This is a genomic window from Serratia sp. BNK-4, from assembly GCF_048685115.1.
Classification (GTDB): Bacteria; Pseudomonadota; Gammaproteobacteria; order Enterobacterales; family Enterobacteriaceae; genus Serratia; species Serratia bockelmannii.
In genome coordinates this window covers 3,400,165-3,853,305 of the sequence record NZ_JBLQTM010000001.1, presented here as the reverse complement: position 1 = coordinate 3,853,305, position 453,141 = coordinate 3,400,165, and the positions used below count along the sequence as shown (strand labels likewise).

Annotated in this window: 413 protein-coding genes, 5 tRNA genes, 3 rRNA genes, 1 other RNA gene, 2 pseudogenes and 1 riboswitch (1 of these 425 only partly in view); of the genes and pseudogenes, 242 read left to right on the top strand and 182 right to left on the bottom strand. The window is 60.1% G+C overall.

Annotated features, from left to right (window positions below; translation table 11 throughout):
* The first annotated feature begins 361 nt into the window (after positions 1-361).
* Positions 362-1,579: an MFS transporter gene (locus ACMGGW_RS18420; protein ID WP_197832460.1), complete on the top strand. Its 1,218-nt coding sequence runs from the start codon at positions 362-364 to the stop codon at positions 1,577-1,579.
* A 35-nt stretch (positions 1,580-1,614) separates the two neighbouring features.
* A complete protein-coding gene (locus tag ACMGGW_RS18415) occupies positions 1,615-2,424 on the top strand; it encodes a MoaF C-terminal domain-containing protein (protein WP_197832459.1) in 810 nt (269 codons plus the stop codon).
* A 1-nt stretch (position 2,425) separates the two neighbouring features.
* Here ACMGGW_RS18415 and lldD read toward each other — a convergent pair whose 3' ends face one another.
* From lldD to ACMGGW_RS18400, 3 genes are all read right to left on the bottom strand, one after another.
* Complete coding sequence (gene lldD, locus ACMGGW_RS18410; protein WP_025304093.1) at positions 2,426-3,565, bottom strand: FMN-dependent L-lactate dehydrogenase LldD; 1,140 nt, start codon at positions 3,563-3,565, stop codon at positions 2,426-2,428.
* Positions 3,566-3,607: 42 nt separating this feature from the next.
* Positions 3,608-5,191 carry an L-lactate permease gene (locus ACMGGW_RS18405; protein WP_043139775.1) on the bottom strand — a complete coding sequence of 528 codons (1,584 nt, stop codon included), beginning with the start codon at positions 5,189-5,191 and terminating at the stop codon, positions 3,608-3,610.
* Between the two features lie 323 nt (positions 5,192-5,514).
* A complete protein-coding gene (locus ACMGGW_RS18400) occupies positions 5,515-6,435 on the bottom strand; it encodes a LysR family transcriptional regulator (protein ID WP_049208175.1) in 921 nt (306 codons plus the stop codon).
* A 178-nt stretch (positions 6,436-6,613) separates the two neighbouring features.
* Between ACMGGW_RS18400 and ACMGGW_RS18395 the strand changes: the two genes are divergently transcribed.
* The 3 genes from ACMGGW_RS18395 to ACMGGW_RS18385 all read left to right on the top strand — a co-directional run bounded on the left by ACMGGW_RS18395 (position 6,614) and on the right by ACMGGW_RS18385 (position 8,959).
* Positions 6,614-8,266 carry a multidrug ABC transporter permease/ATP-binding protein gene (locus tag ACMGGW_RS18395; RefSeq protein WP_025304090.1) on the top strand — a complete coding sequence of 551 codons (1,653 nt, stop codon included), beginning with the start codon at positions 6,614-6,616 and terminating at the stop codon, positions 8,264-8,266.
* A gap of 388 nt (positions 8,267-8,654) precedes the next feature.
* Entirely contained in the window at positions 8,655-8,768 is a 114-nt protein-coding gene (locus tag ACMGGW_RS18390) for a YmiA family putative membrane protein (protein WP_049232362.1), read from the top strand.
* Between the two features lie 23 nt (positions 8,769-8,791).
* Entirely contained in the window at positions 8,792-8,959 is a 168-nt protein-coding gene (locus tag ACMGGW_RS18385) for a hypothetical protein (protein ID WP_167324577.1), read from the top strand.
* On the opposite strand, the gene ACMGGW_RS18380 is transcribed toward ACMGGW_RS18385, so the two are convergent.
* A complete protein-coding gene (locus ACMGGW_RS18380; protein WP_193402946.1) occupies positions 8,952-10,163 on the bottom strand; it encodes a CynX/NimT family MFS transporter in 1,212 nt (403 codons plus the stop codon). The two genes, ACMGGW_RS18385 and ACMGGW_RS18380, sit on opposite strands and share 8 nt — an antisense overlap.
* A gap of 503 nt (positions 10,164-10,666) precedes the next feature.
* On the opposite strand from ACMGGW_RS18380, the gene agaR reads away from it, so the two are divergent.
* Genes agaR through agaF form a run of 6 tightly spaced genes read left to right on the top strand, consistent with a single transcriptional unit; the run spans position 10,667 to position 15,347 of the window.
* Entirely contained in the window at positions 10,667-11,440 is a 774-nt protein-coding gene (agaR, locus tag ACMGGW_RS18375; RefSeq protein ID WP_004931804.1) for a transcriptional repressor AgaR, read from the top strand.
* Positions 11,441-11,463: 23 nt separating this feature from the next.
* Positions 11,464-12,747 (top strand): D-tagatose-bisphosphate aldolase, class II, non-catalytic subunit, encoded by a 1,284-nt coding sequence (locus ACMGGW_RS18370; RefSeq protein WP_043139785.1) that lies wholly within the window; start codon positions 11,464-11,466, stop codon positions 12,745-12,747.
* Between the two features lies 1 nt (position 12,748).
* Positions 12,749-13,225, top strand: a complete 477-nt coding sequence (gene agaV / locus ACMGGW_RS18365; RefSeq protein WP_019455696.1) for a PTS N-acetylgalactosamine transporter subunit IIB — start codon at positions 12,749-12,751, stop codon at positions 13,223-13,225.
* Between the two features lie 14 nt (positions 13,226-13,239).
* Complete coding sequence (gene agaW, locus ACMGGW_RS18360; protein WP_019455697.1) at positions 13,240-14,019, top strand: PTS N-acetylgalactosamine transporter subunit IIC; 780 nt, start codon at positions 13,240-13,242, stop codon at positions 14,017-14,019.
* Positions 14,009-14,902 carry a PTS system mannose/fructose/sorbose family transporter subunit IID gene (locus tag ACMGGW_RS18355; protein ID WP_025304087.1) on the top strand — a complete coding sequence of 298 codons (894 nt, stop codon included), beginning with the start codon at positions 14,009-14,011 and terminating at the stop codon, positions 14,900-14,902. Before agaW ends, ACMGGW_RS18355 begins: the two co-directional genes overlap by 11 nt.
* 10 nt (positions 14,903-14,912) lie before the next feature.
* Entirely contained in the window at positions 14,913-15,347 is a 435-nt protein-coding gene (agaF, locus tag ACMGGW_RS18350; protein WP_197832458.1) for a PTS galactosamine/N-acetylgalactosamine transporter subunit IIA, read from the top strand.
* Positions 15,348-15,383: 36 nt separating this feature from the next.
* On the opposite strand, the gene ACMGGW_RS18345 is transcribed toward agaF, so the two are convergent.
* Positions 15,384-17,111 carry an ABC transporter ATP-binding protein/permease gene (locus tag ACMGGW_RS18345; protein ID WP_025304085.1) on the bottom strand — a complete coding sequence of 576 codons (1,728 nt, stop codon included), beginning with the start codon at positions 17,109-17,111 and terminating at the stop codon, positions 15,384-15,386.
* 205 nt (positions 17,112-17,316) lie between these two features.
* Between ACMGGW_RS18345 and ACMGGW_RS18340 the strand changes: the two genes are divergently transcribed.
* Complete coding sequence (locus ACMGGW_RS18340; RefSeq protein ID WP_169540612.1) at positions 17,317-18,024, top strand: tetratricopeptide repeat protein; 708 nt, start codon at positions 17,317-17,319, stop codon at positions 18,022-18,024.
* A gap of 28 nt (positions 18,025-18,052) precedes the next feature.
* On the opposite strand, the gene ACMGGW_RS18335 is transcribed toward ACMGGW_RS18340, so the two are convergent.
* Entirely contained in the window at positions 18,053-18,700 is a 648-nt protein-coding gene (locus ACMGGW_RS18335) for a DsbA family protein (protein ID WP_025304083.1), read from the bottom strand.
* Positions 18,701-18,768: 68 nt separating this feature from the next.
* Complete coding sequence (locus ACMGGW_RS18330) at positions 18,769-19,653, bottom strand: MBL fold metallo-hydrolase (RefSeq protein ID WP_025304082.1); 885 nt, start codon at positions 19,651-19,653, stop codon at positions 18,769-18,771.
* 108 nt (positions 19,654-19,761) lie between these two features.
* Here ACMGGW_RS18330 and ACMGGW_RS18325 point away from each other — a divergent pair, with 108 nt between their 5' ends.
* Positions 19,762-20,670 (top strand): LysR family transcriptional regulator, encoded by a 909-nt coding sequence (locus ACMGGW_RS18325; protein WP_049296173.1) that lies wholly within the window; start codon positions 19,762-19,764, stop codon positions 20,668-20,670.
* 27 nt (positions 20,671-20,697) lie between these two features.
* Here the strand turns inward: ACMGGW_RS18325 and ACMGGW_RS18320 are convergent, their stop codons facing one another.
* Positions 20,698-21,621 (bottom strand): LysR family transcriptional regulator, encoded by a 924-nt coding sequence (locus tag ACMGGW_RS18320; RefSeq protein ID WP_197832457.1) that lies wholly within the window; start codon positions 21,619-21,621, stop codon positions 20,698-20,700.
* 133 nt (positions 21,622-21,754) lie between these two features.
* Here ACMGGW_RS18320 and lysA point away from each other — a divergent pair, with 133 nt between their 5' ends.
* Positions 21,755-23,017: a diaminopimelate decarboxylase gene (gene lysA, locus ACMGGW_RS18315; protein WP_089196221.1), complete on the top strand. Its 1,263-nt coding sequence runs from the start codon at positions 21,755-21,757 to the stop codon at positions 23,015-23,017.
* Between the two features lie 27 nt (positions 23,018-23,044).
* Here the strand turns inward: lysA and ACMGGW_RS18310 are convergent, their stop codons facing one another.
* From ACMGGW_RS18310 to galR, 3 genes are all read right to left on the bottom strand, one after another.
* Entirely contained in the window at positions 23,045-23,347 is a 303-nt protein-coding gene (locus ACMGGW_RS18310) for a helix-turn-helix domain-containing protein (RefSeq protein WP_049296170.1), read from the bottom strand.
* 5 nt (positions 23,348-23,352) lie between these two features.
* Positions 23,353-23,697 carry a type II toxin-antitoxin system RelE/ParE family toxin gene (locus tag ACMGGW_RS18305; protein WP_043139810.1) on the bottom strand — a complete coding sequence of 115 codons (345 nt, stop codon included), beginning with the start codon at positions 23,695-23,697 and terminating at the stop codon, positions 23,353-23,355.
* Positions 23,698-23,855: 158 nt separating this feature from the next.
* Positions 23,856-24,875, bottom strand: coding sequence for an HTH-type transcriptional regulator GalR (gene galR / locus ACMGGW_RS18300; RefSeq protein WP_028127674.1), 1,020 nt, complete (start codon positions 24,873-24,875; stop codon positions 23,856-23,858).
* A gap of 220 nt (positions 24,876-25,095) precedes the next feature.
* Between galR and ACMGGW_RS18295 the strand changes: the two genes are divergently transcribed.
* Positions 25,096-27,378: a molybdopterin-dependent oxidoreductase gene (locus tag ACMGGW_RS18295; RefSeq protein ID WP_197832456.1), complete on the top strand. Its 2,283-nt coding sequence runs from the start codon at positions 25,096-25,098 to the stop codon at positions 27,376-27,378.
* Here ACMGGW_RS18295 and ACMGGW_RS18290 read toward each other — a convergent pair.
* The 4 genes from ACMGGW_RS18290 to ACMGGW_RS18275 form a co-directional block, all read right to left on the bottom strand.
* Complete coding sequence (locus tag ACMGGW_RS18290) at positions 27,350-27,904, bottom strand: hypothetical protein (protein ID WP_025304075.1); 555 nt, start codon at positions 27,902-27,904, stop codon at positions 27,350-27,352. The genes ACMGGW_RS18295 and ACMGGW_RS18290 overlap by 29 nt on opposite strands.
* 25 nt (positions 27,905-27,929) lie before the next feature.
* A complete protein-coding gene (locus ACMGGW_RS18285) occupies positions 27,930-30,341 on the bottom strand; it encodes a fimbria/pilus outer membrane usher protein (protein ID WP_197832455.1) in 2,412 nt (803 codons plus the stop codon).
* Positions 30,342-30,349: 8 nt separating this feature from the next.
* Positions 30,350-31,060 (bottom strand): fimbria/pilus periplasmic chaperone, encoded by a 711-nt coding sequence (locus ACMGGW_RS18280; RefSeq protein WP_167324571.1) that lies wholly within the window; start codon positions 31,058-31,060, stop codon positions 30,350-30,352.
* A 112-nt stretch (positions 31,061-31,172) separates the two neighbouring features.
* Positions 31,173-31,862 (bottom strand): hypothetical protein, encoded by a 690-nt coding sequence (locus ACMGGW_RS18275; RefSeq protein ID WP_154219762.1) that lies wholly within the window; start codon positions 31,860-31,862, stop codon positions 31,173-31,175.
* Between the two features lie 929 nt (positions 31,863-32,791).
* Here ACMGGW_RS18275 and aas point away from each other — a divergent pair.
* Both aas and lplT read left to right on the top strand, forming a co-directional pair.
* A complete protein-coding gene (gene aas, locus ACMGGW_RS18270; RefSeq protein WP_049206118.1) occupies positions 32,792-34,945 on the top strand; it encodes a bifunctional acyl-ACP--phospholipid O-acyltransferase/long-chain-fatty-acid--ACP ligase in 2,154 nt (717 codons plus the stop codon).
* A complete protein-coding gene (lplT, locus tag ACMGGW_RS18265; RefSeq protein WP_025304070.1) occupies positions 34,945-36,129 on the top strand; it encodes a lysophospholipid transporter LplT in 1,185 nt (394 codons plus the stop codon). Before aas ends, lplT begins: the two co-directional genes overlap by 1 nt.
* 33 nt (positions 36,130-36,162) lie before the next feature.
* On the opposite strand, the gene ACMGGW_RS18260 is transcribed toward lplT, so the two are convergent.
* From ACMGGW_RS18260 to mutH, 4 genes are all read right to left on the bottom strand, one after another.
* Positions 36,163-37,203, bottom strand: a complete 1,041-nt coding sequence (locus ACMGGW_RS18260) for an NADP(H)-dependent aldo-keto reductase (RefSeq protein ID WP_060435062.1) — start codon at positions 37,201-37,203, stop codon at positions 36,163-36,165.
* 205 nt (positions 37,204-37,408) lie between these two features.
* Complete coding sequence (locus ACMGGW_RS18255) at positions 37,409-37,627, bottom strand: YgdI/YgdR family lipoprotein (protein WP_016929923.1); 219 nt, start codon at positions 37,625-37,627, stop codon at positions 37,409-37,411.
* Between the two features lie 155 nt (positions 37,628-37,782).
* Positions 37,783-38,499 (bottom strand): TerC family protein, encoded by a 717-nt coding sequence (locus ACMGGW_RS18250; RefSeq protein ID WP_025304068.1) that lies wholly within the window; start codon positions 38,497-38,499, stop codon positions 37,783-37,785.
* Positions 38,500-38,599: 100 nt separating this feature from the next.
* A complete protein-coding gene (gene mutH, locus ACMGGW_RS18245; protein WP_025304067.1) occupies positions 38,600-39,286 on the bottom strand; it encodes a DNA mismatch repair endonuclease MutH in 687 nt (228 codons plus the stop codon).
* Between the two features lie 696 nt (positions 39,287-39,982).
* Between mutH and rppH the strand changes: the two genes are divergently transcribed.
* The 12 genes from rppH (at position 39,983) to recD (ending at position 58,624) form a co-directional block, all read left to right on the top strand.
* On the top strand, positions 39,983-40,510 hold the full coding sequence (gene rppH, locus ACMGGW_RS18240) for an RNA pyrophosphohydrolase (RefSeq protein ID WP_004931849.1): 528 nt from the start codon (positions 39,983-39,985) through the stop codon (positions 40,508-40,510).
* A gap of 12 nt (positions 40,511-40,522) precedes the next feature.
* A complete protein-coding gene (gene ptsP, locus ACMGGW_RS18235; RefSeq protein WP_043139841.1) occupies positions 40,523-42,769 on the top strand; it encodes a phosphoenolpyruvate--protein phosphotransferase in 2,247 nt (748 codons plus the stop codon).
* Between the two features lie 222 nt (positions 42,770-42,991).
* Positions 42,992-43,864, top strand: a complete 873-nt coding sequence (gene lgt, locus ACMGGW_RS18230) for a prolipoprotein diacylglyceryl transferase (protein WP_197832454.1) — start codon at positions 42,992-42,994, stop codon at positions 43,862-43,864.
* A gap of 7 nt (positions 43,865-43,871) precedes the next feature.
* Positions 43,872-44,666 (top strand): thymidylate synthase, encoded by a 795-nt coding sequence (gene thyA, locus ACMGGW_RS18225; protein ID WP_025304065.1) that lies wholly within the window; start codon positions 43,872-43,874, stop codon positions 44,664-44,666.
* Between the two features lie 174 nt (positions 44,667-44,840).
* Entirely contained in the window at positions 44,841-45,344 is a 504-nt protein-coding gene (locus ACMGGW_RS18220; protein ID WP_197832453.1) for a prepilin peptidase-dependent protein, read from the top strand.
* Complete coding sequence (locus ACMGGW_RS18215; protein WP_043139850.1) at positions 45,338-45,916, top strand: prepilin peptidase-dependent protein; 579 nt, start codon at positions 45,338-45,340, stop codon at positions 45,914-45,916. The genes ACMGGW_RS18220 and ACMGGW_RS18215 overlap by 7 nt, the downstream gene beginning before the upstream one ends.
* On the top strand, positions 45,913-46,359 hold the full coding sequence (locus ACMGGW_RS18210) for a YgdB family protein (RefSeq protein ID WP_043139853.1): 447 nt from the start codon (positions 45,913-45,915) through the stop codon (positions 46,357-46,359). Before ACMGGW_RS18215 ends, ACMGGW_RS18210 begins: the two co-directional genes overlap by 4 nt.
* Entirely contained in the window at positions 46,352-46,705 is a 354-nt protein-coding gene (locus ACMGGW_RS18205; protein WP_197832452.1) for a prepilin-type N-terminal cleavage/methylation domain-containing protein, read from the top strand. The genes ACMGGW_RS18210 and ACMGGW_RS18205 overlap by 8 nt, the downstream gene beginning before the upstream one ends.
* Positions 46,706-46,737: 32 nt before the next feature.
* Positions 46,738-50,109, top strand: a complete 3,372-nt coding sequence (gene recC / locus ACMGGW_RS18200; RefSeq protein ID WP_197832451.1) for an exodeoxyribonuclease V subunit gamma — start codon at positions 46,738-46,740, stop codon at positions 50,107-50,109.
* 231 nt (positions 50,110-50,340) lie between these two features.
* On the top strand, positions 50,341-53,229 hold the full coding sequence (gene ptrA, locus ACMGGW_RS18195) for a pitrilysin (RefSeq protein WP_049206156.1): 2,889 nt from the start codon (positions 50,341-50,343) through the stop codon (positions 53,227-53,229).
* Positions 53,226-56,777 (top strand): exodeoxyribonuclease V subunit beta, encoded by a 3,552-nt coding sequence (recB, locus tag ACMGGW_RS18190; RefSeq protein ID WP_127146786.1) that lies wholly within the window; start codon positions 53,226-53,228, stop codon positions 56,775-56,777. The genes ptrA and recB overlap by 4 nt, the downstream gene beginning before the upstream one ends.
* Positions 56,774-58,624, top strand: coding sequence for an exodeoxyribonuclease V subunit alpha (gene recD, locus ACMGGW_RS18185; protein ID WP_043139870.1), 1,851 nt, complete (start codon positions 56,774-56,776; stop codon positions 58,622-58,624). Before recB ends, recD begins: the two co-directional genes overlap by 4 nt.
* A gap of 38 nt (positions 58,625-58,662) precedes the next feature.
* Here the strand turns inward: recD and argA are convergent, their stop codons facing one another.
* A complete protein-coding gene (gene argA, locus ACMGGW_RS18180) occupies positions 58,663-59,988 on the bottom strand; it encodes an amino-acid N-acetyltransferase (protein ID WP_025304056.1) in 1,326 nt (441 codons plus the stop codon).
* A gap of 239 nt (positions 59,989-60,227) precedes the next feature.
* Between argA and amiC the strand changes: the two genes are divergently transcribed.
* Positions 60,228-61,481: an N-acetylmuramoyl-L-alanine amidase AmiC gene (gene amiC / locus ACMGGW_RS18175; RefSeq protein ID WP_004931882.1), complete on the top strand. Its 1,254-nt coding sequence runs from the start codon at positions 60,228-60,230 to the stop codon at positions 61,479-61,481.
* A gap of 90 nt (positions 61,482-61,571) precedes the next feature.
* Here amiC and ACMGGW_RS18170 read toward each other — a convergent pair.
* The 3 genes from ACMGGW_RS18170 to ACMGGW_RS18160 all read right to left on the bottom strand — a co-directional run bounded on the left by ACMGGW_RS18170 (position 61,572) and on the right by ACMGGW_RS18160 (position 61,924).
* Positions 61,572-61,648 (bottom strand) — tRNA-Met (locus ACMGGW_RS18170).
* A gap of 65 nt (positions 61,649-61,713) precedes the next feature.
* Positions 61,714-61,790 (bottom strand) — tRNA-Met (locus tag ACMGGW_RS18165).
* A 57-nt stretch (positions 61,791-61,847) separates the two neighbouring features.
* Positions 61,848-61,924 (bottom strand) — tRNA-Met (locus tag ACMGGW_RS18160).
* Positions 61,925-62,140: 216 nt separating this feature from the next.
* Between ACMGGW_RS18160 and mltA the strand changes: the two genes are divergently transcribed.
* Both mltA and tcdA read left to right on the top strand, forming a co-directional pair.
* Complete coding sequence (gene mltA, locus ACMGGW_RS18155) at positions 62,141-63,277, top strand: murein transglycosylase A (protein ID WP_025304054.1); 1,137 nt, start codon at positions 62,141-62,143, stop codon at positions 63,275-63,277.
* Positions 63,278-63,361: 84 nt separating this feature from the next.
* The gene (gene tcdA / locus ACMGGW_RS18150; RefSeq protein ID WP_025304053.1) at positions 63,362-64,168 is read left to right on the top strand and encodes a tRNA cyclic N6-threonylcarbamoyladenosine(37) synthase TcdA; all 807 of its coding nucleotides are present in this window, start codon (positions 63,362-63,364) and stop codon (positions 64,166-64,168) included.
* Here tcdA and csdE read toward each other — a convergent pair.
* Both csdE and csdA read right to left on the bottom strand, forming a co-directional pair.
* Positions 64,159-64,593, bottom strand: coding sequence for a cysteine desulfurase sulfur acceptor subunit CsdE (gene csdE / locus ACMGGW_RS18145; RefSeq protein ID WP_049206161.1), 435 nt, complete (start codon positions 64,591-64,593; stop codon positions 64,159-64,161). The genes tcdA and csdE overlap by 10 nt on opposite strands.
* 19 nt (positions 64,594-64,612) lie before the next feature.
* Entirely contained in the window at positions 64,613-65,818 is a 1,206-nt protein-coding gene (gene csdA / locus ACMGGW_RS18140; protein ID WP_049296157.1) for a cysteine desulfurase CsdA, read from the bottom strand.
* A gap of 196 nt (positions 65,819-66,014) precedes the next feature.
* Here csdA and ACMGGW_RS18135 point away from each other — a divergent pair, with 196 nt between their 5' ends.
* The 4 genes from ACMGGW_RS18135 (at position 66,015) to rlmM (ending at position 69,085) form a co-directional block, all read left to right on the top strand.
* Positions 66,015-66,239, top strand: coding sequence for a YgdI/YgdR family lipoprotein (locus tag ACMGGW_RS18135; protein ID WP_025304050.1), 225 nt, complete (start codon positions 66,015-66,017; stop codon positions 66,237-66,239).
* Between the two features lie 385 nt (positions 66,240-66,624).
* The gene (locus ACMGGW_RS18130; protein ID WP_025304049.1) at positions 66,625-67,542 is read left to right on the top strand and encodes a transcriptional regulator GcvA; all 918 of its coding nucleotides are present in this window, start codon (positions 66,625-66,627) and stop codon (positions 67,540-67,542) included.
* 51 nt (positions 67,543-67,593) lie between these two features.
* On the top strand, positions 67,594-67,989 hold the full coding sequence (locus ACMGGW_RS18125; protein ID WP_004931896.1) for a DUF423 domain-containing protein: 396 nt from the start codon (positions 67,594-67,596) through the stop codon (positions 67,987-67,989).
* On the top strand, positions 67,982-69,085 hold the full coding sequence (rlmM, locus tag ACMGGW_RS18120) for a 23S rRNA (cytidine(2498)-2'-O)-methyltransferase RlmM (RefSeq protein WP_019455735.1): 1,104 nt from the start codon (positions 67,982-67,984) through the stop codon (positions 69,083-69,085). Before ACMGGW_RS18125 ends, rlmM begins: the two co-directional genes overlap by 8 nt.
* Positions 69,086-69,124: 39 nt before the next feature.
* Here rlmM and xni read toward each other — a convergent pair whose 3' ends face one another.
* The 3 genes from xni to queF all read right to left on the bottom strand — a co-directional run bounded on the left by xni (position 69,125) and on the right by queF (position 72,340).
* The gene (gene xni / locus ACMGGW_RS18115; protein ID WP_025304047.1) at positions 69,125-69,883 is read right to left on the bottom strand and encodes a flap endonuclease Xni; all 759 of its coding nucleotides are present in this window, start codon (positions 69,881-69,883) and stop codon (positions 69,125-69,127) included.
* A gap of 54 nt (positions 69,884-69,937) precedes the next feature.
* Positions 69,938-71,302: a nucleotide 5'-monophosphate nucleosidase PpnN gene (gene ppnN, locus ACMGGW_RS18110; RefSeq protein ID WP_019455737.1), complete on the bottom strand. Its 1,365-nt coding sequence runs from the start codon at positions 71,300-71,302 to the stop codon at positions 69,938-69,940.
* A 192-nt stretch (positions 71,303-71,494) separates the two neighbouring features.
* The gene (gene queF, locus ACMGGW_RS18105) at positions 71,495-72,340 is read right to left on the bottom strand and encodes an NADPH-dependent 7-cyano-7-deazaguanine reductase QueF (RefSeq protein ID WP_043139883.1); all 846 of its coding nucleotides are present in this window, start codon (positions 72,338-72,340) and stop codon (positions 71,495-71,497) included.
* Positions 72,341-72,403: 63 nt separating this feature from the next.
* On the opposite strand from queF, the gene syd reads away from it, so the two are divergent.
* Positions 72,404-72,952, top strand: coding sequence for a SecY-interacting protein (syd, locus tag ACMGGW_RS18100; RefSeq protein WP_025304045.1), 549 nt, complete (start codon positions 72,404-72,406; stop codon positions 72,950-72,952).
* Positions 72,953-73,560: 608 nt separating this feature from the next.
* Here syd and ACMGGW_RS18095 read toward each other — a convergent pair.
* Entirely contained in the window at positions 73,561-74,799 is a 1,239-nt protein-coding gene (locus ACMGGW_RS18095; RefSeq protein ID WP_049206166.1) for an MFS transporter, read from the bottom strand.
* Positions 74,800-74,977: 178 nt separating this feature from the next.
* Here ACMGGW_RS18095 and ACMGGW_RS18090 point away from each other — a divergent pair, with 178 nt between their 5' ends.
* The 5 genes from ACMGGW_RS18090 (at position 74,978) to ACMGGW_RS18070 (ending at position 85,141) form a co-directional block, all read left to right on the top strand.
* Positions 74,978-75,304 (top strand): YqcC family protein, encoded by a 327-nt coding sequence (locus ACMGGW_RS18090; protein WP_025304043.1) that lies wholly within the window; start codon positions 74,978-74,980, stop codon positions 75,302-75,304.
* A gap of 146 nt (positions 75,305-75,450) precedes the next feature.
* Positions 75,451-81,426, top strand: a complete 5,976-nt coding sequence (locus ACMGGW_RS18085) for an alpha-2-macroglobulin family protein (protein ID WP_164064322.1) — start codon at positions 75,451-75,453, stop codon at positions 81,424-81,426.
* Between the two features lie 49 nt (positions 81,427-81,475).
* Positions 81,476-83,824 carry a penicillin-binding protein 1C gene (gene pbpC / locus ACMGGW_RS18080; protein ID WP_043139891.1) on the top strand — a complete coding sequence of 783 codons (2,349 nt, stop codon included), beginning with the start codon at positions 81,476-81,478 and terminating at the stop codon, positions 83,822-83,824.
* A gap of 60 nt (positions 83,825-83,884) precedes the next feature.
* A complete protein-coding gene (truC, locus tag ACMGGW_RS18075; RefSeq protein ID WP_025304040.1) occupies positions 83,885-84,655 on the top strand; it encodes a tRNA pseudouridine(65) synthase TruC in 771 nt (256 codons plus the stop codon).
* 33 nt (positions 84,656-84,688) lie between these two features.
* Entirely contained in the window at positions 84,689-85,141 is a 453-nt protein-coding gene (locus tag ACMGGW_RS18070; protein ID WP_004931927.1) for a flavodoxin, read from the top strand.
* Between the two features lie 57 nt (positions 85,142-85,198).
* Here ACMGGW_RS18070 and ACMGGW_RS18065 read toward each other — a convergent pair whose 3' ends face one another.
* The 4 genes from ACMGGW_RS18065 to map form a co-directional block, all read right to left on the bottom strand.
* Positions 85,199-85,588, bottom strand: a complete 390-nt coding sequence (locus ACMGGW_RS18065) for a DUF3461 family protein (RefSeq protein WP_004931929.1) — start codon at positions 85,586-85,588, stop codon at positions 85,199-85,201.
* A gap of 129 nt (positions 85,589-85,717) precedes the next feature.
* A complete protein-coding gene (dapD, locus tag ACMGGW_RS18060) occupies positions 85,718-86,542 on the bottom strand; it encodes a 2,3,4,5-tetrahydropyridine-2,6-dicarboxylate N-succinyltransferase (RefSeq protein WP_004931932.1) in 825 nt (274 codons plus the stop codon).
* 42 nt (positions 86,543-86,584) lie between these two features.
* Positions 86,585-89,248, bottom strand: coding sequence for a bifunctional uridylyltransferase/uridylyl-removing protein GlnD (gene glnD, locus ACMGGW_RS18055; protein WP_043139899.1), 2,664 nt, complete (start codon positions 89,246-89,248; stop codon positions 86,585-86,587).
* A gap of 73 nt (positions 89,249-89,321) precedes the next feature.
* A complete protein-coding gene (gene map / locus ACMGGW_RS18050) occupies positions 89,322-90,116 on the bottom strand; it encodes a type I methionyl aminopeptidase (protein ID WP_004931936.1) in 795 nt (264 codons plus the stop codon).
* 345 nt (positions 90,117-90,461) lie between these two features.
* Here map and rpsB point away from each other — a divergent pair, with 345 nt between their 5' ends.
* From rpsB to ACMGGW_RS17960, 18 genes are all read left to right on the top strand, one after another.
* Complete coding sequence (gene rpsB, locus ACMGGW_RS18045) at positions 90,462-91,187, top strand: 30S ribosomal protein S2 (protein ID WP_016929891.1); 726 nt, start codon at positions 90,462-90,464, stop codon at positions 91,185-91,187.
* A gap of 129 nt (positions 91,188-91,316) precedes the next feature.
* Positions 91,317-92,168, top strand: a complete 852-nt coding sequence (tsf, locus tag ACMGGW_RS18040) for a translation elongation factor Ts (protein WP_025304037.1) — start codon at positions 91,317-91,319, stop codon at positions 92,166-92,168.
* Positions 92,169-92,316: 148 nt separating this feature from the next.
* The gene (gene pyrH / locus ACMGGW_RS18035) at positions 92,317-93,042 is read left to right on the top strand and encodes a UMP kinase (protein ID WP_004931940.1); all 726 of its coding nucleotides are present in this window, start codon (positions 92,317-92,319) and stop codon (positions 93,040-93,042) included.
* Positions 93,043-93,161: 119 nt separating this feature from the next.
* A complete protein-coding gene (gene frr, locus ACMGGW_RS18030) occupies positions 93,162-93,719 on the top strand; it encodes a ribosome recycling factor (protein WP_004931943.1) in 558 nt (185 codons plus the stop codon).
* Between the two features lie 157 nt (positions 93,720-93,876).
* Complete coding sequence (gene ispC / locus ACMGGW_RS18025; protein ID WP_049206171.1) at positions 93,877-95,073, top strand: 1-deoxy-D-xylulose-5-phosphate reductoisomerase; 1,197 nt, start codon at positions 93,877-93,879, stop codon at positions 95,071-95,073.
* A gap of 277 nt (positions 95,074-95,350) precedes the next feature.
* Positions 95,351-96,109: a (2E,6E)-farnesyl-diphosphate-specific ditrans,polycis-undecaprenyl-diphosphate synthase gene (gene ispU / locus ACMGGW_RS18020; protein WP_025304035.1), complete on the top strand. Its 759-nt coding sequence runs from the start codon at positions 95,351-95,353 to the stop codon at positions 96,107-96,109.
* 9 nt (positions 96,110-96,118) lie between these two features.
* The gene (gene cdsA, locus ACMGGW_RS18015) at positions 96,119-96,961 is read left to right on the top strand and encodes a phosphatidate cytidylyltransferase (RefSeq protein ID WP_063990765.1); all 843 of its coding nucleotides are present in this window, start codon (positions 96,119-96,121) and stop codon (positions 96,959-96,961) included.
* Positions 96,962-96,988: 27 nt separating this feature from the next.
* Entirely contained in the window at positions 96,989-98,344 is a 1,356-nt protein-coding gene (rseP, locus tag ACMGGW_RS18010) for a sigma E protease regulator RseP (RefSeq protein ID WP_025304033.1), read from the top strand.
* 35 nt (positions 98,345-98,379) lie between these two features.
* Positions 98,380-100,806 (top strand): outer membrane protein assembly factor BamA, encoded by a 2,427-nt coding sequence (gene bamA / locus ACMGGW_RS18005; RefSeq protein WP_148123717.1) that lies wholly within the window; start codon positions 98,380-98,382, stop codon positions 100,804-100,806.
* Between the two features lie 156 nt (positions 100,807-100,962).
* Entirely contained in the window at positions 100,963-101,460 is a 498-nt protein-coding gene (skp, locus tag ACMGGW_RS18000) for a molecular chaperone Skp (RefSeq protein ID WP_025304031.1), read from the top strand.
* 3 nt (positions 101,461-101,463) lie between these two features.
* Positions 101,464-102,486 (top strand): UDP-3-O-(3-hydroxymyristoyl)glucosamine N-acyltransferase, encoded by a 1,023-nt coding sequence (lpxD, locus tag ACMGGW_RS17995; RefSeq protein WP_025304030.1) that lies wholly within the window; start codon positions 101,464-101,466, stop codon positions 102,484-102,486.
* A 160-nt stretch (positions 102,487-102,646) separates the two neighbouring features.
* A complete protein-coding gene (gene fabZ, locus ACMGGW_RS17990) occupies positions 102,647-103,102 on the top strand; it encodes a 3-hydroxyacyl-ACP dehydratase FabZ (RefSeq protein ID WP_004931962.1) in 456 nt (151 codons plus the stop codon).
* 3 nt (positions 103,103-103,105) lie between these two features.
* Positions 103,106-103,894 (top strand): acyl-ACP--UDP-N-acetylglucosamine O-acyltransferase, encoded by a 789-nt coding sequence (lpxA, locus tag ACMGGW_RS17985; protein WP_025304029.1) that lies wholly within the window; start codon positions 103,106-103,108, stop codon positions 103,892-103,894.
* Between the two features lie 3 nt (positions 103,895-103,897).
* Complete coding sequence (lpxB, locus tag ACMGGW_RS17980; RefSeq protein WP_004931967.1) at positions 103,898-105,046, top strand: lipid-A-disaccharide synthase; 1,149 nt, start codon at positions 103,898-103,900, stop codon at positions 105,044-105,046.
* Entirely contained in the window at positions 105,043-105,636 is a 594-nt protein-coding gene (gene rnhB, locus ACMGGW_RS17975; protein WP_025304028.1) for a ribonuclease HII, read from the top strand. Before lpxB ends, rnhB begins: the two co-directional genes overlap by 4 nt.
* Before the next feature lie 78 nt (positions 105,637-105,714).
* A complete protein-coding gene (gene dnaE / locus ACMGGW_RS17970) occupies positions 105,715-109,203 on the top strand; it encodes a DNA polymerase III subunit alpha (protein ID WP_025304027.1) in 3,489 nt (1,162 codons plus the stop codon).
* Between the two features lie 12 nt (positions 109,204-109,215).
* A complete protein-coding gene (gene accA, locus ACMGGW_RS17965) occupies positions 109,216-110,175 on the top strand; it encodes an acetyl-CoA carboxylase carboxyl transferase subunit alpha (protein WP_019455765.1) in 960 nt (319 codons plus the stop codon).
* A gap of 111 nt (positions 110,176-110,286) precedes the next feature.
* Entirely contained in the window at positions 110,287-112,428 is a 2,142-nt protein-coding gene (locus ACMGGW_RS17960; RefSeq protein ID WP_197832450.1) for a lysine decarboxylase LdcC, read from the top strand.
* A gap of 4 nt (positions 112,429-112,432) precedes the next feature.
* Here the strand turns inward: ACMGGW_RS17960 and ACMGGW_RS17955 are convergent, their stop codons facing one another.
* Positions 112,433-112,978 (bottom strand): MarR family winged helix-turn-helix transcriptional regulator, encoded by a 546-nt coding sequence (locus tag ACMGGW_RS17955; RefSeq protein ID WP_025304025.1) that lies wholly within the window; start codon positions 112,976-112,978, stop codon positions 112,433-112,435.
* Positions 112,979-113,125: 147 nt separating this feature from the next.
* Between ACMGGW_RS17955 and ACMGGW_RS17950 the strand changes: the two genes are divergently transcribed.
* The 8 genes from ACMGGW_RS17950 (at position 113,126) to ACMGGW_RS17915 (ending at position 122,668) form a co-directional block, all read left to right on the top strand.
* Positions 113,126-113,359 (top strand): glutaredoxin domain-containing protein, encoded by a 234-nt coding sequence (locus ACMGGW_RS17950; RefSeq protein WP_025304024.1) that lies wholly within the window; start codon positions 113,126-113,128, stop codon positions 113,357-113,359.
* Positions 113,360-113,469: 110 nt separating this feature from the next.
* The gene (locus ACMGGW_RS17945; RefSeq protein ID WP_025304023.1) at positions 113,470-113,859 is read left to right on the top strand and encodes a VOC family protein; all 390 of its coding nucleotides are present in this window, start codon (positions 113,470-113,472) and stop codon (positions 113,857-113,859) included.
* Between the two features lie 89 nt (positions 113,860-113,948).
* Positions 113,949-115,505, top strand: a complete 1,557-nt coding sequence (cadC, locus tag ACMGGW_RS17940) for a lysine decarboxylation/transport transcriptional activator CadC (protein WP_127146775.1) — start codon at positions 113,949-113,951, stop codon at positions 115,503-115,505.
* Between the two features lie 369 nt (positions 115,506-115,874).
* Complete coding sequence (gene cadB, locus ACMGGW_RS17935; protein ID WP_025304021.1) at positions 115,875-117,218, top strand: cadaverine/lysine antiporter; 1,344 nt, start codon at positions 115,875-115,877, stop codon at positions 117,216-117,218.
* A 95-nt stretch (positions 117,219-117,313) separates the two neighbouring features.
* A complete protein-coding gene (gene cadA / locus ACMGGW_RS17930; protein ID WP_043139919.1) occupies positions 117,314-119,452 on the top strand; it encodes a lysine decarboxylase CadA in 2,139 nt (712 codons plus the stop codon).
* Between the two features lie 68 nt (positions 119,453-119,520).
* On the top strand, positions 119,521-120,966 hold the full coding sequence (dtpD, locus tag ACMGGW_RS17925; RefSeq protein WP_147823297.1) for a dipeptide permease DtpD: 1,446 nt from the start codon (positions 119,521-119,523) through the stop codon (positions 120,964-120,966).
* Positions 120,967-121,022: 56 nt separating this feature from the next.
* Positions 121,023-122,354, top strand: coding sequence for a tRNA lysidine(34) synthetase TilS (tilS, locus tag ACMGGW_RS17920; RefSeq protein ID WP_197832449.1), 1,332 nt, complete (start codon positions 121,023-121,025; stop codon positions 122,352-122,354).
* Positions 122,354-122,668 carry a c-type cytochrome gene (locus ACMGGW_RS17915; protein ID WP_197832448.1) on the top strand — a complete coding sequence of 105 codons (315 nt, stop codon included), beginning with the start codon at positions 122,354-122,356 and terminating at the stop codon, positions 122,666-122,668. The genes tilS and ACMGGW_RS17915 overlap by 1 nt, the downstream gene beginning before the upstream one ends.
* 50 nt (positions 122,669-122,718) lie before the next feature.
* Here ACMGGW_RS17915 and rof read toward each other — a convergent pair whose 3' ends face one another.
* Complete coding sequence (gene rof / locus ACMGGW_RS17910; RefSeq protein WP_004931991.1) at positions 122,719-122,982, bottom strand: Rho-binding antiterminator; 264 nt, start codon at positions 122,980-122,982, stop codon at positions 122,719-122,721.
* Positions 122,969-123,169 carry a YaeP family protein gene (locus tag ACMGGW_RS17905; RefSeq protein WP_004931993.1) on the bottom strand — a complete coding sequence of 67 codons (201 nt, stop codon included), beginning with the start codon at positions 123,167-123,169 and terminating at the stop codon, positions 122,969-122,971. The genes rof and ACMGGW_RS17905 overlap by 14 nt, the downstream gene beginning before the upstream one ends.
* Positions 123,170-123,382: 213 nt before the next feature.
* Between ACMGGW_RS17905 and ACMGGW_RS17900 the strand changes: the two genes are divergently transcribed.
* The 3 genes from ACMGGW_RS17900 to nlpE are packed head-to-tail and all read left to right on the top strand — an operon-like array spanning position 123,383 to position 125,061.
* Positions 123,383-123,931, top strand: coding sequence for a YaeQ family protein (locus tag ACMGGW_RS17900; protein WP_025304016.1), 549 nt, complete (start codon positions 123,383-123,385; stop codon positions 123,929-123,931).
* 3 nt (positions 123,932-123,934) lie between these two features.
* Entirely contained in the window at positions 123,935-124,348 is a 414-nt protein-coding gene (gene arfB, locus ACMGGW_RS17895) for an alternative ribosome rescue aminoacyl-tRNA hydrolase ArfB (RefSeq protein ID WP_004931997.1), read from the top strand.
* A 29-nt stretch (positions 124,349-124,377) separates the two neighbouring features.
* On the top strand, positions 124,378-125,061 hold the full coding sequence (nlpE, locus tag ACMGGW_RS17890; RefSeq protein ID WP_016929868.1) for an envelope stress response activation lipoprotein NlpE: 684 nt from the start codon (positions 124,378-124,380) through the stop codon (positions 125,059-125,061).
* A gap of 60 nt (positions 125,062-125,121) precedes the next feature.
* On the opposite strand, the gene proS is transcribed toward nlpE, so the two are convergent.
* The 6 genes from proS to metN form a co-directional block, all read right to left on the bottom strand.
* Complete coding sequence (proS, locus tag ACMGGW_RS17885; RefSeq protein WP_089196204.1) at positions 125,122-126,840, bottom strand: proline--tRNA ligase; 1,719 nt, start codon at positions 126,838-126,840, stop codon at positions 125,122-125,124.
* A 112-nt stretch (positions 126,841-126,952) separates the two neighbouring features.
* Complete coding sequence (tsaA, locus tag ACMGGW_RS17880; RefSeq protein ID WP_033644898.1) at positions 126,953-127,660, bottom strand: tRNA (N6-threonylcarbamoyladenosine(37)-N6)-methyltransferase TrmO; 708 nt, start codon at positions 127,658-127,660, stop codon at positions 126,953-126,955.
* Positions 127,657-128,061 carry an Rcs stress response system protein RcsF gene (rcsF, locus tag ACMGGW_RS17875; protein ID WP_025304011.1) on the bottom strand — a complete coding sequence of 135 codons (405 nt, stop codon included), beginning with the start codon at positions 128,059-128,061 and terminating at the stop codon, positions 127,657-127,659. Before rcsF ends, tsaA begins: the two co-directional genes overlap by 4 nt.
* A gap of 114 nt (positions 128,062-128,175) precedes the next feature.
* The gene (locus ACMGGW_RS17870) at positions 128,176-128,991 is read right to left on the bottom strand and encodes a MetQ/NlpA family lipoprotein (protein ID WP_025304010.1); all 816 of its coding nucleotides are present in this window, start codon (positions 128,989-128,991) and stop codon (positions 128,176-128,178) included.
* A 39-nt stretch (positions 128,992-129,030) separates the two neighbouring features.
* Entirely contained in the window at positions 129,031-129,684 is a 654-nt protein-coding gene (locus ACMGGW_RS17865) for a methionine ABC transporter permease MetI (protein ID WP_004932010.1), read from the bottom strand.
* Complete coding sequence (metN, locus tag ACMGGW_RS17860; protein WP_004932012.1) at positions 129,677-130,708, bottom strand: methionine ABC transporter ATP-binding protein MetN; 1,032 nt, start codon at positions 130,706-130,708, stop codon at positions 129,677-129,679. Before metN ends, ACMGGW_RS17865 begins: the two co-directional genes overlap by 8 nt.
* 188 nt (positions 130,709-130,896) lie before the next feature.
* On the opposite strand from metN, the gene gmhB reads away from it, so the two are divergent.
* From gmhB to ACMGGW_RS17825, 7 genes are all read left to right on the top strand, one after another.
* Positions 130,897-131,460 (top strand): D-glycero-beta-D-manno-heptose 1,7-bisphosphate 7-phosphatase, encoded by a 564-nt coding sequence (gene gmhB / locus ACMGGW_RS17855; RefSeq protein ID WP_025304009.1) that lies wholly within the window; start codon positions 130,897-130,899, stop codon positions 131,458-131,460.
* 393 nt (positions 131,461-131,853) lie between these two features.
* Positions 131,854-133,395, top strand: a 16S ribosomal RNA gene (locus ACMGGW_RS17850).
* A 74-nt stretch (positions 133,396-133,469) separates the two neighbouring features.
* Positions 133,470-133,546, top strand: a tRNA-Ile gene (locus tag ACMGGW_RS17845).
* 38 nt (positions 133,547-133,584) lie between these two features.
* Positions 133,585-133,660: transfer RNA gene (locus tag ACMGGW_RS17840), tRNA-Ala, on the top strand.
* A 206-nt stretch (positions 133,661-133,866) separates the two neighbouring features.
* A 23S ribosomal RNA gene (locus ACMGGW_RS17835) occupies positions 133,867-136,774 on the top strand.
* A 99-nt stretch (positions 136,775-136,873) separates the two neighbouring features.
* Positions 136,874-136,989 (top strand): 5S ribosomal RNA (rrf, locus tag ACMGGW_RS17830).
* The 16S, 23S and 5S rRNA genes sit together here with 2 tRNA genes alongside, the layout of an rRNA operon.
* 256 nt (positions 136,990-137,245) lie before the next feature.
* Positions 137,246-138,556: an MFS family transporter gene (locus ACMGGW_RS17825; protein WP_025304008.1), complete on the top strand. Its 1,311-nt coding sequence runs from the start codon at positions 137,246-137,248 to the stop codon at positions 138,554-138,556.
* 36 nt (positions 138,557-138,592) lie between these two features.
* Here ACMGGW_RS17825 and pssA read toward each other — a convergent pair whose 3' ends face one another.
* The 4 genes from pssA to trxC form a co-directional block, all read right to left on the bottom strand.
* The gene (gene pssA, locus ACMGGW_RS17820) at positions 138,593-139,948 is read right to left on the bottom strand and encodes a CDP-diacylglycerol--serine O-phosphatidyltransferase (protein ID WP_049205230.1); all 1,356 of its coding nucleotides are present in this window, start codon (positions 139,946-139,948) and stop codon (positions 138,593-138,595) included.
* Between the two features lie 152 nt (positions 139,949-140,100).
* Positions 140,101-142,749 carry a bifunctional acetate--CoA ligase family protein/GNAT family N-acetyltransferase gene (locus tag ACMGGW_RS17815; RefSeq protein WP_025304006.1) on the bottom strand — a complete coding sequence of 883 codons (2,649 nt, stop codon included), beginning with the start codon at positions 142,747-142,749 and terminating at the stop codon, positions 140,101-140,103.
* 48 nt (positions 142,750-142,797) lie between these two features.
* The gene (locus tag ACMGGW_RS17810) at positions 142,798-143,487 is read right to left on the bottom strand and encodes a tRNA-uridine aminocarboxypropyltransferase (protein ID WP_038629863.1); all 690 of its coding nucleotides are present in this window, start codon (positions 143,485-143,487) and stop codon (positions 142,798-142,800) included.
* A gap of 115 nt (positions 143,488-143,602) precedes the next feature.
* Positions 143,603-144,022, bottom strand: coding sequence for a thioredoxin TrxC (trxC, locus tag ACMGGW_RS17805; RefSeq protein ID WP_004928868.1), 420 nt, complete (start codon positions 144,020-144,022; stop codon positions 143,603-143,605).
* A gap of 207 nt (positions 144,023-144,229) precedes the next feature.
* On the opposite strand from trxC, the gene ACMGGW_RS17800 reads away from it, so the two are divergent.
* Complete coding sequence (locus ACMGGW_RS17800) at positions 144,230-145,318, top strand: tRNA/rRNA methyltransferase (RefSeq protein ID WP_025304005.1); 1,089 nt, start codon at positions 144,230-144,232, stop codon at positions 145,316-145,318.
* Between the two features lie 60 nt (positions 145,319-145,378).
* Here the strand turns inward: ACMGGW_RS17800 and emrB are convergent, their stop codons facing one another.
* The 7 genes from emrB to ACMGGW_RS17765 all read right to left on the bottom strand — a co-directional run bounded on the left by emrB (position 145,379) and on the right by ACMGGW_RS17765 (position 152,694).
* On the bottom strand, positions 145,379-146,917 hold the full coding sequence (gene emrB, locus ACMGGW_RS17795; protein ID WP_043143795.1) for a multidrug efflux MFS transporter permease subunit EmrB: 1,539 nt from the start codon (positions 146,915-146,917) through the stop codon (positions 145,379-145,381).
* Between the two features lie 17 nt (positions 146,918-146,934).
* Positions 146,935-148,107: a multidrug efflux MFS transporter periplasmic adaptor subunit EmrA gene (gene emrA, locus ACMGGW_RS17790; RefSeq protein WP_043143796.1), complete on the bottom strand. Its 1,173-nt coding sequence runs from the start codon at positions 148,105-148,107 to the stop codon at positions 146,935-146,937.
* Positions 148,108-148,130: 23 nt separating this feature from the next.
* Positions 148,131-149,582, bottom strand: coding sequence for an efflux transporter outer membrane subunit (locus ACMGGW_RS17785; protein ID WP_025304002.1), 1,452 nt, complete (start codon positions 149,580-149,582; stop codon positions 148,131-148,133).
* A 27-nt stretch (positions 149,583-149,609) separates the two neighbouring features.
* Positions 149,610-150,128, bottom strand: a complete 519-nt coding sequence (mprA, locus tag ACMGGW_RS17780) for a transcriptional repressor MprA (RefSeq protein WP_025160249.1) — start codon at positions 150,126-150,128, stop codon at positions 149,610-149,612.
* Positions 150,129-150,289: 161 nt separating this feature from the next.
* Positions 150,290-150,637, bottom strand: coding sequence for an L-valine transporter subunit YgaH (ygaH, locus tag ACMGGW_RS17775; RefSeq protein ID WP_025304001.1), 348 nt, complete (start codon positions 150,635-150,637; stop codon positions 150,290-150,292).
* The gene (locus ACMGGW_RS17770) at positions 150,627-151,373 is read right to left on the bottom strand and encodes an AzlC family ABC transporter permease (protein ID WP_025304000.1); all 747 of its coding nucleotides are present in this window, start codon (positions 151,371-151,373) and stop codon (positions 150,627-150,629) included. Before ACMGGW_RS17770 ends, ygaH begins: the two co-directional genes overlap by 11 nt.
* A 121-nt stretch (positions 151,374-151,494) precedes the next feature.
* Complete coding sequence (locus ACMGGW_RS17765) at positions 151,495-152,694, bottom strand: MFS transporter (RefSeq protein ID WP_197832407.1); 1,200 nt, start codon at positions 152,692-152,694, stop codon at positions 151,495-151,497.
* A 105-nt stretch (positions 152,695-152,799) separates the two neighbouring features.
* On the opposite strand from ACMGGW_RS17765, the gene ACMGGW_RS17760 reads away from it, so the two are divergent.
* Positions 152,800-153,678, top strand: coding sequence for a LysR family transcriptional regulator (locus ACMGGW_RS17760; RefSeq protein ID WP_016929849.1), 879 nt, complete (start codon positions 152,800-152,802; stop codon positions 153,676-153,678).
* A gap of 30 nt (positions 153,679-153,708) precedes the next feature.
* On the opposite strand, the gene proX is transcribed toward ACMGGW_RS17760, so the two are convergent.
* The 5 genes from proX to ACMGGW_RS17735 form a co-directional block, all read right to left on the bottom strand.
* A complete protein-coding gene (gene proX / locus ACMGGW_RS17755; protein ID WP_025303998.1) occupies positions 153,709-154,710 on the bottom strand; it encodes a glycine betaine/L-proline ABC transporter substrate-binding protein ProX in 1,002 nt (333 codons plus the stop codon).
* A gap of 69 nt (positions 154,711-154,779) precedes the next feature.
* Positions 154,780-155,886, bottom strand: a complete 1,107-nt coding sequence (proW, locus tag ACMGGW_RS17750) for a glycine betaine/L-proline ABC transporter permease ProW (protein WP_025303997.1) — start codon at positions 155,884-155,886, stop codon at positions 154,780-154,782.
* Positions 155,879-157,081 (bottom strand): glycine betaine/L-proline ABC transporter ATP-binding protein ProV, encoded by a 1,203-nt coding sequence (gene proV, locus ACMGGW_RS17745; protein ID WP_016929846.1) that lies wholly within the window; start codon positions 157,079-157,081, stop codon positions 155,879-155,881. The genes proW and proV overlap by 8 nt, the downstream gene beginning before the upstream one ends.
* Before the next feature lie 407 nt (positions 157,082-157,488).
* Positions 157,489-158,175 (bottom strand): response regulator, encoded by a 687-nt coding sequence (locus ACMGGW_RS17740; protein WP_049209597.1) that lies wholly within the window; start codon positions 158,173-158,175, stop codon positions 157,489-157,491.
* 32 nt (positions 158,176-158,207) lie between these two features.
* On the bottom strand, positions 158,208-159,800 hold the full coding sequence (locus ACMGGW_RS17735) for an ATP-binding protein (protein WP_197759332.1): 1,593 nt from the start codon (positions 159,798-159,800) through the stop codon (positions 158,208-158,210).
* A gap of 326 nt (positions 159,801-160,126) precedes the next feature.
* Between ACMGGW_RS17735 and ACMGGW_RS17730 the strand changes: the two genes are divergently transcribed.
* Positions 160,127-161,482, top strand: coding sequence for a 2-hydroxycarboxylate transporter family protein (locus ACMGGW_RS17730; RefSeq protein WP_049205223.1), 1,356 nt, complete (start codon positions 160,127-160,129; stop codon positions 161,480-161,482).
* 98 nt (positions 161,483-161,580) lie between these two features.
* Here ACMGGW_RS17730 and ACMGGW_RS17725 read toward each other — a convergent pair whose 3' ends face one another.
* On the bottom strand, positions 161,581-162,552 hold the full coding sequence (locus ACMGGW_RS17725; RefSeq protein WP_060448130.1) for a patatin-like phospholipase family protein: 972 nt from the start codon (positions 162,550-162,552) through the stop codon (positions 161,581-161,583).
* 206 nt (positions 162,553-162,758) lie between these two features.
* On the opposite strand from ACMGGW_RS17725, the gene ACMGGW_RS17720 reads away from it, so the two are divergent.
* The 5 genes from ACMGGW_RS17720 to ACMGGW_RS17700 all read left to right on the top strand — a co-directional run bounded on the left by ACMGGW_RS17720 (position 162,759) and on the right by ACMGGW_RS17700 (position 165,508).
* The gene (locus tag ACMGGW_RS17720; protein WP_197832408.1) at positions 162,759-163,703 is read left to right on the top strand and encodes an MBL fold metallo-hydrolase; all 945 of its coding nucleotides are present in this window, start codon (positions 162,759-162,761) and stop codon (positions 163,701-163,703) included.
* Positions 163,704-163,856: 153 nt separating this feature from the next.
* Positions 163,857-164,597, top strand: coding sequence for an SDR family oxidoreductase (locus ACMGGW_RS17715; RefSeq protein WP_049205218.1), 741 nt, complete (start codon positions 163,857-163,859; stop codon positions 164,595-164,597).
* Between the two features lie 64 nt (positions 164,598-164,661).
* Positions 164,662-164,856, top strand: coding sequence for a DUF1289 domain-containing protein (locus ACMGGW_RS17710; RefSeq protein WP_127146532.1), 195 nt, complete (start codon positions 164,662-164,664; stop codon positions 164,854-164,856).
* 77 nt (positions 164,857-164,933) lie between these two features.
* Complete coding sequence (locus ACMGGW_RS17705; RefSeq protein ID WP_049205214.1) at positions 164,934-165,221, top strand: CopG family ribbon-helix-helix protein; 288 nt, start codon at positions 164,934-164,936, stop codon at positions 165,219-165,221.
* Positions 165,221-165,508, top strand: a complete 288-nt coding sequence (locus ACMGGW_RS17700) for a type II toxin-antitoxin system RelE/ParE family toxin (protein ID WP_043138388.1) — start codon at positions 165,221-165,223, stop codon at positions 165,506-165,508. Before ACMGGW_RS17705 ends, ACMGGW_RS17700 begins: the two co-directional genes overlap by 1 nt.
* A 43-nt stretch (positions 165,509-165,551) precedes the next feature.
* Here ACMGGW_RS17700 and nrdF read toward each other — a convergent pair whose 3' ends face one another.
* From nrdF to ACMGGW_RS17675, 5 genes are all read right to left on the bottom strand, one after another.
* On the bottom strand, positions 165,552-166,523 hold the full coding sequence (nrdF, locus tag ACMGGW_RS17695) for a class 1b ribonucleoside-diphosphate reductase subunit beta (RefSeq protein WP_033639549.1): 972 nt from the start codon (positions 166,521-166,523) through the stop codon (positions 165,552-165,554).
* 8 nt (positions 166,524-166,531) lie between these two features.
* The gene (gene nrdE, locus ACMGGW_RS17690; protein WP_071845116.1) at positions 166,532-168,676 is read right to left on the bottom strand and encodes a class 1b ribonucleoside-diphosphate reductase subunit alpha; all 2,145 of its coding nucleotides are present in this window, start codon (positions 168,674-168,676) and stop codon (positions 166,532-166,534) included.
* Positions 168,658-169,062 carry a class Ib ribonucleoside-diphosphate reductase assembly flavoprotein NrdI gene (nrdI, locus tag ACMGGW_RS17685; protein WP_004928930.1) on the bottom strand — a complete coding sequence of 135 codons (405 nt, stop codon included), beginning with the start codon at positions 169,060-169,062 and terminating at the stop codon, positions 168,658-168,660. The genes nrdE and nrdI overlap by 19 nt, the downstream gene beginning before the upstream one ends.
* A 9-nt stretch (positions 169,063-169,071) precedes the next feature.
* Complete coding sequence (gene nrdH / locus ACMGGW_RS17680; protein WP_004928934.1) at positions 169,072-169,302, bottom strand: glutaredoxin-like protein NrdH; 231 nt, start codon at positions 169,300-169,302, stop codon at positions 169,072-169,074.
* A gap of 272 nt (positions 169,303-169,574) precedes the next feature.
* Positions 169,575-170,006, bottom strand: coding sequence for a carboxymuconolactone decarboxylase family protein (locus ACMGGW_RS17675; protein WP_141967042.1), 432 nt, complete (start codon positions 170,004-170,006; stop codon positions 169,575-169,577).
* A gap of 95 nt (positions 170,007-170,101) precedes the next feature.
* On the opposite strand from ACMGGW_RS17675, the gene ACMGGW_RS17670 reads away from it, so the two are divergent.
* A complete protein-coding gene (locus tag ACMGGW_RS17670) occupies positions 170,102-171,526 on the top strand; it encodes a PLP-dependent aminotransferase family protein (protein WP_049296138.1) in 1,425 nt (474 codons plus the stop codon).
* Between the two features lie 67 nt (positions 171,527-171,593).
* On the opposite strand, the gene ACMGGW_RS17665 is transcribed toward ACMGGW_RS17670, so the two are convergent.
* A complete protein-coding gene (locus ACMGGW_RS17665; RefSeq protein ID WP_004928950.1) occupies positions 171,594-171,902 on the bottom strand; it encodes a DUF883 family protein in 309 nt (102 codons plus the stop codon).
* Positions 171,903-172,131: 229 nt separating this feature from the next.
* On the opposite strand from ACMGGW_RS17665, the gene asr reads away from it, so the two are divergent.
* Complete coding sequence (gene asr, locus ACMGGW_RS17660) at positions 172,132-172,482, top strand: acid resistance repetitive basic protein Asr (protein ID WP_004928953.1); 351 nt, start codon at positions 172,132-172,134, stop codon at positions 172,480-172,482.
* A 195-nt stretch (positions 172,483-172,677) separates the two neighbouring features.
* On the opposite strand, the gene ACMGGW_RS17655 is transcribed toward asr, so the two are convergent.
* Both ACMGGW_RS17655 and ACMGGW_RS17650 read right to left on the bottom strand, forming a co-directional pair.
* Complete coding sequence (locus ACMGGW_RS17655) at positions 172,678-173,058, bottom strand: DUF4440 domain-containing protein (protein ID WP_043138374.1); 381 nt, start codon at positions 173,056-173,058, stop codon at positions 172,678-172,680.
* A complete protein-coding gene (locus ACMGGW_RS17650; RefSeq protein WP_089196197.1) occupies positions 173,055-174,437 on the bottom strand; it encodes an MFS transporter in 1,383 nt (460 codons plus the stop codon). The genes ACMGGW_RS17655 and ACMGGW_RS17650 overlap by 4 nt, the downstream gene beginning before the upstream one ends.
* A 105-nt stretch (positions 174,438-174,542) precedes the next feature.
* Here ACMGGW_RS17650 and ACMGGW_RS17645 point away from each other — a divergent pair, with 105 nt between their 5' ends.
* The 3 genes from ACMGGW_RS17645 (at position 174,543) to ACMGGW_RS17635 (ending at position 177,152) form a co-directional block, all read left to right on the top strand.
* Positions 174,543-175,448, top strand: a complete 906-nt coding sequence (locus ACMGGW_RS17645; RefSeq protein WP_197832409.1) for a LysR substrate-binding domain-containing protein — start codon at positions 174,543-174,545, stop codon at positions 175,446-175,448.
* Positions 175,449-175,538: 90 nt separating this feature from the next.
* On the top strand, positions 175,539-176,711 hold the full coding sequence (locus ACMGGW_RS17640; protein WP_197832410.1) for an MFS transporter: 1,173 nt from the start codon (positions 175,539-175,541) through the stop codon (positions 176,709-176,711).
* 102 nt (positions 176,712-176,813) lie between these two features.
* On the top strand, positions 176,814-177,152 hold the full coding sequence (locus tag ACMGGW_RS17635) for a DUF2002 family protein (protein WP_025303979.1): 339 nt from the start codon (positions 176,814-176,816) through the stop codon (positions 177,150-177,152).
* A 26-nt stretch (positions 177,153-177,178) separates the two neighbouring features.
* On the opposite strand, the gene ACMGGW_RS17630 is transcribed toward ACMGGW_RS17635, so the two are convergent.
* Positions 177,179-177,625, bottom strand: a complete 447-nt coding sequence (locus ACMGGW_RS17630) for a DUF1198 family protein (protein WP_025303978.1) — start codon at positions 177,623-177,625, stop codon at positions 177,179-177,181.
* Between the two features lie 67 nt (positions 177,626-177,692).
* Positions 177,693-178,028: an MbeD/MobD family mobilization/exclusion protein gene (locus ACMGGW_RS17625; RefSeq protein WP_004928976.1), complete on the bottom strand. Its 336-nt coding sequence runs from the start codon at positions 178,026-178,028 to the stop codon at positions 177,693-177,695.
* 184 nt (positions 178,029-178,212) lie between these two features.
* On the opposite strand from ACMGGW_RS17625, the gene smrA reads away from it, so the two are divergent.
* Positions 178,213-178,785 (top strand): DNA endonuclease SmrA, encoded by a 573-nt coding sequence (smrA, locus tag ACMGGW_RS17620; protein WP_197832411.1) that lies wholly within the window; start codon positions 178,213-178,215, stop codon positions 178,783-178,785.
* Positions 178,786-178,835: 50 nt separating this feature from the next.
* On the opposite strand, the gene ACMGGW_RS17615 is transcribed toward smrA, so the two are convergent.
* Positions 178,836-179,249, bottom strand: coding sequence for a DoxX family protein (locus ACMGGW_RS17615; protein WP_016929826.1), 414 nt, complete (start codon positions 179,247-179,249; stop codon positions 178,836-178,838).
* A 192-nt stretch (positions 179,250-179,441) separates the two neighbouring features.
* Here ACMGGW_RS17615 and ACMGGW_RS17610 point away from each other — a divergent pair, with 192 nt between their 5' ends.
* On the top strand, positions 179,442-179,672 hold the full coding sequence (locus ACMGGW_RS17610; RefSeq protein WP_025303975.1) for a (4Fe-4S)-binding protein: 231 nt from the start codon (positions 179,442-179,444) through the stop codon (positions 179,670-179,672).
* A 1-nt stretch (position 179,673) separates the two neighbouring features.
* Positions 179,674-179,952 carry a GNAT family N-acetyltransferase gene (locus ACMGGW_RS17605; protein ID WP_025303974.1) on the top strand — a complete coding sequence of 93 codons (279 nt, stop codon included), beginning with the start codon at positions 179,674-179,676 and terminating at the stop codon, positions 179,950-179,952.
* Positions 179,953-179,984: 32 nt separating this feature from the next.
* Here the strand turns inward: ACMGGW_RS17605 and ACMGGW_RS17600 are convergent, their stop codons facing one another.
* Complete coding sequence (locus ACMGGW_RS17600) at positions 179,985-180,167, bottom strand: YodC family protein (RefSeq protein ID WP_025303973.1); 183 nt, start codon at positions 180,165-180,167, stop codon at positions 179,985-179,987.
* A gap of 120 nt (positions 180,168-180,287) precedes the next feature.
* On the opposite strand from ACMGGW_RS17600, the gene ACMGGW_RS17595 reads away from it, so the two are divergent.
* Positions 180,288-180,803 carry a DUF1543 domain-containing protein gene (locus ACMGGW_RS17595; protein ID WP_127146538.1) on the top strand — a complete coding sequence of 172 codons (516 nt, stop codon included), beginning with the start codon at positions 180,288-180,290 and terminating at the stop codon, positions 180,801-180,803.
* Here ACMGGW_RS17595 and ACMGGW_RS17590 read toward each other — a convergent pair.
* Complete coding sequence (locus ACMGGW_RS17590) at positions 180,798-181,724, bottom strand: LysR substrate-binding domain-containing protein (RefSeq protein WP_043138348.1); 927 nt, start codon at positions 181,722-181,724, stop codon at positions 180,798-180,800. The genes ACMGGW_RS17595 and ACMGGW_RS17590 overlap by 6 nt on opposite strands.
* 85 nt (positions 181,725-181,809) lie before the next feature.
* Between ACMGGW_RS17590 and ACMGGW_RS17585 the strand changes: the two genes are divergently transcribed.
* Positions 181,810-182,310: a GNAT family N-acetyltransferase gene (locus ACMGGW_RS17585; RefSeq protein ID WP_025303970.1), complete on the top strand. Its 501-nt coding sequence runs from the start codon at positions 181,810-181,812 to the stop codon at positions 182,308-182,310.
* Between the two features lie 59 nt (positions 182,311-182,369).
* Here ACMGGW_RS17585 and ACMGGW_RS17580 read toward each other — a convergent pair whose 3' ends face one another.
* Positions 182,370-183,104: a class I SAM-dependent methyltransferase gene (locus ACMGGW_RS17580; protein WP_197832412.1), complete on the bottom strand. Its 735-nt coding sequence runs from the start codon at positions 183,102-183,104 to the stop codon at positions 182,370-182,372.
* Between the two features lie 98 nt (positions 183,105-183,202).
* On the opposite strand from ACMGGW_RS17580, the gene ACMGGW_RS17575 reads away from it, so the two are divergent.
* The 4 genes from ACMGGW_RS17575 (at position 183,203) to ACMGGW_RS17560 (ending at position 186,368) form a co-directional block, all read left to right on the top strand.
* Positions 183,203-183,655, top strand: a complete 453-nt coding sequence (locus ACMGGW_RS17575) for a GNAT family N-acetyltransferase (RefSeq protein ID WP_043138456.1) — start codon at positions 183,203-183,205, stop codon at positions 183,653-183,655.
* Between the two features lie 112 nt (positions 183,656-183,767).
* Positions 183,768-184,184 carry a DUF2946 domain-containing protein gene (locus ACMGGW_RS17570; RefSeq protein ID WP_313245397.1) on the top strand — a complete coding sequence of 139 codons (417 nt, stop codon included), beginning with the start codon at positions 183,768-183,770 and terminating at the stop codon, positions 184,182-184,184.
* A 71-nt stretch (positions 184,185-184,255) separates the two neighbouring features.
* Positions 184,256-185,917, top strand: coding sequence for a DUF2534 family protein (locus ACMGGW_RS17565; RefSeq protein ID WP_197832413.1), 1,662 nt, complete (start codon positions 184,256-184,258; stop codon positions 185,915-185,917).
* 103 nt (positions 185,918-186,020) lie between these two features.
* On the top strand, positions 186,021-186,368 hold the full coding sequence (locus ACMGGW_RS17560) for a DUF6404 family protein (protein ID WP_197832414.1): 348 nt from the start codon (positions 186,021-186,023) through the stop codon (positions 186,366-186,368).
* A gap of 97 nt (positions 186,369-186,465) precedes the next feature.
* Here the strand turns inward: ACMGGW_RS17560 and ssrA are convergent.
* Together ssrA and smpB are read right to left on the bottom strand one after the other, a co-directional pair.
* Positions 186,466-186,829, bottom strand: a transfer-messenger RNA (tmRNA) gene (ssrA, locus tag ACMGGW_RS17555).
* A gap of 49 nt (positions 186,830-186,878) precedes the next feature.
* Complete coding sequence (gene smpB, locus ACMGGW_RS17550) at positions 186,879-187,361, bottom strand: SsrA-binding protein SmpB (protein ID WP_016929804.1); 483 nt, start codon at positions 187,359-187,361, stop codon at positions 186,879-186,881.
* A 161-nt stretch (positions 187,362-187,522) separates the two neighbouring features.
* Between smpB and ACMGGW_RS17545 the strand changes: the two genes are divergently transcribed.
* The gene (locus tag ACMGGW_RS17545; protein ID WP_004929096.1) at positions 187,523-187,957 is read left to right on the top strand and encodes a type II toxin-antitoxin system RatA family toxin; all 435 of its coding nucleotides are present in this window, start codon (positions 187,523-187,525) and stop codon (positions 187,955-187,957) included.
* Positions 187,950-188,234: an RnfH family protein gene (locus ACMGGW_RS17540; RefSeq protein ID WP_004929098.1), complete on the top strand. Its 285-nt coding sequence runs from the start codon at positions 187,950-187,952 to the stop codon at positions 188,232-188,234. Before ACMGGW_RS17545 ends, ACMGGW_RS17540 begins: the two co-directional genes overlap by 8 nt.
* A gap of 117 nt (positions 188,235-188,351) precedes the next feature.
* On the opposite strand, the gene bamE is transcribed toward ACMGGW_RS17540, so the two are convergent.
* From bamE to nadK, 3 genes are all read right to left on the bottom strand, one after another.
* Complete coding sequence (gene bamE, locus ACMGGW_RS17535; RefSeq protein WP_004929101.1) at positions 188,352-188,690, bottom strand: outer membrane protein assembly factor BamE; 339 nt, start codon at positions 188,688-188,690, stop codon at positions 188,352-188,354.
* 240 nt (positions 188,691-188,930) lie between these two features.
* The gene (recN, locus tag ACMGGW_RS17530) at positions 188,931-190,592 is read right to left on the bottom strand and encodes a DNA repair protein RecN (RefSeq protein ID WP_197832415.1); all 1,662 of its coding nucleotides are present in this window, start codon (positions 190,590-190,592) and stop codon (positions 188,931-188,933) included.
* An 86-nt stretch (positions 190,593-190,678) separates the two neighbouring features.
* Positions 190,679-191,557, bottom strand: coding sequence for an NAD(+) kinase (gene nadK / locus ACMGGW_RS17525; RefSeq protein WP_019452304.1), 879 nt, complete (start codon positions 191,555-191,557; stop codon positions 190,679-190,681).
* A gap of 125 nt (positions 191,558-191,682) precedes the next feature.
* On the opposite strand from nadK, the gene grpE reads away from it, so the two are divergent.
* Positions 191,683-192,267 carry a nucleotide exchange factor GrpE gene (gene grpE / locus ACMGGW_RS17520; RefSeq protein WP_025303955.1) on the top strand — a complete coding sequence of 195 codons (585 nt, stop codon included), beginning with the start codon at positions 191,683-191,685 and terminating at the stop codon, positions 192,265-192,267.
* 56 nt (positions 192,268-192,323) lie between these two features.
* On the opposite strand, the gene ung is transcribed toward grpE, so the two are convergent.
* Positions 192,324-193,007 (bottom strand): uracil-DNA glycosylase, encoded by a 684-nt coding sequence (gene ung / locus ACMGGW_RS17515; RefSeq protein WP_033635636.1) that lies wholly within the window; start codon positions 193,005-193,007, stop codon positions 192,324-192,326.
* Positions 193,008-193,353: 346 nt separating this feature from the next.
* Between ung and grcA the strand changes: the two genes are divergently transcribed.
* The 3 genes from grcA to ACMGGW_RS17500 all read left to right on the top strand — a co-directional run bounded on the left by grcA (position 193,354) and on the right by ACMGGW_RS17500 (position 195,631).
* The gene (gene grcA, locus ACMGGW_RS17510) at positions 193,354-193,737 is read left to right on the top strand and encodes an autonomous glycyl radical cofactor GrcA (RefSeq protein WP_004929114.1); all 384 of its coding nucleotides are present in this window, start codon (positions 193,354-193,356) and stop codon (positions 193,735-193,737) included.
* Between the two features lie 183 nt (positions 193,738-193,920).
* Positions 193,921-194,883 (top strand): DUF2974 domain-containing protein, encoded by a 963-nt coding sequence (locus ACMGGW_RS17505; protein WP_025303953.1) that lies wholly within the window; start codon positions 193,921-193,923, stop codon positions 194,881-194,883.
* Positions 194,876-195,631 carry an ankyrin repeat domain-containing protein gene (locus ACMGGW_RS17500; protein WP_197832416.1) on the top strand — a complete coding sequence of 252 codons (756 nt, stop codon included), beginning with the start codon at positions 194,876-194,878 and terminating at the stop codon, positions 195,629-195,631. The genes ACMGGW_RS17505 and ACMGGW_RS17500 overlap by 8 nt, the downstream gene beginning before the upstream one ends.
* 52 nt (positions 195,632-195,683) lie before the next feature.
* On the opposite strand, the gene srmB is transcribed toward ACMGGW_RS17500, so the two are convergent.
* Entirely contained in the window at positions 195,684-197,006 is a 1,323-nt protein-coding gene (srmB, locus tag ACMGGW_RS17495) for an ATP-dependent RNA helicase SrmB (protein WP_025303951.1), read from the bottom strand.
* Positions 197,007-197,138: 132 nt separating this feature from the next.
* Between srmB and trmN the strand changes: the two genes are divergently transcribed.
* Positions 197,139-197,885 carry a tRNA(1)(Val) (adenine(37)-N(6))-methyltransferase TrmN gene (gene trmN, locus ACMGGW_RS17490; RefSeq protein WP_197832417.1) on the top strand — a complete coding sequence of 249 codons (747 nt, stop codon included), beginning with the start codon at positions 197,139-197,141 and terminating at the stop codon, positions 197,883-197,885.
* A gap of 38 nt (positions 197,886-197,923) precedes the next feature.
* On the opposite strand, the gene nadB is transcribed toward trmN, so the two are convergent.
* A complete protein-coding gene (gene nadB / locus ACMGGW_RS17485) occupies positions 197,924-199,525 on the bottom strand; it encodes an L-aspartate oxidase (protein WP_197791360.1) in 1,602 nt (533 codons plus the stop codon).
* Between the two features lie 214 nt (positions 199,526-199,739).
* On the opposite strand from nadB, the gene rpoE reads away from it, so the two are divergent.
* The 4 genes from rpoE to rseC are packed head-to-tail and all read left to right on the top strand — an operon-like array spanning position 199,740 to position 202,431.
* Positions 199,740-200,315 (top strand): RNA polymerase sigma factor RpoE, encoded by a 576-nt coding sequence (gene rpoE, locus ACMGGW_RS17480; RefSeq protein ID WP_004929136.1) that lies wholly within the window; start codon positions 199,740-199,742, stop codon positions 200,313-200,315.
* A 30-nt stretch (positions 200,316-200,345) separates the two neighbouring features.
* Positions 200,346-200,999: an anti-sigma-E factor RseA gene (gene rseA, locus ACMGGW_RS17475; protein ID WP_016929795.1), complete on the top strand. Its 654-nt coding sequence runs from the start codon at positions 200,346-200,348 to the stop codon at positions 200,997-200,999.
* A complete protein-coding gene (gene rseB / locus ACMGGW_RS17470; protein WP_025303948.1) occupies positions 200,999-201,955 on the top strand; it encodes a sigma-E factor regulatory protein RseB in 957 nt (318 codons plus the stop codon). The genes rseA and rseB overlap by 1 nt, the downstream gene beginning before the upstream one ends.
* Positions 201,955-202,431: a SoxR-reducing system protein RseC gene (gene rseC / locus ACMGGW_RS17465; RefSeq protein ID WP_049209570.1), complete on the top strand. Its 477-nt coding sequence runs from the start codon at positions 201,955-201,957 to the stop codon at positions 202,429-202,431. The genes rseB and rseC overlap by 1 nt, the downstream gene beginning before the upstream one ends.
* Here the strand turns inward: rseC and ACMGGW_RS17460 are convergent.
* The gene (locus ACMGGW_RS17460; protein ID WP_025303946.1) at positions 202,428-203,264 is read right to left on the bottom strand and encodes a hypothetical protein; all 837 of its coding nucleotides are present in this window, start codon (positions 203,262-203,264) and stop codon (positions 202,428-202,430) included. The genes rseC and ACMGGW_RS17460 overlap by 4 nt on opposite strands.
* Positions 203,265-203,783: 519 nt before the next feature.
* On the opposite strand from ACMGGW_RS17460, the gene lepA reads away from it, so the two are divergent.
* The 7 genes from lepA (at position 203,784) to acpS (ending at position 210,335) form a co-directional block, all read left to right on the top strand.
* Positions 203,784-205,583, top strand: coding sequence for a translation elongation factor 4 (gene lepA, locus ACMGGW_RS17455; RefSeq protein WP_049209569.1), 1,800 nt, complete (start codon positions 203,784-203,786; stop codon positions 205,581-205,583).
* A gap of 32 nt (positions 205,584-205,615) precedes the next feature.
* Entirely contained in the window at positions 205,616-206,593 is a 978-nt protein-coding gene (gene lepB, locus ACMGGW_RS17450; RefSeq protein ID WP_015378805.1) for a signal peptidase I, read from the top strand.
* A gap of 235 nt (positions 206,594-206,828) precedes the next feature.
* A complete protein-coding gene (gene rnc, locus ACMGGW_RS17445; protein WP_004929158.1) occupies positions 206,829-207,509 on the top strand; it encodes a ribonuclease III in 681 nt (226 codons plus the stop codon).
* Positions 207,506-208,414 (top strand): GTPase Era, encoded by a 909-nt coding sequence (era, locus tag ACMGGW_RS17440; protein ID WP_025303944.1) that lies wholly within the window; start codon positions 207,506-207,508, stop codon positions 208,412-208,414. Before rnc ends, era begins: the two co-directional genes overlap by 4 nt.
* A gap of 6 nt (positions 208,415-208,420) precedes the next feature.
* The gene (recO, locus tag ACMGGW_RS17435) at positions 208,421-209,152 is read left to right on the top strand and encodes a DNA repair protein RecO (RefSeq protein WP_004929165.1); all 732 of its coding nucleotides are present in this window, start codon (positions 208,421-208,423) and stop codon (positions 209,150-209,152) included.
* A 71-nt stretch (positions 209,153-209,223) separates the two neighbouring features.
* Complete coding sequence (gene pdxJ, locus ACMGGW_RS17430) at positions 209,224-209,955, top strand: pyridoxine 5'-phosphate synthase (RefSeq protein WP_025303943.1); 732 nt, start codon at positions 209,224-209,226, stop codon at positions 209,953-209,955.
* Positions 209,955-210,335, top strand: a complete 381-nt coding sequence (gene acpS / locus ACMGGW_RS17425; protein WP_004929169.1) for a holo-ACP synthase — start codon at positions 209,955-209,957, stop codon at positions 210,333-210,335. The genes pdxJ and acpS overlap by 1 nt, the downstream gene beginning before the upstream one ends.
* 44 nt (positions 210,336-210,379) lie before the next feature.
* On the opposite strand, the gene ACMGGW_RS17420 is transcribed toward acpS, so the two are convergent.
* The 3 genes from ACMGGW_RS17420 to ACMGGW_RS17410 form a co-directional block, all read right to left on the bottom strand.
* A complete protein-coding gene (locus tag ACMGGW_RS17420; RefSeq protein ID WP_025303942.1) occupies positions 210,380-210,640 on the bottom strand; it encodes a YfhL family 4Fe-4S dicluster ferredoxin in 261 nt (86 codons plus the stop codon).
* 91 nt (positions 210,641-210,731) lie between these two features.
* Positions 210,732-212,288, bottom strand: a complete 1,557-nt coding sequence (locus ACMGGW_RS17415) for a phosphoethanolamine transferase (protein WP_197832418.1) — start codon at positions 212,286-212,288, stop codon at positions 210,732-210,734.
* A 143-nt stretch (positions 212,289-212,431) separates the two neighbouring features.
* On the bottom strand, positions 212,432-213,280 hold the full coding sequence (locus ACMGGW_RS17410) for a MurR/RpiR family transcriptional regulator (protein WP_016929788.1): 849 nt from the start codon (positions 213,278-213,280) through the stop codon (positions 212,432-212,434).
* Between the two features lie 167 nt (positions 213,281-213,447).
* Between ACMGGW_RS17410 and murQ the strand changes: the two genes are divergently transcribed.
* Genes murQ through yfhb form a run of 3 tightly spaced genes read left to right on the top strand, consistent with a single transcriptional unit; the run spans position 213,448 to position 216,387 of the window.
* The gene (gene murQ, locus ACMGGW_RS17405; RefSeq protein WP_197832419.1) at positions 213,448-214,341 is read left to right on the top strand and encodes an N-acetylmuramic acid 6-phosphate etherase; all 894 of its coding nucleotides are present in this window, start codon (positions 213,448-213,450) and stop codon (positions 214,339-214,341) included.
* 18 nt (positions 214,342-214,359) lie between these two features.
* Entirely contained in the window at positions 214,360-215,727 is a 1,368-nt protein-coding gene (locus tag ACMGGW_RS17400) for a PTS transporter subunit EIIC (protein ID WP_025303939.1), read from the top strand.
* Positions 215,728-215,730: 3 nt separating this feature from the next.
* Positions 215,731-216,387: a phosphatidylglycerophosphatase C gene (gene yfhb / locus ACMGGW_RS17395; RefSeq protein ID WP_025303938.1), complete on the top strand. Its 657-nt coding sequence runs from the start codon at positions 215,731-215,733 to the stop codon at positions 216,385-216,387.
* A gap of 45 nt (positions 216,388-216,432) precedes the next feature.
* On the opposite strand, the gene ACMGGW_RS17390 is transcribed toward yfhb, so the two are convergent.
* A complete protein-coding gene (locus ACMGGW_RS17390) occupies positions 216,433-217,485 on the bottom strand; it encodes a DUF2157 domain-containing protein (protein WP_127146612.1) in 1,053 nt (350 codons plus the stop codon).
* 117 nt (positions 217,486-217,602) lie between these two features.
* Here ACMGGW_RS17390 and tadA point away from each other — a divergent pair, with 117 nt between their 5' ends.
* Positions 217,603-218,109: a tRNA adenosine(34) deaminase TadA gene (gene tadA / locus ACMGGW_RS17385; RefSeq protein WP_049204917.1), complete on the top strand. Its 507-nt coding sequence runs from the start codon at positions 217,603-217,605 to the stop codon at positions 218,107-218,109.
* On the opposite strand, the gene mltF is transcribed toward tadA, so the two are convergent.
* Positions 218,110-219,570 carry a membrane-bound lytic murein transglycosylase MltF gene (gene mltF, locus ACMGGW_RS17380; RefSeq protein ID WP_025303935.1) on the bottom strand — a complete coding sequence of 487 codons (1,461 nt, stop codon included), beginning with the start codon at positions 219,568-219,570 and terminating at the stop codon, positions 218,110-218,112. It lies immediately after the preceding gene.
* Between the two features lie 274 nt (positions 219,571-219,844).
* On the opposite strand from mltF, the gene purL reads away from it, so the two are divergent.
* The 15 genes from purL to ACMGGW_RS17305 all read left to right on the top strand — a co-directional run bounded on the left by purL (position 219,845) and on the right by ACMGGW_RS17305 (position 241,768).
* Positions 219,845-223,738 (top strand): phosphoribosylformylglycinamidine synthase, encoded by a 3,894-nt coding sequence (purL, locus tag ACMGGW_RS17375; RefSeq protein ID WP_197832447.1) that lies wholly within the window; start codon positions 219,845-219,847, stop codon positions 223,736-223,738.
* Between the two features lie 881 nt (positions 223,739-224,619).
* Complete coding sequence (locus ACMGGW_RS17370; RefSeq protein ID WP_025303933.1) at positions 224,620-226,056, top strand: sensor histidine kinase; 1,437 nt, start codon at positions 224,620-224,622, stop codon at positions 226,054-226,056.
* Between the two features lie 3 nt (positions 226,057-226,059).
* Positions 226,060-226,932 (top strand): two-component system QseEF-associated lipoprotein QseG, encoded by an 873-nt coding sequence (gene qseG / locus ACMGGW_RS17365; RefSeq protein ID WP_053085981.1) that lies wholly within the window; start codon positions 226,060-226,062, stop codon positions 226,930-226,932.
* Entirely contained in the window at positions 226,929-228,269 is a 1,341-nt protein-coding gene (gene glrR / locus ACMGGW_RS17360; RefSeq protein WP_025303931.1) for a two-component system response regulator GlrR, read from the top strand. The genes qseG and glrR overlap by 4 nt, the downstream gene beginning before the upstream one ends.
* A gap of 130 nt (positions 228,270-228,399) precedes the next feature.
* On the top strand, positions 228,400-230,022 hold the full coding sequence (locus ACMGGW_RS17355; protein ID WP_025303930.1) for an NAD+ synthase: 1,623 nt from the start codon (positions 228,400-228,402) through the stop codon (positions 230,020-230,022).
* 11 nt (positions 230,023-230,033) lie between these two features.
* A complete protein-coding gene (gene glnB, locus ACMGGW_RS17350) occupies positions 230,034-230,372 on the top strand; it encodes a nitrogen regulatory protein P-II (RefSeq protein ID WP_004847623.1) in 339 nt (112 codons plus the stop codon).
* Positions 230,373-230,576: 204 nt separating this feature from the next.
* Entirely contained in the window at positions 230,577-231,500 is a 924-nt protein-coding gene (locus tag ACMGGW_RS17345) for a LysR substrate-binding domain-containing protein (protein ID WP_004941365.1), read from the top strand.
* Positions 231,501-231,615: 115 nt separating this feature from the next.
* Positions 231,616-233,079 carry a gamma-aminobutyraldehyde dehydrogenase gene (locus ACMGGW_RS17340; protein ID WP_043138131.1) on the top strand — a complete coding sequence of 488 codons (1,464 nt, stop codon included), beginning with the start codon at positions 231,616-231,618 and terminating at the stop codon, positions 233,077-233,079.
* A 73-nt stretch (positions 233,080-233,152) separates the two neighbouring features.
* Positions 233,153-234,307: a putative ABC transporter substrate-binding protein YdcS gene (ydcS, locus tag ACMGGW_RS17335; RefSeq protein ID WP_025303928.1), complete on the top strand. Its 1,155-nt coding sequence runs from the start codon at positions 233,153-233,155 to the stop codon at positions 234,305-234,307.
* A gap of 53 nt (positions 234,308-234,360) precedes the next feature.
* Positions 234,361-235,389, top strand: a complete 1,029-nt coding sequence (locus ACMGGW_RS17330) for an ABC transporter ATP-binding protein (RefSeq protein ID WP_015378790.1) — start codon at positions 234,361-234,363, stop codon at positions 235,387-235,389.
* Position 235,390: 1 nt separating this feature from the next.
* Positions 235,391-236,335, top strand: coding sequence for an ABC transporter permease (locus ACMGGW_RS17325; protein WP_025303927.1), 945 nt, complete (start codon positions 235,391-235,393; stop codon positions 236,333-236,335).
* A complete protein-coding gene (locus tag ACMGGW_RS17320; protein ID WP_004941378.1) occupies positions 236,325-237,131 on the top strand; it encodes an ABC transporter permease in 807 nt (268 codons plus the stop codon). Before ACMGGW_RS17325 ends, ACMGGW_RS17320 begins: the two co-directional genes overlap by 11 nt.
* A gap of 35 nt (positions 237,132-237,166) precedes the next feature.
* Positions 237,167-238,591: an aminobutyraldehyde dehydrogenase gene (gene patD / locus ACMGGW_RS17315; protein WP_197832420.1), complete on the top strand. Its 1,425-nt coding sequence runs from the start codon at positions 237,167-237,169 to the stop codon at positions 238,589-238,591.
* A gap of 85 nt (positions 238,592-238,676) precedes the next feature.
* On the top strand, positions 238,677-240,587 hold the full coding sequence (locus tag ACMGGW_RS17310; protein WP_164099443.1) for an NAD(P)-binding protein: 1,911 nt from the start codon (positions 238,677-238,679) through the stop codon (positions 240,585-240,587).
* Positions 240,584-241,768 carry a c-type cytochrome gene (locus ACMGGW_RS17305; protein WP_049204907.1) on the top strand — a complete coding sequence of 395 codons (1,185 nt, stop codon included), beginning with the start codon at positions 240,584-240,586 and terminating at the stop codon, positions 241,766-241,768. Before ACMGGW_RS17310 ends, ACMGGW_RS17305 begins: the two co-directional genes overlap by 4 nt.
* A 37-nt stretch (positions 241,769-241,805) precedes the next feature.
* Here the strand turns inward: ACMGGW_RS17305 and hmpA are convergent, their stop codons facing one another.
* Entirely contained in the window at positions 241,806-242,996 is a 1,191-nt protein-coding gene (hmpA, locus tag ACMGGW_RS17300) for an NO-inducible flavohemoprotein (protein ID WP_043138113.1), read from the bottom strand.
* Positions 242,997-243,353: 357 nt separating this feature from the next.
* Between hmpA and glyA the strand changes: the two genes are divergently transcribed.
* Together glyA and ACMGGW_RS17290 are read left to right on the top strand one after the other, a co-directional pair.
* Positions 243,354-244,607: a serine hydroxymethyltransferase gene (gene glyA / locus ACMGGW_RS17295; protein ID WP_025303922.1), complete on the top strand. Its 1,254-nt coding sequence runs from the start codon at positions 243,354-243,356 to the stop codon at positions 244,605-244,607.
* Between the two features lie 156 nt (positions 244,608-244,763).
* Positions 244,764-245,909, top strand: a complete 1,146-nt coding sequence (locus tag ACMGGW_RS17290; RefSeq protein WP_148123685.1) for a 3-phenylpropionate MFS transporter — start codon at positions 244,764-244,766, stop codon at positions 245,907-245,909.
* Here the strand turns inward: ACMGGW_RS17290 and csiE are convergent, their stop codons facing one another.
* Positions 245,910-247,175 carry a stationary phase inducible protein CsiE gene (gene csiE, locus ACMGGW_RS17285; protein ID WP_049209552.1) on the bottom strand — a complete coding sequence of 422 codons (1,266 nt, stop codon included), beginning with the start codon at positions 247,173-247,175 and terminating at the stop codon, positions 245,910-245,912.
* A 182-nt stretch (positions 247,176-247,357) separates the two neighbouring features.
* Between csiE and ACMGGW_RS17280 the strand changes: the two genes are divergently transcribed.
* Both ACMGGW_RS17280 and ACMGGW_RS17275 read left to right on the top strand, forming a co-directional pair.
* A complete protein-coding gene (locus tag ACMGGW_RS17280) occupies positions 247,358-247,993 on the top strand; it encodes a DUF1007 family protein (RefSeq protein WP_028127507.1) in 636 nt (211 codons plus the stop codon).
* Positions 247,984-249,006, top strand: a complete 1,023-nt coding sequence (locus ACMGGW_RS17275; RefSeq protein WP_164099444.1) for a nickel/cobalt transporter — start codon at positions 247,984-247,986, stop codon at positions 249,004-249,006. Before ACMGGW_RS17280 ends, ACMGGW_RS17275 begins: the two co-directional genes overlap by 10 nt.
* Before the next feature lie 56 nt (positions 249,007-249,062).
* On the opposite strand, the gene suhB is transcribed toward ACMGGW_RS17275, so the two are convergent.
* The gene (suhB, locus tag ACMGGW_RS17270; protein ID WP_025303917.1) at positions 249,063-249,866 is read right to left on the bottom strand and encodes an inositol-1-monophosphatase; all 804 of its coding nucleotides are present in this window, start codon (positions 249,864-249,866) and stop codon (positions 249,063-249,065) included.
* A 119-nt stretch (positions 249,867-249,985) separates the two neighbouring features.
* On the opposite strand from suhB, the gene trmJ reads away from it, so the two are divergent.
* The 22 genes from trmJ to ACMGGW_RS17160 all read left to right on the top strand — a co-directional run bounded on the left by trmJ (position 249,986) and on the right by ACMGGW_RS17160 (position 270,078).
* Entirely contained in the window at positions 249,986-250,720 is a 735-nt protein-coding gene (trmJ, locus tag ACMGGW_RS17265; protein WP_025303916.1) for a tRNA (cytosine(32)/uridine(32)-2'-O)-methyltransferase TrmJ, read from the top strand.
* Positions 250,721-250,913: 193 nt separating this feature from the next.
* Complete coding sequence (iscR, locus tag ACMGGW_RS17260; protein WP_004941404.1) at positions 250,914-251,408, top strand: Fe-S cluster assembly transcriptional regulator IscR; 495 nt, start codon at positions 250,914-250,916, stop codon at positions 251,406-251,408.
* A 54-nt stretch (positions 251,409-251,462) separates the two neighbouring features.
* Positions 251,463-252,677, top strand: coding sequence for a cysteine desulfurase (gene iscS, locus ACMGGW_RS17255; RefSeq protein ID WP_043138101.1), 1,215 nt, complete (start codon positions 251,463-251,465; stop codon positions 252,675-252,677).
* A 24-nt stretch (positions 252,678-252,701) separates the two neighbouring features.
* A complete protein-coding gene (iscU, locus tag ACMGGW_RS17250) occupies positions 252,702-253,088 on the top strand; it encodes a Fe-S cluster assembly scaffold IscU (RefSeq protein WP_004941408.1) in 387 nt (128 codons plus the stop codon).
* 54 nt (positions 253,089-253,142) lie between these two features.
* Positions 253,143-253,466, top strand: coding sequence for an iron-sulfur cluster assembly protein IscA (iscA, locus tag ACMGGW_RS17245; RefSeq protein WP_004941410.1), 324 nt, complete (start codon positions 253,143-253,145; stop codon positions 253,464-253,466).
* Positions 253,467-253,528: 62 nt separating this feature from the next.
* Positions 253,529-254,050 carry a co-chaperone HscB gene (gene hscB, locus ACMGGW_RS17240; protein ID WP_197832421.1) on the top strand — a complete coding sequence of 174 codons (522 nt, stop codon included), beginning with the start codon at positions 253,529-253,531 and terminating at the stop codon, positions 254,048-254,050.
* Between the two features lie 32 nt (positions 254,051-254,082).
* Entirely contained in the window at positions 254,083-255,933 is a 1,851-nt protein-coding gene (gene hscA, locus ACMGGW_RS17235) for a Fe-S protein assembly chaperone HscA (protein ID WP_197832422.1), read from the top strand.
* A gap of 2 nt (positions 255,934-255,935) precedes the next feature.
* The gene (gene fdx / locus ACMGGW_RS17230) at positions 255,936-256,271 is read left to right on the top strand and encodes an ISC system 2Fe-2S type ferredoxin (RefSeq protein ID WP_004941417.1); all 336 of its coding nucleotides are present in this window, start codon (positions 255,936-255,938) and stop codon (positions 256,269-256,271) included.
* A 32-nt stretch (positions 256,272-256,303) separates the two neighbouring features.
* Complete coding sequence (gene iscX / locus ACMGGW_RS17225) at positions 256,304-256,504, top strand: Fe-S cluster assembly protein IscX (protein ID WP_006327336.1); 201 nt, start codon at positions 256,304-256,306, stop codon at positions 256,502-256,504.
* Positions 256,505-256,587: 83 nt separating this feature from the next.
* Positions 256,588-257,883, top strand: a complete 1,296-nt coding sequence (pepB, locus tag ACMGGW_RS17220) for an aminopeptidase PepB (protein ID WP_025303913.1) — start codon at positions 256,588-256,590, stop codon at positions 257,881-257,883.
* A gap of 88 nt (positions 257,884-257,971) precedes the next feature.
* Positions 257,972-258,802, top strand: coding sequence for an enhanced serine sensitivity protein SseB (sseB, locus tag ACMGGW_RS17215; RefSeq protein ID WP_049204939.1), 831 nt, complete (start codon positions 257,972-257,974; stop codon positions 258,800-258,802).
* 161 nt (positions 258,803-258,963) lie between these two features.
* A complete protein-coding gene (gene ndk / locus ACMGGW_RS17210; RefSeq protein ID WP_004941424.1) occupies positions 258,964-259,389 on the top strand; it encodes a nucleoside-diphosphate kinase in 426 nt (141 codons plus the stop codon).
* Positions 259,390-259,625: 236 nt separating this feature from the next.
* On the top strand, positions 259,626-260,822 hold the full coding sequence (locus ACMGGW_RS17205) for a bifunctional tRNA (adenosine(37)-C2)-methyltransferase TrmG/ribosomal RNA large subunit methyltransferase RlmN (protein ID WP_004941426.1): 1,197 nt from the start codon (positions 259,626-259,628) through the stop codon (positions 260,820-260,822).
* Between the two features lie 98 nt (positions 260,823-260,920).
* Entirely contained in the window at positions 260,921-261,670 is a 750-nt protein-coding gene (gene pilW / locus ACMGGW_RS17200; RefSeq protein ID WP_127146618.1) for a type IV pilus biogenesis/stability protein PilW, read from the top strand.
* Positions 261,660-262,634, top strand: a complete 975-nt coding sequence (rodZ, locus tag ACMGGW_RS17195; protein ID WP_025303910.1) for a cytoskeleton protein RodZ — start codon at positions 261,660-261,662, stop codon at positions 262,632-262,634. Before pilW ends, rodZ begins: the two co-directional genes overlap by 11 nt.
* Before the next feature lie 45 nt (positions 262,635-262,679).
* Positions 262,680-263,801, top strand: coding sequence for a flavodoxin-dependent (E)-4-hydroxy-3-methylbut-2-enyl-diphosphate synthase (ispG, locus tag ACMGGW_RS17190; RefSeq protein WP_016929756.1), 1,122 nt, complete (start codon positions 262,680-262,682; stop codon positions 263,799-263,801).
* Between the two features lie 139 nt (positions 263,802-263,940).
* Entirely contained in the window at positions 263,941-265,215 is a 1,275-nt protein-coding gene (hisS, locus tag ACMGGW_RS17185) for a histidine--tRNA ligase (RefSeq protein ID WP_025303909.1), read from the top strand.
* Between the two features lie 13 nt (positions 265,216-265,228).
* Entirely contained in the window at positions 265,229-265,849 is a 621-nt protein-coding gene (locus ACMGGW_RS17180; protein WP_025303908.1) for a YfgM family protein, read from the top strand.
* A gap of 11 nt (positions 265,850-265,860) precedes the next feature.
* Entirely contained in the window at positions 265,861-267,042 is a 1,182-nt protein-coding gene (gene bamB / locus ACMGGW_RS17175; protein ID WP_127146619.1) for an outer membrane protein assembly factor BamB, read from the top strand.
* Between the two features lie 255 nt (positions 267,043-267,297).
* Complete coding sequence (der, locus tag ACMGGW_RS17170) at positions 267,298-268,788, top strand: ribosome biogenesis GTPase Der (RefSeq protein ID WP_019452357.1); 1,491 nt, start codon at positions 267,298-267,300, stop codon at positions 268,786-268,788.
* A 99-nt stretch (positions 268,789-268,887) separates the two neighbouring features.
* Entirely contained in the window at positions 268,888-269,844 is a 957-nt protein-coding gene (locus ACMGGW_RS17165) for an AEC family transporter (protein WP_033648913.1), read from the top strand.
* A gap of 12 nt (positions 269,845-269,856) precedes the next feature.
* Positions 269,857-270,078 carry a zinc ribbon domain-containing protein gene (locus ACMGGW_RS17160; RefSeq protein ID WP_025303905.1) on the top strand — a complete coding sequence of 74 codons (222 nt, stop codon included), beginning with the start codon at positions 269,857-269,859 and terminating at the stop codon, positions 270,076-270,078.
* A gap of 4 nt (positions 270,079-270,082) precedes the next feature.
* Here ACMGGW_RS17160 and ACMGGW_RS17155 read toward each other — a convergent pair whose 3' ends face one another.
* The 3 genes from ACMGGW_RS17155 to ACMGGW_RS17145 all read right to left on the bottom strand — a co-directional run bounded on the left by ACMGGW_RS17155 (position 270,083) and on the right by ACMGGW_RS17145 (position 272,594).
* Positions 270,083-270,424: a protealysin inhibitor emfourin gene (locus tag ACMGGW_RS17155; protein ID WP_033635587.1), complete on the bottom strand. Its 342-nt coding sequence runs from the start codon at positions 270,422-270,424 to the stop codon at positions 270,083-270,085.
* Positions 270,424-271,449, bottom strand: a complete 1,026-nt coding sequence (locus ACMGGW_RS17150) for a M4 family metallopeptidase (protein ID WP_197832423.1) — start codon at positions 271,447-271,449, stop codon at positions 270,424-270,426. The genes ACMGGW_RS17155 and ACMGGW_RS17150 overlap by 1 nt, the downstream gene beginning before the upstream one ends.
* A gap of 62 nt (positions 271,450-271,511) precedes the next feature.
* The gene (locus ACMGGW_RS17145) at positions 271,512-272,594 is read right to left on the bottom strand and encodes a LacI family DNA-binding transcriptional regulator (protein WP_089196172.1); all 1,083 of its coding nucleotides are present in this window, start codon (positions 272,592-272,594) and stop codon (positions 271,512-271,514) included.
* A gap of 359 nt (positions 272,595-272,953) precedes the next feature.
* On the opposite strand from ACMGGW_RS17145, the gene ACMGGW_RS17140 reads away from it, so the two are divergent.
* Positions 272,954-274,264 (top strand): MFS transporter, encoded by a 1,311-nt coding sequence (locus ACMGGW_RS17140; RefSeq protein WP_197832424.1) that lies wholly within the window; start codon positions 272,954-272,956, stop codon positions 274,262-274,264.
* A gap of 11 nt (positions 274,265-274,275) precedes the next feature.
* Positions 274,276-276,642 carry a glycoside hydrolase family 31 protein gene (locus ACMGGW_RS17135; RefSeq protein WP_197832425.1) on the top strand — a complete coding sequence of 789 codons (2,367 nt, stop codon included), beginning with the start codon at positions 274,276-274,278 and terminating at the stop codon, positions 276,640-276,642.
* Between the two features lie 5 nt (positions 276,643-276,647).
* Here ACMGGW_RS17135 and xseA read toward each other — a convergent pair whose 3' ends face one another.
* A complete protein-coding gene (gene xseA, locus ACMGGW_RS17130) occupies positions 276,648-278,024 on the bottom strand; it encodes an exodeoxyribonuclease VII large subunit (RefSeq protein ID WP_043138416.1) in 1,377 nt (458 codons plus the stop codon).
* Between the two features lie 170 nt (positions 278,025-278,194).
* Between xseA and guaB the strand changes: the two genes are divergently transcribed.
* The 5 genes from guaB (at position 278,195) to ACMGGW_RS17105 (ending at position 283,696) form a co-directional block, all read left to right on the top strand.
* Positions 278,195-279,658: an IMP dehydrogenase gene (gene guaB, locus ACMGGW_RS17125; protein WP_038629838.1), complete on the top strand. Its 1,464-nt coding sequence runs from the start codon at positions 278,195-278,197 to the stop codon at positions 279,656-279,658.
* Between the two features lie 102 nt (positions 279,659-279,760).
* Complete coding sequence (gene guaA / locus ACMGGW_RS17120; RefSeq protein WP_043138057.1) at positions 279,761-281,338, top strand: glutamine-hydrolyzing GMP synthase; 1,578 nt, start codon at positions 279,761-279,763, stop codon at positions 281,336-281,338.
* Between the two features lie 477 nt (positions 281,339-281,815).
* Positions 281,816-282,985, top strand: coding sequence for an HNH endonuclease (locus tag ACMGGW_RS17115; RefSeq protein WP_164066267.1), 1,170 nt, complete (start codon positions 281,816-281,818; stop codon positions 282,983-282,985).
* A gap of 119 nt (positions 282,986-283,104) precedes the next feature.
* Entirely contained in the window at positions 283,105-283,332 is a 228-nt protein-coding gene (locus ACMGGW_RS17110) for a type II toxin-antitoxin system Phd/YefM family antitoxin (RefSeq protein ID WP_025303897.1), read from the top strand.
* 31 nt (positions 283,333-283,363) lie between these two features.
* A complete protein-coding gene (locus tag ACMGGW_RS17105; RefSeq protein WP_025303896.1) occupies positions 283,364-283,696 on the top strand; it encodes a type II toxin-antitoxin system RelE/ParE family toxin in 333 nt (110 codons plus the stop codon).
* A gap of 75 nt (positions 283,697-283,771) precedes the next feature.
* Here ACMGGW_RS17105 and ACMGGW_RS17100 read toward each other — a convergent pair whose 3' ends face one another.
* Positions 283,772-284,134 (bottom strand): winged helix-turn-helix transcriptional regulator, encoded by a 363-nt coding sequence (locus ACMGGW_RS17100; RefSeq protein WP_089196169.1) that lies wholly within the window; start codon positions 284,132-284,134, stop codon positions 283,772-283,774.
* A gap of 122 nt (positions 284,135-284,256) precedes the next feature.
* On the opposite strand from ACMGGW_RS17100, the gene ACMGGW_RS17095 reads away from it, so the two are divergent.
* A complete protein-coding gene (locus ACMGGW_RS17095) occupies positions 284,257-285,090 on the top strand; it encodes an enoyl-CoA hydratase/isomerase family protein (RefSeq protein ID WP_025303894.1) in 834 nt (277 codons plus the stop codon).
* A 14-nt stretch (positions 285,091-285,104) separates the two neighbouring features.
* Here ACMGGW_RS17095 and ACMGGW_RS17090 read toward each other — a convergent pair whose 3' ends face one another.
* Entirely contained in the window at positions 285,105-286,886 is a 1,782-nt protein-coding gene (locus ACMGGW_RS17090) for a hybrid sensor histidine kinase/response regulator (protein ID WP_025303893.1), read from the bottom strand.
* Positions 286,883-287,515, bottom strand: coding sequence for a response regulator transcription factor (locus ACMGGW_RS17085; protein WP_167324519.1), 633 nt, complete (start codon positions 287,513-287,515; stop codon positions 286,883-286,885). The genes ACMGGW_RS17090 and ACMGGW_RS17085 overlap by 4 nt, the downstream gene beginning before the upstream one ends.
* Before the next feature lie 175 nt (positions 287,516-287,690).
* On the opposite strand from ACMGGW_RS17085, the gene ACMGGW_RS17080 reads away from it, so the two are divergent.
* Positions 287,691-288,005, top strand: a complete 315-nt coding sequence (locus ACMGGW_RS17080) for a hypothetical protein (protein ID WP_025303891.1) — start codon at positions 287,691-287,693, stop codon at positions 288,003-288,005.
* Between the two features lie 195 nt (positions 288,006-288,200).
* Positions 288,201-291,248 carry an autotransporter domain-containing protein gene (locus tag ACMGGW_RS17075; protein ID WP_197832426.1) on the top strand — a complete coding sequence of 1,016 codons (3,048 nt, stop codon included), beginning with the start codon at positions 288,201-288,203 and terminating at the stop codon, positions 291,246-291,248.
* Between the two features lie 142 nt (positions 291,249-291,390).
* On the opposite strand, the gene rluF is transcribed toward ACMGGW_RS17075, so the two are convergent.
* Positions 291,391-292,260, bottom strand: a complete 870-nt coding sequence (rluF, locus tag ACMGGW_RS17070; RefSeq protein ID WP_049204881.1) for a 23S rRNA pseudouridine(2604) synthase RluF — start codon at positions 292,258-292,260, stop codon at positions 291,391-291,393.
* A 105-nt stretch (positions 292,261-292,365) separates the two neighbouring features.
* The gene (locus ACMGGW_RS17065) at positions 292,366-292,806 is read right to left on the bottom strand and encodes a winged helix-turn-helix transcriptional regulator (protein WP_197832427.1); all 441 of its coding nucleotides are present in this window, start codon (positions 292,804-292,806) and stop codon (positions 292,366-292,368) included.
* A gap of 95 nt (positions 292,807-292,901) precedes the next feature.
* Between ACMGGW_RS17065 and ACMGGW_RS17060 the strand changes: the two genes are divergently transcribed.
* Positions 292,902-294,125 (top strand): MFS transporter, encoded by a 1,224-nt coding sequence (locus ACMGGW_RS17060; RefSeq protein WP_197832428.1) that lies wholly within the window; start codon positions 292,902-292,904, stop codon positions 294,123-294,125.
* Here ACMGGW_RS17060 and ACMGGW_RS17055 read toward each other — a convergent pair.
* From ACMGGW_RS17055 to ACMGGW_RS17040, 4 genes are all read right to left on the bottom strand, one after another.
* Complete coding sequence (locus ACMGGW_RS17055) at positions 294,122-294,547, bottom strand: GNAT family N-acetyltransferase (RefSeq protein ID WP_043138029.1); 426 nt, start codon at positions 294,545-294,547, stop codon at positions 294,122-294,124. The genes ACMGGW_RS17060 and ACMGGW_RS17055 overlap by 4 nt on opposite strands.
* Before the next feature lie 70 nt (positions 294,548-294,617).
* On the bottom strand, positions 294,618-296,582 hold the full coding sequence (locus ACMGGW_RS17050; RefSeq protein WP_197832429.1) for an FUSC family protein: 1,965 nt from the start codon (positions 296,580-296,582) through the stop codon (positions 294,618-294,620).
* Positions 296,583-296,586: 4 nt separating this feature from the next.
* The gene (gene mdtN / locus ACMGGW_RS17045; RefSeq protein WP_197832430.1) at positions 296,587-297,624 is read right to left on the bottom strand and encodes a multidrug transporter subunit MdtN; all 1,038 of its coding nucleotides are present in this window, start codon (positions 297,622-297,624) and stop codon (positions 296,587-296,589) included.
* 10 nt (positions 297,625-297,634) lie between these two features.
* The gene (locus ACMGGW_RS17040; RefSeq protein ID WP_004941494.1) at positions 297,635-297,898 is read right to left on the bottom strand and encodes a YtcA family lipoprotein; all 264 of its coding nucleotides are present in this window, start codon (positions 297,896-297,898) and stop codon (positions 297,635-297,637) included.
* 217 nt (positions 297,899-298,115) lie between these two features.
* Between ACMGGW_RS17040 and ACMGGW_RS17035 the strand changes: the two genes are divergently transcribed.
* The 4 genes from ACMGGW_RS17035 (at position 298,116) to ACMGGW_RS17020 (ending at position 301,088) form a co-directional block, all read left to right on the top strand.
* Positions 298,116-298,730: a TetR/AcrR family transcriptional regulator gene (locus ACMGGW_RS17035; protein ID WP_025303883.1), complete on the top strand. Its 615-nt coding sequence runs from the start codon at positions 298,116-298,118 to the stop codon at positions 298,728-298,730.
* 91 nt (positions 298,731-298,821) lie between these two features.
* A riboswitch (TPP riboswitch) is annotated at positions 298,822-298,918 on the top strand.
* Between the two features lie 35 nt (positions 298,919-298,953).
* A complete protein-coding gene (gene thiM, locus ACMGGW_RS17030; protein WP_049209536.1) occupies positions 298,954-299,745 on the top strand; it encodes a hydroxyethylthiazole kinase in 792 nt (263 codons plus the stop codon).
* Positions 299,745-300,545 (top strand): bifunctional hydroxymethylpyrimidine kinase/phosphomethylpyrimidine kinase, encoded by an 801-nt coding sequence (gene thiD, locus ACMGGW_RS17025; RefSeq protein WP_025303881.1) that lies wholly within the window; start codon positions 299,745-299,747, stop codon positions 300,543-300,545. The genes thiM and thiD overlap by 1 nt, the downstream gene beginning before the upstream one ends.
* Positions 300,546-300,629: 84 nt before the next feature.
* Entirely contained in the window at positions 300,630-301,088 is a 459-nt protein-coding gene (locus ACMGGW_RS17020) for an inhibitor of vertebrate lysozyme family protein (RefSeq protein ID WP_060434395.1), read from the top strand.
* A 39-nt stretch (positions 301,089-301,127) separates the two neighbouring features.
* Here the strand turns inward: ACMGGW_RS17020 and gutQ are convergent, their stop codons facing one another.
* The 15 genes from gutQ to yegS form a co-directional block, all read right to left on the bottom strand.
* On the bottom strand, positions 301,128-302,099 hold the full coding sequence (gutQ, locus tag ACMGGW_RS17015; protein ID WP_016926691.1) for an arabinose-5-phosphate isomerase GutQ: 972 nt from the start codon (positions 302,097-302,099) through the stop codon (positions 301,128-301,130).
* A complete protein-coding gene (srlR, locus tag ACMGGW_RS17010) occupies positions 302,092-302,865 on the bottom strand; it encodes a glucitol operon DNA-binding transcriptional repressor SrlR (RefSeq protein ID WP_033635559.1) in 774 nt (257 codons plus the stop codon). Before srlR ends, gutQ begins: the two co-directional genes overlap by 8 nt.
* Before the next feature lie 83 nt (positions 302,866-302,948).
* Positions 302,949-303,305 carry a transcriptional regulator GutM gene (gene gutM, locus ACMGGW_RS17005; protein WP_141967260.1) on the bottom strand — a complete coding sequence of 119 codons (357 nt, stop codon included), beginning with the start codon at positions 303,303-303,305 and terminating at the stop codon, positions 302,949-302,951.
* Positions 303,306-303,351: 46 nt separating this feature from the next.
* Complete coding sequence (gene srlD, locus ACMGGW_RS17000; RefSeq protein WP_197832431.1) at positions 303,352-304,131, bottom strand: sorbitol-6-phosphate dehydrogenase; 780 nt, start codon at positions 304,129-304,131, stop codon at positions 303,352-303,354.
* Between the two features lie 10 nt (positions 304,132-304,141).
* Complete coding sequence (gene srlB, locus ACMGGW_RS16995) at positions 304,142-304,504, bottom strand: PTS glucitol/sorbitol transporter subunit IIA (protein ID WP_004941520.1); 363 nt, start codon at positions 304,502-304,504, stop codon at positions 304,142-304,144.
* 22 nt (positions 304,505-304,526) lie between these two features.
* The gene (srlE, locus tag ACMGGW_RS16990; RefSeq protein ID WP_025303875.1) at positions 304,527-305,507 is read right to left on the bottom strand and encodes a PTS glucitol/sorbitol transporter subunit IIB; all 981 of its coding nucleotides are present in this window, start codon (positions 305,505-305,507) and stop codon (positions 304,527-304,529) included.
* 15 nt (positions 305,508-305,522) lie between these two features.
* On the bottom strand, positions 305,523-306,071 hold the full coding sequence (gene srlA, locus ACMGGW_RS16985) for a PTS glucitol/sorbitol transporter subunit IIC (RefSeq protein WP_020828107.1): 549 nt from the start codon (positions 306,069-306,071) through the stop codon (positions 305,523-305,525).
* A 235-nt stretch (positions 306,072-306,306) separates the two neighbouring features.
* A complete protein-coding gene (gene fbaB, locus ACMGGW_RS16980; protein ID WP_025303873.1) occupies positions 306,307-307,356 on the bottom strand; it encodes a class I fructose-bisphosphate aldolase in 1,050 nt (349 codons plus the stop codon).
* Positions 307,357-307,562: 206 nt separating this feature from the next.
* Entirely contained in the window at positions 307,563-308,249 is a 687-nt protein-coding gene (locus ACMGGW_RS16975) for a GntR family transcriptional regulator (RefSeq protein ID WP_025303872.1), read from the bottom strand.
* Between the two features lie 98 nt (positions 308,250-308,347).
* The gene (locus ACMGGW_RS16970) at positions 308,348-309,679 is read right to left on the bottom strand and encodes an MFS transporter (RefSeq protein WP_099816844.1); all 1,332 of its coding nucleotides are present in this window, start codon (positions 309,677-309,679) and stop codon (positions 308,348-308,350) included.
* Complete coding sequence (locus ACMGGW_RS16965) at positions 309,660-311,165, bottom strand: mannitol dehydrogenase family protein (protein ID WP_197832432.1); 1,506 nt, start codon at positions 311,163-311,165, stop codon at positions 309,660-309,662. The genes ACMGGW_RS16970 and ACMGGW_RS16965 overlap by 20 nt, the downstream gene beginning before the upstream one ends.
* A 52-nt stretch (positions 311,166-311,217) precedes the next feature.
* The gene (locus tag ACMGGW_RS16960) at positions 311,218-312,507 is read right to left on the bottom strand and encodes an MFS transporter (protein WP_025303869.1); all 1,290 of its coding nucleotides are present in this window, start codon (positions 312,505-312,507) and stop codon (positions 311,218-311,220) included.
* Between the two features lie 91 nt (positions 312,508-312,598).
* Positions 312,599-313,615 carry a Zn-dependent oxidoreductase gene (locus ACMGGW_RS16955; protein ID WP_161781783.1) on the bottom strand — a complete coding sequence of 339 codons (1,017 nt, stop codon included), beginning with the start codon at positions 313,613-313,615 and terminating at the stop codon, positions 312,599-312,601.
* Positions 313,616-313,620: 5 nt separating this feature from the next.
* Positions 313,621-314,835 carry a D-mannonate dehydratase ManD gene (gene manD, locus ACMGGW_RS16950; protein WP_197811307.1) on the bottom strand — a complete coding sequence of 405 codons (1,215 nt, stop codon included), beginning with the start codon at positions 314,833-314,835 and terminating at the stop codon, positions 313,621-313,623.
* A 168-nt stretch (positions 314,836-315,003) separates the two neighbouring features.
* Entirely contained in the window at positions 315,004-315,909 is a 906-nt protein-coding gene (yegS, locus tag ACMGGW_RS16945) for a lipid kinase YegS (RefSeq protein WP_043137977.1), read from the bottom strand.
* A 29-nt stretch (positions 315,910-315,938) separates the two neighbouring features.
* Between yegS and ACMGGW_RS16940 the strand changes: the two genes are divergently transcribed.
* Positions 315,939-316,160 (top strand): hypothetical protein, encoded by a 222-nt coding sequence (locus ACMGGW_RS16940; RefSeq protein ID WP_141998673.1) that lies wholly within the window; start codon positions 315,939-315,941, stop codon positions 316,158-316,160.
* A 216-nt stretch (positions 316,161-316,376) separates the two neighbouring features.
* Here ACMGGW_RS16940 and yegQ read toward each other — a convergent pair whose 3' ends face one another.
* Positions 316,377-317,729: a tRNA 5-hydroxyuridine modification protein YegQ gene (yegQ, locus tag ACMGGW_RS16935; RefSeq protein WP_025303865.1), complete on the bottom strand. Its 1,353-nt coding sequence runs from the start codon at positions 317,727-317,729 to the stop codon at positions 316,377-316,379.
* 178 nt (positions 317,730-317,907) lie between these two features.
* A complete protein-coding gene (locus tag ACMGGW_RS16930; protein ID WP_016926703.1) occupies positions 317,908-318,246 on the bottom strand; it encodes a YegP family protein in 339 nt (112 codons plus the stop codon).
* A gap of 337 nt (positions 318,247-318,583) precedes the next feature.
* Between ACMGGW_RS16930 and ACMGGW_RS16925 the strand changes: the two genes are divergently transcribed.
* A complete protein-coding gene (locus ACMGGW_RS16925) occupies positions 318,584-318,847 on the top strand; it encodes an antitoxin (RefSeq protein ID WP_004941563.1) in 264 nt (87 codons plus the stop codon).
* A 3-nt stretch (positions 318,848-318,850) separates the two neighbouring features.
* Positions 318,851-319,240: a type II toxin-antitoxin system VapC family toxin gene (locus ACMGGW_RS16920; RefSeq protein ID WP_043137970.1), complete on the top strand. Its 390-nt coding sequence runs from the start codon at positions 318,851-318,853 to the stop codon at positions 319,238-319,240.
* 7 nt (positions 319,241-319,247) lie between these two features.
* Here ACMGGW_RS16920 and baeR read toward each other — a convergent pair whose 3' ends face one another.
* From baeR to ACMGGW_RS16890, 6 genes are read right to left on the bottom strand one after another with little or no spacing between them, the layout of a single operon-like run.
* Positions 319,248-319,964 (bottom strand): two-component system response regulator BaeR, encoded by a 717-nt coding sequence (gene baeR, locus ACMGGW_RS16915; RefSeq protein WP_004941568.1) that lies wholly within the window; start codon positions 319,962-319,964, stop codon positions 319,248-319,250.
* Positions 319,964-321,346: a two-component system sensor histidine kinase BaeS gene (gene baeS, locus ACMGGW_RS16910; protein ID WP_049204856.1), complete on the bottom strand. Its 1,383-nt coding sequence runs from the start codon at positions 321,344-321,346 to the stop codon at positions 319,964-319,966. Before baeS ends, baeR begins: the two co-directional genes overlap by 1 nt.
* Positions 321,343-322,773: an MFS transporter gene (locus ACMGGW_RS16905; protein WP_049204855.1), complete on the bottom strand. Its 1,431-nt coding sequence runs from the start codon at positions 322,771-322,773 to the stop codon at positions 321,343-321,345. The genes baeS and ACMGGW_RS16905 overlap by 4 nt, the downstream gene beginning before the upstream one ends.
* Before the next feature lie 10 nt (positions 322,774-322,783).
* Positions 322,784-325,864 (bottom strand): multidrug efflux RND transporter permease subunit MdtC, encoded by a 3,081-nt coding sequence (gene mdtC / locus ACMGGW_RS16900; RefSeq protein ID WP_197832433.1) that lies wholly within the window; start codon positions 325,862-325,864, stop codon positions 322,784-322,786.
* Entirely contained in the window at positions 325,861-328,980 is a 3,120-nt protein-coding gene (locus tag ACMGGW_RS16895) for an MdtB/MuxB family multidrug efflux RND transporter permease subunit (protein ID WP_049209523.1), read from the bottom strand. The genes mdtC and ACMGGW_RS16895 overlap by 4 nt, the downstream gene beginning before the upstream one ends.
* On the bottom strand, positions 328,980-330,233 hold the full coding sequence (locus ACMGGW_RS16890) for an MdtA/MuxA family multidrug efflux RND transporter periplasmic adaptor subunit (RefSeq protein ID WP_025303859.1): 1,254 nt from the start codon (positions 330,231-330,233) through the stop codon (positions 328,980-328,982). The genes ACMGGW_RS16895 and ACMGGW_RS16890 overlap by 1 nt, the downstream gene beginning before the upstream one ends.
* Before the next feature lie 272 nt (positions 330,234-330,505).
* Here ACMGGW_RS16890 and ACMGGW_RS16885 point away from each other — a divergent pair, with 272 nt between their 5' ends.
* Positions 330,506-331,459, top strand: a complete 954-nt coding sequence (locus ACMGGW_RS16885) for an aldo/keto reductase (RefSeq protein WP_049204848.1) — start codon at positions 330,506-330,508, stop codon at positions 331,457-331,459.
* Positions 331,460-331,527: 68 nt separating this feature from the next.
* The gene (locus tag ACMGGW_RS16880; protein ID WP_025303857.1) at positions 331,528-332,145 is read left to right on the top strand and encodes a pyridoxamine 5'-phosphate oxidase family protein; all 618 of its coding nucleotides are present in this window, start codon (positions 331,528-331,530) and stop codon (positions 332,143-332,145) included.
* On the opposite strand, the gene ACMGGW_RS16875 is transcribed toward ACMGGW_RS16880, so the two are convergent.
* Both ACMGGW_RS16875 and yegD read right to left on the bottom strand, forming a co-directional pair.
* Positions 332,142-332,708 carry a GNAT family N-acetyltransferase gene (locus ACMGGW_RS16875; RefSeq protein ID WP_025303856.1) on the bottom strand — a complete coding sequence of 189 codons (567 nt, stop codon included), beginning with the start codon at positions 332,706-332,708 and terminating at the stop codon, positions 332,142-332,144. The two genes, ACMGGW_RS16880 and ACMGGW_RS16875, sit on opposite strands and share 4 nt — an antisense overlap.
* Positions 332,709-332,759: 51 nt before the next feature.
* The gene (gene yegD / locus ACMGGW_RS16870; protein ID WP_025303855.1) at positions 332,760-334,112 is read right to left on the bottom strand and encodes a molecular chaperone; all 1,353 of its coding nucleotides are present in this window, start codon (positions 334,110-334,112) and stop codon (positions 332,760-332,762) included.
* Positions 334,113-334,276: 164 nt separating this feature from the next.
* Here yegD and alkA point away from each other — a divergent pair, with 164 nt between their 5' ends.
* A complete protein-coding gene (gene alkA / locus ACMGGW_RS16865; protein WP_141998669.1) occupies positions 334,277-335,767 on the top strand; it encodes a DNA-3-methyladenine glycosylase 2 in 1,491 nt (496 codons plus the stop codon).
* Between the two features lie 6 nt (positions 335,768-335,773).
* Here the strand turns inward: alkA and ACMGGW_RS16860 are convergent, their stop codons facing one another.
* The 6 genes from ACMGGW_RS16860 to ppk1 form a co-directional block, all read right to left on the bottom strand.
* A complete protein-coding gene (locus ACMGGW_RS16860) occupies positions 335,774-336,127 on the bottom strand; it encodes a DNA-binding protein (RefSeq protein ID WP_025303853.1) in 354 nt (117 codons plus the stop codon).
* A gap of 194 nt (positions 336,128-336,321) precedes the next feature.
* Positions 336,322-339,651, bottom strand: coding sequence for a diguanylate cyclase (locus tag ACMGGW_RS16855; RefSeq protein ID WP_025303852.1), 3,330 nt, complete (start codon positions 339,649-339,651; stop codon positions 336,322-336,324).
* Positions 339,652-339,836: 185 nt separating this feature from the next.
* The gene (gene mgtE / locus ACMGGW_RS16850) at positions 339,837-341,270 is read right to left on the bottom strand and encodes a magnesium transporter (RefSeq protein WP_049204844.1); all 1,434 of its coding nucleotides are present in this window, start codon (positions 341,268-341,270) and stop codon (positions 339,837-339,839) included.
* A gap of 103 nt (positions 341,271-341,373) precedes the next feature.
* Entirely contained in the window at positions 341,374-341,556 is a 183-nt protein-coding gene (locus tag ACMGGW_RS16845) for a YfgG family protein (RefSeq protein WP_004941600.1), read from the bottom strand.
* Positions 341,557-341,735: 179 nt separating this feature from the next.
* The gene (ppx, locus tag ACMGGW_RS16840) at positions 341,736-343,286 is read right to left on the bottom strand and encodes an exopolyphosphatase (RefSeq protein ID WP_025303850.1); all 1,551 of its coding nucleotides are present in this window, start codon (positions 343,284-343,286) and stop codon (positions 341,736-341,738) included.
* Positions 343,287-343,296: 10 nt separating this feature from the next.
* On the bottom strand, positions 343,297-345,360 hold the full coding sequence (gene ppk1, locus ACMGGW_RS16835) for a polyphosphate kinase 1 (protein WP_049204842.1): 2,064 nt from the start codon (positions 345,358-345,360) through the stop codon (positions 343,297-343,299).
* Between the two features lie 396 nt (positions 345,361-345,756).
* Between ppk1 and ACMGGW_RS16830 the strand changes: the two genes are divergently transcribed.
* The 3 genes from ACMGGW_RS16830 to pstB are packed head-to-tail and all read left to right on the top strand — an operon-like array spanning position 345,757 to position 350,415.
* The gene (locus ACMGGW_RS16830) at positions 345,757-347,928 is read left to right on the top strand and encodes an ABC transporter permease subunit (RefSeq protein WP_197832435.1); all 2,172 of its coding nucleotides are present in this window, start codon (positions 345,757-345,759) and stop codon (positions 347,926-347,928) included.
* Positions 347,925-349,574, top strand: a complete 1,650-nt coding sequence (gene pstA / locus ACMGGW_RS16825) for a phosphate ABC transporter permease PstA (RefSeq protein WP_049209520.1) — start codon at positions 347,925-347,927, stop codon at positions 349,572-349,574. The genes ACMGGW_RS16830 and pstA overlap by 4 nt, the downstream gene beginning before the upstream one ends.
* Positions 349,575-349,602: 28 nt before the next feature.
* On the top strand, positions 349,603-350,415 hold the full coding sequence (gene pstB, locus ACMGGW_RS16820) for a phosphate ABC transporter ATP-binding protein PstB (protein WP_019452422.1): 813 nt from the start codon (positions 349,603-349,605) through the stop codon (positions 350,413-350,415).
* 65 nt (positions 350,416-350,480) lie between these two features.
* On the opposite strand, the gene ACMGGW_RS16815 is transcribed toward pstB, so the two are convergent.
* Positions 350,481-350,972 (bottom strand): TIR domain-containing protein, encoded by a 492-nt coding sequence (locus tag ACMGGW_RS16815; protein ID WP_049296092.1) that lies wholly within the window; start codon positions 350,970-350,972, stop codon positions 350,481-350,483.
* Complete coding sequence (locus ACMGGW_RS16810; protein ID WP_049296091.1) at positions 350,969-352,423, bottom strand: SIR2 family protein; 1,455 nt, start codon at positions 352,421-352,423, stop codon at positions 350,969-350,971. Before ACMGGW_RS16810 ends, ACMGGW_RS16815 begins: the two co-directional genes overlap by 4 nt.
* Before the next feature lie 370 nt (positions 352,424-352,793).
* On the opposite strand from ACMGGW_RS16810, the gene ACMGGW_RS16805 reads away from it, so the two are divergent.
* Genes ACMGGW_RS16805 through ACMGGW_RS16795 form a run of 3 tightly spaced genes read left to right on the top strand, consistent with a single transcriptional unit; the run spans position 352,794 to position 360,856 of the window.
* A complete protein-coding gene (locus tag ACMGGW_RS16805; protein WP_197832436.1) occupies positions 352,794-354,461 on the top strand; it encodes a ShlB/FhaC/HecB family hemolysin secretion/activation protein in 1,668 nt (555 codons plus the stop codon).
* 60 nt (positions 354,462-354,521) lie between these two features.
* The gene (locus ACMGGW_RS16800; protein WP_420279521.1) at positions 354,522-360,476 is read left to right on the top strand and encodes a DUF637 domain-containing protein; all 5,955 of its coding nucleotides are present in this window, start codon (positions 354,522-354,524) and stop codon (positions 360,474-360,476) included.
* Positions 360,473-360,856, top strand: a complete 384-nt coding sequence (locus tag ACMGGW_RS16795) for a hypothetical protein (protein WP_043140454.1) — start codon at positions 360,473-360,475, stop codon at positions 360,854-360,856. The genes ACMGGW_RS16800 and ACMGGW_RS16795 overlap by 4 nt, the downstream gene beginning before the upstream one ends.
* Before the next feature lie 137 nt (positions 360,857-360,993).
* Here ACMGGW_RS16795 and ACMGGW_RS16790 read toward each other — a convergent pair whose 3' ends face one another.
* The 4 genes from ACMGGW_RS16790 to purM form a co-directional block, all read right to left on the bottom strand.
* The gene (locus ACMGGW_RS16790) at positions 360,994-361,209 is read right to left on the bottom strand and encodes a hypothetical protein (protein WP_043140451.1); all 216 of its coding nucleotides are present in this window, start codon (positions 361,207-361,209) and stop codon (positions 360,994-360,996) included.
* 195 nt (positions 361,210-361,404) lie between these two features.
* Positions 361,405-361,956, bottom strand: coding sequence for a spermidine N1-acetyltransferase (gene speG, locus ACMGGW_RS16785; protein WP_004941631.1), 552 nt, complete (start codon positions 361,954-361,956; stop codon positions 361,405-361,407).
* Between the two features lie 113 nt (positions 361,957-362,069).
* Positions 362,070-362,708, bottom strand: a complete 639-nt coding sequence (purN, locus tag ACMGGW_RS16780; RefSeq protein WP_021504400.1) for a phosphoribosylglycinamide formyltransferase — start codon at positions 362,706-362,708, stop codon at positions 362,070-362,072.
* Positions 362,708-363,745: a phosphoribosylformylglycinamidine cyclo-ligase gene (gene purM, locus ACMGGW_RS16775; protein ID WP_167324509.1), complete on the bottom strand. Its 1,038-nt coding sequence runs from the start codon at positions 363,743-363,745 to the stop codon at positions 362,708-362,710. The genes purN and purM overlap by 1 nt, the downstream gene beginning before the upstream one ends.
* A gap of 255 nt (positions 363,746-364,000) precedes the next feature.
* Here purM and upp point away from each other — a divergent pair, with 255 nt between their 5' ends.
* Together upp and uraA are read left to right on the top strand one after the other, a co-directional pair.
* Positions 364,001-364,627 carry a uracil phosphoribosyltransferase gene (gene upp / locus ACMGGW_RS16770; RefSeq protein WP_004941642.1) on the top strand — a complete coding sequence of 209 codons (627 nt, stop codon included), beginning with the start codon at positions 364,001-364,003 and terminating at the stop codon, positions 364,625-364,627.
* Positions 364,628-364,703: 76 nt separating this feature from the next.
* The gene (gene uraA / locus ACMGGW_RS16765; protein WP_016926727.1) at positions 364,704-365,993 is read left to right on the top strand and encodes a uracil permease; all 1,290 of its coding nucleotides are present in this window, start codon (positions 364,704-364,706) and stop codon (positions 365,991-365,993) included.
* Positions 365,994-366,040: 47 nt separating this feature from the next.
* Here uraA and ACMGGW_RS16760 read toward each other — a convergent pair whose 3' ends face one another.
* The gene (locus tag ACMGGW_RS16760) at positions 366,041-366,289 is read right to left on the bottom strand and encodes a GlsB/YeaQ/YmgE family stress response membrane protein (RefSeq protein ID WP_016926728.1); all 249 of its coding nucleotides are present in this window, start codon (positions 366,287-366,289) and stop codon (positions 366,041-366,043) included.
* Between the two features lie 33 nt (positions 366,290-366,322).
* Entirely contained in the window at positions 366,323-366,838 is a 516-nt protein-coding gene (locus ACMGGW_RS16755) for an E3 ubiquitin--protein ligase (RefSeq protein WP_197832438.1), read from the bottom strand.
* A gap of 272 nt (positions 366,839-367,110) precedes the next feature.
* Between ACMGGW_RS16755 and hda the strand changes: the two genes are divergently transcribed.
* Positions 367,111-367,812: a DnaA inactivator Hda gene (gene hda / locus ACMGGW_RS16750; protein WP_025159568.1), complete on the top strand. Its 702-nt coding sequence runs from the start codon at positions 367,111-367,113 to the stop codon at positions 367,810-367,812.
* A 7-nt stretch (positions 367,813-367,819) separates the two neighbouring features.
* On the opposite strand, the gene ACMGGW_RS16745 is transcribed toward hda, so the two are convergent.
* The 4 genes from ACMGGW_RS16745 to ACMGGW_RS16730 all read right to left on the bottom strand — a co-directional run bounded on the left by ACMGGW_RS16745 (position 367,820) and on the right by ACMGGW_RS16730 (position 370,653).
* Entirely contained in the window at positions 367,820-368,365 is a 546-nt protein-coding gene (locus ACMGGW_RS16745; protein WP_197813368.1) for a helix-turn-helix transcriptional regulator, read from the bottom strand.
* A gap of 13 nt (positions 368,366-368,378) precedes the next feature.
* Positions 368,379-368,609: a hypothetical protein gene (locus ACMGGW_RS16740; protein WP_060434427.1), complete on the bottom strand. Its 231-nt coding sequence runs from the start codon at positions 368,607-368,609 to the stop codon at positions 368,379-368,381.
* Positions 368,610-368,809: 200 nt separating this feature from the next.
* Positions 368,810-369,163: an arsenate reductase (glutaredoxin) gene (arsC, locus tag ACMGGW_RS16735; protein WP_049296087.1), complete on the bottom strand. Its 354-nt coding sequence runs from the start codon at positions 369,161-369,163 to the stop codon at positions 368,810-368,812.
* Between the two features lie 20 nt (positions 369,164-369,183).
* Entirely contained in the window at positions 369,184-370,653 is a 1,470-nt protein-coding gene (locus tag ACMGGW_RS16730; RefSeq protein WP_025303839.1) for a tetratricopeptide repeat protein, read from the bottom strand.
* 340 nt (positions 370,654-370,993) lie between these two features.
* Here ACMGGW_RS16730 and ACMGGW_RS16725 point away from each other — a divergent pair, with 340 nt between their 5' ends.
* The gene (locus ACMGGW_RS16725) at positions 370,994-371,533 is read left to right on the top strand and encodes an RrF2 family transcriptional regulator (RefSeq protein ID WP_025303838.1); all 540 of its coding nucleotides are present in this window, start codon (positions 370,994-370,996) and stop codon (positions 371,531-371,533) included.
* 160 nt (positions 371,534-371,693) lie between these two features.
* Positions 371,694-372,902, top strand: coding sequence for an NAD(P)/FAD-dependent oxidoreductase (locus ACMGGW_RS16720; protein ID WP_025303837.1), 1,209 nt, complete (start codon positions 371,694-371,696; stop codon positions 372,900-372,902).
* 36 nt (positions 372,903-372,938) lie between these two features.
* On the opposite strand, the gene ACMGGW_RS16715 is transcribed toward ACMGGW_RS16720, so the two are convergent.
* On the bottom strand, positions 372,939-373,400 hold the full coding sequence (locus ACMGGW_RS16715; protein ID WP_019452433.1) for an Lrp/AsnC family transcriptional regulator: 462 nt from the start codon (positions 373,398-373,400) through the stop codon (positions 372,939-372,941).
* Between the two features lie 193 nt (positions 373,401-373,593).
* On the opposite strand from ACMGGW_RS16715, the gene ACMGGW_RS16710 reads away from it, so the two are divergent.
* Entirely contained in the window at positions 373,594-374,211 is a 618-nt protein-coding gene (locus tag ACMGGW_RS16710; protein ID WP_025303836.1) for a LysE family translocator, read from the top strand.
* A 2-nt stretch (positions 374,212-374,213) separates the two neighbouring features.
* Here the strand turns inward: ACMGGW_RS16710 and ACMGGW_RS16705 are convergent, their stop codons facing one another.
* Positions 374,214-374,666 carry a GNAT family N-acetyltransferase gene (locus ACMGGW_RS16705; protein WP_060448084.1) on the bottom strand — a complete coding sequence of 151 codons (453 nt, stop codon included), beginning with the start codon at positions 374,664-374,666 and terminating at the stop codon, positions 374,214-374,216.
* A 43-nt stretch (positions 374,667-374,709) separates the two neighbouring features.
* Positions 374,710-375,312: a helix-turn-helix domain-containing protein gene (locus ACMGGW_RS16700; RefSeq protein WP_043140438.1), complete on the bottom strand. Its 603-nt coding sequence runs from the start codon at positions 375,310-375,312 to the stop codon at positions 374,710-374,712.
* A 43-nt stretch (positions 375,313-375,355) separates the two neighbouring features.
* On the opposite strand from ACMGGW_RS16700, the gene ACMGGW_RS16695 reads away from it, so the two are divergent.
* Positions 375,356-376,048 (top strand): B3/4 domain-containing protein, encoded by a 693-nt coding sequence (locus ACMGGW_RS16695; protein WP_025303833.1) that lies wholly within the window; start codon positions 375,356-375,358, stop codon positions 376,046-376,048.
* Positions 376,049-376,054: 6 nt separating this feature from the next.
* Here the strand turns inward: ACMGGW_RS16695 and ACMGGW_RS16690 are convergent, their stop codons facing one another.
* Positions 376,055-376,270: a hypothetical protein gene (locus tag ACMGGW_RS16690; RefSeq protein ID WP_025303832.1), complete on the bottom strand. Its 216-nt coding sequence runs from the start codon at positions 376,268-376,270 to the stop codon at positions 376,055-376,057.
* 852 nt (positions 376,271-377,122) lie between these two features.
* Here ACMGGW_RS16690 and ACMGGW_RS16685 point away from each other — a divergent pair.
* Entirely contained in the window at positions 377,123-378,199 is a 1,077-nt protein-coding gene (locus ACMGGW_RS16685) for an AI-2E family transporter (protein ID WP_025303831.1), read from the top strand.
* 44 nt (positions 378,200-378,243) lie between these two features.
* On the opposite strand, the gene bcp is transcribed toward ACMGGW_RS16685, so the two are convergent.
* Together bcp and ACMGGW_RS16675 are read right to left on the bottom strand one after the other, a co-directional pair.
* Complete coding sequence (gene bcp / locus ACMGGW_RS16680; RefSeq protein WP_025303830.1) at positions 378,244-378,708, bottom strand: thioredoxin-dependent thiol peroxidase; 465 nt, start codon at positions 378,706-378,708, stop codon at positions 378,244-378,246.
* Positions 378,709-378,710: 2 nt separating this feature from the next.
* Entirely contained in the window at positions 378,711-379,316 is a 606-nt protein-coding gene (locus ACMGGW_RS16675) for a glycine cleavage system transcriptional repressor (protein ID WP_394948107.1), read from the bottom strand.
* A gap of 110 nt (positions 379,317-379,426) precedes the next feature.
* On the opposite strand from ACMGGW_RS16675, the gene dapA reads away from it, so the two are divergent.
* The 6 genes from dapA to ypfH all read left to right on the top strand — a co-directional run bounded on the left by dapA (position 379,427) and on the right by ypfH (position 386,216).
* Positions 379,427-380,308: a 4-hydroxy-tetrahydrodipicolinate synthase gene (gene dapA / locus ACMGGW_RS16670; RefSeq protein WP_033644005.1), complete on the top strand. Its 882-nt coding sequence runs from the start codon at positions 379,427-379,429 to the stop codon at positions 380,306-380,308.
* Positions 380,309-380,324: 16 nt separating this feature from the next.
* Entirely contained in the window at positions 380,325-381,377 is a 1,053-nt protein-coding gene (bamC, locus tag ACMGGW_RS16665; protein ID WP_197832441.1) for an outer membrane protein assembly factor BamC, read from the top strand.
* Positions 381,378-381,547: 170 nt separating this feature from the next.
* Positions 381,548-382,261, top strand: a complete 714-nt coding sequence (purC, locus tag ACMGGW_RS16660; RefSeq protein WP_019453889.1) for a phosphoribosylaminoimidazolesuccinocarboxamide synthase — start codon at positions 381,548-381,550, stop codon at positions 382,259-382,261.
* Between the two features lie 209 nt (positions 382,262-382,470).
* On the top strand, positions 382,471-383,337 hold the full coding sequence (locus ACMGGW_RS16655) for a neutral zinc metallopeptidase (protein ID WP_043140420.1): 867 nt from the start codon (positions 382,471-382,473) through the stop codon (positions 383,335-383,337).
* 56 nt (positions 383,338-383,393) lie between these two features.
* Positions 383,394-385,406 (top strand): tRNA(Met) cytidine acetyltransferase TmcA, encoded by a 2,013-nt coding sequence (locus ACMGGW_RS16650; protein WP_197832442.1) that lies wholly within the window; start codon positions 383,394-383,396, stop codon positions 385,404-385,406.
* A gap of 120 nt (positions 385,407-385,526) precedes the next feature.
* Positions 385,527-386,216, top strand: a complete 690-nt coding sequence (ypfH, locus tag ACMGGW_RS16645) for an esterase (RefSeq protein WP_197832443.1) — start codon at positions 385,527-385,529, stop codon at positions 386,214-386,216.
* 30 nt (positions 386,217-386,246) lie between these two features.
* On the opposite strand, the gene ACMGGW_RS16640 is transcribed toward ypfH, so the two are convergent.
* The 5 genes from ACMGGW_RS16640 to ACMGGW_RS16620 all read right to left on the bottom strand — a co-directional run bounded on the left by ACMGGW_RS16640 (position 386,247) and on the right by ACMGGW_RS16620 (position 389,423).
* On the bottom strand, positions 386,247-386,432 hold the full coding sequence (locus tag ACMGGW_RS16640; protein ID WP_004941720.1) for a YpfN family protein: 186 nt from the start codon (positions 386,430-386,432) through the stop codon (positions 386,247-386,249).
* 2 nt (positions 386,433-386,434) lie between these two features.
* Positions 386,435-387,109 (bottom strand): M15 family metallopeptidase, encoded by a 675-nt coding sequence (locus ACMGGW_RS16635; protein ID WP_025303824.1) that lies wholly within the window; start codon positions 387,107-387,109, stop codon positions 386,435-386,437.
* Positions 387,106-388,233: a succinyl-diaminopimelate desuccinylase gene (gene dapE / locus ACMGGW_RS16630; protein WP_025303823.1), complete on the bottom strand. Its 1,128-nt coding sequence runs from the start codon at positions 388,231-388,233 to the stop codon at positions 387,106-387,108. The genes ACMGGW_RS16635 and dapE overlap by 4 nt, the downstream gene beginning before the upstream one ends.
* Positions 388,230-388,616 carry an ArsC family reductase gene (locus tag ACMGGW_RS16625; RefSeq protein WP_025303822.1) on the bottom strand — a complete coding sequence of 129 codons (387 nt, stop codon included), beginning with the start codon at positions 388,614-388,616 and terminating at the stop codon, positions 388,230-388,232. Before ACMGGW_RS16625 ends, dapE begins: the two co-directional genes overlap by 4 nt.
* A 255-nt stretch (positions 388,617-388,871) precedes the next feature.
* On the bottom strand, positions 388,872-389,423 hold the full coding sequence (locus ACMGGW_RS16620) for a LuxR C-terminal-related transcriptional regulator (RefSeq protein ID WP_089181196.1): 552 nt from the start codon (positions 389,421-389,423) through the stop codon (positions 388,872-388,874).
* A 531-nt stretch (positions 389,424-389,954) separates the two neighbouring features.
* Between ACMGGW_RS16620 and ACMGGW_RS16615 the strand changes: the two genes are divergently transcribed.
* On the top strand, positions 389,955-390,380 hold the full coding sequence (locus ACMGGW_RS16615; protein WP_025303820.1) for a GNAT family N-acetyltransferase: 426 nt from the start codon (positions 389,955-389,957) through the stop codon (positions 390,378-390,380).
* A gap of 7 nt (positions 390,381-390,387) precedes the next feature.
* Here ACMGGW_RS16615 and ACMGGW_RS16610 read toward each other — a convergent pair whose 3' ends face one another.
* Together ACMGGW_RS16610 and ACMGGW_RS16605 are read right to left on the bottom strand one after the other, a co-directional pair.
* The gene (locus ACMGGW_RS16610; protein WP_025303819.1) at positions 390,388-390,819 is read right to left on the bottom strand and encodes a GNAT family N-acetyltransferase; all 432 of its coding nucleotides are present in this window, start codon (positions 390,817-390,819) and stop codon (positions 390,388-390,390) included.
* A 9-nt stretch (positions 390,820-390,828) separates the two neighbouring features.
* Complete coding sequence (locus ACMGGW_RS16605) at positions 390,829-391,308, bottom strand: tetratricopeptide repeat protein (protein ID WP_049204814.1); 480 nt, start codon at positions 391,306-391,308, stop codon at positions 390,829-390,831.
* A 216-nt stretch (positions 391,309-391,524) separates the two neighbouring features.
* Between ACMGGW_RS16605 and ypfM the strand changes: the two genes are divergently transcribed.
* Entirely contained in the window at positions 391,525-391,584 is a 60-nt protein-coding gene (gene ypfM, locus ACMGGW_RS16600) for a protein YpfM (RefSeq protein ID WP_100396732.1), read from the top strand.
* A gap of 125 nt (positions 391,585-391,709) precedes the next feature.
* Here the strand turns inward: ypfM and acrD are convergent.
* A pseudogene (acrD, locus tag ACMGGW_RS16595) lies at positions 391,710-394,843 on the bottom strand (multidrug efflux RND transporter permease AcrD).
* A gap of 292 nt (positions 394,844-395,135) precedes the next feature.
* On the opposite strand from acrD, the gene ACMGGW_RS16590 reads away from it, so the two are divergent.
* Positions 395,136-395,414 carry a winged helix-turn-helix domain-containing protein gene (locus tag ACMGGW_RS16590; RefSeq protein ID WP_004941750.1) on the top strand — a complete coding sequence of 93 codons (279 nt, stop codon included), beginning with the start codon at positions 395,136-395,138 and terminating at the stop codon, positions 395,412-395,414.
* Between the two features lie 32 nt (positions 395,415-395,446).
* Here ACMGGW_RS16590 and ACMGGW_RS16585 read toward each other — a convergent pair whose 3' ends face one another.
* Together ACMGGW_RS16585 and narQ are read right to left on the bottom strand one after the other, a co-directional pair.
* Positions 395,447-396,079, bottom strand: coding sequence for a response regulator (locus ACMGGW_RS16585; protein WP_025303816.1), 633 nt, complete (start codon positions 396,077-396,079; stop codon positions 395,447-395,449).
* Between the two features lie 161 nt (positions 396,080-396,240).
* The gene (narQ, locus tag ACMGGW_RS16580) at positions 396,241-397,917 is read right to left on the bottom strand and encodes a nitrate/nitrite two-component system sensor histidine kinase NarQ (RefSeq protein WP_025303815.1); all 1,677 of its coding nucleotides are present in this window, start codon (positions 397,915-397,917) and stop codon (positions 396,241-396,243) included.
* Between the two features lie 369 nt (positions 397,918-398,286).
* Between narQ and nudK the strand changes: the two genes are divergently transcribed.
* On the top strand, positions 398,287-398,859 hold the full coding sequence (nudK, locus tag ACMGGW_RS16575; protein WP_197824414.1) for a GDP-mannose pyrophosphatase NudK: 573 nt from the start codon (positions 398,287-398,289) through the stop codon (positions 398,857-398,859).
* Here nudK and ACMGGW_RS16570 read toward each other — a convergent pair.
* The 4 genes and pseudogenes from ACMGGW_RS16570 to rpiB form a co-directional block, all read right to left on the bottom strand.
* Positions 398,860-400,105, bottom strand: a pseudogene (locus ACMGGW_RS16570) (IS3 family transposase). It lies immediately after the preceding gene.
* 113 nt (positions 400,106-400,218) lie between these two features.
* Entirely contained in the window at positions 400,219-402,213 is a 1,995-nt protein-coding gene (tkt, locus tag ACMGGW_RS16565; RefSeq protein WP_323711732.1) for a transketolase, read from the bottom strand.
* Between the two features lie 18 nt (positions 402,214-402,231).
* Positions 402,232-403,182 carry a transaldolase gene (tal, locus tag ACMGGW_RS16560; RefSeq protein WP_197832643.1) on the bottom strand — a complete coding sequence of 317 codons (951 nt, stop codon included), beginning with the start codon at positions 403,180-403,182 and terminating at the stop codon, positions 402,232-402,234.
* Between the two features lie 193 nt (positions 403,183-403,375).
* Complete coding sequence (gene rpiB / locus ACMGGW_RS16555) at positions 403,376-403,834, bottom strand: ribose 5-phosphate isomerase B (protein WP_149570116.1); 459 nt, start codon at positions 403,832-403,834, stop codon at positions 403,376-403,378.
* Positions 403,835-404,151: 317 nt separating this feature from the next.
* On the opposite strand from rpiB, the gene ACMGGW_RS16550 reads away from it, so the two are divergent.
* The 6 genes from ACMGGW_RS16550 to ACMGGW_RS16525 all read left to right on the top strand — a co-directional run bounded on the left by ACMGGW_RS16550 (position 404,152) and on the right by ACMGGW_RS16525 (position 410,154).
* Positions 404,152-405,264 carry an MDR/zinc-dependent alcohol dehydrogenase-like family protein gene (locus ACMGGW_RS16550; RefSeq protein WP_025303811.1) on the top strand — a complete coding sequence of 371 codons (1,113 nt, stop codon included), beginning with the start codon at positions 404,152-404,154 and terminating at the stop codon, positions 405,262-405,264.
* 66 nt (positions 405,265-405,330) lie between these two features.
* A complete protein-coding gene (locus ACMGGW_RS16545) occupies positions 405,331-406,599 on the top strand; it encodes an RbtT/DalT/CsbX family MFS transporter (protein WP_197832644.1) in 1,269 nt (422 codons plus the stop codon).
* Positions 406,600-406,634: 35 nt separating this feature from the next.
* Positions 406,635-407,405, top strand: a complete 771-nt coding sequence (locus ACMGGW_RS16540; protein ID WP_025303809.1) for an SDR family oxidoreductase — start codon at positions 406,635-406,637, stop codon at positions 407,403-407,405.
* Between the two features lie 29 nt (positions 407,406-407,434).
* Positions 407,435-408,436: a dihydroxyacetone kinase subunit DhaK gene (locus ACMGGW_RS16535; protein ID WP_015378693.1), complete on the top strand. Its 1,002-nt coding sequence runs from the start codon at positions 407,435-407,437 to the stop codon at positions 408,434-408,436.
* A gap of 3 nt (positions 408,437-408,439) precedes the next feature.
* A complete protein-coding gene (gene dhaL / locus ACMGGW_RS16530) occupies positions 408,440-409,096 on the top strand; it encodes a dihydroxyacetone kinase subunit DhaL (protein ID WP_025303808.1) in 657 nt (218 codons plus the stop codon).
* Positions 409,097-409,191: 95 nt separating this feature from the next.
* The gene (locus tag ACMGGW_RS16525; protein WP_025303807.1) at positions 409,192-410,154 is read left to right on the top strand and encodes a sugar-binding transcriptional regulator; all 963 of its coding nucleotides are present in this window, start codon (positions 409,192-409,194) and stop codon (positions 410,152-410,154) included.
* A gap of 66 nt (positions 410,155-410,220) precedes the next feature.
* Here ACMGGW_RS16525 and ACMGGW_RS16520 read toward each other — a convergent pair whose 3' ends face one another.
* The gene (locus tag ACMGGW_RS16520) at positions 410,221-410,814 is read right to left on the bottom strand and encodes a lytic polysaccharide monooxygenase (RefSeq protein WP_004936574.1); all 594 of its coding nucleotides are present in this window, start codon (positions 410,812-410,814) and stop codon (positions 410,221-410,223) included.
* Positions 410,815-411,218: 404 nt separating this feature from the next.
* Between ACMGGW_RS16520 and ACMGGW_RS16515 the strand changes: the two genes are divergently transcribed.
* On the top strand, positions 411,219-412,160 hold the full coding sequence (locus ACMGGW_RS16515) for a LysR family transcriptional regulator (protein WP_043140385.1): 942 nt from the start codon (positions 411,219-411,221) through the stop codon (positions 412,158-412,160).
* Positions 412,161-412,245: 85 nt separating this feature from the next.
* On the opposite strand, the gene ACMGGW_RS16510 is transcribed toward ACMGGW_RS16515, so the two are convergent.
* Complete coding sequence (locus tag ACMGGW_RS16510) at positions 412,246-413,745, bottom strand: glycosyl hydrolase family 18 protein (protein ID WP_148123657.1); 1,500 nt, start codon at positions 413,743-413,745, stop codon at positions 412,246-412,248.
* A 293-nt stretch (positions 413,746-414,038) separates the two neighbouring features.
* On the opposite strand from ACMGGW_RS16510, the gene ACMGGW_RS16505 reads away from it, so the two are divergent.
* The 7 genes from ACMGGW_RS16505 to ACMGGW_RS16475 all read left to right on the top strand — a co-directional run bounded on the left by ACMGGW_RS16505 (position 414,039) and on the right by ACMGGW_RS16475 (position 418,453).
* Positions 414,039-414,365: a phage holin, lambda family gene (locus ACMGGW_RS16505; RefSeq protein WP_197832645.1), complete on the top strand. Its 327-nt coding sequence runs from the start codon at positions 414,039-414,041 to the stop codon at positions 414,363-414,365.
* Positions 414,355-414,756: a M15 family metallopeptidase gene (locus tag ACMGGW_RS16500; RefSeq protein WP_025303803.1), complete on the top strand. Its 402-nt coding sequence runs from the start codon at positions 414,355-414,357 to the stop codon at positions 414,754-414,756. The genes ACMGGW_RS16505 and ACMGGW_RS16500 overlap by 11 nt, the downstream gene beginning before the upstream one ends.
* Positions 414,753-415,133, top strand: a complete 381-nt coding sequence (locus ACMGGW_RS16495; RefSeq protein WP_049209349.1) for a DUF2570 family protein — start codon at positions 414,753-414,755, stop codon at positions 415,131-415,133. Before ACMGGW_RS16500 ends, ACMGGW_RS16495 begins: the two co-directional genes overlap by 4 nt.
* Positions 415,114-415,287 (top strand): hypothetical protein, encoded by a 174-nt coding sequence (gene lysC / locus ACMGGW_RS16490; protein WP_049205380.1) that lies wholly within the window; start codon positions 415,114-415,116, stop codon positions 415,285-415,287. Before ACMGGW_RS16495 ends, lysC begins: the two co-directional genes overlap by 20 nt.
* Before the next feature lie 214 nt (positions 415,288-415,501).
* Positions 415,502-417,781 (top strand): NADP-dependent oxaloacetate-decarboxylating malate dehydrogenase, encoded by a 2,280-nt coding sequence (gene maeB, locus ACMGGW_RS16485; protein ID WP_016926766.1) that lies wholly within the window; start codon positions 415,502-415,504, stop codon positions 417,779-417,781.
* 109 nt (positions 417,782-417,890) lie between these two features.
* On the top strand, positions 417,891-418,100 hold the full coding sequence (locus ACMGGW_RS16480; RefSeq protein WP_004936539.1) for a type II toxin-antitoxin system Phd/YefM family antitoxin: 210 nt from the start codon (positions 417,891-417,893) through the stop codon (positions 418,098-418,100).
* On the top strand, positions 418,097-418,453 hold the full coding sequence (locus ACMGGW_RS16475) for a type II toxin-antitoxin system death-on-curing family toxin (protein WP_025303801.1): 357 nt from the start codon (positions 418,097-418,099) through the stop codon (positions 418,451-418,453). The genes ACMGGW_RS16480 and ACMGGW_RS16475 overlap by 4 nt, the downstream gene beginning before the upstream one ends.
* 9 nt (positions 418,454-418,462) lie before the next feature.
* On the opposite strand, the gene mmuM is transcribed toward ACMGGW_RS16475, so the two are convergent.
* Both mmuM and mmuP read right to left on the bottom strand, forming a co-directional pair.
* Positions 418,463-419,401, bottom strand: coding sequence for a homocysteine S-methyltransferase (gene mmuM / locus ACMGGW_RS16470; RefSeq protein WP_025303800.1), 939 nt, complete (start codon positions 419,399-419,401; stop codon positions 418,463-418,465).
* A complete protein-coding gene (gene mmuP, locus ACMGGW_RS16465; RefSeq protein WP_025303799.1) occupies positions 419,391-420,800 on the bottom strand; it encodes an S-methylmethionine permease in 1,410 nt (469 codons plus the stop codon). Before mmuP ends, mmuM begins: the two co-directional genes overlap by 11 nt.
* 177 nt (positions 420,801-420,977) lie before the next feature.
* Here mmuP and ACMGGW_RS16460 point away from each other — a divergent pair, with 177 nt between their 5' ends.
* The 4 genes from ACMGGW_RS16460 to ACMGGW_RS16445 all read left to right on the top strand — a co-directional run bounded on the left by ACMGGW_RS16460 (position 420,978) and on the right by ACMGGW_RS16445 (position 427,260).
* Positions 420,978-421,817 (top strand): ChaN family lipoprotein, encoded by an 840-nt coding sequence (locus tag ACMGGW_RS16460; protein WP_025303798.1) that lies wholly within the window; start codon positions 420,978-420,980, stop codon positions 421,815-421,817.
* A gap of 102 nt (positions 421,818-421,919) precedes the next feature.
* Entirely contained in the window at positions 421,920-422,717 is a 798-nt protein-coding gene (locus ACMGGW_RS16455) for an energy transducer TonB family protein (RefSeq protein ID WP_148123653.1), read from the top strand.
* A 54-nt stretch (positions 422,718-422,771) separates the two neighbouring features.
* Positions 422,772-424,898 carry a prolyl oligopeptidase family serine peptidase gene (locus ACMGGW_RS16450; protein ID WP_197832646.1) on the top strand — a complete coding sequence of 709 codons (2,127 nt, stop codon included), beginning with the start codon at positions 422,772-422,774 and terminating at the stop codon, positions 424,896-424,898.
* Positions 424,899-425,019: 121 nt separating this feature from the next.
* Positions 425,020-427,260, top strand: coding sequence for a TonB-dependent receptor domain-containing protein (locus ACMGGW_RS16445; protein WP_197832647.1), 2,241 nt, complete (start codon positions 425,020-425,022; stop codon positions 427,258-427,260).
* A 22-nt stretch (positions 427,261-427,282) separates the two neighbouring features.
* Here the strand turns inward: ACMGGW_RS16445 and ACMGGW_RS16440 are convergent, their stop codons facing one another.
* The 3 genes from ACMGGW_RS16440 to amiA form a co-directional block, all read right to left on the bottom strand.
* Entirely contained in the window at positions 427,283-427,738 is a 456-nt protein-coding gene (locus ACMGGW_RS16440) for a YaiI/YqxD family protein (RefSeq protein ID WP_025303794.1), read from the bottom strand.
* On the bottom strand, positions 427,738-428,658 hold the full coding sequence (hemF, locus tag ACMGGW_RS16435; protein ID WP_025303793.1) for an oxygen-dependent coproporphyrinogen oxidase: 921 nt from the start codon (positions 428,656-428,658) through the stop codon (positions 427,738-427,740). Before hemF ends, ACMGGW_RS16440 begins: the two co-directional genes overlap by 1 nt.
* Positions 428,659-428,723: 65 nt before the next feature.
* On the bottom strand, positions 428,724-429,605 hold the full coding sequence (gene amiA, locus ACMGGW_RS16430) for an N-acetylmuramoyl-L-alanine amidase AmiA (RefSeq protein ID WP_043140361.1): 882 nt from the start codon (positions 429,603-429,605) through the stop codon (positions 428,724-428,726).
* 204 nt (positions 429,606-429,809) lie between these two features.
* Between amiA and ACMGGW_RS16425 the strand changes: the two genes are divergently transcribed.
* Positions 429,810-430,235 (top strand): GNAT family acetyltransferase, encoded by a 426-nt coding sequence (locus ACMGGW_RS16425; protein ID WP_004936504.1) that lies wholly within the window; start codon positions 429,810-429,812, stop codon positions 430,233-430,235.
* A gap of 42 nt (positions 430,236-430,277) precedes the next feature.
* On the opposite strand, the gene ACMGGW_RS16420 is transcribed toward ACMGGW_RS16425, so the two are convergent.
* Positions 430,278-430,676 (bottom strand): YgiW/YdeI family stress tolerance OB fold protein, encoded by a 399-nt coding sequence (locus ACMGGW_RS16420; RefSeq protein WP_043140358.1) that lies wholly within the window; start codon positions 430,674-430,676, stop codon positions 430,278-430,280.
* A gap of 175 nt (positions 430,677-430,851) precedes the next feature.
* On the opposite strand from ACMGGW_RS16420, the gene ACMGGW_RS16415 reads away from it, so the two are divergent.
* From ACMGGW_RS16415 to ACMGGW_RS16370, 10 genes are all read left to right on the top strand, one after another.
* Positions 430,852-431,316: a DUF2919 domain-containing protein gene (locus ACMGGW_RS16415; protein WP_049294916.1), complete on the top strand. Its 465-nt coding sequence runs from the start codon at positions 430,852-430,854 to the stop codon at positions 431,314-431,316.
* Between the two features lie 156 nt (positions 431,317-431,472).
* Positions 431,473-432,060 carry an RpoE-regulated lipoprotein gene (locus tag ACMGGW_RS16410; protein WP_197832405.1) on the top strand — a complete coding sequence of 196 codons (588 nt, stop codon included), beginning with the start codon at positions 431,473-431,475 and terminating at the stop codon, positions 432,058-432,060.
* Between the two features lie 182 nt (positions 432,061-432,242).
* Complete coding sequence (locus tag ACMGGW_RS16405; protein ID WP_004936493.1) at positions 432,243-433,142, top strand: Dyp-type peroxidase; 900 nt, start codon at positions 432,243-432,245, stop codon at positions 433,140-433,142.
* Between the two features lie 201 nt (positions 433,143-433,343).
* Complete coding sequence (locus tag ACMGGW_RS16400) at positions 433,344-434,366, top strand: sulfate ABC transporter substrate-binding protein (RefSeq protein WP_049205389.1); 1,023 nt, start codon at positions 433,344-433,346, stop codon at positions 434,364-434,366.
* Entirely contained in the window at positions 434,367-435,206 is an 840-nt protein-coding gene (gene cysT, locus ACMGGW_RS16395; protein ID WP_197832404.1) for a sulfate/thiosulfate ABC transporter permease CysT, read from the top strand.
* The gene (gene cysW / locus ACMGGW_RS16390; protein WP_173889294.1) at positions 435,206-436,081 is read left to right on the top strand and encodes a sulfate/thiosulfate ABC transporter permease CysW; all 876 of its coding nucleotides are present in this window, start codon (positions 435,206-435,208) and stop codon (positions 436,079-436,081) included. Before cysT ends, cysW begins: the two co-directional genes overlap by 1 nt.
* A complete protein-coding gene (gene cysA, locus ACMGGW_RS16385) occupies positions 436,071-437,159 on the top strand; it encodes a sulfate/thiosulfate ABC transporter ATP-binding protein CysA (protein ID WP_025303786.1) in 1,089 nt (362 codons plus the stop codon). Before cysW ends, cysA begins: the two co-directional genes overlap by 11 nt.
* Positions 437,160-437,240: 81 nt before the next feature.
* The gene (gene cysM, locus ACMGGW_RS16380) at positions 437,241-438,122 is read left to right on the top strand and encodes a cysteine synthase CysM (protein WP_089196544.1); all 882 of its coding nucleotides are present in this window, start codon (positions 437,241-437,243) and stop codon (positions 438,120-438,122) included.
* A 252-nt stretch (positions 438,123-438,374) separates the two neighbouring features.
* The gene (locus tag ACMGGW_RS16375) at positions 438,375-439,055 is read left to right on the top strand and encodes a response regulator transcription factor (RefSeq protein WP_025303784.1); all 681 of its coding nucleotides are present in this window, start codon (positions 438,375-438,377) and stop codon (positions 439,053-439,055) included.
* Between the two features lie 6 nt (positions 439,056-439,061).
* On the top strand, positions 439,062-440,387 hold the full coding sequence (locus tag ACMGGW_RS16370; protein ID WP_043140342.1) for an ATP-binding protein: 1,326 nt from the start codon (positions 439,062-439,064) through the stop codon (positions 440,385-440,387).
* A 75-nt stretch (positions 440,388-440,462) separates the two neighbouring features.
* Here ACMGGW_RS16370 and crr read toward each other — a convergent pair whose 3' ends face one another.
* From crr to cysZ, 5 genes are all read right to left on the bottom strand, one after another.
* Positions 440,463-440,972, bottom strand: coding sequence for a PTS glucose transporter subunit IIA (crr, locus tag ACMGGW_RS16365; protein WP_004936467.1), 510 nt, complete (start codon positions 440,970-440,972; stop codon positions 440,463-440,465).
* Between the two features lie 49 nt (positions 440,973-441,021).
* Complete coding sequence (ptsI, locus tag ACMGGW_RS16360; RefSeq protein WP_025303782.1) at positions 441,022-442,749, bottom strand: phosphoenolpyruvate-protein phosphotransferase PtsI; 1,728 nt, start codon at positions 442,747-442,749, stop codon at positions 441,022-441,024.
* Between the two features lie 46 nt (positions 442,750-442,795).
* A complete protein-coding gene (ptsH, locus tag ACMGGW_RS16355) occupies positions 442,796-443,053 on the bottom strand; it encodes a phosphocarrier protein Hpr (protein WP_004936458.1) in 258 nt (85 codons plus the stop codon).
* Between the two features lie 399 nt (positions 443,054-443,452).
* Positions 443,453-444,421, bottom strand: coding sequence for a cysteine synthase A (gene cysK / locus ACMGGW_RS16350; protein WP_004936453.1), 969 nt, complete (start codon positions 444,419-444,421; stop codon positions 443,453-443,455).
* Between the two features lie 185 nt (positions 444,422-444,606).
* On the bottom strand, positions 444,607-445,365 hold the full coding sequence (cysZ, locus tag ACMGGW_RS16345) for a sulfate transporter CysZ (protein ID WP_025303781.1): 759 nt from the start codon (positions 445,363-445,365) through the stop codon (positions 444,607-444,609).
* Positions 445,366-445,586: 221 nt separating this feature from the next.
* On the opposite strand from cysZ, the gene zipA reads away from it, so the two are divergent.
* From zipA to ACMGGW_RS16330, 3 genes are all read left to right on the top strand, one after another.
* Positions 445,587-446,603, top strand: coding sequence for a cell division protein ZipA (gene zipA, locus ACMGGW_RS16340; protein ID WP_127146822.1), 1,017 nt, complete (start codon positions 445,587-445,589; stop codon positions 446,601-446,603).
* 79 nt (positions 446,604-446,682) lie between these two features.
* Positions 446,683-448,704: an NAD-dependent DNA ligase LigA gene (gene ligA, locus ACMGGW_RS16335; RefSeq protein WP_197832403.1), complete on the top strand. Its 2,022-nt coding sequence runs from the start codon at positions 446,683-446,685 to the stop codon at positions 448,702-448,704.
* Positions 448,704-448,919, top strand: a complete 216-nt coding sequence (locus tag ACMGGW_RS16330; protein WP_004936441.1) for a DUF3820 family protein — start codon at positions 448,704-448,706, stop codon at positions 448,917-448,919. Before ligA ends, ACMGGW_RS16330 begins: the two co-directional genes overlap by 1 nt.
* Positions 448,920-448,946: 27 nt before the next feature.
* On the opposite strand, the gene ACMGGW_RS16325 is transcribed toward ACMGGW_RS16330, so the two are convergent.
* Positions 448,947-449,945, bottom strand: coding sequence for a bile acid:sodium symporter family protein (locus ACMGGW_RS16325; RefSeq protein WP_025303778.1), 999 nt, complete (start codon positions 449,943-449,945; stop codon positions 448,947-448,949).
* A 96-nt stretch (positions 449,946-450,041) separates the two neighbouring features.
* Here ACMGGW_RS16325 and ACMGGW_RS16320 point away from each other — a divergent pair, with 96 nt between their 5' ends.
* A complete protein-coding gene (locus ACMGGW_RS16320) occupies positions 450,042-450,962 on the top strand; it encodes a LysR family transcriptional regulator (RefSeq protein WP_049205394.1) in 921 nt (306 codons plus the stop codon).
* Position 450,963: 1 nt separating this feature from the next.
* Here ACMGGW_RS16320 and ACMGGW_RS16315 read toward each other — a convergent pair whose 3' ends face one another.
* Together ACMGGW_RS16315 and ACMGGW_RS16310 are read right to left on the bottom strand one after the other, a co-directional pair.
* Positions 450,964-451,431 carry a FlxA-like family protein gene (locus tag ACMGGW_RS16315; protein WP_197759445.1) on the bottom strand — a complete coding sequence of 156 codons (468 nt, stop codon included), beginning with the start codon at positions 451,429-451,431 and terminating at the stop codon, positions 450,964-450,966.
* 52 nt (positions 451,432-451,483) lie between these two features.
* Positions 451,484-452,032 (bottom strand): nucleotidyltransferase family protein, encoded by a 549-nt coding sequence (locus tag ACMGGW_RS16310; protein ID WP_049205395.1) that lies wholly within the window; start codon positions 452,030-452,032, stop codon positions 451,484-451,486.
* A gap of 159 nt (positions 452,033-452,191) precedes the next feature.
* On the opposite strand from ACMGGW_RS16310, the gene ACMGGW_RS16305 reads away from it, so the two are divergent.
* Positions 452,192-453,141, top strand: the 5' portion of a protein-coding gene (locus tag ACMGGW_RS16305; RefSeq protein ID WP_197781061.1) for an ethanolamine ammonia-lyase subunit EutB. 436 nt of this gene lie beyond the right edge of the window; the window shows 950 of its 1,386 coding nt (coding positions 1-950); the start codon lies at positions 452,192-452,194; the stop codon falls past the right edge of the window.

The following is a 453,141-nucleotide window of genomic DNA, read 5'->3' as shown; positions in this document are numbered from 1 at the left end:
TTCACAGATGGCGTGAAAATAGGCATTTTTAACCGCGGGAAAATACCCGTTATTATTTTATTGTCTGTAAAAACAAAGTGATAAAATATCTGATTGTGATAATTCTATTTTAAAATAGTACCGGATAAAAACTTCATTCGTCTCTAAGAAAGCGCCGGTTGACAGACCGCCGGCTTGCGATAATTTTATGTCATTAATATGTTAATGAGTTGTTGTCGTGACGGAGGGCCAATGTCTCTCTTGGCCGAGCGCTTAATACACTTATGCCATGGCGGGTCGCCATTCATAAGTTAACTTATGGACAAATGACGCTATGAATACATCGCCAGGGCCTCGCCGCGCATTAAGTGAAGAGAACCGGTTGCTGATTATTTTATTTTTCGTCTTCGGCTGCGTGTTCGTCGATCGTCTGACCATCTCGTTTCTGTTTCCGATGATTGCCGCCGACCTCAAGCTCAGCAACGTGCATCTCGGCACGCTGTCGGCGGTGCTGGCATTGACTTGGGCGCTGTCTGGCGCGGGGCTGGGGGCGATAGCCGATCGCTTTAATATCCGCAAACCGATGCTGATCCTGTCGATCCTGGTGTTTTCGCTGTTCTCCGCGTTGTCGGGATTGGTCAGCGGGTTTGCCATGCTATTGATCTTCCGGGCGCTCATGGGGATCGCCGAAGGGCCGGTTTTGCCGATCGCGCAATCGTTGATGGTGGAAAAATCGCAGCCGCAGCGCCGCGGTTTCAACATGGGATTGATCCAGGGCGCGGCGCCGGGGCTGCTGGGCGGCATTATCGCGCCGCCGCTGATCATCTATCTGGCGCAGAAGTGGGGCTGGAGCATGGCGTTTCACCTGACCGCCGTGCCGGGCATCATTCTGGCGTGGTTGATCTATCGCCATGTGAACGGCAAAAAAGATCCCGCCTTTATCGCCGCGCCGGCGACCGGTAAGGCGGCGGGCAAAGCCGCTTACGGCGAGCTGTTCAAAATCAAGAACGTGGCGCTGTGCATTCTGATTTCCTGCGTGTTCGTCACCTGGTTCATGATCATCATTACCTTCACCCCTAACTTTTTGGTGACCGACCGTGGCTTCGGTGAAGGTACGATGGGCGGCATCATGAGCGCCATCGGCGCCGCCTGGGTCTTCTGGGGCGTGGCGGTACCGGCGATCTCCGATCGCCTTGGGCGCAAACCGACGCTGATTTTCTTTTCGCTGCTGGCGGTGTGCTGCCCGCTGTTCCTGAGCTACGTCGCCAACCCGTGGCTGCTGGGCGTGCTGGTGTTCCTGTCTTATACCGGCCTCGGCTGCTTCACGCTGTTTATGGCCACTATCCCGTCGGAAACGGTGTCGCCGGCACGCATCGCCACCGCGTTGGGGCTGGTGATGGGGATCGGCGAGGTGATTGGCGGCTGCCTGGCGCCGTTTATCGCCGGGCTGATCGCCGATCGCTATGGCCTGGTCAGCGTGATGTGGCTGGCGGCTGCCGGCGCGGTCTGCGCCGGCGTACTGAGCTGTTTTCTCGATGAAACTGCACCCGCGGTGGTGAGCCGCAGAACGGTGAAACCGGCGAGCGTTGCCGACGTGTAAGACGGTTTTATCCCATTCAATCAAGGAGAGCGAAGATGTCAGCAGAACAATCCGTACTGAATCAAAATGCCGAACCGGACTGGAAGAATTACGACGATTTCGCACGCGGCATCGACACCAACCGACTGCCGGGCACCCAGGACTGGCGCGGCAAAACGTTGCAGATCGCCTTTGAAGACGGCGGGGACATCACGCTGCGTTTCAGCGCCGATCGGCAGCGGGTGCTCTGGGCCTGGGGCGGGGAGAGCGGCGAGGACGCTTACGAAGAGGTGCAAACCTCCGCCGCACGCTATTTCTTCAATATTCCGCTGCAGTCGCCGGGCAACGAATGCCTGACGCTGGTGCTCAACCGCGACAGCGGCCGGGCGCTGCTGGTGCGCAGCACGCTGCTGCCTGAACATGCGGTAGAAAAGGGGTCTCGCCTCAAGCAAAGCTTCCACGTTGGGCTGATTGCAGGCGTCACGCCGGGCGGCATCGCACCGCATTTGACCCGCGAGCTGATCGGCTATCGCACGCTGAACGTCTACAGCCCCAACCATTACTACGAGCACTTCTACGTCAACACCGAGCGCTACGCCTGGCAAAACCTGCGCGGTGAACAGTTCGGCCACGGCGACATGGACTACGCCACTTACTACAAGTTTGAGGATGAGATGTTCCTGTTCACCTTCCGGGAAAAGATTATCCCGGTGTGCTCGGTGTTCTTCTTCGACTTTATCTCCGGACGCTGCACCGGCACCTTCCTCGGGCTGGACGCCGCCGGCCGGGTGCTGGTGTCACCGGCCGGGGCATTCATCAGCAAGATGAGCTACAACGCGTACCCGGAGGGCGTGCAGCCGCTGTGAATCAGGCGTTTCTGACCAGCGATCCGGCGTTGATCTCCGTGATGGATTTCGCGCCGGTGAGCGTCATAGCGACGCGCATTTCCTTGTCGATCAGATCCAGCAAGTTGGCCACCCCGGCTTCGCCCGCCGCCGCCAGCGCATAGACGAAGGCGCGCCCCAGCAGCACGCTGTCGGCGCCCAGCGCGATCATGCGCACCACGTCCAGGCCGCTGCGGATGCCGGAGTCGGCCAACAGGGTAATGTCGCCTTTCACTGCGTCGGCGATCGCCGGCATGGCGCGCGCGGTCGACAGCACGCCGTCCAGCTGGCGGCCGCCGTGGTTGGAGACGATGATGCCGTCGGCGCCGAAGCGCACCGCGTCTTTGGCGTCTTCCGGATCCAGAATGCCTTTGATGATCATCGGGCCGTCCCAGAATTCGCGGATCCACTCCAGATCTTTCCAGGAAATCGACGGATCGAAGTTGGCGCCCAGCCAGCCGATGTAGTCTTCCAGGCTGGTCGGTTTGCCGCGGTAGGCCGAGACGTTGCCCAGATCGTGCGGCTTGCCGAACAGGCCGACATCCCAGGCCCACTGCGGATGGGTAAACGCCTGCAGCACGCGGCGCAGGGCGGCGTTAGGGCCGCTCATTCCCGAGTGGGCGTCGCGGTAACGGGCGCCGGGCACCGGCATGTCGACGGTAAACACCAGCGTTTTCACGCCGGCGGCCTTGGCGCGCTCCAGTGCGTTGCGCATAAAGCCGCGATCTTTCAGCACGTAGAGCTGGAACCACATCGGCCGATCGATCGCCGGCGCTACCTCTTCGATCGGGCAGACCGACACGGTGGACAGCGTGAACGGAATGCCTTTTTTGGCCGCGGCACGCGCGGCCTGCACTTCGCCGCGGCGGGCGTACATGCCGGTCAGCCCCACCGGCCCCAGCGCTACCGGCATCGCCAGCTGCTCGCCGAACAGCGTGGTCTCCAGGCTGAGTTCGGACATATTGCGCAGCACGCGCTGGCGCAGGGCAATATCGGCCAGATCTGCGGTATTGCGCTTCAGCGTATGCTCCGCGTAGGCCCCGCCGTCGATGTAGTGAAACAGAAACGGCGGCAGTTTGGCCTGGGCGGCGGCCCGGTAGTCGGTTGACGCGGAGATGATCATAGTGTTTACCTTCTTGTCTTGCTTGCGATAACGAGTGTTCAGTCAGAGCGTGAGGATCGCTGCCATACCGGCCGCAATCCCGCCGTACGCCAGCATCGGCAGCACGGTCTTTCTGATGATTTTGCCTTCGGCGTTACCGATCCCGAGGATCGAACAGACCGCGATAATGTTGTTCAGGCACACCATGTTGCCCATGGCGCCGCCGACGGACTGCAGGGCCAGCGTCAGATTGACGTCAAGGCCGCTGCTCTGGGCGATCGATTGCTGAATGCCGCCGAACGTCAGGTTCGAAACGGTATTGGAACCGGAGAAGAACGAGCCCAGCGCACCGAGGAACGAAGAGAACAGCAGCCAGCTCTCGCCGGTCAGCGCCGCCAACGCTTTCCCGATCAGGATCACCGGCGCGTTGTCGCCGCCCTGCATCATCAGGTTGACCATCACCAGCGCGCCGAAAAGCGCGATAAAGGGCCGCGCGATGCGCCCGCCGGTTTCGCTGAACATTTGCCGCACCTGGCCGCCATTCAGACGGAACAGCGGAATACACAGCACCACCACCAACAGGAACGGGATCAGCGCCGGGACATACAGCGTTTTGTAGCCGGCGGCGGCGGAGGTGCCCAGTACCTGCTGCAGTTCGACGATCAGCGCCTGGCTAATGCGCAGCTCCCCGAGCCAGCCGAGGTTTTCCTGCCACAGCAGCGTGGTGTTGTTGAGCAGCGCCTTCAGGCCCAACTGATGCACGCGCGTCACTATCAGAATAGCAATCAGTAGCAGGGTCGGGGTCATGGCCTTGACCACCTGCAAGAACGGCACCGCCTGCCCGGCGTTCTGCAGTTTGTCGCTGCGGGCGAGACCGATGCCGCCGCGTGCCAGCAGCACCGAGAGCGCCAGGCCGATGGCGCCGCCGACCAGCGCCGGGAACTCATAGTTCACCTGGGCCAGCAGCAGATAGGGCAGGGTGCAGCTCAGCACGCTGAGCAGGATAAACGGCAGGTTACGGCGGATATCCTGCCAGGAAACGATAAAGCGCAGCGCCAGCAGAGGAATGACGAAGCCGGCGATGAAGTGGATCAGCGCGGTTTGCCGGCCGATCTCCAGCAGGCTGGCGTCCGACAGGCCGAGATTGGCAAAGCCGAACCAGGTGGGGGTGCCCACGGCGCCGAAGGAGACCGGTACCGAGTTCATTACCAGCGTCAGCAGGGCGACGCGCAGCGGGTTGAAGCCCAGCCCGACCAGAATCGGCGCGGCGATGGCGGCCGGGGTGCCGAAGCCGCTGGCACCCTCGATCATAAAGGCGAATGCCCAGCCGATAATCATCAGCTGAGCCACGGGATTGGGGCTGATGGTTTCCAGCCAGCGCCGCACCACGTTTTCCGCGCCGCTTACCTGCATCAGTTTGTTGAGCAGGATGGCGCCGGCGATGATGGTGATCGGCGTCAGCGTCGACACCAGCGCGGTGATGATATTCGCATGCAGCAGCCGCAGCGAGGCATCGAACCACAGGAGCTGTACGGCATATACCGCGGCGGCCGTCAGCGGCAGGGCGAGGTAAGAGGGCACGCCATTCCTTTTGGTCATCATCCAAATCAGTAGGACGATGGGCGCAATACTAAAAAGCAGGGGCATAAGATCCTCAGGGTTATTATTTTTATGGGCAGAGATATGTAGCTGAAAGGTTAATTACCGCAACATTTTCATTCTAATCACAACGTTGGTGACGATGCCATGCGGTAATTTTTTAACATCGGCGAACGGCGTCGGCGGTGAGAAAATCGCCGGTAGAAGGGGTTAAATTAATTGATTTAAAATCAGTGTGATAGGGATCTTTGCTGTGTGATGAGTGCGCGAGCTCACATTAATTAGGCGCTAATGTTCAATAGATTATGTCCAAAAATGCCGTAATCCCCGCGGGCTTTTGCGGTAGCGGGGAAATAATCCGAGAGGAAAACTCAAAAATAATGGCTGATATTTTGGTAGGAACCGATGATATGTTCGATCAGCAGGCGAGTTTTTAACGGCAGATTGCGGGTGTAAGGATAGACGGCGTAAATGCCCAATACCTTGCCGCAGTGGCCGGCCAGGATCTCCGTCAGTTTGCCGTCCTGCAAATCTTCATACACCATGCAGCGCGGCACCATGGCGATGCCGTGGCCGCCGATCACCGCTTTGCGGATCGCCCGCGCATTGTTGGCCGACAGGTTGCCGTTAACCTGCAGCTCGTAGATTTCGTTGCGCCCCGGCCGTTTCATCAGCCAGTTGGCGGTGCCGCTCTCCTGGTAGGTGTAGGTCAGGCAATTGTGGCCGAGCAGGTCTTCGGCGCTGCGCGGTTCCGGGTGGCTTTCCAAATAGCCCGGCGAGCAGACGATCACCCAGCGGGAATCGAAGATCGGCCGGGCAATCAGGCTCGAATCTGGCATAGTGCCGGTACGGATCGCCAGATCGATGCCTTCTTCCACCAGATCGACGAAGCGGTTTTCCAGCCGCATTTCGACCTTTAGACTGGGATGCAGTGCGCAAAACTCCGCCACGCTCTCGCTCAGCAGCAGCTCGCCCGAAATGGTCGGCACCGACATGCGGATGGTACCGGTTAATTCTTCGCTTTTTTCGCTGACGGCGTACAGTGCCTCCTGCACTTTGGCGCCGATCTCTTTGGCCTGTTGGTAGAGCGCCTGGCCGCTTTCGGTCAGCGTCAGGCTGCGCGTGGTGCGGTACAGCAGCCGGGCGCCCAGGGATTTCTCCAGCCGCCCGATGCGTTTACTGACCACCGAACTGGTGATGCCGGCGCTCTCCGCGGCCTTGCTGAACGAGCCGTAGTCGACAATCAGGGCGAACAGAATCAGGTCGTTGGCGTATTCGTGAGTGGCGAGCATAATCGGCTGTTCCCTTCAGCGGATAGAGGCGTCAGTGTAAGTCTCTCGTTTCAATAAGCAATCATCAAAATGCCCTTGGCGTCGAAATCAGAGGCTGCGCGAGCAATGAGAATTCGTCTTGATCTCATTCTCGTGCCGCTTACAATGCCTGCCAGATCGCGACTTCAGAGGTTTTTTCATGGAACTGCTACGGGTGGTTTATCACCAGTATCGTTGGCCATTTCTGGCGGTTATGGCATTGACCATGACCAGCGCCGGCTTAGGCATCGGTATTATTGCGTTTATCAATCAATACCTGATGGACGCCGGCGGCGATGCGTTGGCCGTACTGCCAATGTTTCTCGCCCTGCTGGCATTGCTGATGGCGGTCACGCTGGGATCGCAATTGGCGCTGACGACATTGGGCCATTACTTCGTCTACCGCCTGCGCGGGCAGTTAGTGAAGCGCATCCTGGATACCGATATTGAACGCCTTGAACAGTTAGGCAGCGCCTCATTGTTGGCGAGCCTGTCCAGCGATGTCCGCAATATCACCGTCGCCTTCGTGCGCTTGCCCGAACTGGTGCAAGGGGTGATTTTAACCTTGGGGTCGGCGGCCTATCTGGGGTGGTTATCGCCGAAAATGTTGGCGGTGACGGCGGTGTGGGTCGCCGTCACCGTGGTGGGCAGCGGCTGCCTGGTCTCGCGGGTTTATCGCCATATGGCCAGTTTGCGCGAGTCGGAAGAGCGTCTCTATCATCATTACGAATCGGTGATTGACGGTCGCAAGGAACTGACGTTAAACCGCAAGCGAGCGCAGGCGCTGTACGAACAGACCTATCAACCCGATGCGCAAGCTTACCGCCACCATATCATTCGCGCCGATACCTTCCATTTGAGTGCGCTCAACTGGTCAAATATCATGATGTTAGGCGCGATTGGGCTGGTGTTCTTTATGGCTAACAGCCTGGGATGGGCGGACTCGGCGGTGGCTGCCACCTATTCCCTGACGCTGCTGTTCTTGCGCACGCCATTACTGCAGGCGGTGGGGGCGTTTCCGACGCTGGTCAGCGCCGAAGTCGCCTTCAACAAGCTGAAGACGCTGCACTTGGCCGAGTACCAACCGGCGTTCCCTGTCGCCGCCTGCCGTTCCTGGCAGACGCTGGAGCTGCGTGACGTGGTTTTTCACTATGCAGATAAGGAACAGCAGCCCGGTTTTGCCGTCGGGCCGCTTAATCTGACGCTGCGGCGTGGCGAGCTGGTCTTTTTGATCGGCGGCAACGGCAGCGGCAAGTCAACGCTGGCGATGCTGTTGACCGGATTGTACCGACCGGTGAGCGGCCACATCGTGCTGGATGGCGTCGCCCAGACCGCGGCGGATATGCCGGACTACCGCCGGCTATTTTCGGCGATTTTCACCGATTTTCATCAGTTCGATCGTTTACAAGGGCCGGAAGGCGGTGAACCCGATGCGAAGCTGGTCGCCGCCTGGCTCGAGCGGTTGAATATGAAAAGCAAACTGCAGTTCGACGGCACCAGGGTGACCAATCCGCAACTGTCGCAGGGGCAGCGCAAGCGTCTGGCTTTGCTGCTGGCGGTGGCGGAACAGCGCGATATCTTGCTGTTGGATGAATGGGCCGCGGATCAGGATCCGCAATTCCGGCGCATTTTCTATCGTGAACTATTGCCAGAACTGCGTGCGCTGGGCAAAACGGTGTTTGCCATCAGCCATGACGATCACTATTTCGAATACGCCGATCGGTTGCTTGAGATGCGCTCGGGTCATTTACGTGAGCTGACCGGCAGCGAGCGTGAACATGCCAGCCGGGATTCCGTCAGCAGAATCGGTTAACTCACGCCGGCCCGGGCGAGACCAAAGCGGGCCGGTGCTTCTCTTCGTATGATCCCAGTATGTCGTTTCATTTTATCCCCCGCCTTTAGCGCTGTCTGTTGTCGATTTGGCTTACGGCCAGTCAAATAATTGATAGTTAAATTATTTACCAGTGGTTTAATTTTGACCTTTCAAGGTATGACACACTGCACGTTCGTTCGCCTATCAATTCAAGTTATCGCCTGCCGATAACAGTGATATCCACGGTGCCGTTCTTACCAGGGCGGTAATGCAGATCTATGGCTAGCAGCTGTTTTTTAAATTTCCATAGGAAAAAACGACTTTATCGATCGTTAAAACAGATCGATAATTAATGTTTGAATGGTTTAATCTATTGGTTGAGGGCGCTGTGGTGAGCAAGGATGGATCTGATATCAAACGTAGAGCATGGCTGTGTGTGTTTATCGGTAGCGGGCTATTCTGGCTGTTAACCGCCGCCGTGATTTACTGGTTACTGAGTTAGCAGGTTAAGCAGGAAGGCGATTCGTGAACAAAAAGCAGGCTAAAAACCGTGAGGGCGCTGAGCGTCGCGCACCGTCCAAAATTCCGCCGTCATGGGTGCTGAGCGATGAGCAGCGCGCCTTTATTGAAGATTTATGGCAGGACACCGACTCTGAGGCGGCGCGGCCCCCATCGCGCCGCAGCGTTAGCTGATCACGCGGCTGCGGCCGGCCAACGCGCCGAACAGCATTTGCAAGACGGTCAGGCACAGCAGGGCGATCAACGGCCAGCGCCAGCCTTCCGTCAGATCGTGCAGTAAGCCAAATAGGGTGGGCCCCAGCGCCGCTAACAGATAACCGACGGATTGCGCCATACCCGACAGCAGCGTCGCCTGATGATGATGCTGACTGCGCAATCCAAAGAACGACAGCGCCAGCACCAGCGAACTCCCCGCCCCCAACCCGGCAAACGTCAGCCACACCAGTGAACTGGCGGGTTGCACCAATAATCCCCCGACGCCGATGAAGATCAGCAGCGAGCTGCCCAACGCTATTGCCCGCTGATCGCGCGCACGCGGCAAAATCACCACCATGACAAAGTTGGCGACGATTGCCACCACCTGGTAAACGAACAGTTCGAAACCCGCCTGCTGAGCGGAGGTGCCGTGGCTGGCGGCAAAGGCGCTGAACCAGCCGATGATGGTGTAGAAGGCGATCGATTGCAGCCCCATGAACATCGCTACTTGCCAACCCAGTGCGCTGCCCCAGGGAGAGCGATAGCGTTGCAGCTCTGTTGGCTGCGGCTCTTTGGCGACGGGGGTGGCGGAGCGCCGCAGCTGCGGCAGCCACACCAACAGCGCCAGCAGCGCGGGCAAACCCCAACACAGCAAAGAGAACCGCCAGCCGAGGTTGGCCAGGGAGGCCAGTGGCACGGCCATGCCGGAAGCGATGGCGGCAACCAGTGACATCACCGCCGCATAGGCAGCGATCATCGCGGCGGCGCGATGTGGGAAATCTCTTTTCACCAGCGTTGGCAGCACCACGTTGGCGAAGGCGATGGCGGCGCCGATCAGGACGCTGCCCGGCCAGAGCATGGCGTCTTGCGGCAGGGAACGTAGCACGATACCGCAGACCAGCAGCGCGAGGGCCAGGCCCAGGGTGCGCTCGATGCCGATGCGTTTCGCCAGCGCTGGGGTCAGCGGCGAGAGAACGGCGAACAGGATCAGCGGCAGTGAGTTGATCAGACCGGCGGCGGTGGCGGACAACGCCAGCTGTTGCTGGATCTGCTCCAGCAGCGGGCCGACGCTGGTCAGGGCGGCGCGCAGGTTGGCCGCGATCAGCATAATGCCGACGATCAGCAAAATAGGGCGGTGTAACCGGCGACGCGGGGTCGCGGTGGATGAAGCGGGTTGCGGCATGGGTTCCTCGCACCAGGGCATGCAGTCAATCAGCGCTGCATGGCGTGATGCGTTGATTGACGTTAACGCTTACGTACCGACAAGGGGCCGATATCTGATCGCCAGTGTAGGGAAGATGGCTCGTACTGACAAGGGGATGGCCCGGCGGGATGGTGGCGGTTAATCCCCGCCGGCCGCAGGATAATTATCATTATGTGATCCTGGTCACTGAGTGAACTAAAAGTCATGGCGTGGGGCGCACCATGCGCCGCTTTCGCTTTCCGTGCAGCCCACGTCTCAGCGCTCCGGGGGTTAGCGCTCGTCATGGCATTTCATTTTTCTCCCATTCCACTTTTTGCTTTTCGATTCGTTTCGATTCGAAAGGTTTTTTGGCGGTTTTTTTGCTAAAACGGGGCTGTAAGCCCGATCACAATTTCATTGCTTTCGCTTTGCTGTAATGCCAGCGCAGTAGAGCGAAAGCCATCTTCTCCCCGGCGTTGCCGGAAACCTGAGGACCGCAGCTCATGCCAGTGAATACCGCAAAGCGACGTGAACACATCATCGATCTGTTATGCGAGCACGGCAGCGTGCGCGTGGAGCAGCTCAGTAAGCAGTTTGCGGTATCCACGGTGACGATCCGCAACGATCTGCGCTTTCTGGAACGAAAAGGGTGTGCGCTGCGCGCTTACGGCGGCGCAATGCTCAATCAGCAATTCGCTTTCGATCGGCCGTTACGGGACAAAGGGCGGTTGAATCGCGACGTCAAAACGCTGATCGCCAACGCGGCGGCCGGCTATGTGCGCGATGGCGATGCGTTGATCCTCGATTCCGGTTCCACCACCGCGCAGATCGTGCCGTTCCTGAAGGGGCGGCGCGATCTGGTGGTGATGACCAATGCGCTGAACATTGCCTACGAGCTTTCGGGAAACGACGGGGTGGAAGTCATGGTGCTGGGGGGCAGCGTGCGCCGCAACTCTTACTCGCTCTACGGTCCGGCTGCCGAGCAGCAATTGCGTCAGTACCGCTTCGACAAACTGTTTTTGGGCGTCGACGGGTTCGATCTGAGCGCCGGCATCACCACGCCTCACCCCGGTGAGGCGCACCTCAATCGCGTGATGTGCGAGGTGGCACGCGAGATTATCGCGGTGGCGGATGCCAGCAAATTCGGTCGCAAGAGCTTTTGCATGATTCGCGAAGCCGGACAAATCCATCGGCTGATCACCGACAGCCGTCTTCCGGACGATTACGAGCGGGCGTTAACCGAACTGGGCGTGGAGGTCATCATCGCCGATCGGTAGCAGGGCGCCTGCATGGGGGCTTCATGCAGCAGTTGTTACAGCTTGTCGAGCAGCACAAGGCCGGTATGCCGGTCGGGATCTTTTCCGTCTGTTCCGCCCATCCCTGGGTTCTGAAGGCCGCGCTGCGGCAGGCCAAAGCGCGCGGCACGCCGGTATTGGTGGAGGCGACGTCCAACCAGGTTAATCAATTCGGCGGCTATACCGGCCAAACGGCGGCCCAGTTCCGCGATGCGCTGTGGCGCCTGGCGGATGAAGTGGGCCTGGCGCGCGAGCGCGTGTGGCTGGGTGGCGATCACCTGGGGCCCAACGCTTGGCAAGATCGCCCGGCTCAGGAGGCGATGGCGCTGGCGGAAACCTTGATCGACGATTACGTTCGCGCCGGATTTCGCAAAATTCACCTCGATTGTTCCATGTCGTGCGCCGGCGATCCCTCGCCCCTGGGGGATGCCACGGTCGCCGAGCGTGCGGCGCGCCTGTGCGCGGTGGCGGAGCGGGCCTGGGCGCAGAGCGGCGGCGAAGCGCCGGTCTATGTAATCGGCACCGAAGTGCCGGTCCCGGGCGGCGCGCAGGAGGCGCTGGCGGGTCTGCAGGTCACCACGCCGCAGGCGGTGGCGCAAACGCTGGAAACGCACCGCATCGCCTGGCAAAAAGCCGAGCTGAACGATGCCTGGCAGCGAACTATCGCGCTGGTGGTACAGCCGGGCGTCGAGTTCGATCACCACAGCGTTGAGCATTACCAACCGCAGCGCGCCGACGCATTGAGCCACTTCATCGAAAGGCAGCCGGGCATGATCTATGAGGCGCACTCTACGGACTACCAACCACCGCAGGCCTACCGCCAACTGGTGCGCGATCACTTCGCCATCCTGAAGGTGGGGCCGGCGCTGACATTCGCGCTGCGCGAAGCGCTGTTCGCCCTCGATCGCATCGAGCGTGAATGGCTGGGGGAACGCCAGTCGGCGCAGCTGTGCGCCACGCTGGAGCAGGTGATGCGCGAGCAGCCGCAGCAGTGGAGCCGCTATTACCACGGCACGCCGCACCAGCAGTATCTCGATCGCCACTACAGCCTGAGCGATCGGGTGCGTTACTACTGGCCGCAGCCGCAGGTGCAGCAGGCCGTCGACGGGTTGCTGGACAACCTGCGCCGCAGCCCGGCACCGCTGGCGCTGCTCAGCCAGTACCTGCCGGATCAGGCGCGGGCGCTGAACGCCGGCGAATTAAGCGCCGATCCGCAGGAGTGGGTGCTGCATAAAGTGACGCAGGTGCTCGACGATTACCACGCCGCCTGTTACCCGGAGGGCCGCTGACATGCCGAACATTTTAATGACCCGCATCGACAATCGCCTGGTGCACGGCCAGGTGGGGGTGACCTGGACCAATACCCTCGGCGCCAACCTGGTGGTGGTGGCCAACGACGAGGCCGCCGCCGATCCGGTGCAGCAGAACCTGATGGACATGGTGGTGGCGGAAGGGGTGCAGACCCGCTACTTCACGCTGCAGAAAACCATCGACGTGATCCACAAGGCGGCGGACAGGCAGAAGATTTTTCTGGTGTGCAAAACACCGCAGGACGTGTTGACGCTGGTGCGCGGCGGGGTGCCGATCCGTTTCGTCAACGTCGGCAATATGCACTTCGCCGAGGGGAAGCGGCAGGTGCACAAAACGGTGTCGCTGGACGACGGCGACGTGGCCGCGTTCCGCGCGCTGGCGGCGCTGGGCGTGGAGTGCGAAGTGCGCCGGGTGCCGGATGAGGCGGGTGAGGCGATCGGCAAATTGCTCTTTTGAGCCTGGGGGGAAGCATGTTGACGGATGCGTTATTGATTGCGCTGTTGGCCGGATTGGCGGGGGTTGACCTGTTCGACGGTCTAACCCACTTCCACCGGCCGGTGGTGATGGGGCCGCTGGTGGGGCTGATTTTGGGTGACGTCTACACCGGCTTGCTGGTGGGCGGGACGCTGGAGCTGGTGTGGATGGGGATGGTGCCGCTGGCGGGCGCTCAACCGCCGAACGTGGTGATCGGCGGGGTGATCGGCACCGCGTTCGCCATTCTGACCAAGGCCGATCCTAAAGTGGCGATCGGCGTGGCAGTGCCGTTCTCGATTGCGGTGCAGGGCTGCATCACGCTGCTGTTTACGCTGTTCTCACCGATGATGCACCGCTGCGATCGCATGGTGAAAGAGCTGAACTGGCGCGGCATCGAACGGGTGAACTATCTCGGCATCAGCATCCTGTTCATCTTCTATTTCGTGGTGGCGTTCCTACCGATTTACTTCGGCGCCGACGCGGCCAGCGCCATGGTGCAGAAAGCGCCGGGCTGGCTGCTGGACGGGCTGGCGGTGGCGGGCGGCATGATGCCGGCGATCGGTTTCTCGCTGCTGATGAAGGTGATGATGAAAAAAACCTACGTGGCCTATTTTATCCTCGGTTTCATCTCGGTCACGTTCCTCAAGCTGCCGATCCTGGCAGTGGCGCTGGGCGCCCTGGCGATCGCTTTGATTGATTTCTTCAACACGCAACGCGGCGCGGCAGAGGCGACCGCCCGGCCCGCTCCGCAGGAGGACGCCGAAGATGGCATTTAACGATTCCGACGATCTGCTGGCGCAAAAGGCCGAGCAGCGCATGGCGCAGGCGCTGGCCACCAGCCAGGTGGAGCAGGACGACTATCTGGACAGCCAGCCCGCCGAGGCGCTGACGCGCGGCGACATCAACCGCATGGCCTGGCGTTCGCTGCTGCTGCAGGCGTCGTTCAACTATGAACGCATGCAGGCGGGCGGCTGGCTGTATCAGCTGATCCCTGGGCTGCGCAAGATCCACCGCAACCCGCAGGATCTGGCCAACTCGATGAAGATGCACATGGAATTTATCAACGTGCACCCGTTCGACGTCACCTTCCTGTCCGGCCTGGTGCTGGCGATGGAGCAGAACAAGGAGAAAATCTCCACCATTCGCGCGGTGAAAGTGGCGCTGATGGGGCCGCTCGGCGGTATCGGCGACGCGCTATTTTGGCTGACGCTGCTGCCGATCTGTGCCGGGATAGGCGCTTCGCTGGCGTTGGAAGGGAGCTTGTTCGGGCCTATCGTCTTCCTGCTGCTGTTCAACCTGTTTCATTTCGGCCTGCGTTTTGGGCTGGCGCACTACGGCTATCAGGCCGGCACCAGCGCGCTGGCGCTGCTGAAGACCCACACCCGGCGCATTTCTCACGCCGCGTCGATCGTTGGCATGACGGTGATCGGCGCGCTGGTGGCGTCGTATGTGCACCTGTCCACGCCGCTGGTAATGCATGCCGGCAAGGCCAGCGTGGCCTTGCAGACCGACGTGCTGGACAAGTTGATGCCCAATTTATTGCCGCTGTGTTTCACGCTGCTTATTTTCTTCCTGATGAAGCGCGGATTCTCACCGGTGAAGCTGATAGGCGTCACCGTAGCGATTGGCGTAGTGGGCAAATTTATCGGCATTTTGTGAGGAGCGAGCGATGCCAGGCATTGTGATTACCGGCCACGGCGGTTTTGCCACCGGGCTGTTGCAGGCGCTGGAACAGGTGGTGGGGCCGCAGCGGCACTGCGCGGCGGTTGATTTCCCCGAACAGATGAGTACCGCGCAGCTCAGGGACGCCCTACGCTCGGCGCTGGCTGCGGTGATGCAGCCGGACGGCGTGGTGTTCCTGACCGATATGCTCGGCGGTTCGCCGTTTCGCAGTGCCTGCGAACTGGCGGATGAGCAGGGCGATTGCGAAGTGCTCACCGGCGTCAATATGCAGCTGGCGGCGGAAATGATGCTGGAGCGCGACGGGTTGAGCCTGGATGAGTTTCGCGAGGTGGCGCTGGCGTGCGGCAAACGGGGCCTGACCAGCCTGTGGCATGAGCGCCGCCGAGTGAAGTGCGAAGACGTGCAGACCGACGGCATCTGAACGAACGCCGGGCGCAGTAGCGCCCGGCTCTGCGGGTTATACCGGCAGCGGGCTCAGCGCCAGGCGCGCCGGTTGATCTTCGCTGCGGCTGAAGCGCCAGCAGGTCTGGTGGTACTTCGCCACGCTGTTACGGTGCGCCACGCTGATCAGCGTCACGTCCGGCAGTTCATCCACCAGCAGGCAGTACATCAGTTGCTCGGTTTCGTCGTCCAGCGCGCTGGTGGCTTCGTCGAGGAACAGGATGCTCGGGCGAATCAGCAGGGCGCGGGCGAACGCCAGCCGCTGTTGCTCGCCTGGCGACAGGCGGTGGCTCCAGTTGGCGGCGGTATCCAGCCAGCGCTGCAGGTGCTTCAGGCGGCAGTTTTCCAGCACCCGCATCAGCTGCTCGTCGCTGTATTGTGTCGCCTGGCTCGGGTAGCTCAGCGCCTCGCGCAGCGTGCCGATCGGAATGTAGCTGCGCTGCGGCAGGAACAGGGTATTGGCGTTGGCCGGCAGCCCGATGGCGCCCGCGCCGTAAGGCCAAATGCCGGCGATGGCCCGCAGCAGCGTCGATTTGCCGCAGCCGGAAGGGCCGACGATCAGCAGGCGATCGCCGCGTTGCAGCGTCATCTTGGCGCCGGCCAGCAGCGGCTGGCCGTCGGGTAAGTTCAGGCTGAGATTATCCAGCGTTAACGGATGGGCGGCCTCTTCCCGCAGCTGAATGCCGCGCGGCTGATGGTGAACCTGATCGACGGCGGCGTTGAAGCCGGCCAAACGGTTAACGCAGGCTTTCCAGGTCGCCAAGTCGTTAAACGCGTCGATAAACCACGACAGGGCCCCCTGTACCTGACCGAAGGCCGAGGCGATCTGCATCAGGCCGCCCATCTGAATGGCGCCGGAGAAATAGCGCGGCGCGGCCACCAGCAGGGGAAACACGATGGCGAACTGGCTGTAGAAGTTGGTGGCAATGTTCAGCCGCCGGGTGATGCGCATAATTGCCCACCAGTTGCTGCGAATGGTGTCAAAACGATCGCCTAGCTGCTGTGCCTCGCGCGGTTCGCCGTGGTACAGCGCGATGGCGTCGTTGTTTTCGCGGATGCGGATCAGGCCGAAACGGAAGTTCGCCTCGTACCGTTCCTGGTTGAAGCCCAGCATGACCAGCGGTTTGCCGACCCACCAGATCAGCAGCGATCCCAGCACCGCATACAGCAGCGCGAACCACACCATATAGCCGGACAGCGTGATGGCGTGCTGACCGAGCGCGAAGGTCATCGGCCCGCTGACGTGCCATAAAATGTCGATAAAGGAAAACAGCGTCACCAGGCTGGAGAGCAGCCCGAGTGACAGCGACAGGGTATATTGGGTCAATACGTTGAGATCTTCCGCGATACGCTGATCGGGGTTATCGACGATCTGTTGCTGCTCGGTGTGATAATACGCCTGGTGCGCCAACCACTTCCCCATGAACTTTTCCGTCATCCAGCGCCGCCAGCGCATCTGTAGCCCCTGGGTGAGGTAGATCTTGTAGACCGCCAACACGATAAAAATCAGCGCCAGATAGGTAAAGCGCCACAGCTGCGCCTTGAACACCGGGTAGTTTTTGTTCTGCAACGCATCGTAGAACACCTGGTTCCACTGGTTGATCAGCACGCTGATATAGACCAGGCCGAGTGACAGGATGACGATGGCGATCAGCATCATCCAGGCGCGCCATCGTTCCTCCGACACCCAAAAGGGTTTGATCAGCTGCCACACGGCGTGTTTCTGCAAGGGGGTTGCGTTCATAACGGCTCGATAATTGCGGTATTTCGTTCAGCATGGGCTGCGGGCCGGTAACAAACAAACCGTGACTGTAAGCAGTTTTAACTCCGCTAACCGTTTGAAATAAAGCGGCTGAATCGCCGGCAGCGTGCAGCTGGGCGCAATTGCGGCATACACTCCGGGGCCGGGCGGTTATACTGGCGCCGAATTTTTGCAGAAAGGATAAACGATGAAGGCTTGGTTTCCTCTGTTGCTGACCTGCGGCGTCTTCGCCAGCGTCCGGGCCTGGGCGCACATTGACGAGCCGGACATCGCCGCCGACTGCCAAAAGGTGGCGAGCTACGCCGAACTGGGAAAAAAGGCCTATCAGCGGCAGGATTACGCTAAAGCCGCCGACATCTTTCGCGATCAGGCGGCTTGGAGCGAGTTTTGCGGCCTGAGCGAGCAGGCTGTCGCCACGGCTTACAACAACGTGGCGTTGTCGCTGATGCACGCCGGCGAATTGCTCAAGGCGCAGGCCTATCTGGCGCTGGCGCCGCACGATGACAAATCGCAGCACAACATGAGCCTGTTGCGCCAACGCCTGGCGCAGTGGCCACAGCCGCAGGGGCCGGCCGGCGTGTATTGGCAATACGCCGGGCGCGGCGTGTGGAGCGAAGTGACAGTGAAGCCGCAGGGCGAGCGCTGGTTGATCGCGTTTTCCGGCTACGCCATGCCGCAGATGGGGCTGTATTACGGGCCGAACATGGGCGACTTCACCGCCGAGCTGCCGATCGAACACGGCAAGGCTGTCTACCACCAGCATGAAGCGGAAAGCGCGCAGGTCTGCGACGTGACAATGGCGTTTGGCAAACAAGCGCTGGAGATGCACACGCGGGGGGATTGCGGGTTCGGTCACAACGTGCGGGCGGAAGGGCGGTTCGTGCGGGTCGAATGACCCGCCCCGGCGATCGGGGCGAGAAGGGTTACGCCAGCGCGGCGGCACCCAGCAGGTTTTTCCAGGCTTCCACGTTACCCAGATAGTTGCCGGCCGGCAGCAGATGCAGGCGGCCTTCGCTGTCCTGCAGCGCAAAGGTCGGGAAGCCCTGGCCTTGCACTTTGGCCAGCAGCGCCCGGCTTTCCGCGATGTGTTGCGCGGTCGGCGCGCCGCTGCTAAAGCGCATTTCGGCGATAAACGCCGCCGAAGGCAACCCCAGCTCTTTCGCCAACGCTTCCAGCACCGGCGTGTCGGCGATGCGCCGGCCTTCCTGGTAGTGCGCCCGCTGAATGCGGTGCAGCATGTCCAGCCCGCGTCCCGCCAGTTTCTCCGCCGCCAGGATAGCGGTGATCGGCGGCTCGGAATCCATCACTGCCGTGGTGTCGCGCAGCAGGCCGTTGAAATAGGCTTCGCCAAAAGGCTGGCCCGTCATCTCGGCGATGCGTTTGTCGTGCGGAATGACGTAGTTGCGCCATTCGTCGGTGATTTGGCGGCGGTTGTTGCCGGTCATCATGCCGCCGGCGTGCGGCACGACCTTCAGCCCGGGGAGGCTCTGAGCCGCTTTCACCAGCGGCGCGGCGCCGTAGCACCAGCCGCACAGCGGATCGAAAATATAATGCAGAGTGGTTTCGGTCATTTTTACTCCTCGCTTGGCGCGCGGCAGTTCACCGCGGCGCCAGGGCTGGTTCAATCACGCAGGGGCGCTTATTGCGGCCACTTCATCTCGCCTTTCAGCACTTTTGCGCTCAGTTCCAGGCTCGATTCGTCTTTCAGCGTCGGGTAGTGCTTTTTCATCGCTTCAATCAGCGCGGCGGAATCTTTGGCCTTCGGCAGTTCGGCTTCCAGCGTGGTCAGGTATTTTTGGGTAAAGTGCACCGATGCCAGCGTTTGCGCGGCGCCCGGCAGGAAGTGACCCGGTACGACGACCTGCGGCTTCAGCGCTTCGATATTTTTCAGCGTCTGCTGCCAGTGCTGGCGCGATTCCACGCTCTGGTTGTCGGCGATCCACGGATGGATATTGTCACCGGCGACCGCGACGCCGCCCACGACCGCTTTCAGCGCCGGGATCCACACGAAGGTGCGATCGGGGGTCGGGCCGTTCAAGCCTTTCACTTCCACTTTCTGGCCGTCGATGGTGAAGCTATCGCCTTGCAGCGGCTGCGGCACGATCACGGTTTTTGGCGCGTTGTCTTTCAGGATCGGGCCCCAGTAGGCAACTTTACCGTCTTTGGTCGCATTGATGTCTTTGATGGTGCCAGGCGAAGCGATGATTTTCGCCTCCGGGAAGGCCGCCTTGATCACGTCCAGACCGAAATAGAAATCCGGGTCTGAGTGGCTGATATAAACGGTGGTCAGCTTCTTGCCGGTCGCCTTGATCTTTTTCACCAGCTCTTCAGCATCATTACGCTGGAACTGTGCGTCGATCAGCGCCACTTCGTGTTTGCCGCTGACGATTTCGGAAGACACCGGGAACACGCTTTTTTCGCCCGGGTTATACACTTCCATGGTCAGGGTATCGGCAGCGGTGGCGTAAGTGCTCAGGGTGGCGACGCCGGTGAAGGCCAGAGTTAACAGTGATTTCTTAAACATGGGCAGAGGTCCTTAGGTATCGGTTAATGTTGTAATGATGTTAGGTTGCATAAAGCGATAGAAAAACCGGATAATAAGCAATTATTCGTTGCATAAATCGGACTAATCATGGATCGCATTACCGCCGCTGAGGTTTTTGTCACCATCGTCGATCGCGGCAGCATGATCGCCGCCGCAGAAACGCTGGAGATGTCGCGCGCGATGGTCACGCGCTACCTGGCGCAGATGGAGCAATGGGCCGGGGCGCGTTTATTGCATCGCACTACCCGTAAGCTTAGTCTGACCGACGCCGGGGAGCGTACTTTGGAGCGCTGCCGACAAATGTTGGCGCTGGCGGGGGAAATCGATCTGGTGGAGGAAGGGCAGAGCGACGAACTGCGCGGCCTGCTGCGCATCACCTGTTCGCAATCGCTCGGACAAACGGCGCTGGTGGGGGCCGTCGCTCAGTATCTGAAGCGCCACCCGCAGGTGGCGGTCGATCTGCAGATGAACAACCGGGCGGTGAACCTGGTGGAAGAGCGCATCGATCTGGCGCTGCGCATCACCAACGAGCTGGATCCCAACCTGATCGCCCGGCCGCTGTCCACCTGCGCATCGGTGGTGTGTGCCGCGCCGGCGTATCTGGCGGCGCACGGCACGCCGCGCCAGCCGCAGGATCTGGCGTTGCACAACTGCCTGACTTATTCCTATTTCGGCAAAAGCCTGTGGCACTTTGACGCTCAGGGGGTGAAATCGGCGGTGGCGGTCAGCGGCAACCTGAGCGCCAACGAGTCGGTGGTGCTGATGGCCGGCACGGTGCAGGGCGCGGGCATTTCCATGCAGCCCTACTATTCGGCGGCGCCGCTGCTGGCCAGCGGCGAATTGGTGGAGCTGCTGCCGGGTTACCGGCCGCAGTCGATGGGCATCTACGGCATCTACACCTCGCGCCGCCAGATGCCTGCCACCTTGCGTACCATGCTGGACTTTCTGGTGGAGTGGTTCGCCAGCGATCCGCAGTGGCAGGTGACGCTGCGCTGAGGCTTCGGCAACATTCCCACGCCGTTTTCACCGCTTGACGGCAGCGGCCAGGCGAGCGGTGAACAGTGCGGCCTGTTGATGCAAATGGCCGATAAAGGCCGTCACCAGCGCCGACGAAGGGCGGTGTAGCGGCCGGATCAGGCTGACGGTGAACGGTACGTCGATGCTGAAGGATCGCACGTGCACGCCGTTGCCGGCATAGTCGAGCGCCGTCAGCGGGTTAACGATTGACACCCCCACGCCGGCCCTCACCATGGCGCACACCGACGCCGCGCTGTGCGTTTCCATCACCATGCGGCGCTCGACGCCCTGCTCGGCGAACAGCGCATCGAGCAAGTGGCGATAGCTGTCGGTGCTCGACAGGCTGATAAAGTTCTGCCCGGCGAAATCCTGCGGCGTCAGTGGGTCTTTCGCCAGCAAAGGATGGCCCGCCGGCAGCACGCAGACTTCATTCAACGTCATCAGCGTTACCCGCTCGGTGCCCGCCGGCGTCAGGGTGGTTTCCGTCAGCCCGAGATCGTGGCGCTGGGCCGACAACCACTCTTCCAGCAGCGGCGGCTCTTGCGGGATCACGCTGAAGCTGACTTCCGGGTAACGTTCGATAAAGGGCCGGCACACCGCCGGCAGCAGCGATTGGGAAAATACCGGCAGGCACACGATCGACAGCTGCGCCTGCTGAAACTGGCGGATGCCGGCGGCGGCGTTGACGATGCGATCGAGGCCGTAATAGGAGCGTTGCACCTCTTCGAACAGCCGTAGGCCCTGTACCGTGGGGGACAAGCGCCCACGAACCCGGTCGAACAGCTGCAGCCGGATCAGCTTCTCAAAGCGCGCCAGCTCGCGGCTGACGGTCGGTTGCGAGGTTTGCAGCAGGGCCGCCGCCTCGGTCAGGTTGCCGGTGGTCATCACCGCCCGAAAGATTTCTATCTGCCGCAAAGAGATGCTGTGCATGGCAAGGCCGCTCGACTGTAGAGAAAGCCATATCATAAATGAATAGACTGCGGCTAAATAGATATTTTCCACCCAATTCAGCGTGCGGCACTATGGCTCTATCTGCCGTCATTTTCGAATTGGGAATATCGCCATGCCTCGCTCGTTGCACGACACCTCCACCGCGTTGAATGCCGCTAACCTGCTGGCCTTGCCGCAGCGTTTCGGTTGCCCGGTCTGGGCCTATGATGCGGACATCATCAGCCAGCGCATCGCTCAACTGCGCCACTTCGACACCATTCGTTTCGCACAGAAGGCCTGTTCGAACATTCATATTTTGCGTTTGATGCGCGAGCAGGGCGTGAAGGTGGATTCGGTGTCGCTGGGCGAGATCGAACGGGCGCTGCAGGCTGGTTTTCAGCCGGGCGGCGAACCGAGTGAGATCGTGTTTACCGCGGACGTGTTGGATCATGCCACGCTGGCGCGCGTCAGCGAATTGAAGATCCCGGTCAACGCCGGTTCCATCGACATGCTGGATCAGCTCGGCCAGGTTTCCGCAGGGCATCCGGTGTGGCTGCGCATTAACCCGGGATTTGGCCACGGCCATAGCCAGAAAACCAACACCGGCGGCGAAAACAGCAAGCACGGCATCTGGTATGCCGATCTGCCGCAGGCGGTGGAGAAAATCCGCCGCTACGGCCTGAAACTGATCGGCGTGCATATGCACATCGGTTCCGGCGTCGATTACCAGCATCTGGAGCGCGTCTGCGATGCGATGGTGCAGCAGGTGATCGATCTCGGTCATGACATCAGCGCCATTTCCGCCGGCGGCGGCCTGTCTATCCCGTATCAGTACGGCGAAGAGGCGATCGATACCGAACACTATTTCGGTTTGTGGAACCGGGCGCGTGAGCGCATCGCCGCGCATCTGGGGCACCCGGTGCAGCTGGAGATTGAACCCGGGCGTTTCCTGATGGCGGAAGCGGGCGTCTTGGTGGCCGAGGTGCGGGCGGTGAAAAACATGGGCAGCCGCCACTTTGTGCTGGTGGATGCCGGTTTTAACGATCTGATGCGCCCGGCGATGTACGGCAGCTATCACCATATTTCGCTGTTGCCGGCCGATGGGCGTGACACCTCGGGGCAACCGCTGCGCGACACGGTGATCGCCGGGCCGCTGTGCGAATCCGGCGACGTCTTCACCCAGCAGGCGGGCGGCGGCGTGGAAACCCGTGAGCTGCCGCCGGTGCAGATCGGCGATTATCTGGTGTTCCACGATACCGGCGCCTACGGCGCATCGATGTCCTCCAACTACAACAGCCGTCCGCTGTTGCCTGAAGTGCTGTTCGAAAACGGCGAGCCGCGTTTGATCCGCCGCCGCCAAACCATCGAAGAACTGATCGCGCTGGAGCTTATCTGATCAGCGGGCGGGCGCCTTGCGCCCGCTTTACAGCGTCATGCGGCGGTGCTGGCCATTGGGCAATTGCACATCCAGCGACAGCGTGCCGCCCATCGCCTCGATATAGCGTTTGAGCGACGACAGCTTTATTTCGCTGCCGCGCTTTTCCAAATTGGCGCCGGAGGGTTGGCTGATGCCGAGCCGCTTCGCCAATTCAACCTGAGAGACCGCCAGCTCTTCCCTCAGCATTGCCAGCCGCAGCTCGAAAATTTCCTTGTCCGCTTTTTGCCTGGCTGCGGCAACGACGGCGGGATCGAGTTTATCGATCAGTTGGGATAAAGGTTTGGCCATCTGTACTACCTCCGGGTTGCCAGATAATGTGAAAACTCCATGGCGGCGATGGGCAACATGCGCTGGTAAAAGCGTTTGTCGCCAGTTTTATCGCCGCCGCACAGCAATACCGCTTGCCGCTGTGGGTCAAAAGCGAAAAACCCTCTGAAAGGGCGCCCGCGATGTTGAACGCGCAGCTCCTTCAACTGCCGGGCCGCGTCGGAAAAATGCAGCGTATCGGCGTGCGGCCGCGCCAACTGCGGGCCGAACGTCTGTAATTTGAAGATCGCCGCCAGGATGCTGGTTTGCTGGACGTTGTTCAGCGCTAAAAACCAGTCGTCGAACCGTTCGACTGTCACCACTTGCCACATGATGCGCTCAGGATATAGCTTTTATGCTATATAGTGTAAAGGTTATTGTTCGAACAATATGCACGAACGCAGGGAGCGGAAAAAATCCAAAAGCGGGAAATGCGGCGGGCTACGCAATATGAACGCATGGGTGACTGCTCACCCATGCAGCGATGTCATTACGGCTGTTCGTGCGCGTTGTTGAGGGTGGCGACCGAGTGGCGGCGCACCAGCGTCGGGCTGAACATGTTGGTGATTTCCGGCAGCGGTTGCCGGTTGGCCAGCGCCAGGGCCAGCTCTGCCGCCTGGGTGGCCATCGCGACGATAGGGTAGCGAATGGTGGTCAGGCGTGGGCGCAGGTAGCGCGAAATCAACACGTCGTCGAAACCGATCAGCGAAATTTCCCCCGGTACGTCGACGCTGTTATCGCTCAGCACCGACAGCGCGCCGGCGGCCATCGGATCGTTGTAGCAGGTAATGGCGGAGAACGAACGGCCGCGGCCGAGCAACTCGGTCATCGCCTGTTCGCCGCCGATCTCGTCCGGTTCGCCATAGGCGATCAGCTTTTCATCCACCGCGATACCGTGTTCCCGCAGCGCGTCGAGATAGCCCTGCAGCCGGTCGGTGGCGTCGGAAATCTGGTGGGTGGAGCAGATGATGGCGATGCGCTGATGCCCTTGCTGGATCAGATGACGGGTCGCCAGCCAGGCGCCGTAGCGATCGTCGAGCGCCACGCAGCGTGTTTCGAAGCCCGGCAGCGTGCGGTTGATCAGCACCATGCCCGGGATCTGTTGCATCCAGCCGCAAAGTTCCTGATCGCTCAGCCTTTTGGCGTGCACCACCAGCGCTTCGCAGCGGTGCCGCACCAGCTGTTCAATCGCCTGGCGCTCTTTTTCGGCGTCGTGGTAACCGTTGCCAATCAGCAGAAAATTGTGGGTGGCATAGGCCACCTGCTCGACCGCTTTGACCATTGCGCCGAAGAAGGGATCGGAAACGTCGGAGACGATCAGGCCCAGCGTCTCGGTGGATTGCTGCGCCAGCGCCCGTGCGTTGGCGTTAGGGTGATACTGCAGTTGTTCCATGGCGGCCAGCACCGCGGTGCGCGACCCTTCGCTGGCCTTGGGGGAATTGTTTATCACGCGGGATACCGTGGCTACGGAAACACCCGCCAGCCTGGCAACATCCTTTATCGTAGCCATATCAGTCAACACATCCTGGGTAATCGCTTACATCCCCCAGTTTTGCGGAAAAAAACCGGGGCTGCAAGCGGTCTCGTGCGCAACTTGTGGCGGCCGTTGCAGAATCTCTTCGAGTCTGTACGCATAACCATCGACGACCGAACGATAGCGCAATTTGTACGTTGGCACTGGCGCCGGGCTGAGGTAACGTCTGTGCATTCCGATTTGCGCCGAGAATGCCATGTCCATTAAACGCTATCCGCAGCTCGCCCATTGGGGCGCTTATACCGCCGTGGTTGAAGACGGTCGGCTTATCCGTTGTGAACCCTTCGTCGACGATCCCGACCCTTCGCCGCTGCTCGATTCCATCGTCCCGATGGTCTACTCCGACAAACGCATTCGCAAACCGGCGGTGCGCCGCTCGTGGCTGCAAAAGCGCGAGGGCAGCGACCGTAAGCTGCGCGGCAGGGAAGATTTCGTCGAGGTGGGCTGGGAGTTAGCGCTCGATTTGGTGGCGGAAGAGAATCGCCGGGTGCGCGATCGCTACGGCGCCTCCGGGCTGTTCACCGGTTCTTATGGCTGGTCGTCGGCCGGGCGGCTGCACCATGCACGCTCGCTGGTGCGGCGGTTCTACTTCGGCGGCGGCGGCGGGGTCGATCAGCAGGGCAACTACAGCTGGGGCGCGGCGCAGTTCTTTCTGCCGTATGTGATCGGCACTTTCTCGCCCTTGACCGGGCGCGTCACCAGTTGGCCGAGCGTGGTGGAGCATTGTGAGTTGTTTGTGGCGTTTGGCGGGCTGGCGCTGAAAAACGCTCAGGTTTCTTCCGGCGGCGCGGCGGAACATGCGCTCAAACCCTGGCTGCAAAAGCTGGCGCATAAGGGCACGCCGGTGATCAACATTAGCCCGATGCGCGACGACTGCCCCGCGTTCGTCAACGCGGAATGGATCCCGATCCGGCCGAATACCGACGTGGCGCTGATGCTGGCGCTGGCTTATGAAATCCAGCGGCTGGGCGCGCAGGATGAAGCCTTCCTGCACAGCCACTGCGTGGGCTATCAACAGCTGGCGGATTACCTGAACGGCGCCGGTGACTGCGTGGCGAAAACCCCCGACTGGGCCAGCGACATTACCGGCATTCCGGCGGCGCGTATTGCGCTGCTGGCGCGGCAACTGATCGGCGTGCGCAGTTTCATCACCTGCTCCTACTCCGTGCAACGCGCACATCGGGGGGAACAACCGTACTGGATGATGATCGCGCTGTCGGCGATGCTGGGCCAGGTGGGGCTGCCGGGCGGCGGCTTCTCGTTCGGCCACGGCTCGATGAACGGCGTCGGCAACCCGCGCGTGGATACCCCCGCGCCGACCATGCCGGTAGGCGAAAACCCGGCCGGGCTGGCGATCCCGGTGGCGCGCATCTGCGACATGCTGTTGCACCCCGGCGAAGCCTATCAATTTTGCGGCGAGACGCGGCATTATCCGGATATCCATTTGGTGCACTGGGCCGGCGGCAACCCGTTCCATCATCATCAGCAGTTGAATCGGCTGGTGGAGGGGTGGCAGAAGCCGGACACGGTGATCGTTCAAGATATCTGGTGGACGGCGGCGGCCAAAATGGCGGACATCGTGCTGCCGGTCACCAGTTCGCTGGAACGTAACGACATCGGCGGCTCGTCGCGCGATCGCTACGTGTTGGCGATGCATCAGGCCATTGCGCCGCAGCATCAGGCGCGCAATGATTTCGATATTTTCGCCGATCTGGCGGAGCGCCTCGGCTATCGTGAGCGCTTTACCGAGAATCGCGACGAGCGGGTTTGGATCGAAGCTATCTACCGGCAATGCGGCGCAGCGCAGCAGCGCGCCGGCGTCGCCTGGCCCGAGTTTGAGGATTTCTGGCGCCGGGGCTATGTCGAACTGCCCGCGCCGGCCAAAGAGTTCGTCTTTTTTGAGGCGTTCCGCGCCGATCCGCAGGCTAACCCGCTGCAAACGTCCAGCGGCAAGATAGAGCTGTTCAGCGAGCGGATCGCCGGCTATCGCTACGAAGATTTCGCGCCGCATCCGCAGTGGCGGCCGCCGGTGGAGTGGCTGGGCGCGCCGCAGGCCAAAAACTGGCCGCTGCACCTGATCTCCATTCAACCGAGCGATCGCCTGCATAGCCAGATGGATCCGGCGCCGCTGGCGCAGGGCAACAAGACTGCCGGGCGCGAAACCTTGTACATGCATCCGGACGATGCGGCGCCGCGCGGCGTGGCGGACGGCGCCGAAGTGCTGGTTAGCAACGCACGCGGCAGCTGTCTGGCGGGGGTATCGCTCACCGATGGCGTGACGCGCGGCGTGGTGCTGATGGCGACCGGCGCTTGGTTCGAGCCGGGTTACGACGCGCAGCGCCGGCCGGTCGAGCAGGCGGGCAACCCGAACGTGCTGACGCTCGATATCGGCACCTCGCCGCTGACGCAGGGGCCGAACGCCATGAGCTGTCTGGTGGAGGTCAGCGCATTCACCGAACGTCGGGATCAAGATAGTTAGCACTGACCAGCAATTGGGTCGACAGCGGGATGTTATCGCGTTGCTGTTGACGCAGTTGTGTCGCGGCCGCGGCGAAACTGGAGACTGTTAATGACAGTGTGAAGTGTTGCCCAACCTCGTTATCCGGTACAAGGATGTGTAATGCTTCCCGATCGACGGATAAACGATAGTTGGGTAGATGTCTTTGGCGTGGTTGCCCGGGGGCGAGTGAAAAGGAAAGGGGCTCACCATCATCGTTGCGTAATTCATCAACCGTGAGGCTGAGATAGCTAGAAGCATCGGTTGCGCCGCCTCCTTCTGCCAGGTTTCTATTCTCCCGCAGAGTGAACCCCTGCAACTGCACGGGCTCATCGCAAGTCAACCGATACTGCAATGGGGCGCTGTGCAGCAGAGTGGATTGCTGAGACAGTGTCCCAATATTGTGCTCCCCCAGATAAATGCTGTTTTGTGTGGTCGTTAGCGTGCAGTTAGCGTTAGCCCCAAAACTGATGGCTATGGCTGCCAACCCATAATAAATCACTTTCATGTGTTCTCCTGATATCGATGAACGTTTAGCGACACACGGCTTCGGAGTGGCTGATGCCGGCACGATTGCGGGAAGAGGTGTCTGCAGCAATTGCGAAATAACATGCCTGTCCCGACGAGTTTTTCATGCTGAAACGTTGTGAAGACGCCTCGTTCTTCGCGTGGTGCGCTTTCTGATGTTCAATGAAGGCTGCGCCCTGATCATTGGTAAAAGCGACCACTCGTTGTTGTTCATCCAAAATCATGCTGCCGATAGCGGGTTTTGTGCCGTCTGCATAGCTAATCTGGACAATGGCCCGCAATGTATTAATGGCACCGATATTGATACGTTTAACGCTGCCACGTGCCAGATTGATCTTGCGCACGCCGTTATCGATATCGGCGCCGGGGGGCAAGGTGCTGGTGTCTACGTTAATCAGACTTGGTTGATACTCACGCAGCCTTGGGATGACCGCCTTACCTTGCTTGCCATAGGTTTTCACCTTGCCGCCTGGCGTAGACACGCTGACTCCGGCGAGGCCCGGTATCGTCAAGACGCCGAAGGTATCGCCGATTTTCTGTGGTGAGAGCGTTAGACCGCTGCTGTCTGCCACCAGGGAGCCAGAGGCACTGTAGTAAAATGCCTGCTGATTTTCTGACAGATGGCTATAGCTGCCGGAAAGCGTTGTGAACGGACTCAAATAGTTCACATTGCCTGAGTAGGTGCCGTTGTTGGATTGGGTGCCCTGTGTTGCATTGAATCCATAAGCCAGATCGCCATTCAACGCTTGGCCGGAAAGCGAATTGCTGATGCTACGATGTCTTCCGTTGCTTATCATATTGGCGCTATAACGTCGGTTTTTTCCCAGAGGTAATGAAAGGGTGGCGAACACCCTGGTATCGTTATCGCGAACCTCGCGGCTGCGCTCTTTTTCCAGGCTAACGCCAACGGTGGCTGCGCCAAATTGACGGTTCCAGAAGGCGTAGACTCGTTGATTTTGTTGCTTATCTCCCCCTTCAACGCGTGTAACGCCTAAAGATAGATTTCCAATGTATTTATGGTGCCAGCCTAGGCCCAGGCTGTAGCTTTGACGTTGGTGTGAAGATGATGCACCGTGCGATACAGGCCAATAAGTTCCTTCGCCGTCATCTTTACGTGGAGAACGAAGCTGTGTGGGCGAACGGTATCGCTCTGACTGGATGCTGTAACCGGCGTTCAGCTTAAGGTTTTTTATCAGGGGCAATGCACTATTCAGCTGCAGCTTGGTGCCCTTTCCACTTGGCGACTGCGCCACGTGGCTCAAGGCTGTAAAACGATAATCGCTATTGGCAACGCTATAACCGGCGGCGATGCCGCGATAATCGCGGCTGAGGAAACTTCCCCCTCTCACCTGGTGGTGGTTGAGCCATGGCAAAGAGAATGAGCCAGTGATGAAAGGCATTTCTGTACTTTTTTCCAGGCTGTGAGTGCGCCCGAGAGCAAGGGAGTAACTGCCCTGGCGGGGAGTAGAGCGTCCTGAGGTCGTCAGATAAGGGACGATGAATTGTTTGCGGCTACCGTTACTTTCCGTGACGGTGACGGACAAATCGACTGCGTCGAACTGCGCAGGGATATCGGTCAGGCGGAAAGTGCCCGGCTGCACCTGCGTAGCGTAAACTAATCTGCCATTCTGAAAAATCTCAACCTTGGCTTGGCTCTCGGCGATACCTTCGACTACCGGCACATCACTGCGTTGACTCAATGACAACGACGAGTCAGGCAGCCATTGCAGGCCATCTAAGGTAATGCCGCTGTAAAGCGAATCTGATAACGTCGCTCGTCCCAAACGCATCATGGCGTCGTGATCCGTCAATGTCCGCTGCAGATAACTATTATAAGGCGTGTACCCCTGATGTCGTTCTGACTTGTTATAGGTGCCATTATGGCGAAACAGCCAATTATTGCTGTTAAAGCCGGTTTCCAACGCCGCGTAATCACTGCTGTGATTTTGGCTGTCGAATCGGCTCGCGGTATAATTCAGCATCAGGGCATGGCCGCCAAATTCATAGTCCGCCGGTTGTCGACGGATATAGCGCTCGGGCAACAGCAAAATCAATTGATTATTACCGGTTTCATTGTCGATGCGGCTGCCTTGATAACATTGGCTCATCAGCATATCTGCCTGAGTGTTGAGCTTGCAGGGGTATAACCCTAGGCTTTCTACGAGTTCAGCGTCGTATTGCCATTCGCCTTGTTTGTCTATGTTGACTTCATGTCGTCCATGATTTTGTCCGTTGACGTTGATGAATAGCGCTTGTTTTCCTGCGGGGAATTTCGCTCCAGAGGAAAAGTAATCAGCAATCTCACTGGGTAATCCAAGTGCGCGCATCATTTCAATATCGTAGTCAGCCAGGCTGGTCGAGGCATAGCCTATAGGCAGACAAAACGCCAGCAGACGTAGCGGTATATGCAATTTCAAAGGCTGCCTCACTGGATTGGGGCAAGGTTGACCGTGATATCGGGTATGGCGCGCCCCGTGTTACTGATTGGCGTGAAGTGCAAACGGGAGGGGGGGCTGGTAAGCCTATCGCTCTTACGTGTACCGATCGTTTGCCCAGGCAGCAAATAAGGTTGTTCTAAAACAAACTGCTGGTTACTGGGTTGTACGGTGATGGAAGGGGCTAACCTGATAACGTAAGGGCTGAGATTTTTGACTTGTATAGAATGCCCATTTTGTTGCCAATGCAAGGTTTGCCAGGGAGATTTGTTTTCCACCAGCGCGGAGGGTGTGGCGATAGCGACGACCCGATGCCGAGTATTCACCTTAAGCTGGTTGCTTTTTTCTCCCATATCGGGAATTTCCTGGAAATAGATATGGCGCATTTGCTGACGGGTTTTATCAAGTCCCGGGGGATCGGCAAGCATGACGCGTACCAGCTGAGATTTACCCGGATCAATACGCGCGGCTGGCGGAGAAAGAATGAATAAGGGATCTTCTCCTTGCTTGCTTAATGCATTTTTAACAACGGATGAGAATAGCAATACAGGATAATTACCGATATTATCGACTCTTACCGTTGTCTCTCCTTTCTCTTGATTGACCAAGAGGCTTATTTTTTCCAGTTTAATGGTTGCTTGGCCATAAAATGGAGTAAGCAATATAAATATTGCGGTGAGATAATGGATGAGACCTTTCATTTTATTTCCTGAATAGCGGAGAATAACGAACTCTAGTCAAAGGACGTTAAGGTATTTTGCCAAACAAAGAGGCTGAAATAAGTGGGGGCAGCGAAGTGTCCCCACCTGGTGATTACAGGTAGTGAACCGAAAGATTCACAGAAGCTTGCAATGCAATGCTGTCTTGCATTTGGATGCTTTTATCATCAATGTAGCTAAGCGGGGTAAGGAATGAACGGTAGTTGAATGTGCCGCTCAGGTTCTGACCGATCGCCATGTTGTCGTAATTAGCATCTGATGTGACCGCAAAGCGATTACCTGAGGCAACAGAGAAAATAGCCTTTTCGTGATCTGCACCGTCAGTTACATTGGTCAAATCAAAAATATCATCGCCTTCAGGAATCAGCGCCGCACGCACGGTTTCACCATCCATAGCGATATCTGACAGTGCAAGGCCCAGCACGGCGATATCTTTATTGCTGGCGTCTTTTGCCAGCGATGCGGTGAAGCTTCTGTCCATATATTGATAATCGGCATCGCCGCTGGCGCTGGTAACTTCAATGCCCATGCTGGTCGGTGCCGTGCAGTTTACGGTGAACGGGATGCTGCCCATGCCGTTGCCTTCCAACTGGACAGGATTTACTTTATCAAAAGCTTCGCTGGAATGGCGGCCAAGATCAATGCTATTGGTGTTGGCAGCAATACTGCAGCTGGTGTTATTGTAAATTTCTCCGGAGAAATCTACAGACGTACTGGCTGTTTTTGCGGCCAGTACGCTCGTGCACGACAGAGGTAGCAGGGCTAAAAATAAATATTTCTTCATTCAGGTCTCCTTCTGAGAATATGCCACTAAATAAATACAAGTCGTATTGCTTGAAAATATAAAGCAAGGATGTCGCAATTTTTTACTAGCGATTCAATGCAGGGTTATTTTATTTTTCAATCTCAATTCTTGCAATATTCTGCTAAAAATTTACATCAAAATAGATTTATATTCTGATTGATTGGTTTTTATTATTCAATTTTAATTATTAATTCTGTTTGGTTGTTAGTGCATAGGTTTTATTGCTTGCGGTTTTTTTAATTATTAATAATTAATTATCCTCGGCGCGCACTTTTTCCGGGAGATCACGATAACAGCAAGGTCTGGAGGTGGCTCTGTTGTTAGCTAGCGCTTTTTGACTTTGTCTTTTTATTGTTACCGTGCTTGAAAATCAAGAAAACGCATTGCATACGTTGATCAAAATGACACGTTGGATATCACGTCTAACTTGGCTCTTGCGTTTGAGAATAGTTTTCGTAATTGATTTCTTTAGCGTGGATGATACAAGAGGGATTAAAGGATCTGCTTCAGTCTCGATTAGGCCGAACCCTCATGTGCTGCACTTACCTGCATATGCGCATGGTCTTTTTGCTCCCCTCACTCGCTTCCTGCGGATGACGCATCATTATTGATCTTTCCGTCGTGAGGATTATTTAAGTTTCATTGAGTTATTACAACAGAACGCGGGAAATTTACAGCTGGTTGCATTTGGAGCAGAACTCTTGCGATTCGGCGGTAGTTTCCTGCACGACATCTCTCTAGAGTAGGTGATCCCAGAGGTATTGATTGGTGAGAAATCAGCATACTCTGTATGTTGAAGCCATTTTCAATTGCACCAACCTACGCGGATGCGTAGGTTTTTTTTTGCCTGCCATATAGTATTCTTTTCCCTACAACGATTTACGCCTCCATGGCCAAGGGAGAAGGGCATGATCTTTTCACTGCTGCGCGCGCTGTTTCGCCTGTTGTTTCGGGTTCGGGTCGAAGGGGACGTCCAGCACTTCGAACGGCAAAAATTACTGATTACGCCGAACCACGTCTCTTTCCTCGACGGCGTGCTGTTGGCGCTATTCCTGCCGATAAAACCGGTGTTTGCGGTTTACGCCAGCATCGGCGAGAGCTGGTTTATGCGCTGGCTGCGGCCTTACATCGATTTTGTCTCGCTCGATCCTACCAAGCCGATGGCCATCAAGCAGCTGGTGCGGATGGTCGAACAGGGACGGCCGATCGTGGTGTTCCCTGAAGGGCGCATCACCGTGACCGGCGCGCTGATGAAAATCTACGACGGCGCGGCGTTTATCGCCGCCAAATCGGGCGCCACCGTGGTGCCGGTGCGGATCGACGGCCCCGAATTCAGCCCGTTCGGCCGTATGGCCGGGGTGTTCAAGATCCGCTGGTTCCCGCAAATCAACATTCGCATCTTGCCGCCGACCACGCTGCCGATGCCGGAGGCGCCGCGTGCGCGCGATCGCCGGGCGTTGGCGGGCGATCGGCTGATGCAGATTATGATGCGGGCGCGGATGGACACGCGCGAACCGCAGACGCTGTTCCATGCCTTGCTGGCGGCGCAGCACCGCTATGGGCGCCGAAAACCGTGTATCGAAGACATCGCTTTCAAAGAAGACAGCTACCAGACGCTGATCAAAAAATCGCTGGGTGTCAGCCGCATTCTGCAACGCTTTACCGCCGAAGGGGAACACGTCGGGCTGCTGTTGCCGAACGCCACTATCACCGCGGCGGCGATCTTCGGCGCTTCGCTGCGCAATCGCATTCCGGCGATGCTCAACTACACCGCCGGCGCCAAGGGCCTGAACAGCGCGATGACGGCCGCCGGTATCAAGACCATCGTCACCTCGCGCCAGTTTCTGGAGAAGGGCAAGCTGACCCACCTGCCGGAACAGGTGCCGCAGGCTAACTGGGTGTATCTGGAAGATCTGAAAGACACTGTCACGCTGGCGGATAAGCTGTGGATCCTGCGTCACTTGCTGCAGCCGCAGCGCGCGGCGTTGCCGCAACGTCCGGAGGACGCGGCGCTGATCCTGTTCACGTCTGGATCTGAAGGCCACCCCAAGGGCGTGGTGCATTCGCACGCCAGCTTGCTGGCCAACGTAGAACAAATTCGCACCATCGCCGATTTCACGCCGCGCGACCGCTTCATGTCGTCGCTGCCGCTGTTCCACTCGTTCGGCCTGACGGTGGGGCTGCTTACGCCGCTGCTCACCGGCAGCCGCATTTTCCTCTACCCCAGCCCGCTGCACTATCGCGTGGTGCCGGAGCTGGTGTATGACCGTAACTGCACGGTGCTGTTCGGCACGGCGACCTTCCTTAACAACTATGCGCGCTTCGCGCATCCGTATGATTTTGCCCGCCTGCGCTATGTCGTGGCCGGCGCGGAGAAACTGGCGGACAGCACCAAACAGATCTATCAGGACAAATACGGCATCCGCATTCTGGAAGGCTATGGCGTGACCGAGTGCGCGCCGGTGGTCTCGATCAACGTGCCGCTGGCGACCAAGGTGGGCACCGTCGGCCGCATCATGCCGCAGATGGAGGCGCGTCTGATCGCGGTGCCGGGCATCGATAACGGCGGCCGTCTGCAGCTGAAGGGGCCGAATATCATGAAAGGTTATCTGCGGGTTGAACGCCCCGGTGAGCTGGAACCGCCGGCGGCGGAAGATGCGAACGGCGTGTTGCAGCCGGGCTGGTATGACACCGGTGATATCGTCAGCCTGGATGAGCAGGGTTACTGCACCATTCGCGGCCGCGTGAAACGCTTCGCCAAGCTGGCGGGGGAGATGGTGTCGCTCGAGAGCGTCGAACTGCTGGCGCAACGGCTGTCGCCGGAAAAGCTGCATGCCGCCACGGTCAAAAGCGACAGCAGCAAGGGGGAGGCGTTGGTGCTGTTCACCACCGATCCCGCCATTACCCGCGAGGCATTGCTGCGGGTGGCGCGCGAGCTGGGCAGCCCGGAGCTGGCGGTGCCGCGCGATATTCGCCTGTTGAAAACGCTGCCGGTGCTCGGCAGCGGCAAACCCGATTTCGTCACCCTGCGTCATATGGCCGAACAGCCGGAGAGTGCCTGATGAATCCTTCGACCGAATCCCCTTTGTTGTCACGCGGCATGATCGCGGTGATCAGCGCGCAGTTCCTCTCGGCGTTCGGCGACAATGCATTGCTGTTCGCCACGCTGGCGTTGATCAAGCAGCAGCTGTATCCGGACTGGAGCCAGCCGATCCTGCAGATGGCCTTCGTCGCCACCTATATCATTCTGGCTCCGTTTGTCGGCCAGGTCGCCGACAGCTTTGCCAAAGGGCGGGTGATGATGTTCGCCAACGCCCTGAAATTGGCGGGGGCGTTGGCGATCTGTTTTGGGGGGAACCCGTTCCTGGGTTACAGCCTGGTCGGCGTGGGGGCCGCCGCATATTCACCGGCCAAATACGGCATTCTGGGCGAGATCACCAGCGGCGAGAAACTGGTCAAGGCTAACGGCCTGATCGAAGCCTCGACCATCGCGGCCATTCTGACCGGTTCGGTGGCCGGCGGTATTCTGGCGGACTGGCATGTGGTCGCGGCGCTGGCGGCCTGCGCCTTGGTTTATGCGGGGGCCGTGGTCGCCAACCTGTATATTCCGCGTCTGGCGGCAGCGCGCCCGGGGGCTTCATGGCGGCCGCGGGCCATGACGAACAGTTTCTTTACCGCCTGCGTTACGCTGTGGCGCGATGGGCAGACGCGTTTCTCCTTGATTGGCACCAGCCTGTTTTGGGGGGCCGGCGTGACGCTGCGTTTTCTGTTGGTGCTGTGGGTGCCGGTGGCGCTGGGTATTGCCGATAATGCCACGCCGACGCTGCTGAACGCCATGGTGGCCGTCGGCATCGTGGTGGGCGCCGGCACCGCCGCGCGCTTCGTCACGCTGGAGACGGTGAAACGCTGTATGCCGGCCGGGATCCTGATCGGCGTCGCGGTCGCGGTATTTGCGCTGCAAACGACCATGCTCAATGCCTACGTCTTGCTGGCGATCATCGGCATGCTGGGAGGCTTCTTCGTCGTACCGCTCAATGCGTTGCTGCAGGAGCGGGGCAAACATTCGGTCGGCGCCGGCAATGCGATCGCGGTGCAAAACCTGGGTGAAAACGCCGCCATGTTGCTGATGCTGGGCCTGTATTCTTTGGTCGTGAAGCTGGGCGTGCCAGTAGTGGGCGTCGGCGTAGGGTTTGGCGTGGTGTTTGCGCTGGCGATTTGCGCGTTGTGGTGGTCGCAGCGGCGGTGAAACGGGGCGCAGCCTGGCTGCGCCCTCAGGGTATTAAGGTGCCGGAATGGTAAAACGGGTGTGGATTTCTTCGAGCGCCTGCAGCACGTCCTCATCCAGAATCACGTCGAGGCTGTCGAGGTTGATTTTCAACTGCTCCACCGAGGTGGCGCCCAACAGGGTGCTGGCGACGAACGGCTGCTGACGCACGAAGGCCAGCGCCATCTGCGAAGGGTCCAGCCCGTGTTTTTTGGCCAGCGCCACGTATTCGGCGATCGCCAGCTGGGTTTGCTGCCCTGAATAACGATTGAAGCGGGTGAACAGCGTATTGCGCGCACCGGCCGGTTTAGCGCCGTTGAGGTATTTACCGCTCAGCGTACCGAACGCCAGGCTGGAATAGGCCAGCAGTTCTACCCCTTCGTGCTGGCTGATTTCGGCCAGGCCAATCTCAAAGCTGCGGTTCAGCAGGCTGTACGGGTTTTGGATCGACACGATGCGCGGCAGCTCGTGTTTCTCCGCCAGCTGCAGATAGCGCATCACGCCCCAGGGCGTTTCGTTGGAGACCCCGATATAGCGAATTTTACCGGCGCGCACCTGCTCGGTCAGCGCCTCCAGGGTTTCCAGCAGCGTGACCGTGGCTTTGTCATCGGTATATTGATAGTTGAGTTTGCCAAAGCAGTTGGTGGCGCGCTGCGGCCAGTGCAATTGGTAAAGATCGAGATAATCGGTGTTCAGCCGCTTGAGGCTGGCGTCCAGCGCGGCGCGGATGTTTTTGCGATCGAGCGCCTGCTGCGGGCGGATGCTGCTGTCAGTGCCGCGCACCGGGCCCGAGACTTTGCTGGCCAGGACGATTTTTTCGCGATTGCCGCGCGCTTTGATCCAACTGCCGATATAGCTCTCGGTCAGGCCCTGGGTTTCCGGGCGGGGCGGCACCGGATACAGTTCGGCGGTGTCTATCAGGTTCACGCCTGCGGCCAATGCATAGTCCAGTTGCGCATGGGCGTCGGCTTCGCTGTTCTGTTCGCCAAAGGTCATGGTGCCCAGTCCCAGCACGCTCACTTCTAAAGAACTGTGGGGAATACGGTGGTATTGCATTAACGGCCTTCCTTTCTTGTTAGCGCTGACGGGCCGTGCGGCCCGGTGAAACAGGAGCCCAATTCAGAAGACGGCGCAAAGTCCGTCGGGCGGCGATGTCGCCTTTCCTGACTATAACCAAGCGGTGAAGATGGGGGAAGCGGATTCCGTGCGGACACGAATGAGGGCTACCGCGCTCGAGCGGGCGATAGCCGGCGGGCGGTGATTAGCGTTCGATAACCTGGGAAACCTGATCGCCGTTGATCTGGCGGTGGTTGCCTTTCTCATCTTTATAACTGATGAGTCCGGTGTCTGTGTCGATCTCTGGTTTGCCTTGCGTCAGGATCATGTTGCCGTCTTTGGTCGCCATGACGTAGTCGCTGGAACATCCCGCCAAACCGGCGGCCATCACCAGCGCAGACACTGCCATTACCCACTTTTTCATCCTGCGGATCCTCGATTATGCAGAAAACAATGTTCTTTCAAGATTAGCAAACTCTTGGCCGGGGGCGTCTCAGATAAGTCTTTATCTGATAAGAAAAAGTGAAATGAGGGGGCAACGAAACGGCGGAAGCCGCCGATGGCGGCCTCCGCGTAGGGTTATTCCGGCGAACGGTTTTTCTTGCTGCGCATCAGATTGAGCGCCTCTACCGACATGGAGAAGAACATGGCGAAGTAGATGTAGCCTTTCGGCACGTGCACCTGGAAGCTTTCCAGCATCAGCGTGAAGCCCACCAGGATCAGGAACGCCAGCGCCAGCATTTTTACCGACGGATGGCGATTGACGAATTCGCCGATCGGCCGGGCGGCGAACATCATCACGCCGACGGCGATCACCACCGCCGCCATCATGATGAACAGATGGTCGGAGAGGCCCACGGCGGTAATCACCGAGTCCAGACTGAAGATGATATCCAACAGCATGATTTGCACGATCGCGCCGAAGAAGCTGTGCACCTTGGTGTGGTGCTCTTCTTCCGACCCCTCGATGGTTTCGTGGATCTCTTTGCTGGCTTTCCAGATCAGGAACAATCCCCCCAGCAGCAGGATCAAATCGCGGGCGGAAATAGAGTGATCCAGCACGGTGAACAGCGGGTGCGTCAAGCGGATCACCCAGGCTATGGAGGCCAACAGCGCCAGACGCATAATCATGGCGGCGGCCAGCCCGAGCCGGCGAGCTTTGTTCTGTTGCGCTTTGGGCAGCTTGGCCACCACCAGCGACAGAAAAATGATGTTATCAATACCCAGTACGATCTCAAGAATGGTTAGCGTACCTAACGCTAACCAGGCATTGGGATCCATAATCCATTCGAACATTGCCCGACACACCTTAATACTAAATAAATGCAAAGTGTGAATTATACGCGTTTATCGCGGCGCTGACAGGGTTAGCTAAACCAGAGTTAAACGAAATCGCCTAGATTGAGAAATGTCTTGCCAGCAGCGCGCCGGTAAAACCCTTTTTCAGATAGAAACCGCGCGGCAGCGTCATGATAGGTTGCCCCTGTTCGCCGATGGCTTCGGTGAGCGCCTTGTTGTTGGCCGCTTTGGGGCGCAGTTGCAGCACTTCGCCGTGGCGCGCGGTGATGCGTTCTACGTGACCGAGCACGATCAGATCCATCAGTTCTTCCCAATCGCGGCGCAACCTCTCTTCTTCTGCCGCGCTCGGGCTCCACAGCAGCGGCGAACCGACGCGGCGCTGGGCTAGCGGGATCTGCCGTTCGCCTTCTACCGGTATCCATAACACGCGCGCCAGCTTGTGGCGAACGTGGCTGCTGGCCCAGGTGACGCCGCTGTTGCCGGTGAGCGGGGCGACGCAGACAAACGTGGTTTCCAGCGGTTTGCCGGCGGCGTCGACAGGAATGGTTTTCAGCTCAATGCCCAGCTCGGGAAAATCCTGTTCCGGTTTGCTGCCGGCCATGGCGCCGAGATACAGCTCCAGCAGCATGCCCACCCAACCCTTATCGCGTTTCAGATCCTTGGGGATCGGCAATTGCGCACGGGCGGCCAGTTCACCAAAGCTGAAGCCGGCCAGCGCCTGAGCGCGCTCGAACAGCTGCCGTTCATTTTCCGGCGGGGGCGGCAAAGGGGATAAAAATGCCATAAATCAAGCCTGTCGAATTTGGTTGAAAAATGTACTGCAATTATACGCGGCGAGCGATAACCGCTGTCGCCTGGGGAAAAGAATAATAGTAGCATGATTTTACATGACTTTTTTTCTTTCCTTACGTGGTCGACAATACACTCACGGGGCTTGTTCACCTGAAGCCACCGACAATAAACAGGATCTTACACCTATTTATCCACAGATTTATGGGATAACCCAAATTTTTGCCGATCACTGGTTCAATTTACAGCCTTGACTCAGGCGGTTTTTTACGAATTTGTCCGTTTTGTGCGTAACTTGCCCGCATAATCTGTGGATAAAAACGGCGTTGGTGGATCTTTCGCCAGGGTAAGATCCTTACCGTGCATAGATCACATTTTTGACCTGTTCATCATTGCGTGCTGTTAGATAATTATATGTTTTTAAGGTAAATATGTGTTTTTCGGTATGAGGGGATATTTGAGGGTGTGAGAGTTTTACCGGCTTATCCCTCGAGTTCTGCACACACCTATCCACAGAAAAAGTGAATAAAACCGGCTTAAAAGGCTGGGGTATGTTTATAACTTTGCCTATATCTGTGAGTTATCCCAATGTTATCCGGCCCGCAGCACCGTAAAGCAGTGGTTTACCGCCTGTAGCTTGTGTGAAACAATCAGGACATCTATGCGAATTTAAGCTTATCGAGGTAGTCCGGTGATCGATGATGATGGCTACCGCCCGAATGTTGGTATCGTAATCTGTAATCGTCAGGGGCAGGTCTTATGGGCCCGCCGTTACGGTCAGCACTCCTGGCAGTTTCCCCAAGGTGGGATTAACCCTGGCGAAACTGCGGAGCAGGCGATGTACCGTGAGCTGTTCGAAGAAGTGGGGCTGAGTAAAAAGGATGTGCGCATCCTGGCTTCGACCCGCAACTGGTTGCGCTATAAATTGCCGAAACGTTTGGTGCGTTGGGACACAAAGCCGGTTTGTATCGGCCAAAAGCAAAAATGGTTTTTGTTGCAGCTACTGTGCAATGACGCTGATATCAATATGCAGCGCAGCAGCACGCCGGAGTTCGACGGTTGGCGCTGGGTGAGCTTCTGGTATCCGGTGCGCCAGGTGGTGTCGTTCAAACGCGACGTTTACCGCCGGGTGATGAAAGAATTCGCCGTGACCGTGATGCCGATGCAAGAGCAGGCGGCGCCGCGGCAGGCCCCCGCTTATCGCCGAAAGAGAGGTTAAGTTAAGCCGACTATGCTCACGCGCTTGCGAGAAATTGTAGAGAAGGTGGCCGCGGCGGCCAGTCTGACGGATGCGCTGGATCTGCTGGTCAATGAAACCTGTCTGGCGATGGACACCGAAGTGTGTTCCATCTACCTGGCGGACAACGATCGCCGCTGCTACTACCTGATGGCCACGCGCGGTCTGAAAAAGCCGCGCGGGCGCACTATCGCATTGGCGTTTGACGAGGGCGTCGTCGGGTTGGTCGGCCGCCGGGCCGAGCCTATCAACCTGGCCGATGCTCAAAGCCATCCCAGTTTCAAATATGTCCCTCAGGTGAAAGAGGATCGTTTCCGATCCTTCCTCGGGGTGCCAATCATTCACCGGCGCCAGCTGTTGGGCGTGCTGGTGGTGCAGCAGCGTGAGCTGCGCCAGTTCGACGAAAGCGAAGAGTCTTTCATGGTCACCCTGGCCACGCAGATGGCCGGGATCCTGTCACAGTCGCAGCTTAACGCCATTTTCGGCCAGTATCGCCAAACGCGCGTGCGCGCGCTGGCGGCCTCGCCCGGCGTGGCGGTGGCGGAAGGGTGGCAGGACAGCAGCCAGCCTTCGCTCGATCAGGTTTACCGCGCGTCGACGCTGGACACCGCCAGCGAGCGCGAGCGCCTGACGTTGGCGCTGGAAGAGGCCGGCGCGGAATTTCGTCGCTTCAGCAAGCGTTTTGCCGCCAGCTCGCAAAAAGAGAGCGCGGCGATCTTCGATCTTTATTCTCACCTGCTAAACGATGCCCGCCTCAAGCGCGAATTGTTCGCCGAAATTGATAACGGCTCGGTGGCGGAATGGGCGGTGAAGCAGGTGATAGAAGCCTTTGCCGAACAGTTCGCCAAACTGCAGGACACCTATATGCGCGAGCGCGGCAGCGACCTGCGCGCGCTGGGCCAGCGCCTGCTGTTCCACCTCGACGACACCACTCAGGGCGCCACCCAGTGGCCGGCGCGTTTTGTGCTGGTGGCGGATGAACTGACCGCGACATTGCTGGCCGAAGTGCCGCAGGATCGCCTGGTCGGCGTGGTGGTGCGCGACGGCGCCGCCAACTCGCATGCGGCGATTTTGGTACGGGCGATGGGCGTGCCGACGGTGATGGGCGCCGACATCCAGCCTTCTCTGCTCAGCCAGCGGCTGCTGATCGTTGATGGGTATCGCGGCGAACTGCTGGTCGATCCTGAGCCGGTGCTGGTGCAGGAATACCAACGGCTGATCAGCGAAGAACAGGAACTGAGCAAGCTGGCGGAAGACGACGTCGAACAGCCGGCGCAGTTGAAAAGCGGCGAACGCGTTCAGGTGATGTTGAACGCCGGCCTCAGCCCGGAACATGAACAGCTGTTGGGCGGCCGGGTGGACGGCGTGGGATTGTACCGCACTGAAATTCCGTTCATGTTGCAAAGCGGTTTCCCTTCCGAAGAAGAACAGGTCGCGCAGTATCAAGGTATGTTGCAGCTTTACCCCAACAAACCGGTCACGTTGCGCACGCTAGACATCGGCGCCGACAAGCAACTGCCCTACATGCCGATCAGCGAAGAAAATCCCTGCCTGGGCTGGCGCGGCATTCGCATCACTCTGGACCAGCCGGAGATCTTTTTGATACAGGTGCGCGCCATGCTGCGCGCCAATGCCGGCACCGGCAACCTGGGCATTTTGCTGCCGATGGTCACCAGCCTGGAAGAGGTCGATGAGGCCAAGCGCCTGATTGACCGCGCCGGGCGCGAGGTGGAAGAGGTGCTTGGCTACGCGATCCCGAAACCGAAAATCGGCGTGATGTTGGAAGTGCCGTCGATGATTTTCCTGATCCCGCATTTGGCCGGGCGCGTCGACTTCATCTCGGTAGGCACCAACGATTTGACCCAGTACCTGCTGGCGGTGGATCGCAACAACACGCGGGTAGCCTCGCTGTACGACAGTCTGCATCCCGCGATGCTGCAGGTGCTGAAGCTGATCGCCGAACAGGGGAAAGCGGCCGGGCTGCAGCTTAGCCTGTGCGGTGAACTGGCCGGCGATCCGATGGGCGCGCTGTTGCTGGTGGGCATGGGCTATCGCAATCTGAGCATGAACGGCCGCAGCGTGGCGCGCATCAAATACCTGCTGCGACATATCGACCTTGCCGACGCGGAAGTGTTGGCGCTCCGGGTGTTGAACACCCAAATGACCACGGAAGTGCGCCATTTGGTGGCGGCGTTTATGGAGCGACGCGGCATGGGCGGATTGATTCGCGGCGGCAGATAATCGCCGCGCGATGTGATTTTTTTACAGAACTTTTCCCGCGCTGCCGGCCCGGACCGCGCTAAGCCTATGTTATGATGCGCAACCTCAGCGCGACGCATGTTCGTCGTCTTGCAAACCGCAGCGGCCAATGCTGCCGTTTGCAAGGCGCGAGGTAATGTCCGTCGCCGTTTGGCACCTGCCGCCCCCGCATGGGGAAAAATAACAGACATGTTGTGGTGATAGATGAGCAATAGCTATCTGGCGTTTCCTAAATTTGATCCGGTCATTTTCTCCATTGGCCCGGTTTCTTTGCATTGGTACGGCCTGATGTATCTGGTCGGCTTCGTTTTTGCCATGTGGCTGGCGGTGCGCCGCGCCAACAAGCCGGGCAGCGGCTGGACCAAAGACGAAGTGGAAAACCTGCTCTACGCCGGTTTCCTGGGCGTATTCGTCGGCGGCCGCGTGGGCTATGTGCTGTTCTACAACCTGCCGTTGTTCCTGGATAACCCGCTCTATCTGTTCAAGGTCTGGGATGGCGGCATGTCGTTCCACGGCGGTTTGATGGGGGTGATTCTGGTGATGTTCTGGTTCGCTCGTCGCACCAAACGCACCTTCTTCCAGGTTTCCGATTTTATCGCGCCATTGATCCCGTTCGGTTTGGGCGCCGGCCGCCTCGGCAACTTCATCAACGGTGAACTGTGGGGCCGCGTGACTACCGACACCCCTTGGGCGATGCTTTTCCCAAGCTCGCGCAGCGAAGACGTGGCGCTCGCCGCTGCCGATCCTTCTCTGCTGCCGCTGCTGAACCAGTACGGCATGCTGCCGCGTCACCCGTCCCAGCTGTATGAACTGCTGCTGGAAGGCGTGGTGCTGTTTATCATTCTGAACCTGTTCATCCGCAAGCCGCGGCCGATGGGTGCCGTATCGGGCCTGTTCCTGATCGGTTATGGCGCATTCCGCATTATCGTCGAAGCGTTCCGCCAGCCGGATGCCCAGCTTGGCCTGTTCGACGGCGTGATCAGCATGGGGCAGATCCTGTCCATCCCGATGGTGGTGGCCGGTATTATTATGATGATTTGGGCGTACCGTCGTCGCCCGCAGCAACAACTGTCGTGAGGGACAAATGAAACAGTATCTGGATTTGATGAACAAGGTGCTCGCCGAGGGCACTCCTAAAGCCGACCGTACCGGCACTGGCACGTTGTCGATTTTCGGCCACCAGATGCGTTTCAATTTGCAGGATGGCTTTCCGTTGGTGACCACGAAAAAATGTCACCTGCGTTCGATCATTCATGAGCTGTTGTGGTTCCTGAACGGCGATACCAACACCGCCTACCTGCGTGACAACAAGGTCACCATTTGGGACGAGTGGGCCGATGAAAACGGCGATCTCGGCCCGGTGTACGGCAAGCAGTGGCGCGCCTGGGGGGCGGCGGATGGTCGTCAGATCGATCAGCTGAGCAACGTGCTCCAACAGCTGAAGCAGGATCCGGATTCGCGCCGCATCATCGTTTCCGCCTGGAACGTCGGTGAGCTGGACCAGATGGCGCTGGCGCCGTGCCACGCGTTCTTCCAGTTCTACGTGGCGGACGGCAAGCTCTCTTGCCAGCTGTACCAGCGTTCCTGCGACGTGTTCCTGGGCCTGCCGTTCAACATCGCCAGCTATGCGCTGTTGGTGCACATGATGGCGCAGCAGTGCGATCTGGAAGTGGGTGATTTCGTCTGGACCGGTGGTGATACCCACCTGTACAGCAACCACATGGAACAGACGCGGCTGCAGCTGACGCGTGAACCACGTCCGTTGCCGAAACTGGTGATCAAACGCAAGCCGGCTTCGCTGTTCGATTACCGTTTCGAAGACTTCGAGATCGAAGGTTACGATCCGCATCCGGCCATCAAGGCGCCGGTCGCGATCTGACCTTAACCGCATCACACCAGGGGCGCAGCGATTGCGCCCCTTTTTTTATCCGCATTGCGCGCCGCGCCGCATTTTATTGTCGCCATTTGTCACTATAGGGAAAACATTGCGCAGCTTGCCGCAAGGCTTGCGCATGCGGCTTTACCACTTTGTTACGGCCCTTACACTGGCCGCATGAACGAAAATACGCTATCGAACATCGATGACCGCCAGCGTGGTATGACGCTGATTGAGCTGTTGGCGGCGCTCCTGATCGCCGGCATGCTCACCGGCTGGGGCGTCGGGCAATGGCGCTATCATCAGCAAGCGCTGCGGCTGGAACACACGGCCCAACAGCTGCTGGCGTTTTTGCTGCGACTGCAGGCGGACGCCAACTGGCGTAACCGCACGACGCTGCTGTGGTTCAAGAGCGGCACGCCTTGGTGTCTGGGCGGTGGCGTGCCGCCGCCGGATTGTGGTTCAGCCGAAGGCCCCGTTTTTTCACCGTTTTATCACGACGTTGCGCTGAGCGGTTATACCGACAAAGAAATCGGGTTTTACGGTTTGCGCAATACTGCGCAGGCGGGGCATATCCAGCTCAGCAATGAGGCAGGCGGCCTGCGGCTAGTGCTGTCTGCCCGAGGGCGGCTGCGTTTATGCAGCGAAGGGCTCCGGATAAGGGGGATCGCGCCATGCTGACTGTCGAACGCGGTTTTACTCTGCCGGAGGTCATGTTGGCGCTGGTGTTCGGCAGCGTGATCGCGCTTGGCGCGGCAAAAACTTACCCGCTGTTACGCCAGCAGAACGTGGCCGTTGGTCAGCACTTTCGGCTGGAGTCAACGCTGCGACAGCTGGCGTTCGGCATTGAGAAAGATCTGCGCCGCGCCGGTTTTTGCGCCGGGCAGTGCGCAGGCCGTCCGTTGCTGATCGGCCAGGCATCGGGAGAAGCGGCGGGCAGCTGCGTTATCGTCGCTTACGACATCACCCGCAGCGGGCAATGGCCCACCTCGGGCGAGGATGCAGGCTATTTCGGTTATCGGCTGCGCAATGGCGGCTTGGAAGGGCAGCGCGGCGTAAGCCAATGCGATGGCGGCGGCTGGGAGCGGCTGCTCGATCATGACGAAGTGCGCATTGAGCGGTTTCATGTGGCGATAGAGCGGGGCGATCACGGCGCAGCGTTGGCTCGTCTGACGCTGACGGGGCGCTCCACCAGCGATACGCGTATCAGGCGCAGTCTGAGCGGGAGCGTCGAAATGGCGGCGCTGCCATGAAGCGGCGCACCCAGCGAGGCGGTAGCACCCTGGCGGCGGTGATGTTGCTGCTGGCGCTGGGGCTGATGTTGCTCAATGCTCAGCATCGGCAATTGGATAACGCGCTGTTACTGGCCGCCGATCAGCAGCGTTACCTTCAGGCTTACAATCAGGCCGCTTCGGCGCTGAGTTGGGGGATGAGCCAGCGCTGGCCGCGCGCCGAGCTGAGTGCAGCGGCCTGGCTATGCAGGCAGCGCGTGGAATTGACGGCCTGCGCCCGGCTGTCTACCAGAGCGGGGGTGGTGACGGTACGCGGCCTTGGTGAGATGCACGGGGGGGAGCCGCTTTGGCTGTATCAATGGGGCGTGTTTGACGATGCAGAGGCTGCTGGCAAGGTGCAAGCGCAGCCAGGGGGGCGGCTGGATTTTTGCCCCGAGAAAAGGCTGGCTGACTGCGATGGCTAACGCTCGCGCAGGGCGGCTATCCCGCAACGGCTTCAGCCTACCGGAGGTATTGGTGGCAGCCTTGCTGTTCTCGGTGTCGCTGCTTGGCTTGTTACAGTATCATCAGGTGCTGTTGCAGTCGTTTCAGCGCCAGTGGCACTACCGGCAAGCCTGGGCGCTGGCGCACCAGCAGTTGGAAGCGTTCGCCGTCACCGGGCGGCTCGATGCCGAACCATCGCCGGAAGGCTGGCGACGTGAGGCGGCGCTTGACGATGCGGAGAGTGATTGCCGTCGATTGACGGTCAGGGTTCAAACGCCGCAGCGGCAGTGGGCAACGCTGAGCCGTTGGTATTGCACCCGTTTTTGAGCCGGTATGTTTTTTGTTTTAAAGGAGCGTTCATGTTCACGGTTTATCATTCCAATCAGCTGGATTTATTGAAGACGCTGACCAGCGCGCTGATAGCCAGAGATCCGTTGGCCGATCCTTTTCAACAGGAAGTGGTACTGGTGCAGAGCCCCGGGATGGCGCAATGGCTGCAGATGCAGCTGGCGGAACAGTTCGGCATCGCCGCCAATGTCGCGTTTCCGCTGCCGGCGACCTTTATTTGGGACATGTTCACCCGGGTGCTGCCGGATATCCCGAAAGAGAGCGCCTTCAGCAAGGACGCCATGACCTGGAAGCTGATGTGGTTGTTGCCGGAGATGCTGACCCAGCCGGCGTTTGCGCCACTGCAGCACTATCTGACCGATGACGGCGACAAGCGCAAGATCCACCAGTTGGCCGGCCGGGTCGCCGACCTGTTCGACCAATACTTGGTTTATCGCCCGCAGTGGCTGGAGAGCTGGCAGCGCGTTGAGCGCATCGACGGTCTGGCGGAGGCTCAGCAATGGCAGGCGCCGCTCTGGGCGCGGCTGGTAGAGTACACGCGTGAACTGGGGCAGCCGGAATGGCACCGCGCTAATCTGTACAGCCGCTTTATCCACGCGCTGGAGCAGGCAAAAACGTGCCCGCCCGGTTTGCCGCCGCGGGTGTTTATCTGCGGCATCTCGGCGTTGCCGCCGGTCTATTTGGAGGCGCTGCAGGCGCTGGGACGGCATATCGATATCCACCTGATGTTCACCAACCCCTGTCGTTATTACTGGGGCGACATTCAGGATTACGCTTTCCTGGCCCGCTTGCAGAGTCGCAAACGCCGTCACTACCACCAGGCTCGTGAGCAGGGGCTGTTCCGCGAGCCGGCCGACGCGGCGCGCCTGTTTGACGCCGAAGGCCAGCAGCAGCTCAGCAACCCGCTGCTGGCCTCCTGGGGCAAGCTGGGGCGCGATCACCTCTATCTGCTGTCGCAGATGGAAGGGGCGCAAGAGGTCGACGCCTTTGTCGATATTCCGGCCGATACCATGCTGCACGCCGTTCAGCGCGACATGCTGGAGTTGGAAGATCATGCGGTGATCGGTATTACCGCGGAAACGCTGGAAAGCAGCGTCAGCAAACGCCCGCTTGATGAGAATGACCGCTCCCTCAGCCTGCACGCCTGCCACAGCCCACAGCGGGAAGTGGAGGTGCTGCACGATCAACTGCTGACCATGCTGGCGCAGGATCCGTCGTTGACACCGCGCGACATCATCGTGATGGTAGCGGATATCGACAGCTACACGCCTTATATTCAGGCGGTGTTCGGCAACGCCCCCGCCGAGCGCTACCTGCCGTTCGCCATTTCTGACCGTAAAGCGCGGCAGGCGCATCCGGCGCTGCAGGCGTTCATTTCACTGCTCGATTTGCCGCAAAGCCGCTTTACCTCGGAACAGGTGCTGGCGCTGCTGGAGGTGCCTGCCCTGGCTACCCGTTTCGCCATCGGCGAAGAGGGGCTGCGCCTGCTGCGTCACTGGGTTGGTGAATCCGGCGTTCGCTGGGGCCTGGACGACGATAACGTGCGCGAACTGGATCTGCCCGCCACTGGCCAGCATACCTGGCGCTTCGGCATTACGCGCATGCTGCTCGGCTACGCGATGGACAGCAATGCCGGCGATTGGCAGGGCATTTTACCTTACGACGAATCGAGCGGGTTGGCCGCCGAGTTGGCGGGGCAGTTGGCAGACCTGCTGGCGCAGCTCAGCCACTGGCGGCAAGTCTTGAGCGAAGCGCGCCCGCTCGAGGCGTGGCTGCCGTTGTGCCGGCAACTGCTGGATGCCTTCTTCGCCGCGGATAGTGACACTGAAGTCGTGCTGGCGCTGATCGAACAGCAGTGGCAGCAGGCCATCAATTTTGGCCTGGCGGCGCGCTATCCCGACGAGGTGCCGTTGACCATTCTGCGTGACGATCTGGCGGCGCGCCTCGATCAGGAACGCATCAGTCAGCGCTTCCTCGCCGGGCAAATCAACTTCTGTACGCTGATGCCGATGCGTTCCATTCCGTTCAAGGTGGTGTGCCTGCTGGGCATGAACGACGGCGTGTATCCGCGCACGCTGCCGCCGCTGGGGTTCGATCTGATGGCGCAGCAGGTCAAACGTGGCGACCGTAGCCGTCGCGATGACGACCGCTATCTGTTCCTGGAAGCGATTTTGTCCGCTCAGCAGCGGCTGTATATCAGCTTCATCGGCCGTTCCATTCAGGACAACAGCCCGCGCTATCCTTCGGTGCTGGTCACCGAGCTGCTGGAGTACCTGGAGCAAAGCTATTGTCTGCCGGGAGACGAAGAACTTAGTGCAGACGACAGCGCCCGCCGAGTGGGCGAGCACTTGCTGAAGTGGCATGCGCGCATGCCGTTCGCCGCCGAGAATTTCTTGCCGGGCTCGGAGGCGCAAAGCTATGCCGCCGAGTGGCTGCCCGCCGCCGATGGTCGCGGTGCGGCGCATCCGGCGTTCAACCAGCCGCTGCCCGCCGAAGCGCTGCAGCAAATAGCGTTGGATGAGCTGCTGCGGTTTTATCGCCATCCGATTCGTGCCTTCTTCCAGCTGCGCTTGGGCGTCAGTTTTATCCTGGAAGAGACCGAGTTGCCGGACGAAGAACCCTTCACGCTGGATAACCTCAGCCGTTACCAGTTCAACAGTCAACTGCTGAATACGCTTATCGACGGCGACGATCCCGAGCGGCTATTCCAGCGGGTGCGCGCCGCCGGTGGGTTGCCCTATGGCGCCTTCGGCGAAATTTATTGGCAAAAGCAGCAGGAAGAAATGAGCGAACTGGCCGAGCAGGTGCGTGCGGAACGGGCGCAGAGCCATAGCCTGGAGCTGGATATCGATATCGCCGGCGTGCGCCTCAGTGGCTGGCTGCACCAGGTGCAGGATGACGGCCTGTTGCGCTGGCGGCCCGCTACGCTGTCGGCGGTGGACGGCATATTGTTGTGGCTGGAGCACCTGGTGTATTGCTGTGCCGGCGGCACCGGCGAGAGCCGCATGTATGGCCGCAAGAACTCCGCCTGGCGCTTTGCCGCGCTGGCGCCAGAAGAGGCGCAGGCACAGTTGGCGGAGCTGCTGGCGGGCTATCAACGCGGTCTGTGTGAGCCGCTGCTGTTGCTGAACAAGAGCGGCTGGGCGTGGCTGAGCCAGTGCTATCTGCCGGAAACGCAGCAAATCGACTGGGAGGAAGACGCGCAAATTAAGGCCCGCGCCAAATTGCTGCAGGCCTGGCAGGGCGACCAGCGCATTCCCGGAGAAGGGGAAGATCCCTACGTGCAGCGAGTATTCCGCCAATTGGATAATGAATACTTGGCGCAAATTCTGGCCGAAACAGAGCGTTATCTGCTGCCGGTGGCGCGGCATAACCTGGGGTAACAATCCCCCGGTGGTGCTGTGCAGCGGGAGGTGGTAAAAATAACGAAGGTTATATTCAACCATTGGGGTAATTCCCGGTCTGACATAACGTACAGGCATATACCCGCCGTGTTCGGACCGCCACATTGGCGAAGAACCCGGCGAGTACCGATTTGGTTATGTGGTTTTGATGCACGTCGCCAACGTCAGGGAGTGGGCGTAGCGACGTCAGAATAGGGGTTTATTTTGGATATGCGCAGACAGTTGGCCCGTATCGCCGGGCTGGTATTATTGGCTATGTGTTGGGCACCGTTGAGTTGGGCCGCGCAAGGATGGCAACCGCTGGCGGAGAAGATCAACAAGAGCGAACACGATCCGCGTCAGTACGAGGCGATCAAGTTGGCTAACGGCATGACGGTGTTGCTGGTGTCCGATGCCCAGGCGCCGAAATCGCTGGCGGCGCTGGCATTGCCGGTCGGGTCGCTCGAAGATCCGAACAGCCAACTTGGCTTGGCGCACTATCTGGAACATATGGTGCTGATGGGCTCCAAACGCTATCCAGAGCCGGAAAACCTGTCCGAATTCCTGAAAAAGCACGGCGGCAGCCATAACGCCAGCACGGCCTCTTATCGCACCGCCTTCTATCTGGAAGTGGAGAATGACGCGCTGGAGCCGGCGGTCGATCGCATGGCCGACGCCATTGCCGAGCCGCTGCTGGATCCGGGCAATGCCGATCGTGAGCGCAACGCGGTGAACGCCGAATTGACGATGGCGCGTTCGCGCGACGGCATGCGCATGGCGCAGGTCGGCGCGGAAACCCTTAACCCGGCGCACCCGAGCGCGCGCTTCTCCGGCGGCAATCTCGATACGCTGAAAGACAAGCCGGACAGCAAGTTGCATGATGAACTGACCGGCTTCTATAAACGCTACTACTCCGCCAACCTGATGATGGGCGTTTTGTACGGTAATCAGCCGCTGCCGCAGTTGGCGGATATTGCGGCGAAAACCTTTGGCCGCGTGCCGAATCACGACGCCAGCGTGCCGCCGATCACCGTGCCGGCCGTGACGCCGGAACAGCAGGGAATCATCATTCACTATGTGCCGGCGCAGCCGCGCAAGCAGCTGAAGGTCGAGTTCCGCATCGATAACAACAGCGCCGCGTTTCGCAGCAAAACCGATACCTACATCAGCTACCTGATCGGCAACCGCAGCAAAAACACCCTGTCTGACTGGTTGCAGAAGCAGGGGCTGGCGGATGCCATCAATGCCGGCGCGGATCCGATGGTCGATCGCAACGGCGGCGTCTTCGCCATCAGCGTTTCACTGACCGACAAAGGTCTGGCCAAACGCGACGAGGTCGTCGCCGCCATTTTCAACTACCTGAAAATGCTGCGCAGCGAAGGCATCAAGCAGAGTTATTTCGACGAAATCTCGCACGTTCTGAATCTGGACTTCCGTTATCCGTCGATCACGCGCGACATGGACTACATCGAATGGCTGGTGGACACGATGCTGCGTGTGCCGGTTGAGCATGCGCTGGACGCACCCTACCTGGCCGATCGTTATGATCCCAAGGCGATCGCTGAACGTCTGGATGCCATGACGCCGCAAAATGCGCGCATCTGGTTCGTCAGCCCCGATGAGCCGCACAACAAGACGGCCTATTTCGTCAACGCGCCTTACCAGGTCGACAAAATCACGCCACAGCGCTTTACGCAGTGGCAGCAGCTGGGCAGCGGCATTTCTCTGTCGTTGCCAGCGCTCAACCCGTACATTCCGGATGATTTCACCCTGACCAAACCGTCGCACGAGTTCAAAAAGCCAGAAATGGTGGTGGATAAACCCGGCCTGCGCGTGCTGTATATGCCGAGCCGTTATTTCGCCGACGAGCCGAAGGCCGACGTCACCGTCGCTTTCCGCAACGCCAAGACCATGGACTCCGCGCGCAACCAGGTGCTGTTCTCGCTGACGGATTATCTGGCCGGCCTCGCGCTGGATCAACTGAGCTATCAGGCGTCGGTCGGCGGGTTGAGTTTCTCGACGTCGCCGAACAACGGCCTGATGTTTAACGCCAACGGCTTTACCCAGCGTTTGCCGCAGTTGTTGACGGCGCTGATCGAGGGCTATTCCAGCTTCACGCCGACGGAAGATCAGCTGGCGCAGGCCAAATCCTGGTACCTGGAGCAGTTGGACGCCGCCGAGAAGGGCAAAGCGTTTGAGCTGGCCATTCAGCCGGTGCAGATGGTTTCCCGCGTGCCGTATTCCGAACGCAGTGAGCGCCGCGAAGTGCTGAAGACGCTGACGCTGAAAGACGTGCTGGCCTATCGCGACAGCCTGCTGGCCGAGGCCACGCCGGAGCTGTTGGTGGTGGGCAACATGAGCAAGCAGCAGGTCGACACGTTGGCGTCGACGTTGAAACATCGTCTGGGCTGTACCGGCATCGAATGGTGGCACGGCGAAGACGTGGTGGTGGACAAGAATCAGCTAGCCAACCTGCAACAGGTGGGCAGCAGCACCGACTCGGCGCTGGCGGCGGTCTATGTGCCGACCGGCTACGACGAAGTGACCGGCATGGCCTACAGCTCGCTGCTGGGGCAGATCATTCAGCCGTGGTTCTACAGCCAGCTGCGCACTCAGGAGCAATTGGGGTATGCGGTCTTCGCCTTCCCGATGTCGGTGGGCCGCCAGTGGGGCGTGGGCTTCCTGCTGCAGAGCAACAGCAAACAGCCGGCCTACCTGTACCAGCGCTATCAGGATTTCTACCCGAAAACCGAGAAGCGCTTGCGCGACATGAGCGAGGCCGATTTTGAGCAGTACAAACAGGCGCTCATTAATGAGCTGAAGCAGCGGCCGCAAACCCTCAGCGAAGAAGCCAGCCGGTTCGCCAACGATTTCGATCGCGGCAATTTCGCCTTCGATACCCGTCAGAAGCTGATTGCGCAGGTGCAACAGCTGACGCCGGCCAAGCTGGCGGATTATTTCCACCAGGCGGTGATCCAACCGCAGGGGCTGGCGGTGCTGTCGCAGGTGAGCGGCAGCGGGCAAGACAAGGCGGATTACGCGGCGCCTAAGGATTGGGTTACCTATCCGAACGCGTCTGCATTGCAGCAGATCCTGCCGCGCAAAGTGGCGACGCCATGACGGAAGTTGCCCCGCAAAGGCTGGAGCCGCTGACGTTACCGTTGTTCGGCGAACGCCTGATCGAGGCGTCGGCGGGCACCGGCAAAACCTTTACCATCGGCGCGCTGTACCTGCGTTTGCTGCTGGGGTTGGGCGGTGAAGCAGCGTTTCCCCGGCCGCTGACGGTCGAAGAAATCCTGGTGGTGACCTTTACCGAGGCCGCCACCGAGGAGCTGCGCGGGCGTATCCGCGACAATATTCACGGGCTGCGTATCGCCTGCGTGCGGGGCGTCAGCGCCAACCCGCTTTTTTCGGCGCTGATGGCTGAAATTGACGATTTGACCGACGCCGCCTCGCAGCTGCTGGCGGCGGAGCGGCAGATGGACGAAGCGGCGATCTACACCATTCACGGCTTTTGCCAACGAATGTTGACGCACAACGCCTTTGAGTCCGGCATGCTGTTTGAACAAACGCTGGTGCAGGACGAGCTGCCGCTGCGGCGGCAGGCCTGTGCCGATTTCTGGCGTCGCCACTGCTATCCGTTGCCACTGGGCGTGGCGCGAGCGGTCAGCCAGGAGTGGAGCGGCCCGGAAGCGTTGCTGGCCGACCTTTCCGGTTATCTGCACGGTGAAGCGCCGGCGCTGCGTCGGCCGCCGAAGGACGAAGAAACCGTCCTGATGCGCCACGAGCAGATCGTCGCGCGCATCGACGCCATCAAGGCGCAATGGCGGGCGGCGGCGGGCGATCTGGAGGCGTTAATCGCCCAGTCCGGCGTCGATAAGCGCAGCTACAGCAGCAAACACCTGCCGAACTGGCTGAACAAGGTCGGCGAATGGAGCGGGCAGGAGACCCAGGACTACCAGTTGCCGAAGGAACTGGATAAATTTCGCCAGTCGGTGCTGCTGGAGAAGACCAAGAAAGGTGAGCCGCCGCGGCATGCGCTGTTCACGGCAATAGATGCGCTGTTCGATGAACCCTTGACGCTGCGCGACCTGATCATGGCGCGCGCGCTCAGCGAGATCCGCACTTCCATTCAGCAAGAAAAGCGCCAGCGCGCCGAGCTGGGGTTTGACGACCTGCTCAGCCGGCTGGACGGCGCCTTGCAAAGCGGTGGCGGCGAACAGCTGGCACAGGCGATCCGCCAGCGTTACCCGGTGGCGATGATCGATGAATTCCAGGATACCGATCCGCAGCAATACCGCATTTTCCAAAAACTTTACGTCGGCCGGCCCGATTGCGGCCTGCTGCTGATCGGCGATCCCAAGCAGGCGATTTACGCCTTTCGCGGTGCCGACATCTTTACCTACATGCGGGCGCGCTCAGAGGTGAGCGCCCACTATACGCTGGAGACCAACTGGCGCTCGTCGCCGTCGATGGTCGCCAGCGTTAATCACCTGTTTTCTCAGGTAGAAAAGCCTTTCCTGTTCGGCCAAATCCCCTTTATCGAGGTCAGCGCGGCGGAAAAGAACCAAGGGCTGGCGTTTGAATTGCACGGCAAGCCGCAACCGGCGATGCAGTTCTGGCTGCAGCAGGGGGAAGGCGCCGGTGTAAGTGATTACCAACAGCTGATGGCGCGCCTGTGCGCCACGCAAATTCGCGACTGGCTCAGCGCCGGGCAGCAGGGCCAGGCGTGGCTGCAGGGCGGCAAGATGCCAAGGCCGGTACAAGCCTCCGATATCACGGTGCTGGTGCGCAGCCGCAATGAGGCGGCGTTGGTGCGCGATGCGCTGAGTGCGCTTTCTATTCCTTCGGTGTATCTGTCCAACCGCGATAGCGTGTTCGACACCCCGGAGGCCAAAGACCTGCTGTGGTTGTTGCAGGCGGTGTTGGCGCCGGAACAAGAGCGCACGCTGCGCAGCGCCATGGCCACCGGGCTGATGGGGCTGGACGCGCCGACGTTGGACGGCCTGAGCCGCGATGAGCGCGCCTGGGACTCGCTGGTTAATGAATTCGACAGTTACCGTACGCTCTGGCTGCGCCGCGGCGTGTTGCCGATGCTGAGTGAGGTGATGAAAGCGCGCCAGCTGGCGGAGAACCTGCTGGCCAGCGCCGGCGGCGAGCGTCGCTTGACCGACGTGCTGCATCTGGGGGAGCTGTTGCAAGAGGCTGCGGCGCAGCTCGACAGCGAGCATGCGCTGGTGCGCTGGCTGGCGCAGCAGATCGCCCAGCCTAATCGTCAGTCCGATAATCAGCAGTTGCGGCTGGAGAGCGACCGGCATCTGGTGCAGGTGATCACGATTCACAAGTCTAAGGGGTTGGAGTTCGATCTGGTGTGGCTGCCGTTCGTCGGCAACTTCCGCCAGCAGCAACAGGCGCTGTATCACGATCGCCACAGTTTCCAGGCGTTGCTGGATCTCGACGCCAATGAAGAGAGCCAGGCCTGGGCGGAGGAGGAGCGATTAGCGGAAGACCTGCGTCTGCTGTATGTGGCGCTGACCCGCTCGGTGTACCACTGCAGCATCGGCATCGCACCGTTGTTCCAGGGCACGCGCAAGAAACAGGGCGATACCGATCTGCACCGCAGCGCATTGGGTTATCTGGTGCAGGGCGGGCAAGCCGGTGACGCCGTGTATCTGCAGGAGCGGCTGCAGCAATTAGCGGGCGGCGGTATCGCGCTGTCGCTGGTTGAACCGCCGGATGAAGAACCCTGGCACCCCCAGGCTTCGCTAACCGAGGCGTTGGAGGCGAAAAGCTTTACCCGGCGGATCCAGGATTTTTGGCGGGTGACCAGCTATACCGGTTTGCAACAGCACGGCGCGAGCCTGATGCAGGATCTGCTGCCGCGTCTGGATGTCGACGCGGCCGGCGAGCGCGGGGAAGAAAGTGAGCCAGCGCTTACACCGCATACCTTCCCGCGCGGCGCAACGCCCGGCACCTTCCTGCACAGCCTGTTTGAAACGCTGGACTTCACCCAGCCGCTCGACGAACAGTGGCTGCTGGAACAGCTGCAGCAGCAAGGGTTCGCCGAACACTGGCAACCGATTCTGCTGGCGTGGATGCAGGTGCTGCTCAATACGCCGCTCGATGACAGCGGCGTGACGCTGGCGGCGCTGACGCCGCAGCATAAGCAGGCAGAGCTGCAGTTCTATTTACCGATTAATCGGCTGTTGCAGGCGAAGGAGCTCGATTCCCTGGTGAAGCGTTACGATCCGCTTTCCGCCCGCTGTCCGGCGCTGGATTTTCACCAGGTGCAGGGCATGCTGAAAGGCTTTATCGACCTGGTGTTCTGCTGGCAGGGCAAATACTACCTGCTGGACTACAAGTCCAACTGGCTAGGAGAGGACAGCAGCGCCTATACCCGGCCGGCGATGGAGCAGGCGATGGCGGAGCATCGTTACGATCTGCAATACCAGCTGTACACGCTGGCGTTGCATCGTTATCTGCGCCATCGGTTGCCGGATTATGATTACCGACGCCATTTTGGCGGGGTGATTTATCTGTTCCTGCGCGGCGTGGATGCGGCGAACCCGGGCAATGGCATTTTCACCTGTCTCCCCGAGTTTGAGTTGGTGGAGGGGATGGATCGCTTGTTCAGCGGCGAGGCTGCGGCGGCGGAGGAAGGATCATGATCGCACTGCTGGAGCAGGCGGTGGCGCTTGGCGCGCTGCGCCCGCTGGACGTGCAGTTCGCCCGCGTGGTGGCGAACGAAGACGAGCCTGATATTTTGCTGGCCGCCGCCTGCCTGAGCGCAGAGGCGGGGGCCGGTCATGTCTGCCTGATGCTGGAGCAACTGCAGGCGGACACGCTGTTTGAAGGGCGCCAACCAGCGCTGGCGTTGGCGGTGTGGGAGGCGGTCGGACGACCGGATAGCGCGCGTTGGCAGCAGCGTTTGGCGGCCAGTGCGGCGGTCGGGGATGGCAGCGGCGCAACGCCGCTGGTACTGCGCGGGCCGCGTTTATACCTGCAGCGCATGTGGCAAAACGAAGGTGAAGTGGCGGCGTTTATCGGCGGCGAAGGTGAATCGCTGGCGGTGCCGGAGGAGGCATTGCGCGCCATTCTCGACCGCTTGTTCGGCACGGCGAGCGACGAACCCGACTGGCAGAAGATCGCCGCCGCGGTGGCGGCTACGCGGCGTATCGCGGTGATTTCCGGCGGGCCGGGCACCGGTAAAACCACCACCGTCGCCAAGCTGCTGGCGGCGCTGGTGCAACTGGATGAAAGCGCGCGCTTGCGAATTCAGCTGGCGGCGCCGACCGGCAAGGCGGCGGCGCGCCTGACGGAGTCGCTTGGCAGCGCCAGCCGTCAGTTGGCGTTGACCCCGGCGCAGCAGGCGTTGTTCCCGACGGAGGCGGCGACGTTGCACCGTCTGTTGGGGGCGCAACCGAACAGTCAGCGCATGCGCTATCACCGCGGCAACCGGCTACATTTGGATGTGCTGGTGGTGGATGAGGCCTCGATGGTCGATCTGCCGATGATGGCGCGCCTGATTGCCGCGTTGCCCGATCGGGCTCGGGTTATTTTCCTTGGCGACCGCGATCAGCTGGCTTCGGTAGAGGCCGGCGCGGTGCTGGGGGATATTTGCCGTTTTGCCGAGCAGGGATACAGCGATGCGCGTGCCGCAGAGCTGAGCCGCCTGACCGGCTGTTCGATCGAAGGGCGGCAGGCCGACGCGGAAGCGGCGGTGCGCGATAGCCTGTGTCTGCTGCGCAAGAGCTACCGTTTCGATGCCCGTTCCGGCATCGGCCAGCTGGCGTTGGCGGTCAACGCCGGCGCGGGGGATCGCGCACTGGCGGCACTAAACGGCAGTTTCGGCGATGTCGCGGGCTATGCGCTGGCGACGAGCGAAGAGTATCAGGCGCTGTTGGATGCCTGCGTGGCGGGCTACCGCGACTATCTGCGGCTGACGGCCGAAGGGGCGGACGCGGCGACGGTGCTGGCGGCTTTTGGCCGTTTCCAGGTGCTGTGTGCGCTGCGTGAAGGGCCGTTCGGCGTCGCCGGCCTGAACGAGCGCATTGAGCTCGGGCTGCAGCGTGCGGGCCTGATCGACCGCAAACCGGGCGTGCTCGGCCGCTGGTACCGGGGGCGGCCGGTGATGATCGGCCGCAACGACAGCGCACTGGGGCTGTTCAATGGGGATATCGGCATTACATTGCCGGATGAGCACGGCGATCTGCGCGTGCATTTCCAACTGCCCGACGGCAGCATCAAGTCGGTACAGCCAAGCCGTTTGCCGGCGCATGAAACCGCTTATGCCATGACGGTGCACAAATCACAGGGATCGGAGTTTGACCATACGGTTCTGGTGTTGCCGAACCATTTCCTGCCGGTGCTGACGCGTGAGCTGGTCTATACCGCGATCACTCGTGCGCGTAAGCAGCTCTCACTGTACGCTACGGAGACGGTACTGCTGCGGGCTATTCGCACGCCGACCCAGCGCCGCAGCGGATTGGCTGAACGGTTGCAGGCAACGGAATAAGCGATGAACGGGCGCGGCAACGGCCGCGCCCACTGTGATTACAGATCCGCCAGCAGAATTTTGGAGCGGCGCTGGTAGTTGTACAACGCCTGTTTCTGCATCGGCAGCACGTCGACCTCCGCCGGGGTAAAGCCACGTTCCTGGAACCAGTGAATGCTACGGGTGGTCAGCACGAACAGCTTCTTCAGCCCCATCTGGCGCGCCTGGTTTTCTACCCGCTGCAGCAGCATCTCGCCGCGCGAAGAACTGCGGTAATCGGGATGTACCGCGACACAGGCCATCTCACCGATTTTTTCCTCCAGGAACGGGTACAGCGCCGCACAGGCGATGGTCAGGTTGTCGCGTTCGATAATGGTGAACTTGTCGATCTCCATCTCCAGCTGTTCACGTGAACGGCGCACCAGAATACCCTGTTGTTCGAGCGGCCGGATCAGTTCCAGGATGCCGCCGATGTCGTTGATCGTCGCCCGGCGCACCTGCTCGGCGCTTTCCATCACGATTTGGGTGCCGATGCCGTCGCGCGAGAACAGCTCTTGCACCAGCGCGCCATCCTCCTGATAGCTGATCAAGTGGCTGCGGCGCACGCCGCTGCGGCAGCCTTTCACCGCGCCGCGCAGGAAGCGCACGGTGCCGGAATGGTAATCGCCGCCTTCCTCCAGTTCTTCAAGGCGCTTTTGCGCGTCGTTGGGGAACAGTTCGGAAAGGATATTGCCTTCTGCATCGGTCACGCCCTGTGAGGAGCAGAAACCGATCATTTTTTCCGCTTTCAGTTTGATCGCCAACTGGGTGGCCACTTCTTCCGAAGTCAGGTTGAAACTCTCGCCGGTGACTGAGACCGCGACCGGACCGATCAGCACGATGGCGTTGCTGTCGAGTTGGCGATGGATCGCTTCTTCATCGATGCGGCGAATGCGGCCGCTGTGGCAATAGTCGATGCCGTCATCGATACCCAGCGGCTGAGCGATGATGAAATTGCCGCTGACCACGTTAATGTGCGCGCCCTGCAGCGGCGTGTTGTTGAGGCTCATCGACAGGCGGGCGGTGATGTCCAGCTGCAACAAACCGGCGGCCTGCTTGACCAGTTCGAGCGTATGGGCGTCGGTTACGCGCGTGTGCTTGTGGTAGATCGGCTCAGAGTTATGCTGCGCCAGGTTGGCGTCGATCTGCGGCCGTGCGCCGTAAACCACTACCAGGCGGATGCCCAGACTATGCAACAGCCCGATATCGTTGACGATGTTGGAGAAATTCTCGTGTTCGATGGCTTCCCCGCCGAGCATGATGACAAACGTCTTGCCACGGTGGGCATTGATATAAGGGACTGAGTGACGGAATCCTTGCACCAGCTCTGTACTACGTTCCTTCACGGGCAACCTCTTGTGAATATTTATACGATATTTTTGTATTTTTATTCTTTTATGGCGCTAATGGCAAGTGGGAAATCGCCATGAAGAGCGAGCTAAGGGCGCTAAATCGTTAATAAATTGAAAAACCATAAAAAGATTTTCTGATGACAGGGCAGGAATGATTGGTTAAAGTTTTCGGCATTCCCAAGTCATTGGTGTTTTTTTCATCTGTTGTAAACAGTTATTACTGCCGGAGCCGCATGCCAAACGCTAATCACAATCTGGGCCGCCGTCGTTTATTACAGGGCGTTGCCGCCAGCTGGTTGCTGAGTGTGAGTCGCACGGGCTTCGCCGCGTCATCGCACGTGATTGCCGTGCGCGTCTGGCCGTCCTCCACTTATACCCGCGTCACGCTGGAATCCAACGTCGAGCTGAAATACAAGCAGTTTGCCCTGACCAATCCCGATCGCGTGGTGGTGGATATCGAAGGCGTCCACCTCAACAGCGTGCTGAAAGGTATTGCCGGGCAGGTGCGCGCCGACGATCCGTATCTCAAGCAGGCGCGCGTCGGCCAGTTTGATCAGAATACCGTGCGGCTGGTGCTTGAGCTCAAGCAGAGCGTCAGCCCGCATATTTTCACGCTGGCGCCGGTACCGGAGTATCGCAACCGTCTGGTGATGGATCTCTACCCGACCAAGGGCGGCAGCGGCGGTGAGGAGTATGATCCGCTACTGGCGTTACTGGAAGATTACAACAAGGGCGATCTGGAGCGCACGCTGCCGCCGGAAGCGCCGCAGGCCGGCAAGGCGGGGCGCGATCGGCCGATCGTCATCATGCTGGATCCTGGCCACGGCGGCGAAGATCCCGGCGCTATCGGCAAGTACAAGACGCGCGAGAAAGATATCGTGCTGCAGATTGCCCGCAAGCTGAGCGCCATGATCAAGCGCGAGCCGAACATGAAAGTGTTCATGACGCGCAACGAAGATGTGTTTATCCCGCTCAAGGTGCGTGTCGCCAAGGCGCGCAAGCAGCGCGCCGATCTGTTCGTTTCGATTCACGCTGACGCCTTTACCAGCCGCGCCGCGCGCGGTTCATCGGTGTTCGCGTTGTCCACCAAGGGCGCCACCAGCTCGGCGGCCAAGTTCCTGGCGCAGACGCAGAACGCGTCGGACCAAATCGGCGGCGTCAGCAAGAGCGGCGACCGCTATCTCGACCATACCATGTTCGATCTGATCCAGACCGCGACCATCAACGACAGCCTGAAGTTCGGCAAGGAAGTGTTGAATCGGATGGGGAAAATCAACCGGTTGCACAAGAATCGCGTCGATCAGGCCGGTTTTGCGGTGTTGAAGGCGCCGGATATCCCGTCGATCCTGGTAGAGACGGCATTTATCAGCAACATCGAAGAGGAGCGCAAGCTGCGCACCAGCCATTTCCAGCAGCAGGTGGCGGAGTCGATTCTGGCGGGGATCAAGGCTTATTTCGCCAACGGCGGCGCGCTGGCGAGCCGATAAAAGCAGGGCCGGGCGCGAGTCCGGCTATTTTTGCGGATTGCAGATACAAAAAAACACCCGGAAGGGTGCTTATCTGTTGTCATCAAGAGTTGGTTGCGGAGGCCGGATTTGAACCGACGACCTTCGGGTTATGAGCCCGACGAGCTACCAGGCTGCTCCACCCCGCGTCCGTCTTGATGCTGTATTACTACGAAACCACCGTTCATGTTATGCCGCTGGTACGACATTCGGTTGGTTGCGGGGGCCGGATTTGAACCGACGACCTTCGGGTTATGAGCCCGACGAGCTACCAGGCTGCTCCACCCCGCGTCCGTATAATACTTTGTTATCGAAGCCAAACGCAAATACCGCCAATGCGGCATCGGTTGGTTGCGGGGGCCGGATTTGAACCGACGACCTTCGGGTTATGAGCCCGACGAGCTACCAGGCTGCTCCACCCCGCGTCCGATGGATGCGCACTATACTCTCCGTGCGTTTTGTTGCAAACCCTTTTTGCATTTTATTGGCCTAAACCCGTTTTTCTGCTGGATTTGCCCGCAATTTGCCTTCTTTTTCATCACCATCCTCCGTGCGGCTTTTTTTATTTGCAGCGATTCCTTTATCAATGAGCGTTTGTTATCGTTCAGCCGGTAGATCATATCAGTTTGAGAGTGTGCGCGATGAAAGGACGTTGGGGCAAATACCTGCTGGGCGGGTTGTTGGTGGCGGTGTTGGCGGGCTGTTCGTCCAAGCCGACCGATCGGGGTCAGCAATATAAAGACGGCCGTCTGGATCAATCGCTGGAGCTGGTCAATCAGCCCAACGCCAAAGGTTCGCCGGTCAACGCCAAGGATTATTCGGATCAGTTGATGGAGATCAAGTACGCGTCGCCTTCGCTGTTTAACCGCAACAACAGCACCTATCAGGCGGTGCAAAGCTGGATGGCGTCCGGCGCCGACACGCGCATGCTGAGCCAGTACGGCCTCAGCGCTTACCAGATGGAAGGTGTCGACAATTACGGCAACGTGCAGTTTACCGGCTACTATACGCCGGTGGTGCAGGCGCGCTATACCCAACAGGGCGAGTTCCGCTATCCGCTGTACCGCATGCCGCCGAAGGGCAGAGGCCGCTTGCCGGATCGCGCGGGCATCTATTCCGGCGCGCTTGACGATCGCTATATCATCGCTTACACCAACTCGCTGATGGACAACTTCATGATGGAAGTCCAGGGCAGTGGCTATGTCGACTACGGCAACGGCCAGCCGCTGGTGTTCTTCGGCTACGGCGGTAAGAACGGCCACGCCTATCGCAGCATCGGCAAGGTGCTGATCGATCGCGGTGAAGTGGCCAAGGCGGACATGTCGATGCAGGCGATCCGTCAGTGGGCGGATACCCACAGCGCCGCAGAGGTGCGTGAGCTGCTGGAGCAGAACCCGTCGTTCGTGTTCTTCCGTCCGGAAGCTTTTGCGCCGGTGAAGGGCGCCAGTGCGGTGCCGCTGATCGCCAAAGCCTCGGTGGCCTCCGACCGTTCGCTGATCCCGGCGGGCACTACGCTGCTGGCCGAAGTGCCGCTGCTGGACAACAAGGGTAAATTCACGGGAAAATACGAGATGCGTCTGATGGTCGCACTCGACGTGGGCGGGGCCATCAAGGGCCAGCATTTTGACATGTATCAGGGCATCGGGCCGGATGCCGGCCACTCGGCAGGATACTACAACCACTATGGCCGCGTCTGGGTGCTGAAGAACAACGGTGGCGGTCAGTTGTTCAGCGCCAATCAGTCAAACGGCGGCGGTTCGTTGTTGGCCACTCGGTAAACGCATACGACGTGAAAAGATTGACCCGCAAGGGCCGGATTTTCCGGCCCTTATCATTTGCATTACGAAGGTAATTAAAGCGTTATGAGCACAGCTTATTCGGAAGCCTATCTGCAGCGTTTCGGCGGCACGGCGCGATTGTACGGCCAGCAGGCGCTGGCGGTGTTCGCGCAGGCGCACGTCTGCGTGATCGGCATCGGCGGCGTGGGTTCCTGGGCGGCTGAGGCGCTGGCGCGCACCGGCATCGGCGCGATCACTCTGATCGACATGGATGATGTCTGCGTTACCAATACCAACCGCCAGATCCACGCGTTGCGCCAGCATGTCGGGCAATCGAAAACCGAGGTGATGGCGGAGCGTATCCTGGCGATCAACCCGGAATGCCGGGTGACCTGCATCGACGATTTCATCACCCCGGACAACGTCGCCGAGCTGCTGGACCATAACTTCAGCTACGTCATCGACGCGATCGACAGCGTGCGGCCGAAGGCGGCGTTGCTGTCATACTGCCGCCGCTTCAAGATCCCGGTGGTGACCACCGGCGGCGCCGGCGGTCAGGTCGACCCGACCAAAATCGAAGTGGCCGATCTGGCCAAAACCATCCAGGATCCGCTGGCCGCCAAGCTGCGCGAGCGGTTGAAGCACGATTTCAACGTGGTGAAAAACGGTAAGGGTAAGCTGGGCATCGACTGCGTCTTCTCCAGCGAACCGCTGGTTTACCCGCAGCCGGACGGTTCGGTGTGCGCTTCGCGCAGCACGGCGGAAGGGCCAAAAAGAATGGATTGCAGCGCGGGGTTCGGTGCGGCGACCATGGTTACCGCCACCTTCGGTTTCGTCGCCGTATCGCACGCGCTGAAAAAGATGGTGGCGAAGGCGGCGCGTCAGGCGTAACGGGCGGCGATCGCCTTGACGGCGGAGCCCAAGGCCGCCAGGCCGCTGGCGCGGGTGGCGCTCAGCTGCGCGCGCAATGCCAGACGGTCGAACAGCGCCAGCGGATCCAATGCGGCGATCTGCTGCGGCGTTTTTCCTTCCACTTCGGTCAGCAGCACCGCCAGCAGGCCGCGCACGATGCGGCCCTCGCTGTCGCCATAGAAGTGCAGCGTGCCGTCTTCCAGCAATTGGTGCCCTAACCAGACACGGTTTTCACACCCGCTCAACGCCATTTCTTCACTGCGCAAGGCCTCCGGCAGCGGCGGTAGCCGTTTTGCGAGCATGATCAGCTGGCGGTAGCGGTCTTCCCACTGTTTCAGCGCGCTGAAGGTAGCGATCAAGGCTTCGGCGGTGATCTCTCGGCCAAAAGGATGGGGGGCGAGCATAGTGTCTCCGGAAATCACGTCAGTCGGCCAGCAGATCGAGGGCGTGAGTCAACGCGCTGACCAGCGTATCGACATCCTGTTGTGTATTGTAGGGGGCGAACGACGCGCGCAGCGTGCCGCTGACGCCTAATGCCGCCATCAGCGGCTGCGCGCAGTGCTGGCCGGCGCGCAGCGCAATGCCTTGCTCCGCCAGCAGCGTGACGATGTCGCTGTGGTGTACGCCGGCGATATCGAACGCCAGCAGACTGGAACCGGAACTGCGGAAGCTGCGAAAGCCCGGCAGCTGCGCCAACTGCTGTTCCGCCCGGTCAGCCAGCTCGCGGCTGTAACGTTCCGCCGCCGCCATGTCCTGTTCACTCAGCCAGGTGAGCGCGGCGGCCAACCCCAGCACGCCGGCGATGTTTGGCGTGCCGGCTTCGAAACAGTGCGGTGGCTTTTGTGGGGTAAAACCGTCGAACGACGCCTGGGTCAGCATCTTGCCGCCGCCTTGCCAGGGGGCCATCTGCGCCAGCAGCTCGGCTTTGCCGTACAGCGCGCCGATGCCGGTCGGGCCATACAGCTTGTGGCCGGAGAAGGCGTAAAAATCGATGTCGAGCCGCTGTACGTCGGCCGGGCCGTGAACCACGCCCTGAGCGCCGTCGATCATCACGTGCGCGCCGGCGGCATGCGCCATGGCGATTGCCAGTGCCAGGTCCGGGCAGCCGCCGGTGACGTTGGACATTTGCCCCAGCGCCAAAAGGCGGGTTTTGTCGTTGAGCAGGGCGGGTAGCTGCGTCAAATCCGGCAACCGGTCGGCGCCGATGGGCAGTTTCACCACCCGCGCGCCGGTTTGTTCCGCCACCATCAGCCAGGGGATCAGGTTAGCGTGGTGTTCCGCTTCGCTCACCAGGATTTCATCGCCCGGCAGCAGACGCGGGCGCAGGTAGCTCTGCGCCACCAGGTTGATCGCCTCGGTGGTGCCGCGCGTCCAGACGATGTCGTCGGCCGACGGCGCATTGATCAATTTCGCCACCTGGCCGCGTGCCTGCTCGAAGCGGGCAGTCAGATCCTGCGCCGCCCGATGCTGGCTGCGGTGCACGGTGGCGGCGTCATCGCGATAAAATTGCTGCGTGGCGTCGATGACCGCCTGCGGTTTCAACGCGGTGGCGGCGCTGTCCAGATAGATACCATCCTGCGCGAGCGCGGGAAACTGTTGGCGAAAAAGGCTGGGGTTAAAAGGCGTCATACCCTGATTGTCACTGGCTTGAGTCGATGGGTGATCCTGTCCTATTTTGCCGCCGGAGACAAGCGATCCTGCCTATTAGGACTTATCGCCTGGCAAAATTGGAAAAGTTTGTTATGCTATTAAATGTGCGCTTATTAATCGCATCTATACACATAAAAGGTATTTATCAGCATTTAAAACTAAAAAGGAGTCCTCAATGAAGAAAACAGCCGCAGTTCTCTCTGCCCTGATGCTTACGTTCACCCTGGCCGCCTGTTCCAGCAACTACGTGATGCATACCAATGACGGACGCACCATTGTCGCTGACGGCAAGCCAAAAGTGGACAACGATACCGGCATGATCAGCTATAAAGACGCTAACGGCGTCGAGCAGCAGATCAACCGCGCCGATGTGAAAGAGATGGTTGAAAGCAACCAGTAACCGTCAGGCAAAAAAAAGCACCGCAAGTTTTGCGGTGCTGCATAAAATCACTATGGACAGACAGGGTAAATGTACAGGAAGTGAAAAAACAGTAGCCTAGCTACCATGTCCGGAATCGCCGGACAATTTGCAAACACAACATCACAACCACAAGCCAAAAGTTCATCGGCGTCCTCGACACCCACTCCCTTTTCGTTCCGGCCCGGGAAGTGCCGCCACTATAGGTATTTGCTGGCGCATCCTCAACGGACAAATTATAATGGCTCGGATTAAAAAAACTAATGGCAATACGCCGTTAGCGTTTACCGATGGCTTGCCACACAAAGCCGCCCGATTTTCGGCGCCGAATCATTCGGATTAATGTTACACAAAAGTAGCTAATTTAATGTCTAAACGCTTACCTCCCCTCAATGCGCTGCGCGTGTTCGATGCGGCCGCTCGCCACCTGAGTTTCACCAAGGCGGCGGAAGAGTTGTTCGTGACCCAGGCCGCGGTGAGCCACCAGATCAAGTCGCTGGAGGACTTTCTCGGACTGAAGCTGTTTCGCCGGCGCAATCGCTCGCTGCTGCTGACCGAAGAGGGCCAAAGTTACTACCTCGATATCAAGGAGATTTTCTCTTCGATCAACGAGGCGACGCGCAAGCTGCAGGCGCGTAGCGCCAAGGGGGCATTGACCGTCAGTCTGCCGCCGAGCTTCGCCATTCAGTGGCTGGTGCCACGGCTGTCCGGCTTTAACTCAGCTTATCCGGGCATCGACGTGCGCATCCAGGCGGTGGACCGCGAAGAGGACAAGCTGGCGGACGACGTCGACGTGGCGATTTTCTACGGCCGCGGCAACTGGCCGGGGCTGCGCGCCGAGCGCCTGTATGCGGAATATTTGCTGCCGGTGTGTTCGCCGAGCCTGCTGACCGGCGATCATCCGCTGAAAACCGCAGAGGATCTGGCTTATCATACGTTGCTGCATGACGTTTCACGCCGCGACTGGCTGGCTTATACGCGCCAACTGGGGTTGCAGCACATCAACGTGCAGCAGGGGCCGATCTTCAGCCACAGCGCCATGGTGGTGCAGGCGGCGGTGCACGGTCAGGGCGTGGCGCTGGTGAACAACGTGATGGCGCAAACCGAGATTGAAGCCGGTCGCCTGGTGTGCCCGTTCAACGATGTGCTGGTCAGTAAAAACGCTTTTTATCTGGTATGTCATGACAGCCAGGCAGAACTGGGTAAAATAGCCGCCTTCCGGCAGTGGATCCTGGCGCGTGCCGCCAGCGAACAAGAGAAGTTCCGCTTCCGCTACGAACAATAAGGCCGGCCGCCGCCTTGCCGCGGCCGGTGATTTTTAATGGGATAGATCACGATGAGCAGCCGTTCCATGCTGGTTTTCGCCGCTATCAGCGGCTTTGTGTTTGTCGCGTTGGGCGCATTCGGCGCGCATGTGTTAAGCGGTACGCTCGGCGCCAATGAAATGGCCTGGATCCGTACCGGGCTGGAGTATCAGGGGTTCCACACCCTGGCCATCCTGGCGCTGGCGGTCGCGATGCAGCGCCGCGTGAGCCTGTGGTTTTACTGGAGCGGAGCGCTGTTGGCGTTCGGCACCGTGTTGTTCAGCGGCAGCCTCTATTGCCTGGCGCTGTCGCACCTGAAGGTCTGGGTATATATCACGCCGGTTGGCGGCGTGTGCTTCCTGATCGGCTGGATATTGATGTTGATTGGCGCTTTGCGTCTGAGGAAAAAGGCCGAGCGCCATGAATAAGATTGCGTTGTACTGCCGCCCAGGCTTTGAAAAAGAGTGTGCGGCAGAGATCACCGACAAAGCCGCCCAGCTGGAGATTTACGGCTTTGCACGAGTAAAAGAGCACAGCGGTTACGTGCTGTTCGAATGCTATCAGCCGGACGATGCCGATCGCCTGGCGCGGGAGATTCCGTTCCGCGAACTGATTTTCGCCCGCCAGATGATCGTGGTGGGTGAGCTGCTGCGCGATCTGCCACCGGAAGATCGGGTATCGCCGATCGTTGGCATGCTGATCGGCGTGGTTGACCGCGGCGGCGAGCTGCGGGTGGAAGTGCCGGACACCAACGAAAGCAAAGAGCTGATGAAATTCTGCCGCAAATTGACGGTGCCGCTGCGCGCCGCGATGCGCGAGCAGAAGGTGCTGATGGCGCGCGAGAACCCGACTCGCCCGGTGGTGCACGTGTTCTTTATCGCGCCGGGCTGCTGCTACGTCGGTTACTCCTACAGCAACAACAACTCGCCGTTCTACATGGGCATTCCGCGTCTGCGCTTCCCAGCCGATGCGCCGAGCCGTTCGACGCTGAAGCTGGAAGAAGCGTTCCACGTGTTCATCCCCGCCGACGAGTGGGACGAACGCCTGGCCAGCGGCATGCACGCGGTCGATCTGGGCGCCTGCCCGGGCGGCTGGACCTATCAGCTGGTGAAACGCAGCATGATGGTGCATTCGGTGGATAACGGCCCGATGGCGCCGAGCCTGATGGAAACCGGCCAGGTGACGCACCACCGCGCCGACGGCTTCAAGTTCGAGCCGAACAGCAGCAAAATCTACTGGCTGGTGTGCGACATGGTGGAGAAACCGGCGAAAGTGACCAGCCTGATGATTCAGTGGCTGGTGAAAGGTTGGTGCCGCGAAGCGATCTTTAACCTCAAGCTGCCGATGAAAAAGCGCTATGAGGAAGTGTCGCAAAACCTGATGAGCATCCGCGAAGCGCTGGGCGCTGCCGGCATCAGCGTCGAAGTGCACGCCAAACAGCTGTATCACGACCGCGAAGAGATCACCGTACACGTGCGCCGCATGTGGTCGGCGGTGCCGGGTCGGCGCGACGAGCGCGATTAATCGCGTTAAACCTGATGAAGGGCGCTGCTTGCAGCGCCCTTATTGTATCGGCAGTCGCAGCTGCTGCAGGTTGCCGTCCAGCGACAGATCGGTGCGCAGCGTGGCGACGTGTTTGCTGACGTAGGCCAGCTCGCGGTGCTGCTCCAGCTTGCCGCGCCATTTCTCCGGCACCTGCTCCAGGTGCTGATAGATCCCGTCCAGACTGCCCGACTGCTGCAACAGCAGCACGGCGGTTTTCGGCCCGATGCCGGCCACGCCGGGGATCTTGCTGCTGCCGATCCCCGCTAACCCCCAGTAGTCCGGCAGTTGCTGCGGCTGCACGCCGAATTCCTGCTGCACGAAAGGCATATCCAACCAGCGTTTCTGGAAGTAATCGCGGATCTGTACGTTCGGCGCCAGCAGCTGGCAATAGCCTTTGTCGGTGGAGACGATGGTCACCTGGTGGCCGCCGCCGGCGACCTTCGCCGCCAGCGTGGCCGCCAGATCGTCTGCCTCGTTGCCGGGTGAATGCCAGCTGGCGACGCCCAGTTCGGCGAAGGCCTCACGCAACTGCGGCATCTCCTGCTGCAGGTTTTCCGGCATCGGCGAACGCCCGGCCTTGTAGTCCGGCAGAATTTGGTGACGCCAGCTATCGCTGCGATCGTCCTCGTCGAATACCGCTACCGCGTGGGTCGGGCGGCTGTGCTGGAGAAGCTGCTGCAGCGCGTGGCGGCAGGCGTTGACGCAAGGAGAGCCCTGTACGGCGTGAATGCGGCGGATGAGGTTCAGGGCGTCGACAATCAGTAGGTGTATCATCATGGGCGGCAAGGTCAGAAAAAACAGGGCGGCCGTTACGCCGCCCAGGATTGAGGATTAGGCGACGATTTCGTAGCAGGGCACATAGGCGCTGCCCGGCAGCTTCATGCGGTGCTGGGCGACAAAGCCCTGCAGCAGGCTGTCCATCTGCTTCATCATCTGCGGTTCGCCGTGCAGCTTGTACGGGCCGAACTGTTCAATGGCGTGGATGCCGTTTTCCTTCACGTTACCGGCCACGATGCCGGAGAAGGCGCGGCGCAGCGCGGCGGCCAATTGCTCCGGCGGCTGGTTCGGATACAGATTGAGGTTCGCCATGTTCTCGTGGGTCGGCTCGAACGGCAGCTGCAGATCCGGCGCGATGCGGATCGACCAGTTAAAGCTGTAGGCGTCGCCGGTGTTGCGGCGGTTTTCCTTCACCAGCGGCATGGCTTTTTTCATCTGCCGCGCGACTTCCGCCGGATCGTCGATGATGATGGTGTAGTGACGGCGCGCCGCGTCGCCCAGCGTGTTCATGATGAACTCGTCCAGCACGCGGAAGTAATCGGCGCTCTCTTTTGGCCCGGTCAGGATCAGCGGCAGCACCTGTTCGCTGTTCTCCGGGTTCATCAGGATACCCAGCAGGTACAGCAGCTCTTCGGCGGTGCCGACGCCGCCCGGGAAGATGATGATGCCGTGCGCGATGCGCACGAAGGCTTCCAGGCGTTTTTCGATGTCCGGCATGATCACCAGCTCGTTCACCAGCGGGTTAGGCGGCTCGGCGGCGATGATCGACGGTTCGGTCATGCCGATGAAGCGGCTGTTGCGGTAACGCTGCTGCGCGTGACCGACCGCCGCGCCTTTCATCGGCGCTTCCATGGCGCCCGGCCCGCAGCCGGTGCAGATGTTCAGCTCGCGCAGGCCCAGCTGGCTGCCGACCTTGCGCGCGTACAGGTATTCGTTCTCGTTGATCGAGTGGCCGCCCCAGCACACCACCATGTTGGGATCTTCATCCAGATGCAGCGTGCGTGCATTGCGCAGGATCGAGAACACCAGGTTGGTGATGTGGGCCGAGTTTTCCAGGTTCAGATGCTGGAAACGGCCGGCGCTGGCGATTTGGCCGTGCACGAACAGGATGTCGCGCAACACGGCGAACAGGTTGGCCTGCAATGAACGGATGATGCGGCCGTCGACGAACGCCTCTTCCGGCGGGTTGACCAGCTCCAGTTTCACGCCACGCTCGCGGCGCAGCACGTTGATATCGAAGGTTTCATAGCGCGACAGCAGCTGTTTGCTGTTGTCGGTTTGGCTGCCGGAGTTCAACACGGCCAGCGAACAGTTGCGGAACAGGCGGTACAGGTCGCTGCTGGCAGTGCGTTTCAGCATGTCTACTTCCAGCTGCGACAATAAATCCATAGAGCCAAGCGGGCTGATGTGTGTAATCAAGGTAACTCCTTTGCACCCGGTGCGGGGCGGTAGTAATCCATACGCAGCAAAACAGCATCTCGTTATGGTTGGCGTGCTGCGGTGCAACGGGCGTTCTGCCCGGCTGCAGCCTCGTTTTAACCTTACCGCCGTCCCTGCGCTTTTACCAACACAAACCGCTCGTTAGCTCAGTTGTTGAGCAATGTTTCGCACTTATTGGCGCGCCAGGCGGCCGTGCTCGGGAGTGAACGCGACGTTGCTGCGCCACGGGTTGATGTCCAGCCCGCCGCGACGGGTGTAGCGAGCGTAAACCGTCAGGCTCTGCGGCCGGCAGTAGCGCATCAAATCATTGAAGATGCGCTCGACGCACTGTTCGTGGAATTCGTTGTGGTGGCGGAAGGAGACCAGGTAGCGCAGGAGCGCTTCGCGATCGATCTTGGCGCCGCGATAGCTTATCTGCACCGAGCCCCAGTCCGGTTGATGGGTGATCAGGCAGTTGGACTTCAGCAGGTGGCTGACCAATTGCTCTTCCACTACCTCTTCACCGGCGGCGTTTAACAGGTAGTCGGCGTTGAACTCATAATTGTCGATGCGGATATCCTGCTGGTCGATGCAGTCGCCGGCCAGACGGGCGATCGGCGTGCCTTCCAACTGCTCGACGCTGAACAGGGTGACGCTGACTTCGCCCTGGGCGCAGGCGGACAGATCGCGTTGCAGGGTGCTGCGCACCGTTTCCCCATCGGCGAACGGCGTTTGGTTGAAGCTGTTGAGATACAGCTTGAAGCTTTTCGATTCGATCAGGTTCAGGCTGTCGGCATTGAGGCTGATCTCGCCGACCGCCACCTGCGGCAGCCCGTTGGCGTTCAGCCAGGAGAGTTCGTACAGCGTCCAGATGTCCGCGCCGTGGAAGGGCAGGTTGTCGGGATACAGCCCCAGCGGCTCGCGGTTCATGCTGCGCGGCACCGCCTGCAGCAGCGTGGCGTCGTAGCGATCGCGGTAGGCGGTTGGTTTGCCCAGCGTCAGCCCCGACAGGGCCTGGTGGTCTTGATATGAGGACATCTGCTGTCACCTCGGTCAGAGATAGGTACAATGGCCGTCAGTTTAACGTATGCGAGAAAGAATATGGACCATGATGTATCGCACGCCCTGCGTGAATTCACTCAACGCTATGTCGAGTTGTGGCAGCAAGAGCGCGGCCACGCGCCGGCCAGCGAGGCGCTGTACGGCGTGCCGTCGCCCTGCATCGTGGAGAATCGCGAGGACGACGTGCTGTGGTTGCCGCAGCCTTTCGAACCGGCGGCGACGCTGGAAAAGGTAGAGACCGCGCTGGAGCTGCGTTTGCAGCCGGATGCGCATCGCTTCTACACGCAGCAATACGCCGGCGACATGAGCGCGCAGTTCGGCGAGCATCGCCTGAGCCTGCTGCAGGTCTGGAGCGAAGAGGATTTTATCCGCCTGCAGGAAAACCTCATCGGCCATTTAGTGACGCAAAAGCGCCTCAAATTGTCGCCGACCCTCTTCCTGGCGACCACCGAATCCGAGATGACGATGGTGTCGCTGTGCAACGTCAGCGGCAACGTGGTACTGGAGCAGTTCGGCAGCGATAAGCGCACCTTGTTGGCGGCGACGCTCGGGAATTTCCTCGATGCGCTGCGCCCGGTGTTGGACTGAATCGCGACGGATTCGCCGTCGCCCGTGTGAGAGATCTCTCACACGGGCTGTGAGATATCGCTCTTAATTTTTCCCACCTTTTTCCAGGCTATGAGATTATTGTTATCCAGATCAATTGGTTAGAATTTCTTTAGGATAACTCTTAGTCTTAATTTAGTGTGAGACACCTCCCAAACCCTTGTGATTCCGGGGAATTTAAGCGATCTTATCGTTACCGGAACGGAACCGGCGGAGCAGGAAAGCATCAGGATGATGCAGCTTCAGGAAGAAGAAAGGGATGCGCTCAGGCAGAGCGAAGGATGGCGTCAGGAGATGCCCAGGATGTTTCAGGATAGAAACCAGGGACACCTCCAGGACGGAGATTGAGAGCCGACACAGGACTGTCGGCGGGTCAGGAAGGCTGAGGAACCGCGTCAGGACGATGCTGCAGGATGATGCAAGGATCACTTGGTCAGGATGGCCGCAGGAAAAGTTTTCAAGGATTGAGCAGGGAGCACACTGTGTAGCGGGATAGCTATAAAACGAACCGGGGGCACTGTTAACGCAGTGCCCCCAACTTTTTGTTCTCTCCCGCCGTGCGTGCTCCTCTGCTTAATCCATCGCCAGCGTTAACCAATCGCGCCCAGCGTATCGCCTGCGCCCTGTTTTTTCGGCAGCAGGAACAGCGTGGCGTAGATATCCAGCAGGTAAATCGCCGCCAGCAGGCTGATGGCGGCGGTAAACGACACCTGCGTCACCAGCGCACCGATCACCAATGGCCCCAGGCCGCCGACGCCGCGCCCCAGATTGAACAGGATGTTTTGCGCGGTGGCGCGCGCCTGTACCGGGTAGGTATCGGAAATCAATGCGCCGTAGCCGCCGATCATGCCGTTGACGAACATGCCCATCACGGCGCCGGCGAACAGCATCAGCATCGGATCGCTCAACTGGGCGTAGCCGATCACCATCACTACCGCGCCTACCTGATACAACACGAAAATCTTCCAGCGGGCGAAGCGATCGGCCAGCATGCCAAACAGCCAGATACCGAACGTCATGCCGACCACCGTCACCGCCGTCCACAGGCCGGACTTGGTGAGTGAGAAGCCGAAGTTTTTCGCCAGGTAAGTCGGCATCCAGATCATCAGCCCGTAGTAACCGAAGTTCTGCACCGAACAGAGAATGAAGATGCCGATGCTGGCCTTGCTGGTAGCGCGATCCTTAAACAGCAGGCGCAAACGCTGCAGGAAGGAGAGCGGCTGCCCGGCGTCTTTCTGCCGCACGAACGCCTCCGGCTCGCCCAGCGTGCGGCGGATCAGGAATGACGCCAGCGCCGGCAGCAGACCGACCAGGAACATACCGCGCCAGCCGATGTGTTCCAGCAGCAGCGGCGTCAGGAAGGCGGCTGCCAGCACGCCCAATTGCCAGCCCATGCCGACGTAAGCCGAAGCGCGGTTGCGTTTCTCCGCCGGCCAGGCTTCGGCGATCAGCGCCATGCCGATGCCGAATTCGCCGCCCAGCCCGATGCCTGCCAGGGTGCGATAGGCCAGCAGATCCCAATACCCTTGCGCCACGGCGCACAGGCCGGTGAACAGGGAAAACATCAGAATGGTGATGGTCAGCACCCGGATTCGGCCGAAACGATCGCTGAGGTGGCCGAAGATCACGCCGCCCAGCACCGCGCCGATCAGCGTCCAGGTGACCAGCGAACCGGCGGCCGATGAGGTTAATCCTAATTCGATGCTGATGGCCGGCAGCATAAAGCCGAGGATCAGCAGGTCAAACCCGTCCATGGCATAACCGGTGACCGAGGCCAGCATGGCTTTACCGGGCGTCGCGTGGTTTTTTTTCTCTGTTATTACGGACATGAATCTTTATCTGTGTGGTGTATTCGGTGGGCCTATTGTGCCGCGTGGCGGCGATCGCCACCAGATAAAAACGGCAGCCGGTCTCGGGCGCGCCAAATTTGGGCTATAAAAATGCTATGCTTTGCCGCCTTTCAGCCAGCGAGCTGAATACCATAATGAAAAGAGATCGGGAATGCAGATGAGTATACATAACCAGGTGCGCCGCAGTTTGCAGGCGATTGAACAATCCATGCGCGATCTGGCGCTGTGGCAGGCCGCGCCGCCTGAGCATGAGGCTTTTTCCAGCACCGAGCCGTTCTGTATCGACAGCATGTCGGCCGAAGCCTGGCTGCAGTGGGTGTTTCTGCCGCGCATGTATGCGCTGCTGGATGCCCAAGCGCCGCTGCCGACGCGCTTCGCCATCACGCCTTATTTCGAAGAGGCGCTGAAAGATCGTGAGCCGAGCAGCCTGCCGCTGCTGGTGCTGCTGCAACAGCTGGATTTGATGTTGAATAAAGAGCCGTAATCCGCCGGCGGCGCGCAGATTTTTGCCGTCCGGCAGTGTAGAGTACTCGCGCGGATGCCGGGCAGGAGAGCCGACGGTGTCTTTCGGCTCGGTTGAACCGCGACGGTTGACCGGGGGCTGCATTAGGATGATGAGGTGCTGCAATAATGGATTTATTAAGGTTTATCCTGCGTTTGCCTTTTACCCTGGTTAAGGGCGTTTGTCGCCTGCTGGGTGGGGCGTTGTCGCTGTTGGGACGGTTGCTGAGACCGCTGGTCGGCAACCTCAGCTGGCGCGCGCCGGCCTGGTGGGCTGCGCTGCCGCGCGGTTTTTTGCGGCTCGAAAGCGGCGTGGATAAACACCCGAAAGCGATCGGTCTGGGCCTGCTGCTGCTGGCGGGGGCCGCGGGCGGCGCGTTTTACGGTTGGCACTGGTGGCAAAATCGGCCCCAGCCCATCGAGCCGGCGCCGTTGGTGGTTCAGGAGATCAGCGCCGAGGTGGCCAACCCCGAGCCGATAGATTACGCCGCCGCCCGGCAGGCGCCGCAAACGGTGAGCCTGACCTTCAGCGGCTCGGTCGCGCCGATCGCCGTGGTGGGTAAAACCGTGAGCGCCGGTATCACCCTCAAACCGACGGCGGAAGGGCAGTGGGCGTGGAGCAATGAATCAACGCTGGTGTTCTCGCCGAAAAAACCGCTGCCGATGGGAGCGAAATATGAGGTGGCCCTGGAGCCCGCCACCTTGCTGGCGCCGCAGGTCAAGCTCGCCAAAACCCGCTATGCCTTCACCGTGCCCGCGTTCGATTACCGTCTGGGGCAGGCCGAGTATTACCGCGATCCACAGAATGCGCAGAAACGCAGCGCGATTTTCAATCTGCAGTTCAACGCGCCGGTCGACGTCGCCAGCTTTGAAAAACAGATTTCGCTGGGATTGAAGGAAGGCAGCACGTCCTCCGAGAAAAAGCTGAACTTCTCTCTGGTCTATGACGAGAAAAAACTGAACGCCTGGGTGCATTCCGAGCCGCTTCAGGCGCTGGATCAGGGCGGCGCGGTGCATCTGACCGTCGGTAAGGGCGTTAAATCGACGGCGGCCGGCAACGCTGTCGAAGAGGCGAAAAGCAACTGGGTCAAGGTACCCACCCTCTACAGCCTGGCGCTGAGTGACGCCAGCGCTCAGGTCGTGGACACCGACGGCGGCCAAGGGCAGCGTGCGCTGGTGGTCGGTTTCAGCGATGCGGTGAAGGATAAAGAGTTGGTGCGGGCCACCAAAGCCTGGCTGCTGCCGCAGCACGATCCGAGCGATGCCGAGGCCGCCAACGATGCCGAAGACTTCTATCAATGGACGGTCGACAGCGTCGGCAAAAACGTGCTGGCGCAGGCGACGCCACTGCCGTTGACGCTTAACGAGGCGGAAGAGGCCTATCAACCGCAGTTCAGCTTCCGTTTCGACGCTCCGGCGCACCGCTTTGTGTTGCTCGAGATAGACAACCAGCTGGTCTCTGTCGGCGGTTACAAGATGCCGAAGAAGGTTTATCGGGTGGTCGAAGTGCCGGAGTTCCCGAAATCGCTGCAGTTCATGTCGCAGGGCTCGCTGCTGTCGGTTAACGGCGACAAGCAGATCAGCGTGGCGGCGCGTAACGTGGCGGGCCTGCGGCTGGACATCAAACGGGTGATCCCGAGCCAGCTGCAGCACATTGTCTCCTTCAAAAGTCGGGACTACTCGTCCACGGAATTCAACCGTCTCAACGACGAATATTTCACCGAGCATTTCAAATACCAAACGGCGCTCAACAACGAGCGGCCGGGGGAAGTGAACTATCAGGGCATCGATCTCTCCCGTTATCTCTCCACCAACGCCAGCTCCCATCGCGGGGTATTCCTGCTGACGCTGTCCGAATGGCAGCCGAACCGAAAACCGGCGGCGGAAGAGGCGGGCACCGAGCAGGATCAGGAACAAGATGAAAGCGAAGGGGAAGAGCAGCCCGACGTCGGCGATTCGCGCTTTGTGGTGGTGACCGATCTGGGCATCGTCGCCAAGAGCTCGCAGGATAAGACGCGCGATGTCTTTGTGCAGTCGATCCAAAGCGGCGCACCGGTCAGCGGCGCCACCGTGTCAGTAGTGGCCAAAAACGGCGTGACGCTGCTCAGCCAAACCACCGGTGCCGACGGCCACGTGCGTTTCCCGGCGCTCGATGTATACACCAACGAGCGCCAGCCGGTGATGTTCCTGGTGGAAAAGGAAGGGGATGTCTCCTTCCTGCCGACCGGTAGCTATAACGATCGCGGGCTGGACTTCTCGCGCTTCGACGTCGCCGGTGAACAAACGCCGACCGATCCGCGCACCCTCAGCAGTTATCTATTCTCCGATCGCGGCGTTTATCGGCCGGGGGATACTTTCAATATTGGCCTGATCACCCGCGCCGCCGACTGGGGCGTTGGCCTGGCCGGCGTGCCGGTGCGTGCCGAAATTCGCGATCCGCGCGACAAGCTGATGTCCACCGTACCGCTGACGCTGGGCGCCAGCGGTTTCAACGAGCTGAGCTATACCACCGATGAAAACTCACCGACCGGCGAGTGGAACGTCTATCTGTATCTGATCGGCAAAAACAACGATACCTCCACGCTGCTCGGCCATACCGCGGTCAATGTGAAGGAGTTCGAACCGGATCAGCTGAAAGTGAAGCTGGCGTTGACGCCGGACCGCCAGCAAGGCTGGGTAAAACCGTCTGAGCTGAAGGCCAGCATCGACGTGCAGAACCTGTTCGGCACCCCGGCGCAAGATCGCCGCGTGACCACCAGGCTGACGCTGCGGCCGATGTATCCGAGCTTCGATCGCTTCCCGGATTATGCGTTCTACGAAAACCGGCAAAACAGCGACGGGTTCGAAACCGAGCTGGAAGATCGCACCACCGATGAGCATGGCGCGGCCGATATTCCGCTCGATCTGAAATCCTACGCCGACGCGACCTATCAGCTGCAGCTGTTGTCGGAGGCGTTCGTCGCCGGCGGCGGGCGTTCGGTGGCGGCTACCGCCCGTACGCTGGTTTCGCCTTACGATTATCTGATTGGGGTGAAGGCCGACGGCGATCTGGGCTACATCAATCGCGACGCGGAGCGGCATCTGAATGTGATCGCCATCGATCCGGCCCTGAAACAGATCGCCATGCCGAATCTGAAGCAGGTGCTGATCGAACAGAAATACATTTCGGTGCTGACCAAACAGGATTCGGGCGTTTACAAATACCAGTCGAAGATGAAGGAAGTGCAGCTGTCGGAACAGCCGCTGGCGCTGAGTGAGCAGGGCGCGGATCTGCGGCTGACGACTGATAAGCCGGGCGACTTCGTGCTGGTGATTGAAGATGCGCAGGGCAAGACGCTCAACCGCGTCGCCTACAGCGTGGCCGGCAACGCCAACCTGAGCCGTTCGCTGGATCGCAACGCCGAACTGAAGCTGAAACTGAACCAGGCGGAATACCAGCCGGGCGAGGAGATCGAGGTGGCGATTAACGCGCCTTATACCGGCAGCGGTTTGATCACCATCGAGAAGGACAAAGTTTACGCCTGGCAGTGGTTCCACAGCGATACCACCAGCTCGGTGCAGACGATCCGCGTGCCGGCCGGCATGGAGGGCAACGGCTACATCAACGTGCAGTTCGTGCGCGACATCAACTCCAGCGAGATCTTCATGAGTCCGCTGAGCTACGGCGTGATGCCGTTCAAGATCAGCACCAAGGCGCGCCAAAACAGCCTCGAGGTGACGGCGCCGGCGGTCATCAAGCCGGGTGAAAACCTGACGATGACGGTCAAGACCGATGCGCCGCAGCAGGTGGCGCTGTTCGCCGTCGATGAGGGCATTCTGCAGGTGGCGCGTTACCGCCTGAAGGATCCGCTGGAGTTCTTCTTCAGCAAGCGCGAACTGAACGTGAGCAGCTCGCAGATCCTGGATCTGATCCTGCCGGAGTTCAGCAAGCTGATGGCGCTGACCGCGGCGCCGGGCGGCGATGCGGGCGAAGGGTTGGATCTCAACCTCAACCCGTTCAAACGCAAGCGTGACAAGCCGGTGGCCTACTGGTCCGGCATTACCGAAGTCAGCGGCGAGAAGCAGTTCGTCTACCCGGTGCCGGACTACTTCAACGGCAAGATCCGCGTCATGGCGATTTCGGTGACGCCGGAGAAAATCGGCAAGGCGCAAACCGCCGCCACGGTGCGTGACAGCTTCATCATGACGCCGAACGTGCCGGCGATGGTGGCGCCGGGCGATGAGTTCGACGTCAGCGTGGGCATCAGCAACAACCTCGAAGGGCTGAACGGCCAGTCGGCAGCCATCAACGTCCTGCTGACGCCGCCGCCGCAATTGGAGGTGGTGGGCAACGCGACGCAAAGCCTGACGCTGGCGGAAAAACGCGAGGGCGTGATCGCTTTCCGCCTGCGCGCCAAAGCCGTTTTGGGCGATGCGCCGCTGGTGTTCGACGCCCGTTACGGCGACCAGGCCAGCCGCCGCACCGTCAGCACCTCGGTGCGGCCGGCGGCGCCGTACCGCACCCAGTCGGTGATGGGGCGCATGAGCGGTAGCAGCCAGAACGTCGATGGCCTGCGCCAGATGTTCGATGCTTTCGCGCAGCGCCGGGCTGCGGTGTCGAATTCACCGCTGGTGCTGACCAATGGGCTGGCGCAATACCTGGCGGATTACCCATATTACTGTTCCGAGCAGATCGTCAGCCGTTCCATTCCGCTGATGCTGCAGAGCCGTCACCCAGAGATGAAAAGCAGCCTGAGCCAGGCGGAAGTCAGCAAGCAGCTGCGCAATCTGCTTGGCGTGCTGCGCGCCCGCCAGAACGACAGCGGGGCGATCGGCGCCTGGCGTTCATCGCCGGATGCCGATCCTTTCGTCACGCCTTATGTGGTGCAGTATCTGCTCGAAGCCAAAGCGGCGGGCTACGCCCTGCCGGAAGGCATGCTGGATGAAGCCAACGGCGCGTTGCGCGAGCTGGCGGCCAGCGGTTTCGACGATCTGTATCTGCTGCGCCTGCGCAGCTGGGCGGTTTACCTGCTGACGCTGCAGGGCGAAGTGACCACCAACTCGCTGGCGGCGGTGCAGGATACGCTGCAAAAACGCTATGGCGAGGGCTGGAAAACCGACCTGAGCGCGCTGTATCTGGCCTCTTCCTATCGCCTGTTGAAGATGGACGACGAAGCCGCCGCGCTGTTGCAACCGAGCTGGCAGCAACTGAGCAAAGCCTATGACAGCGCCTGGTGGACGCAGAACTATTTCGATCCGCTGGTGCAGGATGCGACGCGGCTGTATTTGATTACCCGTCACTTCCCTGAGAAGGTGGCGTCGATTCCGCCGCAGGTGCTGGAGAATATGGTCAAGGCACTGAAAGAAGAGCGTTACACCACGTACTCCTCTGCAATGAGCATCCTGGCGCTGGAAAGCTATTCGACTGAGGTGGCGGCGCAATCCGCCAATGCGGATGCATTGGGCATCGTGCAGGTGGGCAAAAGCGGCGGCGAGCCGCAGCGCATCAGTGAGCTGCAGGGGCTGTTCGTTCAGGGGCAGTTCAACGCCGATGCCACCGCCGTGCGCTTCACCAACGGCGGCAATGCGCCGGCCTGGTATGTGGTGACGCAGGCCGGTTACGATCTGAATGCGCCGCAAAAAGCGCTGTCGCGCGGCATTGAGATTGTCCGCGATTACACCGACGAGCAAGGCAAAGCGGTGACGCAGGTGACGCTGGGGCAGAAGATCAATGTCCATCTGAAGGTGCGCGCCAACTCGAAAGAGGGGCAGAGCAACCTGGCGATCGTCGATCTGCTGCCGGGCGGGTTCGAAGTGGTGCAGCAGACGCCGCCGGAACCGGCCGATACCGGCGAGGAGAGCGACGATCGCGGCGGCTGGCAGTCGCCGCTGGCCGCCACCGGCTCCACCTGGGCGCCGGATTACAGCGATATCCGTGAGGATCGGGTGATTATCTACGGCAGCGCCGGCACCGAGGTGCAGGAGTTCGTCTATCAGATCAAGGCCACCAATACCGGCAGCTTTATTGTTCCACCGGCCTACGGCGAAGCCATGTACGACCGTGAAGTGCAGGCCATGTCGGCCGGCGGCGGTAAGCTGGTGGTGGTGCCGGCGGGCAACGACTAGGCCATATCCGGCGCCAGGCCAGCGTCTGGCGCCGGAATGCTGAGAACGTATGAAGATCCTGACCGGGCGCGTGCTGCAAAACGGCTTGATGGCGGTGTTTTTACTGGCGCTGCTGTTGGCCGCGATTCGGCTGTGGCCGCATCCGCCCCTGTGGCAGGGGCTGCCGCAGTCTTCCGTTTATTACGACAGGCACGGCGCGTTGCTACGCATCACGCTGGCCAACGACGATCGCTACCGGCTGTGGACCCCGCTGGAGCAGGTATCCCCGCTGGCGGTGCGCGGGCTGCTGCTGCACGAAGATCGCTGGTTCTACTACAATCCCGGCTTTAACCCCGTCAGCCTGATGCGCGGTTTCTGGCGCAGCTATGTCGCCGGCGGCAAAATGCAGGGCGGTTCGACCATCAGCATGCAGCTGGCGCGGATGCGCTGGCATCTCAACACCCGCACGCCGGGCGGCAAGCTGCTGCAGGTGCTGCGCGCGGTGCAGCTGGAACTGAGCTACTCCAAGCGCGATATCCTGGAAGCCTACCTGAATTACGCCCCCTACGGTCGCAACATTGAAAGCATCGGCGCCGCCAGCCTGATCTACTTCGCCAAGTCGCCGAAGGCGTTGACCCTGCCGGAGGCGCTGACGCTGGCGGTGCTGCCGCAGTCGCCCAGCTACCGTCTGGAGCCAAAAACCGGCGTGCTCGGTGCCGCATTGACGCAGGCGCGCAACCGTCTGTTCCAGCGCTGGCAGCAGGTTTACCCGACCGACGCCAGCCAGCAAACGCTGTTCCGCCTGCCGTTGGCGTTGCGGCAGCCTGAACAAGTGCCTTATATCGCACCGCACTTTATCGAACAGCTGCGCCTGCAGACGCAGCAACTGGTGCAGCGCGATACCCGCGTAGACACGACGCTGGACGCCGGGTTGCAGCGGCTGGTCGAGCGGCAGGTTAACGCCTTTATCGCCCGCAACCGCAGCCGCGGCATTCAAAACGCCGCGGTGCTGCTGGTGGACAGCCGCGATATGGGGGTGCGCGCGCTGGTAGGATCGGCGGACTATTACAATCGGCCGATCCAAGGGCAGGTGAACGGCACCAACGCCAAACGTTCGCCGGGCTCGACGCTGAAGCCGTTCATCTACGCGCTGGGCATGGAGCAAGGCGTGTTGCATCCGATGACTATCCTGAAAGACGTGCCTTCGTCGTTCGGCGCCTATGCGCCGGAAAACTTCGACCGGCGCTTTCTCGGTCCGGTGACCGCCACCGACGCGCTGAACTTCAGCCGTAACATCCCGGCGGTATATGTCGCCTCGCAGCTGCGCCAGCCGACTTTTTATCAGTTCTTACGCCTGACCGGCGTCGCCAATATGGCCAATGAGAGCCACTACGGGCTGTCGCTGGTATTGGGCGGCGGTGAGGTGACGGCGCAGGAATTGGCGAAGCTGTATGCGCTGCTGGCGAACCGCGGCGAGCTGCGGCCGCTTCGCATGCGATTGAACGAGGCCGAATCGACGCCGGTGCGGCTGCTGAGTGAGGAGGCCAGTTTCATCACGCTGGATATGCTGCGCCAGCACCGGCGGCCGGGCGATACGCTGGCACAGCGTTCTTCTTCGCTGCCGGTGTATTGGAAGACCGGGACTTCATGGGGCTTTCGCGACGCCTGGAGCGTCGGAATTTTCGGCCCTTACGTGCTGGTGGTGTGGGAAGGCAACTTCGACGGGCGCGGCAACAATGCGTTGGTCGGCGCCGAGGCGGCCGCGCCGCTGTTTTTCAATATCATCGACAGCGTCAACGCCAGCTACCCTGGCCTGCGGGAACCGAAACATCCGTTCCCCCAACGGCTGCGGCGGGTGGAGATTTGTCTCGCCAGCGGCGATCTGCCGACGCCGTGGTGCCAGCAAAAGGGCAAGACCTGGTTCATTCCCGGCAAGTCGCCGATCAAGGTGGACAGCGTCTATCGGCCTGTGGTGCTGGATATTCACAGCGGCGAGGTCGTTTGCCCGCCGTATGACGCGGCGCAGACTCGTACCGAAATCTTTGAATTCTGGCCTTCCGATTTGGCCAACGTGTTCGCCCAGGCCGGGCTGCCGAAACGGACGCCGCCGGTTAACCGCTGCAAGGATAACGGCATCGCCGTCGGCGGCAACGCACCGCGCATCACTTCGCCGCTGAAAAATACCACCTATACCCTGCGCCAGTCGCAGCAGGGGCGGGACAAAATCGCCTTCAATGCGGTGACGGATGCCGACAGCAAGACGGTGTACTGGTTTGTCGACGATATCTATCTCGGTAGCAGCGCCAGCAAAAAGCCGATCGACTGGCGGCCGATCAACAACGGGCGTTATCGCATTCGGGCGGTGGACGATCGCGGCCGCGCCGATACGCGCCTGGTGACCATCGAATGGGTAAACTAGCGCTGAGCCGCACGCCTGTTATACTCGCGCCCGAAACGGCTATTGACCTGGGAAAGCGATGTGATTGAGATTTTGTATCAGGATGAACACCTGGTGGCGGTGAACAAACCGTCGGGCTGGTTGGTACACCGCAGTTGGCTGGATCGTCATGAAACACGTTTTATGATGCAAACGGTGCGCGATCAGCTCGGGCAGCACGTCTTTACCGTGCACCGTCTCGATCGCCCGACCTCCGGCGTGCTGCTGATGGCGCTTTCCAGCGAGGTGGCGCGCCTGCTGTCGCAGCAGTTCGAGCAGCATCAGGTGCAGAAAACCTACCATGCGGTGGTGCGCGGTTACGTGCAGGAGGGGGCGACCCTCGACTACCCGCTGACGGCGGAGCTGGACAAAATCGCCGATAAACATGCCGATGCCGACAAGGGGCCGCAGCCGGCCGTCACGCACTACCGGCCGTTGGCGCAGGTAGAGATGCCGGTGGCCGTCGGCCGCTACGACAGCGCGCGTTACAGTCTGGTGGAACTGCAGCCGGAAACCGGCCGCAAGCACCAATTGCGGCGCCACATGGCGCATCTTCGCCATCCGATCATCGGTGACAGCAAGCACGGCGATCTGCGGCAGAACCGTGGGATGGCGCAGCATTTCGGCTGCCCGCGCCTGATGCTGCACGCCAGCCATCTGCAGCTGACGCACCCGGTGAGCGGCGAGCCGCTGCAGGTGACGGCGCGCTGGGACGAAGACTGGCAAGGGGTGATGGCGCAGTTCGGCTGGGCGGGGGTATTCCCTGAACTTGCCGGGGTTGAGTTTAGCGCGGCTAACGGTCAGGATAGCTGACAATTTTTAAAGGTAATGAAGGGAGTAGGAGCCATGGCTCAGGTTGGTATCTTCGTGGGAACGGTCTACGGCAATTCGCTGCTGGTGGCGGAAGAGGCGCAAAACATCCTCAGCGAGCAGGGCCATGAGGTCAAACTGTTCGAAGAGGGCACGCTGGAGGCCTGGCAGTTTTATCGTCAGCATTACGCGCTGGTGATCACCTCCACTACCGGGCAGGGCGATTTGCCGGACAGCATCGCGCCGTTGTTCCACGCCATTCGCGATCAGGTTGGCTATCAGCCGGAGCTGCGCTATGGGCTGATTGCCCTCGGCGACAGCAGCTATGACAACTTCTGCGGCGCCGGGCGCGCGTTTGACGCGCTGCTGCAGGAGCAGGGCGCCACCCGCGTTGGCGAAGTGCTGGAAATCGATGCGATGGAACAGCCGGAGCCGGAAGTGGCCGCCTGCCCGTGGGTCGAGCAGTGGGGCACGCTGCTGCAGTCATAACGTAAAAAGGCGCCGCAAAAGGGCGCCTTAACGATGATGCGGGTCAACCGATCCGCATTATTTGCCGCGGGTGAGTTTTTCCAGATCGGCTTCGATCTCGGCAATCTTGTGCGACACCACGCCCTCGAGATGGCGCAGGTCGTCGAGGATTTTACGCTTCAGATCCACTTCCACCTGATCGCGCTGGCACAGCTGATCCAGCTCGTCGATCACGTAACGCAGGTTCGGGTTGATCTCGTGAATTTCCTTGTAGCCCTGGCCGGCGTTGTCCGCCACCACGGTTTTACGCTGGCGCGGATACTTGAACTTCACGCTCTTGGCGAAGAACTCGCCCTTGTCCTTGCGGAAATAGATCTTGAGGATGTCGTTGTTGGCCTCTTGACGCAGGCTATAGCGATCGACGTCTTCCGGTTGATTGATGCCCAAACTCTTCAAGTTATCGTACATACTGCGCCCTCTTTAGATGTGATCGTTATATTCCACGACTGCGATTATGGCGGAAAGCGAGATCTGCGACTGTGACTGCCAGCGAAACGCAGACAAAAAAATAGCGGGTGAATCACCCGCTATTTCAATTTAGTCGATAGTACGCAATAACTCATTAATGCCGACTTTACCGCGCGTTTTGGCGTCGACTTTCTTGACGATCACCGCGCAGTACAGGCTGTAAGAACCGTCTTTCGACGGCAGGTTACCGGAAACCACCACCGAACCCGCCGGCACGCGGCCGTAATGGATTTCGCCGGTCTCGCGGTCATAGATGCGGGTGCTCTGGCCGAGGTAGACGCCCATCGAAATCACCGAGCCTTCTTCCACGATCACGCCTTCCACCACTTCGGAGCGTGCGCCGATGAAGCAGTTGTCTTCGATGATGGTCGGGTTGGCCTGCAGCGGCTCCAGCACGCCGCCGATGCCGACGCCGCCGGACAGGTGAACGTTCTTGCCTATCTGCGCGCAAGAACCGACGGTGGCCCAGGTGTCGACCATGGTGCCTTCGTCGACGTAGGCGCCGATGTTAACGTAAGACGGCATCAGCACGGTGTTGCGAGCGATGAACGCGCCCTGGCGCACGGTGGCCGGCGGCACGACGCGGAAACCTTCCTTCTGGAAGCGCGCTTCGTCGTAGTCGGCGAATTTCATCGGCACCTTGTCGTAGTAGCGGGTTTCCGCGCCGTCCATTACCTTGTTGTCGTTGATGCGGAAAGAGAGCAGCACGGCTTTCTTCAGCCACTGATGGGTGACCCATTGACCGTCGATCTTCTCGGCAACGCGCAGGGCGCCGCTGTCCAACAGGCCGATCACCTGGTTTACCGCTTCGCGCGTTACGGTGTCTACGTTCGCCGGGGTAATGTCCGCACGGCGTTCGAAGGCGCTTTCAATAACGTTCTGTAATTGCTGCATGCTGTTCTCTTTCCTGATGTTGTCGGTAAAAAGTTACTTGTATCACATTTTATCGTTCGGGGTGAGGGCCTCTGTCAACCGTTGCTCCAACTTTCTGCGCGTTTCTTGGTCGAGCGCGCGCCGCTCGCCGTCGGCCAGAATAAACAAATCCTCGACCCGCTCGCCGATGGTGGAAATGCGCGCGCCGTGCAGCGACAGCCCCAGATCGGCGAACACTTCGCCCACCCGCGCCAGCAGGCCGGGTTGGTCGAGCGCCGTCAGCTCCAGGTAGCTGCGGCGATCGGTGTGGGTCGGCAGGAAGGTGACCTCGGTCGGCACGCTGAAGTGGCGCAGCTTGGAAGAGGGGCGGCGCACACGCGGCGGCTGATACTCTCGTTGGGTGATGGCCTGTAGCAGCGCCTGACGGATCGCCGCGTGGCGATCCTGCGCCAGCGGGCTGCCGTCCGGTTCCAGCACGATAAAGGTGTCCATCGCCATACCGTCGCGGTTAGTGAAGATCTGTGCGTCGTGCACGCTCAGGTTGCGGCGATCCATCTCCCCGGCGACGGCGGCGAACAGATAAGGACGATCCGGGCTCCAGATGAAGATCTCGGTGCCGCCGCGCGTCGCCTGGCGGCTGACCAGCACCAGCGGCTGGGTGGAGTCGTGGGCAAGCAGATGGCGGGCGTGCCAGGCCAGCTGATTCGGCGAGTGGCGCAGGAAATAGTCGGCGCGGCAGCGGCTCCAGATGCGGTGCAGCGCCTCTTCGTCGATGTTGTCCATGCGCAGCAGCGCCAGCGCCTGCAGCCGATGGTGGCGCACGCGTTCGCGCAGATCCGGGCTGTTTTGCATGCCGCGGCGCAGCTGTTTCTCGGTGGCGAAATACAGCTCGCGCAACAGGCTCTGCTTCCAGCTGTTCCACAGGGTTTCGTTGGTGGCGCAGATATCCGCCACCGTCAGGCATACCAGGTAGCGCAGGCGAGTTTCGCTCTGCACTTCGCTGCTGAACTGCTGGATCACCGTCGGATCCTGGATATCGCGGCGCTGCGCGGTGACCGACATCAGCAGGTGGCAGCGCACCAGCCAGGCCACCAGTTGGGTTTCTCGCGAGTTGAGACCGTGCAGCTCGGCGAACTCGACCACGTCCTCCGCGCCGAGGATCGAGTGATCGCCGCCGCGCCCTTTGGCGATATCGTGGAACAAGGCCGCCAGCAGCAGCAGTTCCGGGTGCGGCAGGCGCGGATACAGCTCCACGCACAGCGGATGGCGCGGCCGGGTTTGCGCATCGGCGAAGCTCTCCAGCTTCTGCAGCACCCGGATAGTGTGCTCGTCGACGGTATAGGCGTGGAACAGATCGAACTGCATCTGCCCGACGATCTTGCCCCACTGCGGCATATAAGCCCATAGCACACTGTGACGGTGCATCGGCACCAGCGCGCGCGACACCGCGCCGGGGTGGCGCAGGATGGCCATAAACAGATCGCGCGCTTCCGGGATGGTGCACAGCGGCTGTTTCAGGTGACGGCGCGCGTGGCGCAGCTGGCGCACGGTGGTGGAGTAAATGCCTTTGATCTCGCGGTTGCGCACCATCAGGTAGAACATGCGCATGATGGCTTGCGGCTCGCGGATGAACAGCGTTTCGTCACGCAGATCGATCAGATCGCCGCGCAGCTGGAAATCGTCGTTCAGCGGACGCGGTTTTTCGGTGGCGTCCAGCGCCAGGATGGCCTCGTCGAACAGCTGCAGCAGCATGTGGTTCAGCTCGCTGACGCGCCGCGTCATGCGGTAGAAGTCTTTCATCATGCGCTCGACCGGCTCGTTGCCTTCACCTTCATAGCGCAGCAGCTGCGCCACGTTGAGCTGACGATCGAACAGCAGACGGTTGTCGTAACGCGGCAGCACCAGATGCAGCGCAAAGCGGATGCGCCACAGGAAGCTCTGACATTCGTTCAGTTCGTTGCGCTCGGCCTGGGTGAGGAAACCGAAGCCGACCATTTCGTCCAGCGAGGTGGCGCCGAAGTGGCGGCGCGCCACCCACAGCAGCGTGTGGATGTCGCGCAGGCCGCCGGGGCTGCTTTTGATATCCGGTTCCAGGTTATAGCTGGTGCCATGGTAGCGCTGGTGGCGTTCCTGCTGCTCGTTGATCTTGGCGTGGAAAAACTGCGGCGAAGGCCAAAAGCCGTCGCTGAAGATGTGTTTTTGCATCTGCAGGAACAGCGCGACGTCGCCGCAGATCATGCGCGATTCGATCAGGTTGGTGGCCACGGTCAGATCCGCCAGGCCTTCCAGCAGGCACTCTTCCAGGGTGCGCACGCTGTGGCCCACCTCCAGCTTGAGATCCCACAGCAGGGTGATGAATTCGCCGACTCGCTGCGACTGCTGTTCCGTCAGCCGGCGCTGGCTGAGCACCAGCACGTCGATGTCCGACAGCGGATGCAGTTCGCCGCGGCCGTAGCCGCCGACCGCCACCAGCGCGGTTTCCGGGATATCTTCGAAGCCGTAGAAGGTCCACAGCCGGCGCAGCAGGCGATCGATGAAGTCGCTGCGCGCCGCCACTAGGCTTTCGGCGCTGGAGCCGGCGTCGAACGCCGCCGCCAGCCACAGCTGAAACTGCTCCAGCCGCTGTTTCAGCACCAGGCAGGTGAGGTCGTCGTCGCCGTAGGCGCTGGGAGAGACGGGTGGCATCGGCACGGCCGGGGCCGCCTGTTGAAGAAGATTGTCAGACATAGTGCGCAGCCCATAAAAAAGGCCGGCATAAGCCGGCCTGGTGATATTCTGCACGCGGCGTTCGTCGCGGTGCTTACATCTCGTGCGTAATGATGTTGGGGATGGTGTCATCCTTGCGCAACGTCATTATTTCGCAGCCGTTATCAGTGACCACAATAGTATGCTCATACTGCGCCGACAAGCTGCGATCTTTGGTTTTTACCGTCCAGCCGTCTTTCATGGTGCGGATGCGGTAGTCGCCGGCGTTGACCATCGGTTCGATGGTGAAAGCCATGCCCGCCTGCAGCACTACACCACCGTCGTCCGCGTCATAGTGCAGCACCTGCGGCTCTTCGTGGAACACTTCGCCGATGCCGTGGCCGCAGTACTCGCGCACCACGGAGAACTTCTCGGCTTCGACGAATTGCTGAATAGCCTTGCCCAGGGTGCGCAGACGGATGCCCGGTTTGACCATCTTCAGCGCCAGATACAGGCTTTCCTGAGTGACGCGGCACAGGCGCTCGCCCAGAATGGTCGGTTTGCCGACGATGAACATCTTAGAGGTGTCGCCATGGAAACCGTCTTTAATCACGGTCACGTCGATGTTGACGATGTCGCCGTCTTTCAGCGTTTTGTCGTCGCTCGGGATGCCGTGGCACACCACTTCGTTCACCGATATACACACGGATTTCGGGAAGCCGTGATAGCCGAGGCAGGCGGAAATGGCCTGCTGCTCGTTGGTGATGTACTCGTGACAGATACGGTCCAGCTCGCCGGTGGTCACGCCAGGTTTGACGTGCGGCTCGATGATCTCCAGCACTTCGGCGGCCAGGCGGCCGGCCACGCGCATTTTTTGGATGTCATCAGGTGTTTTAATTGAGATTGCCATGAAATTTGTCCGCAGGTGTCGTTATCGTCGACAATAAGAAGCAGTGACTTATGGTATCAGCCTGGCCGGAGGCTGCCAAATTTCATTTCCCGACGCCCGGCGAAAAGCAACAAAAGTTGGTGTCGGCAGCGGGTTTATGGTATAAAGCGCGCCGGCGATCCGCGACTTGGTTCTTGTGACCAGGCAGGAATTGGCCGAAAATACTTTAACTGCACTCATTTTGTGTAAATAACACACACGTATCGGCACATCCGCCGGGGTGCCCTGAGGTGACTTGTCGCCGCCAGGGTCGGCGTTATGGGATACGTGGAGGCATAACCCCAATTAATCTATAGAGGTTTAATCATGGCAACTGTTTCCATGCGCGACATGCTCAAGGCTGGTGTTCACTTTGGTCACCAGACCCGTTACTGGAACCCGAAAATGAAGCCTTTCATCTTCGGCGCTCGTAACAAGGTTCACATCATCAACCTGGAGCAGACCGTACCAATGTTCAACGCCGCTCTGGCTGAACTGAGCAAGATCTCTTCCCGTAAAGGCAAGATCCTGTTCGTTGGTACCAAACGCGCAGCAAGCGAAGCGGTAAAAGACGCTGCGAACAGCTGTGACCAGTTCTTCGTGAACCACCGCTGGTTGGGTGGCATGCTGACTAACTGGAAAACCGTTCGTCAGTCCATCAAGCGTTTGAAAGATCTGGAAATCCAGTCTCAAGACGGCACCCTGGACAAGCTGACCAAGAAAGAAGCGCTGATGCGCACTCGTGAACTGGCCAAGCTGGAAAACTCCCTGGGCGGTATCAAGGATATGGGCGGTCTGCCAGACGCACTGTTCGTTATCGATGCCGATCACGAGCACATCGCGATCAAAGAAGCCAACAACCTGGGTATCCCGGTATTCTCTATCGTTGATACCAACTCCAACCCAGACGGCGTTGACTTCATCATCCCTGGTAACGACGACGCAATCCGTGCAGTAAACCTGTACCTGACTGCTGTTGCTGCCGCTGTGCGTGAAGGTCGTTCTCAAGATCTGGCCGTTCAGGCGGAAGAAGGCTTCGTAGAAGCTGAATAATAAGGCAAGCTCGTCACTGAGCCCTTATTAACCAGGTATTGACATATGTTGGTTAGGGGGGCCTGTAAAGGCCCCCTTTGCTTATCTGAATGAGAACTGTCTCCACGCGAGATAACCGAGGAAAAATAAATGGCTGATATTACCGCTGCCCTGGTAAAAGAACTGCGCGAGCGTACCGGCGCTGGCATGATGGATTGCAAGAAGGCGCTGGTTGAATCCAACGGCGACATCGAACTGGCAATCGAAAACATGCGTAAGTCCGGTGCGATCAAAGCCGCTAAAAAAGCAGGCAACGTAGCTGCTGACGGCGTGATCAAAACCAAGATCGAAGGCAACTACGGCATCATTCTGGAAGTTAACTGCCAGACTGACTTCGTCGCGAAAGACGCCGGTTTCCAGGCGTTCGCCGACAAAGTGCTGGATGCCGCTATGGCCGGCAAAATCACTGACGTTGACGTGCTGAAAGCACAGTTCGAAGAAGAGCGCGTAGCGCTGGTGGCAAAAATCGGTGAAAACATCAACATTCGCCGCGTTGCTTCCCTGGAAGGCGACGTGCTGGGCAGCTACCTGCACGGCGCGCGTATCGGCGTTCTGGTTGCGGCTAAAGGCGCTGACGACGAGCTGGTCAAGCAAATCGCAATGCACATTGCGGCGAGCAAGCCAGAGTTCGTGAAGCCAGAAGACGTGTCTGCTGAAGTGGTAGAAAAAGAGTACCAGGTTCAGCTGGACATCGCCATGCAGTCAGGCAAGCCGAAAGAAATCGCAGAGAAAATGGTTGAAGGCCGCATGAAGAAATTCACCGGCGAAGTTTCTCTGACCGGTCAGCCTTTCGTTATGGATCCGAGCAAATCTGTTGCTCAGGTGCTGAAAGAGCACAACGCTGACGTGACCAACTTCATTCGCTTCGAAGTGGGCGAAGGCATCGAGAAAGTCGAAACCGACTTCGCTGCTGAAGTTGCCGCGATGAGCAAACAGTCTTAATGACTGTCGATGGAACCGCCGTCTGGCGGTTCCATACTATCCAGCCAGAATTACACCGGTGGCAGGCCCTGCAGCGTGATACTCACCTCAGGCGCGTTTCATCGGCTGAAATCCCCAATACTAATACTGCTTCTTAGGACAGAACACCATGGCAACCAATGCAAAACCCGTATATCAGCGTATTCTGCTTAAACTGAGTGGCGAAGCCCTGCAAGGTGCAGAAGGTTTTGGTATCGACGCCAGCGTTTTGGATCGCATGGCTCAGGAAGTGAAAGAGCTGGTCGAACTGGGAATTCAGGTCGGTGTAGTTATTGGCGGCGGGAACTTGTTCCGCGGCGCGGGCCTGGCGCAAGCCGGCATGAACCGCGTAGTGGGCGACCACATGGGAATGCTGGCTACCGTGATGAACGGCCTGGCTATGCGTGATGCACTGCACCGTGCCTATGTGAACGCCCGCCTGATGTCGGCGATCCCGCTGAACGGCGTGTGTGATAATTACAGCTGGGCAGAGGCGATCAGCCTGCTGCGCAACAACCGCGTGGTGATCTTCTCCGCCGGTACCGGCAACCCGTTCTTCACCACCGATTCCGCCGCTTGCCTGCGCGGTATCGAGATCGAAGCGGACGTGGTGCTGAAAGCCACCAAAGTGGATGGCGTATACTCCGCCGATCCGGTGAAAAACCCGGATGCGACGCTGTATGAACAATTAACCTATCAGGACGTGCTGGAGCGCGAGCTGAAAGTGATGGATCTGGCGGCGTTTACGCTGGCCCGCGATCACGGTCTGCCGATCCGCGTGTTCAACATGAACAAGCCTGGCGCACTGCGCCGCGTGGTGATGGGTGAGAACGAAGGTACGCTGATCAGCAAATAAGGCTGTTCGCCCCCCTTTTTCGGAGCGCGTGACGCCAGGCGCCGCGCGCTCTTCGAGTACGATTACGGGCTATACTTGAGTATCGCCTGCCAAGTAACCAGCTTCCAAGGGTTTGCAACGTGACTAATGAAATCAGAAAAGATGCTGATTCACGCATGGAAAAAAGCGTAGAAGCATTCAAAAACCAAATCAGCAAGATCCGCACCGGCCGCGCTTCTCCAAGCATTCTGGACGGCATCATGGTGGAATACTACGGCGCCGCTACGCCGCTGCGTCAGCTGGCCAACGTAACCGTAGAAGACTCCCGCACGCTGAAAATCAACGTGTTCGACCGCAGCCTGAGCCAGGCCGTTGAGAAAGCGATCATGAGCTCTGATCTGGGCCTCAACCCGTCTTCCGCCGGTTCTGACATTCGCGTTCCGCTGCCTCCGCTGACCGAAGAGCGTCGTAAGGATCTGATCAAGATCGTGCGCGGCGAAGCCGAGCAGGGTCGCGTAGCGGTGCGTAACGTGCGTCGTGACGCCAACGACAAGGTCAAGGCGCTGCTGAAAGACAAAGAGATCAGCGAAGACGAAGAACGTCGCTCACAAGACGAGATTCAGAAAATGACCGACGCTTACATCAAGCTGGTCGACGCCGCGCTGGCGGAGAAAGAAAAAGAGCTGATGGATTTCTAATCAGCATCGCGCAGAAAGAAAGCGTCGCCTGGGCGGCGCTTTGTTTTTTGTGGCGCAGATCCCGTTTCATCGTACTGAAAGATCATGGACAAGCGGTGTCCAAGGTTCCACACTGGAACACCTCCGATCTCATCAGACAGTTATTCAGAGTGAACTCATGAAGCAACTGACCATTCTTGGCTCGACCGGCTCGGTAGGGACCAGTACCCTGGCCGTGGTCAGGGCGAATCCCGACCGTTTTGCGATCAAAGCGCTGGTGGCCGGCCGTAACGTCGCGGTCATGGCGCAGCAATGCATGGAATTCCGGCCCGCCTTCGCCGCGATGGCGGATGAAAACGCTGCGCGCGAGCTGCGCGCTGTCCTGGCGGAAAACGGTGTCGTTACCGAAGTCTTGGCCGGAGAACAAGCGGCCTGCGAGCTGGCAGCGTTGGATGACGTCGATCAAGTGACGGCGGCCATCGTCGGCGCTGCGGGGCTGTTGCCGACGCTGGCGGCGATCCGCGCCGGCAAACAGGTACTGCTGGCCAACAAAGAATCGCTGGTCACCTGCGGCCGTCTGTTTATGGACGCGGTGCGGCAAAGCCAGGCGCAACTGCTGCCGCTCGACAGCGAGCACAACGCAATTTTTCAGAGTTTGCCTGAGAACATTCAGCGTCAGTTGGGATACTCTTCACTGGACAGTCATGGTGTTTCGCGCATCGTGCTTACCGGTTCCGGCGGCCCGTTCCGCACCACGCCGTTGGAACAGTTCGCCGCGATGACGCCGGATCAAGCCTGCGCCCACCCGAACTGGTCGATGGGCCGCAAGATCTCGGTGGATTCCGCCACCATGATGAACAAAGGTCTGGAATACATTGAGGCCCGCTGGCTGTTTAACGCCTCGGCCGAGCAAATGGAAGTGATCCTGCACCCGCAGTCGGTGATTCACTCGATGGTGCGCTATGCCGACGGCAGCGTGCTGGCGCAGTTGGGGACGCCGGATATGCGCACGCCGATCGCCCACGCGATGGCGTATCCGCAGCGCGTGAACTCCGGCGTGGAAGCGCTGGACTTCTGCCGCATCGGTTCGCTGACCTTCGCCGAACCGGAACGCGAACGTTATCCTTGCCTGTACTTGGCGATCGAGGCGTTCGAGGCCGGTCAGGCGGCGACCACCGCGCTGAACGCGGCCAACGAAATCGCCGTGGCGGCATTTTTGCAGCAGCAGATCCGCTTTACCGACATTGCCGCGGTCAACCGCCAGGTGGTGGAACGTCTCGCGCTGCAGGAACCGACCTGCATCGACGCGGTCTTAGACATTGACCGTCAGGCGCGCGCCGCTGCCGAGGAGCGCGTTCGCGCGTTGTGCGGCTGATCACGGCGATTATCCGATTTTGCTCGTAATTCGCGCGTGCCGCAGCGGGGCCGTTTGTTCATGCCCCGCTGAGGTGGTATAGTCTGCGCCACCTGTCAGCGGTTATACCGTTGAATTATGGCCCGATTGGCGCTCTGTGCGCCAATGGCGGCCCGGCTGTGCCGGGTATCGCGAGGGCAGGCTGAAAGCCGTGTCGGGCACACGGCTTTTTTTGCGCGTAAGGGCCTGATGTTCCGGAAAGGCAGTTATATTTCTACTGAGGAAATAAGTACGAGTTATGTCGTCCGCAAACCAACAAGAGGCTAATCCATCTTCCCAGGGGCCGCGCCATGTCGCCATTATCATGGACGGTAACGGACGCTGGGCCAAACGTCAGGGCAAGTTACGTGTCTTCGGTCATAAAGCAGGGGTGAAATCGGTTCGCCGCGCGGTCAGTTTTGCCGCCAGCCACCATTTAGATGCACTCACGCTTTATGCCTTCAGCAGCGAAAACTGGAACCGTCCGGTGCAGGAAGTCTCCGCCCTGATGGAGCTTTTTGTCCGCGCTCTGGATAGTGAAGTAAAAAGCCTGCATAAACATAACGTCAGGCTGCGGGTGATCGGCGATATCAGCCGATTCAGCGCGCGTTTGCAGGAGCGGATCCGCCGCTCTGAAGCACTGACGGAAAATAACGATGGCCTGACGCTCAATATCGCTGCCAACTACGGTGGCCGTTGGGATATCATTCAGGGAGTAAGGGAACTGGCCGAACAGGTACGGGTAGGGGAGTTGCACCCGGATCAGATCAGCGAGGAATTATTGAGCGAGCGGGTTTGCATGAGCGACCTGGCGCCGGTGGATCTGGTTATCCGCACCGGTGGCGAGCATCGCATCAGTAACTTCCTGCTGTGGCAAATCGCCTATGCTGAACTTTACTTTACTGATGTGCTCTGGCCTGATTTCGATGAACTTGTCTTTGAAGGTGCGCTGAATGCATTTGCACAACGTGAGCGCCGCTTCGGGGGAACAACACCTATCGGCGCCGATGCGTCCTAGGGAGAACTTTTGCTGAAGTATCGCCTCATAACTGCTCTGATTTTAATCCCGATCGTTATCGCGGCGCTGTTCCTGTTGCCGCCGCTGGCCTTTGCTCTGGTAACGCTCGTCGTGTGCATGTTAGCAGCCTGGGAGTGGGGCCAATTGGCCGGTTTTACCTCCCGTTCGCAGCGCATCTGGTTGGCGATACTGTGCGGTTTTCTGCTGGCGTTGATGATGCTCAGCGTCCCCGCTTACCATCAATCCGTGCCGCAGATAAGCGGCTCGCTGTGGCTGTCGCTGGCCTGGTGGCTGGCGGCGTTGCTGCTGGTGTTGTTCTATCCCGGCTCGGCCGCTATCTGGCGCAATTCGCGCCCGCTGCGCCTGCTGTTCGGCTTGCTGACCATCGTGCCGTTCTTTTGGGGCATGCTGGCGCTGCGCCAGTTCGGCTACGAGCAAAATCCGTTTACCGGCGCCTGGTGGCTGCTGTACGTGATGCTGCTGGTGTGGGGCGCGGATTCCGGCGCCTACATGTTCGGCAAGCTGTTCGGCAAGCATAAACTGGCGCCGAAGGTCTCGCCGGGTAAAACCTGGGAAGGGTTGATCGGCGGGCTGCTGACGTCGGCGGTCATTTCCTGGCTGTTCGGCCGCTACGCGCCACTGAACGTGGTGCCGACCACGCTGTTGGCCTGTTCGGTGCTCGCCGCGCTGGCTTCGGTGCTGGGCGATTTGACCGAAAGCATGTTCAAACGCGAAGCGGGCATCAAGGACAGCGGGCATTTGATTCCCGGTCACGGCGGCATACTGGATCGTATCGACAGCCTGACCGCGGCGGTGCCGGTGTTTGCCTGCCTGATGCTGTTGGTGTTTTAATCCGTCGATGACGGAAAGTGAGGGATGATGGTCAGCGTGCTTTGGAACCTGGTGGCGTTTCTGATTGCGCTCGGTATCTTGATTACCGTGCATGAGTTCGGACACTTTTGGGTTGCCCGTCGTTGCGGCGTGCGCGTTGAACGCTTTTCCATCGGCTTCGGCCGGGCGCTGTGGCGCCGTACCGATCGCCAGGGCACCGAGTACGTCATCGCTCTGATCCCGCTTGGCGGTTACGTGAAGATGCTGGACGAGCGCGTGGAGTCGGTGGCGCCGGAAATGCGCCATCAGGCCTTTAACAACAAAACCGTCTGGCAGCGCGCGGCCATCATCAGCGCCGGCCCCATCGCCAACTTCCTGTTTGCTATCCTTGCCTATTGGCTGGTGTTCATCATCGGCGTGCCGAGTTTCCGCCCGGTGATCGGCGAAATCGCGCCGCAATCCATCGCCGCCAAGGCCGAAATTTCGTCTGGCATGGAACTAAAGTCGGTTGACGGCATCGAAACGCCTGATTGGGAATCAGTTCGTCTGGCGCTGGTGGCGAAGATTGGCGATGCGCAAACCGAAGTCGGCGTCGCGCCGTTCGGCTCTTCGCAGGTGGTGACCAAAACCCTGGATTTGCGCCAGTGGAACTTTGAACCGGACAAGCAGGATCCCGTTGTCGCGCTGGGCATTATGCCGCGCGGCCCGCAGATCGAATCCGTGTTGGCGGAAGTGCAGCCTAACTCGGCGGCGCAAAAGGCGGGTTTACAAGCGGGGGACAGGATCGTTAAAGTCGATGGTCAGCCGTTGGGTCGTTGGCAGACGCTGGTGAAGCGTATCCACGATGGCCCGGGGCAGCCGCTGGCTTTGGAGATTGAAAGAAACGGCGCCCCCTTGTCTTTGACGCTGATACCGGATACAAAGCCGGTGGGAAAAGACAAATCGGTGGGGTTTGCAGGCATCATTCCAAAGGTGCTGCCGCTGCCGGAAGAGTATAAGACGATTCGCCAGTATGGACCGTTCCCGGCGCTGTATCAGGCCGGCGACAAGACCTGGCAGCTGATGCGGCTGACGGTCAACATGCTGGGCAAATTAATAACCGGTGATGTAAAGCTGAACAACCTGAGTGGCCCGATCTCGATTGCACAGGGAGCTGGGGCGTCAGCCGGAGTCGGATTCGTGTATTATCTGATGTTCCTGGCGTTGATTAGCGTCAACCTGGGGATCATCAACCTGTTCCCATTACCGGTGTTAGATGGTGGGCATCTCCTCTTCCTGGCGATAGAAAAGCTGAAGGGTGGGCCGGTTTCCGAGCGAGTACAGGACTACAGCTACCGCATAGGTTCGATCGTGCTGGTGTTGTTGATGGGTCTTGCACTTTTCAATGATTTTTCCCGCCTCTAGGGGCGGGGATAGGTTAGGAAGAACGCATAACAACGATGGCGATGAAAAAGTTGCTCATAGCGTCGCTGCTGTTTGGCAGCGCCACCGTATACGGTGCAGACGGGTTCGTAGTGAAAGACATTCATTTCGAAGGCCTGCAGCGAGTTGCCGTCGGTGCGGCGTTACTCAACATGCCGGTTCGCGTCGGCGATACTGTCACTGACGATGACATCAGTAATACCATTCGTGCCTTGTTTGCCACCGGCAACTTCGAGGACGTGCGCGTACTGCGCGATGGTAATACCTTGATCGTGCAGGTGAAGGAACGTCCTACCATCGCCAGCATCACTTTCTCCGGCAACAAGTCGGTGAAAGATGACATGCTCAAGCAGAACCTGGAAGCCTCCGGCGTCCGGGTGGGCGAGGCGCTCGACCGCACCACGATCTCCAGCATTGAAAAAGGGCTGGAAGACTTCTACTACAGCGTCGGTAAATACAGCGCCTCGGTGAAAGCCGTAGTCACGCCGTTGCCGCGCAACCGTGTCGACCTGAAACTGGTGTTCACGGAAGGGGTCTCCGCCAAGATTCAACAAATCAACATCGTCGGCAACCATGCTTTCACCAACGACGAACTGATCTCACGCTTCCAACTGCGTGACGAAGTGCCGTGGTGGAACCTGGTCGGCGACCGCAAATACCAGAAGCAGAAACTGGCGGGCGATCTCGAAACCCTGCGCAGCTTCTATCTGGATCGCGGCTATGCCCGCTTCAACATCGATTCTACCCAGGTGAGCCTGACGCCGGATAAAAAAGGCATCTACATCACCATCAACATCACCGAAGGCGAGCAGTACAAGCTTTCCGATGTTGTCGTGAATGGCAACCTGGCCGGCCACTCGGCGGAAGTCGCTCAGATCACCAAAATTGAGCCAGGCGAGCTGTACAACGGCAGCAAGGTGACCAAAATGGAAGACAACATCAAAACGATGTTGGGCCGTTATGGTTACGCCTACCCGCGCGTCGGCACTCAGCCTGAGATCAACGACGCGGATAAAACCGTCAAGCTGCACGTCAACGTTGACGCGGGCAACCGTTTCTACGTGCGTCGCATCAAGTTCGAAGGTAACGACACCAGCAAGGATTCCGTACTGCGTCGCGAAATGCGCCAGATGGAAGGCGCCTGGCTCGGCAACGAGCAGGTCGAGCAGGGTAAAGAGCGTCTGAACCGTCTGGGTTATTTCGAAACGGTTGACGTGGAAACCCAGCGCGTGCCGGGCACCGCCGATCAGGTCGACGTGACCTATAAGGTGAAAGAACGCAACACCGGTACCTTTAACTTCGGCGTCGGTTACGGCACCGAGAGCGGCGTCAGCTTCCAGGCCGGCGTGCAGCAGGATAACTGGTTGGGTACCGGCTACTCGGTCGGCATCAGCGGCACCAAGAACGACTACCAGACCTATACCGAACTGTCGGTCACCAACCCGTACTTCACCGTTGACGGTGTGAGCCTGGGCGGCCGCATCTTCTACAACGACTTTAAGGCGGATGACGCGGATCTGTCGGACTATACCAACAAGAGTTACGGTATCGACGGCACGCTGGGCTTCCCGATCAACGAAAACAACTCGTTGCGCACCGGCCTGGGCTACGTCCACAACGGTCTGTCGAACATGCAGCCGCAGATCGCCATGTGGCGTTACCTCGACTCGATGGGCGTGGATGCGAACAAGACCGACCGCGCCAGCTACTCGACGGACGACTTTACGCTGAACCTGGGCTGGACCTATAACAACCTGGACCGCGGCTACTTCCCGACCTCGGGTAACCGTACCACGTTGAACGGCAAGGTCACCATTCCGGGCTCGGACAACGAATACTACAAGGTGACGCTGGACAGCGTACAGTACGTGCCGATCAACGACGACCGCACCTGGGTGCTGTTGGGTCGCGGCCGTCTGGGTTACGCGGATGGGCTGGGCGGCAAGGAAATGCCGTTCTATGAGAACTTCTATGCCGGTGGTTCGAGCACCGTGCGCGGCTTCCAGTCCAACACCATTGGTCCGAAGGCGGTGTACTACAACTCCAACTCGTACCAGTGTCAGTTCAACGCCGGCAGCACGACCGATCGTCAGAGCATCTGTAGCTCGGATGACGCGGTAGGCGGTAACGCCATGGCGGTCGCCAGCCTGGAGCTGATCACCCCGACGCCGTTCATCAGCGAGAAATACGCCAACTCGGTGCGGACGTCGCTGTTCATCGATGCCGGTACCGTGTGGGACACCAAGTGGAAGAATAGCAACGAAACGCTGATGTACGGCGTGCCGGACTACAGCAAAGCCAGTAATATTCGTTCTTCCGCCGGTATCGCGCTGCAGTGGATGTCGCCACTGGGGCCGTTGGTGTTCTCTTACGCCAACCCGATCAAGAAATACGAAGGCGACAAGTCCGAACAGTTCCAGTTTAACATCGGTAAGACCTGGTAACGGGTCTCGCCTCTGGGCATAACAGTTATTAAGAATCGCAATGGCCAGGCGCCCGCCGGCAGAGGGAGATGATTCTCATTGTTTGGTGGGACAAGTCTGGCAAATTGTGTACTTCAGTGTCATATGACACAAATGGGTGATGGTAAGGAGTTTATAGTGAAAAAGTGGTTGTGTGCCGCAGGCCTCGGTTTAGCAATGGCTGCTTCAGCTGGCGTTCAGGCAGCAGATAAGATCGCTGTCGTTAACGTCTCCAGCATTTTCCAACAGCTGCCGGCCCGCGAAACGGTCGCTAAACAGCTGGAAAACGAGTTTAAAGGCCGTGCAAGCGAACTCCAGAACATGGAACGTAGCCTGCAGACCAAAATGCAGCGTCTGCAGCGTGACGGCGCTACCATGAAAGCCAGCGATCGCAGCAAGTTGGAAAAAGACGTGATGGCGCAGCGCGAGCAGTTCTCTCAGAAAGCGCAGGCTTTCGAGCAGGACAACCGTCGTCGCCAGATGGAAGAGCGTAACAAGATCCTGAGCCGCATTCAGGACGCGGTGAAATCTGTCGCCAGCAAAGGCGGTTATGACGTGGTGATCGACGCCAACGCCGTTGCCTATGCAGACTCTTCCAAAGATATCACTGCTGACGTGCTGAAACAGGTTAAATAACACATGCTTTCAATTCGACTGGCTGATTTAGCGCAGCAGTTGGATGCACAATTGCACGGTGATGGCGATCTCGTCATCACCGGCATTGCTTCTATGCATTCGGCACAGCCTGGCCAAATCACGTTTTTGTCAAACAGCCGCTATCAAGAGCAGCTGTCTTCCTGCCAGGCAAGCGCCGTGGTGCTTACCGAAGCGGATTTACCACACTGCCGTGCTGCGGCGCTGGTGGTTAAGAACCCTTACCTGACCTATGCGCGCATGGCGCAGCTGATGGACACCACGCCGTCGCCGGCCCAGGATATCGCGCCAAGCGCGGTGATCTCACCTGAAGCGCAGCTGGGGCAGAATGTCGCCATTGGGGCGAACGCGGTGATCGAGTCGGGTGCGGTGCTTGGCGATAACGTGGTTATCGGCCCGGGCTGCTTCATCGGCAAACACGCACGCATCGGCGCGGGAACGCGTCTGTGGGCGAACGTCACGATTTATCATGCGGTCGAAATCGGCCAGCGTTGCCTGATCCAGTCGGGCACCGTGATCGGCGCAGACGGTTTCGGCTATGCGAATGAGCGCGGCGAGTGGATCAAAATCCCTCAGTTGGGCACGGTGATTATCGGCGATCGCGTCGAAATCGGCGCTTGCACCACCATTGACCGCGGCGCTTTGGATAACACCCAAATCGGGAATGGTGTTATCATCGACAACCAATGCCAGATTGCACATAACGTCGTGATTGGCGACAATACCGCCGTCGCCGGCGGTGTGATCATGGCCGGCAGCCTGAAAATCGGCCGCTACTGCCAGATTGGCGGTGCCAGCGTGATCAACGGTCACATGGAAATTGCCGACAAGGTGGTTGTCACCGGAATGGGAATGGTTATGCGACCAATCACCGAACCTGGGGTATACTCTTCGGGCATTCCGTTGCAGCCTAACAAGGTTTGGCGTAAAACCGCTGCGTTGGTGATGAATATCGATGAGATCAGCAAACGCTTGAAAGCTGTCGAACGTAAAGTCGGAAAAGACTAATCATTGCCGCCCGCCCTAGCGGGTACAAAACGAAACGCGTTGGTCGTGAGACCAAAAGCGCAAAGAGATGTTAATTTGCGGCCTGCATGATGATCTCCTTTTGGGGTCAGCGCAGGCCGTGTTGTTGATGCCATCAGTTTTTAGAGACAGGAAGAGTATTTTGACTACTGACACTCATACTCTGGATATTGCAGAAATTTTGGATCTGCTTCCTCACCGTTACCCGTTCTTGCTGGTCGACCGCGTCCTCGAGTTTGAAGAGCACAAATATCTGCGTGCGGTGAAGAACGTATCGGTGAACGAACCGTTTTTCCAGGGCCACTTCCCTGGCAAACCGATTTTCCCAGGCGTATTGATCTTGGAAGCCATGGCGCAGGCCACCGGTATCCTGGCGTTTAAAAGCGTCGGTAAACTGGAGCCGGGCGAGCTGTATTACTTCGCCGGTATCGACGAAGCACGCTTCAAGCGCCCTGTGGTGCCAGGCGATCAGATGGTCATGGAAGTCACCTTCGAGAAAACTCGCCGCGGTCTGACTCGCTTCAAAGGCGTGGCGACCGTTGACGGTAAAATTGTCTGCGAAGCAACCATGATGTGTGCCCGCAGCCGGGAGGCTTAATCCGTGATTGACCAAACCGCCTTTATCCATCCTAGCGCGATAGTCGAAGAGGGCGCCGTGATCGGCGCCAACGTGCATATCGGCCCTTTCTGCTACGTCGGCTCCCAGGTGGAAATCGGCGCCGGCACGGTGCTGAAATCCCACGTGGTGGTGAACGGCATTACCAAGATTGGCTGCGATAACCAGATTTATCAGTTCGCTTCCATCGGTGAAGTGAACCAGGATCTGAAATACGCAGGCGAACCGACGCGCGTTGAAGTGGGCGATCGCAACCGCATCCGCGAAAGCGTCACCATTCACCGCGGCACCGCGCAGGGCACCGGCCTGACCAAAGTGGGCAACGATAACCTGCTGATGGTCAATGTGCACGTTGCTCACGACTGTGTGGTCGGCAATTCTTGCGTGTTGGCCAACAATGCCACGCTGGCGGGGCATGTGGAAATCGACGATCACGCCATCATTGGCGGCATGACGGCGATCCATCAGTTCTGCATTATCGGCGCGCATGTGATGGTAGGCGGTTGTTCCGGCGTCGCTCAGGACGTGCCTCCTTTCGTCATCGCGCAGGGCAACCACGCGACGCCGTTCGGCGTCAACGCGGTCGGCCTGAAGCGTCGCGGTTTTGACAAGGATGAAATGCAGGCGATCCGCAACGCCTACAAAATCCTGTATCGCAGTGAAAAAACGCTGGATGAAGCGAAGGCGGAAATCGAAGCCCTGGCCAAAGAGCAGCCGGTGGTGCAGCAGTACCTCGATTTCTTCACCCGTTCCACCCGCGGCATCATTCGCTGAGCTATGTCGAATCGTCCATTGACTATCGGACTGGTCGCCGGAGAAACCTCCGGTGACATTCTCGGCGCCGGTTTGATCCGCGCGCTCAAGGCGCAGATCCCCGACGCGCGTTTCGTTGGCGTCGCCGGCCCGCTGATGCAGGCCGAAGGCTGCGAAGCCTGGTACGAAATGGAAGAGCTGGCGGTCATGGGCGTGGTGGAAGTGCTCGAGCGCTTGCCACGCCTGTTGAAGATCCGCAAGGATCTCACTCGCCGCTTCGGTGAGCTGCGGCCGGACGTGTTTGTCGGCATCGACGCGCCGGACTTCAACATCACGCTGGAAGGCCGCCTCAAGCAGCGCGGCATTCGCACCATCCACTACGTCAGCCCGTCCGTGTGGGCCTGGCGGCAAAAGCGCGTTTTCAAAATTGGCAAAGCCACCGATTTGGTGCTGGCCTTTCTCCCTTTCGAAAAAGCGTTTTACGATCGTTTCAACGTCCCTTGCCGGTTTATCGGCCACACCATGGCGGACGCCATGCCGCTGCAGCCCGATCGGTTGGCGGCGCGCGCTCAGCTTGGCATCGCTCCGCAGGCGCGCTGTTTGGCTTTGCTGCCGGGCAGCCGCGGCGCCGAAGTCGAGATGCTGAGCGCCGACTTTCTCAAAACCGCGCAGCTGCTGCGCACGCGTTATCCCGAGCTGGAAGTGGTGGTGCCGCTGGTTAACGCCAAACGGCGCGAGCAGTTTGAGCGCATCAAGGCCGAGGTTGCGCCGGATCTGACGGTACATCTGCTGAACGGCCAGGGGCGCGAGGCGATGATCGCCAGCGACGCGGCGCTGCTGGCGTCCGGCACGGCGGCGCTGGAATGCATGCTGGCCAAGTGCCCGATGGTGGTGGGCTATCGCATGAAGCCGTTCACTTTCTGGTTGGCGCAGAAGCTGGTGAAAACGCCTTATGTCTCGCTGCCGAATCTGCTGGCGGGGCGGGAGATCGTCACCGAACTGCTGCAGCATGACTGCGTCCCGGACAAACTGGCCGCCGCCGTGATGCCGCTGCTGGAAGAGAGCCCGGAAACCGACGCGTTGAAACAGACTTTCCTTACCTTGCACCAAAGCATCCGTTGCGGTGCGGACGAACAGGCCGCTCAGGCTGTGTTGGAGCTGGCGAAAGCATGATTGAACCCTTTATCTATCCCGCTGCCACGCTGATTGCCGGTGTGGACGAAGTGGGTCGCGGCCCGTTGGTCGGCGCAGTGGTCACCGCCGCCGTGATCCTCGATCCGGCGCAGCCGATCGTCGGGCTGGCAGACTCCAAAAAGCTCAGTGAAAAACGCCGGCTGGCGCTGTATGACGAAATCGTCGCCAAAGCGCTCTCCTGGAGCCTGGGGCGCGCCGAACCGGCGGAAATCGACCAGCTGAACATTTTGCACGCCACCATGTTGGCGATGCAGCGCGCGGTGGCCGGGTTGCATATCGCGCCGGACATGGTTTTAATCGACGGTAACCGTTGCCCGAACCTGCCGATGCGTTCGCAGGCGGTGGTGAAGGGCGACAGCCGTGTGGCGGAGATCAGCGCGGCGTCCATTCTGGCGAAGGTCACGCGCGATCGCGAAATGGCCGAGCTGGACAGCGAGTTCCCGGACTACGGTTTCGCGCAGCATAAAGGCTACCCGACCGCCCTCCACCTGGAGCGGCTGGCTGCGTTGGGCGCCACCGAGCATCATCGCCGCAGCTTCGCGCCGGTGAAAAGAGCGCTGGCGCTGTAGTCTGCGGGCCTGACCGGGCTCGACGATAGCATTAACCCGGGCTCAGCCTGCTGAGCCCCTTCAATCAGGTATCTGGAGATGGCCGAACCTCGTTTTATTCACCTGCGCGTCCACAGTGACTACTCCATGATTGATGGATTGGCCAAGACGGCGCCGCTGGTGAAAAGAGCCGCCGCGTTAGCCATGCCTGCTCTGGCAATCACTGATTTCACCAACCTGTGCGGGCTGGTGAAGTTCTACGGCAGCGCGCACGGCGCCGGGATCAAACCGATCATCGGCGCGGATTTCCATGTGCAAAGCGATGAGCTGGGCGACGAACTGGCTCAGCTGACGGTGCTGGCCAGCAACAACGAAGGCTACCAGAACCTGACGCTGCTGATTTCCCGCGCCTATCAGCGTGGCTACGGCGCCGCCGGCCCGACCATTGATCGCGACTGGCTGATTGAACATCGCGAAGGGCTGATCCTGCTTTCCGGCGCGCGTCAGGGCGACGTCGGCAAGTTCCTGCTGCGCGGTAACCAGGCGCAGGTGGATCAATGCCTGGACTTCTACCAACAGTATTTCCCGGACTGTTACTACCTGGAACTGATCCGCACCGGCCGCCCGGACGAAGAGAACTATCTGCATGCGGCGGTGGCATTGGCCACCGAGCGCGGCTTGCCGGTGGTGGCCACCAACGACGTGCGCTTCCTGGTGGAGGACGATTTTGACGCTCATGAAATTCGCGTCGCCATTCACGACGGATTTACGCTGGACGATCCCAAGCGGCCGCGCAACTACAGCCCGCAGCAATACATGCGCAGCGAAGACGAGATGTGCGAGTTGTTCGCCGACATCCCGGAAGCGCTGCTGAACAGCGTCGAGATCGCCAAGCGCTGTAACGTCACCATTCGCCTCGGCGAATACTTCCTGCCGCAGTTCCCAACCGGCGATATGAGCACCGAGGACTTCCTGGTGCTCAAATCGAAAGAGGGCCTGGAAGAGCGTCTCGAGTTCCTGTTCCCCGATCCTGAAGTGCGCGCGCAGCGCCGCCCGGAATACGACGAGCGTCTGGACGTTGAGCTGAAGGTGATCAACCAGATGGGGTTCCCCGGCTACTTCCTGATCGTGATGGAGTTTATCCAGTGGTCGAAGGACAACAACGTGCCGGTAGGCCCAGGGCGCGGCTCCGGCGCCGGTTCTCTGGTGGCCTATGCGTTGAAAATCACCGACCTCGATCCGCTGGAATTCGACCTGCTGTTCGAACGCTTCCTGAACCCGGAACGTGTTTCGATGCCCGACTTCGACGTCGACTTCTGCATGGAGAAGCGCGACCAGGTGATCGAGCACGTGGCGGAGATGTACGGCCGCGAAGCGGTATCGCAGATCATCACCTTCGGGACCATGGCGGCGAAAGCGGTTATCCGCGACGTAGGTCGGGTGCTGGGGCACCCGTACGGCTTCGTCGATCGCATCTCCAAACTGGTGCCGCCGGATCCGGGCATGACGCTGGAGAAAGCCTTCGCCGCCGAACCGCAGCTGCCGGAGATTTACGAGGCCGACGAAGAGGTCAAGGCGCTGATCGACATGGCGCGCAAGTTGGAAGGGGTAACGCGCAACGCCGGTAAACACGCCGGGGGCGTGGTGATCGCGCCGACCAAGATCACCGACTTCGCGCCGCTGTACTGCGATGCCGAAGGGCACCATCCGGTGACCCAGTTCGACAAGAACGACGTGGAATACGCCGGGCTGGTGAAGTTCGACTTCCTCGGCCTGCGTACTCTGACCATCATCGACTGGGCGCTGGAAATGATCAACGCCCGGCGCGCCAAGACCGGGCTGGAACCGATCGACATCGCCGCCATTCCGCTCGACGACAAGAAAAGCTTCGACATGCTGCAGCGCTCGGAAACCACGGCGGTGTTCCAGCTTGAATCGCGCGGCATGAAAGATTTGATCAAACGCCTGAAGCCCGACTGCTTCGAAGACATGATCGCACTGGTGGCGCTGTTCCGTCCGGGGCCGCTGCAGTCGGGGATGGTGGATAACTTCATCGACCGCAAGCACGGCCGCGAAGAGATCTCATACCCGGACATTCAGTGGCAGCACGAGTCGCTCAAGCCGGTGCTGGAACCGACCTACGGCATCATCCTGTATCAGGAACAGGTGATGCAGATTGCCCAGGTGTTGGCCGGCTACACCTTGGGTGGCGCGGACATGCTGCGTCGTGCGATGGGTAAAAAGAACCCGGTCGAAATGGCCAAGCAGCGCGGCGGCTTTGAAGACGGCGCGAAATCGCGCGGCATCGACGGTGAACTGTCGGTGAAAATCTTCGACCTGGTGGAGAAATTCGCCGGTTACGGCTTCAACAAATCGCACTCCGCCGCCTATGCGCTGGTGTCGTATCAGACGCTGTGGCTGAAGGCGCACTACCCGGCCGAGTTTATGGCGGCAGTCATGACCGCCGATATGGACAACACCGACAAAGTGGTTGGGCTGGTGGACGAATGTTGGCGCATGGGGCTGAAGATCCTGCCGCCGGACATCAACAGTGGCCTGTATCACTTCCACGTCAACGACGACGGCGAGATCGTTTATGGCATCGGCGCGATCAAGGGCGTGGGGGAAGGGCCGATCGAGGCCATTATCGAGGCGCGCAATAGCGGCGAACAAGGTTACTTCAAAGACCTGTTCGACCTGTGCGCGCGCTCTGACATCAAGAAACTGAACCGCCGCATTCTGGAAAAACTGATCATGTCCGGGGCGTTCGATCGCCTTGGGCCGCACCGCGCCGCGCTGATGAATTCGCTCGGCGACGCGTTGAAAGCGGCGGATCAGCATGCGAAAGCCGAAGCTATTGGCCAGGTGGATATGTTTGGCGTACTGGCGGAAGCGCCGGAGCAGGTGGAGCAATCCTACGCCAATATTGCGCCCTGGCCAGAGCAGGTGGTGCTGGACGGTGAGCGGGAGACGCTGGGGCTCTACCTGACTGGCCACCCGATCACCCAGTACCTGAAGGAAATCGAACGTTACGCCGGTGGCCAGCGTTTGAAAGACATGCACCCGACGGATCGGGGCAAAATGACTACCGCCGTCGGGTTGGTGGTCGCCGCGCGGGTCATGGTGACCAAGCGCGGCAACCGTATCGGCATTTGCACGCTGGATGACCGTTCGGGCCGTCTGGAAGTGATGCTATTCACCGAAGCGCTAGAAAAATACCAGCATTTGTTGGAAAAAGACCGTATCCTTATCGCCAGTGGACAGGTCAGCTTTGATGACTTTAGCGGCGGGCTTAAAATGATGGCCCGCGAGGTAATGGACATCAGTGAAGCCCGGGAAAAATACGCTCGCGGGCTTGCTATCTCGCTGACTGACAGGCAAATTGATGACCAGCTTTTGAACCGTCTCCGTCAGTCGTTGGAACCCCATCGCTCGGGGACGATTCCAGTGCATCTCTACTATCAACGGGAAGATGCACGAGCCAAGCTGCGTTTTGGCGCAACCTGGCGCGTGACGCCCACCGACCGCTTGTTGATCGATTTGCGGACGTTGGTAGGCAATGAGCAGGTGGACTTGGAATTTGACTAAAATAGGAATGCTATGAGTCTGAATTTTCTTGATTTTGAACAGCCGATTGCAGAGCTGGAAGCGAAAATTGACTCGCTGACTGCAGTCAGCCGTCAAGACGAAAAATTAGATATTAATCTGGACGAAGAGGTTCAGCGCCTGCGTGAAAAGAGCGTTGAGCTGACGCGCAAGATTTTTGCCGATCTTGGGGCTTGGCAGATTGCCCAATTGGCACGCCACCCGCGCCGTCCTTATACCCTGGATTATATCAAACACATCTTTACCGACTTCGAAGAGTTGGCGGGCGATCGCGCTTACGCTGACGACAAAGCGATCGTCGGTGGCATTGCGCGCCTGGATGGCCGCCCGGTGATGATCATCGGGCACCAGAAAGGCCGTGAAACCAAAGAGAAGATCCGCCGCAACTTCGGCATGCCGGCGCCGGAAGGTTACCGTAAGGCGCTGCGCCTGATGGAAATGGCCGCACGCTTCAAGATGCCGCTCATCACCTTTATCGATACTCCGGGCGCTTATCCGGGCGTGGGTGCGGAAGAACGCGGCCAGTCAGAAGCCATCGCGCGCAACCTGCGTGAGATGTCGCGTCTGAACATCCCGGTCATCTGCACCGTCATCGGCGAAGGTGGCTCCGGCGGCGCGCTGGCGATCGGCGTGGGCGATAAGGTGAACATGCTGCAGTACAGCACCTACTCGGTGATTTCGCCGGAAGGCTGTGCCTCCATCCTGTGGAAGAGTGCCGACAAGGCGCCGCTGGCCGCAGAAGCGATGGGCATTACCGCACCGCGTCTGAAAGAGTTGAAGCTGATCGATTCGGTGATCCCGGAGCCGCTGGGTTCCGCGCACCGCGACGTGCCGGCGATGGCTGCCGCGCTGAAAGCGCAGCTGCTGGCCGATCTGAAAGATCTGGATGGTCTGAACGACGAAGAGTTGCTCAACCGTCGCTACCAGCGTCTGATGAACTACGGCTACTGCTGAGTTCTGTTCTTCGCTGCAAGAAACCGCCTCCGGGCGGTTTTTTTTTGGCTACACACCGCCGGATTTTCGTGGTGTTATAGAGACTTGGCCGTTAACTGACAGGAGCTGCCGATGAATATCATCGCCATCATGGGCCCGACGGGCGTCTACTACAAAGATGAGCCGATCCGCGAGCTCCACGCGGCGCTGGCCACCATGGGATTCCAACTGGTGTACCCCAAAAACAGCGGTGACCTGCTGAAGCTGATCGAAGCCAATGCCCGCATCTGTGGGGTGATCTTCGACTGGGACGACTACAGCCTGGAGCTGTGCAGCGAGATCAACGAGCTGAACGAATACCTACCGCTGTACGCCTTTATCAATACCCACTCCACCTTCGACGTCAGCCTGCATGAAATGCGCATGGTGCTCTATTTCTTCGAGTATGGCCTGAATGCGGCGGACGATATCGCGCAGCGCATCCAGCAGTACACCGCAGAATATATTGATACCATTACGCCGCCGCTGACCAAGGCGCTGTTCAACTACGTGCGCGAAGGGAAGTACACCTTCTGCACGCCGGGCCACATGGCCGGTACCGCGTTCCAAAAAAGCCCGGTGGGCTGCCTGTTCTATGACTTTTTCGGCGCCAATACCCTGAAGGCCGACATTTCGATTTCGGTCACCGAGCTCGGCTCGCTGTTGGATCACACCGGGCCGCACCTCGAGGCCGAAGAGTATATTGCGCGTACTTTCAACGCCGAGCAGAGCTATCTGGTTACCAACGGCACCTCCACCGCCAACAAGATCGTCGGCATGTATTCGGCGCCGGCGGGCAGCACGGTGCTGATCGACCGCAACTGCCACAAATCGCTGTGCCACTTGCTGATGATGAGCGATATCGTTCCGATCTATCTGCGCCCGCTGCGCAACGCCTACGGCATCCTTGGCGGCATTCCGCAGCGTGAGTTCACCCGCGCCAGCATCGCTGCTCGGGTGCAGGAGACCCCGAACGCCACCTGGCCGGTGCATGCGGTGATCACCAATTCCACCTATGATGGCCTGCTGTATAACACCGACTACATCAAGCAGACGCTGGCAGTGCCGTCGATCCACTTCGACTCCGCCTGGGTGCCTTACACCAACTTCCATCCGATTTACGACGGCAAGAGCGGCATGAGCGGCGATCGGGTGCCCGGAAAGGTCATCTACGAAACCCAGTCTACACATAAACTGCTGGCGGCCTTCTCTCAGGCCTCGATGATTCATATCAAGGGCGACTACGACGAGAGCACCTTCAATGAAGCCTACATGATGCACACCACCACCTCGCCGCACTATGGCATTGTGGCATCGATGGAGACCGCCGCCGCCATGCTGCGCGGCAACCCGGGGCGCCGCTTGATCAATCGATCGGTGGAGCGCGCGCTGCATTTTCGCCGTGAAGTGCAGCGGCTGCGCGAGGAGAGCGACAGTTGGTTCTTTGACATTTGGCAGCCGGAGGAGATCGATGAGGCGCAGTGTTGGCCATTGGATCCTGACGATAACTGGCACGGCTTCGGCCAGACCGATCGCGATCACATGTACCTCGATCCGATCAAGGTGACGATCCTGACGCCGGGCATGAACGAGCTGGGTGCGCTGGAGGAAGAGGGGATCCCGGCGGCGCTGGTGGCGAAGTATCTCGACGAGCGCGGCATCGTGGTGGAGAAGACCGGGCCGTACAACCTGCTGTTCCTGTTCAGCATCGGCATCGACAAAACCAAGGCGATGAGCCTGTTGCGCGGCCTGACTGATTTCAAGCGCGCCTACGATCTCAACCTGCGGATGAAGAACATGCTGCCGGATCTGTACGCCGAGGATCCGGATTTTTATCGCCATATGCGTATCCAGGATCTGGCCGCCGGCATTCATCGGCTGATCCGCCAACACGATCTGCCGCGCCTGATGCAGCGGGCGTTCGACGTGCTGCCTGAAATGAAGCTGACGCCGCACCAGATGTTCCAGGAGCAGGTGCGCGGCAATGTGGAAACCTGCGAGCTGGATCAGTTGGTGGGCAAGGTGGCGGCCAATATGATCCTGCCTTATCCGCCGGGCGTGCCGCTGGTGATGCCGGGAGAAATGATCACCGAAGAGAGCCGGGCGGTGCTCGATTTCCTGCTGATGCTGTGCTCTATCGGTGAGCGCTATCCCGGTTTTGAAACCGACATCCACGGCGCCAAACTGACGGAGGACGGGCGCTATCTGGTGAAGGTGTTGAAAGCGCCAGCATAATCGTTTAGGCGAATTCTCGGCAGATCAGGTTCACGCTGTCGAGCGGCAGCGGTTCCTGTGTCAGGCCGCAAAACGGTTGGCCATTGCGCTGCTGGTGATAGCGGCAGCGGTGGCATTCGCCGAACAGCGCCGCATTTTCCTGCCGCTGCAGTTGGCGCAGCAGCTGGGTTAACAGCGCCTGCAACTGTTCGCCGTCCTGCTGCATGGCGTCTTGCGCCTGCTGCAGATAGGCAGGAGGAAACAGAGTCTCCATTAAACTTCGCGATTTTTCTGTCAGCCGCAGCCGCACGCTGCGGCGATCCTTTGCGTCCGCCGTGCGGGCGATCATGCCGTTCAGCTCCAGCTTTTTCAGCGATTGGGACACCGTTCCCTTGGTCAGGCCAAGGTATTCCGCCACGGCCATCGGCGTGTTGGAGTAATGATTACAGCGTGCCAGATAGTAGAGCGCGCTCAGCTGCACCGGCGGCAGGCTTTCCAATTCTTCGTGGCTGCGCAGCCAGCTGCGTTGCAGGCTATTCAGGCGTTCAAGCAGATCAAACAGTTTTAGCATCGTATCCTCATCAGGCTGCGTAAATAGTATCGATTAAAAACTATATTGACAAGTCATTGGTGCTGGCATACTGTTCACATTGTTTCGATTCGAAACAATATGGGTAAGTAAACGTGCCCGAAACCGTCAATACCAAGGAGAATGAGGATGACTAAGGCCGTGTTTTATCATGCCGGCTGCCCGGTATGCGTGAGTGCCGAACAGCAGCTGTTGGGACTGTTGAGCGATAACGTGCAGGTGGAAGTGGTGCACCTGGGGGAACGCCCAACGCGCGTGGCGGAAGCTGAGCGCCTCGGCGTGCAGAGTGTACCGGCGCTGGTGGTCGATGGGCAGGTGCTGCACATCAACTTCGGCGCGGCGTTGGCGGATCTGAAGGCCTGAGACGCCGTGTGCTGAATCATGCCCCGCGGCAATCCGCGGGGTTTTTGCCGTTGACGTCATCGCCGCCGCCGGATACCGTGCCCCATCAGAATGAACAGGAGAGGGTTTCTATGCTGGGATTACGTCAGGTGCATCACATTGCGATCATTGGCGCGAACTACGCTGCCAGTAAGCATTTCTATTGCGATATTCTCGGTTTTACCCTGCTGAGTGAAGTTTACCGCGAGGAGCGCGACTCCTGGAAAGCGGATCTCGCGCTCAACGGACAATACACTATCGAACTGTTTTCTTTCCCTTCGCCGCCGGCCCGCGTCAGCCGCCCGGAGGCCTGCGGCCTGCGCCATCTGGCGTTCAGCGTTGACGACATCGATCGGGCCATCGCCCATCTGCAGGCGGCCGGCGTTGCCTGCGAACCGGTGCGCGTCGATCCCTACACCCAATCCCGCTTTACCTTTTTCAGCGATCCTGATGGTTTACCGTTAGAATTATACGAGAGTTAACGGCTTAATCGCCTCCCGGCGGCCACAGCCGGGGGCGGTTATGCTATGATCGCGCCCTTGCCCTACATGCCTACAGAGTTATTTCCGCCATGCAAGAGCCTGCTTTTCGCGTCGGGGAGTGGCTGGTTACCCCTGCCGACAACACCATCAGCCGAGACGGCCGCCAGAAAACGCTGGAACCGCGCCTGATCGACATGCTGTGCTATTTCGCCCGGCACCCCGATGTGGTGCTGAGCCGCGACGAGCTGATCGACAACGTCTGGAAGCGCAATATCGTCACCAACCACGTGGTGACCCAATGTATTTCAGAGCTGCGCAAATACCTGAAAGACGGCGACAGCGACAGCCCGGAATACATTATCACCGTGCCCAAGCGTGGGTATAAGCTGGCGACGTCGGTGATATGGTGTGAAGAGGGAGAGACGCAACCCGCTCCCGCACAGGCGCCGCAGATCGCGGTGATCATGCATGAGCCGGAAGACGGCAGCGATGACGACGACGAGACGCCGTACGTGCCGCCGAGCCGGCCCCGAGCGCCGGTCGCCGCGCCTGACGAAAAGCAGCCGCGCTTTTATCTCCGCTCGACGTTCTGGGTGTGGCTGGCGTTTCTGGCGGCGCTCAGCGTCTGCGTGGCGTTTGTCGGCATCGCCACGCTGTCGCAGCGCGTGCCGGTTTCGACCATGCCGGTGCTGCTCAATCCGCGCGATATCGATATCCGCATTCAGGGCGGCGAGAGCTGCAGCAACTGGATGCCGCAGCTTTCCTATGTGGTGGGCGTCAGCGAGCTGATCACCGATTCGCTCAACACCTACTCGACCTTCCTGGTGCACGACCAAACCAATTACAACTATTCCGGCCCCAGCAACTCGGGCAAGTCGCTGTATATCGAGTTCGTCAATCAGCGCCACTACCGCGCCCAGCAGTGTTTCCTGTCCGTGCGGCTGGTGGATAACGCCGACAGCTCAATCATGTTGGACAAGCGTTACTTTATTACCGCCGATAACCAGCTGAAGATCCAAAGCGATTTCCTCGCCAGCCTGTCCACGGCGCTGAAGCAGCCCTGGCCGCCTCAGTTGGAGCAGCGTCTGGCGCAGCTGCTGCCCGACAACGGGCCGCTGCTGCAGCGCTTCTACCAGGCACATCAATTGTTGATCCACGGTGATGCCGATTCGTTGACTCGCGCCAGCGCTCAGCTGAGCGAGCTGATTAAAAGCGCGCCGAATTTCCACTACCTGCTGGCGGAAAAGGCGCTGGTGGATGTGCTACGCAATTCTTACCAACCGTTCGACAGCCAGGCCCTGGCACAATTGCGCGCCGATATCAGCCATCTGACGACGATCCCCGAATTGAAAAACACGCCGATCATGCAGCAAGTTCTGGCGGTCGATGCGTTGGCGCAGGGGCGGATTGACGAGGCGCACCGGGCGATCGATCTGGGGATTGAGTTGCAAATGTCGTGGCTGAATTATGTGTTGCTGGGCAAAGTGTATGAAATGCAGGGGCAGAATCATTTGGCGGCGGATTCTTATATTACCGCGTTCAATTTGCGCCCCGGTGAGGATACCTTGCATTGGATCACCAATGGCGTATTCCAGACGTCATTGACCAACGTGGTGCCTTATTTAAATAACTACCAGCACCAATAATTAACCGATACTACGCCGCCATTATTCTCCGGGAATGCTGTCGGCGTTATTTATTGGTGAAGACATGTTGCGCCATTGTGTTATTTTGCTGCGTAATATTGTTCCTTTTCTGTCGTTTGTTATTCATTATTAACCTGGGCATCATTCTGTTTTTAAACGATGTTTATCTTTTCTTTAGCAAACCTTTTTATCTTGATGTGTTAATCAAAAACCTCAGGTTATCATTTGTATGATCATGAGCGTAATCTCACTTTATCTTTAGGACTTTATTCCCCCCGATGGTTAGCATCCTGACTATCAAGCCGGCTCATTAAAATTTTTTATTTATGGGTGTGGCTTATAAGAAACGTAAATCAGGAGAAACTGACCATGGCTTCACCCAAGAAAATAGGGCTTATTGCCTGCACCGGCGTCGTCGCCGGTAATATGATGGGGAGCGGGATTGCCTTATTGCCCGCCAACCTGGCGAGTCTCGGATCCATCGCCATTTGGGGGTGGGTGATCTCGATTATCGGGGCGATGTCGCTGGCCTATGTGTATGCCCGTCTCGCCACCAAAAACCCGCAGCAGGGCGGCCCTATCGCCTACGCCGGTGAAATTTCCCCGGCCTTCGGTTTCCAGACCGGCGTGCTTTATTACCATGCCAACTGGATCGGTAACCTGGCCATCGGCATTACCGCCGTTTCTTATCTCTCCACCTTCTTCCCGGCGCTGAACAACCCGATACCTGCCGGTATTGCCTGTATCGCCATCGTGTGGGTCTTCACCTTCGTCAACATGCTGGGCGGAACCTGGGTCAGCCGTTTGACTACCCTGGGCCTGGTATTGGTGTTGATCCCGGTGATCGTGACCGCCACCCTCGGCTGGCACTGGTTTGACGCCGCCACCTACCAGGCTAACTGGAATACCTCCGGCACCACCGACAGCCATGCGGTCATCAAAAGTATTCTGCTGTGCCTGTGGGCGTTCATCGGCGTGGAATCCGCAGCGGTCAGCACCGGCATGGTGAAAAACCCGAAACGTACCGTGCCGCTGGCGACCATGCTCGGCACCGGCCTGGCGGGCATCATCTACATCGCCGCCACCCAGGTGATCAGCGGCATGTTCCCGGCGTCTGAAATGGCCGCCAGCGGCGCGCCGTTCGCCATCAGCGCCTCGGCGATTATGGGCAACTGGGCGGCACCGATGGTTTCCGCGTTCACCGCCTTTGCCTGCCTGACCTCGCTCGGGTCATGGATGATGCTGGTCGGCCAGGCCGGGGTGCGCGCCGCCAATGACGGCAACTTCCCGAAAGTGTACGGCGAGCTGGATAAAAACGGCATTCCGAAAAAAGGCCTGCTGCTGGCCGGCTGCAAAATGACCGCGCTGATGGTGCTGATCACCCTGATGAGCTCCGCCGGCGGCAAGGCTTCCGACCTGTTCGGCGAGCTGACCGGCATCGCGGTGCTGCTGACCATGCTGCCTTACTTCTATTCCTGCGTAGATCTGATCCGCTTCGAAGGGGTCAACGTGCGCAACCTGCTGAGCCTGATCGCTTCGGTGTGCGGCTGCGGCTTCTGCTTCATCGCGCTGATGGGCGCCAACTCATTCGAACTGTCCGGCACCTTTATCATCAGCCTGATTATCCTGATGTTCTACGCCCGGAAAATGAATACCCGCCAGGCTGCCAATGCCGCGGCGGTCGATGAAAACACCACGGCCAAAGCGCACTGATTCGCGTCCGCTGACCGACTGAATTTACCCAGCCCCTTTCTTTCCGACCTGTCAGCCGCGACGGGAAGGGGCTTGCTTTGCCAGGAGAAATGCATATGAACGTTATCGCCATCATGAATCACATGGGTGTCTACTTCAAAGAAGAGCCTATCCGTGAACTGCATCAGGCGCTGGAAAGTCTGGATTTCCGCATCGTTTACCCTAACGATCGCGAAGACCTGCTGAAACTGATCGAGAACAACGCCCGCCTGTGCGGGGTGATCTTCGACTGGGACAAATACAACCTGGAGCTGTGCGAAGAGATCAGTCAGCTGAACGAATACATGCCGCTGTACGCGTTCGCCAACACCTATTCCACGCTGGACGTCAGCCTGAACGATCTGCGCATGCAGGTGCGCTTCTTCGAGTATGCGCTTGGCGCGGCAACCGACATCGCCGCCAAGATCAAACAGAATACCGACGAATATATCGACACCATCCTGCCGCCGTTGACCAAGGCGCTGTTTAAATACGTGCGCGAAGGCAAATACACTTTCTGTACGCCGGGCCACATGGGCGGCACCGCGTTCCAGAAGAGCCCGGTGGGCAGCCTGTTCTACGATTTCTTCGGCCCGAACACCATGAAGTCGGATATTTCGATTTCGGTGTCCGAACTGGGGTCGCTGCTGGATCACTCCGGCCCGCACAAAGAGGCGGAGGAGTACATTTCCCGCGTGTTCAACGCCGAACGCAGCTACATGGTCACCAACGGCACCTCCACCGCCAACAAGATCGTCGGCATGTATTCGGCACCGGCGGGCAGCACGGTGCTGATTGACCGTAACTGCCACAAGTCGCTGACTCACCTGATGATGATGAGCGACATCACGCCGATCTACTTCCGCCCGACCCGCAACGCCTACGGCATCCTCGGCGGCATTCCGCAGAGCGAGTTCCAGCGCGCCACCATCGCCAAGCGCGTGAAGGAGACCCCGAACGCCACCTGGCCGGTGCACGCGGTGATCACCAACTCCACCTATGACGGGCTGCTGTACAACACCGACTTTATCAAGAACACCCTGGACGTGAAGTCGATCCACTTCGATTCCGCCTGGGTGCCTTACACCAACTTCCACCCGATCTATAAAGGCAAGTGCGGCATGAGCGGCGGCCGCGTGGAGGGCAAGGTGATCTACGAAACCCAGTCCACCCACAAACTGCTGGCGGCTTTCTCGCAGGCTTCGATGATTCATGTGAAGGGCGATATCAACGAAGAGACCTTCAACGAAGCCTACATGATGCACACCACCACCTCGCCGCACTACGGCATCGTGGCGTCGACCGAAACCGCCGCGGCGATGATGAAAGGCAACGCCGGCAAGCGCCTGATCAACGGTTCTATCGAACGCGCGATCAAGTTCCGCAAAGAGATTAAACGCCTGAAAGTCGAGTCCGACGGCTGGTTCTTCGACGTCTGGCAGCCGGAGCATATCGATGAACCGGAATGCTGGCCGCTGCGCTCCGACAGCGCCTGGCACGGTTTCAAGAACATCGACAACGAACACATGTATCTGGACCCGATCAAGGTCACCATTCTGACGCCGGGGATGAGCAAGGAAGGCGAGATGCAGCCGTTCGGTATCCCGGCCAGCATCGTGGCGAAATACCTCGACGAGCGCGGCATCATCGTCGAGAAAACCGGGCCGTACAACCTGCTGTTCCTGTTCAGCATCGGCATCGACAAAACCAAGGCGCTCAGCCTGCTGCGCGCGATGACCGACTTCAAACGCTCGTTCGATCTGAACCTGCGGGTGAAAAACATGCTGCCTTCGCTGTATCACGAAGCGCCTGATTTCTATGAAAACATGCGCATTCAGGATCTGGCGCAGAACATTCACCGCCTGGTGGAGCAGCACAACCTGCCGGACCTGATGTACCGCGCGTTCGAAGTGCTGCCAACCATGGTGATGAATCCGTACCAGGCGTTCCAGAAAGAGCTGCACGGCGAAGTGGAAGAGGTTTATCTGGAAGAGATGGTCGGTAAGGTCAACGCCAATATGATCCTCCCATACCCACCGGGCGTGCCGCTGGTGATGCCGGGCGAGATGCTGACCGAAGAGAGCCGGCCGGTGCTGGAGTTCCTGCAGATGCTGTGCGAAATCGGCGCGCATTATCCGGGCTTTGAAACCGACATTCACGGCGCCTATCGTCAGGCGGACGGACGTTATCGGGTGAAAGTGCTGAAGGCGAAATAACCGCAGCCAATAAGAGGGGAGGCGCTCGCGCTTCCCCTTTGCCGTTCACCGACTGATGGGAGACCTCCATGAAAACACCCTCACAGCCGCGCGCAATCTACTATGTCGTAGCGATACAAATTTGGGAATATTTCAGCTTTTACGGCATGCGTGCGTTATTGATCCTCTATCTGACCCACCAACTCGGCTATACCGACAGCCACGCCATCGATCTCTACAGCGCTTACGCTTCGTTAGTTTACGTCACTCCTATTCTTGGCGGCTGGCTCGCCGACCGCCTGCTGGGCAACCGCGTCGCGGTGATCGCCGGCGCGGCCCTGATGACCCTGGGGCATATCGTGCTTGGCCTGAGCGCGGTCTCCGCCCAGTCGCTCTATCTGGCGCTGGCCATCATCATCTGCGGCTACGGCCTGTTCAAATCCAATATCAGCTGCCTGCTGGGCGAGCTGTATCCGGCGCAGGACTCGCGCCGCGAAGGGGGCTTCTCGCTGCTGTACGCCGCCGGCAACGTCGGATCTATTCTGGCGCCGATCGCCTGCGGGTTGGCGGCCGAACGCTATGGTTGGCACGTCGGCTTTGCGTTGGCCGGGATCGGCATGTTCGCCGGTCTGGTGATTTTTCTGCTGGGCGGACGCCATTTCCGCCACACGCGCGGCGTGAATGCACCGCTGATGCGCGCCAGGAGTCTGGGCTTGCCGCACTGGGGATGGCTGCTGGCGGCGCTGCTGGCGTCGCCGCTGTTCTTCACGCTGCTGTTTGAACGTGGCTGGGCCGGCTATTTGCTCGGGTTGGTGTGCGTGGCGGCGGTGGTGCTGGTGGCGCGCATTATGCTGCGCGCGGACACCGGCCAGCGCCGGGGGCTGTGGCAGATCGTTGTGCTGATGCTGCTAGGCACGCTGTTCTGGGCCTTTGCCCAGCAGGGCGGCAGCTCCATCAGCCTGTTTATCGATCATTTCGTTGACCGGCGCTGGTTCGGCTGGACGGTGCCGACCGCCTTGTTCCAGTCGGTTAACGCCTGTGCGGTGATGCTGGGCGGCGTGGCGCTGGCCTGGCTGGCGAGTGGCGATGGCGATCGCACGCTGCGCATCTGGTGTAAGTTCGCCTTCGGTTTGCTGTTGATCGGCGTCGGCTTTACGCTGATGGCGCTTAATACCCGGCTGCACGGGCCGGGATCGATGGGGCTGATGATCGCCGGTCTGGCGGTGATGGGCTTTGCCGAACTGTTTATCGATCCGGTGGCGATGGCGCAGATCACCCGGCTGAATATCCCCGGCGCCACCGGCGTGTTGACCGGTATCTATATGCTGGCGACCGGTTCGATCGCCAACTACCTGGCGGGCATCATCGCCAATCAGACCGCCGAAGACCACATCGAAGGGGCGGCGATGCAGGCGTATGGCCGCATTTTCGCCCAGATCGGCTGGGGAGCGGCCGGATGTGCGCTGGCGGTGATCGCGGTGCTGGGCGGCTGGTGGCTGCTGACGCGACGCCAGGCCCGGACGGTTAATGCTTGATTGATGGCGGTAGGCGGGGTTAACGTGCAGCTATGTAGAAGTGACAAAGCCTACCGATGGATACTGATCAATTAACGACGCAGGTGGCGGACCAGCTGGGCGCGCAGCAGCGGCTGCTGGTGGCGTTCAGCGGCGGCCTGGATTCCAGCGTGCTGCTGCATCTGCTGGCGGCGTTGCGCCGCCAACGTCCGGCGCTGCAGCTGCGTGCGCTGCACGTGCATCATGGCCTGAGCGCCTTTGCCGACCGTTGGGTTGAGCATTGCCGCAGCCGGTGTGCCGACTGGCAGATCCCGTTGACGGTGACGCATGTGCAGGTGGACGCCCGCCAGGGCGGCATCGAAGCGGCGGCGCGTGCGGCGCGCTATGCCGCCTTCAGCGCCGCCCTCACGGAGGGCGAAGCGCTGCTCACCGCGCAACACCTCGACGATCAAAGCGAAACCTTCCTGCTGGCGCTCAAGCGCGGCAGCGGGCCGGCGGGGCTGTCGGCGATGGCGGCGCGCGCGACGCTGGGCGAGCACCTGCTGTTGCGGCCGCTGTTGGGCTGTTCGCGTCAGACGCTGGAAAGCTACGCGCAACGCCACGCCTTAACCTGGATAGATGACGACAGCAATCAGGAAACGCGCTTCGATCGCAATTTCCTGCGGTTGCAGGTGTTGCCGCAGCTCAACCAGCGCTGGCCGCACTTCGCCTCGGCGGTAGCGCGCAGCGCCGGCCTGTGCGCCGAGCAGGAGCAACTGCTGGACGAACTGTTGGCAGAACCGCTGCAAAGCCTGTTGGCGGCGGATCGCTCATTGGCGATTGACGGCCTGACCGACTGTTCGCCGGTGCGGCGCTTCGCCTTGCTGCGGCGCTGGATCGCATTGTTTAACGTCACCATGCCGGCGCGTGAGCAGCTTCAGCGCCTGTGGGAAGAGGTGGCGCTCAGCCGGGAGGATGCCGAACCGCAGCTGCAGCTCGGCGCCTATCAGATTCGCCGTTTCCGCGGCCGATTGCACCTGTTGCCGCCGCTGGCGGCGCTGCGCGATGTGCATCTGCCCTGGCAGCCTGACCAGCCGCTGACGTTGCCGGACGGGCTGGGGCAGTTGGTTGCCGGTGAGGGCGATCTGGCGCTGCGCGCACCGCAGCCATCGCAGCAGATTAGCATTCGTTTCGGCGGCGTGCAGGGCGCGGTGCGCATCGTGGGGCGCGTCCATTCGCGGCCGATAAAAAAACTGTGGCAGGAGCTGGGTATTCCTCCCTGGCAGCGTGAACGCATCCCGTTGATTTATTATGATGAGCAGCTGATCGCCGCGCTGGGCGTATTCGTCTGTGAGGCGGGGCAGGTGCCGGAAGGCGAACGCCCGTGGCGGCTGCGCTGGGAAAAAAATCATAATCGTGAGGAGCAATGATGAAGTTTGTGGAAATCGCGCTGTTGGCTGCCGGCCTGTTCAGCCTGCCGGCGTTGGCGGCGGGAGATGCGGCGGCCGGTCAGGCCAAAGCCGCCGCCTGTGCGGCCTGCCACGGCGCGAAGGGCAAGGTGACGGTGCCGATGTACCCGAATCTGGCCGGGCAGAACGCCATGTACCTGCAGCACGCGTTGCAGGCGTATAAGAAAGGGGAACGCAACGGCGGCCAGGCCGAGGTGATGAAGGCCTACGTGTCGGGGCTGTCGGATGACGATATCGCCGATCTGGCGGCCTATTACGCCAGCCTGAAGCCCTAAATGACGAGGGCAGCCGTTGGGCTGCCCTGTTGGGATGGGGTTACCGCTGCTCAGTCCGACAGGCTGACGACCACGGTACCGATTTCCGGATGACTGAAACTGCTGATATGGTCCAGACGCAGGTCGCGCTGCTGGCCGTTCTGTTCGATGGTCAGATACTCAACGCGTTTCTTTTGCAGCAGGTCGATCGCCTTGGCCTCGATCACTTCTCCGTCGCGTAACTCCAGCTTCAGAATAAGTTTATGCTGACAGGCGAGTTCCAGGTTGTCGTAGTCATCGCAATTGATGGGTTGGTACTCATCATTCATCAACATAGTCGCTCACCAATAAGTTAGCGGCGGCAAAGGCCGCCTGTTCCCTAACGGAGGACGGTAGCGCATCGTTCGCTGCGACATCGTCCAATGCCTTTAACGCACAAGCCAGCGCATCAGGCACGTAGCCAAGATCTCCACTGCCAATCTCGGCGTAAGTACGGCGTACTAACTCACAGTATTGTTGCACAGTTTCCTCCCTTAAGAACCTCTGCATCATCAAGACTACTATCGCGATGAGGCGCAGGCTCTCGGAGTTTTATCCTATCCTAGACGACTATAGCACAGCTGTTATGGAGTTATCAGCACCCCGGCACGCCTTTCGCACTGCCGCAGCCTGGCCGCGCTGGCGGGGTTTGGCCCTGATCAAGTACACTGTCGCCGGATAATAACGAGGTCACCCATGGCGCTGAAAGCAACCATTTATAAAGCCGCGGTCAATATTGCTGATATGGATCGTCACTTCTACCACGACGCCACGCTGACGCTGGCGCAACACCCGTCCGAAAATGAGCAGCGCATGATGCTGCGCCTGTTGGCCTGGATCTGTCATGCCGACGAGCGGTTGGTGTTCACCAAAGGGCTGAGCGCCGACGACGAGCCGGAGATCTGGCAGCGCAACGACCACAACGGGCTGGAAATGTGGATCGAGATGGGATTACCCGACGAAAAACGCATCCGCAAGGCCTGCAACCAGTCGCCGCGCGTGGTGTTGTACGCTTACGGCGAGCGCGCTGCGCACGTGTGGTGGCAGGGAATGCAGGGTAAGGTGGCCGGCTACAAGAACCTGAGCGTGCGTTTCCTTGACGACGAGCAGTTGGCGCGCCTGACGGCATTGGCCAGCCGCACCATGACGCTGCAGGCAACGCTGCAGGAGGGAACTATTTGGCTGTCCGATGCTCAGAATAGTCTGGAAATCCAGTTTGCCGAGTGGCAGCAGGCACAGGTGTAACCGGTGCTGGAACTGTCAAGAAACGTAGCCATACCGGATAATGAACTGGAATTGACGGCGATCCGCGCGCAGGGCGCGGGCGGCCAGCACGTGAACAAAACCTCAACGGCGATCCATTTGCGCTTTGACATCCGGGCATCCAGCCTGCCAGAGTATTATAAGGAAAGGCTGCTGGCGCTGAATCATCATCTCATTACCGCTGATGGCGTAGTGATTATCAAGGCGCAAGAGTATCGCAGTCAGGAATTGAATCGCGAAGCGGCGTTGGCCAGGTTGGTCGCGCTGATTCAGCAGGCGATGGTGGTGGAAAAAACGCGCAAGGCGACCAAGCCGACGAAAGGGGCGAAACTGCGTCGCCTGGAAGGCAAGACGCGTAAAGGCGCCACCAAGGCGCTGCGTGGCAAGGTTCGCACTTAGGAATACATGAACACAGTAGGAGAATAACTGTGAAGAAAATTACGGTAGCCCTGTTCTTGGCGGCAGGCGCACTCTCGTTGTTGGGATGCAACAATCATTATCAGCCGAAGGAACAACCGCTGCAGGCGATGCCGCAGAGTTATCAAGGATTGTTGCCTTGCGCCGATTGCGGCGGGCTGGATACGGCGCTGTTCCTGGATGAGGACGGCACCTTTGTTCTGCAGGAAACCTATCGCGGCACCAAAGACGGCGATCAGACCTTTGCCGACTACGGCAAATGGGCGCGCACTGCGGATAAGCTGGTGCTGACCGACAGCACCGGTGAAAAACGTTACTTCCGTCCGGTGGGCAAGAGCCTGGAGATGCTGGATCGCAGCGGCGCGCCGATCGCCTCCAAGCTGAACTATCGCCTGGAGCCGATTGAAAAACCGTTGCCTAAAACGCCGATGGTGATGAAAGGCAGTTACACCTATATGGCGGATGCGGCAGTTTTCAAGGACTGCGCTACCGGCATCACGTTCCCGGTGGATAACAACATCGCGCTGGAGCAAGGTTACGCCAAAGCCAACAAAAATGCCGGCGAGCCGGTGTTCCTGACCTTCAATGCGCATTTCAGCGTGCAGCCATCGATGGAAGAAGGGCAGATAGAGAAGGCGGTGGTACCGGACGGCAAAATCGCGTTCGACCGCAGCAAAAACTGCAGCAGCAAGTAAGCGTTTTCGGATATAAAAAAACCCGCCTAGGCGGGTTTTTTATTTTCTGGCGTTCGTCGCTCAGCGTTTGATCTGGCCCAGCAGGAAATCAACGATTTCGCCGGTTTTGATCATTTGCTTCTCGCCGACGCGGCGGTTCTTGTACTCGATCTCTTCGTTGTCGAGGTTACGGTCACCGATAACGATAGAGTGCGGCACGCCGATCAGTTCCATATCCGCGAACATCACGCCCGGACGCTCTTTGCGGTCATCGAGGATCACGTCGATGCCATGGGAGCGCAGGGTGTTGTACAGCTCTTCGGCGAGCGCCTGCACGCGGAACGACTTGTGCATGTTCATCGGCAGAATAGCGACCTGGAACGGCGCGATAGCGTCCGGCCAGATGATGCCGCGTTCGTCGTGGTTCTGCTCGATGGCGGCGGCCACGACGCGCGTGACCCCGATGCCGTAGCAACCCATGGTCAGTACCTGGTTACGGCCATCTTCGCCTTGCACGGTCGCTTTCATCGCTTCCGAATACTTGGTGCCGAGCTGGAAGATATGGCCCACTTCGATGCCACGTTTGATCAGCAGCGTACCCTGACCGTCCGGGCTGGCGTCGCCTTCCACCACGTTACGGATATCGGCCACCTGCGGCAGCGGCAGATCGCGCTCCCAGTTGATGCCGAAGTAGTGTTTGCCGTCAACGTTGGCGCCGGCGCCAAAGTCGCTCATCGCCGCCACGCTGCGGTCAGCTACCACCGGCATCGGCAGGTTGACCGGGCCGAGTGAACCCGGGCCGGCACCGACGATGGCGCGAATTTCTTCTTCGGTGGCGAAGGTCAGCGGCGTGGCAACCAGCGCCAGCTTCTCTGCCTTGACTTCGTTCAGCTCGTGATCGCCGCGCACCAGCAGAGCGACCAGCTTGTGGCCGCTCTCTTCGGTGGCGCGTACCATCAGCGTCTTCACGGTTTTTTCCACTGGCAGCGCGAATTGCTCGACCAGCTCGGCGATGGTTTTTGCGTTCGGGGTATCTACCAGGCGCAGCGCTTCGCTGGCCGCCGCGCGCGGAGCCGCCGGCGCGACCGCTTCCGCCAGCTCGATGTTGGCGGCGAAGTCGGAACCGGTGGAGAACACGATATCGTCTTCACCGCTGTCTGCCAGCACCTGGAATTCGTGCGACGCACTGCCGCCGATCGAGCCGGTATCGGCCTGCACCGGGCGGAAATCCAGGCCCATGCGGCTGAAGATTTTGCTGTACGCTTCGTACATCGCGTCGTAAGTCTCCTGCAGAGACTCCTGCGAGGTATGGAAGGAGTAGGCATCCTTCATCAGGAACTCACGGGAACGCATCACGCCGAAACGTGGGCGCACTTCATCACGGAACTTGGTCTGGATCTGGAAGAAGTTCAGCGGCAGCTGCTTGTACGAGCTGATCTCGTTGCGGATCAGATCGGTAATCACTTCTTCATGCGTCGGGCCCAGCACGAAAGGACGGTCACCGCGGTCGACGAAGCGCAGCAGCTCGGGGCCGTATTGCTCCCAACGGCCGCTTTCCTGCCACAGGTCGGCAGGCTGAACCACCGGCATGGACACTTCGATCGCATTAGCATTGTTCATTTCTTCGCGAACGATGTTTTCAACCTTCTTCAGAACGCGCAGGCCGGTCGGCAGCCAGGTGTAAAGACCGGAGGCCAGCTTGCGGATCATCCCGGCGCGCAGCATCAGCTGGTGGCTGATCACTTCGGCGTCGGCAGGTGTCTCCTTCAGAGTGGAGAGCAGATATTGGCTAGTACGCATGGTGTTTTGGTTCCGTTAGAACTGCAAATTGCATCGGGCTGCCAGAGTGGCGGCCAAAAAGTGATTTAGTTTACCAGCGCGAGCGGGTCGCCAAAAGAGAGGCGGCGGAATTTTAACGCGGGTCGAGCGACAGCACTTCGGTGTGGCCGTCTACGACGCGCCAGCGCACGTTGAAATCCAGCAGCCAGACGGCGTAATCCCGTTCGACGTCCTCTCCTTTACGATAGGCGGGACGGGGGTCCTGTGCCAGCACCTGGCTGATAAAACGCCTTAATTGCGGGTAGCGCGCCTGATGTTGCTGCAGCTGCTGTTCCGCCTGCGGCGCGAAACGCACCGGCATATCGCCGGCGGGCGCGGCCTGGGCAAAGCCGGCGCGGGCCTGCGGTTGGCTCTCGGCGAACGGCAGATAAGGCTTGATGTCCACCACCGGGGTACCGTCGACCAGATCGAGGCTGCCCAGTTCCAGCGCCACTTCCCCGTTTTTCACCCGTACGCCTTTGAGCTCAATGAGCGACATGCCGAGCGGGTTGGGGCGGAAGGTGGAGCGGGTGGCGAACACGCCCATGCGGGCATTGCCGCCTAAACGCGGTGGGCGTACCGTCGGGCGCCAGCCGCCTTCCATGGTTTGATGGAAAATGAACATCACCCACAGATGGCTGAAATCGCTGAGACCGCGAACCGCTTCCGCCTGGTTGTAGGGCGGTAGCAACAGCAGTTCGCCGCCACCGTCTTCGACCAGCCCCGGTTGGCGGGGCACGGCGAATTTCTCTTTATACGGCGAGCGGATCACGCCGATCTGCTCGAAAACGAATTCGGTCATTTGGACGAGACGTTAAGCGCCGAGCCCTGGCAGACGGCCTGCTGATAACAACCGGCGACGCCGCTGACAATCTGGCAGTCGTGCAGCAGCACGGCGTTGGCCTTCATGTAAGACGCGCGGATTTGCATGCGTTTACGGGCGGTAGCCAGATTCGGTGGGGAGTCTTGTACGGTGGTTTGGCACGATTCGCCGGACACTTCACCCAGATCGCGGAACGGTTTACCCACGAGTTCTTCTGCACTTTTATACAGTTTTACCGGAGCGGGGCGGGCGGCCGGCGTGGTCTTGGCCGGGGCGGTCGTGGTCGGCTTGCTGGTGCTGTTTGTTGAGGATGGCGCGATACGTTGCGATGAACATCCGGCCAGCGCGAGCGCTAACAAACAGAGAGGTAAAACACGCATTGAGATTCCTCTGCCTTAATGAAAGTGGCGCTATTGAAGCAATCTATGGCGGAAATAACAAGACGGGCCTTGGCCCGTCTTGCAATTATAGGAATAAAATTGGTGAATAAGCGCTTACCAGCCTTTCACCGCACCGCCGTTGAAGATTTTGTTGGCGGCGGCGTCAACTTCGTCAGACTGATAGGCCTGCACGAATTTCTTCACGTTTTCCGCATCTTTGTTATCTTCGCGCGCAACCAGCAGGTTGACGTAAGGCGAGTCTTTATCTTCCACGAACAGACCGTCTTTCGCCGGCGTAAGGCCGATCTGGCTGGCGTAGGTGGTATTGATCACCGCCAGCGCGATCTGCTGATCGTCCAGAGAACGTGGCAGCTGAGGCGCTTCCAGCTCAACCAGCTTCAGGTTTTTCGGGTTCTCGGTCACGTCCAGCACGGTCGGCAGCAGGCCAACGCCGTCTTTCAGCTTGATCAGGCCGACTTTCTGCAGCAGCAGCAGCGAGCGGCCCAGGTTGGTCGGATCGTTCGGCAGTGCGATCTGAGAACCCTCTTTCAGTTCGTCCAGCGATTTGATTTTCTTGGAGTAACCGGCGATCGGGTAAACAAAGGTGCTGCCGACCGGCACCAGCTTGTAGCCGCGATCTTTGATCTGCTGATCCAGATAAGGCTTGTGCTGGAAGGCGTTCAGGTCGATATCGCCTTTGCTCAGCGCTTCGTTTGGCAGCACGTAATCGTTGAAGGTGACCAGCTCGACGTCCAGACCGTATTTCTCTTTCGCCACTTTCTGCGCCACTTCAGCCACTTGCTGCTCTGCGCCGACGATCACGCCGACCTTGATGTGGTTTGGATTCTTTTCATCCTGGCCACAGCCCGCCAGAGCCAGAGTGCCGATCAGTGCGCCAATTGTCGCGATGGATTTAAATGTTAACGACATATCCCTTCCTCATTAGACTCGCATTAATATGCTGTGAAACTATTTATGGGTAACGGCTTTGACGATGCGATCGCCGCAGAATTGGATCAGATAAACCAAAACTACCAGTAATACTAATACGGTATTCATAACTGTGGCGTTATAACCGATATAACCGTATTGGTAACCGATTTGGCCCAGACCGCCGGCACCGACCGCGCCGCCCATGGCGGAGTAACCCACCAGGGTGATTAGGGTGATGGTCGCGGCGTTGACCAGGCCCGGTAGGGCTTCCGGCAGCAACACTTTCTTAATGATCTGCATCGGCGTGGCGCCCATGGCGCGCGCCGCTTCCACCAGACCGGACGGGATCTCCAGCAGGGCGTTTTCCACCATGCGCGCGATGAACGGCGCGGCGCCCACGGTCAACGGCACGATGGCCGCCTGAAGACCGATCGAGGTACCGACGATCATGCGGGTAAAAGGAATCATCCAAACCAACAGGATAATGAACGGGATGGAACGGAAGATGTTCACCAGCCCGGACAGGATCTTATACAGCGAATTGTTGGCGATGATCTGCCCCGGGCGGGTCACATACAGCAGCACGCCTACCGGCAGGCCGAGCACGAAACCGAAGAAGCCGGAGACAAAGGTCATCATGACGGTTTCCCACACGCCACGTGCCATCAACCACATCATTGCCTCAGACATAACCCAGAACCTCTACTTTTACCTGATTTTCTTGCAGGAACTTAATCGTCGCCAGCGCGTCTTCGTCGCTGCCGTGCAGCTCCGCCAGCATCACGCCGAATTTCACGCCGCCGGCATAATCCATCTGGGCGCTGATAATGTTGTTGTTCACGTTGAAGCGGCGAGCGGCTTCAGACAGCAGCGGCGCATCGACCGACTGGCCGGTGAATTCCAGGCGCAGCAGCGGCTGACGGTCGCCCTGGCGCTCCGGCGACAGGCGCGCGGCGTAGTCGTCCGGAATATCCAGATGCAGCGTGGACTGAATGAACTGTTGGGCCAGCGGGGTTTTCGGGTGTGAGAACACTTCGCTGACGCTGTCTTTTTCGATCAGTTGCCCCTGGCTGATGACCGCGACCTGGTCGCAGATGCGTTTCACCACGTCCATTTCATGGGTGATGAGCAGAATGGTCAGGCCCAGACGGCGGTTGATGTCTTTCAGCAGTTCCAGGATGGAACGGGTGGTGGCCGGATCCAGCGCGCTGGTGGCTTCGTCGCACAGCAGCACTTTGGGGTTACTGGCCAGCGCGCGCGCGATCGCCACGCGCTGTTTCTGGCCGCCGGACAGGTTGGCCGGATAGGCGTCGTGTTTGTCCGCCAGGCCGACCAGCTCCAGCAGTTCGGTCACGCGCTTTTTGATCTCGGCGCGCGGCGTATTGTCCAGCTCCAGCGGCAGCGCGACGTTGCCGAACACCGTGCGGGAAGAGAGCAGGTTGAAGTGCTGGAAGATCATGCCGATTTGGCGACGGGCGCGCGTCAGTTCGCTTTCCGACAGCGAAGTCAGATCCTGACCATCGACCAGCACCTGGCCGGACGTTGGGCGCTCCAGCATGTTGGCGCAGCGAATCAGCGTGCTTTTACCGGCGCCGGAGGAACCGATGACGCCATAGATTTGCCCTGCAGGGACGTGAAGGGTCACGTCAGAGAGCGCGGTAATGGTGCGCGAACCCTGCTGGAACACTTTAGTGATGTTAGAAAGTTTAATCATATTCTTCTTATTTTAGCGTGGTTGCCCGTGGCTAGATAAAAGTAAACCTCGGCGTGGAACCAAGGTATGGATCAGATGTTAAGGCGTCTAGACGTCTAAGTCAACGGCCAGCGACGTTCTCCGGCGTTCTCAGTGCGGGGTAAAACATGCGATACTGTCAGCGTATTCAGCCCCTCAGGAGCAAAGCGGTGACACAAAGCGTTCCAGCAATTTTTCTCGATCGTGACGGTACGATTAATGTTGACCATGGTTATGTCCATGAAATCGACAACTTCCACTTTATTGACGGCGTGATTGACGCCTGTCGCGAACTCAAAAAGATGGGCTTCGCGTTGGTGATGGTGACCAACCAGTCCGGCATTGCGCGCGGCAAGTTCAGCGAAGACCAATTTATGTACCTGACCGAGTGGATGGATTGGTCGCTGGCCGATCGCGATGTCGACTTCGACGGCATCTATTTCTGCCCGCATCATCCGGAGGCGGCAGTAGAGGAGTATCGTCAGGTGTGCGACTGCCGTAAACCGCAGCCGGGCATGCTGTTGCAAGCACAGCAGGAATTGAACATCGATATGGCCGCTTCTTATATGGTGGGGGATAAACCGGAAGACATGCAGGCGGCGATCGCGGCCGGCGTTGGCACTAAGGTGCTGGTGCGTACCGGCAAGCCGGTGACCGAGCAGGGCGAAAAGCTGGCCGATTGGGTGCTAAATAGCCTGGCGGACCTGCCGGCAGCCATCAAAAAGCGGGTTTAATAGGCGTTACGAATGAATAGTGAGCGGTCAGATAAAAAATGCAGATTATCGCTTGTCATTCTGAACCGGCTCCCTATAATGCGCCTCCATCGACACGGAACATGTGAACAACTTCACAGAGTATCCGGGGGTCGCAGAGAAAAAATCCTGAAAATTAGGGTTGACTCTGAAAGAGGAAAGCGTAATATACGCCACCTCGAGTTAGCAAGCGAAAGCGCCTAACTCACTGCTCTTTAACAATTTATCAGACAATCTGTGTGGGCACTCCACAAGACGATATCCAGCATCTTCGGATGCAAAAAAATATCAAGTCTTGAAGAGTGACTAACTGAAGTAAAATTCATGCAGTAAATCTTTGAGCATCGCTTCTCGAGTGGAAGCAAATCAAGCTTTTAATTGAAGAGTTTGATCATGGCTCAGATTGAACGCTGGCGGCAGGCTTAACACATGCAAGTCGAGCGGTAGCACAGGGGAGCTTGCTCCCTGGGTGACGAGCGGCGGACGGGTGAGTAATGTCTGGGAAACTGCCTGATGGAGGGGGATAACTACTGGAAACGGTAGCTAATACCGCATAACGTCGCAAGACCAAAGAGGGGGACCTTCGGGCCTCTTGCCATCAGATGTGCCCAGATGGGATTAGCTAGTAGGTGGGGTAATGGCTCACCTAGGCGACGATCCCTAGCTGGTCTGAGAGGATGACCAGCCACACTGGAACTGAGACACGGTCCAGACTCCTACGGGAGGCAGCAGTGGGGAATATTGCACAATGGGCGCAAGCCTGATGCAGCCATGCCGCGTGTGTGAAGAAGGCCTTCGGGTTGTAAAGCACTTTCAGCGAGGAGGAAGGTGGTGAACTTAATACGTTCATCAATTGACGTTACTCGCAGAAGAAGCACCGGCTAACTCCGTGCCAGCAGCCGCGGTAATACGGAGGGTGCAAGCGTTAATCGGAATTACTGGGCGTAAAGCGCACGCAGGCGGTTTGTTAAGTCAGATGTGAAATCCCCGGGCTCAACCTGGGAACTGCATTTGAAACTGGCAAGCTAGAGTCTCGTAGAGGGGGGTAGAATTCCAGGTGTAGCGGTGAAATGCGTAGAGATCTGGAGGAATACCGGTGGCGAAGGCGGCCCCCTGGACGAAGACTGACGCTCAGGTGCGAAAGCGTGGGGAGCAAACAGGATTAGATACCCTGGTAGTCCACGCTGTAAACGATGTCGATTTGGAGGTTGTGCCCTTGAGGCGTGGCTTCCGGAGCTAACGCGTTAAATCGACCGCCTGGGGAGTACGGCCGCAAGGTTAAAACTCAAATGAATTGACGGGGGCCCGCACAAGCGGTGGAGCATGTGGTTTAATTCGATGCAACGCGAAGAACCTTACCTACTCTTGACATCCAGAGAACTTAGCAGAGATGCTTTGGTGCCTTCGGGAACTCTGAGACAGGTGCTGCATGGCTGTCGTCAGCTCGTGTTGTGAAATGTTGGGTTAAGTCCCGCAACGAGCGCAACCCTTATCCTTTGTTGCCAGCGGTTCGGCCGGGAACTCAAAGGAGACTGCCAGTGATAAACTGGAGGAAGGTGGGGATGACGTCAAGTCATCATGGCCCTTACGAGTAGGGCTACACACGTGCTACAATGGCATATACAAAGAGAAGCGACCTCGCGAGAGCAAGCGGACCTCATAAAGTATGTCGTAGTCCGGATTGGAGTCTGCAACTCGACTCCATGAAGTCGGAATCGCTAGTAATCGTAGATCAGAATGCTACGGTGAATACGTTCCCGGGCCTTGTACACACCGCCCGTCACACCATGGGAGTGGGTTGCAAAAGAAGTAGGTAGCTTAACCTTCGGGAGGGCGCTTACCACTTTGTGATTCATGACTGGGGTGAAGTCGTAACAAGGTAACCGTAGGGGAACCTGCGGTTGGATCACCTCCTTACCTAAAGATATTAGTTCGAGTGGCGTGCTCACACAGATTGTCTGATAGAAAGTAACGAGCAGAAATACCTTTATAGGCTTGTAGCTCAGGTGGTTAGAGCGCACCCCTGATAAGGGTGAGGTCGGTGGTTCAAGTCCACTCAGGCCTACCACTTCTTCGAAGTGGAAAAGGTACTGCACGTGACTGTATGGGGCTATAGCTCAGCTGGGAGAGCGCCTGCCTTGCACGCAGGAGGTCAGCGGTTCGATCCCGCTTAGCTCCACCATATAGTCCGGTATTTAATACTTCAGAGTATATTGGCGACAGTATGCTGCGAAGTATTTTGCTCTTTAACAATCTGGAACAAGCTGAAAATTGAAACATGACGGCTGAAATTTATCCCTCCGTAGATGTACTGGGATGAAGAGTAACCTGTCATAGAGTCTCTCAAATGTTTGCAGCGCGAACGATGGAAACATCTTCGGGTTGTGAGGTTAAGTGACTAAGCGTACACGGTGGATGCCTAGGCAGTCAGAGGCGATGAAGGGCGTGCTAATCTGCGAAAAGCGTCGGTAAGGTGATATGAACCGTTATAACCGGCGATACCCGAATGGGGAAACCCAGTGTGTTTCGACACACTATCATGTCATGAATACATAGTGGCATGAGGCGAACCGGGGGAACTGAAACATCTAAGTACCCCGAGGAAAAGAAATCAACCGAGATTCCCCCAGTAGCGGCGAGCGAACGGGGAGGAGCCCAGAACCTGAATCGGCTTGTGTGTTAGTGGAAGCGTCTGGAAAGTCGCGCAGCAAAGGGTGATAGCCCCGTACACTAAAATGCACAGGTCGTGAGTTCGATGAGTAGGGCGGGACACGTGACATCCTGTCTGAATATGGGGGGACCATCCTCCAAGGCTAAATACTCCTGACTGACCGATAGTGAACCAGTACCGTGAGGGAAAGGCGAAAAGAACCCCGGCGAGGGGAGTGAAATAGAACCTGAAACCGTGTACGTACAAGCAGTGGGAGCACCTTCGTGGTGTGACTGCGTACCTTTTGTATAATGGGTCAGCGACTTATATTTTGTAGCAAGGTTAACCGTATAGGGGAGCCGTAGGGAAACCGAGTCTTAACTGGGCGATTAGTTGCAAGGTATAGACCCGAAACCCGGTGATCTAGCCATGGGCAGGTTGAAGGTTGGGTAACACTAACTGGAGGACCGAACCGACTAATGTTGAAAAATTAGCGGATGACTTGTGGCTGGGGGTGAAAGGCCAATCAAACCGGGAGATAGCTGGTTCTCCCCGAAAGCTATTTAGGTAGCGCCTCGTGAACTCATCTTCGGGGGTAGAGCACTGTTTCGGCTAGGGGGCCATCCCGGCTTACCAAACCGATGCAAACTCCGAATACCGAAGAATGTTATCACGGGAGACACACGGCGGGTGCTAACGTCCGTCGTGAAGAGGGAAACAACCCAGACCGCCAGCTAAGGTCCCAAAGTCATGGTTAAGTGGGAAACGATGTGGGAAGGCATAGACAGCCAGGATGTTGGCTTAGAAGCAGCCATCATTTAAAGAAAGCGTAATAGCTCACTGGTCGAGTCGGCCTGCGCGGAAGATGTAACGGGGCTAAACCATGCACCGAAGCTGCGGCAGCGACGCTTAGGCGTTGTTGGGTAGGGGAGCGTTCTGTAAGCCGTTGAAGGTGGCCTGTGAGGGTTGCTGGAGGTATCAGAAGTGCGAATGCTGACATAAGTAACGATAAAGCGGGTGAAAAGCCCGCTCGCCGGAAGACCAAGGGTTCCTGTCCAACGTTAATCGGGGCAGGGTGAGTCGACCCCTAAGGCGAGGCTGAAAAGCGTAGTCGATGGGAAACAGGTTAATATTCCTGTACTTGGTGTTACTGCGAAGGGGGGACGGAGAAGGCTAGGCTAGCCGGGCGACGGTTGTCCCGGTTTAAGCGTGTAGGGGGTGTGACCTGGTAAATCCGGTTGCATACTAACCCTGAGGCGTGATGACGATGCACTACGGTGCAGAAGTAGTTGATGCCCTGCTTCCAGGAAAATCCTCTAAGCATCAGGTAACATTAAATCGTACCCCAAACCGACACAGGTGGTCAGGTAGAGAATACCAAGGCGCTTGAGAGAACTCGGGTGAAGGAACTAGGCAAAATGGTGCCGTAACTTCGGGAGAAGGCACGCTGGCATGTAGGTGAAGTCCCTCGCGGATGGAGCTGAAGCCAGTCGAAGATACCAGCTGGCTGCAACTGTTTAATAAAAACACAGCACTGTGCAAACACGAAAGTGGACGTATACGGTGTGACGCCTGCCCGGTGCTGGAAGGTTAATTGATGGGGTCAGCCGCAAGGCGAAGCTCTTGATCGAAGCCCCAGTAAACGGCGGCCGTAACTATAACGGTCCTAAGGTAGCGAAATTCCTTGTCGGGTAAGTTCCGACCTGCACGAATGGCGTAATGATGGCCAGGCTGTCTCCACCCGAGACTCAGTGAAATTGAACTCGCTGTGAAGATGCAGTGTACCCGCGGCAAGACGGAAAGACCCCGTGAACCTTTACTATAGCTTGACACTGAACATTGAGCCTTGATGTGTAGGATAGGTGGGAGGCTTTGAAGCGTGGACGCCAGTCTGCGTGGAGCCATCCTTGAAATACCACCCTTTAATGTTTGATGTTCTAACTCGGCCCCGTAATCCGGGGTGAGGACAGTGTCTGGTGGGTAGTTTGACTGGGGCGGTCTCCTCCCAAAGAGTAACGGAGGAGCACGAAGGTTAGCTAATCACGGTCGGACATCGTGAGGTTAGTGCAAAGGCATAAGCTAGCTTGACTGCGAGAGTGACGGCTCGAGCAGGTACGAAAGTAGGTCTTAGTGATCCGGTGGTTCTGAATGGAAGGGCCATCGCTCAACGGATAAAAGGTACTCCGGGGATAACAGGCTGATACCGCCCAAGAGTTCATATCGACGGCGGTGTTTGGCACCTCGATGTCGGCTCATCACATCCTGGGGCTGAAGTAGGTCCCAAGGGTATGGCTGTTCGCCATTTAAAGTGGTACGCGAGCTGGGTTTAGAACGTCGTGAGACAGTTCGGTCCCTATCTGCCGTGGGCGTTGGAAGATTGAGAGGGGTTGCTCCTAGTACGAGAGGACCGGAGTGAACGCACCACTGGTGTTCGGGTTGTCATGCCAATGGCATTGCCCGGTAGCTAAGTGCGGAAAAGATAAGCGCTGAAAGCATCTAAGCGCGAAACTTGCCTCAAGATGAGTCTTCCCTGGGCCTTTAAGGCCCCTGAAGGAACGTTTAAGACTAAGACGTTGATAGGCTGGGTGTGTAAGTGCAGCGATGCATTGAGCTAACCAGTACTAATGATCCGTGAGGCTTAACCTTACAACACCGAAGGTGTTTTTAGAGAGATTTTCAGCGAAGTTCCGAGATTGGTTCTGATGGCTTCACGGGAGTGATGCGGTTGGAATGAAACAGAATTTGCCTGGCGGCAATAGCGCGGTGGTCCCACCTGACCCCATGCCGAACTCAGAAGTGAAACGCCGTAGCGCCGATGGTAGTGTGGGGTCTCCCCATGCGAGAGTAGGACACTGCCAGGCATCAAATAAAGCCGAAAACCCTGAACTGACGTTCAGGGCTTTTTGCTATGCGTAAAATGGAAAATCCCCGTTGTAATCCGCTTCAGCTTTCATCGTACTGTTTAATATTCATCACAAAACCAACGCATTGTTTCTCTGAATATCAGATATTCTTCGTCCGCTATTAAGTTTGGCTGTTAACTTATAAATAACAATAAAGTAACACCTGGCGGCAGGACGCCGAATTTCATCATTGCTATGGCTCGGAGAAAACATCATGACAGAAACAACCTCGGCTCTTGGGGATGAGCACGGCACCGAACAGGGAGCGCTGGATAACAAGAAACGCATTTTCGCTATCGTCGGGGCTTCGTCAGGCAATCTGGTGGAGTGGTTTGATTTTTACGTCTACTCCTTCTGCTCAATCTACTTTGCTGCCTCATTTTTTCCGGCGGGCAACAGTACGACACAGCTGCTGCAAACCGCCGGGGTATTCGCCGCCGGCTTCTTCATGCGACCTATCGGCGGTTGGTTATTCGGCTACATCGCTGACAAGCATGGCCGGAAAAACTCGATGCTGATTTCGGTCTGCATGATGTGCGCCGGATCGCTGGTGATCGCCTGCCTGCCGACTTATGAATCAATCGGCAGCTGGGCGCCGGCGCTGCTGCTGATTGCCCGCCTGTTCCAGGGGTTGTCGGTAGGGGGGGAGTATGGCACCAGCGCCACCTACATGAGCGAGGTGGCAATCAAGGGGCGGCGTGGCTTCTACGCCTCGTTCCAGTACGTGACGCTGATCGGCGGGCAACTGTTGGCGCTGCTGGTTTTGGTGATCCTGCAGCAAATATTGTCCGGCGAAGAGCTGAAAGCCTGGGGATGGCGTATTCCGTTTGCCTTGGGGGCGGTGTTGGCGGTGGTGGCGCTGTACCTGCGCCGCTCGCTGAATGAAACCTCCGATGCGAAGACGCGTAACCACAAAGATGCCGGTTCGCTGACGGGGCTGTGGAAGAACCGCAAGGCGTTCCTGATGGTGCTGGGCTTTACCGCCGCCGGTTCGCTGACCTTCTACACCTTCACCACCTACATGCAAAAATACCTGGTGAACACCGCTGGTATGGACGCCAAGCTGGCCAGCGCCATCATGACCGTGGCGCTGTTCGTCTTTATGCTGCTGCAGCCGGCGGTAGGCGCGTTTTCGGACAAAATCGGCCGTCGCAGCTCGATGCTGATCTTCTCAGCCTTCGCCACGGTGTTGACGGTGCCGATCCTGTTTGCCTTGAAAGAGGTGACCAACCCCTTTATGGCGTTCGGTCTGATCGTGTTGGCGCTGTTCGTTGTCAGCTTTTACACCGCGATCAGCGGGTTGCTTAAAGCCGAGATGTTCCCGCCGGAGGTACGCGCGTTAGGGGTAGGCTTGTCTTATGCGGTGGCGAATGCCCTGTTCGGTGGTTCGGCGGAATATGTCGCGTTGTCGCTTAAATCGTTTGGCGTGGAGAACGCTTTCTTCTGGTACGTTTCCGGCATGTGCCTGCTGGCGTTGCTGGTCTCGCTCCGGTTGCATCGCAAAGGCAAGGAGATACAGCTGTAATAAAAACCCCGGCCTTGGCTGGGGTCAGAGTCCATCTTACAGGATACGGCTAATCAGCCGATCGATGCGGATACGCCGCAGACGGCGAATCAGCTTACGCACCTTGATCGGGTACTGCTGAATGCTTTGCAGCTCCTGATAATGGCCGACCACGGTGGTGTGAGTGCGGATGCATTCCAGCTCTTTTTGCCGCTGCTCGCGCATTTCCTGCTTGGGATCGTGGATCAGAATGGCGTTTTCCAGATCCAGCCGCCAGGCGCGCGGGTTGAGGTTATTGCCGGTAATCAGCTGCCACTCTTCGTCTACCCACATGCCTTTCAGGTGATAGCTGTTATCGCCATCCTTCCACAGACGCACGATCAGCTGCCCGGTGTCGATATAACGCTGCAAGCGGCTCAGAAAGCGGCGCAGGTTGATCTCGTACAGGTAGGGCAGCGCGCCGATGATTTTGAACGGCTGGTCCTCCGGAATATAGAAGTCGTTGGCGGTCTTGTCGCCGACGATGATCTCCACCTGTTTGCCCTGGCGCAGCAGATAAATGATGTTGCGCACCAGCAGCGCCGGCAGGTTGAAATAGGGAGTACACAGCGTCAGTTTCTGGTCGGCGCACGACATCAGGTGATGAATGGTTTTATTCAGCACGCTTTGCTTGCCAAGCCCAACCAGCGGCGTCACCGCCAGCTCATCGTTGCCGGCCTTGCCGCGGAAGTGGTAACCCGCGCGGCGCAGGGCGAAACGGAACAGACGGGTCTCGTTTTTGATCTCCGGGCTTTTCGGCCGATCGCTGCGATCGAGGCGTTGTACGGCGCCGGCGGTGAGCAGATGCTGCTTGATGTAATCGATCAGGGTATCGGCCAACACCTCATTGGTGATCAGCTGGTAGCGATCGTAACGGTATTTCTCATGCTGATGCAGATAAACGTCGTTGATGCTGGCGCCGCTGTAGATCACGGTATCGTCGACCACAAAGCCCTTCAGGTGCAGAACGCCCAACGCTTCGCGGGTATTGACCGGCACGCCGTAGATCGGCACCGACTGTTCCGGATGTTGGCTGGCCATGGCGCAGTACCAGTCGGCGTTGGTATTGGCGGCGGCGGCGCCGATTCGCCCGCGCTGTGCGCGGTGCCAGTCGACCAGTACGCAGATTTCCAGCTCGGGCCGACGCTGCTTGGCTTGATACAGCGCGTTGAGGATCTCGCGCCCGGCGTCGTCATGCTCCAGATACAGGGCCACCAGATAGATGCGTTGGGTGGCGTTGGCGATGGCGCTCAGCAGCGTGGTGCGAAAATCGGACGGCGTGTACAACGTACGAACATCAGCAACCGTCTGGGGGAGTTTGGGCAGTTGTGCAAGGTGTTGTTGATGTTTGCTACGTTTAAATTTTGACAACATCACAGTGCGTTTCTTCTCTCATGATTGATGGCCGGAACGCCACAGGCATAAAAACAATAAACCGAATAATCGGGCGATAATACCATTAGTTGCCCCGATTGTGCGTATGTTTTGGCGTTAAGTGGTGGATTCGTAGCGCATTGCGACGCAGGTCACTGCGCGTCGGCGGCCTGCAGCGGCAGCGTCAGATTGACGATGCCGTCCTCAAGCTGCACCTCGATGCCAAAGCCCAGTCGCTGCGCCAGCGCGATCATGCCGCGGTTATTCGGCATGGTGATGCCGCTCAGGCGGGTCAGGCCATGCGCGCGCGCGTAGGCGATCATTTTCTCCAGTAGCTGACGGCCTAGGCCCACGCCTTTGAGATCGGAACGCACCAGTACGGCGAACTCGGCGTCGGTGTTGTCCGGATCGGACAGCGCGCGGGTCACACCGATGATCTCGTCTGCGCGCACCGCCACAAAGGCCATTTCTCGATCGTAGTCGATCTGCGTCATGTTGGCCAAATCGTCATGGGTAAACTCGTTGATCTCGCTGAAGTAGCGATAATAGAGGTCTTCCTTGGTCACCCGGTCGATGAAATGTTTCAGCGCCGGTTCGTCTTCCGGCAGGATCGGGCGGAACAGGCACTGGCTGCCGTCTTTCAACGCGATGGTCTCTTCCAGCTCATGCGGATAAGGGCGGATCGCCAGCCGCGCCTGCGGATCGCCGCTGAACGGCGCGAGCTGCATCGAAACGTCCAGCAGGGTGAATTCGCTGCCGGAGGCCAACACCGGGTGAATATCCAGCCGGGCGATCTCCGGGCAGTCGAGGATCAGGTTGGAGACCTGCACCAGCAAGCGGCTTAGTCCAGGGATATCTAAAGGCCGCAGCGCGCTGCGCCCGCGGATCTTGCCGCCTTTCACCGCCTGCAGCACCAGATAACGCGCCAGCGCCATGTTCAGCGGCGGCAGCGCGACCGCCACCTGATTTTCCTGGCGCCACTCTACGCCGCCTTCTCCCAGCATGATCAACGGGCCGAAAATGGCATCCTGCTCCACCGCGATGCGCAGCTCCTGGGCGCCTGCGCGGTTGGCCATGCTCTGCACCAACAGGCCATGGATGCGCGCCTGGGGGTAGGTACGCTTCACACGGTCGAGGATCGCCTCCGCCGCGCGCTGCACTTCGGTCGCGGTGCGCAGGTAGAGCATCACGCCCTGAACTTCCGATTTGTGCGGAATATCCGGCGAACGCAGCTTCAGCGCCACCGGGTAGCCGATCTGCTCGGCGATGTGCACCGCTTCGGCGCTGTCTTCGGCGATCCAGGTCGGCAGGGTGCTCAGGTCATAAGCCTGCAGAATGGATTGCACCTCGTGGGTATCCAACTGGGTGGCGCCTTCGGCCAGCGCCTGATGGATCAGGCGGTGAGCGTCGGCGGTATTGGCGGTCAGGCCGACCGGCAGCGCCGGGGTCTCTTTCAGCTGCTTTTGGTTGCGGCGGTATTCCACCATATGCATAAAGGCGGTGACCGCGCCTTCCGGCGTGCGGTAGGTGGGAATGGCGGCCTCGGTAAACTGCCGGCGCGCCTCTTGAGAAGAGTATTCGCCGCACCAGTTGGTCAGCAAGGTGATGCGCTTGCCGCGCGTATGGCGATGCAGCGCGTCAATCAGCCGCTGCGCCGTGGCGGTGCCCGGCGCCGCCGCACTCGGCGCATGGATCAGAAGCAGCGCGTCATAGTCGTGGCTGTCGAGCAGCGCTTCGAGAGCCGCCAGGTAGCGCTGCGGCGTGGCGTCATCGCGCAGATCGAGCGGGTTGCCGGCGCGAATGAAATCCGGCAGCGCATCGCTCAGCTTCGCCAGGCTTTCCTCGCTCAGCGTCGCCAGCTTGCCGTTGCGGCCGAGCAGTTCGTCCAGCGCCATCGCCGCCGGCGCCGCGCCGTTGCTGACGATCATCAACCGTTCCCCCCGCAGCGGATGCATATGGCTGAGGGTTTCCACCGCGGAGAACAGCTCGTGAGTATCCTGCACGCGCAGCAGGCCGGCGCGCTGGATGGCGGCGTCATAAGCGGCGTCCAGCCCCAGCTGGCTGTTGAGCAGTAATTGCGCCTGTTGGCTGCGGCCGCTTTTGATCACCAGAATGGGCTTGTTGCGTGAGGCGCTGCGCGAGGCGGAGAGAAAGCGTCGTGCGTCGCTGATGTTTTCCAGATACAGCAGGATGGCGCTGGTCTTGCTGTCGCGCGCCAAAAAGTCTAGCAGGTCGTCGACGTCGATGTCCAGGCTGTCGCCCAGCGCGATGAAGTAGGAGAAGCCGACTTCGCGCTGCTGCGCCCAGTCGAGAATGGTGTTGGCCACGGCGGCGGACTGCGAGATAAACGCCAGCTTGCCCTTTTGGATCGGCACCGGCGAGAAGCTGGCGTTGATGCCCTGCCACGGCGCCAGCAGCCCCAGGCTGTTGGGGCCCAACAGCCGCATGGCGTGGCGCTGCGCGCAGGCCTTCAGCTCGGCGAACTGTTCCGGTGGCGAAGAGAGCACGATGGCGGTTTTGCAGCCGCGTTGGCCCAGCGCGTCGATCAGCGCCAGATTACGCTTGGCGTGGGTGCAGATGATCGCCAGATCCGGCGTCAGCGGCAGGCTGGCGACGTCGGGATAGGCCATGACGCCGCATACCGCCTTGTAGCGCGGCGTCACCGGCAAGATGGGCCCGCCAAAACCGCCGGCCAGCAGGTTGCTCATCATCAGGTTGCCGGCACGGCCCGGCTGCTGCGAAGCGCCCAGCACGGCGATCGATTTGGGACGTAGTAGCGCTTCTAACCCTCGCTGGCTCATGCACGGCTCCTTTTGGCAACGTTACGCCTGATTTTAGGCGCTTTATGGCTACATTGCTGTGACCGGTGCCTCCGGCCGGGTCGGTTTTCCCGCCAGATACTGTTGACGGAAATAGCGGAAATGCTGATTCAATCCGTCGGCGGCCGGCAGATCGCCCGCCTGTTGCAACAGGGCTGCGGCCACTTCCGCCGTACAGTGCTGCTCGGCGCGGCTGGCTTCGCGCAGCTGATAGTCGGATGCGGCATCGACGTTGAGTGAAAACACCGGGAATTGATTGAGATACGGGCTTTTACGGAACATTTTGCGCGCTTCTGCCCAGGTGCCGTCCAGCATGATGAACAGCGGCGGTTTACCGCCGACGGGCAGCTCATTGAACACCGGCCGTTCGGCGTCGGCGTAGGACGCGGGGAACACCACATAAGGCTGCCGCGTCGGATCGTTGATGGCTGCCAGCAGGGCGGGATCGACCTCGGTACGCGACCAGAGGAACGCCTGGGTGTCCGGCAGGATATCGGCGATCAGGCGCCCGGTGTTGCTGGGCTTGAGCGGCTCGGCGCCGAACATGATCAGGCAGAAGCGGCTGCCGGCCTGCTGCGGGCGAATGGTGTCACACAGGCAGTTTTTATGCGGCAGCAGGCAACCCTGACAACGCGCCACCCGGCAACCGCGCGCCAAAAAAGGGCGGGTGGCGCGGTCTAAACGGAATTGGCGCAGGCGAAGTACGGCGTTGTCGGTCATAACGATCCTGGGGGAAAAACCGCTATTGTAACGCAGAAAAAAGCCCGCCGGGAGGGGCGGGCTCGATCGGGGCGCGTTCGCGCGCGATGGCGGGATACGGCCTATACTTGCGGAATCACACTAACTCGTTGAGCCAGTTGTCAAACGGCGCCTTCGGCATCGCGCCGTTGAGCATGTCGACCATCTTGCCCTGACGGAACACCATGATGGTCGGGATGCTGCGGATGCGGAAACGGGCGCTCAGCTCCGGTTCGGCTTCGGTGTTCACTTTCACGAAGCGCACTTTGCCGGCGCGCTCTTCGGCCACGTCTTCAAAGATCGGCGCAAAGCTGCGGCACGGGCCGCACCACGGCGCCCAGAAATCGACCACGACCGGCAGATCGTCCTGCAGCAACTGGTCCAGCGTGGCGGCGGTGGCGTTGATCACTTCACCGTCGAAGAGCTCGTGGCCGCAGCGGCCGCATTTCGCGTTGTCCGCCAGACGTTCTTCCGGCACACGGTTGGTGGCATTGCAAGCTGCACAAACTGTATTCATGTTGACCTCGGGTACTGAGAAAACCGGGTCCCCGCAACGCGGTTGCGGAGATGTTTCTTTAATGCTGACAATTATCGGCAAAACCCGGCGCGTGAACAATGAGGTTTGTTCAATGGATGTGATAGTTGGGAGCTTTTAGCGCAAGTTGGTGGCTTCGTGCACCAACATCAGGTAATCTTCGCGCCCTGCGCGTTGGTGGAGAAGACAATGAACGATTCATTTAGTGGCAAGAACGGTAAAGTCAAAGTGATGTACGTCCGCAATGACGACGACAATGGCGATGACCGCAACAAGAATAAACGTCCGGCTGGCAAAGGCCGTCCGGCTGACGGTGCGCGCTCGGGCCGCACTGGTCAAGACAAGGCGCGTGGCGGCAACGATCGCCGCGGCGCCGACTCCCGCCGCAGTGAAAGCGATCGTCCTCGCCGTCCGGCGCGCACTGAAGATCGCGGTGGCAACGAGTCACCGTGGAGAACCGTCTCGCGGGCACCGAATGAAGAGCCGGCGTTCGATCACGGTGGCATCAGCGGCAAAAGCTTCATCGATCCGGAACAGCTGCGCCGCCAGCGCGCGGAAGAAACCCGCGTTTACGGTGAAAACGCCTGTCAGGCGCTGTTCGCCAGCCGCCCGGAAGCGATCGTGCGCGCCTGGTTCGTGCAGTCGGTCACGCCGCGCTTCCGTGAAGCGCTGCGCTGGATGGCGGCTAACCGCAAAGCCTACCACGTGGTGGATGAGGAAGAGCTGGCCAAGGCTTCCGGCACTGAGCACCACGGCGGCGTCTGCTTCCTGATCAAAAAGCGTCAGGGCCTGGATGCGCAGACCTACCTGAAAACCGCACCGGCGACCGACTGCGTGCTGGCGCTGGAAGAAGTGGGCAACCCGCACAACCTGGGCGCCATCGTCCGTTCGTGCGCCCACTTCGGCGTCAACGGCGTGCTGCTGCAGGATCCGGCGCTGCTGGAGTCCGGCGCGGCGGTGCGTACCGCAGAAGGCGGCGCGGAGCACATCAAGGCGATCAACGCCGATGATTTCCTGTCGGTGCTGGATACCTTCCGCAAGGCGGGTTACACCATCGTCACCACCTCCAGCCACAAAGGCACCGCGCTGGCGCAGGCCAAGCTGCCGGCCAAGATGGTGCTGGTGCTGGGCCAGGAGCGTGACGGCCTCAGCGACGGCGCCTGGCAACAGGGCGACATGAACGTGTCTATCGGCGGCACCGGCAAAGTGGAAAGCCTGAACGTTTCCGTGGCGACCGGCATTCTGCTGGCGGACTGGTGGCGTCAGAATCAGGCGTAATCTGTTCTACGTCGGATAAAAAAACGGGCGCCCCAGGGCGCCCGTTTCGTTTATTGAAGCTTAGTGAGCGCCGCCGCCCCCACCGCCGCCAGAGCTGAACGGCGGTTTCGCCACCCATACCAGCACCAGCAGTACCAGGAACACCCCGGCCGACAGCCAGAAGATCTCGTTGGCGGAGATGATCAGGCCCTGCGCGGTGATCTCGTTGGCGATATACGCCGACGCCTGCTGCTTGCTCATGCCGAGCTGCTCCAGTTGCCGGTACATCTCCTGCGACTGCGGGTTGTACGGGTTGACGAACTCCGTCAGCTGCGAATGGTGCTGCGATTCGCGCTGCGTCCACAGGGTGGTGGTGATCGAGGTACCGATCGAGCCCGCCAGGGTTCGCGTGAAGTTCGACAGGCTCGATGCCGCCGCCATACGCTCCGGCGGCAGGCCGGACAGCGTAATGGTGGTCAACGGCATGAAGAAGCAGGCGATGGCGAAGCCCTGGACGAACTGCGGCCAGGCGGAAGCGCCGAAGTCCATGCCCGGTTCAAACGTATAGGCGCGCCAGTAGAAGCACACGGCATACATGATGAAGCTGAAGGTCACCAGCCTGCGCATGTCGAGCCGGTTGCCGAACTTGCCGATGATCGGCGACAGCAGCACCGGGATCAGCCCGACCGGCGCCGACGCCAGCCCGGCCCAGGTGGCGGTATAGCCGTACACCTCTTGCAGCAGCTGCGGCAACAGCACGATGGCGCCGAAATACAGCATGTACGCCAGACTGATGCACAGGCAGCCGATGGTGAAGTTGCGCGACTTGAACAGCGACAGATCCACCACCGGATGGTCATCCGTCAGCTCCCAGACCACCAGGAACAACAGCGCTACGACCGCCACGACGGTCAGGGTGATGATCTCGGTCGAGTTGAACCAGTCCAGCTCCTTGCCCTGATCGAGCATCACCTGCAGCGAACCGATGCCGACGATCAGCAGCACCAGTCCAACCGTGTCGATCGGTTTGATCTCGGTTTTGGTTTCTCGCCCCTTCAGCGTCGCCATCGCCGCCATGATAACGAAGGCGCCGATCGGGATGTTGATGAAGAAGATCCAACCCCAATGGTAGTTGTCGCTGATGTAACCGCCGAGGATCGGCCCGAAGATCGGCGCGACGATCACGGTCATCGACCAGAGCGCCAGGGCCATCGCTCGCTTGGCGGGCGGGTAGTTGTTCAGCAACAGGCTCTGCGACAGCGGGATCAGCGGCCCGGCCACCACGCCCTGGATCACGCGGAAGAAGATCAGCATGCCGAGGCTGTTGGAGATGCCGCACAGCCAGGAAGCGAGGACGAACAGCGCGGTGGACCAGAGGAACAGCCGCACTTCGCCGATGCGCTTCGCCAGCCAGCCGGTGATCGGGATCGAGATGGCGTTCGCCACGCCGAACGAGGTGATCACCCAGGTCCCCTGCGAGTTGGAAGACCCGAGGTTACCGGCAATGGTGGGGATCGCCACGTTGGCGATGGTGGAGTCCAGCACCTGCATGAAGGTCGCCATGGCGAGCGCGACCGTCATCCAGGCGAGCTGGGCGCCTTCAAGCGGTTTCTGTGGCAAGATGGCCTCCCGCGCGCTTAGCCGGCGTTCGCATGGATCACGTCGGCGATCAGCTGGTTAACCGGCGCCAGATTCAACGCCAGCGCGTCGCTCTGGTACAGCGGTTTGTCGCGCACCACGTCAGACAGCACGCGGCCGTCCAGATTGGCGGTGTCGACGGTCACCAGCGTCGAAAGACCGATGCGCAGCGGATGATCGGCCACCTGCTTGGCGTCGAGCTCAATACGCACCGGCAGACGTTGCACCACCTTGATCCAGTTGCCGGTGGCGTTCTGGGCCGGCAGCAGCGAGAAGGCGCTGCCGGTGCCCATGTCGATACCGACCACTTTGCCTTGATACACCACGTCGTCACCGTAGACGTCGCTGACTACCGTTGCCGGCTGGCCGATGCGCATGTTGGCGATCTGGGTTTCCTTGAAGTTGGCGTCAACCCAGATGTGATCGGCCGGCACCACCGCCATCAGCGGCGAACCGGCGGCGATCTGCGCGCCGACCTGCACGCTGCGGCGCGAGACATAACCGGTAATGGGGCTGATCACTTTGGTACGCTGCAGCGCCAGCCAGGCATCGCGCATCTGCGCGGCGGCCTGTTGGATTGCCGGCTGCTGTTCCAGCGGGGTATTCAGTACCATCGCCTGGTTGGCGTTGTATTGCTGCACCGCCACTTCCAGCGCGGCCTTGGCGCTGTCGACCGCATCGCGAGCGTGTTGCAGCTCTTCGCGGCCGATGGCGTCAACGCTGCCCAGCACCACGCGGCGTTTCAGATCGTTCTCGGCCTTGCTCAGATCGGTCTTGCGCAGGGCGATGTTGGCCTGATACTGCTTGCTGTTGATGATCAGCTGGTGGGTCTGACGCACGCTGTTGGCCAGGCCGGTTTTGGCGCGTTCAAACGCCTGCTCGGCATCGGTCGGATCGAGCGTCAGCAGTACGTCGCCCTGCTTGACGTAGTCGGTGTTGTCGAAATTGACGCTGTTCACGCTACCGGACACCTGGGCCATGATCTGCACCTGGTTGCCGGAGACGTAGGCGTCGTCGGTTTCCTGATGATGACGCAGCACCAGGAACCAATACACTAAGTAAGCCACCCCTATAACAATGAAAATAACCGTCAGCAACAGCAGCCAAAATTTACGCTGCTTCTTTTTGCCGCTCGGCTGCTGCGGGTTTTGGATTTCCGCGCTCGCGCTCATGGTGTTCTCCAAGCCTTATATTATTATGCTTTCGAATCCGCTGCGGCCGGGGCCTGATAGCCACCGCCCAGCGCACGGATCAGTCCTATCTTCGCCTGCAGTAAGTTGCTGCTGGCATTTAACTCCGCCTGTTGCTGCTGCAATAGCTGCGTCTGGCTGGTCAACAGATCGTCGCGCCCGATAATCCCTGCCTGGTAACGGGCGTTAGCGACCTGATACACCTGTTGCATCGACTGGGCCGCGGACGCCGCCTGCAGCTGCTGTTGCGCAGAACTCTGCTGGATGGTGATGGCGTCGGCGGTTTCCTGTACCGCATTCAGGATGGTTTGGTTATAGGATTCCACCGCTTCGTCATACAGCGCGGATTCCTCGCCCAGCTTGCTGCGCAGCGCCCCGGCGTGGAAGATCGGCAGCGAAATCGCCGGCATCACGTTCCAGGCCTGGCTGGCCGCTTCAAACAGATTCGGGCTGGTGCCACTGGTGTTGGTGGTCATCAGGCCGGCGAAGGCTGAAATGGTCAGGCTGGGGTAAAACTCCTTACGCGCGGCGCTGACGCGCTGGCTGTAAGACTCCACCAGCTGGCGTTGCGCGGCGATGTCCGGGCGTTTGCCCAGCAGATCCGCCGTCAGCTCGCCCTGCGGTGCCATCAGGTTGTCTGCGGGCAACGGCACCTGACGCAGGTGCTGCATGGCGTTCGGCCCTTGGCCCGCCAGCGCGGCGAGCTGGTGTCTGAGCTGTTCGATTTGCGACTGCAGCTGCAGAATCTGCTGTTTAGCGACGTCGGACTGCGCCTGGGTTTGTTGCGGCACGTCGACGCCGGTCAGCCCGGCCTGATAGCGCTGTTGGCGCAGCGCGGTCAGGCGTTCATTGTTGTTCACTTCCTGCTGCAGCAGCTTCTCGAGCGCCAGATTGCTTTGCAGCTGGTAGTAGGCGGACGCCACCGAACTGGTCAGCGTCAGCGCCGCCTGTTCCTGCTCGGCGCGCGCAGCGTTCACTTGCGCTTTGGCGGCGTTCACCTGGTTGCGGTATTTACCCCACCAGTCGAATTCGTACGCCAGGTTCAACCCCAGGGAGTTGGAGCTTGAATAGATCGGCTTATGCGGATACCCCAACCCCATATTGACGTTTTGCGGCACGCGTTGACGCTGGGTGCTGGCGTTCAGATCCAGGTTCGGCCCGTTGGCGGCGTTGGCTTCGCCCACCACGCTCTGCGCTTCGCGCACGCGGGCGGCGGCTTGACGCAGGGTCGGCGAGTTTTGCAGCGTCTGCGTCATCAGGGCATCCAACTGCGGATCCTTGAGGGCGCGCCACCACTGCGGGCTGACGGCCAGCGAACTGACTTTCGGCTGAGCCAACTGCAGGCTCTGCGGATCCATCAGCGTGGATTGCGGGGCAATATTATCGGTAGAAGCACACCCGGCCAGCAGCAATACGGCGAACAGCGGGGTGAATCTCCAGTTAAATGGGGATCGCATAATAGGTACCTGAACAGAAATTGTGAATTAGGATAACTGTTCTGTGATTTCCATTTGATCCAGACGTGCCAGCAATTTGCGCGTCAGCTGTTCCAGCTGTTTTTGCTCATCGTCGGTCAGCGTGGACCACAGGAAATGCAGACATTGGTGCTGCGGCGGCAGCAGTTGACTGAGAAATTCTTCCCCCTGCGGCGTCAGATGCAGATGCAGGCAGCGGCGATCGTTATCGCTTTCACGGCGCTCGATCCAACCGCGTTTCTCCAGCTCGTCGGCGATGCGGGTCGCATTGGTGCGCGAGGAGCCTAAGGCAGAGCTTAGCTCAGAAGGTTGGATGCTGTGGCTCTCCTGCGCATCCAGGGTAATCAGCGCCATAAACAGTGTTTCGTTAATCCCCTGCGCCTTCAGCATCTTGTTGCGATTTTCCAGCAACTTGCCTTGCATGTGCATGCACAGGCGGGTCAGCAGGATTTCCTGATACGGGAAATCTTTCTGCCGGGTGGCGCGGAAATTCAGCATTTGTTCTATGGGGGCAAACGAGCTTTCCATAATTTAGGGCCTCATTAATTTCGTTCGAGATAGTAACGACGGTGACTAATAATGTAAATGTTCAGCCGTGCGGATAATTTAGCAATTCGTGTCATTTGTCAGAGTTTGTAAAGATGTGGCGCATGAAAACGCCAAAGCGAAGCCAAACGTTCGGCGCGGCGTCAGCCTGGACCGAAAAGCATTAACAGCTTTAATGTGACGCCAAAGGCCGTCGCGCCGAGCAGCGTCGACAGAATGATGCTTTTACTGCGGTAGAAGCACAGCGCCAGCGCGGCGAACCCCGCCAACGTCGGCAGCAGCTTGTCCGGTTCGCGCATCACCACCGGCGTGCTGGAGACCACCAGCAGGGCGCAGATCGAGGCGATGCCAATGCTGTCGAGTAGCAGGGCGGCTTTACCGCGTTTGAGGCCGGGCTGGGCGCGCGCCGGCGCCAGCCGCAGCGGCAGATAACGGAACAAGTAATTGGCGCAACCCACCACCAGGCCGATCACCAGCACATCAGTGTTCATGGCTGGCCTCCGCAGGGGCAGGTTGGAACAGAGCGGCGACGCAACCGGCGCCGATGCCGGCCAAAATGGCAACCGGGATGGAGAACAGCACCACGCCGAGCAGCGCACCGGCCAATGAGGCAGCGATGGTCAGGCTCTGCGGGCGCCGGAAAGCGGCCAGCAGGAAACTGAGAAATAGCGCCGGCAGCATGAAGGCCAGCGAGGCCTCGATCACCGGGAACTGCTCCAGCGGGCCGTTGCCGAACAGCGCGCCGAGCGCGGTGCCGGCTACCCAGGAAAGCCAGGAACAGAGCGCGATGCCCAGCATCCAGTTTTCGCTCCAGCTGCGGTTATTGCGCATCAGCTTGGCGGTGGCGGCGGCGAAGACCTCATCGGTCAGACCAAAAGCCCACATTGCCGTTTTACCGGGCGACATGCGCGAGACGATACGGTGACGCAGCGCCGGGCCGTACAGCAGGTGGCGCACGTCCATCGCCATCACCGTCAACGCGGAGACCCACAGCGACATGCCGGCGCTCAGCAGGGCGGTGATCACGAACTGGCTGGCGCCGGCGTAGATGATGCAGGAGAAGAAAAGGCTTTCCAGTGGGGAAAAGCCCAGTTTGACGGCGCTGAGGCCGAAGGCGAACGCCACCGGGACATACCCGATGACGATCGGCAAACTGTCGACGACGCCGTTGGCGAAGGTGGCGCTGACGGCGGGCGGATTGAGGCTGTCTGCAGCTTGGCTTTGCATGGTTGTGGATCGCAGGGTAGATAGGACTTCAATAGTTTATGCCCAGAACATTACCAGAGAGTAAGTAATGTTTATACCCTGCACCGCTAATAAATTTCTTTAGTGACTATTTGCACGATAATCAGATTGTCGCTGGCCCTTGCGGATCGTGGTGCTTGCCGAGCCACCAGGTCAGCAGGTTGAGCAGGCATAACACCCCGCCGGCGGCGGCCACGCCGTACCAGCCGGCATGCTGATAGGCCGAGGCGGAGAGCAGAGAACCGAGCGCGCCGCCGATAAAGTAGCTGGTCATGTAGCCGGCTGTCAGGCGGTTGCGCGCGTCCGGCATGATGCGGTACATCACGCTCTGGTTGGTGACGTGCACCGCCTGCACCGCCAGATCGAGGATCAGAATGCCGGCGATCAGCGCCCATAGCGACTGTTTGGCTAACGCGATAGGGATCCAGGACAGCAGTAACAACACCAGGCCGACGGTGGTGGTCAACCCGGCTTTACCTTTGTCCGCCAGATGCCCGGCGCGCGAAGCGGCCAGCGCCCCGGCGGCGCCCACCAGGCCGAACAGCCCGATCACCCCCTCGGAATAGTTGAACGGCGGCGCGGCGAGCAGAAAGGCCATTGAGGTCCAGAGCACGCTGAAGTTGGCGAACGACAGGGCGCCGAGGATGGCGCGGGTGCGCAGCAGCGGCGTGCGGCAGAACAGGCTGAAGATCGAGGCCAGCAGCTGTGGGTAGTTCAGCCCGGAGTGTTGCTTATAGCGCGGCAGCGCGCGCCACAGGATCAGCGCCATCAGGATCATCAGCACGCTGGCGACCCAGTAGATGGTGCGCCAGCCGCCGAACGACGCCAGCGCGCCCGCGACGGTTCGCGCCAGCAGGATGCCGAGCAGCAGGCCGCTCATGATGATGCCAACGGTCTTGCCGCGCTTTTCCGGGTGGGCCAGCGTGGCGGCCAGCGGCACCAGGATCTGCGCCACTACCGAGAACAGCCCGGTGAGCGCGGTGCCGAGGATCATCATCGGCAGCGTGGCGGAAGTGGCGGTGATCAGCATGCCCCCGGCGGCCAGCAGCGTCATGAACACGATCAGGCCGCGGCGTTCGAACATATCGCCGAGCGGCACCAGCAGCAGCAGGCCGGTGGCGTAACCGAGCTGCGCGGCGGTGACGATAAAGCCGGCCTGGTTGACCGACAGGTTGAAACTGGTGGCGATGGTTTCCAGCAGCGGTTGCGCGTAATAGTTGCTGGCGACCGCCAGGCCGGTGGCGATGGCAATCAGCACGGTCAGCGCCGGGCTGAGGCCCGGATAGGCGTTTTGTGGATTCATGATTTTTTCATCACGGGAAGAAGATAGCGCGCAGTATCCGGCAACGCGTCTGCGGAAACCAATGTATAATTTTCATTTGATTTATCTCATTTTAAGATAGATGCCATGAACCTGAAACAGATCCGCTATGCGCTGGCGGTGGCGGAAGAACAGAGTTTCACCCGGGCGGCGCAGCGCTGCCATACGGTGCAGTCGGCGCTCAGCCACCAGATCGCAAAACTGGAAGAAGAGCTGGGCTGTACGCTGTTTGAACGCACCTCGCGCCGGGTGCGGTTGACCCCCGCCGGCCAGGCTTTCATTCCGTCGGCGCAGCGCCTATTGGCGGCGCAGCAGGCGCTGGTGGAAGAGGTGACCGCCGCCGGCGATGCGGTGTCCGGCACCCTGACCATCGGCACAATTTCAACCATAAACGCGATTGATCTGACCGAAAAGCTCGACAAGTTTCATCGCCACTATCCGGCGGTGAACATCCGCCTGTACGTTGGCATGAGCGAAGCCCTGCTGGAGGATGTGCGTCAGCAGAAGTGCGATATGGCGTTCGTCGGCATCTGGCCCGGCGATGTCGATTTACTGCCGATGTCGCACCGGCAGTTGACCGATGAGCCACTGGTGGCGCTGGTGGCGCCGCAGCACCCGCTGGCCAACCGCGAGCGGGTGAATCTGCAGGCGCTCGCGGAAGTGCCGCTGGTGGATTTCTACAGCGGCACCGGTGCGCGACGCCAAACCGATCGCGCCTTCCAGGCGGCGGGTATCCGCCGGCACGTCAGTTTTGAAATCGATCATATCGAATGGCTGGAAAATCTGGTGCGGCGCGGATTGGCGGCGGGTATCGTACCTGTCTCGACCGCGCAACGCTTAAGTGCGCTGGTGTCGATTCCGATTGAAGACGGGCCGCGGCGCCAGGTGTATTGCATCTGGCCGCAGCCTTTGTCGAACGCCGCCGCACGTTTTTTACAGTTCAGCGGCATCGATATGGCGGGGTAGGGGCGCGGCAAAGGCGGCGCCCCTGAACGGTTACGACTTCGCCGCTTCGGCGGCGGTTTTCACCCAGCCGTCGAAGGTCGCCTGGTGCGCTTTGATCCAGCCGTTAACGTGGTTCTGGATATCGGCTTCCGAAGCCTGGCCTTCATGCATGCGCAGGTTTTGCGCGTTGATGTCGGCGATCGGCAGCTTCATGATGGCGAACAGCTTGGCGGCCGCCGGATTGGCTTCGGCCCACTGCTTGTTGGCGGCGATGCGCATGGTGTTGACCGGGAAGCCGTAGTTGGCGCCGTTAGGCAGCTTGGTGTCGACGTTCTTCTGCTCGCCCGGCAGCGAGGAGAACGGCACCTGCAGCCAGACCACGTCGCGGCCCGGCACCATCACATCGCTGACCCAGTACGGCGTCCAGGTGTAATACAGCACCGGTTTGCCCTCTTTGTAGCGGGTGATGGTGTCGGCGATCATCGCCGCGTAGTTGCCCTGGTTATGCTCGACGGTGTTGCTCAGGCCATAGGCCTTGATGTGGTGGTTGATCACCGCTTCGCAGCCCCAACCCGGGGTGCAGCCAGTCAGATCGGCCTTGCCGTCGCCGTTGGTGTCGAACAGCTTGGCGATCTTGGGATCCTTGAGCTGTTCGACGTTGGTGATGTGATACTGCTCGGCGGTTTTCTTGTCGATCAGGTAACCCTGCGCGGCGCCGTTGACGTAGACGCCTTCGCGGTAGAACTTGGCGTCGCCGCCGGCGGCCTTGTACTGATCGGCGTGCAGCGGGTCCCAGTTGACCGCGATAAAGGTCGCATCGCCGGAGGCAATGGAGGTGTAGGCGACGTTGTAATCCACTTCACGCGGTTCCTTCACGTCGTAACCCAATTTCTCCAGCGCCTTGCTGACCAGCAGCGTCTGGAACGTCTCTTCGGAAATGGTGCTTTGCACCGGCTGTACCGCGATCCCCTTGCCGGGTAAGTCTGCCGCGATGGCGCTCTGTGAGCCAATCAGCGTCGTCAGGGCGAGAGCCCAGATGCCCGTGGTGCGCATAGTGTTTCCCCTCTTTCGATGTGGTGGTGTCATAGCCCGCCGGGGCCGCAGCCGCCGGCGGGAAAAGCGTCAGGCCTGTTTGATGAACGGGCGAGTCAGTAGCCCGATGGGGCCGCGGCGATACCAGCGGCCGATGCCCTTGCTGCGGCGATCGCGCCCCAGCGATTGGGTGAGGCGATCGAGAATGATCGCCAGGATCACGATGCCGACCCCGCCGACGGCGGCCAGGCCCATGTCCAACCGGCCGATGCCGCGCAGCACCATCTGCCCCAGACCGCCGACCGCGATCATCGAGGCAATGACGACCATCGACAGCGCCAACATCAGCGTCTGGTTCACGCCGGCCATGATGGTCGGCATCGCCAGCGGCAGCTGCACCTTGAACAGCAGCTGCCGCGGGCTGGCGCCGAAGGATTCGGCGGCCTCGATCAGATCTTCCGGCACCTGCTTGATGCCCAAAATGGTCAGGCGCACAATCGGCGGCAGCGCGAAGATAATGGTGACCACCACGCCCGGCACGTTGCCGATGCCGAACAGCATGACGATCGGCACCAGGTAAACGAAGGCCGGGGTGGTTTGCATCGCGTCGAGCAGCGGCCTTATCACCTTGGCGGCGTGCTTGCTGCGCGCCAGCCAGATGCCGAGCGGCAGGCCGATAAGAATGCAGAAGAACAGCGCGGTCAGCACCAACGCCAGCGTAACCATCGCCTGCGACCAGGCGCCGATGGCGCCGATGGCGACCAGGGAGAGCAGCGTGGCGGCGCCCATGCCGAGGCCCGAGACCTGCCAGGCGAGCAGCGAGAACACCAGAATGGCGATCGGCGCCGGCATGCCCAGCAGCAATTGCTGGAAGCCACTCAAGATCATATCCACCGGCACGCGAATGCCCTGGAACAGTGGGCGGAAGTGCAGCACCAGCCAGTCGATGCCTTGCGTGACCCAGGAGTCGAACGGCACCCAGGCCTTATGGAACGGGTCGAGCAGGCTGAAGTGTTCAGGCTGCGCCGGGGCGCTGCTGAGCCAATCTGCGCCTTGTCCGGCGGCGTCATGAGCGGCCGGCGGCGGCGCGCTGGACCAGGCGTCGCCGGCGTTGGCGCCGGCATCGTGAGCGGGTGCGGCGCCGGCATCTGCCGGTGCGGTAGCCCAGGGATCTTGGGTTTGCGTGGTATCACTCATTGGTTGAGCCCTCCTTGTCCAACGCCTGCAGCAGCATGGCCTTGGAGATGATGCCGAGATAGTTATGTTCTTCGCTCACCACCGGCACCGCGCAGGGCGCCTGGGCGACCAGGGAAATCAGATCGCTGAGCGGCGTATCGGCCGGCACGGCGGCAGGGGCCTCGAGCAGGGCATCGTCCAGCGTTTGATTGGCGGACAGCGCCTTTTTCAGCGACTCTATCGACACCACGCCAATAAATTTCTTCCCGCGTTCAACAACATAACCATAATCACGGTCCTCATCGCGCAGCAGCTGCAGCGCCGATCGGGGGCCAAAGCCGGGGGTTTTGCGGATCAGCGTCACCGGGCGCCGTTGGGCGATATCCTTGGCGCTGAACACGTGACTGATGTCCACGCCGCGGAAGAAGGTGCGCACATAGTCGTTGGCCGGGTTGTTCAGGATCTCGTCCGGTGTGCCGACCTGGATCACCTCACCGCCCTGCATGATGGCGATGCGATCGCCGATACGCATCGCCTCGTCCAGATCGTGGGAAATAAACACGATGGTGCGCTGATGCTGGGCCTGTAATTTCACCAGCTCATCCTGCATTTCGGTGCGAATTAACGGATCGAGCGCCGAGAAGGCCTCGTCCATCAATAATATATCCGGGTTATTGGCCATGGCGCGGGCTAATCCTACGCGCTGGCGCATACCGCCGGATAATTCATCCGGATAAGACAGCGCATAATTCTCCAGCCCGACCTGACGCAGGGCATCCAGCGCTTTTTCCTGACGTTCCTGCAATGGTATGCCGGCTAATTCCATACCAAAGGCAGTATTATTCAGGACATTCATGTGCGGCATCAGCGCGAATGATTGAAATACCATGCTGATCTTATTTCGCCGCACGGTGCGCAGCGCGGTGTCGGATATTTTGGCGATGTCCTCACCGTCGATCAGCACCTGGCCGCGGGTGGGTTCTATCAGACGATTGAGAAGGCGTACCAGGGTGGACTTGCCGGAACCGGAGAGCCCCATGATGACAAATATCTCGCCTTCTTCAATGGCCAGAGTGGCGTCTTTTACGCCGAGCGATAAGCCGGTTTTTTCAAACAGCCGATCTTTTGTCAGACCTTTATCCAGCAGTTTGAATGCGCGTTCCGGGTGTTCGCCAAATATCTTATACAGGTTCTTTACTTCGAGTTTAATTGCCATGCAATTTGCTGTTTCCTCTGGTTTAATTAACGCGTTATGGGCTGTCCTTAGCAAAATAAAAGAGCTTTTTACCCTAACACAGTGAATATCTGAGACAACCCTCAATGTCATTTAAATGGGATATTAGTGGTTTACATCAAGGTTTTAATTAGTTATGGTAATTTGGCCCGTGACTCAAAATTGACGGCCGTTATTCGCCATAATGGTTTGGTTTTTGGGGAAATAATACGGTGTGGTGCAGAGAAATATTTGGGCGCCGCGCCTGCCGTTCGGATAATAAAAAACCCGACCAGAGGCCGGGTAAAAAGTCATCAGTATTTCATCAGTTTTAACGACAGGTGCCGATATCGAGGGGGATATCGTCGAGCGCTATGTTATCGCCGTAATATGACAGCCAGATGGCAGCCTCAGGCCTTGCGGTACAGCCGCCGCGGATGGCCGATATTGCCGTACAACATCTCTACCCGCACGAACTGGGTGGCGACGCAATATTCCAGATAACGCCGGGCGGTGGTCTTGCTGATGCCGGCCTGCTCAACCACGTCTTCCACCGCATGCGCTACCGTCGGCTGGGCGATAAACAGCGCCTGCACCAGCTCAAGGGTATTGGTTTCGATGCCTTTGGCGCTCGGCTCGCTGGAGAACTGCTTCGACTGCAGGTTGTACAGCGCATCGACGTTATCCTGATCGATGATCTTGAAGGTACGCTGGGTCTGTACGAACTGCATGAAACGTTCGAGCGAATTGCGCAGCCGCTTGTAGGACACCGGCTTGATGATGTAGTCGAAGGCGCCGTTGCGGATCGCTTGGCTGCAGGTATGCATGTCGCTGGCGGCGGTGATGAAGATCACCGAACAGGCGGGGTTCTTCACCGCCGGCTCTTCCATCAGCTCGATGCCCTGACCGTCCGGCAGAAAGTTATCCAGCAGGATCAGGCGCGGCTGGTGCGCGTTGGCTTTGGCTCGCGCTTCGGCCAGCGTAGCGGCGTAAGCCACCACCCGCAGGTTGAAATTTTTCTCGATGAACTCCGCGTGCAGCGTCGCCAGTTGCGGCTCGTCTTCCACGATCAGAACGTCCAGTGCTTGGTGTGACATAATCGGGTGCTCAAAAAATCGGGTTATGGGTTTTATTTAGGGATAAATATAGAGAATATCGCGCCGTGCGGCTCGTTGTCCGACACTTCTATGCTGCCATGCGCCTGCGCCACGTGGCTGGCGACCAGATGCAGGCCGATGCCGTGGTCGCTTTTATCCGCTTTGGTGGTGACGCCCTGTTCAAACAGCGTATCACGAATCTCCTCAGCGATGCCGGTACCGCGATCCGCCACCTCGATCACCAGCTCGTCGCTGCCATCGCTGATATAGAGTTCGATCGCATCGTGCGGCGCCGGGCGGTGCAGCGTCGCCTCCACCGCATTATCCAGCAGGTTGCCGACGATCGACATCAGTTCGGTCTCATTCAGCGCCGCCGGGATCTGCCGCAGCTGGCAGGCCGGATCGAAGCGCAGCTCGATGCCTTTTTCTCTGGCGCTGGAATATTTGCCCAGCAGCAGGCCGCACAGCGCCGCCGAACTGAAGCGCTGCGAGATGAAATCGAGGATCTCCTGCGCGCCCTCCGACTGGGCTTCCACATAGCGAATAGCCTCGTCGTAGCGCTGCATATGCAACAGCCCGGCCAGCGTGGCGGTCCAGTTCAGCTGCTCGTGGCGCATGATGCGCAGGTTGTCGGCATAGCGTTTCACCTGGCTGAGCTGGCTGCTCAGGGTATTGATGTCGTTCTTGTCGCGGAAGCTGATCACCCAGCCTTGCAGCTCCTGCTCCTGCATGATGCGCACCCGGCTGGCGATCACCCGCACGTGGTTGAAGCGGCACACCTCGTCGTGCGTATCCAGGCCCAGTTGCGCGGCGGCGAAGAAGTTCGGCTGCGCCTGGATCACGTCGCCGATTGGTCGGCCCAGCAAGCTGGCGGCGGGCTGGTGTAGATCCAATAGCTCGCGCGCCGCATGGTTGATGGTGATGATCCGCAATTGCGGATCGATGGCGATCACGCCCTCATAAATGGCTTCCAGCAGCGCTTTTTGCTGGCGCACCAGCAGCGCGATCTCTTTCGGTTCCAGCCAGAACATCTGGCGCTTGAGATTTTTCGACAGCAGCCAGGAAAAAACGAACAGGGCAATCAGCAGCAGCACGATAGAGCCGATAATTTGCGTCAACGTCCTGGCATTTAAATTATCGATATGCGATTTCAAATAACCGACGGAAACGATGCCGATCACCTGATTATTTTCATCCAGGATCGGCGCCTTGCTGCGTAATGATACGCCGATGCCGCCCTTGCGAATGGAAATAATGCTTTTCCCTTCCAGCACCTCTTTATTATCGCCGCCGATCATCGGTGTGCCCAGGCGGCCTTCGTATTCGGAATGATAAAGATGGCGGGCATGATTATCGCCGATGACGATATAGCTGGCGTCGCTGCTGGCGCGGATTTTTTTCATCAACGCAGCGATCCTGGCGGCGTCGTTGTTTTCCACCGCGTCCACCAGCGAAGGGATAAGGGCGATTTCCCGTGCCTGCACCTGGGCGCGGGCGCCGAGATCGCGGTGCAGTTGCGCATCCAACTGGTAATAGGTATAGGCGCCGATACAGGTCAGCAGCAGGCAGGAGAAGGCCACCAGGCACAGAAACAGTTTGATTTGAAATGAGAGTTTGAGGCGCATGGTGGAGCTTCACCGTAAAGAGATCCTGAAGCCTTACCCTATCACGATAAGCGGGGTCTGTAATATTGCGCTCGATCAACTTGTGATCCCTCACACGGGATTAGAGTGAACCGGACGAGGATTGTTCGCCTGCGATAAAATTAATAAGTTTTAAAATAAAAACGGTATTAACACCATTAAAACCGCTTTGGTTTTTACATAATCTTAATTAACCCCATAGAAACCATAACCACCATTAAAAACCCTTTTTAACTTTGAACATAATCACAGCAGATAATCCGTGCGCTTCTCTATGATGGCTGAACAAACTAATAAGAGGCCAGATTATGAGCACAACAGATGATTCTTACCTCGTAGCCAAAGACAAGACCGCTGATATTCCTCTGCGTGAGAAATGGTGGCGGATACTGGACAATTATAAAGTAGGGATTATTCCGTTACCGTTCTTTATTCTGGCCGGCGTATTGATTCTGCTCGACTGCCTGGAAGGCAAGTTGCCGAGCGATATCGTGGTGATGGTGGCCACCCTGGCGTTCTTCGGCTTCGCCTGCGGCGAATTCGGCAAGCGCCTGCCGCTGATCGGCAAAATGGGCGCGGCGGCAATCTGCGCCACCTTCATTCCTTCCGCGCTGGTGCACTATGGCCTGTTGCCGGACGTGGTGGTGGAATCGACCACCAAGTTCTACAAATCGACCAACATTCTTTATCTCTACATCTGCTGCATCATCGTCGGCAGCATCATGAGCATGAACCGCCAGGTGCTGATCCAGGGCTTCCTGCGCATCTTCATCCCCATGCTGTGCGGCGAGATCGTCGGCATGCTGGTGGGGATGGGCGTTGGCATGGCGCTGGGCCTGGAACCGTTCCAGATCTTCTTCTTCCTGATCCTGCCGATCATGGCCGGCGGCGTAGGTGAAGGGGCGATCCCGCTGTCGATGGGCTACGCGGCGATCCTACACATGGAACAGGGCGTGGCGCTGGGGCGCATTCTGCCTATCGTGATGCTCGGCAGCCTGACCGCTATCGTCATCGCCGGCCTGCTTAACCAGCTGGGCAAGCGTTATCCGCACCTGACCGGCGAAGGCAGCCTGATGCCGAGCAAGCAGGGCGACAGCGACATGAGCGCGGTGGAAAAAATCAGCGGCAAGGTGGACGTCAGCACCATCGCCTGCGGCGCGCTGTTGGCCATTCTGCTGTATATGGTGGGCATGCTGCTGCACCGTCTGATCGGCCTGCCGGCGCCGGTGGGCATGCTGTTCGCCGCCGTGGCGGTGAAGCTGGCGCACGGGGTATCGCCACGCATTCAGGAAGGCTCGCAGGTGGTGTACAAATTCTTCCGCACCGCCGTGACTTATCCGATCCTGTTCGCGGTCGGGGTGGCTATCACGCCGTGGCAGGAGCTGGTGGACGCGTTCACCGTACAGAATCTGATCGTGATCGTCACCACCGTCAGCGCGCTGGTGGCGACCGGTTTCTTCGTCGGCAAGAAAATCGGCATGCATCCTATCGACGTGGCGATTGTCTCCTGCTGCCAGAGCGGGCAGGGCGGCACCGGCGACGTCGCGATCCTCACCGCCGGTAACCGCATGTCGCTGATGCCGTTCGCCCAGATCGCAACCCGTATCGGCGGCGCTATCAACGTCTCGCTGTCGCTGCTGGTATTAGCCAAGTTCTTCGTATAACTCCTATAAATCCTTAGCGTTACTTTGCCTTTCCCCGCCCCCGCGGGGATTTTTTTTGCCCGCGCGCCGGCCGTACGCGCGGGCAGGGATAATACCGGTTACGCTGCCTGTTTCATGGCAGCGTCATACCACGCGAAGTAGCGCTCTACGCCGCGACGGCCGGATTCGATCAGCGCGCGTTTCTTCTCCTCGCTGATGCCGAACTCCAGCGTGCCGACGTCGAGCGTATCGACATACACGGTGCGCTTCCAGTCATCGCTGTCCAGATGCACCTTGGTTTGGATGTCCAGCATCACGTTGGCCACCGCCAGGGTGAAATCAAACAGGTTGTTGACCGGCGTGCGCGGGCCGGCCTGACCGGCGGCCTGGGCGATTTCGCCGGCGGAGTCGAGGCGAAGGCCCAGGGTGCGGGTGTTGATGCGTTGGCTGGAGGCGTCGATGTAAGGCGGCGTGGCGGAGAAGTCATAGTCGAACAGCCGCACCGGGTAGTTGTCGATCATGCCGCCATCGATGCACAGGTCGCCCAGGGTATTGTTCTTCGCCACGAAGGCGAACGGGAACGACATCGAAATGCGCAGGCCGTCCGCCACTTTCATGCGCGGCGTGGTACGGTGAGAATAAACCTCTCGCTGGCCGCTGTTGAGGTTGGCGCCGATAAAGTAAATCGACTTGAACCCTTTCGCCGCCTTCATCGCTTCGAACTGCTCGAAGGTGATATCCGGGTTGCCGGTATATTGCTTGATAATATCGCGTGACCATTGATAGAAATAATCGCCGGGCGCGATGCCGTATTGATTAAACAGGCGGTAGGCATCCTGGAGCGTACCGAAAAAGCCGCCGTTATAATCGAGGAATTTTTTAAAATCCATCGCCGACAGAATTTTGGTGACGTCCGCCGAGCTGCAGCCCAGGCCGACCAGCAGCGCGGCGATGGCGCCCGCCGAGGCGCCGGAGGTTTGCTTGATCTGCGGCATGATGCCTTTGGCTTCCAGCAATTCCAGCGCGCCGCCATAGGCGATGCCTTTTACGCCGCCGCCTTCAAAGACCAGGTTTTCGAATTGGTAGTTCATGATATTTCCTCACTCGTGGTTTAGGGAGTAAGAAAAATAACGAAGTGGCGAGCGAGAAAATATTGATTGGGGTTGTGTGAGTCGGCAAACAAAATTATTCACAATAAATATATTGTTCATATATTTATCAAAGGCATTTATTAAACAGGCGCATCGGGATTTTTGCGTCAATACTTAGCGCTGTTCAATTCTCGCAAGGAGTCATCATGTTCTGGAAACGTTGTCTGCTGGGCGCGGCGCTGGCCGTTATGTCATTACAGGCCGGGGCCGCCGCGCCGCAGGCTAAAACCCCGACGCCGGGATTTTATCGCATCATGCTGGGCAGTTTTGAAGTGACCGCGTTGTCCGACGGCATCATTCGTTTGCCGGCGGACAAGCTGTTGCTAAACACCACGCCGCAGCAGATCGCCGCCGGGTTGGCCGAGCGGCATCAAAGCCTGCCGGTGGTCACCTCGGTCAATGCCTATCTGATCAATACCGGCGATAAGCTGGTGATGATCGACAGCGGCGCCGGCCAACTGCTGGGCGACGGCCTGGGCAAGCTGGTGGATAACCTGCGCGCGGCGGGTTACCAGCCGGAGCAGGTGGATGAGATCTACCTGACCCACATGCACCCGGACCATCTCGGCGGCCTGACGCACGACGGCAAGGCGGTATTCCCCAATGCGGTGGTGCGCGCCGCCAGCCAGGACGCGGACTTCTGGCTAAGCGCGGACAAACTGAAACAGGCTAGCGCGGGCAGTAAAAGCAACTTCGAACGGGCTCAGGCGGCGATCAAGCCGTATCAGGCGGCCGGCCACTTTAAGCCGTTCAGCGGCGACGGTGAGCTTTCCCCGGGCATTGCCGCCTTTGCCGCCCACGGCCATACGCCGGGACACAGCGTGTATCAGGTGGCCAGCCAGGGCCAGAAGCTGTTGCTGTTGGGGGATCTTATCCACGTGGCAGCGGTGCAGTTGCCGCATCCGAAGGTGGCTATCAGCTTTGATAATGACGCCAAGGCGGCGGTCGCTCAGCGGCTGCGGATATTTGGCGACAGCGCGCGGCAGAGCGAGCTGGTGGGGGGCGCACACCTGTCGTTCCCGGGGTTGGGGTATCTGAACCGCCAGGGCGACGGTTACACCTGGGTGCCATTGAACTACGGCGCGCTGTAAGGGAGATGGCCGCCCAACGGGCGGCCATCGTAAGCGCCTTGGGGACATTGTTCGATAATTTGGGATGATGATGCCAGAGAATCGGGGCTTATTCGCCGTGATAAAGAGTGCATGATTAACGTTACCCTCGTCGTTTTCTTTAAGGATCTCCCGATGAATCAGAAAACTCCCTCCGTCGCCATCGTCACCGGCGCATCGCGCGGTATCGGCGCCGCCATCGCCGAGCGCCTGGCCGCCGATGGCTTTGCCGTCATCATCAACTATTCGGGCAACCCGGCGCCGGCCTATGAGCTGGTGGGCAAGATAGAACAGCGCGGCGGCCGCGCCTTGAGCATCAAGGCCGACGTCAGCGATGCGGCTGCGGTTGCCCAGCTGTTCGACAGCGCCGAACAGGCGTTTGGCGGCGTCGACGTTCTGGTCAATAACGCCGGGGTGATCGCGCTAGCGCCGGTGGCGGACATGCATGATGAAGACGTGGATCGCCTGCTCGACATCAACCTGAAAGGCAGCTTCAATGCGATGCGCGAGGCGGCGAAGCGCCTGCGCGACAACGGCCGCATCATCAACTTCTCTTCCAGCGTGGTGGGGTTGCTGCAGCCGGGTTACGGTATGTATGCCGCCAGTAAGGCGGCGATCGAAGCGCTGACCAGCGTGCTGGCGAAAGAGCTGCGCGGCCGCAATATCACGGTGAACGCTGTCGCGCCGGGGCCGACCGCCACCGGCTTGTTCCTCGACGGTAAAACCCCGGAGCTTATCGAGCGGCTGGCGAAGATGGCGCCGCTGGAGCGCCTGGGCACGCCGGAAGATATTGCCGCGGCGGTGGCGTTCCTTGCCGGGGCTGACGGCGGCTGGATCAACGGCCAAACCCTGCGCGCCAACGGCGGCATCATCTGATTGACGACGCGCCGCCGCAGGATCGGGTATCCTGTGGCGGAACTCATCACATCAAGGGCAGCGTATGGCGGGCGACAATCAGCAATTCCAGCACGGCGTGAGATCGCCCTGCGTCAGCCTGTGCCGCATCGACGACGAAACCCAGCAGTGCCGGGGATGCCGGCGCACGCGGGCGGAAATCGCCGCCTGGCCGACCGCCAGCGACGCGGAGAAACTCGCTATTTGGCGGCAGCTTGAGCTGCGTCAATCGGTGAAATAATCCTCTGCATTATTGCGCTGTCAGACTTCATGTAGCACAATTGAGCTACATGTGATTGACCGACGTTGGGAGCGATTATGTCGACGACGACCATCCGTATTCCAGATGAGCTTAAAGCCCGAGTCACCGCTGTCGCCGAGCAGGCTGGCGTGACGTCTCACAGCTTTATTTTGCAGGCAATAGCGGAGAAAACGCAGCAAGAAGAGTTGCGCCGCGACTTTGAGAATGAAGCGGAAAAACGCTATGCCAAGATAATTGCGACGGGAGAGACGGTCTCTTGGAAAGAGATGCGCGGTTATTTGGAAAATTACGCAGCCGGTAACACTGACGCTGTTAAACCTCCGGTAAAAAAATTGGGGCGCTGATGGCAAACGTCGAGTTGGCGCCAGAGGTCAGGGATGATATCGAACGTATTCTCGCTCATTTGGCTCAGTATGGTGCCGTGGATCCAGGGCGGCGCATTCAGGAAATCATCCAGGCGATTGCGGTATTGGAACATAATCCATTGATCGGACGAGCCCTTGGCTCAGGGCTGCGTGAATTGATTATTGGGCAGCAAGTTCGCGGTTATTTGGCGCTCTACAAATATATCCCTGATATCGATACGGCGTTTGTTCTGGCGATCCGTAGTCAGAAAGAACAAGGGTATTGAATGCACGATACCGGCCTGAAAGACCGGTATCGCTGTCATGTTCTCAGAAGTCCCAGTCCTCATCCTCGGTGTTGACCGCCTTGCCGATGACGTAGGACGACCCTGACCCGGAGAAGAAGTCGTGGTTTTCGTCGGCGTTTGGCGACAGCGCCGACAGGATCGCCGGGTTGACCTCCGCCATCGCCGGTGGGAACAGCGCTTCATACCCCAGGTTCATCAGCGCCTTGTTGGCGTTGTAGTGCAGGAAGGTCTTCACGTCTTCCGTCCAGCCGACGCCGTCGTACAGCTCCTCGGTGTAGCGCACCTCGTTGTCGTACAGGTCCTGCATCAGATCGAAGGCGAAATTTTTCACCTGTTGGCGCCGTGCGGCGTCCACTTTCTCCAGCCCTTTCTGGAACTTATAGCCGATATAGTAGCCGTGCACCGCCTCGTCGCGAATGATCAGGCGGATCAGATCGGCGGTGTTGGTCAGCTTGGCGCGGCTGGACCAGTACATCGGCAGGTAAAAGCCCGAATAGAACAGGAACGACTCGAGGAACACGCTGGCGACCTTTTTCAGCAGCGGATCGTCGCTGCGGTAGTGCGCCAGAATGATGCCGGCTTTCTTCTGCAGCGCGCGGTTTTCCTCGCTCCAGCGATAGGCGTCATCCACGTCCGGCGTTTGACACAGGGTAGAGAAGATTGAGCTGTAAGAGCGGGCGTGCACCGCCTCCATAAAGCTGATGTTGGAGTACACCGCCTCTTCGTGCGGCGTCAGCGCATCGGCGATCAGGGCCGGCGCGCCGACGGTGTTCTGGATGGTGTCCAGCAGCGTCAGCCCGGTAAACACCCGAATGGTTAGCTGCTGCTCCTTCGGAGTCAGCGTGGCCCAGGACGGGATATCGTTGGACAGCGGCACCTTCTCCGGCAGCCAGAAGTTGGAGGTCAGGCGGTTCCATACCTCCAGATCCTTGTCGTCTTCGATAATGTTCCAGTTGATGGCGCGCACCAGCGGCGCCGATGTTACGGTCGTCATAAGTTGCCTCACAGCGCGCAGGACACGCAGCCCTGCACCTCGGTGCCTTCCAGCGCCATCTGGCGCAGGCGGATGTAGTAAATGGTCTTGATGCCTTTGCGCCAGGCGTAGATCTGCGCGCGGTTGATGTCGCGGGTGGTGGCGGTATCGCGGAAGAACAACGTCAGCGACAGCCCCTGATCGACGTGCTGCGTTGCGGCGGCATAGGTATCGATGATTTTTTCCGGGCCAATCTCGTAGGCATCCTGGTAATACGCCAGGTTGTCGTTGGTCATGTACGGCGCCGGGTAGTAAACGCGGCCGATCTTGCCTTCCTTGCGGATCTCGATACGCGAGACGATCGGATGGATGCTGGAGGTGGCGTTGTTGATGTACGAGATGGAACCGGTCGGCGGCACCGCCTGTAGGTTCTGATTGTAGAGCCCGTGCATCATCACCGACTGGCGCAGCGCGCGCCACTCGTCGCGGCCCGGAATGGCGATGCCGGCGGCGGCGAACAGCTCGCGCACCCGCTCAGTCTGCGGCAGCCAGTCGCGCTCGGTGTACTTGTCGAAGTACTCGCCGCTGGCATAGCGCGAGTGCTCAAAGCCGTCGAACGCGCCGCCGCGTTCGATCGCCAGCCGGTTCGAGGCGCGGATGGCGTGATAGGCCACGGTATAGAAATAGAGGTTGGTGAAGTCGATGCCTTCTTCCGAGCCGTAGAAAATGCGCTCGCGCGCCAGGTAACCGTGCAGATTCATCTGGCCCAGGCCGATGGCGCGGGCGCTGCGGTTGCCCTCGGCGATCGACGGCACCGAGCGGATATCGCTCATGTCGGCCACCGCGGTCAGCGCGCGGATCGCGGTCTCGATCGCCTTGCCGAAGTCCGGCGCGTCCATGGTTTTGGCGATATTCAGCGAGCCGAGGTTGCAGGAGATGTCCTTGCCGATGCGATCGTAGCTCAGATCTTCGTGATACGTACTGGCGCGGTTGACCTGCAGGATCTCCGAACACAGGTTGCTCATGTTGATGCGCCCGGCGATCGGGTTCTCCCGGTTGACCGTGTCCTCGAACATCACGTAGGGGTAACCGGATTCGAACTGGATCTCCGCCAGCACCTGGAAGAACTCGCGCGCGTTGATGCGCGACTTGCGGATACGCTTGTCGTCCACCATCTCGCGGTATTTTTCACTGACGCTGATTTCAGACAGCGGCGTGCCATACACCCGTTCGACGTCGTAGGGCGAGAACAGGTACATCTCTTCGTTGTTCTTCGCCAGCTCGAAGGTAATATCCGGGATCACTACCCCCAGCGACAGCGTCTTGATGCGGATCTTCTCGTCGGCGTTTTCCCGCTTGGTGTCGAGAAAACGCAGGATGTCAGGGTGGTGGGCGTTGAGATACACCGCGCCGGCCCCCTGGCGCGCGCCGAGCTGGTTGGCGTAGGAGAAGGCGTCTTCGAGCATTTTCATGATCGGAATGACGCCGGAGGACTGATTCTCGATGCGCTTGATCGGCGCGCCCACCTCGCGAATATTGCTCAGCATGAAGGCCACGCCGCCGCCGCGTTTCGACAGCTGCAGCGCGGAGTTCACCGCCCGGCCGATCGATTCCATATTGTCTTCGATGCGCAGCAGGAAGCAGGAGACCAGCTCACCGCGCTGGCGTTTGCCGCAGTTGAGGAAAGTCGGCGTGGCCGGCTGGAAGCGGCCCGAAATCATCTCCTCCACCAGATCCTGCGCCAGGGCGGTGTCGCCCGCCGCCAGCGTCAGCGCCACCATGCACACCCGGTCTTCGTAGCGTTCCAGATAGCGCTTGCCGTCGAAGGTTTTGAGCGTATAGCTGGTGTAGTACTTGAAGGCGCCGAGGAAGGTCTCGAAGCGGAATTTCTTGGCGTAGGCCTGCTGGAACAGCTGCTTGATAAACGGGAATTCATACTGCGCCAGCACCTGCGGCTCGTAGTAGCCTTCCTCCACCAGATAGCGCAGCTTTTCCTCCAGGTTATGGAAGAACACGGTGTTTTGGTTGACGTGCTGCAGGAAGTAGTGCCGCGCCGCCAGCCGATCTTTATCGAACTGGATCCGGCCTTCCGCATCGTAAAGATTGAGCATCGCGTTGAGCGAATGGTAATCCAGCGCGCCCGTCTCGGGCCTGGTCAGTTCTGTCGTTGCCAAAATGCGGTTACTCCCTGTCTAACGTTTTCAACGTCTTGCGTCGTGCCGAGCAGCTCGAAGCGGTACAAAAAAGGCACCTGGCATTTTTTGGCGATGATGTCGCCGGCGATGCCGTACGCTGCGCCGAAGTTGGTGTTCCCAGCGGCGATGACGCCGCGCAGGTATGAACGGTTTTGCGGAACGTTGAGAAAGCGGATCACCTGGATCGGCACCGCGCCGACGGCGCTGCCGCCGCCATAGCTGGGTACGATCAAGATATAGGGTTGTTCCATCAGCAATTTGCTGCGGGCGCCGGCGATCGGAATGCGGATCGCCGGCAGGCCCAGTTTCTCAACGAATCGATGGGTGTTCTCCGAACTGCTGGAGAAATAGACCAGCGGATTCATCGTCGAGCCTCAGCAGGTGAGCGCCAGCGCGCCGATTTTGTCCGGCCGGAAACCGGACCAGTGGTCGTCACCGGCGATAATGACCGGAACCTGCTGATAACCTAAGGATTTAACGTGGTTCAGCGCCTGCTGATCCTGGGTGAGGTCGATCACCTGATAATCAATCCCCTGTTTATCAAATGCGCGATAAGTGGCGTTGCACTGGACACAGTCCGGCTTACTGTAAATAATAATGCTCATGATTCGCATTTACCTTTAGGCTGAAGGAAAGGCGGGCAAGTCAGATAACGGAGCATCGTTCCTGGCGTTTCTGACGGCGTTATCAACCGAACGACATTCCCTGCGGCTGACCCATAAAATACTATATGTAGATATTTGTTTTATCAACCACGCTATATATGGTGTTTTGTGGGGTTGGGTGCGCAGGCCGCGCCGGGGCTGGAAAAGGCGAGGGAAAAATTTTTTGCGGGTGAGAAATTCCCCCTCTCAGTGAAGAGGGGGAGTCGAGCGCATTACTGACGCATGCTGACGGCCAGACGATTGAAGGCGTTCATGATGCTGATGGCGAAAGTCAGATCGGCGATCTCGGTATCGCTGAAGTGCGCTTTTAGCGCCTCGAAAGCGCTGTCCGGCGCGCCGGTGGCGGCGATCAGCGTCACCGACTCGGCCCATTCCAGCGCGACGCGCTCGCGCTCGCTGAATTCATGGCTGACGCGCCAGCCCGCCAGCGTATCCAGCTTGGCATGACTGAAGCCGCTTTCACGCAGCGCTTTGCCGTGCATGTCCAGGCAGTAGGCGCAGCCGTTGATCTGCGAAACGCGCATAAACATCAACTCGATGGTCGCCTTGTCCAGGGCACCTTTCTCCAGCGCCATCAGCGCGCTCACCATATTTTTGTACGGGGCGGGCGCCAGCTCGGCATAGTTCAAACGTTGCTTAATCATGGTCAACCTCAATCGGTAGTAACGAAATCATTCCGCTACTTTAGCGGCCTTATGGTCTATGCTATAGGGCCATAAAATGATTATTTAACCGGGCCATAATGCCAACTTTCCTGACCTCGCTGCGGCTGGACAGCCGGCTCGCCGAGCCGCTGTACCGGCAGATTTACCAGCGGATTAAAGACGCCATTACCCAGAGCAGCCTGGCGGCAGGCAGCCGGTTGCCCTCAGTGCGCGGGTTGGCGAGCGATCTGGGCGTGGCGCGCGCTACGGTGGAAAGCGCCTACGCGCAACTTATTGCCGAAGGTTTCTTGCAGAGCCGCGGGCAGGCGGGCACCTATGTCTCGCCACAGCTGCCACACATGCCGCCGGGCGCGGTCCCCGCTGCGCCACCGCTGGCGGCAATGGCGGCCGATCCGCTGCAGCCGCAAGGCATGCTGCAGCCTTTCCAGCTGGGGGTACCGGCGCTGGACGCGTTTCCACGAGCGCTGTGGCAGCGCATTGTCGCCCGCCAGCTGCGCGGTTCCACGGTGGCTTCTCTGGCGCTGCCGCCGGCCGGCGGCCTGTCTGAGCTGCGTGAGGCGATCGCCCATTACCTGCATTTGTCGCGCGGCATCAGCTGTCGGCCGGAGCAAATTTTCCTCTGTGCCGGTTATCCGGCGTTGTTGGACTGGGTGACGGAGACGCTGTTACATGCCGGCGACGCGGTATGGATCGAAGATCCCGGCTATCCGGTCACGCGTCCGCTGCTGCTGGCCGCCGGCGTCAGGCCGGTCGCCGTGCCGGTGGATGAACAGGGCATGGACGTGGCCGCCGGTATTCTGACGGCGCCTGAGGCGCGGCTGGCGGTGGTGACGCCGACCCATCAAAGCCCGCTCGGCGTCTCGCTCAGCCTGGCGCGGCGCATGGCGCTGCTCGACTGGGCGCAGCAGCGCGGGGCCTGGATCCTCGAGGATGACTACGACAGCGAGTTTCGCTATCACGGGCGGCCGCTGCCGCCGTTGAAAAGCCTCGATGTTCAGGGTCGGGTGCTGTACGCCGGCACCTTCAGCAAAACGCTGTTCCCGGCGCTGCGCATGGCTTATCTGGTGGTGCCCGTCGGTCTGACGGAAACATTCGCGCGCAGCAGCCGGCTGCGTGGCTGCGGTTGCCCGCCGCTGCTGCAGGCCGGCGTGGCGGATTTTATCCGGCAAGGGCATTTCTATCGCCACCTGAAACGCATGCGGCCGTTGTACCGCCAGCGGCGCGAGTGGCTGACGCAGGCGTTGGAGCGACAGCTGGGGGCGTGGCTGACGACGGTGCCGCAACAGGGCGGTATTCAGCTGTTGGCCCGGCTGCGCGACGGCTTGGCGGATGCGCCGTTGGCGGCGCAAGCCTGGCAGCAGGGGCTGGCGGTGCAGGCGTTGTCGGACTGGCGAATCGACCATCCGGTGGGGCAAGGGTTACTGCTGGGGTTCGCCAATTTCAGCCGGCGAGAGGAGGCGGAGCGGGCGGTACAGGGGCTGGCGCAGCTGTTTCGCTAAAATTAAACGGCCCGCGATTTCCGCGGGCCAGACGCACATCTGTTTTATCTTTATGACTGCAGGGGTGTTAACGCCGGGCCAGCAGCACGCCGAGCACGATGCCGACGGCGGCACCGATCCCTACGCCCTGCCAAGGTTTGTCACGCACATAGCTGTCGGCTTGATCGACGGCGTCGCGCGCATGCTGTGTCAGACTGGTGGAGCCGTTGAATCGCGCCCGAGCGTCGCGCAGCACGCCTTTCGCCTTGCTGTGCAGCTCTTTCAGTTCCTCTTTGGTCTTGTCACCGGACTCGCGCAACACTTCATCCAGCGTATCGGCCAACAGAGTGACGTCCTGATCGATATCGCGTTCTGTTCTTTCCGCTTTCTTAAACATTCAGCTCTCCATTTCGACACATGTCTTTTAAGTGTAGACCATGCCGAGAATTGTGTGGCCGATCACGGAAAAAAACCGCCGTCACGCAGGTGTTTGCCGGTGCGTGGGCTTTGTACATTTGGTTACTCGGCGAAACCAATCACTCACGGAAGCGGCAGTTTGATTCCACTAGTATCTGTTTCAACGGCTCCACCGGGGCTTACCGAAACAACACTCTGAGGATTTAAAGATGAAAAAAGTATTAGCGCTGATCGTTGCTGCCACTATGGGTCTGTCTTCTGTTGCTTTCGCTGCTGATACCGCAGCTACTGCTCCGGCTACCACCACCGCGCCAGCTGCGACCACCACTACCGCTGCGCCAGCGGCTGCTGCTGAAAAAGCGCCAGCTAAAGCAACGCATCACAAGAAAGCTAAGCACCACAAAAAAGCGCCAGCCCAGAAAGCTCAGGCCGCTAAAAAGCACCACAAAAAAGCACCAGCTCAGAAAGCCCAGGCTGCTAAAAAACACCACAAAAAAGCGCCAGTGCAGAAAGCTCAGGCCGCTAAAAAACACCACAAAAAAGCCGGTAAAAAAGCTTAATTAAGTGATGGTTGCGGAACCGGAAGGTTCCGCACTCTCCAGCCCGTATTCCAGACACCCGGTTCTTCCGGGTGTCTTCTTTTGAGGCGACGAACGATGATCCATCGCTATCTGTTTGAAGTCATTTTCAGCGCGGTAACCCTGTGTGGGGTGATCGTCGGTTGGGAATTGTTTTTGGCCGGCAGCTTCCTGTGATCATTGCGCTGCGGCAGTTTCGTGCAAATGCCGCCAGCCGAGCGCGTCGGGCAGGCGTTCAAACACCACCGTGGAGTAGCGCAGCGTGGCGCTTTGTCCCGGCAGACTCTGTTTTTCCCGGTAGCTGACTACCGCGCCCGTCGGCCATTCGGCCACCAGCTTCATCTCTTCTATCTCGATTTCCAATCCCGGTTTGGCGGCGCGATGCGCGCGGAAAAAAGCGCACAGCGCGGTGAAATCCAGCGGCGCGCCGTTCAGCGCGATCATGCTGAATTCCGGCGTAAAGCGCGCCAGCAGCGCTTGCTCTTCTCCGGCGCCTTTGCCCAGCCAGCGTTCAATGGCGATGTGGGCGTCGATCACTTCGGTAAAATACGGGTTCATAAAGCATCCTGTTGAGCGTTGAGTTGGCGCACGATGGCGCGGTTGGCGAGGCGCAGGCACAGCAACAGCGGGATAAATACGCTGGCGCCCGCCAGAATGAAGCAGGTTCGGTAGGCCGCCGCGGGCGGCAACACGGCCAGCAGCAGATTCAGCAGCAGGCTGAGCAGCGCCACGCCGAGGCAAAAACTGAGCTGGCGGTTGATGTTCCACAGCGCGCTGGCGTCCGCCAATTGGCCGTCGGGGATCTGCAGGAACGCGCTGCTCTGCGCGGTGCTGCTGCACAGGCTGCCGCCAAACCCCATTAGGGCGAAGGCGGCAATCTGCAACGCGTGCTGCCCGGCCAGGTCGATCTGCGCCAGCGTCAGCATGCCGGCGCCTTGCAACAGACAGCCGGCGATCAGCAGCGGCCGCGGGCCGAGGCGGTTAAAGCTTTTGCCGGTCAGCGTGATGGCCAGGAACGACGCCAGCGCCCAGGGCAGCATCAGGCCGCCGACCTGTGCGGCGGGCATCCCCAGCTGGTTTTGCAGATACAGCATCGCCACCAGGCTGACGCCGATGAACAGGCCGGGAATACACAAATAAACCGCCATGGCGTTGCGCAGCAGCGGATCGGCGACCAGCCGCAGGTTCAGCAGCGGCTGCGGGGTACGCAGGCTATGGCGCAGATAATAGGCCAGCACCAGTAGACCGGTGGCCAGCAGCGCCGCGCCGGAAGCTTGATGGCCGGCTTCGCTCAGCCGGGTCAGGCCGAGCAGCAGCAGCGTCAGCGCCGCGCAGGCGCTCAGTAATCCTGTCGCGTCGAGCGGTTTGCGCGCCGCCGTCGGCGTTTCCGCACGCAGCCACAGCGCCGCCAGCGCCAGTGCCAGGGCCGCCAGCGGCAGGTTGGCGAAAAACACCCAGCGCCAGTCCAACCGATCGACGAGCCAGCCGCCCAGCGCCGGTGACAGCGCCGGTGCCAGCAGCCCCACCAACATGATGGCGGCCGACAGCCCGGCGCGTTCATGGCTGCGGTACAGCTGATAGGTCAGCGTTTGGCCGATGGGGATCAGCAAGCCGCCGCCCATGCCCTGCAGGGTGCGCCAGCCGATCAGCGCGCCGATGCTGTCGGCGTTGCCCGCGCCGAGGGTGGCCAGCATGAACAACGCCAGCGACAGCAGAAACACCCGCCGTCCGCCGATGCGCTGCGCCAGCCAGGCGCTGAGCGGGATCACCAGCGTCAGGCCGAGAATATAGCCGTTGCTGACCCACGCCAGTTGGCTGACCGACGCCCGCATCACCTGGCCGATGGCGGGGTAGGCGACGTTGGCGATAAACATATTGATCAGATCGACGAAAAAGCCGAGCAGATAGACGATTGCCACTTTGCTGCGATAAGACATGGTGCCTCCGGTTGAAGGCGAGCAGTGTATCGGGGGGAAAAGTGCGGATAAATCGGCGGCGGGCGATTACACTGTCAAAATTATTTTGACAATAAGGGCGACGAAATGCTGAATTTGCAGCGTCTGGCGATCTTTGCGGCAGTGGTGGACGCGGGCAGCTTTACCGCGGCGGCGGCGGCGCTGGGGCAAACCAAGGCGGTGGTGAGCTTTAACGTCAAGCAGCTGGAGAACGAGCTGGGGGTGTCACTGCTGGCGCGCAGCACCCGGCGGCTGTCGCTGACCGATGCCGGCGAACGCTTCTACCAGCGCAGCCTGCAGCTGCTGCAGGAGGCGGAAAATGTGCTGGACGACGTGCGTCGCGATCATCACGGGCTGAGCGGCGTGCTGCGTATCACCAGCACGCCGGAGTACGGCGCCCAGGTGGTGGTGCCGGCGCTGGCGGCATTTTCGCGACAGCATCCGCGGCTGCGCATCCAGCATGTCTCTTCTTCTTATCATGCCGATCTGATCTCTGAGCGCTTCGACGTGGCGATCCGTCTGGGCCAGCTGGCGGATTCCAGCCACCGCGCGGCGCTGATCGACAGCTTTGCCATCTTTCCGGTGGCGTCGCCGGATTATCTGGCCGACCGGCCGATTCATTCGCTGACGGATCTGGCGCAGGCGCAGTGGATCGCCCACAGCCGGCTCAGTTCGCCGCTCAGCTGGCAGGTGGTCACGCCGCAGCGCGAAGCGGTGCTGTTCAAGGTTGCGGACGCCGCCACGCTTACCGGCGACAGCGCTGCGGCATTGTTGGCGTTCGCCCTGCATGGCGCCGGGGTGGCGCTGCTGCCGGCGTGGCTGGCGCAGCCCGACATCGATGCCGGCAGGCTGCAACGGTTACTGCCGGATCACCGTTTCCCTGAGCAGAGCATCTATGCGCTCTACCCGAATACCCGTCACGTGCCGGAGAAGGTGCGGGCGTTTATCGATTTTCTGCGCGCGCGGGTGGCGGCAAAATCGTTAGCGAAATAATAATTCGTTATAACTCTCTCATTTATCATCAAATCTCATCGGGGTATGCTGGAGGGCTTCGTCTACCCCGTCCGATGCGAGCCACCTTCGATGACCGCAGAAAATAACCTCCAGCTGAACCGACGTATTTTGTCCGTGGTGATGTTCACCTTCGTCTGCTACCTGACCATCGGCCTGCCGCTGGCGGTGTTGCCGGGATTTGTGCATGACCACCTGGGCTACAACTCGGTGTTGGCGGGCCTTATCATCAGCGCGCAATACTTCGCCACGCTGTTCAGCCGCCCGCACGCCGGGCGTTACGCCGATCAGCTGGGGCCGAAGAAGGTGGTGCTGTTCGGCCTGGCCTGCTGCGGTGCCAGCGGCCTGTTTTACGCGCTGGCGTTCGGCGTTAACGATTACCCGTGGCTCAGCCTGCTGTTGCTGTGCGTGGGGCGGGTGTTTCTCGGCGTCGGCGAAAGCTTCGCCAGCACCGGTTCCACGCTATGGGGCATCGGCCGGGTCGGGGCGATGCACACCGCGCGGGTGATTTCCTGGAACGGCGTTGCCACCTACGGGGCGATGGCGGCCGGGGCGCCGCTTGGCGTGTACCTGAACCAGCAGTGGGGATTGGCCGGGGTAGCGGCGCTGATCGTGCTGGCGGTTGCGGTGGCGCTGCTGTTGGCGAACGGCAAGCCGGACGTCTCGATCGCCGCCGGGCAGCGCATCGCCTTTAGCGCGGTGTTCGGCCGCATCTGGGCCTATGGTCTCGGTCTGGCGATGGGCACCGTCGGTTTCGGCGTGATCGCCACGTTCATCACACTTTACTATGCCGACAAAGGCTGGAGCGGCGCGGCGTTTTCGCTGACGCTGTTCAGCTGCGCCTTCGTCGGCATTCGCCTGATCTTCAGCAACGTCATTAACCGCCACGGCGGGTTGAAGGTGACGCTGGCGTCGTTTCTGGTCGAGATCGTCGGGCTGCTGTTGATCTGGCAGGCTGGTGAGCCCTGGATGGTGCAAACCGGCGCGTTGCTGGCCGGCGCCGGTTTCTCGCTGGTGTTCCCGGCGCTGGGCGTCGAGGCGGTGAAACAGGTGCCGCCGCAGAACCAGGGCACGGCGCTCGGCACCTATTCGGCGTTCCTCGACCTGGCGCTGGGCATCACCGGCCCGCTGGCCGGGCTACTGATCGGGCAGACGGGCGTGCCGTCGATCTATCTGGCGGCGGCGCTGCTGGTGGCGCTCGGGGTGTTGCTCACCCTGCGCCTGCTGCAGCGCAGCCGGGCCTGATTCAGGAATAGTCCGAAACCCGGATTCCTTCCCAGAAAATCATTGTTTCGGTGAATGATTACGGTAAGGTCGCTCAGCGGTCCAGAATGAGAGGAGGAATCGATGTATTTACGGCCGGATGAAGTGGCTAAAGTGTTGGAGAATACCGGCTTTGAGCGTGATTATGTCACCGATCAGGCCTATGGTTACCGCAAGGGCGCACACTACGTGTATGTGAATCGCGAAGCGCGGATGGGCAGAACCGCGTTGGTGATCCACCCGGCGCTGAAAGAGAGAAGCGTGCATTTCGCCACGCCGACCTCCCCGGTGCGCTTCAGCGAGCAGTATCTGGAGTTTCCCCTGGATTTAAGCAGCGACACCCCGAACCAGCGCTACGGCATCGCACACGGCTTCAGCTCGCGCGAAGCGCTTTCGCGCTACCTTTACAGCATGTTCCTGTAATCGGTCCCCCGACCCGGGGGACGCTATCAGCCGTGGGCCAACGCTTCGCGGTTGAAACGCTCGTTGTAGGCGCGGCGGAATTGCGCCAGTTCAAACGCATCAATATCCAGCTCGGCGAAGTAAAACAGCGCCGCTTCGGTGTGCTCGGCGTGTAGCTCCGGTGACAGCCCGGCGCGCAGCAGCACGTCACGCCACAGGGCAATCTGCTCGTCGTCCGCCTGTTTGATAAACGTCAGGTAGATGAACAGCAGATAAGCCGCCTGGTGCATCTCTTCGGTGTAGCCGTTGTTCAGCATGCGGATAAAGGTCTGGCTTTGGCGGCCGCCCATTTCCTGGATCATCGATTCGATCAGCATCGGCTTGACCCTCAGCAGATGGGCCAGCGAATCGATGGCTTTGCGGGTGTCGGACGTCAAGATGCGGTAACCGATAATGAATACGACGATCAGGGCGGCGAGGATGATCCAGGTCATTTAGGCTTTATTACACTCTCAATACGCCAGAAGAGGGGCGGGAGGCGCTGTGCGACAGCGCCCGCTATCAATGCTGTTCGCCGCTGAAATTACCGACCGCGCTCTGTTGGCGCAGGTGGTGATTGAAGGTGGCCGCGTCTTTGGCCAGCGCGTCCAGATGGGCGCCGAGCATTTTGATCTGCTTGACCAGTGCATGCTGTTCCGGCACCGAACTGGCGGTGCTCAGTTTGCGCGCCAGTTGTTCATTCTGCGCCCGCAGCGCGGCTTCGCGCTGTTTGGCTTCTTCCAGCAGTTGCTGCAGCGCCTGGTAGCTCTGCTGCCATTCGCGGTGTTGCCGTTCGAAGCTGCTCTGCAACTCATTCATCGCATTTTGAAACTGGATTTCCAGCTCGCGCATTGTCATGGGCTCGATCCTTTGCGGCACTCAATGATGGCTTAGCAGTATAGCGAAAACTGTTCGCAAGCTCACCCGTTGACGACAAATGAGACAAATGCCGCTGACAATTCCCGGCTTGCAACCGCGCCAAGGCGTCTTACAATCGACCCCATTCCCGGCCGTAAAGGCTGCCGTTCAAGAGAGGTGGAACATGAGCGAGCAGGAAAAAGACTTTTTTGAACAGGCGATGGCGGACGTGGTGCCGCTGGAGAGTGGACGGCAGACGCTGTACCTCAAGCCGCAGGCGGCGGTGGACAAAAGCGCGCGGCGCGAAGCGCAGCGGCTGATGCAGGAAAACTTCCTCAGCACCGATTTTCTCGAGGTGATCCCCTGCGAACAGCCGCTGGAGTTCAAAGGGGAAGGCATTCAGCAGGGCGTGCTGGACAAGCTGCGCAACGGGCGTTACCCGCCGCAGGCGTCGCTGAACCTGCTGCGTCAGCCGGTTGAAGCCAGCCGGCAGGCGCTGTTTCGTTTCATCGTGCAGGCGGAGGCGCAAAACCTGCGTTCGCTGCTGATCGTGCACGGCCGCGGGCGGCAGAACGAAAGCCATCCGAATATCGTGCGCAGTTACCTCGCCAAGTGGCTGGCACAGTTTGAACAGGTACAGGCGTTTTGCCGCGCCTTACCGCGCGACGGCGGCGAGGGTGCCTGCTATGTCACGCTGCGTAAATCAGCGCAGGCCAAGGCAGAAAACTTTGAGCGCCACGCCAAGCGCAGCCGTTGAAAGGATAGCCGAAATAAAATGGCCGGCGAATATCGCCGGCCATCGATGAATTATTTATTAAATATTTTATAGTCCAGCGAATAACGGCCGGCGCCGGTCACCGCCAGCAGCAGCAAACCGCCAATGATGCTGATGTTTTTAAAGAAGTTGATTTCGTTGCCCATCATTTCCATGCCGGTCATTTTCCAGAACGGATGGCCGATAAACGCGGTGCCCAACACGTACAGGGCGAAAATGACCGCGATAGGCCGAGTAAACAGGCCGAGAATAAGCGCGATGCCGAAAATAAACTCCACCACCACGGCAACGATCGCCGCCAAATAAGGCATCGGCGTGCCATAGCCTTCCATCGCCGTGACGGTTGCACCGAAGTTGACCAGTTTCATCCAGCCGAAAATGATAAACAGAACCATCAGTAGAATACGGGACAGCAGAATTACGCCGTCTTTTGAGCTATCACCCATTTCGAACTCCTTAGCCACTGTCAGAATTATGTTGTCTTACTGAATAAATATTAGAACAATTTACGTTTTTTTCTAGCGGCGACGGGCGGTTGCGCCACTTTTTTCGTTGGGTGAGACGCGTGGTGAAGCCGACGGCATTGCCTATACTTGAGCCTGGAGCAAAAACAATAAAACAGGCAATGTGAGGCCAAGATGGATGAGGAATTGACCGCCGCCGGTTACCGCCGTTATTCCGGCGACAAGATTGACGTTTATTTTAACAGCGCGATATGCCGCCATTCCGCCAACTGCGTGCGCGGCAACGCGGCTATATTCACCTTGAACCGCCGGCCGTGGATTATGCCGGACAATGCCGAGCCGGCCGAGGTGAAACGCGTTATCGACACCTGCCCCAGCGGCGCACTGAAATATAGGGAGAAATAATATGGATCATAAAATACTGGCAGACGAGAAGCGTTTTTATATCAATGATGAGCAGGGCAAGCTGATCGCCGAGATCTCTTTCGTGCCGAGCGGCGACAAGCTGACCATAATCGATCACACCTGGGTGGATGAGTCATTGAAGGGGCAGGGCGTCGGCAAAAAGCTGGTGGCGTTGGTGGTGGAGAAAATGCGCGCGGAGCAGCGTAAAATCATTCCGCTATGCCCGTTCGCCAAGCATGAGTTCGATACCACCCCAGCCTATCAGGACATTCGCGCCTGAGGCGATAACGGGGCGCGGCGCGCCCCGGTCATTCAGCAGACGCCGAAATCGCCGTCTTCGTGGTACAGCGCCACGTCGCTGGCCTGCACCTCCGTGCGCTGCTCTTTGCCCAGTTCATTCCAGCTGCAAACCAGGGTTTCGCCGTCGATCGCTACCACGGTCATCTTTGGGCCGCCGGTGGTGCGTTGAACAAAATCACCGATATTGAATGCCATGCGTTCCTCCACAACAGATTAAACCTCATCTATTGATAACACAGAATGCCGCCGCCGTTGGCAGGAGTTTCGTTATGTATTAATTTATACAGCGATTATCACCAGGGAGAGCAGACTAACATGCCGGGATTATTGATGTTTTATGTGGGCGGTACGGCGCCGGGCGCCAATATTGAGTTGCACGACGTGCAGTTTGCGGCGGCGGATCGGCCGGAAGAGGCGTATCCGCTGCTGCGTGAAAAGTGGTTCGGCGATAAGCGCAAGGTGCATGTCGACGGCTATGCGCGCATCGACTGGGCGGACGGTTACGACGTGAGCCTGAAGCCTGCGCCGTTTGCCGGTGAAGAGAAGCTGTTTTTCGTCAACGTGGGCGGCTACCGCAGCGATGAGCTGGCGGAACTGCACCAGTTCGGCCTGTTTGTGGCGCGTTCCGCCGACGAGGCGAAGGACAAAGCCAAACGGGTACTGCTGACGGACAGCGCGCAGCAGCACAAGGATGACCTGGCCGACGTGGACGACTGCCTGCTGCTGCAGGCGCTGCAGGGCTACCACGTGCATCTGCGCGCCAACCCGCACGGCAAGCCGGCCCGGCCGCTGTGGCAGGGGTATCTGCCAATCGGCGAACCCGCGTTATAACGCCGCCAGCGCCTGCAGCTGTTGCCGCAACCAGCGGCAGGCCTCCGGCCGGCCGTTCTTGCGGTGCAGGTAGATTTTGATCTGATACGGCGGCACCGGAAACGGCAGGGGATGGATATCCAGCGCCGCCGCCTGCCGCAATTTTTGCGCGGCGTAGCGCGGCATGCTCATCACCAGTTCGCTGTCGGCGACGATGAACGGCGCGCCCAGCAGCGAAGGCGTGCGGATGGCGATATCGCGCTGCAGCCCCAGTTTGTCGAGCTGGTAGTCAATGACGCCACGCTGTTCGTTCCACGGCGTCACCACCAGATGACGCGCCTGCAGGTAGTTTTCCAGCGTCAGCTCGCCGTATTTCGCGCTGAACGCGGGCGAACAGATCGCCACATACTCATCCTCCAGCCAGCTCACCTCGTCGATCTCCGGGTAGCTTTCGCCATCGGTTTCGGTAAAGCCCAGCGCGAAGTCGATGCGCCCCGCTAGCAGATCGTTCAGCGCCACCTTGCGCTCGGAATAGCGCAGCTGAAACGATAACCCCGGCGCCAGGCGCTGCATCTGCGCCATCAGTGCGGGAAACACCGCGAAAGCGGTGTAATCGGTAATGGCGAAGGTGAAGCTCTCCCGGCTTTCGGCGGGGACGAAGCGCGGGCGCGGATGCAGCCCTTTGGCCAGCAGCGCCAGACTTTCGCTGACGGTCGGGGCCAGGCTGTCGGCATACACCGTCGGGTGCATGTCGTTGCCGACCCGGTAGAACAGCTCGTCTGCCAGCGCCTTGCGCAGCCGGATCAGCGCGTGGCTCAACGCCGACGCACTGAGGGCCAGCTCTGCTGCGGCGCGCGTCACCGATCGCAGCCGATAGACCGCTTCGAACACCAGCAGCAGGTTGAGATCGAGGCGTTTCAAATCCAGATGCATGATATTCATTACCTGTTGATGAAAATGCAGTTCATACAGTATTGGAGGCGCGATATGCTGGCAAGCACAGTCATTAACACACTCAGGATTTGCCATGACCATTGAGATTTATCCGGCGCAAAAAAGCGACGCCAAACTGATTCTGGATATGATTATCGAGCTGGCAGTGTACGAAAAGGCGCGCGAGCAGGTGCTGGCCAGCGTGGAAGATATCGAACGCAGCCTGTTTGGGCCGGGCGCCTGTTCCGAAGCGCTGATTTGTACGGTGAACGGCGAGCCGGCGGGTTATGCGGTGTTCTTTATGAGTTACTCCACCTGGCTGGGTAAAAATGGCATCTATCTGGAAGACCTGTACGTGGCGCCGAAGCATCGCGGCGCGGGCGCCGGTAAAAAGCTGCTGCGACACATCGCCCAGCTGGCGTGCGAACGGCAGTGCGGTCGCCTGGAGTGGAGCGTGCTGGACTGGAACCAACCGGCCATCGATTTCTACCTCAGCATCGGCGCGCAGCCGCAGGGCGAGTGGGTGCGCTATCGTATGGAAGGCGAGGCGCTGACGCACTTCGCGGCGCACGGGGCGGCGTTGCCGGCACAATAGCCGTTGGGGGGAGGCGGCCTCCCCAACTGTGGTGATGTGAACGGTTTACTGCGGATCAATCAGGCGGGTTTGCGGGCGGCGAGAATGAAGATCATCGGGCGCTCCTGCTCTTCGCCCAGCGCCGGATTAGCGGCGATTTGCTGCGCGCTGGGGCCCCATTCGTTCAAATGCTGGATGATAAACCCTTGCTGCGCCAGCGGGTTGATATAGCCGCCAAGCGTGCGGTGCTGCTTGATGACGCCTTCCGCCAGCCAGTTGGAAACGCGCTGGCCTTCTCGCTGGTAACCGTTGACCGGCCAGGATTTCTGCCCGTTGCCGTCGGTCAGCCAGCCCTGCTGCGCCGGGGCGGTGTAGATCGGGTGCTCGGCGGTGAAGATGAACTGCCCGCCGGGTTTCAGCGCGGCGTAAACCGTGGCGAACAGGGCGGCCAGATCCTCGAGGTAGTGCAGCGTCAGCGAGCTGTAGACCAGATCGTAACTTTCCGGCGGCAGCTGCAGCTGCGCCAAATCCTGCCGACGGTACTCGATACCCGCGTCGGCGGTCATCTCCCGCGCCTTGGCCAGCATCTTGTCCGAGACGTCCAATCCCAGCACGTCGGCGGCGTCCTGTTCGCGTGCGCTGCGGCAGAACCAGCCGTAGCCGCAGCCGAGATCGACCACGCTTTTGCCCTGCAAATCCGGCAGGATGCGGCGGATGGCGGGCCATTCCGGCGCGCCGTCCAGGCCGTGCTGCGAGCGGCTGAGCTGCGCATAGCCGTCGAAGAAGGCCTGATTGTCATAGATGTTTTGCGTCATGATGACTCCTTAGTGAATGACGGCGGCGGAATGCCGCTGCCATACCGTGCATATTGCTGCATAATTCTACGCTGACAACATGAATAACGGGAATGACGATGGACATGATTTCGGTGCGGCAAGCGCCCGAGCTGGCGCCGCGCGCCATTGCGTATTTTCAGCGGCACTGGGCCACGGCAGAGACGCTGATGATGTATGAAGACGCCATCAACCGCAGCCTCGGCGCCGCCAACCCGCTGCCGCAGTGGTACCTGCTGATGGAAAATGATCAGATCCTCGGCTGTGCGGGGCTCATCACCAACGACTTTATCAGCCGTGGGGAGTTGTATCCCTGGCTGTGCGCGCTCTACGTAGAAGAGACGCAGCGCGGCAGGGGCTACGGCGCCAAACTGATTGAGCATGTAGCTGCGGAAACCCGCCGGCTGGGCTTCCCGCAGCTGCACCTGTGCACCGATCTGGAAGGGTATTACGAACGCAGCGGCTTCGTTTATAACGGGCTCGGGTATCACCCCTGGGGCGAAGCCTCACGGGTCTATTCGCGGGCGCTGTGATCGCCCTCGCCGGGGGCGTGTAAGACAAACCTGACTTTTCTTTCACCTCATCGCGCAACGCGGGTTACACTGGCCGCTTGTTCGCCACCGACCGGGTTAATTCGCCGCCGCGATGAGAGTGCCACGTCAGCTACAGCAACGCGTTACCGCCTGCATCGCCATTATGGCGGTGCTGTTGCTGTTTGTGGCGCCGGTGGTGTCGAAATCGCTGATGCACCACCCGATGATGGGCGGCATGATGCAAACGGACGCCGCTATGCCGCACGACATGCACGCGATGGCGATGCCCGCCGCCGAGCATGCCGGCCACCACGGCATGGATCCTGCGGAGATGATTTTCTGCGGCTATTGCGAGCTGCTGATCCACGTGCCGCTGCTGCTGTGGGCATTCGTCCCGCTGCTGTGGCTGATGGCGCGCATCGCGCGCCTGCCTTGCGCGCCGCGCATCGTTTCTCCGCCCCTTCGGCGCCTGACTCTGCGGCCGAGCCCGCGCGGGCCGCCCGGCCAACCGTTTTTCCCTATTGCTTGATCATGGGTAACGTCGTCCGTATCGCTGCGGACGGTTTGCCTGCGCGCACAGTTTGAAAAACGAGAAAGGCCATGTCTTCAATAACCAAAACTCCACCTGCCGCATCGCCGCGTGGCGCGATGCTGAACCTGATCAGACGGCTGCATTTTTATATCGGCCTGCTGGTCGCTCCTTTTATTCTGGTCGCTGCACTGACCGGCACGCTGTATGTGCTGACGCCGCAGCTTGAAGAGGCGCTGTATCGCGATGCGCTTTTCACCGAACCGCACGGGCAGGCGAGATCGCTGGCTGACCAGATCGCCGCCGCCCGCCGTGCGGCGGGTGACGAGGCGCGCATTTACGCCGTGCGTCCGGCTCCCGGCGCAATGGACACCACCCGCGTGCAGTTCGCGAGTGCCGATCTGGGCGCCTCCGAGTCGCGCGCGCTGTTTATCGATCCTTACACCCTGGCGATCAAGGGCGACATGACGGTGTACGGCACCTCTGGCGTGCTGCCGCTGCGCACCTGGCTGGACAAGCTGCACAGCAGCCTGCTGCTCGGCGACCTGGGGCGCAACTACAGCGAGCTGGCGGCCTCCTGGCTGTGGGTGGCCGCGCTGGGCGGCGTGGCGCTGTGGCTGGCGACGCGGCCGAAGCGCAAGCTGAAAAGGGCAAAAGGGGGCTTCGCCGCCAGCCGCCATTGGCATATCACGCTGGGCGTGGCGCTGCTGGCCGGGCTGCTGTTCTTCTCGGCTACCGGGTTGACCTGGTCGCAGTGGGCCGGCAGCAACATCGACGCACTGCGGGCCAACCTGGGCTGGCTGACGCCGCAGGTCAACACCAGCCTGCAGGCCGATGCGCCGCAGACGCCGGCCGATCCGCACGCCGAGCACCGCGGGATGATGCCGGGCATGAAGATGGGCCCTGCCGCGCAGGCCAATGCGTTGAACGGTGATTGGGATCGGGCGCTGCACGCTGCGCGCGCCGCCGGGATCGACGCCGCCAAGGTCGAGCTGCGCCAGCCGAAAGGCGAGGGTAAAGCCTGGACGGTAACCGAAGTGGATCGCAGCTGGCCGACGCAGGTGGACGCGGTTGCCATCGCGCCGCAAAGCTTCGCCGTCATCGATCAGGTGCGGTTCGACACCTTCCCACTCATCGCCAAGCTGACCCGCTGGGGCATCGACGCCCACATGGGCATTCTGTTCGGCTTGCCGAATCAGCTGCTGCTGGCGGCGTTCGGCCTCGGGCTGTGCCTGATGATTGCGCTCGGTTACCGCATGTGGTGGAGTCGCCGCCCGGCGGCGGGTGCGCAGCATCCGGTGCATACGCTGGTTGCCGCCTGGCTGGCGCTTTCCCTGCCTGCCCGCGCCGTCACGCTGCTGGTAGCAGCGGCGCTGGGTTATTGCCTGCCGGTAATGGGTGTGAGCCTCGCGGCGTTGCTGCTGGTGGACGTAGGGCGCTGGCGCGGCCAGCGGCAAGGCCTTCAGGACGAAACGCCGGAAGCGGCCGCCCGCCGCGCCGAGGTGCGCAAGTTCCGCGCGGCGGTGGCGACAGTGGCGGTGGCGGTCGGCTGCGTGATGGGCCGAGCGATCCTCGGCGGCACCGTCGAGCAATTCCAGCTGCCGATCGGCGCCTGGAGCGCCCAGATGGTGATCATGCAGAGCCTGATGGTGCTGCTGTATACGCTGGTGTTCACCCTGCTGCTTTCCATTCCGCTGTGGTATTTCTTCCTGGGGGAGAAAGAGGGGCGGTGAGGTAGCGTCCGGCATGCCTGCGGGCATGCCGGATATTTGGTAATGGGGCTTAAGCACGTATCATCTCACCGGATAGGCAATTTCCACTGAAAGGAAGCGAACGATGACGTTTGAACAACGAAGGGACAAGGCGATAGTGCTGATGGAGGAAAAGAAGATGTGGCGGAGCAACTATGCGCCGCCAATCTTGCGCCTGCTGTGGCGAATGGATGTGAATATGCCACCGCCGCCGTTTGCGCCTTTCTGGCTGAATATGCTGTTCTTCGGCATTTGGTTTGGCCCGCTGTGGGGCGTGCTGATGTGGTTCATGGTATGGAAAAATCAGGGATATACCGGTGAAGAGGCCCTGACATTAAGCCTCGCCGCCGGCCTGTTGTTTGGCTTTTTTATGGCGCTTTTCCACTACAGGCGGAAAAAGGCGAACAGGCTGCCGGACTGGAACTCGCTTTGACACGTTGGTGACGAACAGACACAAAAAAGCCCGCAACCGAAGTTGCGGGCTTTTTCGCTATTATCGCCGGGTCTATCTGGTTCACTGGCGACGTATTTGGTGGAGCTGGGGGGATTTGAACCCCCGTCCGAAATTACTACACCGTCGGCACTACATGCTTAGTCCAATCTTTACATTCGCCGGCCAGCTGCGGATGGACACGCTACTGACAGACTAGCCTGATTGAGTTTAACGCTTCAGCCCCAGGCAGGACATCCACGCGATCTCTTTTGGGTTTGACCTCTCTTGATCCCCGTCCTAAGAGCGGAGGCTAGGGAGAGAGGGCTCTAAGCAGGGTATTAAGCTGCTAAAGCGTAGTTTTCGTCGTTTGCGACTATTTTTTTGCGGCTTTTTACGAGGCCAACCGCCCCTCGGCATGCTCCTAGGGCTTCGCAAATCCCGTCGAATCCAGAATCAGCCCCAAGTAACTTTGTGCAGTATACCAGAAGTTTACCTCGATAAGCCAGCGGCTTAACGATTGGCGTGCTTCATGATACGGGCTTTCGCCGTCTGCCATTCGCGATCTTTGATGTCATCGCGTTTGTCGTGCTCTTTCTTGCCTTTGGCTACGCCGATCTTGATCTTGCTCCAGGCATTTTTCCAATACAGGGACAAGGCCACCACAGTGTAACCGTCGCGGTTGACGCGGCCGAGCAGGGTGTCCAGCTCGCGTCGGTTCAGCAGCAGTTTACGGGTACGCGTTGGATCGCACACCACATGCGACGAAGCCACGTTGAGTGGGGTGATGGTGGCGCCAAACAGGTAGGCTTCACCGTCACGGAACGTCACGTAGCTGTCGCTGAGGTTGGCTTTGCCTGCACGCAGCGATTTAACTTCCCACCCTTGCAGCGACAGGCCCGCCTCGAACTCTTCTTCAATGAAGTATTCGAAACGCGCGCGCTTGTTTTGGGCAATGGTGGCGGAACCGGGTTTGTGTGCTTTTTTCTTTGTCATAGTGCGTTCATTATACTGGATGCTCCAGCGAAAGAAATCCTTTCCCGTTCAGCACCTGCGCAATTTTTCGCATTTTTGGTTCCCTCATCCCGTAGCAGATTTTTTGTTTGCCGCCAGATAAATGGTATTATCTGTACGTTTTATGTCTTACAGGAAATGATATGCCCCAGATCAGTCGGTCTGCATTAGTGCCGTTCAGCGCCGAGCAGATGTATCAGTTGGTTAACGATGTTCATTCTTATCCCGATTTTCTGCCAGGCTGCACCGGCAGCCGGGTGCTTAACGCTACCTCCAACGAGATGACCGCCGCGGTGGACGTCGCCAAGGCCGGTATCAGCAAGACCTTCACCACCCGCAATACGCTGCTGGATAACCAGAGCATCAATATGCAACTGGTCGATGGTCCGTTCCGCAAGCTGATGGGCGGCTGGCAGTTCACGCCGCTGAGCGAAGAGGCCTGCAAGGTGGAGCTGCACCTGGACTTCGAGTTCACCAACAAACTGATTGAGCTGGCGTTCGGCAAGGTGTTCAAAGAGCTGGCGGGCAGCATGGTGCAGGCATTCACCCAGCGGGCGAAAGAGGTCTACAGTGTCTGACATCCAGGTCGAGGTGGTGTACGCCTTGCCGGAGCGGCAGTACCTGCGCAAGGTGAAGCTGGCCGAGGGCAGCAGCGTCGAGCAGGCGATTCAGGCTTCAGGCCTGCTGGAGCTGCGCCAGGATATCGATCTTAAAAGCAATAAAATCGGCATCTACAGCCGCCCGGCCAAGCTGGGCGATACGCTGAACGATGGCGACCGGGTGGAGATTTACCGGCCGCTGATCGCCGATCCGAAAGAGCTGCGCCGGCAACGGGCAGAAAAGGCAAAAAAATAAGGCGCTTATAGCGCCTTATTTTTTATCTGAAACTGATTTTCTCTTCCGCGTTGCAGCCTGCGACTGTCATGAGGAACACCATGCCCCCTCATGGGCCGGAAGAGCGGGCAGCGCCGATTACTTGGTCAGCGCCGGTTTGTTCTGGATATCGGTCAACACGCCTGCGCTGTCGAAGGTCAGCGTCAGCGTCTGCTGGGTGATGTCTTCATGGCCAGGCTGCTGGCGGAACACATAGAACCACGTCTGAGTTCCGAACGGGTCTTGCAGCATTGGGGTGCCCAATGTGTAAGCGACCTGTTGTTGGGTCATCCCTTTCTGAATTTTCGCCACGTCGGTCGACGTCAGGTAGTTCCCCTGGTTGATGTCAGGACGATAAACCACCTTTTCAAAAGTAGAACAGCCTGCAGTCAGCATCACAAGAACTACAGCGGCGGCAGTCAGCGTTTTACAGCGCATAGTAATCACATTCCTTTAGGGCATAGGATGCCGATGATAATAGACCTTGCGGCAGTTGGAAACCTTTATACCCTTCATCTTTCACGTTGCGACGCATTGGCTTTCCTTTAGCACCTCAAGCGCTTGGCCTTTTTCAGGCCGTTGAGATGGCTTTGGATCACCGCCGCGCCGCACTTTAGATATTTCTCGGGCCAACAGCGTCACTGTCAGACCGCAGGAAAGTGAAAAAGTTGAGCTTTTTTATGCCGCCAGCAGTTCTTTGGCGTTCGCCAACGTATTGCGGGTGACTTCGCTGCCGCCGAGCAGGCGCGCCAGCTCCTGCAGCCGGGCGCGTTTATCCAGCGGCGCCATTTGGGTTTCGGTGACCGTGCCGTCGGTCTGCTTGCTGACGAACAGGTGCTGATGCCCGCATCCGGCCACCTGCGGCAGGTGGGTGACGCACATCACCTGGGTGGATTCGCCGAGCTGGCGCAGCAGACGGCCGACGATGGCGGCGGTCGGGCCGCTGATGCCCACGTCCACCTCATCGAAGATCAGCGCCGGGGTTTCCATCTTGCGGGCGGTGATCACCTGAATGGCCAGCGCGATGCGCGACAGCTCACCGCCGGAGGCGACCTTCGCCAGCGGTTGCAGCGGCTGCCCTGGGTTGGTGGAGACGCAGAACTCGGTGCGGCTGGCCCCTTCGGCGCTCAGATGCTGCGGTTCGAAGCGCACGTCGATGTTGAATTTGCCGTGCGGCATGGAGAGCGCCTGCATGCTGTCGGTGATGAGCGTGGTCAGCTCGGCCGCGTAGTGCAGGCGTTTCTGGTGCAGCTCTTCCGCCAGCGCCAGCGCCTGCTGATGATGCTGGGTGACCGCCTCGTTCAGGTGCTCATGATCGCTTTCCTGCTGTGAAAGCAGCTGCTGTTCATCCAGCAACTGCTGATGCAGCTGCGGCAGCTCTTCCGGCGCAACCTGGTGTTTGCGCGCCAGGCTGATTTGGCGCGACAGGCGCTGTTCCAGCTCGTGCAGGCGGTTGGGATCGAGATCCATGCGATCGGCGTAGTGGCGCAGCTCGTCGCTGGCTTCGCTGATCTGGATAGAAGCCTCTTCCAGCATGTCCAGCAGGCCGCTGAGCTTGTCGTCCAGCCCGGCTAGCTCAAGCAGCAGGTGTTTGGCGCTGTAGAGCTGGCTGAGCATGTTGTTCTCGTCGCTGTCGGCCAGCAGCTGCAGCGTCTGCTGGCTGAGGGTCAGCAGCTGGCCGCTGTTGGCCAGGCGCTTGTACTCGGCGTCAGTCTGTTCGAACTCGCCGGCCTGCGGCGCGAATTCGTTCAGCTCTTTCAACTGGTATTGCAGCAGCTGCTTGCGCGCTTCGCGCTCGATGGACTGCTGCTGATGATGCGCCAGCTCGCGGCAGCTCTGGTGCCATCGTTGGTAGGCCTGGCTCATCGCCGCCAGCAGGGCGGGTTCGTCGGCGTAGGCGTCGAGCAGCGCTTTCTGGTGCTCCGGTTTGAGCAGCAGCTGATGGGCGTGTTGACCGTGGATTTGAATCAGGCGCTGCCCCAGCTCGCGCAGCTGCGACAGCGGCACGGCGGTGCCGTTGATAAAGCCGCGCGAACGGCCGTCGGCGTTGATCACCCGCCGCAGCAGGCATTCGTTGCTGTCGTCCAGCTGGTTCTGCTCCAGCCATTCGCGCGCGGACGGGGTGTCCGCCAGCGAGAAGCGGGCACAGAGGTCGGCGCGGGCGGCTCCCTGGCGCACCACGTTGCCGTCGGCGCGGTTGCCGAGGCACAGCCCCAGCGCATCGATGGCGATGGATTTGCCGGCGCCGGTTTCACCGGTGATCGCCGTCATACCCGGTTGAAAATCGATTTCCAACTCACGAACGATAGCAAAGTTGCTGATGGTTAATTGCGCCAGCATGGGAACCTTCCTGTGTATAAACACATAACTGTAGTTTCATACAGTATAAACTGGTTTTATATACAGTAAAGTGGCCGGCGCAGATTTTAGAACAATTTTTTCGACCAGCCCAGCTTGGTGCTTAACGTATTGAAATAGCTGTAGTCCTTCGGGTGAATCAGATTCAGGTGGAAATCGCTGCGGCGGATCAGCACTTCTTCGCCTTCCTGGATAGGCAGCGCGATCTGGCTGTCGCAGCTGATCTCCAGATCGCTGCCGATCTGCGAGAATTTCAGGCGGATGGTGCTGTCGCCGTTGATCACCAGCGGCCGGGCGGAAAGGGTGTGCGGGAACATAGGCACCAGCGCGATCGCCTCCAGCGACGGGGTGAGGATCGGCCCGCCGGCGGAGAGCGAGTAGGCGGTGGAGCCGGTCGGCGTGGCGATGATCAGGCCGTCGGAGCGCTGCGAGAAGGCGAAGCGATCGTCGATGTACACCTCGAATTCGATCATGTGTGCCACTTTGCCGGGGTGCAGCACCACTTCGTTGATGGCGGTGCTGATGCGGCACTGCTGGTGCTCTTTATGCACGATGGTTTCCAGCAGGAAACGCTGTTCGTCGATGTACTCGCCTTCCAGCACGTCCGCCAGCTGCTGCAGGGCGTTGTCGGGATCGAGATCGGTGAGGAAGCCGAGGTTGCCGCGGTTGACCCCGATCACCTTGATGTCGTAGCGTGCCAGCACGCGCGCGGCGCCGAGCATGTTGCCGTCGCCGCCAACCACCACCGCCAGATCGGCCCGCTGGCCGATATCCGCCAGGCTGCCGGTCACGGCGTCTTTCAGCCCCAAATCATGGGCGATCTGGCGTTCGACCATCACCGAATAGCCGCGGGCGACCAGCCAGTGGAACAGCATCTCGTGGGTTGCCAGCGCTGAAGGGTGACGCGGGTGGCCAACAATGCCAATACAGGCGAATTTTTTATTCATTTGTTGTGATTTTCCTCACCGGGACCCGTTTATGCCCCACATTGTGACCGGTTGACTTGAAACCCCGGTTTTGATCCCCATAATAAGCCAAGTTGCGAGATTAATGCTAAAACGCGGAGATATTCATGAGTAGTAAAGAACAGAAGACGCCAAACGAGCAAGTCTCGGAAGAAATGGAACAACACGCTCATCACGATGATACGCTGCCGGAAGCGGCGGAAGGCGTCGATCTGCGCGATGCGCGTATCGCCGAACTGGAAGCCCAACTGGCGGAAGCGCAGCAGCACGAGCGCGACAGCCTGCTGCGCGCCAAAGCGGAAGCGGAAAACATCCGCCGCCGCGCCGAACTGGACGTCGAGAAAGCGCACAAGTTCGCCCTGGAGAAATTCTCCGGCGATCTGCTGCCGGTGATCGACAACCTGGAGCGCGCGCTGGATCTGGCGGATAAAAACAATCCTGAACTGGCCGCGATGATCGAAGGCATCGAGCTGACGCTGAAATCGCTGCTGGACGTGGTGCGCAAGTATGGCATCGAAATCGTCGGCGACGTCAACGTGCCGTTCAACCCGGAAGTGCATCAGGCGATGAGCATGATGGAATCCGCCGATCACCAGCCGAACCACGTGATGATGGTGATGCAGAAAGGTTATACGCTGAACGGCCGCCTGCTGCGTCCGGCGATGGTCGCGGTCTCCAAAGCCAAGGCGTAATCGCCCCGGCAACGGCATAAAGAAAGGCACCCGAGGGTGCCTTTTTTGTCACTGGACTATGCCTGCGGCAGGCGCGGCATCCAGTCGATCGGCGTGAGCCCTTGCTGCTCCAGCAGCTGATTGGCCTGCGAGAAGTGGCGGCAGCCGAGGAAACCGCGGTGCGCGGAGAGCGGTGACGGGTGCGGCGCCTTCAGCACATGGTGGCGGTTGCGGTCGATAAAGTTGCCTTTCTTCTGCGCGTGCGAGCCCCACAGCAGGAACACCACGCCTTCGCGGTTCTCATTCAGGGCGGCGATCACCTTATCGGTAAAGGTTTCCCAGCCCAGGTTGGCGTGCGAGTGCGCGCGGCCGCCTTCCACCGTCAGCACGGTGTTGAGCAGCAGCACCCCCTGTTCAGCCCAGCTTTGCAGGTAGCCGTGATCCGGGCGTTCGAAGCCGGGAATGTCGGTCGCCAGCTCTTTATACATGTTCACCAGCGACGGCGGCGCCGGCACGCCGGGGCGCACCGAGAAAGAGAGGCCGTGCGCCTGATTGGGCCCGTGATACGGATCCTGGCCGAGGATGACGACCTTGACGTCCGCCAGCTCGGTATAGCGGAAAGCGTTGAACACGTCCTTCTGCGGTGGATAAATGGTCTTACCGGCCTGGCGCTCAGCGGCAACAAAGGCGAGCGTTTCAACAAAATAGGGCTGCTCTTTCTCTTTGCCGATCACGTCATGCCAGGTGAGGGAGGTGGCCATAAACGCTCTCCTTTGTTTTCTTTAGCAATTCATGGGCTATAGCTTACCGTTTCGGCACGCGCAGCGAAACCCGCTTTTCATTTCTCACTGTCACGCGTAATGCAATTATTTTTGAAAATTTACAAAAATAATTGGTTTTTTCCGCAGTGGGAAAATTGATATAAAACATAAATTTGCCCCTTCATGCCCTGTGCCTACCCGGTAAAAATTGACTTTAATCAAGGAACTGGCCCGGTCAGGCTGGTATACAGAACAACAAGACAACAATGGTTTTACCAAATGGCCGAAACCAGAATTGGGTTTTCTCACGACGTGAATTTTTACGCCCTTGTACGGAGGCAACATAATGATTACCGGTATTCAAATTACCAAAGCGAACGACCAGGCGCTGGTGAATTCTTTCTGGCTGCTGGACGATGAAAAAGCGGAAGCCCGCTGCGTGTGCGCCAAGGCCAACTACGCGGAAGATCAGGTTGTCGCAGTGAGCGACCTGGGCCAGATCGAATACCGTGAAGTGCCGCTGGAAATGCAGCCGACCGTGCGCGTGGAAGGCGGTCAGCACCTGAACGTCAACGTGCTGCGTCGCGAAACCCTGGAAGACGCGGTCAAGCACCCGGAAAAATACCCGCAGCTGACCATCCGCGTGTCCGGTTATGCGGTACGCTTCAACTCTCTGACGCCGGAACAGCAGCGCGACGTTATCGCCCGCACCTTTACCGAAAGCCTGTAATTTGCGGCGCAGTCAATCAGGGAGCTTCGGCTCCCTTTTCTGCGTTTGGTGGCCGAAAACCGAACGCGGATCACATTCTGTACAAAGATAAGCATTTCTAATACAGAACTCATCCGACCTGCCGATAGCTAAATCAGCACCTATTCAGGTGCTCAATAAAAAGTCTATCGACAAGGAGTCGGCATGAGTATGCCTTTAAGTTTTACCTCTGCAGTATCCCCGGTGGCCGCGATCCCTACACCTCGCGCCGCTGCCGAGACGGCGACGGCGGCGCAGCCTGCGGCAGCGCCGGCAAATCCAGCGCCGGTGGCCACCCCTTCTCAGAACACGCTCAATGCGCAGAACCTGTTGAATACGCTGGTCGGCGATATCTCCGCGGCGGCCCCGACGGCGGCGGCAGCGCCGGGCGTGACACGGGGGCAACAATCGCAGGAAGGTGATTATGCGTTGGCGCTGTTGGCCAAGGACGTTTATTCACTGAACGGCCAGGGCGCTGCCGGGTTCAACCGCCTGAGCGACAGCGCGCTGCTCGGTTTTGGCATCGATCCCGCCAGCCTGCACGACGCGGGCAGCGGTTTCCAGGCCGGGGTTTACAGCAACGACAAGCAGTATGTGTTGGCGTTCGCCGGCACCAACGACTGGCGCGACTGGCTGAGCAACGTGCGGCAGGCGACGGGCTATGACGATGTGCAGTACAATCAGGCGGTTGCCGCTGCCAAAAGCGCCAAGGCGGCCTTTGGCGATGCGCTGGTGATCGCCGGTCATTCGCTTGGCGGTGGCCTGGCGGCCACGGCTGCGCTGGCGACCGGTACCGTCGCGGTCACCTTCAACGCGGCTGGGGTGTCGGATTACACCCTGAATCGCCTGGGTATCGATCCGGCGGCGGCGAAGAAAGATGCCGAAGCCGGCGGCATTCGCCGCTACAGCGAGCAATATGACATGCTGACCAGCACCCAGGAGTCGACTTCGCTGATCCCGGACGCCATCGGCCATAACATCACCTTGGCCAACAACGATACCCTGACTGGCATCGATGACTGGCGGCCGAGCAAGCATCTGGATCGCAGCCTGACGGCGCACGGCATCGACAAGGTGATAAGCTCGATGGCGGAACAAAAGCCGTGGGAGGCGAAGGCCAATGCCTGAAGGGCGTCGCTTGCGGCGGGCGCTGGCGATAGCCTTACTGGCGCTGGTCGCGGTGACCGGTTTACTGATGATGGCTAAGGAGCAACAGATGGGGCAGGAGATTTCGCCGTTTGACGGTCGCAGCAATCTGGCGCTGGCTCAGGCGGTGGCGCGTGGCGATACGCAGGGTATCCGTGCGCAGGCCACGCAGGATCGCTTGCGCGAACGGGGCGATCGGCAGGTCACGCTGTTGCAGTGGGCGGTGCTTTCGCAGCAGCCGGGTAGCGTGCAGGCGTTGCTGGCGCTCGGGGCAGACCCGGCGGCAGCGGGGCTGGACGGCAACAGCGCGTTGCACACCGCGGCGATGTTGCAAGATGCGCAGTACCTGCGGCTGTTACTGGCCGAAGGGGCACAGGTGAACGTGCGTAATGCCGTTACCGGCGCCACGCCGCTTGCGGCGGCGGTGCTGGCCGGGCGCGAAGAGCAACTGCGGCTGTTGCTGGCGGCCGGGGCGGACACCACGTTGAGCGATCGGCTGGGGGATACCCCGCTGCATCTGGCGGCGAAGATTAACGCGCCGCACCTGGCGCTGTCGCTGTTGCAGGCCGGTGCCGATGCCCGGGCACGCAACCAGCAGGGCGTCGTGTTCCAGTTTTACTTCTCGCAAACGCCGGCGCATTTGCAGAATGACGAGCTGAAGGCGCAGTTCCGCGAACTGGATAAATGGCTGCAGGGGCACCGTCTGGCCACGCACTACGCGCAGCAGTAAACGGCCATAAAAAAACCGCCTGTACAGGCGGTTTTTTCTTAGGCAGCGGGGGTTATTCCGCGTCGCCGGCCGGTTTGGCCTTCGCCTGACGGCGTTTGCCGACGTTTTTGGCGTCGCGATGGCGCACTTTCACCTTGGCCTTTTCTTTGTTCTTCGCCTTGTCTTCCGCGCGCTTGGCCAGCACTTTCTTCGACGGTTTACCGTTGCTCTTCTCGTTCGGCACCTTGGTTTTCGGCCGCAGTTCGTCGATCACGCGCGCTTTCAGCGGCTCGTTCAGGTAACGGCCCACTTTGCCCAGCAGCAGATGGTCGTGCGCTTCCACCAGCGAAATGGCGGTGCCTTTGCGCCCGGCGCGGCCGGTACGCCCGATGCGGTGCAGGTAGGTATCCGCCGTGCGCGGCATGTCGAAGTTGAACACGTGGGTGATATCGAGGATATCCAGGCCACGTGCGGCAACGTCGGTGGCCACCAGCACGTTAACCCGGCCATCCATCATGCGTTTGACCGCCTCGTTGCGTTTGGCCTGCACCATTTCGCCTTCGAGATAGCAGGTGTTGATGCCCGCTTCGCGCAGCCAGGTGGCCAGCTCATGCACGCGCTCGCGCTTGCGCACGAAGATCACCGATTTCTGCACGTCTGGCTGCTGCAGCAGGTGGATTAGCAGCGCGGTTTTGTGCTGCACGTCATCGGCGCGGTAGTACCACTGCAGGATCTTTTTGCGTTCGCGGCGCGACGGATCGGCCTCCACTTCCACCGGCTCTTTCAGGATGCGCTCGGCGAATTCGCGGATCGCTTCGCCTTCCAGCGTGGCGGAGAACAGCAGCGTCTGGTTGCGCCAGCGGGTTTCGGCGGAGATGGTTTCGATGTCCTGCGCGAAGCCCATGTCGAGCATGCGGTCGGCTTCGTCGAGGATCAGGGTTTCCACCGCGCGGCAGTCGAAGTTCTCTTCTTTAATGTATTGCAGCAAGCGGCCGGTGGTGGCGACCACCACGTCCTGGTTTTCGCTGAACACTTCCGCGTGGTTCATGTAAGCGACGCCGCCGGTGATGGTGGCGATATCCAGCGAGGTATGAGCAGCCAATTCACGCGCCTGGTCGGCGACCTGCATCGCCAGTTCACGCGTTGGCGTCAAGATCAGCACGCGCGGCGGGCCGGATTTTTTGCGTGGAAAGTCCAGCAGGTGCTGCAAAACGGGCAGCAGGAAGGCGGCGGTTTTGCCGGTGCCGGTCGGAGCCGAACCTAAGACGTCGCGCCCGTCCATCGCCGGCGGGATCGCTGCGGCCTGAATGGCGGTGGGGCGATCGTAGCCTTTGTCGCGCAGCGCGTCGATCAGGCGATCATCGAGTTCGAGTTCGGAAAAAGTGGTTGCTGTCATGGTCTACCTCTACTTGGGGCGCCGATTATAGACGGGTTGGCCGCGATCTTCACCTATTTAAGCGGAAAGCCGCTCTTTTCCCGCCGATCAGATTGCCTTATGCTACGCCAGTTTTATAGCCAGGTGGTGAGTGTGAGCAAGCGTTCGAAAGCCGATTTTACCCCGCGCCGCGGGGGTTTTACCTTTAAACAATTCTTTGTCGCCCACGATCGTTGCGCCATGAAAGTGGGCACCGACGGGGTGCTGCTCGGCGCCTGGGCACCGCTGGGGCAGGCGCGCCGGGTGCTGGACATCGGCTGCGGCAGCGGGCTGATCGCGTTGATGCTGGCGCAGCGCAGCGGCGACGAAGTGACCATCGACGCGGTGGAACTGGATGAAGCCGCCGCCGGCCAGGCGCGCGAAAACGCGGCGGAATCGCCGTGGCCACAGCGCATCCGCGTGCATGCGCAGGATATTCATCATTATGCGCAGCGGCATGCCGCTGAGTATGATCTGATCGTCAGTAATCCGCCGTATTTCGAGCCGGCGGTGGCCTGCCGCGACCAGGCGCGCCACAACGCGCGCTACACCGAAACCCTGACGCACGGCGCGCTGTTGGCCTGCGCGGCGCAGCTGCTGGCGGAACAGGGGACGTTCTGCGTGGTGCTGCCGCACGACGTTGGCGCCGAATTCGAACGCCTGGCGCAGCAAAGCGGCTGGCATACGGCGGTGAAAGTGAACGTCAGCGACCGGGCCGATACGCCGCTGCACCGGGTGTTGCTGGCGCTGACACGGCGGGAAACGCCGCTGCAGGCGCAGGCGCTGGCGATCAAACAGGCCGATGGCAGCTACACCGACGATTTCCGCCGATTGATCACCGACTTCTACCTGTTCTACTGAAAAGAAAAGGGCGCCGATAAGGCGCCCTGTCGCAGAGTTTAAGGCTGCAAAATGGTCGGCAGCGCTTCCGGCAGCAAATCCGGGTAGTCCAGCGTGTAGTGCAGGCCGCGGCTCTCTTTGCGCGCCATGGCGCTGCGCACGATAAGCTCGGCCACCTGCACCAGATTGCGCAGCTCCAGCAGGTTGTTGGAGATGCGGAAGTGCGCGTAGTACTCGTCGATTTCCGCCTGCAGCGTGTTGATGCGGCGCAGGGCGCGCTCCAGCCGCTTGGTGGTGCGCACGATGCCGACGTAATCCCACATGAACAGCCGCAGCTCGTGCCAGTTGTGCTGGATCACCACCCGTTCGTCCGCATCATCCACCCGGCTTTCATCCCAGTGCGGCACCTGTTTGGCCTGCTGGATGAATGGCAGGCGTTGCAGAATGTCTTCCGCCGCCGACCAACCGTACACCAGGCACTCCAGCAGCGAATTCGACGCCATGCGGTTGGCGCCGTGCAGGCCGGTGTAGCTGACTTCGCCGATGGCGTACAGCCCGTCGAGATCGGTGCGGCCGTGCTGATCGACCATCACGCCGCCGCAGGTGTAGTGCGCCGCCGGGACGATGGGGATCGGTTGCCGAGTCAGATCGAAGCCCAGCGTCAGCAGCTTTTCGTGGATCATTGGGAAGTGCTGGGTGATGAACTCCGCCGGCTTGTGGCTGATGTCCAGGTACATGCAGTCGGCGCCCAGGCGCTTCATTTCATGGTCGATGGCGCGGGCGACGATATCGCGCGGGGCCAGTTCGCCGCGTGGGTCGACATCCGGCATAAAGCGGCTGCCGTCCGGGCGCTTCAGGTAAGCACCTTCGCCGCGCAGCGCTTCGGTCAGCAGGAAGTTGCGCGCCTGCGGGTGGAACAGGCAGGTTGGGTGGAACTGGTTGAACTCCAGGTTGGCGACCCGGCAGCCGGCGCGCCAGGCCATGGCGATGCCGTCGCCGGAGGAGATATCGGGGTTGGTGGTGTATTGATACACCTTGGCCGCGCCGCCGGTCGCCAGCACCACCGTTTTGGCGCGGTAGGTTTCCACCCGCTCCAGCTCGCGGTTCCAGACGTAAGCGCCCACGACTCGGCGGGTGCCCGGCAGGCCGATTTTATTCGAGGTGATAAGGTCAACCGCGTTGCGGCGCTCCATCACGCAAATATTGGGGTGAGCGCTTGCTTTCCCCACCAGCGTGGTCTCTACTTCCTTACCGGTCGCGTCCGCGGCGTGCAGGATGCGGCGATGGCTGTGGCCGCCTTCGCGCGTGAGGTGATAATGCGCCTCGCCCTGCGCGTTGATCTCGGTGTCGAACAGCACGCCCTGATCGATCAGCCACTGCACGCAGTGGCGCGCGTTGCCGGCGATGAATTCGACGGCCTCTTTGTCACACAGGCCGGCACCGGCAATCAAAGTGTCATCAACGTGTGAGGCAATGCTGTCCGTCTCATCGAACACCGCGGCGATCCCGCCCTGGGCGTAAAAGGTGGCGCCCTCGCTGAGCGGCCCCTTGCTGAGAACGGTAACCTTGCAATGCTGCGCCAGGCGTAGCGCCAGTGACAGGCCCGCAGCGCCGCTGCCGACGATCAGTACATCGCTAACATGTTCAGATGATGGTTGCATAACGTATGATGTGTGCAGAAGAAGAGTGAATTTCATGTTAGCCTAACTGTCCGGGCAAAAGCCACGGATAGGGTGACATCAACAGAAAAAACAATGGCGATATGGAACTTCGTGTTCTATATGAACTCCAAGCGAGTGCTTGCTCAGGAAAATAATGTATGGCTGGCAGTACAATTTTACGCGTGGAGACGGATTTGGGGAGAGTTTACCTCGGATGAGCGAGCAGTTAACGGATCAAGTTCTGGTCGAGCGGGTCCAAAAGGGCGATCAGAAGTCGTTTAACCTACTGGTAGTGCGCTATCAGCATAAGGTGGCGAGTCTCGTTTCCCGCTATGTGCCGCAGGGCGATGTGCCCGATGTGGTGCAGGAGTCGTTTATCAAGGCCTATCGCGCACTGGAATCGTTCCGTGGCGACAGCGCTTTTTATACCTGGTTGTATCGAATCGCCGTGAACACGGCAAAGAATTATCTGGTTGCTCAGGGGCGCCGTCCGCCATCCAGTGATGTGGACGCCAACGATGCGGAAAATTACGAAAGTGCGGGCGCACTGAAAGAAATTTCGAACCCTGAGAACTTAATGTTGTCAGAAGAGCTGAGACAGATAGTTTTCCGTACCATTGAGTCTCTCCCTGAGGATCTTCGCATGGCGATTACCTTGCGGGAGTTGGATGGTCTAAGCTACGAAGAGATAGCCGCCATCATGGATTGCCCGGTCGGAACCGTACGTTCGCGTATTTTCCGCGCCCGGGAAGCTATCGATAATAAAGTTCAACCGCTGATCCAGCGTTAGCAATGGCGGGCACAGGAAGGGTACTTAGGCATGCAGAAAGAAAAGCTTTCCGCTCTGATGGATGGTGAATCGTTCGACAGCGAGCTGTTGAGTTCTCTGTCGCAAGATCGAACGCTTCAACAAAGCTGGCAGAGCTATCACCTGATACGTGACACACTGCGAGGTGATGTCGGACAAGTGATGCATCTCGACATCGCCGATCGCGTAGCCGCTGCACTTGAGAAAGAACCCGCCCGGCTGGTACCTTCCGCCGTTCAGGAATCTCAGCCGCAGCCTCACACCTGGCAGAAAATGCCGTTCTGGGACAAAGTGCGTCCTTGGGCGAGCCAGATTACGCAAATCGGTATGGCGGCCTGCGTGTCTCTGGCGGTGATCGTCGGCGTGCAGCAGTACAACCAGCCTTCTGCGCCATCGAACGCGTCTGAATCGCCGGCCTTCACCACGCTGCCGATCATGGGCCAGGCCTCGCCGGTCAGCCTGGGCGTGCCTGCCGACAGTTTCTCTACCGGCAGCGGTCAACAGCAGCAGGTGCAGGAACAGCGTAAGCGTATCAACGCCATGCTGCAGGACTATGAGCTGCAACGTCGCCTGCATTCGGATCAGCTGCAGCTTGAGCAAGGCAACCCACAACAGGCTGCCATTCAGGTTCCCGGAACTCAGTCTTTAGGAATGCAACAGCAGTAATGAAGCAAATCTGGTTCTCCGTTTGTTTATTGACGGGCAGCCTGCTCTATTCCAGCATCGCCCCGGCGCAGCCAACTGCGTCCGGGGCGTTATTGCAACAGATGAGCAGCGCCAGCCGTTCTCTCAATTACGAGCTCGCCTACATCAGCATCAGCAAGCAGGGAATCGAGTCGTTGCGCTATCGCCATGCGGTGATCGGCAACGTGCCGCTCGGCCAGCTGCTGCATATGGATGGCCCGCGTCGCGAAGTGTTGCAGCGCGGCGGCGGGATCAGCTACTTCGAACCCGGTCTGGAACCGTTCACGCTCACCGGCGATCACATCGTCGATGCGCTGCCGGCGATCGTCTATGCCGATTTCACTCGTCTGGCCAAGTATTACGACTTCATCTCCGTGGGCAGCACCCGCATCGCCGATCGGCCGTGTGAAGTGCTGCGCGTAGTGGCGCGCGACGGTTCCCGCTACAGTTACATCGTCTGGATGGACGAAGACACCAAGCTGCCGCTGCGGGTGGATTTGCTCGATCGCGACGGCGAAACGCTGGAGCAATATCGGGTGATCTCCTTCGCGGTCGGCGCCGACGTGCAGGGCGCGATGCAGGGGCTGCTCAAAGCCAACCTGCCGCCGCTGCTGTCGCTGCCGGCGGTGGAAAACGTCCAGCTGAGCTGGAGCACCGGCTGGTTGCCGGCCGGCGTGGACGAGGTGGCGCGCAATCGCCGCAAATTGCCGAATGTCGCCGTGCCGGTTGAATCCCGGCTCTACAGCGACGGCCTGTTCAGCTTCTCGGTCAACGTCAGCCCGGCGGGCAGCGGAGCCGGGCAGCAGTACTACCGTCAGGGGCGCCGCACCATTCAGACCGAAGTGCGCGCGGGCAACGAAATCACGATTGTGGGCGAATTGCCGCCGGCGACGGCCAAGCGCATCGCCGACAGCATTTCTTTCAAGGTATCGCCGTAATGATGAAAGAGTGGGCCACGGTGGTTTCGTGGCAACAGGGCGTAGCGCTGCTGCGCTGTGAACCCAAGGCCGGCTGCGGCAGCTGCACCGCGCGCTCCGGCTGTGGCGCGCGTGCGCTGAACGAGCTGGTGCCGGAAACCGAGCATCAGCTGCAGGTGCATATCGATCAGCCGCTCGAACCGGGGCAGCGCGTCGAGGTCGGCATCGCGGAAGGCAGCCTGCTGCGCTCCGCCATGCTGGTTTACCTGACGCCGCTGCTGGGCATGATGCTGGGCGGCACGTTGTTGCAATATTGTTTCGGCAGCGACGCCTCGGCGGCAGTCGGCGCCGTACTGGGCGGCGGGGCGGCCTTTATGCTGGCGCGCCGGTTGGCCCGGCATTTGGGCGAGCAGGCCGACTACCAGCCGGTGGTGCTGCAGATTGGGTTGCCGCCTACCGCGATGCGCATGCAGGCGGAAAACTCCCCGCTGATTTAAACCGACGGTCGCGTCATCGCCGGGTTGTGATAGGCGGTGATGCGGTTGTGGATCATATGCTCCAACAGCGCGATGAACAGATCGGCGCTGAGCAGCGAATCGTAGTTAATCGCGAACAGCAGATTTCCCTGGCCGTCGAGCAAGCGGATGCCGCGCTGCGGATGGTTTTCCAAGGTGCGGATCTGCTCGATCGGCACGTTTCCCCGTTCAGTCGTCAGCAAGGTGGCGCTCAGCCGCAGCGTTTCGGTCGGCGTGCCTTGTCGCTTGCCGAGCAGCAGCTGCCACAGCCAGCGCGCGTCGCCCTCAACGGTGTGAAACGACACCGTCTCCCCTTGATAGAGCGCATTCAACGCCAGCGGCCCGCGCTGTTGCAGCTGTTGGTCGACGATCACGTCCGCCAACCGCCACGAATGGGCGATATTGCTGAAAACCGTGCACCAGGGCTGATCTGCGCCGGTGCGAAACGCCGTGACGTCAAACAGCCCGCCAAAAGCCTTGCCGCCGCGAAAGCGATAGATATCACCGATCTTCTCAAACGGGATGAAACGCTCTTTGTGATGGTGGTCGTCAAAGACCCGCACGCCGTGCTCGTACAGGCGATAGGTCAGCGTCGGACGCAGATAATGCCGCAGCGCCAGCAGCGTACAGCCGAGTAAAATCGTGCCCGCGCCGGCCTGCAACAGCGTGATGACCTCGCTCTCGTCAATGCTGCTCAGCAGCGGCAGCACCAACAGCGCAGCCCCCACGCTAAACAGCAGCGCCGCCGCTGCCAGAATGCCCCAGTTGACCTTCGAAAAATCGTGCCGGCTCAGCATTTGCCCTTTATCGATCATAATGCACCTTCCAATCAACGTACGCAGATATGCTGGTGAACCCCGGTGGGCTGCCGATGTTGTGCCCTGAATAATGTTTTGTCGCGGAGTTCATGTCCTTTCTATCCGAGGCGAGGTGGTGGCGTATATGGGGTTTTTCCTAAAGGATGTGGGGCAAAATCGAATTCTAAGAGGTTGATCCAAATATTCTTTTTCGATAATTTCAGAAGGGGTTTATTGCGCTGCGGCCGGTTATGTATTAGCACCGGAGTTTGATGGCCACGGAGCACCGGCAAGCCTCGGGTTCAGGCTGTATCGTCCGCGTTAACATCTGTTTTCACCCGCCGGGGCGACCTGTAACATTTAGCGGCGCATAATAGAATGCCTTCACTGCACCGATCGCTAGGTTTTCAGTGGTGTGGCATGTAGAATGCAGCGATTCAGGTGCAAGACGGCCTCACCCATTCACTGTCGCTTTAGGTCCATGCGGGTTTCTATAGGCGAGTAATTCAGAAATACCAAGGCAGAAAAACTTTTATAATGAAGCATATACGAAATTTCTCCATTATTGCCCATATTGACCACGGTAAGTCGACGCTGTCTGACCGCATTATCCAAATCTGCGGTGGCTTGTCCGACCGTGAAATGGCTGCGCAGGTGCTCGATTCCATGGATCTGGAGCGCGAGCGCGGCATCACCATCAAGGCGCAGAGCGTAACGCTGGATTATAAAGCGCTGGATGGGCAGACCTATCAGCTTAACTTTATCGACACCCCTGGCCACGTTGACTTCTCCTATGAAGTCTCCCGCTCGCTGGCGGCCTGCGAAGGCGCGCTGCTGGTGGTGGACGCCGGTCAGGGCGTAGAAGCCCAGACGCTGGCCAACTGCTACACCGCGATTGAAATGGATCTGGAAGTGGTGCCGGTGTTGAACAAAATCGACCTGCCGGCCGCCGATCCGGATCGCGCCGCGCAGGAAATTGAAGACATCGTCGGCATCGACGCTACCGATGCGGTGCGCTGCTCGGCCAAAACCGGCGTCGGTGTGCCTGAGGTACTGGAGCGTCTGGTGCGCGACATTCCTGCGCCGCAGGGCGATCCGGATGCGCCGCTGCAGGCGTTGATCATCGACTCCTGGTTCGATAACTACCTAGGCGTCGTGTCTCTGGTGCGCGTCAAGAACGGCACGCTGCGCAAGGGCGACAAGATCAAGGTCATGAGCACCGGCCAGGTGTATAACGCCGATCGTTTGGGCATCTTCACGCCGAAGCAGGTCGATCGCGATGTGCTGAACTGCGGCGAAGTGGGCTGGTTGGTCTGTGCGATCAAAGATATCCTCGGCGCGCCGGTGGGCGATACCCTGACGCAGGCGCGTCAGCCGGCGGAAAAAGCGCTGCCGGGCTTCAAGAAAGTGAAGCCGCAGGTGTACGCCGGTCTGTTCCCAATCAGCTCCGACGACTATGAATCTTTCCGTGATGCGCTGGGCAAGCTGAGCCTTAACGACGCGTCCCTGTTCTACGAGCCGGAAAGCTCCACCGCGTTGGGCTTCGGCTTCCGCTGCGGCTTCCTCGGTCTGCTGCACATGGAGATCATTCAGGAACGTCTGGAGCGTGAATACGATCTGGATCTGATCACCACCGCGCCGACGGTAGTCTACGAAGTGGAAACCACCGGCAAAGAAGTGATCTACGTCGACAGCCCGTCCAAGCTGCCGCCGCTGAACAACATCCAGGAACTGCGCGAGCCGATCGCCGAATGTCACATGCTGATGCCGCAGGAATACCTGGGCAACGTCATCACCCTGTGCGTTGAGAAACGCGGCGTGCAGACCAACATGGTTTACCACGGCAACCAAGTGGCGTTGACCTATGAAATCCCGATGGCGGAAGTGGTGCTCGACTTCTTCGACCGCCTGAAGTCCACGTCGCGCGGTTATGCGTCGCTGGATTACAACTTCAAGCGTTTCCAGGCCTCCGACATGGTGCGCGTGGACGTGCTGATCAACAACGAGCGCGTGGATGCGCTGGCGCTGATCACCCACCGCGACAACTCGCAGTACCGCGGCCGTGAACTGGTGGAGAAGATGAAAGAGTTGATCCCGCGTCAGCAGTTCGACATTGCGATTCAGGCGGCGATCGGCACGCACATCATCGCGCGCTCCACCGTGAAGCAGCTGCGTAAAAACGTGCTGGCGAAATGCTACGGCGGTGACGTCAGCCGTAAGAAAAAGCTGCTGCAGAAACAGAAAGACGGTAAGAAGCGCATGAAGCAGGTCGGCAACGTCGAGCTGCCGCAGGAAGCGTTCCTGGCCATTCTGCACGTCGGTAAAGACGGCAAGTAACCGCGACGAGTTCGCGAAACGAGGGAGTTTGCATGGCGAATATGTTTGCCCTGATCCTGGCGTTGGCCACCCTGGTCACTGGGATCATCTGGTGCTTCGAGCGCTTTAAATGGGCGCCGGCCCGCCGCGCGAAGATTGCGGCGGTCAACGAGCAGACCGCGGGCGCAGTAGACGATAAAACGCTGGCGAAAGTGGCGAAGCAGCCAGGCTGGGTAGAGACCGGGGCATCGGTCTTCCCGGTGTTGCTGCTGGTCTTTGTGGTGCGCTCGTTTATTTACGAACCGTTCCAGATCCCGTCCGGATCAATGATGCCGACGCTGTTGATTGGCGATTTCATTCTGGTGGAGAAATATGCCTACGGCATTAAAGATCCGATTACCCAGACTACGCTCATTGAAACCGGCCATCCGAAGCGTGGCGATATTGCGGTATTTAAATATCCGCTGGATCCGAAACTGGATTATATCAAGCGCGTGATTGGCCTGCCGGGCGACCGTATTACTTACGATCCGGTGAATAAGCGCGTCACGGTGCAGCCGTCCTGCAACAGCGGGCAGTCCTGCGATACCGCGCTGGCCGTGACCTACGCCGATGCGCAGCCGAGCGACTTCGTACAGCTGTTCAGCCGCAGCGGCATGGGCGAGGCCAGCAACGGCTTCTATCAGATCCCGCTGAACGATAACGTGCCGTCGGGCGGTATTCGCATGCGTGAGCGCCAGGAAAGCCTCGGCAACGTCACGCATCGCATCCTGACCGTGCCGGACGCGCAGGATCGGGTGGGCGCTTACTACCAACAGCCGGGTAAACCGCTGGCGGAGTGGGTGGTGCCGGCCGGGCATTACTTCATGATGGGCGACAACCGCGATAACAGCGCGGACAGCCGTTACTGGGGCTTTGTGCCGGAGAAGAATCTGGTGGGTAAAGCCACGGCCATCTGGATGAGCTTTGAAAAACAGGAAGGTGAGTGGCCTACCGGCGTGCGTTTCAGCCGGATCGGCGGTATTCATTAATCGCTGACTGATTCCCTGTTAATTTCACGCCGCAGCCTACTGCGGCGTGAAGGATTAAGGGGATATAAACACAGCATTATGTTTCCACTCGTTGTAGAATACTTTCTCGAGCGATAAAAAGTTGGCCCCTGCTGGGAGCCACTGCAAACGAAACAGCTTTGGATCGGCTTTCGGCGAAGCAGGCCTGTTCCGTATGCTGCAAGTTTTTGACGCATTCTTGATCTATTGGTAACTCATGAACCCCATCGTAATAAACAGGCTGCAGCGGAAGCTGGGCTACACTTTTCAACAGCAGGAGCTTTTACTGCAGGCTTTGACTCACCGCAGCGCCAGCAGTAAACACAATGAACGTCTTGAGTTTCTGGGTGACTCGATTCTGAGCTTTGTCATCGCCAATGCGCTCTATCATCGCTTTCCTCGCGTAGACGAGGGCGACATGAGCCGCATGCGCGCCACGCTGGTGCGCGGCAATACGCTGGCGGAGATGGCACGCGAGTTTGACCTGGGCGAATGTCTGCGGCTTGGGCCGGGCGAATTGAAAAGTGGTGGGTTCCGCCGCGAGTCAATCCTGGCGGATACGGTGGAGGCATTGATCGGCGGCGTGTTCCTGGACAGCGACATCCAGACCGTCGAGCGCCTGATTTTGGACTGGTATCGCAGCCGGTTGGACGAAATCAGCCCCGGTGATAAGCAGAAAGACCCGAAAACCCGTTTGCAGGAATTTTTGCAGGGGCGTCATCTGCCGTTGCCTTCTTATTTGGTGGTGCAGGTTCGCGGTGAAGCGCACGACCAAGAGTTTACCATCCACTGCCAGGTGAGTGGTTTGAGCGAGCCCGTGGTGGGCACCGGCTCAAGCCGCCGTAAAGCCGAGCAGGCGGCAGCGGAACAAGCGCTGAAAAAGCTGGAGCTTGAATGAGTGAAGTAAAACAACACTGCGGTTTTATCGCCATCGTCGGCCGCCCGAACGTGGGCAAATCGACGTTGCTGAACCAACTGCTGGGGCAGAAGGTTTCCATTACGTCGCGTAAGCCGCAGACGACCCGTCACCGCATCATGGGCATCGACACCGATGGCGCCTATCAGGCGATCTACGTCGATACCCCTGGGCTGCACATCGAAGAAAAACGCGCCATCAACCGTTTGATGAACCGCGCGGCCAGCAGCTCGATCGGCGACGTCGAACTGGTGATTTTCGTGGTCGAAGGCACCAACTGGACCGCCGACGACGAAATGGTGGTCAACAAGCTGCGCAGCCTGCGCTGCCCGGTATTGCTGGCGATCAACAAGGTCGATAACGTCACTGACAAATCCAAGCTGTTGCCGCACATCGCCTTCCTCAGCCAGCAGATGAATTTCCTCGACGTGGTGCCTATCTCCGCCGAGAAAGGGATGAACGTCGACACCATCGCCGGCATCGTGCGCAAGCTGCTGCCGGAAGCGGAACACCACTTCCCGGAAGACTACATCACCGATCGCTCCCAGCGCTTTATGGCGTCCGAGATCATCCGTGAGAAGCTGATGCGTTTCCTGGGCGAAGAGCTGCCCTATTCGGTGACGGTAGAAATTGAACAGTTCGTGGCCAACGATCGCGGCGGTTACGATGTGCACGGCCTGATCCTGGTCGAGCGCGAAGGCCAGAAGAAAATGGTCATCGGCAATAAAGGCGCCAAGATCAAAACCATCGGCATCGAAGCGCGCCAGGACATGGAAAAGATGTTCGACGCCAAAGTGCATCTGGAGCTGTGGGTGAAAGTGAAATCCGGTTGGGCGGACGACGAACGTGCGCTGCGCAGCCTGGGCTATGTTGACGATCTGAAGTAACGACCCGTGGACGGCTGGGAGCGCGCTTTCGTCCTGCATGGGCGGCCGTACAGTGAAACCAGTCTGATGCTGGATCTGTTTACCGAAGGTCATGGGCGGGTGCGCTTGCTGGCGAAAGGCGCGCGCAGCCGCCGCTCCAATCTGAAGGGTTGCCTGCAGCCCTTTACCCCCCTGTTAGTGCGCTGGGGCGGGCGTGGCGAAGTGAAAACGCTGCGCAACGCCGAAGCGGTCTCCCTTGGTTTACCCCTCAGCGGCATGATGCTCTACAGCGGCCTGTATGTGAACGAGCTGCTGGCGCGCGTGCTGGAGCAGGAAACCAACTACTCGGTGCTGTTCTTCGACTACCTGCAATGCCTGCAGGCGCTGGCGGCGGAAGACAGTTCGCCGGAACAGGCGCTGCGTCAGTTCGAGCTGGCCTTGTTGCACCACCTGGGTTACGGCCTAGATTTCCTGCACTGCGCCGGCAGCGGCCTGCCGGTGGATGATGCCATGACCTACCGCTACCGCGAAGAGAAGGGCTTTATCGCCAGCCTGGTGGTGGATCACTACAGCTTCACCGGGCGCGAACTGCGCGCGCTGGCGGAGCGTCAGTTTCCCGATGCCGAGACGCTGCGCGCCGCCAAGCGTTTCACCCGCATGGCGCTGAAACCCTACCTCGGCGGCAAGCCGTTGAAGAGCCGCGAACTGTTCCGCCAGTTTGTGCGCAAACAGCCGAATACGCCGGTCGACGACGCCTGACCTTTTCCCCTTTTGCCGCCCTGCGCCCGCGTGTAAACTGCTGACACTGAAAATCGTATTTAGAGGTTGTCATGGCTGATTTGCTGCTGGGCGTCAATATCGATCACATCGCCACGTTACGTAACGCGCGCGGAACCCAATACCCGGATCCGGTTCAGGCGGCATTCATTGCCGAACAGGCGGGGGCCGACGGCATTACCGTGCATCTGCGCGAAGACCGCCGCCACATCACCGACCGCGACGTGCGCTTGCTGCGCCAGACCATCCAGACGCGCATGAATCTGGAGATGGCGGTGACCGACGAGATGCTGGATATCGCCATTGAGCTGAAGCCGCATTTCTGCTGCCTGGTGCCGGAAAAACGCGAAGAAGTGACCACCGAAGGCGGCCTGGACGTCGCCGGTCAGCTGGACAAAATGAGCGTGGCGGTTGAGCGCCTGGCGCAGGCGGGCATTTTGGTCTCGCTGTTCATCGATCCCGATCATCGCCAAATCGACGCGGCGGTGGCGGTGGGCGCCCCGTATATCGAAATCCACACCGGTGCCTACGCCGAAGCGCAGGGCGAGCTGGCGGTACAGGCCGAGCTGCGCCGCATCGCGGTCGCCGCCGCCTACGCGGCCGAGAAGGGGCTGAAGGTCAACGCCGGCCACGGCCTGACCTATCACAACGTGCAGCCGATCGCCGCGCTGCCGGAAATGCATGAGCTGAACATCGGCCATGCGATTATCGGCCAGGCGGTGATGAGCGGGCTGCCGGCCGCGGTTGCCGACATGAAAGTGCTGATGCGGGAAGCGCGCCGGTAATGGCGGTGCTCGGGCTGGGTACCGACATCGTCGAGATGGCGCGTATCGAAGCGGTGGTGGAGCGCAGCGGCGATCGTCTGGCGCGCCGGGTGCTGAGCGACGCCGAGTGGGCGCTGTATCAGCAGCACCAGCAGCCGATTCGCTTTCTGGCCAAACGTTTCGCCGTGAAAGAGGCCGCCGCCAAGGCGTTCGGCACCGGCATTCGCAACGGCCTGGCGTTCAATCAGTTCGAAGTGTTCAACGATGCGCTGGGCAAGCCGAATATTCGTTTGCACGGCCGCGCCGCCGAGCTGGCGGGGGAGATGGGGGTCACCGCGATCCACGTTTCGCTGGCCGACGAACGGCGTTATGCCTGCGCGACGGTGATCGTCGAAAGCTGAAAAGAGAAAGGGCGCCTATGGCGCCCTTGTCAGTCCTGCGGCGATTAAATGCGATCGGCGTGGTGCAACACCACGAACTTGTCCCACAGCTGTTCGTTGCTCTCGCGGTGCTGCGGATCGGTAATGATGGTGTTGTCGATCGGGCAAACCTGCTGGCAGGTCGGCGTATCGTAATGGCCGACGCACTCGGTGCAGCGGTCGGTATCTATCTGATAAATTTCATCGCCCATCGAAATTGCCTGGTTCGGGCATTCCGGCTCGCACATATCGCAGTTGATGCATTTCTTGGTAATCAGCAGTGCCATTGTCAGTTATCTTTCCATCGGTGTGCTCGGGCTGGCGCGCAATCTATCATAGAATCGCCGCGCAACGGGCACTTTTTCGTCATCTTACCGCTTAGGGTAACTCAGGCGGATCGTCAGCCAACTGATCGAAATCAACCATTCTCTGCCCGTCAAACACCCAGCGTTTATCTGCATCTGCATCTGCATCTACGATACGTATCGTAGGCATCACTTCGGGATGGGCAATCCGTATTCCCGCCTCTTGGGCAAACAACCCGATAAAATCGAACGCGCTTAAGGGATCATCAATGATCTGGTGCTGTTGGTCGCGATCGCTCAGCACCAGCAACGGCACCTGGTAATTCTGCCGGGTATCGCCGCTGTGGCGTAAAGAACGCCCACCGCCGATATCCTTGTGGGAAAGGCCGTGATCGGAGAAATAGAACAGTTTAAACGGTGCGCCGCTCTGTTTCAGGCTGTGATAAACCTGCTCGATAAAACGGTCGGTCTTGCGGTAGGTAGAGAGATAGCAGGCCAGCTCCTTATTCGGCGACTCGACGCTCGGCGGTTCGCCGTTAAGCCGCTCGCAAAAGTCGGCGTGCGAGCCCATCAGATGCAGCACATACAGATTGCCTTGTCCCTGGCGACGCAATAATGGGTCAAATATCGGCAGCAGCGCATCGTCATCGGTATTGCGCGATTGGAAGTCGCCTTTCTTCAGGAAATAATGGCTATCGCTGAACATGGCGATTTTTGATACCGGCGTATCGAATTGTCCGAACATGCCCTGATTGGACAGCCAGTGGGTTTTGAGACCGGCGGCTTTTGCCAGGGTGATGATATTATCTCCGATGGCAATGTTGTGGCCGTTGCTCAAAGCCAGCGTGCGAGGAAGCGATTCGAACGTATTTGGCGCAGTGGAAATATAATTGCTGTAAAATCGTCCATTGGCATTATCCAGAAACGGCGTAGTGGACACCGGATAACCAAATAAGGACATATGATCTTTGCGCATACTTTCGCCGACGATAATGACATAGTTTTCATTCGTCGGTGCGCCTGCGGTTATTGACCAAGTATCCGGTGTTGTAGCACCGGCACTTAATTCATCAACCTGCTGTTGGTATTGATGGTAAGCCGAGTAGAGGGATAAAAAGAAGTCAGGCAATTTAAGATTCGCCACACCGCCATTGAAGGCTCTGGCGATAATGATAACCATCAGCAGGGCTAGCAAGGGAAGTATAGTTTTTTTTGAAATGGCTTGCCGCCAAATAAATAGGCCGAGAATGGCCAGCATAACCAGAATGGCGGCGGGCAGCAGATAACAACTGGCCGGCAGGGTCTGCAAAAACTCCCTCGCTTCTATGAGGTTGGTTTGCAACAGGGCGGACATCACGGCAGCGGAAGGGGTACCGTAAATGGCCCCGACCGGCGCATACAGCGCGCACAGCAGAATAAACGGAATAATCAGGCCGTATCGGGTAAGCGAATGAATAGATAATAATAGCAAAGTAAGCGCAATAAAAAGAATATCAATACCTTTTCCACCGCTGTATCCCATCGCCTTGATTAGAATCAATGCAGTAATGATATAGAGCAAAAAGGTACGCAGAATCGGATGCGTCACGGAATGCCGCAACTTATCTAAAATAACAGTGTGTGTATTCATAATGGTATCGTTAAATAATGCTGTCCATGCACGCTCAATTATTGATCAATAATTGAGCAGGTCACCGCCCGCACATTATTTTTCGAATGCAGAGAAGGGAAATAATTGAACTGGCGGCGTTTTATCGGCCGCCATTATACGCGTCAAACCAACTTTTTCATTAACTGTTCGCTGTGCTTGATGCGATCGCGGGCATGATCGAGATCGTGCTGGATCAATGCCATAAACAGCAGGTCGGTGAGGGCGAACTGGGCGGTGCTGGAGGAGATGGCCGCGCTGCGGGTATGGGGCTCTTCGGCGATGGTATAGAGGCAGTGGTCCGCGCGCTGCTGCAGACCATTGGGCGAGAAGCTGGTCAGCGCCAGCACTCTGGCGCCGGCCTGGCGCGCCTCTTCCGCCGCCAGATTGATTTCACGCCGTTCGCCGCTGAAGGAGATGGCCAGCAGCAGATCGCGTTTGTCCAGCGCCTGCACCGCCGCCAGCTGGACGTGCATGTCCGCTTCGGCCACCGCCATCACGCCGATTTTCAGCAGCTTGAAGGAAAAATCCTTGGCCACCAGCCCGGAGGCGCCGATGCCGATCAGCATCACCCGGCGCGCCTGGCGCAGCATGTCCAGCGCCTGATGCAGCCGCTCTTCGCTGTTGATGTCCAGCGTCGCGCGCAGCGCCGCCTGCTTTTCCGCCAGCAGCTTTTCACCGACGGTTTTCAGCGTGTCGCTGCTGAGGATGTGGTTGTGGACGGTCACTACCGGTTCTGCCTGCGGCTGGGCCAGCGTCTCGCTCAGCGCCAGCTTCAGCGCCGGGAAACCTTTATAGCCCAGTTTTTGGGCGAACTTGACCACGCTCGACTGGCTGATGCCGGCCAGCTGGGCCAGCTTTTGCGAGCTGAGATGGCGCGCCTGCTCGGCGTTATTCAGCAGAAAGTCCGCCAGCTTGCGGTCGTTTTGCGCCAGTGTCGGATACATCTGGCGAATGCGCAGAAGGGTACTCATTGTTCTTTCCCTGGAAACCAGCGGCCATTTTGCCATGCAGAGAGCGAAAACGCGCGGTGAAAATTTTTGTGAGCTCACCGTTAAAATAGCAAATAGCGCTCGCTTTGTTGAATAAAATATTCAAATATTGATTTAATTTTGTGAATTAAAAATTCAAAGGTGAACAGATGAACTTAGGCGCACTGGTATCGGAAACCCGCAACCCGGCCACCATGGGGCTGGATGAGATGTCGACGTTGGACATGGTCCGCTGCTTTAACCAGGAAGACCGCAAGGTGCCGGAGGCGATTGAAAAGGTGCTGCCGGCGATTGCGCAGGCGGTCGATTTGGCTGCGGCGGCGCTGAAGGCCGGCGGCCGGCTGATTTATTTGGGCGCCGGCACCAGCGGCCGCCTGGGCGTATTGGATGCCTCCGAGTGCCCGCCGACCTTCGGCGTGCCGCACGGCGTGGTGGTGGGGCTGATCGCCGGCGGGCCGGGCGCGCTGCTCAAAGCGGTGGAGGGGGCGGAAGACGACGAGGCCCTGGGCGAAGCCGATCTCCGGGCGCTGAACCTCACCGCCGTCGATATGGTGGTGGGGTTGGCGGCCTCGGGGCGCACGCCCTACGTGATCGGCGCCCTGCGCTATGCGCGCGGGCTGGGCTGCCCGACGGCGGCCATCTCCTGCAACCCGGATTCGCCGATTGCGCACGAAGCGCAGGTGGCGATTTCGCCGGTGGTGGGGCCAGAGGCGCTGACCGGTTCGACTCGCCTGAAATCCGGCACCGCGCAGAAACTGGTGCTCAACATGCTGTCGACCGGCGCGATGGTCAAACTGGGCAAGGTCTACCAGAACCTGATGGTGGACGTGAAGGCCACCAACGTCAAACTGGTGGATCGCGCTTGCCGCATCGTGGTGGAGGCCACCGGCGCAGAACTCGCTCAGGCGGAGGCGGCGCTGGCGCAGACCGGCTTCGAAGTCAAACCGGCGATCCTGATGATCTTGGCCGGCGTCAGCGCCGAAGAGGCGCAGCAGCGGCTGCAGCGGCACGACGGCTACCTGCGCGCGGCGTTGGTGCGTTAATTGACGGTGGGGGTGGCGATGGACAAGACAACGGCATTGGCGACACAGATCTTGGCGGGCGTGGGGGGCGAGGGCAATATCCTCAAACTGGAGAACTGCATGACGCGGGTGCGCGTTGAGGTCAGCGACGAGCAGCGTCTGGATCTGGCCGCCCTCAAGCAGTTGCCCGGCGTGAAGGGCTATATCAAACAGGGCGAGCAGCATCAGTTTATCGTCGGCCCGGGCGCCGCCGCCAAGGTGGTGGACGCCATGCGCGGGCTGTTGAGCGGCAATGCACAGCCCGCTGCCGCCGTCGGTGACGCCGCCCGCACCAAGGCGCAGGCTAAGCAAAAATACGCTGCGCCGATGAGCGGCGCGCTGAAAAAGCTGGCCGACGTTTTTATTCCGCTGATCCCGGCGTTTATCGCCTCGGGGCTGATCACCGGCATCATCAACCTGCTGAAACGGCCCGACATCGCCGGTCAGTTGGCCGTGGACTACCCGAACGTGCTGGGGCTGCTGGCGATATTCGGCAGCGCGGTATTCGCCATCATGAACATTCTGGTTGGGGTGAACGCCGCGCGGGTGTTCGGCGGCTCACAGGCGATGGGCGGCGTGATGGCCGGGATCCTCTCCAGCCCGGCGCTGGCGCAGATCACGTTGTTCGGCGAGGCGCTGCAGCCGGGGCGCGGCGGGGTGATCGCCGTGCTGCTGGTGGTGGCGTTGATGTGCTGGGTGGAGAAACGCCTGCGTACGCTGTTGCCGGAGTCGGTCGAACTGATCCTTAACCCACTGCTGACCACGCTGGTCACCGCCTCGTTGGCGATCCTGATCCTGCAGCCGGTCGGGGGGGTTATTTCCGATGCCATCGCCCACGGCGCCAATCTGGCGATCGACAAGGGCGGGTTGCTGGTGGGGGCGCTGCTCTCGGGGCTGTTCCTGCCGCTGGTGCTCTCCGGCCTGCATCAGGGGCTGGTGCCGATCCACGTCGAGCTGGTGCAGGCGCACGGTTCCAACCCGCTGCTGCCGATCCTGGCGATGGCCGGCGTCGGTCAGGTGGGGGCGGCGCTGGCGGTGCTGTTGAAAACCCGCAATGCGCGGCTGAAGAAGGTGATCAAAGGGGCGTTGCCGGTCGGCATTCTCGGCATCGGCGAGCCGCTGATCTTCGGGGTGACGCTGCCGCTGGGGCGGCCGTTTATCGGCGCCTGCCTCGGCGGTGCGGTCGGCGGCGCGCTGATCAGCTACTGGAAGGTGGCGACGGTCATCACCTTCGGCATTTCGGGGCTGCCTTTGGCGTTGACCATCGTCTCAGGTAAGGTGATGTTGTATCTGGCGGGGATGCTGATTACGATTATCGCCGGTTTTCTCTTCACCTGGATGATGGGGTTCAACGATCCCGAGGAGTAGCGTTTGAGCGACAAGCAGCAACCATCGGCCGCAGAAGGGCGCCGCGTGGTCTTTTTCGATCTGGACGGCACTTTGCATCAGGAGGATATGTTCGGCAGTTTCTTGCGCTTCCTGCTGCGCCGTTTACCGCTGAATCTGCTGCTGGTGATACCGCTGTTGCCATTGATTGGCCTGGCGCTGTTGCTGCTGGGGCGCGCCGCGCGCTGGCCGATGAGCCTGTTGCTGTGGGCGATCACCTTCGGGCGCTCCGAAGCGACGCTGAAGGCGTTGGAGCGGCAGTTTATCGAGGCTTTCCGCCAGAAGGTGACCGCGTTTCCGGTGGTGCAAATGCGCTTGCGGCAGTATTTGGATGAGCACGATGCCGAGGTGTGGCTGATTACCGGCTCGCCGGAGCAACTGGTGGCGCAGGTCTATCGGGATTCGGCGTTTCTGCCGCGGGTGCGATTGGTCGGCAGCCGCATCGCGCGCCGCTATGGCGGCTGGGTGCTGACCTTGCGCTGTCTGGGCGTACAAAAAGTGGTGCAGCTGGAGCAACGGCTCGGTGCGCCGCTGAAGCTGTACAGCGGTTACAGCGACAGCAAGCAGGATAACCCGCTGCTGTTTTTTTGCGAACACCGCTGGCGGGTAAGCAAGCAGGGCGAGCTGCAGCAGCTGGAATAAACAAAGGGCGGAGAATTCCGCCCTTTGCTGTTATCGCTACCGCGATCAGTCGTCGGTTACGTCGTGCGGTTTGCGCCCCAGTTGCCAAATCTTCTCCGCATAATGCCCCAACGCCCACAGGCTCAGGCCGAGCAGCGCGAAGAAAATCGCCTTCGGCATGCTGTCCCAGAAAAACTCGAACAGGCGGGTATAGAGGTTGATGCCGAGGAATGTCAGCCCGAAACCGCGCAGCATGGCGTCGTCATGCTTCAACCCCAGCCAGATGGCGGCGAGGGCGGCCAGCCCGAACAGCAGGCTCCAGTGGAACAGCTCAATCTGGCGCGCGCGGTACCAGCTGTCGAGATCGCCGTAGTTGCCAAAGATGGATAGCAGCCACAGCGCGATGAACAGGTACAGCAGGCCCATCGCCAGCGACACCCGCTGCAGGCCGCGCTGCGCCAACAGCGGCCGCAGCAGCAATGCGGCGGCGATCAGCACCGCGCCGAAGGCGATAAAGCGAATCGGGTAGCTCATGCCGAGCCAGTAGGCGCCCCAGCCGGACAGGTAGCCGGTTTCGGCGCCGAAGGCATTGCCGAGCGACAGCAGGGCGAACCACCACACCAGCCCGGAGCGGCTGAACCAGCCGATCGCGCCGTACAGCAGCGCGGCGACCAGCAGCAGTACGGAAACCCGGCCGCTGCCGTTATCCAGCCAGACCCCCAACTGCCATAAGGCGCAGGCGGTGAGCAACACGGCGACAAACAGCGCCGCCTCATTGCCGTAGCGTTTTTCCGGGTGCCGTTGGCGGCGGCGCAGCGCCCAGACGTAGGCCAGCGCCGCCAGTACGCCGGCGATCGCCATGCGCACCGGCGCGTCGAAGCGGAACAGTTCGCTCAGCCATTCAAGCAGTGCGCTGTCGGCGAACAGGCTGGTGACGGCGATCAGCAACGAGGCCAGCGCGGCGAGAAACGCATAGCGCGCCAGCCGTCGCCAGTCGAAAGGTTGTACGTCCACATGCAGCAGCAACTGCTGCCGTTGCTCGGGTGTCAAGGCGCCTTCCCCAACCCAGCCGTCCAGCGCCTTGCGCACCACGACGGCGTTCTTTTTACTGAGTTTCATGTTTCTTGTCCCTGAATCACACGCTGATTCGGCCAGTATAGCCATTGGCGGGCGGCTACGACAAAGGGAGGCTAGTGTGTATAATGCCCGCCGCAAAAGCGCACGAGGAATTATGCGATGACTGAATATAACGATGAGTACTGGATGCGTCAGGCATTGCAGCTGGCCCTGCGCGCGCAGGAAGAGGGCGAGGTGCCGGTGGGTGCGCTACTGGTGCTGGACAATCAGGTCATCGGCGAGGGCTGGAACCGCCCGATCGGCCGACACGATCCAACCGCGCACGCCGAGATCATGGCGCTGCGCCAGGGCGGCGCGGTGCTGCAAAACTACCGCTTGTTGAACGCCACGCTGTACGTCACGCTGGAGCCCTGCGTGATGTGCGCCGGTGCGATGGTGCACAGCCGTATCCGCCGGTTGGTGTATGGCGCCGCCGACGAGAAAACCGGCGCGGCCGGTTCGCTGGTGGACATTTTGCGCCATCCGGGCATGAACCATCAGGTGGAGATCGTCTCGGGCGTGCTGGCGGACGAATGCGCCGCCACCCTGAGCAATTTCTTCCGCCTGCGCCGCGAACAGAAAAAAGCGCTCAAGCTGGCGCAGCGGGCGGCGGATACGCCGGAATAATCAGTAGTTGAGCGCCAGTTCCGGCATCACCGTCGGATAGCCTTTCCCCAACGCTTCCTGCTCGGCGGCCGCTTGCGCCGCCTTTCTCTCTTTTTCCTGCAGATAACCCACCAGGCTGACCTGGTAGCGGCGGATGTTCTCTACATAGTTGTAGGCTTCTCGCCCACGCGCATAACCGTAGGTCAGCTGCGGGTAGTAGCGCTTTTGGCTGAGCATCGGCAGGCGCTGTTTGACGTCGACCCAGCTGTCCGGATTGCCTTTTTGCGTTTTGGTCAGCTTGCGTGCGTCCAGCATATGGCCCCAGCCCATGTTGTAGGCCGCCAGCGAGAACCAGATGCGCTCGTCTTCCGGCACGCTGTCCGGCACCTTGGCCATTAGTCGCTGCAGGTAGAGCGCGCCGCCCTGAATGCTCTCTTCCGGATCGAGGCGGTCGTTGACCCCCAGGCCGTCGGCGGTGGCGCGGGTCAGCATCATCAGGCCACGCACGCCGGTGGGGGAGGTGGCCTGCGGATTCCAGTGCGATTCCTGATAGGCGATGGCCGCCAGCAGCTTCCAGTCGATCTCGTTGGCGTGCTTCTCGAACAGTGGGCGGAAGTTGGGCAGCACCGAGTCGATGGCCGACAGGAAGGTTTTGGTGTCCACATAGTCGAAGCTGCCGACGTGGCCGAGGTATTTCTCCTCCAGCCGCGCCAGGGTGCCGTCGTCCACCATTTGACTGTAGAAATCCAGCATCGCTGCGTACAGGCTGTCGTCGCCGTCACGTTTGAGATACCAGGTGACCGGCTCTTCGTCGGTGACGTCGAACGCCACCGCCAGCTGCGGATGGATGCGCTGCAGCAGCGCGATGGTCACCGAATCGCCGAGGGTGTAGTCCAGCTTGCCGTCGGCAACCCGCTCCAGCAGCTCTTTGGAGGTGAGATCGCTGGAGGACTCCCAGGTGAGATCCGGGTATTTATCCTGCTTGAGCTGTTTTAGCGTGCTGACGTGCGCGGAACCGGAGGCGACCGCCAGCTTGCCTTTGATGTCGGCGAAGCTTTTCGGCCGCGGGGTGCCCAGTCGGTACACCAGCTGTTGGGAAACAGAGTAGTAGGCCGGGCCTGTGCGTGCGCGGCTCAGGCGTTCCTGGTTGTAGATAAGGCCTGCCGCCAGCAGGTCGGCGTCGTCGTCGTCCAGATCGTCGAACAGGTCATTGATGTTCTGATGGGGGATCACCACCAGCTTCACCCCGAGGTAGTTGGCGAAGCGCTTGGCCAGTTCGTAGTCGAGCCCACCCGGCCCTTGCTTGGTGTTGAAATAGGTCAGCGGGGAGTTCAGCGTGCTGATACGCAACTCGCCGCGGGAAATGATCTCCTGGAGTTGCCCGCCCTGGCCGCTGCGCCAGGTGATATTGGGCCACAGCGCGAGAGCCAGAAGCAGGGTGACAACGCCGATGAGGATGTAGTTTATTTTAAGACGTTTCAAATAGTTATCCAGTGGTGGCACAGGTACGCCGGCGACGACAACCGCGACTTTTCTCATGGTTAAATCACCAGTGCGGGGGCATTTTGCGCAACAAAACGCCAGTGTGCAACTTTATTGACACGTTATGACAATTCGTCGGTGCGGCACGCTTTTATCAATAATCCCTACGCAAACGGTTTCGTCGGCGGCGAGGATTCTCTATAATGACGCGCGTTTTCCCCTGTTGCGCCCAATGAAGCGTCTTATCCGTCGCTTCGAAGACGAGAGAACTTTGATTATGGAAATTCTGCGTGGTTCGCCCGCTTTATCGGCTTTTCGCATTACCAAACTGCTGTCCCGCTGCCAGGACGCTCACCTGCCCGTCAGTGATATCTACGCCGAGTACGTCCACTTTGCCGATGTTAGTGCACCGCTAAGTGCCGAAGAACACGCCAAGCTTCAGCGTCTGCTCAAGTACGGTCCTTCTCTCGCCGAACACGCTCCCGAAGGCCGGTTGCTGCTGGTTACGCCGCGTCCGGGCACCATTTCTCCCTGGTCTTCCAAAGCCACCGATATTGCCCACAACTGCGGTTTGCAACAGGTGCTGCGGTTGGAACGCGGCCTGGCGTTCTACGTCAAGGCGCCCGAGCTGACGGAAACCCAGTGGCGCCAGCTCGCCGCGCTGCTGCACGATCGCATGATGGAAACCGTCTTCAGCGAGCTGCAACAGGCCGAACAGCTGTTCGCGCACCATCAGCCGGCGCCGTATCAGTCGGTCGATGTGCTGGGCGCAGGGCGCGCCGCGCTGGAGCAGGCCAACGTCCGGCTCGGCCTGGCGCTGGCGCAGGACGAGATCGACTATCTGCTGAATGCCTTTACCGGTTTGGGGCGCAACCCGACGGATATCGAACTCTATATGTTCGCGCAGGCCAACTCCGAGCACTGCCGCCACAAGATTTTCAACGCCGACTGGATCATCGACGGCGAACAGCAGCCTAAATCGCTGTTCAAAATGATCAAGAACACCTATGAGCAGACGCCGGACTACGTGCTGTCGGCGTATAAAGACAACGCCGCCGTGATGGAAGGCTCGCAGGTCGGTCGCTTCTTCGCCGCGCCGGAGAACGGCACGTACGATTACCATCAGGAAGATGCGCACATCCTGATGAAGGTAGAAACCCACAACCACCCGACGGCGATCTCACCGTGGCCGGGCGCCGCGACCGGCTCCGGCGGCGAGATCCGCGACGAGGGCGCCACCGGCCGCGGCGCCAAGCCGAAGGCCGGCCTGGTGGGCTTCTCGGTGTCCAACCTGCGCATTCCCGGCTTTGAACAGCCGTGGGAGCAGGATTTCGGCAAGCCGGAACGCATCGTCACCGCGCTGGATATCATGACCGAAGGCCCGCTGGGCGGCGCGGCATTCAACAACGAATTCGGTCGTCCGGCGCTGCTGGGCTACTTCCGTACCTATGAAGAGCGCGTCAACAGCCATAACGGCGTGGAGCTGCGCGGCTACCACAAACCGATCATGCTGGCGGGCGGTATCGGCAACATCCGCGCCGATCATGTGCAGAAAGGGGAAATCACCGTCGGCGCCAAGCTGGTGGTGCTGGGCGGCCCGGCGATGAATATCGGCCTGGGCGGCGGCGCAGCCTCGTCGATGGCGTCAGGCCAGTCCGATGCCGATCTGGACTTCGCTTCGGTGCAGCGCGACAACCCAGAAATGGAGCGCCGCTGTCAGGAAGTGATTGACCGCTGCTGGCAGCTGGGCGACCAGAACCCGATCCTGTTTATCCATGACGTCGGTGCCGGCGGCCTGTCCAACGCCATGCCGGAGCTGGTGAGCGACGGCGGCCGCGGCGGCCGCTTCGAGCTGCGCGATATCCTCAACGACGAGCCGGGCATGAGCCCGCTGGAAGTGTGGTGCAACGAATCGCAGGAACGTTACGTGATGGCGATTGCCCCGGCGCAGATGGCACAGTTCGACGAGATTTGCCGCCGCGAGCGCGCACCTTATGCGGTGATCGGCGAAGCGACCGAAGAACAGCACCTGACGCTGAACGACCGCCACTTCGACAACCAGCCGATCGACATGCCGCTGGACGTGCTGCTCGGCAAGACGCCGAAAATGACCCGCGACGTGACCCGCCTGCAGGCGCATGGCGAGGCGGTGCAGCGTGAGAACATCACGCTGGCCGACGCGGTGAAACGCGTGCTGCATTTGCCGGCCGTTGCGGAGAAAACCTTCCTGATCACCATCGGCGACCGCACCGTTACCGGCATGGTGGCGCGTGACCAGATGGTCGGCCCGTGGCAGATCCCGGTGGCCGACTGTGCGGTCACCACCGCCAGCCTGGACAGCTATTACGGCGAAGCGATGTCGCTCGGCGAACGCGCGCCGGTGGCGCTGCTGGACTTCGCCGCCTCCGGCCGCCTGGCGGTCGGGGAAGCGCTGACCAACCTGGCCGCCACGGAAATCGGCAGTCTGAAGCGCGTGAAGCTGTCCGCCAACTGGATGGCCGCCGCCGGCCACCCGGGTGAAGACGCCGGCCTGTACGAAGCGGTGAAAGCGGTGGGCGAAGAGCTGTGCCCGGCGCTGGGCATCACCATTCCGGTGGGTAAAGACTCCATGTCGATGAAAACCCGCTGGCAGGAAGGCAATGAACAGCGTGAAATGACCTCGCCGCTGTCGCTGGTCATCACCGCCTTCGCCCGCGTGGAAGACGTGCGCCACACCGTGACGCCACAATTGCGCACCGATAAGGGCGACAGCGCGCTGCTGTTGATCGACCTGGGCAACGGCCATAACGCGCTGGGCGCCACCGCGCTGGCGCAGGTTTACCGCCAACTGGGCGACAAACCTGCCGACGTGCGCAACGTTGCGCAGCTGGCGGGCTTCTTCAACGCCATGCAGCAGCTGGTGGCCGATCGCGCGCTGCTGGCTTACCACGATCGCGCCGACGGCGGCCTGCTGGTGACGCTGGCGGAGATGGCCTTTGCCGGTCACTGCGGCGTGAACGTCAATCTCGACGGCCTCGGCGACGATGCGTTGGCGGTGCTGTTCAACGAAGAACTGGGGGCGGTGATCCAGGTGAGCGCCGAACGTCTCGACGATGTGAAACAGGCGTTCGCGCAGCACGGTCTGACCGACAACGTGCATCACATCGGCAGCGTGCAGGCCGGCGATCGTTTCGTCATCACCCAGCACGGCAAGGCGCTGTACAGCGAAAGCCGCAATACGCTGCGCACCTGGTGGGCGGAAACCACCTGGCAGATGCAGCGCCTGCGCGATAACCCGGCGTGCGCCGATCAGGAACATCAGGCCAAGCAGGATGAACAAGATCCTGGCCTGAACGTGAAACTGACCTTCGCACCCGAGGAAGACATCGCCGCGCCGTACATCGCCAAGGGCGCTCGCCCGAAAGTGGCGGTGCTGCGCGAGCAGGGGGTGAACTCCCACGTTGAAATGGCGGCGGCGTTCCACCGCGCCGGCTTTGACGCGGTGGACGTGCACATGAGCGATCTGCTGGCAGGGCGCCGCGATCTGCAGGACTTCCACACGCTGGTGGCCTGCGGCGGCTTCTCTTACGGCGACGTACTGGGCGCCGGCGAAGGCTGGGCGAAGTCTATCCTGTTCAACGAGCGGGTGCGTGACGAGTTTGAGGCGTTTTTCCACCGTCCGCAGACGCTGGCGCTGGGCGTATGCAACGGCTGCCAGATGATGTCCAACCTGCGCGAGCTGATCCCGGGCGCCGAACACTGGCCGCGCTTCGTGCGCAACCTGTCGGATCGCTTCGAGGCGCGCTTCAGCCTGGTGGAAGTGGCGGCCAGCCCGTCGCTGTTCATGCAGGGCATGATCGGTTCGCGCATGCCGATCGCCGTTTCCCACGGTGAAGGGCACGTCGAAGTGCGCGATGCGGCGCATCTGGCGGCGCTGGAAAGCCATGGTCTGGTGGCGCTGCGTTTCGTCAACAACGCCGGTCAGGTGACGGAAGCTTACCCGGCTAACCCGAACGGTTCGCCGAACGGCATTACCGCCGTAACCAGCGCCAACGGACGTGCCACGGTGATGATGCCGCACCCGGAACGCGTGTTCCGCACGGTCAGCAACTCCTGGCACCCGGAAGAGTGGGGCGAGGACAGCCCGTGGATGCACATGTTCCGCAACGCCCGTAAGCAGCTGGGCTAAAAACGGTACCACCGTACAGAGGGCGCAAGCAATTGCGCCCTTTTTTATGGCCGGCGTTCGCCGACTGGCGGCAGTGTCTGCATTTTGCGACAGGCGCTATTTTCCCTGTCGCTAAATGGAGACATTTAACCGTTTGATTTTATTGGTGGTAAGCGGGTTTGGCTTTAGTTGTCTGCATTTGGCGACAGCGCGGCGTTTTTTTCATCGCTCATCGGGGCGTGATGCGCAAAGAAATTTGCTGATATAATTTTATTTTTTAATAAAATCATAAAGTTATAATTTTAATTGCAAAGTTGGCACGCAACGTGCATTATTCTCGTCAGTTGCTCATTCAACTTTTTATGACGGCGCCGTTATTAGACGGCAAATCGCCTCATAAGCCTCCGAATGATGCCAAAGAAATGGTGCCTATCGTCCAACTAAACCGATAACAGACCGTGCAAACGGCTTTATCAAGCATCGGGCGACACGTGGAGTGAGGCACCGCCTGTATCCAACTGTGATGAAGGGTTCATCAATCCTGGATACTTACGGATGCTATTCGTCCTGTTCGATGCCAGCCGCTGCGCTACATCACCCTGGGGACGAGGTTCAAGGGCATCCACACTTTCCTTGCGTTGGGGCAAGTTTCTTGCCCCGATGTCAATTCTCAACGCTGCGCTTATCCCTGTTTCGTTGCCTATGCCCTCGAACGCAGACGCTCTCCCCACACTCTCGTTTTCGCACCGGTTGATATTACCGGGGCCGCATGCCGTCGGCAGGCCTATGGGCGCGGTTCACCAATCCCGCGGCTTTTTCCTTGTGCGTTCAGGATTCTCCCTTGCCGGGCTTTTTTCTTTCCGGCGAGTCAGTTAGCATCGTGACAGAGCTGAGAGAATGAGATGATTTCGTTGAAAAAATGGCGTTTATTTCCCCGTTCGCTGCGGCAATTGGTGCTGCTGGCCTTTCTGTTGGTGCTGCTGCCGCTGTTGGTGCTGGCCTATCAAGCCTACCAGAGCCTGGATCACCTCAGCGCGCAGGCGGCGGACATCAACCGCACCACGCTGGTGGACGCGCGGCGCAGTGAGGCGATGACCAGCGTGGCGCTGGAGATGGAGCGCAGCTATCGTCAGTACTGCGTGCTGGTCGATCCTACGCTGCAGAAGCTGTACCAGAACCAGCGCAAGCAATATTCGCAGATGCTGGACGCCCACGCGCCGATTCTGCCGGACGAGCGCTACTACCAAACGCTGCGTCAGTTGCTGACCCAGCTGGCGGCGATCAAATGCCATAACAGCGGGCCGGACCAAGAGGCTTCGGCCTTGCTCGAATCGTTCTCCCGTTCCAACGCCGAAATGGTGCAGGCCACGCGCGCGGTGGTGTTCTCGCGCGGCCAGCAGCTGCAGCAGGCCATCGCCGAGCGTGGCCAGTTCTTCGGCTGGCAGGCGCTGCTGCTGTTCCTGGTCAGCGTGCTGCTGGTGGTGCTGTTTACCCGCATGATCATCGGGCCGGTCAAGGCCGTGGAACGGATGATCAACCGCCTGGGGGAAGGGCGCGCGTTGGGCAGCACTGCATCGTTCAAAGGGCCGCGCGAGCTGCGTTCGCTGGCGCAGCGCATCATCTGGCTGAGCGAGCGGCTGGCGTGGCTGGAATCGCAGCGCCACGAATTCTTGCGCCATATCTCGCACGAGTTGAAAACGCCGCTGGCCAGCATGCGCGAAGGCACCGAGCTGCTGGCCGACGAGGTGGCGGGGCCGCTGACTTCCGATCAGAAAGAGGTGGTGACGATCCTCGACAACAGCAGTCGCCACCTGCAGCAGCTGATTGAACAGCTGCTGGATTACAACCGCAAACTGGCCGATGGCCCGGCGGAACACGAGAACGTCGAGCTGCGCGAGATGGTCGATTTGGTGGTCGCCGCGCACAGTTTGCCGGCGCGGGCGAAGATGATTTCCACCGAAATCGTGCTGGAGGCGGAAATCTGCTGGGCAGAGCCTACGCTATTAATGCGCGTGCTGGATAATCTCTACTCCAATGCGGTGCACTACGGCAAGGAATCCGGTAACATTTGGATCCGCAGCCGTCAGGTTGGACAACGGGTGCAAATCGACGTCGCCAATACCGGCACGCCGATCCCCGAGGCTGAAAGAGCCATGATTTTCGAGCCTTTTTTCCAGGGTAGTCACCAGCGAAAAGGGGCGGTAAAAGGAAGCGGACTGGGGTTGAGCATCGCTCAGGACTGTATCCGTCGCATGCGCGGTGAGCTGCAACTGGCGACGGTCGCCGGTGCAGACGTCTGCTTCCGCATTGAACTGCCGTTAACCGCCGAGAATGAATAAATAATGTACACATGGTCTAAGCGCCTTCGTCTTTCACAGACCGAACGTTCACCGCGTGCCACGCACAGAGCGCCGCTCGGCAAACGCCCGATCAGCTGGTTGGGTGCCGTCTTCTTTATGCCGCTGTTGCTGGCGGGCTGCGTCGATCGTGCCGTCAGCGGCGGCCTGAACGCTCAGCAGCAAGAGGCGATCCCGGATACCAAGGTGATCGATTACCGCACCGCGGCTTGCGATACCCTGTGGCAGTTGGACGACAAGGATGCGCTGGATAATGCGCTCTACTGGCTGCGCGCGATGGACTGCGCCGATCGCATCGGCTCGACCCAGGCGCGTGCGCTGGCGAAAACGGTGCCGGGTGACAGCTGGTCCGGCGTTTTCAAACAGAGCATCCTGCTGGGTAGCGCACAGCCGACCTCTGGCGAACGCCGCCAGATGATCGACAGGATCAACAGCTATCGGATGGAGTTCCCCGGCTCGCTGCGTCCACTGACGCAGCTGTGGCGCCAGCAGCAGATGCTGCAGATCACGCTGTTCGATGAGAAAGCGCGCTATCAGCATCTGCAGGAGAGCAGCGACAGCCAGATCGATTCGCTGCGCCAGAGCCAGGCGCGTTTGCAATCGCAGCTGCAGGACACCTCGCGCAAGCTGGAAAACCTGACCGACATCGAGCGCCAGCTCTCTTCGCGCAAGCAGCTGCAAGGGGAAATCCCGGACAACGGCGCGGGCTCGCAAAAGGGCGAAGCCGCCGGTAAAAACGGCGCGGCCGCCAAAGGGGCTGAGCCGCAGGACGAGCCGGAAAAGGGCACCGCGCTGCCGGTTGAACCGGAAGACACCTATACGCCGCCCCCTGCCAATAAGGAGTCCCACGCGCAATGACCGCACGCAAACCGGCCAACCTGTTATTGGTTGACGACGATCCCAGCCTGCTGAAGCTGCTGGGCATGCGCCTGACCAGTGAAGGTTTTCACGTCACCACCGCCGAAAGCGGCCAGGAAGCGCTGCGCCTGCTGGCGCGCGAACAGATCGATCTGGTGATCAGCGATCTGCGTATGGACGAGATGGACGGCATGGCGCTGTTCGCCGAGATCCAAAAACATCAGCCGGGCATGCCGGTGATCATTCTCACCGCGCACGGTTCGATTCCCGATGCGGTGGCCGCCACCCAGCAAGGGGTGTTCAGCTTCCTCACCAAACCGGTGGATCGCGATGCGCTGTACAAGGCCATCGACGAGGCGCTCGCGCTGTCGGCCACCCCGGCCGGCGACGAGGCCTGGCGGGAAGACATCGTCACCCGCAGCCCGCTGATGCTGCGCCTGCTGGAGCAGGTGAAAATGGTGGCGCAGTCCGACGTCAGCGTGTTGATCAACGGCCAGAGCGGCACCGGCAAAGAGGTGGTGGCGCAGGCGATCCACGCCGCCAGCCCGCGCGCCGGCAAGGCGTTCATCGCCATCAACTGCGGCGCGCTGCCGGAGCAGCTGCTGGAGTCCGAACTGTTCGGCCACGCCAAGGGCGCCTTTACCGGCGCGGTCAGCAGCCGCGAAGGGCTGTTCCAGGCGGCGGCGGGCGGCACGCTGTTCCTCGACGAAATCGGCGATATGCCGCTGTCGCTGCAGGTGAAGTTGCTGCGTGTGCTGCAGGAGCGCAAGGTGCGGCCGCTGGGCAGCAACCGCGATCTGGACATCGACGTGCGCATCATCTCCGCCACCCACCGCGATCTGCAAAAGGCGATGGCGAAGAACGAGTTCCGCGAGGATCTCTACTACCGCCTCAACGTGGTGAACCTGAAGATCCCGGCGCTCAACGAGCGCGCCGAAGACATTCCGCTGCTGGCCAACCACCTGTTGCGCGAAGCGGCTCAGCGGCACAAGCCGTTCGTGCGCAGCTTCTCGACCGACGCCATGAAGCGGCTGATGACCGCCAGCTGGCCGGGCAACGTGCGTCAGCTGGTCAACGTCATCGAGCAGTGCGTGGCGCTGACCTCGGCGCCGGTGATCAGCGAAGCCCTGGTGGAGCAAGCGCTGGAAGGAGAAAACACCGCGCTGCCGACCTTTGCCGAAGCGCGCAACCAGTTTGAGTTGCACTACCTGCGCAAGCTGCTGCAGATCACCAAGGGCAACGTGACCCAGGCCGCACGCATGGCGGGCCGCAACCGCACCGAGTTTTACAAATTGCTGTCGCGTCACGAGCTGGACGCCAACGATTTCAAAGAATGACAGATTCCCGCCGGTGCCTGCCACGCAGGTTCTCAACAAATCCGGCGGAATGATTTACACTCCGTTCTCTTTGCCGCGGCGCGCCCCGGCGTAGAGCACCATGGAACGTATTAAGCGGGATCGTACACAAATGAGCAGATCACTTTCCATCGCCCTGGCCCAGCTGAACCTGCTGGTCGGCGACATTGAAGGCAACACCGAACGCATGTTGCAAATCGTGCAGGAGCAGCAGAAGGCGGGAGCCGATCTGGTCATGTTCAGCGAACTGGCGCTGTCCGGCTACCCGCCGGAAGACCTGCTGTATCGCAATGATTTCTACCAGCGCTGCGACGCGCAGCTGCTGCGCCTGCAGCAGGCCTCCGCCGAGACGGCGATCCTGGTCGGCCACCCGTGGCGCGAAGGCGACAAGCTGTATAACGCGCTGTCGCTGTTTGCCGAAGGGCGCCTGCTGACCCGCTACTTCAAGCAGCAGCTTCCGAACTACGGCGTGTTTGATGAGAAGCGCTATTTCCATGCCGGCAACGACACCTGCGTGGTGGAGCTGAAAGGCTACCGTCTGGGGCTGCTGATTTGCGAAGATCTGTGGTTCCCTGAGCCGATCGACGCCGCCAAGGCGGCCGGCGCGGAGATTATCCTGTCGATCAATGCCTCGCCGTATAACCGCGAAAAACCATATATCCGTAAAACGCTGATGGCCGGCCACTGCCAGCGCACCCAGCTGCCGCTGGTGTACCTCAACCAGGTCGGCGGCCAGGATGAGCTGATCTTCGACGGCTGCTCCAAGGTATTCGACGCCGCCGGCACCATGACCCACCGTCTGGCGGCCTTCGACGAGCAGGTGACTCGTCTGGAATTCAACGAGCTGGCCGTGGTGCCGATGGCCGATCCGGCCGCTGAACTGCCGCAGCTGGCGCAGGTGTATCAGGCGCTGGTGCTGGCGGTGCGCGACTACGTGACCAAAAACGGCTTTAAAGGCGCGGTGCTGGGGCTGTCCGGCGGCATCGACTCGGCGCTGACGCTGGCGATTGCCGTGGATGCGTTGGGTAAAGACAAGGTGCAGGCGCTGATGATGCCGTTCCGCTATACCGCGGATATCAGCATCGCCGACGCCAAGGAAGAGGCGGAAATCCTTGGCGTGGAGTTCGATATCGTCTCCATCGAACCGATGTTCGACGCCTTTATGGGCCAGCTGTCGCCGATGTTCGCCGGCACCGAGCGTGACACCACCGAAGAAAACCTGCAGGCGCGTTGCCGCGGGGTGGTGCTGATGGCGCTGTCTAACAAACGCCGTAGCATCGTGCTTACCACCGGTAACAAGAGCGAAATGGCGGTGGGTTACGCCACGCTGTACGGCGATATGGCCGGCGGTTTCGACGTGTTGAAAGACGTGCCGAAAACGCTGGTGTTCAAGCTGTCCGAATACCGTAATACCGTCTCCTACGTGATCCCGCAGCGGGTGATCGATCGTCCGCCGTCCGCCGAGCTGGCGCCGGATCAGGTCGATCAGGACAGCCTGCCGCCGTACGATATCCTGGATGCGATCCTGGAAGGCTACGTTGAGCGTGACAAGTCGGTCGCCGATCTGGTGGCCGAAGGGTTCGACGAAGCGATCGTGCGCAAGGTGATCCGCCTGGTGGACATCAACGAATACAAGCGGCGTCAGGCCGCCGTCGGGCCGCGCATCACCGCCCGTAACTTCGGCAAAGACCGCCGCTACCCCATCACATCCGGTTTTGGCCGCAAAAATTGGTAAAAGGAAAGAAGATGAAAAAGATCGACGCGATTATCAAGCCGTTCAAACTGGATGACGTCCGCGAAGCGCTGGCCGAAGTGGGCATCACCGGCATGACGGTCACCGAAGTGAAAGGTTTCGGCCGCCAGAAGGGCCACACCGAGCTATACCGCGGTGCCGAGTACATGGTCGACTTTTTGCCTAAGGTGAAGATCGAGATCGTGGTTGCCGACGACATCGTTGACACCTGCGTGGAAACCATCATGCAGACCGCGCAGACCGGCAAGATCGGCGACGGCAAGATCTTCGTCTTCGACGTGGCGCGCGTGGTGCGCATCCGTACCGGCGAGCAGGACGAAGAAGCGATCTGATCCTCTGCCATCAAGGGCGCAGCGTGCTGCGCCCTTGTCATTTCTGTCCTCCGCGCATCATGCTTCTTCGCCTCGCCGTTTCCCCCTTTTTGCCTGTCAGCATTCTAAAAAAGCGAACGCTATCGCGTTTTTGATACTTTTCCCGATCGCTTCGTGGCCGGCGTCTACACTCAACGCAATGTTTTTGCTTGAGGAATCCCCCCCATGATGACGTTACGCCAAATCCGCCACTTCATCGCCGTGGCGGAAACCGGGTCGATCTCCGCCGGCGCCCAGGCGGTGTTTGTCTCCCAGTCTTCGCTGACGCTCGCTATCCAGCAGCTGGAAACCGAGATCGGCGTGCGGCTGTTCGATCGCCACGCCAAGGGCATGACGCTGACCCATCAGGGGCATCAGTTTTTGCGCCAGTCGTATCTGATCCTGGCGACGGTGGACAACGCCAAGCGCAGCCTGCAGATCGGCACCGAAAGCCTGACCGGCAAGCTGACCGTCGGCGTCACCAGCCTGGTGGCCGGCTACTTTCTGGTGGAGCTGCTCACGCGCTTTAAATCGGCCTATCCCAACGTCACCGTGCAGGTGGTTGAAGATGAACGCCCGTACATCGAGCATCTGCTGGTTAGCGGCGAGATCGACATCGGCGTGCTGATCTTGTCGAACATCGAGGACCGCGACGCGCTGCAGACCGAGGTGCTGATGCACTCGCCGTATCGCCTGTGGCTACCGCCGCTGCACCCGCTGCTGGAGCACGAGAGCATCAGCCTGGCGGACGTGGCCAAACAGCCGCTGATCCAGCTCAACGCCGATGAAATGGACGTGCACGCGCGGCGCATCTGGGCGCGCGCCGGGCTGAAGCCGGAGATCGCCATGAAGACCGCCTCGACCGAGGCGGTGCGCAGTCTGGTGGCGGCGGGGATGGGGGTCTCCATCCAGCCGGACATGGCGTACCGCGCCTGGTCGCTGGAGGGCAACATGATCGAGGCGCGCAAGCTGGACGATCTGCTGGAGCCGCTGGATATCGGGTTGGCATGGCGGCGCGGCAGCGCGCGGCCGGAGCTGGTGACGCCGTTCCTCACCATCGCGCGCGAGAACGGCAGCAAACACGCCGCCGGGCTTAAGCATTCGATTTAATCGAACGCGTCGTTCAGTATTTAGAATTTGTTGCCCGCCAGAGGCTCGCTTAGGCTGATTAAAACTAACTTATTCACATTTGGTTAACGTTTTTGTCACTTAGGGGCGTCAGGCGATGGCGGATGTGCAGGTTCTCTCAGGTTTGTCCTGTCAGCAGTTCATTAACGGTCAGCTTATCGACGGCGAAGGCCAGCAGGAATGCATCGTCAATCCGGCCAACGGCGAGACGCTGATCGCCCTGACCGAAGCCTCTTCGGCGCAGGTCGGCAGTGCGGTGAAAGCCGCGCAGCAGGCGTTCAGCCACTGGTCGCGCACCACGCCGGCCCAGCGCGCCACGCTGCTGTTGCGCATCGCCGACGCCATCGAGCGGCAGGCGCCGCAGCTGGCGCAGCTGGAAGCCCTCAACTGCGGCAAACCGCTGCATCAGGCGCTCAATGACGATCTGCCGGCGGCGGTCGACGTGTTTCGCTTCTTCGCCGGCGCGGTGCGCACGCAGCAAGGGCAGCTGGCCGGCGAGTATGTGCCCGGCCACACCTCGATGATCCGCCGCGATCCCATTGGCGTGGTGGCCTCGATCGCCCCCTGGAACTATCCGCTGATGATGGCGGCGTGGAAAATCGCGCCGGCGCTGGCGGCGGGCAATACCGTGGTGTTTAAACCGTCCGAACATACGCCGCTGACCATTCTGGCGCTGGTGCCGGCGCTGCAGGAGATCCTGCCGCCGGGCGTGCTGAATATCGTCTACGGCGGCGGTGAAGGGGTCGGCAGCCAGCTGGTGGGGCACCCGCAGGTGCGGCTGGTGTCGGTCACCGGCGATATCGTCACCGGGCAAAAAATTCTTCAGGCGGCGGCCAAAAGCGTCAAGCGCACCCACCTGGAACTGGGGGGCAAGGCGCCGGTGATCGTCTGCGACGACGCCGATCTCGACGAGGTGGTCAACGGCATTCGCACCTACGGCTATTACAACGCCGGCCAGGACTGCACCGCCGCCTGCCGCATCTACGCGCAGGCGGGCATCTATCCCAAACTGGTGGACGCGCTGGGCGAGGCGGTCGCCAGCCTGCGCTTCGCCCGCAAGCGCGATCAGGACAACGAGATCGGCCCGTTGATAAGTAGCCGCCAGCGCGATCGCGTCGCCAGCTTCGTCGAGCGGGCGCTCAGCCAACCGCATATCGAATTGATCACCGGCGCCGCGGCCCACTCCGGGCCGGGGTTCTACTACCAGCCGACCCTGCTGGCGGGCTGCCTGCAAAGCGACGAAATCGTGCAGCGCGAGGTGTTTGGCCCGGTGGTCAGCGTCACGCGCTTCGAGCATCTGGCGCAGGCAGTCGAGTGGGCCAACGACTCGGAATACGGGCTGGCTTCGTCGGTGTGGACGCAAAATATCGATCGGGCGCTGCACATCGCCGCCCATCTGCAGTACGGCAGCACCTGGATCAACACCCATTTCACCTTGGCGAGCGAGATGCCGCACGGCGGCCTGAAACGCTCCGGCTACGGCAAGGATCTGTCCAGCGATTCGCTGCAGGATTACAGCGTTGTCAGACACGTAATGGCGAAGTTCAAAGCCAGCTTCTAGCGGTTCTATAAAGCAAAATCGGGCGGCAGCCGTTCCCTGCCGCACACAGATACGCAACACAGGGGTAATTACGATGAGAAAAACTACCGCAGTCACCACCACCGTCTCCGCGCTCTGTCTCACCGTGCTGTGCGGCCTGGCCCAGGCGGCCGATCTGCCGCAGTCACTGGGCAAAGGCGAAGGCCGGCTGGATATCATCGCCTGGCCCGGCTACATCGAACGCGGCCAGTCCGACAAAAACTACGACTGGGTCACCCAGTTTGAGAAGCAAACCGGCTGCGCGGTGAACGTGAAGACCGCCGCTACCTCCGATGAAATGGTCAGCCTGATGGCCAAAGGCGGCTACGATCTGGTGACCGCCTCCGGCGACGCCTCGCTGCGCCTGATCTTCGGCAAGCGGGTGCAGCCGATCAACACCGCGCTGATCCCGAACTGGAAGAACATCGATCCGCGCCTGCTGAACGGCGCCTGGTACACCGTGGACGGCAAAACCTACGGCACGCCGTACCAGTGGGGGCCAAACCTGCTGATGTACAACACCAAAACCTTCCCGACGCCGCCGGACAGCTGGGCGGTGATCTTCCAGCAGCAGAACCTGCCGGACGGCAAGAGCAACCAGGGGCGGGTGCAGGCTTACGACGGCCCGATCTACATCGCCGACGCGGCGCTGTTCCTGAAGGCCACCCAGCCGCAGCTCGGCATCAGCGATCCTTATCAGCTCAACGAAGAGCAGTATCAGGCGGCGCTGAAGCTGCTGCGCAGCCAGCACGCGCTGATCCACCGCTACTGGCACGATACCTCGGTGCAGATGAGCGACTTTAAAAACGAAGGCGTGGTGGCTTCCAGCGCCTGGCCGTATCAGGCCAACGCCCTGAAGGGCGAGGGGCAGCCGATCGCCACCGTGTTCCCGAAAGAGGGCGTGACCGGCTGGGCGGATACCACCATGTTGCACAGCGACGCCAAACACCCGAGCTGCGCCTACCAGTGGATGAACTGGTCGCTGGAGCCGAAGGTGCAGGGCGACGTGGCGGCCTGGTTCGGGTCGGTGCCGGCTTCGCCGGCGGGCTGCAAGGCCAGCGCGCTGCTGGGTGAGAAGGGCTGCGAAACCAACGGCTTCAACCAGTTCGACAAAATCGCCTTCTGGAAAACGCCGCAGGCGCAGGGCGGCAAGTTCGTGCCGTACAGCCGTTGGACCCAGGACTACATCGCCATCATGGGCGGCCGCTAAGCCGCGGGGCGCAGCCCGCTGCGCCCGAATCACATCCGTATGGAGCACAGAAAATGACCATTGCCGTGCAATTCATCGATGTTTCGCGGACTTTCGGCGATGTTCGCGCCGTGGATCGGGTATCCATCGATATTCAGGACGGGGAATTCTTCTCCATGCTCGGGCCGTCCGGCTCGGGCAAAACCACCTGCCTGCGCCTGATCGCCGGCTTTGAACAGCTGACTTCCGGCTCGATTCGCATCCACGGCCAGGAAGCCGCCAACCTACCGCCGTACCAGCGCGACGTGAACACCGTGTTTCAGGATTACGCGCTGTTTCCGCACATGTCGGTGCTGGAAAACGTCGCCTACGGTCTGATGGTGAAGGGCGTCGCCAAACGCGAGCGGCTGGCACGGGCGCAAGAGGCGCTGGAGAGCGTGGCGCTCGGTTTCGTTGCCGAACGCAAACCGGCGCACTTGTCGGGCGGCCAGCGTCAGCGCGTGGCGTTGGCGCGCGCGCTGGTCAATCGGCCGCGGGTGCTGCTGCTGGACGAGCCGCTCGGCGCGCTGGATCTCAAGCTGCGCGAGCAGATGCAGGGCGAGCTGAAGAAGCTGCAGCGCCAGCTGGGCATCACCTTTATCTTCGTCACCCACGATCAAAGCGAAGCGCTGTCGATGTCCGATCGGGTGGCGGTGTTCAATAACGGCCGCATCGAACAGGTGGATACGCCGCGTGAGCTTTACATGCGGCCGAAGACGCCGTTCGTCGCCGAGTTCGTCGGCACCTCCAACGTGGTACGTAGCGAGCTGGCGCAGCGCCTGCTCGGCGAAAGTCGAACCTTCTCGATCCGGCCGGAACATATCCGCCTGCTGGAGCAAGGCGGTGCGGCGCAGGACGAGATTCAGGTGCAGGGCACGCTGCAGGAAATCCATTACCAGGGCGCGGCCACACGCTATGAAATCGCGCTGAACGGCGGCGAAAAGCTGCTGGTCAGCCAGGCCAATCCGCAGTGGATCGCCGAAGGGCAACAGCGGCAGATCGGCCAGCCGATCGTCGCCTGCTGGCCGCGCGCGGCGATGGTGCCGCTGCTGGAGGAGAGGTGAGATGGACATGAGCATCGATTCCCCCTCGGCGCGCGGCGGTACCGTGCGCGCGCTGTCGACCTGGCTTTATCGCCGGCCGACGCTGTATCTGCTTTTGCTGCTGGTGCCGCCGCTGCTGTGGTTCGGCGCGGTGTACCTCGGTTCGCTGCTGACGCTGCTGTGGCAGGGGTTTTACACCTTCGACGATTTCACCATGGCGGTGACGCCGGACCTGACCTTCGCCAACCTGGCGGCGCTGTTCAACCCGGCCAACTACGACATCATCCTGCGCACGCTGACCATGGCGGTGCTGGTGTCGCTGGCCAGCGCGGTGCTGGCGTTCCCCATCGCCTATTATATGGCGCGCTACACCAGCGGCCGCGTCAAGGCGTTCTTTTATATCGCCGTGATGATGCCGATGTGGGCCAGCTATATCGTTAAAGCCTATGCCTGGACCCTGCTGCTGGCGAAAGACGGCGTGGCGCAGTGGTTCCTGCAGCACCTGGGGCTGGAGCCGCTGTTGGCTTCGCTGCTGACGGTGCCCGGCGTCGGCGGCAACACGCTGTCGACCTCGGGGCTGGGGCGTTTTCTGGTGTTCGTCTATATTTGGCTGCCGTTCATGATCCTGCCGATCCAGGCGGCGCTGGAGCGCCTGCCGCCCTCGCTGCTGCATGCCTCAGCGGATCTGGGCGCGCGACCGGCGCAGACTTTCCGCCACGTCATTTTGCCGCTGGCGGTGCCGGGTATCGCCGCCGGATCGATCTTCACCTTCTCGCTGACGCTGGGCGACTTTATCGTGCCGCAGCTGGTGGGGCCGCCGGGCTATTTCATCGGCAGCATGGTGTACGCCCAGCAGGGCGCGATCGGCAATATGCCGATGGCCGCGGCCTTTACGCTGGTGCCGATCGTCCTGATCGCCATCTACCTTTCCATCGTCAAACGTCTGGGGGCTTTCGATGCACTCTGAACGCGCGCCCTTAGGGCTGAAGCTGGCCGCCTGGGGCGGACTTGTCTTCCTGCATTTCCCGTTGGCGATCATCGCCATCTATGCCTTCAACACCGAGGATGCGGCCTTCAGCTTCCCGCCGAAGGGCTTCACGCTGCACTGGTTTAACGTCGCCGCCGGGCGGCAGGACATCCTCGATGCGGTACTGCTGTCGGCGCAGATCGCCTGCCTGGCGACCGCCATCGCGCTGGTGCTCGGCACCCTGGCGGCGGCGGCGCTGTATCGGCGCGATTTCTTCGGCAAGGACAGCATTTCGCTGCTGCTGCTGCTGCCGATCGCGCTGCCGGGGATCGTCACCGGCCTAGCGCTGCTGGCGGCGTTCAAGGCGCTGAACATCGAGCCGGGCATCCTGACCATCGTCGTCGGCCATGCGACGTTCTGCGTGGTGATCGTGTTCAACAATGTCATCGCCCGGTTCCGCCGCACCTCGTACAGCTTGATCGAAGCGTCGATGGATCTCGGCGCCGACGGCTGGCAAACCTTCCGTTACGTGATCTTGCCGAACCTCGGCTCGGCGCTGCTGGCCGGCGGCATGCTGGCGTTTGCGCTGTCGTTCGACGAAATCATCGTGACCACCTTTACCGCCGGCCACGAGCGCACGCTGCCGCTGTGGCTGCTGAACCAGCTCGGCCGCCCGCGCGACGTGCCGATCACCAACGTGGTGGCGCTGTCGGTGATGCTGTTAACCATGCTGCCGATCCTCGGCGCTTACTACCTGACCAAAGGTGGAGAAAGCGTCGCCGGCAGCGGCAAATAATTTCCTTACCCGACCTCTGATAAAAGGATAACCCTATGCAAAGCCAACTGTTGATTGACGGCCAACTGGTGAACGGCCAGGGCGCGACCCAGCCGGTGTATAACCCGGCGACCGGCGAAGTGATTGCGCAGGTGGCGGAGGCCAGCCCGGAGCAGGTCGATCGCGCGGTGCTGGCGGCGGATGCCGCGTTCGCCGCCTGGGGGCAGACCACGCCGAAGGAGCGCGCCGAGCATCTGCTCAAGCTGGCGGATCTGATCGACGAGCATGCCGAGACCTTCGCCAGGCTGGAGTCGCTCAACTGCGGCAAGCCTTATCACTGCGTGTTGAACGACGAACTGCCGGCGGTGGCCGACGTGTTTCGCTTCTTCGCCGGGGCCAGCCGCTGCCTGACCGGCATGGCCGCCGGCGAGTATCTGGCCGGGCATACCTCGATGATCCGCCGCGATCCGCTCGGCGTGGTGGCTTCGATCGCCCCGTGGAACTACCCGCTGATGATGGCGGCCTGGAAACTGGCGCCGGCGCTGGCGGCGGGCAACTGCGTGGTGATCAAGCCGTCGGAGCAGACGCCGCTGACCACCTTCAAACTGGCCGAACTGGCCGCCGGGCTGTTCCCGCCGGGCGTGCTCAACGTGCTGTTCGGGCGCGGCGCCAACGTCGGCGATCGGCTGACCGGGCATGACAAGGTGCGCATGGTGTCGCTGACCGGCTCGATCGCCACCGGCGAGCACATCATCGCCCACACCGCCGCCGGCATTAAGCGCACCCATATGGAGCTGGGCGGCAAGGCGCCGGTGTTGGTGTTCGACGATGCCGATCTGCAGCAGGTGGTGGACGGCATTCGCGGCTTCGGTTTCTACAACGCCGGGCAGGATTGCACCGCCGCCTGCCGCATCTACGCGCAGAAAAGCATTTATCCCGAGCTGGTGAAGCGGCTGGGCGAGGCGGTGGCCAGCCTGAAGATTGGTGCGCCGGACGACGAGAGCACCGAACTGGGGCCGTTGATTACCGCCCAGCATCTGGAGCGGGTGGCCGGTTTTGTCGAGCGCGCCAAAGCGTTGCCGCACGTGCAGGTGGTGACCGGCGGCGAGAAGGTGAAAGGGCCGGGTTACTATTTCCAGCCGACGCTGTTGGCCGGCGCGCGCCAGGACGATGAGATCGTGCAGCGCGAAGTGTTCGGCCCGGTGGTGACGGTGACGCCGTTTGACGATGAAGAGCAGGTGCTGGCCTGGGCGAATGAATCCAACTACGGGCTGGCGTCGTCCGTGTGGACCCGCGACGTGGGCCGCGCGCATCGCTTAAGCGCCCGGCTGCAATATGGCTGCACTTGGGTGAACACCCACTTCATGCTGGTGAGCGAAATGCCGCACGGCGGCCAGAAACTGTCCGGCTACGGCAAGGATATGTCGATGTACGGGCTGGAGGATTACACGGCCATTCGTCATGTAATGTTCAAACATTGATTTTACAGTAATTATCCGCACAATAGCGCGGCCTTCGAGCCGGCTCCGGCCGGCTGATGATAATAAAAATTGAAAGGAAGCCTATATGGGTATCACCAGACGCGATTTTCTCAACGGGGTGGCGATCACCATCGCCGCCGGGTTGACGCCGCTGCAAATCTTGCGTGCGTCGCCGCAAACCGCCAATCAAACCCTGTACTACCCGCCGGCGCTGACCGGGCTGCGGGGTAACCATCCGGGCTCGTTCGAGCATGCGCATCAACTGGGGCGCGACGGCAAAACCTTTGATTTCGGCAGCGTACCCGCCGTTGAAGAGTTCGATCTGGTGGTGGTCGGTGCCGGCATCAGCGGGTTGGCGGCCGCCTGTTTCTGGCAGCAGCTGAAAGGCGAGCAGCAGCGCATTCTTTTGATCGACAACCATGACGACTTCGGCGGCCACGCCAAGCGCAACGAATTCAACACCGACGACGGCATGCTGCTCGGCTACGGCGGCAGTGAATCGCTGCAGTCGCCGCGCTCCAACTTCAGCCCGGTGGCGATGGGGCTGCTGCACAAGCTCGGCGTCGATATCGACCAACTGGAGCAGGCGTTTGACACCACCTTCTACCCGGATCTTAACCTGAGCCGCGGGGTTTACTTCGATCGCAAGAACTTCGGCGTCGACAAGGTGGTGAGCGGCGATCCGGGCCGCACAGTGGCGGACGACATTCCGCGCGATCGCCTCAACGGCCGTTCGTATGAAGCGTTCATCGGCGATTTCCCGTTGCCGGAAAGCGATCGCCAGGCGCTGATCGCACTGCATACGGTGGAGAAAGATTATCTGCCGGAGATGACGCTGGAGCAGAAGGTCGAGTGGCTCGATACCCACAGCTACACCCAGTTCCTGCGTGAAAAAGTGGGCCTGAGCGAGCTGGCGATCCGTTATTTCCAACAGACCACCAACGACTTCCAGGCGGTGGGCATCGACGGCACGTCGTGCAGCGATGCGCGCATCTGCGATCTGCCGGGCCTCGGCGGCATGAATCTGCCGCCGCTGGACGAAGAGTCGCAGGCGGATCTCGACGATCCTTACGTGTTCCACTTCCCGGACGGCAATGCCACGCTGACGCGCCTGATGGTGCGCAAGCTGATCCCGGCGGTGGCGCCGGCCGGCAAAGACATGAATGACGTGGTGCTGGCCAAATTCGACTACAGCCAGCTCGATCGGCCGGAGTCGCCGGTGAAGCTGCGTTTGAACAGCACCGGGCTGCACGCGGCCAACGTCGGCGACAAGGTGGAAGTCACCTATATGACCGGCGAGAAGATGACCAAGGTGCGCGCCGGGCAGGTGGTGATGGCCGGCTACAACATGATGATCCCATACCTGGTGCCGGAGATGTCGCACGAGCAGCAGGAGGCGCTGAAGCAGAACGTCAAGGCGCCGCTGGTGTACAGCAAGGTGGTGATCCGCAACTGGCAGCCGTTCATCAAGCTGGGCGTGCACGAAATTTATTCGCCGGCCGCGCCGTACAGCCGCGTGAAGCTGGACTACCCGGTGAGCATGGGCGGGTACCAGCACCCGCGCGATCCGGCTCGGCCAATCGGCCTGCATATGGTCTATGTGCCGACGCTGCCGGGCAGCGGCCTCAGCCCGCGCGAGCAGTCGCGCAAAGGGCGCGCGCTGCTGCTGGGCACGCCGTTCGAGGTGCACGAGCAGATGATCCGCGAACAGCTACAGGGCATGCTGGGCGAGGCCGGTTTCGACCATCAGCGCGACATTCAGGCGATCACCGTCAACCGCTGGTCGCACGGTTACTCCTACTTCCTCAACGGGCTGTTTGACGACGAAGACGAAGCCAAGAAAATCATCGAAACGGCGCGGCAGCCGATCGGCAAGATCGTTATCGCCAACTCCGATTCCGACTGGAGCCCGTACGCCAACTCGGCGATCGATCAGGCGTGGCGCGCGGTGAACGAACTGGCCTACGGCAAGGTTGCCGCCAAGGAGGGAGCATGAGTCTGCGTTCGCTGTACCTGTTGAGCCTGCTGGCGGCCGGCGGCTCGGCCCAGGCGATGTCGGCCGGGGAATACGTCGCCAAAGCCGGCGACTGCACCGCCTGCCACACCGCGCCGGGCGGCGCTGAACTGGCGGGCGGCATGAAGTTCCCGACGCCGCTCGGGGCTATCTACGCCACCAACATCACGCCGGACAAGCTGCACGGCATCGGCGCCTATTCGTTCGAGGAGTTCGATCGCGCCATGCGCCAGGGGGTAGCCAAAGACGGCCACCGGCTCTACCCGGCGATGCCGTACACCTCCTACGCCAAAATGAGCGCGGAAGACATGCGCGCGCTGTATGACTACCTGATGAATGAGGTGCCGGCGCAGAACGTCGCCAACCGGGACAGCGACATCAGCTGGCCGCTGTCGATGCGCTGGCCGCTGGCGGTGTGGAACTCGCTGTTCCACGACGACCAGCCGTATCAGGCAGATCCGCAGCAAAGCGCCGAGTGGAACCGCGGCGCCTATCTGGTGCAGGGCGCGGGCCATTGCGGCAGCTGCCACACGCCGCGCGGCTGGGCGATGCAGGAGAAGGGCCTGGATGGCAAGGAGCCGGTATTCCTGAGCGGCGCCGAGCTGGACGGCTGGTACGCCTCCAATCTGCGCGGCCTGCCGCCGGAAGAGGTGACGGCGCTGCTGAAAACCGGCCGCAGCCGCCATGCGGCAGTCGCCGGGCCGATGAGCGAGGTGGTAACCCACAGCACGCAGTATCTCAGCGACGGCGATCTGAACGCCATCGCGGTGTACCTGCGCAGCCTGGCGCCGGACGCCGCCGCCAAAGCCGCTGCGCCAGCCACGCAGGCGGATAACCCGGGCGGAAAGGCGACCTATGCGATGTACTGCTCGACCTGCCACGGCAATAAGGGGGAGGGCACTGACTTCGCCATTCCGGCGCTGGCGGGCAATGCCACGGTAACGGCGGACAATCCGCTGACCGCGCTGCGGGTGGTGCTGGAGGGGGCGCATACGCCGATCACGCAGCAGGCGATGGCGTTTGACATGCCGGCTTATGGCTGGGCGTTGAACGATCGGCAGGCGGCCGATCTGATGAGCTACCTGCGGGGAAGCTGGGGTAACCAGGCGGCGCCGGTGACGGTGCAGCAGGTGCAGGACGCGCGCCAACTGCAGGCGAAATGAAGAGGGAGCGCGGTCTGACGGCCGCGCTCCGCAAGCATTACAGCACCTTATGCGGGCCGAAGCATTCGTAGTGGATGCGTTCGGCCTCTACGCCCATCTCCAGCAGCTGTTTGCCCACGAACTGCATGAAGGCCACCGGGCCGCAGAAGTAATAGTGCATCTGCGGATCGGCCAGGCTGCCTTGCAGCGCGCTCAAATCCATCAATCCGCGGCTGTGGTAGTCGCGGCCTTCCACGTCATCGGCACCCGGCTCGCGGTACCACACATGGCGGCTCAGATTCGGCATACGCCCGGCAATATCCGCTACCTCATCGGCAAAGGCGTGCACGCTGCCGTTTTCCGCCGCGTGCAGCCAGTGGACCTGCGCCTGATGTTGGCTGTCGTGCAGGGTGTTGAGCATGCCGAGCATCGGGGTTTGGCCGACGCCGGCGGAGATCAGCGCCACCGGCGTGGTCGGCGCCACGTCGAGGAAGAAGTCGCCGTGCGGCGGGGCGATGTCGATCACGTCGCCTTCCTGCGCCTGCTGGTGCAGGTAGTTGGACACTTTCCCCTGATCTTCGCGCTTCACCGCTATGCGGTAGAACTCGCCGTTTGGCGAGGTGGTCAGCGAGTACTGGCGAATTTCCTGATGCTCCAGGCTGTCGTGCTTGATGTAGACCGCCAGGTATTGCCCCGGTTTGAAGTCCGCCACCCGGCCGCCGTCCACCGGCGCCAGCACGAAGCTGCAGATCACGTCGCTCTGCGGCTGTTTCTTCAGGATGCGGAATGCGCGCAGATCGCGCCAGCCGCCGTTGTCGGTTTCGCTCTGCTGATAAATCTGCTCTTCACGCTGGATAAATACGTTGGCCAGCACGCCGTAGGCCTTGCCCCAGGCGTCCAGGACTTCCTGGCCCGGGCTGAACATTTCGTCCAGCGTCGCCAGCAGGTGACCGCCGACGATTTGGTACTGCTCCGGCTGGATATTGAAGCTGGTGTGCTTCTGCGCGATGCGCTCCACCGCCGGCAGCAGCGCCGCCAGGTTCTCGATGTTGGCGGCGTAGGCGCAGATGGCGTCGAACAGCGCTTGACGCTGATCGCCGTTGCGCTGGTTGCTCATGTTGAAAATATCTTTCAATTCCGGGTTATGCGCGAACATGCGATCGTAAAAGTGGGCGGTCAGCTTCGGCCCGGTCGCAGCCAGCAGGGGAATGGTGGATTTCACGGTGGCGATGGTTTGGCTATCCAGCATGGAAGCGCTCCTTAGGTTAGGATCTTGACGATAATTGTAATGATGCATTTTAAATGCATCTTATTGGGTTCCGCGTCGCTTGTAAATACCCTTGTTTTCGTTGCGGTGTTCTTCGGGCGTCGATCGCGCTCACAGAACATGAAAAAAGCGCATCGTTCGCATGAGGAAATGTCCGTTGATAAACGACGGCATTTAGCGGATCAAAGCCTTGCGCCACCTTATGCCAATCGTTTGCGTAAAAACCTCTGTCAAGACCTATCTTCGGTGGGGCGAAACGGTTTACACTGTGGCCCAGAACCCAAACGGGTAGTTATTTGGTGATTTTTTAGTTAGCTGATTTAAGTCAGGAGATGCCGGATGTTAAAGCGTGAAATGAACATTGCCGATTACGATGCGGAACTGTGGCGTGCCATGGAGCAGGAAGTGGTGCGTCAGGAAGAGCACATCGAGCTGATCGCGTCTGAGAACTACACCAGCCCGCGCGTGATGCAGGCTCAGGGTTCCCAGCTGACCAACAAATACGCTGAAGGCTATCCGGGCAAGCGTTACTACGGCGGCTGCGAATACGTGGATATCGTTGAGCAGCTGGCTATCGATCGTGCCAAAGAATTGTTCGGCGCCGATTACGCCAACGTGCAGCCGCACTCCGGCTCTCAGGCTAACTTCGCCGTGTACACCGCGCTGCTGCAGCCGGGCGACACCATTCTGGGCATGAACCTGGCGCACGGCGGCCACCTGACCCACGGTTCCCCGGTTAACCTGTCCGGCAAACTGTATAACGTGGTGCCTTACGGCATCGACGACAAAGGCCAAATCGACTATGACGATCTGGCCAAACAGGCGCAAACCCACAAGCCGAAAATGATCATCGGCGGCTTCTCCGCTTACTCCGGCGTGGTTGACTGGGCCAAAATGCGCGAAATCGCCGACAGCATCGGCGCTTACCTGTTCGTCGACATGGCGCACGTGGCTGGCCTGATCGCCGCCGGCGTGTATCCGAACCCGGTACCGCACGCGCACATCGTCACTACCACCACCCACAAAACCCTGGCGGGTCCGCGCGGCGGCCTGATCCTGGCGAAGGGCGGCGACGAAGAGCTGTACAAGAAGCTGAACTCCGCCGTGTTCCCTGGCGGCCAGGGCGGCCCGCTGATGCACGTGATCGCCGGCAAGGCGGTGGCGCTGAAAGAAGCGATGGAGCCTGAGTTCAAGGTTTACCAGCAGCAAGTGGCGGTCAACGCCAAGGCGATGGTGGACGTGTTCCTGCAGCGCGGCTACAAAGTGGTCTCCGGCGGCACCCATAACCACCTGTTCCTGCTGGATCTGGTCGATAAAAACCTGACCGGTAAAGAAGCGGACGCCGCCCTGGGCCGCGCCAACATCACCGTCAACAAAAACAGCGTGCCGAACGATCCGAAGAGCCCGTTCGTCACCTCCGGCGTGCGTATCGGCACCCCGGCCGTCACCCGTCGCGGCTTCAAAGAAGCCGACGTGCGCGAACTGGCCGGTTGGATCTGTGATGTGCTGGACAACATCAACGATGAAGCCACCATCGAACGCACCAAGAAGAAAGTGCTGGATATCTGCGCCCGCCTGCCGGTTTACGCATAATCCCGCTTTTGCCTGATAAAACCCGCTGCGGCGGGTTTTTTTGTGGCCGCTCGCGGTAAACTGTGAGCTGTCTGGCACTCTAACGCATTGAAGCGGAATGAAGATTGCGGGGCGGTGTGAGCTCTGTCAAAGTATTGCCCTCACTCCGGAGGGATCATGGTTCTGCAATCCACGCGTTGGCTCGCGCTCAGCTATTTCACCTACTTCTTTTCCTATGGCATCTTCTTACCGTTCTGGGGCGTGTGGCTGAAAGGCGAAGGCATCGCGCCGGAAACCATCGGCATATTGCTCGGCGCCGGTTTGGTGGCCCGCTTCCTCGGCAGTTTACTGATTGCACCCCGCGTTAAAGATCCCTCTCATTTAGTCTCCGCCCTGCGCCTGCTGGCGCTGCTGACACTGGCTTTCGCGGTTGGCTTCTGTTTCGGCAACGGCTGGGGCTGGCTGATGCTGGTGATAGCGGGGTTCAACCTGTTCTTCTCGCCGCTGGTGCCGCTGACCGACGCGCTGGCCGCCACCTGGCAAAAGCAGATCCGTATGGACTACGGCCGGGTAAGGCTGTGGGGCTCGCTGGCGTTCGTCATCGGCTCGGCGCTGACCGGGCAGCTGGTGGCGGTGTGGGGCCATAACGCCATTCTCTACAGCCTGATCTTCAGCGTGCTGGCGATGCTGCTGGGCATGTTGCTGAAGCCGAGCGTCATGCCGCAGGGCGAAGCGCGTACGCACAGCGATACCGAACGTTCGCTGTGGGCACTGCTGAAAGAGGGGCCGGTCTGGCGCTTCCTGTTGTGCGTCACGCTGCTGCAGGGGGCGCACGCCGGCTACTACAGCTTCGGCTCCATTTACTGGCAGGAGGCGGGCTATTCGGCCTCGACCATCGGCTATCTGTGGTCGCTGGGCGTGGTGGCGGAGGTGATTATTTTCGCCAGCAGCAACGTGCTGTTCCGCCGCTGGAATGCGCGCAACCTGCTGTTGCTCTCCGCCTGCTGCGGCGTGTTGCGCTGGAGCCTGATGGCCTATAGCACCGAGCTGGGCTGGCTGCTGCTGATCCAGATCCTGCATTGCGGCACCTTCACCGTCTGCCATCTGGCGGCGATGCGCTTTATCGCCGCGCGCCAGGGGCAAGAGGTGATCCGGCTGCAGGCGGTGTATTCGGCGCTGGCGATGGGCGGCGGTATCGCCGTCATGACGGTCATTGCCGGGTTCCTGTTCGAATATTGGCAGGGCGGGGTTTTCTGGGTGATGGCGGCGGTCGCGGTGCCGGCCTTGTTCATCCGGCCGCCGGCGGTCAGCGTCAGCCGCTGATTAAGGCGCTTCCAGCAGCGCGCGGATGGCCTGGCGCTGCCGGGTTTCCAGCGGCAGTTCGGTATAGATCAACGGCGGGTGCGGATCGCTGTGCACCGCCGCATAAGGGGTGATCACCAGCATGACGCCCTGCGGCGCTCCGCCGCGCAGATAGTCGCTCAACGGCAGATACTTGATGTTCAGCGGCAGCAGCGTGAGCTCGCGGATCTGGTATTCCACTTCCTCTTCCAACTGCGGGTTATCCAGCGTCAGCAGCAGCACCTGTTTCTCCTGCAGCGCGTTGTCCTGCATCAGCCAGGCGCCGAAGCTGATGGCCACCAGGCCCGCCTCCTCGTTGGAAAAATGCACGCCGTATTCCTGTTCCAGCGGTATCAGCGCTTCCTGCGTGGTGCGCATCAGCCGCGGGTATTTGCGCACCACTTCTTCCAGCAGCATATTGTCGATGCCGATGGCGAAACGGCAGCGCTCCAGCGCCGGCGCCAGGTGGGCGAACAGCTGGCTGACCAGCTCCGTCTTGCTGCTGAAGGCCATGCCGGAAAGCTGCTGGAAACGCTCGACCATGCTGTCGATCGCCGCCATCAATCTCTGCTCTTGCGCCGAGTCATTGCTGTGGTAGCTGTGATTTTTCAACATGGTGAAGGTCAGCGCCAAAAAATCGCGCTCGTCTGCCTGCGGCGGCTGGTTAAACAGCCGGTTGCAGGCCTGATGCAACCAAGCGGCGGCCTGCTGCTCCGGCTTTTGCCGCAGCCAGTCGCGTTGAACGGCGTCGAAATGCGGATGGCGCTGCAGGCGATTTTGCCAGGCGCAGTAGAGCAGGTAATGCTGCAGGAATTGGCGGTCGCGCGCGTCAAAGTGGCGGCTGAGCAGTGGCTCGCAGGCGTCGATCGCTTGAGCCAGCGCAGACGCTGGGGCGGCATCGGCCGCCAGCGCGTGCCGCAGGCGCGGGGCGAAATCGTCTTCGACGAACCGCGGGCTGCAGCGCAGGGCCCGTCGCAGCCAATGGATCAGACACAGGCGTTGGTTGAGCGCGCTGCCCCGCAGTTGGTAGCCATGGTCGGGATCGACGGCGATCTCCAGGTGATGGAAACGCTGGATTTCACTGGCCACCTCGGCTATATCTTGCCGGGTTATCGGGGGGGCGACGCCGTTGATTCGGCTTAGGGTCTCCAGCTGTAACTCGGGCTCCGGCGTGTACAGCATCAGCAGCAGATGGCAGCGCCGTTGTTGTCCGGAGAGCGCGGGCACGGGAGAGGTGTCCAGGCTCATTATCACCTTCCGGCATAAAAGGTTGAGATTATGCCTAAGCATAGCAAAAGGCTTTGTGCCGGCAGGGTTACCGCGCGGCTTTTACTTCGGCTTACAACTTTCGTCACAAATATCGCCGGGAGAGGCGGGCCGTTCGGCAGTTATTTGTGTTACGTTATAACAAATACAGGTAAGGCAGGATAATGATGAAGTTACGTCGTCTTTTGGCTGCTTTCGGCGCCGTGTTCAGCGCCGGTGCGATCGCGCATCCACACAGCTTTATCGACATGAATACCACCTTCGTCGCCAAAGACCAGCGGCTGGTCGGCCTGAAAATGGTGTGGGTGATGGATGAAATCACCTCGGCGGATCTGCTTTACGATGCGAAAAACGCCAAGAGCGATTCGGAAGTGTGGAAAAAGCTGGCGGCGGAAGTGATGGCCAACGTGCTGGGGCAGCACTATTTCACCGATCTTTACCGCGACGGCAAGCCGGTGAAATACCTGAACTTGCCCAGCGAATATCACCTGTCGCGCCAGGGCAATCAGGCGGTGCTGGAGTTCGTGCTGCCGTTGGCCGAACCGCAGCCGCTGGCGGGCAAGCCGTTCGAACTTTCTACTTACGATCCGACTTATTTCGTGGATATGACCTATAAAGACCAAAATGCACTGCATCTGCCGCCGGAGATGGCGCAGCAGTGCAGCTACAAGCTGATGACGCCGCAGCCGAATGCGTCGCTGCAGGCCTATGCGCTGTCGCTCGACAAGAACGACTCGCCCGGCGAAGACCTGGCGCTGGGGCAACAGTTCGCCCAGCGGGTGACGCTGCAATGTCGTTAAATCTCTCGCAACCGACGACGAGCCGGCGTCACTGGGCCTTCGGCCTGTGGCCGCTGCTGCCGTTCACACTGGTGCTGGCGGCCGCCGCGCTGCTGGCGTGGCACTATTGGCCGCAGCTGCTGATGCAGAGCGTGGTGTGGCAAAAAGCGCTGCACCAGCAGATGGCGGGGCTGTTGCAGCAGGTGAAAGCCGCGCCGCAGCAGACCGGGCTGGCGCTGATGCTGTTCAGCCTCGGCTATGGCGTCTTGCATGCGCTCGGCCCCGGCCACGGCAAAGTGGTGATCGCCACCTACCTGGCCACCCATCCGGCGCGGCTGAAAAGCAGCCTGAAGCTGACCTTCGCGGCTTCGCTGGTGCAGGGCGGGGTGGCGATCGCGCTGGTCACGCTGATGCTGGTGGTGTTACAGCTCTCTTCGCGCCAGCTGCACCAAAGCAGTTTCTGGCTGGAGAAGGGCAGCTTTATTCTGGTGATGCTGCTTGGCGTGCTGCTGAGTTGGCGCGCGCTGAAACGCCTGTTTGCGGCGATCAAGGCGCTGCGCCCGGCGCCGGCGCTGCGCATCAACAGCCTGACGCCATTGGCGGCGGATCATGTGCACAGCGCCAATTGCGGCTGCGGCCACCGGCATCTGCCGAGCGACAGCGAGCTGCAGGCGGGAAGCGACTGGCGCACTCAGGCCGCCATCGTGCTGGCGATGGGCATGCGTCCCTGTTCGGGGGCGATTTTAGTGCTGCTGTTCTCCAAGGTGATCGGCGTGTTCGGTTGGGGAGTGATCTCCGCGCTGGCGATGGCGTTCGGCACCTCGTTGACCATCTCCATGCTGGCGCTGCTGGTGCATTACAGCCGCCGGCTGGCGGTGCGCCTCAGCCGTTCGCGCGCGCCCGCCGCCTGGAGCGCGGTGGCTTGGGGCTCGCTGGCGCTGGCCGGCGGTCTGATCCTGTTGGCCGCCGGGCTGTTGCTGTACGTCAGCGCGCAGCCGGAATTCGGCGGCGGCATCCGCCCCTTCTCCCGCTAACGGGCATAAAAAAAGCGCTGCATCGGCAGCGCTTTTTTTCGATTCGCTTCTGGCGATTAACGCTTCAGCGCTTCGCTCAGTTCTTCACGCATGGTGGCCAGCATGGCTTTCACCACGCGCGGGTTACCTGCGACCAGGTTACCTGAGCTGAAGTGGTTGTGGCCGCCGACGAAGTCGGTCACCAGGCCGCCGGCTTCACGCACCAGCAGCTCGCCCGCGGCGAAGTCCCACGGCTTCAGGCCGATCTCGAAGAAACCGTCTACGCGGCCGGCGGCCACATAGGCCAGATCCAGCGCGGCGGAACCGGTGCGACGGAAGTCTGCGCACTGGGTGAACAGCTTGCCGACGATGTTGATGTAAGGCGTTGCGTGCTGTTTGACTTTGAACGGGAAGCCGGTCGCCAGGATGGTGCCATCCAGATCTTTGGCGTTGGTACCGCGCAGGCGGTAGCCGTTGAGCTGTGCGCCCTGACCGCGCGTGGCGGTGAACAGTTCGTTGCGCATCGGATCGTAAACCACGGCCACTTCAGTACGGCCTTTGATGCGTACGGCGATGGAAACGGAGAAATGAGGGAAACGTTTGATGAAGTTTGCAGTGCCATCCAGTGGATCGATCACCCATTGCACATCGCGATCTTCGCCGATCAGCTCACCGCGTTCTTCGCTCACGATACTGTGTTGCGGATAAGACTTGCGGATGACGTCGATGATCAGATGCTCTGCATCGCGATCGACGTTGGTGACGAAGTCATTGGTCCCTTTCTGGCTCGCTTCTACAGCGTCAGGGGTTTCGTAGTTTTTGGCAATCAGGTTACCGGCCTTGCGCGCAGCGCGCACGGCGATAGTCAGCATCGGATGCATGGGTATCTTCCAACTAGGATGTTAAAGAACAGGAAACGGCGCGAAGTATAGCAGCTGTTCGGCAAATTGCCTACGGCTGTGTTAAGATGCTGCGATTTTCCGCCACGCTCAGAGTTTGTATGCTGCACAATATCCGCATTGTTCTGGTAGAGACTTCACATACCGGCAACATGGGCTCGACCGCCAGAGCCATGAAAACCATGGGGTTAACCAACCTTTATCTGGTTAATCCGCTGATCAAACCCGATTCTCAGGCCATCGCCCTGGCTGCCGGCGCCAGCGACGTGATCGGCAACGCCACCATCGTCGATACCCTCGATGACGCCATCGCCGGCTGTAGCTTGGTGGTGGGCACCAGCGCACGTTCTCGCACCTTGCCGTGGCCGATGCTGGAGCCGCGTGAATGCGGCGTGCGCGCGGTGCACGAGGGCGAGCACGCGCCGGTGGCGCTGGTGTTCGGCCGCGAACGCGTCGGGCTGACCAACGATGAATTGCAGAAGTGCCACTACCACGTCGCCATTCCGGCCAACCCGGACTACAGCTCGCTGAACCTGGCGATGGCGGTGCAGATCCTGGCGTATGAAGTGCGCGTGGCTTACCTCGATCGCCAACAGGCGGGCGCGCCGCAGCTGGAAGAGACGCCGTATCCGCTGGTGGATGACCTCGAGCGTTTCTATCAGCACCTGGAGCAGACGCTGCAGCGCACCGGCTTTATTCGCCCGTCCCATCCGGGCCAGGTGATGAGCCGCCTGCGCCGGCTGTTCACCCGCGCGCGCCCAGAAGGGCAGGAGCTGAATATCCTGCGCGGCATGCTAACCTCGATCGAGAAACAGGATAAACATCAAGGTAATTAATTGATGTGGCATAACGGTGGGCGACAATAGTATTAGTTATCCAAAGGTTATAACATGTATTTTATATACCTTTGTTCTTGCTAAGTTCAAAACGTGCTAATACTTGAGTTAATTACTAGGTTAAATAGTTGACTGTTTTACTCAGGAATGTCAGACTTTCGGCCATATTTGACCAACAGGTAACCATTGAGCTATGAGACTGACATCCAAAGGCCGTTATGCCGTAACCGCTATGCTTGACGTAGCGCTGCATTCCCAGGAAGGGCCGGTGCCACTGGCGGACATTTCCGAACGCCAGGGTATTTCGCTCTCTTATCTGGAACAATTATTCTCCCGTCTGCGCAAGAATGGCCTGGTGGCCAGCGTGCGCGGTCCGGGCGGTGGTTATCTGCTGGGTAAAGACGCGGGTGAGATCGCCGTTGGCGCTGTCATCACTGCCGTCGATGAATCGGTAGATGCAACCCGTTGCCAGGGCAAAGAAGGCTGTCAGGGCGGCGATCGCTGCTTGACCCACGCCCTGTGGCGCGATCTGAGCGAGCGCATCAGCGGGTTCCTGAACAACATTACGCTGGCAGAACTGGTCAATAACCAGGAAGTGCTGGTGGTGGCGGATCGTCAAAACAACGATACGCGCCGCACGGCCAACGGTCGTCCGCAAGAAACTATCAACGTTAATCTGCGCGCATAAGCAGCTGGCGAAATTATTTTAGTTTTTGGAAGTGATGTACGGAGCACAAGAGCAATGAAATTACCGATTTATCTGGATTACTCAGCAACGACGCCGGTTGACCCGCGCGTTGCTGAGAAGATGATGCAGTTTTTGACCCTGGACGGCACTTTCGGCAACCCGGCTTCCCGTTCCCACCGTTTCGGTTGGCAGGCGGAAGAGGCGGTAGACATCGCCCGTAACCAAATCGCCGAACTGGTGGGCGCCGACCCACGCGAAATCGTCTTCACCTCCGGGGCGACCGAATCCGACAACCTGGCGATTAAAGGCGCTGCCAATTTCTACCAGAAAAAAGGCAAGCACATCATCACCAGCAAAACCGAACACAAAGCCGTGCTGGACACCTGCCGTCAACTGGAGCGCGAAGGGTTTGAAGTCACCTACCTGGCGCCACAGAGCAACGGCATCATCAGCCTGCAGGATCTCGAAGCGGCGCTGCGCGATGACACCATCCTGGTCTCCATCATGCACGTCAACAACGAAATCGGCGTGGTGCAGGACATCGAAGCGATCGGTGAAATGTGCCGTGCGCGCGGTATCATCTACCACGTTGACGCCACCCAGAGCGTGGGCAAACTGCCTATCGATCTGAGCAAGCTGAAAGTCGACCTGATGTCGTTCTCCGGCCACAAAATCTATGGTCCGAAAGGCATCGGCGCGCTGTACGTGCGTCGTAAGCCGCGCATCCGCATCGAAGCGCAGGTACACGGCGGCGGTCACGAGCGCGGCATGCGTTCCGGTACCCTGCCTGTCCACCAGATCGTCGGCATGGGCGAAGCTTATCGCATCGCCAAAGAAGAGATGACCGAAGAGATGTCGCGTCTGCGCACCCTGCGCGATCGTCTGTGGAACGGCGTGAAAGATATGGAAGAAGTGTATCTGAACGGCGATCTGGAGCACGGCGCACCGAACATCCTGAACGTCAGCTTCAACTACGTTGAAGGCGAGTCGCTGATCATGGCGCTGAAAGACCTGGCCGTTTCTTCCGGTTCAGCCTGTACCTCCGCCAGCCTCGAGCCGTCCTACGTGCTGCGCGCGCTGGGCATGAGTGATGAATTGGCGCACAGCTCGATCCGTTTCTCCCTGGGGCGTTTCACCACGGAAGAAGAGATCGACTACACCATTCAACTGGTGCGTAAATCCATCGGCCGTCTGCGCGATCTGTCCCCACTGTGGGAGATGTTCAAGCAGGGCGTGGACATCAACAGCATCGAATGGGCGCATCATTAATTCTCAGGTTTCAGGAGCAAGGTCATGGCTTACAGCGAAAAAGTAATCGATCATTATGAAAACCCGCGTAACGTGGGTTCTTTCGACAACGAAGATCCTACCGTCGGCAGCGGCATGGTAGGGGCACCGGCTTGCGGCGACGTGATGAAGCTGCAAATCAAGGTTAACGATGAAGGCATCATCGAAGACGCGCGCTTTAAAACTTACGGCTGCGGTTCCGCCATCGCCTCCAGCTCGCTGGTGACCGAATGGATGAAAGGCAAGTCGCTCGATCAGGCTGAAGCGATCAAAAACACCCAGATCGCCGAAGAGCTGGAATTGCCGCCGGTCAAAATTCACTGCTCGATCCTGGCTGAAGACGCCATCAAAGCAGCGATTGCCGACTATAAGAGCAAGCATAGCGCCAAGTAATTTGTCTGAATCGGCCCGGCCGCGCCGGGCTTTGATGTGAAGTGTGAGGTTGTGATGTCTATTACCATGAGCGACAGCGCTGCGCAGCGTGTTCAGGCGTTTTTGACGAACCGCGGCAAGGGTCTCGGCCTGCGTCTGGGAGTGCGAACTTCCGGCTGCTCCGGGATGGCCTATGTGCTGGAATTTGTTGACGAAGCCAACGATGACGACATCGTGTTTGAAGACAAAGGCATCAAGGTGATCATCGACGGCAAGAGCCTGGTCTACCTTGACGGCACCGAGCTTGATTTCGTTAAGGAAGGCCTGAACGAAGGCTTCAAGTTCAACAACCCGAACGTCTCAAGCGAGTGCGGCTGCGGCGAGAGTTTCAACGTCTGACAGTCCATCGTGCTCCCCCGTTTCGGCGGGGGAACTTCATCCGCTAACGCCCAGAGCACGCTATGGATTACTTTACTTTATTCGGGCTGTCCGTTCGCTACACCGTGGACGGCAGCCTGCTTGCGTCCCGCTTCCAGGATCTGCAGCGCCAATTTCACCCCGATCGTTTCGCCAACCAGCCGGAGCGCGAACGCCTGATGGCGTTGCAGCAGGCGGCGACCATCAACGAAGCCTACCAGGCGCTGAAGCACCCGTTAAAACGCGCGGAGTATATGCTATCTTTGCACGGCTTCGATCTGGGCAACGAACAGCATACGATGCGCGACACCGCCTTTCTGATGGAACAGCTGGAGCTGCGCGAAGAGCTCGACGCCATTGAGCGCAAGCCGGAGGCGGAAAGCCTGCTGGCCGATTTCGGCGTGCGGCTGGCCACCTCCATCAAGCAGCGCAGCGCGCTGATGCTGCAGCAGTTGGACAGTGAACAGTGGGCGGATGCCGCCGACACCGTGCGCAAGCTGCGCTTTTTGGACAAACTCCAGCAACAGGTTGAACAACTCGAAGAAAAACTGCTGGGTTTTGAGTAACACCTTCTGATTCTGATTGTGGAAGCTTCAACATGGCCTTATTACAAATTAGTGAGCCTGGCCTCAGCGCCGCGCCGCACCAGCGACGCCTGGCCGCCGGCATCGACTTAGGCACCACCAACTCGCTGGTCGCCACGGTGCGCAGCGGGCAAGCGGAAACGCTGGCCGACGATCAGGGACGCCATTTGCTGCCTTCGGTGGTGCATTATCAGGCGGACGCGCAGCGCGTCGGCTGGGATGCGCGCCAACAGGCGGCGCAGGATCCGGCCAATACCGTCAGCTCCATCAAACGCATGATGGGTCGTTCGTTGGCGGACGTGCAGCAACGTTACCCGAACCTGCCGTATCAATTTCAGGCCAGCGACAACGGCCTGCCGCTGATCGTCACCGCCGCCGGCCCGGTTAACCCGGTTGGCGTCTCCGCCGATATCCTGCGCGCTCTGTCCGCGCGCGCGCAAGCGGCGCTGGAAGGCGAGCTGGATGGCGTGGTGATTACCGTTCCCGCTTACTTCGACGACGCGCAGCGCCAGGGCACCAAAGACGCGGCGCGTCTGGCCGGCCTGCACGTCCTGCGCCTGCTGAACGAACCGACCGCGGCGGCGATCGCCTACGGGCTGGATTCCGGCCAGGAAGGGGTGATCGCGGTTTACGATCTGGGCGGTGGCACCTTTGATATCTCCATTCTGCGCCTCAGCCGCGGCGTGTTCGAAGTGCTGGCCACCGGCGGCGATTCCGCGCTGGGCGGCGACGATTTCGATCACCTGCTGGCCGACTGGCTGCGCGAGCAGGCCGGCGTGGCCGATCGCAGCGATCACGGTGTGCAGCGCCAACTGCTGGACGCCGCCATCGCCGCCAAAATCGCGTTGAGCGATGCCGACAGCGTGTGCGTTGAGGTAGCCGGCTGGCAGGGCGAGGTGACCCGCGCCCAGTTCGAAGCGCTGATAGCTCCGCTGGTGAAACGTACGTTGATGGCCTGCCGCCGCGCGCTGAAAGATGCCGGCGTCGCCGCCGACGAGGTGCTGGAAGCGGTGATGGTCGGCGGTTCCACCCGCGTGCCGCTGGTGCGTGAGCAGGTGGGGGCCTTCTTCGGCCGCATGCCGCTGACGTCGATCGATCCGGATAAAGTGGTCGCCATCGGCGCCGCGATCCAGGCCGACATCCTGGTGGGCAACAAGCCGGACAGCGACATGCTGCTGCTGGACGTGATCCCGCTGTCGCTGGGCCTGGAAACCATGGGCGGTCTGGTGGAGAAAGTGATCCCGCGCAACACCACCATTCCGGTGGCGCGCGCGCAGGAGTTCACCACCTTTAAAGATGGCCAGAGCGCGATGATGATCCACGTGCTGCAGGGCGAGCGCGAGCTGGTGCAGGATTGCCGTTCGCTGGCGCGCTTCACGCTGCGCGGCCTGCCGCCGCTGCCTGCCGGTGGCGCGCACATTCGCGTCACCTTCCAGGTGGATGCCGATGGTCTGCTGAGCGTCACCGCGATGGAGAAATCCACCGGCGTTGAAGCCTCGATCCAGGTCAAGCCGTCATACGGTCTGTCGGACAGCGAAATCGCCGGCATGATCAAGGATTCGATGGCCAACGCGCAAAGCGACGTGGGCGCGCGCAAGCTGGCGGAGCAACGCGTGGAAGCCGCGCGGGTGCTGGAAAGCCTGCAGGGTGCGCTGGCCACCGACGCCGCGCTGCTGAGCGAGGCGGAAAGCCAGGCGATCGCCGCCGCGACCCAGGCGATGCAGCAGGCGGCGCAGGGTGAAGATCCCGCCGCTATCGAAGACGCCATCAAAACATTAGATGCACAAACGCAAGATTTTGCCGCGCGCCGCATGGACGCTTCCATTCGCCGCGCGCTGGCTGGCCATTCTGTGGATGAGGTTTAACCATGCCTAAAATTGTTTTCCTGCCCCATCAAGACCTTTGCCCGGAAGGGGCGGTTCTGGAAGCCGAAAAAGGGGAGTCGATCCTCAACGTTGCGCTGCGCAACGGCATTGAAATCGAGCACGCCTGCGAGAAATCCTGCGCCTGCACCACCTGCCACTGCATCGTGCGCGAAGGCTTCGATTCGCTGGAAGAGAGCAGCGAGCTGGAAGACGACATGCTGGACAAAGCCTGGGGGCTGGAGCCGGAAAGCCGTCTGAGCTGCCAGGCGCTGGTCGCCGACGAAGATCTGGTGGTCGAAATGCCGCGCTACACCGTCAACCACGCGCGTGAGCATTAATTGTTAGCCGCAGCGTCAACCCGGAGATCATAATGGGACTGAAGTGGACCGACAGCCGTGAAATCGGCGAAGCCCTGTACGACCAATACCCGGACACCGATCCGAAAACCGTGCGTTTTACCGACATGCATCAGTGGATCTGCGATCTCGAAGAGTTCGACGACGATCCGCAGGCTTCCAACGAAAAAATACTGGAAGCGATCCTGCTGGTCTGGTTAGATGAAGCGGAGTAAATAGCGTAACGGGCTGCCATGGGCGGCCCGTTTATTTTGTATCCGACAAGATTAATAAAAGAATAATCCGGAGTAAGAAGGCTATGACAACAGAATTCATGCAGGTCACGCTGTCGCAACAACCTGCCGACGCCCGCTGGGGCGAGAAAGCGCTGCTGAGCACCAACGGCGAAGGGATGACCATCCACCTGACCGGGGCCGACAAGCTGGGCGCGATCCAGCGCGCGGGCCGCAAAATTGATGGCCAGGGCATCAAAAACGTCAAGCTGGCCGGCGACGGTTGGGATTTGGAAAACAGCTGGGCGTTCTGGCAAGGCTATCGCGGGCCGAAAGGGCAGCGCAACGTCGAATGGGCTGAACTGCCGGAAGCCGCGCGTCAGGAGCTGGATAAGCGCCTGAAGATCGTCGACTGGGTGCGTGACACCATCAACATGCCGGCGGAAGAGCTGGGGCCGGAGCAACTGGCGACCCGCGCTGTCGATCTGATGTGCGACGTCGGCTGCGATGCCGTCAGCTACCGTATCACCAAGGGCGAAGATCTGCGCGAGCAGAACTATGCTGGCATCCACACCGTCGGCCGCGGTTCCGAACGCCCGCCGGTGCTGCTGGCGCTGGACTTCAACCCGACCGGTAACCCGGACGCGCCGGTGTTCGCTTGCCTGGTCGGCAAGGGCATCACCTTCGATACCGGCGGTTATAGCCTGAAACAGAGCGCCTTTATGGATTCGATGAAGGCTGACATGGGCGGTGCGGCCACCATCACCGGCGCGCTGGCGCTGGCGGCGGCGCGCGGTCTGAAGCAGCGCGTGAAGCTGTACCTGTGCTGCGCCGACAACATGGTCAGCGGCAACGCCTTCAAACTGGGTGACATCATTCGCTATCGCAACGGCAAAACCGTTGAGGTGATGAACACCGATGCGGAAGGGCGCCTGGTGCTGGCCGACGGCCTGATCGACGCTTCTGAGCAGAATCCGCAGCTGATTATCGATTGCGCCACCCTGACCGGCGCGGCCAAAACCGCAGTGGGCAACGACTACCACGCCCTGTTCAGCTTCGACGATGCGCTCGCGCAGGAACTGTTGAGCAGCGCCGCCGCCGAGCAAGAGCCGTTCTGGCGTCTGCCGCTGGCCGAGTTCCACCGTAGCCAGCTGCCGTCCAACTTCGCCGAGCTGAACAACGTAGCCGGCCCGGCCTACACCGCCGGCGCCAGCACCGCGGCGGCCTTCCTGTCGCACTTCGTCAAGAATTACCAACAGGGCTGGCTGCACATCGACTGCTCCGCCACCTACCGCAAAGGCGCGGTGGATCAGTGGTCGGCCGGCGCGACCGGTTTGGGCGTGCGTACCCTGGCCAACCTGCTGCTGAGCAAAGCCAAATAATTGAACGCCCGCCGCATCGGGCGCTAGAATGCGCATTATCTTCGGGGCCCAGCATGCTGGGCCTCGCTATTTGATCCTGGAGTTTGCCATGAGTGCCCATCATCACGATGCCGCCCCGAGCGAGAACGAACTTGAACGCCTGCTGAAGCTGGCGGTGACGGAGCCGGCCCACCGCCCGGCGTTCTTCCGTGAACTGCTCGAGGCCACGGTGCTGATCCTCGGCGACAGCGAACAGGTGCAGCAGGACGGCGACATCACGCTGAACGCGGATACGCCGGTCAATATCCAGCATTGGGAAAAGCAGGACGGCGGCAGCATCATTCCGTTCTTCACTTCGCTGGAAGCACTGCAGAAGGCCGTTGAGGACGAACAGCCGTTCATCGCCATGCCGGCGCGGGTGTTGTTCGAAATCACCCAGGGCGCGGATCTGTTCCTCAACCCGAAGGCGGAGTACGGCAAAGAGTTCTATCCGGAAGAGGTGGCGATGCTGTTGGCGACCGGCGGCGTCGTCAAACCGGTGGAGCATTACGTCGATAAAGAGACCCAAATCCTGCTGGGGCAGCCCGAGGAGTACCCGTCGGCGATGGTGGATGCGTTGACCACGCTGTTCAGCCAGCGCAAACCGGTGCGCCGCGCGTTCCTGGCGCTGATGCACGACCAGGTGGCGGACGAGAAGCCGAATCTGCTGATCGGGCTGGAAGTGGACGCCGAGCCGGCGGAGATCGAGGCGTTGATCAACGAGGCCGGCAGCGTCGCCAGCGAAACGGCGCCAAACGACGAACCGGTGGATTTCTGCCTGGTGTCGGAGAACGAGCGCGGCATCAGCCACTATCTGATCGCCCATACGCAGCCATTTTACCAGCGCCGCTGGGGCAGCTGGCTGCGCAATTTGATCCCGTCTACCGACAAGACCCAGTAGCGCCGCCGCGTGGTTAAAATGACCCATGAAGATCATATTTTTTTAATGAAATGTTGATTTTCCCGTAGGCAAGCGTTAACGGCGCACATATAATCTGCGCCACTTGAGAAGGCCGGCAACATTGCAGACCGGCCTGTTTTGGAAGTCATACAGAGGCCATCATGACCGTAGAACGTACCTTTTCCATCGTTAAACCAAACGCAGTAGCCAACAACGACATCGGCGCTATCTACGCGCGTTTCGAGCGCGCCGGTTTCAAAATCATCGCCGCTAAAATGCTGCGTCTGACTCGCGAACAAGCTGAAGGCTTCTACGCTGAGCACAAAGGCCGCCCATTCTTCGACGGTCTGGTTGAGTTCATGACCTCCGGCCCGATCATGGTGCAGGTTCTGGAATCTGAAAACGCCGTGCAGCGCAACCGCGACATCATGGGCGCAACCAACCCGGACAACGCACTGGCCGGCACCCTGCGCGCCGACTACGCGGACAGCTTCACCGCTAACGCCGTTCACGGTTCCGACTCCGTTGAATCCGCACAGCGCGAAATCGCTTACTTCTTCAACGAAAGCGAAATCTGCGCACGTTAATCGTGCATTTCTGAGCTGATAGCCAGGCATTCACCGGCTGAAACAATAAAAATGCCCTGAATGCCTTTCAGCCGTAGCCACCCGCTACTAAAATTTGTACAATGCCGCGCCCCTGATAAGACGACTTGTCAGGGGCGTGTTTTTAGTGCCGCCACCCGAATCATGCGGGCTGAAATGCACAACTTACTGTCCATTCTTTAGCGCCATAACGTGTAATAACGAGGCCAGAGATCATTATGTTAGAACCCATCACGTCCGAGCACACCGTGTCTGAAAATAATTCGCTGACTACCCCCTCCGTTAACGTGGAGCAACCGGCTGCGGCCAAAATCAACCTGCTGGATCTGAACCGCCAGCAAATGCGCGAGTTCTTCGCCGAAATGGGCGAGAAGCCGTTCCGCGCCGATCAGGTGATGAAGTGGATTTACCACTACTGCTGCGACGATTTCGAGCAGATGACCGACATCAACAAAGTCCTGCGCGGCAAGCTGCAGCGCGTGGCGGAAATCCGCGCGCCGGAAGTGGCGGAAGAACAGCGTTCGGCCGACGGCACCATCAAGTGGGCGATTAAAGTCGGCGATCAGCAGGTCGAAACCGTGTACATCCCGGAAGCCGACCGCGCGACGCTGTGCGTCTCCTCGCAGGTAGGCTGCGCGCTGGAGTGCAAATTCTGTTCGACGGCGCAGCAGGGCTTCAACCGCAACCTGCGCGTGTCGGAAATCATTGGCCAGGTGTGGCGCGCGGCGAAAATCATCGGCGCGCTGAAGGTGACCGGCCAACGTCCGATCACCAACGTGGTGATGATGGGCATGGGCGAGCCGCTGCTCAACCTGAACAACGTGGTGCCGGCGATGGAAATCATGCTGGACGACTTCGGCTTTGGCCTGTCCAAACGCCGCGTGACCCTGTCTACTTCCGGCGTAGTGCCAGCGCTGGACAAGCTGGGCGACATGATCGACGTAGCGCTGGCTATTTCGCTGCACGCGCCGAACGACACCATCCGCGATGAGATCGTGCCGATCAACCGCAAATACAACATCGAGACCTTCCTGTCCGCAGTGCGTCGCTATCTGGAGAAGTCCAACGCCAACCAGGGCCGCGTGACCGTCGAGTACGTGATGTTGGATCATATCAACGACAGCACCGACGATGCGCATCAGCTGGCGGAAGTGCTGAAAGACACGCCGTGCAAGATTAACCTGATCCCATGGAACCCGTTCCCGGGCGCCCCCTACGGCCGCAGCTCCAACAGCCGGGTGGATCGTTTCTCCAAGGTGTTGATGGAATACGGCTTTACGACTATTGTTCGTAAAACCCGTGGTGACGATATCGACGCCGCCTGCGGGCAACTGGCGGGTGAAGTGATCGACCGTACCAAGCGTACCCTGAAGAAGAAAATGGCCGGGGAACCTATCAACGTACGGGCGGTCTGAATCCTATAGCACCATTTTTTGTTATCTAACAGCCTGTTATGCGCAAGCATGTCGCTGGCGGGCGTTAGCTGACGGCCGATAAGGAAATGAATGCGGGCATGAAGCTGAAACTGTGGGGTATGTGGCTGGCGGCCGGGTTGTTGGCCGGGTGTTCCGGTTCAGCGCCGGAAAAGGAAGCACAAGTCTCTGAGGCGGGCCAGACGCGGTTGCAACTGGGCCTGGAGTACCTGCAGCAAGGCGACATGGACGCCGCGCGCCAGAACCTGGAAAAGGCGCTGGACGCGGCCCCGCAGGATTACCGCACGCAGTTGGGCATGGCGCTCTACGCGCAGCGGAACGGTGAAAGCGCCGAGGCCGAACAGCGTTATCGGCAAGCGCTCAAACTTGCGCCGGGCAATGGCACCGTATTGAATAATTACGGTGCGTTTCTTTGCGGTTTAGGGCAGTATGTACCGGCGCAACAGCAGTTTAGCGCTGCGGCGCTGGTGCCCGATTATGGCCAGGTCGCCGACAGCCTGGAAAACGCAGGTTACTGTTTTCTCAAGGCCGGACAAAACGATGAGGCGCGCACGCTGTTGAGCCGCGCGCTAAAAGTCGATCCGGACAAAGGCACTCCGCTGTTGGCGGAGGCCGAAAAGCAATTTGGAGAAGGGAAGCGCGCCCAGTCGCAACTTTTATTGGATGTTTATCAGCATGTTCTGCCGGCCAGCGCCAGCAGCTTATGGTTACAGATTCGTTTCGCCGCGTCAGCCGGCCGCCAGGATAGCGTTCAACGCTATGGCAAGCAGCTAGCGCGAAGTTTTCCACAATCCAAACAGTACCAGCAGTTCTTAGCTAATGAATACTGAAGCCTCCCAAGATAAAACCGTATCCATGACGACGGGCCAGCGCCTGCGTCAGGCCCGTGAGCAACTCGGGCTGAGCCAACAGACCGTTGCAGAACGCCTGTGTCTCAAAATGTCCACCGTGCGCGATATCGAGGAAGACAGCGTGTCTGCTGACCTCGCGTCCACCTTCGTGCGCGGCTACATCCGTTCCTACGCCAAGCTGGTGCATCTGCCGGAAGACGAACTGTTGCCGATGCTGGCCAAGCAGGCGCCGTTGAAGATGGCGAAAGTGGCGCCGATGCAAAGCTTCTCGCTGGGCAAGCGCCGCAAGAAACGCGACGGCTGGCTGATGAGCTTCACCTGGCTTATCGTGTTCGTGGTGATCGGCCTGACCGGCGCTTGGTGGTGGCAAAACCACAAGGCGCAGCAGGAAGAGATCGCCACCATGGCCGATCAATCCTCGGCGCAGCTTTCACAGAATAACGAAGGGCAGTCCGTGCCGCTGACCGACGGCAATGCCGACGCCGGCACCAACGTGCCGTTGGTCGACAACAGCGCTACGCCGGCTGATACCGGCGCAGCGGCTCAGACGCCTGCGGCGACCGCCCAGGCGCCGAGCGCGGCCCAGCAGCAGCCTGCCGTGGTGTCGCCAAGCCAGACAACCCTGCCGGAAACCGCGCCGGCGGCACAAGCGCCGTTGCCGACCGCCGATGCGGGCGTGGCTGCGCCGGCGGCCGATCCGAACGCGCTGGTGATGGATTTCTCCGCCGACTGCTGGCTGCAGGTGACCGACGCGAGCGGTAAAACGCTGTTCAGCGGCACCCAGAAGCAAGGTGGCAAGCTGAACCTGACCGGCACTGCGCCGTATAAACTGACCATCGGCGCGCCGGCGGCAGTTCAGATCCAGTATCAGGGTAAACCGGTTGATTTAAGCCGGTTCGTTAAGTCAAACCGTGTTGCTCGCCTGACCGTCGCCGCGCAGTAATCGCGCGGCTGGTCGTGATGTCAGAGCAGCAATGGAGAGTAAGTAATGCATAACCAAGCGCCCATCAACCGTCGAAAATCTACACGCATTTACGTCGGCAAGGTGCCTATTGGTGATGGCGCGCCGATTGCCGTGCAGTCGATGACCAACACCCGTACCACCGATGTTGAAGCAACGGTTAATCAGATCAAAGCGCTGGAGCGCGTGGGCGTCGACATCGTCCGCGTTTCGGTTCCTACCATGGACGCCGCCGAGGCGTTCAAACTGATCAAGCAGCAGGTCAACGTGCCGCTGGTCGCCGATATCCACTTCGATTATCGCATCGCGCTGCAGGTTGCCGAATATGGCGTAGACTGCCTGCGCATCAACCCGGGCAACATCGGCAACGAATCGCGCATTCGCTCGGTGGTGGACTGCGCCCGCGACAAGAACATCCCGATTCGCATCGGCGTCAACGGCGGCTCGCTGGAGAAAGACCTGCAGGAAAAGTACGGCGAACCTACGCCGGAAGCGCTGTTGGAATCCGCCATGCGCCACGTGGACATCCTCGATCGTCTCAACTTCGACCAGTTCAAGGTCAGCGTCAAGGCGTCGGACGTGTTCCTGGCGGTGCAATCCTACCGCTTGCTGGCGTCGCGCATCGATCAGCCGCTGCATCTGGGCATCACCGAAGCCGGCGGCGCGCGCAGCGGGTCGGTCAAATCGGCCATCGGCCTGGGCATGCTGCTGTCTGAAGGCATCGGCGATACCCTGCGCATCTCGCTGGCGGCGGATCCGGTTGAAGAAGTGAAGGTCGGTTTCGACATTCTGAAGTCGCTGCGCATCCGCGCGCGCGGCATCAACTTCATCGCCTGCCCGACCTGTTCGCGTCAGGAGTTCGATGTGATTGGCACGGTGAACGCGCTGGAGCAGCGCCTGGAAGACATCATCACGCCGATGGACGTCTCGATCATCGGTTGCGTGGTGAACGGCCCGGGCGAAGCGCTGGTGTCAACCATGGGCGTGACCGGCGGCCACAAGAAGAGCGGCTTCTATGAAGACGGCGTGCGCCAGAAAGAGCGTTTCGACAACGAACAGATGATCGACCAGCTGGAAGCGAAAATTCGCGCCAAGGCCGCGATGATGGACGAAAGCAACCGCATCACGGTCAACCTGCTGGAAAAATAAGCGTTATTGCTACACGGCGGGCCAGTTGGCCCGCTTGTTTATGAGCCTGAAGGGCAGAAAACCGCATCCGCGTTGAATACCGGGCGGCAAAGTCCCTATAATCGGGTTCATTTTTACAGACAACGGACAGAGAACTCACGTGGCAAAGAACATTCAAGCCATTCGCGGCATGAACGACTACCTGCCGGAAGAAACGGCATTATGGCAGCGTATTGAAGGCACCCTCAAGCAGGTGCTGGGCGGCTACGGTTACAGCGAAATCCGGTTGCCGATTGTAGAGCAGACCCCGTTATTCAAACGCGCGATCGGCGAAGTGACCGACGTCGTGGAAAAAGAGATGTATACCTTCGAAGACCGCAACGGCGAAAGCCTGACGCTGCGTCCGGAAGGGACGGCCGGCTGCGTGCGCGCCGGCATCGAACATGGTCTGCTGTACAATCAGGAACAGCGTCTGTGGTACATCGGCCCGATGTTCCGCTACGAGCGCCCGCAGAAGGGCCGCTATCGCCAGTTCCATCAGCTGGGCGCAGAAGTGTTCGGCCTGCAAGGCCCGGATATCGACGCCGAGTTGATCCTGCTGACCGCCCGCTGGTGGAAAGCGCTGGGCATCGCCGAGCACGTCAAGCTGGAGCTGAACTCCATCGGTTCGCTGGAGGCGCGCGCCAACTACCGCGACGCGCTGGTGGCGTTCCTGGAGCAGCACGTCGAGGTGCTGGACGAAGACTGCAAACGCCGCATGTACAGCAACCCGCTGCGCGTGCTGGACTCCAAGAATCCTGAGGTGCAGGCGCTGCTGAACGACGCGCCGCGCCTGTCCGAGTACCTGGATGAAGAATCCCGTGCTCACTTCGCCGGTCTGTGTGAACTTTTGGCGCAGGCAGGTATCCCATATACCGTTAACGAGCGCCTGGTGCGCGGTCTGGATTACTACAACCGCACCGTGTTTGAGTGGGTGACCACCAGCCTGGGCGCGCAGGGCACCGTCTGCGCGGGCGGCCGTTACGACGGCCTGGTCGAGCAATTGGGCGGCCGCGCCACCCCGGCGGTCGGTTTCGCCATGGGCCTCGAGCGTCTGGTGTTGCTGGTGCAGGCGGTCAACCCGGAATTCAAGGCGCCGTCGGCTATCGACGTATACGTCATCTCTTCCGGCGCGGGCACCCAGAGCGCGGCGATGCAGCTGGCTGAACAGGTGCGCGACGCGGCGCCGCAGCTGAAGCTGATGACCAATTACGGCGGCGGCAACTTCAAGAAACAGATCACCCGTGCGGACAAATGGGGGGCGCGCATCGCGCTGATCCTGGGTGAGAGCGAAGTGGCGGCGCAGCAGGTGGTGGTGAAAGACCTGCGCAGTGGTGAACAAGAAACGCTGGCGCAAAGCGAAGTCGCTGCGCGTCTGGCTTTGATGTTAGGTTAAGGAGAAGGACACCGTGGAAGTCTATACCACTGAAAACGAACAAGTCGACGCACTGCGTCGGTTCTTTGTCGAGAACGGCAAAGCGCTGGCGGTGGGCGTGGTGCTCGGAATTGGTGCCCTGGTTGGCTGGCGTTACTGGCAGAGCCATGAAAACTCCAACATGATGGCGGCATCGCAATCCTATCAGGAAGCCAGCGATCGTCTGGCGGCCGGCAAGCCGGATGACGTGGCTGCCGCAGAGAAATTTGTCCAGGCTAACGGCAACAGCTACGGCGTACTGGCCGCGCTGCAGTTGGCCAAGCACTTTGTCGAACAGAATGATTTCGCCAAGGCGGAACAGCAGCTGGTGCTGGCGCAGGGCCAGACCAAAGACGACAACCTGTTGGCGATGATCGACCTGCGTCTGGCGCGTGTCCAGCTGCAGGAGAAAAAGCTGGATGAAGCGCTGAAAACGCTGGATGGCGTGAAAGGCGAAGGCTGGGCGGCGATGATGCAGGATGTGCGCGGCGATGTATTGCTGGCCAAGGGCGACGCCAAGGGCGCGCGCGAAGCTTACAGCAAAGGCATTGAGTCCAATGCTTCTCAGGCGCTGCAGGTTCTGCTGCGCATGAAATTGAATAACTTGTCCAGCTAAGGGGAATTCCCATGCAATTGCGTAAAACACTCTTGGTCGGACTGGTTTCCGCTGCCTTGCTGAGTGGTTGCTCGCTGTTTAACAGCGAAGAAGACGTGGTTACCATGTCGCCGTTGCCGAAAGTTGAAAATCAGTTCACGCCGAGCAAGGCGTGGAGTACCTCGGTGGGCGACGGCATCGGTGAGTATTACTCCCACCTGCGTCCGGCCTATCAGGACAGCACCATTTACGCCGCCGATCGCTTTGGCATCGTGAAAGCGATGGACGCCGACAGCGGCAACGAGAAGTGGAAGGTCAACCTCTCCGAGAAGACCGGCTTCTTCTCCAGCAACCTGTCTGCGCTGCTGTCGGGCGGCCTGACGGTTGCGGGCGACAAGGTTTACGTCGGCAGCGAAAAAGCGGTGGTTTACGCATTGAACACCGCCGACGGCGCCATCGCCTGGCAGACCAAAGTGGCCGGCGAAGCGATTTCACGTCCGGTTATCAGCGACGGCATGGTGTTGGTGCACACCTCCAACGGCATGCTGCAGGCGCTGAACGAAGCCGACGGCGCGGTGAAGTGGACGGTTAACCTGGACATGCCTTCGCTGTCGCTGCGCGGTGAATCCGCGCCGGCCGTCGCCTTTGGCGCCGCCATCGTCGGCGGTGACAACGGCCGCGTCAGCGCCGTGCTGATGCAGCAGGGCCAACTGATCTGGCAACAGCGTATTTCTCAGCCGAGCGGCGCGACCGAAATCGATCGCCTGAACGACGTGGACACCACGCCGGTAATCGTTGACGGCGTGGTCTACGCGCTGGGTTACAACGGCAACCTGACGGCGCTGGATCTGCGTTCCGGTCAGATCATCTGGAAACGCGAGCTGGGTTCGGTGAATGATTTCATCGTCGACGCGGGCCGCATCTACCTGATCGACCAGAACGATCGCGTAGTCGCGCTCAGCACCGAAGGCGGCGTGACCGTGTGGACGCAGAGCGATCTGCTGCACCGCAACCTGACGCCACCGGTGATGTATAATGGTTATCTGGTGACCGGTGACGCCGAAGGCTATCTGCACTGGATCAACACCACCGATGGCCGTTTTGTCGCCCAGCAGGAAGTGGACAGCTCCGGCTTCCTGTCTGCGCCGATGGTGGCCAGCGACAAGCTGGTCATCCAGGCTCGCGGTGGGAAAGTTTACGCTTTCACCCGCTAACGCCGCTCGTCGTGACCCTTCTTGCGCCCGAAAGATTTCGGGTTGCAGCCAGGCGGCAAGCGCATGAGTCCTCGGGAGCTTAGTGAGCTAAGTGACCGAAGCGAAGGTGCGCAGACAACGCCGCTGTGGCGCGAAAGATGAAGGGGAAAACGGCTCCTGAATGTTCAGGGGCCGTTTCGTATTTTATAAGCTGCACCGCTGGTGTCTATCCACAGTGCAGTAACGCATTGATTATTAAGTAATGAGGCTTCAACAATGATACCTGTCGTCGCGCTGGTCGGGCGCCCGAATGTGGGTAAATCCACCTTGTTCAACCGTTTAACCCATACGCGCGATGCGCTGGTGGCGGATTTCCCGGGGCTGACGCGTGACCGCAAGTATGGTCGTGCTGAAATCGAAGGCAATGAATTCATCATCGTCGATACCGGCGGTATCGACGGCACCGAAGACGGCGTTGAAACGCGCATGGCCGGTCAGTCGCTGCTGGCGATCGAAGAAGCGGACATCGTGCTGTTCATGGTCGACGCCCGCGCAGGCCTGATGCCGGCGGATCAGGGCATCGCCCAGCACCTGCGTAGCCGCCAGAAGGCGACCTTCCTGGTGGCCAACAAGACCGACGGCCTGGATCCGGACACCGCCACCGCCGATTTCTACTCGCTCGGCCTGGGTGAAGTGTTCGCTATCGCCGCTTCTCACGGCCGCGGTGTGACCCAGCTGATTGAACACGTGCTGGTGCCGTTCGTGCCGGAAAAACCGGAAGACGTCGAGCTGACCGAGGAAGAGGCCAATGCCGCTTACTGGGCCGAGCAAAACGGTGAAACGCTGGAAGGCGAAGAAGACGAAGAGCCGGAAGAAGAGTTCAACCCGCAGGACCTGCCGATCAAGCTGGCGATCGTCGGTCGTCCGAACGTTGGTAAGTCTACGCTGACTAACCGCATCCTCGGCGAGGAGCGCGTGGTGGTGTATGACATGCCGGGCACCACCCGCGACAGCATCTACATTCCGATGGTGCGCGACGAACGCGAATATGTGCTGATCGACACCGCCGGGGTGCGTAAACGCGGCAAGGTGACCGAAACCGTCGAGAAATTCTCGGTGATCAAGACCCTGCAGGCGATTGAAGACGCCAACGTGGTGCTGCTGGTGATCGACGCGCGTGAAGGCATCTCCGATCAGGATCTCTCGCTGCTCGGCTTTATCCTCAACAGTGGGCGCTCACTGGTGATTGCGGTCAACAAGTGGGACGGCATGAGCGAAGAAGATCGCGAGCACGTGAAAGAGATGCTCGATCTGCGTCTGGGCTTCGTCGACTTCGCGCGCGTGCACTTTATTTCCGCCCTGCACGGCAGCGGTGTCGGCAACCTGTTCGAATCGGTACAGGAAGCCTACGAGTGCGCAACCCGTCGCGTAAACACCTCGATGCTGACCAAAATCATGCAGATGGCGGTTGACGATCACCAGCCGCCGTTGGTGCGCGGCCGCCGCGTGAAGCTGAAATATGCCCACGCCGGCGGTTACAACCCGCCGATCGTGGTGATCCACGGCAACCAGGTCAGCGATCTGGCCGATTCGTACAAGCGCTATCTGATGAACTACTTCCGCCGCTCGCTGAACGTGATGGGGACGCCGATCCGCATCCAGTTCAAAGAGGGTGACAACCCGTTCGCCGGCAAACGCAACCTGCTGACGCCGACCCAGATGCGTAAGCGCAAGCGCCTGATGAGCCACCTGAAAAAGAGCAAGTAATTGCTCATGAGGGGCGCGGCAGTGATGCCGCGCCCCTTTTTTATTGGCCCGAAATCGTTTTATTATCTGAAGATTACCTCGCCTGCCTGAAGGAACACCATGTCCTGGGAAACCTGGAGTTTTGCGTTTAACGTCACCGTGCCGAATCTGCTGATGATGCTGCTGGGGATCCTGCTGCGCCATTGGCGCCTGATGGATGACCGCTTTGTCGACGGCGCGACGCGCCTGGTGTTCAATCTGGCGCTGCCGTGCCTGCTGTTTTTCAGCATCGCCACCAACCACCCGCAGCTGCTCGGCAACCTGCCGCTGGTGCTGTTCGGCGCGGTCGGCACGCTGGCGACCTTCCTGCTCTTGGAGCTGGCGGCCAAGTGGCTGGTGAAAGAACCGCGTGAGCGCGGGGTGTTCGTGCAGGGCGGTTTCCGCGCCAATACCGCCATCGTCGGCCTGGCCTACGCCATGACCGCCTATGGCAGCGAAGGCATTGCGCTCGCCTCGCTGTACCTGACGGTGACGGTGATCTTGTTCAACATACTGTCGGTGATCACCCTCACGCGCAGCCTACAGGGTGGGCAGGGCAAGAAAATCAGCCACCTGTCGCTGCTGCGCAGCATCGTTACCAACCCGCTGATCATCGGCCTGGTGTGCGGGCTGCTGTATGCGCAAACCGGGCTGGGCATCCCGACCGTGATCCGCCAGACCGGCAGCTATATCTCCGCGCTGTCGCTGCCGCTGGCACTGCTGTGCACCGGCGCCAGCCTGGATTTTCGCGCCATGTTCCGCTCGTCCAACGTGGCGGCGCTGTCGTCGGCGGCCAAGCTGTTTCTGGTGCCGTGCCTGATGACGCTGGCCGGCTGGCTGTGCGGGTTTCAGGGGGCGGCGCTGGGCATTATCTTCCTGTTTTCCGCCACGCCGACCGCTTCGGGCAGCTATGTGATGACGCGCGCCATGGGCGGCAACGCCACGCTGGCGGCCAACATTATCGCCATCACCACCGTCGGTTCGTTCTTCACCACCGCGTTGGGCATCTATTTCTTGCGCTCATGGGGCGCGATTTAATCTGGAGTCGTTATGGAAGCGCACTGTCCGCACTGCCGCCAGACCATGAAGTGGGTAGCGGGTCATTACCATTGTGAAGCCTGCCTCTGCGATTATCGGCAGCTGGCGAGCTGCCCGGAGTGCGGGCAGCCGCTGCAAGAATTGAAAGCCTGCGGGGCGGTGGATTACCTGTGCCAGAACGGGCACGGGCTGATCTCCAAAAAACGGGTGAATTTCAGCTATCAGCCGCTGTAAGCCCTCACTCATCCACCTGGCCGGTTTTCCACAAATCCACCAGCGCCTGCGGCGCGCTGCTTTCCGGGATTAACAGCACGATCTCGGTGCTCAGGGTGGGGCTGGTGTAGTTGATCTGTACGCGGTAGTAGCGCTGGTCGCCGCAGCCGGGGGAGGTGGGTTGGCCCTCTTCCTGGGCGTACGGCAGCGTCTGATTCAGCAACTGATTCAGGCGCTGCCGTTGCTCCGGCGTGATATCGGCCAGCGCAATGCGGCGCTGGCCCGCCAGTTTGGGAATGTAGGCGAAGCCTCCCTCGCGCGCCAGCTCAATGACCGTATCCTGATTGAGCGTCGGCAGCGGTTTCATTACTCCACCCCCACCTGATGCCAGGCCTGTTGCACCTTGTCCGCCACGCTTTGATCGAAACGCGCTAGCGCATGTTTCACCGTGGCGCGGGCGAAGGTGGCGAAGTCGGCGTTTTGCGGCAGCGCTTTGTCGCACACCGTGTCATACCAGACGTAGCCGGCTTTTTCCCAGGCGAAGCCGCCCAGCGCGGTTGCCGCCAGGTAGAACGCGCGGTTGGGAATGCCGGAGTTGAGGTGTACGCCGCCGTTGTCTTCCTTGGTCTGGATATAATCCTTCATGCTGGCGGGCTGCGGGTCTTTGCCCAGCAGCGGGTCGTCGTAGGCGGTGCCGGGTGCCGACATCGAGCGCAGCCCTTGGCCTTTGATGCCCTTGGCGAGCAGCCCGGCGCCGATCAGCCAGTCGGCTTTATCCGCGGTTTGCTGCAGGTGGTATTGCTTGACCAACGAACCGAATACGTCGGACAGCGACTCATTGAGCGCCCCGGACTGCTGGTAGTAGATCAGCCCGGCTTCGCTCTCGGTCACGCCGTGCGCCAGCTCGTGGCCGACCACGTCGATGGCGATGGTGAAACGGTTGAAGATTTCGCCGTCGCCGTCGCCGAATACCATCTGCTGGCCGTTCCAGAAGGCGTTTTGGTACTCCTTGCCGTAGTGTACGCTGCCGACCAGCGGCAGCCCTTTATTATCCAGCGAATTGCGCCGGTAGGCCTGCCAGAAGAAATCGTAGGTGACGCCGAGATAGTCGTAGGCCTCGTCCACCGCCACGTCGTGGTTGCTGGGCTGCCCCTCCTTGCGCACCTGTTTGCCGGGCAGTTGGGTGCCGTTCTGGGCGTCGTAGATATCGCGGAGCGCTTCGCCGGCTCGGGCGTTTTTCTCGGTCGGTGAACGCAGCGGCTTGTTGCCGAGCAGGCTTTGCACGTGGTTCAGGGTGTGCAGCGCGCAGTCGCGCTGCGGGGCGTTACCGTGTTCAATAATGCGGCGCAGCATGTAGGGAGGAATGACGGAACGCATGCGCTGGGCTGGCATAGTGGCTCTCCTTAGGCAAAAATTTTACCTCATCGAATGAATGCACTGTGCCTAAGTGTAGCCTACTCGTCATAAAGCCTGTGGTCATGCGTGCTCACCGCCGGCGCGGTCTTGTGCGGGCTGATGCGCCGCACCGAGGCGCGTACCGCCAACCGGCCATGCAGCAGCAGGTTGCACGGCGGCGCGTCGGCGCGCAGCATGCGCCGCTGCAGCAGCTGGATCGCCTCGTAACCCAATTCGTCGCGCGGCACCTGCACCGAGGTCAGCGGCACATCGTGGATTTCCGCCAGGTTGAAGCCGTCGGTGCTCATCACCGAGACGTCGCCCGGCACGCTCAGCCCCCGCTTGTTGAGCGCCTTGACCGCCCCGACCGCCATGTAGTCGCCGCCGGCCAGGATCGCCGTCGGCAGCGGGGAGTGGCCGTGGAGGCCATCGAGATAGGTGGTCAGCGCCTGCTCGGCCTCTTCACTGCCGAAGCCGGAGGTGGTGACCAGATGGCTGCCATCGTCGAACGGCAGATGATGCCGGGCGTAGGCCTGCCGAATGCCCGCCAGCCGCAGCTCCATGGTGTGGCGGCGCAGACACTGCAGATTGAGGATATGGCTATGCCCCTGCTGAAACAGGTAGCTGGCGGAATAGTCGCCGATCAGCTGATGATCCGGCGAGACGCTGTCCAGCCGCATCTGCCGATCGCTGCAGTTGATCAGCACGCAGGGCTTGTGCAGATCGGCGGCCAGGGTGTGGATATGCTCGTCGTCGATGCCGATGATCAGCGCCGCTTCGGTGTGCGGGTCGCTCATCTTTTCCAGAAACAGCGCGCCGTCGCTGTGTTGCTCTTCCAGCCCGCAGTAGCGGATGCGCACCTCGTGCTCCATCAGCGCGGCGGCGATACCCTGAATGACCTTGTAGTAGAAGATGTCGGTGCGTACGTCGAACGCGCGCTGCGGCGCGAACACCATCACGTTGTTCAGCATCAGCCGGCCGCTGGAAATACCCTGCAGAATGCCGTTTTGCTGCGCACAGTCCAGCACCTTGCGGCGCGCCTCGGCGCTGGTGTTGGCCTTGCCCGCCAGCACGCGGGAAACGGTGCTGATCGACAACCCGGTTTGGCGAGCGATCTCCTGAATTTTCAGCTTTCCGTTCATTCTGTGATCTCCTTCAAATTCGTCCATGAGAATATTTTCACCGCGGATTTTCAGCGTCTTGACCGGCTTTCATGCCCATTATGACTATTTTTTCACCCACCGGTGAAAATCTTTGCAAAAAACCCCGTTTCGCTGCGCGCTCTCGCTGAGTAGTCTGCATTGGTACACCAATTTTAGCGACCTGTCAGTCCAATTTTAACGGTGTGCGAAAAAGAAAACAAAAAATAAATCATGGGGTTGTGATTGTCTTTCGGCCAATGATACGGCGCCGACCCGCTTTCACCGTCCCGTGTTTGATAGCACAACGTACCCTACCAAAACGCGCGTCGCCGTCGCCGGCGGCCGCGGGGAGAGAACCGATGAGTGTGGAGAGCAATCAGGCGGTCGCGCAGAGCGGCCGGCGCAAGTTCAAATCGCTGCGCTGGTGGATGCTGGCGCTGTTCTTGCTGGGCGTCACGGTCAACTACATCACCCGCAACTCGCTGGGCATTTTGGCGCCGGAGCTGAAAACCAGCCTGAACATGAGCACCGAGCAATATGCCTGGGTGGTGGCGTCGTTCCAGCTGGCCTACACGGTGTTTCAGCCGATCTGCGGCTGGCTGATCGACGTTATCGGCCTGAAGATGGGCTTTCTGATCTGCGCCGGCATTTGGGCGGTGGTATGCATGCTGCACGCCGGCGCCGGCAGCTGGCTGCAACTGGCCATTCTGCGCTTCTTCATGGGGGGCGCGGAGGCGGCGGCCACCCCGGCCAACGCCAAGGCGATCTCCGATTGGTTCCCGAAGAAGGAGCGGCCGATCGCTGTCGGCTGGGCGGGCGTCGGTTTCTCCATCGGCGCCATGCTGGCCCCGCCGATCATCGTCATCGCTCACGTCTCCTTCGGCTGGCAAGGCGCCTTCCTGTTCTCCGGCGGGCTGGCGCTGATCTGGGTGGTGCTGTGGTGGCTGTTCTACCACTCGCCGCAGCAGCACCCGAACCTCAGTCAGCAAGAGCTGGACCTGATCCGCGAAGACAACGAGCCGGTGTTGCCGAAGCTGCCGTTTCTCACCTCGCTGGCCAGCCTGTGCAAGAACAAGAAATTCTACGGCATCGCCATCCCGGCCTTTCTCGCCGAGCCGGCCTGGGCGGTCTTCAGCTTCTGGGTGCCGCTGTACCTGGCCACCGAACGCGGCATGGATCTGAAACAGATCGCGATGTTCGCCTGGCTGCCGTTCCTGGCGGCGGATATCGGCAGCGTCGCCAGCGGCTATCTCGCCACCCTGTACCGCAAATGGTTCGGCTGCAGCCGCGTTAACTCGGTGGTCGCCAGCTCGGTGACCGGCGCTTTCCTGATGGTGTCGCTGGCGTTTGTCGCGATCACCCAAGATCCCTATGTGGCGATCGCGCTGATCTCGATCGGCGGATTCGGCCACCAGGTGATCTCCTGCATGCTCAGCGCCCTGGTGGTGGAATCGTTCGATAAGAATCAAATGGCGACGGTGAACGGCATGCGCGGCTCCAGCGCCTGGATCGCCAGTTTCCTGTTCACGCTCCTGATCGGCGCAGTATCCGACACCATCGGCTTTAACCCGCTGTTTATCGCGATGGGCTTCTTCGATTTGATCGGCGCCCTGTTCCTGATCGCCCTGATTGCCGAGCGCGGCGGTAAGAAAACCCCTTCACACAGCTAAGTGGAATATTTATGAAAACCTTGAAAAATTGGACATTGGCGGCGCAGCATGCGGACCACGTCGAGCTGCTGGTCGATGAACGCCACCGTTTCTGCCTGTACGTACTGGAAAACGAGTTGTTCCGCGTGTTGATCAAACGTGAGGGCGAGCTGGCGCTGGATCGTACCTGGAGCATCGCGCCGCAGGAGGATGTGCCTTGGGAAGGGCGCGATCGGCTCAGCGTCGCCGGTTTCAGCCTGCCGGGCTATCAGCTGCGTCGGGAGGGCGATCGGCTGGTGGTCAGCACGCCGCTGCTGCGCGTGACGGTGCATCAGCCGCTGTGGCTGGCGTGGGAGTATTGCAATGCCGACGGCGAGTGGCGGACGCTGGCGTCGGATCGGCCAACCAGCGCCTACCTGCTCAATGCGCACGGCGACGGCGTGGCGCATTACCAGCGGCGTTTCGCCGATGAGCGCTATTACGGCCTGGGGGAGAAGGCCGGCGATCTGGAACGCACCGGCCGCCGCTTTGAGATGCGCAATCTGGACGCCATGGGCTACAACGCCGCCAGCACCGATCCGCTGTACAAGCACATTCCGTTTACCATCACCCGTGGGCCGGAGGCGAGCTTTGGCCTGTTCTACGATAACCTGAGCAACTGCTGGCTGGATCTGGGCAACGAGATAGACAACTACCACGCGGCCTACCGCCGCTATCAGGCCGAAGCGGGCGATCTGGATTACTACCTGTTCCTCGGGCCGAAGGTTTTGGACGTCACCAAGGCCTTCGTGCGCCTGACCGGCCGCACCCACTTCGGGCCGAAGTGGAGCCTGGGCTACAGCGGTTCGACCATGCACTACACCGACGCGCCGGACGCCCAGCAGCAGCTGCAGCAGTTCATCGCGCTGTGCCGTCAACACGCCATACCCTGCGACTCTTTCCAGCTGTCGTCGGGCTACACCTCGATCAATAACAAGCGCTACGTGTTCAACTGGAACTACGACAAGGTGCCGCAGCCCAAGCTGCTCAGCCAGGCGTTTCACGACGCCGGCCTCAGGCTGGCGGCCAACATCAAGCCGTGCCTGCTGCAGGATCACCCGCAGTATCAGGCGGTGGCGGCGCAGGGGCTGTTTATCCGCGATTCGCAAAGCGACGCGCCGGAGCGCTCCAGCTTCTGGGACGACGAAGGATCGCACCTCGACTTCACTAACCCGGCGACGGTGCGCTGGTGGCAGCAGGGTGTCACGCAGCAGCTGCTGGAGATGGGCATCGATTCCACCTGGAATGACAACAACGAGTACGAAGTGTGGGATGGCGAAGCGCGCTGCCACGGCTTTGGGCGGCCGATCGCCATCAAGCATATCCGACCGGTGATGCCATTGCTGATGATGCGCGCCTCAATGGAGGCCCAGCAGCGCTTCGCGCCGCAGCGGCGGCCGTACTTGATCTCGCGCTCCGGCTGCGCCGGCATGCAGCGCTATGTGCAGACCTGGAGCGGCGACAACCGCACCAGTTGGCAGACGCTGCGCTACAACATCCGCATGGGGCTGGGCATGAGCCTGTCCGGGCTGTATAACCTCGGCCACGACGTCGGCGGCTTCTCCGGCGACAAACCGGACGCGGAGCTGCTGGTGCGCTGGGTGCAAAACGGCGTGATGCATCCGCGTTTCACTATCCACTCCTGGAATGACGACGCCACGGTCAACGAGCCCTGGATGTACCCGGCCGCCACCCCGGCGGTGCGCGAGGCGATCAATCTGCGTTACCGGCTGCTGCCGTATTTCTACACCCTGCTATGGCAGGCCTGCGCGGACGACGAGCCGATGCTGCGCCCGACCTTCCTCGATCACGAACAGGATGCGCGCACCTTTGGCGAGAACGACGATTTTCTGATTGGCCGCGATCTGCTGGTGGCCAGCGTGGTGGAACCGGCGCAGCGCCGGCGTTTGGTGTATTTGCCGGACAACGGCGAAGGCTGGTACTGCTTCTACAGCGGCCAGTGGTTCAGCGGCGGCCAGACGGTAACGCTGGCGGCGCCGCTGGAGCGTCTGCCGCTGCTGGTGCGCGCCGGGGCGGCGCTGCCGCTGTCGCAGCGGCTGGCGCATGTGGACGTGGCCGCCGACGATCGGCGCGAGCTGCGGCTGTTTCCGCTCAAGGGCTGCGGCGCAAGCCGTGGGTTGTTGTTTGAGGACGACGGTGAAAGCGACGGCTGGCGGCAGGGCGATGCGCTGTGGCTGCGCTGGGAAATGCGCTGCGACAATCAGCGCATCATGCTGGATATCACGACGGAAGGGCGTTTCTGCCCGGCCTGGCGCACGCTGGCGCTCAGCCTGCCGGAAGGTGAAACGCGCGCGCTGTGGGTGAACGGCGAACCGGGCGAGCGTTTTACGCTGGAGTAGGGGGGTTACTCGGTCGCGCGCTTCTTGCGCGGCTTTTTGGCGACGGTGATGGTTTTCACCTCGCTTTCCACCCAGCCGTCCTGCAGGCGGGTTTTCAGCAGTTCGCCGACCTGCGCCTGTTTGGTGGTTTTCAGCAGCTCGCCGCGCGGGGTTTGCGTCACGCTGTAGCCGCGCGCCAGCGTCGCCAGCGGGCTGACGGTCTCCAACTGGCTGCAGGCCACGCCGAAGCGCTGGCGGTAGGCGTTGAGCTGGCGCTCCATCGCCTGCTGCAGACGGTATTCCTGCTGCTGTACGCGCTGTTGGTAGCGGTGAATGCGGCCCTGCGGCTGCACCTGCGCCAGCCGCTGCTGGGCGCGTTCGCTGCGGCGGGCGGCCAGGCGCAGCTGCTGCTGCATGCCGTCTTCCATTCGGCGCTGCAGCTTGAACAGCAGCGTCTGCTGGCGCGCCAGGCGCAGATGCGGATGCTGCTGCTGTAAACGGTGGTGAATGCGGGTGAACTGCTGCTGGCGCTGCGCCAGATAGTAATCCATCGCCATCTCCAGCCGCTGCTGCTGCGACTGCAGCTGGCGCAACAGCTCAAGCTGATTGCGGCTGACCAGTTCGGCGGCGGCGGAAGGGGTCGGCGCGCGCAGATCGGCGACGAAATCGGCGATGGTGACGTCGGTTTCATGGCCGACGGCGCTGACGATCGGAATGCGGCTGGCGAAGATCGCCCGCGCCACGCGTTCGTCGTTGAAGCTCCACAGATCTTCCAGCGAACCGCCGCCGCGGCCGACGATCAGCACGTCGCATTCGTCGCGGCGGTTGGCGGTCTCGATGGCGCGCACGATCTGCATCGGCGCTTCCGCGCCCTGCACCGAGGTGGGGTAGATGACGATCGGCAGCGACGGATCGCGCCGCTGCAACACCTGCAGGATATCGTGCAGCGCCGCGCCGCTGGCGGAGGTGATCACCCCGACGCGTTTGGCCGGGGCGGGCAGCGGCTGCTTGAACTGCTGATCGAACAGCCCTTCGGCGCTCAGGCGCTGTTTCAGCTGCTCGAACTGTTGCTGCAGCAGGCCGTCGCCGGCGGGCTGCATGCTCTCGGCGATCAGCTGGTAGTCGCCGCGCGGTTCATACAGCGTGATGCTGGCGCGCACCAAGACCTGCTGGCCGTTTTGCGGCCGGAAGGTGACGCGGCGGTTGCTGTTGCGGAACATCGCGCAGCGTACCTGGGCGCGGTCGTCTTTCAGCGTGAAATACCAGTGGCCGGAGGCGGGCTGGGAGAGGTTGGAGATCTCGGCGGAGAGCCAAATCTGCCCCATTTCCATTTCCAGCAGTTGGCGAACCGTCTGATTGAGGCGGCTTACGGTAAAAATGGAAGGCGAAACAGGTAGCGACATGTGACCCAGATCAAATTTCAAAACAATCACTTAATTGGTCGATACTACATGGCTGAAAAAGGTAATCAAGACTTTTTGTAAGAAAGTGCTGGAGGCAACCGATTCCGCTCTGTATAATGCCGCGGCAATATTTTATCTTTTTCACAGCCCACCCTGGTGAGATATTGCCCATGCTACGTATCGCTAAAGAAGCTCTGACGTTTGACGACGTCCTCCTGGTTCCAGCCCACTCCACGGTTCTGCCTAACACCGCAGAGCTCGGCACTCAACTGACCAAAACCATCCGCCTGAACATCCCTATGCTGTCCGCAGCCATGGATACCGTGACCGAATCCGGCCTGGCCATCGCGCTGGCGCAGGAAGGCGGCCTGGGCTTCATCCACAAAAACATGTCCATCGAGCGCCAGGCTGAAGAAGTCAGCCGCGTGAAGAAGCATGAAAGCGGCGTAGTTACCGACCCGCAGACCGTTACCCCGTCCACCACGCTGCAGGAAGTGAAAGAGCTAACCGCGCGCAACGGCTTCGCCGGTTACCCGGTCGTTACCGAAGACAACGAGCTGGTCGGCATCATCACCGGCCGTGACGTGCGCTTCGTGACCGATCTGTCTCAGCCGGTGACTGCGGTGATGACGCCGAAAGATCGCCTGGTCACCGTGAAAGAAGGTGAAGCGCGCGACGTGGTGCTGCAGAAGATGCACGAAAAGCGCGTAGAAAAAGCGCTGGTGGTGGACGACAGCTTCCACCTGCTGGGCATGATCACCGTTAAAGACTTCCAGAAAGCGGAACGTAAGCCGAACGCCTGTAAAGACGAGCACGGCCGTCTGCGCGTGGGCGCGGCGGTCGGCGCCGGCGCCGGCAACGAAGAGCGCGTTGACGCGCTGGTGGCGGCAGGCGTTGACGTCCTGCTGATCGACTCCTCGCACGGCCACTCCGAAGGCGTGTTGCAGCGCATCCGCGAAACTCGCGCCAAATACCCGGATCTGCAGATCGTCGGCGGCAACGTCGCGACCGCAGCGGGCGCCAAAGCACTGGCTGAAGCCGGCGTGAGCGCGGTGAAAGTGGGTATCGGCCCTGGCTCTATCTGCACCACCCGCATCGTGACCGGCGTGGGCGTACCGCAGATCACCGCCATCGCCGACGCGGTGGAAGCGCTGGAAGGCACCGGCATTCCGGTTATCGCCGACGGCGGCATCCGCTTCTCCGGCGACATCGCCAAAGCGATCGCCGCGGGCGCATCCTGCGTGATGGTCGGCTCCATGCTGGCGGGCACCGAAGAATCCCCGGGCGAAATCGAGCTGTATCAGGGCCGTTCGTTCAAATCTTACCGCGGCATGGGCTCGCTGGGCGCGATGTCCAAAGGTTCTTCCGACCGTTACTTCCAGACCGATAACGCCGCCGACAAACTGGTGCCGGAAGGTATCGAAGGCCGCGTCGCCTATAAAGGCATGCTGAAAGCCATCGTGCACCAGCAGATGGGCGGCCTGCGCTCCTGCATGGGCCTGACCGGCTGCGCCACCATCGACGATCTGCGCACCAAGGCGGAGTTCGTGCGCATCAGCGGCGCCGGCATTCAGGAAAGCCACGTGCACGACGTGACCATCACCAAAGAGTCGCCGAACTATCGCATGGGCTGATGCCTTAACCTCTCCTGAGTGAGAGGCCGGGGTGGGGCGCCAAGCCCCATCCCGAAACACACATTTTCGCTCTTTTTCTCTTGTTGCTGGAATTCGCCTCACATGACACAAAATATCCATAAGCATCGCATCCTGATACTGGACTTCGGTTCGCAATACACTCAACTGGTCGCCCGCCGCGTGCGCGAAATCGGCGTTTACTGCGAACTGTGGGCCTGGGACGTTAGCGAAGCGCAGATCCGCGAATTCAACCCAAGCGGCATCATCCTGTCCGGCGGCCCGGAAAGCACCACCGAAGCCGGCAGCCCGCGCGCCCCTGACTACGTGTTCAACGCCGGCGTGCCGGTGCTGGGCGTGTGCTACGGCATGCAGACCATGGCGATGCAGCTGGGTGGCCATGTGCAGGGTTCCAACGAACGCGAGTTCGGCTACGCGCAGGTGGAAATCGTCAAAGAGAGCGCGCTGCTGCGCGACATCGAAGACGCCATCAGCCCGGCCGGCAAACCGCTGCTGGACGTGTGGATGAGCCACGGCGACAAAGTGACCGCAATCCCGTCCGACTTCGTGACCATCGCCAGCACCGATACCTGCCCGTTCGCTATTATGGCCAACGAAGAAAAACGCTTCTACGGCGTGCAGTTCCACCCGGAAGTGACCCACACCCGCCAGGGCCAGCGCATGCTGGAGCGCTTCGTACTGGACATCTGCCAGTGTGAAGCCCTGTGGACCCCGGCCACCATCATCGAAGATGCGGTCGAGCGCATCCGCGAGCAGGTGGGTGAAGACCACGTGATCCTCGGCCTGTCCGGCGGCGTCGACTCCTCCGTGACCGCGATGCTGCTGCACCGGGCCATCGGCAAACGCCTGACCTGCGTGTTCGTCGACAACGGCCTGCTGCGCCTGAACGAAGCCAAGCAGGTGATGGAAATGTTCGGCGACCACTTCGGCCTGAACATCGTGCACGTTGAGGCGGAAAACCGCTTCCTGACCGCACTGGCGGGCGTGGACGAGCCGGAAGCCAAGCGTAAAATCATCGGCCGTGTGTTCGTTGAAGTGTTCGACGAAGAAGCCTGCAAGCAAGAGCAGGTGAAATGGCTGGCACAGGGCACTATCTACCCGGACGTGATCGAATCCGCCGCTTCCGCCACCGGCAAAGCGCACGTGATCAAATCGCACCACAACGTGGGCGGCCTGCCGAAAGAGATGAAGCTGGGCCTGGTCGAGCCGCTGAAAGAGCTGTTCAAAGACGAAGTGCGCAAGATCGGCCTGGAGCTGGGCCTGCCGTACGACATGCTGTTCCGTCACCCGTTCCCGGGCCCGGGTCTGGGCGTGCGCGTGCTGGGCGAAGTGAAGAAAGAGTACTGCGATCTGCTGCGCCGCGCCGATGCCATCTTCATCGAAGAGCTGCACAAAGCCGACCTGTACAACAAAGTCAGCCAGGCGTTCACCGTATTCCTGCCGGTGCGTTCGGTCGGCGTGATGGGCGACGGCCGCAAATACGACTGGGTGGTCTCACTGCGTGCGGTAGAAACCATCGACTTCATGACCGCGCACTGGGCGCACCTGCCGTATGACTTCCTCGGCCGCGTCTCCAACCGCATCATCAACGAAGTGGACGGCATTTCCCGCGTGGTGTACGACATCAGCGGCAAGCCGCCGGCGACGATTGAGTGGGAGTGATCCTGCTTTGATGTAGTAACGATAAAACGAAGCCCGCTATTGCGGGCTTTTTCATATTTACTTAGTTCTCATTTTTAGCAATTTGTTGAATCGCCAAGTACTTCATTTTTAAGGTATGGTTGGTGGTATGATTTGAGCCTATTTCTATGTTTGGGGTCTGGCACCATATCGCCATGAGCAAGCAGTTCATAGTACGAGTAGGTCAAGCCACTGAGGCATATTTTATATCTATGGTTAATTTGGAGATGAACCGAGTATTACTCTCCGGTGGCTACGAGAGAAGTCTCCTTGTCAAATATAGCCTCTCACAAACAACAAATTTACGGTTCAGAGAATGGCAATTTAGGTTTCTAGCGCATTGATTCATATGCTGCTGCACTTACCCACAATGAGCAATGCCATTTACCTCCGATCCGTGGACGACAGATCAGTACGTTACCTCTATGTAGTATGCAAAACTCCGAGGAAAAGTTATTTATGGCTAAGCCTGGCTTTGTCTGTTTGTATTGCGGGCTTAATAAGCCTAAGAGTGAAGAAAGCCTTGAGCATGCGATCCCACAATTCATGGGCGGCGAGTTTGCTCCGCAACAATATATGCTTCGTAATGTCTGCAAGCAGTGCAATAACCGGCTTGGGTTGTTCGTTGATGCTTCCTACGCAAAATCATGGTTTGTGACGAATGGCCTGAGCATTGCAGCACATCGGTTATACACGAGCCTGATCGATCAACCGATACCCTTGGTCTGTATTGGCCAGAGCAAGTTTGCCGGGCTAGTTCTTGACGAGGGGCAAGTTGCCGAGCATTGGGTTGGCCCATCAGGGGAGACGATCATCTGGCTTCGTACGGATGACAAGCGACTCCATGGTTATTCGGGTGGTAATCCTATCGACAAGAAAAAGAAGCCATCGACAGCATATCTATTCCTGACGAGTCAAGACCCTATCCGCTGGGAAATCGGTATTGCCAGCTTCTTGGAAATGTTCAGATCCACCAAAGTCCGGAAAATCCTTTGTGCAAGAGTAGATGAATCAGGTGAGGGACTGCTTTCTGGTTTCGATGCTTGGTCGGTAGATGATGAGTCGAATATTAGCGTTGTCATGGCTGCCCTTAAGTCAGGAAGCGTTAGGGGGCAAATTGATGTACATGTACACTTTGATCAGCGCTTCCTTGCAAAGCTGGCAATGGGGGTGGGTTGCTCACTGTTTGGCGAGTTATATCTGGATACTGATATGGCGAAAGAGGCACGCAAGACCTGCTGGCCGAAGGATGGAGAGTCTGGACAGACACGAGGTAGCGCGACTTTGATAGCGCCAAAGAATCCATTGTTTTCTAAATTCATTGGTTACCGAGGGGCTGTCGTGTTTACTGTGGTGAACACGGGTTCCTCTTATACGCTGAGTGGCACTATTGATCAGGCTATTCCGTTTGTTGTGGAACTGGCTCCATCGACTTTGTCTAGCCCATTCATTAACTGCGAAGAGGGTTACGCATTGGTGTTGTTCCCGTCGCTTGGTAAAACCATAGAGATGACGCTGGTTGAACTGGTAGCCCATTCTTCTGGTGTAAAAAAACATCCAGAGCTGGTGGCGATCGATTCGCGTATTGAGACATCCGTCGAGTTTTGGAGCCAACTTGCTTCTCTGTGACGTATTACTGCCTGTTTTTTAATGGGAGAAAGTAAGCCATGGGTAAAACAGATTATTGTTTTTGGTCTAAATTTGGCCTATATTTAGACCTTGGTGTGATTGATAGCCTTGGGGGCACGATGAAAGTAGAGACCATCAGCTACGTTAAAAAAAACGCGGCCACGCTCGATCTCTCTGAGCCTATCTTGGTCACGCAAAATGGGGTTCCCGCCTACGTGATAGAATCCTATGAGCAGCAGCAGGAGCGGGAGAACGCCATTGCTTTGCTGAAATTGCTGACGCTGTCAGAGAAAGATAAAGCGGAAGGGCGCGTGTTCTCGAAGGAACAGCTGTTGAATGGGCTTTAAGCATTACAGTGCTCAACATTAAGGGATTGCAATGGAACAGCAGGTGACCTTTGAGTACACGCTTACGGTAAAGCACTGCATCGATACAATAGTGAACCATCTCCGTCGCGTTGATGTCGAACCGCGCCCGGTTATCGCAGATATTCTCACTCAATTTGAGAGCATCATTGGCCAGTTCCCGCAGGGATGCCAGATTTGCCCTGAGCTGCTCAAAATCGGCTGCGCAAAGTACCGGGAGTTTAATCATGCTGGCGGTTACCGGGTTTTGTATTCCGTAGACGGAAGGTTGGTAACAGCACATGCGATTTTGTCACATCGGCAGGATATCCAGCAGCTGCTGTTTAAGCGTCTGATCATGCCCTGATAGCCCGTTCGATTGCCTAATTCCTGTTTTCCGACAATGATGCGGCCTTCAATAATTGGAACAGGAGGAACCGCATCACTCGTCCTGCTCATCATACTTGCGTTGGCACTCCTGAATCGCCTCAATATTCCCCAGCGTCCAGTCGAACAGTACCGAGAACGGCCCCTGCAGGGATTTGCCAAGCGGCGTCAGCGAATACTCGACGCCAAGCACCCGCCCGTCCAACACTTTGCGATGCACCATGCCGTTGCGTTCCAGCTTGCGTAGCGTCTGGGTCAGCACGCGTTGCGTGACGCCATCCAAACGGCGCTTGATGGCGTTGAAACGCTGAGGCTCACGCAGCACTTCCAGCACCATCATGGACCATTTATCGGCAATCTGATCGAGGACGATGCGGCTTGGGCAGTCGGCGCGGTAAACAAGGTCGGTCGTATCCATCGGTATCCTCCTGCATCCCTGGGATGCTTAAGGTGCGTAATTGACGCCAGGTATGCAAAGTATACCATTCGACACACGGCGTGAAAAACCCGCACTTGTACCCCAGGTAAAAGGACATTGAGATGACAGATACAGATTTCAGCAAGCTCAGGCTGTCTCATGCGCACGGCGTGATGACGATCGCTATCGATAACCCACCGGTAAACGTGCTTGATGTGGCGCTGATGTCGGAAATCAGCCGTTTATTGCTCGCGGTGCGTGACGATCCGGATACGCGGGTGTTGGTGTTCCAGAGCGCGAACCCAGCGTTCTTTATTGCTCACGTCGATATGACCTTGATCGATGAGCCGCACGCTTTCGACGAACTGGCGAGCAACGCGCCGGAGGGGCTAAATCCGTTCCAGGCGTTTGGCGAACTGCTGCGCAGCCAGCCGCAGGTCACTCTCGTTAAGCTGGCCGGGCTGGCGCGCGGCGGTGGCGCCGAGTTTGTGGCGGCGGCCGATATGGCTTTCGCGGCACGGGAAGCGGCGGGGCTGGCCCAGTGCGAGGCCTTGATGGGCATTACGCCCGGCGGCGGCGCGACGCAGTATCTGACGAGCCGAATGACACGCGGCCGCGCTCTGGAAGTGATCCTGGGCGCCGATCTCATCGATGCCGCTACCGCAGAACGTTATGGCTGGATTAACCGCGCCTTGCCTGCCGCCGAGCTGGATGATTTCGTCGAGCGGTTAGCGCGCAATATCGCGGCATTGCCTGCGGGGGTGATTGCGGCGGCCAAACAGGCGATGCCTGCACCGGATCTGCAGGCCGGTTTTTATCGCGAGCACGACGCCTGGGCGGGATTGTTCGCACGCCCGGCCGCGGAGCGGTTGATCCGCGGTGGGCTGAAGGCCGGTGCGCAAACCCCGGAAGGGGAGCGCAACCTTGAAGGCCTGCTGCGGCATCTTGCCCGCTAAGGCACCGCCTCGCGCTAGCCCGCCCCCCACTGCGTCAGCAGCGCATGCAGCTTGGCCGGCTCCAGCGGCTTGCGCAGCACCAGATAGCCTTCCTGCTCGGCCTCTTGCAATATCTGTGAGTTGAACTCGCCGCTGACCATCGCGCCGCTCACGTCCGGCAGGCGCTCGAACAGCGCTTTCAGGATGTCGAAACCGCTCTCGCCGGAGCGCAGGCGCTGGTCGCACAGCACGGCGAACGGCGTAAAACCGTCCTCGACAATGGCGAAGGCCTCCTCGGCGGAGGCCGCGCAGCGCACGGTGATGCCCCAGGTGCTCATCAGGCTCTCCCAGGCGGAGGTCACCAAGGGATCGTCGTCCACCACCAGGCAGGCGCCGCGCAGCGGCGCATAGCGGATAGGCGTGGCGGTGTTGTCGTAGGCGGCCGCGGTGTCCGGCGCTTTGTCTTCGCCGCTGTATTGCGTGAAGCGCATCCAGAAGCGCGAACCTTTGCCTTCGACGGAGTGCATGCCGTACTTCACCTTCATCAGCTTGGCGCAGCGCGCCACCACCGCTAGCCCCAGCCCGTGGCCGGCGCTGTCGATTTTCCACGCCAGTTCAGGGCGGTAGTAAGGGGAGAAGATTTTGCTTTTCTCTTCGTCGGCGATGCCCACGCCGGTGTCCCACACTTCCACCAGGCACTCGGGGCCGCGTGGGCGGATGGCGATCAACACGCCGCCCTGTTGCGTATAGCGCAGGGCGTTTTGGATCAGGTTGATCAGCGATTGCCGCACCAGCAGTGGATCGCCCATCACGCTGATACGCCGTCTAGGCCGCCAGGTGCGCAGCGCCAGGGCGCGGCTGTTGGCCTCTTCGCGGAACAGGGTGACCACCGAGTCGAGCAGGGCGCCGATATCCACATGGGTGGCGGCGGTGCGCACGTTGCCGGATTCGATCTTGCTGAGATCGAGCAACGAATTGAACATCAAATGCACCGAGCGCACGCTCTGCTGCAGATCCAGCAGCTGCGGCGTCAGGCTGTCGTCGCGGTTTTTGTGGATGATGGCTTCGATCAGAAAGCCCATGGCGTGCACCGGCTGGCGCAGATCGTGGCTGGCGGTGGTCAGAAACTGGTTCTTGTCCAGCAGCGCCTGTTCCGCTTCCTCTTTAGCCTGGCGGAACTGCTCCGCCAGGCGCGAGCTTTGTTCTTCGAGCAGCGCCTGCTGAATAAAGAACGCATGCGAGGTTAATGCGTGGCGGTAAATGGCGAAGCCGTACAGCAAGTTCAGCATCAGTACGATGAACATCACGTCTTCCAGCCGCCAGATGATGCCGAGGTTCAGCAGCCCCCAGGAGGCGAAGAAAAAGCGGGTAAAGGTGCTGATGACGGGCGTCAGGTGCGTTGCGTTGGCGGCGACGATCGCAGCGATGCTGATATTGAGCAGCAGAAAAAAGTCAAAGTTATGGGTCTGTGGGGTAATTAAATAGAGTGATGAGATCCCCAACCCGTGAATAAACGCCACCTTATTAATGCGCGGCAGCCAGCGGCGCAGCACGGTGTCTTCATCATTTTCTTTGGCCTCATGCAGGTAGCGACGATGTCCTATTCGGATCGCCACGGCGCATAGCAGGTAAACGATGATCCATGTAATGGTTGGGCCGAGTTCATCACCCAGCAAATAAATCCAGATGGCGAACGGGATACCGACGAAAGGCACGGCGGTGAAGCTGAACACCAGCCGCATGAAGGTGTTGTCCAGCAGGCGGATCTGTGCGCGTGGGGAGATGCCATCATTTTGTAAATGTTGGAAAAACCTCATGACGACGGATCCCGTTTGCCGTGCAACAGCGTGATGGCTTCCACTCGGCTGTTGACGCCGATCTTTTTCAATATATTGCTGATATGCTCTTTGACGGTCGGCTCGGAAATAGACAGTTGCGTGGCAATTCTTTTATTTGGCAGGCCGCGCAGCATCATAGTTAATACGTCTAATTGCCTCGGCGTTAAATTGAATTTATTTAAATGGTCATGGTTGTTTTTAATGGCGGCTTCATTGCCTTCCGGGAACCATTCCTGATTGTTATTCAGCGCAAAAACCGCCCTGGCGAATAATTCTGGCGGTTCATTTTTTAACACGAACCCATGCCCGCCGGCATTGTGCACTTTCTGCCAGATATCGTTATTCTCGTCGCCGCTGACCACCAAAATCCGCACCTGCGGATAACGTTGTTTTACTTCTTTGAGTAATTTCAACGCCGTACCGGAAGAGAGCCAAAAATCAATCACCAGTAAACGCGGTGGGCCATTTTCCCTAATATGGCGGTAGTAATTCTCTTCATTGGTCACCACATGCGCCTGTTTGAATCGGCAATGCGTGCTGAGAAAATTGGCAATGCCGCTTGCTACCAATGGATGGTCATCAACGACCAACGCATAATCCTGCCCCAAAGGATTCTCCTTTCGCCTTCAAATATCAGATAGGTCTGATGAATTATTATCAACCCTCCCTACTTTAGGAGGGTTTTTTCGTTTAGGAAAGGGAAATATATTATTCGAGGATTTGGATAAGAGAAAACATAAAGCTAATCGGTAATTTTAACTGATTGGTTATAAAGGATAATTTATGAAGAAACCACTTATCGCTTTAACCGTTACGATGATGATAGCCGGTTGTTCCACCCTGAAAACCGATCAGGCCATTCCATTACTGCAGGCGGAAACCGCCAAAATGCTGGGCCTGGGCTCATCGGACGAAATTACCGTGACCAATGTCAATGGCGCACAGCCAGATGCGCTGGGCGGCCAAAAACTTTCTTATCGCGCCACCACGGAAAAAGGCCGTATTTTTGATTGCTCGTCGCTGATGATGCCGGGAATTTTAGGTTCGTCGCCGTCGCTGAGCGCGCCGACCTGTACGCCGGTGGTCACGCATAAATAATTCGCTTCGGGGGCGGTATTGCCGCTTCCTGGTTTTCCATCGTCGGAGCGTCAGCGCCGGGGGGCAATAAGCTTTTGCTTCGACGATCACTAAACCGGCGTGCGCGAAATAACGCCTCACACCTCCTCTAGTGTATTGAGTTTTCCTATAACAATAAATTTCGCGACATCACGCTAACGAGTACGGAGATAGCCCGTGAATGACAAGACATCGCACCCTTTAGCGGTTAGTACACCGCTTTCCAAACTTTACCTCGCTCTATTTTCTGCGCCGCTGTTGATGCTGGCGCCCGCCGATATCGCTCGTGCAGACGATGCCATTTTTGACGGCGAATCAAAAATTACCGAATCATTGGCCTACACCGGGGACGTTTACGTCGGCCGCAATCAAAGCGGCAACCTGCTGATCGAGAATGGCAAGATCAGCGCCTATAACATCAATATCGGCCGGATGTTCAACGGCCAAATTCATGAGAGCGTAGTCACGGTCCGCGGGCCGAACGCCGAGCTGAACGCGGTGAACGATCAGTTCGTGCTGCGTGGCGGCCTGAATCTGGGGCGGGGCACCTTGCGGGTTGAAGACGGCGCGCTGGCCAGCGCGAAAGAGATCGTGGTCGGCACCACCCGCGGCTACGACAGCCACCTGATCGCCACCGGCGCCGGTTCTCGCGTCACCAGCAATTTTCTCAGCGTCGGCACCGACTTAGGGGCACGATCCACGCTGGCGATTGAAGACGGCGCGGTGCTGAACACCGCCTTTGACGCGCGCATCGGTAATGGCAGCGGGCCGGGCGAGACCGATACGCTAAGCCCGAAAGCCACGGTCATGGGGGCCAATTCCCAATGGAACGTTGGCCGCGCGCTCACGCTTTACGGCGATCTGGACGTGCTGAACGGAGGCGCGGTCAACGTCGGTAATATTCAGGTGGCGGGCGTCTCCGGCGCGCGTAAAACCGCCGAGCTGACGATCGCCGGCAACGGCTCACGGTTTACCAGCGGCAGCAGCGTCAACGTCGGCGATTACGGCAATGGCGTGTTGGCGGTCATGGACGGCGGCACATTCTCCGCCGGCGGCAACGACGTGGTGCTGGGCAAGACCGGTTCCGGTTCTAACCGCGGCGCGCTGATTATCGGCAGCCGCGGCAACATGGATACCGGCACCGGGTTGACCGAGCCGACGCTCGGCGCGGCGGGCGCTGCAGGCACTATCGATGCCCAGACGGCGATCGCCCTGCGGGGCGGATTGTTCCGCAGCTATGTGTACTTTAACCATACCGACGGCAATTACGTCTTCAGCAACAAGATGAGCGGCGAAGGCGAGGTGATCAACACCGCCGGGCACACGGCGCTGAACGGCGATCTCACTGGCCTGCAGGCAAACGTCACCGCGCGCGGCGGTAAGCTCATCATCGCCAGCGACATCAATACCCAGAAAGAAGACGATATCTTCGAGATCCAAACCCTCAGCGCCGAAAACGGCGGCACGCTGATCCTCAATGCGACGGCGGGTTCCGACGTCAATAACGGGCAGGGCTACAGCAGCGCCGCGTCGATCAAGGCCGGCGGCACGCTGGGCGGCAACGGCACGCTGGGCCAGACCGAGATCCTGTCCGGCGGCCATATCTCGCCCGGCGACGGCAATATCGGCACGCTGACGCTGAAACGCTACCTGAACTTTATCGGCGAATCCTTCTATGACGTCGATATCGCCGGCGACGGCCGCAGCGATCAACTGCTGGTGGCGGGCAAAACCACCATCAGCGATCAGGCCAAGGTGCAGGTTACGGCGCTGGATCCGCAAACCAGCTATAAAACCGGCCAAAGCTACCGCATTCTGACCTCGGACGGCGGCATTGACGGCCAGTTCGCGTCGGCGGTTTCCAAGTCCGCCTTCCTCGATGTGGCGTTGAACCACAGCGCCAACGCCGTGGATCTGACCATCGCGCAGAAAGACACGGGCGGTGAAAACCCTGGCGGCGAGAACCCGGGTGGGGAAAACCCAGGCGGTGAGAATCCAGGGGGCGAGAATCCGGGCGGGGAAAACCCAGGGGGCGAGAATCCGGGCGGAGAAAACCCAGGCGGTGAAAATCCGGGGGGTGAGAATCCAGGCAGCGGCAAACCGGGCATTTTCCAAACGGTGGCCGAGAGCGGCAACCAGTGGAATACCGCTGGCGCGCTCTCGACGCTGGCGCAGAGCGGCCCTTCGCTGGCGCTGTATAACTCGCTGCTGCTGCTGAGCGCGCCGGAAGCGCGCGAGGCGTTCAATCAGCTGTCCGGTGAAGTCTATCCGTCGATGCAGTCTAACCTGATCGCCGGCAGCACCCAGCTGTTCAACGTGCTGAACCAGCGCATGCTGCGCCTGTTCGACAATGACAGCCTGCCGATACCGCCGTTGGCGATGTCGCTGGTGCAACCGGCGCAGGCGCAAAACAGCGGCGTTTGGGGGCAAACCTTCAGTTCCTGGGGCAAAAACAGCGGCAACGGCAACGTGGGCAAGCTGGATGGCAACACCACCGGCTTCCTGTTGGGCGCGGATCGCAAGCTGGCGGACCATAACGTGCGCATCGGCGGCTACTTTGGTTACAGCCGCGGCGACTACGACGTCGACAGCCGCCGTTCCAAGGCCGATACCGACAACTACCACCTCGGCCTGTATGCGGCGGGGCAGCAGGATGCGTTCTCGCTGCGCGGCGCGCTGGGTTACACCTGGCACAAGATTGAAGGCAAGCGCAACGTCGATTTCAGCGGCTTCTCGGATCGGCTGAAGTCGGATTATGACGCGAACTCGCTGCTGGCGTTCACCGAAGCGGGTTACCGTTTCGGCCAGCCGGAGATGAACGTCGAACCGTTCATCAACCTGAGCTACATCCGCCTGCATACCGACAGCTTCCAGGAGTCGGGTGGCGCGGCGGCGCTGAGCGTGCGCAATGAAACGATGAACACCTTCTACTCTACGCTCGGGGTGCGCGGCGTGACCGAACTGCCGAAGAACGTCAGCCTTTACGGCTCGCTCGGCTGGCAGCACGCCTACGGCGATAAGAACACTTCATCGCGCATGGCGTTTGCCGGCAGCGACGCGTTCGTCACGCAGGGCCAGGCCGTGGATGACAACGTGATGGTGGGCGATATCGGTGTGAGCGTGAAACTGTCGCACGCCGCGACGCTGGATGTCGGCTATCAGGGGCAATTTGGCGCCGATACTCGCGTTAATTCGGTCAACGCCAACCTGCGCTGGTCGTTCTGATTTTTTCCTCCAGACTTCTCTGGTACTTGCAGGCCCGCTTGATGCGGGCCTTTTTTATGGTGAGAACGCAGTGGCGGTCTGTGGCTGACTTTTATGATGAAAAAGCCCGCGCAAAGGCGGGCTGAGCGAGGGAGAAAGGGCGTTAACGCCCTTTTTTCTTGCGCCCTGGCTGGGTAAAGCGCTTGCGGCCGGCTGGCGCAGCGGCTTTGTCGGCGCCTTTCGGCCCGCCGGCGTTCGGTTTTTTCGCCGGGGCAGATTTGGCCGGGGCTTTCTTCGTCGGTTTAGCCTCGGACGAAGAGCCTTCAATCAGCTTGAACAGCTCAATCAGCTCGTCATCGGTCAGATCGCGCCACTCGCCCAGCGGCAACCCTTTCAGGCTGACGTTCATGATGCGCGTGCGTTCCAGCTTGGTGACCTCATAGCTGAAGTGTTCGCACATGCGGCGGATCTGGCGGTTCAGCCCCTGGACCAGCGTGATGCGGAACACGAACGGCGCCTCTTTCTTCACCTTGCACTTTTTGGTCACGGTGCCCAGCATCGGCACGCCGGCGCCCATGCCGCGAATAAACTCGTCGGTCACCGGCTTGTTGACCGTCACCAGATACTCTTTCTCATGATTGTTGCCGGCGCGCAGGATCTTGTTGACCAGGTCACCGTGGTTGGTCAGAAAGATCAGCCCCTGTGAATCCTTGTCCAAACGGCCGATCGGGAAGATGCGTTTGCTGTGGTTGACGAAGTCGGCGATGTTGTCGCGCTCGCCGTCCTCGGTGGTAGTGACGATGCCGACCGGTTTGTTCAGCGCGATCAGCACCAGATCTTCTTCATTGCGCGGTTCGATCAGCTGACCGTTAACCTTCACCACATCGCCGGCAAATACCTGAGCGCCAACGGTGGCGCGTTTACCGTTGATGAAAACGTTGCCCTGTTCGATGTATCGATCGGCGTCGCGGCGTGAGCAGATGCCACTCTCGCTAATGTATTTGTTCAGACGAATGGATGAGTTAGTCAGCATGGGATCTCCGTAAAACGCGGACTATACATTACCCGCAGGGGATTGCGGAAGCTGTTCGATAATAGATGCAATAGCGCAAGGTGATGCAGGCTTTATTGAGACGCTTCATACCTTCACCAACCGGGTATTCAGCGGGGTGAGCGTTTGCCCGGCGCTGCCGATCGGCGTCAGGCGCGGGACGGGGCGGCCGCTGTCACTTTCCACCAGCGTTGAGTGCGCTTCTCCCTCGGCGAACAGATGATCTTCCCCCCACTGACGCAGGCCGACGATCACCGGAAACAGCCCGCGGCCTTTCTCGGTCAGCACATATTCCTGATAGGCGCTGCCGTCTGCGGCGGGCACGATCTCCAGCACGCCGTGCGTCACCAGCGCGCGCAGGCGGGTGGCAAGGATGTTCTTCGCCATCCCCAGCCCTTTTTGAAATTCGCTAAAGCGGGTGACGCCATCGAAGGCGTCGCGCACGATCAGCAGCGACCACCAGTCGCCAATCACATCCAGCGTGCGCGCCACCGGGCACGGCGCGTCTTCCAGGCTTTTACGTTTCACGGCGGTTATCTCCAGCTGCACATTCTGGTTGCATTATAAAACCTCTGTGCCTAAAGTTCATTGGGTTTAATAATGAAACCAGATTGAGGTGTGTAATGAGCGACAAACTGCTGGATCCCCCCTGTGCGGTGCTAGGGCGCCTGCCGGCCAGCCTGGTGCTGCTGCTGGCTGCCGCCAGCGCATTTAGCGTGGCCAACGTTTATTATGCGCAGCCGTTGCTGGACGCTATCGCCCATGATTTTTCCATCAGCCTGGCGGCGGTCGGCATGGTGATCACCGTGACTCAGTTGGGCTGCGCGCTGGCGTTGCTGTTGGTGGTGCCGCTGGGGGATTGGCTGAACCGGCATCGGTTGCTGGCGGGACAACAGCTGGGGCTGATCGGCGCGCTGCTATTGGTGGGCTGGGCGCACAGCGCGCCCTGGCTGCTGGTAGGGATGTTGCTGGTAGGCTTATTGGGCACCGCCATGACGCAGGGGCTGATCGCTTACGCCGCAGCCCTGGCGGCGCCGCAGGAGCGCGGGCGGGTGGTTGGTGCGGCGCAGGGCGGAGTGGTGCTGGGATTGCTGCTGGCGCGCACTCTGTCCGGCGCGTTGGCGGACGTTGGCGGTTGGCGCACGGTGTATTTCTTCTCTGCCGGAGTGACGCTGGTATTGCTGCCGATCCTGTCGCGGCTGCTGCCTGCGCCGCACACCACTCCCAGCACGCTGAGTTATCCCGCGCTGCTGCGTTCGATGCTGAGCCTGTTGCTGCATGACCGCACGCTGCAAATTCGCGGCATGCTGGCGCTGCTGATGTTCGGCGCTTTCAGCCTCTTTTGGAGTTCGCTGGTGTTGCCGCTGAGCCAGGCGCCGTTCAACTTCAGCCATGCCGCGGTGGGGGCGTTCGGCCTGGTCGGCGCGGTGGGCGCGCTGGCGGCGGTGCGCGCCGGGCATCTGGCGGATCGCGGGCTGGGGCAGGCGGCCAGCGGCGTGTGTCTGCTGCTGTTGACGCTGGCCTGGCTGCCGCTTGGTTTGCTCGGCAGCGGCCTGGTTTGGCTGGTGGCGGGCATCGTGCTGCTGGATCTGGCGGGCCAGGCGATCCACGTGCTGAACCAGAGCATGATCTTCAGCGCGCACCCGCAGTCGCACAGCCGGCTAGTGGGCTGCTACATGCTGTTTTACGCCGTCGGCAGCGGGCTGGGCGCCTTTGCCGGCACCCATATGTACGCCTGGGCGGGGTGGAGCGGCGTCTGCTGGCTGGGGGCGGGCGTCAGCCTGAGCGCGCTGCTGTTTTGGCGGCTGACGCTGCGCGGCATGCCGGATGCGGCGGGTAAGGGCTAGCGGGCCGGCGAATGCATCAGGTAATAATCTTCTTCGCCGTCGTTACCGGTAGAGATGATGCGCCAACCGTGTTTGCGGTAGAACGCCAGCGCATTTTCATTCTTCACCAGGCATTTCAGCGAGCCGGTGGCGGTGAAGGTGGCTTGCGCTGCCTGCAGTAGCGCACTGCCGACGCCGCGCGGCGGCTGATGGGGATCGACATACAGGTTATGAATGAAGTTATCTTCGCGGTAGACGGAGACGAATCCCAGCAGCGTGCCGCCGTCTTCCGCCACCCAAATCGCTTCGCCCAGCGTCGCGCCGTCGAAATCTTCCAACTGATAGTTTGAGGTATCGCGCCAGCCGAACGCCGCCTTGCGCGACGCCAGGTACAGCGTGCGCAGGAAGGGGCGATCGGTCTCTTGGTAGGGTCTTATCTGCATGGCATCTCCCGGTGGTTTGTGCTCACTATAGCGCATTGCACCGGGCGTGCACGGCCACAAACGGAAAATGCTAGGCGTCGCCCCAGGCGGGCAGGCGATTGAGCCCGTCGCTCAACTCCTGAGCCAGGTGGCGCACGGTGTCGGCATGCAGGGCGGCCAGCGGTGGATGAAAGTCGGGCGTCCGCAGCGCTTGCGGCGCGCTGGCAAGCTGCGCCGCATACTCGGCGAGAACGCGCCCGCCCTGGCGTTGCACCTCGATCAGCGCCTGGCGTTCGTGCACGGACAGCGCCGCGCCGCCGCCTGCCAGATAGGTGTTGAGCTTTTCGCTGGTCAGCAACAGGCTGCGCGTCTGGTTAAAGATCAGTTGGATGTGCCGGGTGAAGCTTTCATGGTTATCATCTGCCAACTGCCAGGTAGGCTCCAGCGTCACCCGGGCCACCACCGCTTCGCAGCCCTCGATCTTTTGCCAGATGCCGATGGCGTTTGTGTTCTCGCCGCCGAAGAAGCGCGCCAGTTCCCGCAGCACGTTGGCAACCTGCTGCCGCAGCGACTCCCCTTCGTATTCCGGCCACAGCGTGGCGTGAATGAAAGTGGCGAACCCTACCCCCAGCACGATGCCGATCAGGCGATCGCGGATCTCGGTCAGCTCGGTGACCGGGCCAAAGCTTTCCAGCAGCGCCAGGGAAAAGGTGAACAGGATCTGTACCCCTGCATAGCTTATCTTCTCGGAGCCGGCGGCGATCCAGGCGGAGAGGGCGATCACCGGCAGCGTCAGCAGCAGTAAGCCGACGAGGCTGTCGAGGTGAGGCATGATCCACACCACCGAGATCAGCGCCAGCAGACTGCCGATCGCCGCGCCGCCGAGACGCAGCCGCGCCCGCCGCTGTGTGGCGCCAAGGCTGGGCTGGGCCACGATCAGGCAGCTCAGCATGATGGTATGAATGCCGGGCCAATCGACGGCGGTATAAAACACGTAGGCGACCAGCACGGTCAGCAGCGTTTTCAACGAAAACTGGATGTAAACCGGGTTGGTCAGGGCGTCGGGGGTAAAGAAGGGCACTTTCGGCGGCGGCGCGGCCTGCAGGGCGTCGGCGTAGTCGCTGCGGTTGGCGTAGACCTGCAGGAGGCCGGCCATTTCATTGAGCGGCGCCGGCACCTGCGGATCGTCGCTGCCGGCGATCGCGACGGAAAATCGCAGCGCGCTGTCGTGGCTGATCGCGGTTTGCAGCGCGCGGCAGGCGGCATCTATCTCTTGCGCCAATTTACGCGCGGCCGCGCCGAAAGCCGGCGGCAGCTGGTAGGCCAGGATATTGAGCTGCAACACCAGGGTGATCAGCGCCAGATAACCGGGCTCGTTGGCGCGGCAGCGATCGCTGCGCATCACCGAGAAACGCAGCAGCTTATGCAGCTCGGTGGCGTGCTGCGAGATGGCGCTCAGATCGCGCGTCTCGCCGCCGTGGGCCAACATAGCGCGGGTTTCGTCCAACACCGCGATCATCCGGCCCTTTAGCTGCTTTAGCGGTTCGGCCGGCAGCAGCAGGGTATTGACGATCAGGGTGAGCAGAATGGCGTAGTTGATCGCCACCCATACCCACAGCACCAGCCGTATCACCACTTCCGCCTGCGGAGTGAGATCGACAAAGCTTTGCGTGTAGATCACCACCAGCGCCATCAGGAAGAACAGCACCCCGACCTTGGTCACCCGCATCAGGAACACGCTGAGGAAAAACAGCGCGCTGGAGAGCAGAATGCGCAGCATCGGGTAGTCGTAGGTGAACTTCAGTACCAGGATAGCGGCGCCGATCGCCAGCGTGGAGCTGACGAAAAACAGGATACCGATCGCGCGGGTGATCACGATATTGGACTGCGTGATAAAGAAGACAGCGATCAGCGACAGTGCCAGCCACGGCACCTGCAGCGTCTGCGAGATCACGATGGCGATCGCGCTGGAGAGCAGGGCACGGATCACCAGGTTGATGCGGCTGTCCGAAGGGCGCAGCTCGTCGATCAACCGGGACAGCCAGCCGCGAGACATCGTTTTACTCTTCATGGCGCAGGTTCAGCTTGGCCACCGCCGAAGCGCCCACGCGGAACAGCGCCGGGTTGGGGGCCTCTACCGCGATCTTGACCGGGAAGCGCTGCGAAACGTGCACCCAGTTGATGTTGCGCGACACGTTGGGCAGCCCACCCAGCACGGTGCCGCCGTCGTCGGGCTGCACGCCGTAGCTGATCGACTCCACCTTGCCGCTGAAGGTCTGGCCGGCGTCGCTCATCAGATACAGCGTGGCCGGCACGCCGGGATGTACGCCTTTCAGGTCGGTTTCGCGGAAGTTGGCGACCACGTACCAGCGGCGGGTGTCGATCAACGTGAACACCGGTTTGGCGCTGGAGGCATATTGGCCGACGGTGGTTTTCAGGGAGGCGATGCGGCCGTCGAACGGCGCTCTCACCTCGGTAAATTCCAGGTTCAGCTTGGCGATAGCGATGTCGGCCTGCACTTCGGCGCGCTGCGCGACCAGGGCTTCGACGCCGCTGACGGCGGCTTCCGCCTGTTTCGCCTGCAGCAATGCGGCCTGCAGCTCCGCCTGCGCCGAGCGCTGGGAGGTGCGGGCGGTTTCCACTTCTTCCGCCGAAACGTAGTTCTTGCCGAGCAGCTTTTGCCGGCGGTTAAGGGTGTCGGTCGCCTGCGCCACCAGCGCCTGTGAGCGTTTGACGATGGCGTTCATCGATTCGGCGTTGTACTGCTGTGCGTTGACCGAACGCTGCGTCAGCTTGATCTGTTCATTCAGCGTGATCAGGCGCGCTTCGCTGGCCGCCAGCGCGTCCTGGTAAGGGCGCGGATCGATGCGGAACAGCAGATCGCCTTGCCGCACTTCCTGGTTGTCGCGGATCGGCATCTCGACGATGCGACCGTTCACCTCCGGCACCACGTCGATGGTGTCGGCATAGGCGTAGGCATCGTCGGTACTGGGGGCGTTTTCCACCCGCCAGACGACGACGGCGGCCACGATGAGCGTCAACGCCAGGATGGTAAGCACCAGCAGTCTGCGCTTGTTGGAGGTTTGTGGTTGGGTCATGGCGTCAGTCTCAGTGGGGGAAAACCAGTAACCAGGTCAGCATGGCGATCAGCGCGGTCAGCGCCGGATACGTCAGCAGCTGCGGCGCCAGCCAGGCGCGTTTTTCCGGGGTGCGCAGCAGCAGGTGGATCGCCACCATGCCCGCCACGCCGCCGCACAGGCAAAACAGCCAGTCGGGGAACGAAGCGCCGAACACCACCATGGACGGTGCCGGCGAGCACCCGGTGAGCAACAGCGCGGTCAGGCAGGTGATAAGCAGTTTTTTGTCGGGCATAGGGCGTTCTCTGGCGATTGGCTTGGTCGACGGGCCGAATGAAATGACTCTTTTTCAGTGAGTGAGGTCACTGTTTGTCACCCCCATGCTTGCGCAAGGGGAAACTAGAATAAATACTCTACTCTAAACTAGAGGGGGGAATCTAGTTTTTTGTGTCACCCTGCCTTCGCGGCGGCAAATGGGTATAATGCGTTGATGACAGCGGGCAGAAACGAATATGCAAATCGACGAAAACATCACCGGGCGAGAGCCACAGCAGGAAAGAGGGCGGCAACGCGTACAAACCATTCTGGATTCGGCGGCGGCGATCGTGGCGCAGGACGGCCTGGCGGCGCTCAGCATGCAGCGGCTCGCCAAGCACGCCAAAACCTCCATCGGTTCGATGTATCACTTTTTTCCCGATCGCCACGCGGTGATCAAGGCGCTGGCAGATCGGCATACCGAGTCGATTGAGGCGCTGGTGCGCGACATGGCGTTGGCCAGTGACGATGAGTGGCGGCGCCTCTCCGCTGAAGCGGTGATCCAGCGGCTGTTTTCACCCTATGCGCAGTACCTGCGTGAGCATGCCGACTACCTGCCGGTGATGCGGGAAATGAACCTGCCGGATGAAAAGTCCAGCTTCCTGACGCTGATCGCCAGCGTGTTGCAGCTGCGCCGCCCCGAGACCGCCGAAGCGGAGATCCTGCAGCAAACCCGGCTGTTGCAAAGCCTGGTGGCCGGTACGCTGCACCATATCTTCAAGACGGCGCCGCAGAGCGTGGCGTTCACGCTGGCGGAGCTGCCCGGCGTGCTGAGCCTGTATCTGGCGGGAAAAGAGGGAAACATCGCTTAGGCGCGAGTCAATTTATTCGCTTGTTTGTCCGCGCCGCCGCTGGCATGATCCCCTGCAGGGATTAACGCAACGTTGATCACAACCTATTGATTTTCATGACTCGGGGTGCCCTTCTACGTGAAGGCTGAGAAATACCCGTATTACCTGATCTGGATAATGCCAGCGTAGGGAAGTCACGGCCGCCCAGCCGGCGCCGCCTTCTTGAACGCCGGTTGGGAGGAATATGATCGCTCGACCTGATGCACTACCCGGCGCGCGCGCCGCGGCCTGTCTGACCCAATTCCTACAGCGGCCTCCGCTGATCCACTGCCTGACCAACGAAGTGGTGCAATCGCTGACCGCCAACGTGCTATTGGCGCTCGGCGCTTCCCCGGCGATGGTGGTGGAGCCGCAAGAGGCGGCGCAGTTCAGCGCGCTGGCCGACGGCCTGCTGATCAACGTCGGCACCCTCAACGCGCTGCGTGCCGAATCGATGCGGGCGGCGGTGGCCGCCGCCAATCGGGCCGGCAAGCCCTGGACGCTGGATCCGGTGGCGGTCGGTGCGCTCTCCTACCGCACCGCCTTCGCCAAACAGCTGCTGGACGAGAAACCGGCGGCGATACGCGGCAACGCTTCGGAAATCATGGCGCTCAGCGGGTTGCTGGCCAGCGGCCGCGGCGTGGACAGTGGCGACGATTCGCTGGCGGCATTGCCCGCCGCGCGTGAGCTGGCGCAGCGCAGCGGCGCGGTAGTCGCGGTCACCGGCGCGGTGGATTACGTCACCGACGGCCAGCGCGACTGGGCGATCGAAGGCGGTTCCCCGCTGATGACGCGGGTGGTGGGCACCGGCTGCGCGCTGTCGGCGGTGGCGGCGGCGTTTTGCGCCCTGCCGGGCGATCGCCTGGACAACGTGGCGACGGCTTGCCGGGTGATGTCCCACTGCGGCGGCCTCGCGGCCAGGCAGGCCGCCGGGCCGGGCAGCTTTACGCCGGCGTTCCTCGACGCGCTGTATCAACTGCGCGGGGAGGATCTGTGATGAAACGCATTAACGCGCTGACCATCGCCGGCACCGATCCCAGCGGCGGCGCCGGCATTCAGGCCGATTTGAAAGCTTTCTCGGCGCTCGGCGCTTACGGCACCTCGGTGATCACCGCGCTGGTGGCGCAGAATACCCGCGGCGTGCAGTCGGTGTATTACATCGATCCGGCGTTCGTCGCCGCGCAGCTGGACTCGGTATTCAGCGACGTGCGCATCGACAGCGTCAAGATCGGCATGCTGGCCAACGCCGACATCGTGCAGGCGGTAGCCGAACGGCTGCGCCATTACCGGCCGGAATTCGTGGTGTTGGACACCGTAATGCTGGCGAAAAGCGGCGATCCGTTGCTGGCGCCGGAGGCGGTGGCGTCTATCCGGCGCGAGCTGTTGCCGCTGGTGTCGATCATTACGCCGAACCTGCCGGAAGCGGCGGCGCTGCTGGCGTGCGCGCCGGCGGAAGATGAAGCGCAGATGCGCGAGCAGGGGCGGGCGCTGCTGGCGATGGGCTGCCGGGCGGTGCTGATGAAGGGTGGCCATCTGAGCGAAAGCGAGAGCCCGGACTGGCTGTTTACCGCAGAAGGCGAGCAGCGCTTTACCGCGCCGCGCGTCGCCACCCGCCACACCCACGGCACCGGTTGCACGCTCTCGGCCGCGCTGGCGGCACTGCGCCCGCGCCATGCCGACTGGGCGGCCACGGTGGCCGCCGCCAAGGACTACCTGCAACACGCGCTGCAACAGGCGGACACCCTGGAAGTGGGGCACGGCATCGGGCCGGTGCATCATTTTCACGCCTGGTGGTGAGTCAACTTTTTGCCGCAACCGTGGTCTGACTAGTTCAGGCCCGGTTTGACGGGCGAAACCTGATTTAACCTAGGGAGAAGGACTATGACGGGACACCAGGCGCTGCGTTGCGCCCTCTTCGGCGCACTGCTCAGCTTCAGCGCGGGCAGCTTTGCCCAGCAGATCGTCACCACGTCGGATTTAATTCAGCAGCCGGGGTATCAGGCCAGCTGGCAAAACATGGTGAAAGGCCAGGCGCGGATGCCGGGCTGGGCGCGCAAGGGCGTCGGCACCTCTACGCCGGCGCAGAACCTGAGCTGGAAGGGCAAAGAGTATCTGGTCGGCAACCTGTGCAAGCCGCACGACTGCGGCAACAACTTTTTGATCGTGGCGTTCAGCGCGGATAAATCTCAGGCCTGGGGCGTGCGGGTCGCGGTGGAAGATCGGCCGGAAGCCGTCGATCATCCGAAGAAGTATGCCAAGTACCAGTGGCTAGGCAAGCCGAATGACGACATGAAAGCGCTGCTGAAGCAGCAGTTCGAGAACAATCCCGATTGGAAATGATCTGACCGGGGGCGCCTGTGATGGCGCCCCCGGCGTTGATCAGCCGATGCCGGCCTGATGCAGATCGTGCAGGTTGAGCGCCCCCACCAACACACCGTCCATATCGACCACCGGGGCCGCGCTGATGTGCTGTTCGTGCAGCGCTTCCAGCGCCTCGCCGGCGCGCCACTGCTCCGGCAGCCGATAGCCGGGGCGGGTGATCGCCGGGCTGAGCGGATCCTGCAGGCTGTTGCCCTTCACCAGCCAGCGGCGCAGGTCGCCGTCGGTAAATACGCCCACCACCCGCTGCTGCGCGTCGCAGACCGCCACCAACCCGAGCCCGGTGCGGCTCAGTTCCAGCATCGCTTCCATCACGTTGGCGCTTTCGCTCACGCGCGGCAGGCGATCGCCGGTGCGCATCAGGTGATGCACGCGGTTCAGCAGGCGCGCGCCCAGACTGCCGCCCGGGTGCGAGCGGGCGAAGTCTTCCGCGTTGAAACCGCGCTGGCGCATCAGCGCCATCGCCAGGGCATCGCCCATCATCAGGGTGTTGACCGCGCTGGAGGTGGGCGCCAGCCCCATTGGGCAGGCTTCTCGCTCGACGCCGATATCCAACACGCAGGCCGCGGCCTGCGCCAGCGGCGACTCTTTGCCGCCGGTAACGGCGATCACCGGAATACCGTTCTCCGCCAGCAGCGGCAGGATCAGGTCCAGCTCTTTGGCGCGGCCGGAGTAGGAGATGAACACCACCACGTCGTCGGCGCCGATCATGCCGAGATCGCCGTGCAGCGCCTCCGCCGGGTGCACGAAGAACGACGGCGTGCCGGTGCTGGCCAGCGACGCGGCGATCTTCTTGCCGATATGGCCGGACTTGCCGATGCCGGAAATCACCGCTTTGCCACGGCAGTTCAGCAGCAGTTCGCAGGCGCAGACGAAGTTGTCGTCCAGGCGCGCCAGCAGGCGCTGCGCTTCGGTCAGCTCGATCTCCAGCGTTTCGCGGGCGAAGGCGAGCAGGGCGTTGGCGTTACTCATCGGGGTCTCCTACCAGAAGGATATTGATGCCTTTCGCCTGCAGGGCGGCGAGGTAATCGGGGTTGATGTCTCGGTCGGTGATCAGCGTGTCGACGGCGCTGAGTTCGCACACCACGTTCGGGCTCTTACGGCCGAATTTCGAGGAGTCGACCAACAGAATAATGCGGCCGGCGGCTTCGCACATCGCTTTGCTGACGTTGTGCACTTCGTTGAAGGTGGTGACGCCGGCGTTGAGATCGACGCCGTCCGCGCCGATAAACAGCTTGTCGAAGCTGAACTGCTGGAACGCCGATTCGGCCAGGCTGCCGTGGAACGAGGCCGATTTTTTGCGGTAGGTGCCGCCGGGCATCAGGATGGTCTGATCGTTGTCCAGCTCCACCAGCGCGTTGACGATGGTCAGGCTGTTGGTCATCACCGTGATGTTATTGAACTGCGCCAGGTGCGGCACCATCTGCAGCACCGTGCTGCCGGCGTCGAAGATCAGCGAGTCCCCGTCGGCGATCAGCGCCACGGCGGCGCTGGCGATGTGGCGCTTTTTCTCGGTATTGATATGGGTTTTGCGGTCGATCGGCTGATCGCCGTCATCGCGGCTGAGCACCACGCCGCCGTAGGTGCGGATCACCTCGCCTTCTTCTTCCAGCAGGGTGAGATCCTTGCGGATGGTGGTGCCGGTGGTGGAGAAATGCTCGGCCAGGGCGTCCACTGCCGTTTTGCCATGCCGCTGCAGATATTCAAGGATAGCGGCCTGCCGCTGCTTTGGTTTCATCGCGATTCCCGTTCACAAGAGTGGGGCATTTTCCCTCGCTGAATAATTCACTATGAAAGGTAATGCCTTTTAATGTGAAAATATCACGATTTGGGTTCAATCGCTAACGATAGTGCAGACTGGCATGCGCGATCCTCGGGGAAGATCACATCCGGGCGCAAATCCCGCTGATGCAAACCGTGCAATCGAGGCAGCGGTCGGGGCCGGGCGAAAACGGTCAGGCCGCGTAGCAACAGGCTGCCGCACACCCGCCGATCGGCATCGAAGGCCAGCGCCAGCACCACCCGCGGGCGGAAACGGCCGCCGGAACGGCCGACGCCGACGGCGCCCAGTTGGCACAGGCCGTCGAAGGCGCGGTTGAAGCGCTGCAGTTGCCACCAGCCGAAGGCGATTTGCAGCAGCCAGGCCAGCAGTGCGAAGGCGATCAGAGCTTGTGTCATGGGGTTCTCCTTAGGCCCCCTTCCGCGGGAGGGGGCGTCGGTGGCGTCAGAACATTACCTGGCCGCCGGTGATGTTGATCGACTGGCCGGTGCAGTAAGAGGCCTTCTCGCTGGCGTAGAACAGCAGGGTGTTCAGCACGTCCTGGTAGTCGCAGCCGCGTTTCAGCGGCACCTTGTCGATGTAGTACTGCTCCACCTGTTCCGGCGCGATGCCCAGTTTTTGCGCGTACTGCGGCAGCAGCGACTGGAACATCGGCGACTTCAGCAGGTTGCCGAGCATCAGTGAATGCACGGTAATGCCGTACTCCGCCAGATCGAGCGCCAGCGACTGCGTCAGCCCCACGCCGCCGAACTTGGCGGCGCTGTAGCCGGAGTTGTGCTTGCTGCCGACCTTGCCGGACTTGGAATTGATCTGAATGATGCGCCCGGCGATGCCGTCACGGATCATCAGGCGCGAGAATTCGCGGGCGCAGAGGAAATAACCCACCAGGTTCACCTGCAGCGAGCGGTCGAAGTCGCCCAGCGGGAAGTCGGTGATCGGCGCCGCCTTGGCGATGCCGGCGCTGTACACCAGCAGGTTGGCCTGGCCGAACGCCCGGTCAACCGCCGCCGCCAGCGCGATCACGCTCTGTTCGTCGGTGGCGTCGGCCTGAAAACCGCAGGCGCTGCCTGCGCCAAACGCTTCGTTGATCTGCTGTGCCACCTGATTGGCATTGTCGGCGTTCAGATCGGCCACCGCCACCCGATAACCGGCCTGCGCCAGCCCGTGGGACAAAAAGGCGCCTAACGTTTGGCCGCCGCCAATCACTACAGCTACTTCAGACATGGTCTACTCCTTATGCGATAAATGACAGCGTGCTGCCCAACGGGATATCGGTCGGCGTCGGGCCGGATACGTGGATCGAGCCAGGGAATTCAGCTTCGGCTTCGCCGTCGAAGCGCACGGTGATGTGGCCCAGTTCGCGCAGGTTCTGCGTGGCAACGCTGCCGACGGCGGTGATGGCGTAGCGCTGCTGCGCCAGCTCCATCACGCCGCCGACCTGCAGCTCACCGGCGGTTGCGCCGTGGCGGTGGATGAAGCAGAACTCTTCGATATCCGCCGGCGCGCCTTCACGGAAGGTGATCAGCATGTTGTCCAGCAACGCGTCGCGGGCGCAGCCGCCGATCTGCGTGATGGTGGTATGAAAAATGGTGTGCATAAACGTCTCCCTGGGAATCAAATTATTGATAAATAAAGGCCGAGGCGGCCCAGGCGATCAACACCGTCGGCGCGCCGGTCAGGAAGCGGCCGACCAGCACCGAGGGTACGCCGACCCGCACGGTGTCCTGCTTGGCTTCCGCCAGCGACAGGCCGACCGGAATGAAGTCGCAGGCGGCCTGCGCGTTGATGGCGAACAGCGCGGGCAGCGCCAGCTGCGGCGGAATATGGCCGAGGCCGATCTGCACCCCGACCAGCACGCCGATCACCTGGGCGATGACCGCGCCGGGGCCGAGGAACGGCGACAGCAGCGGGAATGAGCAGATCAGCGCCAGCGTTACCAGGCCGATCGGGCTGTTGGCCAGCGGCGTCAGGCCGTGAGCGATAAAGTCCCCGAGGCCGGAGGCCATGATGATGCCGATCAAGGCCGAGACGAACGCCATAAACGGCAGGATGGTCTTCAGCACGGTGTCGATGGTGTCGCGCCCGGCCTGGAAGAACACCGCCACCACCGATCCCATGCCCATGCCGACCTTCGCCAGCAGCCCGTCGCTTTGCTCGGTGATCTTCTTGCTGGTGTCGTAGTCGCGCGCCTTGGGCGGCGCGGCAACGGCGGCGGCGGGTTGGCTATCTGCCGCTTCGATTCGGCTGATGTTGTGGTCACGCACGCCGGAGACATAGATGTCTTCGAGGATAAACTGCGCCAGCGGGCCGGACTGGCCGGTGGCGTGGATGTTGACTGTCGGAATGCGGCGTTTCGGATACAGGCCGCAGCGCAGGGTGCCGCCGCAGTCGATCACCGCCACGCCGATCTCTTCTGCCGGCGGCTCGCCCTCTTTGAAACCGTCGACGGCCGGCCAGCCGGTCAATTCGCTGAGGCGATCGACGATCGAAGGCCGGGTGCCGGCGGTGATGTACACCACTTTCTTGCCGGGCTCTATCGGCAGCTCCAGGGGGCCACCCCAGCCGCTGGCGCCTTTTTCAATACGGATATAAGCACTCATGCTGCACTCCACGAATTAAAGTTGCACCTGGCGATCCAGACGGATGCCCATCTTGCGTTCGAACAGGCTGGTGGTCAGATCGGTGATCCAGCCGCGGAAGAAGTTGGTGAACAGCCCCACCAGGAAATAGCTCACCGCCAGCGGGCCGAGCGGCAGGCCGAGGGTGGTCAGGCCGCTGGCGATACCGAGGTAAACGAACAGCTCGCCGGGGTTGATGTGCGGGAACAGGCCGTTCATCGAGTGGCAGCTGTAGGAGGCCGCCGCGTAGTAGCTCGGCTTGTATTTCTCCGGCATGAAGCGCCCCAGGCTGAGGGTCATCGGGTTGCAGAAGACAAAGGTGCCAATCAGCGGCAGCAGCAGATAACGCGAAACGGGGTTGCCCGCGCAGCGCTGCGCCAATCGTTCGATACGTTCCTGGCCAACAAATTTGATCAGCGCGTTCATGATAACCAACAGGCTGATCAACAAAGGTAAAATGCCGGTCACCATGCCGACAAACACTTCACCGCCTTTCTGAAACAGGCCGATAAACCACTCGGCGCCGTGGGTGATTAGCTCAATCATTATGTTCTCCTGTAATGGACTGATATGGCCTGGAGCGAACGGCGGCTCTGTCGCCATGGGCCTTACAGTAGTCACTTTGTTGGGCTATTTGTTTTAAATAGATCACAATTTGAAAGATAAATATTTTATTTTGAAAGTTTAAAGTGAAAGAAAGGGAAGGTCTGTGGCACGAGGGGGAGAAAGCGGGCACAAAAAAGCCCGGCGAGCCGGGCTTTGGGACAGGCGGTCTGTCACATCAGGCGATGGTGACCTTCTTGTCCAGGTAGGCGTCTTGCACGGCGTTGATCAGCGCCACGCCGTCTTTCATCGATTTCTTGAAGGCTTTACGCCCCAGGATCAGGCCCATGCCGCCGGCGCGTTTGTTGATCACCGCGGTGCGCACCGATTCCTGCAGGTCGTTCTCACCGGCGGCGCCACCGGAGTTGATCAGTCCAGCGCGGCCCATGTAGCAGTTGGCCAGCTGGTAGCGCACCAGATCGATAGGGTGATCGGTGGTGAGTTTGTTGTAGACGCGATCGTCGGTATAGCCGAATTTCACCGCACGGTAGCCGCCGTTGTTTTCCGCCATTTTCTGTTTGACGATGTCGGCGCCGATGGTGGCGGCGATGTGGTTAGCCTGGCCGGTCAGATCGGCGCTGGAGTGGTAGTCCACGCCGTCCTTGGTGAACGCCGGGTTACGCAGATAGGCCCACAACACGGTGACCATGCCCAGCTCATGCGCGCGCTCGAAGGCGATCGAGATCTCTTCGATCTGGCGGCGCGACTGCTCGGAGCCGAAGTAAATGGTGGCGCCGACCGCCACCGCGCCCATGTTGAACGCCTGCTCGACGCTGGCGTACAGGGTCTGGTCGTACTGGGTCGGGTAGCTCAGCGTTTCGTTGTGGTTGAGTTTGACCAGGAACGGGATCTTGTGCGCGTAGCGGCGCGATACCGACGCCAGCACGCCGTAGGTGGAGGCGACGCAGTTACAGCCGGCTTCAATCGCCAGCTCGACGATGTTCTTCGGATCGAAATACAGCGGGTTGGCGGCGAACGAGGCGGCGGCGGAGTGCTCTATGCCCTGATCGACCGGCAGGATAGACAGGTAGCCGGTGCCGGCCAGGCGGCCGTGGTTGAACAGGGTTTGCATCGAACGTAGCACGCTGTTGGGGCGGTTGTTATCGATCATTACGCGGTCGACGAAGTCGTCGCCCGGTAGGTAGAGATTCTCGGCGGGGATAGTGGTACAGCGGTGTTGCAGCAGATCTTCCGCTTCCTTTCCTAGCAACTGCACAATATCAGTCATGATTCACTCCCGATTAAGCTTCTTCATACACCGGCAATGCAAGGGTTTTTGACCACCGGCGCAGTAAAAAAGCGGTGATTGAAGCTGTAAAGCGATGCTACCGAACTTGATCCGGCAAGGACAAACAATAGATGCGATTGAGAGGAAATGCCATTGGCGTGGCCAAATACGCGGGGGCGATCGCCCCCGGCGCGCTAAGCGATTGATTATTCGATCTCGAACCACTCGGTGTTCTGCAGGGCGATCGGGGTGATGGAGTAGATCATCTCCTGCAGGTGATCGTGGATGGCGCGCTCCGCCGCCTCGGCATCGCGCGCTTTCAGCGCCTCGTAGATGCGGTAGTGCTGCTTGATCAGGCTCTCCGGCGGCGAGACTTCGCTCAGGCTGAGGAAACGCACTCGATCCATGGTGGCCTTGATGGTTTCGATGGTCTCCCACGCCAGCGGGCAGTCGGCAAACTGGGTCAGCAGTTGGTGGAATTCGTCGTCCAGCGCCAAAAACTCGCGCGTTTGCCCGTTCTGCGCCGCCAGCGCCTGGCGGTGCAGATTATGCTCCAGCGTCATCAGCTGCGCCGGGGTGGCGCGCTCGGCCGCGCGGCGCACGATGGCGCATTCCACCGCCTGACGGATAAAGCGCCCGTCGGCCACGCGCTTGGCGGAAATCTTCATCACGAAGGTGCCGCGCTGCGGCAGGATCTGCACCAGGCCGGCCTCCGCCAGCTTGATGAAGGCTTCGCGCACCGGCTGGCGCGAAACGCAAAAGCGGGTGGAAATCTCTTTCTCGGACAACAGGGTGCCGGGGGGGATGGTGCAGTCGACGATATCCTTGCGCAGGAAGCGATAGATCTGCTGGTTGACCGGGACGTTGTTGGTGAGACTGTACGTTTCAGACATGGCGACAATCAGGCATCTGGCTGGAATTCGAATGCCACCATACTAGCAGATTATTGGTTAAGGGCGGGGGGATAAATCCGCCCGCCGAGCAGGGTAACTCAGTGATGCCAATCCTGATATTCCTGCTTGCGCCGCGCTGGCGCAGTTTCCGGCATCAGGCTCAGGCCGATGGCCGACACCACGCCCAGCACCATCATGTACCCCGCCAGCCCGTAGTAGTGGCCGCCGGTCACCTGCAGGATCTTCACCGCCAACAGCCCGAGAATGCCGCTGCCGATCAGCGAGCCGATCTGCCAGATCAGCGCGATGCCGCTGCAGCGCACGCGGGTGGGGAACAGCTCCGGGAAGTAGGAGGCCTGCGGCGCGTAGCACATGCTGTGGCCGAAGGTCAGCACCACGATCATGGCGATCTGCGTCACCCAGAAACTATCGAGGTTGATCGCCATAAAGAACGGCACGATGCACACCACCTGCAGCAGCGCGCCGGCGATGTACACCGGTTTGCGCCCCAGCCGATCGGAGAGGCGGCCCATCAGCGGAATGGTGAAAATCTCCAGCAGCACCGCCACGATCATCGCCTCCAGCAGAATGGTTTCGTTGAGGTGGTTGGCCTTGCCGTAGGCCAATACGATCACCGTGAACATGGCGAAGGCGCAGGCTTCGATCAGCTTGGCACATACCCCTTTGCCGATAAGGCCGGGATAGCGGCGGGCCACTTCCACCACCGGCCGGCTCTCCACCGCTTTGGTGGCGCGGATCTGGGTAAACACCGGCGATTCGTCGATCCTCAGGCGAATAAACAGCCCGACCAGCACCAGCAGCAGGCTGAGCAGGAACGGAATGCGCCAGCCCCAGTCCAGCATCTGCGCCGGTGACAGCACGGCGGTCAGCAGCGCGAACAGCCCGGACGGCAGCAGGAAACCGGCGGGCGCGCCGATCTGCACCCAACTGGCGTAGAAGCCACGCTGGGGCGGCGGCGCATATTCGGCGGTCATCAGCACCGCGCCTGCCTGTTCGCCGCCGACGCCGAAGCCCTGCAGCACGCGGATAAAGATCAGCGCGAGCGGCGCCCAGATGCCGATCTGCTCATAGGTGGGCAGCAGGCCGATGCAGAAGGTGCCGAGGCCGACGATCAGGATGGTGATCACCAGCGCCTTCTTGCGGCCGACCTTATCGCCGATGTGGCCGAACACGATGCCGCCCAGCGGGCGCGCCAGAAAACCGACCGCGTAGGTGGCGAAGGCCGCCAGCGTGCTGATCAGCGGATCGGCGCTGGGGAAAAACAGCTGGCCGAAGAACAGCACCGCGGCGGTGCCGTAAGCGAAGAAATCATAATATTCGGCGGCGGTGCCGATGGCCGAAGCGCTGGCGACGCGCCGCAGCAGCGGTTGATTGCCGGTATTGACGGCGTTATGCGTGGTGACGGTCATCGGAAACCTCCCGGTCGGTAAGCGGCAGAGCGGCGACGGCGGCTTTGGCCCCCAGGCTCAGCAGTTGATGATAAGCGTGGCTGACGGCGCGGACGAAGTCAGGCGAATCGGGCAGATCGTGGCCGAAGACGCTGTCGAGTTGCAGCAGCGCCAGGACGCGGGGCCGGCCTTCCTCGCTGCCGGCGACCAACGCGGCGAGGCGCTCGCGCAGCGGATCGCTGATATCGATCGGCCCGCCTTGTTCATCGCGGCCGCCGACGTAGCGCATCCAGCCAGCGACGCCCAGCGCCAGGCAGTCGAAGCGGCTGCCACGCGCCAGATGCCAGCGGATCGCGTCCAACAGCCGCTGCGGCAGCTTCTGCGTGCCGTCCATGGCGATCTGCGCGGTGCGGTGTTTCAGCGCGCGGTTGCGGTAACGCTGCAGCAGCGAGTCGGCATACTGCGCCAAATCGACGTTCGGCACCTGCAGGGTCGGCGCCTGTTCCGCCAGCATCAGGTGACGGGCGGCGCGGACAAAATCCGCATCCTGCATACAGTCGCCGACGTGCTGATAACCGGCCAGGTAGCCGAGGTAGGCGAGGAAGGAATGGCTGCCGTTCAGCATGCGCAGCTTCATCTCCTCGTACGGCAGCACGTCGCTCACCAGTTCGGCGCCGGCCTTTTCCCAGGCCGGGCGCCCCTGAGGAAATCGGTCCTCAATGACCCACTGGCTGAACGGCTCGCAGGCCACGCCGACGTCATCCTCGACGCCGCCCAGCCAGGTGCGCAACTGCCGGCGGGCCTCCGGCGTTACCGCCGGCACGATGCGATCCACCATGGTGGAAGGGAAGGCGACCTCTTGACGCACCCAGTCGGCCAACGCCGGATCCTGCCGCTGCGCCAGTTCGACCAGCACCTGGCGCGTGACCCGGCCGTTAGCCGGCATGTTATCGCAGGACATCACGGCGAACGGCGGCAGCCCGCGTTCACGGCGCAGGCGCAGCGCCGCCAGCAGCAGCCCCGGCGCCGACTGCGGCTGTGCCGGGTGGGCGATATCGTGCGCGATCGCCGGGTGTTCCTCCATCAGCCGACCGCTGGCGGGGTGGTAGCAATAGCCCTTTTCGCTGATGGTCAGCGAGACGATGGCGATCTCAGGCTGTGTCAGGGCCGCCAGCACCGCCGCCAGCCCGTCGGTTTGCAAGTGCAGCGCCTGGCGAACCACGCCGATGACCCGGCCCCGCCAGCCGTCGTCGTCCATATCCGCCACCGAGAACAGCAGGTCCTGTTGCCGTAGGTCGGCGATCTTTTGCTGGCCGTGCTGCATGCTGATTTCGCAGTAGCCCCAGTCACTGCCGTGCTCGCTGGCCAGCCTGTCGGCGTACATCGCCTGGTGCGCGCGGTGAAACGCGCCGAAGCCGATATGCGCCATGCGCGGTTTCACGCGCTCACGTGCGTAGCCGGGCCAGATAACGGCGGCCGGCAGCGCGCTGTGGTCGGAAAGTCTCATGTTCAATGTCCCTGGAGAGGTAAGCAAAGGGGCGAAGCCGCCCCGTCTGGCGTTAGGGTTTTAAGATTTGCACGCCCGCCGTTGCGCGCGGCGCCTTGATCACCAGCAGCACCAGCAGCGCGCCCAGCGCGGCGACGCCGCCCGCCAGCATAAAGGCGCTGTCGAATTTGCCGGTGTTCTGCACGATGTAGCCGGTGACGATCGGCCCGATGATGCCGGAGACGCTGCCGATCAAATGAATGAACCCGCTGGCGCCGCCGACCCGGGATTTATGCACCACGTCCTGGATAATCGCCCAGTAGAGAGCGCCGGTAATGTAGAGGAAGAAGATCGACACCGACATCAGCATCACCGCCGGCACCACGCTGCTGACGGTGCCCGCCAACGCCACGCACACCGCTGCCGCCAGCAGGCTGGTGACCAGCACGATCTTGCGTGACAGCAGCAATTTGCCGGTGATGTTGAAGATCTTGTCGGAAATATAGCCCCCGAGCGCCAGCCCGACGAAGCCGACGATCCACGGGATCATCGTGGTCAGGCTCATCTCTTTGATGTTCAGGTTGTGCGCCTGCACCAGATACGAGGGGAACCAGCTCAGGAAGAAGAACAGAATGTAGTTGTAGCAGAAGAAGGCGAAGGCGGTGACCAGAATGATCGGCTGCTTCAGGTAGTAACCCAGCCCGTGAGCGGCGTCGCTCAGCGCGCTTTCCTCGCCGAGATTTTCCTGTTTCAACTGTGCGATCAGCGCCCGTTCTTCGTTGCTGACGCGTTGGCTTTTCGCCGGGTTATCCGCCACCACGAAGAACCACACCAGCATCCAGACGATGCCGATGGCGCAGATGATCATAAACGCCGGCCGCCAGCCGAACGCCAGCGCCAGATAGCCGACGATCGGCCCGGCCACCGCGCCGCCCAACGGTGAACCGGCGCTGAGCAGGCCCATAGCGGTCGCCGCCTGTTTCTTCGGGAACCAGCCGTTGATCATCTTGTTGGCCGAGGCGCAGATCGGCCCTTCGGCCATGCCGAACAGGACGCGCAGGATCAGCATTGAGTAAAAGCCGGTGGCGATCGCCGTCATGCCGCAGAAGATGGACCACAGGCCGACCGCCACGCCCAGCACCAGCGTCGGGCCGAAGCGGTCGACCGCCAGCCCGCCGACGAAGTTGAAGATGGCGTAGCCGAAGAAGAAGCTGCCGAAGATCAGGCCGAACTGTTCGGCGTTCAGCATCAGATCCTGTTCGATCATCGGCACGGTGATCGACAGCGCCACGCGATCGAGGTAGTTGATCATGTAGACCATGAACAGCAGGAACACGATGGTCCAACGCAGGTTTTTAAACATAAAGCACTCCACTGGGTGTCGTTTTAATCGTGATGCTTCGTTGTTTGCACGGGCGGCGGGTGCCGCCCCATGCCCCGATGCTGCCGTGACGTTACTCGAACTGCAGCAGTACCTTGCAGCAGGTGCGCTGATCCCGCTCGAACATCTGCATTGCCCGTTCGACGTCGCCGGCGGGCACGCAGTGGGTGAGTAGCCGCTGCGGGTCTAGCTTGCCGTCCGCCATCCAGGCGATCACCTGTGGGAAGCGCGCGCTGTTCAGGCGCGAGGAGAAGATCGACAGCTCCTTGCTGGTGATGCTCTGCTGGGTCAGGGTGCAAGCGTCGCCGGAAAAGCCCATGATGCCGATGCGCGCCGCCGGCGAAGCCAGCGCGATCGCCTCCGGCAAAATGGCGGGGTGGCAGGCGGCATCGACGATCAGCGTCGGCTGAACGTCGCGCTGCTGCAGCGCCTGCGGCAATGCGGCCTCGGCGTTGTTGAATACTTCGTCGGCACCGTTGGCGCGTGCCATGTCCAGCCGTTCGGCGATGCGATCGACGACCCACACCTGCTTGACGCCGTACACGCCTTTCAGCGTCTGGATCACCGTGAGCCCCATCGGCCCGGCGCCGTAGATCAGCGCGATGTCGTCGGGGCGTGGTTGCAGATGGGCGGTAATGTTGGCGGCGATAGTGAAGGGTTCGATCATCGCGGCGTGGCGATCGCTGATGGCGGCCGGAACCGGATAGGCGTTGCGTGCCGGCACGCAGGCGTAGTCGCTGAAGCCGCCGTCGCGGTGCACGCCGATCACCTGCAGCGAGGTGCAGACGTTTGGGCGGCCGACCGAACAGGGATAGCAGTGGCCGCAGCTCACCACCGGGTCTACCGAGACGCGTTCGCCGAGGCGCGCCGGATCGACGCCTTCGCCCAGCGCATCGATCAGGCCGAAGAACTCGTGGCCGATCACCCGCGGGTAGCGGGCGAACGGGTTATGGCCGTGATAGATATGGACGTCGGAGCCGCAGATGCCGGCGAATTTCACCTTGACCCGCACCTCGCCGGCCGCCGGTTGCGGCAGCGCGCGCGTCTGCAGCGCCAGGCGCCCGGGCTGTTCGATCACGACGCTGCGCATGGTGTTTACCAGTTCCATAAGGTGCCATCCTTCAGACGCGCGACCGGCAGGTAGGCCGGTTCATACGGGTAACGGGCCGCCAGCTTCTCATCGAACTCGATGCCGATGCCCGGCTTGTCGCCCGGATGCATATAGCCGTCGTCGAACGTCCAGCTGTGCGGGAACACCTCGAGCATCTGCTCGGAATAGCCCATGTATTCCTGCACGCCGAAGTTCGGCACCCACAGATCGAAATGCAGCGCCGCCGCCATGCAGATCGGCGACAGATCGGAAGGGCCGTGAGAACCGGTGCGCACCTGATACAGCGAGGCGAAGTCGGCGATGCGCCGCATGCCGGTAATGCCGCCCGCGTGCGTCAGGGTGGTGCGGATGTAGTCGATCAGCTGTTCTTCGATCAGCTGTTTGCAGTCCCAGATGCTGTTGAACACCTCGCCGACGGCGATCGGCGTGACGGTATGCTGGCGGATCAGGCGGAAACAGGCCTGATTTTCCGCCGGCGTCGGATCCTCCATCCAGAACAGGCGATACGGCTCGGCGCTTTTACCAAAGCGCGCCGCTTCAATTGGCGTCAGGCGGTGGTGCATGTCGTGCAGCAGGTGCTCGTTGAAGCCGAACCTGTTGCGCACCGCGTCGAACAGTTTGGGGGTGAAATCGAGGTATTTTTCCGTCGACCACAGCTGCTCTTCCGGCCAGTCACCCTTGGTGGCCGGCTCATAGGCCTGGCCTTTGCCCTTGGCCATGCCGTAGGTGGTTTTCATGCCGGGCACGCCGCATTGAACGCGGATCGCCTTGAAGCCTTGTTCTTTATGTTTAGCGTAGTCGTCGAGCACCTCGTCGATCGAGTGGCCGGTGGTATGGCAATACACCATCACTCCCGAACGTGAGGCGCCGCCCAACAGCTGATACAGCGGCATGTTGGCGGCCTTGGCCTTGATGTCCCACAGCGCCATGTCGACGGCGGAAATGGCCGACATGGTCACCGGGCCGCGCCGCCAGTAAGCGCCTTTGTAGAAGAATTGCCAGAGGTCTTCGATCCGCTGCGCGTCGCGGCCGATCAACTGCGGGCAGAGGTGATCTTTCAGGTAAGAGGCCACCGGCAATTCGCGCCCGTTCAGCGTGGCGTCACCGAGGCCGATGATGCCGTCATCGGTGGTGATTTTCAGCGTGACAAAGTTGCGCCCCGGGCAGGTGACGAACACCTCGGCGTTGACGATTTTCATAACCTTCACATCCTGTAGCTGCGGAGAGATAGCGCGAAAATACGTCATGAACTAACTACCATACAAGTATGAATTGATGAATTTGCCGGAGAGGATCACATTTGATCGCGAGTGGAAGCGGATGAACGGAGGGGAAGAAGTGGGGCGCAGCGGCTGCGCCCGACAAGGTCAGCCCAGCAGGGCGCAGTTAGGCGGCAGGCGGCATTCGATGGCCTGCGGCAACACTTCGATGCGGAAATGGCGGCCTTTGAGCGGTTCGCCGTCGAGGTTGAAGGTCATCTCATGCGGCGCGTCGATCTCGAGCCACGGCAGCGCCGCGCTGAGGATGCTGTTGCTCTCTTCGTCGTTGAACAGGGCGGCGACCAGCGCCGGCAGCAGTTCATCGGCGATCAGCAGGCGCAGCTGCAGCAGGCCGTCGTTGATCAGCGCGCTGGGGCACAGTTCCTGGCCGCCGCCGGCCTGCTTGCCGTTGCCGATGCCGATCACCAATGCTTCGCCGGCCCAGCGGAAGTCCGGCCCGCGGATTTCACAGCGGTCGGCCTGCAGCGTATCCATGCGCAGCAAGCCGTGCACGAAGTAGGACACGCCGCCCAAGGCTGCTTTCAACTTCTCCGGTGTCTCGGTGGTGATGCGGGTGCCGAAGCCGCCGGTGGCCATGTTGATGAAGTAGCGCTCGCCGTTGACCTTCGCCAGATCGATCGGTACCGAGCGGCCCTTGATCGCCAGCTGCAGCGCCAGTTCGGGGGATGGGGGGATATTGCACGCCATGGCGAAGTCGTTGGCGGTGCCGAGCGGCAGAATGCCCAGCGCCGGCCGGTTATGCGCCGGCAGCTGCACCAGCGCGGCGGCCACTTCGTTGATGGTGCCGTCACCGCCGCCGGCGACGACGGTGCCGACGCCGAGTTGTGCAGCTTCCGCGACGTAGCGCGCGGCGTCGCCGTGCTCCCAGGTCACGCGCACGTACAGCGTGATTTGCTCTTCGCGCAGCCGTGTGACCGCCTGACGCAGTTCTTCGTTGCCGGCGCCCTTGCCGTTGAGAATAAGCAGGGCGGCTGCATGTGAGTGTTGAGGCATTACCGATCTCCTCCGGCGGAAAACCAAGAATGCCTCAAGATAAACCAGCCTACGCCGCCAAGCCATCAGAATATTCAGCTAATTCCGGTTATTTCCTATTGTGCCGTGAATATGAAGACGATGCGAATTTATCTGAATTTAACCTGACAATAAGCGGAATTTTAATGGCGGCAGGATTAATCGCTATAGCGTTATTTATATATCGATGTGGCGTTATTATTTTTATTAAAATGGATAACGGGAAAACGTAATGAAAAATAGGCGCACCGGCGGCAATGGCGGACCCATAAAGAAAAAGCCAGCCCAAGGGAGATTGGGCCGGCTAAGGAGGTGGTTCCTAGTATTGCTATGCAAATATTTTCGTTGTTCGTTTTAAGCAGCGTGATAGTAACCAAGCTGCGGGCACATTGATGTGATCCAATTCTAATATTTGCTAAAAATCGCCGCCGAATGGCGACGATTGATTGTTAGGCTCCGGCGCTATTTTCTTCCGCCAAATTGCGGATCAGCAATGCATAATTGAGATCAATATCCTGCGGGATCGGCAAATAAACGATATGGCCGTTGCCCGGCGCGACCTCAATCGGCTCGCCTTTCTTATTTTGCATGCTTTCGAGGGTGAACAGCACGTTGCCGCCTGGCGTCATCATCTCGACGCTGTCGCCGAGTGAGAATTTATTCTTCACGTCGACTTCCGCCCAGCCTTCGCGGCGCACGCCGGTGAACTCGCCGACGAACTGCTGGCGCTCGGAGAGCGAAGAGCCGTATTCGTAATTCTGCTGCGCTTCGTGCACGTGGCGGCGCAGGAAGCCTTCGGTATAGCCGCGGTGCGCCAGGCCTTCCAGCGTGGTGAGCAGGGTCGGATCGAACGGTTTGCCGGCAACGGCGTCGTCGATGGCGCGGCGGTAGACCTGGGCGGTGCGGGCGCAGTAGTAGAAGGACTTGGTGCGCCCTTCGATCTTCAGCGAATGCACGCCGAGCTGCGTCAGACGCTCCACGTGCTGGATGGCGCGCAGATCCTTGGAGTTCATGATATAGGTGCCGTGTTCGTCTTCGAAGGCGCTCATATATTCACCTGGCTTTTGCGCTTCAGACAGCATGAACACCTTGTCGGTCGGCGCGCCGATGCCCAGCGTCGGCTCGACGGTCTGCACCGGGATCGGTTCGTGCAGGTGCACGATATTGCCGGTGTCGTCCTCTTTGCCTTCCTCCGCCTTGTACTGCCAGCGGCAGGCATTGGTGCAGGTACCCTGATTGGGATCGCGTTTGTTGATGTAGCCGGACAGCAGGCAGCGGCCGGAGTAGGCCATGCACAGCGCGCCGTGGACGAAGATCTCCAGCTCCATGTCCGGCACTTCGGCGCGGATCTCGGCAATCTCTTCCAGCGACAGTTCGCGCGACAGGATCACGCGGGTCAGGCCCATTTGCTTCCAGAACTTCACCGTCGCCCAGTTAACGGCATTGGCCTGCACCGACAGGTGGATGTCCATCTGCGGGAAGGCTTCGCGCACCATCATGATAAGGCCAGGATCGGACATGATCAGCGCATCCGGGCCCATATCGATAACCGGCTTCAGATCGCGCAAGAAGGTTTTCAGCTTGGCGTTGTGCGGGGCGATGTTCACCACCACGTAGAATTTTTTGCCCAGCGCATGCGCTTCGTTGATGCCCTGCGCCAGATTCTCGTGGTTGAACTCGTTGTTGCGTACCCGCAGGCTGTAGCGCGGCTGGCCGGCGTAAACCGCATCGGCGCCGTAGGCAAAGGCGTAACGCATGTTTTTCAGCGTTCCGGCCGGGGAGAGAAGTTCCGGTGTAAACATAGTGTGTCTCGGTCTGATTTCAGGTCAGCACCACGCCACCTGATGGCGCAGTAAAAGCGGGGGATTGTAGCCGCAGCGCGGCAAGAAATCAGCAGTTAACCGGATTTATTCAAGGGAGATTGATCCCGGTCAAACGGAAAACGCGCGGTGGCGGCCACCGCGCGGGCGAAACGGGGGATCAGGCGCTCAAATCGCGGATATCGGTGGTCGGGCCGTTTTTCGTCACCGACTGGATACCGTTTTTGGCCGCGCTTTCGGAGCTGTACATTTCGCTGACGCCGATCACCTGATGGTTCTTGGCCTTCAGCACAAAATAGGGCTGATTGCTGGCGCTGTGCTTCAGTTCGTACTGCGCTTCGTGCGGTGAATTGGTCTGCACCGAGGCGATGCCGTTCTCCGCCGAGGCTTTGCTGGCATACATCTCGCTGGCCAGAATAATTTCGCCGTTACTGGCTTTCAGGTTGAAGTGGTACTGTCCGTTCTTTGCTTTTTTCAGCTCGTAATGACCGATTGCCATGGTTCTTCTCCTGTAGGTTCCGATTCGTGATGTAAGTGTAGCCAATCGCTTGAAAATCGGCGGCTAAACCTCACTGCAGCTTAGTCGAAAAAATGCGCAGTTTTTTTGCGCCGGCGCGGAGTTTTCATTCGGTGAGCCCGGCGCCGCACGGGAAGCTAAGGAAAGGCGCGGTGATTGCGCAGTGCGCCGCATAATGACAATTACGTGGTTTCATCGAGCAGCATTGCGCGTTACCGTTTGCCCGCTACGTAAAGGTGAGTGAAAAGTGAGCGATAGATCTTGGCATCGACGCGCTGCAGGCATATGCTTTGGCCTATGCCTGCTGTGGAGTGTCGAGATGGAAAGAATCGCCAAGCTGTTTAAAAACGGTAGAAATCAGGCGGTGAGGTTACCGGTGGAATTTGAATTTGATACGGATCGTGTGTATATCCGTCGCGATCGGGAGGGAAACGTGATTTTATCCAAATATCCAGCAAAGCCGGACAGCTGGGCACCGCTGCTGAGCATTATCGCCCAAACGCCGGTGCCGCAAGAGTTTCTTGGCGCGGAAGATCGTCAGCAAGGGGTTGCAGACCGCGATCCATTCTCAGAGGAAGAGTAGGCGATGTACATGTTTGATACCAACACCGTCAGCCACTTGTTTCGGCAGCATCCGCAGGTGCTTAACGTCATGCAAAAGCTCCCGCCTTCTGCCGTATGTATTTCCAGCGTCACGGAGGCGGAACTGCTTTACGGTGTGGCCAAACGGCGGAACAAGGCGTTGCAAAGCATGGTCGAGGCCTTTCTTGCTGCGGTGACGGTCTATGCATGGGATCGCGAGGCCGCCCGCTGCTACGGTGAAATGCGGGCAAACATGGTGAGAAAGGACAAAATCATGGGCGCGATGGATCAACTGATCGCCGCTCACGCGCAGAGCCGTGGCGCGACGCTGGTGACCAACGATCGCGCATTCGCCATGGTGCCCGGGTTGGCGGTTGAAGACTGGACGCGCTGATTTCCCTCTAAACCCCATTCATCAGCCGGCAGGGCTCGGCTTCCCAGCGGTAGCCCACACCGTATACCGAGCGAATAAAGGATTTTTCCCCGTCGATCAGTTCCAGCTTGCGGCGCAGGTTTTTGATGTGGCTGTCGATGGTGCGGTCGGTGACCACCCGGTAGTCGTCGTACAGGTTGTTCAGCAGCTGCTCGCGAGAAAACACGTTGCCTGGCTGGCTGGCCAGCGTTTTCAGCAGGCGGAACTCCGCCGGCGTCAGATCCAGCAACTGCCCCTGATAGCTGGCCTGGAAGCGCGGTTCATCGATGTGCAGCAGGTCATCTTCCCGCGCGTTCTCCTGCGGCCGATAGCTGCGGCGCAGGATGGTTTTCACTCGCGCCACCACTTCACGCGGGCTGTAGGGTTTGCAGATGTAATCGTCGGCGCCGATCTCCAATCCCAACAGGCGGTCAATCTCTTCGATTTTCGCCGTCACCATCACGATGGGCACGTCGCTGAAGCGGCGCAGCTCGCGGCACACCGTCAGGCCGTCGGCCCCTGGCAACATCAGGTCGAGTAAGATCAGCGCCGGCGGATGCTGGTGCACGGTCGGCACCACTTCATTACCGTTGGTCAGCCAGCGGGTGGCGTAGCCCGCCGCCTGCAGATAATCCACCAGCAGCTGGCCCAGCTTGGGCTCATCTTCAACAATCATGATCTGCACGGGTTGATTCTGAATGTCCATCAGGGCGCCTTATTTTTTATCGGGGTAGCAAATTCTACTGTAATGCGCACGCCGCCTAAAGGCGAATGCTCGGCGCGGATTTTCCCGTCGTGCGCTTCCACGATGTTGTGGCAGATCGCCAACCCCAGCCCTGAGCCGCCGCTGGCGCGGTTGCGTGAACCTTCCGCCCGATAGAAGCGTTCGAAAATGCGCGTCAGTTGCTGATCGCTGATGCCCGGCGCGCTGTCCTGCCAGCAGAGGATCAGTCTCCCCGGCTGCAGCTCGGCGCCGATCTCCAGCCGGCCACCGACGTCGGTGTAACGCAGGCTGTTTTCCAACAGGTTATTGAACAGCTGGTTCAGGCGATCGGGATCGCCGAACAGCGGCGCCTGGGCCGGCAGATGGGTGACGATCTCCAGCCCTTTGGCGCGGAAGCGTTCGCGGAAGGCGGCGACGGCGATCTGCACCAGGTGCACGCAGTCCACCTGCGCCTTGCGATAGGCCAGCGCGCCGAGATCGGAGAGCGACAGCTGGTGCAGGTCGTCGACCAGTTTGGTCAAGGTGGATACCTCAGCCTGCAGCGAGCTGAGCGACGCCGGCGTCGGCTGGCGCACGCCGTCCTGCAGCGCCTCCAGCTCGCCGCGCAGCACCGCCAGCGGCGTGCGTAGCTCGTGCGACACGTCGGCCATAAAGGCGCGACGCATCTGCTCGTTTTTTTCCAGCGAGGTGGCCAACTGGTTGAAGTCGTGCGCCAGCCTGCCCAGTTCATCCTGGCTGCTGACCGCCACGCGGGTGGTGAAATCGCCCGCCGCCAGGCGGTGGGTGCCCGCCACCAGGCGCTTGACCGGGGCCAGCATGCCGCGCGACAGCAGCCAGGTCACCGCCGCTGCCAACAGGGTGGAGAGCGCGACGATAATCCAACTGGTGCGCCGCTGCTGGCGATCGAAGTTGATGTCCGTATTGCGCGTCAGGCGCTCGACCGGGGTGGTGAGCACCCAGCCGACGATCTCGTTGTTATAGCGGATTGGGTGGCGCGGCCCCTCTTTCGGCAACGGGCCGGAATGCCCGACCAGCCGATTGAACTGGCTGTCCACCACCCAAAACTGGGTGCGCCAGCCCTTGGGCGGCAGATTGTGGCTGCTGTCGCTGTTCTGTTCGAACGAACGCATGATTTGGTAGACCACCTGATCGTTGTTGCGCAGGAATATCCAATTGCCATGATGGCTGTACTGTTCCTCCAGCGCTTCGCTCAGCATGTTGATGCGCTGCTCGTTGCTGCTCTTGATGTAATCGATAAAGCCGCGCTCAAAGCTGACGCGCACCCCCCAATGCATGGTGATCAACACCAGCATGCAGGTAGCGAAAATGGCCAGGAACAGCTTCCCGGTAATGCCTATCCTCATTGCAACCTCGTTGAGCCGGTACCCGGCTCTTTGGTCAGCGTGCGGTTGGGCGCGCTATCGGCCGGCACGCGCGCGAAGGCGAGCGCGGGCAGGGCGATAATCAACGCCATACAGCAGTAGCTGTAAATAAATGCGCTGTGAATGGCTGGGCTATCGGCCACCACCTGGTGATGGGCGAAGCTGCCGATTAAGATGCCGGCGACGCTGACGCCGAGGCTCATCGACAGCTGCATGACCATCGACAGCAGGCTGTTGCCGCTGCTGGCCAGCCGGTCCGGCAGATCTTTCAGCGTCAGGGTGTTCATCGCCGAGAAGCGCAGCGAGTTGACCATCCCCTGGAAGAACAGCACCACCGGCAGCAGCCACAGCCAGCCGAGCATCGCCGCCAGCAGGAAACTCAGGCTGACCAGCGCCAGCAGCAGCGTGGCGGCCACCAGCACGTTGCGGTAGCCGAAGCGGTTGACCACCTGCACCACGATGCGCTTCATGCCCATGCTGCCGATGATCATCGGGATCATCATCAGCCCGGCGTGGAACGGCGAGAAGCCCATGCCCACCTGCAGAAACAGCGGCGTCATGAACGGCAGCATGCCGCTGCCGATGCGCCCCAGCAGGCTGGCCAGCAGTCCGATCTTGTAAGTCGGGGTGCGCAGCAGCCGCAGCGAGAACAGGGCGCGGCTATTGCCGTAAGCATGCCAAACATACCCCAACAGCGCCGCCACGCCCAGCGCCACCAGGCCGGCGATGGCGCTGCCGGACAGCCCCATGCCTTTGTGGCCGTCGAGCGCCAGCGTCAGCGACGCCATGCCGATCGCCAGCAGGAGAAAGCCGCTGACGTCGAAGCGGCGGGTCTGCATTTGGTAGTTGGGCATCAGCAGCAGCGTGGCGATGGCGCCCACGATACCCACCGGAATATTGATCAGGAAAATCCAATGCCAGCTGGCGTATTGCACCAGGAAGCCACCCAGCGCCGGCCCCATCAGCGGGCCGATTTGGCCTGGCAGCGTTACGAAGGTCATCGCCGCCATGTACTGCTCGCGCGGCACGATTTTCATCACCGTCAGGCGGCCGACCGGCACCATCATCGCGCCGCCGACGCCCTGAAGCACGCGCGAGGCGATCAGTTCGTTCAGGGTTTCCGAGCGGGCGCAGAGGAGGGAGCCGAGGGTGAACAGCACGATGGCGCTGAAAAACACCCGCTGTACGCCGACCTTGTCCGCCAGCCAGCCGCTGGCCGGCAGCGTCACCGCCACCGTCAGCACATAGGAGACGATCACCGACTGCATGCGCAGCGGGTTCTCCCCCAGGCTGGCGGCCATCGAGGGCAGGGCGGTGTTGACGATAGTGGTATCCAGCGTCTGCATAAAGAAGCCGAATGCCACTATCCAGAGTTGCCAGCGTACTGTGGCGGTGTGTTTCATCAGCATCAGTCGGCCATTAATGGGGCAACGGGGCCAGTTGCTTGTTGCGGCGGAACTTCGCCTGCAGCCGGTCGAAGTAAAGGTAGACCACCGGGGTGGTGTACAGCGTCAGCAGCTGGCTCATCACCAGGCCGCCGGCGATGGTGATGCCGAGCGGCTGGCGCAGCTCCGCGCCGTCGCCGCGGGTCAGCACCAGCGGCAGCGCGCCGAACAACGCCGCCAGCGTGGTCATCATGATCGGCCGGAAACGCAGCAGGCTGGCCTGGAAAATCGCCTCGCGGGCGCTGATGCCGCCGTTGCGCTGCGCTTCGAGCGCGAAGTCAACCATCATGATGGCATTTTTCTTCACGATACCGATCAACAGCATGATGCCGATCAGCGCGATCAGGCTGAACGGTGCGCCGAACAGCTCGAGCGCCAGCAGCGCCCCCACGCCGGCGGAAGGCAGCGTGGAAAGGATGGTCAGCGGATGGATATAGCTCTCATACAGCACGCCGAGCACGATATACACCGTGGCGATCGCTGCCAGGATCAGGATGAGCTGCGACTTCAGGGTGTCCTGGAATACCTGGGCGGTGCCGGCGAACGCGCCGCGCACCGTGGACGGCACGCCGAGCTGAGTCATGGTGCGCTCTACCGCCGCGGTGGCGTCCGACAGGCTGCCGCCGTCCGGCAGGTTAAAGGAGATGGTCGAGGCGGCGGACAGCCCCTGATGGTTTACCGACAGCGGCGCGTTGGCCGGTCGCCAACTGGCGAAGTAGGAGAGCGGTATCGCCTTGCCTTCGTTGTTGATGATGAACATTTTGTCCAACGAGCTCACGTCCTGAGTGTAGGGCGGCGCCACTTCCATCACGACTTTGTATTGGTTGAGCGGTTGATAGATGGTCGAAATCTGTCGCTGGCCGAAGGCGTTGTTCAACAGGTTGTTGGCGTCGGACACCGAAATGCCGAGGCGCGCCATGGTTTCGCGATCGTAGACCAGATCCATCTCCGAGCCTTTATCCTGCTGATCCGAGTTGACGTCCGCCAGCTCGGGCAATGCGGCCAGCGCGGTGCGGATCTTCGGCTCCCAGTCGCGCAGCGCGGCGAGATCGTCCGCCAGCAGCGTATATTGGTAGCTGGCGTTGGCCTGCCGGCCGCCGACGCGGATATCCTGTACCGCCATCAGAAACAGGCTGGCGCCCGGTTCTTTGGCCAGGCGGGCACGCAGGCGGGCGATCACTTTCTGCACGTCGTCGCTGCGTACCGACAGGGGTTTCAGTGAGATGAACATCGAACCGCTGTTGGTGCGCGAGCCGCCGGTAAAACCGGTGACGTTTTCCACGTCCGGATCTTCGCGCACGATTTTCATGAAGTCTTCCAGTTTGCCGCGCATCGCCTGGAACGAAATGCTTTGGTCGGCCTGGATAAAGCCCATCAGACGCCCGGTATCCTGTTCAGGGAAGAAGGTTTTCGGGATGCTGATATACAGCCAGACGTTGAGCGCAACGGTGGCGAGGAACACCGCCAGCACCCAGCGCGAGTGGCCGAGCACCCAGTTCAGCGAGCGTCCGTAACCCTGCTGCAGCGCCAGCAGCATTTTGCCGAAGCCGCGTGCGCGCCGCTGCGAACGCGCCGGCTGGTGGCGCAGCAAATAGGCACACATCATCGGCGTGAGCGTCAGCGAGACGATGAGCGACAGCCCGATCGATACCGACAGGGTGACGGCGAACTCGCGGAATAGCCGGCCGGGCAGGCCTTCCATCAGCAGCAGCGGGATAAACACCGCCACCAGCGAAACGCTCATCGACAGCACGGTGAAGCCGACTTCCCGCGCGCCCAGCAGCGCGGCGTTGATCGGTTTCATGCCGGCCTCGACGTGGCGGGAAATGTTTTCCAGCACCACGATGGCGTCGTCCACCACAAAGCCGGTGGCGATGGTCAGCGCCATCAGCGACAGGTTGTTGAGGCTGAAGCCGCACAGATACATGGCGGCGAACGAGCCGATCAGCGACACCGGCACGGCGACCGCCGGGATCAGCGTGGCTCGCCCGGAGCGCAGGAAGATGAACACCACCAGGATCACCAGCCCGATGGCGATCGCCAGCGACTGTTCCACCTCGGCCAGCGACGCGCGGATGGTTGGCGAACGATCCTGCGCGACGTTGAGTTGAATCGAGGCCGGGATATTCTCCTGCAGGGCGGGCAGCTCGGCGCGAATGCGATCGACGGTTTCGATGATGTTGGCGTCCGGCGCGCGGCTGATGGCCAGAATGATCGCCGGTTTGGCGTCGGTCATCCCGGCGTTACGCACGTCTTGCACCGAGTCTTTGACCTCGGCCACGTCGGCTAAACGCACCGCCGAGCCGTTGTTGTAATGAATGATCAGCGGACGATAAGCATCGGCGGTTTTCAGCGCGTCGTTGGCCTGGATCTGCCAGCGCTGCTGCGGGTTTTCCACGGCGCCCTGCGGACGGCGCACGTTGGCGTTGGCGATGGCCTGCCGCACGCTGTCCAGCGACACGTCCTGATTGAACAGCGCCGAAGGGTTCAGCTCCACCCGCACCGCCGGCAGCGAGCTGCCGCCTACGGAAACGTCGCCGACGCCCTCGGTCTGGCTGATCTTCTGCGCCAGCTGGGTGGAGGCGAAATCGTAAAGCTGCCCCTGGCTGTAGGTGTCCGAGGTCAGCGTCAGGATCATGATCGGCGCGTCGGAAGGGTTGACCTTACGGTAGCTGGGGCGGCTCGGCATGCCGGTCGGCAGCAGGCTTTGCGCGGCGTTGATCGCCGCCTGCACGTCGCGCGCGGCGCCGTTGATGTCGCGATCGAGATCGAACTGCAAAATGACGCGGGTACTGCCGAGCGAACTCATCGAGGTCATTTCGTTAACCCCGGCGATGCGGCCCAGCGCGCGCTCCAGCGGCGTCGCCACCGAGGACGCCATGGTTTCCGGCGAGGCGCCCGGCAGCGACGCGCTGATCGAAATCACCGGAAAATCCACCTGCGGCAGCGGCGACACCGGCAGCAGGCGAAAGCCGATCGCGCCGCTGATGGCGATGGCCAGCGTCAGCAGGGTGGTGGCCACCGGCCGGTGAATGAACAGGGCGAAGAATTTCACGGCAGCTCCTGCGTATCCAGCTGGCGATGCGTGTTGCGCGCCAGCTTGTCAAACAGCAGGTAGATCACCGGCGTGGTGAACAGCGTCAGGATCTGGCTCATGATCAAACCGCCGACCATACAGACGCCGAGCGGATGCCGCAGCTCCGCGCCGACGCCGGTGCTCAGCATCAGCGGCAGCGCGCCGAGCAAGGCCGCCAGCGTGGTCATCAAGATCGGCCGGAAACGCAGCAGACAGGCCTGATAGATGGCGTCGCGCGGCGATAAACCCTGCTCGCGTTCCGCCGCCAGCGCGAAGTCGATCATCATGATGGCGTTCTTCTTCACAATGCCGATCAGCAGGATGATGCCGATGATGGCGATCACGTCCAGCTCGCTGCCGGCCAACATCAGCGCCAACAGGGCGCCGACCCCGGCGGTCGGCAGGGTGGAGAGGATGGTGACCGGATGAATGAAGCTTTCATACAGCACGCCCAGCACGATGTACATCGCCACCACCGCCGCCAAAATCAGCCACAGCGTGCTGCCGAGCGCCGCCTGGAAGGCCAGGGTCGCCCCCTGGAATTGGGTGGTGATGTCCCTTGGCATATTGAGATTTTTTTCCGCCTGGGTGACCGCGTCGACCGCCTCGCCGAGCGAGTAGCCGTCGGCGACGTTGAATGAAACGGTGGCCGACGGGAACTGGTCGAGATGGTTCACCGACAGCGGGCCGAAGCGCTCTTCGATTTTGGCGATGGCGCTCAGCGGCACCACGGCGCCGTCGTTGCCGCTCAGACGGATCTCATTGAGCGCCGCCAACCCCGGTGTCGTGCTGACGTCGTGCTCCAGCACCACGCGGTATTGATTGGCCTGGGTGTAGATGGTGGAGATCAGGCGCTGGCCGAACGCGTTGTACAGCGCATTGTCCACGTCGCTCATGGTGACGCCGAGGCGGGAGGCCGAATCGCGATCGACGTTGACATAGGCCACCAGCCCCTGATCCTGCCAGTCGCTGGTGACGTCCGCCAGCTGCGGGGTTTGCTTCAGCTCATCCATCAGCTGCGGCACCCACAGGCTGAGATCGTCCAGCGACATCGCCTGCAGGGTGAACTGGTACTGGGTGCGGCTGACCTGGGTATCGATGGTCAGATCCTGCACCGGTTGCAGATACAGTTTCACGCCGGGGAACTGCGCCGTTTGCTGCTGCAGGCGGCTGATGATCGCCGGAATGCGCTCGCTGCGTTCGCTCAGCGGCTTCAGGTTGATCTGCAGCCGGCCGCTGTTGAGCGTGGCGTTGCTGCCGTCGACGCCGACGAACGAGGTCAGGCTCTCCACCGCCGGATCTTTGAGGATCTGCGCCGCGACCTGCTGCTGGCGCTCGGCCATGTTGCTGAACGAGACGCTCTGCGGCGCCTCCAGCGTGCCCTGAATGATGCCGTTGTCCTGCACCGGGAAGAAACCTTTCGGGATCAGCAGGTACAGCAATACCGTCAGCGCCAGCGTGCCCACGGCCACGCCGAGCGTCAGCCAGGGATGGTTAAGCACCGTTTTCAGCCACTTGCCATATTGCGCGATCACCCGGTCGAAAAAGCGTTCGGAGGCGGCGGAAAAACGGTTCTGCTTGCGCAGCGATTCGTGGCTGAGCATGCGTGCGCACATCATCGGCGTCAGCGTCAGCGACACCACGGCGGAGATCAAAATTGCCACCGCCAGCGTGACGGCGAACTCGCGGAACAGGCGGCCGACGATGTCGCCCATGAACAGCAGCGGGATCAGCACCGCCACCAGCGAGAAGGTCAGAGAGATGATGGTGAAGCCGATCTCGCCGGCCCCTTTCAACGCGGCGTCGAGCGGTTTTTCCCCTTTCTCGATGTAGCGCGAGATGTTCTCGATCACCACGATGGCGTCGTCCACCACGAAGCCGGTGGCGATGGTCAGCGCCATCAGCGTCAGGTTGTTGATGGAGAAGCCAAGGAAGTACATGGCGGCGAAGGTGCCCACCAGCGACAGCGGCACCGCCACGCTGGGGATAATGGTCGCCGGCACGTTGCGCAGGAACACGTAGATCACCATCACCACCAGCGCGATCGCCAGCAGCAGCTCGAACTGCACGTCGCTGACCGAGGCGCGGATGGTGGTGGTGCGATCGGTCAACACCTTGACGTCGACTGACTTGGGCAGGCTTTTAATCAGCGTCGGCAGCATTTCGCGGATGCTGTCGGCGGTGGTGATGACGTTGACGCCGGGCTGGCGTTGGATGTTCAGCACGATCGCCTGTTGCTTGTTGGCCCAGGCCGCCAGTCGGGTATTTTCCGCCCCTTGTTCGATGGTGGCGATATCCTGCAGGCGGATCGCCGCGCCGTTCTGATAGGCGACGATCAGCTGGCGATAGTCGTCGGCAGATTTCATTTGGTCGTTGGCGGAGAGGGTGACCGATCGGGTCGGGCCGTCAAGGCTGCCTTTCGCCGAGTTGACGTTGGCGTTGCTGATGGCGGCGCGAATGGTTTCACTGTTCAGGCCATAGGCGGCGACCGCCGCCGCGTTCAATTTTACGCGCACTGCCGGGCGTTGGCCGCCGGCCAGCGTCACCAGGCCGACGCCGGTCACCTGAGAAATTTTTTGCGCCACGCGGGTTTCCACCATGTCTTCCACCTGCGTCATCGGCATGGCGGTGGAGGTCACGGCCAGCGTCAGGATCGGCGGATCGGCGGGGTTAACCTTGCTGTAGATCGGCGGGTAAGGCAAATCGGTCGGCAGCAGGTTGGTGGCGGAGTTGATCGCCGCCTGCACTTCCTGCTCCGCGACGTCGAGCGGCAGCGCCAACTGGAACTGCAGTGTGACCACCGAGGCGCCGCCGGAGCTTTGCGACGCCATTTGCTTCAGGCCGGACATCTGGCCGAACTGGCGTTCCAGCGGCGCGGTAATGGCGGAGGTCACCACGTCCGGGCTGGCGCCGGGGTACAGCGTCACCACCTGGATAGTGGGGTAATCCACCTCCGGCAGGGCGGACACCGGCAGCGCGCGATAACCGATAATCCCCGCCAGCAATATTGCCACCATCAGCAGCGTGGTGGCGACCGGACGCAGAATAAACAGGCGGGACGGACCGCCGCCGGCGTTGGGAGGCATCACCTGCATCAGGACTTCCTCTGAACGTCAGGTTCGCGCTTGGCGTTGGCCGCCGCCGGCGCTTCGCTCGGCGCGAGCACTTCCACCTGCATGCCTTCGGTCAGGCGATCGATGCCGTCGGTCACCACCCGATCGCCGGCGTTGAGACCGGCGCTGATCACCACCTGCCGGCTGTCCTGCACGCCGGCGGTGACCCGATGTTTGCTGACCTTGTTGTCTTCGCCGAGCGTCCAAACGAAGTTGCCCTCGTTGCCCATCTGCAGCGCAGCGGTCGGGATCACCACCGCATCGTGCAGGGTATCCACCTGCAGCCGCGCGTTGACGAACTGATTGGGGAACAGCGCGTCATCTTCGTTGGCGAAGCGCGCTTTCAGCTTGATGGTGCCGGTGGCGGTATCAATCTGGTTGTCCAGGCTCAGCAGCGAACCGGTCGTCAGCTTGTTCTGGTTGGTGCGATCCCAGGCTTCGACGCTCACCGGCCCGGCTTTTTGCGCCTTGAGCAGATCGGCGATGTTGCCTTCGGGCAGCGTGAACACCACGTCGATCGGGTGCGTCTGCGTGATCACCACCAGACCGGTGGTGCTGCCGCTGGTAACGTAGTTGCCGACGTCGACCAGTTTCAGGCCGACGCGGCCGTCGATTGGCGCAGTGATGCGGCTGTAGGTGATCTGCAGTTTGGCGCTGTCGACCGCGCCCTGATCGGCCTTGATCGCGCCTTCGGTCTGCTGCACCAGCGAGGCCTGCGTATCCAGCTCCTGACGGGACACCAGATTGGTTTTCACCAGCTGCTGATAGCGCGCCAGATCGCGTCGGGCGTTGGCCAGCGTGGCCTGATCTTTTGCCAACTGCCCCTGAGCCTGGGTCAACTGAACCTGGAATGGCCGGGGATCGATTTCCGCCAGCAGATCGCCGGCTTTGACCTGCTGGCCTTCGGTAAAGTGGATCGCCATCAGTTGGCCATCGACCCGGCTGGTGACGGTCACGGTATTGGCGGCGGTGGCGGTGCCCAAGCCGGAAAGATAGCGTGGCACCGTCTGTTGCGTGGCGGTCGCCGCTTGCACCGGCGACATCGGCGCGCCGCGTCTGCCGCCCGCCGCGCGGCCCGCTCCCGTTTTACCGGCGGCCTGGTGCGCGCCCGGCGTCGTCCCAGCGGTCGGTTGGGCGGCGCTGAAATGGCGCCAGGCCAGAACGGCGACGATGATCGCAATCGCCGCAACCAGCAGGCGCAGCAGCAGGGAACGACGTTGGGGTTTTGCATTCATGGTGGTGAAAATTCTCTCCAAAAGGCAGGGGCGCGGGCACTCATTGCCACAAAAATGACACTCCTTACAGGATACTAGTTTAGCCAGCGAAGACGGCATAAAAATGAAGGAAATATGGAGGAACCGTCAGCATTGTCTTAATAAGTGGGTGATTTGAGCGTGCTATGTTTATAAGTGATTTATTCCGGCTTATAGCCAATACGTTTTAACGATTTCCTGTATTTGGCGCTAATAATTAACAGGCAAATCATTTAACCCATGGAGCCTTTGTGATGAGCAAGAAACAACTGGGTCGTTCAGGCATTCAGGTGCCGGCGTTAACCTTCGGTGGCAACGTGTTCGGCTGGACGGCGGATCAAGCGACCTCGTTCAGCCTGCTGGATGCGCTGGTGGACAATCAGCTCAACTTTATCGATACCGCCGACGTTTATTCCAGCTGGGCGCCGGGCAACCGGGGCGGCGAATCGGAAACCGTCATCGGCGAATGGCTGAAGAAGAGCGGCAAGCGCGACCAGGTGATCATCGCCACCAAGGTGGGCAAACCGATGGGCGAAGGCAAGCAGGGGCTGTCGCCGCGCTATATTCAGCAGGCGGTGGAGGACTCGCTGCGTCGCCTGCAAACCGATTATATCGATCTTTATCAGTCGCACGACGATGACCGCGATACGCCGCTGGAAGAGACGCTGGCGGCGTTCGATGCGCTGATCAAGGCCGGCAAGGTGCGGGCGATCGGCGCCTCCAACTATCAGGCGGATCGCCTGGAAGAAGCGCTGCGGGTGAGCGAGAGCAACGGATTGGCGCGCTACGAAACCCTGCAGCCGGAATATAACCTGTATGCGCGCGAAGGGTATGAAGCCGAGCTGGAAGGCGTGGCGCAGCGCCATGGCCTCGGGGTGATCAACTTCTTCGCGCTGGCCAGTGGTTTTCTGACCGGCAAATACCGCAGCAAAGCGGACGAGGGCAAAAGCCAGCGCGGCGATCGCATCGTCGAACGCTACCTGAACCCGCGCGGTTTCCGCATTCTGGCGGCGCTGGATCAGGTGGCGGGCAAACACGGCAGCTCCCCGGCGCAGGTTTCGCTGGCCTGGCTGATAGCGCGCCCGAGCATCACCGCGCCGATCGTCAGTGCGACCTCGTTGCCGCAGCTGGATGAGTTGGTCAGCGCCACCCGCCTGACGCTGGATGCGGACGACATTCAGGCGCTGAACGACGCCAGCGCCGAGTAGGGGGCGTTACCCGGTGGCGATTTTGCTCTATGCTGAAGGGGTTAACATGGCCCATTCAGGAACCCGCAATGTCTGGTGATACCATCAACGACCTCGCGACGCTGGAACAGCTGTACGGCAAACCCGCCGCGCCCTCGGTTTTTAAAGAAGTCAGCTATATTCACCCGGCGTACCGCCCGTTTATCGAGGCGGCGCCGTTTGCCGCGCTCTCGACGGTCGGGCCGGACGGCATGGATGTTTCTCCGCGCGGCGATCCGGCCGGTTTTATCCATATCGAAGACGAGAAAACCCTACTGCTGCCGGACCGTCGCGGCAATAACCGCATCGACAGCCTGCGCAATATCCTGCACGACAACCGGGTGGCGCTGCTGTTGCTGATCCCCGGCATCGGCGAAACGCTGCGGATTAACGGGCGGGCGGAAATCGTGGTGGCGCCGGCGATGCTGCAGCGCTTCGTCCATCGCAACCAGCTGCCGCGTTCGGTGCTGCGCATTCGGGTGGAGGCGGTGTTCTTCCAGTGCAGCCGGGCGATCTTGCGTTCGGGATTGTGGGAAGAGGGCAGCCGCCTCGAACGTTCGGCGCTGCCCAGCCCCGGCCATATTTTGGCCGCGGTGAGCCAAACGCGCTTCGACGGTGAGGAGTACGACAGCGCGCTGCCGCAGCGACTGAAGGATACGCTGTATTAATCGCCGTGGCGTTCGCGCCACATTTGCCGGTTCAGCCGATACAAGACGTGCTTTTGCAGCGGATGGCCCGTCGGCAGGCGCGGATGCAGGAAGGTTTCGCCGTCAAACTGCATGCCGATGCGCGTCATCACCCGGCGCGACGGCTGGTTATTTTCGGCGGTGAAGGACACCACTTCCGGCAAGCGCAGCGTGTCGAAGGCGTACGCCAGCGCGGCGCGCGCCGCTTCAGCGGCGTAGCCGTTGCCCCAGTGAGCCGCCGCCAGCCGCCAGCCAATCTCCACGCAGGGGGCACAAGGCAGATCGTCGCCCGGCCGCGCCAGCCCGACAAAACCGATAAAAGGCGCGCCGCCTTTCACTTCCACCGCCCATAGCCCCCAGCTATGTTGTTGCATGAAGGCGCGGATGCGTTCGGCCTGCGCGTGGCTTTCCTCGGCCGTCATCGTCGCCGGGAAATAGCGCATCACCTGCGGATCGGCGTTAAGCGCGGCGAAGGCCGGCAGATCGTCGTCGCGCCAGGCGCGCAGCCGCAGCCTGGCGCTGTCGAGGGTAAGGATGGTCGACATGATACATAGCCTCCAATGAACAAGGGCGCGGCGAGCCGCGCCCTTGGGCTGTCAACGGAACAGCGTTTGCGCCCAGCGCGCCAGCCCGGCGGTGACCGAGCCGAAGTCGTTGCCGCCGACGATCGGAATGCCCGGCAGCTGCTGTTGCAGCGCGGCGCGCAGCAGGGGTGAGCGCGCGCTGCCGCCGGTCAGGTAGATCACCTGCGGCGCGGTCTGGCTGCTGGCCAGCGCGGCGCTGACCTGCTCCTGAATGCGCATCAACGGCTGCGAAATGGCGTCGGCGAGCTGAGCCTGGCTGATGCTCTCCGCCAGATCGGCCTGCACGAAATTGAGCGGCGCGCTGATGGCCGTTTGGCCGGACAGGGCGATCTTACTCTCTTCGGCCGCCCGCACCAATCGGTAGCTCAGGCGCTGTTGGTACACTTTCAGCAGGCGTTTGACCTTTTCCGGCTCCGCCGCGTCGAGGATCAGATCGCGCAGCACGCGGCCGTTGGCGGCGCTGTAGAAGTCATTTTGCGCCGGCACGTCGTTGGTCGCCACCGCGTTCCAGTAAGGCAGCGCCGGCAGGGCGATGCCCTTCGCGGTTTCGCCGCCCAGGCCGAACAGCGGCATCAGCTGTTTGAAGGCCAGCATGATGTCCAGATCGTTACCGCCGACCCGGCAGCCGCTGTGGCCCAGCAGGCTCTGCTGGCGATCGGCGCGGTCGCGCCACTGCGGCCCCATCAGCAGCACCGAGCAGTCGGTGGTGCCGCCGCCGATGTCCACCACCAGCACGGTTTGCTCTTCGCTCAGCGTCGCCTCGAAGTCCAGCCCCGCCGCCACCGGCTCGAACTGGAATTCAATGTCCTTGAAACCGGCACGTTCGGCGGCGCGCTGCAAAATGCCCTGCGCCTGCCGGTTGGCTTCGTCGCCGCCGATGCCCTGGAAGTTGATCGGCCGGCCGATCACCGCCTGATCGATGCCGGTCTGCAGCACGTTTTCCGCCTGGCGTTTGATGTGGAACATCATGGCGCACACCAGGTCTTCGAACAGCGCGATCTGCTGCGGTTTCAGGCCGTTGGCGCCGAGGAAGGACTTCGGCGAGCGCACGAAGTACACCTCTTCGGGATCTTCCATATAGTGCGCCAGCGCCTGCAGGCCGAACAGCACGCTGTCGCCGTTGACCGGAATGTCTTCTTCGCGGTTGTAACTGATGGCGCGGCGCAGCAGCTGCTGGTTTTCTTCGCTGCCGGTCGGCACCTGCCAATGGCGGTGCAGGCATTCGCTCACCGCTTCGCGGGTCGGCGCGCACAGCATCGAAGGCAGATACGGCTCGTTGTTTTCCAGCGTCAACAGCTCGGGGCCGTGGTCGCGCATCACTGCAACGGAACAGTTGGCTGTCCCGTAATCGAATCCAATAAACATCTCTTTTTTGTCCCCATGCCAATGAAGGGGGGCGACTTTACCCGAGACGGGGCCGGCGGGCAATGCACCAATGCGCGAGTGTCGAAAAATTTAGCGGGCGCGGCGGCGGCGTGCTTAACTTAATGTCCGAATTCCGCACGTCAGCGCGCCAGCCGAGTCCCATAATGCAGAAAAAACCGAACCCGAGCGTTGCCATGAATACTCAACAGCAAGCGTTGTACGACGCGCTGCGCGCGCGTGACCGCAAATTCGACGGCCGTTTTTTCGTCGGCGTCTCTTCCACCGGCATCTATTGTCGTCCGGTGTGCAGCGCCCGCACGCCAAAGCGGGAAAACTGCACCTTTTATCCGAGCGCGGCGGCGGCTGAACTGGCGGGGTTTCGCCCCTGCCTCAAATGCCGACCGGAACTGGCCCCTGGCCTGGCGCTGATCGATCTGGGCAACCGCTATGCCCAGGTGGCGGTGCAGCTCATCGAGCAAGGCTATCTGTCCGAGCACAGCTGCGAAGCGCTGGCGGCGCGGCTGGGCATTTCCGATCGCCACCTGCGGCGTATCTTCGCCGAACAGTTTGGCGCTTCGCCGATCGATTACGCGCAGTCGCACCGGTTGCTACAGGCCAAGCGTCTGCTGGCGGATACCGACCTGCCGCTCAGCGAGGTGGCGTTCGCCGCCGGTTTCGGCAGCCTGCGGCGTTTCAACGAGCTGTTCAAGGCGCGCTACCGCCTGATCCCGTCGGCGCTGCGCAGCGGCGGCGCGCGCGGTGAACGGGCGGCCGCCAGCGGGTTGGTGTTTCACCTGGGCTATCGGCCGCCCTATGACTGGGCGCGCATGCTGAATTTCTTGCAGGCGCGCGCCGTGCAGGGCGTGGAGCGGGTCGAGGGGCGCCGCTACCTGCGCTCGATCGCCGTCAGCCAGGGTGGCACTGAACACCGCGGCTGGTTCAGCGTGCAGCCGGAAGAGGCGCGCAATCGGGTTCGGGTCGAGATCGCGCCGACGCTCAGTTTGGTGACGACGGAGGTGTTGCGCCGGGTCCGCTTGCTGTTTGATCTGGACGCCGCGCCGGATCGCATTAATGAGGCGCTGGGCTCGCTGGCGGCCGATGCGCCGGGATTGCGCCTGCCGGGCTGCGTGAACAGTTTCGAGCAGGCGACGCGTGCGGTGCTGGGGCAACTGGTCAGCGTGAAAATGGCGGCGACCTTCGCCGGGCGGATGGCCGAACGTTGGGGCGAAGCGCTGGCGACGCCGCATGAGGGCATCACCCACGTTTTCCCCACCGCAGGACGGGTGGCGCAGCTGCAGCCCGAAGAACTGCGCCCGCTCGGGGTGCAGGTGAAGCGTGCGGCGGCGCTGATCGAGATTGCCCGCGCGCTGGGCGAAGGGCGGCTGCAGCTCGACAACGTGCTGGATATCGAACAGGGCATCAAGGCGCTGACCGCGCTGCCCGGTATCGGCAACTGGACCGCCAGCTATATCGCGATGCGCGCCTGGTCGTGGCCGGACGTGTTCCTGGCCGGCGACTACCTGATCAAACAGCGTTTCCCTGGCATGACGCCGCGCCAGATTGAACGCTACGCCGAGCGCTGGCGCCCGTGGCGCTCTTACGCCACGCTGCACCTGTGGCACAACGGCGGCTGGGCGCCGGAAGGGGAGAGTTGAACGTGGCTAGCGGGGGGACTCGATCAGCTGCAGCAAGCGGCTCATGCCTTCACGCATCAGGAACGCCAGCAGCTTTTCCCGTTCGGCCGGCGTCAGGTGATAGTAATACTCGATCCAGACCCGTATTGGATCCTGGCGTTTGACGTCGTAGTCCGGATGATCGGCCTCGTGCAACGCCGAGAGGCTGCGCGCGCCGAATGGCAGGCTGTCGATATGGTATTCCAGCGCTTTGCCCTGTACGCCGCTGCGGCGGCGACTGACCCAGCCTTCTCGCCGGGCCATCAAATTGACTCCTTGTGGGGTTGAGGGCAACCCCGCCTTCCCCATCAGTTCCCTGGCGGAAAACCATTTCTTTTCCATAGTCCCTTATCCCTGAGTCATCACATGTCGAGGAAAATCAACGGATACGCTGATACTCGCATGGGCGATTCATCTTACTTAATCGTTTAAGCCTAAGGTGTTATTTATATCACTAATCTCGTATGGGTTAACACAATGTGAAATACGGGGGAGTGCGGCGCTGCCCGTGCGACGGCGCCGGTGAGGAAGAGGGATTAGCGAATGCCGAAATAACCGTCGCTGAGCAACACCGCCAGCGGCTGCTCCAGCGCCACCTGATCGCCGTCCGCCAGATCGATGCCGATATCGCGCAGCGCCTGCAGCGTCACCGGCTGGTGGGCCGGCCCGGCGAGCGTCTGCGCCTTGATTCGATGCGCCGCGCCGTTGAGCATCGCGACCATCAGCTCGTCCATCTGGTTGCAGTGCACGTTGGTGATAAAGCGCTCATCGATGCGAATGATGTCGATTCTCTGGTCGCTGAGCTCATCGAAAGCATTGATGTTATGCCCGAAGCCGTTGACGATCAGCCGGCAGCCCTGCTGCTGCAGTTCGCGGAGAAATGCCCGACACTGCGCGGCGTGTTCCAGTATCGCGGCCTCGTCGACGCTGAACAGCAGCGCCTGCGGCGGCAGCGAGGAAGCGCGCACCGTTTCCGTCAGCTCGCGCTGGAAGTCGGCGCTGAGCAGACTGTCGATAGCCAGCGGCAGCGCGAGCGACAGCCCTTTGCGTTTGATGTCGTCGGCATATTTCACCAGCAGTTGCGCCGCCGTCCAACGGTCGATGTCCGGCATCAGGCCGTACAGCTGCGCGGCGGCGATGAACGCCTCGTGCGACAGCGGGCACTCGTCCGGCGCCATCACCTGCAGCTTCACCTGGTGAAACGCGGCCGACAGCGGCGTCGCCGGCGGCGCGACCGCATGAGTCAGCAGCCGCAGTTGCCCCTCGCTGATGATCGTCTGCACTTCCTGCAGGCTCAGCACCTCGTGCTGCCGCTCCAGCCGCTGTTTCTGCCGCGTTTCGTACAGATAAACCTGGCCGCGCCCCTGGTGCTTGGCGGTGTAGCAGGCGATATCGGCCTGCGCCAGCAGTTCGCTGCTTTTGGCGTCGGCGCTGATGCGTGTGATGCCGGCGCTGGCGCCGACGCGGTAAATCTTCCCTTCCCAGTAGAACGGGTGCTGGCTGATTTGATTAACCACTTGCTGCACCAGCGATTTGGCCTGTTCCAGCCGGCAGTCGTACAGGATCAGCCCGAACTCGTCGCCGCCCAGCCGGGCCAGGCAGTCGCTATGGCGCAGCTGATGCCGCATCAGCTGGGCGATGTCCCGCAGCAGGGCATCGCCCGCCGCATGGCCGGCGGTGTCGTTCACCGCCTTGAACCGATCCAGATCGAGGAACACCAGCGAATGCGGCGACGACGGTTCCCCGCCGGCGACGATCGCCGCTTTCAGCTGTTTCTCGAAGCGGGTGCGGTTCGGCAACCCGGTCAGCGCATCGTGCGAGGCGCTGTAGCTGAGCTTTTTCATCAGTTCGCGCGAAGCGGTGACGTCCTGCAGCACCATCACCGCACCCATGGTTTCCCCGTCGAGGGTTTTCAGCGGTGAGACCGACTGCTGCACGTCGAAATAACGCCCGTCGCGGCTGTGCAGCACCAGCGCATAATCCGCCGGCCACTGCCGTGGGTATTGCGTGAGGTTTTCGATTTCCGGGCCGTCTTTGCCGTTGGTCAGGCGCACCACGCCGGCGACGGGCATACCGATCGCCAGTTCGAGCGGCCAGCCGCACATCTGTTCCGCCACCGGGTTCATAAAGGTGATACGCAGGTGGCTGTCGGTGGAGATCACCCCTTCGCCGATGGCGTCGAGAGTGATGTGCAGGCGCTCCTTTTCTTCGTGCAGCGCCTCGGCGAGGCTCTTGAGCTCGGTCATGTCGATATTGGTGCCGATCAGGCGCAGCGGCCGACTCTGATCGTCGAGGATCACGTTGCCCTGGCCGCGGATATGGCGCACTTTGCCGCCACGCGTCGTGATGCGAAACTCCATGATGAATGGCCGCGGCTGCGCCAGGAGCTCGGCCAGTTCGCGATCGGTGCGCTCGCGATCTTCCGGCACCAGCAGGGTGCGCCACAACGCCAGCGTCGGCGTTTGGTCGGGGGTGAGATCGTAGAGTTCGAACATGCGCTGATCCCAGGTGAAGTTTTCCTGGCCCATCACCCATTCCCAGATGCCGACGCCGCCCACCTGGTTGGCCAGCGTGATGCGCTCCACCAACCGGTTGTTCTCCGCCTCGCTGCGCTTAAGGTCGCTGATGTCCTCCACCTGAGAGATGAAGTACAACGGCCGGCCTTCGCCGTCGCGCACCAGCGAGACCGCCAGCAGCGCCCAGACCGTCTGGCCGTCGCTGCGGATATAGCGCTTCTCTAGGGTGTAGCTGCTGATATGGCCGTCGAGCAGTTCGTGCAGTTGGGATAGGTCGGCGTTCAGATCGTCCGGGTGGGTGATCTCTTGAAAGGTCAGGCGATAAAGTCTTTCGGGCGGATAGCCGAGCAGCTTGCACAGCGCCTGGTTAACCTGCAGCCATTTGCCCTCCGGCGACACCAGCGCCATGCCGATGGCGGAATACTCCAGCGCGCTGCGAAAGCGGCTTTCGCTCTCGACGATATGTTGCTTTTCCACCCGGAAGGTGTGCATCACCATCGCCATGGCGTGCGCCGGGATCAGGATCAGCAACATCGGCAGATAGAGGCCGAGTTCGCCCAGGAAAGTGTGCCGGGAAGACGTAAGGCGCATCAGGCCCAGCGACAGCAGGACGGTGATCAGCAGGATTGTACAGAAACAGACGGTGAAGGTTTCGAAGCGCGACAGGGCGATAGCCGCCCACAGCAGCGGCAGGATGACGAAGGTAAAGGGGAAGGGCAGATGCGTCAGCGCCAGATAGCTGAAGGCCAGCGATCCCATCAGGGTCAACAGCAGCGGATACGGATTCAGCCCAGCCAACAGGCGGCGGTGATAGGTGAGCCCGAGCGGCGCCAGCGACAGCACCCCTATCGCCTCAGCGATGAACCAGGTGCCGAACGATTGCCAAAACGTCTGGTCCGGCGTGGGGGTCAGTCCGGCGGCCAGCAGCGCGCTGAACAATGGGGTAAATATCACCGCGCAGACCACGAAGCGCAGCCAACAGCCCAGATCGCTCAGCGGATCGATCGCCGGCAGCGTGCGGCGCAGCAGCAGAGCGCACACTGCCGCTTCCAGCAGGTTGATGGCGGCCAGCTTGACGGGAATGGCGCTGAGGCCGAACAGCAGGAAGCTGGCGAGCACGATGCCTGTGCCGCTGGCCAGCAGCGGCAAACCCCAATGACGCGGGGGATGGCGATACAGCACGGCGATCGCGGCGGCGGTCGGGAACCACAGCGGCGTGAAGTGATGAGCCTCACTGGATAACGACAGGCTCAGCAAGGCGAGCAAAAACGTCGCCAGCGCCACGAACAGGGAATGCGTCAGCACGACGCCTTTGTGTGTGCCGAACGTGTTCGGCGCGCTGATCTCCATAGACACCCTTACCGATGGCCTCTGCCTGTGATTGAATTCATGATGTGAATGAATTAAGACGATTTATTGGCAAAGGGTAGTACAGCGTGAGAGGAAAACCTACCGGGAGGGCCGACTTTACTGCATTAGCGCAGGCCCGGCGACAGAATGACGAAAAAGCCGGCGCGGGGCCGGCTTTGAGCGTCTTACAGCAGGAACAGGGTGGCGAGGCCGAGGAAGATGAAGAAGCCGCCGGTGTCGGTCAGCGCGGTGATGAGCACGCTGGAGCCGACCGCCGGATCGCGGCCCAGTTTGAGCATGGTCATCGGGATCACCACGCCCATCAGCGCCGCCAGCAGCAGGTTGAGCAGCATCGCCAGCGTCATTACGCCGCCCATCGCCGCGTCGCCATACAGCAGCCAGGTGATCACGCCCATGATGCCGCCCCACACTACGCCGTTGATGATGGCCACCCCCAACTCTCTGAGCATCAGGCGCGAGATGTTGCCGACTTCGATCTGGTGCAGCGCCAGCGCGCGCACGATCATGGTGATGGTCTGGTTGCCGGTGTTGCCGCCGATGCCGGCGACGATCGGCATCAGCGCCGCCAGCGCCACCAGTTGGGAAATGGTGTGTTCGAACAGGCCGATCACGCGGGAGGCGATGAATGCGGTGCAGAGGTTGATCGCCAGCCAGGCCCAGCGGGTCTTGACCGCCTTGCTGACCGGGGCGAACACGTCTTCTTCCGGGCTCAAACCGCCCATACGGCGCAAATTGGTGTCGCTCTCTTCGTTGACGGCGTCGACGATCTCTTCGATGGTCAGGCGGCCCATCAGTTTGCCTTTGGCATCAACCACCGGGGCGCTGATCAGGTCATAACGTTCGAAGGCGCCGGCCGCATCATCGGCCTTGTCTTCGGGCTGAAAGGTGGCGGGATCGCTGTCCATCACTTCGCGCACCGGGATCTCCGGGTCGTTCAGCAGCACCGCGGTCAGCGGCAGCTCGCCCAGCAGGGTGTTTTTGCGATCGGTGACGAACAGTTTATCGGTGGCGTCGGGAATGGTTTTGCGCATGCGCAAAAAGCGGTGCACCGCGCCGAGCGTGACGTCCGGCCGCACCGTCACCAGTTCGAAATCCATCATCCAGCCGACGCTGTCTTTGGCGTATTGGCTCATCTCGCGCACCTGGGCGCGCTGCTCCGGCTCCAGCGAGGTCAGCAACCGGCCCATCAGGTTACGCGGCAGGTATTGCGCCAGGTAGGCCTGTTCGTCGACATCCAGCGTTTTGATCGCCTTGAGCAGGTCTTTGTCGCTCATTTCCTCGATCAGGCTGTCCCAGACCGGCTCGGCGACTTCCACCAGCGTCTGGCCGCGCTTGCTGTTGCCCACCAGCCGCCACAGCGCCATGCGTTCGTCCTGCGGCAGTGCTTCCAGCAGGTCCGCCAGGTCGGCGGCGTGCATGTCGTCCAGCAGGCCGGTAATTTCCGCCGTTTGGTTCAGCCGTTCGCTTTGGCTGAGGGCGTGTTCATCCCCCGGCCGGCCGAGAATGCCGTCGACCAATTCCTTATTGTTCAACAACAGAGTAAGAATGCGCTGGCGGTGTTCAGCGACTTTTTTGACGTTATGGGTTGCGGCTGACATGGTGTTCCTTAACGGGCGCTCGGCGTTCCTGACGCAGGCTCATTAAAAGATAGAGCATAGCGAGTGCCGGAGTCATTTTTATGAAACGGACGGGGCGCGGCGGTTATTCAGAGGAGGCGTCCTGTTGCGGCGCGCTGACTTCGGCGGCGTTTTGCGCAGCGGCCTGCTTTTTTTCCTGATGATGAGGCACCGCCACCACGGCGGCGTACAGCAGTCGGCCGACTAAAATGATAAAGCTGATAAACAACACTATCTTCGTCATCTGTCCGGTGGTTTTCTTGCGCATATATCACCCGGTATGCCGGTGTCCTGTGTTATTCGCTCGAGAATTTGTAACCGGATTTTAGGCGCTGATGACAAAAGTTGTCCATTTTTTTCCGGCGGGCGGCGCGCCGTATTAGGGTTTCGTTTAGGTTGACGAGGCGGGCGGAAAGAAAAACCCCCTGGCTGGCAGGGGGCGGGGGATCAGGCGGAGCGCTGTTCGTCTTGCGAGCCTTCTTCGTCGATCAGCAGCTTCCAGCCGACGACGTCGTTCCAGTAGGCCTGCTCGCGCTCGAAGTCCAGCTGCACCAGGTTGTTTTGCGCCAGGTAGCCGGCCGGGAAGCGCAGCGTCCAGTGGTTGTCGTCGGTGGTCAGGCGCAGCGTTTCCGGCGTGGTGGTCGACTGGCGCTGGTTGTTGAGCAGGGTGCTCAGACGCAGCAGCTGGATCAGCGGCAGGTAGTGTTTCTTTTTGAACAGGTTGAGGCGCGGCAGCTCTTCCAGCTTGATCGCCTTGCGGTGGAAACGCACCAACGCCGCCAACAGCAGCTGCTGTTCCTGGTTAAAGCCAGGCAGATTGGAGTTTTGCAGAATGTAGGCCGAATGGCGATGCATGCCGCTGTGGTTGATGCTCAGCCCCACCTCGTGCAGCATGGCGGCCCATTTCAGCAGAGCTTCCAGCTGCGGATGCGCCAACTTGGTGTTTTGCGCCATCCACTGCGAGTAGAGCAGTTCGGTGGTTTCCAGCACCCGCTTGGCCTGTTCGCGGTCGATGTTGTAGTGATCGGCCAGACTCTTGGCGGTGCGGCTGCGGATGTCCTGGTGGCGGAAACGGCCTTCCATTTCATACAGCACGCCTTCGCGCAGCGCGCCGTCGGACAAGCGCAGATCGCGGATCGCCAGCGCGTCGAACACGCCGCACAGGATAGCCAACCCCGGCACGAATACCGATTGGCGGTCTTCCGACAGCCCCGGCAGGCTCAGCGAGCCGAAGCTTTTGAACTGCAGCACCTGTTCGGCGAGCATTTCCAGGCGTTCCAGGGTGATGAGACCGTCTTTTTCTCCCATCGCCACCAGCACTTCGTGGGCGGCCTTGATGGTACCCGAGGCGCCCAGCGCGTACTGCCAGCCCTGAATGCGGTACTGCCAGGCCAGCGTTTCCAGCTTCTGTGCCGCCGCCAGCCGCGCGCGGCGGAAGTTGTTTTTGCTGATCTCTCCGCCCGGGAAGAACAGCTGGGCGAAGCTGACGCAGCCCATGCGGCGGCTTTCCGCCAGCAGCGGCTCGAAGTCTTCGCCGATCACCAGCTCGGTGGAGCCGCCGCCGATGTCGATCACCAGCTTGCGGCCTTTCTCCGGCTGGGTGTGTTCCACGCCCATGAAGATCAGGCGCGCCTCTTCCTGACCGGCGATGATTTCGATCGGGTAGGGGATCACTTTGGCGGCGCGCTTGAGGAATACTTCGGCGTTCACCGCCTGACGCAGGGTGTGGGTCCCGACGATGGTGACGTTATCCGCCGGGAAGCCCTGCAGCCGTTCGGCAAACAGCGCCAGGCAGGCCAGGCCGCGTTCTATCGCCTCTTCACTGAGTACGTTGTTGCTGTCCAATCCGTCGGCGAGATGTACCCGTTGTTTCAAACGGCCCAATACCTGTAAAGCGCCGTTGACGACGCGGGCGATCACCATGTGGAAGCTGTTCGACCCGAGGTCGATGGCGGCGATTTCCTGCGGTTTGTTCGATGCAGTGTTTTTTAGCGGCATAGTTGCTGGCCTACTGTCCTGGTTGTTCCAGAGCTTTTAAATACTCGTAAATAGCCACCTGGGCGCGCACTTTGCGGCGGTTGCCGCGCGGCACGTACTGGTTGCTCAGTTCTTTATCCACATAACGGGCCTTGACCGTATCGCTGAACAGGATCTCCAGAATGTCCAGAACGCGCTGTTTCAGCGCCGGATCCAGCAGCGATACCGCCACTTCGATACGGTAATCTATGTTGCGGGTCATCCAGTCGGCGGAGGACAGATACACCCGTTTGTCACCTTTATTGTCGAAAACGTAAACCCGATCGTGTTCCAAAAAGCGATCGACGATGCTGATCACCTGAATATTGTCGCTGATCCCCGGCAGGTTGGGAATCAGGGAACACATGCCCCGCACCAGCAGGCGGATCTTCACGCCGGCGCCGGACGCGGTATATAACCGATCTACCAGTCCTTTATCCACCAGATTATTTATTTTCAACATAATGCCGGCCTGTTCCCCGGCCTGCGCGTTGACGATTTCGTTGTCGATCAGCTCATACAGCTTCAGGCGCGAGTTCTGCGGCGACACCATCAGGTTGTCGAAGGTGACCGGCCGGTAGGGGTTCTCGATAAAGTTGAATACCCGGCGCACCTCGTTGGTGATGCGTGAATCGGCGGTCAACAGCGAATAGTCGGTGTAGATGCGCGCGGTTTTTTCGTTAAAGTTGCCGGTGCCGATATGAGCATAGCGCACAATGTCATCGCCTTCACGGCGTGAAATCAGGAACAGCTTGGCGTGGATTTTCAGGCCCGGCGCGGAGAAGATCACGTGTACGCCGGCCTCGGTCAGGCGCTTCGCCCAGTGAATGTTGGCTTCTTCGTCGAAGCGCGCCTGCAGCTCGACCACCACCGTGACCTTCTTGCCGTTGTGCGCGGCGTGGATCATCGATTCGATGATGCGCGAATCTTTCGCCACTCGGTAGATGTTGATTTTGATCGCCAACACGCTCGGATCGAACGACGCCTGGCGCAGCAGCTCCAGCACGTGCTCGAAGGTGTGGTACGGGTAGTAGAGCAGCACGTCTTTTTCACGAATGGCGTCGAAGCCGTTGCGGAAACCGTCGAACCAGATGTGGCGCAGGCGCGGCAGCGGCTTGTTGACCAGATTGGCCTTGCCGACGTTCGGGAAACTGATGAAATCTTTGAAGTTGTGGTAGCGGCCACCGGCGATCACCGAATCGTAGTTGGAGATGCCCAGCTTGCCGCGCAGCAGTTCCACCATTTCGTTCGGCATGTCGCGCTGATAAACAAAGCGCACCGGCTCGGCGGTCAGGCGCTGTTTCAGGCTGGAGGACATCAGTTCCAGCAGGCTGGATTCCATTTCGGTGACCAGATCGTACTCCGCGTCGCGGGTCATTTTCATCGAATAGGCGTTGAGCGCATCGTAGTCGAAGAAGCCCTTGAAGATATCGTCTAGGCAGTAACGCAGAATGTTGTCCAGCAGGATCATTGGCTTACGGCGGCGCGGCGCTTCCGGCGGCAGATTGACGAAGCGCGGCACCTTGTCGGACGGGATCTCCAGCAGCGCATAGTCGGTGCGGGCGCCGCGGATGATCTCCACCGCCAGATAGGTGTAGTCGTCTTTCAGGAACTGCACCAGGTTGGTGTCGTGGTTGATCAGGATCGGCGTGATGTGCTGGCGCAGATGCTGTTTGAAATATTGCCGCAGCCAGATTTGCTGGTTCTCGGACACCTGGCGTTCGTTGATCAGGAAGATCTGGTTGCGGGCCATTTCCAGCAGCAGATCGTTGTACAGGCCGTCGAACTCCTGATCGGTTTTCAGCACCTTGGCCTGGATCTTTTTCAGCAGGTGGCGCGAGGAACCGGCGGAGCCTTGCTCTTCGCTGATCAGGATGCGCCGTTTGAGATCGGCGAAGCGGACTTTATAGAACTCGTCGAGGTTGTTGGAGTAAATGCCCAGAAAACGCATACGTTCAATCAGGGGATTGCTCTTATCTGCGGCTTCCTGCAACACGCGTTCATTAAAGGATAACCAGCTTAGTTCTTTTTCGATGTAGAGCTTTTCCTGACCCATTGCCACTCCAGTTCAAATTTAGAATAGGATCCGGGACGCAGCGCCCGGATGCCGCTCTAGTGTCCTTCATCATTATTGCGAGAGATTGACAGGAAAGTCCAACATATCCATTGCGTTGGCGCGCGGCGTTTTTCGGCGGCAATAAATTTTCCCCGCGGCGGGATGCTCGGCAGTAAAACGATCAGCATGAAATGACGGCTAGCAGGCTTATTCTTGGCGTTATAAAGCGTGTTTATGGTCATTTTTCAGCAATATATCAAATTCATATTGTCTGTTGGCAGTGTAAAAAACCTGGGTTGAGTCGGGTAACTTTGTCATGCAAACGTCATAAAACTGACATAAGATGCCCGGTTATCTTACGGCGTAAGCCCGATTACATCAGCGACAGCGAGACACATGACACAGACGACGGCCAATCAACATCCCCGAGATCGCATGCGCGGGCGCATCGACCGCGGCGTGCAGGCGGCAGTGACCGCCAGCGGGCTGATGGTGCTGATGACGTTGATGCTGATCTTCGTTTATCTGCTGTTTGCGGTGCTGCCGCTGTTCAAACCGGCCTCGCTTGGGCAGGCTCAGCCGCTGCCGATCGCGGTGTCGGCCCCGGCGCTGGCGCTGGGCATGGACGTGCAGCAGCGCGTGGGTTATCGCATCGACGCGCAGGGCGCGGGGCAATTTTATCGTCTGACGCCGGCGCCGAGCGGCCAGGCCCAGACGCCGCTGGTGCAGCAGACGCTGCTGGCCAAACCGGCGCTGCTCGCGCAGGCTGCCGGAGAGCGCGATCTGTTTGCGCTGGCGCAGGCCAACGGCCGGTTGGTGGTGGCACGCGCGGACTTCGCGACGGCGGAAAACGGCCGGCCGCAGTGGCAGTTCCCGCTTGGGCAACAGCCATTGGCGCTGGATCCGCAGAACAAACCGCTGAAACTGCTGTCGTTGGCGGATGCGCATCGCGGGCAGTATCTGTTGGCCGGGGTGACCGACGATCGGCGCCTGGTGTTCGGCCGCTTCAGCCCCGACCGGTCGCCGCAGTTCAGCGAGCGTCCGCTGGAGCACGACGAGGAGCAACTGGTGCTGACGCCGGATGGCCGCCAGCTTTACCTGCTGACCGGCAACCGGCTGGCGCGTTATCAGATCGACGGCGCGCAGCTGCAGCTGCGTGAAACGCGTACCCTTGGCGAACATGCCCCGTATCAGATGACGGCGCTGCCCGGCGGCAGCGCGCTGCTGATCAAGGGCGCCGACGGCAATCTGCGCGAGTGGTTCGAAGTAGAAAAAGAGCAGCGCTGGCGCCTGACGCCGGTGCAGCATTTCGATCACGGTGCTGACGGGCAGGAGCTGACGGTGGCCGAGCCTTACCGCCGTGTGTTCGCCACTCTGCGGCCCGATGGCGGCTTCTCGTTATTTTCCGCCATTCAACCGCAGCCGCTGCTGAATACCCGTTTGGGCGCCGAGGTGCGGCAGATGGCGTTCGCGCCGCGCGGCGATGGTCTGCTGCTGGAGAGCGCGCAGGGCTGGCAGCGCTATGCGCTCGACAACCCGTATCCGGACGTCACCTGGCGTTCGCTGTGGGGCAAGGTGTGGTATGAGAACTACCCGCAGCCGGCCTACGTCTGGCAGTCCACCTCCGGCGAAGACAGCTACCAACCCAAATTCAGCCTGATGCCGGTGATCTTCGGCACCTTCAAGGCGGCGGCTTACGCGATGCTGTTCGCCATACCCTTGGCCTTGGCCGGCGCCATCTATACCGCTTACTTTATGACGGCGGGGCTACGGCGGGTGATCAAACCGGCTATCGAAGTGATGGGCGCGCTGCCGACGGTGGTGATCGGGCTGGTGGCAGGCATCTGGCTGGCGCCGATCATCGAGCAGTATCTGTTGGCGGTGCTGGCGTTGCCGCTGTTGCTGGCGGCGGCGGTGTTGCTGTGCGGCGCGTTGACCCATCGTTTTATGCCGCGCTGCCGGCCGGGCGTCGATCTGCTGTTGCTGTTGCCGCTGCTGGCGTTGACGGTGTGGCTGGCGTTCAGCCTGGGGCCGTGGCTGGAGGTGGCGCTGTTTGGTGAGCCGTTGCATTTCTGGCTGGGGGATAATTATGACCAGCGTAATGCGCTGGTGGTGGGCGTGGCGATGGGCTTCGCGCTGGTGCCGATCATCTTCTCGCTGGCAGAGGACGCGCTGTTCAGCGTGCCGGCCACCCTGAGCCAGGGCTCTTTGGCGCTGGGCGCCACCCAATGGCAGACGGTGATCAAGGTGGTGCTGCCTTCCGCCAGCGCCGGCATTTTCTCCGCGCTGATGATCGGCTTTGGCCGCGCGGTGGGGGAAACCATGATCGTGCTGATGGCTACCGGCAACACGCCGATTATCGACGGCAGCCTGTTCCAGGGGCTGCGCGCGCTGGCGGCCAACATCGCCATTGAAATGCCGGAGGCGGTTTCCGGCAGCAGCCATTACCGCGTGCTGTTCCTGACTGCGCTGGTGCTGTTTGTCTTCACCTTCGTGTTCAACACGCTGGCGGAGGCGGTGCGCCTGCGGTTGCGTAAGCGTTACACGCCGAATCAGGAGGCGCCATGAAGAGCTGGGTGAAGAGTGGGTCGCCGTGGGTGTGGCTGACCGCCGGTTCGGTGGCCGTCAGCCTGTTGGCGCTGATCGGCATTCTGCTACTGCTGGCCGGGCAGGGGATGCGCTATTTCTGGCCGAGCCCGGTTTATCAGTTCGAACTGAATCAGAACGGCGCTGGGCCGGTGACGGTGATCGGTGAGTTGTACCAGCAACAAAGCATTTCCCGGCGCCAACTGGCCGAGGCGGGCGTCACGCCGCCGGGCGAGGCGCAGAACGTCGAACGTTATCTGATTAAGGTCGGCAACCGCGAACGCGAGGGGCAGGATTTCCGCACCTTGCTGGCCAGCGATATCCGCAGCCAAAGCACGCCGCGCAGCCTGCTGGTGCTGGAACGCGACAGCCACGGCACCGCTTACGGCTATCTGGCGGGGCTGCTGGAAGACGGGCAACCACTGACCGGCCGCAATCTGGGGCAGGCGTTGCAGCAGCGCCTGCCGCAAATCGCCGCGCTCTCGCGCCAGGCGCACGACATTCAATTCCGCGACATGGCGCGCATCAATCAGCAGTTTGACGCGCTGCGGCTGCGGGAAAAGCGCCTGCAGCGCGACGATAAGCTGGACGCCCGCGCACAGGACGCCATCAAGGCCGAACGGCTGGAGCTGCAGCGGCAGTATCAGCTGTTGTCCGAACGTCTGGCGGGGCTGAACCGCGATCGCCAGCGCGACGCGTTGCTGCTGCGCGACATGCACGGGCAGACGTTGACCATTCCGCTCAGCCAGGTGCGCGATGCCTGGTACCCGAACGCCATGAGCACCACCGAGAAGCTGACGCACTGGGGCGAGCAGGTGAAGAAGTTTCTCACCGACAGCCCGCGCGAGGCGAATACCGAAGGCGGGGTGTTCCCGGCTATTTTCGGTACGGTGTTGATGGTGATCCTGATGTCGATCGTGGTGATGCCGTTTGGCGTGATCGCGGCGCTGTATCTGCACGAATATGCCGGCAATAATCTGCTGACGCGGGTGATCCGCATCGCGGTGGTCAATCTGGCCGGCGTGCCCTCGATCGTCTACGGCGTCTTCGGCCTCGGCTTTTTTGTTTATATGATCGGCGGCACGCTCGATCAGCTGTTCTATCCTGAATCTTTGCCCAACCCGACCTTCGGCACGCCCGGCGTGCTGTGGGCGGCGCTGACGCTGGCGCTGCTGACGCTGCCGGTGGTGATCGTCGCCACCGAGGAAGGGCTGTCGCGCATTCCCGCCTCGCTGCGGCAGGGCTCGATGGCGCTGGGCGCCAGCCGGGCCGAGACGCTGTGGCGCATCGTGCTGCCGATGGCGGCGCCGGCGATGATGACCGGCCTGATCCTGGCGGTGGCGCGCGCCGCCGGGGAGACCGCGCCGCTGATGCTGGTGGGGGTCGTGAAATCGGTGCCGGTGCTGCCGGTGGACGAGATTTTCCCGTATCTGCACCTGGAGCGGAAGTTCATGCATTTGAGCTTCCAGATCTACGATATGGCATTCCAGAGCCCGAGCGTAGAGGCGGCCCGGCCGCTGGTGTTCGCCACCGCCTTCTTGCTGGTGACGATCGTGGTGAGTTTGAATCTGGCGGCGATGGGCATCCGCCATTCGTTGAGGGAGCGGTACCGAGCATGGTCGCAGTAACAATGACGCTATTTTTGGGGAGTGCGTAATGGGTTTGATGACGCCAGGTAGTTTGCCCCGGCTGGATGTCCAGCATCTCGACGATGAACAGACCGCGCTGGCGGTCAACGGCCTGAACCTGTTTTATGGTGACAAACAGGTGCTGCACGATATTTCGCTGCGTATCCCGAAACATCGGGTGACGGCCCTGATCGGCCCTTCGGGCTGCGGCAAATCGACGCTGCTGCGCTGTTTCAATCGCATGAACGATCTGGTGGACAACTGCCGCATTGAGGGCGATCTGCAGCTGAACGGCGCGGCGATCTCCGGCGCGCAGATCGACGTGGCGGCGCTGCGGCGGCGGGTGGGCATGGTGTTCCAACGGCCGAACCCGTTCCCGAAATCGATCTATGAAAACGTGGTGTACGGCCTGCGGCTGCAGGGCGTGCGCGACCGGCGCTTGCTGGATGAAGCGGTGGAGCGTTCACTGCGCGCCGCCGCGTTGTGGCATGAGGTAAAAGACCGGCTGCGCGAAAATGCGTTCCGCTTGTCCAGCGGCCAGCAGCAGCGCCTGGTGATCGCGCGCGCCATCGCCATCGAGCCGGAAGTATTGCTGCTCGACGAGCCGACCTCGGCGCTCGATCCGATCTCCACGCTGACCATCGAAGAGCTGATTTCCGCACTCAAGCAGCGCTATAGCGTGGTGCTGGTGACGCACAACATGCAGCAAGCGGCGCGCGTCTCCGACTACACCGCCTTTATTCATCAGGGGCGGCTGGTGGAGTACAACGACACCGACGCCATTTTCACGTCGCCGCGCCAGCGCCGCACCGAGGATTATATTACCGGGCGGTATGGTTGAGGCCGTTTGGGCTATGAACAAACGAAAGGCTGCACAACCGTGCAGCCTTTTGTCTATCAGGGGCGTCAGTAATTTTTACGAATGCGGATCGCTTCTTCTACCCACTCAGCCAAATTGTCTTTTATATGGTTATAGACATTGGTGCTGGTCGAATAAGGCGGATCATAGGCTTTGGCGATTGTGGAAAGCTTTGCGTCACCCAGCTTGATGTGATCCAACGGGTTTTTACCTTTCGTGGTTTGGTCGCCGGCGCTGTCTTTCAAATTGTGTATATACACCACCAGCACGCCCATGCCTTTTTTCCAAGCCTCGCATATTTCGAAATTAATCCATTTGCGATCAGCGGTATCTTTACCGGCGAGAATCACGGCGCAGCTGCGATTGTCCAACTGGCCCTTGATCCAAGCGGCGATGGCGGCGTCACCGCCTTTTTTCACTTCCTCCCAATCGTTATCCGTGGCTGGCCGGTTACCTTCCAGCGAGCCCATTTCGCGTACCTGAGAAGCGCGCCAGTTGTCCGGCTCATAATGGAAACTGTAAAAACATTTTCTGGTCATCGGGGGTTATCCTTAGTAATGATATCGATAAGCGCCAACAGGCTTTTTTTCTTCTCCGCCAGGCTGCCCGGTTCGTTAAGCTGATCCAGCAGATTCATGGCGGCGGGGTTGCGGTAGTAGAGGGTTTCTTTCATCTCCTCCTTGATTTTTCGGTAGATCTCGGCAGATGCGCTGCCGGTACAACCGATAGGAATGCAGACGCAGCCTTGTTCCGTGGCGATCTGGAACTCTTTCAATAAACCGTCGGCCAGCACGTATTCGCCTTCGGCGTTGCGTTTGTTGCCGAACAAAAAGATTGCGATGCCGCTGAGCGAAATCATGTTCTGACGGTATTCGTGCCAAAGTGCCGGTAGGGTAATGCCGCCGCTGGCGAATTGGGGGAAAGGACGCAGCACCAGCTGGCTTTCGCTGATTTTTCCTTGGCTGTCGTAAATGGCTTCCAATGCGCCGTTGATCACCGCTGTGCCTACGCCCCAGCCGAAACCGTTGACGATGCGATACTGTTTGTGGATAAGCAGGCGCGCCAGACGATGTATGAACTGGATGGACTCTTCACGGGCATAGGGCTGGTAGTTGTCGGCGCTGCCGGAGATAAACACCGTGCTTTTCTTGAACTGCGTTTCGATGGCATACAGCAGGTCAGTGATTTGCCGATAGTCATCCACCAACAGCGTTTGAATGCCGTAACGGCGCAGATCGTTAATCATCAAGCCTTGTTTGCGGCTGTTGTAATCGCAAGACGCCTGATCCTCGCTGCCGCTGTCGCCGAGCTGGACGCGCCGCATGATGCAGTAGTGGTTTCTCTGCCCTTCGCCGTACTGTGCGTAAAGGCGGCTCAATACATATTGCAGGTTGGGGTCTTCAAAGCTGAAACCGATAAACAGGAAGGTTTTGGCAGTCAGCTCCGCCATCAGCATGTTGATAAAAGGAAGGTGTGTACGGGAGTAAGTTTCGTATTGTTCGCGGGTGATAATCGCCTGGTTGGGATTTCTATAGTCACCATGCATTTTATATAAAACAACATCACGTTTATGAATGTTATTAGTCAGGCTTTCCGGCGTGGTTTTGACGTCGCAGACGCGATTATAACGGGCATAGGTTTTTTCAATCAGGTCGTCGTAGTTAGTGGTCCAAAGTGACGCTATCGGTAATCTGGCGATAATCCGGTGGTTTTCTGTTTCTTCCGCCTGTTCAGCGAATTCTGTAATTATTTTTTGATTTATCTTATGTCTGTTGCCTTTTTCATTGAGGTGATATTGCGCCAGAGAAATAAGATCGCTCTCTTTTTCGATATCCAGCTCCAGTTCATAAGCGATATCGCCGATAAGCTCTTTCCAGCTAACGAAACCGGCGGGGATGGACAGCCCGGCGCCGGCAAACAGCGCAGCGCTGCCGGCTTTGATATCATTAACGTAATCTCGAATAAACAGTTCTATATCACGGTTAAACATGAGGCTATTCCCGATATTGTTTTTCTTTATTGGTTAATTAATAACTATGTTTTTTATGAATTAATTATGCGAATAGAACGACCAAGATAAAATGACGAGTTAACTTTGTAAACTCTGCTTGTTTGTTTTTGTCGATATTGAATGTGTTATTTTAATATTGAATTTATTTGCTCTTATTATTTGTTTTTTTAATTTTAATATTAATTAAATGCACTCTGGGTAATAAGACACGGTGGTTGTGGCATATCTGCATTTTTTGTCACATTGTGACTTTGATTAAATGGAAGTGATTCTCATTATCGTTGATTTGCGGCGTAAATTGTATATACTTCGCTAAGGTATGTAAGTTAACGTAAATGGATGTGTTTAAATGTGTGCATGGAAGCTGAGGATTTGGCCTGTGCTCTTGGCGTTTTGCAGCTCTGCGTGGTGCGCGGAAATCACCAGCCCTGCTGACCGCGACAGCATTACCCAACAGCAGAAAACGTTGCTGGAACAGGCGCAGCAGCAACGCGAGGCGCTGCAAAATAGCGTTGAACTGCCGGCGTTACCGCTGCCTGAGCCGGCCGCCGCAGGGGCGGTTTGCCAAACGGTGCGGCAGATCGTTTTTCAGGGCGCCGAACATCTTTCCTGGTCGGTAAAAGAAAGCCTGGCGCGCCCGTATCAGGGGCGTTGCCTGACGCTGGAGCACATCAACCGCCTGGTGCGCGAAACCACCAATGCTTATTTGCAACGCGGCTATGTCACCTCGCAGGCCTGGCTGCAGGAGCAGGATATTTCCCGCGGCGTGTTGATCGTCAGCGCCAGCGAGGGGCGAATCGAGTCCATCACGCAGAGCGGCGAACAGACGCCGGCGTTGAAGATGGCGTTCCCCGGTCTGGTTGGTGGCATATTGAATCTGCGCGATATCGAGCAGGGCATGGAGCAGCTCAACCGGCTGGCTTCGCAGCAGGTGACTATCGATATCCAACCTGGCGAGCAACCCGGCTTTTCCAACGTGGTTTTGCTGCGTGGCGCCACGCGCACACCGGTCTCTTTCTCTTTCGGCGCCGATAACAGCGGCCAGAAAAGCACCGGCACCGGGCAGATGAATGCCGGCGTGGTGCTGGACAACCCGCTGCGCCTGGCCGACCAGTGGTCGCTCTCCGCAGCGCGCAATAACGATTTCAGCCCGCATCATCGCAGCCGCAGCCTGAACGGCAGCGTCACCTTACCCTATGGCTATTGGCTGTTCAGCTACCAGTACGCCTGGAACGATTTTTTCCAGCAGGTGCCATTCAACGGCGCGGCTTACCGCTATCAAGGCAATAACCAGACCCAGCGTTTGGGCGCCAACCGCACGTTGCTGCGGGATGGCAAACGCAAGCTGGCCGTCGATATCGGGCTGGCGCGGCGCACCACGGAAAATAAGCTGGCGGGTGAACGGTTGGGCGTCAGCAGCCCGACGCTCAGCATTGCCAGCCTGGGCCTCAATTACAGCGCGGTCGCGGGCGGCGGCTATATGACGCTGAACCCGACGGTAAGCCGCGGGCTGCGCATGCTGGGCGCCACCGCCGACGATCCGGAGCGCGACGGAGCGCCGCGCAGCGAGTTCCGCAAGCTTGGCCTCGGCGCCAGTTATTTCTATCCGCTCGCACCCTCCCTCTACTACCTGACCTCGGCCTATGGGCAAACCAGCGCAGACAACCTGTATGCCGGGGAGCGCATTTCCATCGGCGGGCAATACTCGGTGCGTGGCTTTAAAGAGCAGTACCTGACCGGTAATCGCGGCGCCTACTGGCGCAATGAACTCAACTGGCAATGGCAGACCTTGCCGAGGCTGGGGGAGCTTTCTTTGACCGGCGCGTTAGACGCCGGCTGGCTGCAGGGGCGCGCCGGGCAGATAGACGGCGGCAGCGTCGTCGGGGCGGCGCTGGGCGCCACGCTAAGCGGCCGCTGGTTCAATCAGGCGGTCACCGTCGGTAAACCGCTGACGCACCCAGACAGCCTGCAACCGGATCGTTGGGTGGCCTACTGGCAAGCCACCGTCACGTTATAACGCCAGCACACAGCAGGAGCGCCTCGGCGTTCAAAACAACATCCTTTCGAAGGAATGAATATGGATAAGCTCAATCATCCGCTGGCGCGGGGCGCCAGCTATTTGCTGATCTACCTGACGGCTTTCCAGCCGTTGCACCCGGCGTTCGCCGCCGGCATTACCGCCGCTAACGGCAATACGCAGGTGGTTATCAAGCCGGGCAACGTACCGGTGGTGAATATCGCCACGCCGAACGGTGCGGGCATCTCCCACAACACCTATAAAGATTTCAACGTTGGGCCACAGGGTGCCGTATTGAATAACGCCACGCACGGCGGCAAAACGCAGCTGGGCGTGGAGATCTACAGCGCGCAGGGCAACACCTACCTGAAGGGAAAACCGGCGGAGTTGATCATCAATGAGGTGATCGGCGGCAGTCGTTCCGAGTTGCAGGGTAAACTCGAGGTATTCGGCAACAAGGCCAACGTGATGATCGCCAACCCGAATGGCATCACCTGCGACGGCTGCGGCTTTATCAACGCGCCGGGCGTGACGCTGACCACCGGCAAACCGCAGTTCGACAAGCAGGGCGCGCTGGAAGCGCTGGAGGTGAAAAAAGGCGGCGTCACCATCGGCGGTAAAGGGCTGGACGGCAGCGGCGCCGACTATGTCGATATCATCAGCCGCGCCACCGAGTTGAACGGCAAAATCAATGCACAAAATCTGTCGCTGACTCAGGGCGCCAACCGCATCAGCTTCAAGGACGGCAGCATCAAACCGATCGCCGGTGAAGGCGCTAAGCCCCAACTGGCCGTGGATACCAAAGCGCTGGGCGGCATGTACGCCAACAAAATCCGCCTGGTGGCCAACGAGGATGGGGTGGGGGTGAACCTGAAAGACCTCACCAGCAAACAGCGGGATATTACGCTGAGCATTAACGGTAACCTGGTGCTTAACGGCACCACGCACAGCAAGGATGACCTCAATGTCAGTGCCAAGGGATTGCACATTACGCGGGGTACTGTCGTGCAGGCGGACGGCAACGCCACGCTGGCAGCAACGACGCTGGTGAATGACGGGCAAACCAGCACCAGCGGCGATATGCGCATCTTCGGCGACCATATCCGCAACGCCGGGGAAAACGCCAAGCTGCACGCCAATAAAAATATGTGGATCCAAAAGGATGCGCAGGGCAACAAGGCTAAATCCGTCGAGAACCGTTCGGCGAAAATCCTGACCAACAGCGGCGATTTAGTGATACGCACGGAGAGTTTGAACAACGTTCGCCAGCAGTTCGCCATTTCCTCCAACAACGCGCCGAAGGACAACAAGGATATCGATCGTTGGTTGGCTGATGGTGTGTACGAGGGGCAATTCGATTACCAATTTTTTGATTATTTGGCGGACTTTGAAGATAAAAATTTCACCTGGTTGGGACACGTCGATTTCAAAAAAACGCCCTGGGTTAACAGTGAACGCGCGCGTTTTACCGTAGTGACCGACAGCCGTCCCGCAGAAATCATTTCAGGGAAGAATGCCTACATTAATGCGTCGGAGCTTTGGAACCACGTCAGCACAATAAAAGCGACTAACGATCTGATTTTAACTGGTAATAATCTGGGCGTGCGCAGTGAAATGACGGGGGACATGAACGACTATGCACTGTTCGAACCGAAGGTGCCGAATCCTAACGTTGTTCTGGGACATAAATGGCAGGATCAGAAATCGTCGATCCCGGAATATGTCATTTATGTCAGAAAAGGCGGGCAAAAGAGCTGGTCGGCTTCTGGCTATCCGGCCTCAGCCATGTTGGCGGGCGGCAATTTGGTTGCGGATTTTAAAAATCAGATAGAAATTAAAACTTCGACGCCGGAGGGAAATCAGCTTAGTGAGGTGGTGGCTTCGGGACGGCCTGACTCACTGGTAGCTCACAACATTGTGCTGCATGCGGGACGTGTTATCAGTACCGATAAAATAAACGCGCGTAACGACCTGACTGTGGTTGCCGATGATGTGTTTTACACCGACGGTGCTGAGCTAACTGCGGGCAAGAGTCTGAACGTTGCAGCAGTGAATGAGCTGGATGCCCGTCAAAGCTATCTGAAGGGACATCATGTCACTTTGACCAGCCGCAACGGCAACGTCAAAGTGCACACTGTACCTAGCCCACGCTATTTCGGCGTCGATGGTGCCCGCTGGCTGAGCCAATTGAATGCTGCCGGGGACTTAACCTTAAATGCCGGGCAAGGTATTTATCTACGTAACACGCACTTCGCGCCGCAAAGCCAAAATATTGCAATGACGGCGAACGGCACTGTTTCGATTGTCAGAAATGACGAGGCGTTGAATAACGATCGTTTAGCGCAGAATTTATCTCCTGAACAACGACAAACGCAGTTCAACCAACTGCTAAATGCCGGACAGTTGAACGCCAGTGGTTCAGTGCTGCTCAACAGCGGCGGTTATCTGGCGTTGCGCGGGACGCACATTAAAGCAGGTAAAGATGTCACGCTGTTGGCCGGCCATAATGCCGATCTGAACTATCGCGAATTGGGGGAGCAATTTAGTCGCTTGTTCCCCTCTTCCCGCACGCCTGAACTGGGTAGCCGGGTACACGCCGGCGGCAATTTACTGATTAACTCGGCCCGCGACATAGGCACCCAGGGCGGCGCGCTTTCCGCCAACGGTAATATCACGCTGCTGGCCGGGCAGAATCTATGGTTGTCGAACCTGGCCTATTCCGCCATTGATGCCGCTAACGACAACAACAAAGACGACCGCCATGTGGTCACTACCCTCAGCGCCGGGAAAAACCTGACCGCGTCGGCGAATAACCAACTGCTGACTTACGGCGCCAGGCTGACTTCCGGCGCCAACATGACGTTGACCTCCGGCGGCGATATGCGCTTCGAGGCGGTGCAAAACCACACTTACCGCGAGAGCGGCAACGAGTTCACCGAAACCCGTACCCAGCAAGGTACCGAGCTGAATGCCGGTGGCCTGATGACGGTGATTGCCGGCGGCAGCATTCTATTCCAGGCGACCAAGCTGGTGGTTAAAGGATTAGGAGCGAACTGGAAATCGCCGGTGGCGGTGACGGATTGGGGGAGTCGTATTGCGTCGGCGGAGCAGGCGGTTAGAAATGCAGAGCAAAATGTCAATCAAAAACAGAATGTGCTGAACAACGTTAGAAATACGCCTGAAGGCTTGTTACTCGATAATCCAGCTCAGCATCCTATTTCATACAAGCACAGTAGTTCTGTAACGATACCGGGCACGGGGACTTATCACCTCGATATGGGGAATATTGAAATAAAAACCCGTTCAGATCTGGATAGATTGCTTAATGAGGGAGGAAAGGCATTTGACCCATTCCCTTATGGTGTCGATCCTGCGGAAACATCCGGTGATGGTTATGAGATTGCGCTGGCAATTCGAAAAAAGACGATAGATGAATATGAAAATTTGCGTCAACGCATAATCAAAAAAAAGAATGAGATATACGCAGCCCAACAAGCATTGAATTCTGTTGATAGTGAAAAGGTAAACGCAAATAGGAAATTAGTTAGCGTTCGACAGGAAGCCCAAGCTAAACATGCGGAAGAAACAAGGCTGAAAGCCTATGCCGACGCCCACAACCAGGCCGAAGCCATGCGTGTCGGCAATATGGATATAGCCGCCAAGGGTGGCTATCTCTACGCCCAGGCGATGGAGGAGTCCAGCCACTACGAGAAAAAGGAAACCAAGCGCAAATGGTGGGGTAAGAAAACCGAGGTTAAGCAGACCCGCCATGACGTGACCAACAAGGTCACCGAGTTTACCGCCGCAGGCAATATCACGCTGATGAGCCGCGACGACAGCACCTATGAAGCCAGCAAAATCGCCGCCGGGCAAAACGCGCGCCTGACCAGCTCCCGTGGCCAGGTTAACTTCCGTGCGGTGAAAAACACCTCTTTCGAACAGACCGTCAGCAATTCGAAAGGCTTCTTTATCAAGCAGGCCAATAAAGGCTACGAAGACAATAAGTGGGTGCTGCCGAGCATTCATACCGGTGGAGCCCTGACCGTGGAAGCCGCCAAGGGCGTCAGCGCCGATGTGAAGGTGAAAAACGGGCAGGCGCTGCAAAGCGCCATCGACGCCTTGGGCAATACGCCGGGCACCACCTGGGTCAAAGATCTGAACAAGCGCAACGACGTGCAGTGGAGCAAGGTCAAAGACGCTTACGACAGCTGGGATTACAAAAGCCAGCACCTGAACCCGGCGGTGGCGGCGGTGATCGCCATTGCGGCCGCGGCGGTGACCGCGGGCAGTTCATTGGCGGCTACGGCGGCTTCCAGCGTTTCCGGCGCCGTAGGCGGCGGGGCGATAACCAGCGGCGCAGTCACCGCTGGTATGTCTTCTTTGGCCTCTCAGGCGGCGGTGGCGCTGGTGGAGAATCAGGGCAACCTGTCGAAAACCCTGCAGGCGTTGGGCCGAAATGAAAACGTCAAAGCGACCGCCACGGCGATGGCGATCGGCGGCGCGCTCAATGGCTTCGACAGCGCGATGGGCTGGAGCAAGGACGCGGCGGGCAAACCGCTTAACCCGAACAACGTCAAACTGCCGCAGCTGAGCAACGGTGACTGGAGCAAGGTGGCGCAGCGGGTGGCCGGGCAGTCGGTCATCAGCTCCAGCCTGAATACCGCCATTAATGGCGGCAGTTTCAAAGACAACCTGACCAATGCGCTGCTGGCGAACATCGGCAGTCAGGTTCAGGCCGAGGGCGTCAACCTGATTGGGGATAACGGTCAGGTTCTCGATATACCGGGCCGGGCCGTAAGCCATGCCGTTCTGGCGGGCGTGGCCGCAGAAATCGGCAAGGGCAATGCCAAAGGCGCGGCGGCCGGGGCGCTGGCGGCGGAGCTGGCCGGGGTGATCATCAATGATAATCTGGTCAGAAGTGAAGGTTGGCAAGAGCGTCAGGCTCAGATCAGCCGCGTAGCGGGCGCCTTTGCAGGGGCCATCGTAACTGCCAAAGCCGCAGGTGCCACCAGCGGTGCAAATGCGGGGGAGTTTGTCGAACGCTTCAATCGACAGCTGCATCAGGAAGAACTCAACGCGATTAAAGAGTTGGCTAAGGGCGACAAGGAAAAAGAAGCGCGTCTGATGGCGGCTTCATGCCGAAAAGTAGCTTGCACCACGCAAGAGGCGTTGAGCTCAGACGAACGCAAGCAGTTTGAAGCCCTGATGAATAAGTACCCGTCAACGCGGGATGAAGACGGTCTCATCGCCAACTACTGGGTACAAAAAGAGCGTCAGCGCTTCGGCAACTATCCGGCGTTTGCCGGCTATGACAGCGAAAAGTTATTCACGTATGATTTGGGCGACCAGATAACCGACGGCCAGCTGTTTGCTCGCAACCAGCAGATAGAACAAATCAGCAAGTTGACTGGGTGGTCGCCGGACTGGGTGAATGCCTCGGTGATGGCGGTCTCTATTGCCAGCACATTTGCCGGTATGGGTAAAGCAAACGTCGGCAACCAATACCTGTCATCCAAATTGGTAGGCCCAACCAGCGCCTGGAAAGGGTATCTGGTCAATGAGAAGACCGTTCAACAGGCGGCTGCGTTCAGGCAGCAAGTGCTGGATGCTAGGGCGCCATTTGCGGAAAAAATCCGAAAAAAAGGAAATGCAGCTGTTGCACAAATCGATGTTCCTGGTATGCCGAAAACACTTGCGGCACACAGCAGGATAGCTAAAGCAGAAAAAAGTTTCATAGGTGATGGAAACCAAAACTTTAAATATGAAACCATTAAAAGTTCTGATGGTATCCTCATATCTAGGAATACAGATTCAGAGTACAAAATTCTGGACAACCTGGCTGATAAGTTAGGTAACAATGTATCAGCTGAGGGGAGAGTCACCATTTTCACTGAACGTGCTGCATGTGATAGCTGCTTGGGTGTCGTAGAACAATTTCAGAAAAAATACCCTGGAATAAAAGTAGAGGTTCTCGACAATAACGACGTAATGCTGATCCCTGGGAGATTGAAATGATGGATGAAGAACGCATGACTTATGAAGAATTGCGAGCTGAGTATTTAGATTGCTTTTATAGCTGTTGTAGAAGTCACATTAATGCTTTTAATAAAAATGGTACGACCTGGGAGTACGGTATTGAAGAAATAGGGTATGCATCTTATCAATACGAAAATGCACAGTTATCGCCTGTGGAAATGTTAATGCTGAAAGTGTTTACACTCATCCTTATAGCCGGTAGAGGGCCAAAAGATGTTGAGAATAATTACCGAAACTCAATTTCTTCCATTTTGGAAAAAACAAACCTTGAATCTCTAATTCAAGGTATTGGCGAAGATGAAAAAAGCGATTTGCTTTATGATATGGAGTTGCTTGGATTGCTTGAGAAGCCTGAGTAACCTCACCGCTCCCAACAGTTTGAGGTTAGGCACGCTTTGCTCATGCAAATGAGCCAAGGTAAAAAGTACCACTATAGGCCACGGTTGACGGAAATCTAACACCCATATGAACGGCTCTTCGGAGCCGTTTTCTGTTTTTAACGTCCCCGCCCCGAAACCCGCAACACTACCCCCACCAGCAGCAACGCAGCCCCTGAGGCATAGAGCGGGAACCAACGCGTCCACCAGAGTGAGGAAAACAGCGGGGTGCTATTGGGATCTGCGGAGGCGTAGCCGCTATAGGTATTCAGGCCGGCGGCGATGGCGAGCATCGCCAGGCCGATAAAAAGCAGCAGGTTTGAGACGGTCGTCATGGCATTTTTCCTTTGTAGAGGCAGAGGGTAATTCTTACTATTAATTATTGTTCGATTAATTATCTCGGGAAATATTATTTATTTTCGTATTCATCTGGCTATTTCCTGACGATAAAATAATATGCCTTAATACTAGCCGCTTATTTCCCAATAAAAAACCCGCCTGGGCGGGTTTTCTCTTTTTCTCGCAAATTGTCACTTCACCAGCGGCTTATCATTGGGCGTTTTGAACTTCGCCAGATATTGCGGCTGGAAGATGCACATGCGCAGCACGGTGCGGTATTCGCCGTTGACGAAGAACTCGTCGATCAGTTCGCCTTCCACGTTGAAGCCCAGCTTGCTGTAGATGTGGATCGCCTTCGGGTTCTCCTTGTCGACGATCAGGTACAGCTTGTACAGGTTCAGCACCGAGAAACCGTAGTCCATCGCCAGACGGGCGGCGGTGCTGGCGTAGCCTTTGCCCTGGTGGGCAGGATCGATGATGATCTGGAACTCAGCGCGGCGGTGGATGTGATCGATCTCCACCAGCTCTACCAGGCCGACCTTGGCGCCTTCGTGCTCGATGATAAAGCGGCGTTCGCTCTGATCGTGGATGTGTTTGTCGTAGAGATCGGAAAGCTCGACAAAGGCTTCGTAGGGTTCTTCAAACCAATAGCGCATGACGCTGGCGTTGTTGTCCATCTGGTGGACGAACGACAGATCGTCCCGTTCCAATGGGCGTAACCTGACGCTGGCAGTGCTGGACATGTGGGCTCCTCTGTGCCGTGAAATTGTGCAAAGTATAACTTCACAGAATGGATGAAGGCGAAAAAAAACGGCGCCGCGTGGGCGCCGTTTAGGCAAGGTTCAGGCTGCGCGCATCAGTCGGCGGCGTGACCCTGCTCAGGCAGGCGTTCGCCGTCCAGCCAGGCGGCGCCATCGCGCATCGCCAGGCGACCGTCGACGAACCAGCTCACCACCAGCGGATAGATCGTGTGTTCTTGGGTTTGCACCCGTTCAACCACGTCATCCTCTTCGTCGTCAGCGAAAATCGGCACCTTGGCCTGTAAAATCACCGGGCCGCCGTCGAGCTGTTCGGTCACGAAGTGCACCGAGGTGCCGTGTTCGCTGTCGCCGTTGTCGATGGCCTGACGGTGGGTATGCAGACCCGGGTATTTCGGCAGCAGGGAAGGGTGGATGTTCAGCATGCGGCCGGCATAACGCTGCACGAACTGCGGGCTGAGGATGCGCATGTAGCCGGCCAGCACCACCAGATCGGGCTGGTGCTGGTCGATGGCGTCCGCCAACGCGGCGTCGAACGCCGTGCGATCGGCGTAGGCCTTGGCATCCAGCGCCTGGGCGGCGATGCCCGCCGCTTCGGCGCGTTGCAGGCCATAAGCCTGCGCCTTGTTGCTGAACACCGCCACGATTTCGGCGGCGATGCGGCCTTGCTGGCAGGCGTCAATCAGCGCCTGGAGATTGCTCCCCTGGCCGGAGACCAACACCACGATCTTTTTCATCAGTTGATGACCACTTGTTGTTCGTCGGAAGAGGCGGTCAGTTTACCGATTTTCCACGCTTTTTCACCTGCCGCGGTCAGCAGCGCGATGGCCGCTTCCACTTCGGCTTCCGGCAGGGCGATGACCATGCCTACGCCGCAGTTGAAGGTGCGGTACATTTCATGACGGCTGACGTTGCCGGCCTGCTGCAGCCAGGTGAACACTGCCGGCCACTGCCAGCTGGTTTCGTCGATCACCGCCTGCATGCCTTCCGGCAGCACGCGCGGAATGTTTTCCCAGAAGCCGCCGCCGGTGAGGTGAGCGATGGCGTGTACGTCCGCCTTCTCGATCAGCTCCAGCACGGACTTCACGTAAATCTTGGTCGGCGCCAGCAGGTGGTCGGCCAGCGGTTTGCCTTCCAACTGAGTGGCGGTCGGATCGGTGTTGCTCACTTCCAGGATTTTGCGCACCAGCGAGTAGCCGTTGGAGTGTGGGCCGGAAGCGCCCAGGGCGATCAGCGCGTCGCCGGACTGCACTTTGCTGCCGTCGATGATCTCGGATTTTTCGACCACGCCGACGCAGAAACCGGCCACGTCGTAGTCTTCGCCGTGGTACATGCCCGGCATTTCAGCGGTTTCGCCGCCCACCAGCGCACAGCCAGACTGTTTGCAGCCCTCGGCGATGCCGGTGATCACGCTGGCCGCGGTGTCCACGTCCAGCTTGCCGGTCGCGTAGTAGTCGAGGAAGAACAGTGGCTCGGCGCCCTGAACCACCAGATCGTTGACGCACATCGCAACCAGATCGATGCCGATGGTGTCGTGGCGTTTCAGATCCATCGCCAGACGCAGCTTGGTGCCCACGCCGTCGGTACCGGAAACCAGCACCGGCTCGCGGTATTTCTGCGGCAACGCACACAGGGCGCCAAACCCGCCCAGACCGCCCATCACTTCCGGGCGACGGGTCTGTTTAACTACACCTTTGATGCGATCTACCAATGCGTTGCCTGCATCGATATCGACACCTGCGTCTTTATAGCTGAGAGAGGTTTTGTCGGTCACTGCGCGATTCCCCACGACGATTTGCGGTTTGAAAACTGTGCTTCCGATGTTGATTCCGGAATAAGGCGCGGCAATTCTAACAGCGCAGGCAAACGTTTGCGAGCGGCTTGTGAACCGGCTCCGCTTTTTCGTCATCTATACTGATATTCAAACTTTTGTTGATCCCGATCGGGCTATTGTGGGTGGCGCGGCGAAAAAAAGGAGGTATAATCCCGCGATTTTTTTGGCCGCAACCACCTTAATAGGAGAAAAATGATGAAGATCGTTGAGGTGAAACACCCGCTGGTAAAACACAAGCTTGGCCTGATGCGTGAAAATGACATCAGCACCAAACGCTTCCGTGAGCTGGCCTCAGAAGTGGGTAGTTTACTGACCTATGAAGCGACCGCCGATCTGGAGACGGAAAAAGTCACCATCGAAGGCTGGTGCGGGCCAGTTGAAGTGGATCAGATCAAAGGGAAAAAGATTACCGTAGTGCCAATCCTGCGCGCAGGTCTGGGCATGATGGAAGGGGTGCTGGAGCACGTGCCGAGCGCGCGCATCAGCGTGGTGGGCGTATACCGCGACGAAGAAACCCTGGAGCCGGTGCCGTACTTCCAGAAGCTGGTTTCCAACATCGAAGAGCGCATGGCGTTGGTCGTCGACCCGATGCTGGCCACCGGCGGTTCGATGATCGCCACTATCGATCTGCTGAAGAAAGCCGGCTGCCACAGCATCAAGGTGCTGGTCCTGGTCGCAGCGCCGGAAGGCATCGCCGCGCTGGAGAAAGCGCATCCGGACGTTGAGCTGTACACCGCCTCCATCGATCAGTGTCTGAACGACAAGGGCTACATCGTGCCTGGCCTGGGCGATGCGGGCGACAAGATATTTGGTACTAAGTAAACATTTGAGCCGACTTAACGAGTCGGCTTTTTTTTGACTAAAACCTATAAAACCAATAAACCGAGGAAAAGCACACATGACCCGTCGCGCCATCGGCGTCAGCGAGCGCCCGCCGCTGCTCCAGACCATTCCGCTCAGCTTCCAGCACCTGTTCGCCATGTTCGGCGCCACCGTGCTGGTGCCTATCCTGTTCAAGATCAACCCGGCGACCGTGCTGCTGTTCAATGGCATCGGCACGCTGCTGTATCTGTTCATCTGTAAAGGCAAGATCCCGGCCTACCTCGGCTCCAGCTTCGCGTTTATCTCGCCGGTGCTGCTGCTGTTGCCGCTCGGTTACGAAGTGGCGTTGGGCGGTTTCATCATGTGCGGCGTGCTGTTCTGCCTGGTGGCGCTGATCGTGAAAAAGGCCGGCACCGGCTGGCTGGACGTGATGTTCCCGCCGGCGGCGATGGGGGCGATCGTCGCCGTCATCGGGCTGGAGCTGGCGGGCGTGGCGGCCAACATGGCGGGGCTGCTGCCGGCGGAAGGCACCAGCGCCGACTCGACCACCATCACCATTTCGCTGGTGACGCTGGCGGTCACGGTGCTTGGCTCGGTGCTGTTCCGCGGCTTCCTGGCGATTATTCCGATCCTGATTGGCGTGCTGGTGGGCTATGCGCTGTCGTTCTTCATGGGCGTGGTGGATTTAACCCCGATCCGCGAGGCGCACTGGTTCGCGCTGCCGACCTTCTACACCCCGCGCTTTGAGTGGTTCGCCATCTTCACCATTCTGCCGGCGGCGCTGGTGGTGATCGCCGAGCACGTCGGCCACCTGGTGGTGACCGCCAACATCGTGAAAAAAGACCTGATCCGCGATCCGGGCCTGCACCGCTCGATGTTCGCAAACGGCATCTCGACGGTGTTCTCCGGCTTCTTCGGCTCCACGCCGAACACCACCTATGGCGAGAACATCGGCGTGATGGCCATCACCAAGGTCTACAGCACCTGGGTGATCGGCGGCGCGGCGGTGCTGGCGATCCTGTTGTCCTGCATCGGTAAGCTGGCGGCGGCGATCCAGGCGGTGCCGGTGCCGGTGATGGGCGGCGTTTCCCTGCTGCTGTACGGTGTGATCGGCGCTTCGGGCATTCGCGTGCTGATCGAATCCAAAGTGGATTACAACAAGGCGCAAAACCTGATTTTGACCTCGGTGATCCTGATCATCGGCGTGAGCGGCGCCAAGGTGCACATCGGCGCGGCGGAGCTGAAAGGCATGGCGCTGGCGACCATCGTGGGGATCGGCCTGAGCCTGCTGTTCAAGGTCATCAGCTTGTTCCGCAAGGAAGAAGAGGTGCTTGACGCGCCGGACGAATCGGCGGAGCAGAAGTAACGAAAAGGGCAGCCCAGGGGCTGCCCTTTTGACTTATGGCATTCGCCTTAGCTGCGAATTTTGCGGTACACGAACAGCACCACGATGGCGCCGATAACCGCCACCACGAAGCTGCCGAAGTTGAAGCCGTCAACCTTGCCGTAGCCGAAGAAGGTGCTGATATAGCCGCCGACCACGGCGCCGATGATCCCCAGCACGACGGTCAGAATAAAGCCGCCGCCGTCTTTGCCGGGCATGATCCACTTAGCCAAAATACCGGCGATCAGGCCGAAGATAATCCAGGAAATAATCCCCATTTACTGCTCCTTTCTTTGGTGGCTGAGAATAGCTTACTGCTGGGTGGCCGGCTGAGTATTGCCGTTCACCGCCGCATCGGTCTCTTGTTTCAACTCTTGCGCTTTGTTTTCGGCGCTGCTCTTGATGGCTTCGGTCTTCGCCTTGGCCTGCTCGGTCAGATCGTTGGCGCCGTTGATGGCGTCGTTTTTGATGGCCTTGGCCTGATCCACCAACTGCTGGCTCTGTTTACCTGCGTCGTCTTTGATCGCGGCGGCTTTGGCCTTGGCGTCGTTGGTGATGGCGTCCGCCTGCTTGGCGGCGTCTTCTTTAATCGCCGAAGCTTTGTCTTTCAGCTGATCCGCCTGAGTGGCGGCCTCTTTTTTGATTTCATCCGCCGTCGCTTTTGCTTTGTCCGTCAGATCGTCCGCTTTTTTCTGGGCGGCGTCTTTCATCTGCTCGGCGCTGTCTTTGGCTTTATCCAGGTTGGCGTCAACCTTGGACGAGTCATCACAGCCGGCAACCAACAACCCGATAAAGGAGGCCAACAGCACTTTATTCCATACTTTCATCGTCTATATCCTTGCAGAAACCTTGTTGATGGTGATTGCATTTAGCCTACCTATACTAGGTCAGATTTTACTTAAATTACAAATTTAACCTGCGCAGGCATGGAGTTAGGGAATGATATCGGATAATTCTTGCCTCGACGGGTGCCGCAGCCGATCAAGCGGCGCTTAGGCATTGTTCACTATTGCGGCATAAGATCCTGCCGGTTCAACAGCGCCCGTTTTCTGTGTTAAACTGCCCACGTTTTTCTGCCAGTTTTGGTTGAGGTGCTTCTCTGAATACGCCGGCACAGCTTTCACTGCCACTTTATCTTCCCGATGATGAAACTTTCGCCAGTTTTTATCCGGGCGAGAACCCATCCCTATTAGCCGCGATCCAATCCGCCGTCCGTCAGGAACATGGCAGCTATATCTATTTCTGGTCGCGTGAAGGCGGCGGGCGCAGCCATCTGCTGCATGCGGCCTGCGCCGAGCTTTCGCAGAAAGGCGAAGCGGTGGGCTATGTGCCGCTCGACAAGCGCGCTTACTTCGTGCCTGAAGTGTTGGACGGCATGGAGCAGCTGGCGCTGGTCTGCATCGACAATATCGAATGTATCGCCGGCGACGAAGAGTGGGAGATGGCGATCTTCAACCTCTACAACCGCATCCTGGAAACCGGCCGCACCCGGTTGTTCATCACCGGGGATCGCCCGCCGCGTCAGCTGAACCTGCGTTTGCCGGATCTGGCTTCGCGCCTGGACTGGGGGCAGATCTACAAGCTGCAGCCGCTGTCGGACGAAGAGAAACTGCTGGCGCTGCAGCTGCGCGGCAAACTGCGCGGCTTCGAGCTGCCGGAAGACGTGGGCCGCTTCCTGTTGAAACGGCTGGATCGCGAGATGCGCACGCTGTTTATGACTCTCGATCAGCTCGATCGCGCCTCGATCACCGCCCAGCGCAAGCTGACCATCCCGTTCGTTAAAGAGATCCTGGGGCTGTAACGAGCCATCAAGCCTGTTTTTCTGCATGTTCCAGCAGGGTGCAATAATGCTCAACCTGCTGGCGTTGCCGATCGCTTCGCAGTTGCAAAGCGAGATTGATGTATTCCAGACACTGCGCATTGTCTGCAAGCCGTGGGTCGATTTTCCCCTGCTGTGCCAACCAGGCCGCCACGTCAGCCCAGCGCCATAGCGGTGAGGCTCCGCCGAGCCGTTGAATGGGGGAAGGGAAGCCGCCGGGGCCGCGAGTCCCGTCTTTTAGCATGGCGATCGCCTGACGTGACAGTTCAGTGAGCTCGGCAATATCGCTTAACCCTACCAGGCTGGAGTCCACCGATATCACCTTGGCGCCAATAATTGCAGACTCGATATCGCTGATGGCGCTGCAAATCGCGTGCGCAAAGTTATCGCTTTCTCGATCGAATTCCAGGTAAACGGCTTTACCGTAGAAACAGATCAGCGCGTCATCGCATCCCGCCGCATACAGCGCATCCTCTAGCCCGGCGGTATCGGCAGTGACCCCGCCCAGCGTCAATGCGAAATGATAAAGCGTCATGGTGATTCTCCGGTTATTTTTTCTGCGACAGCGCCAGGCAGTGATCGACCTTGCGCCGAATCTGTTTGGCATGTACCTCTGGGTTTTTTGGCGTGCTCCAGATGCTCATCATATGTTCTTGGTGCCCGACAAAGGCGCAATGTAGCCGACCAAATGCGTGCCCCTTACTGGGCCGAAAATACCAACCCTGAGAAAGGGCGTAAGCTAATGCCGCCTGAATGTGCTTGTCTGGGTGTTTTTTCATCGCTCGTCCAGTGATGCGCTCAGGGTAGGTGGGGTGTTGACGATTGTCAACGGCTGTTTCACCGAGAGATTTGGCGTTTGCGCAGCATAGCAGTAGAAGAAGACTGGGATGATGAAAAGTATTTATATAACAAACAATTAAAAATAGCCCTGTTCAGGGCTATTGGTATTTTGCGGTTCAATAACAGACTTTCCGGACGATTACAAAATCTCCAGCACCTGCTCCGGCGGTCGGCCGATGCGCGCCTTGCTGCCTTTTACCACGATCGGGCGTTCGATCAGTTTCGGGTTCGTCGTCATTGCCGCCAGCAGCTGCTCTTCGCTCAGGCTGTCGTCCGCCAGCTTCAATTCCTTGTACAGATCTTCTTTTTTGCGCATCAGCTCGCGCGCGGATGTGAAGCCCAGTTCCTTCAACAGCTTTTTCAGCTCATCGACCGTAGGGGGCGTTTCGAGGTACAGCACCACCTTGGGATCGACGCCGTGCTGTTCCAGCAGCGCCAGGGTTTCACGGCTCTTGGAGCAGCGCGGGTTGTGGTAAATCGTGACGTTTTTCATGGCGTTCATTCCTTGTTGAATCAGCTGCGTTGGTATTGGCGGAAGCGCTGTTGCAGTTGGCGCAGCTGGTCGATGCGCGCATCGTAGCGCGCCTGTTTTAGGCTGCCGAGTTTTTGCAGCGAGCTGGCATTGCTGAGCAGGCCGATGGCCTGATCGAGCCGGCCGTTCAGCGCCAGGCTTTCGGCACGGGCCGACAGCTCTTCATCGCGCAGCCCTTGTGCGGCGCTGGCCTGCGCCAGCAGATCCCAGCCGTTCGGATCGTCCGGATGGGCAAAGGTGTAGCGGTTCAGGATCTTCGACGCCTGCGCCGGCTGGTTGCCTTCGACATAGGCGTTGGCCAGGTTGAGCTGCAGCACCGGATTGTTGCTTTGGGCGGCGTTGGCCGCCTGCAGGCGGGCGATGGCCTGCGGCGCGCGTTTCTGGCCGAGATCGATGTCGGTCATCAGGTCGATCAGCCAGACGTTTTTCGCATCCTGCGCCAGCATCGGTTGAATGATATTGCGCGCGTCGTCGTATTTTTTCGCTTCATAGAACAGGATGGCGCGGCCGTATTTGGCGGCCGCCTGTTCGCGCACGTTGCCCTTGCTGAGCGAGCCGAGCAGTTCTTCGTTCAGGCCATAGCCTTCCGAACTGTACATGCCCAGTGCGCGCACTTTGGCCATCAGGTAATCCTGCGAGGACTGCACGATGTGTTTCGGCATCTGGTTGGCGCGGTTGCGTGCGTCGGAGAGGCGGCTGTCCGGCAACGGGTGCGTTAGCAGCATTTCCGGCGGTTTGGAGGCGTAGCGCGACTGATCCGAGAGTTTCTGCAGGAAGTCGGGCATCGCTTCCGGATCGAAACCGGCGCGCTGCAGCACCTGAATGCCGATGCGATCGGCTTCCTGTTCGTTCGATTGGGTAAAGCTGATCATGCCTTGCTGGGTGCCGGCCATGGTGCCGCTCAGCGCCGCCATGCCCATGGTCGGGTTGGCCATCGCCAGCAGGATGGAACCAAGCGCGCCCACCCAGGTCAACGGGGCGTTGCGCTGCTGATCTTCCATGGCGCGCGCCAGGTGGCGCTGGGTGACGTGCGAGATTTCGTGCGCTAGCACCGAAGCCAGCTGGCTTTCGTTGTCGCTGACGCGGAACAGGGCGGAATGCAGCACCACGTTGCCGCCGAAGAAGGCGAAGGCGTTGATTTCGTCGTTGCGCACCAGATAGAAATGGAACGGCGTGCGTACCGAATAGGCGCTGGCCACCAGCCGGTTGCCCAGCTGATTGATGTATTGGATTAGCAGCGGATCGTTGATCAGCGGGGCGCTGGCGCGCAGTTGGCGCACGTAAAAATCGCCCATCGCCAGTTCTTGTCCGATGCTCAGGGTGCCGCCGGCGGAGGTGCCCATATCCGGCAACTGGTCCTGGCTTTCCGCCTGTGCTGGCGCCAGGGCGGTGGCGTTCAGCGTGCCGAGCAGCAGCACCGCTAACGCGGTTTTGGTCAACCGGTTGGTCATAGTCAGGCGTTTCCCTTAAATAATCATTTCTAAGACGTCAGCAGCAGACAAGAGTTCTTTATTCCCACGGCGCAATCCGCGTGAAAGTGCGGCGGCTCACAAACCGCGGCGGCGGTGCCCATCACATCATAGTCAGCCGTTGGCAACAAGGAAACGTTAGCCGGGCGCGAATCGGGCAAAAAAGTTTTATTTTTCATTTCGAAGGGCGTTTTCTGCGTCGCCGGTGGCCTGCATTGTCAATAAAACACGGACAAAGTTGATCCGCGTTTTATTGACAAGATAAACGCAGACTCATATAGTCTGCGTTATTGAAGATTCATTGACGGTTGAAAACGGACATATGGCGTACATCACAACCAGCGTTGAATATGGCATCCACTGCCTGCTGTGGCTGGTCGGCGATAACCAGCGGGCGCTCAGCAGCCGCGAACTCGCCGAGTTGCAGGGCATCTCCCCCAGCTTTCTAGCCAAGATTTTCCCCAAGCTGGAAAAGGCGGGGATCGTCGCCGCCAGCGAAGGAGTGCGTGGCGGCTACCGGCTGGCGCGCCCGGCGGATGAGATCAGTTTTCTGGCGATCATCGACGCCATCGAAGGGCACAAGCCGCTGTTCGATTGCCAGGAGGTGCGCGGGCGCTGCGCGGTGTTCGATGACTCCCCGCCGGATTGGGCGGTCTCCGGCAAATGCGCTATCCATGCGGTGATGCTGCAGGCGGAGAAGGCGATGCGCGATGCGCTGGCGGCGCAGACTCTCGGTGCCGTCGCCGCCCGTTTTGGCCGCAAAGCGCCGCAAGGCTTCTTCGGCGAGGTCAACCTCTGGCTCGACGAGCGCATGACGGAACGCACCGCGCGCAGCGGCAAAACGGCGCGCGCCAAGACCTAACCACCGCCTTTCCTTAAAACGAAACACACTTTTTCCCGCCTCTTCGGAAGGGGCGGGCGGGCCTTCTGCACCCTGTTACGGGAGCGGGACGGCATCGTTCATCCGAAAAAACTGCGGGCAGCCTTGTCGCCCGGTTAACCCTGTATGAAGGAGTCATCCCATGACGCAGAAAATAGTGATTGCCGGTTCCGGTTTTGCCGGTTTTTGGGCCGCCGTGTCCGCCATGCGCGCCATTACCCTTGCCGGTAAGCATGACGATATCGAGGTGCTCATGGTTTCACCGACGCCAACCGTTACCATCCGGCCACGCCTGTATGAGGCCGTGCTGGAAAACATGAACCCGGACATTTCCGCGCAGCTCGCTGTCGTCGGTGTGCGCCACCTGGCCGGGACGGTAGAGCGTATCGATGCCGCTGCTAAAACGCTCACGGTGGCGCAGGCGACGGGGGAACCCCTTGAGTTGGCCTACGATCGTTTGGTGTGGGCCACCGGCAGCCGGCTGTCCGTGCCTGCGGTGCCGGGCTTTGCCGAATACGGCTTCAACGTCGATACGCTGGAAAGCGCACAGCGTTTGGGCGCCCATATCAACGCGCTGGCGGCCAAACCCTCGACGCCGGCGCGCAACACCGCCGTGGTGGTGGGCGCGGGGCTGACCGGGCTGGAGAGCGCGGCGGAGATGCCGCAGCGGCTGCGGGATGCGCTGGGCAAAGACGAGAACGTGCGCGTGGTGATCGTCGATACCGCCCCGGAAGTGGGCGCCGGGATGGGGGCGGAGCCGGGGGCGGTGATACGCCAGGCGTTGGCGGAGTGCGGCGTGGAAGCGCGGGCCGGCCTGCGCGTCTCGGCCATCGACGCCGAGGGGGTGATGCTGTCGAACGGTGAGCGCATCGCCGCCAACACGGTGATCCTGGCGGCGGGCGTGCGAGCGCATCCGCTGACCGAGCAGATCCCCGGCGAGCGCGACGGCAGCGGCCGGGTGATCGGCGACGCCTTCCTGCGCGCGCCGGCGGCGGCGGGCATTTTCGTGACCGGCGATACGGTGAAGGCGGCGACAGACGATCTCGGTAACCACAACCTGATGACCTGCCAGCATGCGCTGAGCCTTGGCCGCGTGGCCGGCCACAATGCGGCGGCGGAGCTGACGGGCTTGCCGGCGCACCCTTACAGCCAGCCGAAGTATGTGACCTGTCTGGATCTGGGCCCCTGGGGCGCGCTGTATACCGAAGGCTGGGAGCGCCAGGTGCGCTTTACCCGTGAGGAAGGCAAAAAGATTAAGCAGGAGATCAACACGCAGTGGATTTACCCACCGGCGGCGGATCGCGAGGCGCTGTTTGCCGTCGCCAATCCGGATTTCGTGATTGTGCCTTAAAGAAAAGAGAAAACGGGAGCGGTAACGCTCCCGTCGTCATTTGCCCAGCGGCAGGAACGAGCGCTCCGGCACCACGGTTTTCATCACCAGCGTGGAGCTCAGGCGCTGCACGCCCGGCAGAGCGGAGAGTTTCTCGTCGTAAAGCTGCTGGAAGGCGGGCAGATCGCGGGCGATCACGTGCAGCAGATAGTCGGGATCGCCAAACAGCCGCTGTGCCTGCACCACCTGCGGAATGTCCACCATGGCGTTTTCGAAGGTTTCAACGGCGCGGCGATCGCCTTCGCGCATGGTGACGAACACCAGGGCGGAAAAGTTATAGCCGAGGCTGCCGGGGTCGAGCTGGGCGCGGTAACCCCTGATCACCCCGGACTCCTCTAATGCCCGCACCCGGCGGTGGCAGGGAGACACGCTCAAACCGATCCGCTCGGCCAGCTCGGTTACCGACAAACGGCCATCGACCTGCAGTTCAGCAAGAATCTTGCGATCAATCTTATCCATTTGGAAAAATTTCCCTGCTTATGCCGATTTCAGGCAAGTAATTGAAAGCACATTTTAACGCCTTGAGGATATTCTTGCCATCTGTTGAACGGTTTTGACGGCCACCGCGGCAGGCGGAGGCCGTTCTTCTTCCACGAGGAAAGGCAATGGTTCTCTGTTTGGTGTGGCGTGGCGCGTCTGAGAGGGCGCCGGCATGACGCTCGCTCTGTTCGCCGCTTTTTGGGCGGTGTCGATTTTGTTGGTGATCACGCCGGGTATGGATTGGGCCTATGTGATCTCGGCGGGCATTCGCGGCCGGGTGGTGGTGCCCGCCGTCGCCGGCTTGCTGTTCGGCCATCTGCTGATGATTGCGATTGTGGTGGCGGGCGTCGGCGCGCTGCTGGTCGGCAACCCGCTGGCGCTGACGGCGCTCACCCTGTTGGGGGCGGCTTATCTGTTGTGGATCGGTTTCAACATGCTGCTGCACCCGCCAGTGCCCGGCGCCGGTGAAGATCAGCGTTCCGATTCCTGGCTGCGCTGGGCCGGCAAGGGCGTGTGCGTCAGCGGCTTGAACCCCAAGGTGTTTCTGCTGTTTCTGGCGCTGCTGCCGCAGTTTACCGACGCCCGAGCCGAATGGTCGGTGCCGATGCAGATGCTGGCGTTGGGCGTCGTGCATTTGATCAGCTGCGGCCTGGTGTATCTGCTGGTGGGATTCGGTTCGCAGTCGGTACTGCGCACGCGCCCGCAGGCTGCGAAGATAGTGGGGCGCATCTCCGGCGCGGCGATGATCGTCATCGCGCTCGGGCTGCTGGCCGAGCAGGCCCTGAAATAGCATTACCGTCGATAGATGTCCGGCCGGGCGATCTGCCAGACAAAGTCGGGGTGGTTGATGGCCGAATAGCCCACTTTCTCATAGAGCCAGGGGGCGGTGCTGGTGACCAGCATGATTCGCCTCAGCTTCGCCATCAGCGGATGGGCCTGGCAGCATTCCGCCAGCCACAGGCCCAGCCCGCTTTTTTGATGCGTCTCCAACACGTACACGTCGCACAGATAGCCGAAAGTGGCGTAATCGGTGACCAGCCGGGCGAAACCGATCTGCCTGGCCTCGTGATACAAACCGAAGCACAGGCTGTGGGTGAGGGACTGGCGAACGGTTTCTTTATCGATTCCCTCCGCCCATGACGAACGGGTCAGAAAAGCGTGGATGGCATCGAGATCAAGCAGGGCGGGATCGGTGCTGACGAGATAGTCCGCACGCTGCCAGACAAGTGCGGCAGGGGTTGTCATGATGATTCTTCTCCTGTGAAAGCGTTCAGGTCAGGGCCGCCGTTCAGGCGTGCAGTTCGGCGACCGTCATGGTGAAAATCAGCGTGTCTTCGCCCTCGTTGGCGTACCGGTGCGGGCCGTCCGTTCTGGCGACCGCCGAACAGCCCGGCGCAATTCTGAGCTTGGTTTGTTCGACGGCAAGGCTTAAGACGCCTTGCTCAACGTGCAGCAGCTCAAACGTGCCCGTCGGGTGGCCGCCCGATGCATAGGATTCCCCGGGCGCCATTTCCCACCGCCACAGTTCTATCATGTTCGGGCCTTGGGTGCCCGCCAGCAAACGGGCCGAACCGCCGCTATCGCCATGCCACAGCGTGGGAATATCTTGGCTTTCAATCAGGTAGGCGGCGGGCGCGCGGGTGACGTTGACGATGTCCGCCACCGAGAGACCCAGCGCCGCCGCGAGCTTGCACAGGATGGCGATGCTGGGATTGGCGGCGCCTTTCTCGATCTCCACCAGCATGCCCTTGCTGACGCCCGCCCGGCGCGACAGTTCGTCCAGCGATAGCTTTTGGCTTTTTCTCTGTTGCTTGATGCGATGTGACACCGCTTCGCTGACGGTTTGCACGTCGGCGCCAAACTCGGTCGGTCTGTTGACTTTTTTGTTCATCGGTCAATATTATGCAATAAAATGGTCAATATAGGATTATTTGATGATTTTAGTCGATCCGTCAATCGATCCGGCCGTCGCTGCGCTGGCACCCGGTTTCCGGGCGTTGAGCATTACCGCGGTTGCGGCTCCCATAGCCCATCCGGACGTGGGGGCGTTAGCGTTGGCGCAAGCCTGTCGCGCCCTCGGCGAGGAAGACGCACCCTGGGCAGAGGCGCATCTCACGGCCTGGCGCGAGGTTTTCATGCAGTTTGGCGCCAAACCCAAGCGTACGCCCTGTTCCGCCGACGCCCTGCGCAAGCGCGCGCTGCGCGACGGCACGATGCCCAGCATCGATCCGGTCGTCGATCTCTATAACGCCGTCAGCATCCGTTATGCGGTGCCGGTGGGGGGCGAGAATATCGCGGCCTATGTCGGCGAGCCGCGGCTGATCGTCGCGGATGGCAGCGAACTGTTCGATACCGTCAAGGAGGGGGCGGTGATCCATGAATCGCCGGAGGTGGGCGAAGTTGTTTGGTGCGACGATCGCGGCGTGACCTGCCGCCGCTGGAACTGGCGCCAGGGGGTCAGAACCCGGTTGAGCGCCGAGGCCGAGCGGATGTGGTTCATCCTGGAGAGCCTGCCGGCGATGCCGTTGGCGGCGCTGCACGAGGCGGGCGACGAATTGATTGCCGGTTTACGGCAAATGATGCCCGGCGTCACGGTAGAGCAACGGCTCATCGGCTGCGCCTCGTAACGGGTGTCAGCACTGGCGGCGGACCAAACCGGTGATCAAATCCAGCGCGTCGTCCGCCGCCGCGATTTCGCTTTCGCTGAGCGCTTGCCGTTCGATGAAGCTCTCGATCGCTTCCAACAGGGAGAAGACGCTGATTTCATCCCCTATCTTCACGACTTCGCAAACGCCACGCCCGATCGCCAGACAGATGGCTTCATCAAATTCACACGGTTTGCTGTTCATCTTTCCCCCTACGGCGTTTGGGATGATATCGGCCATGCTACCGGTTTTTTCCCGACGGCTGTCTGATGAAAATCCCATTTTTTCGTTGATGCTGACTGGCGCACGACCGCGGGCATTGGCGAAATTCTGATTTCCTCACCGTGGTCAAATTTCCCTTGTGACCACCGTGCCGGCGCGGTATTGTCGCCAAATGACGACAATACCGCCTCATTGTCCGCATAAAAAATTCATGACGTTATCATCCCTTCATCCCGCTGCCGTGCGGGATTTTTTTATGAGGTTTATCTCAAAGTGCGGATAACCTCGACGCGATCGCTTGCCATGCTCTGAGAATAATCCTAGCTTGAAATAGTCATTTAGGGTTAGCAATCCCTCATGGCCTCCTTGTAACACTTGATGCACCAGAACGTTTTCTCCCCCGCTGCGGCGGGGGTTTTTAATGACGTGCATCAGAAAAGGCCGCAACGCAAGAACCGACAGAGTTCGTGACGATAACCAGTTTAAGTATCAGGGGACGGGACTATGAAAAATGATCTGGCGGCGGCGATCGCGATTGGCTGTGTGTTGTTGTTCGCATTGGCAGTCGGTTCGCCCCTTTCTATCGGTACCTCGCTGTAATCTTCCGCGGCCCCGTTCGGGGCCGCTCACCGAACCTGTCGCCGCGTCTGCGGATTTTTGCGCCGATCGCCTGCCCGCGCGATAAAATCAGCCAAATCGCTGTTGATGTATGGTGAACTTTGAGTACTCTGAGTGCTTTGCACACCTCGCGTGCGCCCGTTCTATCTATGCTTTAATCAGGCCCATCACAGGAATCGCCATGCCCGCCCGCCAAATCTCGAGGAGCCCGCTCTGATGCTGGAGATGTTATTACAGTGGTACCGCCGCCGCTTCACCGATCCGCAGGCTATCGCGCTGCTGGTGATCCTGGTCGCCGGGTTCCTCATTCTCTATTTTCTGCACGGCATTCTGACCCCGTTGCTGGTCGCCATCGTGCTGGCGTACCTGCTGGAGTGGCCGACCGCGCGCCTGCAGCGCATCGGCTGTTCGCGCACCTGGGCGGCGAGCATCATGCTGTTGGTGTTCGCGGGCGTTGCCATGCTGCTGGTGTTTGTCGTCGCGCCGACCGCTTGGCAGCAGGGCATCAATCTGATGAGCGATCTGCCGGGCATGCTCAACCAGTTCTATAACTTCGCCGCGACGCTGCCGAAGCGTTATCCAGCGCTGGTGGATGCCGGCATCATCGACATGATGGCGGAAAACCTGCGCAGCCGGCTGTCCGGCATGGGCGAATCGGTGGTGAAATTCTCGCTGGCGTCGCTGGTCGGCCTGCTGACGTTGGCTATCTACCTGATCCTGGTGCCGATGATGATGTTCTTCCTGCTGAAGGACAAAGATCAACTGTTGAACGCGGTGCGCCGCGTGCTGCCGCGCAATCGCGGCCTGGCGGGGCAGGTCTGGAACGAAATGAATCAGCAGATCACCAACTATATCCGCGGCAAGGTGCTGGAGATGGTGATTGTCGGTGTGGCGACCTACCTGGTGTTCGCCGTGCTGGACATGCGCTACTCGCTGCTGCTGGCGGTGCTGGTGGGCTTTTCGGTGCTGATCCCCTACATCGGCGCGGTGCTGGTCACCATACCGGTGGTGGTGGTGGCGCTGTTCCAGTGGGGCGTCGGCGCCGATTTCTGGACGCTGATCGTCGCCTATCTGGTGGTACAGGGGTTGGACGGCAACCTGTTGGTGCCCATTTTGTTCTCCGAAGCGGTCAACCTGCATCCGCTAGTGATTATCCTGGCGGTGATCGTGTTCGGCGGGATGTGGGGCTTTTGGGGCGTGTTTTTCGCCATACCGCTGGCGACGCTGGTGAAGGCGGTGATTCACGCCTGGCCCGATGAACTGCGGGTCGAGGTGGAAGACAAGGCCGGCTGACAGGGAAGAAACGAAGCGCAGCAGGCCGCTGCGCTTCGTGAGAATTACTGCTGCAGGTAGCTCAGAACGATGTCGTGGTGATTGGTGGTTTTGAAATCATCAAACACTTTTTCAATCTTGCCGTTGGCGTCGATCAGGAAGCTGATGCGGTGAATACCGTCGTAGGTCTTGCCCATGAAGGTTTTCTCGCCCCACACGCCAAACTGTTGCGATACCTGATGATCTTCATCAGACAACAGCGTGAAGTTGAGCAGCTCCTTTTCGGCGAAGCGCGACAGTTTTTCCGGTTTGTCGGTGCTGATGCCCAGCACTTCGACGCCGACCTTTTTCAATTCGTCCATGTTGTCCCGCAGGCCGCAGGCTTGCACGGTGCAGCCCGGCGTCATCGCCTTCGGATAGAAATAGACCAATACTCGCTGTCCCTGGAAGTCGGCCAAATTAATTTCCTCACCGTCCTGGTCAGGCAAACTAAATTTCGGCGCTGTGTCACCGGCTTTCAATGGGCTCATCACTACTCTCCATCTTTCTCATCATGCTGTGGATAGTTCACCACGCTAATACTGCCTTGCGCGTTCAATTCTGTACATAGGCGATGGAAGGCTTGCTCAATATTTGAGGCATCCCGATCGCCGGAGCTGTGGGCGGTGATTTGGATATACAGCTGCGGTGGCAGGTCGCCGTCCGCCGGCTGCGTGCGCGAGACCAGCTCGGCGATATTCATCTGGCTGGAGTCGAACAAATCGGTAAAGCGTTCGATGATATGCGGCGAGTCCTTGACTTCCACCTGCACCCATACCGTGGCCGGCATCGGCGGCCTTTCGTGCGAGTTTGTGCGCTTCATCACGATCAGCAGATCCAGCTCCGCGCCTTTTTGCGGCAGGGTGGATTCGATCAGGGTGATGGCGTTCCAGCTGCCGGACAGCAGCATGATGAACGTGAACTCCTCCCCCAGCATGGCCAGACGGCTATCTTCGATATTGCATCCGCAACTGCTGACGTGGCGGGTGATGGTATTGACGATTCCGGGGCGGTCGACGCCGAGCGCGGTAATCACGAGATAGTGTTCGTCTGACTGAGGCAAAATAGCGCTTCCTGTCGTGCTTATTGGGGTTACCATGGTAAACATAAAAAAAACCGCCTGCCAAGCGCTTACAACGCGGTTGTGCGCTTGCTTTTGGATAGGCAGCAAAAGTACCATGAGTGACTTGTTTGTGGAGGGGACGGCCAATGTTTACGGGAAGTATTGTTGCACTGGTTACGCCGATGGACGACAAAGGTGCTGTCGATCGCGCGAGCCTGAAAAAATTGATCGATTATCATGTAGCCAGTGGCACCGCGGCGATCGTTTCCGTAGGGACCACCGGCGAGTCCGCAACGCTTGCCCATGACGAGCACGTTGACGTGGTGCTGCAGACGCTGGAGCTGGCCGACGGCCGCATCCCGGTGATCGCCGGCACTGGCGCCAACGCTACCGCCGAAGCCATCGCGCTCACCACCCGCTTCGCCAACACCGGCGTGGTGGGGTGTCTGACGGTGACGCCGTACTACAATAAGCCGACGCAGGAAGGGCTGTATCAGCACTTCAAGGCGATCGCCGAGAGCACCGAGCTGCCGCAGATCCTGTACAACGTGCCTTCGCGCACCGGTTGCGACATGCTGCCGCCGACCATCGCTCGGCTGGCGAAAATCAAGAATATTGTTGCTGTAAAAGAAGCGACGGGGAACTTAAGTCGCGTTAGTCAGATCCAAGTGCTGGTTGACGATGAAGATTTCATTTTGCTGAGCGGCGACGACGCCAGCGGGCTGGACTTCATGCAACTGGGCGGCAAAGGGGTGATTTCCGTGACGGCCAACGTGGCCGCGCGCGAGATGGCGGAACTTTGCGCGCTGGCGGCGCAGGGCAAGTTTGCCGAAGCGCGCCGCTTAAATCAGCGCTTGATGCCGTTGCATCAGGATCTATTTGTAGAAGCAAACCCAATTCCGGTGAAGTGGGCCTGTAAGGCGTTGGGATTGATGGCAACCGATACGCTGCGTCTGCCGATGACGCCGTTGAGTGAAACCGCCCGCCCGGTGGTGGAGCGCGCGCTGAAAAGCGTCGGTTTGCTGTAACTCTAAGGGAAATTTGATGGCTTATTCATTGCAAAAGTCGACGGTAGCAAAAGTAGTGGGCATCTCTTTGGTGATGATGCTGGCAGCCTGCAGCAGCGATCAGCGCTACAAGCGCCAGGTCAGCGGCGACGAGGCCTACCTCGACGCGGCTCCGCTCAAGGCGCTGAACGCGCCGTCCGGCATGATCCTGCCGGTGCAGAGCGGCAACTATGACGTTCCCGCCACGAAGCTGCAAGGCAACGTCGGCAAGCAGCTGGACATTCGTCCGCCGGTGCAGCCGTTGGCGCTGCTGAGCGGTTCACGTGCGCAATACGCCGGCGACAGCGGCACGCTGCTGCTGGAAAACAGCCCGCAGAACCAGAACCTGTGGTCGCGCGTCGTCAGCCTGCTGCAGGCGAAGAACATCGCGATCGCTTCCCGCCAGGACGCCGGTCAGACCCTGACCACCGACTGGGTGAAGTGGAACCGTCTGGACGAAGACAACCAGTACGAAGGCCGTTATCAGATCAGCGTGCAGCAGCAGGGCTACCAGCAGGCGCTGGTGGTGAAAAGCGTTGGCCTGCAGCAGCAGGGCAAGAGCGAGCAGGTGACCGACCAATCTGAGATTCAGCGCTACAACGGCATGATGATCAACACCCTGATCGAAGGCCTGGACAAGCAGGACAACCTGGCGAGCAGCCAGACCGCCAGCCGCTTCGGCACACTGGACGTGCAGAGCGGCGCCGATGACACCGGCCTGCCGATGCTGGTCGTGCGTGGCCCGTACACCGTTGTGTGGGATCGCCTGCCGCCGGCGCTCGAAAAACTGGGGATGAAAGTGGGTGACCGCAGCCGTCCGCAGGGCACCGTCGCCGTGACCTACAAGTCCCTGAGCAGCAGCGATTGGGATGCGTTGGGCGTTAAGGATCCTGAACTGGCGGAAGGGGATTACAAGCTGCAGGTCGGCGATCTCAACAACCGCACCAGCCTGCAATTCATCGATCCGAAAGGCAAACCGCTCACCCAGTCGAAAAACGATGCACTGGTGGCGGCATTCCAGTCTGCCTTCAGTAAAACCAGCGTTAACTAATCAAAAAGGGGCCTCGGCCCCTTTTTGTTTTGTCTATACGGTATCGTTTGCGTCGCAGGTTTGGCACAATAGTGTCCGGCACGCCAAAGAATTCATTAGGTCAATTCTATACCCCCTAATTTCGGGCCGCGCTCGGGAGACAACGGGGATACATCACTGGAGTAAGTAAGATGCAAAAGCTAGCTGAGCTGTATCGCGGAAAGGCAAAAACCGTTTACACCACCGAGAATCCCGATCTGTTGGTGTTGGAGTTCCGCAACGATACGTCAGCACTGGATGGTCAGCGCATTGAGCAGTTCGATCGCAAAGGCATGGTGAACAACAAGTTCAACCATTTCATCATGAGCAAACTGGAAGAAGCCGGCATCCCGACCCAGATGGAGCGTCTGCTGTCCGACAACGAAGTGCTGGTGAAGAAGCTGGACATGGTGCCGGTGGAATGCGTGATCCGCAACCGCGCCGCCGGTTCGCTGGTGAAGCGTCTGGGCATCGAAGAAGGTCTGGTGCTGAACCCGCCGCTGTTCGATCTGTTCCTGAAAAACGACGCCATGCACGATCCGATGGTGAACGAATCCTACTGCGAAACCTTCGGCTGGGTGAGCAAGGAACATCTGGCGCGCATGCGTGAGCTGAGCTACCGCGCCAACGAGGTCTTGACCCAGCTGTTCGATGACGCCGGCCTGATCCTGGTCGACTTCAAGCTGGAGTTCGGCCTGTTCAACGGCGAAGTGGTGCTGGGCGATGAGTTTTCGCCGGACGGCAGCCGCCTGTGGGACAAAAACACCCTGGACAAGATGGACAAAGACCGTTTCCGTCAAAGCCTGGGCGGCCTGATCGAAGCCTACGAAGAAGTGGCGCGCCGCATCGGCGTGAAGCTCGACTAAGCGTTGGCACCGCCATTCGGGGCGATCCGGCCGGATCGTCCCGCTATTCTGCGTTTTTCCAGAAAATTTCTACATTTCCTCCGCGGCAGACCATTTATAATGATGGATGCGAGATGACTAAAACCTATCCCACTCAGGCTTGAAGCTGCCTTTGCGCTTACGATCGCGGTGCAACTTCAACGAGCAGGGGAAATATCTGGAGTGTATTTATGCGTTGGCAAGGGCGTCGGGAAAGTGACAATGTTGAGGATCGTCGCGGGCAATCTTCAGGTTTGGGCGGTGGTGGCGGCGGCTTCCGTGTGCCGCGCGGCAAGGGCGGCATTGTCATTCTGGTGGTGGTGCTGGTGGCCGGCTATTACGGTATCGATCTGTCGCCGCTATTGAACGGCGGTAACGTCGCACCGCAGGGTCAACAGCAGAGCGCCAACATCAGCCCGAAAGACGATGAATTGGCCAAATTTACCTCGGTGGTGCTGGCCTCAACCGAGGATAACTGGAAAGAGATTTTCCAGCGCATGGGCAAAACCTATCAACCGCCGAAGCTGGTGATGTATCGCGGCGTGACGCGCACCAGCTGCGGCACCGGTCAGGCGGCTATGGGGCCGTTCTACTGCCCGGGTGACAGAACGGTGTATATCGATTTGTCTTTCTACCAGGATATGAAAACCAAGCTGGGTGCCGGCGGTGATTTCGCCCAGGCCTATGTGGTGGCGCACGAAGTCGGCCACCACGTGCAGAACCTGTTGGGCATCGAGCCGAAGGTCCGCCAGATGCAGCAGGGCGCCAGCCAGGCGGAAGTAAACCGCCTGTCGGTGAAAATGGAGCTGCAGGCGGACTGCTTTGCCGGCGTGTGGGGCAAATACGCTGAGAAGCAGCAGATGCTGGAAGAGGGCGACCTGCAGGCGGCGCTGAACGCTGCGCAGGCGATTGGCGACGATCGGTTGCAGCAGCAGAGCCAGGGCCGCGTTGTGCCGGACAGCTTCACTCACGGCACCTCGCAGCAGCGCTATACCTGGTTTAAACAGGGCTTCGACAGCGGCGATCCCAATACCTGCAACACCTTTGCATCCCGTTAACGCCTCAAGTGCCGGAGCCTGACTCCGGCATTTTTTTCGGATTGAGACACAGCGTTATGTTACAGGCAGCGCAACAACTTATGCGGCGGCAGGGCATCCGACGCCTGCTGGTGCTCAGCGGTGAACCTGACTGGTGCCGCGAACAGGCGCAGCGGCTGGCGGCTACGTTGCCAGGCGACTGGCCGTGGGTCGGGGAAAATCCGCCGCCCGGCGAGGTGGCTTTAGCAAGCGGCGCGATGCGCCAATTGCTGGGGCAGGAGCGGCTGCACGCGGTGTTCGACGCCGGTCACTCGCTGGACGTAGAGGCGCTGGCGGCGTTGAGTGGCGCCTTGCGCGCCGGCAGCTGGCTGCTGCTGTTGACGCCCCCCTGGCGACAATGGCCTCAGCAGCCGGACGGCGACAGCCTGCGCTGGAGCGATTGTCCGCAGCCGATCACCACGCCGCATTTCATTCATCATCTGCAGCAGCATCTGGCCGATGACAGCGAAGTGACGATCTGGCGGCAGGGAGAGCCCCTGACGCTGGCCGCGCTGCCGGCGCGTGAAGGGTGGCAGCCGCCGGATGGCCGCCCGACCGAGGAACAACAGGCGATCTTGACGGCGCTGCTGCAGGCCGAGTCCGGCGTGTGGGTGCTGACCGCCGCCCGTGGCCGCGGCAAATCGACGTTGGCGGGTATGCTGGTGGCGCAGTCGCCGCTGACCTGCTGGATCACCGGGCCGAGCCGCGCCGCCACTGAGGTGGCCGGGGAATGGGCGCAGGGGCGCGCGCAGTTTTGGGCGCCCGATGCCTTGCTGGCGCAGTGTCGTGAGGGTGACGTCAGCGCCGTGGGGTGGCTGCTGGTGGATGAGGCGGCGGCGATCCCCGCGCCACTGTTGCAGCAGTTGATCGGTTATTTTCCTCGCGTGCTGTTGACCACCACGGTGCAGGGCTATGAAGGCACCGGCCGCGGTTTTCTGCTGAAGTTTTGCGCCGGGCTGCCGTCCTATCAGGCGCTGAGCCTGCAACAGCCGATGCGTTGGGCACAGGGGGACGCGTTGGAACGGATAACGGACAATGCGCTGTTGTTCAACGAGCTGCCCGCCTGGCCGGCGGACGGCCAGGCGATCGATTACAGCCAGGCGGAGCAGCGTGAACTGTGCGCCGATCCGCAGCGGCTGGCGCGTTTCTATGCTCTGCTGAGCAGCGCGCATTACCGCACCTCGCCGCTGGATTTGCGCAGGTTGATGGATGCGCCCGGTATGCATTTCGGGCTGGCGCAGGCCGAACAGGAAGTGGTGGGCGCCGTGTGGCTGGTGGACGAAGGCGGCTTGAGCGCCGAGTTGGCGCACGACGTGTGGGCCGGCCGCCGCCGACCGCGCGGCAACCTGGTGGCGCAGTCGCTGGCGGCGCATGGCGGCCAGTGGTGGGCGCCGATGCTGCGGTCACGGCGCATTACCCGCATCGCGACGCTGCCTGCGTTGCGGCGGCAGGGTATCGCGCGTCAGCTGGTCGAGCGGCAACGCTGCCAGGCTCAGGGTCTGGACTTCCTGTCGGTCAGCTTCGGCTATACCGAGCCGCTGTGGCGCTTTTGGCAATCCTGCGGTTTCGAGCTGGTGCGCATCGGCAGCAAGCCGGAGGCCAGCAGCGGCTGCTATACCGCGATGGCTATCTTGCCCCTGAGCGAGCAAGGAGAGGCGCTGCGGCACGCGGCGCACAAGCATCTGGCGCGCGACTGGCCCTGGCTGCGGCAGCGTATTGAACTCGCGCTGGCGATCCCGGGCGACGACGGCGACACGCCGCTTGGCGAAGAGGACTGGCGCGAGCTGGCCGGATTCGCTTTCGCCCATCGGCCGCTGGAGGCCAGCCTGGGGGCATTGCAGCGTTTGCTGTTGGCCAGCAATTTGCCGCTGCCCGCGCTGCGCGGCCATCTGCAACGGCGGCAATCCCCGGCGGCCTGCGCGGAGCAGGCGGGCGTAAGTGGCCAGAAAGCCTTGCTGCGGCACTGGCGGCACGAAACGGCGCAGGCGCTGGAACAGTTGAATGCGCAGCACTGCCGTTACTGGCGCGACTGGGCGCAGTCGTTGCAATAAATTGAATAACTCGCTCAATAAAACCCGATTTTCCCGATTTCTCAACGGCGTATAGTCACTGTCAGCGGTGCGGCGGCGACTGTCGCCGCACCAGGTTTGGTTACTATTAAGGAGTCATCGATGAAACATGAGCATTTCGTTGTCCAAACCCCGGCGACCCCGGCGGCGCAGCTGATCTTGCTGTTTCACGGTGTCGGCGACAACCCGGTGGCGATGGGGGAGATCGGCAGCTACTTCGCCAAAGACTTTCCTCAGGCACAGGTGGTGAGCATCGGTGGCCCCGAAGCGTTCGGCAACGGCGCCGGGCGCCAGTGGTTTTCGGTGCAGGACGTGACCGAAGAGAACCGCGTGGCCCGCATCGCAGACGTAATGCCGCAGTTTGTGGCCGTGGTGCGCCATTGGCAGCAGCTGAGCGGCGTTGGCTATGCCGGCACTGCCCTGGTGGGGTTCTCGCAGGGAGCGATCATGGCGCTGGAGGCGTTGAAGGCGGAAACCCGCCTCGCCGGGCGAGTGGTCGCGTTCAGCGGGCGTTTCGCCCAGTTGCCTGAGCAGGCGTTCGGCGACAGCGTGGTACATTTGATCCACGGCGAAGAGGACGCGGTGATCGCGGTGCAGCACGCTCACGCGGCGGCGGAGGCGTTGCGGACCAACGGCGCCGATTTCACGCTGGACGTGGAACAGGACGTTGGGCATGCGATCAACCAGGGCATGATGAACGCCGCGCTGGAAAGGTTGCATTACTATGTGCCGCAGCGCTACTGGGACGAAGCCTTGTCCGGCAAGCGCGGCGAGCTGATCGCCTTCCGCTAAAAATTCAGGGCGCCGATGAGCGCCCTGATGTCATTTCTTTTTCGGCCAGTCGTCTTCGTCATCCCACTGGGCATTGTTGTCGCGGTGCGGCGGTATCTCCGGCTTGTTGGCCAAATAGCTTTTAACGTCGACGCGGCGCAGTTCCTTGATGCCGCTGACGACCATCCCCACCAGAACCAGCAGGATAATCCACCAGTAATCAGCTAACCATTGCATAGCTACTCCTTTCCTTCACTGCGTATAAAACGCGAAAAAATCGAGGGCAGATGGCGTTCGAGCCATTCGGCACCGGCGACCTCCTTATCATGCCAGGCCGCCAGCAACAGCGCCGGGGTCAGCAAATGTTCGGCCTCTTGTGCCAGCGGCCGGTAGCTCAGATGCCACGGCTCCACCGCCACGCCGCCGCAGTCTTCGGTAAAGGGGCGGTAGAAACCGAATTCGGCCATATGCGCGGTCAGCCACTGGTTGAGCGGCGCAAAGTAACCGCCTTCCTCATATTCCCACGGCTCCAGCTGCAGCTTTTGCCCTTCCGGCAACAGCGACGGATCGTACACGTCCAGATCGCTGCCCCAGTGATGGCGGCTGGCGCCCGGCAGGGCCGACCAGCGCAGGATCGCCTCACAGCGCTCGGCGGCCGATAGCGTCGCGACGTCGATCGGGCGGCTGTCCTTATCTAATACTGGCCGCTGGCCGCAGAATTTGCCATTCCAAATCGCCAACTGGCGGTCGAAATCGCGGAAGGTGCTGGCGGGCTGGAGATCGAATCCCGCCTCATGCGCCGCCTGCTGCATCGCCAGGAAGGCGTTGACCGCCTGCGGCTGCAGGCGGTGGTTCCCGCTCAGCGGCGCCAGGTGTTCGGTTGAGCGGCCGGTGAGCATCTCTGCGTTGATCATGCGACCAATTGCTCCATGATGCGTTGATACATGCGGCTCAGCAGCTGCAGATCCGCGGCGTTGACACATTCGTTGACCTTGTGGATGGTGGCGTTGACCGGCCCCAGTTCCACCACCTGCGCGCCCATCTGCGCGATGAAGCGGCCGTCGGAGGTGCCGCCGGTGGTCAGCAACTGCGGCGTCAATTCAGAATAGTGCTCGACCGCGTTGACCACTGCATCCACCAGCGCGCCGCGCGAGGTGAGGAACGGTTGACCGGACAGCCGCCATTCGATGCTGTAATTCAACTGATGGCGTTCCAGCAGCTCTTCCACGCGCTGCTTGATCATCGCGTCGGTCAGTTCGGTGCTGAAACGGAAGTTGAACTGCACGTAGAGATCGCCCGGGATCACGTTGTTGCTGCCGGTGCCGGCCTGCACGTTGGCGATCTGCATACTGGTCGGCGGGAAGAACTCGTTGCCGCGATCCCATTCGATCGCCACCAGTTCATTCAGTGCCGGCATGGCGCGGTGCACCGGATTGTCCGCCAGATGCGGATAGGCAACGTGCCCCTGTACGCCGTGGATATGCAGGTTGGCGGTGATGGAGCCACGACGGCCGTTTTTCACCACGTCGCCGACGCGCTCGGTGCTGGACGGCTCGCCGACCAGGCAGTAATCCAGCCGCTCGTTGCGCGCCATCAGCGCTTCGACCACTTTAACCGTGCCGTGAGTGGCGCTGGCTTCTTCATCCGAAGTGATCAGGAATGCCAGACGACCCCGGTGATTCGGGTTGGCGGCGACAAAGCGTTCCGCGGCCACCACCATCGCGGCCAATGAGCCTTTCATGTCCGCCGCGCCGCGGCCATAGAGCATGCCGTCACGGATTGCCGGTTCAAACGGCGGGTTGTCCCAGCGTTTTTCATCACCGGTCGGCACCACGTCGGTGTGCCCGGCAAACGCCAGGGTTTGCCCTTCACCGCGCCAGGCCCAGAAGTTTTGGGTATCTTCGAAGTCCATTGCTTCGACGGTGAAGCCGATCGCCTGCAGGCGATCGATCATCAGCTGCTGGCAGCCTTCGTCATTCGGGCTGAGGGAAGGGCGTTTGATCAACTGCTGGGCCAGTTCGATAACCGGGCAAGTCATACGGCAACCTCGGTGATAAATTGTTGGTAAGTGTCGGCGTTAAAACCGAGCAGGGCGTGGCCGTTGCCGTCGTCCAGCAGCGGACGTTTAATGATTGCCGGCTGCGCCAACATCAGCGCGATGGCGGCGTCGGCATTATCACAGGCGTTGCGCTGCGCTTCATCCAGCTTGCGCCAGGTGGTACCGCGGGTATTGAGCAGCGGCTCCCAACCCAGCTGCGCGACGAAACCGCGCAGTTGCTGTTCGGTCAGGCCGTCGGCGCGGTAGTCGTGAAAATGATAGGCTATGCCCTGATCTTCCAGCCAGCGGCGGGCTTTTTTGATGGTGTCGCAGTTTTTGATGCCGTACATCGTCAGCGTTGTCTGTTGCGGTTTATTTGCCATGGCGTAAAGCTACCTGTCTCGTCGAGTCGATACTGAGCGGCGGGCGCGGTCTTAGGCCTTCTCGCCGCCCGGCGATAGCAGAGATAATGCCAGTAAAGCGGCGGCGAGATCCAGACAACGATGCGCGCGAGAGACGATTGGGCGCCAGGGAGAGAGAGGTTGGCAAAGCGATGAAACGGCGACCTTCGCCAGCGGTGCTTTTAAAAGACGCCGGCGAACGCATTCAGCCGCCAATGCGGAGCTGGGGGGCGGTCACTACTCTTTATTGATTCTTATGTTTAAACGATCGGTCAAACACCGTACGCGGGTAATATGCAACAGCGGTTTTATCCTGCTGGCGCCGAGCTTTTTCATTATTCGCGACTTGTAATGATTGGCGGTTTTATTTCTGATATTCATGGCATTGCTGATATCGGCCAGCGATTTTCCCGTCGACCACTCCGAAAGGAAAAGGGACTCGCGCTGGGAGAGTTGCGGCGGTTCGGTATAGTGACTGTAACGCTTATATAAGTCACCGATCAGGTGGCTGAAGCGGCTCAATGATATAAGGTTTGATAATATAATGGTCTTATTGTCGACAATCACCACCTCATGCAGGCAGTCGGTGATAATGATTATTTTGTAGGTATTGGGGTTGGCATATTCATCGCGGTAACGTGCTTCAAAATTGGCGATAGTGACATCGATAAAGCAGACCCTTTTACGGCTAAAGCCGGCCGGCGCGCGTTTTTCCGCCCATGTTTGGTTAATGAGTTGTCGAATGCCGACGGTGGTATAGGCACACTCGCTGAAAATATCAATTTCCATTTTATTATAGTCCTTTACTTTCTATTTCCCGGTGAGGATTGATATCTTAAAACATAAAAAAAGAAATAATCTAAATAATTTCATGTTGAACTTATCTTGCACCGCAAACGAATGAGCGTTATCTGGGCGCGAGCTTTGAAGGGAAGGTTATATACTAGCATGATTTATAAAGAGTAAATCTTTTTTTCAACTGAATTTTTAAGCAAGGTAAGGCTAATAGAATAGACATCTTCTATTAATACCTCGGTAATTGAAAGGAATTAACATAGATATTGGCTATCAAAATTATCAAAACGATCGTTTTTGACGATCATTAAATGACGGAAGATTGCGTTTAACGAGTTAAAAACTAAGATTTTTCTTGGTTTTATCACGATGAGAAGCTTTACTTGGATCGACAGTAAAGTCGGCGCTGAAGTCATGCGAAAATTAACGTGGAAATTGAGACAAAGATAATTCTAAACAAAGAAAATGCGATGTTTTAAGCTGTGAGCAGAGTGCGAACGTGGATGATTGATACGGAGAGCTGGCGTGAAAGAATGTCATATCGAAATTTCCGATCGGGTAACGCAGGAAATAACGTCCTGTATCGCGGAGGGGTTGGACCGTTTTAATGATCAACATATCGGCTACGGCGATCGTCTGCCGTTGGCCGTGGTGGTAAAAGATCCCGATAGTGGGGAGGTTCTCGGGGGGATTACCGGGCGCTCATCATTAGGGCTGCTGTTTCTCGATCTCTTTTATCTGCCGGAAGCGTTGCGCGGGGCGGGGCTGGGCAGCGAATTGTTGCGCCGTTTCGAGCAGGAAGGCCGCCGGCGCGGTTGCCTTTCCGCCGTGTTGTACACCATCAGCTTTCAGGCGCCGGACTTTTATCAACGACATGGCTGGCAGCGTATGGGGGAGGTGGCGTGCCTGCCGCCGGGGACCTGCCGTATCTTTATGAGCAAAACCTTGTAATGCGCGATTAACGTACGTAGCCTCCCTGTTGCAAACGCCGCAGGGCGGCGCCCTCAGCGAACACCATGCCGGTGGTCAAATCGTGAAAGCCGTACTTTTTATAGAAGGCCAGTTTTTCCGGCACCGAATAGATGAAAATCTTGCCGAGCGGCGCCAGATCTTGCATCACCCGGTCCATCAACCTGCGCCCCAACCCCTGTCCCTGAAAGCGCGGATCGATCGCCACGTCGGCCAGGTAGGCAACCGAGGTCAAATCGCTGATGGCATGTGCGGTGGCGATCAGCTCATCGCCGATAAACCCCCAATAGCAAAACTGGCTGTGTTGGTAAACGCGTTGCAGCGTATGCGGATCGCGTTCGCCCAGCCCGGCGGCCTGCAGCAATTCACACAGCCGCTGCCAGTCGATGGCGCGGCGGCTCATATCGGTGATGATTTCCATGGTTTTCCTCTAATCAATATGATTGAGATCGGCGGCATAGTGCCGAATGGCGCGCTGATAGCCGCGGATACCGGGGTCTGACGAGGTGTCCGCCAGCAACAACAACAGATCGGCCACGGCGCGTTTATTTTCACCCAGGTTGTACAGCGTCATGGCGCGAAACAGCATTAGTTCGTTGGCCTGCGGGAATTCGGTCAGGCCATCGTCGAAAGCGCGCAGCGAAGCCGGGTATTTCCCCAGGGCGCGGTAAGTGCTGCCGAGGCCCAGCCAGGCTTCACGGCGCTGGGCGGGCGGCAAATCGCGAGCCAATGCCGCGAGGTAGCAGGGAATGGCCTGTTGCTCCAGGCCCTGAACGTCATACAGGCAGGCCAGCTGAAAGTGTAACATCGCCGCTTCCGGCTCGGCCGCCAGTTGCCGTAACGCCAGCGCAGTCGCTTCCTGATAGCGGCCCTGCGTTTTCAACTGCGAGAGAGACAAAGAAGTGGACATGATCGGCGCTCCCTTGGCGTATTTTTATACCTTTTACACGCTACCGTGGAGAAATTGATATCACAAGGGAATAGCTGTACTGCACATTGATCAGATAAATACGAAAATGTGCGCTAAGCCCGATTTCCGGGCCCGGCATCGTTCCCGTCTCCCTTCACATGGTCAAAAAACAAGCGTAGAATCCGCTTCGTCAAATAATTGAGGTTGTAAAGTATTATGGTTGATCGTGAATTAGGAAACTGGAAAGACTTCATTGATGAGATGTTGGGCAACTGACACAGCGTTGAAGCAGATGGCAAGGTTGAGTCATTGGAACGTCACTGAAACACCTTGGGAACGAGATTATCGTTCGAAAAAAAGCAGCATCGGTTACCCGACGCTGCTTTTTTATGCGCTGCCTGTTACTCCTCAGTGGTCGGCGTGGTTGCCGGATGCGCTTTACCCGGGAAACGGCGCCGCACCAGCACGAAGAACAGCGGCACGAAGAAAATCGCCAGCAGGGTGGCGGAGATCATGCCGCCCATCACCCCGGTGCCGACCGCATGCTGGCTACCGGAACCGGCGCCGCTGCTGGTGGCCATCGGCAGCACGCCGAAGATGAACGCCAGCGAGGTCATCAGGATCGGCCGCAGACGCATGCGGGACGCGTCGAGCGTCGCCGACATCAGATCTTGGCCTTTATGGTTCAGCTCATTAGCGAACTCGACGATAAGAATGGCGTTTTTCGCCGACAGCCCAATAATGGTCAACAGGCCAACCTGGAAATAGACGTCGTTCTCCAGACCGCGCAGCCAGGTGGCGGCGACCGCGCCGATCACCCCCAGTGGCACCACCAGCATCACAGAGAACGGTATCGACCAGCTCTCGTACAGCGCCGCCAGGCACAGGAACACTACCAGCAGCGAGATGGCGTACAGCGCCGGCGCCTGCGAGCCGGACAGCCGTTCCTGATAGGACATCGCCGTCCATTCCAGCCCGAAGCCGGTCGGCAGTTGGCTGACCAGTTTTTCCATTTCCGCCATCGCGGTGCCGGTGCTGACGCCGTTGGCCGCTTCGCCGACGATCTCCAGCGCCGAGCTGCCGTTATAGCGCTCCAGCCGCGGCGAACCGTACTCCCAGTGCGAGCTGGCGAAGGCCGAGAACGGCACCATGCTGCCCGCGCTGTTGCGTACATACCATTTGTTGATGTCATCCGGCAGCATGCGGAACGGCGCTGCGGCCTGCACGTAGACTTTTTTCACCCGGCCGCGGTCGACGAAGTCGTTGACGTAGGTCGAGCCCCAGGCGGTGGAGAGGGTATTGTTGATGTCGTCGATAGACACGCCCAGTGCCTGAGCCTTGCGTTGATCGGTATCGATTTGCAACTGCGGGCTGTCGTCCAGGCCGTTGTGGCGCACGCGCGACAGCAGCGGGTTTTGCCCGGCCAGCTGTAGCAGCTGATCGCGCGCTGCCATCAGCTTGGCGTGGCCGAGGCCGGCGTGGTCTTCCAACTCCATATCGAAGCCGGAAGAGTTGCCGAGGCCGGTGATAGCCGGCGGGCTGCTGGCGATCACCCGCGCTTCGTTAATCTTGTTGAACGCCAGGGTGGCGCGATCGATGATGTCGAACGAGCTGTTGGCGCCCGAGGTGCGCAGATCCCAGTCTTTTAGCCGAATGAACAGACGCGCCACGTTTTGGCCGTTCCCCCCGGCCCGGAGCCGATGATGGCGAACACCGACAACACATCCTGTTTCTCTTCGGTGAGGAAGTACCGCTCGACCTTTTCCACCACTTTGGACGTTTGTTGCAGGGTCGAGCCTGCCGGCAGCTGCACCTGTACGGTGAAGATGCCACGGTCTTCCTGCGGCAGGAAGGAGGTCGGCAGCTTGATGAACAGCAACGCCATGCCGCCGAGCAACAGCAGATAAATCACCATGTAGCGGCCGCTGGCGTGCAGGATGCGCCCCACGCCGCGCTCATAGCGTTCGGTGTTGCGGTTGAACATGCGGTTGAACCAGCCGAAGAAGCCGCGCTTACCGTGGTGGTGGCCCTTGGCGATCGGTTTGAGCAGCGTGGCGCACAGGGCAGGGGTCAGGATCATCGCCACCAGCACCGACAGCACCATGGCGGAGACGATGGTGATGGAGAACTGTCGATAGATGGCGCCAGTGGTGCCGCCGAAGAACGCCATCGGTACGAACACCGCCGACAGCACCAGGGCGATGCCGACCAGCGCGCTCTGGATTTGCCCCATGGATTTGCGCGTGGCTTCACGCGGCGGCAGGCCTTCTTCGCTCATCACGCGTTCGACGTTTTCCACCACCACGATGGCGTCGTCCACCAGCAGGCCGATCGCCAACACCATGGCGAACATGGTGAGGGTGTTGATGCTGAAGCCGCAGGCGGACAGGATGGCGAAGGTGCCCATTAGCACCACCGGCACGGCGATGGTGGGGATCAGCGTGGCGCGGAAATTCTGCAGGAACAGGTACATCACCAGGAACACCAGCAGGATGGCTTCCAGCAGCGTTTTCACCACGTCCTTGATCGAGGCTTTGACGAACGGGGTGGTTTCATAGGCCACTTTGGCCTCCAGCCCGCGCGGGAAGTACTGCGACAGTTCGGCGATCTTGTCCTTCACCAACTGGTCGGTCTGCAGTTCGTTGGCGCCGGAGGCCAGCTTGATGTTCATGCCCGCGGCCTGCATCCCGTTGTAGCGGCTGAGGTAGTTGTAGTTCTCGCCGCCCAGTTCGACGGTGGCGACGTTGCCCAGCGTCACCAGCGATCCGTCCTGATTGACCCGCAGGGTGATCTGGCGGAATTGTTCTGGCGTCTGGAGCTGCGACTGGGCGTTGATGGTGGCGTTCAACGCCTGTTTATCGACCGATGGCGTGCCGCCCAACTGGCCGACCGCCACCTGGGCGTTCTGCGATTGAATGGCCTTGACCACGTCCTGGGTCGTGAGCTGGTAACTGTTGAGCTTGTTGGGATCGAGCCAGATACGCATGGCGTATTGCGAGCCGTACACGTCCATGCTGCCGACGCCGTTGATGCGGCTGAGCGGATCCTGCAGGTTGGAGACGATGTAATCGGCGATGTCCTGCTTGTCCATGCTGTTGTCGGTGGAGACGAACGCCACCATCATCAGCGTGGTGTCGCCGGATTTCGACACCGTGACCCCCTGATTCTGCACCGCCTGCGGCAAACGTTTGATCGCCGCCTGCAGCTGGTTTTGCACCTGCTGCATCGCTTCGTTGGGATCGGTGCCGGCTTCGAACGTCAGCGTGACGGTTGCCTGGCCGGTATTGGTGCTCTGCGACGACATATACATCATGTTGTCGAGGCCGGTCATATTCTGTTCAATGATCTGCGTGACGGTGTTTTCCAGCGTTTGCGCCGAAGCACCTGGGTAAGTTGCGCTAATGCGCACGTTCGGCGGCGCCAGATTCGGGTATTGTTCTACCGGTAAAGAAAAAATCGCCAATGCCCCGGTCAGGCAAAGAATAATTGCCAGCACCCAGGCGAAAATCGGGCGATCAATAAAAAAATTGGCCATGCAGCGCGAACCTCGTTATGACTTGTTCTATCTTTAAAACGCATCGGAAATATGCATTTCAGCGGCAGGGAAGGATTCCGGCGCTATTGCACTTTACTCGGGATAGTCGAGGAAAGCGTGGAGAAAAAAAGGAGATAGTGTAAATAACGGTAGCGGAAAACGGCGTGGATGCACCGACGCCGATAATTGTACGCTATTAAGACATTTTTATTACTATCAAAGGCCTTGCGCATGTCTTCGCCGCAGGCAACCGAAAGTAAAAACTGGACTCACCTTACAGCAGGAGCTTGGCATGGGAATTAACCCGGTATTTGCCCGTCGGCTTTATTTATGCTGGCTGATCAGCCACAGTGAGCGGCCCAATGTGCCGCGGTTGATGGCGCTGACCGGTTGGCCGCGCCGCACGTTGCAGGATGTGCTGAAGGCGCTGCCCGGCATGGGCGTCGAGCTGCAGTTCGTGCAGCAGGGCGTGCGCAACAACGACGGTTTCTATCAGTTGGAAAGCTGGGGGCCGTTCAACAAGAGCTGGGTGCATCAGCACCATCAGGCGCTGCTCAGCGCCATCGAGTAAGCGGCCCCGGCGTATTGGCCGGGGCGGGGCGATCAGTGGCTTTTGTACTCCAGGTACATCACCGTCGCCGCCACGCGAGAACGCACGTCCAGCTTGCGCAGTATATTGCGGATGTGCACCTTCACGGTTTCTTCAGAAATATGCAGCTGCGCCGCCACCTGTTTGTTGGACAGGCCGCGCGCCACCTCTTGCAAGACGTCCAGTTCGCGTTCGGTCAAGGCGGCGAAGGGATCGCGTTGCTCGCCGCGCGCCAGCAAATAGTCGGCCATGGCGTCGCTGATCACGTTCTGCCCTTCGGCGGCGGCGCTGATGTGTTCCAGCAGCTGTTCCGGTTCACTGTCTTTCAGCAGATAGCCGTCGGCGCCGGCGTCGATCAGCGCATACAGATCGCTGCGCGCGTCGGAGACCGTCAGCACGATGATGCGCGCGTCCACGCCTTCGTCGCGCAGGGCCCGCAGCGTATCCAGCCCGGACATGCCCTTCATGTTCAGATCCAACAAGATCACGTCCGGCGCGTGCTGCAGTGCCAGCGCAACCGCCTCGCTGCCGTTGCCGGCTTCCGCTACCACGCCAAATCGCGCATCCAGTCCCAGCAGCTGTTTGATGCCGCGCCGCATCAACGGATGATCGTCAACGATCATGACTCGGTATTGCTTCATCACCATGAAATATGCTCCCTGTAGCAAGTAAAGCCACTCAAACGCGCCCGGAGGCGTGCTTCACAGTGGGACTGTCTCTTCAAAAATAGCGGCATTCTGCACCGCAAACCTCTCTGGGCGGCCTTCTGCCCGGCGGCAACCGTAACGCCGAGTGAACAGCCGCAAGGTCAGGGCGAGAATGTCAGGCAGACCGCCGTGCCGCCGCCGCCTCTGCGCCGGATGCGCAGCGTTCCTCCCAGTCGCGCCGCGCGTTCGCTCATGATGGTCAAGCCGTAATGCCCTTCCGGTTCTTCCAGACTGGCGATGCCGCAACCGTCGTCGGTAATGCTGAATACGTTGTCGCCTGCGGCATTGACCTCGCAACACACCGCGATCTCGTTCGCTCCGGCGTGCTTGACGGCATTGAGTACCGCTTCGCGCACGATCTGCAGCGCGTGCACCTGCTGTTGGGCGTTGAGCGCCTGCGAGGGCAGCCGACAGTGTAACTGAATCCGCGCGGGGGTTAGCGCCTTTAATGGCTGCAACAGTTGCTCCAGCGCGGCATTCAGGTCCGCCTCCTGAATGTTGAGGCGGAAGGTGGCCAGTAATTCTCTCAGCTGGCGATAGGCATCGGCCAGCGTGCGATCGAAATCATCGATAATCGTCTGCGCCGCCGGATCGTCGGCGGCGCGCCGGAGCAGCGTCAGCTGGATGCGCAGGAACGACAGCGTCTGCGCCAGCGAATCGTGCAGCTCGCGGGCGATGGTCCCACGCTCTTCCATCAGCAACAGATATTGGTGCTGCTTTTGCGCGCGGTTGAAGTAGACGCCGCGGCCCAACATATTGGCCAGGCTCTGCATCAGGTGAGGATGCGGCGGCTGCGCCTCGGGCTGCCAACGCAATTCGCCCAGCAGTTTATCGCCTTGAGTGATCGACAGCGCGCTCCAGGCTTGCGCCGGCGCCGGCTCTCCTTCGTTCAGTTGCCACTGGCCATGGTCGTCCGCCACGTTCAACCGGATGCAGCGCAGTCGTTCACTTTGGCGCACGATGCGCAGCACATTTTCAAACGCCTGCTGATCGATCTGGCGCACGCTCAGCGCCTGCGAGCAGCGATACAGCACCTCCAGCGTTTCGTTGGCCTGCTGCAGGCGCTGGGTCTTTTCCTGCACTTTCAGCTCCAGCGACTGATAGAGCCGGGCCAGCTCGTCCGACATGGCGCTGAAGGTTTGCGACAGCACGCCGAGTTCGTTCGGCAGCGCCACGTCCAGCTGCGGGTGGCGAAAGTCGCGCTGTTGCACGCGCTGGCTGGCGTCGACCAGATGCTGCAGCGGCGTGACCACCTGGCGGCGCATAAAACGGATGCAGAACAGCACCAGACCGATGATGGCGGCGTAGCCCAGTACGCTGATGGCGGCCACCAGGGTGAGTTTCAACTCTGAATAACGCTGTAGAGCGGAAACGAAATGATCGACGCGGTTGACGTAGCCGGCAACCTCTGCCCGGTAGGCGGCCGCCTGCCCGTCGCGGATCTGCTGCTCCATCGTTTGCCATGTTCGTTGCAACGCCAGATAGTGGTTGCGTACCTCGGCCGGGACGTAAAAACGCGCCAGCTTTTGCAGCGCGGGTGCCTGCAAAGATTGCCGGTATTGCTGCAGGTGCAGCTCCAGCTCCGGGTTCTGCCGGTCGAGGTCAAAGGCCAAGCGGTAGCTTTGCATGCGCAGCGAACCGGCGATGTTGATCGCCTCGGCATCGCTCTGGCTGCCGGCGACGGTCGTCAACGCCAACCCGGTGGCGAGCACCGACAGGATCACGATGCCGAACAGCGCTCTGGCCAGGCTGCCGGTCACGGAACGTTTAACAAGCAATCACGGAATCCTTTTCTCTCAGGTGAGGCGCTTCGCCATTTTCATTCGAAAGCAAAACTATAACTTTTGCAACTAAATTGCACCGCGATTTGTATCAAGTTGTCAACAAAACGGGAACAATTGTCGTTGTGTAATCAAATGAATAGCGAAATGCCCACCGATTTTCAGCCGCAGCCCGGTTTCCACTGATGATTTGCCTTTGTGGATGCGATTCGTCCTGACTCGTCTGTCAGAGTCTGCGTCTGCCCACGATGTATTTTAAATCCTGGTTTACCCGGAGAGGCGATGTGATTTTTGTTGCAAATCGTCTGCCGCGGCGCGGCCTAATCGCGGTATGATCTGCACGTTGTCACGCAAGGGAAAAGGGTTATGTCGTCGAAAATTGAGAATGTGAAGAAAGAGCTGCTGTCGGACAACTGGTATGTGCTGCACAAGTACACGTTCGATCTGAAACGCAAAAACGGCGGTTCGGTGCAACAGGTGCGCGAGGTCTACGATCGTGGCAACGGCGCTACCATTTTGCTGTACAACCGCGCCAAGGGCACGGTGGTGCTGACCAATCAGTTCCGCATGCCGACCTACGTCAACGGCAACGAGAGCGGCATGCTGCTCGAGGCCTGTGCCGGCCTGCTGGACGCCGACTCTCCGGAGCAATGCGCGCGCCGCGAAGCGGTGGAGGAGACCGGTTTTCAGGTCAGCGAGGTGAAGAAAATCTTCGAAGCCTACATGTCGCCGGGCGGCGTGACCGAAATCGTGCACTTCTTTATCGCCGAATACCATGATGATGAGCGGCGCGCGGCCGGCGGCGGCATTGAAGATGAAGATATTGAGGTGATCGAACTGCCGTTTCGCGACGCGGTGGCGATGATCGCCGACGGCCGGATTAAAGACGGCAAGACCATCATGCTGCTGCAGTATTTGCAGATTCATCGGGTGATGTGACTAGTCCTGATATAGGTTGACACTTTTCAACCGGATAACGCCCGATGAACCTCATCGGGCGTTTTGTATTTCAGCGACAAGTGCGGCCGCCGCGTGTTGTAGAGGTTCACCGACTCCCTGACCATCTTTCTTGCCTGCGCGATATCTTCTGGCCTGCCGAGCAGGTATTCCGTTTTGAGTATCCCGTTTATCCGTTCCGCCAGCGCGTTCTGATAACAGTCATACCCGTCCGTCATCGAGCAGATGACGCCATACTGCTGATGTAACGCCTGATATTCCTGCGAGCAGTACTGGATACCCCTGTCCGAGTGATGTACCAACGGCAACGCCGTGCGTCTGCCGGCCAGTGCCATTTTGAACGCGCAGGCGACATGCCGGGTATGCAGACTGTCATGCACGAGATATCCCACGATTTTTCTCGACCAGGCATCCGTTACCAGGCTGACATACGCCGTCCCCGTTCTCAGCGGCAGGTAGGTGATATCCGCCACCCATACCTGTTCCGGACGGCTGGCTATTACTTGATTGTCTCCCGCTTTTAGCAGGTTGGGATGGCGATAAAAACGATGATGGCTGTGCGTCGTCTTGTGATATGCCCGTTTAGGCATCACCAGTAACCGCGCGCAGCGCAGGATACTGAACAACCGGTCACGGCCCACATGCAACGCCGGTTCGGGGTGTTGCCGCAACAGGTGATGCAGCTTACGTGTCCCCAGTCGGGGTTGGTGCAAGCGGATGGCCGTCACCTGTTCGACGAGATGCCGGGCCTGCTCCTCTTTGCCTGCTTCACGCTGCAGGGACTGATACCACGCTTGTCGGCTGATGCCCATCCATCGGCAGGCCCGCGTTACTGTGAGTCCCGGTACTTGTGTTTGCGCGATAAGGCGGTTAGCTGCTTTTTTGTCAGCGTGGCGCCAAAGTCGGTGTTCATCACTTTGACGACAGCTTCGAAGAACTGGGCTTTGACTTCAGATTCAGCCAGTTGCTGCTCAAGTTCTTTAATACGCTGTTCGGGCGTCAGGGGGAGTTTGGGCATGTTGTCTCCGCACGTTCTGGTGGAAGGAGAAGTTCGCCAGTCAAGTTGACCGTATTTGCGCAGCCAGTTCATAACAGTCTGGCTGCCCTGGATACCGTAGCGATCTTGCGCCTGGCGGTATGTCATCTCGCCTTTTTCGACCTGTTCGACGACAGCCAGTTTAAAGGATAGAGAGTAATCGCGTTGTGTGCGTTTAATATACTGGTTCATCACATTTTCCTCTGTGCGTGAGTAAAATGTGTCAACGCTATTCAGGACGGGTCAATGGAATAAAAAAAGCCGGTCATGATGACCGGCTTTTTTATCGGCTTGCGCCAGACCGCTTACTTCAGCAGCGCCTGCGCCTTGGCCACCACGTTGTCCACGGTGAAGCCGAACTCGGCGAACAGCTGCTCCGCCGGCGCCGACTCACCGAAGGTGGTCATGCCCACGATGGCGCCGTTCAGGCCCACGTACTTGTACCAGTAGTCCGCGATACCCGCTTCCACCGCCACGCGCGCCGTTACCGCCGCCGGCAGCACCGACTCGCGGTACGCCGCATCCTGCTTGTCGAACGCGTCGGTCGACGGCATCGACACCACGCGCACCTTGCGGCCCGCTGCGGTCAGCGTGTCCGCCGCTTCCACCGTGATACCCACTTCGGAGCCGGTGGCAATCAGGATGACGTCCGGCGTGCCCGCGCAGTCTTTCAGCACGTAGCCGCCGCGGTACACGTTCGCCAGCTGCTCTGCGCTGCGCGGCTGCTGGGTCAGGTTCTGGCGCGAGAACACCAGGGTGGTCGGGCCGTCGTTGCGCTCGATACCGTACTGCCACGCCACCGCCGATTCCACCTGGTCACACGGGCGCCAGGTGCTCATGTTCGGGGTCACGCGCAGGCTCGCCAGCTGCTCCACCGGCTGGTGGGTCGGGCCGTCTTCGCCCAGACCGATGGAGTCGTGGGTGTAGACGAACACGTTGCGCAGCTTCATCAGTGCCGCCATGCGCACCGCGTTGCGGGCGTATTCCACGAACATCAGGAAGGTCGCCGAGTACGGCAGGAAGCCGCCGTGCAGCGCGATGCCGTTGGTGATGGCGGTCATGCCGAACTCGCGCACGCCGTAATGAATGTAGTTGCCCGCCGGGTCAACGTTCAGCGCTTTCGAGCCGGACCACATGGTCAGGTTGCTCGGCGCCAGGTCGGCAGAGCCGCCCAGGAACTCCGGCAGCACCTTGCCGAACGCTTCCAGCGCGTTCTGCGACGCCTTGCGGCTGGCGATGTTGGCCGGGTTGGCCTGCAGTTTTTCCACGAACGCTTTGGCGTCGGCTTTCCAGTCGGCCGGCAGCTCGCCGTTCATGCGGCGCTTGAACTCGGCAGCCAGTTCCGGGAAGGCCTTGGCGTAGGCGGCGAACTTGTCGTTCCAGGCCGCTTCTTTGGCCTGACCGGCTTCTTTGGCGTCCCACTGGGCGTAGATGTCCTGCGGGATTTCAAAGGCGGCGTATTTCCAGCCCAGCGCTTCGCGGGTGGCGGCCACTTCGGCGGCGCCCAGCGCGGCACCGTGCACGTCATGGGTGCCGGCCTTGTTCGGCGAACCGAAGCCGATAACGGTCTTGCACATCAGCAGCGACGGCTTGTCGGTCACCTTGCGGGCTGCTTCAATCGCGGCCTTGATGGCGTCCGGGTTGTGGCCGTCAACGTTGCGCACCACGTGCCAGCCGTAGGCTTCGAAACGCAGGGCGGTGTCGTCGGTGAACCAGCCGTCGACGTGGCCGTCGATGGAGATGCCGTTGTCATCGTAGAAGGCGGTCAGCTTGCCGAGCTTGAGGGTGCCGGCCAGGGAGCAGACTTCGTGCGAGATACCTTCCATCATGCAGCCGTCGCCCATGAAGGCGTAGGTGTGGTGGTCAACGATGTCGTGGCCAGGGCGGTTGAACTGCGCCGCCAGGGTGCGTTCGGCGATGGCGAAGCCGACGGCGTTGGCGATACCCTGGCCCAGCGGGCCGGTGGTGGTCTCAACGCCTGGGGTGTAGCCGTACTCCGGGTGCCCTGGGGTTTTGGAATGCAGCTGACGGAAGTTCTCCAGCTCGCGCATCGGCAGGTCGTAGCCGGTGAGGTGCAGGAGGCTGTAAATCAACATGGAGCCGTGGCCGTTGGAGAGCACGAAACGGTCGCGGTCAGCCCAGTGCGGGTTAGTCGGGTTGTGGTTGAGGTAGTCACGCCACAGGACTTCGGCGATGTCCGCCATGCCCATAGGGGCCCCCGGGTGGCCGGAATTTGCTTTTTGTACGGCGTCCATGCTGAGTGCGCGGATGGCGTTGGCAAGCTCTTTACGAGAAGACATAACGAAACTCCAGTGCGGTTACAGTTGAGCGGCCAACATGTCTTCCAGCTTCTGCTGGTCGACGGCGAACAGGCGGATGCCTTCGGCGAGTTTTTCTACCGCCATGGCGTCCTGATTGTGCAGCCAGCGGAATTCCGCTTCGGCCAGCGGAGCGGGTTGGTGGAAGCCCTCGGTCGACGGGGTCAGCTTGCGCTCGACCGGCTGTTCGCTGTTTTTCAGCTGCTCCAGCAGGTTCGGCGCGATGGTCAGGCGATCGCAGCCGGCCAGCGCCAGGATCTGCTCAACTTTGCGGAAGCTGGCGCCCATGATCACCGTCTGGTAACGATGACGCTTGTAGTATTCATAGATGGTGCGCACCGATTTCACGCCCGGATCCTGATCGGCATTGTAGTCGGCGGCAGGCTGTTTGGCCTGGTACCAGTCATAGATGCGGCCGACGAACGGCGAGATCAGATACACGCCGGCTTCGGCGCAGGCGCGGGCCTGTGCGAAGGAGAACAGCAGCGTCAGGTTGGTGTTGATGCCTTCTTTTTCCAGCTCTTCGGCGGCTTTGATGCCTTCCCAGGTGGAGGCCAGCTTGATCAGGATGCGCGATTTGTCGATGCCCTGTTCCTGATACATGCCGATCAGTTTGCGCGCTTTGGCGACGCACATGCCGCGGTCGAACGACAGGCGGGCGTCCACTTCGGTGGAGATGCGGCCCGGCACGCTTTTGAGGATCTCGACGCCGATGTTGACCGCCAGTTTATCGCTGGCGTTGATCAACTGGGTTTCCTTGCTGCCGCCCTGGCGGCGGGCATACTCCAGCGCTTCGGTGATCAGCGCTTTGTACTGCGGCAGCGCGGCGGCTTTCAGGATCAGCGAAGGGTTGGTGGTGGCGTCCTGGGGTTCGAACTGGCGGATGGATTCGATATCGCCGCTGTCGGCGACCACCGTGGTCAGCTGCTTGAGTGCGTCTAATTGATTCATTGATAAGCTCCTTGACCAAGCTCAACGTAGGGAAATGAGAACCTTTTTCATCATAGGGGGAACACACTGCATCATCGGGTCGAGAATGAAAATGCGCTTTTTCTGATTGTTGCGATGGATAATAACAATGAATGCCGAGTAAACCCAGGCGGAGCGCGGCTTATGCACGACCGCCATCATGGCTGCAGGCGATTTAACGCCGTCCGACCGCGTTTTCGTAATAGCCGATTCGCTCGACTTTCGGCGCCGAACCTCCCCCTTCAAACTCCGACTCCAGCCAGGTATCGACGATGGTTTTCGCCAGCTCGGCACCGATGACCCGCGCGCCCAGCGTGATGATCTGAGCATCATTGCTTTTGCGCGCCCGTTGGGCGGAGTAGGTATCGTGACATTGCGCCGCGCGAATGCCGGGCACTTTATTGGCCACGATGCTCATACCGATGCCGGTGCCGCACAGCAGGATGCCCCGCCGATGTTTTTCCTCCCGTATCGCCTGTGCGACGCGATAGGCGATATCGGGATAGATCCCCGTTTCTGCGGTGCGATCCGTCGTGTAGTCAATGACGGGAATGTCCCGTTGTTGCAGGTGGGCGACGATCAGATCCTTCAATTCAATGGCGGCATCGTCGGCGCCGATGGCGATAGGCAGCATAGCGGTCTCCTGATTGGTAACGAAAAGGGCGGCGATCCTCGGTGGCGCCACGTTCATTACCGTATCTCTGTTTAATCAAATGTTCAATCTGTGTTCTTTTGTTTTTTGTCGTGTTTTCTGTTTGCGCCTGTAAAAGGTGACTTTCGTCACTAAAAAAGAGGTTTTAATCGTTATTCATCCTCATGTAGACGGGTTTTTGAGCGATATCACACTTTGATAAGTTCACTGTGGGCAAATTGAACGCGTGGCGTTAGTGTTCATTTGTTCTTTGTGTGTGTTAATGATCAAAATAAGTTCCCCTACCAGAGGAGAGTGCTATGTGTCAGACCTGCATGACAGAGGCGAAAATGGCGGCCGGTATCCCCGAGATCATGAAGGCGGTTGTGGCGTACGCCCCGAAAGATTACCGCCTGGAACAGGTGCCGGTACCGAAGATTGGCCCGAAAGAGATCCTGGTGAAGATCGAGGCCTGCGGCATCTGCGCCGGCGATGTTAAAGCGTTCGAAGGGGCGCCCAGCTTCTGGGGCGATGAAAAACAACCGGCATACATCAAGGCGCCGATGATCCCCGGGCATGAATTTATCGGCCACGTGGTGGGATACGGCGAAGGCGTCGAGGGCTTCAATCTCGGCGATCGCGTGATATCAGAACAAATCGTTCCCTGCTGGCAATGCCGCTTCTGCAACCGCGGTCAGTATTGGATGTGCGAAAAGCATGACCTGTACGGTTTCCAGAAAAACGTCAATGGCGGCATGGCCGAGTACATGAAGTTCACCAAAGAGGCGATTAACTATCACGTGCCGGCCGACTTGCCGATCGAAAAAGCCATTCTGATCGAACCCTATGCTTGCTCCTTCCATGCGGTGCAACGCGCCAATATCAAACTGGGCGATGTCGTGGTGCTGGCCGGCGCCGGCACCCTGGGGCTGGGCATGATCGGGGCGATCAAAAAGTCCGGGCCCTCGAAGCTGGTGGTGCTGGATCTGTCCGACGAGCGTCTGGCGCTGGCGAAGCGCTTCGGCGCGGATGTGACGCTGAACCCGACCCGTGACGACGTGCCCGCGGCGGTTAAAGCGATGACCGACGGCTACGGCTGCGACATCTACATCGAGGCGACCGGCGCCCAAAAGTCCGTGGAACAGGGCCTGACGCTGATCCGCAAACTCGGCACCTTCGTCGAATTTTCCGTGTTCAAGGATCCGGTGACCGTCGACTGGAGCATCATCAGCGACCGCAAGGAGCTGGACGTGCTCGGTTCGCACCTCGGCCCTTACTGCTACCCGCTGGTGATCGAAGGCATCGCCAATGGCGATCTGCCGACCGAAGGCGTGGTGACGCATACGCTGCCGCTGGAACAGTTCGCCGAGGGCTTCGAGCTGATGAAGCGCGGCATCGGTTCAATCAAAGTGGTGCTTAATCCAAACCTCTGAAACCTGCATCGTTCTTCGGGTGCGGGCGAGCCTGCGCCTCCATAATCACATGTGCTGGGGTGTTCTATGTTGCATGGACTGATTCATCGCATTGGTCTGTCACCGAAACTGCTGCTGGGCTATGCCGGCGTGTTGGTGTTCATGATGGGCGAAGGGCTGGAACAAGGATGGCTGTCGCCTTATTTGATTGGCAAAGGGCTGAGCATTCAGGAATCGGCGCTGCTGTTCAGCGTTTATGGCTTTGCGGCCGCGATCGCCGCCTGGTTTTCCGGTGTGCTGGCGGAAATCTTTACCGCCCGTCGGGTGATGTTGGCCGGCCTGCTGCTGTTCTTGTTCGGTTCGGTGTGCTTTTTGACGTTCGGCCTGCCGAGCAACAACCTGGCGATCATGGTGCCGACCTATGCGCTGCGCGGCTTGGGCTATCCGCTATTTGCCTACGGTTTTCTGGTGTGGGTGGCGTATGAGGCGCCGCCGGAAAGGCTGGGGTCGGCGGTGGGGATTTTCTGGTTCGTCTACAGCGGCGGGCTCAGCGTGCTGGGCGTGCTGTATTCCAGCATCATGCTGCCTTATCTCGGCGAGATCCACACGCTGTGGAGCGCGCTGATTTTCGTCGTGCTGGGCGCGGTGATTGCGCTGATGCTCAATCGCGACGACGGCGCGGTACAGAGCGGCAACCGGGAAAAAGCGTCGCTGGGTTACGTCTTGAAAGGCATCACCATCGCGTTTGAAAACCCGAAGATCGGCCTGGGCGGCATCGTGCGCACCATTAATACCTCTGCGGCTTACGGCTTCGTCGTATTCATGCCCATGTACATGATGGATATGGGGTTCACCCGCACGCATTGGCTGCAGATGTACGCCGCGCTGTGGACGGTCAACATCATTTTCAACCTGATTTTCGGTGTGATCAGCGACGGTCTCGGCTGGCGCAATGTGGTGATGTGGTTCGGCTGCGTCGGCTGCGCCTTGACCACGCTGATGTTCTACTACGTGCCGCAATTCTTTGGCGCCAACTACCTGCTGACCGTTTGTGCCGCCGGTTTGTTCGGCGCCTGCCTGGCGGCGTTCGTGCCGCTGTCGGCCATCATGCCGTCGCTGGCGCCGGACAATAAGGGCGCGGCGATGTCGATTCTCAATCTGGGCGCCGGCCTGAGCACCTTTGTCGGCCCGGCGGTGGTGGGGCTGTTTATCGGCAGTCTCGGCACCGTTGGCGTGATCTGGATCTTTACCGGCTTGTACCTGTTCAGCGGCGTGCTGATGAAATTTGTCACGCTGCCGAAGGAAAGCGCGACGGCGCAGGAAGAACGCGGCGCGAGTTTGGCGAAAATATCCTGACCGAGGGTGAAGTTCACAGTTTTAAGGGGAAATATATGATTAATCATCAAACTACGGCGCCGCGCGAGCTCTCGCTGCAGGGCAAGGTGGCGCTGATTACCGGCGGCGCTGCGGGGATCGGCCTCGCTATCGCCGAACGCTATCTGCAAAACGGCGCGTGCGTGGCGCTGCTCGATCGGGCGCCACAGGTTGCGGAAGTGGCGCGACAGCTGGACGCCGAGGCGGCGTTGGGCGTCGTGGCCGACGTCACCGATGCCGCGTCGGTGGAGCGGGCGGTGGCGCAGATTGAGGCGCATTTCGGGCGGCTGGACGTGCTGGTCAACAGCGCCGGCATCGTCGCGCTGCATCCTGCTGAGGAACTGCCGGAAACGGCGTGGGATGCAACCCTGGCGGTCAATCTGAAAGGCGTGTTTCTTACCTGCCAGGCGGTAGGGCGCCGTTTCATTAGTCAGCGCGGCGGCAGCATCATCAATCTCGCCTCGCAGGCCGGGGTGGTGGCATTGCCGAATCACCTGGCCTATTGCGCCAGCAAAGCGGGCGTGATCGGGTTGACTCAGGTGCTGGCGCTGGAGTGGGGGCCGCACAACGTGCGGGTCAACGCCATTTCACCCACCGTCGTTTTGACGGAGCTGGGCCGTAAGGCCTGGTCTGGCGAGGTGGCTGAGCAGATGAAGCAGAAAATCCCGCTGCGGCGCTTCGCCGAGCCGCAAGATATCGCCGCCAGCGCCCTGTTTTTGGCCGGCGACGCGGCGGCGATGATCACCGGCGCCAACCTGGTGGTCGACGGCGGTTACACCATTCAATAATTTCTTATTCAGGCGACAGAGAGGCCGCGATGAACAGAATCATTAACGATCCCGATCACGTAGTGGAAGACGCCATTCAGGGCTATAGGCTGGCCCACCCGGACTATTACGCCGCCACCGACAATGCGCGGGTGTTGAAATATCCGCCGGCGCCGATCGCCGGCAAAGTCGGCATCGTCACCGGCGGCGGTTCCGGCCATGAGCCGGCGTTCCTGGGCTATGTCGGCAAAAACATGCTGGATGCCGTCGCGATTGGCGAGATTTTTTCATCGCCTACGGCGGGGGCTTTTCTCGACGCTTTCAAGGCGGCGGACAGCGGTGCGGGCGTCGCTTGCCTGTACGGCAACTACGCCGGCGACAACATGAACGTCAAGATGGCGATCAAGAAGGCCACGGCGGCCGGCATACGGGTGAAAACCGTGGTGGCCAACGATGATGTCGCCTCGGCGCCAGCCAGTGAGATCGATAAACGGCGCGGCGTGGCCGGCGAAATTCTGATGTGGAAGGTCGGCGCGGCGGCGGCGGCCAAGGGATACGATCTGGACGGCGTGATCGGCGCGGCGCAAAAAGCCATCGACCGGTGTCGTTCGATCGGCGTCGGCCTCAGTTCCTGTACCATTCCCGCGGTCGGCAAACCCAATTTTCATATCGAAGACGGCAAGATGGAGATCGGCATTGGCCATCATGGCGAACCGGGCATTGAGGTGTCGCCGATCCAGTCGGCGTCGGCGATGGCCGGCACCATGCTCGATTTCGTGCTCAACGACATGCCGCTGGAACAGGGGCAGGAGGTGGCGTTGCTGATCTCCGGGCTTGGCGCCACGCCGGTGATGGAGCTGTATATCTATTATGCCGAAATAGAGCGCCGATTGACGGCGAAAGGCGTGCGGGTGCATCGGCGCTACGTCGGCAATTACTTCACGTCGCTGGAAATGATGGGCGTGACGCTGACGCTGATGACGCTGGATGACGAACTGAAAACGCTGCTGGACATGCCGGCGCAATCTTTAGGCTTAACCCAGGTGGAGTGAATCATGACGGAACAAATTTCAACCCGGTACGGCAGTGAGATCGTTACGGGGCTGATAGACACCATTGTCAGCAACCGCGAATACCTGAGCGAAATAGACGGCGCCATCGGCGACGGTGACCACGGCATTAACATGTCGAAGGGATTCGCGATGTGCGGCGATGCCATTCGCGGCCGCACGCTCACGCTGGCGCAGGCGTTCGATGCGGTTTCCGATGCGCTGATGGAGGGCATCGGCGGTTCGATGGGGCCGTTGTACGGCAGCCTGTTCATGGGCATGGCGGAGAGCGTGCGCGAGCGCAGCGTGCTGGATAAGCAGGCATTTTTGGCGATGTTGCACGGCGGATTGCGCGAACTGCAGGACATCAGCAGCGCGGGCGTGGGGGACAAGTGTCTGATGGATACGCTGATACCGGCGGTAGCGGCGTTTGAGCAGGCGGCGGGGCGCGGTGACGACTTCGCCGCTGCGCTGGAACAGATGAGGAGCGCCGCGGCGCGCGGGCGCGATTCCACGCGCGAGCTGGTGGCGAAAATCGGCCGCGCCAGCCGTCTGGGCGAGCGTTCGCGCGGCGTATTGGATGCCGGCGCGGTATCTTGCTGTCTGCTCTTGACCCGATTGGCGGACGAGGTGGAGCAACGACTGAATACCGTTGCCGCCTGATCGCGTTATACTAGCGGGCATTCAGCATTGTCGGAGGGGCGTGTATCGTCCCTCCGCCATGATTAACCGGCCTGCCGTGGGGAAACGTCTAACGGATGGAAAAACAAACTGTGTCCCAGGATAACGAACTGCTGACCGAAATCGCCGTTGCTTATTATCAGGATGAGATCACGCAGGAAGAGATCGCCAAAAAATTCGGCATTTCACGGATCAAAGTCGGCCGTTTGCTCAAGCGCGCCAAGGAAGAAGGCATCGTCGAGATCAACGTGCGTTATCACCCGGTATTCAGCACCCGGCTGGAACAGCAGATGATGGAACGTTTTCCCATCAGCCGCGCGCTGATCGCGCTCGACCATCAGGACGAAGAGGAACAGCGTCGGCAAGTGGCGGCGCTGGTGTCCAACTATCTGGCGATGTCGCTGAAAGACGATATGGTGTTGGCGGTTGGCCAGGGACGCAACGTGGCGGCGATTGCCGATCACGTCGGCAACGTGACGGAGCGCAACTGCAAGTTCATCTGCGGCATCGGCGGTACTCACCGTCCGGGCGATGCGATCAATGCCGACCATATCAGCCGGCGCTTGGCGAAGAAGTTCGGCGGCAGCAGCGAGACGCTTTACGCGCCGGCCTACGTCGAAAATCGCGCGCTGAAAGACGCCTTCATGCAGAACGGCACGATTAAGGAAACCCTGGATCGCGCGCGTAAGGCCGATGTGGCGTTAGTCGGCATTGGCGACATGAATGAAAACAGCTATATGGTGAAATTGGGATGGTTCACGCCGCACGAGATTATCGACGCCAGCCTTAATCAGGGCGTGATCGGCGACATCGCCGGCTATGACTTTTTCAATGCCCAGGGGCAGCATGTCGACACGGTAATGAATGACAGAGTGATCGGGCTAAGCATCGATGAGCTGCGCAAAATCCCTTGTGTGATCGCCATTGCTTCCGAGAATACCAAGGCGTTGGCGATTTTGGGCGCTTTGCGTACCGGTGCCATCGACATTATCGCCACCAGCGCGCTCAATGTGCGCACTATCCTCAACATGTCGCAATAGCGGCACCTGCAAAAATAAAGGGTTCAGCGCCAGGCTGAACCCTCAACGATCTCCTCATTTGACCGATTATTTGCTCAGGTTGACGTCGATCGCCTGATAGAAGGCGTTGGCGGTGTCGGCTATGTCCCACACGGCAAGGATCACGTGCGAACCGCTGCGATCTGCCGGTATGTTGCACTGGTGGGTGACCTGCGCGGCAGGGATGGCACCGCCGTCGTTGAACTGGCAGAACGGCGTCAGGTCAAAGGAAGCGCGGGTCAGCGGCTGCGAAGCGTCCCAGTTCGGCTTGGTGATGAAATAGCGCCAGCTGGTGGTGCTGTGACGCGCGGTCAGCTTCCAGGTAAAGGAGTTCGGGCCGGTTTTCAGGTTGAGCTTGTTCCAGCGCGTCGGCGTTTGCTGATCCAGTTCGAAGAAGGTGGACTTGTCGGCGCTGGCGATGTGGCCGTCAGCCGGACCGGCCTGCGGGAAGCCTTTCAGGCCTTCGACGCTCTGCGGTTCGTACTGCACGCTGCCGCACTGCGTGTTGAGCTGCAGTTTGCACTGGTAGGCGCGGCTGGCCGGCGACTCGACATAACCGTGAGCATTCGCCTGTTGCGAAACGCCGAACATGGCCGCGCTCAGCAGGCCCAGAGAGAGCAGGGTACGGGAAGTTTTGTTCATAAGTCACTCCTGACTGAAATAATGTTGTAAGTTGAGCGTATTTCACCGACAAAATGAGAGAGTAATAACGCAATTGGAAATAACCCTTCTTGTCGGCTTGTTTTATTTTTATCATTCTGGTCATGCGATAGAGCGGAATGTTTTAACGGCTATTAACGAAAATTATTATGATGACGATCTTTGATCGTTAGGCTGAATTTATTTAACTGTCGCTGTGTAAAAGTAGGGCGCTATGATGAATTTTATATCAGGTCGTGATGAATAGTATTTAAGATAGCGCTCTCATTTATGAAGTATATTGCTTGTTGCTATGAGTACCCTTGTTCGATTTGATCGATTTTTGTGCGCCACCACCTTGGGAATTTAGTGTCATTTTTCTTATTTTATTTTAAAGAGGAATTTGTATGACTAGATTATCCCTGGACGCGATTAAAATAATCAGCACCATCAAGAGCACCGGATCTTTCTCTATGGCGGCGGAGGCGCTGCATAAAACGCCTTCGGCGATTTCTTATCGGGTTTCCAATATTGAAAGCAAACTCTGCGTGAAACTTTTTCATCGCAATGGCCCCATGATTACCCTGACGGATGAAGGGGAGTTTCTCCTGCAGGAGGGCAGCTGGATATTAAATGCGGTGCAGGATCTGGAAAGCCGGGTGCGCAACATCCCCAAGCTGGACAATAATATCCGCTTGGCGGTAGACACCTTCTTCCCGTTGGAAACCCTGACGCAGGATATCCGCGACTATATTCAGCATTGCCCGAACGCCAGTATCTCGGTGCAGCGGGAAGCGTTGAACGGTACCTGGGATGCGCTGAAGAACAACCGGGCGGATCTGATCATCGCCATCGGCCAAATTCCCGACAGCGTACAGGCCAAAACCCTGATGCTCGGCAAGCTCAACTTTGTGCTATGCGTGTCGCCTTCGCACCCGTTCGCGGCGCAGAGAAAACCGGTGTGCAAGAAACAGCGGTTGAACGACATCGTGGTGGTGATCGCCGACAGCAGCCACGAGCTGCCCAAGCGCAATCACGGCACGCTGCCCTTGCAGCGTCAGTTGGTGGTATGCGACGTGGAAAGCAACCTGGCGCTGCTCAAACGCGGCATCGGCCACGCTTTTCTGCCGCCTGCTTTGATCGAAAAGGAATTGGCCAGCGGCGAACTGGTGACGGTGCCGGTGGAAATGCAAAAGGGCGACGAAATGATTTGGCTGGCGTGGCACCCGGCCAGCAAGGGCGCCGGGTTTAACTGGTGGCATGAGCGGCTGACGCGCAAAAGCGATGTCTACAGCCTGATGGGCCGTGAAGTGATACGGGATGGCGGCTATCCGTGGTGCCACAACTGAAGGAATAGAGACGAAGGGACGCGAAAATCAAACGGTTAACTCAATGAAAACCCCGCAGCATTCGGCTACGGGGTTTTTTTACGGCTTAGGCCACGCGGCCCACCTTCAGCCAGGCGCTGTCTGAGCCGGGCGCCGAGGTGATGTAACCCCACTTGGTCTGCCAGACGTAACCCTGATAGGACACCAGTGCCCCCTGCGCGTAAGTGGTGCCCGGCACGTAGGCCGGCGCGGTCATGATCGGCAGGTTACCGGGGCCGACGCCGGTGTAGCGCAGCCCGGTGCCCATATCCAGCTGGCTGTCGTCGTAGTCCGCGGCGTTGAAATAGCGATCCAGTGCGGCCAGCAGATCGCCGTTGCGGTTGTCTTGCCCCAGATGCCAGAACATCACGCCGCCCAGCTGCTGCTGCTTGATGTATTTCGCTTTGTATTTGAAGCTCTCGGCATCGTCATAGGTGACGAACAGCCCTTTCTGCGCATGATACAGGTAAGGGGTTTTGGTCTTGTCGTTCCACAGCCGCTGATAGCCGTAGTTGCCCAGCAGCATCTGCTCCAGCTGGCGATAGGAAGCGATACGCGGATCCTTGTCGCGTACGCACTCTTCGCAACCCACCAGCCAGTAATCGGTATTCGGATACGGATCTTCACCCGGCGTGCTGTGGCTGCTGTACTGGCCGCCGTTGCTGCCGCTGACGCCCTTGAAGGCGCGGCCGTAGAAGGGGACGCCCATCACGATTTTGGCGCTCGGCACGCCTTCTATCATCAGGTGTTGCTGCACCGCAGCGTCGACCGTCAGGCTGAACGGGCTGGGGAAGGCGCGGGTCAGCTCTTCCCAGCTCCAGCCCAGATTGGCTTCGCGCAGCGCGTTGTAGAAGGTCGGCCCGGCCGCGTCGCCGAACAGCGCCGCCTGGTGGTTGGTTACCTTCTCCCAAGGGCCGGCCAGATCGTAGGTCATCAGGTTAATGTAATCGAGCGGCGCGACGATCTGCGCCAGCTTGCTGTAATAGCGTGACAGGAAGAAAGCGCCGCCGGCGCCGGCGATGGTCAATTGATACGGCAGCGCCTGGCGGCCGTCGGTGACGGTTTGCTGGTTCAGCAGGGTGCGGATCTCCTGCAGCGCGGCGATGAAACCGTCTACTTCCGCCGCCTGCGGATACTCCCAGTCGATGTCCACGCCGTCGAAGCCGTAATCCTTCATGATGCGCACGCAGGATTGGGCAAACTTGGTGCGCGACGCCGGGGTCTTCACCGCGTTGACGTAGTTGGTGTGCGACACACCCAAATCGTTGGAATAGTACCAGCCGCCGATGGAGAACATGATGCGCAGGCTGGGGTTGTGCGCTTTGAGCGCGGTCAGACGATTGACCACATCGCGCGCCTTGGCGTCGTTGGTGGCCGGATCCCAGGCGCATTCCAGATTGCTGTTGATATCCAGGAACGAGAAGTTGATGTGCGTCAGCTGTTTGGCTTTGGCCGGCGTGATGTTGGAAACCGGGAACGGCACGACAGACGTATCGGTCTCGGTGTAATTATTGATTTGGTTGGTCGGAATAAAATAATACCCAATAACCGCTTTACGTGTGGACATGGCATTTCTCCAGAGTGGATGTTTTTATGATGGGGAACTATTTCCCGCAGACATTAATGTTTATTTTTAGTGAAAACAAAAGTCGAAATAAATCACAATGACAATGAATTTTTATTCACTGCTGCACAAATTGGCGCTGATGAGTTGTGCCAGCGCTCAGCATGAATGAATTCGACCATAGGGGCTGTATTTATTCATTTGCTTTGTAATAGCATCCTTAATTAGATTCTGAATATCCGATGTCCCACCGGCCGTGATTGGCATTTAATTAAAAATAAAAAAGGAGATGAGCTATGTCCAGCATAGAGCCTGACGCTGTTGGCTTAATAGTCCAGCGAGTATGTGAATATCTTCAGCCGGTATTGAACGCCATTCTGGCCGGCGTGATGGCGCTATTGCACGGTGCCTATCTCAACGTGGGTATTCGGCGCCGTTTATTGAATGCGGCGATGTGCGCGTTATTGGCCTGGACGGTGCGCGATGCGCTGGCGTTGATGGGCCTGGAATTAAAGTGGGCGAATTTGGCCAGCGTACTGATTGGTTTTATGGGGGCGGATTACATCAACGCCTTAATTAAAAAATTCATCGGCAAAAAGACGGGGTTTAAAAATGTTAAATGACATCGAAGAGATTCGCTTTACTGCCCGCAGCGAAGAAAACCTGCGCGGCGTACACCCGGATCTGGTGCGCGTTATTCGTCTGGCGCTGCGTTATTCCCTGGTGCCGTTTTCCGTCAGCGAGGGGCTGCGCAGTATGGCGCGCCAGCGGGAAATGGTGCGCGCCGGCAGCAGCCAAACGCTGCGCAGCCGCCATCTGACCGGTCACGCGGTGGATGTGGTGGCGATGCCGGCGGGTGTGGTCTCCTGGGAGTGGGATTACTACGCGCAGATTGCGGTGGCGGTGCGGCGCGCGGCGCGTGAATGCGGCATCATCGTCGAATGGGGCGGCGAATGGAAAACCCTCAAGGACGGCCCGCACTTCCAGCTGACGTTCCGGGACTACCCGGCATGAGCGGTTGGCTGCAAAAACTGATGCAGGGCGGGTTGCTGCTGCTGTTGCTGGCGGCCATTTGCCTCGGTGGCTACAGCTCGCTGCTGTCGCACCAGTTGGCGTCTGTGCGCCAGCAGGCGGAGGAACTGCAAAAAAGCCTGGCGCAGCAGGCCGGACTAATCGCCACCCTGCAGACTCAGGATGCGCAAAACCGTGCGTTGATGGCGGCGCAGCAGCGGCAGGAACAGCAGCTGCGCCAACAACACGAGGCTTATCAGAGGAAATACCGTGACGCGATTAAAAACGATCCCTGCGCTGCTCAGCCTCTGCCTGGCGCTGTGCTTGAGCTCCTGCGCCCGGCCGCCGGCGCCGCAGGCCGTGCCGCTGTTGCCCCCTGAGTCGGTATTCGCTCCCTGTGAGCAGCCGCAGTTGCAGGGGAAGACCTGGGGCGATGCGGTAAGCTATGCCCTGGCGTTACAAACCTCGTTACACATTTGCGCCGGCCAGGTGGATACGCTCAACGCCTGGCGCGCCATGCTGCCGCCGCGCTGACGGCGGCGTTTCTTTGCTCGTCCCGCAGACCTTCTTTTTTTACTTTTAAAACGGAATTTCGACCAAGGTTATGGCGCGCTTCAAAGTTTGTGAGGTTTCTCTCACTATACTTCAAGGCTGTGCCCTGTCATTGTACTTGGGCGCCATGGCCCACGGCAGGGCGCAGCCTCAAAGCCTTACCTCAACATAAAAGCAAAAAACAAAGGAATCCATAATGGACGAACAGCTCAAACAGAGTGCCCTTGATTTCCATCAGTTTCCTGTCCCAGGGAAGATCCAGGTTTCCCCTACCAAACCGTTGGCGACCCAGCGCGATCTGGCGCTGGCCTATTCGCCGGGCGTCGCCGCGCCTTGCCTCGAGATCGCCGAAGATCCGCTGGCGGCCTACAAATACACCGCGCGCGGCAACCTGGTGGCGGTGATTTCCAACGGCACGGCGGTACTGGGGCTGGGCAATATCGGCGCGTTGGCCGGTAAGCCGGTGATGGAAGGCAAGGGCGTTTTGTTCAAGAAGTTTTCCGGTATCGACGTATTTGATATCGAAGTGGATGAGCATAACCCTGACAAATTAATCGACATTATTGCCGCGCTGGAACCGACCTTCGGCGGTATCAACCTGGAAGACATCAAGGCGCCGGAGTGTTTCTACATCGAACAGAAACTGCGTGAGCGCATGAAGATCCCGGTGTTCCACGACGACCAGCACGGCACGGCGATCATCACCACTGCGGCGGTGCTCAACGGCCTGCGCGTGGTGAAGAAGAACATCTCCGACGTACGGCTGGTGGTGTCCGGCGCCGGTGCGGCCTCTATCGCCTGTCTGAACCTGCTGGTGGCGCTGGGGCTGCGTCAACAGAACATCACCGTCTGCGATTCCAAAGGCGTCATCTATAAAGGCCGCGACGCTAACATGGAGCAGACCAAAGCCGCCTACGCCATCGAGGATAACGGTCAGCGCACGCTGGGCGACGCCATCCCGAACGCCGACATCTTCCTCGGCTGCTCCGGCCCGGGCGTCCTGACGCAGGATATGGTGAAAACCATGGCGCGCGATCCGCTGATCATGGCGCTGGCCAACCCGGAACCGGAAATTCTGCCGCCGCTGGCCAAAGCGGTGCGCCCGGACGCCATCATATGTACCGGCCGTTCCGACTACCCGAACCAGGTGAACAACGTCCTGTGCTTCCCGTTCATTTTCCGCGGCGCGCTGGACGTGGGCGCCACCACTATCAACGAAGAGATGAAACTGGCCTGCGTGCATGCCATCGCCGATCTGGCGCTGGCAGAGCAGAGCGACGTGGTGGCTTCCGCCTATGATGACCAGGATCTCTCCTTCGGCCCGGAATACATCATTCCGAAACCGTTCGATCCGCGCCTGATCGTCAAGATCGCGCCGGCGGTGGCCAAGGCGGCGATGGATTCCGGCGTGGCGACGCGCCCGATCGAAGACTTCGACGCCTACGTCGAGAAGCTGGCGGAGTTCGTCTACAAAACCAACCTGTTCATGAAGCCGATCTTCTCGCAGGCGCGCAAAGAGGTGAAGCGGGTGGTGCTGGCGGAAGGCGAGGAAGAGCGCGTGCTGCACGCCACGCAGGAGCTGGTGTCGCAGGGGCTGGCCTTCCCGATCCTGGTCGGCCGCCCGAGCGTGATCGAGATGCGCCTGAAAAAGCTGGGTCTGCAGCTGACGCCGGGTAAAGATTTCGAAGTGGTGAACAACGAGTCGGACCCGCGCTTCAACGAATACTGGGGCGAGTACTACCAGATCATGAAACGCCGCGGCGTTTCGCAGGAACAGGCGCGCCGCGCGGTGATCGGCAACCCGACGCTGATCGCCGCCATCATGCTGCACCGCGGCGAAGCGGATGCGATGATCTGCGGCACCATCGGCAGCTACCACGAGCATTACGACGTGGTGAAGAACGTGTTCGGTTTCCGTGAAGGCGCGCACGTCGCCGGCGCGATGAACGCGCTGCTGCTGCCGAGCGGCAACACTTTCATCGCCGACACCTACGTCAACGACGATCCGACGCCGGAACAGCTGGCGGAGATCACCCTGATGGCGGCGGAAACCGTGCGCCGCTTCGGTATCGAACCTAAGGTGGCGCTGCTGTCTCACTCCAGCTTCGGTTCGTCTGATTGCCCGGCGGCGCGCAAGATGCGTAAAACGTTGGAGCTGGTGAATGAGCTGGCGCCGGAGCTGGAGATCGACGGCGAAATGCACGGCGACGCCGCGCTGGTGGAAAGCATCCGTCACGATTTGATGCCGGACAGCCCGCTGAAAGGCTCAGCCAACCTGCTGATCATGCCGAACATGGAAGCGGCGCGCATCAGCTACAACCTGCTGCGCGTCTCCTGCTCGGAAGGGGTGACCGTCGGGCCGGTGCTGATGGGGGTCGCCAAGCCGGTGCACATCCTGACGCCGATCGCCTCGGTGCGCCGCATCGTCAACATGGTGGCGCTGGCGGTAGTGGAAGCCCAGACCGAACCACTGTAAGCCCGGGTTGAGTGACTGGCCCCCTGCGCCGTTGGCGCCGGGGGCTTTTTTATTTCCAGTGGACGTGGTACAAATAATCGTCAAATATGTACATGTACAGGTAAAGAAAATGACTACGATTAGCTACACGGCGGCGAGAAACAATTTGGCCGAGGTGCTTTTGGAAGCGCAAAAACAGCCGGTGGAAGTGACGCGCCGCGGACACGATGAGGTTTACATCATCAGTAAGGCCGACTATGAGGTTTTGGTCAAAGCCAAAGTGAAAGCGCGCATTCAGGCTAAACACGCGGATACGATTAAGGCGCTGGCGAATAGATGATCTTTTTGACCGCAGAGGATATTGCGGAGTTCAATGCTGAAATTGTGCCTCACGGCCGCCAGGAAGGCAGCAAAGTTGAGGCTGTAGCCAACCGCGTGCTCAATGCTTACCACTACGAGAACGTCACAGACGTTTACCGCTTGGCCGCGCTCTATCTCATCGCCATCAGCCACGGTCACATTTTTCTTGATGGCAACAAACGTACGGCCTTCCAAAGCATGGCGCTATTTCTCGGTATTAATGGCATTGCACTGCGGGAAGACGCAGAACTGGTCGAAATTACGGTTGAAGCAGCTCAAGGCCGCCTCAACGTTGAACAAGCCGCTGAACACTTACGCCGGCTAACCGAATAACCCCCCTGCTCATTTCTTACAGCGCGCGGCGATGGCGCGGATATCCTGCGGCGTAGTGCGGCAACAGCCGCCGATCAATTGTGCGCCGAGCGCGCGCCACTCTGTCGCCTGATCTACCAGGCTGCCGTGCTCGCCGCCGCACGCGTGCCAGGTTTTGCTGATCGCATCGTAGTGCTCGCCGGAGTTCGGATAAACCAGCAGCGGTTTGTCGGCCAGCGCGCCCAGTTGGCGCAGCGCCGGGGCGACCTTGTCCAGCGCGATGCAGTTGATGCCGATCGCCAGCACCTGCGGATTGCCGCGCAGCGCGGACAGGACCTCCGTCAGCGGCGTGCCGTCGCTGAGATGTTGGCTGTCGCGAAGGGTGAAGGCGAACCAGGCGCCGAGCGTCGGGAACTCCTGCAGCAGCGTCAGCAGCGCCTGCAGTTCGGCGAACGACGGCAGCGTTTCGCAGGCCAGCAGATCGACGCCGGCGGCGGCCAGGGCTGCGAGGCGCGGGCGGTGGAAGGCAATCATGTCATCCTGTGCCAGCCGGTAGTCGCCGCGGTATTCCGAACCGTCGGCCAGATAGGCGCCGTACGGGCCCACCGAACCGGCGATCAACAGCGGCGCCGCCTGCGGGTGTGCGGCCAGATAATCGTGGCGCGCGCGTTGCGCCAGCTGCACGCTTTTGGCGATCAACGCCAGCGATTGATCCTGATCCAGGCCGCGGCGCAAGAAGCCCTGCGGCGTGGCCTGATAACTGGCGGTGATGGCGCACTGGGCGCCGGCGTTGAAATAATCGAGGTGTATCTGATAGATAAGCTCGGGATTTTCAATCAGCACCTTGGCCGACCACAGCGGATCGGTCAGATCGCAGCCACGCGCTTCCAGCTCGGTGGCCAGCGCGCCGTCCAGGATCAGCGTGGGGTGTTCGGCCAGCAGGCGGGCGACAGGGTTGTTAACCGACATGTTGTTCTCCCAAAGCGTTTTTTTGCCCGGCGCGCCGGGTCAGGAAATAGGTGAGGTAGCACAGGGCGACGAACGGCAGCCCGCAGTAGAGCGCGATGCGCTGCTCCGGATCGAACGCCAGCCCGATGCAGGCCAGCAGGCACAGCGCAAAGCCGAGGATCGGCGTCAGCGGGTAGCCAGGCGCGCGGTATTTCAAGCCGCTTATCGGCTGGCCGCTGCGCAGGTAGGCGCGGCGGAAAGCATAGTGGGCCGCGCAGATGCTCAGCCACACCGCCACCACCGCAAAACCGGAGATCGCCGACAGGGCAACAAACACCGTGTCCGGCGCGATCACGCTGGTCAACAGCGCCAGCACGCCGCCGAGCATGCTGAAGGTCAGGGCGTTGATCGGAATGCCACGCGCATTGACGCGCGCAAAGTAGGCCGGCAGGGTGCGCTGGTGGGCCAGCGACCACAGCATGCGCCCTGAAGCGTACAGGCCGGAGTTGGCCGCCGACAGGATGGCGGTCAGGATCACGAAGTTGAAGATATCGGCGGCGTAAGGCACGCCGATGCGTTCAAACACCAGCACGAACGGGCTTTTGACGATCCCCGCCTGATCCATGGGGATCAACGCCGCCAGCACGAAGACCGTGCCGATAAAGAACAGCATCAGGCGGATCACCGTGGTGCGGATCGCCAGCGGTACGACTTTTTCCGGGTTCTCGGTTTCACCGGCGGCAATGCCGATCAGCTCCGTGCCGGAGAAAGCGAAGTTCACCGCCACCATGGTCATCAGGATCGGCAGCGTGCCGTGCGGCAGCCAGCCGGAAGCGGTCAGGTTATGCAGGAACGGCGCCGGCGTGCCGTCTTTCATCGGCAGAAGACCGAACATGGCGGCACCGCCCAGTATGATGAACGCCAGAATGGTCACCACTTTGATCAGCGAAAACCAGAATTCGCTTTCGGCGAAAAAGCGGGTGGTCACCACGTTAAGCAGGAAAATGGCCGCGCAGAAGATCAGACACCACAGCCACACCGGCGACTGCGGGAACCAGTACTGCATGCAGAATCCGGCGGCGGTGAGGCTGGAGCCGAGCGCCACCGTCCAGGTGAGCCAATACAGCCAGGCGACGGCATAGCCGGTGGCCGGCCCCAGATAGCGCGAAGCATAGACGTGAAAGGCGCCGGTTTCCGGCATCGCCACCGACAGTTCGCCCAGGCACAGCATCACCAGATACACCACCAGCGCGCCGATCAGGTAGGCCAGCAGCGTGCCGAGCGCGCCGGTGGTGGAGATGATGTAGCCGGTGTTGAAAAACAGCCCGGTGCCGATCACGCCGCCCAGCGACAGCATCACCAGGTGCCGGGCCTTCATGCTGCGTTTGAACTGTCCTGCGGCGGGTGCCGATGGTTGCATAATAATCTATCCGTATAGACGTCTAAATATCTGAATGGCTATTGGTTATACCCGCAATGCTTTTTCAACGCAATGCGCAGCCGGCGATCGCCGCGTAAAAAAATCGTTAAGCCAAATCTATATGCAAATGATAATTATTATCTATAATGTCGCCATTTTCGATAATGGGGCAACATGATGAGATATCTGATTTTATTGGCGGCGTTGGCGCTTGGCGCCTGCAGCCAAACGCCGGTTAAGACACCGGCCAGCGACGTCGTGAGTCTGGGTAGCATCACCGATCTGCACAGCGGCGCGACCCTGACGCCGGAGCAGCTGTTGACGCGATTGGCGCAGCAGCCGCGGGTGATCCTGGGGGAGAAGCATGACAATCCTTACCACCATCAGATTGAGCAATGGCTGGTGCAGCAGCTGCCGCAACGGCGGCCGCAGGGCAGCGTGCTGATGGAGATGATCAACCCGAACCAGCAGGCGCAGGTCGACAAGGTCAAACAGTGGCTGCAGAGCGATCCCACGGTGCGTGACGGCCGCGTAGCGGAACTGATCGCCTGGCAGCCGGGCTGGAAGTGGGAGCTGTATGGCGGGGTGACGATGGCGGCGATGCGTGCGCCTTACCCGCTGTGGTCGGCCAACCTGGATCGCAGCGAGATTACGGCGTTCTATCAGCAGCCGCAGTTCCCGGCGGGGCAGCTATCGGCGCAGCCGGCGGTGCGCAAGGCGCTGGAAGAGACCATCCGCACTTCGCACGGCGGTAAGATTGAGGCCGACCAACTGCACGCGATGCTGGCGATCCAGCAGCAGCGCGATCGGCGCATGGCTGAGCGCTTGCTGGCGGCACCGACGCCCGCGTTGTTGATCGCCGGTGGCTATCACGCCGCCAAATCGGTGGGCGTGCCGCTGCACGTGCGGGATCTGCAACCGGCGGCGGTGCCGACGGTGCTGATGCTGGCGGAACCGGGCGTACAGGTCGATGCGAACACCGCAGACTACCTGTGGATCACACCATCAGTGAAATGAATACGTTAAGAGAGTGAAAAGGGGTGTTAATTATAGTTGCAAATGATTATCATTAGTAAATGTGATCTGCAATCATTCGCAATTAAGCAAGCTAATGCCCCTATGTTAAGTCAGTCTTACTCCCTCCCGGCCTTTGAACTGCCGCAGCCGCGCTGGGCGCGCGGCCTGCTGCTCGCCCTGGCGGCGCACGCGGCGTTGGTGCTGCTGTTTTACTGGCCGCAGACGGCGCTGGAGCCGGTGGTGTTGCCGCCGCCGGCGGTGATGATGAGCTGGGCGGCGCAGATTGAAGCGCCGGAAAGCAAGCCGCTGCCGCTGGGCGTGCAGCAGGCGGAATCCGCCGCGGCGCAGCCCGCTGAGCAGCAGCAACAGCCGGATCTGCCCAAGCTGGCGCGCGCCGATAAAGCAAAAATCGTGACGGCGCAGAAGAAGCGCGCCGAACACCGTCCCCCGCAAAAAGCGCAGCCGAAGCCGCAGGAACAGGCCAAAGAGACGCGCAATGCCGCCGCGTCCAGCGCCGCCGCGCCGCAGGCGCAGACGATCTCCCACCAGACCGCCGCCCCGATCAACAGCGACGCCAACAGCAATGCGCAGGCCAAACTGTCGTGGGAGAGCCTGGTGAAAGGCAAACTGAACCGCATCAAGGATTACCCTTTGGATGCCCGCAGCCGGCGGCGCAGCGGCATGCCGCAGGTCAGTTTCAGCGTTGACGCGCAGGGACGGGTCTCGAACGTCATGCTGCAGGTGCGTTCCGGCACCGCGTCGCTGGATCGGGAAGCGGTGGCGGTGGTGTCGCGCGCCCAGCCGTTGCCGCCGCCGCCGCCGGAGATGCTGCAGCAGGGGACCATCAAGGTGACGATGCCGATCGATTTCAATCTGGCGGAGCTGAATGCCCGCCGTTAATGCCCGCAGGCGCCGCATCGCCGTCGTGCGCCTTTTCAAACTTCGTGAGGGATTATGAATCCGCTGTTATTCACCCCGCGCCGTCGCATCGCGGCCGCGCTCTGGCTTTCTTTAGGCCTCGCCGGCGCCGCGCTGGCGCAACCGCAGCCGCCGTTGGCGGAACGCGCGCCGAAAGCGCTGACGGCGCATGGCGAGACGCGCACCGACGATTACTACTGGCTGCGCGACGACAGCCGAAAAGAACCGAAGGTGCTGGACTACCTGAAGGCGGAGAACCGCTATACCGAGCAGATGATGGCGCCGTACCTGAAGCTGCGCGCCACGCTGTATCAGGAGATGCTGGGCCGCATGAACCCTGACGATCGCTCAGTGCCGTATCAGCTCAACGGCTATCGCTACCAGGAAAGCTACGCCGCCGGTAAAGATTTCGCGCGGTATCAGCGCCAGGCGCTCACCGCCGACGCGCCGTGGCAAACCCTGTTGGACGCCAATCAGCGCGCGGCCGGCCATGCTTATTATCGCCTGGGGGCGCTGGACGTCAGCCTGGACAACCGCCGCCTGGCGGTGGCCGAAGATCTGCAGGGCCGCCGCCAATACCGCATCTCCCTGCGCGAGATAGACAGCGAACGCTGGTCGCCGGAAACGCTGGAAAACACCTCCGGCAATATGGTGTGGGCCAACGACAACCAAACCCTGTTCTACGTGCGCAACCACCCGCAAACGCTGTTGCCATACCAGGTCTATCGCCATCGGTACGGCACGCCGACGGCGGAAGATAAGCTGGTGTACCAGGAAAACGATCCGGCGTTCTACCTCAGCCTCGGCCGCTCGTCCTCGCGCGATTACCTGATTCTGACCATCAGCGGCAACACCACCTCCGAAGTGCGCCTGATCGACGCCAACCAGCCGCAGCGCGAGCCGCAGCTGTTCGCCGCCCGGCAGAACGGCCGCGAGTATTACCTTGATCACTACCGCGGCGAGTTCTACCTGCGCTCCAACCATCAGGATCCGAACTTTGGCCTGTACCGCACGGCGGCGGCGGGCAAACCGTGGCAGACGCTGATCGCACCGCAGGCGCAGTACGAGGTGGAAAGCTTCAGCCTGTTCCGCGACTGGCTGGTGGTGCAGGAGCGCGCCAACGGGCTGGTGCAGCTGCGGCAAATCAGCTGGGACGGCAAAACCGAACGCGCCATCCCGTTCGACGACGCCAGCTACATGGCCTGGCTGGGCTATAACCCGGAGCCGGACAGCGATCGTTTGCGTTACGGCTATTCGGCGATGACCACGCCGACCCGCACCTATGAGTGGGACCTGAACAAGGGCGAGCGCACTCTGCTCAAGCAGCAGGAAGTGAAAGGCGTCGATCCGAGCCTGTATCACAGCGAGCGCATCTGGGTCGCGGCGCGCGACGGCGTGAAGGTGCCGGTATCGCTGGTGTATCGCAAGTCGCTGTTCAAGAACGGCCATAACCCGCTGTTGGTCTACGGCTATGGCGCTTACGGCATGAGCATGGATCCGGCGTTCAGCGCCAACCGCATCAGCCTGCTGGATCGCGGCTTCGTCTATGCGCTGATCCACGTGCGCGGCGGCGGCGAGCTGGGGCAGAGCTGGTACAAACAGGGCAAGCTGACGCACAAACCGAACAGTTTCAACGACTTCATCGATGCTACCCAGGCGCTGATCAAAGACGGCTACGGCCAACCGGGGCGCATCTACGCCATGGGCGGCAGCGCCGGCGGCTTGCTGATGGGGGCGGTGATCAATCAGGCGCCGCAGCTGTACAACGCAGTGGTGGCGCAGGTGCCGTTCGTCGACGTGGTGACCACCATGCTGGACGACAGCATTCCGCTGACTACCGGCGAGTACGAGGAGTGGGGCAACCCGCACCAGCCGGCCGCCTATGCGCTGATGAAATCCTACAGCCCGTACGACAACGTGCGCCGGCAGCATTACCCGAACCTGCTGGTTACCAGCGGCTTGTACGACTCGCAGGTGCAGTATTGGGAACCGGCCAAATGGGTGGCGAAGCTGCGGCGCTTCAAGCAGGGCGATTCGCTGCTGCTGCTTTCCACCGACATGACCGCCGGCCACGGCGGCAAATCGGGCCGCCTGGCGCGGCTGGAAAACGGCGCGCTGGAGTACGCCTTTATTCTGGCGGCGGATCGGCAGGCGCAGAAATAACCTTCAGCGCCGCGGCACGCTGCGGCGCAATAAAACAATAACAACCTTTTACCGCGCTTTCGGCGGGCTTTTTGCTGGGCATTGTCGGCCATCAAACCTTATTGGCTATTTCTGGGGATATATGAAAATCAAAATGATAGCGAGCCTGATCGGGGCGGGACTGGCGCTGTACGGGTCGGCTGCGGCCGCGCAGGAACAGGCGGAAAATAATAAAGGCAGCGTGGCGTTCAGCCCGCTCAACGTCTCGGCCGCCGACAGCGGCAAAAGCAGCGAAAAAGAGGCGTTGGCCCGGCCGGGCGCGTTCAGCTCGCGCGACGAAAACAAGAATCTGGAGTCGGTGGACAGCATTCTGCGCAGCATGCCGGGCACCTATACCCAGATCGATCCCGGCCAGGGGTCGGTCAGCGTCAATATTCGCGGCCTGAGCGGTTTCGGCCGGGTCAACACCATGGTCGACGGCATCACGCAAAACTACTACGGCAATTCGCCGAGCGATGCAGCGCATGGGGGATTGCCCACCAGCCAGTTCGGGGCGCTGATCGATCCTAACTTTATCGTCGGCGTCGACGTGGCGCGCGGCAACGCCACCGGATCCGCTGGGGTGAATGCCCTGGCGGGCAGCGCCAATTTCCGCACCATCGGCGTGGACGATGTGGTGTTTTCCGACAACCCGTTCGGCGTGCGCACCAAATTCTCGGTGGGCAATAACGGCATCGGCCGCAGCGGCATGATCGCCGTGGGCGCCAAAACCGCCGCCTTTGCCGACGGCGGCAGCCTGGGGGCGATGGCGGCGATCAGCGGCAGTTCCATCACCTCCAACTACAAAAACGGCGCCGGTTTCGACAGCGAGATGTTCAACGTCGATAAAACCTACCGCCAGAACCCGAAATCCCAGCTGTTCAAGGTGGACATCAAGCCGGATGCCTTCAACAGCATCGAACTGTCGGCGCGCAGCTACCAGAATAAAATCACCCGCCGGCACATCGACAGCGACGATTTCTACCTCAAATACCACTACGCGCCGTTCTCGGAACTGATCGATTTCAACTTGACCGCCAGTACCAGCCGCGGCGAGCAAAAGTTCATGTCCGACAACATGGCGGGGTTCAGCGACAGCACAGCGAAAAACATCTCCGATGCGCTGGATATCAACAACACCAGCCGTTTCAGCCTGCAGGACGTCGATTTCGCCTTCAGCTACGGCGGCAAGCTGGTGCGCAACGAGTATAAGAAAAAGGCCTCTGGCTTGGTGACGGATGACAATCAGGCGGAAAGCATGCCGGTGGGCATTGCCGGCAAACAAGATATCTCCAGCCTGTACAGCGGGTTGCAGGCCAACTACGGCATCTGGCAGGGGAATTTCGATCTGAACTACACCGCCTATCGCCTCTCCGGCTATAAGCCGGCCTGTGACGAACGTGTAGAGTGCTTCCCGCAGGGCGCCGGCAATATCAACCGCAACGAACACGGCCTCAACCCGTCGGTCATGCTGTCGGCCCAGGTGACGCCGTGGCTGCAGCCGTTCGTCAGCTACAGCAAGTCGATGCGCGGGCCGAATATCCAGGAGGTGTTCTTCGCCAACAGCGGCGGCCAGTCGATGAACCCGTTCCTGAAGGGCGAAAAAGCGGAGACCTGGCAGGGCGGGTTCAACGCCAATGCTCACGATCTGTTGTTCAAGCAGGACAGTTTCCAGCTGAAAGCGGTCTATTTCGAAACCAGAATCAAAAACTACATTTCCAGCCAATCCTACCTGGTGTGTAAAAATCGCCAGAAGTGCAACCGTTCGCAGGCGACGCAGGAAGAGTGGGATGACGCGGACGTCAACGTCAGCATGACCATGTACAGCAACGCCCCCGAACCGGTCAAAATGCGCGGGGTGGAGCTTGAAGCGCTGTACGACGCCGGTTTCGCCTTCACCAAGCTGTCGTTAAGCAAGGAGCATACCTCCCAGCCGACCAACCAGGCCAGCAACGAATTCGGCGCGGGCGATGTCAGCGAACTGCCGGAGTTCTACTTCACGCTTGACAGCGGGGTGCGCCTGCTGGACGAGACGTTGACGCTGGGCGGGGTGGTGAAATACACCGGCAAAGCGGTGCGCCTGTCGCCTGATTCCATTCGCGATGAAAACGAACAGTTGATGAAGGAGCCGGCGCCGCATATTCCGACCATTATCGATCTGTACGGCACCTATCAGGTGAATCGTAATCTGTTGCTGAAGCTCAGCGTGCAAAACCTGATGGACAAAGACTACTCGGACGCGCTGAACAAGATGAACTCGCTGCCTTCGCAGTCGCAGGACTTCACGCCGACCAACACCGCCCGTGGGCGGACTTATATCTTCGGCGGGGAGGTGCGCTTCTAAACCGCAGCAGAACAGGGCGCAGTCACTGCGCCCGTTTCGCCTGCAGTAGCCATTTGTCCAGCTCGTTGGCGAACTGCTGGCGGTCGCGCTGGTTCAGGGCGTTCGGGCCGCCGGTCTGAATGCCGCTGGCGCGCAGGGTATCCATAAAATCGCGCATGTTGAGGCGCTCGCGAATGGTGTCCGGCGTATAGCGTTCGCCGCGCGGGTTCAGCGCCACCGCGCCTTTCTCTATCACCTCCGCCGCCAGCGGAATGTCGGCGGTGATCACCAGATCGCCCGCTTCACAGCGGCGCACGATCTCGTTGTCGGCCACGTCGAAGCCGGCCGCCACCTGCAGCGAACGGATGTACTTCGACGGCGGCGTGCGCAGCGGTTGGTTCGCCACCAGCGTCACGGTGATGGCGGTACGATCGGCGGCGCGGAACAGTACCTCTTTGATTACGTTCGGACAGGCGTCTGCATCGACCCAAACCTGCATCATTTCGCCTCCTGCAGCCAGTCGCGCACCGGCAGGAAATCGCGCTCCAGCGCCGCTTCCGGGCTGTCGCCTTCCGGCTGGTAGTTATACTCCCAACGCACCAGCGGCGGCATCGACATCAGAATGGACTCGGTGCGCCCGCCGGTTTGCAGCCCGAACAGCGTGCCGCGATCCCACACCAGGTTGAACTCCACGTAGCGGCCGCGGCGGTACAGCTGGAACTGGCGCTCGCGCTCGCCCCAGGTCAAGGCCTTACGTTTTTCGACGATCGGCAGGTAGGCGTCGAGGAAGCCCTGGCCCACCGCGCGGGTGAAGGCGAAGCAGTGGTCGAAGTCCGGGGTGTTCAGATCGTCGTAGAACAGGCCGCCGATGCCGCGTGCTTCGTTGCGGTGCTTGATGAAGAAGTAATCGTCGCACCACTGTTTATATTTCGGGTAGACCTCGTCGCCGAACGGCGCGCACAGATCGGCCGCGGTGCGGTGCCAGTGCACGGCATCCTCTTCGAAGCCGTAGAACGGCGTCAGATCAAAGCCGCCGCCGAACCACCACACCGGCGCTTCGCCCGGTTTTTCGGCGATGAAGAAACGCACGTTGGCGTGGCTGGTGGGCACGTAAGGGCTGAGCGGATGGATAACCAATGAGACGCCCATCGCCTGGAAGCTGCGCCCGGCCAGTTCCGGACGGTGCGCGGTGGCCGAGGCCGGCAGGGTGGCGCCGGAGACGTGCGAGAAGTTGACCCCCGCCTGTTCAAACACCGCGCCGTTGGTCAACACGCGGCTGCGGCCACCGCCGCCTTCTTCACGCGTCCATTGGTCTTCGGTGAACACGGCGCCGCCGTCGGCCTGGGCGAGCTGCGCGCAGATATGATCCTGCAGCGCCAGCAGGAAGGATTTTACTTCAGCGATGTTAGGTAAACTCATGCGGGGTCTTTATAGCGTCTGGCTGAACAAGGCGCTGAGTATACTCTTATTCGCCGCCCGCGGCATCAGCGGGGTTTGCGCTGGTGGGCGTCGAAGTAGTCGAAGAAGTTGACGATGCCGTCCGCGATGGCGCGGGCGATTTTCTCGCGAAACGCGGTGGTGCCCAGCAGCCGCTCTTCGTTCGGGTTGGTGATGAACGAGGTTTCCACCAGCACCGAGGGAATGGACGGGGATTTCAACACCGCGAACGCCGCCTGTTCGGTGCTGTCGCTGTGCAGATGGTGCACCGGGCGAATTTGGCCGAGCACGTGGCGGCCGAGCGTCAGGCTGTTGTTGATGGTGTCGGTTTGCACCAGATCGAACAGCACCTGCTGCAGGTAGTTGTCCTGATCCTTGTACTTGCCGCCCGCCACGTCGTCGGCGGCGTTTTCACGGTTGGACAGGTAGCGCGCCATGGCGCTGCTGGCGCCGCGGTTGGAGAGGGCGAACACCGAAGCGCCGGAGGCCGACGGGCTGGTAAAACCGTCGGCGTGAATCGAAATGAACAGATCGGCCTGGTGCTGGTGGGCGATCTCCACCCGCTGGAACAGCGGAATGAACTCGTCTTCTTCGCGCGTCAGGCGCGCCTCGACGTGGTCATGCTCATGCAGAAAACGGCGCACGTGGTTGGCGATTTCCAGCACGATGTGTTTTTCCTGCGAACCTTCGTGGCCGACCGCGCCCGAGTCAATGCCGCCGTGGCCGGGATCGATCATCACCCGCTTTTTGCCGCCGGCCGGTTTCGCCGCCGGTTTGCTGTGCTGATTGCGCAGCATGCCTTCCGCCTTGGCGCTGTGGCTTTTCACGCCGAACAGCGCGACCGCCAGGCCGGAAAGCAAAAGTTGGCGTCGCGTCGGGGAAACGGCAAGCGGCTTAAAATTGAGGAATTGTTTACCCTGCTTTTTCATTACGCAACGCTCCATCGACGTTTCTATTTTGCGACGTTATATCGTATTGATAATCATTAATCGACCCGATAACTATTTCCATTTATTACGCCTGTTACCGGCGATTTCCGGGTAAATAGCGCGGTAAATCGCAGTTTGATATTGCGTAAGTGAATAATCACGCGATAATCAGATAAACACCTTAATTAACAGCGGCCAACATCGATGGAAATTCGCGTATTTCGACAAGACGACTTTGAAGAAGTCATTACCCTGTGGGAGCGCTGCGATCTGCTGCGGCCCTGGAACGATCCGGAAATGGACATCGAGCGCAAGCTGAACCACGATCCTGAGCTGTTCCTGGTGGCGGAAGTCGGCGGCGAAGTGGTCGGCTCGGTGATGGGCGGCTATGACGGCCACCGCGGCTCGGCGTATTACCTCGGGGTGCACCCCGACTATCGCGGGCGTGGCATCGCCAATGCGTTGATCAATCGTCTGGAGAAGAAGCTGATCGCCCGCGGCTGCCCGAAGATCCAGATTATGGTGCGCGAAGACAACGACACGGTGGTCGAGATGTACGAGAAGCTCGGCTACGAGATCCAGGGCATCACCAGCCTGGGCAAGCGGCTGATCGAAGATCAGGAATATTGATCGCGCGTCGGGCGGCGGCGTTGCCCCGCCCGACGCAGTGCATTACGGCAGCTTTTTGACGGTTTTCACGTCCACTTCGACGCTGTTCCAGTCTTTATCCACTTTGCCTTCCAACTGCACCTTGTCTTTTGGCGTAACGGTTTGGCCGTTCCAGCGTTTGCGGTCGATATCGACCGTCAGGGTGCCGGTGGCGTCGCGGAAAGTATAGGTTTCGTCGCCGATGCGCTGCTCGATGTTGCCCTGCAGCATCACCCAGGTGTCGTCGCTCAGCGATTTCACCTTGTCCACGGTGGTCAGCGCTGCGCTGGGGCCGGCGAAACCACCTTGTGCGGTGGTTTGCGTTTGGGCCTGCGGCGCGGCCGGATCGAGGAACCCGCCTTGTTGCGCCAGTACCGGTGCGCTGCACAGCGCGATCAGAGCGGCCAGAGTCAGTTTTTTCATGTTGCGCTTCCTTATTGTTATCGAAAATCACATCCCGCTGATATCGGGTTGCTTGCTTAGTGATAAGCATTAAAACACGCCGATCTTAAGAGCTTCTTAAGCCGACATATTGAAATTCCCATCGCCGGCGCCCATCTGTAGCCATAGTCTTTATTCTGTTGGCAAGGAACGATCGTTGAAGCCATTCTCACCCCGGTTTTCCCCGGACGATTACGACCAGCACGGCGCGCTGCGACTGCCGCTGGGATTTTGGGCCGTGCTGATTCTGCAGGCGCGCACCTGGCTGCTGTTCGTGATGGCCGGCGTTTCGCGTGAACAGGGCGAAAGCTTGCTGGCGCTGTTTTATCCGGATACCCAACGTTTTTGGTACGGCATGTTGCTCGGCTTGCCGGCAGCGCTGGCGTTTTTGCTGAGCGGCCGTCGCCATCAATGGCCGCGGCTGTGGCGCGGCTGGCGCTGGGGGCTGGTTATCTCCGTGCTGGCGTCGCTCTGCGGCGCGTTGTTCAGCCTGTGGCGCCAGGACGGCGATGCGCCGGGGCTGGAACTGACGCTGGCGCTGCTCGATGCGCTCGCGCTGAGCTATCTGCTGTTGAATGCGCGTCTGAAAGCCTGTTTCGCGCCGGTGGAGCACGCCGACTAATTGCCGAGAAGTGCGGCACTTTTCGCATTTTCCGCACTCCAAGCTGGCAACCGTTGGCGTAGTGCGGGCCGTTGTGAGAGGCTGGCACGCAGCAAAACGCCGAGTGCGGCAGGGGCGGGTTACCGCCCCGTGCCATTGATGTTTAAGGAGCTAGAGATGAATATTCGCCCCCTGCTGTTAGGGCTTCCGCTGTTATTGACCGGCTGTTCGAGCATGTCCAATTTCTCCTGGTCCAGCCTGTCGCCGTTCAACTGGTTCGGCAGCAGCCTGGAGGTCGGCGCCAAGGGCGTCGGCAAGCTCAACGCCGGCACGCCGATGTCGGAAAGCGCCATCAACGACGGGCTGGACGGCAACTACCGTCTGCGCGACGGCATGGCGACCAACAACGGCCAGATCGTCTCTTACTACCAGGCGCTGTCCGGCGACGAGGTGAAGCTGGTGATCACCGGCGAACCGAAGGGGCGCCTGCAGCGGGTGGACGTGCTGGATCCGAAAGTGGCGACGGAGTGGGGCAACAAGCTCGGCACGCCGTTCGGCGACATGTACAGCAAGGCGTTCGGCTCCTGTAAACCGGGCAGCGGCGAAGACGCCGGTAAAGTGGAGTGCGTGGCGGAGCAGAGCAAGTACGTCACCTACATCTTCAGCGGCAAGTGGGCCGGGGCGCAGGATATCATTCCGCCGGACGACACCCTGAAAAGTTGGACGGTCAGCAAAATCATCTGGCACGCCAAGCCGCAGCAGTAATGCGTTCAACGGGCGCCGGTTCACGGCGCCTGCCTTTTCAAGCCATTACCCCTATTTTCTTTGCGCTGCTGCAAGGCAATCGCCCGTGCTTGCGGTATGATAGCGCGCGTTTGTAACAGGGAACCCGCGCGTCAACCGCCATACCTTACCTGTTGCCGGATTCTGGTATCGAGGATAACAACATGACACAGGTTCAGAGCGGCATTTTGCTGGAGCACTGCCGTTTCGCCATTTTTATGGAAGCCAGCGTACAGGGCGAATTCGCCGACTTGCGCCAGGGCTGCAAGCAGTTTTGTCAGACGCTGAGCGAGCTGCAGCAGCAGTTCCCCGATGCGCGCCTTGGCGCGGTGATCGCTTTCGGCTACGACGTTTGGCACGATCTCTCCAGCGGCCAGGGGGCGAAAGAGCTGAAGCCGTTCACGCCGCTCGGCAAAGGGCTGGCGCCGGCCACCCAACGCGATATGCTGATCCACATCCAGTCGCTGCGTCACGACGTCAACTTCACGCTGGCGCAGGCCGCGCTGGCGGCGTTCGGCAACGTCATCAAGATTGAAGAGGAAACCCACGGTTTCCGTTGGGTGGAAGAGCGCGATCTGAGCGGCTTCATCGACGGCACCGAAAACCCGCAGGGCGATCAGCGCCCGGCAGTGGCGACGATCGCCGAAGGCGAAGAGGACGCAGGCGGCAGCTACGTGCTGGTGCAACGTTACGAGCACAACCTGCGCCAGTGGCAGCGCTTTACCACCGAGCAGCAGGAGCAGATCATCGGCCGCACCAAGCACGACAGCGAAGAACTGCCTGCGGATCAGCGCCCGGATACCTCCCATGTCAGCCGCGTCGATCTGAAAGAGAATGGCAAGGGCCTGAAAATTCTGCGCCAGAGCTTGCCTTACGGCACCGCTAGCGGCAAGCACGGCCTGTTCTTCATTGCCTATTGCGCGCGCCTGCACAATATCGAGCAGCAGCTGCTAAGCATGTTCGGCGATCTGGACGGCAAACGCGACGCGATGCTGCGTTTCAGCCGTGCGGTCACCGGCAGCTACTACTTTGCGCCATCGCTGACGCGCCTGTTGTCACTTTGACGCCGTTGCCGAAGCCGGTGCACCTGGCTTCGGCCCGTTTTTCCGTCCCGAAAACGCCTCGCATTCCCTGCCTTATAGCGTTTGATGCTTGTAAATCACCAAACGGTATATAAAAGCGTTACAGCTCCGCACCGAGTTATAAATACACTGGTCGTCAATAAGGCGAAAGCCTGAAGGAATGACTCAGTGATAAGGTGCAGAATGAAACAAAACCGGGTTAAAAATCTCGTGCTGAAAGGTTGGCTGGCGGCTGCGCTGTTGGCGAGCGGCGCCGCGTCGGCGGCGGAATTGCTGAACAGCTCTTATGACGTTTCCCGTGAATTGTTCGTCGCGCTGAATCCCGGCTTTGAACAGCAGTGGAATCAACAGCATCCGAACGACAAGCTGACCATCAAACAATCGCACGCCGGCTCGTCGAAGCAGGCGCTGGCGATCCTGCAGGGCCTGCGTGCTGACGTGGTGACTTACAACCAGGTCACCGACGTACAGATCCTGCACGATCGCGGGCAGCTGATCCCGGCGGACTGGCAGTCGCGCCTGCCGAACAACAGCTCGCCGTTCTATTCCACCATGGCGTTTCTGGTGCGCAAGGACAACCCGAAGGGCATCCACACCTGGAACGATCTGGTGCGTGACGACGTGAAACTGGTGTTCCCGAACCCGAAAACCTCCGGCAACGGCCGTTACACCTATCTGGCCGCCTGGGGCGCCGCCAGCCAGGCCGACGGCAATGATGCGGCCAAGACTCGCGCCTTCATGACCCGTTTCCTGAAGAACGTGCTGGTGTTCGATACCGGCGGCCGCGGCGCGACCACCACCTTCGTCGAGCGCGGTTTGGGCGACGTGCTGATCAGCTTCGAGTCCGAAGTGAACAACATCCGCAAGCAATACGGTGAAGACAAGTACGAAGTGATCGTGCCGCCGGTCGATATTCTGGCGGAGTTCCCGGTGGCCTGGGTCGACAAAAACGTCGAGCGCAACGGCACCGAACAGGCGGCCAAAGCCTATCTGAACTATCTCTACAGCCCGGCGGCGCAGCAGGTGATCACCAGCTTCTACTACCGCGTGTATGACCAGAAAGCGATGGCGGCGGCCAAGGGGCAATTCCCGGACACCCAACTGTTCCGGGTGGAAGATCAATTTGGCGGCTGGCCGCAGGTGATGAAAACCCATTTCGCCACCGGCGGCGAGCTGGATCAGCTGTTAGCGGCAGGGCGCAAGTAAATGTTGGCGTTGTCGTCCAGTAAGCGGGTGCTGCCCGGATTTGGCCTCAGCCTCGGCAGCAGCCTGTTTTATACCTGTTTGGTCCTGCTGCTGCCGCTCAGTGCGTTGGTGATGCAGCTGGCGCAGATGAGCCTGGCGCAATATTGGGAAGTGATAGCCAACCCGCAGGTGGTGGCGGCGTATAAAGTGACGCTGCTGGCGGCCGGCGTTGCCAGCCTGTTCAATGCGGTGTTCGGCATGCTGATGGCCTGGATCCTGACGCGCTACCGTTTTCCCGGCCGTTCGCTGCTGGATGGCCTGATCGATCTGCCGTTCGCGCTGCCGACGGCGGTGGCCGGCCTGACGCTGGCGGGGCTGTTTTCTACCACCGGCTGGTACGGTCAGTGGCTGGCGCACTTCGACATCAAGGTTACCTTTACCTGGCTCGGGATCGCGGTAGCGATGGCGTTCACCAGCCTGCCGTTTGTGGTGCGCACCGTGCAGCCGGTGCTGGAAGAGCTGGGGCCGGAATACGAAGAGGCGGCCGAGACGCTGGGCGCCACGCGCTGGCAGAGTTTTCGCCGCGTGGTGCTGCCCGAGGTGGCGCCGGCACTGCTGGCCGGCACCGCCATCTCCTTTACCCGTAGCCTGGGCGAGTTCGGCGCGGTGATTTTCATCGCCGGCAACATCGCCTGGAAGACGGAAGTGACCTCGCTGATGATTTTTGTGCGTTTGCAGGAGTTCGATTACCCGGCGGCCAGCGCCATCGCCTCGGTGATCCTGGCGGCGTCGCTGCTGCTGCTGTTCAGCATTAACGTATTGCAAAGCCGCTTCGGCAGACGTTTGGGAGGAGGGCACTGATGGCTGATGTTTCCGCCTTCAACGGCGCCGAGCGCCCACGCGTTAACTGGGGCAAGTGGACGCTGATCGCCATCGGAACGCTGTTCTCGGTGCTGCTGCTGGTGGTGCCGATGATGTCGATTTTCGCCGAGGCCTTTTCCAAAGGATTCGGCTCGATGTGGAGCAACTTGCTCGATCCGGACATGCTGCACGCCATTTGGCTGACGGTCTTGATCGCGCTGATTACCGTGCCGTTTAACCTGGTGTTCGGCACGTTGCTGGCGTGGCTGGTGACGCGTTTCACCTTCCCCGGCCGCCAGCTGCTGCTGACGCTGATCGATATCCCGTTCGCCGTTTCACCGGTGGTGGCGGGGCTGATTTACCTGCTGTTTTACGGCAGCAACGGCCTGCTGGGCGGCTGGCTGGATGCGCATAACATCCAGATCATGTTCTCCTGGCCGGGCATGGTGTTGGTGACTATTTTCGTCACCTGTCCCTTCGTGGTGCGCGAGCTGGTGCCGATGATGCTCAGCCAGGGCAGCCAGGAAGACGAGGCCGCCATTCTGCTGGGGGCGTCCGGCTGGCAGATGTTCCGCCGCGTGACGCTGCCCAATATTCGCTGGGCGCTGCTGTATGGCGTGGTGCTGACCAACGCACGCGCCATCGGCGAGTTCGGCGCGGTGTCGGTGGTGTCCGGTTCGATTCGCGGAGAAACCTACAGTCTGCCGCTGCAGGTCGAGCTGTTGCAGCAGGATTACAACACCGTCGGTTCCTTTACCGCTGCCGCGCTGTTGACCCTGATGGCGATCGTTACCCTATTTTTGAAGAGTGCGCTGCAGTGGCGTCTGGAACGTCAAAACGCGCGTCTCGAGCGGGAGGAAAATCATGAGCATTGAGATTAACGGCATCAACAAGTACTTCGGTCGCACCAAGGTATTGAACGATATCTCGCTCGATATTGCTTCCGGCGAGATGGTGGCGCTGCTCGGGCCGTCCGGTTCCGGCAAGACCACGCTGCTGCGCATCATCGCCGGGCTGGAAAGCCAGAGCGGCGGCAAGCTGGGCTTCCACGGCACCGACGTCAGCCACATGCATGCACGCGACAGGCGCGTGGGTTTCGTGTTTCAGCACTATGCGCTGTTCCGCCACATGACGGTGTTCGACAACATCGCCTTCGGCCTGACCGTGCTGCCACGCCGCGAGCGGCCGAACGCCGCGGCGATCAAACAGAAAGTCACTCAGTTGCTGGACATGGTGCAGCTTGGCCATTTGGCCAATCGCTACCCGTCGCAGCTGTCCGGCGGCCAGAAACAGCGCGTGGCGCTGGCGCGCGCCCTGGCGGTGGAACCGCAAATTCTGCTGCTGGACGAGCCGTTTGGCGCGCTGGATGCGCAGGTGCGTAAAGAGCTGCGTCGCTGGCTGCGCCAACTGCACGAAGAGCTGAAGTTCACCAGCGTATTCGTCACCCACGATCAGGAAGAAGCGATGGAAGTGGCCGACCGCATCGTGGTGATGAGCCAGGGTAATATCGAACAGGTTGGCTCGCCGGAGGAGATTATGCGCGAGCCGGCCAGCCGCTTCGTGCTGGAATTCATGGGGGAAGTGAACCGCCTGAACGGCGAAATTCGCGGCTCCCAGCTGTTCGTCGGCGCGCATCAGTGGCCGCTGTCGTTCCAGCCGATGCACCAGGGCAGCGTCGATCTGTTCCTGCGCCCGTGGGAAATGGAAGTGGCGACCGAAAGCAGCGAACGTTGCCCGCTGCCGGTTCAGGTGCTGGAAGTCAGCCCGCGCGGCCATTTCTGGCAGCTGACGGTGCAGCCGATCGGCTGGCATCAGGAACCGATAAGCATAGTGCTGCCGGAAGGCAACGCCACGCCGGTGCGCGGCGGCCGTTATTACGTCGGCAGCCTCAATGCGCGGCTGTATGCCGGCGATCAACTGCTGCAACCTGTTGCGTTAGCCAAAAGCGCCTGATAGGTTTTAACAGCCCTTTTTTTCAAGGCAACCCCAGGGTTGCCTTTTTACTTTACGCACACCAACACACAGGCAAAGATCGTGACAACGCTCGAACAATGCATCGGGAATACCCCGCTGGTAAAACTGCAACGGCTGGCCGCCCAGGCGGGCAGCGAAGTATGGGTCAAACTGGAAGGCAATAACCCGGCGGGATCGGTGAAGGATCGCGCCGCGTTGGCGATGATCCAGCAGGCGGAGCTGCGCGGGGAGATCAAGCCCGGCGACGTGCTGATCGAGGCTACCAGCGGCAACACCGGCATTGCACTGGCGATGATCGCTGCATTGAAAGGCTATACGCTGAAGCTGCTGATGCCGGAGAACATGAGCCTGGAACGGCAGGCGGCGATGCGCGCCTACGGTGCGGAACTGATCCTGGTCAGCCGTGAGCAGGGGATGGAAGGGGCGCGCGATCTGGCGTTGGAGATGCAGCGCCAGGGGCAGGGCAAGGTGCTGGATCAGTTTAACAATCTCGACAATCCTTATGCCCACTTCACCACCACTGGCCCGGAGATCTGGCGCCAGACCGAAGGGCGCATCACGCACTTCGTTTCCAGCATGGGCACCACCGGCACCATTACCGGCGTGGGCGGTTACCTGAAGAGCCAGAATCCGCAGGTGCAGATCGTCGGCCTGCAGCCGGCGGAGGGCAGCAGCATCCCCGGCATTCGCCGTTGGTCGCCTGCTTACCTGCCGGGGATTTTCCGCCCGGAGCTGGTGGATCAGGTGTTGGATATCGAACAGGGCGATGCCGAGCAGACCATGCGCCAGTTGGCGCAGCGTGAAGGCATTTTCTGCGGCGTCAGCTCCGGCGGTGCGGTAGCCGGCGCCTTGCGCATCGCGGCGGTCCACCCTGGCAGCGTCGTGGTGGCGATCGTTTGCGATCGCGGCGACCGTTACCTCTCTACCGGCGTGTTCGACTGATCGCTCCTTCCCGGCGGTGTGTTCCGTCGGGAGAATCTTTCCCCCTTTCCTTTCGACAGACGGCAGCCCCGCTTGCGTGGTAGCTGCCGCTTGCTCGTGCGCCAATGCCATGACTGAAGTAGAGAAATTGCGCGGCAGCGGCCACAATAACGGTGGCGAGACGCAAAGAGCGATGTGTAAGGATTGAGTAAAACCGGCTGCGGGCCGGCGGAATTGGCGGGAAAATAACGAAAATCGGTGAAGGAGCAAGGCATGAAAATTTTACTGGTCGACGATGACCTGGAGCTTGGCACCATGCTGAGCGAATACCTGACCGGCGAAGGCTTCGATGCCACGCTAGTGCTGACGGGCAAGGCGGGGGTAGAGGGCGCGCTGTCGGGCGACTATACCGCGATGATCCTCGACATCATGCTGCCGGACATGAGCGGCATCGACGTGCTGCGCGATGTGCGTAAAAAGAGCCGGCTGCCGATCATCATGCTGACCGCCAAAGGCGACAACATCGATCGGGTGATTGGCCTGGAGATGGGCGCCGACGATTACATGCCCAAACCGTGCTACCCGCGCGAATTGGTGGCGCGTCTGCGCGCGGTGCTGCGCCGTTTCGAAGAGCGGCCGCAAGAGGCGGACGACGAAGCCGCTATCAGCTTCGGCGAGCTGACGTTGAACCCTTCAACCCGCAGCAGCGAATGGCGCGGTAAGGCGTTTGATCTGACCGCTTCGGAATTCAATCTGTTGGAGCTGTTGCTGCGCGCGCCGGATCGCGTGGTGTCGAAGGACGAGCTGTCCGAGAAGGGGCTGGGGCGCCCGCGTGAGGCCTATGACCGCAGCGTGGACGTGCACATCAGCAATATTCGCCAGAAGCTGAGCGCGTTGGCCGGCAGTAAGCTCAGCATCGAGACGGTGCGCAGCATCGGCTATCGCATCCGGTAACCTGATATGCGCGGAAGACTGTTCTGGAAAATTTTACTCGGCTTTTGGTTGACCTTCCTCATCATGACGCAGGCGCTGTGGGTGGCGTTTTCTCTTTATGGCGATCGTTATGTGCCGCCGGAGAACGCCATGGCGCGGCGGGTCATTGGCCTGCAACTGACCTCCGCCGCCACCCAGTTGCGCAGCGGCGGTATGCCGGCGCTGGAAGCCCTGATGCGCGACTGGCCCGAGGACGACAGGCGTCTGCTGTCGGTTACGCCGATGACCCAACCGCCGCCGCCCGCGCCGGAAGAACCGGTGTTTGAAGGGCGTCGTATGCCGAAAGCGATTTCCGCCTGGGTGCAGACCGGAGAAGGGCAAGGTTACTGGCTGAGCTATGACGTGCGCGGGCTGCGGGAAGAGTATCGGCCGGAGCGGCGTTCCCACTTCTTCAACATTCCTGCGCCGATGCTGTGGGTCGGCGGGCTGGGCGGTTTGCTGTTCAGCGCCGTGCTGGCCTGGAACCTGACCCGGCCGATGCGTCAGCTGCGCGGCGGCCTGGATCGGGTGGCGCAGGGCGATCTATCGGTGCGGTTGTTCCCGAACATGCGACGCCGCCATGACGAGCTGTCCGACGTGGCGCGCGATTTCGACACCATGGCCGAGCGGCTGGAACTGCTGGTTAGCGCCCGCGAGCAGTTACTTCATGACGTTTCGCACGAGCTGCGTTCACCGCTGGCGCGCCTGCAGCTGGCGATTGGCCTGGCGCGGCAGAATGCCGGTAACGTCGAAGCCTCGCTCAAACGTATCGAACACGAGTCGGGGCGGCTGGACAAAATGATCGGCGAGCTGCTGGCGTTGTCGCGTACCGAACACAGCAGCCTGCCGGACGAGGAGTACTTCGATCTGTACGGCCTGGTGGACGCGGTGGTGAGCGATGCACGCTACGAGGCGCAGGTGCCCGGCGTGGATATCGTGCTGCAGGCCGAGTCGGACGTGGAGTATACCGTCAAGGGCAATGCGGAGCTGATGCGGCGAGCGGTGGACAACATCGTGCGCAATGCGCTGCGCTTTTCCAGCCACGGCCAGCGGGTGACGGTGGCGCTGTCGCGCGTCGATAACCAGTTCCAGATCGCCGTCAGCGATCAGGGGCCGGGGGTCGAAGAGGCGAAGCTGTCGAGCATCTTCGACCCGTTCGTGCGTGTGAAGTCGGCGCAGTCGGGCAAGGGTTACGGCTTGGGGCTGGCGATTACCCGCAAGGTGGTATTGGCGCACGGCGGCCAGGTTGAGGCGCGCAACGGCGACAAAGAGGGGCTGGTCATTACCCTGCGTATCCCGCGCTGGTCGTCATAACGTAGCGAGATTGGGATACGACGAAGGGGATAAAAAAACGGCGCCGAGGGCGCCGTTTTTCTTGCTCATCCGCGCTTACTTCTTGATGCGGATGATCGGGGTTTCGCCAACGGTCACGCTGCCGGACAGTTTGATCAGCTCTTTGATCTCGTCCATGTTGGAGATAACGACCGGCGTCAGGGTAGACTTGGCTTTCTCTTCCAGCAGTGGCAGGTTGAACTCGATAACCACGTCACCTTTCTTGACGCGCTGACCTTCTTCGGCGATGCGTTTGAAGCCTTCGCCTTTCAGTTCTACGGTATCGATGCCGAAGTGGACGAACAGCTCAATGCCGCTGTCGGATTCGATAGAGAATGCATGGTTGGTTTCGAAAATCTTACCGATGGTGCCGTCAACCGGAGCAACCATTTTGTTACCGGCCGGTTTGATGGCGATACCGTCGCCAACGATTTTTTCAGCGAACACTACGTCCGGCACATCTTCGATATTGACGATTTCGCCAGAAAGGGGAGCGACGATCTCGATAGTGCCCGTGTCTTTCTTGTCATCAGAAACCAGAGATTTCAGTTTATCGAACAAACCCATGATCTTCTCCTAAGCATTAAATTGGGCGGCGTTCCAGTGTCGTGGAAGTTTAGCAGAGCGTTTTTTCTTCGATGAATTTATTGACGCAATTCATCAGGTCTTGTGCCGTTGGCTGTGCCAAGGCCTGCGCTGCCAACGCCTTCACATCTTCGAAATTCGTGTTACGAATAATTTTCTTGATGCGCGGGATTGAAATCGCACTCATGCTGAACTCATCCAGCCCCATGCCCAATAACAACAGTGTAGCACGCTCATCGCCAGCCAGTTCGCCGCACATGCCGGTCCACTTGCCTTCTGCGTGAGATGCATCAATAACCTGTTTGATCAGGCTAAGTACTGATGGGGACATCGGGTTATAGAGATGAGAAATCAGCTCGTTGCCGCGATCTACCGCCAGAGTATACTGGGTTAGATCGTTTGTCCCAATACTAAAGAAGTCGACTTCTTTCGCCAGGTGGTGAGCGATGACCGCCGCAGCCGGTGTTTCCACCATCACGCCCACCTCGATGCTCTCGTCAAACGCCTTGCCTTCTTCGCGCAGCTGCGCCTTCAGCGTCTCGATTTCGCCTTTCAGATCGCGCACTTCTTCCACGGAGATGATCATCGGGAACATGATGCGCAGTTTGCCGAACGCCGAGGCGCGCAGGATGGCGCGCAGCTGGGCGTGAAGGATTTCACGGCGGTCCATCGCGATGCGGATGGCGCGCCAGCCGAGGAACGGGTTCTCTTCCTTCGGCAGGTTCATGTACGGCAGGTCTTTGTCGCCGCCGATGTCCATGGTGCGGACGATCACGGCCTGCGAGCCCATGGCTTCCGCCACGGCTTTATAAGCCTGGAACTGCTCGTCTTCGGTCGGCAGCGAGTCACGGTCCATGAACAGGAATTCGGTACGATACAGGCCGACGCCTTCCGCGCCGTTGCGCTCTGCACCCGCGACGTCGCGCACGGTGCCGATGTTGGCGCAGACTTCAACCTGATGGCCGTCCAGCGTAATCGCCGGCAGGTCCTTCAGCTTGGCCAGATCGTTTTTCTCGGTGATGTATTGGTTCTGGGCGGCTTTCAGCTGATCGATAACGTCAGCGGTCGGGTTAACGTAAATTTTGTTGTTAACCGCATCCAGAATCAGGTAGTCGTCGTTTTTCACCTGCTTGGTCACGTCGCTGGTACCGACGATCGCCGGCAGCTCCAGGGAGCGCGCCATGATAGAGGTGTGGGAGGTGCGGCCGCCGAGATCGGTAATGAAGCCCAGCACTTTGTCCAGGTTCAGCTGCGCGGTCTCGGACGGGGTCAGATCGGTGGCCACCAGGATCACTTCGTCCTGAATGGAGCCCAGATCGACGATCGGCATGCCCAGAATGTTTTGCAGCAGGCGTTTGCCGATGTCGCGCACGTCGGCGGCGCGTTCTTTCAGGTATTCGTCGTCCAGCTCTTCCAACGCTTTTGCCTGACCTTCGATCACGGTGTAGGCGGCGGCGTCTGCGGAGGCCAGATCGTCTTTGATTAGGGCTATGATTTCCTGCTCAAGCTCTTCGTCTTCCAGCAACATGATGTGGCCTTCGAAGATAGCTTCCTTCTCTTCGCCGAAGGTTTCGCCAGCTTTGGTCTTGATCGCTTCCAGCTGTTCGGACGCTTTTGCGCGGCCGGCCAGAAAACGCGAGACTTCCTGCTCTACTTGATCAGCAGAGATTTTTTTCCGGTTGATGACGATGTCGTCTTCTTTCAGCAAGAGAGCCTTACCAAAAGCGATGCCCGGTGATACTAAAATGCCTGAAATCATAACCCTACCTTACTCTTGACTGGTGTTAACTAAAAAGACGGGCCGATTACTCAAGCTCTGCCATCAGTTTTACCAAGTGCTCAACGGCTTTCTGCTCGTCTTCACCTTCAGCTGAGATGGTCACTACGGTCCCTTGAGTCAGCCCCAGAGTTTGCAGTTTGAACAGGCTTTTAGCGCTGGCGCTTTTGCCGTTGGAGGTCACGGTGATGTCAGACGTGAAGCCTTTGGCTTCTTTAACGAACTGAGCGGCAGGGCGAGTATGCAGACCATTCGGAGCGGTAATAGTAACTTCTTGCTGGAACATTGATGTTTCCCCAACTTATTGGATTAATGTTGTGGAGTTAAAGTTTAGCCCAGGGGCCTGACTTTAACTTGTCTGGTTATAGCGCCTGACTATGGACAGGGGCGAACGTTGATGCAACAGAAAACGACGCGTTAGGCACTTCAGATCAAAAAACTCGGCTTTAGACGTCGTTCCAATCCGCTCCCCATTATGCCCGATTCGCCGCGTCGGCGACAGATGAGTAAATCGATTCAGCCTTGACCGTGCTCGGAGAGTGATTAATTTTGCGCATCGAAATAATGCAACGTTAAATACTAAAGGCGACGGGCAAAAGCAATCTTGGACTGCTATAAAGTTTGATCCAGTCCACAAAAAAGCACCCCGCAGGGTGCTTTTTTAGCGATTTGTGCAGTTGCGGAATTACTGCTGCAATTCCTGCTCGGTGAACAGATCGGCGAACAGCGCGGTGCTGAGATAACGTTCGCCGGAAGAGGGCAGGATGACCACGATAGTCTTGTCGGCGAACGCCGGTTCTTCGGCCAGTTTCACCGCCGCCGCGACCGCTGCGCCGGAGGAGATGCCCGCCAGGATGCCTTCTTCGTCCATCAGACGACGCGCCATGCTGATGGCTTCGTCGTTGGAGACTTTCTCGACGCGATCCACCAGGTCAAGATCGAGGTTGCCCGGAATGAAGCCGGCGCCGATGCCCTGGATCTTGTGCGGGCCCGGTTTCAGCTCTTCACCGGCCAGCGCCTGGCTGATGACCGGCGAGTCGGTCGGCTCGACCGCCACGGTGGTGATGGCCTTGCCTTTGGTGTTCTTGATGTAGCGGCTGACGCCGGTCAATGTGCCGCCGGTGCCGACGCCGGAGATGAACACGTCGACTTCCCCATCGGTGTCTTCCCAGATTTCTGGGCCGGTGGTTTTTTCATGGATGGCCGGGTTGGCCGGGTTGCTGAACTGCTGCAGGATCAGGTAACGGTTCGGATCGGTGGCGACGATCTCTTCGGCTTTGGCGATGGCGCCTTTCATGCCTTTCGCCCCTTCGGTCAGCACCAGATTGGCGCCCAGCGCCTTGAGCAGCTTGCGGCGCTCGATGCTCATGGTTTCCGGCATGGTCAGCGTCAGCTTGTAACCGCGCGCAGCGGCGACGAAGGCCAGCGCGATGCCGGTGTTGCCGCTGGTCGGCTCCACCAGTTCCTTGCCGGCGGTCAGCACGCCGCGTTGTTCCGCATCCCAAATCATATTGGCACCGATGCGGCATTTGACGCTGAAGCTCGGGTTACGTGATTCAACCTTGGCCAGAATGCGTCCGTTGCCGATACGGTTCAGACGAACCAGCGGCGTATGGCCGATTGTTAATGAGTTGTCTTCATATATCTTGCTCATAGCCCGTCCTTTAACTCTATGAAAATGTGGGGAACATCGAAAGCATACGCTAACAGTACCGGCAGGGAAGTAAAGAATTGGTATATCTATATGTTATTAGGAAATAAGTTTTAAGCACAATGATAAGGGCGCGAAATGCGCGCCCTGTCGAAAATTCCCGCGCTGTCGGCGGTAAAAAACGGCGATTATCGGACGAATTGCGTGCGATAACGATCGACCCACATCGCGGTGGCGCCGCAGACGGCGACCGGCAGGATCACCAGGTTGAGGATCGGGATCATGGTAAAGAGGCTGACCAGCGCGCCGAACTGCAGATTGTCGGTTTTGTGCTGGCGCAAAGCGCGGCGCATGTCGGCAAAGCTCACCTTGTGGTTGTCGAACGGGTAGTCGCAATACTGGATCGCCAGCATCCAGGCGCTGAACAGGAACCACAGCACCGGCGCCACCGTCTGGCCGATGCCGGGCACGAAGTACAGCGCCAGCAGCAGCAGCGCGCGCGGCAGGTAATACATTAGCTTGCGCCATTCGCGCGCCATGATGCGCGGCAGATCTTTGGCGATGCCGAGCAGGCCGGTGTCCGGCAGCGGTTTGCCGGTCAGGCTGCCTTCGAGCTGCTCGGCCAGCAGGCCGCAGAACGGCGCGGCGATCAGATTGGTGATAGTGCTGAATAGATAGCTGAACACCAGCAGCACCGAAATGACCGCCAGCGGCCACAACAGGTAGCTCAACCATTGCAGCCAGTCGGGAACGTGGCTCATCATCGCCGGGATCCAATCGCCAAGCCGGCTGAACAGCCACCAGAAAGCGGAGCCCATCAGCAGCACGTTGACCAGCAACGGCAGGACCACATAGCGTTTAATCCCCGGGCGCGAAATCAGGCGCCAGCCTTCGGCGAAATAGTGAATGCCGCTGGTCGAGCGGGAAGGGAGCTGCGTATAGGACATATCTTAAGTTATCTCGTTGTCTGAACAGGCATCATTATCATATAGGGATGATTTTCCACTGGCTAGGGTAGGGTTGGCTGAAAAACCAGCAGAAAAAGGCAGTATAATCATCTTTATTGGCATAAAGTTCAGCACGGACTTGCACTTGTGTGCGCGGGCAAATAGAGTTAAAGAGTGAATGTTTGCCGCGGTGGCAATGTATTGGAACAACAGAGATAGCAATGATGCAGGATTTGCGTCTGATATTAATCGTTGTTGGCGCGATCGCCATAATAGCGCTGTTATTGCACGGTCTGTGGACCAGTCGCAAAGAACGGTCAGCGCTCTTCCGCGATCGCCCAGCCAAACGTTCCCAAAAGGAACGTGAACAAACTCCGATCGACGATCTCGAAGAAGGCGTCGGTGAGGTGCGCGTACGCGCCGCTCACCCGCAAGACGAGCCGTCATTCGGCCATTTCGATGCCGCACGCGAAGAACCCGTGGCCGCGCCGAAGCCCGCTCCGGCGGCTGCGCCAGCGCCCCACGCCGTTCAGCCGGCTGCCCATCAGACGCCGCCTCCGCTGTCTCAGCGGCCGGAATATGATGATATCCTGCTGAACAACTACGCGCCGGACGAAGAACAGGCCGAACCGCAGCAACCGCAACCGGCCGTGCGCCGTGAGCCGCGCGTCGACGATCTGCCGCATGAACATGAGGCGCCGCAGGGGGCAGAACCGGCATTCCACGCCGAACCGGTTCCTGTGCAGCAAGCGCCGGAAGTGAAGCCTGCGCCGGAACCTGCACCGCAGCCTGCGGCTGCGCCAATTCAGGCTAAGCTGAAAGAGACCGTGCTGGTGCTGCACGTCGCGGCCCATCAGGGCGGTGTGATCGGCGGCGAAGTGCTGCTGCAGAGCGTGTTGCAGGCGGGCTTCCAGTTTGGCGAGATGGGCATCTTCCACCGCCATATCAGCCCGGCCGGCAGCGGCCCGGTACTGTTCAGCCTGGCGAACATGGTCAAGCCGGGGTCGTTCGATCCTGACATGATGTCCGATTTCTCCACGCCGGGCGTGTCGATGTTCATGATGGTGCCGTCTTACGGCGACGCCAATCAGAACTTCAAGCTGATGCTGCAGTCGGCGCAGCGCATCGCCGACGACGTGGGCGGCGTGGTGCTGGACGACGAGCGCCGCATGATGACGCCGCAGAAGCTGGAAACCTACAAAGCGCGTATCCGTGAAGTGTTGGAAAACAACGCCTGACCGGGTTGCCGCGCGCACTGAACATCCGTAACAACAAAGCCCCCGCTAGCCGGGGGTTTTTTATCTTTGATGGTGAGCCATGGAATCGATAATCCAACAAATCAATCAACTACGAGCCACATTGCGCCATCATGAATACCAGTATCATGTGCTGGATGCGCCCGAAGTGCCGGATGCGGAATATGACCGCCTGATGCGCGAGCTGCGCGAGCTCGAGAGCGCGCATCCGGAGCTGATCACCGCCGATTCGCCGACCCAGCGCGTGGGCGCGGCGCCGCTTGCGGCGTTCGACCAGGTGCGTCACGAAGTGCCGATGCTGTCGCTGGACAACGTGTTCGACGAAGAAAGCTTCCTAGCGTTTTACAAGCGCGTGCAGGACAGGCTCAAAAGCAGCGATCCGCTGACCTTCTGCTGTGAACTGAAGCTGGATGGCCTGGCGGTCAGCCTGCTGTATGAAGACGGCGAACTGGTGCGCGCGGCGACGCGCGGCGATGGCACCACCGGGGAGAACATCACCACCAACGTGCGTACCATTCGCGCCATCCCGCTGCGCCTGACCGGCGACAACATCCCGCGCCGGCTGGAAGTGCGCGGCGAAGTGTTCATGCCGCAGGCCGGTTTTGAACAGATGAACGAAGAGGCGCGGCGCAAAGACGGCAAGGTGTTTGCCAATCCGCGCAACGCCGCCGCCGGTTCGCTGCGCCAGCTCGATCCGCGCATTACCGCTAAACGCCCGCTGACCTTCTTCTGCTACGGCGTCGGCCTGCTGGAAGGCGGCGAGCTGCCGCGCAGCCACTTTGAGCGCCTGATGCAGTTCAAGGCCTGGGGCCTGCCGGTTAGCGATCGCGCCCAGCGCCGCACCGGCAGCGAGGAAGTTCTGGCGTTTTATCGTCAGGTCGAGCAGGACCGCGCACAGCTCGGTTTCGACATCGACGGCGTGGTGATCAAGATTGACGACATCGATCTGCAGGAAACGCTGGGCTTTGTGGCGCGAGCACCGCGTTGGGCGACGGCGTTCAAATTCCCGGCCCAGGAGCAGATCACCGTGGTGCGCGAAGTGGAGTTTCAGGTTGGCCGCACCGGCGCGATTACGCCGGTGGCCCGCCTTGAGCCGGTGTTGGTGGCCGGGGTGACCGTCAGCAATGCCACCTTGCACAATGCCGATGAAATTGAGCGGTTGGGGCTGCGCATCGGCGATACGGTGATCGTGCGCCGTGCCGGCGACGTGATCCCGCAGGTGGTGGGGGTGCTGGAAGACCACCGGCCGCAGGATGCGCGCGAAGTGGTGTTCCCGCTGCACTGCCCGGTGTGCGGCTCCGACGTTGAGCGCGTGGAAGGCGAAGCCGTGGCGCGCTGCACCGGCGGTCTTATCTGCGGCGCGCAGCGCAAAGAGGCGTTGAAGCATTTCGTTTCCCGCCGCGCGCTGGACGTTGAAGGCATGGGCGACAAGATCATCGAGCAACTGGTGGACAAGGAGTACGTGAAGAACCCGGCCGATCTGTTCCGGCTGTCCGCCGGCATTCTGACCGGTCTGGATCGCATGGGGCCGAAATCGGCGCAGAACCTGGTCAATGCGCTGGAGAAATCCAAACAGACCACCTTCGCCCGCTTCCTGTATGCGCTCGGCATTCGCGAGGTCGGCGAAGCGACCGCCGCCAACCTGGCGGCGCATTTCGGATCGCTCGAGAAGTTGTTCGCCGCTGACATCGAGGCGCTGAAAGAGGTGCCGGACGTCGGCGAAGTGGTGGCCAAACACACCCGCAATTTCCTCGATGAAGCGCTCAATCAGCAGGTGATCAACGAGCTGGTGGGCGCCGAGATCGGCATCCACTGGCCGGCGCCGGTGGTGGTGGCGGCGGAAGAGATAGACAGCCCGTTCGCCGGCAAAACCGTGGTGCTGACCGGCTCGCTGAGCCAGCTGTCGCGCGACGAGGCCAAAGATCGCCTGACGGCGCTGGGCGCCAAGGTCAGCGGCAGCGTGTCGAAGAAAACCGATCTGGTGATCGCCGGTGAGGCGGCCGGTTCCAAGCTGGCGAAGGCGCAGGAGCTGGGTATCGCCGTGATCGACGAAGCGGAGATGATCCGCTTGCTGGGTGAGTGATGGAAAAAGAAAACCTGCTGGAGATCGCCAATACCGTGATGCCGTTCGGCAAGTACCAAGGGCGGGTGCTGATCGATCTGCCCGAAGAGTACCTGCTGTGGTTCGCCCGCAAGGGCGAATTCCCCAAAGGCAAGCTCGGCATGCTGATGGAGATGACGCTGGCGATTAAAATCGAAGGGCTTGACCACCTGGTCAAGCCGCTGAAGAAAAGCTGAACTGACGGGCCTTGGCCCGTCTTTTTTTTACCCGCGCGACGCCTGTGCGTTGGCGTTGGGCACCGCCTGTTGCGCTCGCTGCTTGCGCTGGTATCTTTTGGCCAGCACTGCGCAGGTCATCAGCTGCACCTGATGAAACACCATCAGCGGCAGCACCATGATCCCCACCGTCGCCGCCGGGAACAGGATATTGGCCATCGGAATGCCGTTCGCCAGGCTCTTCTTCGAACCGCAGAATACGATGGTGATCTCGTCCGCTTTGCTGAACCCCAGCCAACGCGCCATGTAAGTGTTCACCACCAGCACGATCGCCAGCAGCACGATGCTGCCGCCGACGATAAACGCCAGCGAACCGATCCCCACCTGATGCCAGATACCGTGCGTCACCGCCTCGCTGAAGGCGGCGTACACCACCAGCAGAATCGAGGTCTGGTCGGTTTTACCGATAAGCGGCCGATGGCGCTCGATCCAGCCGCCGATCAGCGGTCGCAGCAGGTGGCCGGCGACAAACGGCACCAGCAGCTGCAGCACGATCGAACCGACCTGCCGCAGGCCGCCGGTATCGCCGTGCACGTTCATCAACAGGCCGACCAGCAGCGGCGATACGAAGATCCCGAGCAGGCTGGAGGCGGAAGCGCTGCACACTGCCGCCGCGACGTTGCCGCCCGCCAGCGAGGTGAAGGCGATGGCCGACTGCACGGTGGCGGGCAGAATGCACAGGTAGATGAAACCGGCGTACAGTTCGGGGCTGACGTCGATCGGCGCCCACCAGGCGAACAGCATCCCCAGCGCCGGAAAAATGATGAAGGTGCTGAACATCACCCACAGATGCAGCCGCCAGTTATTGCTGCCGGCCAGGATGGCCTCGCGCGACAGCTTGGCGCCGTGCATGAAAAACAGCAGGGCGATGGCGGCGATGGTCAGGGCGTTGAGCCAGCCGACGAACTCGCCGCGCGCCGGCAGGAACGACGCCAGCAGCACGGTGGCGATCAGCGTCAGGGTAAAACGATCGGGCAGGAATCTCATGGCGATGCGCTCGGGTAGAAAATCGATGGGGCTATTCTCCCGCGCGGGCATATAATAATAAAATTGATTTATTTAATTCATCCATGAATAAAACACATGAATTACTCACTCAAACAGCTGCGGGTGTTCGTCGCCATCGCCCGCCACGGCAGCTTCAGCCGCGCCGGGGAGGCGATCGGCCTGACGCAATCGGCGGTCAGCCACAGCGTGAAAGAGCTGGAGGCGGAGGTCGGCGTGCGCCTGCTGGATCGCACCACGCGTGAGGTGGCGTTGACCGACGCCGGCCTGCGGCTAGCCAACCGGGTCGAACGGCTGCTGGACGAGCTGCAGGCCGCGTTGCTGGATGCGCGCAGCTTTGGCGTACAGCGCAGCGGCACGGTGCGGGTGGCGACGAGCCAGACCATTTCCGCCCATCTGATGCCGCAGTGCATCGCCGCCGGCGAGCGTGAATACCCGGAGATCCGCATCATGCTGCGCGATCAGGCGCAGCAGCAGGTGCTGCACAGCGTGCGTAACGCCGAGGTGGATTTCGGCATCGTGGTCGATCCGGTGCAGGCGGTGGATCTGGAGTGCGAAGCGGTGCTGCATGAGCCTTTCCTGTTGCTGTGCCGCGACGATCACCCGTTTGCTGAGCAGCAAGAGGTGCGTTGGTCGGCGCTAAACGGCTGCCGCCTGGTGTTGCAGGATTATGCGTCGGGCAGCCGGCCGCTGATCGACAGTGCGCTGAGGCAGCAGGGCGTGGAGGCGCAGGTGGTGCAGGAAATCGGCCATCCGGCGACGCTGTTCCCGATGGTGGCGGAGGGGATTGGCATCAGCATTTTCCCGGCGTTGGCGCTGCCGTTGCCGGAAGGGGGACGGCTTCGGGTACGGCGGCTGGTGCCGGAAATTAACCGCGCGCTGATGCTGGTGCGGCGCAAGAACCGCTCGCTGACGCCGGCGGCGGAGGCCATCTGGCAGGTGGCGCGTCAGCAGGCGACGCTGCTGCAACAGCGCCGGCAGGAAAGCGCGGAATATTGAGTCAGATATAGACGTCCACTGCGTTGAGCGGCGTTGGGCGGTTTACGCCGTCGCCGGCTTGCGCTGCGGCTTTTGCCATCTGCTCCTGCTGCTGCTTTTCCATTTCTTCTTTCTGGATGCGCGCGATCTCGGCCTGCAACATCTTGATCTGCGCTTCGATCAGCTGTTTCTGTTTTTCGATCTCTTTGGGGTCGGCGCTGGAGTCCTTCAGCTCCACCAGCTTTTGCTGCAGCGCCTGAATCTGCCGGTTTAGCGCCTTGATGCGCACCGAGGCGCGGCTTTCGTTGAGGTTAGCCGGTTCTTCATTGCCGTTGGCGCGTTCGTTTTTCTCCATCTTGCCGCCTTGCGGCTGGTTGTTGACCGGTTTGGCCATCAGCAATTCGCCCTGATGGCCCGGCGCGCTAAAGACGTTGCTGACGCCGGGAACGGTATTTTTGATCGGTACGAACATGGTGATGGTGGTCGACATGGATGCTCTCCCTGAGTCGGTATATCGCTGATCAGGGTATCGGCAGCGGCGGCTAAATCTTTACCTGCCGCAGACGCGGCCAGCGCAACAGCCAGCCTTTGTCGAGCACGCGCTGGGCATAGGCCGCGCGATCGCCGTTTTTCACGTTGAAGGTAATGGTGTCGTCGAACAGCGCCGCGAGCCCGAAAGGGGCGACCAGCGTGATGCTGTCGTCGGCGTTCAGACGCGCGCCGACCGCCGTTTCCACTTCAGTCCAGAAGCTGATGGCCTCTTCGCTGTTGCGGTAGGGCGCCCGGCCGCCGCGCAGGTGCATGCGCGCCTGATTCTTGACCGACCACGGCTGCGGCAGCCACTGTTGCAGCCGCGCCTCCAGCATGCGATCGCGTTCGGCGTCCGCCCGCTGCGCATCGAAGTGGATCACGTCGATATCGTTGAGCGGCGTGGGCTCCACATAGCCGTGGCGCCGATCCCACACCAGGTTGCGCACAAAGCCGGCGCCGAGGCACCAGTCATTCAGGCCGAGCCGGCGCACGGTGCGCAGGGCGGCCATGCGCGCGCTATCTTGTTGCAGCCAGTCGATAATTTGCCGTTGCGGATCCATCACCCCTCCTGTTTTCGCGGCTACTGTAACCCGAAGCGGCGGCGGGTGAAATGGAGAGAAGCGTGATGGCGGCGATCGCATGCAAAATAATTTTCTTTTCCCACTGACTACACTTGGTGCAGGGTTGTTATCTCGTCACTCGGGGCAAGGGAGGGGGCTATGTATCAGGCAACGGTGGGTCAACGCGGCTATCGCTTTGGCGATCTGCGCCAGCTGATGGCGAAGGCTTCGCCTGCACGCTCCGGCGATTATCTGGCGGAGGTGGCGGCGGAAAGCGCCGAAGAGCGCATGGCGGCGCGCATCGCGCTGGCGGATGTGCCGCTCAAGGCATTCCTGCAGCAGACGCTGGTGCCGTACGAGCAGGACGAGGTGACGCGCCTGATTATCGATAGCCACGATGCCGCCGCCTTTGAGCCCATCTCGCACCTCACGGTCGGCGATTTTCGCGACTGGTTGCTGAGCGAGCAGGCGGACAGCGCCATGCTGGCGCAGGTGGCCACCGGCATTACGCCGGAGATGGCGGCGGCAGTGAGCAAGATCATGCGCAATCAGGATCTGATCCTGGTGGCGAAAAAGTGCCGGGTGGTGACGCGCTTTCGCAATACGATTGGCCTGCCGGGCCACCTCAGCGTGCGGTTGCAGCCCAATCACCCGACCGACAGCCTGCAGGGCATCGCCGCCAGCATGCTGGACGGCCTGCTGTACGGCAGCGGTGATGCGGTGGTTGGCATCAATCCGGCCAGCGACAGCCTGCCGCTGCTGGAAAAGCTCAACTACATGCTGGACGACGTGATCCAGCGCTTCGCCATTCCCACCCAATCCTGCGTGCTGACCCATGTGACCAACACGCTGCGGCTGATGGAGCGCGGCGCGCCGGTGGATCTGGTGTTTCAGTCGATCGCCGGTACCGAAGCGGCCAATCGCGGTTTCGGCATCAGTCTGGCGCTGCTGGCGGAGGCGCAGCAGGCGGCGCTGAGCCTCAAGCGCGGCACGTTGGGCGATAACGTGATGTACTTCGAAACCGGGCAGGGCAGTTGCCTGTCGGCTAACGCGCATCACGGCGTCGATCAGCAGACCTGCGAGGCGCGTGCCTATGCGGTGGCGCGCCA

Excerpts from the sequence above, each read along its gene's own strand:
- ACMGGW_RS18415 (WP_197832459.1), top strand. The coding sequence starts at position 1,615 with ATGTCAGCAGAACAATCCGTACTGAATCAAAATGCCGAACCGGACTGG.
- lldD (WP_025304093.1), bottom strand. The coding sequence starts at position 3,565 with ATGATCATCTCCGCGTCAACCGACTACCGGGCCGCCGCCCAGGCCAAA.
- ACMGGW_RS18405 (WP_043139775.1), bottom strand. The coding sequence starts at position 5,191 with ATGCCCCTGCTTTTTAGTATTGCGCCCATCGTCCTACTGATTTGGATG.
- ACMGGW_RS18400 (WP_049208175.1), bottom strand. The coding sequence starts at position 6,435 with ATGCTCGCCACTCACGAATACGCCAACGACCTGATTCTGTTCGCCCTG.
- ACMGGW_RS18395 (WP_025304090.1), top strand. The coding sequence starts at position 6,614 with ATGGAACTGCTACGGGTGGTTTATCACCAGTATCGTTGGCCATTTCTG.
- ACMGGW_RS18380 (WP_193402946.1), bottom strand. The coding sequence starts at position 10,163 with ATGCCGCAACCCGCTTCATCCACCGCGACCCCGCGTCGCCGGTTACAC.
- agaR (WP_004931804.1), top strand. The coding sequence starts at position 10,667 with ATGCCAGTGAATACCGCAAAGCGACGTGAACACATCATCGATCTGTTA.
- ACMGGW_RS18370 (WP_043139785.1), top strand. The coding sequence starts at position 11,464 with ATGCAGCAGTTGTTACAGCTTGTCGAGCAGCACAAGGCCGGTATGCCG.
- agaV (WP_019455696.1), top strand. The coding sequence starts at position 12,749 with ATGCCGAACATTTTAATGACCCGCATCGACAATCGCCTGGTGCACGGC.
- agaW (WP_019455697.1), top strand. The coding sequence starts at position 13,240 with ATGTTGACGGATGCGTTATTGATTGCGCTGTTGGCCGGATTGGCGGGG.
- ACMGGW_RS18355 (WP_025304087.1), top strand. The coding sequence starts at position 14,009 with ATGGCATTTAACGATTCCGACGATCTGCTGGCGCAAAAGGCCGAGCAG.
- agaF (WP_197832458.1), top strand. The coding sequence starts at position 14,913 with ATGCCAGGCATTGTGATTACCGGCCACGGCGGTTTTGCCACCGGGCTG.
- ACMGGW_RS18345 (WP_025304085.1), bottom strand. The coding sequence starts at position 17,111 with ATGAACGCAACCCCCTTGCAGAAACACGCCGTGTGGCAGCTGATCAAA.
- ACMGGW_RS18340 (WP_169540612.1), top strand. The coding sequence starts at position 17,317 with ATGAAGGCTTGGTTTCCTCTGTTGCTGACCTGCGGCGTCTTCGCCAGC.
- ACMGGW_RS18335 (WP_025304083.1), bottom strand. The coding sequence starts at position 18,700 with ATGACCGAAACCACTCTGCATTATATTTTCGATCCGCTGTGCGGCTGG.
- ACMGGW_RS18330 (WP_025304082.1), bottom strand. The coding sequence starts at position 19,653 with ATGTTTAAGAAATCACTGTTAACTCTGGCCTTCACCGGCGTCGCCACC.
- ACMGGW_RS18325 (WP_049296173.1), top strand. The coding sequence starts at position 19,762 with ATGGATCGCATTACCGCCGCTGAGGTTTTTGTCACCATCGTCGATCGC.
- ACMGGW_RS18320 (WP_197832457.1), bottom strand. The coding sequence starts at position 21,621 with ATGCACAGCATCTCTTTGCGGCAGATAGAAATCTTTCGGGCGGTGATG.
- lysA (WP_089196221.1), top strand. The coding sequence starts at position 21,755 with ATGCCTCGCTCGTTGCACGACACCTCCACCGCGTTGAATGCCGCTAAC.
- ACMGGW_RS18310 (WP_049296170.1), bottom strand. The coding sequence starts at position 23,347 with ATGGCCAAACCTTTATCCCAACTGATCGATAAACTCGATCCCGCCGTC.
- ACMGGW_RS18305 (WP_043139810.1), bottom strand. The coding sequence starts at position 23,697 with ATGTGGCAAGTGGTGACAGTCGAACGGTTCGACGACTGGTTTTTAGCG.
- galR (WP_028127674.1), bottom strand. The coding sequence starts at position 24,875 with ATGGCTACGATAAAGGATGTTGCCAGGCTGGCGGGTGTTTCCGTAGCC.
- ACMGGW_RS18295 (WP_197832456.1), top strand. The coding sequence starts at position 25,096 with ATGTCCATTAAACGCTATCCGCAGCTCGCCCATTGGGGCGCTTATACC.
- ACMGGW_RS18290 (WP_025304075.1), bottom strand. The coding sequence starts at position 27,904 with ATGAAAGTGATTTATTATGGGTTGGCAGCCATAGCCATCAGTTTTGGG.
- ACMGGW_RS18280 (WP_167324571.1), bottom strand. The coding sequence starts at position 31,060 with ATGAAAGGTCTCATCCATTATCTCACCGCAATATTTATATTGCTTACT.
- ACMGGW_RS18275 (WP_154219762.1), bottom strand. The coding sequence starts at position 31,862 with ATGAAGAAATATTTATTTTTAGCCCTGCTACCTCTGTCGTGCACGAGC.
- aas (WP_049206118.1), top strand. The coding sequence starts at position 32,792 with ATGATCTTTTCACTGCTGCGCGCGCTGTTTCGCCTGTTGTTTCGGGTT.
- lplT (WP_025304070.1), top strand. The coding sequence starts at position 34,945 with ATGAATCCTTCGACCGAATCCCCTTTGTTGTCACGCGGCATGATCGCG.
- ACMGGW_RS18260 (WP_060435062.1), bottom strand. The coding sequence starts at position 37,203 with ATGCAATACCACCGTATTCCCCACAGTTCTTTAGAAGTGAGCGTGCTG.
- ACMGGW_RS18255 (WP_016929923.1), bottom strand. The coding sequence starts at position 37,627 with ATGAAAAAGTGGGTAATGGCAGTGTCTGCGCTGGTGATGGCCGCCGGT.
- ACMGGW_RS18250 (WP_025304068.1), bottom strand. The coding sequence starts at position 38,499 with ATGTTCGAATGGATTATGGATCCCAATGCCTGGTTAGCGTTAGGTACG.
- mutH (WP_025304067.1), bottom strand. The coding sequence starts at position 39,286 with ATGGCATTTTTATCCCCTTTGCCGCCCCCGCCGGAAAATGAACGGCAG.
- ptsP (WP_043139841.1), top strand. The coding sequence starts at position 40,523 with ATGCTCACGCGCTTGCGAGAAATTGTAGAGAAGGTGGCCGCGGCGGCC.
- lgt (WP_197832454.1), top strand. The coding sequence starts at position 42,992 with ATGAGCAATAGCTATCTGGCGTTTCCTAAATTTGATCCGGTCATTTTC.
- thyA (WP_025304065.1), top strand. The coding sequence starts at position 43,872 with ATGAAACAGTATCTGGATTTGATGAACAAGGTGCTCGCCGAGGGCACT.
- ACMGGW_RS18220 (WP_197832453.1), top strand. The coding sequence starts at position 44,841 with ATGAACGAAAATACGCTATCGAACATCGATGACCGCCAGCGTGGTATG.
- ACMGGW_RS18215 (WP_043139850.1), top strand. The coding sequence starts at position 45,338 with ATGCTGACTGTCGAACGCGGTTTTACTCTGCCGGAGGTCATGTTGGCG.
- ACMGGW_RS18210 (WP_043139853.1), top strand. The coding sequence starts at position 45,913 with ATGAAGCGGCGCACCCAGCGAGGCGGTAGCACCCTGGCGGCGGTGATG.
- ACMGGW_RS18205 (WP_197832452.1), top strand. The coding sequence starts at position 46,352 with ATGGCTAACGCTCGCGCAGGGCGGCTATCCCGCAACGGCTTCAGCCTA.
- recC (WP_197832451.1), top strand. The coding sequence starts at position 46,738 with ATGTTCACGGTTTATCATTCCAATCAGCTGGATTTATTGAAGACGCTG.
- ptrA (WP_049206156.1), top strand. The coding sequence starts at position 50,341 with ATGCGCAGACAGTTGGCCCGTATCGCCGGGCTGGTATTATTGGCTATG.
- recB (WP_127146786.1), top strand. The coding sequence starts at position 53,226 with ATGACGGAAGTTGCCCCGCAAAGGCTGGAGCCGCTGACGTTACCGTTG.
- recD (WP_043139870.1), top strand. The coding sequence starts at position 56,774 with ATGATCGCACTGCTGGAGCAGGCGGTGGCGCTTGGCGCGCTGCGCCCG.
- amiC (WP_004931882.1), top strand. The coding sequence starts at position 60,228 with ATGCCAAACGCTAATCACAATCTGGGCCGCCGTCGTTTATTACAGGGC.
- mltA (WP_025304054.1), top strand. The coding sequence starts at position 62,141 with ATGAAAGGACGTTGGGGCAAATACCTGCTGGGCGGGTTGTTGGTGGCG.
- tcdA (WP_025304053.1), top strand. The coding sequence starts at position 63,362 with ATGAGCACAGCTTATTCGGAAGCCTATCTGCAGCGTTTCGGCGGCACG.
- csdE (WP_049206161.1), bottom strand. The coding sequence starts at position 64,593 with ATGCTCGCCCCCCATCCTTTTGGCCGAGAGATCACCGCCGAAGCCTTG.
- csdA (WP_049296157.1), bottom strand. The coding sequence starts at position 65,818 with ATGACGCCTTTTAACCCCAGCCTTTTTCGCCAACAGTTTCCCGCGCTC.
- ACMGGW_RS18135 (WP_025304050.1), top strand. The coding sequence starts at position 66,015 with ATGAAGAAAACAGCCGCAGTTCTCTCTGCCCTGATGCTTACGTTCACC.
- ACMGGW_RS18130 (WP_025304049.1), top strand. The coding sequence starts at position 66,625 with ATGTCTAAACGCTTACCTCCCCTCAATGCGCTGCGCGTGTTCGATGCG.
- ACMGGW_RS18125 (WP_004931896.1), top strand. The coding sequence starts at position 67,594 with ATGAGCAGCCGTTCCATGCTGGTTTTCGCCGCTATCAGCGGCTTTGTG.
- rlmM (WP_019455735.1), top strand. The coding sequence starts at position 67,982 with ATGAATAAGATTGCGTTGTACTGCCGCCCAGGCTTTGAAAAAGAGTGT.
- xni (WP_025304047.1), bottom strand. The coding sequence starts at position 69,883 with ATGATGATACACCTACTGATTGTCGACGCCCTGAACCTCATCCGCCGC.
- queF (WP_043139883.1), bottom strand. The coding sequence starts at position 72,340 with ATGTCCTCATATCAAGACCACCAGGCCCTGTCGGGGCTGACGCTGGGC.
- syd (WP_025304045.1), top strand. The coding sequence starts at position 72,404 with ATGGACCATGATGTATCGCACGCCCTGCGTGAATTCACTCAACGCTAT.
- ACMGGW_RS18095 (WP_049206166.1), bottom strand. The coding sequence starts at position 74,799 with ATGTCCGTAATAACAGAGAAAAAAAACCACGCGACGCCCGGTAAAGCC.
- ACMGGW_RS18090 (WP_025304043.1), top strand. The coding sequence starts at position 74,978 with ATGAGTATACATAACCAGGTGCGCCGCAGTTTGCAGGCGATTGAACAA.
- ACMGGW_RS18085 (WP_164064322.1), top strand. The coding sequence starts at position 75,451 with ATGGATTTATTAAGGTTTATCCTGCGTTTGCCTTTTACCCTGGTTAAG.
- pbpC (WP_043139891.1), top strand. The coding sequence starts at position 81,476 with ATGAAGATCCTGACCGGGCGCGTGCTGCAAAACGGCTTGATGGCGGTG.
- ACMGGW_RS18070 (WP_004931927.1), top strand. The coding sequence starts at position 84,689 with ATGGCTCAGGTTGGTATCTTCGTGGGAACGGTCTACGGCAATTCGCTG.
- ACMGGW_RS18065 (WP_004931929.1), bottom strand. The coding sequence starts at position 85,588 with ATGTACGATAACTTGAAGAGTTTGGGCATCAATCAACCGGAAGACGTC.
- dapD (WP_004931932.1), bottom strand. The coding sequence starts at position 86,542 with ATGCAGCAATTACAGAACGTTATTGAAAGCGCCTTCGAACGCCGTGCG.
- glnD (WP_043139899.1), bottom strand. The coding sequence starts at position 89,248 with ATGTCTGACAATCTTCTTCAACAGGCGGCCCCGGCCGTGCCGATGCCA.
- map (WP_004931936.1), bottom strand. The coding sequence starts at position 90,116 with ATGGCAATCTCAATTAAAACACCTGATGACATCCAAAAAATGCGCGTG.
- rpsB (WP_016929891.1), top strand. The coding sequence starts at position 90,462 with ATGGCAACTGTTTCCATGCGCGACATGCTCAAGGCTGGTGTTCACTTT.
- tsf (WP_025304037.1), top strand. The coding sequence starts at position 91,317 with ATGGCTGATATTACCGCTGCCCTGGTAAAAGAACTGCGCGAGCGTACC.
- pyrH (WP_004931940.1), top strand. The coding sequence starts at position 92,317 with ATGGCAACCAATGCAAAACCCGTATATCAGCGTATTCTGCTTAAACTG.
- ispC (WP_049206171.1), top strand. The coding sequence starts at position 93,877 with ATGAAGCAACTGACCATTCTTGGCTCGACCGGCTCGGTAGGGACCAGT.
- ispU (WP_025304035.1), top strand. The coding sequence starts at position 95,351 with ATGTCGTCCGCAAACCAACAAGAGGCTAATCCATCTTCCCAGGGGCCG.
- rseP (WP_025304033.1), top strand. The coding sequence starts at position 96,989 with ATGGTCAGCGTGCTTTGGAACCTGGTGGCGTTTCTGATTGCGCTCGGT.
- bamA (WP_148123717.1), top strand. The coding sequence starts at position 98,380 with ATGGCGATGAAAAAGTTGCTCATAGCGTCGCTGCTGTTTGGCAGCGCC.
- lpxD (WP_025304030.1), top strand. The coding sequence starts at position 101,464 with ATGCTTTCAATTCGACTGGCTGATTTAGCGCAGCAGTTGGATGCACAA.
- lpxB (WP_004931967.1), top strand. The coding sequence starts at position 103,898 with ATGTCGAATCGTCCATTGACTATCGGACTGGTCGCCGGAGAAACCTCC.
- rnhB (WP_025304028.1), top strand. The coding sequence starts at position 105,043 with ATGATTGAACCCTTTATCTATCCCGCTGCCACGCTGATTGCCGGTGTG.
- dnaE (WP_025304027.1), top strand. The coding sequence starts at position 105,715 with ATGGCCGAACCTCGTTTTATTCACCTGCGCGTCCACAGTGACTACTCC.
- accA (WP_019455765.1), top strand. The coding sequence starts at position 109,216 with ATGAGTCTGAATTTTCTTGATTTTGAACAGCCGATTGCAGAGCTGGAA.
- ACMGGW_RS17960 (WP_197832450.1), top strand. The coding sequence starts at position 110,287 with ATGAATATCATCGCCATCATGGGCCCGACGGGCGTCTACTACAAAGAT.
- ACMGGW_RS17955 (WP_025304025.1), bottom strand. The coding sequence starts at position 112,978 with ATGCTAAAACTGTTTGATCTGCTTGAACGCCTGAATAGCCTGCAACGC.
- ACMGGW_RS17950 (WP_025304024.1), top strand. The coding sequence starts at position 113,126 with ATGACTAAGGCCGTGTTTTATCATGCCGGCTGCCCGGTATGCGTGAGT.
- ACMGGW_RS17945 (WP_025304023.1), top strand. The coding sequence starts at position 113,470 with ATGCTGGGATTACGTCAGGTGCATCACATTGCGATCATTGGCGCGAAC.
- cadC (WP_127146775.1), top strand. The coding sequence starts at position 113,949 with ATGCAAGAGCCTGCTTTTCGCGTCGGGGAGTGGCTGGTTACCCCTGCC.
- cadB (WP_025304021.1), top strand. The coding sequence starts at position 115,875 with ATGGCTTCACCCAAGAAAATAGGGCTTATTGCCTGCACCGGCGTCGTC.
- cadA (WP_043139919.1), top strand. The coding sequence starts at position 117,314 with ATGAACGTTATCGCCATCATGAATCACATGGGTGTCTACTTCAAAGAA.
- dtpD (WP_147823297.1), top strand. The coding sequence starts at position 119,521 with ATGAAAACACCCTCACAGCCGCGCGCAATCTACTATGTCGTAGCGATA.
- tilS (WP_197832449.1), top strand. The coding sequence starts at position 121,023 with ATGGATACTGATCAATTAACGACGCAGGTGGCGGACCAGCTGGGCGCG.
- ACMGGW_RS17915 (WP_197832448.1), top strand. The coding sequence starts at position 122,354 with ATGAAGTTTGTGGAAATCGCGCTGTTGGCTGCCGGCCTGTTCAGCCTG.
- rof (WP_004931991.1), bottom strand. The coding sequence starts at position 122,982 with ATGTTGATGAATGATGAGTACCAACCCATCAATTGCGATGACTACGAC.
- ACMGGW_RS17900 (WP_025304016.1), top strand. The coding sequence starts at position 123,383 with ATGGCGCTGAAAGCAACCATTTATAAAGCCGCGGTCAATATTGCTGAT.
- proS (WP_089196204.1), bottom strand. The coding sequence starts at position 126,840 with ATGCGTACTAGCCAATATCTGCTCTCCACTCTGAAGGAGACACCTGCC.
- tsaA (WP_033644898.1), bottom strand. The coding sequence starts at position 127,660 with ATGACCGAATTCGTTTTCGAGCAGATCGGCGTGATCCGCTCGCCGTAT.
- rcsF (WP_025304011.1), bottom strand. The coding sequence starts at position 128,061 with ATGCGTGTTTTACCTCTCTGTTTGTTAGCGCTCGCGCTGGCCGGATGT.
- ACMGGW_RS17870 (WP_025304010.1), bottom strand. The coding sequence starts at position 128,991 with ATGTCGTTAACATTTAAATCCATCGCGACAATTGGCGCACTGATCGGC.
- ACMGGW_RS17865 (WP_004932010.1), bottom strand. The coding sequence starts at position 129,684 with ATGTCTGAGGCAATGATGTGGTTGATGGCACGTGGCGTGTGGGAAACC.
- metN (WP_004932012.1), bottom strand. The coding sequence starts at position 130,708 with ATGATTAAACTTTCTAACATCACTAAAGTGTTCCAGCAGGGTTCGCGC.
- ACMGGW_RS17825 (WP_025304008.1), top strand. The coding sequence starts at position 137,246 with ATGACAGAAACAACCTCGGCTCTTGGGGATGAGCACGGCACCGAACAG.
- pssA (WP_049205230.1), bottom strand. The coding sequence starts at position 139,948 with ATGTTGTCAAAATTTAAACGTAGCAAACATCAACAACACCTTGCACAA.
- ACMGGW_RS17815 (WP_025304006.1), bottom strand. The coding sequence starts at position 142,749 with ATGAGCCAGCGAGGGTTAGAAGCGCTACTACGTCCCAAATCGATCGCC.
- ACMGGW_RS17810 (WP_038629863.1), bottom strand. The coding sequence starts at position 143,487 with ATGACCGACAACGCCGTACTTCGCCTGCGCCAATTCCGTTTAGACCGC.
- trxC (WP_004928868.1), bottom strand. The coding sequence starts at position 144,022 with ATGAATACAGTTTGTGCAGCTTGCAATGCCACCAACCGTGTGCCGGAA.
- ACMGGW_RS17800 (WP_025304005.1), top strand. The coding sequence starts at position 144,230 with ATGAACGATTCATTTAGTGGCAAGAACGGTAAAGTCAAAGTGATGTAC.
- emrA (WP_043143796.1), bottom strand. The coding sequence starts at position 148,107 with ATGAGCGCGAGCGCGGAAATCCAAAACCCGCAGCAGCCGAGCGGCAAA.
- ACMGGW_RS17785 (WP_025304002.1), bottom strand. The coding sequence starts at position 149,582 with ATGCGATCCCCATTTAACTGGAGATTCACCCCGCTGTTCGCCGTATTG.
- mprA (WP_025160249.1), bottom strand. The coding sequence starts at position 150,128 with ATGGAAAGCTCGTTTGCCCCCATAGAACAAATGCTGAATTTCCGCGCC.
- ygaH (WP_025304001.1), bottom strand. The coding sequence starts at position 150,637 with ATGAACACTGATGTGCTGGTGATCGGCCTGGTGGTGGGTTGCGCCAAT.
- ACMGGW_RS17770 (WP_025304000.1), bottom strand. The coding sequence starts at position 151,373 with ATGCAAAGCCAAGCTGCAGACAGCCTCAATCCGCCCGCCGTCAGCGCC.
- ACMGGW_RS17765 (WP_197832407.1), bottom strand. The coding sequence starts at position 152,694 with ATGAATCCACAAAACGCCTATCCGGGCCTCAGCCCGGCGCTGACCGTG.
- ACMGGW_RS17760 (WP_016929849.1), top strand. The coding sequence starts at position 152,800 with ATGAACCTGAAACAGATCCGCTATGCGCTGGCGGTGGCGGAAGAACAG.
- proX (WP_025303998.1), bottom strand. The coding sequence starts at position 154,710 with ATGCGCACCACGGGCATCTGGGCTCTCGCCCTGACGACGCTGATTGGC.
- proW (WP_025303997.1), bottom strand. The coding sequence starts at position 155,886 with ATGAGTGATACCACGCAAACCCAAGATCCCTGGGCTACCGCACCGGCA.
- proV (WP_016929846.1), bottom strand. The coding sequence starts at position 157,081 with ATGGCAATTAAACTCGAAGTAAAGAACCTGTATAAGATATTTGGCGAA.
- ACMGGW_RS17740 (WP_049209597.1), bottom strand. The coding sequence starts at position 158,175 with ATGTCACACCAAGCACTGGACGTTCTGATCGTGGAAGACGAGCCGCAA.
- ACMGGW_RS17735 (WP_197759332.1), bottom strand. The coding sequence starts at position 159,800 with ATGCGCCTCAAACTCTCATTTCAAATCAAACTGTTTCTGTGCCTGGTG.
- ACMGGW_RS17730 (WP_049205223.1), top strand. The coding sequence starts at position 160,127 with ATGAGCACAACAGATGATTCTTACCTCGTAGCCAAAGACAAGACCGCT.
- ACMGGW_RS17725 (WP_060448130.1), bottom strand. The coding sequence starts at position 162,552 with ATGAACTACCAATTCGAAAACCTGGTCTTTGAAGGCGGCGGCGTAAAA.
- ACMGGW_RS17720 (WP_197832408.1), top strand. The coding sequence starts at position 162,759 with ATGTTCTGGAAACGTTGTCTGCTGGGCGCGGCGCTGGCCGTTATGTCA.
- ACMGGW_RS17715 (WP_049205218.1), top strand. The coding sequence starts at position 163,857 with ATGAATCAGAAAACTCCCTCCGTCGCCATCGTCACCGGCGCATCGCGC.
- ACMGGW_RS17710 (WP_127146532.1), top strand. The coding sequence starts at position 164,662 with ATGGCGGGCGACAATCAGCAATTCCAGCACGGCGTGAGATCGCCCTGC.
- ACMGGW_RS17705 (WP_049205214.1), top strand. The coding sequence starts at position 164,934 with ATGTCGACGACGACCATCCGTATTCCAGATGAGCTTAAAGCCCGAGTC.
- ACMGGW_RS17700 (WP_043138388.1), top strand. The coding sequence starts at position 165,221 with ATGGCAAACGTCGAGTTGGCGCCAGAGGTCAGGGATGATATCGAACGT.
- nrdF (WP_033639549.1), bottom strand. The coding sequence starts at position 166,523 with ATGACGACCGTAACATCGGCGCCGCTGGTGCGCGCCATCAACTGGAAC.
- nrdI (WP_004928930.1), bottom strand. The coding sequence starts at position 169,062 with ATGAATCCGCTGGTCTATTTCTCCAGCAGTTCGGAGAACACCCATCGA.
- nrdH (WP_004928934.1), bottom strand. The coding sequence starts at position 169,302 with ATGAGCATTATTATTTACAGTAAGCCGGACTGTGTCCAGTGCAACGCC.
- ACMGGW_RS17675 (WP_141967042.1), bottom strand. The coding sequence starts at position 170,006 with ATGATTAAGCAACGTTTGAACTATGCCGAGCTGGCGCCCGCCCCGTAC.
- ACMGGW_RS17665 (WP_004928950.1), bottom strand. The coding sequence starts at position 171,902 with ATGTTTAAGAAAGCGGAAAGAACAGAACGCGATATCGATCAGGACGTC.
- asr (WP_004928953.1), top strand. The coding sequence starts at position 172,132 with ATGAAAAAAGTATTAGCGCTGATCGTTGCTGCCACTATGGGTCTGTCT.
- ACMGGW_RS17655 (WP_043138374.1), bottom strand. The coding sequence starts at position 173,058 with ATGAACCCGTATTTTACCGAAGTGATCGACGCCCACATCGCCATTGAA.
- ACMGGW_RS17650 (WP_089196197.1), bottom strand. The coding sequence starts at position 174,437 with ATGTCTTATCGCAGCAAAGTGGCAATCGTCTATCTGCTCGGCTTTTTC.
- ACMGGW_RS17645 (WP_197832409.1), top strand. The coding sequence starts at position 174,543 with ATGCTGAATTTGCAGCGTCTGGCGATCTTTGCGGCAGTGGTGGACGCG.
- ACMGGW_RS17640 (WP_197832410.1), top strand. The coding sequence starts at position 175,539 with ATGACCGCAGAAAATAACCTCCAGCTGAACCGACGTATTTTGTCCGTG.
- ACMGGW_RS17635 (WP_025303979.1), top strand. The coding sequence starts at position 176,814 with ATGTATTTACGGCCGGATGAAGTGGCTAAAGTGTTGGAGAATACCGGC.
- ACMGGW_RS17630 (WP_025303978.1), bottom strand. The coding sequence starts at position 177,625 with ATGACCTGGATCATCCTCGCCGCCCTGATCGTCGTATTCATTATCGGT.
- ACMGGW_RS17625 (WP_004928976.1), bottom strand. The coding sequence starts at position 178,028 with ATGACAATGCGCGAGCTGGAAATCCAGTTTCAAAATGCGATGAATGAG.
- smrA (WP_197832411.1), top strand. The coding sequence starts at position 178,213 with ATGAGCGAGCAGGAAAAAGACTTTTTTGAACAGGCGATGGCGGACGTG.
- ACMGGW_RS17615 (WP_016929826.1), bottom strand. The coding sequence starts at position 179,249 with ATGGGTGATAGCTCAAAAGACGGCGTAATTCTGCTGTCCCGTATTCTA.
- ACMGGW_RS17610 (WP_025303975.1), top strand. The coding sequence starts at position 179,442 with ATGGATGAGGAATTGACCGCCGCCGGTTACCGCCGTTATTCCGGCGAC.
- ACMGGW_RS17605 (WP_025303974.1), top strand. The coding sequence starts at position 179,674 with ATGGATCATAAAATACTGGCAGACGAGAAGCGTTTTTATATCAATGAT.
- ACMGGW_RS17600 (WP_025303973.1), bottom strand. The coding sequence starts at position 180,167 with ATGGCATTCAATATCGGTGATTTTGTTCAACGCACCACCGGCGGCCCA.
- ACMGGW_RS17595 (WP_127146538.1), top strand. The coding sequence starts at position 180,288 with ATGCCGGGATTATTGATGTTTTATGTGGGCGGTACGGCGCCGGGCGCC.
- ACMGGW_RS17590 (WP_043138348.1), bottom strand. The coding sequence starts at position 181,724 with ATGAATATCATGCATCTGGATTTGAAACGCCTCGATCTCAACCTGCTG.
- ACMGGW_RS17585 (WP_025303970.1), top strand. The coding sequence starts at position 181,810 with ATGACCATTGAGATTTATCCGGCGCAAAAAAGCGACGCCAAACTGATT.
- ACMGGW_RS17580 (WP_197832412.1), bottom strand. The coding sequence starts at position 183,104 with ATGACGCAAAACATCTATGACAATCAGGCCTTCTTCGACGGCTATGCG.
- ACMGGW_RS17575 (WP_043138456.1), top strand. The coding sequence starts at position 183,203 with ATGGACATGATTTCGGTGCGGCAAGCGCCCGAGCTGGCGCCGCGCGCC.
- ACMGGW_RS17570 (WP_313245397.1), top strand. The coding sequence starts at position 183,768 with ATGAGAGTGCCACGTCAGCTACAGCAACGCGTTACCGCCTGCATCGCC.
- ACMGGW_RS17565 (WP_197832413.1), top strand. The coding sequence starts at position 184,256 with ATGTCTTCAATAACCAAAACTCCACCTGCCGCATCGCCGCGTGGCGCG.
- ACMGGW_RS17560 (WP_197832414.1), top strand. The coding sequence starts at position 186,021 with ATGACGTTTGAACAACGAAGGGACAAGGCGATAGTGCTGATGGAGGAA.
- smpB (WP_016929804.1), bottom strand. The coding sequence starts at position 187,361 with ATGACAAAGAAAAAAGCACACAAACCCGGTTCCGCCACCATTGCCCAA.
- ACMGGW_RS17545 (WP_004929096.1), top strand. The coding sequence starts at position 187,523 with ATGCCCCAGATCAGTCGGTCTGCATTAGTGCCGTTCAGCGCCGAGCAG.
- bamE (WP_004929101.1), bottom strand. The coding sequence starts at position 188,690 with ATGCGCTGTAAAACGCTGACTGCCGCCGCTGTAGTTCTTGTGATGCTG.
- recN (WP_197832415.1), bottom strand. The coding sequence starts at position 190,592 with ATGCTGGCGCAATTAACCATCAGCAACTTTGCTATCGTTCGTGAGTTG.
- nadK (WP_019452304.1), bottom strand. The coding sequence starts at position 191,557 with ATGAATAAAAAATTCGCCTGTATTGGCATTGTTGGCCACCCGCGTCAC.
- grpE (WP_025303955.1), top strand. The coding sequence starts at position 191,683 with ATGAGTAGTAAAGAACAGAAGACGCCAAACGAGCAAGTCTCGGAAGAA.
- ung (WP_033635636.1), bottom strand. The coding sequence starts at position 193,007 with ATGGCCACCTCCCTCACCTGGCATGACGTGATCGGCAAAGAGAAAGAG.
- grcA (WP_004929114.1), top strand. The coding sequence starts at position 193,354 with ATGATTACCGGTATTCAAATTACCAAAGCGAACGACCAGGCGCTGGTG.
- ACMGGW_RS17505 (WP_025303953.1), top strand. The coding sequence starts at position 193,921 with ATGAGTATGCCTTTAAGTTTTACCTCTGCAGTATCCCCGGTGGCCGCG.
- ACMGGW_RS17500 (WP_197832416.1), top strand. The coding sequence starts at position 194,876 with ATGCCTGAAGGGCGTCGCTTGCGGCGGGCGCTGGCGATAGCCTTACTG.
- srmB (WP_025303951.1), bottom strand. The coding sequence starts at position 197,006 with ATGACAGCAACCACTTTTTCCGAACTCGAACTCGATGATCGCCTGATC.
- nadB (WP_197791360.1), bottom strand. The coding sequence starts at position 199,525 with ATGCAACCATCATCTGAACATGTTAGCGATGTACTGATCGTCGGCAGC.
- rpoE (WP_004929136.1), top strand. The coding sequence starts at position 199,740 with ATGAGCGAGCAGTTAACGGATCAAGTTCTGGTCGAGCGGGTCCAAAAG.
- rseA (WP_016929795.1), top strand. The coding sequence starts at position 200,346 with ATGCAGAAAGAAAAGCTTTCCGCTCTGATGGATGGTGAATCGTTCGAC.
- rseB (WP_025303948.1), top strand. The coding sequence starts at position 200,999 with ATGAAGCAAATCTGGTTCTCCGTTTGTTTATTGACGGGCAGCCTGCTC.
- rseC (WP_049209570.1), top strand. The coding sequence starts at position 201,955 with ATGATGAAAGAGTGGGCCACGGTGGTTTCGTGGCAACAGGGCGTAGCG.
- ACMGGW_RS17460 (WP_025303946.1), bottom strand. The coding sequence starts at position 203,264 with ATGATCGATAAAGGGCAAATGCTGAGCCGGCACGATTTTTCGAAGGTC.
- lepA (WP_049209569.1), top strand. The coding sequence starts at position 203,784 with ATGAAGCATATACGAAATTTCTCCATTATTGCCCATATTGACCACGGT.
- lepB (WP_015378805.1), top strand. The coding sequence starts at position 205,616 with ATGGCGAATATGTTTGCCCTGATCCTGGCGTTGGCCACCCTGGTCACT.
- rnc (WP_004929158.1), top strand. The coding sequence starts at position 206,829 with ATGAACCCCATCGTAATAAACAGGCTGCAGCGGAAGCTGGGCTACACT.
- era (WP_025303944.1), top strand. The coding sequence starts at position 207,506 with ATGAGTGAAGTAAAACAACACTGCGGTTTTATCGCCATCGTCGGCCGC.
- pdxJ (WP_025303943.1), top strand. The coding sequence starts at position 209,224 with ATGGCTGATTTGCTGCTGGGCGTCAATATCGATCACATCGCCACGTTA.
- acpS (WP_004929169.1), top strand. The coding sequence starts at position 209,955 with ATGGCGGTGCTCGGGCTGGGTACCGACATCGTCGAGATGGCGCGTATC.
- ACMGGW_RS17420 (WP_025303942.1), bottom strand. The coding sequence starts at position 210,640 with ATGGCACTGCTGATTACCAAGAAATGCATCAACTGCGATATGTGCGAG.
- ACMGGW_RS17415 (WP_197832418.1), bottom strand. The coding sequence starts at position 212,288 with ATGAATACACACACTGTTATTTTAGATAAGTTGCGGCATTCCGTGACG.
- ACMGGW_RS17410 (WP_016929788.1), bottom strand. The coding sequence starts at position 213,280 with ATGAGTACCCTTCTGCGCATTCGCCAGATGTATCCGACACTGGCGCAA.
- murQ (WP_197832419.1), top strand. The coding sequence starts at position 213,448 with ATGAACTTAGGCGCACTGGTATCGGAAACCCGCAACCCGGCCACCATG.
- ACMGGW_RS17400 (WP_025303939.1), top strand. The coding sequence starts at position 214,360 with ATGGACAAGACAACGGCATTGGCGACACAGATCTTGGCGGGCGTGGGG.
- ACMGGW_RS17390 (WP_127146612.1), bottom strand. The coding sequence starts at position 217,485 with ATGAAACTCAGTAAAAAGAACGCCGTCGTGGTGCGCAAGGCGCTGGAC.
- tadA (WP_049204917.1), top strand. The coding sequence starts at position 217,603 with ATGACTGAATATAACGATGAGTACTGGATGCGTCAGGCATTGCAGCTG.
- ACMGGW_RS17370 (WP_025303933.1), top strand. The coding sequence starts at position 224,620 with ATGATTTCGTTGAAAAAATGGCGTTTATTTCCCCGTTCGCTGCGGCAA.
- qseG (WP_053085981.1), top strand. The coding sequence starts at position 226,060 with ATGTACACATGGTCTAAGCGCCTTCGTCTTTCACAGACCGAACGTTCA.
- glrR (WP_025303931.1), top strand. The coding sequence starts at position 226,929 with ATGACCGCACGCAAACCGGCCAACCTGTTATTGGTTGACGACGATCCC.
- ACMGGW_RS17355 (WP_025303930.1), top strand. The coding sequence starts at position 228,400 with ATGAGCAGATCACTTTCCATCGCCCTGGCCCAGCTGAACCTGCTGGTC.
- glnB (WP_004847623.1), top strand. The coding sequence starts at position 230,034 with ATGAAAAAGATCGACGCGATTATCAAGCCGTTCAAACTGGATGACGTC.
- ACMGGW_RS17345 (WP_004941365.1), top strand. The coding sequence starts at position 230,577 with ATGATGACGTTACGCCAAATCCGCCACTTCATCGCCGTGGCGGAAACC.
- ACMGGW_RS17340 (WP_043138131.1), top strand. The coding sequence starts at position 231,616 with ATGGCGGATGTGCAGGTTCTCTCAGGTTTGTCCTGTCAGCAGTTCATT.
- ydcS (WP_025303928.1), top strand. The coding sequence starts at position 233,153 with ATGAGAAAAACTACCGCAGTCACCACCACCGTCTCCGCGCTCTGTCTC.
- ACMGGW_RS17330 (WP_015378790.1), top strand. The coding sequence starts at position 234,361 with ATGACCATTGCCGTGCAATTCATCGATGTTTCGCGGACTTTCGGCGAT.
- ACMGGW_RS17325 (WP_025303927.1), top strand. The coding sequence starts at position 235,391 with ATGGACATGAGCATCGATTCCCCCTCGGCGCGCGGCGGTACCGTGCGC.
- ACMGGW_RS17320 (WP_004941378.1), top strand. The coding sequence starts at position 236,325 with ATGCACTCTGAACGCGCGCCCTTAGGGCTGAAGCTGGCCGCCTGGGGC.
- patD (WP_197832420.1), top strand. The coding sequence starts at position 237,167 with ATGCAAAGCCAACTGTTGATTGACGGCCAACTGGTGAACGGCCAGGGC.
- ACMGGW_RS17310 (WP_164099443.1), top strand. The coding sequence starts at position 238,677 with ATGGGTATCACCAGACGCGATTTTCTCAACGGGGTGGCGATCACCATC.
- ACMGGW_RS17305 (WP_049204907.1), top strand. The coding sequence starts at position 240,584 with ATGAGTCTGCGTTCGCTGTACCTGTTGAGCCTGCTGGCGGCCGGCGGC.
- hmpA (WP_043138113.1), bottom strand. The coding sequence starts at position 242,996 with ATGCTGGATAGCCAAACCATCGCCACCGTGAAATCCACCATTCCCCTG.
- glyA (WP_025303922.1), top strand. The coding sequence starts at position 243,354 with ATGTTAAAGCGTGAAATGAACATTGCCGATTACGATGCGGAACTGTGG.
- ACMGGW_RS17290 (WP_148123685.1), top strand. The coding sequence starts at position 244,764 with ATGGTTCTGCAATCCACGCGTTGGCTCGCGCTCAGCTATTTCACCTAC.
- csiE (WP_049209552.1), bottom strand. The coding sequence starts at position 247,175 with ATGAGCCTGGACACCTCTCCCGTGCCCGCGCTCTCCGGACAACAACGG.
- ACMGGW_RS17280 (WP_028127507.1), top strand. The coding sequence starts at position 247,358 with ATGATGAAGTTACGTCGTCTTTTGGCTGCTTTCGGCGCCGTGTTCAGC.
- ACMGGW_RS17275 (WP_164099444.1), top strand. The coding sequence starts at position 247,984 with ATGTCGTTAAATCTCTCGCAACCGACGACGAGCCGGCGTCACTGGGCC.
- suhB (WP_025303917.1), bottom strand. The coding sequence starts at position 249,866 with ATGCATCCGATGCTGACTATCGCCGTGCGCGCTGCGCGCAAGGCCGGT.
- trmJ (WP_025303916.1), top strand. The coding sequence starts at position 249,986 with ATGCTGCACAATATCCGCATTGTTCTGGTAGAGACTTCACATACCGGC.
- iscR (WP_004941404.1), top strand. The coding sequence starts at position 250,914 with ATGAGACTGACATCCAAAGGCCGTTATGCCGTAACCGCTATGCTTGAC.
- iscS (WP_043138101.1), top strand. The coding sequence starts at position 251,463 with ATGAAATTACCGATTTATCTGGATTACTCAGCAACGACGCCGGTTGAC.
- iscU (WP_004941408.1), top strand. The coding sequence starts at position 252,702 with ATGGCTTACAGCGAAAAAGTAATCGATCATTATGAAAACCCGCGTAAC.
- iscA (WP_004941410.1), top strand. The coding sequence starts at position 253,143 with ATGTCTATTACCATGAGCGACAGCGCTGCGCAGCGTGTTCAGGCGTTT.
- hscB (WP_197832421.1), top strand. The coding sequence starts at position 253,529 with ATGGATTACTTTACTTTATTCGGGCTGTCCGTTCGCTACACCGTGGAC.
- hscA (WP_197832422.1), top strand. The coding sequence starts at position 254,083 with ATGGCCTTATTACAAATTAGTGAGCCTGGCCTCAGCGCCGCGCCGCAC.
- fdx (WP_004941417.1), top strand. The coding sequence starts at position 255,936 with ATGCCTAAAATTGTTTTCCTGCCCCATCAAGACCTTTGCCCGGAAGGG.
- iscX (WP_006327336.1), top strand. The coding sequence starts at position 256,304 with ATGGGACTGAAGTGGACCGACAGCCGTGAAATCGGCGAAGCCCTGTAC.
- pepB (WP_025303913.1), top strand. The coding sequence starts at position 256,588 with ATGACAACAGAATTCATGCAGGTCACGCTGTCGCAACAACCTGCCGAC.
- sseB (WP_049204939.1), top strand. The coding sequence starts at position 257,972 with ATGAGTGCCCATCATCACGATGCCGCCCCGAGCGAGAACGAACTTGAA.
- ndk (WP_004941424.1), top strand. The coding sequence starts at position 258,964 with ATGACCGTAGAACGTACCTTTTCCATCGTTAAACCAAACGCAGTAGCC.
- ACMGGW_RS17205 (WP_004941426.1), top strand. The coding sequence starts at position 259,626 with ATGTTAGAACCCATCACGTCCGAGCACACCGTGTCTGAAAATAATTCG.
- pilW (WP_127146618.1), top strand. The coding sequence starts at position 260,921 with ATGAAGCTGAAACTGTGGGGTATGTGGCTGGCGGCCGGGTTGTTGGCC.
- rodZ (WP_025303910.1), top strand. The coding sequence starts at position 261,660 with ATGAATACTGAAGCCTCCCAAGATAAAACCGTATCCATGACGACGGGC.
- ispG (WP_016929756.1), top strand. The coding sequence starts at position 262,680 with ATGCATAACCAAGCGCCCATCAACCGTCGAAAATCTACACGCATTTAC.
- bamB (WP_127146619.1), top strand. The coding sequence starts at position 265,861 with ATGCAATTGCGTAAAACACTCTTGGTCGGACTGGTTTCCGCTGCCTTG.
- der (WP_019452357.1), top strand. The coding sequence starts at position 267,298 with ATGATACCTGTCGTCGCGCTGGTCGGGCGCCCGAATGTGGGTAAATCC.
- ACMGGW_RS17165 (WP_033648913.1), top strand. The coding sequence starts at position 268,888 with ATGTCCTGGGAAACCTGGAGTTTTGCGTTTAACGTCACCGTGCCGAAT.
- ACMGGW_RS17160 (WP_025303905.1), top strand. The coding sequence starts at position 269,857 with ATGGAAGCGCACTGTCCGCACTGCCGCCAGACCATGAAGTGGGTAGCG.
- ACMGGW_RS17155 (WP_033635587.1), bottom strand. The coding sequence starts at position 270,424 with ATGAAACCGCTGCCGACGCTCAATCAGGATACGGTCATTGAGCTGGCG.
- ACMGGW_RS17150 (WP_197832423.1), bottom strand. The coding sequence starts at position 271,449 with ATGCCAGCCCAGCGCATGCGTTCCGTCATTCCTCCCTACATGCTGCGC.
- ACMGGW_RS17145 (WP_089196172.1), bottom strand. The coding sequence starts at position 272,594 with ATGAACGGAAAGCTGAAAATTCAGGAGATCGCTCGCCAAACCGGGTTG.
- ACMGGW_RS17140 (WP_197832424.1), top strand. The coding sequence starts at position 272,954 with ATGAGTGTGGAGAGCAATCAGGCGGTCGCGCAGAGCGGCCGGCGCAAG.
- ACMGGW_RS17135 (WP_197832425.1), top strand. The coding sequence starts at position 274,276 with ATGAAAACCTTGAAAAATTGGACATTGGCGGCGCAGCATGCGGACCAC.
- xseA (WP_043138416.1), bottom strand. The coding sequence starts at position 278,024 with ATGTCGCTACCTGTTTCGCCTTCCATTTTTACCGTAAGCCGCCTCAAT.
- guaB (WP_038629838.1), top strand. The coding sequence starts at position 278,195 with ATGCTACGTATCGCTAAAGAAGCTCTGACGTTTGACGACGTCCTCCTG.
- guaA (WP_043138057.1), top strand. The coding sequence starts at position 279,761 with ATGACACAAAATATCCATAAGCATCGCATCCTGATACTGGACTTCGGT.
- ACMGGW_RS17115 (WP_164066267.1), top strand. The coding sequence starts at position 281,816 with ATGGCTAAGCCTGGCTTTGTCTGTTTGTATTGCGGGCTTAATAAGCCT.
- ACMGGW_RS17110 (WP_025303897.1), top strand. The coding sequence starts at position 283,105 with ATGAAAGTAGAGACCATCAGCTACGTTAAAAAAAACGCGGCCACGCTC.
- ACMGGW_RS17105 (WP_025303896.1), top strand. The coding sequence starts at position 283,364 with ATGGAACAGCAGGTGACCTTTGAGTACACGCTTACGGTAAAGCACTGC.
- ACMGGW_RS17100 (WP_089196169.1), bottom strand. The coding sequence starts at position 284,134 with ATGGATACGACCGACCTTGTTTACCGCGCCGACTGCCCAAGCCGCATC.
- ACMGGW_RS17095 (WP_025303894.1), top strand. The coding sequence starts at position 284,257 with ATGACAGATACAGATTTCAGCAAGCTCAGGCTGTCTCATGCGCACGGC.
- ACMGGW_RS17090 (WP_025303893.1), bottom strand. The coding sequence starts at position 286,886 with ATGAGGTTTTTCCAACATTTACAAAATGATGGCATCTCCCCACGCGCA.
- ACMGGW_RS17080 (WP_025303891.1), top strand. The coding sequence starts at position 287,691 with ATGAAGAAACCACTTATCGCTTTAACCGTTACGATGATGATAGCCGGT.
- rluF (WP_049204881.1), bottom strand. The coding sequence starts at position 292,260 with ATGCTGACTAACTCATCCATTCGTCTGAACAAATACATTAGCGAGAGT.
- ACMGGW_RS17060 (WP_197832428.1), top strand. The coding sequence starts at position 292,902 with ATGAGCGACAAACTGCTGGATCCCCCCTGTGCGGTGCTAGGGCGCCTG.
- ACMGGW_RS17055 (WP_043138029.1), bottom strand. The coding sequence starts at position 294,547 with ATGCAGATAAGACCCTACCAAGAGACCGATCGCCCCTTCCTGCGCACG.
- ACMGGW_RS17050 (WP_197832429.1), bottom strand. The coding sequence starts at position 296,582 with ATGTCTCGCGGCTGGCTGTCCCGGTTGATCGACGAGCTGCGCCCTTCG.
- mdtN (WP_197832430.1), bottom strand. The coding sequence starts at position 297,624 with ATGACCCAACCACAAACCTCCAACAAGCGCAGACTGCTGGTGCTTACC.
- ACMGGW_RS17040 (WP_004941494.1), bottom strand. The coding sequence starts at position 297,898 with ATGCCCGACAAAAAACTGCTTATCACCTGCCTGACCGCGCTGTTGCTC.
- ACMGGW_RS17035 (WP_025303883.1), top strand. The coding sequence starts at position 298,116 with ATGCAAATCGACGAAAACATCACCGGGCGAGAGCCACAGCAGGAAAGA.
- thiM (WP_049209536.1), top strand. The coding sequence starts at position 298,954 with ATGATCGCTCGACCTGATGCACTACCCGGCGCGCGCGCCGCGGCCTGT.
- thiD (WP_025303881.1), top strand. The coding sequence starts at position 299,745 with ATGAAACGCATTAACGCGCTGACCATCGCCGGCACCGATCCCAGCGGC.
- ACMGGW_RS17020 (WP_060434395.1), top strand. The coding sequence starts at position 300,630 with ATGACGGGACACCAGGCGCTGCGTTGCGCCCTCTTCGGCGCACTGCTC.
- gutQ (WP_016926691.1), bottom strand. The coding sequence starts at position 302,099 with ATGAGTAACGCCAACGCCCTGCTCGCCTTCGCCCGCGAAACGCTGGAG.
- srlR (WP_033635559.1), bottom strand. The coding sequence starts at position 302,865 with ATGAAACCAAAGCAGCGGCAGGCCGCTATCCTTGAATATCTGCAGCGG.
- gutM (WP_141967260.1), bottom strand. The coding sequence starts at position 303,305 with ATGACACAAGCTCTGATCGCCTTCGCACTGCTGGCCTGGCTGCTGCAA.
- srlD (WP_197832431.1), bottom strand. The coding sequence starts at position 304,131 with ATGTCTGAAGTAGCTGTAGTGATTGGCGGCGGCCAAACGTTAGGCGCC.
- srlB (WP_004941520.1), bottom strand. The coding sequence starts at position 304,504 with ATGCACACCATTTTTCATACCACCATCACGCAGATCGGCGGCTGCGCC.
- srlE (WP_025303875.1), bottom strand. The coding sequence starts at position 305,507 with ATGAGTGCTTATATCCGTATTGAAAAAGGCGCCAGCGGCTGGGGTGGC.
- srlA (WP_020828107.1), bottom strand. The coding sequence starts at position 306,071 with ATGATTGAGCTAATCACCCACGGCGCCGAGTGGTTTATCGGCCTGTTT.
- fbaB (WP_025303873.1), bottom strand. The coding sequence starts at position 307,356 with ATGACTGATATTGTGCAGTTGCTAGGAAAGGAAGCGGAAGATCTGCTG.
- ACMGGW_RS16975 (WP_025303872.1), bottom strand. The coding sequence starts at position 308,249 with ATGTCTGAAACGTACAGTCTCACCAACAACGTCCCGGTCAACCAGCAG.
- ACMGGW_RS16970 (WP_099816844.1), bottom strand. The coding sequence starts at position 309,679 with ATGACCGTCACCACGCATAACGCCGTCAATACCGGCAATCAACCGCTG.
- ACMGGW_RS16965 (WP_197832432.1), bottom strand. The coding sequence starts at position 311,165 with ATGAGACTTTCCGACCACAGCGCGCTGCCGGCCGCCGTTATCTGGCCC.
- ACMGGW_RS16960 (WP_025303869.1), bottom strand. The coding sequence starts at position 312,507 with ATGTTTAAAAACCTGCGTTGGACCATCGTGTTCCTGCTGTTCATGGTC.
- ACMGGW_RS16955 (WP_161781783.1), bottom strand. The coding sequence starts at position 313,615 with ATGCGCAGCGTCGTGATCGAACAGCCCGGGCGCCTGGCGCTGCAGACG.
- manD (WP_197811307.1), bottom strand. The coding sequence starts at position 314,835 with ATGAAAATCGTCAACGCCGAGGTGTTCGTCACCTGCCCGGGGCGCAAC.
- yegS (WP_043137977.1), bottom strand. The coding sequence starts at position 315,909 with ATGCCTCAACACTCACATGCAGCCGCCCTGCTTATTCTCAACGGCAAG.
- ACMGGW_RS16940 (WP_141998673.1), top strand. The coding sequence starts at position 315,939 with ATGCCTCAAGATAAACCAGCCTACGCCGCCAAGCCATCAGAATATTCA.
- yegQ (WP_025303865.1), bottom strand. The coding sequence starts at position 317,729 with ATGTTTACACCGGAACTTCTCTCCCCGGCCGGAACGCTGAAAAACATG.
- ACMGGW_RS16930 (WP_016926703.1), bottom strand. The coding sequence starts at position 318,246 with ATGGCAATCGGTCATTACGAGCTGAAAAAAGCAAAGAACGGACAGTAC.
- ACMGGW_RS16925 (WP_004941563.1), top strand. The coding sequence starts at position 318,584 with ATGGAAAGAATCGCCAAGCTGTTTAAAAACGGTAGAAATCAGGCGGTG.
- ACMGGW_RS16920 (WP_043137970.1), top strand. The coding sequence starts at position 318,851 with ATGTACATGTTTGATACCAACACCGTCAGCCACTTGTTTCGGCAGCAT.
- baeR (WP_004941568.1), bottom strand. The coding sequence starts at position 319,964 with ATGGACATTCAGAATCAACCCGTGCAGATCATGATTGTTGAAGATGAG.
- baeS (WP_049204856.1), bottom strand. The coding sequence starts at position 321,346 with ATGAGGATAGGCATTACCGGGAAGCTGTTCCTGGCCATTTTCGCTACC.
- ACMGGW_RS16905 (WP_049204855.1), bottom strand. The coding sequence starts at position 322,773 with ATGCTGATGAAACACACCGCCACAGTACGCTGGCAACTCTGGATAGTG.
- ACMGGW_RS16895 (WP_049209523.1), bottom strand. The coding sequence starts at position 328,980 with ATGCAGGTGATGCCTCCCAACGCCGGCGGCGGTCCGTCCCGCCTGTTT.
- ACMGGW_RS16890 (WP_025303859.1), bottom strand. The coding sequence starts at position 330,233 with ATGAATGCAAAACCCCAACGTCGTTCCCTGCTGCTGCGCCTGCTGGTT.
- ACMGGW_RS16885 (WP_049204848.1), top strand. The coding sequence starts at position 330,506 with ATGAGCAAGAAACAACTGGGTCGTTCAGGCATTCAGGTGCCGGCGTTA.
- ACMGGW_RS16880 (WP_025303857.1), top strand. The coding sequence starts at position 331,528 with ATGTCTGGTGATACCATCAACGACCTCGCGACGCTGGAACAGCTGTAC.
- ACMGGW_RS16875 (WP_025303856.1), bottom strand. The coding sequence starts at position 332,708 with ATGTCGACCATCCTTACCCTCGACAGCGCCAGGCTGCGGCTGCGCGCC.
- yegD (WP_025303855.1), bottom strand. The coding sequence starts at position 334,112 with ATGTTTATTGGATTCGATTACGGGACAGCCAACTGTTCCGTTGCAGTG.
- alkA (WP_141998669.1), top strand. The coding sequence starts at position 334,277 with ATGCAGAAAAAACCGAACCCGAGCGTTGCCATGAATACTCAACAGCAA.
- ACMGGW_RS16860 (WP_025303853.1), bottom strand. The coding sequence starts at position 336,127 with ATGGAAAAGAAATGGTTTTCCGCCAGGGAACTGATGGGGAAGGCGGGG.
- ACMGGW_RS16855 (WP_025303852.1), bottom strand. The coding sequence starts at position 339,651 with ATGGAGATCAGCGCGCCGAACACGTTCGGCACACACAAAGGCGTCGTG.
- mgtE (WP_049204844.1), bottom strand. The coding sequence starts at position 341,270 with ATGTCAGCCGCAACCCATAACGTCAAAAAAGTCGCTGAACACCGCCAG.
- ACMGGW_RS16845 (WP_004941600.1), bottom strand. The coding sequence starts at position 341,556 with ATGCGCAAGAAAACCACCGGACAGATGACGAAGATAGTGTTGTTTATC.
- ppx (WP_025303850.1), bottom strand. The coding sequence starts at position 343,286 with ATGCCGCTAAAAAACACTGCATCGAACAAACCGCAGGAAATCGCCGCC.
- ppk1 (WP_049204842.1), bottom strand. The coding sequence starts at position 345,360 with ATGGGTCAGGAAAAGCTCTACATCGAAAAAGAACTAAGCTGGTTATCC.
- ACMGGW_RS16830 (WP_197832435.1), top strand. The coding sequence starts at position 345,757 with ATGACACAGACGACGGCCAATCAACATCCCCGAGATCGCATGCGCGGG.
- pstA (WP_049209520.1), top strand. The coding sequence starts at position 347,925 with ATGAAGAGCTGGGTGAAGAGTGGGTCGCCGTGGGTGTGGCTGACCGCC.
- pstB (WP_019452422.1), top strand. The coding sequence starts at position 349,603 with ATGGGTTTGATGACGCCAGGTAGTTTGCCCCGGCTGGATGTCCAGCAT.
- ACMGGW_RS16815 (WP_049296092.1), bottom strand. The coding sequence starts at position 350,972 with ATGACCAGAAAATGTTTTTACAGTTTCCATTATGAGCCGGACAACTGG.
- ACMGGW_RS16810 (WP_049296091.1), bottom strand. The coding sequence starts at position 352,423 with ATGTTTAACCGTGATATAGAACTGTTTATTCGAGATTACGTTAATGAT.
- ACMGGW_RS16805 (WP_197832436.1), top strand. The coding sequence starts at position 352,794 with ATGTGTGCATGGAAGCTGAGGATTTGGCCTGTGCTCTTGGCGTTTTGC.
- ACMGGW_RS16800 (WP_420279521.1), top strand. The coding sequence starts at position 354,522 with ATGGATAAGCTCAATCATCCGCTGGCGCGGGGCGCCAGCTATTTGCTG.
- ACMGGW_RS16795 (WP_043140454.1), top strand. The coding sequence starts at position 360,473 with ATGATGGATGAAGAACGCATGACTTATGAAGAATTGCGAGCTGAGTAT.
- ACMGGW_RS16790 (WP_043140451.1), bottom strand. The coding sequence starts at position 361,209 with ATGACGACCGTCTCAAACCTGCTGCTTTTTATCGGCCTGGCGATGCTC.
- speG (WP_004941631.1), bottom strand. The coding sequence starts at position 361,956 with ATGTCCAGCACTGCCAGCGTCAGGTTACGCCCATTGGAACGGGACGAT.
- purN (WP_021504400.1), bottom strand. The coding sequence starts at position 362,708 with ATGAAAAAGATCGTGGTGTTGGTCTCCGGCCAGGGGAGCAATCTCCAG.
- upp (WP_004941642.1), top strand. The coding sequence starts at position 364,001 with ATGAAGATCGTTGAGGTGAAACACCCGCTGGTAAAACACAAGCTTGGC.
- uraA (WP_016926727.1), top strand. The coding sequence starts at position 364,704 with ATGACCCGTCGCGCCATCGGCGTCAGCGAGCGCCCGCCGCTGCTCCAG.
- ACMGGW_RS16760 (WP_016926728.1), bottom strand. The coding sequence starts at position 366,289 with ATGGGGATTATTTCCTGGATTATCTTCGGCCTGATCGCCGGTATTTTG.
- ACMGGW_RS16755 (WP_197832438.1), bottom strand. The coding sequence starts at position 366,838 with ATGAAAGTATGGAATAAAGTGCTGTTGGCCTCCTTTATCGGGTTGTTG.
- ACMGGW_RS16745 (WP_197813368.1), bottom strand. The coding sequence starts at position 368,365 with ATGACGCTTTATCATTTCGCATTGACGCTGGGCGGGGTCACTGCCGAT.
- ACMGGW_RS16740 (WP_060434427.1), bottom strand. The coding sequence starts at position 368,609 with ATGAAAAAACACCCAGACAAGCACATTCAGGCGGCATTAGCTTACGCC.
- arsC (WP_049296087.1), bottom strand. The coding sequence starts at position 369,163 with ATGAAAAACGTCACGATTTACCACAACCCGCGCTGCTCCAAGAGCCGT.
- ACMGGW_RS16730 (WP_025303839.1), bottom strand. The coding sequence starts at position 370,653 with ATGACCAACCGGTTGACCAAAACCGCGTTAGCGGTGCTGCTGCTCGGC.
- ACMGGW_RS16725 (WP_025303838.1), top strand. The coding sequence starts at position 370,994 with ATGGCGTACATCACAACCAGCGTTGAATATGGCATCCACTGCCTGCTG.
- ACMGGW_RS16720 (WP_025303837.1), top strand. The coding sequence starts at position 371,694 with ATGACGCAGAAAATAGTGATTGCCGGTTCCGGTTTTGCCGGTTTTTGG.
- ACMGGW_RS16715 (WP_019452433.1), bottom strand. The coding sequence starts at position 373,400 with ATGGATAAGATTGATCGCAAGATTCTTGCTGAACTGCAGGTCGATGGC.
- ACMGGW_RS16710 (WP_025303836.1), top strand. The coding sequence starts at position 373,594 with ATGACGCTCGCTCTGTTCGCCGCTTTTTGGGCGGTGTCGATTTTGTTG.
- ACMGGW_RS16705 (WP_060448084.1), bottom strand. The coding sequence starts at position 374,666 with ATGACAACCCCTGCCGCACTTGTCTGGCAGCGTGCGGACTATCTCGTC.
- ACMGGW_RS16700 (WP_043140438.1), bottom strand. The coding sequence starts at position 375,312 with ATGAACAAAAAAGTCAACAGACCGACCGAGTTTGGCGCCGACGTGCAA.
- ACMGGW_RS16695 (WP_025303833.1), top strand. The coding sequence starts at position 375,356 with ATGATTTTAGTCGATCCGTCAATCGATCCGGCCGTCGCTGCGCTGGCA.
- ACMGGW_RS16690 (WP_025303832.1), bottom strand. The coding sequence starts at position 376,270 with ATGAACAGCAAACCGTGTGAATTTGATGAAGCCATCTGTCTGGCGATC.
- ACMGGW_RS16685 (WP_025303831.1), top strand. The coding sequence starts at position 377,123 with ATGCTGGAGATGTTATTACAGTGGTACCGCCGCCGCTTCACCGATCCG.
- bcp (WP_025303830.1), bottom strand. The coding sequence starts at position 378,708 with ATGAGCCCATTGAAAGCCGGTGACACAGCGCCGAAATTTAGTTTGCCT.
- ACMGGW_RS16675 (WP_394948107.1), bottom strand. The coding sequence starts at position 379,316 with ATGGTAACCCCAATAAGCACGACAGGAAGCGCTATTTTGCCTCAGTCA.
- dapA (WP_033644005.1), top strand. The coding sequence starts at position 379,427 with ATGTTTACGGGAAGTATTGTTGCACTGGTTACGCCGATGGACGACAAA.
- bamC (WP_197832441.1), top strand. The coding sequence starts at position 380,325 with ATGGCTTATTCATTGCAAAAGTCGACGGTAGCAAAAGTAGTGGGCATC.
- purC (WP_019453889.1), top strand. The coding sequence starts at position 381,548 with ATGCAAAAGCTAGCTGAGCTGTATCGCGGAAAGGCAAAAACCGTTTAC.
- ACMGGW_RS16655 (WP_043140420.1), top strand. The coding sequence starts at position 382,471 with ATGCGTTGGCAAGGGCGTCGGGAAAGTGACAATGTTGAGGATCGTCGC.
- ACMGGW_RS16650 (WP_197832442.1), top strand. The coding sequence starts at position 383,394 with ATGTTACAGGCAGCGCAACAACTTATGCGGCGGCAGGGCATCCGACGC.
- ypfH (WP_197832443.1), top strand. The coding sequence starts at position 385,527 with ATGAAACATGAGCATTTCGTTGTCCAAACCCCGGCGACCCCGGCGGCG.
- ACMGGW_RS16640 (WP_004941720.1), bottom strand. The coding sequence starts at position 386,432 with ATGCAATGGTTAGCTGATTACTGGTGGATTATCCTGCTGGTTCTGGTG.
- ACMGGW_RS16635 (WP_025303824.1), bottom strand. The coding sequence starts at position 387,109 with ATGATCAACGCAGAGATGCTCACCGGCCGCTCAACCGAACACCTGGCG.
- dapE (WP_025303823.1), bottom strand. The coding sequence starts at position 388,233 with ATGACTTGCCCGGTTATCGAACTGGCCCAGCAGTTGATCAAACGCCCT.
- ACMGGW_RS16625 (WP_025303822.1), bottom strand. The coding sequence starts at position 388,616 with ATGGCAAATAAACCGCAACAGACAACGCTGACGATGTACGGCATCAAA.
- ACMGGW_RS16620 (WP_089181196.1), bottom strand. The coding sequence starts at position 389,423 with ATGGAAATTGATATTTTCAGCGAGTGTGCCTATACCACCGTCGGCATT.
- ACMGGW_RS16610 (WP_025303819.1), bottom strand. The coding sequence starts at position 390,819 with ATGGAAATCATCACCGATATGAGCCGCCGCGCCATCGACTGGCAGCGG.
- ACMGGW_RS16605 (WP_049204814.1), bottom strand. The coding sequence starts at position 391,308 with ATGTCCACTTCTTTGTCTCTCTCGCAGTTGAAAACGCAGGGCCGCTAT.
- ACMGGW_RS16590 (WP_004941750.1), top strand. The coding sequence starts at position 395,136 with ATGGGAATTAACCCGGTATTTGCCCGTCGGCTTTATTTATGCTGGCTG.
- ACMGGW_RS16585 (WP_025303816.1), bottom strand. The coding sequence starts at position 396,079 with ATGGTGATGAAGCAATACCGAGTCATGATCGTTGACGATCATCCGTTG.
- nudK (WP_197824414.1), top strand. The coding sequence starts at position 398,287 with ATGTCGTCGAAAATTGAGAATGTGAAGAAAGAGCTGCTGTCGGACAAC.
- tkt (WP_323711732.1), bottom strand. The coding sequence starts at position 402,213 with ATGTCTTCTCGTAAAGAGCTTGCCAACGCCATCCGCGCACTCAGCATG.
- tal (WP_197832643.1), bottom strand. The coding sequence starts at position 403,182 with ATGAATCAATTAGACGCACTCAAGCAGCTGACCACGGTGGTCGCCGAC.
- rpiB (WP_149570116.1), bottom strand. The coding sequence starts at position 403,834 with ATGCTGCCTATCGCCATCGGCGCCGACGATGCCGCCATTGAATTGAAG.
- ACMGGW_RS16550 (WP_025303811.1), top strand. The coding sequence starts at position 404,152 with ATGTGTCAGACCTGCATGACAGAGGCGAAAATGGCGGCCGGTATCCCC.
- ACMGGW_RS16545 (WP_197832644.1), top strand. The coding sequence starts at position 405,331 with ATGTTGCATGGACTGATTCATCGCATTGGTCTGTCACCGAAACTGCTG.
- ACMGGW_RS16540 (WP_025303809.1), top strand. The coding sequence starts at position 406,635 with ATGATTAATCATCAAACTACGGCGCCGCGCGAGCTCTCGCTGCAGGGC.
- ACMGGW_RS16535 (WP_015378693.1), top strand. The coding sequence starts at position 407,435 with ATGAACAGAATCATTAACGATCCCGATCACGTAGTGGAAGACGCCATT.
- dhaL (WP_025303808.1), top strand. The coding sequence starts at position 408,440 with ATGACGGAACAAATTTCAACCCGGTACGGCAGTGAGATCGTTACGGGG.
- ACMGGW_RS16525 (WP_025303807.1), top strand. The coding sequence starts at position 409,192 with ATGGAAAAACAAACTGTGTCCCAGGATAACGAACTGCTGACCGAAATC.
- ACMGGW_RS16520 (WP_004936574.1), bottom strand. The coding sequence starts at position 410,814 with ATGAACAAAACTTCCCGTACCCTGCTCTCTCTGGGCCTGCTGAGCGCG.
- ACMGGW_RS16515 (WP_043140385.1), top strand. The coding sequence starts at position 411,219 with ATGACTAGATTATCCCTGGACGCGATTAAAATAATCAGCACCATCAAG.
- ACMGGW_RS16510 (WP_148123657.1), bottom strand. The coding sequence starts at position 413,745 with ATGTCCACACGTAAAGCGGTTATTGGGTATTATTTTATTCCGACCAAC.
- ACMGGW_RS16505 (WP_197832645.1), top strand. The coding sequence starts at position 414,039 with ATGTCCAGCATAGAGCCTGACGCTGTTGGCTTAATAGTCCAGCGAGTA.
- ACMGGW_RS16500 (WP_025303803.1), top strand. The coding sequence starts at position 414,355 with ATGTTAAATGACATCGAAGAGATTCGCTTTACTGCCCGCAGCGAAGAA.
- ACMGGW_RS16495 (WP_049209349.1), top strand. The coding sequence starts at position 414,753 with ATGAGCGGTTGGCTGCAAAAACTGATGCAGGGCGGGTTGCTGCTGCTG.
- maeB (WP_016926766.1), top strand. The coding sequence starts at position 415,502 with ATGGACGAACAGCTCAAACAGAGTGCCCTTGATTTCCATCAGTTTCCT.
- ACMGGW_RS16480 (WP_004936539.1), top strand. The coding sequence starts at position 417,891 with ATGACTACGATTAGCTACACGGCGGCGAGAAACAATTTGGCCGAGGTG.
- ACMGGW_RS16475 (WP_025303801.1), top strand. The coding sequence starts at position 418,097 with ATGATCTTTTTGACCGCAGAGGATATTGCGGAGTTCAATGCTGAAATT.
- mmuM (WP_025303800.1), bottom strand. The coding sequence starts at position 419,401 with ATGTCGGTTAACAACCCTGTCGCCCGCCTGCTGGCCGAACACCCCACG.
- mmuP (WP_025303799.1), bottom strand. The coding sequence starts at position 420,800 with ATGCAACCATCGGCACCCGCCGCAGGACAGTTCAAACGCAGCATGAAG.
- ACMGGW_RS16460 (WP_025303798.1), top strand. The coding sequence starts at position 420,978 with ATGAGATATCTGATTTTATTGGCGGCGTTGGCGCTTGGCGCCTGCAGC.
- ACMGGW_RS16455 (WP_148123653.1), top strand. The coding sequence starts at position 421,920 with ATGTTAAGTCAGTCTTACTCCCTCCCGGCCTTTGAACTGCCGCAGCCG.
- ACMGGW_RS16450 (WP_197832646.1), top strand. The coding sequence starts at position 422,772 with ATGAATCCGCTGTTATTCACCCCGCGCCGTCGCATCGCGGCCGCGCTC.
- ACMGGW_RS16445 (WP_197832647.1), top strand. The coding sequence starts at position 425,020 with ATGAAAATCAAAATGATAGCGAGCCTGATCGGGGCGGGACTGGCGCTG.
- ACMGGW_RS16440 (WP_025303794.1), bottom strand. The coding sequence starts at position 427,738 with ATGCAGGTTTGGGTCGATGCAGACGCCTGTCCGAACGTAATCAAAGAG.
- hemF (WP_025303793.1), bottom strand. The coding sequence starts at position 428,658 with ATGAGTTTACCTAACATCGCTGAAGTAAAATCCTTCCTGCTGGCGCTG.
- amiA (WP_043140361.1), bottom strand. The coding sequence starts at position 429,605 with ATGAAAAAGCAGGGTAAACAATTCCTCAATTTTAAGCCGCTTGCCGTT.
- ACMGGW_RS16425 (WP_004936504.1), top strand. The coding sequence starts at position 429,810 with ATGGAAATTCGCGTATTTCGACAAGACGACTTTGAAGAAGTCATTACC.
- ACMGGW_RS16420 (WP_043140358.1), bottom strand. The coding sequence starts at position 430,676 with ATGAAAAAACTGACTCTGGCCGCTCTGATCGCGCTGTGCAGCGCACCG.
- ACMGGW_RS16410 (WP_197832405.1), top strand. The coding sequence starts at position 431,473 with ATGAATATTCGCCCCCTGCTGTTAGGGCTTCCGCTGTTATTGACCGGC.
- ACMGGW_RS16405 (WP_004936493.1), top strand. The coding sequence starts at position 432,243 with ATGACACAGGTTCAGAGCGGCATTTTGCTGGAGCACTGCCGTTTCGCC.
- ACMGGW_RS16400 (WP_049205389.1), top strand. The coding sequence starts at position 433,344 with ATGAAACAAAACCGGGTTAAAAATCTCGTGCTGAAAGGTTGGCTGGCG.
- cysT (WP_197832404.1), top strand. The coding sequence starts at position 434,367 with ATGTTGGCGTTGTCGTCCAGTAAGCGGGTGCTGCCCGGATTTGGCCTC.
- cysW (WP_173889294.1), top strand. The coding sequence starts at position 435,206 with ATGGCTGATGTTTCCGCCTTCAACGGCGCCGAGCGCCCACGCGTTAAC.
- cysA (WP_025303786.1), top strand. The coding sequence starts at position 436,071 with ATGAGCATTGAGATTAACGGCATCAACAAGTACTTCGGTCGCACCAAG.
- ACMGGW_RS16375 (WP_025303784.1), top strand. The coding sequence starts at position 438,375 with ATGAAAATTTTACTGGTCGACGATGACCTGGAGCTTGGCACCATGCTG.
- ACMGGW_RS16370 (WP_043140342.1), top strand. The coding sequence starts at position 439,062 with ATGCGCGGAAGACTGTTCTGGAAAATTTTACTCGGCTTTTGGTTGACC.
- crr (WP_004936467.1), bottom strand. The coding sequence starts at position 440,972 with ATGGGTTTGTTCGATAAACTGAAATCTCTGGTTTCTGATGACAAGAAA.
- ptsI (WP_025303782.1), bottom strand. The coding sequence starts at position 442,749 with ATGATTTCAGGCATTTTAGTATCACCGGGCATCGCTTTTGGTAAGGCT.
- ptsH (WP_004936458.1), bottom strand. The coding sequence starts at position 443,053 with ATGTTCCAGCAAGAAGTTACTATTACCGCTCCGAATGGTCTGCATACT.
- cysK (WP_004936453.1), bottom strand. The coding sequence starts at position 444,421 with ATGAGCAAGATATATGAAGACAACTCATTAACAATCGGCCATACGCCG.
- cysZ (WP_025303781.1), bottom strand. The coding sequence starts at position 445,365 with ATGTCCTATACGCAGCTCCCTTCCCGCTCGACCAGCGGCATTCACTAT.
- zipA (WP_127146822.1), top strand. The coding sequence starts at position 445,587 with ATGATGCAGGATTTGCGTCTGATATTAATCGTTGTTGGCGCGATCGCC.
- ligA (WP_197832403.1), top strand. The coding sequence starts at position 446,683 with ATGGAATCGATAATCCAACAAATCAATCAACTACGAGCCACATTGCGC.
- ACMGGW_RS16330 (WP_004936441.1), top strand. The coding sequence starts at position 448,704 with ATGGAAAAAGAAAACCTGCTGGAGATCGCCAATACCGTGATGCCGTTC.
- ACMGGW_RS16325 (WP_025303778.1), bottom strand. The coding sequence starts at position 449,945 with ATGAGATTCCTGCCCGATCGTTTTACCCTGACGCTGATCGCCACCGTG.
- ACMGGW_RS16320 (WP_049205394.1), top strand. The coding sequence starts at position 450,042 with ATGAATTACTCACTCAAACAGCTGCGGGTGTTCGTCGCCATCGCCCGC.
- ACMGGW_RS16315 (WP_197759445.1), bottom strand. The coding sequence starts at position 451,431 with ATGTCGACCACCATCACCATGTTCGTACCGATCAAAAATACCGTTCCC.
- ACMGGW_RS16310 (WP_049205395.1), bottom strand. The coding sequence starts at position 452,032 with ATGGATCCGCAACGGCAAATTATCGACTGGCTGCAACAAGATAGCGCG.